452 protein-coding genes, 1 tRNA gene, 1 other RNA gene, 1 pseudogene, 4 riboswitches and 3 other annotated features (2 of these 462 running past the window's edge) are annotated in these 461,373 nt (G+C 51.3%); of the genes and pseudogenes, 336 read left to right on the plus strand and 119 right to left on the minus strand.

Going from position 1 to position 461,373, the window contains the following annotated elements; all coding sequences use genetic code 11:
- From ptsG (KNP92_RS02080) to KNP92_RS02095, 4 genes are all read right to left on the minus strand, one after another.
- On the minus strand, positions 1 to 271 hold the 5' portion of the coding sequence (ptsG, locus tag KNP92_RS02080) for a glucose-specific PTS transporter subunit IIBC (RefSeq protein WP_214836274.1). 1,271 nt of this gene lie to the left of the window's left edge; 271 of the gene's 1,542 nt are visible here — the first part of the coding sequence; the start codon lies at positions 269 to 271; its stop codon lies off the left edge, out of view.
- A gap of 167 nt (positions 272 to 438) precedes the next feature.
- Positions 439 to 780 (minus strand): hypothetical protein, encoded by a 342-nt coding sequence (locus tag KNP92_RS02085; protein WP_214836277.1) that lies wholly within the window; start codon positions 778 to 780, stop codon positions 439 to 441.
- A gap of 121 nt (positions 781 to 901) precedes the next feature.
- Positions 902 to 2,344 (minus strand): 6-phospho-beta-glucosidase, encoded by a 1,443-nt coding sequence (locus KNP92_RS02090; protein WP_214836280.1) that lies wholly within the window; start codon positions 2,342 to 2,344, stop codon positions 902 to 904.
- Positions 2,345 to 2,389: 45 nt separating this feature from the next.
- On the minus strand, positions 2,390 to 4,297 hold the full coding sequence (locus KNP92_RS02095; RefSeq protein WP_214836283.1) for a beta-glucoside-specific PTS transporter subunit IIABC: 1,908 nt from the start codon (positions 4,295 to 4,297) through the stop codon (positions 2,390 to 2,392).
- Between the two features lie 342 nt (positions 4,298 to 4,639).
- Between KNP92_RS02095 and KNP92_RS02100 the strand changes: the two genes are divergently transcribed.
- A complete protein-coding gene (locus KNP92_RS02100; RefSeq protein WP_214836286.1) occupies positions 4,640 to 5,095 on the plus strand; it encodes a hypothetical protein in 456 nt (151 codons plus the stop codon).
- A gap of 14 nt (positions 5,096 to 5,109) precedes the next feature.
- A complete protein-coding gene (locus KNP92_RS02105) occupies positions 5,110 to 6,066 on the plus strand; it encodes a phosphotransferase enzyme family protein (protein WP_214836289.1) in 957 nt (318 codons plus the stop codon).
- A gap of 30 nt (positions 6,067 to 6,096) precedes the next feature.
- On the opposite strand, the gene KNP92_RS02110 is transcribed toward KNP92_RS02105, so the two are convergent.
- Positions 6,097 to 6,744 carry an acetyltransferase gene (locus KNP92_RS02110; protein ID WP_214836292.1) on the minus strand — a complete coding sequence of 216 codons (648 nt, stop codon included), beginning with the start codon at positions 6,742 to 6,744 and terminating at the stop codon, positions 6,097 to 6,099.
- Between the two features lie 229 nt (positions 6,745 to 6,973).
- Between KNP92_RS02110 and KNP92_RS02115 the strand changes: the two genes are divergently transcribed.
- The 19 genes from KNP92_RS02115 to KNP92_RS02205 all read left to right on the plus strand — a co-directional run bounded on the left by KNP92_RS02115 (position 6,974) and on the right by KNP92_RS02205 (position 26,591).
- Positions 6,974 to 7,804 carry an aldolase/citrate lyase family protein gene (locus KNP92_RS02115; protein WP_214836295.1) on the plus strand — a complete coding sequence of 277 codons (831 nt, stop codon included), beginning with the start codon at positions 6,974 to 6,976 and terminating at the stop codon, positions 7,802 to 7,804.
- Positions 7,801 to 8,706 (plus strand): NAD(P)-dependent oxidoreductase, encoded by a 906-nt coding sequence (locus tag KNP92_RS02120; protein WP_214836298.1) that lies wholly within the window; start codon positions 7,801 to 7,803, stop codon positions 8,704 to 8,706. The genes KNP92_RS02115 and KNP92_RS02120 overlap by 4 nt, the downstream gene beginning before the upstream one ends.
- 152 nt (positions 8,707 to 8,858) lie before the next feature.
- Positions 8,859 to 9,911, plus strand: a complete 1,053-nt coding sequence (locus KNP92_RS02125) for a glycosyltransferase family 2 protein (protein ID WP_214836302.1) — start codon at positions 8,859 to 8,861, stop codon at positions 9,909 to 9,911.
- A gap of 14 nt (positions 9,912 to 9,925) precedes the next feature.
- Complete coding sequence (locus KNP92_RS02130; protein ID WP_214836305.1) at positions 9,926 to 11,083, plus strand: glycosyltransferase family 4 protein; 1,158 nt, start codon at positions 9,926 to 9,928, stop codon at positions 11,081 to 11,083.
- 128 nt (positions 11,084 to 11,211) lie between these two features.
- Positions 11,212 to 11,988: a YveK family protein gene (locus KNP92_RS02135; RefSeq protein WP_214836321.1), complete on the plus strand. Its 777-nt coding sequence runs from the start codon at positions 11,212 to 11,214 to the stop codon at positions 11,986 to 11,988.
- Positions 11,951 to 12,655 carry a CpsD/CapB family tyrosine-protein kinase gene (locus KNP92_RS02140; RefSeq protein WP_214836324.1) on the plus strand — a complete coding sequence of 235 codons (705 nt, stop codon included), beginning with the start codon at positions 11,951 to 11,953 and terminating at the stop codon, positions 12,653 to 12,655. The genes KNP92_RS02135 and KNP92_RS02140 overlap by 38 nt, the downstream gene beginning before the upstream one ends.
- Before the next feature lie 22 nt (positions 12,656 to 12,677).
- Positions 12,678 to 13,949 (plus strand): glycosyltransferase, encoded by a 1,272-nt coding sequence (locus KNP92_RS02145; protein WP_214836326.1) that lies wholly within the window; start codon positions 12,678 to 12,680, stop codon positions 13,947 to 13,949.
- Positions 13,892 to 14,827, plus strand: a complete 936-nt coding sequence (locus tag KNP92_RS02150; RefSeq protein WP_214836329.1) for a glycosyltransferase family 2 protein — start codon at positions 13,892 to 13,894, stop codon at positions 14,825 to 14,827. Before KNP92_RS02145 ends, KNP92_RS02150 begins: the two co-directional genes overlap by 58 nt.
- Positions 14,828 to 14,848: 21 nt before the next feature.
- The gene (locus KNP92_RS02155) at positions 14,849 to 15,907 is read left to right on the plus strand and encodes an EpsG family protein (protein ID WP_214836332.1); all 1,059 of its coding nucleotides are present in this window, start codon (positions 14,849 to 14,851) and stop codon (positions 15,905 to 15,907) included.
- A gap of 20 nt (positions 15,908 to 15,927) precedes the next feature.
- Positions 15,928 to 17,475 carry an oligosaccharide flippase family protein gene (locus KNP92_RS02160; RefSeq protein ID WP_260563988.1) on the plus strand — a complete coding sequence of 516 codons (1,548 nt, stop codon included), beginning with the start codon at positions 15,928 to 15,930 and terminating at the stop codon, positions 17,473 to 17,475.
- A gap of 188 nt (positions 17,476 to 17,663) precedes the next feature.
- Entirely contained in the window at positions 17,664 to 18,689 is a 1,026-nt protein-coding gene (locus KNP92_RS02165) for a polysaccharide biosynthesis protein (RefSeq protein ID WP_214836335.1), read from the plus strand.
- Positions 18,686 to 19,837: a polysaccharide biosynthesis C-terminal domain-containing protein gene (locus tag KNP92_RS02170; RefSeq protein ID WP_214836338.1), complete on the plus strand. Its 1,152-nt coding sequence runs from the start codon at positions 18,686 to 18,688 to the stop codon at positions 19,835 to 19,837. The genes KNP92_RS02165 and KNP92_RS02170 overlap by 4 nt, the downstream gene beginning before the upstream one ends.
- Positions 19,794 to 20,945 (plus strand): non-hydrolyzing UDP-N-acetylglucosamine 2-epimerase, encoded by a 1,152-nt coding sequence (gene wecB, locus KNP92_RS02175; protein ID WP_214836341.1) that lies wholly within the window; start codon positions 19,794 to 19,796, stop codon positions 20,943 to 20,945. Before KNP92_RS02170 ends, wecB (KNP92_RS02175) begins: the two co-directional genes overlap by 44 nt.
- A 3-nt stretch (positions 20,946 to 20,948) precedes the next feature.
- The gene (locus KNP92_RS02180) at positions 20,949 to 22,079 is read left to right on the plus strand and encodes a glycosyltransferase family 4 protein (protein WP_214836344.1); all 1,131 of its coding nucleotides are present in this window, start codon (positions 20,949 to 20,951) and stop codon (positions 22,077 to 22,079) included.
- Positions 22,080 to 22,091: 12 nt separating this feature from the next.
- Positions 22,092 to 22,808: a WbqC family protein gene (locus tag KNP92_RS02185; protein WP_214836347.1), complete on the plus strand. Its 717-nt coding sequence runs from the start codon at positions 22,092 to 22,094 to the stop codon at positions 22,806 to 22,808.
- Between the two features lie 10 nt (positions 22,809 to 22,818).
- A complete protein-coding gene (locus tag KNP92_RS02190) occupies positions 22,819 to 23,994 on the plus strand; it encodes a DegT/DnrJ/EryC1/StrS family aminotransferase (protein WP_214836350.1) in 1,176 nt (391 codons plus the stop codon).
- On the plus strand, positions 23,991 to 24,962 hold the full coding sequence (gene rfbA / locus KNP92_RS02195; protein WP_214836353.1) for a glucose-1-phosphate thymidylyltransferase RfbA: 972 nt from the start codon (positions 23,991 to 23,993) through the stop codon (positions 24,960 to 24,962). Before KNP92_RS02190 ends, rfbA begins: the two co-directional genes overlap by 4 nt.
- Positions 24,868 to 25,926, plus strand: coding sequence for a dTDP-glucose 4,6-dehydratase (rfbB, locus tag KNP92_RS02200; protein WP_214836356.1), 1,059 nt, complete (start codon positions 24,868 to 24,870; stop codon positions 25,924 to 25,926). The genes rfbA and rfbB overlap by 95 nt, the downstream gene beginning before the upstream one ends.
- Before the next feature lie 11 nt (positions 25,927 to 25,937).
- Positions 25,938 to 26,591 carry a sugar transferase gene (locus KNP92_RS02205; protein WP_214836358.1) on the plus strand — a complete coding sequence of 218 codons (654 nt, stop codon included), beginning with the start codon at positions 25,938 to 25,940 and terminating at the stop codon, positions 26,589 to 26,591.
- A 35-nt stretch (positions 26,592 to 26,626) separates the two neighbouring features.
- Here the strand turns inward: KNP92_RS02205 and pgaD are convergent, their stop codons facing one another.
- Positions 26,627 to 27,091, minus strand: a complete 465-nt coding sequence (gene pgaD, locus KNP92_RS02210) for a poly-beta-1,6-N-acetyl-D-glucosamine biosynthesis protein PgaD (RefSeq protein ID WP_214836361.1) — start codon at positions 27,089 to 27,091, stop codon at positions 26,627 to 26,629.
- On the minus strand, positions 27,049 to 28,308 hold the full coding sequence (gene pgaC / locus KNP92_RS02215) for a poly-beta-1,6-N-acetyl-D-glucosamine synthase (RefSeq protein WP_214836366.1): 1,260 nt from the start codon (positions 28,306 to 28,308) through the stop codon (positions 27,049 to 27,051). Before pgaC ends, pgaD begins: the two co-directional genes overlap by 43 nt.
- 178 nt (positions 28,309 to 28,486) lie before the next feature.
- On the opposite strand from pgaC, the gene KNP92_RS02220 reads away from it, so the two are divergent.
- Positions 28,487 to 29,131, plus strand: coding sequence for a DsbA family protein (locus KNP92_RS02220; RefSeq protein WP_214836369.1), 645 nt, complete (start codon positions 28,487 to 28,489; stop codon positions 29,129 to 29,131).
- Between the two features lie 103 nt (positions 29,132 to 29,234).
- Here KNP92_RS02220 and KNP92_RS02225 read toward each other — a convergent pair whose 3' ends face one another.
- Positions 29,235 to 29,471, minus strand: coding sequence for a hypothetical protein (locus tag KNP92_RS02225; RefSeq protein ID WP_214836372.1), 237 nt, complete (start codon positions 29,469 to 29,471; stop codon positions 29,235 to 29,237).
- A gap of 192 nt (positions 29,472 to 29,663) precedes the next feature.
- Here KNP92_RS02225 and KNP92_RS02230 point away from each other — a divergent pair, with 192 nt between their 5' ends.
- A complete protein-coding gene (locus KNP92_RS02230; RefSeq protein WP_214836375.1) occupies positions 29,664 to 30,905 on the plus strand; it encodes a UDP-glucose dehydrogenase family protein in 1,242 nt (413 codons plus the stop codon).
- Positions 30,906 to 30,941: 36 nt separating this feature from the next.
- Here KNP92_RS02230 and KNP92_RS02235 read toward each other — a convergent pair whose 3' ends face one another.
- Positions 30,942 to 31,409: a DinB family protein gene (locus tag KNP92_RS02235; RefSeq protein WP_214836378.1), complete on the minus strand. Its 468-nt coding sequence runs from the start codon at positions 31,407 to 31,409 to the stop codon at positions 30,942 to 30,944.
- Positions 31,410 to 31,534: 125 nt separating this feature from the next.
- On the opposite strand from KNP92_RS02235, the gene KNP92_RS02240 reads away from it, so the two are divergent.
- Together KNP92_RS02240 and KNP92_RS02245 are read left to right on the plus strand one after the other, a co-directional pair.
- Complete coding sequence (locus tag KNP92_RS02240) at positions 31,535 to 32,263, plus strand: DUF3784 domain-containing protein (RefSeq protein WP_214836381.1); 729 nt, start codon at positions 31,535 to 31,537, stop codon at positions 32,261 to 32,263.
- The gene (locus KNP92_RS02245; protein ID WP_214836384.1) at positions 32,260 to 32,520 is read left to right on the plus strand and encodes a hypothetical protein; all 261 of its coding nucleotides are present in this window, start codon (positions 32,260 to 32,262) and stop codon (positions 32,518 to 32,520) included. The genes KNP92_RS02240 and KNP92_RS02245 overlap by 4 nt, the downstream gene beginning before the upstream one ends.
- A 27-nt stretch (positions 32,521 to 32,547) precedes the next feature.
- Here the strand turns inward: KNP92_RS02245 and KNP92_RS02250 are convergent, their stop codons facing one another.
- Together KNP92_RS02250 and KNP92_RS02255 are read right to left on the minus strand one after the other, a co-directional pair.
- Positions 32,548 to 35,250 (minus strand): bifunctional diguanylate cyclase/phosphodiesterase, encoded by a 2,703-nt coding sequence (locus KNP92_RS02250; protein WP_214836387.1) that lies wholly within the window; start codon positions 35,248 to 35,250, stop codon positions 32,548 to 32,550.
- Between the two features lie 115 nt (positions 35,251 to 35,365).
- The gene (locus KNP92_RS02255; RefSeq protein WP_251136361.1) at positions 35,366 to 37,174 is read right to left on the minus strand and encodes a C40 family peptidase; all 1,809 of its coding nucleotides are present in this window, start codon (positions 37,172 to 37,174) and stop codon (positions 35,366 to 35,368) included.
- Positions 37,175 to 37,450: 276 nt separating this feature from the next.
- Here KNP92_RS02255 and KNP92_RS02260 point away from each other — a divergent pair, with 276 nt between their 5' ends.
- Positions 37,451 to 39,283 carry a bifunctional diguanylate cyclase/phosphodiesterase gene (locus KNP92_RS02260; protein ID WP_214836390.1) on the plus strand — a complete coding sequence of 611 codons (1,833 nt, stop codon included), beginning with the start codon at positions 37,451 to 37,453 and terminating at the stop codon, positions 39,281 to 39,283.
- Between the two features lie 233 nt (positions 39,284 to 39,516).
- On the opposite strand, the gene KNP92_RS02265 is transcribed toward KNP92_RS02260, so the two are convergent.
- Positions 39,517 to 40,899, minus strand: a complete 1,383-nt coding sequence (locus KNP92_RS02265) for a sensor histidine kinase (protein ID WP_214836393.1) — start codon at positions 40,897 to 40,899, stop codon at positions 39,517 to 39,519.
- A gap of 12 nt (positions 40,900 to 40,911) precedes the next feature.
- Entirely contained in the window at positions 40,912 to 41,598 is a 687-nt protein-coding gene (locus KNP92_RS02270; protein ID WP_214836396.1) for a response regulator transcription factor, read from the minus strand.
- A gap of 107 nt (positions 41,599 to 41,705) precedes the next feature.
- Between KNP92_RS02270 and KNP92_RS02275 the strand changes: the two genes are divergently transcribed.
- The 3 genes from KNP92_RS02275 to KNP92_RS02285 are packed head-to-tail and all read left to right on the plus strand — an operon-like array spanning position 41,706 to position 44,632.
- A complete protein-coding gene (locus tag KNP92_RS02275; RefSeq protein ID WP_214836398.1) occupies positions 41,706 to 42,464 on the plus strand; it encodes an ABC transporter ATP-binding protein in 759 nt (252 codons plus the stop codon).
- Positions 42,451 to 44,277, plus strand: coding sequence for an FtsX-like permease family protein (locus tag KNP92_RS02280; protein ID WP_214836401.1), 1,827 nt, complete (start codon positions 42,451 to 42,453; stop codon positions 44,275 to 44,277). Before KNP92_RS02275 ends, KNP92_RS02280 begins: the two co-directional genes overlap by 14 nt.
- 13 nt (positions 44,278 to 44,290) lie before the next feature.
- On the plus strand, positions 44,291 to 44,632 hold the full coding sequence (locus KNP92_RS02285; RefSeq protein WP_214836404.1) for a YxeA family protein: 342 nt from the start codon (positions 44,291 to 44,293) through the stop codon (positions 44,630 to 44,632).
- Positions 44,633 to 44,687: 55 nt separating this feature from the next.
- Here the strand turns inward: KNP92_RS02285 and KNP92_RS02290 are convergent, their stop codons facing one another.
- Entirely contained in the window at positions 44,688 to 45,128 is a 441-nt protein-coding gene (locus tag KNP92_RS02290) for a helix-turn-helix domain-containing protein (protein ID WP_214836407.1), read from the minus strand.
- A 320-nt stretch (positions 45,129 to 45,448) separates the two neighbouring features.
- On the opposite strand from KNP92_RS02290, the gene KNP92_RS02295 reads away from it, so the two are divergent.
- The 8 genes from KNP92_RS02295 (at position 45,449) to KNP92_RS02330 (ending at position 52,601) form a co-directional block, all read left to right on the plus strand.
- Positions 45,449 to 45,661: a hypothetical protein gene (locus KNP92_RS02295; protein WP_214836410.1), complete on the plus strand. Its 213-nt coding sequence runs from the start codon at positions 45,449 to 45,451 to the stop codon at positions 45,659 to 45,661.
- A 72-nt stretch (positions 45,662 to 45,733) separates the two neighbouring features.
- Positions 45,734 to 45,874 carry a YvrJ family protein gene (locus KNP92_RS02300; protein WP_016510821.1) on the plus strand — a complete coding sequence of 47 codons (141 nt, stop codon included), beginning with the start codon at positions 45,734 to 45,736 and terminating at the stop codon, positions 45,872 to 45,874.
- Positions 45,875 to 45,900: 26 nt separating this feature from the next.
- Positions 45,901 to 46,113 carry a hypothetical protein gene (locus KNP92_RS02305; RefSeq protein ID WP_214836413.1) on the plus strand — a complete coding sequence of 71 codons (213 nt, stop codon included), beginning with the start codon at positions 45,901 to 45,903 and terminating at the stop codon, positions 46,111 to 46,113.
- 28 nt (positions 46,114 to 46,141) lie between these two features.
- Entirely contained in the window at positions 46,142 to 46,354 is a 213-nt protein-coding gene (locus KNP92_RS02310; RefSeq protein ID WP_214836416.1) for a DUF2922 domain-containing protein, read from the plus strand.
- Positions 46,355 to 46,474: 120 nt separating this feature from the next.
- Positions 46,475 to 48,316, plus strand: coding sequence for a methyl-accepting chemotaxis protein (locus KNP92_RS02315; RefSeq protein ID WP_251136362.1), 1,842 nt, complete (start codon positions 46,475 to 46,477; stop codon positions 48,314 to 48,316).
- 190 nt (positions 48,317 to 48,506) lie between these two features.
- A complete protein-coding gene (locus KNP92_RS02320; protein WP_214836419.1) occupies positions 48,507 to 50,210 on the plus strand; it encodes a methyl-accepting chemotaxis protein in 1,704 nt (567 codons plus the stop codon).
- 105 nt (positions 50,211 to 50,315) lie between these two features.
- The gene (locus tag KNP92_RS02325) at positions 50,316 to 51,065 is read left to right on the plus strand and encodes an SDR family NAD(P)-dependent oxidoreductase (RefSeq protein ID WP_214836422.1); all 750 of its coding nucleotides are present in this window, start codon (positions 50,316 to 50,318) and stop codon (positions 51,063 to 51,065) included.
- 204 nt (positions 51,066 to 51,269) lie between these two features.
- Positions 51,270 to 52,601: a S1C family serine protease gene (locus KNP92_RS02330; RefSeq protein ID WP_214836425.1), complete on the plus strand. Its 1,332-nt coding sequence runs from the start codon at positions 51,270 to 51,272 to the stop codon at positions 52,599 to 52,601.
- Between the two features lie 38 nt (positions 52,602 to 52,639).
- Here KNP92_RS02330 and KNP92_RS02335 read toward each other — a convergent pair whose 3' ends face one another.
- Positions 52,640 to 53,518 (minus strand): tetratricopeptide repeat protein, encoded by an 879-nt coding sequence (locus KNP92_RS02335; protein ID WP_251136363.1) that lies wholly within the window; start codon positions 53,516 to 53,518, stop codon positions 52,640 to 52,642.
- Between the two features lie 125 nt (positions 53,519 to 53,643).
- On the opposite strand from KNP92_RS02335, the gene KNP92_RS02340 reads away from it, so the two are divergent.
- Together KNP92_RS02340 and KNP92_RS02345 are read left to right on the plus strand one after the other, a co-directional pair.
- A complete protein-coding gene (locus KNP92_RS02340) occupies positions 53,644 to 53,868 on the plus strand; it encodes a DUF3221 domain-containing protein (protein WP_214836428.1) in 225 nt (74 codons plus the stop codon).
- 18 nt (positions 53,869 to 53,886) lie between these two features.
- Entirely contained in the window at positions 53,887 to 54,051 is a 165-nt protein-coding gene (locus KNP92_RS02345; protein ID WP_214836431.1) for a hypothetical protein, read from the plus strand.
- 16 nt (positions 54,052 to 54,067) lie between these two features.
- Here the strand turns inward: KNP92_RS02345 and KNP92_RS02350 are convergent, their stop codons facing one another.
- Both KNP92_RS02350 and KNP92_RS02355 read right to left on the minus strand, forming a co-directional pair.
- Positions 54,068 to 55,294, minus strand: a complete 1,227-nt coding sequence (locus KNP92_RS02350) for a trypsin-like peptidase domain-containing protein (protein WP_214836434.1) — start codon at positions 55,292 to 55,294, stop codon at positions 54,068 to 54,070.
- Between the two features lie 86 nt (positions 55,295 to 55,380).
- Positions 55,381 to 56,292 carry a cation diffusion facilitator family transporter gene (locus KNP92_RS02355; RefSeq protein ID WP_214836448.1) on the minus strand — a complete coding sequence of 304 codons (912 nt, stop codon included), beginning with the start codon at positions 56,290 to 56,292 and terminating at the stop codon, positions 55,381 to 55,383.
- Between the two features lie 93 nt (positions 56,293 to 56,385).
- Between KNP92_RS02355 and KNP92_RS02360 the strand changes: the two genes are divergently transcribed.
- The gene (locus KNP92_RS02360) at positions 56,386 to 56,946 is read left to right on the plus strand and encodes an AAA family ATPase (RefSeq protein WP_214836451.1); all 561 of its coding nucleotides are present in this window, start codon (positions 56,386 to 56,388) and stop codon (positions 56,944 to 56,946) included.
- Positions 56,947 to 57,238: 292 nt separating this feature from the next.
- Here the strand turns inward: KNP92_RS02360 and KNP92_RS02365 are convergent, their stop codons facing one another.
- Complete coding sequence (locus tag KNP92_RS02365; RefSeq protein WP_034817814.1) at positions 57,239 to 57,562, minus strand: hypothetical protein; 324 nt, start codon at positions 57,560 to 57,562, stop codon at positions 57,239 to 57,241.
- A gap of 83 nt (positions 57,563 to 57,645) precedes the next feature.
- On the opposite strand from KNP92_RS02365, the gene KNP92_RS02370 reads away from it, so the two are divergent.
- The 5 genes from KNP92_RS02370 to KNP92_RS02390 are packed head-to-tail and all read left to right on the plus strand — an operon-like array spanning position 57,646 to position 60,237.
- Positions 57,646 to 57,867, plus strand: a complete 222-nt coding sequence (locus tag KNP92_RS02370) for a DUF6440 family protein (protein ID WP_034817813.1) — start codon at positions 57,646 to 57,648, stop codon at positions 57,865 to 57,867.
- Complete coding sequence (locus KNP92_RS02375; RefSeq protein WP_214836464.1) at positions 57,864 to 58,400, plus strand: GNAT family N-acetyltransferase; 537 nt, start codon at positions 57,864 to 57,866, stop codon at positions 58,398 to 58,400. The genes KNP92_RS02370 and KNP92_RS02375 overlap by 4 nt, the downstream gene beginning before the upstream one ends.
- 3 nt (positions 58,401 to 58,403) lie before the next feature.
- Positions 58,404 to 59,108: an ABC transporter ATP-binding protein gene (locus tag KNP92_RS02380; RefSeq protein WP_214836466.1), complete on the plus strand. Its 705-nt coding sequence runs from the start codon at positions 58,404 to 58,406 to the stop codon at positions 59,106 to 59,108.
- A complete protein-coding gene (locus tag KNP92_RS02385; protein WP_214836469.1) occupies positions 59,105 to 59,878 on the plus strand; it encodes an ABC transporter permease in 774 nt (257 codons plus the stop codon). The genes KNP92_RS02380 and KNP92_RS02385 overlap by 4 nt, the downstream gene beginning before the upstream one ends.
- Positions 59,875 to 60,237, plus strand: a complete 363-nt coding sequence (locus KNP92_RS02390; protein WP_214836472.1) for a VOC family protein — start codon at positions 59,875 to 59,877, stop codon at positions 60,235 to 60,237. Before KNP92_RS02385 ends, KNP92_RS02390 begins: the two co-directional genes overlap by 4 nt.
- Positions 60,238 to 60,272: 35 nt before the next feature.
- Here KNP92_RS02390 and KNP92_RS02395 read toward each other — a convergent pair whose 3' ends face one another.
- Genes KNP92_RS02395 through KNP92_RS02410 form a run of 4 tightly spaced genes read right to left on the minus strand, consistent with a single transcriptional unit; the run spans position 60,273 to position 61,815 of the window.
- Positions 60,273 to 60,614, minus strand: coding sequence for a nuclear transport factor 2 family protein (locus KNP92_RS02395; RefSeq protein WP_214836475.1), 342 nt, complete (start codon positions 60,612 to 60,614; stop codon positions 60,273 to 60,275).
- Positions 60,615 to 60,636: 22 nt separating this feature from the next.
- Positions 60,637 to 60,972 carry a DMT family transporter gene (locus KNP92_RS02400; protein WP_214836478.1) on the minus strand — a complete coding sequence of 112 codons (336 nt, stop codon included), beginning with the start codon at positions 60,970 to 60,972 and terminating at the stop codon, positions 60,637 to 60,639.
- A gap of 11 nt (positions 60,973 to 60,983) precedes the next feature.
- Positions 60,984 to 61,292 (minus strand): DMT family transporter, encoded by a 309-nt coding sequence (locus KNP92_RS02405; protein WP_214836482.1) that lies wholly within the window; start codon positions 61,290 to 61,292, stop codon positions 60,984 to 60,986.
- A 1-nt stretch (position 61,293) separates the two neighbouring features.
- A complete protein-coding gene (locus tag KNP92_RS02410; protein ID WP_214836494.1) occupies positions 61,294 to 61,815 on the minus strand; it encodes a TetR/AcrR family transcriptional regulator in 522 nt (173 codons plus the stop codon).
- A gap of 334 nt (positions 61,816 to 62,149) precedes the next feature.
- Here KNP92_RS02410 and KNP92_RS02415 point away from each other — a divergent pair, with 334 nt between their 5' ends.
- The 5 genes from KNP92_RS02415 to KNP92_RS02435 are packed head-to-tail and all read left to right on the plus strand — an operon-like array spanning position 62,150 to position 66,708.
- On the plus strand, positions 62,150 to 63,148 hold the full coding sequence (locus tag KNP92_RS02415; protein ID WP_214836497.1) for a siderophore ABC transporter substrate-binding protein: 999 nt from the start codon (positions 62,150 to 62,152) through the stop codon (positions 63,146 to 63,148).
- Positions 63,149 to 63,189: 41 nt separating this feature from the next.
- Positions 63,190 to 64,155, plus strand: coding sequence for an ABC transporter permease (locus tag KNP92_RS02420; protein WP_214840174.1), 966 nt, complete (start codon positions 63,190 to 63,192; stop codon positions 64,153 to 64,155).
- Entirely contained in the window at positions 64,152 to 65,213 is a 1,062-nt protein-coding gene (locus tag KNP92_RS02425) for an iron chelate uptake ABC transporter family permease subunit (RefSeq protein WP_214836500.1), read from the plus strand. The genes KNP92_RS02420 and KNP92_RS02425 overlap by 4 nt, the downstream gene beginning before the upstream one ends.
- Positions 65,210 to 65,962 carry an iron ABC transporter ATP-binding protein gene (locus tag KNP92_RS02430; RefSeq protein ID WP_214836504.1) on the plus strand — a complete coding sequence of 251 codons (753 nt, stop codon included), beginning with the start codon at positions 65,210 to 65,212 and terminating at the stop codon, positions 65,960 to 65,962. Before KNP92_RS02425 ends, KNP92_RS02430 begins: the two co-directional genes overlap by 4 nt.
- A gap of 23 nt (positions 65,963 to 65,985) precedes the next feature.
- Entirely contained in the window at positions 65,986 to 66,708 is a 723-nt protein-coding gene (locus KNP92_RS02435; RefSeq protein WP_214836507.1) for a ferredoxin reductase domain-containing protein, read from the plus strand.
- Between the two features lie 105 nt (positions 66,709 to 66,813).
- On the opposite strand, the gene KNP92_RS02440 is transcribed toward KNP92_RS02435, so the two are convergent.
- The 3 genes from KNP92_RS02440 to trpE all read right to left on the minus strand — a co-directional run bounded on the left by KNP92_RS02440 (position 66,814) and on the right by trpE (position 69,456).
- Positions 66,814 to 67,254, minus strand: coding sequence for a small multi-drug export protein (locus KNP92_RS02440; protein WP_251136364.1), 441 nt, complete (start codon positions 67,252 to 67,254; stop codon positions 66,814 to 66,816).
- A gap of 298 nt (positions 67,255 to 67,552) precedes the next feature.
- Positions 67,553 to 68,128: an anthranilate synthase component II gene (locus tag KNP92_RS02445; protein ID WP_214836510.1), complete on the minus strand. Its 576-nt coding sequence runs from the start codon at positions 68,126 to 68,128 to the stop codon at positions 67,553 to 67,555.
- Positions 68,125 to 69,456 (minus strand): anthranilate synthase component I, encoded by a 1,332-nt coding sequence (gene trpE / locus KNP92_RS02450; RefSeq protein WP_214836525.1) that lies wholly within the window; start codon positions 69,454 to 69,456, stop codon positions 68,125 to 68,127. The genes KNP92_RS02445 and trpE overlap by 4 nt, the downstream gene beginning before the upstream one ends.
- Positions 69,457 to 69,498: 42 nt before the next feature.
- On the opposite strand from trpE, the gene KNP92_RS02455 reads away from it, so the two are divergent.
- Positions 69,499 to 70,056 carry a DUF3885 domain-containing protein gene (locus KNP92_RS02455; RefSeq protein WP_214836528.1) on the plus strand — a complete coding sequence of 186 codons (558 nt, stop codon included), beginning with the start codon at positions 69,499 to 69,501 and terminating at the stop codon, positions 70,054 to 70,056.
- Positions 70,057 to 70,061: 5 nt separating this feature from the next.
- Positions 70,062 to 70,294: a binding site (T-box leader), on the minus strand.
- A 174-nt stretch (positions 70,295 to 70,468) separates the two neighbouring features.
- Positions 70,469 to 73,153, plus strand: coding sequence for a S8 family peptidase (locus KNP92_RS02460; RefSeq protein WP_214836531.1), 2,685 nt, complete (start codon positions 70,469 to 70,471; stop codon positions 73,151 to 73,153).
- Positions 73,154 to 73,189: 36 nt separating this feature from the next.
- Here the strand turns inward: KNP92_RS02460 and KNP92_RS02465 are convergent, their stop codons facing one another.
- Together KNP92_RS02465 and KNP92_RS02470 are read right to left on the minus strand one after the other, a co-directional pair.
- Complete coding sequence (locus KNP92_RS02465) at positions 73,190 to 73,882, minus strand: DUF4956 domain-containing protein (protein ID WP_214836533.1); 693 nt, start codon at positions 73,880 to 73,882, stop codon at positions 73,190 to 73,192.
- A complete protein-coding gene (locus KNP92_RS02470; RefSeq protein WP_214836535.1) occupies positions 73,879 to 74,619 on the minus strand; it encodes a polyphosphate polymerase domain-containing protein in 741 nt (246 codons plus the stop codon). The genes KNP92_RS02465 and KNP92_RS02470 overlap by 4 nt, the downstream gene beginning before the upstream one ends.
- A 116-nt stretch (positions 74,620 to 74,735) precedes the next feature.
- Between KNP92_RS02470 and KNP92_RS02475 the strand changes: the two genes are divergently transcribed.
- From KNP92_RS02475 to KNP92_RS02500, 6 genes are all read left to right on the plus strand, one after another.
- Positions 74,736 to 77,024 carry a CotH kinase family protein gene (locus KNP92_RS02475; protein WP_214836538.1) on the plus strand — a complete coding sequence of 763 codons (2,289 nt, stop codon included), beginning with the start codon at positions 74,736 to 74,738 and terminating at the stop codon, positions 77,022 to 77,024.
- 184 nt (positions 77,025 to 77,208) lie between these two features.
- The gene (locus KNP92_RS02480) at positions 77,209 to 77,568 is read left to right on the plus strand and encodes a nuclear transport factor 2 family protein (protein WP_251136365.1); all 360 of its coding nucleotides are present in this window, start codon (positions 77,209 to 77,211) and stop codon (positions 77,566 to 77,568) included.
- A gap of 159 nt (positions 77,569 to 77,727) precedes the next feature.
- Positions 77,728 to 79,161 (plus strand): Ig-like domain-containing protein, encoded by a 1,434-nt coding sequence (locus KNP92_RS02485; protein ID WP_214836544.1) that lies wholly within the window; start codon positions 77,728 to 77,730, stop codon positions 79,159 to 79,161.
- A gap of 643 nt (positions 79,162 to 79,804) precedes the next feature.
- Positions 79,805 to 82,552: a hypothetical protein gene (locus tag KNP92_RS02490; protein ID WP_214836547.1), complete on the plus strand. Its 2,748-nt coding sequence runs from the start codon at positions 79,805 to 79,807 to the stop codon at positions 82,550 to 82,552.
- 745 nt (positions 82,553 to 83,297) lie between these two features.
- A complete protein-coding gene (locus KNP92_RS02495) occupies positions 83,298 to 84,146 on the plus strand; it encodes a hypothetical protein (protein WP_214836549.1) in 849 nt (282 codons plus the stop codon).
- A 3-nt stretch (positions 84,147 to 84,149) separates the two neighbouring features.
- Positions 84,150 to 85,637 (plus strand): hypothetical protein, encoded by a 1,488-nt coding sequence (locus KNP92_RS02500; RefSeq protein ID WP_214836552.1) that lies wholly within the window; start codon positions 84,150 to 84,152, stop codon positions 85,635 to 85,637.
- A 112-nt stretch (positions 85,638 to 85,749) separates the two neighbouring features.
- On the opposite strand, the gene KNP92_RS02505 is transcribed toward KNP92_RS02500, so the two are convergent.
- The gene (locus KNP92_RS02505; RefSeq protein WP_214836555.1) at positions 85,750 to 86,613 is read right to left on the minus strand and encodes a tyrosine-type recombinase/integrase; all 864 of its coding nucleotides are present in this window, start codon (positions 86,611 to 86,613) and stop codon (positions 85,750 to 85,752) included.
- Between the two features lie 12 nt (positions 86,614 to 86,625).
- Positions 86,626 to 87,066, minus strand: a complete 441-nt coding sequence (locus tag KNP92_RS02510) for a sigma factor (RefSeq protein WP_214836558.1) — start codon at positions 87,064 to 87,066, stop codon at positions 86,626 to 86,628.
- A gap of 381 nt (positions 87,067 to 87,447) precedes the next feature.
- Here KNP92_RS02510 and KNP92_RS02515 point away from each other — a divergent pair, with 381 nt between their 5' ends.
- Complete coding sequence (locus KNP92_RS02515; RefSeq protein ID WP_214836561.1) at positions 87,448 to 88,809, plus strand: Ig-like domain-containing protein; 1,362 nt, start codon at positions 87,448 to 87,450, stop codon at positions 88,807 to 88,809.
- Positions 88,810 to 89,023: 214 nt separating this feature from the next.
- Here KNP92_RS02515 and KNP92_RS02520 read toward each other — a convergent pair whose 3' ends face one another.
- Positions 89,024 to 89,299 (minus strand): hypothetical protein, encoded by a 276-nt coding sequence (locus KNP92_RS02520; protein ID WP_214836564.1) that lies wholly within the window; start codon positions 89,297 to 89,299, stop codon positions 89,024 to 89,026.
- A gap of 338 nt (positions 89,300 to 89,637) precedes the next feature.
- Between KNP92_RS02520 and KNP92_RS02525 the strand changes: the two genes are divergently transcribed.
- From KNP92_RS02525 to KNP92_RS02580, 12 genes are all read left to right on the plus strand, one after another.
- Positions 89,638 to 91,764, plus strand: a complete 2,127-nt coding sequence (locus KNP92_RS02525; RefSeq protein WP_214836567.1) for a heparinase II/III family protein — start codon at positions 89,638 to 89,640, stop codon at positions 91,762 to 91,764.
- Positions 91,765 to 92,001: 237 nt separating this feature from the next.
- Positions 92,002 to 94,065, plus strand: coding sequence for a bifunctional metallophosphatase/5'-nucleotidase (locus KNP92_RS02530; RefSeq protein ID WP_251136366.1), 2,064 nt, complete (start codon positions 92,002 to 92,004; stop codon positions 94,063 to 94,065).
- 176 nt (positions 94,066 to 94,241) lie between these two features.
- The gene (locus KNP92_RS02535) at positions 94,242 to 97,325 is read left to right on the plus strand and encodes a CgeB family protein (protein WP_214836570.1); all 3,084 of its coding nucleotides are present in this window, start codon (positions 94,242 to 94,244) and stop codon (positions 97,323 to 97,325) included.
- Positions 97,322 to 99,481 (plus strand): glycosyltransferase, encoded by a 2,160-nt coding sequence (locus KNP92_RS02540; RefSeq protein WP_214836573.1) that lies wholly within the window; start codon positions 97,322 to 97,324, stop codon positions 99,479 to 99,481. Before KNP92_RS02535 ends, KNP92_RS02540 begins: the two co-directional genes overlap by 4 nt.
- Positions 99,482 to 99,535: 54 nt before the next feature.
- The gene (locus KNP92_RS02545; RefSeq protein WP_214836576.1) at positions 99,536 to 101,500 is read left to right on the plus strand and encodes a hypothetical protein; all 1,965 of its coding nucleotides are present in this window, start codon (positions 99,536 to 99,538) and stop codon (positions 101,498 to 101,500) included.
- A 10-nt stretch (positions 101,501 to 101,510) separates the two neighbouring features.
- Positions 101,511 to 101,864 carry a hypothetical protein gene (locus tag KNP92_RS02550; RefSeq protein ID WP_214836579.1) on the plus strand — a complete coding sequence of 118 codons (354 nt, stop codon included), beginning with the start codon at positions 101,511 to 101,513 and terminating at the stop codon, positions 101,862 to 101,864.
- Entirely contained in the window at positions 101,861 to 103,153 is a 1,293-nt protein-coding gene (locus KNP92_RS02555) for a glycosyltransferase family 2 protein (protein ID WP_214836582.1), read from the plus strand. The genes KNP92_RS02550 and KNP92_RS02555 overlap by 4 nt, the downstream gene beginning before the upstream one ends.
- 145 nt (positions 103,154 to 103,298) lie before the next feature.
- Positions 103,299 to 104,588 (plus strand): nucleotide sugar dehydrogenase, encoded by a 1,290-nt coding sequence (locus KNP92_RS02560; protein ID WP_214836585.1) that lies wholly within the window; start codon positions 103,299 to 103,301, stop codon positions 104,586 to 104,588.
- A gap of 17 nt (positions 104,589 to 104,605) precedes the next feature.
- Entirely contained in the window at positions 104,606 to 105,403 is a 798-nt protein-coding gene (locus KNP92_RS02565; RefSeq protein WP_214836587.1) for an ABC transporter permease, read from the plus strand.
- Between the two features lie 13 nt (positions 105,404 to 105,416).
- Positions 105,417 to 106,274 (plus strand): teichoic acids export ABC transporter ATP-binding subunit TagH, encoded by an 858-nt coding sequence (gene tagH / locus KNP92_RS02570; protein ID WP_214836590.1) that lies wholly within the window; start codon positions 105,417 to 105,419, stop codon positions 106,272 to 106,274.
- On the plus strand, positions 106,271 to 107,380 hold the full coding sequence (gene wecB / locus KNP92_RS02575; RefSeq protein ID WP_214836602.1) for a non-hydrolyzing UDP-N-acetylglucosamine 2-epimerase: 1,110 nt from the start codon (positions 106,271 to 106,273) through the stop codon (positions 107,378 to 107,380). The genes tagH and wecB (KNP92_RS02575) overlap by 4 nt, the downstream gene beginning before the upstream one ends.
- A gap of 59 nt (positions 107,381 to 107,439) precedes the next feature.
- Positions 107,440 to 108,870, plus strand: a complete 1,431-nt coding sequence (locus tag KNP92_RS02580; protein WP_214836628.1) for an MBOAT family O-acyltransferase — start codon at positions 107,440 to 107,442, stop codon at positions 108,868 to 108,870.
- A 154-nt stretch (positions 108,871 to 109,024) separates the two neighbouring features.
- Here the strand turns inward: KNP92_RS02580 and KNP92_RS02585 are convergent, their stop codons facing one another.
- A complete protein-coding gene (locus KNP92_RS02585; protein WP_214836631.1) occupies positions 109,025 to 110,284 on the minus strand; it encodes an alginate O-acetyltransferase AlgX-related protein in 1,260 nt (419 codons plus the stop codon).
- A gap of 122 nt (positions 110,285 to 110,406) precedes the next feature.
- Between KNP92_RS02585 and KNP92_RS02590 the strand changes: the two genes are divergently transcribed.
- Positions 110,407 to 110,907 (plus strand): YdcF family protein, encoded by a 501-nt coding sequence (locus KNP92_RS02590; protein WP_214836634.1) that lies wholly within the window; start codon positions 110,407 to 110,409, stop codon positions 110,905 to 110,907.
- Between the two features lie 24 nt (positions 110,908 to 110,931).
- Here KNP92_RS02590 and KNP92_RS02595 read toward each other — a convergent pair whose 3' ends face one another.
- The 3 genes from KNP92_RS02595 to KNP92_RS02605 all read right to left on the minus strand — a co-directional run bounded on the left by KNP92_RS02595 (position 110,932) and on the right by KNP92_RS02605 (position 114,355).
- Positions 110,932 to 112,698, minus strand: a complete 1,767-nt coding sequence (locus KNP92_RS02595) for an acyltransferase family protein (RefSeq protein ID WP_214836637.1) — start codon at positions 112,696 to 112,698, stop codon at positions 110,932 to 110,934.
- A 157-nt stretch (positions 112,699 to 112,855) separates the two neighbouring features.
- A complete protein-coding gene (chrA, locus tag KNP92_RS02600; protein WP_214836640.1) occupies positions 112,856 to 114,040 on the minus strand; it encodes a chromate efflux transporter in 1,185 nt (394 codons plus the stop codon).
- Between the two features lie 6 nt (positions 114,041 to 114,046).
- On the minus strand, positions 114,047 to 114,355 hold the full coding sequence (locus KNP92_RS02605) for a PadR family transcriptional regulator (protein ID WP_214836643.1): 309 nt from the start codon (positions 114,353 to 114,355) through the stop codon (positions 114,047 to 114,049).
- Positions 114,356 to 114,558: 203 nt separating this feature from the next.
- On the opposite strand from KNP92_RS02605, the gene KNP92_RS02610 reads away from it, so the two are divergent.
- From KNP92_RS02610 to KNP92_RS02620, 3 genes are all read left to right on the plus strand, one after another.
- Positions 114,559 to 117,243 carry an HD domain-containing phosphohydrolase gene (locus KNP92_RS02610; RefSeq protein WP_214836646.1) on the plus strand — a complete coding sequence of 895 codons (2,685 nt, stop codon included), beginning with the start codon at positions 114,559 to 114,561 and terminating at the stop codon, positions 117,241 to 117,243.
- Between the two features lie 160 nt (positions 117,244 to 117,403).
- On the plus strand, positions 117,404 to 117,799 hold the full coding sequence (locus tag KNP92_RS02615) for a hypothetical protein (RefSeq protein ID WP_214836648.1): 396 nt from the start codon (positions 117,404 to 117,406) through the stop codon (positions 117,797 to 117,799).
- 55 nt (positions 117,800 to 117,854) lie between these two features.
- Entirely contained in the window at positions 117,855 to 118,055 is a 201-nt protein-coding gene (locus KNP92_RS02620) for a CsbD family protein (protein ID WP_214836651.1), read from the plus strand.
- Positions 118,056 to 118,084: 29 nt separating this feature from the next.
- On the opposite strand, the gene KNP92_RS02625 is transcribed toward KNP92_RS02620, so the two are convergent.
- The 8 genes from KNP92_RS02625 to KNP92_RS02660 all read right to left on the minus strand — a co-directional run bounded on the left by KNP92_RS02625 (position 118,085) and on the right by KNP92_RS02660 (position 126,068).
- Positions 118,085 to 119,011, minus strand: a complete 927-nt coding sequence (locus KNP92_RS02625; RefSeq protein ID WP_214836654.1) for a CAP domain-containing protein — start codon at positions 119,009 to 119,011, stop codon at positions 118,085 to 118,087.
- A gap of 113 nt (positions 119,012 to 119,124) precedes the next feature.
- Entirely contained in the window at positions 119,125 to 120,303 is a 1,179-nt protein-coding gene (locus tag KNP92_RS02630; RefSeq protein WP_251136476.1) for an exo-beta-N-acetylmuramidase NamZ family protein, read from the minus strand.
- A 221-nt stretch (positions 120,304 to 120,524) separates the two neighbouring features.
- A complete protein-coding gene (locus KNP92_RS02635) occupies positions 120,525 to 122,081 on the minus strand; it encodes a C39 family peptidase (RefSeq protein WP_214836660.1) in 1,557 nt (518 codons plus the stop codon).
- 108 nt (positions 122,082 to 122,189) lie between these two features.
- Complete coding sequence (locus KNP92_RS02640) at positions 122,190 to 122,948, minus strand: hypothetical protein (RefSeq protein ID WP_214836663.1); 759 nt, start codon at positions 122,946 to 122,948, stop codon at positions 122,190 to 122,192.
- Positions 122,945 to 123,790, minus strand: coding sequence for an ABC transporter ATP-binding protein (locus tag KNP92_RS02645; protein ID WP_214836665.1), 846 nt, complete (start codon positions 123,788 to 123,790; stop codon positions 122,945 to 122,947). Before KNP92_RS02645 ends, KNP92_RS02640 begins: the two co-directional genes overlap by 4 nt.
- Positions 123,787 to 123,993 carry a PLD nuclease N-terminal domain-containing protein gene (locus tag KNP92_RS02650; RefSeq protein WP_214836668.1) on the minus strand — a complete coding sequence of 69 codons (207 nt, stop codon included), beginning with the start codon at positions 123,991 to 123,993 and terminating at the stop codon, positions 123,787 to 123,789. The genes KNP92_RS02645 and KNP92_RS02650 overlap by 4 nt, the downstream gene beginning before the upstream one ends.
- A 108-nt stretch (positions 123,994 to 124,101) precedes the next feature.
- Positions 124,102 to 124,515 carry a universal stress protein gene (locus KNP92_RS02655; protein ID WP_214836671.1) on the minus strand — a complete coding sequence of 138 codons (414 nt, stop codon included), beginning with the start codon at positions 124,513 to 124,515 and terminating at the stop codon, positions 124,102 to 124,104.
- A 71-nt stretch (positions 124,516 to 124,586) separates the two neighbouring features.
- On the minus strand, positions 124,587 to 126,068 hold the full coding sequence (locus tag KNP92_RS02660; protein WP_214836674.1) for a SulP family inorganic anion transporter: 1,482 nt from the start codon (positions 126,066 to 126,068) through the stop codon (positions 124,587 to 124,589).
- A gap of 225 nt (positions 126,069 to 126,293) precedes the next feature.
- Here KNP92_RS02660 and KNP92_RS02665 point away from each other — a divergent pair, with 225 nt between their 5' ends.
- The 13 genes from KNP92_RS02665 to KNP92_RS02725 all read left to right on the plus strand — a co-directional run bounded on the left by KNP92_RS02665 (position 126,294) and on the right by KNP92_RS02725 (position 139,366).
- Entirely contained in the window at positions 126,294 to 126,611 is a 318-nt protein-coding gene (locus KNP92_RS02665; RefSeq protein ID WP_214836677.1) for an ArsR/SmtB family transcription factor, read from the plus strand.
- A 13-nt stretch (positions 126,612 to 126,624) separates the two neighbouring features.
- Positions 126,625 to 126,984, plus strand: a complete 360-nt coding sequence (gene arsD / locus KNP92_RS02670) for an arsenite efflux transporter metallochaperone ArsD (protein ID WP_214836680.1) — start codon at positions 126,625 to 126,627, stop codon at positions 126,982 to 126,984.
- A gap of 12 nt (positions 126,985 to 126,996) precedes the next feature.
- Positions 126,997 to 128,754 carry an arsenical pump-driving ATPase gene (gene arsA, locus KNP92_RS02675; protein ID WP_214836683.1) on the plus strand — a complete coding sequence of 586 codons (1,758 nt, stop codon included), beginning with the start codon at positions 126,997 to 126,999 and terminating at the stop codon, positions 128,752 to 128,754.
- Positions 128,751 to 129,029 carry a Fe-S cluster assembly protein HesB gene (locus KNP92_RS02680; protein ID WP_214836685.1) on the plus strand — a complete coding sequence of 93 codons (279 nt, stop codon included), beginning with the start codon at positions 128,751 to 128,753 and terminating at the stop codon, positions 129,027 to 129,029. The genes arsA and KNP92_RS02680 overlap by 4 nt, the downstream gene beginning before the upstream one ends.
- A 35-nt stretch (positions 129,030 to 129,064) precedes the next feature.
- On the plus strand, positions 129,065 to 130,351 hold the full coding sequence (locus KNP92_RS02685; RefSeq protein ID WP_214836688.1) for an arsenic transporter: 1,287 nt from the start codon (positions 129,065 to 129,067) through the stop codon (positions 130,349 to 130,351).
- Positions 130,352 to 130,363: 12 nt separating this feature from the next.
- Positions 130,364 to 132,022: an FAD-dependent oxidoreductase gene (locus KNP92_RS02690; protein ID WP_214836691.1), complete on the plus strand. Its 1,659-nt coding sequence runs from the start codon at positions 130,364 to 130,366 to the stop codon at positions 132,020 to 132,022.
- Between the two features lie 171 nt (positions 132,023 to 132,193).
- Positions 132,194 to 135,115 carry a type I pullulanase gene (pulA, locus tag KNP92_RS02695; protein WP_214836694.1) on the plus strand — a complete coding sequence of 974 codons (2,922 nt, stop codon included), beginning with the start codon at positions 132,194 to 132,196 and terminating at the stop codon, positions 135,113 to 135,115.
- Between the two features lie 137 nt (positions 135,116 to 135,252).
- Positions 135,253 to 136,323: a nitric oxide synthase oxygenase gene (locus tag KNP92_RS02700; RefSeq protein WP_251136368.1), complete on the plus strand. Its 1,071-nt coding sequence runs from the start codon at positions 135,253 to 135,255 to the stop codon at positions 136,321 to 136,323.
- Between the two features lie 15 nt (positions 136,324 to 136,338).
- On the plus strand, positions 136,339 to 136,758 hold the full coding sequence (locus KNP92_RS02705) for an RDD family protein (protein ID WP_214836699.1): 420 nt from the start codon (positions 136,339 to 136,341) through the stop codon (positions 136,756 to 136,758).
- A 111-nt stretch (positions 136,759 to 136,869) separates the two neighbouring features.
- Positions 136,870 to 137,721 (plus strand): DegV family protein, encoded by an 852-nt coding sequence (locus KNP92_RS02710; RefSeq protein ID WP_214836702.1) that lies wholly within the window; start codon positions 136,870 to 136,872, stop codon positions 137,719 to 137,721.
- Between the two features lie 17 nt (positions 137,722 to 137,738).
- The gene (locus KNP92_RS02715; protein WP_214836705.1) at positions 137,739 to 138,065 is read left to right on the plus strand and encodes a thioredoxin family protein; all 327 of its coding nucleotides are present in this window, start codon (positions 137,739 to 137,741) and stop codon (positions 138,063 to 138,065) included.
- Positions 138,066 to 138,186: 121 nt separating this feature from the next.
- Positions 138,187 to 139,080 (plus strand): DUF5996 family protein, encoded by an 894-nt coding sequence (locus tag KNP92_RS02720; protein ID WP_260564098.1) that lies wholly within the window; start codon positions 138,187 to 138,189, stop codon positions 139,078 to 139,080.
- A gap of 13 nt (positions 139,081 to 139,093) precedes the next feature.
- Entirely contained in the window at positions 139,094 to 139,366 is a 273-nt protein-coding gene (locus tag KNP92_RS02725) for a GNAT family N-acetyltransferase (RefSeq protein WP_214836708.1), read from the plus strand.
- Positions 139,367 to 139,418: 52 nt separating this feature from the next.
- Here KNP92_RS02725 and KNP92_RS02730 read toward each other — a convergent pair whose 3' ends face one another.
- The 3 genes from KNP92_RS02730 to KNP92_RS02740 all read right to left on the minus strand — a co-directional run bounded on the left by KNP92_RS02730 (position 139,419) and on the right by KNP92_RS02740 (position 143,250).
- Positions 139,419 to 140,144 carry a hypothetical protein gene (locus KNP92_RS02730; RefSeq protein WP_251136370.1) on the minus strand — a complete coding sequence of 242 codons (726 nt, stop codon included), beginning with the start codon at positions 140,142 to 140,144 and terminating at the stop codon, positions 139,419 to 139,421.
- Between the two features lie 83 nt (positions 140,145 to 140,227).
- Complete coding sequence (locus KNP92_RS02735) at positions 140,228 to 142,546, minus strand: ABC transporter permease (RefSeq protein WP_214836714.1); 2,319 nt, start codon at positions 142,544 to 142,546, stop codon at positions 140,228 to 140,230.
- Positions 142,547 to 142,551: 5 nt separating this feature from the next.
- Complete coding sequence (locus tag KNP92_RS02740) at positions 142,552 to 143,250, minus strand: ABC transporter ATP-binding protein (RefSeq protein WP_214836717.1); 699 nt, start codon at positions 143,248 to 143,250, stop codon at positions 142,552 to 142,554.
- A 174-nt stretch (positions 143,251 to 143,424) separates the two neighbouring features.
- On the opposite strand from KNP92_RS02740, the gene KNP92_RS02745 reads away from it, so the two are divergent.
- Both KNP92_RS02745 and KNP92_RS02750 read left to right on the plus strand, forming a co-directional pair.
- Entirely contained in the window at positions 143,425 to 144,255 is an 831-nt protein-coding gene (locus KNP92_RS02745) for a DegV family protein (protein ID WP_214836720.1), read from the plus strand.
- A gap of 120 nt (positions 144,256 to 144,375) precedes the next feature.
- Complete coding sequence (locus KNP92_RS02750) at positions 144,376 to 146,058, plus strand: GGDEF domain-containing protein (RefSeq protein ID WP_214836723.1); 1,683 nt, start codon at positions 144,376 to 144,378, stop codon at positions 146,056 to 146,058.
- 46 nt (positions 146,059 to 146,104) lie between these two features.
- Here the strand turns inward: KNP92_RS02750 and KNP92_RS02755 are convergent, their stop codons facing one another.
- Entirely contained in the window at positions 146,105 to 146,746 is a 642-nt protein-coding gene (locus KNP92_RS02755) for a homing endonuclease associated repeat-containing protein (RefSeq protein WP_251136372.1), read from the minus strand.
- 452 nt (positions 146,747 to 147,198) lie between these two features.
- Between KNP92_RS02755 and KNP92_RS02760 the strand changes: the two genes are divergently transcribed.
- From KNP92_RS02760 to ribH, 5 genes are all read left to right on the plus strand, one after another.
- A complete protein-coding gene (locus KNP92_RS02760; RefSeq protein WP_214836729.1) occupies positions 147,199 to 148,011 on the plus strand; it encodes an undecaprenyl-diphosphate phosphatase in 813 nt (270 codons plus the stop codon).
- 92 nt (positions 148,012 to 148,103) lie between these two features.
- Positions 148,104 to 148,246, plus strand: a riboswitch (FMN riboswitch).
- 152 nt (positions 148,247 to 148,398) lie between these two features.
- Complete coding sequence (gene ribD / locus KNP92_RS02765; RefSeq protein ID WP_214836733.1) at positions 148,399 to 149,481, plus strand: bifunctional diaminohydroxyphosphoribosylaminopyrimidine deaminase/5-amino-6-(5-phosphoribosylamino)uracil reductase RibD; 1,083 nt, start codon at positions 148,399 to 148,401, stop codon at positions 149,479 to 149,481.
- Positions 149,462 to 150,103: a riboflavin synthase gene (gene ribE, locus KNP92_RS02770; RefSeq protein ID WP_214836736.1), complete on the plus strand. Its 642-nt coding sequence runs from the start codon at positions 149,462 to 149,464 to the stop codon at positions 150,101 to 150,103. The genes ribD and ribE overlap by 20 nt, the downstream gene beginning before the upstream one ends.
- Positions 150,103 to 151,287 (plus strand): 3,4-dihydroxy-2-butanone-4-phosphate synthase, encoded by a 1,185-nt coding sequence (gene ribB, locus KNP92_RS02775; RefSeq protein ID WP_214836738.1) that lies wholly within the window; start codon positions 150,103 to 150,105, stop codon positions 151,285 to 151,287. The genes ribE and ribB overlap by 1 nt, the downstream gene beginning before the upstream one ends.
- Positions 151,284 to 151,751 (plus strand): 6,7-dimethyl-8-ribityllumazine synthase, encoded by a 468-nt coding sequence (gene ribH, locus KNP92_RS02780; protein WP_285801057.1) that lies wholly within the window; start codon positions 151,284 to 151,286, stop codon positions 151,749 to 151,751. Before ribB ends, ribH begins: the two co-directional genes overlap by 4 nt.
- A 45-nt stretch (positions 151,752 to 151,796) precedes the next feature.
- Here the strand turns inward: ribH and KNP92_RS02785 are convergent, their stop codons facing one another.
- Positions 151,797 to 152,165, minus strand: coding sequence for an iron chaperone (locus tag KNP92_RS02785; RefSeq protein WP_214836740.1), 369 nt, complete (start codon positions 152,163 to 152,165; stop codon positions 151,797 to 151,799).
- A 55-nt stretch (positions 152,166 to 152,220) separates the two neighbouring features.
- Complete coding sequence (gene pruA, locus KNP92_RS02790; protein WP_214836743.1) at positions 152,221 to 153,765, minus strand: L-glutamate gamma-semialdehyde dehydrogenase; 1,545 nt, start codon at positions 153,763 to 153,765, stop codon at positions 152,221 to 152,223.
- 172 nt (positions 153,766 to 153,937) lie between these two features.
- Here pruA and KNP92_RS02795 point away from each other — a divergent pair, with 172 nt between their 5' ends.
- The 3 genes from KNP92_RS02795 to KNP92_RS02805 all read left to right on the plus strand — a co-directional run bounded on the left by KNP92_RS02795 (position 153,938) and on the right by KNP92_RS02805 (position 156,776).
- The gene (locus KNP92_RS02795) at positions 153,938 to 154,741 is read left to right on the plus strand and encodes a hypothetical protein (RefSeq protein ID WP_214836746.1); all 804 of its coding nucleotides are present in this window, start codon (positions 153,938 to 153,940) and stop codon (positions 154,739 to 154,741) included.
- A gap of 13 nt (positions 154,742 to 154,754) precedes the next feature.
- Complete coding sequence (gene bcp, locus KNP92_RS02800; protein ID WP_081825801.1) at positions 154,755 to 155,192, plus strand: thioredoxin-dependent thiol peroxidase; 438 nt, start codon at positions 154,755 to 154,757, stop codon at positions 155,190 to 155,192.
- Positions 155,193 to 155,414: 222 nt separating this feature from the next.
- Positions 155,415 to 156,776, plus strand: coding sequence for an alanine/glycine:cation symporter family protein (locus tag KNP92_RS02805; protein ID WP_214836748.1), 1,362 nt, complete (start codon positions 155,415 to 155,417; stop codon positions 156,774 to 156,776).
- A 233-nt stretch (positions 156,777 to 157,009) separates the two neighbouring features.
- Here KNP92_RS02805 and KNP92_RS02810 read toward each other — a convergent pair whose 3' ends face one another.
- On the minus strand, positions 157,010 to 158,719 hold the full coding sequence (locus KNP92_RS02810) for a methyl-accepting chemotaxis protein (RefSeq protein WP_214836751.1): 1,710 nt from the start codon (positions 158,717 to 158,719) through the stop codon (positions 157,010 to 157,012).
- Positions 158,720 to 158,935: 216 nt separating this feature from the next.
- Here KNP92_RS02810 and gatC point away from each other — a divergent pair, with 216 nt between their 5' ends.
- The 7 genes and pseudogenes from gatC to KNP92_RS02850 all read left to right on the plus strand — a co-directional run bounded on the left by gatC (position 158,936) and on the right by KNP92_RS02850 (position 165,856).
- Complete coding sequence (gene gatC / locus KNP92_RS02815) at positions 158,936 to 159,226, plus strand: Asp-tRNA(Asn)/Glu-tRNA(Gln) amidotransferase subunit GatC (protein WP_024370560.1); 291 nt, start codon at positions 158,936 to 158,938, stop codon at positions 159,224 to 159,226.
- A gap of 10 nt (positions 159,227 to 159,236) precedes the next feature.
- Positions 159,237 to 160,679, plus strand: coding sequence for an Asp-tRNA(Asn)/Glu-tRNA(Gln) amidotransferase subunit GatA (gatA, locus tag KNP92_RS02820; protein WP_214836754.1), 1,443 nt, complete (start codon positions 159,237 to 159,239; stop codon positions 160,677 to 160,679).
- A 12-nt stretch (positions 160,680 to 160,691) separates the two neighbouring features.
- A complete protein-coding gene (gene gatB, locus KNP92_RS02825) occupies positions 160,692 to 162,122 on the plus strand; it encodes an Asp-tRNA(Asn)/Glu-tRNA(Gln) amidotransferase subunit GatB (protein ID WP_034804504.1) in 1,431 nt (476 codons plus the stop codon).
- A complete protein-coding gene (locus KNP92_RS02830) occupies positions 162,119 to 163,183 on the plus strand; it encodes a diacylglycerol kinase (protein ID WP_353047943.1) in 1,065 nt (354 codons plus the stop codon). The genes gatB and KNP92_RS02830 overlap by 4 nt, the downstream gene beginning before the upstream one ends.
- 96 nt (positions 163,184 to 163,279) lie before the next feature.
- Positions 163,280 to 164,641 (plus strand): 23S rRNA (uracil(1939)-C(5))-methyltransferase RlmD, encoded by a 1,362-nt coding sequence (rlmD, locus tag KNP92_RS02835; RefSeq protein WP_214836760.1) that lies wholly within the window; start codon positions 163,280 to 163,282, stop codon positions 164,639 to 164,641.
- 202 nt (positions 164,642 to 164,843) lie between these two features.
- Positions 164,844 to 165,299: pseudogene (locus KNP92_RS15910) on the plus strand (DUF7000 family protein).
- Positions 165,299 to 165,856, plus strand: coding sequence for a putative immunity protein (locus tag KNP92_RS02850; protein ID WP_214836769.1), 558 nt, complete (start codon positions 165,299 to 165,301; stop codon positions 165,854 to 165,856). Before KNP92_RS15910 ends, KNP92_RS02850 begins: the two are co-directional and overlap by 1 nt.
- Positions 165,857 to 165,893: 37 nt before the next feature.
- Here KNP92_RS02850 and KNP92_RS02855 read toward each other — a convergent pair whose 3' ends face one another.
- A complete protein-coding gene (locus KNP92_RS02855; protein ID WP_214836772.1) occupies positions 165,894 to 166,454 on the minus strand; it encodes an AAA family ATPase in 561 nt (186 codons plus the stop codon).
- 110 nt (positions 166,455 to 166,564) lie between these two features.
- Entirely contained in the window at positions 166,565 to 167,524 is a 960-nt protein-coding gene (locus tag KNP92_RS02860; RefSeq protein WP_214836775.1) for a DUF5692 family protein, read from the minus strand.
- Positions 167,525 to 167,741: 217 nt separating this feature from the next.
- Between KNP92_RS02860 and KNP92_RS02865 the strand changes: the two genes are divergently transcribed.
- The 19 genes from KNP92_RS02865 (at position 167,742) to KNP92_RS02955 (ending at position 182,374) form a co-directional block, all read left to right on the plus strand.
- Positions 167,742 to 168,338, plus strand: a complete 597-nt coding sequence (locus KNP92_RS02865; protein WP_214836778.1) for a TetR/AcrR family transcriptional regulator — start codon at positions 167,742 to 167,744, stop codon at positions 168,336 to 168,338.
- A 100-nt stretch (positions 168,339 to 168,438) separates the two neighbouring features.
- A complete protein-coding gene (locus KNP92_RS02870; protein ID WP_214836781.1) occupies positions 168,439 to 169,446 on the plus strand; it encodes a tRNA dihydrouridine synthase in 1,008 nt (335 codons plus the stop codon).
- A gap of 121 nt (positions 169,447 to 169,567) precedes the next feature.
- Entirely contained in the window at positions 169,568 to 169,894 is a 327-nt protein-coding gene (locus tag KNP92_RS02875) for a PadR family transcriptional regulator (protein ID WP_214836786.1), read from the plus strand.
- Positions 169,891 to 170,418: a DUF2812 domain-containing protein gene (locus KNP92_RS02880; RefSeq protein WP_214836789.1), complete on the plus strand. Its 528-nt coding sequence runs from the start codon at positions 169,891 to 169,893 to the stop codon at positions 170,416 to 170,418. The genes KNP92_RS02875 and KNP92_RS02880 overlap by 4 nt, the downstream gene beginning before the upstream one ends.
- Positions 170,419 to 170,434: 16 nt before the next feature.
- The gene (locus KNP92_RS02885) at positions 170,435 to 170,926 is read left to right on the plus strand and encodes a hypothetical protein (protein WP_214836792.1); all 492 of its coding nucleotides are present in this window, start codon (positions 170,435 to 170,437) and stop codon (positions 170,924 to 170,926) included.
- 120 nt (positions 170,927 to 171,046) lie between these two features.
- On the plus strand, positions 171,047 to 171,727 hold the full coding sequence (locus tag KNP92_RS02890; protein ID WP_214836794.1) for a response regulator transcription factor: 681 nt from the start codon (positions 171,047 to 171,049) through the stop codon (positions 171,725 to 171,727).
- A 1-nt stretch (position 171,728) separates the two neighbouring features.
- The gene (locus tag KNP92_RS02895) at positions 171,729 to 172,733 is read left to right on the plus strand and encodes a sensor histidine kinase (protein ID WP_214836797.1); all 1,005 of its coding nucleotides are present in this window, start codon (positions 171,729 to 171,731) and stop codon (positions 172,731 to 172,733) included.
- An 85-nt stretch (positions 172,734 to 172,818) separates the two neighbouring features.
- The gene (locus KNP92_RS02900) at positions 172,819 to 173,502 is read left to right on the plus strand and encodes an ABC transporter ATP-binding protein (protein WP_214836800.1); all 684 of its coding nucleotides are present in this window, start codon (positions 172,819 to 172,821) and stop codon (positions 173,500 to 173,502) included.
- Positions 173,499 to 176,072, plus strand: coding sequence for an ABC transporter permease (locus tag KNP92_RS02905; RefSeq protein ID WP_214836803.1), 2,574 nt, complete (start codon positions 173,499 to 173,501; stop codon positions 176,070 to 176,072). The genes KNP92_RS02900 and KNP92_RS02905 overlap by 4 nt, the downstream gene beginning before the upstream one ends.
- Positions 176,073 to 176,161: 89 nt before the next feature.
- Positions 176,162 to 176,554, plus strand: coding sequence for a hypothetical protein (locus KNP92_RS02910; protein ID WP_214836806.1), 393 nt, complete (start codon positions 176,162 to 176,164; stop codon positions 176,552 to 176,554).
- A 134-nt stretch (positions 176,555 to 176,688) separates the two neighbouring features.
- Positions 176,689 to 176,859, plus strand: a complete 171-nt coding sequence (locus KNP92_RS02915) for a hypothetical protein (protein ID WP_214836809.1) — start codon at positions 176,689 to 176,691, stop codon at positions 176,857 to 176,859.
- A gap of 164 nt (positions 176,860 to 177,023) precedes the next feature.
- Positions 177,024 to 177,674, plus strand: a complete 651-nt coding sequence (locus KNP92_RS02920; RefSeq protein ID WP_214836813.1) for an SIMPL domain-containing protein — start codon at positions 177,024 to 177,026, stop codon at positions 177,672 to 177,674.
- The gene (locus KNP92_RS02925) at positions 177,671 to 178,093 is read left to right on the plus strand and encodes a hypothetical protein (protein WP_214836816.1); all 423 of its coding nucleotides are present in this window, start codon (positions 177,671 to 177,673) and stop codon (positions 178,091 to 178,093) included. Before KNP92_RS02920 ends, KNP92_RS02925 begins: the two co-directional genes overlap by 4 nt.
- An 89-nt stretch (positions 178,094 to 178,182) precedes the next feature.
- Complete coding sequence (locus KNP92_RS02930; RefSeq protein ID WP_214836819.1) at positions 178,183 to 178,653, plus strand: flavodoxin family protein; 471 nt, start codon at positions 178,183 to 178,185, stop codon at positions 178,651 to 178,653.
- A gap of 110 nt (positions 178,654 to 178,763) precedes the next feature.
- Entirely contained in the window at positions 178,764 to 179,165 is a 402-nt protein-coding gene (locus tag KNP92_RS02935) for a hypothetical protein (RefSeq protein WP_214836822.1), read from the plus strand.
- An 82-nt stretch (positions 179,166 to 179,247) separates the two neighbouring features.
- Positions 179,248 to 180,360, plus strand: a complete 1,113-nt coding sequence (locus KNP92_RS02940; protein ID WP_214836827.1) for a M14 family metallopeptidase — start codon at positions 179,248 to 179,250, stop codon at positions 180,358 to 180,360.
- 78 nt (positions 180,361 to 180,438) lie between these two features.
- The gene (locus KNP92_RS02945; protein WP_214836830.1) at positions 180,439 to 181,239 is read left to right on the plus strand and encodes an alpha/beta fold hydrolase; all 801 of its coding nucleotides are present in this window, start codon (positions 180,439 to 180,441) and stop codon (positions 181,237 to 181,239) included.
- A 247-nt stretch (positions 181,240 to 181,486) separates the two neighbouring features.
- Positions 181,487 to 181,915, plus strand: a complete 429-nt coding sequence (locus KNP92_RS02950) for a CBS domain-containing protein (RefSeq protein ID WP_021066516.1) — start codon at positions 181,487 to 181,489, stop codon at positions 181,913 to 181,915.
- A 63-nt stretch (positions 181,916 to 181,978) separates the two neighbouring features.
- Entirely contained in the window at positions 181,979 to 182,374 is a 396-nt protein-coding gene (locus KNP92_RS02955) for a DUF2251 domain-containing protein (protein WP_214836832.1), read from the plus strand.
- 435 nt (positions 182,375 to 182,809) lie between these two features.
- On the opposite strand, the gene KNP92_RS02960 is transcribed toward KNP92_RS02955, so the two are convergent.
- A complete protein-coding gene (locus KNP92_RS02960) occupies positions 182,810 to 184,012 on the minus strand; it encodes an MFS transporter (protein WP_214836835.1) in 1,203 nt (400 codons plus the stop codon).
- A gap of 258 nt (positions 184,013 to 184,270) precedes the next feature.
- Here KNP92_RS02960 and KNP92_RS02965 point away from each other — a divergent pair, with 258 nt between their 5' ends.
- The 3 genes from KNP92_RS02965 to KNP92_RS02975 all read left to right on the plus strand — a co-directional run bounded on the left by KNP92_RS02965 (position 184,271) and on the right by KNP92_RS02975 (position 186,068).
- Positions 184,271 to 184,597 carry a winged helix-turn-helix transcriptional regulator gene (locus tag KNP92_RS02965; RefSeq protein WP_214836838.1) on the plus strand — a complete coding sequence of 109 codons (327 nt, stop codon included), beginning with the start codon at positions 184,271 to 184,273 and terminating at the stop codon, positions 184,595 to 184,597.
- 80 nt (positions 184,598 to 184,677) lie between these two features.
- A complete protein-coding gene (locus KNP92_RS02970) occupies positions 184,678 to 185,181 on the plus strand; it encodes a cupin domain-containing protein (protein ID WP_214836841.1) in 504 nt (167 codons plus the stop codon).
- A complete protein-coding gene (locus tag KNP92_RS02975; RefSeq protein ID WP_214836844.1) occupies positions 185,178 to 186,068 on the plus strand; it encodes an aldo/keto reductase in 891 nt (296 codons plus the stop codon). Before KNP92_RS02970 ends, KNP92_RS02975 begins: the two co-directional genes overlap by 4 nt.
- 72 nt (positions 186,069 to 186,140) lie before the next feature.
- Here KNP92_RS02975 and KNP92_RS02980 read toward each other — a convergent pair whose 3' ends face one another.
- Together KNP92_RS02980 and KNP92_RS02985 are read right to left on the minus strand one after the other, a co-directional pair.
- Positions 186,141 to 186,797 (minus strand): hypothetical protein, encoded by a 657-nt coding sequence (locus KNP92_RS02980; protein WP_214836847.1) that lies wholly within the window; start codon positions 186,795 to 186,797, stop codon positions 186,141 to 186,143.
- A gap of 8 nt (positions 186,798 to 186,805) precedes the next feature.
- Complete coding sequence (locus KNP92_RS02985; protein ID WP_353047931.1) at positions 186,806 to 187,237, minus strand: Lrp/AsnC family transcriptional regulator; 432 nt, start codon at positions 187,235 to 187,237, stop codon at positions 186,806 to 186,808.
- Positions 187,238 to 187,352: 115 nt separating this feature from the next.
- Between KNP92_RS02985 and KNP92_RS02990 the strand changes: the two genes are divergently transcribed.
- Positions 187,353 to 187,781: a carboxymuconolactone decarboxylase family protein gene (locus KNP92_RS02990; RefSeq protein WP_214836851.1), complete on the plus strand. Its 429-nt coding sequence runs from the start codon at positions 187,353 to 187,355 to the stop codon at positions 187,779 to 187,781.
- Positions 187,782 to 187,792: 11 nt separating this feature from the next.
- Here KNP92_RS02990 and KNP92_RS02995 read toward each other — a convergent pair whose 3' ends face one another.
- Positions 187,793 to 189,487, minus strand: a complete 1,695-nt coding sequence (locus KNP92_RS02995) for a M3 family oligoendopeptidase (RefSeq protein WP_214836854.1) — start codon at positions 189,485 to 189,487, stop codon at positions 187,793 to 187,795.
- A 206-nt stretch (positions 189,488 to 189,693) separates the two neighbouring features.
- Between KNP92_RS02995 and KNP92_RS03000 the strand changes: the two genes are divergently transcribed.
- Positions 189,694 to 190,194: a PTS sugar transporter subunit IIA gene (locus tag KNP92_RS03000; protein WP_214836857.1), complete on the plus strand. Its 501-nt coding sequence runs from the start codon at positions 189,694 to 189,696 to the stop codon at positions 190,192 to 190,194.
- A gap of 86 nt (positions 190,195 to 190,280) precedes the next feature.
- On the plus strand, positions 190,281 to 190,880 hold the full coding sequence (locus KNP92_RS03005; RefSeq protein ID WP_214836859.1) for a helix-turn-helix domain-containing protein: 600 nt from the start codon (positions 190,281 to 190,283) through the stop codon (positions 190,878 to 190,880).
- Positions 190,881 to 190,917: 37 nt separating this feature from the next.
- Here KNP92_RS03005 and KNP92_RS03010 read toward each other — a convergent pair whose 3' ends face one another.
- The 3 genes from KNP92_RS03010 to KNP92_RS03020 all read right to left on the minus strand — a co-directional run bounded on the left by KNP92_RS03010 (position 190,918) and on the right by KNP92_RS03020 (position 193,480).
- Positions 190,918 to 191,343: a hypothetical protein gene (locus KNP92_RS03010; protein ID WP_034817920.1), complete on the minus strand. Its 426-nt coding sequence runs from the start codon at positions 191,341 to 191,343 to the stop codon at positions 190,918 to 190,920.
- 63 nt (positions 191,344 to 191,406) lie between these two features.
- Positions 191,407 to 192,600, minus strand: a complete 1,194-nt coding sequence (locus KNP92_RS03015) for an ABC transporter permease (RefSeq protein ID WP_214836861.1) — start codon at positions 192,598 to 192,600, stop codon at positions 191,407 to 191,409.
- On the minus strand, positions 192,590 to 193,480 hold the full coding sequence (locus KNP92_RS03020; protein WP_214836864.1) for an ABC transporter ATP-binding protein: 891 nt from the start codon (positions 193,478 to 193,480) through the stop codon (positions 192,590 to 192,592). The genes KNP92_RS03015 and KNP92_RS03020 overlap by 11 nt, the downstream gene beginning before the upstream one ends.
- Positions 193,481 to 193,599: 119 nt before the next feature.
- Here KNP92_RS03020 and KNP92_RS03025 point away from each other — a divergent pair, with 119 nt between their 5' ends.
- Complete coding sequence (locus KNP92_RS03025; protein WP_214836867.1) at positions 193,600 to 194,544, plus strand: VOC family protein; 945 nt, start codon at positions 193,600 to 193,602, stop codon at positions 194,542 to 194,544.
- On the plus strand, positions 194,541 to 195,140 hold the full coding sequence (locus KNP92_RS03030; protein WP_214836870.1) for an alpha/beta hydrolase: 600 nt from the start codon (positions 194,541 to 194,543) through the stop codon (positions 195,138 to 195,140). The genes KNP92_RS03025 and KNP92_RS03030 overlap by 4 nt, the downstream gene beginning before the upstream one ends.
- A 1-nt stretch (position 195,141) precedes the next feature.
- On the opposite strand, the gene KNP92_RS03035 is transcribed toward KNP92_RS03030, so the two are convergent.
- A complete protein-coding gene (locus tag KNP92_RS03035; RefSeq protein ID WP_214836873.1) occupies positions 195,142 to 195,636 on the minus strand; it encodes a hypothetical protein in 495 nt (164 codons plus the stop codon).
- Positions 195,637 to 195,895: 259 nt separating this feature from the next.
- Between KNP92_RS03035 and KNP92_RS03040 the strand changes: the two genes are divergently transcribed.
- From KNP92_RS03040 to KNP92_RS03060, 5 genes are all read left to right on the plus strand, one after another.
- The gene (locus tag KNP92_RS03040; protein WP_214836876.1) at positions 195,896 to 196,951 is read left to right on the plus strand and encodes an acyltransferase family protein; all 1,056 of its coding nucleotides are present in this window, start codon (positions 195,896 to 195,898) and stop codon (positions 196,949 to 196,951) included.
- Positions 196,952 to 197,043: 92 nt separating this feature from the next.
- Positions 197,044 to 197,361, plus strand: coding sequence for an Asp23/Gls24 family envelope stress response protein (locus KNP92_RS03045; protein WP_251136373.1), 318 nt, complete (start codon positions 197,044 to 197,046; stop codon positions 197,359 to 197,361).
- Positions 197,362 to 197,560: 199 nt separating this feature from the next.
- Positions 197,561 to 198,226 (plus strand): beta-phosphoglucomutase, encoded by a 666-nt coding sequence (pgmB, locus tag KNP92_RS03050; RefSeq protein WP_214836882.1) that lies wholly within the window; start codon positions 197,561 to 197,563, stop codon positions 198,224 to 198,226.
- A 216-nt stretch (positions 198,227 to 198,442) separates the two neighbouring features.
- Entirely contained in the window at positions 198,443 to 198,856 is a 414-nt protein-coding gene (locus KNP92_RS03055) for a Rok-like winged helix domain-containing protein (protein WP_214836885.1), read from the plus strand.
- A gap of 125 nt (positions 198,857 to 198,981) precedes the next feature.
- Positions 198,982 to 200,040 (plus strand): glycosyltransferase family 4 protein, encoded by a 1,059-nt coding sequence (locus tag KNP92_RS03060; RefSeq protein WP_214836888.1) that lies wholly within the window; start codon positions 198,982 to 198,984, stop codon positions 200,038 to 200,040.
- 36 nt (positions 200,041 to 200,076) lie between these two features.
- On the opposite strand, the gene KNP92_RS03065 is transcribed toward KNP92_RS03060, so the two are convergent.
- Together KNP92_RS03065 and KNP92_RS03070 are read right to left on the minus strand one after the other, a co-directional pair.
- Positions 200,077 to 201,081: an LCP family protein gene (locus KNP92_RS03065; protein WP_214836893.1), complete on the minus strand. Its 1,005-nt coding sequence runs from the start codon at positions 201,079 to 201,081 to the stop codon at positions 200,077 to 200,079.
- A 41-nt stretch (positions 201,082 to 201,122) separates the two neighbouring features.
- The gene (locus KNP92_RS03070; RefSeq protein ID WP_214836895.1) at positions 201,123 to 201,764 is read right to left on the minus strand and encodes a YigZ family protein; all 642 of its coding nucleotides are present in this window, start codon (positions 201,762 to 201,764) and stop codon (positions 201,123 to 201,125) included.
- Between the two features lie 173 nt (positions 201,765 to 201,937).
- Here KNP92_RS03070 and KNP92_RS15865 point away from each other — a divergent pair, with 173 nt between their 5' ends.
- From KNP92_RS15865 to KNP92_RS03110, 8 genes are all read left to right on the plus strand, one after another.
- Complete coding sequence (locus KNP92_RS15865) at positions 201,938 to 203,062, plus strand: sensor histidine kinase (protein WP_214836898.1); 1,125 nt, start codon at positions 201,938 to 201,940, stop codon at positions 203,060 to 203,062.
- Between the two features lie 22 nt (positions 203,063 to 203,084).
- On the plus strand, positions 203,085 to 203,777 hold the full coding sequence (locus tag KNP92_RS03080; RefSeq protein WP_214836902.1) for a response regulator transcription factor: 693 nt from the start codon (positions 203,085 to 203,087) through the stop codon (positions 203,775 to 203,777).
- Between the two features lie 95 nt (positions 203,778 to 203,872).
- Positions 203,873 to 204,721, plus strand: a complete 849-nt coding sequence (locus KNP92_RS03085) for a DegV family protein (RefSeq protein WP_214836905.1) — start codon at positions 203,873 to 203,875, stop codon at positions 204,719 to 204,721.
- A 32-nt stretch (positions 204,722 to 204,753) separates the two neighbouring features.
- Positions 204,754 to 205,479, plus strand: coding sequence for a trehalose operon repressor (gene treR / locus KNP92_RS03090; RefSeq protein WP_214836908.1), 726 nt, complete (start codon positions 204,754 to 204,756; stop codon positions 205,477 to 205,479).
- A gap of 207 nt (positions 205,480 to 205,686) precedes the next feature.
- On the plus strand, positions 205,687 to 207,135 hold the full coding sequence (gene treP / locus KNP92_RS03095) for a PTS system trehalose-specific EIIBC component (protein WP_214836923.1): 1,449 nt from the start codon (positions 205,687 to 205,689) through the stop codon (positions 207,133 to 207,135).
- Positions 207,136 to 207,213: 78 nt separating this feature from the next.
- Positions 207,214 to 208,845 (plus strand): alpha,alpha-phosphotrehalase, encoded by a 1,632-nt coding sequence (treC, locus tag KNP92_RS03100; protein ID WP_214836926.1) that lies wholly within the window; start codon positions 207,214 to 207,216, stop codon positions 208,843 to 208,845.
- Positions 208,846 to 209,001: 156 nt separating this feature from the next.
- Positions 209,002 to 209,412 (plus strand): GNAT family N-acetyltransferase, encoded by a 411-nt coding sequence (locus KNP92_RS03105; protein ID WP_214836929.1) that lies wholly within the window; start codon positions 209,002 to 209,004, stop codon positions 209,410 to 209,412.
- 163 nt (positions 209,413 to 209,575) lie between these two features.
- Entirely contained in the window at positions 209,576 to 210,916 is a 1,341-nt protein-coding gene (locus KNP92_RS03110) for a hemolysin family protein (protein ID WP_251136374.1), read from the plus strand.
- 38 nt (positions 210,917 to 210,954) lie between these two features.
- Here KNP92_RS03110 and KNP92_RS03115 read toward each other — a convergent pair whose 3' ends face one another.
- Together KNP92_RS03115 and KNP92_RS03120 are read right to left on the minus strand one after the other, a co-directional pair.
- Entirely contained in the window at positions 210,955 to 211,707 is a 753-nt protein-coding gene (locus tag KNP92_RS03115; RefSeq protein WP_214836932.1) for a hypothetical protein, read from the minus strand.
- Positions 211,708 to 212,454, minus strand: coding sequence for a hypothetical protein (locus KNP92_RS03120; RefSeq protein WP_214836935.1), 747 nt, complete (start codon positions 212,452 to 212,454; stop codon positions 211,708 to 211,710).
- Positions 212,455 to 212,619: 165 nt separating this feature from the next.
- Between KNP92_RS03120 and KNP92_RS03125 the strand changes: the two genes are divergently transcribed.
- The 11 genes from KNP92_RS03125 to KNP92_RS03175 all read left to right on the plus strand — a co-directional run bounded on the left by KNP92_RS03125 (position 212,620) and on the right by KNP92_RS03175 (position 220,430).
- Entirely contained in the window at positions 212,620 to 213,768 is a 1,149-nt protein-coding gene (locus tag KNP92_RS03125; protein WP_214836938.1) for a helicase-related protein, read from the plus strand.
- Positions 213,765 to 214,433 carry a ComFC family protein gene (locus KNP92_RS03130; protein ID WP_214836941.1) on the plus strand — a complete coding sequence of 223 codons (669 nt, stop codon included), beginning with the start codon at positions 213,765 to 213,767 and terminating at the stop codon, positions 214,431 to 214,433. Before KNP92_RS03125 ends, KNP92_RS03130 begins: the two co-directional genes overlap by 4 nt.
- A gap of 58 nt (positions 214,434 to 214,491) precedes the next feature.
- Positions 214,492 to 214,836, plus strand: a complete 345-nt coding sequence (locus tag KNP92_RS03135) for a flagellar protein (protein WP_251136375.1) — start codon at positions 214,492 to 214,494, stop codon at positions 214,834 to 214,836.
- Between the two features lie 22 nt (positions 214,837 to 214,858).
- Positions 214,859 to 215,110, plus strand: a complete 252-nt coding sequence (locus KNP92_RS03140; protein ID WP_214836947.1) for a flagellar biosynthesis anti-sigma factor FlgM — start codon at positions 214,859 to 214,861, stop codon at positions 215,108 to 215,110.
- 107 nt (positions 215,111 to 215,217) lie between these two features.
- Positions 215,218 to 215,574 (plus strand): flagellar export chaperone FlgN, encoded by a 357-nt coding sequence (gene flgN, locus KNP92_RS03145; protein ID WP_214836950.1) that lies wholly within the window; start codon positions 215,218 to 215,220, stop codon positions 215,572 to 215,574.
- Between the two features lie 12 nt (positions 215,575 to 215,586).
- Positions 215,587 to 217,077, plus strand: a complete 1,491-nt coding sequence (gene flgK / locus KNP92_RS03150; RefSeq protein ID WP_214836953.1) for a flagellar hook-associated protein FlgK — start codon at positions 215,587 to 215,589, stop codon at positions 217,075 to 217,077.
- Positions 217,078 to 217,083: 6 nt separating this feature from the next.
- On the plus strand, positions 217,084 to 218,013 hold the full coding sequence (flgL, locus tag KNP92_RS03155) for a flagellar hook-associated protein FlgL (RefSeq protein ID WP_214836956.1): 930 nt from the start codon (positions 217,084 to 217,086) through the stop codon (positions 218,011 to 218,013).
- 27 nt (positions 218,014 to 218,040) lie between these two features.
- Complete coding sequence (locus KNP92_RS03160) at positions 218,041 to 218,595, plus strand: DUF6470 family protein (protein WP_251136376.1); 555 nt, start codon at positions 218,041 to 218,043, stop codon at positions 218,593 to 218,595.
- 15 nt (positions 218,596 to 218,610) lie between these two features.
- Entirely contained in the window at positions 218,611 to 219,048 is a 438-nt protein-coding gene (gene fliW / locus KNP92_RS03165; RefSeq protein WP_214836962.1) for a flagellar assembly protein FliW, read from the plus strand.
- Positions 219,048 to 219,275 carry a carbon storage regulator CsrA gene (gene csrA, locus KNP92_RS03170; protein WP_214836965.1) on the plus strand — a complete coding sequence of 76 codons (228 nt, stop codon included), beginning with the start codon at positions 219,048 to 219,050 and terminating at the stop codon, positions 219,273 to 219,275. Before fliW ends, csrA begins: the two co-directional genes overlap by 1 nt.
- 99 nt (positions 219,276 to 219,374) lie before the next feature.
- Positions 219,375 to 220,430, plus strand: coding sequence for a GGDEF domain-containing protein (locus KNP92_RS03175; protein ID WP_251136377.1), 1,056 nt, complete (start codon positions 219,375 to 219,377; stop codon positions 220,428 to 220,430).
- A gap of 27 nt (positions 220,431 to 220,457) precedes the next feature.
- Here KNP92_RS03175 and KNP92_RS03180 read toward each other — a convergent pair whose 3' ends face one another.
- Complete coding sequence (locus tag KNP92_RS03180) at positions 220,458 to 221,372, minus strand: YitT family protein (RefSeq protein WP_251136378.1); 915 nt, start codon at positions 221,370 to 221,372, stop codon at positions 220,458 to 220,460.
- A 138-nt stretch (positions 221,373 to 221,510) separates the two neighbouring features.
- Here KNP92_RS03180 and KNP92_RS03185 point away from each other — a divergent pair, with 138 nt between their 5' ends.
- The 3 genes from KNP92_RS03185 (at position 221,511) to KNP92_RS03195 (ending at position 223,699) form a co-directional block, all read left to right on the plus strand.
- Positions 221,511 to 222,359 carry a YitT family protein gene (locus KNP92_RS03185; RefSeq protein WP_214836984.1) on the plus strand — a complete coding sequence of 283 codons (849 nt, stop codon included), beginning with the start codon at positions 221,511 to 221,513 and terminating at the stop codon, positions 222,357 to 222,359.
- A 93-nt stretch (positions 222,360 to 222,452) separates the two neighbouring features.
- Positions 222,453 to 223,403 carry a DMT family transporter gene (locus KNP92_RS03190; RefSeq protein ID WP_214836987.1) on the plus strand — a complete coding sequence of 317 codons (951 nt, stop codon included), beginning with the start codon at positions 222,453 to 222,455 and terminating at the stop codon, positions 223,401 to 223,403.
- Between the two features lie 2 nt (positions 223,404 to 223,405).
- Complete coding sequence (locus tag KNP92_RS03195) at positions 223,406 to 223,699, plus strand: putative quinol monooxygenase (protein WP_214836990.1); 294 nt, start codon at positions 223,406 to 223,408, stop codon at positions 223,697 to 223,699.
- Between the two features lie 33 nt (positions 223,700 to 223,732).
- Here the strand turns inward: KNP92_RS03195 and KNP92_RS03200 are convergent, their stop codons facing one another.
- Entirely contained in the window at positions 223,733 to 224,230 is a 498-nt protein-coding gene (locus tag KNP92_RS03200) for a hypothetical protein (protein WP_214836992.1), read from the minus strand.
- Positions 224,231 to 224,385: 155 nt separating this feature from the next.
- Here KNP92_RS03200 and KNP92_RS03205 point away from each other — a divergent pair, with 155 nt between their 5' ends.
- The 16 genes from KNP92_RS03205 (at position 224,386) to KNP92_RS03280 (ending at position 239,395) form a co-directional block, all read left to right on the plus strand.
- Positions 224,386 to 224,871, plus strand: coding sequence for a hypothetical protein (locus KNP92_RS03205; RefSeq protein WP_251136379.1), 486 nt, complete (start codon positions 224,386 to 224,388; stop codon positions 224,869 to 224,871).
- A 56-nt stretch (positions 224,872 to 224,927) separates the two neighbouring features.
- Positions 224,928 to 225,755: a GNAT family N-acetyltransferase gene (locus KNP92_RS03210; RefSeq protein ID WP_214836995.1), complete on the plus strand. Its 828-nt coding sequence runs from the start codon at positions 224,928 to 224,930 to the stop codon at positions 225,753 to 225,755.
- A 9-nt stretch (positions 225,756 to 225,764) separates the two neighbouring features.
- Complete coding sequence (locus tag KNP92_RS03215) at positions 225,765 to 226,085, plus strand: hypothetical protein (RefSeq protein ID WP_214837000.1); 321 nt, start codon at positions 225,765 to 225,767, stop codon at positions 226,083 to 226,085.
- A 122-nt stretch (positions 226,086 to 226,207) separates the two neighbouring features.
- Positions 226,208 to 227,500 (plus strand): methyl-accepting chemotaxis protein, encoded by a 1,293-nt coding sequence (locus KNP92_RS03220; RefSeq protein WP_214837003.1) that lies wholly within the window; start codon positions 226,208 to 226,210, stop codon positions 227,498 to 227,500.
- Positions 227,501 to 227,731: 231 nt separating this feature from the next.
- On the plus strand, positions 227,732 to 228,550 hold the full coding sequence (locus tag KNP92_RS03225) for a flagellin N-terminal helical domain-containing protein (RefSeq protein ID WP_214837006.1): 819 nt from the start codon (positions 227,732 to 227,734) through the stop codon (positions 228,548 to 228,550).
- 141 nt (positions 228,551 to 228,691) lie between these two features.
- Positions 228,692 to 230,593, plus strand: coding sequence for a motility associated factor glycosyltransferase family protein (locus KNP92_RS03230; RefSeq protein ID WP_214837009.1), 1,902 nt, complete (start codon positions 228,692 to 228,694; stop codon positions 230,591 to 230,593).
- A 67-nt stretch (positions 230,594 to 230,660) separates the two neighbouring features.
- On the plus strand, positions 230,661 to 231,626 hold the full coding sequence (pseB, locus tag KNP92_RS03235; RefSeq protein WP_214837024.1) for a UDP-N-acetylglucosamine 4,6-dehydratase (inverting): 966 nt from the start codon (positions 230,661 to 230,663) through the stop codon (positions 231,624 to 231,626).
- A 39-nt stretch (positions 231,627 to 231,665) separates the two neighbouring features.
- On the plus strand, positions 231,666 to 232,838 hold the full coding sequence (gene pseC, locus KNP92_RS03240) for a UDP-4-amino-4,6-dideoxy-N-acetyl-beta-L-altrosamine transaminase (RefSeq protein ID WP_214837026.1): 1,173 nt from the start codon (positions 231,666 to 231,668) through the stop codon (positions 232,836 to 232,838).
- A 9-nt stretch (positions 232,839 to 232,847) separates the two neighbouring features.
- The gene (locus tag KNP92_RS03245; RefSeq protein WP_214837029.1) at positions 232,848 to 233,579 is read left to right on the plus strand and encodes a cytidylyltransferase domain-containing protein; all 732 of its coding nucleotides are present in this window, start codon (positions 232,848 to 232,850) and stop codon (positions 233,577 to 233,579) included.
- 29 nt (positions 233,580 to 233,608) lie between these two features.
- Positions 233,609 to 234,580 (plus strand): PseG/SpsG family protein, encoded by a 972-nt coding sequence (locus KNP92_RS03250; protein WP_214837032.1) that lies wholly within the window; start codon positions 233,609 to 233,611, stop codon positions 234,578 to 234,580.
- Positions 234,581 to 234,593: 13 nt separating this feature from the next.
- Positions 234,594 to 235,436, plus strand: coding sequence for a methionyl-tRNA formyltransferase (locus tag KNP92_RS03255; protein ID WP_214837035.1), 843 nt, complete (start codon positions 234,594 to 234,596; stop codon positions 235,434 to 235,436).
- Between the two features lie 29 nt (positions 235,437 to 235,465).
- Positions 235,466 to 236,512: a pseudaminic acid synthase gene (gene pseI, locus KNP92_RS03260; RefSeq protein WP_214837038.1), complete on the plus strand. Its 1,047-nt coding sequence runs from the start codon at positions 235,466 to 235,468 to the stop codon at positions 236,510 to 236,512.
- 118 nt (positions 236,513 to 236,630) lie between these two features.
- Entirely contained in the window at positions 236,631 to 236,987 is a 357-nt protein-coding gene (locus KNP92_RS03265) for a flagellar protein FlaG (protein ID WP_214837052.1), read from the plus strand.
- A gap of 12 nt (positions 236,988 to 236,999) precedes the next feature.
- Positions 237,000 to 238,655: a flagellar filament capping protein FliD gene (gene fliD / locus KNP92_RS03270; RefSeq protein WP_214837066.1), complete on the plus strand. Its 1,656-nt coding sequence runs from the start codon at positions 237,000 to 237,002 to the stop codon at positions 238,653 to 238,655.
- A 15-nt stretch (positions 238,656 to 238,670) separates the two neighbouring features.
- Positions 238,671 to 239,045, plus strand: coding sequence for a flagellar export chaperone FliS (gene fliS / locus KNP92_RS03275; RefSeq protein ID WP_214837069.1), 375 nt, complete (start codon positions 238,671 to 238,673; stop codon positions 239,043 to 239,045).
- Positions 239,042 to 239,395 (plus strand): flagellar protein FliT, encoded by a 354-nt coding sequence (locus KNP92_RS03280; RefSeq protein ID WP_214837072.1) that lies wholly within the window; start codon positions 239,042 to 239,044, stop codon positions 239,393 to 239,395. The genes fliS and KNP92_RS03280 overlap by 4 nt, the downstream gene beginning before the upstream one ends.
- A 36-nt stretch (positions 239,396 to 239,431) precedes the next feature.
- Here KNP92_RS03280 and KNP92_RS03285 read toward each other — a convergent pair whose 3' ends face one another.
- A complete protein-coding gene (locus KNP92_RS03285) occupies positions 239,432 to 239,812 on the minus strand; it encodes a DUF3021 family protein (protein WP_214837075.1) in 381 nt (126 codons plus the stop codon).
- A gap of 169 nt (positions 239,813 to 239,981) precedes the next feature.
- Here KNP92_RS03285 and KNP92_RS03290 point away from each other — a divergent pair, with 169 nt between their 5' ends.
- Complete coding sequence (locus KNP92_RS03290; protein WP_214837078.1) at positions 239,982 to 240,167, plus strand: hypothetical protein; 186 nt, start codon at positions 239,982 to 239,984, stop codon at positions 240,165 to 240,167.
- Positions 240,168 to 240,314: 147 nt separating this feature from the next.
- Positions 240,315 to 240,941, plus strand: coding sequence for a DUF4352 domain-containing protein (locus KNP92_RS03295; RefSeq protein WP_214837081.1), 627 nt, complete (start codon positions 240,315 to 240,317; stop codon positions 240,939 to 240,941).
- 31 nt (positions 240,942 to 240,972) lie between these two features.
- On the opposite strand, the gene KNP92_RS03300 is transcribed toward KNP92_RS03295, so the two are convergent.
- The 8 genes from KNP92_RS03300 to KNP92_RS03335 form a co-directional block, all read right to left on the minus strand.
- On the minus strand, positions 240,973 to 241,470 hold the full coding sequence (locus tag KNP92_RS03300; RefSeq protein WP_214837084.1) for a DUF1572 family protein: 498 nt from the start codon (positions 241,468 to 241,470) through the stop codon (positions 240,973 to 240,975).
- Between the two features lie 73 nt (positions 241,471 to 241,543).
- Positions 241,544 to 242,209, minus strand: coding sequence for a DUF2225 domain-containing protein (locus KNP92_RS03305; RefSeq protein ID WP_214837087.1), 666 nt, complete (start codon positions 242,207 to 242,209; stop codon positions 241,544 to 241,546).
- A gap of 8 nt (positions 242,210 to 242,217) precedes the next feature.
- Positions 242,218 to 242,661, minus strand: a complete 444-nt coding sequence (locus KNP92_RS03310; RefSeq protein ID WP_214837090.1) for a YaaR family protein — start codon at positions 242,659 to 242,661, stop codon at positions 242,218 to 242,220.
- A gap of 21 nt (positions 242,662 to 242,682) precedes the next feature.
- Complete coding sequence (locus tag KNP92_RS03315; RefSeq protein ID WP_214837105.1) at positions 242,683 to 243,507, minus strand: flagellin N-terminal helical domain-containing protein; 825 nt, start codon at positions 243,505 to 243,507, stop codon at positions 242,683 to 242,685.
- On the minus strand, positions 243,491 to 243,871 hold the full coding sequence (locus KNP92_RS03320; protein WP_214837108.1) for a flagellar protein FliS: 381 nt from the start codon (positions 243,869 to 243,871) through the stop codon (positions 243,491 to 243,493). The genes KNP92_RS03315 and KNP92_RS03320 overlap by 17 nt, the downstream gene beginning before the upstream one ends.
- Positions 243,868 to 244,158 carry an EscU/YscU/HrcU family type III secretion system export apparatus switch protein gene (locus tag KNP92_RS03325; protein WP_034815980.1) on the minus strand — a complete coding sequence of 97 codons (291 nt, stop codon included), beginning with the start codon at positions 244,156 to 244,158 and terminating at the stop codon, positions 243,868 to 243,870. The genes KNP92_RS03320 and KNP92_RS03325 overlap by 4 nt, the downstream gene beginning before the upstream one ends.
- A gap of 9 nt (positions 244,159 to 244,167) precedes the next feature.
- Positions 244,168 to 245,847, minus strand: coding sequence for a hypothetical protein (locus KNP92_RS03330; RefSeq protein WP_251136381.1), 1,680 nt, complete (start codon positions 245,845 to 245,847; stop codon positions 244,168 to 244,170).
- Between the two features lie 92 nt (positions 245,848 to 245,939).
- Positions 245,940 to 246,434, minus strand: a complete 495-nt coding sequence (locus KNP92_RS03335; protein WP_034803923.1) for a competence protein ComK — start codon at positions 246,432 to 246,434, stop codon at positions 245,940 to 245,942.
- 271 nt (positions 246,435 to 246,705) lie between these two features.
- On the opposite strand from KNP92_RS03335, the gene cspD reads away from it, so the two are divergent.
- The 12 genes from cspD to KNP92_RS03395 all read left to right on the plus strand — a co-directional run bounded on the left by cspD (position 246,706) and on the right by KNP92_RS03395 (position 260,681).
- Positions 246,706 to 246,903 carry a cold-shock protein CspD gene (gene cspD / locus KNP92_RS03340; protein WP_024370455.1) on the plus strand — a complete coding sequence of 66 codons (198 nt, stop codon included), beginning with the start codon at positions 246,706 to 246,708 and terminating at the stop codon, positions 246,901 to 246,903.
- Between the two features lie 313 nt (positions 246,904 to 247,216).
- Positions 247,217 to 247,777, plus strand: a complete 561-nt coding sequence (gene hpf, locus KNP92_RS03345; RefSeq protein ID WP_214837114.1) for a ribosome hibernation-promoting factor, HPF/YfiA family — start codon at positions 247,217 to 247,219, stop codon at positions 247,775 to 247,777.
- A gap of 140 nt (positions 247,778 to 247,917) precedes the next feature.
- On the plus strand, positions 247,918 to 250,440 hold the full coding sequence (gene secA, locus KNP92_RS03350; RefSeq protein ID WP_214837117.1) for a preprotein translocase subunit SecA: 2,523 nt from the start codon (positions 247,918 to 247,920) through the stop codon (positions 250,438 to 250,440).
- A 54-nt stretch (positions 250,441 to 250,494) separates the two neighbouring features.
- On the plus strand, positions 250,495 to 251,595 hold the full coding sequence (gene prfB / locus KNP92_RS03355) for a peptide chain release factor 2 (RefSeq protein WP_214837120.1): 1,101 nt from the start codon (positions 250,495 to 250,497) through the stop codon (positions 251,593 to 251,595).
- Positions 251,596 to 251,656: 61 nt separating this feature from the next.
- Positions 251,657 to 252,514, plus strand: a complete 858-nt coding sequence (locus KNP92_RS03360; RefSeq protein WP_214837123.1) for a YitT family protein — start codon at positions 251,657 to 251,659, stop codon at positions 252,512 to 252,514.
- Positions 252,515 to 252,621: 107 nt separating this feature from the next.
- Entirely contained in the window at positions 252,622 to 252,957 is a 336-nt protein-coding gene (cccB, locus tag KNP92_RS03365) for a cytochrome c551 (RefSeq protein WP_214837125.1), read from the plus strand.
- Positions 252,958 to 253,065: 108 nt separating this feature from the next.
- Positions 253,066 to 254,661: a BCCT family transporter gene (locus KNP92_RS03370; protein ID WP_483297943.1), complete on the plus strand. Its 1,596-nt coding sequence runs from the start codon at positions 253,066 to 253,068 to the stop codon at positions 254,659 to 254,661.
- Between the two features lie 342 nt (positions 254,662 to 255,003).
- Positions 255,004 to 255,690, plus strand: a complete 687-nt coding sequence (ftsE, locus tag KNP92_RS03375) for a cell division ATP-binding protein FtsE (protein ID WP_214837131.1) — start codon at positions 255,004 to 255,006, stop codon at positions 255,688 to 255,690.
- The gene (gene ftsX / locus KNP92_RS03380; RefSeq protein WP_214837134.1) at positions 255,680 to 256,582 is read left to right on the plus strand and encodes a permease-like cell division protein FtsX; all 903 of its coding nucleotides are present in this window, start codon (positions 255,680 to 255,682) and stop codon (positions 256,580 to 256,582) included. The genes ftsE and ftsX overlap by 11 nt, the downstream gene beginning before the upstream one ends.
- A gap of 23 nt (positions 256,583 to 256,605) precedes the next feature.
- On the plus strand, positions 256,606 to 257,994 hold the full coding sequence (locus KNP92_RS03385) for a murein hydrolase activator EnvC family protein (protein WP_214837137.1): 1,389 nt from the start codon (positions 256,606 to 256,608) through the stop codon (positions 257,992 to 257,994).
- A 97-nt stretch (positions 257,995 to 258,091) separates the two neighbouring features.
- Complete coding sequence (locus KNP92_RS03390) at positions 258,092 to 259,504, plus strand: S41 family peptidase (protein WP_214837139.1); 1,413 nt, start codon at positions 258,092 to 258,094, stop codon at positions 259,502 to 259,504.
- Between the two features lie 40 nt (positions 259,505 to 259,544).
- Positions 259,545 to 260,681 (plus strand): PDZ domain-containing protein, encoded by a 1,137-nt coding sequence (locus tag KNP92_RS03395; RefSeq protein WP_214837142.1) that lies wholly within the window; start codon positions 259,545 to 259,547, stop codon positions 260,679 to 260,681.
- 46 nt (positions 260,682 to 260,727) lie between these two features.
- Here the strand turns inward: KNP92_RS03395 and glpK are convergent, their stop codons facing one another.
- The 3 genes from glpK to KNP92_RS03410 form a co-directional block, all read right to left on the minus strand.
- Positions 260,728 to 262,245 carry a glycerol kinase GlpK gene (gene glpK / locus KNP92_RS03400; RefSeq protein ID WP_214837145.1) on the minus strand — a complete coding sequence of 506 codons (1,518 nt, stop codon included), beginning with the start codon at positions 262,243 to 262,245 and terminating at the stop codon, positions 260,728 to 260,730.
- A gap of 28 nt (positions 262,246 to 262,273) precedes the next feature.
- Complete coding sequence (locus KNP92_RS03405) at positions 262,274 to 262,981, minus strand: MIP/aquaporin family protein (protein WP_214837147.1); 708 nt, start codon at positions 262,979 to 262,981, stop codon at positions 262,274 to 262,276.
- 118 nt (positions 262,982 to 263,099) lie between these two features.
- Positions 263,100 to 263,936: a sulfite exporter TauE/SafE family protein gene (locus KNP92_RS03410; RefSeq protein ID WP_214837150.1), complete on the minus strand. Its 837-nt coding sequence runs from the start codon at positions 263,934 to 263,936 to the stop codon at positions 263,100 to 263,102.
- A gap of 145 nt (positions 263,937 to 264,081) precedes the next feature.
- On the opposite strand from KNP92_RS03410, the gene uvrB reads away from it, so the two are divergent.
- From uvrB to KNP92_RS03430, 4 genes are all read left to right on the plus strand, one after another.
- Entirely contained in the window at positions 264,082 to 266,052 is a 1,971-nt protein-coding gene (uvrB, locus tag KNP92_RS03415) for an excinuclease ABC subunit UvrB (RefSeq protein ID WP_214837152.1), read from the plus strand.
- The gene (gene uvrA / locus KNP92_RS03420; protein ID WP_214837155.1) at positions 266,053 to 268,926 is read left to right on the plus strand and encodes an excinuclease ABC subunit UvrA; all 2,874 of its coding nucleotides are present in this window, start codon (positions 266,053 to 266,055) and stop codon (positions 268,924 to 268,926) included.
- Between the two features lie 65 nt (positions 268,927 to 268,991).
- Positions 268,992 to 270,161, plus strand: a complete 1,170-nt coding sequence (locus KNP92_RS03425) for a DUF4097 family beta strand repeat-containing protein (RefSeq protein WP_214837158.1) — start codon at positions 268,992 to 268,994, stop codon at positions 270,159 to 270,161.
- 52 nt (positions 270,162 to 270,213) lie between these two features.
- A complete protein-coding gene (locus KNP92_RS03430) occupies positions 270,214 to 270,570 on the plus strand; it encodes a hypothetical protein (protein ID WP_214837161.1) in 357 nt (118 codons plus the stop codon).
- A gap of 89 nt (positions 270,571 to 270,659) precedes the next feature.
- On the opposite strand, the gene KNP92_RS03435 is transcribed toward KNP92_RS03430, so the two are convergent.
- Entirely contained in the window at positions 270,660 to 271,016 is a 357-nt protein-coding gene (locus KNP92_RS03435; RefSeq protein ID WP_214837164.1) for a hypothetical protein, read from the minus strand.
- Between the two features lie 149 nt (positions 271,017 to 271,165).
- On the opposite strand from KNP92_RS03435, the gene hprK reads away from it, so the two are divergent.
- The 13 genes from hprK (at position 271,166) to KNP92_RS03500 (ending at position 282,003) form a co-directional block, all read left to right on the plus strand.
- A complete protein-coding gene (gene hprK / locus KNP92_RS03440) occupies positions 271,166 to 272,104 on the plus strand; it encodes an HPr(Ser) kinase/phosphatase (RefSeq protein WP_214837167.1) in 939 nt (312 codons plus the stop codon).
- On the plus strand, positions 272,101 to 272,922 hold the full coding sequence (gene lgt / locus KNP92_RS03445; RefSeq protein WP_214837172.1) for a prolipoprotein diacylglyceryl transferase: 822 nt from the start codon (positions 272,101 to 272,103) through the stop codon (positions 272,920 to 272,922). The genes hprK and lgt overlap by 4 nt, the downstream gene beginning before the upstream one ends.
- Positions 272,922 to 273,572 carry a pyrophosphatase PpaX gene (gene ppaX / locus KNP92_RS03450; protein WP_214837175.1) on the plus strand — a complete coding sequence of 217 codons (651 nt, stop codon included), beginning with the start codon at positions 272,922 to 272,924 and terminating at the stop codon, positions 273,570 to 273,572. The genes lgt and ppaX overlap by 1 nt, the downstream gene beginning before the upstream one ends.
- The gene (locus tag KNP92_RS03455) at positions 273,565 to 274,047 is read left to right on the plus strand and encodes an acyltransferase (RefSeq protein WP_214837191.1); all 483 of its coding nucleotides are present in this window, start codon (positions 273,565 to 273,567) and stop codon (positions 274,045 to 274,047) included. Before ppaX ends, KNP92_RS03455 begins: the two co-directional genes overlap by 8 nt.
- Before the next feature lie 295 nt (positions 274,048 to 274,342).
- Positions 274,343 to 275,809 (plus strand): tetratricopeptide repeat protein, encoded by a 1,467-nt coding sequence (locus KNP92_RS03460; protein ID WP_251136382.1) that lies wholly within the window; start codon positions 274,343 to 274,345, stop codon positions 275,807 to 275,809.
- 74 nt (positions 275,810 to 275,883) lie between these two features.
- The gene (gene trxB / locus KNP92_RS03465; protein WP_214837194.1) at positions 275,884 to 276,837 is read left to right on the plus strand and encodes a thioredoxin-disulfide reductase; all 954 of its coding nucleotides are present in this window, start codon (positions 275,884 to 275,886) and stop codon (positions 276,835 to 276,837) included.
- A gap of 125 nt (positions 276,838 to 276,962) precedes the next feature.
- Complete coding sequence (rapZ, locus tag KNP92_RS03470; protein WP_214837196.1) at positions 276,963 to 277,835, plus strand: RNase adapter RapZ; 873 nt, start codon at positions 276,963 to 276,965, stop codon at positions 277,833 to 277,835.
- A gap of 1 nt (position 277,836) precedes the next feature.
- Positions 277,837 to 278,832 (plus strand): gluconeogenesis factor YvcK family protein, encoded by a 996-nt coding sequence (locus tag KNP92_RS03475; protein ID WP_214837199.1) that lies wholly within the window; start codon positions 277,837 to 277,839, stop codon positions 278,830 to 278,832.
- A gap of 30 nt (positions 278,833 to 278,862) precedes the next feature.
- Positions 278,863 to 279,816: a DNA-binding protein WhiA gene (gene whiA, locus KNP92_RS03480; protein WP_214837202.1), complete on the plus strand. Its 954-nt coding sequence runs from the start codon at positions 278,863 to 278,865 to the stop codon at positions 279,814 to 279,816.
- Positions 279,817 to 279,902: 86 nt separating this feature from the next.
- The gene (locus KNP92_RS03485; protein WP_024370426.1) at positions 279,903 to 280,139 is read left to right on the plus strand and encodes a hypothetical protein; all 237 of its coding nucleotides are present in this window, start codon (positions 279,903 to 279,905) and stop codon (positions 280,137 to 280,139) included.
- 92 nt (positions 280,140 to 280,231) lie between these two features.
- The gene (locus tag KNP92_RS03490; RefSeq protein ID WP_214837205.1) at positions 280,232 to 280,747 is read left to right on the plus strand and encodes a DUF2179 domain-containing protein; all 516 of its coding nucleotides are present in this window, start codon (positions 280,232 to 280,234) and stop codon (positions 280,745 to 280,747) included.
- Between the two features lie 69 nt (positions 280,748 to 280,816).
- The gene (locus KNP92_RS03495; RefSeq protein WP_251136383.1) at positions 280,817 to 281,248 is read left to right on the plus strand and encodes a hypothetical protein; all 432 of its coding nucleotides are present in this window, start codon (positions 280,817 to 280,819) and stop codon (positions 281,246 to 281,248) included.
- A gap of 59 nt (positions 281,249 to 281,307) precedes the next feature.
- Positions 281,308 to 282,003: a MerR family transcriptional regulator gene (locus KNP92_RS03500; protein WP_214837211.1), complete on the plus strand. Its 696-nt coding sequence runs from the start codon at positions 281,308 to 281,310 to the stop codon at positions 282,001 to 282,003.
- A gap of 90 nt (positions 282,004 to 282,093) precedes the next feature.
- Here the strand turns inward: KNP92_RS03500 and KNP92_RS03505 are convergent, their stop codons facing one another.
- The 3 genes from KNP92_RS03505 to KNP92_RS03515 form a co-directional block, all read right to left on the minus strand.
- Positions 282,094 to 284,883 carry a sensor domain-containing protein gene (locus KNP92_RS03505; RefSeq protein WP_214837214.1) on the minus strand — a complete coding sequence of 930 codons (2,790 nt, stop codon included), beginning with the start codon at positions 284,881 to 284,883 and terminating at the stop codon, positions 282,094 to 282,096.
- Positions 284,884 to 285,036: 153 nt separating this feature from the next.
- Positions 285,037 to 285,612: an ATP-dependent Clp endopeptidase proteolytic subunit ClpP gene (gene clpP, locus KNP92_RS03510; protein ID WP_214837216.1), complete on the minus strand. Its 576-nt coding sequence runs from the start codon at positions 285,610 to 285,612 to the stop codon at positions 285,037 to 285,039.
- 153 nt (positions 285,613 to 285,765) lie between these two features.
- A tRNA-Arg gene (locus KNP92_RS03515) sits at positions 285,766 to 285,838 on the minus strand.
- 123 nt (positions 285,839 to 285,961) lie between these two features.
- Here KNP92_RS03515 and KNP92_RS03520 point away from each other — a divergent pair.
- The 21 genes from KNP92_RS03520 to KNP92_RS03620 all read left to right on the plus strand — a co-directional run bounded on the left by KNP92_RS03520 (position 285,962) and on the right by KNP92_RS03620 (position 308,835).
- Positions 285,962 to 287,101 (plus strand): RNA polymerase factor sigma-54, encoded by a 1,140-nt coding sequence (locus KNP92_RS03520; protein WP_214837219.1) that lies wholly within the window; start codon positions 285,962 to 285,964, stop codon positions 287,099 to 287,101.
- Entirely contained in the window at positions 287,102 to 287,359 is a 258-nt protein-coding gene (locus KNP92_RS03525) for a glutaredoxin family protein (protein ID WP_214837222.1), read from the plus strand.
- A 110-nt stretch (positions 287,360 to 287,469) separates the two neighbouring features.
- Positions 287,470 to 288,498: a sugar-binding transcriptional regulator gene (locus KNP92_RS03530; protein WP_214837226.1), complete on the plus strand. Its 1,029-nt coding sequence runs from the start codon at positions 287,470 to 287,472 to the stop codon at positions 288,496 to 288,498.
- A gap of 58 nt (positions 288,499 to 288,556) precedes the next feature.
- Complete coding sequence (gene gap / locus KNP92_RS03535) at positions 288,557 to 289,564, plus strand: type I glyceraldehyde-3-phosphate dehydrogenase (protein ID WP_034806807.1); 1,008 nt, start codon at positions 288,557 to 288,559, stop codon at positions 289,562 to 289,564.
- A 98-nt stretch (positions 289,565 to 289,662) separates the two neighbouring features.
- The gene (locus tag KNP92_RS03540) at positions 289,663 to 290,847 is read left to right on the plus strand and encodes a phosphoglycerate kinase (protein WP_214837239.1); all 1,185 of its coding nucleotides are present in this window, start codon (positions 289,663 to 289,665) and stop codon (positions 290,845 to 290,847) included.
- 18 nt (positions 290,848 to 290,865) lie between these two features.
- Complete coding sequence (gene tpiA, locus KNP92_RS03545; protein WP_214837241.1) at positions 290,866 to 291,618, plus strand: triose-phosphate isomerase; 753 nt, start codon at positions 290,866 to 290,868, stop codon at positions 291,616 to 291,618.
- Positions 291,619 to 293,157 carry a 2,3-bisphosphoglycerate-independent phosphoglycerate mutase gene (gene gpmI, locus KNP92_RS03550; RefSeq protein ID WP_214837244.1) on the plus strand — a complete coding sequence of 513 codons (1,539 nt, stop codon included), beginning with the start codon at positions 291,619 to 291,621 and terminating at the stop codon, positions 293,155 to 293,157. It abuts the gene before it with no gap.
- 33 nt (positions 293,158 to 293,190) lie between these two features.
- Positions 293,191 to 294,483, plus strand: coding sequence for a phosphopyruvate hydratase (gene eno / locus KNP92_RS03555; RefSeq protein ID WP_214837248.1), 1,293 nt, complete (start codon positions 293,191 to 293,193; stop codon positions 294,481 to 294,483).
- A gap of 364 nt (positions 294,484 to 294,847) precedes the next feature.
- The gene (locus KNP92_RS03560) at positions 294,848 to 295,645 is read left to right on the plus strand and encodes a phosphotransferase (protein ID WP_214837251.1); all 798 of its coding nucleotides are present in this window, start codon (positions 294,848 to 294,850) and stop codon (positions 295,643 to 295,645) included.
- Between the two features lie 240 nt (positions 295,646 to 295,885).
- Positions 295,886 to 296,767, plus strand: coding sequence for a UTP--glucose-1-phosphate uridylyltransferase GalU (gene galU, locus KNP92_RS03565; protein WP_214837255.1), 882 nt, complete (start codon positions 295,886 to 295,888; stop codon positions 296,765 to 296,767).
- Between the two features lie 21 nt (positions 296,768 to 296,788).
- Positions 296,789 to 297,997, plus strand: a complete 1,209-nt coding sequence (locus KNP92_RS03570) for a glycosyltransferase family 4 protein (RefSeq protein ID WP_251136482.1) — start codon at positions 296,789 to 296,791, stop codon at positions 297,995 to 297,997.
- The gene (locus KNP92_RS03575) at positions 297,994 to 299,325 is read left to right on the plus strand and encodes a glycosyltransferase (protein ID WP_214837261.1); all 1,332 of its coding nucleotides are present in this window, start codon (positions 297,994 to 297,996) and stop codon (positions 299,323 to 299,325) included. Before KNP92_RS03570 ends, KNP92_RS03575 begins: the two co-directional genes overlap by 4 nt.
- A 55-nt stretch (positions 299,326 to 299,380) precedes the next feature.
- Positions 299,381 to 300,268 carry a YitT family protein gene (locus KNP92_RS03580; protein WP_214837264.1) on the plus strand — a complete coding sequence of 296 codons (888 nt, stop codon included), beginning with the start codon at positions 299,381 to 299,383 and terminating at the stop codon, positions 300,266 to 300,268.
- Between the two features lie 73 nt (positions 300,269 to 300,341).
- Positions 300,342 to 300,566 carry a preprotein translocase subunit SecG gene (gene secG, locus KNP92_RS03585; RefSeq protein WP_012726902.1) on the plus strand — a complete coding sequence of 75 codons (225 nt, stop codon included), beginning with the start codon at positions 300,342 to 300,344 and terminating at the stop codon, positions 300,564 to 300,566.
- A gap of 102 nt (positions 300,567 to 300,668) precedes the next feature.
- The gene (locus KNP92_RS03590) at positions 300,669 to 301,409 is read left to right on the plus strand and encodes an alpha/beta hydrolase (protein WP_214837266.1); all 741 of its coding nucleotides are present in this window, start codon (positions 300,669 to 300,671) and stop codon (positions 301,407 to 301,409) included.
- Between the two features lie 15 nt (positions 301,410 to 301,424).
- Positions 301,425 to 303,818, plus strand: a complete 2,394-nt coding sequence (gene rnr / locus KNP92_RS03595) for a ribonuclease R (protein WP_214837269.1) — start codon at positions 301,425 to 301,427, stop codon at positions 303,816 to 303,818.
- Between the two features lie 49 nt (positions 303,819 to 303,867).
- Complete coding sequence (gene smpB / locus KNP92_RS03600; RefSeq protein WP_214837272.1) at positions 303,868 to 304,338, plus strand: SsrA-binding protein SmpB; 471 nt, start codon at positions 303,868 to 303,870, stop codon at positions 304,336 to 304,338.
- Between the two features lie 49 nt (positions 304,339 to 304,387).
- Positions 304,388 to 304,743, plus strand: a transfer-messenger RNA (tmRNA) gene (gene ssrA / locus KNP92_RS03605).
- Positions 304,744 to 304,868: 125 nt separating this feature from the next.
- Positions 304,869 to 305,012 (plus strand): hypothetical protein, encoded by a 144-nt coding sequence (locus tag KNP92_RS03610; protein ID WP_034807024.1) that lies wholly within the window; start codon positions 304,869 to 304,871, stop codon positions 305,010 to 305,012.
- A 662-nt stretch (positions 305,013 to 305,674) separates the two neighbouring features.
- Positions 305,675 to 307,603 carry a retron Eco8 family effector endonuclease gene (locus tag KNP92_RS03615; RefSeq protein ID WP_214837275.1) on the plus strand — a complete coding sequence of 643 codons (1,929 nt, stop codon included), beginning with the start codon at positions 305,675 to 305,677 and terminating at the stop codon, positions 307,601 to 307,603.
- Between the two features lie 374 nt (positions 307,604 to 307,977).
- Positions 307,978 to 308,835, plus strand: coding sequence for a reverse transcriptase family protein (locus KNP92_RS03620; RefSeq protein WP_260564037.1), 858 nt, complete (start codon positions 307,978 to 307,980; stop codon positions 308,833 to 308,835).
- A 107-nt stretch (positions 308,836 to 308,942) separates the two neighbouring features.
- Here the strand turns inward: KNP92_RS03620 and KNP92_RS03625 are convergent, their stop codons facing one another.
- Positions 308,943 to 309,137, minus strand: coding sequence for a hypothetical protein (locus KNP92_RS03625; protein ID WP_214837277.1), 195 nt, complete (start codon positions 309,135 to 309,137; stop codon positions 308,943 to 308,945).
- A gap of 137 nt (positions 309,138 to 309,274) precedes the next feature.
- Between KNP92_RS03625 and KNP92_RS03630 the strand changes: the two genes are divergently transcribed.
- The 6 genes from KNP92_RS03630 (at position 309,275) to KNP92_RS03655 (ending at position 314,882) form a co-directional block, all read left to right on the plus strand.
- Positions 309,275 to 310,687, plus strand: a complete 1,413-nt coding sequence (locus KNP92_RS03630) for an NAD-dependent epimerase/dehydratase family protein (protein ID WP_214837280.1) — start codon at positions 309,275 to 309,277, stop codon at positions 310,685 to 310,687.
- Positions 310,688 to 310,870: 183 nt separating this feature from the next.
- The gene (locus KNP92_RS03635; RefSeq protein WP_214837284.1) at positions 310,871 to 311,227 is read left to right on the plus strand and encodes a PadR family transcriptional regulator; all 357 of its coding nucleotides are present in this window, start codon (positions 310,871 to 310,873) and stop codon (positions 311,225 to 311,227) included.
- Positions 311,211 to 311,885: a permease prefix domain 1-containing protein gene (locus KNP92_RS03640; protein WP_214837287.1), complete on the plus strand. Its 675-nt coding sequence runs from the start codon at positions 311,211 to 311,213 to the stop codon at positions 311,883 to 311,885. The genes KNP92_RS03635 and KNP92_RS03640 overlap by 17 nt, the downstream gene beginning before the upstream one ends.
- A gap of 76 nt (positions 311,886 to 311,961) precedes the next feature.
- Positions 311,962 to 312,741: an ABC transporter permease gene (locus KNP92_RS03645; protein WP_214837290.1), complete on the plus strand. Its 780-nt coding sequence runs from the start codon at positions 311,962 to 311,964 to the stop codon at positions 312,739 to 312,741.
- 12 nt (positions 312,742 to 312,753) lie between these two features.
- Positions 312,754 to 314,229, plus strand: a complete 1,476-nt coding sequence (locus KNP92_RS03650) for a hypothetical protein (RefSeq protein ID WP_214837293.1) — start codon at positions 312,754 to 312,756, stop codon at positions 314,227 to 314,229.
- Between the two features lie 11 nt (positions 314,230 to 314,240).
- Positions 314,241 to 314,882, plus strand: coding sequence for an ABC transporter ATP-binding protein (locus KNP92_RS03655; protein ID WP_214837296.1), 642 nt, complete (start codon positions 314,241 to 314,243; stop codon positions 314,880 to 314,882).
- Between the two features lie 47 nt (positions 314,883 to 314,929).
- On the opposite strand, the gene KNP92_RS03660 is transcribed toward KNP92_RS03655, so the two are convergent.
- Entirely contained in the window at positions 314,930 to 315,259 is a 330-nt protein-coding gene (locus tag KNP92_RS03660) for a YolD-like family protein (protein WP_214837299.1), read from the minus strand.
- A complete protein-coding gene (locus tag KNP92_RS03665; protein WP_214837302.1) occupies positions 315,256 to 316,551 on the minus strand; it encodes a Y-family DNA polymerase in 1,296 nt (431 codons plus the stop codon). Before KNP92_RS03665 ends, KNP92_RS03660 begins: the two co-directional genes overlap by 4 nt.
- A gap of 249 nt (positions 316,552 to 316,800) precedes the next feature.
- Between KNP92_RS03665 and secA2 the strand changes: the two genes are divergently transcribed.
- Positions 316,801 to 319,167 (plus strand): accessory Sec system translocase SecA2, encoded by a 2,367-nt coding sequence (gene secA2, locus KNP92_RS03670; protein ID WP_214837305.1) that lies wholly within the window; start codon positions 316,801 to 316,803, stop codon positions 319,165 to 319,167.
- The gene (locus KNP92_RS03675) at positions 319,167 to 319,970 is read left to right on the plus strand and encodes an SLAP domain-containing protein (protein WP_214837307.1); all 804 of its coding nucleotides are present in this window, start codon (positions 319,167 to 319,169) and stop codon (positions 319,968 to 319,970) included. Before secA2 ends, KNP92_RS03675 begins: the two co-directional genes overlap by 1 nt.
- A gap of 47 nt (positions 319,971 to 320,017) precedes the next feature.
- Here the strand turns inward: KNP92_RS03675 and KNP92_RS03680 are convergent, their stop codons facing one another.
- Positions 320,018 to 320,176, minus strand: coding sequence for a hypothetical protein (locus KNP92_RS03680; protein WP_214837310.1), 159 nt, complete (start codon positions 320,174 to 320,176; stop codon positions 320,018 to 320,020).
- A gap of 218 nt (positions 320,177 to 320,394) precedes the next feature.
- Between KNP92_RS03680 and KNP92_RS03685 the strand changes: the two genes are divergently transcribed.
- The 6 genes from KNP92_RS03685 (at position 320,395) to KNP92_RS03710 (ending at position 327,602) form a co-directional block, all read left to right on the plus strand.
- On the plus strand, positions 320,395 to 322,680 hold the full coding sequence (locus KNP92_RS03685; protein WP_251136384.1) for a bifunctional 2',3'-cyclic-nucleotide 2'-phosphodiesterase/3'-nucleotidase: 2,286 nt from the start codon (positions 320,395 to 320,397) through the stop codon (positions 322,678 to 322,680).
- A gap of 177 nt (positions 322,681 to 322,857) precedes the next feature.
- Positions 322,858 to 324,300: a carbon starvation CstA family protein gene (locus tag KNP92_RS03690; RefSeq protein WP_214837313.1), complete on the plus strand. Its 1,443-nt coding sequence runs from the start codon at positions 322,858 to 322,860 to the stop codon at positions 324,298 to 324,300.
- A 92-nt stretch (positions 324,301 to 324,392) separates the two neighbouring features.
- Positions 324,393 to 325,064, plus strand: coding sequence for a PAQR family membrane homeostasis protein TrhA (gene trhA, locus KNP92_RS03695; protein WP_214837317.1), 672 nt, complete (start codon positions 324,393 to 324,395; stop codon positions 325,062 to 325,064).
- 155 nt (positions 325,065 to 325,219) lie between these two features.
- Positions 325,220 to 326,137 (plus strand): proline dehydrogenase family protein, encoded by a 918-nt coding sequence (locus KNP92_RS03700; RefSeq protein ID WP_214837319.1) that lies wholly within the window; start codon positions 325,220 to 325,222, stop codon positions 326,135 to 326,137.
- A 268-nt stretch (positions 326,138 to 326,405) separates the two neighbouring features.
- A complete protein-coding gene (locus KNP92_RS03705; protein WP_214837321.1) occupies positions 326,406 to 327,107 on the plus strand; it encodes a hypothetical protein in 702 nt (233 codons plus the stop codon).
- A gap of 27 nt (positions 327,108 to 327,134) precedes the next feature.
- Positions 327,135 to 327,602: a hypothetical protein gene (locus KNP92_RS03710; protein ID WP_214837324.1), complete on the plus strand. Its 468-nt coding sequence runs from the start codon at positions 327,135 to 327,137 to the stop codon at positions 327,600 to 327,602.
- A gap of 198 nt (positions 327,603 to 327,800) precedes the next feature.
- Here KNP92_RS03710 and KNP92_RS03715 read toward each other — a convergent pair whose 3' ends face one another.
- Complete coding sequence (locus KNP92_RS03715) at positions 327,801 to 328,703, minus strand: SDR family oxidoreductase (protein ID WP_214837327.1); 903 nt, start codon at positions 328,701 to 328,703, stop codon at positions 327,801 to 327,803.
- Between the two features lie 213 nt (positions 328,704 to 328,916).
- Between KNP92_RS03715 and KNP92_RS03720 the strand changes: the two genes are divergently transcribed.
- The 6 genes from KNP92_RS03720 to gcvH all read left to right on the plus strand — a co-directional run bounded on the left by KNP92_RS03720 (position 328,917) and on the right by gcvH (position 335,962).
- On the plus strand, positions 328,917 to 331,328 hold the full coding sequence (locus KNP92_RS03720) for a 3-hydroxyacyl-CoA dehydrogenase/enoyl-CoA hydratase family protein (RefSeq protein ID WP_214837331.1): 2,412 nt from the start codon (positions 328,917 to 328,919) through the stop codon (positions 331,326 to 331,328).
- A gap of 19 nt (positions 331,329 to 331,347) precedes the next feature.
- Positions 331,348 to 332,520, plus strand: a complete 1,173-nt coding sequence (locus tag KNP92_RS03725; protein ID WP_214837334.1) for an acetyl-CoA C-acetyltransferase — start codon at positions 331,348 to 331,350, stop codon at positions 332,518 to 332,520.
- Between the two features lie 13 nt (positions 332,521 to 332,533).
- Positions 332,534 to 334,318: an acyl-CoA dehydrogenase family protein gene (locus KNP92_RS03730; protein WP_214837337.1), complete on the plus strand. Its 1,785-nt coding sequence runs from the start codon at positions 332,534 to 332,536 to the stop codon at positions 334,316 to 334,318.
- A gap of 83 nt (positions 334,319 to 334,401) precedes the next feature.
- Positions 334,402 to 335,130 (plus strand): hypothetical protein, encoded by a 729-nt coding sequence (locus tag KNP92_RS03735; RefSeq protein WP_251136385.1) that lies wholly within the window; start codon positions 334,402 to 334,404, stop codon positions 335,128 to 335,130.
- Positions 335,131 to 335,176: 46 nt separating this feature from the next.
- Positions 335,177 to 335,530 carry an arsenate reductase family protein gene (locus KNP92_RS03740; RefSeq protein WP_214837354.1) on the plus strand — a complete coding sequence of 118 codons (354 nt, stop codon included), beginning with the start codon at positions 335,177 to 335,179 and terminating at the stop codon, positions 335,528 to 335,530.
- A gap of 48 nt (positions 335,531 to 335,578) precedes the next feature.
- Entirely contained in the window at positions 335,579 to 335,962 is a 384-nt protein-coding gene (gcvH, locus tag KNP92_RS03745; RefSeq protein WP_214837357.1) for a glycine cleavage system protein GcvH, read from the plus strand.
- A gap of 40 nt (positions 335,963 to 336,002) precedes the next feature.
- Here gcvH and KNP92_RS03750 read toward each other — a convergent pair whose 3' ends face one another.
- A complete protein-coding gene (locus tag KNP92_RS03750) occupies positions 336,003 to 337,055 on the minus strand; it encodes a PTS sugar transporter subunit IIC (RefSeq protein ID WP_214837360.1) in 1,053 nt (350 codons plus the stop codon).
- A gap of 184 nt (positions 337,056 to 337,239) precedes the next feature.
- On the opposite strand from KNP92_RS03750, the gene KNP92_RS03755 reads away from it, so the two are divergent.
- The 15 genes from KNP92_RS03755 (at position 337,240) to KNP92_RS03825 (ending at position 353,288) form a co-directional block, all read left to right on the plus strand.
- Complete coding sequence (locus tag KNP92_RS03755) at positions 337,240 to 337,497, plus strand: thioredoxin family protein (RefSeq protein WP_214837363.1); 258 nt, start codon at positions 337,240 to 337,242, stop codon at positions 337,495 to 337,497.
- A 455-nt stretch (positions 337,498 to 337,952) separates the two neighbouring features.
- A riboswitch (SAM riboswitch) is annotated at positions 337,953 to 338,058 on the plus strand.
- A 78-nt stretch (positions 338,059 to 338,136) separates the two neighbouring features.
- Positions 338,137 to 339,165 (plus strand): methionine ABC transporter ATP-binding protein, encoded by a 1,029-nt coding sequence (locus KNP92_RS03760; RefSeq protein ID WP_211780783.1) that lies wholly within the window; start codon positions 338,137 to 338,139, stop codon positions 339,163 to 339,165.
- Entirely contained in the window at positions 339,155 to 339,817 is a 663-nt protein-coding gene (locus KNP92_RS03765; RefSeq protein WP_034817232.1) for a methionine ABC transporter permease, read from the plus strand. Before KNP92_RS03760 ends, KNP92_RS03765 begins: the two co-directional genes overlap by 11 nt.
- 30 nt (positions 339,818 to 339,847) lie before the next feature.
- Positions 339,848 to 340,684, plus strand: a complete 837-nt coding sequence (locus tag KNP92_RS03770; protein WP_214837366.1) for a MetQ/NlpA family ABC transporter substrate-binding protein — start codon at positions 339,848 to 339,850, stop codon at positions 340,682 to 340,684.
- A 100-nt stretch (positions 340,685 to 340,784) separates the two neighbouring features.
- A complete protein-coding gene (locus KNP92_RS03775) occupies positions 340,785 to 341,999 on the plus strand; it encodes an MDR family MFS transporter (protein WP_214837369.1) in 1,215 nt (404 codons plus the stop codon).
- Between the two features lie 174 nt (positions 342,000 to 342,173).
- The gene (gene sufC / locus KNP92_RS03780) at positions 342,174 to 342,935 is read left to right on the plus strand and encodes a Fe-S cluster assembly ATPase SufC (RefSeq protein ID WP_152545883.1); all 762 of its coding nucleotides are present in this window, start codon (positions 342,174 to 342,176) and stop codon (positions 342,933 to 342,935) included.
- Positions 342,936 to 342,947: 12 nt separating this feature from the next.
- Positions 342,948 to 344,216 carry a Fe-S cluster assembly protein SufD gene (sufD, locus tag KNP92_RS03785; RefSeq protein ID WP_214837372.1) on the plus strand — a complete coding sequence of 423 codons (1,269 nt, stop codon included), beginning with the start codon at positions 342,948 to 342,950 and terminating at the stop codon, positions 344,214 to 344,216.
- Between the two features lies 1 nt (position 344,217).
- Positions 344,218 to 345,438 (plus strand): cysteine desulfurase, encoded by a 1,221-nt coding sequence (locus KNP92_RS03790; protein ID WP_214837375.1) that lies wholly within the window; start codon positions 344,218 to 344,220, stop codon positions 345,436 to 345,438.
- Positions 345,428 to 345,862 (plus strand): Fe-S cluster assembly sulfur transfer protein SufU, encoded by a 435-nt coding sequence (gene sufU / locus KNP92_RS03795; RefSeq protein WP_034817241.1) that lies wholly within the window; start codon positions 345,428 to 345,430, stop codon positions 345,860 to 345,862. The genes KNP92_RS03790 and sufU overlap by 11 nt, the downstream gene beginning before the upstream one ends.
- A gap of 19 nt (positions 345,863 to 345,881) precedes the next feature.
- Positions 345,882 to 347,279 carry a Fe-S cluster assembly protein SufB gene (sufB, locus tag KNP92_RS03800; RefSeq protein ID WP_214837378.1) on the plus strand — a complete coding sequence of 466 codons (1,398 nt, stop codon included), beginning with the start codon at positions 345,882 to 345,884 and terminating at the stop codon, positions 347,277 to 347,279.
- Between the two features lie 166 nt (positions 347,280 to 347,445).
- A complete protein-coding gene (locus KNP92_RS03805; RefSeq protein WP_214837381.1) occupies positions 347,446 to 347,775 on the plus strand; it encodes a hypothetical protein in 330 nt (109 codons plus the stop codon).
- A gap of 6 nt (positions 347,776 to 347,781) precedes the next feature.
- Positions 347,782 to 348,216: a DUF6678 family protein gene (locus KNP92_RS03810; RefSeq protein ID WP_214837384.1), complete on the plus strand. Its 435-nt coding sequence runs from the start codon at positions 347,782 to 347,784 to the stop codon at positions 348,214 to 348,216.
- A 154-nt stretch (positions 348,217 to 348,370) separates the two neighbouring features.
- Positions 348,371 to 349,717, plus strand: a complete 1,347-nt coding sequence (locus tag KNP92_RS03815) for a 3' terminal RNA ribose 2'-O-methyltransferase Hen1 (RefSeq protein ID WP_214837386.1) — start codon at positions 348,371 to 348,373, stop codon at positions 349,715 to 349,717.
- Entirely contained in the window at positions 349,717 to 352,311 is a 2,595-nt protein-coding gene (locus tag KNP92_RS03820; RefSeq protein WP_214837389.1) for a polynucleotide kinase-phosphatase, read from the plus strand. The genes KNP92_RS03815 and KNP92_RS03820 overlap by 1 nt, the downstream gene beginning before the upstream one ends.
- Before the next feature lie 20 nt (positions 352,312 to 352,331).
- Positions 352,332 to 353,288: an L-lactate dehydrogenase gene (locus KNP92_RS03825; protein WP_214837392.1), complete on the plus strand. Its 957-nt coding sequence runs from the start codon at positions 352,332 to 352,334 to the stop codon at positions 353,286 to 353,288.
- A gap of 34 nt (positions 353,289 to 353,322) precedes the next feature.
- Here the strand turns inward: KNP92_RS03825 and KNP92_RS03830 are convergent, their stop codons facing one another.
- Positions 353,323 to 354,705, minus strand: coding sequence for an alanine/glycine:cation symporter family protein (locus tag KNP92_RS03830; protein ID WP_214837395.1), 1,383 nt, complete (start codon positions 354,703 to 354,705; stop codon positions 353,323 to 353,325).
- A gap of 96 nt (positions 354,706 to 354,801) precedes the next feature.
- Here KNP92_RS03830 and KNP92_RS03835 point away from each other — a divergent pair, with 96 nt between their 5' ends.
- From KNP92_RS03835 to KNP92_RS03875, 9 genes are all read left to right on the plus strand, one after another.
- Entirely contained in the window at positions 354,802 to 355,074 is a 273-nt protein-coding gene (locus KNP92_RS03835; protein WP_214837400.1) for an acylphosphatase, read from the plus strand.
- 243 nt (positions 355,075 to 355,317) lie between these two features.
- Positions 355,318 to 356,637 (plus strand): branched-chain amino acid transport system II carrier protein, encoded by a 1,320-nt coding sequence (brnQ, locus tag KNP92_RS03840; protein ID WP_214837402.1) that lies wholly within the window; start codon positions 355,318 to 355,320, stop codon positions 356,635 to 356,637.
- Between the two features lie 109 nt (positions 356,638 to 356,746).
- Positions 356,747 to 357,928 (plus strand): MFS transporter, encoded by a 1,182-nt coding sequence (locus KNP92_RS03845; protein WP_214837405.1) that lies wholly within the window; start codon positions 356,747 to 356,749, stop codon positions 357,926 to 357,928.
- Between the two features lie 18 nt (positions 357,929 to 357,946).
- The gene (locus KNP92_RS03850; protein WP_214837408.1) at positions 357,947 to 358,792 is read left to right on the plus strand and encodes a DUF72 domain-containing protein; all 846 of its coding nucleotides are present in this window, start codon (positions 357,947 to 357,949) and stop codon (positions 358,790 to 358,792) included.
- A 15-nt stretch (positions 358,793 to 358,807) separates the two neighbouring features.
- Positions 358,808 to 360,145, plus strand: a complete 1,338-nt coding sequence (locus KNP92_RS03855; protein WP_214837411.1) for a bifunctional metallophosphatase/5'-nucleotidase — start codon at positions 358,808 to 358,810, stop codon at positions 360,143 to 360,145.
- Positions 360,146 to 360,194: 49 nt separating this feature from the next.
- Positions 360,195 to 360,572 (plus strand): YutD family protein, encoded by a 378-nt coding sequence (locus KNP92_RS03860; RefSeq protein WP_214837414.1) that lies wholly within the window; start codon positions 360,195 to 360,197, stop codon positions 360,570 to 360,572.
- A 157-nt stretch (positions 360,573 to 360,729) separates the two neighbouring features.
- Positions 360,730 to 361,035 carry a hypothetical protein gene (locus tag KNP92_RS03865; protein WP_214837417.1) on the plus strand — a complete coding sequence of 102 codons (306 nt, stop codon included), beginning with the start codon at positions 360,730 to 360,732 and terminating at the stop codon, positions 361,033 to 361,035.
- A 104-nt stretch (positions 361,036 to 361,139) separates the two neighbouring features.
- Positions 361,140 to 361,817 (plus strand): DUF975 family protein, encoded by a 678-nt coding sequence (locus tag KNP92_RS03870; RefSeq protein WP_214837434.1) that lies wholly within the window; start codon positions 361,140 to 361,142, stop codon positions 361,815 to 361,817.
- Positions 361,818 to 362,175: 358 nt separating this feature from the next.
- Positions 362,176 to 363,276, plus strand: coding sequence for a YibE/F family protein (locus KNP92_RS03875; protein ID WP_214837437.1), 1,101 nt, complete (start codon positions 362,176 to 362,178; stop codon positions 363,274 to 363,276).
- 180 nt (positions 363,277 to 363,456) lie between these two features.
- Here the strand turns inward: KNP92_RS03875 and glpX are convergent, their stop codons facing one another.
- Entirely contained in the window at positions 363,457 to 364,437 is a 981-nt protein-coding gene (gene glpX / locus KNP92_RS03880; RefSeq protein ID WP_214837440.1) for a class II fructose-bisphosphatase, read from the minus strand.
- Positions 364,438 to 364,595: 158 nt separating this feature from the next.
- On the opposite strand from glpX, the gene KNP92_RS03885 reads away from it, so the two are divergent.
- Complete coding sequence (locus KNP92_RS03885; protein ID WP_214837443.1) at positions 364,596 to 365,039, plus strand: DUF86 domain-containing protein; 444 nt, start codon at positions 364,596 to 364,598, stop codon at positions 365,037 to 365,039.
- A gap of 4 nt (positions 365,040 to 365,043) precedes the next feature.
- On the plus strand, positions 365,044 to 365,823 hold the full coding sequence (locus tag KNP92_RS03890; RefSeq protein WP_214840190.1) for a TIGR01457 family HAD-type hydrolase: 780 nt from the start codon (positions 365,044 to 365,046) through the stop codon (positions 365,821 to 365,823).
- Positions 365,824 to 365,842: 19 nt separating this feature from the next.
- Here KNP92_RS03890 and KNP92_RS03895 read toward each other — a convergent pair whose 3' ends face one another.
- A complete protein-coding gene (locus KNP92_RS03895; RefSeq protein ID WP_214837446.1) occupies positions 365,843 to 366,070 on the minus strand; it encodes a NifU family protein in 228 nt (75 codons plus the stop codon).
- Positions 366,071 to 366,196: 126 nt separating this feature from the next.
- Here KNP92_RS03895 and KNP92_RS03900 point away from each other — a divergent pair, with 126 nt between their 5' ends.
- A complete protein-coding gene (locus KNP92_RS03900; RefSeq protein WP_214837449.1) occupies positions 366,197 to 366,484 on the plus strand; it encodes a YuzD family protein in 288 nt (95 codons plus the stop codon).
- A gap of 42 nt (positions 366,485 to 366,526) precedes the next feature.
- Here the strand turns inward: KNP92_RS03900 and KNP92_RS03905 are convergent, their stop codons facing one another.
- Positions 366,527 to 367,963, minus strand: a complete 1,437-nt coding sequence (locus KNP92_RS03905; RefSeq protein WP_214837452.1) for a S8 family serine peptidase — start codon at positions 367,961 to 367,963, stop codon at positions 366,527 to 366,529.
- A 336-nt stretch (positions 367,964 to 368,299) separates the two neighbouring features.
- On the opposite strand from KNP92_RS03905, the gene KNP92_RS03910 reads away from it, so the two are divergent.
- Positions 368,300 to 369,586 (plus strand): globin-coupled sensor protein, encoded by a 1,287-nt coding sequence (locus tag KNP92_RS03910; RefSeq protein ID WP_214837455.1) that lies wholly within the window; start codon positions 368,300 to 368,302, stop codon positions 369,584 to 369,586.
- A gap of 30 nt (positions 369,587 to 369,616) precedes the next feature.
- Here the strand turns inward: KNP92_RS03910 and KNP92_RS03915 are convergent, their stop codons facing one another.
- Positions 369,617 to 370,672 (minus strand): NAD(P)/FAD-dependent oxidoreductase, encoded by a 1,056-nt coding sequence (locus tag KNP92_RS03915; RefSeq protein ID WP_214837458.1) that lies wholly within the window; start codon positions 370,670 to 370,672, stop codon positions 369,617 to 369,619.
- A 98-nt stretch (positions 370,673 to 370,770) separates the two neighbouring features.
- On the opposite strand from KNP92_RS03915, the gene KNP92_RS03920 reads away from it, so the two are divergent.
- From KNP92_RS03920 to KNP92_RS03930, 3 genes are all read left to right on the plus strand, one after another.
- The gene (locus KNP92_RS03920; protein ID WP_214840191.1) at positions 370,771 to 371,007 is read left to right on the plus strand and encodes a YuzB family protein; all 237 of its coding nucleotides are present in this window, start codon (positions 370,771 to 370,773) and stop codon (positions 371,005 to 371,007) included.
- 202 nt (positions 371,008 to 371,209) lie between these two features.
- The gene (locus KNP92_RS03925; RefSeq protein ID WP_214837462.1) at positions 371,210 to 372,421 is read left to right on the plus strand and encodes a NupC/NupG family nucleoside CNT transporter; all 1,212 of its coding nucleotides are present in this window, start codon (positions 371,210 to 371,212) and stop codon (positions 372,419 to 372,421) included.
- A 67-nt stretch (positions 372,422 to 372,488) separates the two neighbouring features.
- Positions 372,489 to 373,034 carry a 2'-5' RNA ligase family protein gene (locus KNP92_RS03930; protein WP_214837465.1) on the plus strand — a complete coding sequence of 182 codons (546 nt, stop codon included), beginning with the start codon at positions 372,489 to 372,491 and terminating at the stop codon, positions 373,032 to 373,034.
- Positions 373,035 to 373,053: 19 nt separating this feature from the next.
- Here KNP92_RS03930 and KNP92_RS03935 read toward each other — a convergent pair whose 3' ends face one another.
- The gene (locus KNP92_RS03935; protein WP_034804154.1) at positions 373,054 to 373,641 is read right to left on the minus strand and encodes an ECF transporter S component; all 588 of its coding nucleotides are present in this window, start codon (positions 373,639 to 373,641) and stop codon (positions 373,054 to 373,056) included.
- 160 nt (positions 373,642 to 373,801) lie between these two features.
- Positions 373,802 to 373,943, minus strand: a riboswitch (FMN riboswitch).
- A gap of 97 nt (positions 373,944 to 374,040) precedes the next feature.
- Here KNP92_RS03935 and KNP92_RS03940 point away from each other — a divergent pair.
- The gene (locus tag KNP92_RS03940) at positions 374,041 to 374,397 is read left to right on the plus strand and encodes a HesB/IscA family protein (protein ID WP_214837468.1); all 357 of its coding nucleotides are present in this window, start codon (positions 374,041 to 374,043) and stop codon (positions 374,395 to 374,397) included.
- Positions 374,398 to 374,437: 40 nt separating this feature from the next.
- On the opposite strand, the gene KNP92_RS03945 is transcribed toward KNP92_RS03940, so the two are convergent.
- Positions 374,438 to 374,668, minus strand: coding sequence for a hypothetical protein (locus tag KNP92_RS03945; protein WP_214837470.1), 231 nt, complete (start codon positions 374,666 to 374,668; stop codon positions 374,438 to 374,440).
- Between the two features lie 141 nt (positions 374,669 to 374,809).
- On the opposite strand from KNP92_RS03945, the gene KNP92_RS03950 reads away from it, so the two are divergent.
- Entirely contained in the window at positions 374,810 to 375,664 is an 855-nt protein-coding gene (locus tag KNP92_RS03950) for a Rossmann-fold NAD(P)-binding domain-containing protein (RefSeq protein ID WP_214837473.1), read from the plus strand.
- A gap of 34 nt (positions 375,665 to 375,698) precedes the next feature.
- On the opposite strand, the gene KNP92_RS03955 is transcribed toward KNP92_RS03950, so the two are convergent.
- The gene (locus KNP92_RS03955) at positions 375,699 to 376,676 is read right to left on the minus strand and encodes an NAD(P)/FAD-dependent oxidoreductase (protein WP_214837476.1); all 978 of its coding nucleotides are present in this window, start codon (positions 376,674 to 376,676) and stop codon (positions 375,699 to 375,701) included.
- A gap of 266 nt (positions 376,677 to 376,942) precedes the next feature.
- On the opposite strand from KNP92_RS03955, the gene KNP92_RS03960 reads away from it, so the two are divergent.
- The 5 genes from KNP92_RS03960 to ptsG (KNP92_RS03980) all read left to right on the plus strand — a co-directional run bounded on the left by KNP92_RS03960 (position 376,943) and on the right by ptsG (KNP92_RS03980) (position 383,426).
- Complete coding sequence (locus KNP92_RS03960; RefSeq protein ID WP_214837478.1) at positions 376,943 to 378,154, plus strand: NAD(P)/FAD-dependent oxidoreductase; 1,212 nt, start codon at positions 376,943 to 376,945, stop codon at positions 378,152 to 378,154.
- A 120-nt stretch (positions 378,155 to 378,274) separates the two neighbouring features.
- Entirely contained in the window at positions 378,275 to 378,592 is a 318-nt protein-coding gene (locus KNP92_RS03965) for a YuiB family protein (protein ID WP_034805322.1), read from the plus strand.
- Between the two features lie 105 nt (positions 378,593 to 378,697).
- Positions 378,698 to 379,543 carry a glucose PTS transporter transcription antiterminator GlcT gene (gene glcT, locus KNP92_RS03970; protein ID WP_214837481.1) on the plus strand — a complete coding sequence of 282 codons (846 nt, stop codon included), beginning with the start codon at positions 378,698 to 378,700 and terminating at the stop codon, positions 379,541 to 379,543.
- Between the two features lie 216 nt (positions 379,544 to 379,759).
- Entirely contained in the window at positions 379,760 to 381,286 is a 1,527-nt protein-coding gene (ptsG, locus tag KNP92_RS03975) for a glucose-specific PTS transporter subunit IIBC (protein WP_214837484.1), read from the plus strand.
- Between the two features lie 112 nt (positions 381,287 to 381,398).
- Positions 381,399 to 383,426, plus strand: coding sequence for a glucose-specific PTS transporter subunit IIBC (gene ptsG / locus KNP92_RS03980; RefSeq protein ID WP_214837487.1), 2,028 nt, complete (start codon positions 381,399 to 381,401; stop codon positions 383,424 to 383,426).
- Positions 383,427 to 383,510: 84 nt separating this feature from the next.
- Here the strand turns inward: ptsG (KNP92_RS03980) and ptsP are convergent, their stop codons facing one another.
- Positions 383,511 to 385,229: a phosphoenolpyruvate--protein phosphotransferase gene (ptsP, locus tag KNP92_RS03985; RefSeq protein WP_214837489.1), complete on the minus strand. Its 1,719-nt coding sequence runs from the start codon at positions 385,227 to 385,229 to the stop codon at positions 383,511 to 383,513.
- Positions 385,230 to 385,559: 330 nt separating this feature from the next.
- Here ptsP and KNP92_RS03990 point away from each other — a divergent pair, with 330 nt between their 5' ends.
- Complete coding sequence (locus tag KNP92_RS03990; protein ID WP_214837492.1) at positions 385,560 to 386,999, plus strand: leucyl aminopeptidase; 1,440 nt, start codon at positions 385,560 to 385,562, stop codon at positions 386,997 to 386,999.
- Positions 387,000 to 387,134: 135 nt separating this feature from the next.
- Complete coding sequence (locus KNP92_RS03995; protein ID WP_214837494.1) at positions 387,135 to 387,794, plus strand: DUF429 domain-containing protein; 660 nt, start codon at positions 387,135 to 387,137, stop codon at positions 387,792 to 387,794.
- 4 nt (positions 387,795 to 387,798) lie between these two features.
- Here KNP92_RS03995 and ytvI read toward each other — a convergent pair whose 3' ends face one another.
- Entirely contained in the window at positions 387,799 to 388,929 is a 1,131-nt protein-coding gene (gene ytvI / locus KNP92_RS04000) for a sporulation integral membrane protein YtvI (RefSeq protein WP_214837497.1), read from the minus strand.
- 84 nt (positions 388,930 to 389,013) lie between these two features.
- Between ytvI and KNP92_RS04005 the strand changes: the two genes are divergently transcribed.
- A complete protein-coding gene (locus KNP92_RS04005) occupies positions 389,014 to 389,733 on the plus strand; it encodes a MazG nucleotide pyrophosphohydrolase domain-containing protein (protein WP_214837500.1) in 720 nt (239 codons plus the stop codon).
- Between the two features lie 184 nt (positions 389,734 to 389,917).
- Entirely contained in the window at positions 389,918 to 391,831 is a 1,914-nt protein-coding gene (locus tag KNP92_RS04010) for an N-acetylmuramoyl-L-alanine amidase family protein (protein ID WP_214837503.1), read from the plus strand.
- A gap of 102 nt (positions 391,832 to 391,933) precedes the next feature.
- On the opposite strand, the gene KNP92_RS04015 is transcribed toward KNP92_RS04010, so the two are convergent.
- From KNP92_RS04015 to KNP92_RS04025, 3 genes are read right to left on the minus strand one after another with little or no spacing between them, the layout of a single operon-like run.
- The gene (locus KNP92_RS04015) at positions 391,934 to 392,974 is read right to left on the minus strand and encodes a ribonucleotide-diphosphate reductase subunit beta (RefSeq protein WP_214837506.1); all 1,041 of its coding nucleotides are present in this window, start codon (positions 392,972 to 392,974) and stop codon (positions 391,934 to 391,936) included.
- Positions 392,931 to 393,437, minus strand: a complete 507-nt coding sequence (locus tag KNP92_RS04020; RefSeq protein WP_214837509.1) for a flavodoxin domain-containing protein — start codon at positions 393,435 to 393,437, stop codon at positions 392,931 to 392,933. The genes KNP92_RS04015 and KNP92_RS04020 overlap by 44 nt, the downstream gene beginning before the upstream one ends.
- Positions 393,438 to 393,460: 23 nt before the next feature.
- Positions 393,461 to 395,728: a ribonucleoside-diphosphate reductase subunit alpha gene (locus tag KNP92_RS04025; protein WP_285801058.1), complete on the minus strand. Its 2,268-nt coding sequence runs from the start codon at positions 395,726 to 395,728 to the stop codon at positions 393,461 to 393,463.
- Between the two features lie 507 nt (positions 395,729 to 396,235).
- Between KNP92_RS04025 and KNP92_RS04030 the strand changes: the two genes are divergently transcribed.
- The 12 genes from KNP92_RS04030 to KNP92_RS04085 all read left to right on the plus strand — a co-directional run bounded on the left by KNP92_RS04030 (position 396,236) and on the right by KNP92_RS04085 (position 406,187).
- A complete protein-coding gene (locus KNP92_RS04030) occupies positions 396,236 to 396,469 on the plus strand; it encodes a DUF1871 family protein (protein ID WP_214837515.1) in 234 nt (77 codons plus the stop codon).
- A 12-nt stretch (positions 396,470 to 396,481) separates the two neighbouring features.
- A complete protein-coding gene (locus KNP92_RS04035) occupies positions 396,482 to 396,730 on the plus strand; it encodes a NifU N-terminal domain-containing protein (protein WP_034809163.1) in 249 nt (82 codons plus the stop codon).
- Positions 396,727 to 397,527: a glycosyltransferase family 2 protein gene (locus tag KNP92_RS04040; RefSeq protein ID WP_214837518.1), complete on the plus strand. Its 801-nt coding sequence runs from the start codon at positions 396,727 to 396,729 to the stop codon at positions 397,525 to 397,527. The genes KNP92_RS04035 and KNP92_RS04040 overlap by 4 nt, the downstream gene beginning before the upstream one ends.
- A gap of 3 nt (positions 397,528 to 397,530) precedes the next feature.
- Positions 397,531 to 398,025 carry an Lrp/AsnC family transcriptional regulator gene (locus KNP92_RS04045; protein ID WP_214837521.1) on the plus strand — a complete coding sequence of 165 codons (495 nt, stop codon included), beginning with the start codon at positions 397,531 to 397,533 and terminating at the stop codon, positions 398,023 to 398,025.
- Positions 398,022 to 399,206, plus strand: coding sequence for an aminotransferase (locus tag KNP92_RS04050; protein WP_214837524.1), 1,185 nt, complete (start codon positions 398,022 to 398,024; stop codon positions 399,204 to 399,206). The genes KNP92_RS04045 and KNP92_RS04050 overlap by 4 nt, the downstream gene beginning before the upstream one ends.
- A 58-nt stretch (positions 399,207 to 399,264) precedes the next feature.
- Positions 399,265 to 400,509, plus strand: a complete 1,245-nt coding sequence (locus KNP92_RS04055; RefSeq protein WP_214837527.1) for a lysine N(6)-hydroxylase/L-ornithine N(5)-oxygenase family protein — start codon at positions 399,265 to 399,267, stop codon at positions 400,507 to 400,509.
- Between the two features lie 194 nt (positions 400,510 to 400,703).
- Entirely contained in the window at positions 400,704 to 401,096 is a 393-nt protein-coding gene (gene yugI / locus KNP92_RS04060; RefSeq protein WP_024371302.1) for a S1 domain-containing post-transcriptional regulator GSP13, read from the plus strand.
- Between the two features lie 90 nt (positions 401,097 to 401,186).
- On the plus strand, positions 401,187 to 402,185 hold the full coding sequence (locus KNP92_RS04065) for a Gfo/Idh/MocA family protein (protein WP_214837530.1): 999 nt from the start codon (positions 401,187 to 401,189) through the stop codon (positions 402,183 to 402,185).
- A gap of 68 nt (positions 402,186 to 402,253) precedes the next feature.
- Positions 402,254 to 403,417: an iron-containing alcohol dehydrogenase gene (locus KNP92_RS04070; RefSeq protein ID WP_214837534.1), complete on the plus strand. Its 1,164-nt coding sequence runs from the start codon at positions 402,254 to 402,256 to the stop codon at positions 403,415 to 403,417.
- 106 nt (positions 403,418 to 403,523) lie between these two features.
- Positions 403,524 to 404,876 (plus strand): glucose-6-phosphate isomerase, encoded by a 1,353-nt coding sequence (locus tag KNP92_RS04075; RefSeq protein ID WP_214837537.1) that lies wholly within the window; start codon positions 403,524 to 403,526, stop codon positions 404,874 to 404,876.
- A gap of 98 nt (positions 404,877 to 404,974) precedes the next feature.
- Positions 404,975 to 405,448 (plus strand): RNA deprotection pyrophosphohydrolase, encoded by a 474-nt coding sequence (ytkD, locus tag KNP92_RS04080; RefSeq protein WP_214837539.1) that lies wholly within the window; start codon positions 404,975 to 404,977, stop codon positions 405,446 to 405,448.
- Positions 405,429 to 406,187, plus strand: a complete 759-nt coding sequence (locus KNP92_RS04085; protein WP_214837542.1) for an alpha/beta hydrolase family protein — start codon at positions 405,429 to 405,431, stop codon at positions 406,185 to 406,187. Before ytkD ends, KNP92_RS04085 begins: the two co-directional genes overlap by 20 nt.
- Positions 406,188 to 406,215: 28 nt before the next feature.
- Here the strand turns inward: KNP92_RS04085 and pckA are convergent, their stop codons facing one another.
- Positions 406,216 to 407,787 (minus strand): phosphoenolpyruvate carboxykinase (ATP), encoded by a 1,572-nt coding sequence (pckA, locus tag KNP92_RS04090; RefSeq protein ID WP_214837545.1) that lies wholly within the window; start codon positions 407,785 to 407,787, stop codon positions 406,216 to 406,218.
- Positions 407,788 to 408,103: 316 nt separating this feature from the next.
- A riboswitch (SAM riboswitch) is annotated at positions 408,104 to 408,220 on the plus strand.
- A 130-nt stretch (positions 408,221 to 408,350) separates the two neighbouring features.
- On the opposite strand from pckA, the gene metK reads away from it, so the two are divergent.
- On the plus strand, positions 408,351 to 409,559 hold the full coding sequence (gene metK, locus KNP92_RS04095; protein WP_214837548.1) for a methionine adenosyltransferase: 1,209 nt from the start codon (positions 408,351 to 408,353) through the stop codon (positions 409,557 to 409,559).
- A 36-nt stretch (positions 409,560 to 409,595) separates the two neighbouring features.
- On the opposite strand, the gene KNP92_RS04100 is transcribed toward metK, so the two are convergent.
- Positions 409,596 to 410,093, minus strand: a complete 498-nt coding sequence (locus KNP92_RS04100; RefSeq protein WP_214837551.1) for a hypothetical protein — start codon at positions 410,091 to 410,093, stop codon at positions 409,596 to 409,598.
- Positions 410,094 to 410,258: 165 nt separating this feature from the next.
- Between KNP92_RS04100 and KNP92_RS04105 the strand changes: the two genes are divergently transcribed.
- Together KNP92_RS04105 and KNP92_RS04110 are read left to right on the plus strand one after the other, a co-directional pair.
- Positions 410,259 to 410,726, plus strand: coding sequence for a GNAT family N-acetyltransferase (locus KNP92_RS04105; RefSeq protein ID WP_214837554.1), 468 nt, complete (start codon positions 410,259 to 410,261; stop codon positions 410,724 to 410,726).
- An 88-nt stretch (positions 410,727 to 410,814) separates the two neighbouring features.
- Positions 410,815 to 411,531, plus strand: coding sequence for an alpha/beta fold hydrolase (locus KNP92_RS04110; RefSeq protein WP_214837557.1), 717 nt, complete (start codon positions 410,815 to 410,817; stop codon positions 411,529 to 411,531).
- 25 nt (positions 411,532 to 411,556) lie between these two features.
- Here KNP92_RS04110 and mnmM read toward each other — a convergent pair whose 3' ends face one another.
- Together mnmM and mnmL are read right to left on the minus strand one after the other, a co-directional pair.
- Complete coding sequence (gene mnmM / locus KNP92_RS04115; RefSeq protein WP_214837560.1) at positions 411,557 to 412,126, minus strand: tRNA 5-(aminomethyl)-2-thiouridylate-methyltransferase MnmM; 570 nt, start codon at positions 412,124 to 412,126, stop codon at positions 411,557 to 411,559.
- A complete protein-coding gene (gene mnmL / locus KNP92_RS04120) occupies positions 412,080 to 413,063 on the minus strand; it encodes a tRNA modification radical SAM protein MnmL/YtqA (RefSeq protein ID WP_214837563.1) in 984 nt (327 codons plus the stop codon). Before mnmL ends, mnmM begins: the two co-directional genes overlap by 47 nt.
- A gap of 170 nt (positions 413,064 to 413,233) precedes the next feature.
- On the opposite strand from mnmL, the gene KNP92_RS04125 reads away from it, so the two are divergent.
- The 5 genes from KNP92_RS04125 (at position 413,234) to KNP92_RS04145 (ending at position 419,725) form a co-directional block, all read left to right on the plus strand.
- Positions 413,234 to 414,424 (plus strand): MDR family MFS transporter, encoded by a 1,191-nt coding sequence (locus tag KNP92_RS04125; protein WP_260564086.1) that lies wholly within the window; start codon positions 413,234 to 413,236, stop codon positions 414,422 to 414,424.
- A gap of 126 nt (positions 414,425 to 414,550) precedes the next feature.
- On the plus strand, positions 414,551 to 415,297 hold the full coding sequence (locus KNP92_RS04130) for a bacteriorhodopsin-like (protein ID WP_214837567.1): 747 nt from the start codon (positions 414,551 to 414,553) through the stop codon (positions 415,295 to 415,297).
- Between the two features lie 57 nt (positions 415,298 to 415,354).
- Positions 415,355 to 415,571 (plus strand) — a binding site (T-box leader).
- A 41-nt stretch (positions 415,572 to 415,612) separates the two neighbouring features.
- A complete protein-coding gene (gene leuS / locus KNP92_RS04135; RefSeq protein WP_214837603.1) occupies positions 415,613 to 418,015 on the plus strand; it encodes a leucine--tRNA ligase in 2,403 nt (800 codons plus the stop codon).
- A 118-nt stretch (positions 418,016 to 418,133) separates the two neighbouring features.
- A complete protein-coding gene (locus KNP92_RS04140) occupies positions 418,134 to 419,201 on the plus strand; it encodes a hypothetical protein (RefSeq protein WP_214837607.1) in 1,068 nt (355 codons plus the stop codon).
- Complete coding sequence (locus tag KNP92_RS04145) at positions 419,198 to 419,725, plus strand: pyrophosphohydrolase domain-containing protein (RefSeq protein WP_376778113.1); 528 nt, start codon at positions 419,198 to 419,200, stop codon at positions 419,723 to 419,725. Before KNP92_RS04140 ends, KNP92_RS04145 begins: the two co-directional genes overlap by 4 nt.
- A gap of 26 nt (positions 419,726 to 419,751) precedes the next feature.
- Here the strand turns inward: KNP92_RS04145 and KNP92_RS04150 are convergent, their stop codons facing one another.
- Positions 419,752 to 421,023 carry a BaiN/RdsA family NAD(P)/FAD-dependent oxidoreductase gene (locus KNP92_RS04150; protein WP_214837612.1) on the minus strand — a complete coding sequence of 424 codons (1,272 nt, stop codon included), beginning with the start codon at positions 421,021 to 421,023 and terminating at the stop codon, positions 419,752 to 419,754.
- Positions 421,024 to 421,163: 140 nt separating this feature from the next.
- Between KNP92_RS04150 and KNP92_RS04155 the strand changes: the two genes are divergently transcribed.
- Complete coding sequence (locus KNP92_RS04155) at positions 421,164 to 422,861, plus strand: putative polysaccharide biosynthesis protein (RefSeq protein ID WP_214837615.1); 1,698 nt, start codon at positions 421,164 to 421,166, stop codon at positions 422,859 to 422,861.
- A complete protein-coding gene (locus KNP92_RS04160) occupies positions 422,861 to 423,571 on the plus strand; it encodes a pseudouridine synthase (RefSeq protein ID WP_214837618.1) in 711 nt (236 codons plus the stop codon). The genes KNP92_RS04155 and KNP92_RS04160 overlap by 1 nt, the downstream gene beginning before the upstream one ends.
- 84 nt (positions 423,572 to 423,655) lie before the next feature.
- Here the strand turns inward: KNP92_RS04160 and KNP92_RS04165 are convergent, their stop codons facing one another.
- Positions 423,656 to 423,877 carry a DeoR family transcriptional regulator gene (locus KNP92_RS04165; protein WP_034809203.1) on the minus strand — a complete coding sequence of 74 codons (222 nt, stop codon included), beginning with the start codon at positions 423,875 to 423,877 and terminating at the stop codon, positions 423,656 to 423,658.
- A 306-nt stretch (positions 423,878 to 424,183) separates the two neighbouring features.
- Between KNP92_RS04165 and pepV the strand changes: the two genes are divergently transcribed.
- The 6 genes from pepV to KNP92_RS04195 are packed head-to-tail and all read left to right on the plus strand — an operon-like array spanning position 424,184 to position 431,191.
- Complete coding sequence (pepV, locus tag KNP92_RS04170; RefSeq protein ID WP_214837621.1) at positions 424,184 to 425,569, plus strand: dipeptidase PepV; 1,386 nt, start codon at positions 424,184 to 424,186, stop codon at positions 425,567 to 425,569.
- Positions 425,570 to 425,629: 60 nt separating this feature from the next.
- On the plus strand, positions 425,630 to 426,778 hold the full coding sequence (locus KNP92_RS04175; RefSeq protein ID WP_214837626.1) for an MFS transporter: 1,149 nt from the start codon (positions 425,630 to 425,632) through the stop codon (positions 426,776 to 426,778).
- A gap of 5 nt (positions 426,779 to 426,783) precedes the next feature.
- On the plus strand, positions 426,784 to 427,359 hold the full coding sequence (gene thpR / locus KNP92_RS04180; protein ID WP_214837630.1) for an RNA 2',3'-cyclic phosphodiesterase: 576 nt from the start codon (positions 426,784 to 426,786) through the stop codon (positions 427,357 to 427,359).
- Positions 427,329 to 428,168 (plus strand): NERD domain-containing protein, encoded by an 840-nt coding sequence (locus KNP92_RS04185; RefSeq protein ID WP_214837633.1) that lies wholly within the window; start codon positions 427,329 to 427,331, stop codon positions 428,166 to 428,168. Before thpR ends, KNP92_RS04185 begins: the two co-directional genes overlap by 31 nt.
- A gap of 21 nt (positions 428,169 to 428,189) precedes the next feature.
- Positions 428,190 to 430,355, plus strand: coding sequence for a type I pullulanase (gene pulA / locus KNP92_RS04190; protein WP_214837636.1), 2,166 nt, complete (start codon positions 428,190 to 428,192; stop codon positions 430,353 to 430,355).
- A 50-nt stretch (positions 430,356 to 430,405) separates the two neighbouring features.
- The gene (locus KNP92_RS04195) at positions 430,406 to 431,191 is read left to right on the plus strand and encodes a phosphotransferase family protein (protein WP_214840195.1); all 786 of its coding nucleotides are present in this window, start codon (positions 430,406 to 430,408) and stop codon (positions 431,189 to 431,191) included.
- Positions 431,192 to 431,240: 49 nt separating this feature from the next.
- On the opposite strand, the gene KNP92_RS15915 is transcribed toward KNP92_RS04195, so the two are convergent.
- The gene (locus KNP92_RS15915) at positions 431,241 to 431,351 is read right to left on the minus strand and encodes a cytochrome bd oxidase small subunit CydS (protein WP_446681854.1); all 111 of its coding nucleotides are present in this window, start codon (positions 431,349 to 431,351) and stop codon (positions 431,241 to 431,243) included.
- 136 nt (positions 431,352 to 431,487) lie between these two features.
- On the opposite strand from KNP92_RS15915, the gene trmB reads away from it, so the two are divergent.
- Together trmB and KNP92_RS04205 are read left to right on the plus strand one after the other, a co-directional pair.
- Positions 431,488 to 432,135, plus strand: coding sequence for a tRNA (guanosine(46)-N7)-methyltransferase TrmB (gene trmB / locus KNP92_RS04200; RefSeq protein WP_214837639.1), 648 nt, complete (start codon positions 431,488 to 431,490; stop codon positions 432,133 to 432,135).
- Positions 432,136 to 432,240: 105 nt separating this feature from the next.
- Positions 432,241 to 432,750 carry a hypothetical protein gene (locus tag KNP92_RS04205; RefSeq protein WP_251136387.1) on the plus strand — a complete coding sequence of 170 codons (510 nt, stop codon included), beginning with the start codon at positions 432,241 to 432,243 and terminating at the stop codon, positions 432,748 to 432,750.
- An 81-nt stretch (positions 432,751 to 432,831) separates the two neighbouring features.
- Here KNP92_RS04205 and dhaM read toward each other — a convergent pair whose 3' ends face one another.
- From dhaM to KNP92_RS04225, 4 genes are all read right to left on the minus strand, one after another.
- A complete protein-coding gene (gene dhaM / locus KNP92_RS04210) occupies positions 432,832 to 433,203 on the minus strand; it encodes a dihydroxyacetone kinase phosphoryl donor subunit DhaM (RefSeq protein WP_251136388.1) in 372 nt (123 codons plus the stop codon).
- Positions 433,196 to 433,786: a dihydroxyacetone kinase subunit DhaL gene (gene dhaL / locus KNP92_RS04215; RefSeq protein WP_214837645.1), complete on the minus strand. Its 591-nt coding sequence runs from the start codon at positions 433,784 to 433,786 to the stop codon at positions 433,196 to 433,198. The genes dhaM and dhaL overlap by 8 nt, the downstream gene beginning before the upstream one ends.
- 19 nt (positions 433,787 to 433,805) lie before the next feature.
- The gene (dhaK, locus tag KNP92_RS04220) at positions 433,806 to 434,783 is read right to left on the minus strand and encodes a dihydroxyacetone kinase subunit DhaK (RefSeq protein WP_214837649.1); all 978 of its coding nucleotides are present in this window, start codon (positions 434,781 to 434,783) and stop codon (positions 433,806 to 433,808) included.
- A gap of 101 nt (positions 434,784 to 434,884) precedes the next feature.
- Positions 434,885 to 435,187 (minus strand): PepSY domain-containing protein, encoded by a 303-nt coding sequence (locus KNP92_RS04225; protein ID WP_024371334.1) that lies wholly within the window; start codon positions 435,185 to 435,187, stop codon positions 434,885 to 434,887.
- A 135-nt stretch (positions 435,188 to 435,322) separates the two neighbouring features.
- Between KNP92_RS04225 and KNP92_RS04230 the strand changes: the two genes are divergently transcribed.
- Positions 435,323 to 436,396 (plus strand): M42 family metallopeptidase, encoded by a 1,074-nt coding sequence (locus tag KNP92_RS04230; protein WP_214837651.1) that lies wholly within the window; start codon positions 435,323 to 435,325, stop codon positions 436,394 to 436,396.
- Positions 436,397 to 436,517: 121 nt separating this feature from the next.
- Positions 436,518 to 437,534 (plus strand): PTS sugar transporter subunit IIC, encoded by a 1,017-nt coding sequence (locus KNP92_RS04235; protein ID WP_214837654.1) that lies wholly within the window; start codon positions 436,518 to 436,520, stop codon positions 437,532 to 437,534.
- Between the two features lie 38 nt (positions 437,535 to 437,572).
- On the opposite strand, the gene KNP92_RS04240 is transcribed toward KNP92_RS04235, so the two are convergent.
- Positions 437,573 to 437,905, minus strand: coding sequence for an MLKL N-termimal domain-containing protein (locus KNP92_RS04240; RefSeq protein WP_214837657.1), 333 nt, complete (start codon positions 437,903 to 437,905; stop codon positions 437,573 to 437,575).
- A gap of 115 nt (positions 437,906 to 438,020) precedes the next feature.
- Here KNP92_RS04240 and KNP92_RS04245 point away from each other — a divergent pair, with 115 nt between their 5' ends.
- From KNP92_RS04245 to KNP92_RS04270, 6 genes are all read left to right on the plus strand, one after another.
- Positions 438,021 to 438,332 (plus strand): thioredoxin family protein, encoded by a 312-nt coding sequence (locus KNP92_RS04245; protein WP_214837660.1) that lies wholly within the window; start codon positions 438,021 to 438,023, stop codon positions 438,330 to 438,332.
- A gap of 4 nt (positions 438,333 to 438,336) precedes the next feature.
- Entirely contained in the window at positions 438,337 to 439,131 is a 795-nt protein-coding gene (locus tag KNP92_RS04250) for a DUF1444 family protein (protein WP_214837663.1), read from the plus strand.
- A 48-nt stretch (positions 439,132 to 439,179) separates the two neighbouring features.
- Entirely contained in the window at positions 439,180 to 439,800 is a 621-nt protein-coding gene (ytpR, locus tag KNP92_RS04255) for a YtpR family tRNA-binding protein (protein WP_214837666.1), read from the plus strand.
- Between the two features lie 53 nt (positions 439,801 to 439,853).
- Positions 439,854 to 440,873, plus strand: coding sequence for a hypothetical protein (locus KNP92_RS04260; protein ID WP_214837669.1), 1,020 nt, complete (start codon positions 439,854 to 439,856; stop codon positions 440,871 to 440,873).
- 86 nt (positions 440,874 to 440,959) lie between these two features.
- Positions 440,960 to 442,267, plus strand: coding sequence for a UDP-N-acetylmuramate--L-alanine ligase (gene murC / locus KNP92_RS04265; RefSeq protein ID WP_214837684.1), 1,308 nt, complete (start codon positions 440,960 to 440,962; stop codon positions 442,265 to 442,267).
- A 92-nt stretch (positions 442,268 to 442,359) separates the two neighbouring features.
- Positions 442,360 to 442,812: a Dps family protein gene (locus KNP92_RS04270; RefSeq protein WP_214837698.1), complete on the plus strand. Its 453-nt coding sequence runs from the start codon at positions 442,360 to 442,362 to the stop codon at positions 442,810 to 442,812.
- A 33-nt stretch (positions 442,813 to 442,845) separates the two neighbouring features.
- Here the strand turns inward: KNP92_RS04270 and KNP92_RS04275 are convergent, their stop codons facing one another.
- On the minus strand, positions 442,846 to 443,958 hold the full coding sequence (locus KNP92_RS04275) for an aminopeptidase (RefSeq protein WP_214837701.1): 1,113 nt from the start codon (positions 443,956 to 443,958) through the stop codon (positions 442,846 to 442,848).
- A gap of 171 nt (positions 443,959 to 444,129) precedes the next feature.
- Here KNP92_RS04275 and KNP92_RS04280 point away from each other — a divergent pair, with 171 nt between their 5' ends.
- The 4 genes from KNP92_RS04280 (at position 444,130) to ccpA (ending at position 447,686) form a co-directional block, all read left to right on the plus strand.
- Positions 444,130 to 444,645, plus strand: coding sequence for a DUF948 domain-containing protein (locus tag KNP92_RS04280; protein WP_214837705.1), 516 nt, complete (start codon positions 444,130 to 444,132; stop codon positions 444,643 to 444,645).
- Between the two features lie 23 nt (positions 444,646 to 444,668).
- Positions 444,669 to 445,322: a YtxH domain-containing protein gene (locus KNP92_RS04285; RefSeq protein WP_214837708.1), complete on the plus strand. Its 654-nt coding sequence runs from the start codon at positions 444,669 to 444,671 to the stop codon at positions 445,320 to 445,322.
- Positions 445,323 to 445,454: 132 nt separating this feature from the next.
- On the plus strand, positions 445,455 to 446,546 hold the full coding sequence (locus tag KNP92_RS04290) for a bifunctional 3-deoxy-7-phosphoheptulonate synthase/chorismate mutase (RefSeq protein ID WP_214837711.1): 1,092 nt from the start codon (positions 445,455 to 445,457) through the stop codon (positions 446,544 to 446,546).
- 126 nt (positions 446,547 to 446,672) lie between these two features.
- A complete protein-coding gene (ccpA, locus tag KNP92_RS04295; protein ID WP_214837714.1) occupies positions 446,673 to 447,686 on the plus strand; it encodes a catabolite control protein A in 1,014 nt (337 codons plus the stop codon).
- A gap of 40 nt (positions 447,687 to 447,726) precedes the next feature.
- Here ccpA and KNP92_RS04300 read toward each other — a convergent pair whose 3' ends face one another.
- From KNP92_RS04300 to KNP92_RS04310, 3 genes are read right to left on the minus strand one after another with little or no spacing between them, the layout of a single operon-like run.
- Positions 447,727 to 448,896, minus strand: coding sequence for an acetoin utilization protein AcuC (locus tag KNP92_RS04300; RefSeq protein WP_214837717.1), 1,170 nt, complete (start codon positions 448,894 to 448,896; stop codon positions 447,727 to 447,729).
- Complete coding sequence (locus KNP92_RS04305) at positions 448,893 to 449,525, minus strand: acetoin utilization AcuB family protein (protein ID WP_214837720.1); 633 nt, start codon at positions 449,523 to 449,525, stop codon at positions 448,893 to 448,895. The genes KNP92_RS04300 and KNP92_RS04305 overlap by 4 nt, the downstream gene beginning before the upstream one ends.
- Before the next feature lie 11 nt (positions 449,526 to 449,536).
- On the minus strand, positions 449,537 to 450,166 hold the full coding sequence (locus KNP92_RS04310) for a GNAT family N-acetyltransferase (protein WP_214837723.1): 630 nt from the start codon (positions 450,164 to 450,166) through the stop codon (positions 449,537 to 449,539).
- A gap of 155 nt (positions 450,167 to 450,321) precedes the next feature.
- Here KNP92_RS04310 and acsA point away from each other — a divergent pair, with 155 nt between their 5' ends.
- Entirely contained in the window at positions 450,322 to 452,028 is a 1,707-nt protein-coding gene (acsA, locus tag KNP92_RS04315) for an acetate--CoA ligase (RefSeq protein WP_214837726.1), read from the plus strand.
- Between the two features lie 40 nt (positions 452,029 to 452,068).
- On the opposite strand, the gene KNP92_RS04320 is transcribed toward acsA, so the two are convergent.
- On the minus strand, positions 452,069 to 454,507 hold the full coding sequence (locus KNP92_RS04320) for a transglycosylase domain-containing protein (protein ID WP_214837729.1): 2,439 nt from the start codon (positions 454,505 to 454,507) through the stop codon (positions 452,069 to 452,071).
- A 165-nt stretch (positions 454,508 to 454,672) separates the two neighbouring features.
- Positions 454,673 to 454,869: a binding site (T-box leader), on the plus strand.
- Positions 454,870 to 454,917: 48 nt separating this feature from the next.
- On the opposite strand from KNP92_RS04320, the gene tyrS reads away from it, so the two are divergent.
- Complete coding sequence (gene tyrS, locus KNP92_RS04325) at positions 454,918 to 456,165, plus strand: tyrosine--tRNA ligase (protein WP_214837732.1); 1,248 nt, start codon at positions 454,918 to 454,920, stop codon at positions 456,163 to 456,165.
- Positions 456,166 to 456,265: 100 nt separating this feature from the next.
- On the plus strand, positions 456,266 to 456,892 hold the full coding sequence (locus tag KNP92_RS04330; RefSeq protein ID WP_214837735.1) for a GTP pyrophosphokinase: 627 nt from the start codon (positions 456,266 to 456,268) through the stop codon (positions 456,890 to 456,892).
- Between the two features lie 42 nt (positions 456,893 to 456,934).
- On the opposite strand, the gene rpsD is transcribed toward KNP92_RS04330, so the two are convergent.
- Together rpsD and KNP92_RS04340 are read right to left on the minus strand one after the other, a co-directional pair.
- Positions 456,935 to 457,534: a 30S ribosomal protein S4 gene (gene rpsD / locus KNP92_RS04335; protein WP_034814744.1), complete on the minus strand. Its 600-nt coding sequence runs from the start codon at positions 457,532 to 457,534 to the stop codon at positions 456,935 to 456,937.
- Between the two features lie 222 nt (positions 457,535 to 457,756).
- The gene (locus KNP92_RS04340; protein ID WP_214837738.1) at positions 457,757 to 458,239 is read right to left on the minus strand and encodes a GAF domain-containing protein; all 483 of its coding nucleotides are present in this window, start codon (positions 458,237 to 458,239) and stop codon (positions 457,757 to 457,759) included.
- A 236-nt stretch (positions 458,240 to 458,475) separates the two neighbouring features.
- Between KNP92_RS04340 and ezrA the strand changes: the two genes are divergently transcribed.
- Both ezrA and KNP92_RS04350 read left to right on the plus strand, forming a co-directional pair.
- Positions 458,476 to 460,206, plus strand: coding sequence for a septation ring formation regulator EzrA (ezrA, locus tag KNP92_RS04345; RefSeq protein ID WP_214837741.1), 1,731 nt, complete (start codon positions 458,476 to 458,478; stop codon positions 460,204 to 460,206).
- Between the two features lie 75 nt (positions 460,207 to 460,281).
- Positions 460,282 to 461,373, plus strand: the 5' portion of a protein-coding gene (locus tag KNP92_RS04350) for an amidohydrolase (protein WP_214837744.1). The gene runs 480 nt beyond the window's last position; 1,092 of the gene's 1,572 nt are visible here — the first part of the coding sequence; it begins with the start codon at positions 460,282 to 460,284; its stop codon lies off the right edge, out of view.

Here is a 461,373-nt window from a genome sequence, read left to right on the forward strand (position 1 = left end):
CGGCCGTTCCTTTATCCGACTTGGCGAGCCCGACCGCGACCCCGATTGCAAAGAGAACCGCTAAGTTGGCGAAAACGATTGACCCGGCGGCGGCCATGATAGTGAACAAATGCTGGAGCCAGGTAATGTCGAGGAATGGATACGCCTGGACTGTGTTCGGATTCGAAAGTGCGCCCCCGATTCCGAGCAGAAGCCCCGCTGCCGGCAAAACCGCGATGGGCAACATAAATGATTTCCCGAATTGTTGTGCCCGTTCGAATAGACGTGACATGAGAAAAATCCTCCTTAAAATTATTTTCATCTGAATCATAATATGAAAAATATTTTTATGCAAGCGTTTACGATGAAAATCTTTTTAAGGAAAAATCGAACCAGACATCGGGACCGGTTCGATTCGCATGCTTATAAGGTTTTGGGAAAACGTGTGCAACAAAGTCTTCATTCAATCTTTAACACTTCGACCGGACCGTGGTCGTCACAATGCTCGTCATGGACGTGGTGCAGGCGCCCGTTGACGAGATAATCCATGTGATCGCCGTGCGGGACGAGTTCATGCCCGCAGTCCTCATCGTGCTTACAGCCGCATTCCATCGGGGCACAGACGTCCGGATTCATTTCTGAGACCGGGATGACGCATTCATCCCAATGGCCGTCATGCTCATGGTGTAAATGCCCATCGTGCACGTAGTCGATATGGTCACCGTGTCGAATCTTCGTATGACCGCAAGCTAAGCTATGTTGGTGCTTGTGGTCGGTATGTGCATGATGCTCGTTACTCATCACGTTTCCTCCTTTAAAACTCGGCTCACGACGGATGTAGTAATGATTTACCTGCTGGGAAGTTACTTAAAACGTGATGTACGACGAAACAGCTTCAACCAATCGGTCGAAGCTGTTTTTCTTATTTCTCGACGGATGCCGCAAGCGTCAATTCCGCACCGTTTGTCTCGATGACTTGCTTATACCAATCGAAACTCTTCTTCTTCGAGCGGACGAGTGTGCCGTTTCCCGCGTTGTCTTTATCGACATAGATAAAGCCGTACCGTTTCTTCATCTCGCCGGTCGAGGCGCTCACTAAATCGATTGGCCCCCAGCTCGTATAGCCGAGAATCTCGACGCCGTCCTTGATGGCCTCATGCATCTGTTCGATGTGCTTCGCCATATAGTCAATCCGATAATCGTCCTCGACGTAACCGTCTTTCGGTGTGTCGACGGCCCCGAGTCCGTTCTCGACGACGAAGAGCGGTTTCTGGTAGCGGTCATACAGCTGGTTCGCCGTGATGCGGAAACCGGTCGGGTCAATCGTCCAACCCCATTCCGACTTCTCAAGATACGGGTTCTCGAGGGAGCTGAAGACGTTGCCTTCTGTCTGTTTGTTGATCTCTGGGTCGGCGCTCGTCGTCCGGCTCGCATAATAGCTGAAGCCGATATAGTCGACGGTGTGCTGTTTCAACAGTTCGAGGTCGCCATCTTCGACGTGCAACAAAATACCTTGCTCATCAAGATAACGTTTCGCATAGCCCGGGTACTCGCCACGTGATTGCACGTCGATGAAGAAGAACGATTCGCGGTCCTTGTCCATCGCGTCCAACACGTCGTCCGGATTGCACGAGTACGGGTACGTCTGACCGGCTGCGAGCATGCAGCCGACTTGCATGTCCGGGTTAATCGCATGCGCCGCCTTGACCGCTTTCGCGCTCGCGACGAGCTGGTGATGCGCTGCTTGGTATTTCACTTGCTGTTTGTTTTCACCTTCTTCGAAGACGATACCGGCGCCGATGAACGGTAAATGTAATAGCATGTTGATTTCATTGAACGTCATCCAGTACTTCACCTTGCCGTTATAGCGGGTGAAGAGCGTCTTTGCGTACGTCTCGAAGAAGTCGACGAGGCGACGGTCGCGCCAACTGCCGTAGTTTTTAATGAGACTGACCGGCACGTCGAAGTGAGCGATCGTGACGACCGGCTCGATACCATGCTTCAACAACTCGTCGAAGACGTTATCGTAAAACTGAAGACCTTCCTCGTTCGGTTCGGCGTCGTCGCCGTTCGGGAAAATACGCGCCCACGAGATTGACAGACGGAGCGCCTTGAACCCCATCTCGGCGAACAGCGCGATGTCTTCTTTATAGCGATGGTAGAAATCAATCGCCTCATGCGATGGATAAAATTCACCCGGCACCGGCTCAAGCGACGGCAAGTTGCCAAACATGACGTCGAACCGTTTCTTGCCCGTAGGCAACAAGTCGACCGTCGTCAAGCCTTTCCCGCCTTCTAAGTATGCCCCTTCTGCTTGGTTCGCGGCGATGGCGCCGCCCCATAAAAATCCGTTTGGAAAACTCATCGAATCATCCTTTCTAAAGTAGGGGAGGGACGAGCCCTCCCGTGATTATTCGTTGATGACAAATAGTGCTTCGCCTGTTTGAACGCGAGTGCCGTGCTTCTCGGCGATCTGTTTTCGATTCGTGACGATGACCGGTGTCGTAAGGGCGCGGCCTGAGCGAATGATTGCGTCGAGGTCGAACTCGATTAACAATTGCCCCTTCTCGACGAACTCGCCTTGCGTGACGTGTGCTTTAAAATGTTTCCCTTCGAGTTGGACCGTGTCCATGCCGATATGGATGAGCACTTCCGCGCCCGTATCGGTCGTAATGCCGATGGCGTGATGGGTCGGGAAGAGCGCCGAGACCGTCCCTGAGACTGGGGCGACGAGTCGACCTTCCGTCGGTTCGATGGCCACGCCTTGTCCAAGGGAACCGGATGAGAACGCGACGTCTGAGATCGATGAAAGTTTGACGACGTCCCCGGCAAGCGGGCTGAGCACTTGCTCTTGGCCGATTTTTGTCGCCGATACTTCTTCACGGACCGGTGTGACTTCTGGTTGCGGTGTCGCGACGACCGCTTTGTTGACGCCACCGAACAAGTACGTCAAGACGAAACCGACGACGAAGGCGACGGCCGTCCCGATGAGTGAGCCGTAGAAGCCGGTCGTGATGCCTTCAGGCGAGATGTTCGACGGGTAGCCGAAAACCCCGAGCCCCCCGATGATGTACACTTGCGTACCCATAACACCCATGATCCCACCACCGACAGCACCACCGATACAGCTCATAATGAACGGTTTTTTAAGTGGGAGGGTGACCCCGTAAATCGCGGGCTCGGTGACACCGAAGATACCTGAGATGAAGGCCGGGATACTGAGCGTTTTGATCTTTTGATTTTTGATGCGGAGGAAGACCGCGAGTACGGCACCGATTTGTGCGAACGAAGCCGCGAAGACGAGTGCGAGCACTGGATCCGCCCCGAGAGACGTCAAGTTGTTGATGGCGACCGGAACGAGGCCCCAGTGAAGACCGAAGATGACGAACACTTGCCAGAGACCGCCGAGGAAGAGACCAGCGATGAGCGGGCTCAAGTTATAGACGGCGACCGTGGCGCTACCGAGCAACATTCCAGCCCACGTCGCGATTGGTCCGATCAAGATGAATGTGAGCGGCACGGTGATGAGTAACGTAAGGAGTGGAACGATGAACATTTTGATGACGTCTGGAATAATCGTCTTCAAGAACTTCTCAAGCTTCGCGGCGAAGAACGCTGCGATGATGATCGGGATGACCGAGGTCGAGTACGTCATCAAGATGACCGGGACACCGAGGAACGTGATGTGAATCGGTGACTCGAACATCGTACCGGCGAAGACGGTGTAGAGCGGATCACCGGCCGTGAGCGTCGAGAGCGTCGGATAGACGAGCGCTGCCCCGATGGCCATCCCGATAAACGGACTGCCGCCGAACTTCTTAATCGCCGTGTAGCCGAGGAAGATCGGGAAGAAGTAGAAGAGCGAGTCGCCGATGGCGTTCAACAGTTGATATGTGCCCGATTCGGCAGATAACCAACCGAGAGCGACGAAGAGGGCGTTAAACCCTTTGATCATCCCGGTCGCGGCCAAGACGCCGAGGACAGGGGTAAAGATGCTAGAGATGATGTCGATGAAACGGCTGAAGAGTGATCCTTTCGGTCCGTCCTCGTCTTCGATTGGCGATTGGTTTTGGAAGCCGCCGACTTCGACGACTGCTTTATACACGTCCGGGACGTGGTTGCCGATGACGACCTGATATTGACCGCCGCTCTTCATGACGGTGACGACACCGTCCATGTTTTTAATGGCTTCTGTGTTAGCCTTGCTTTCATCTTTCAGTTTAAAACGCAAACGGGTAATACAGTGGACGACGCTGTTGACGTTCTCTTTGCCGCCGACTTGCTGGATAATGTCGCGTGCGAGCTGTTCATATTTCATGTCCGTTCCCTTCCTTTACGTTGGATTTTAGGTTTGCGTCAAATAAAAAACCTGACCCGTGTCAGATGAGAGTCGTGAAATCACGTCTATCATCTGACTCGAGTCAGGTTATGCCCACTAAAGGTAACATTCCTGCGCAGGAGACCGTTCAGTTGTTATTTGATACTTGAAATGTAGCATGCGTCAAAATAAAATGTCAACGCTTACATTTACAAATTTTCAGATTTCTTTTATTGGACATATCCCCAAAATTTCTCTCTTCTATAGATGGGGGCATTTTTTGATTCGGAAACTTTTTAATGATTCATCCGTATACATAAAAAGAAAAAGGAGGGCATGACTTTGAGACGCGAACAACATATCCGCCAACTCGTCGACTATGCGCGACGAGGAAAGGCAAAAACATTCATTTTGGCAGTCGGTTCGTTCATTTTGACCGGCACACTCCTTCGAACGGTGGAACTTTCGGCTCCTATCGTCTTTAGTATCGGCTTCCTCGGCATCATCCCGCTTCTCGTTCGGGAATGGAAGCTTGGGACGATTCGGCGTTCCTTTAACGACGACGCGATGTATCAACGGCTCATCCGCTTACCGTTCTGGATGACACTGTTCGGACTATGTCTTTTGTACGTCATCCTCGGCTGGGTTGAATTCGGTACACCGGCCCGTTCTGTCTTTCTGACCATTGCTGCGCTCTGCCTCGGGATGTTTCTCTTTCAGCGGACGTTTGACCGTGTCATCTTGAAACTTGAACCCGACTATATCACCGACCGCGAATTGCACCGCGAAGTCAAATAGAGAGGGGGATTAACATGGAAAAGGAGTTATGGGACCGTCTAGCGGTTCAAACTTCCCGCCGCTATGACCTCGACGTCTCGACGTTGACGTTTCTGGCAGAAGAGACGAACTGGCTCTACACGGTGTCAAATCAAAACGGTGTCCGCTATTTGCTCAAGCTCTATCCGGAAGGATGGAAAACAGCGACGACTGTCGACATGGAAACGCACGTATTACATCACATTCGTGAAGACGGGCATGTCGAAGTACCGAGCATTTACGAAGCAAAAGACGGGAGCAGAATTCAAACCTTTACGATTGGCAAGAACCGGGTGATTCAAGCGATGGTGTACACGTGGCTTGAAGGGGATGTGCTCGACGAGCGGGAGACAGACGAGCGGTTTCGCCAACTCGGTGAAGTCACGGCGCGCTTACATGAGGTGACGGCACGTCATCCGGTGAAGGCGGCGAACACGCTTCCGCGTTGGGACACCGTCTTTTATTTTCCAGATGAAGTAATCCTTTACGATAAGACGGAGCTGGCGATGCCCGATTCGTTTTTAGGCGTGATGCATACAGTCGTCCCATGCTTAAACGAGCGGCTGCGTTCGTTTTATTCGGGAGCGGACGCAGAGCTGAGACTGCTTCACGGGGACTTGAACCCATGGAACGTGTTAGTGGACGGGGAGAAGATGCACGTGATTGACTTTGAGGACTGCTTATACGGCCTCCCGGTCCACGATATCGCCATCGCCTTATACTATTACCGCTATGACGACCGCTTCGACTTCAATCATGTGAAACAGCTCTTCTTTGAAGGGTACGGGCGCGTTCGTCCGCTTCCAAGCGTCACCGATGACACGTTAGAGCTGTTCATGATTGCCCGCCGCGTCAACTTCATGAATTACGTGCTTCAAACGGCAGAGGCGTATGCTTACATCGAAACGAGTTTACCGTACGTGGAAGCGTTCCTCGACAAACAGATGACGTGAAAAAACATCAGGGACACCTGATGTTTTTTCTTACAAAAATTTTTCGTTCGTCTCGCGCGTTCGAATCGGTTTAGCAGGCGATCCGATTGCGATGACGTTATTTGGAATGTCATGGACGACAGTCGCACCGGCACCGATGACGCTCTCTGATCCGATGGTGACTTGATGAATGACGGTCGCACCGATACCGACAAACGAGTGGCCCATGACGTGTACGTTACCCCCGAGATGGGTTCCGGGTCCGACGGATGCGAAAGCGTCGACTCGACAATCGTGATCAACGGACGCCATCGTATTGATGATACAGTGCGGACCGATGGTTGTACTCGGGTTGATGACCGCACCTGCCATCACCACAGCCCCCGCTCCGATTGTGACGTCTCGCCCGATGCATGCGCTTGGGTGAATAGCATGCACGAACTCGAACTCAGGTGCTTGTTCAAGAATGATCCGAGACACGAGGGCCCGGCTATCGTTATTTCCGATGCCAATAATGCCACGGTTAACGGCGTAGTCTGAGCGAATCGGTCCGAGGACAGGATAACCAAAATAGGTTGTTCCCATCAATTCGGGCCGGTCGTCGTAAATGCCGATGATGTGATGACGCTCCATTTGTTCGACGATGTCGATGACTACTTTCGTATGACCACCTGCTCCAAATAATACGATGTCTTCCATTTCCATCCCTCATTCCTATGACGGCCTCTCTTTTCATGTCTGTCTATTACCGCTATTCGAGATTTTAAACAGAATTCCTGTTACTGAATACGTATGGATGAGCTTTTGAAAAGACACCGGAACGTTGCAAAAAGATTCTTAATTCGGCTGTTTGATTGTCGTTTGATCTGGCTATTTTTTCATCGTAGTTATCGAAAGAGGGGAGTGGGCATGCATGCCGCTGAAGCTCATGTATATTACCAATCAACCAAAAATTGCCGTCCTCGCCGAACAACAAGGAGTCGACTGGATCTTTGTCGACTTAGAGCTCCTCGGAAAAGTCGAGCGACAAGGTCACCTCGATACAGTCATCTCGCGTCATGCACGGGAAGACGTCAGCCTCGTCCGCGCAGCACTCCAATCCGCGTCACTCCTCGTACGGGTTAACCCGATTCATGAAATGTCCCGCGAAGAGATTGACGATGTCATTCAACGTGGCGCGGACATCATCATGCTCCCTTATTATAAGACCGTGAAAGAAGTCGAAACGTTCCTCCAAATCGTCGCGGGTCGCGTCAAAGTGTGCCTATTGTGTGAGACGAAAGAAGCGGTAGCCTGCATGCCAGACGTACTCGGTCTATCTGAAATTCATTACATTCATATCGGTTTGAACGACCTTCATCTAAGTTACGGACAGACATTCCTCTTTGAGCCGCTCGCAGACGGCTTGATTGAACAAATCACCTCGATGATTGCACGAACGCCAATCGAATTCGGTTTTGGTGGGATTGGTCGAATCGGGGAAGGGAACGTTCCGGCTGAGCGTATTTTGGGAGAGCACGTTCGGCTCGGATCGACGCTTGCCATCTTGTCCCGAAGCTTTTGCCATATTGGTGCGCATCGGACGGTCAGTGAAACCGAGGCTCAATTGTTTCAAGAAGGGGTATGGAGAATTAGGGCGTATGAACAACAGCTCGCCGTCGCGACGGCCGATTGGCTCGAACAAAATCGGCTCCAATTGGTGGCCGATGTCCAAACCGTCGTCACGAATCTCCAGGCAGGGAAAGGAATGTTGTCATGAACGTATTGTGTACTGCGTTTCGTTTTAGTGAGGAAGAACGTCAACAGATTGAACGAACCGGCGTGACGCTTCATCTGTTAGAGCGTGAGGAAGACGTCGCCACGTATGATGTCTCGGAGATAGAGGGCATCATCTGCAACAATCTGTTTCTTTATCGAGACGTGGACGATTTTCCTCATCTTCGGTTCGTTCAAGTCGTGAGTGCGGGACTGGATCGTGTCCCGGTCGAACGATTAAAAGCGAGGCAAATCGAGCTCCATAACGCCGGTGACGCGTATGCGGTCCCGATGGCGGAATGGGTCGTCTGGCAGTTGCTCGACTTTTACAAGCGTGGCCCCGTCTTCCGCGCGCAACAGCAGGAAAAACGGTGGGAAAAACAACGTCGTTTGATTGAATTGACGGACCGGACCGTCACCGTTCTCGGTGTCGGCCATGTCGGTGAGGCGGTCGCAACTCGACTCCGCGCGTTCGGCATGTATGTAATTGGTGTCGGCCGAAGAGCGCGCGATGTGCCGTTCGTTGACGAGTACGTCCAGTTTGATCGACTTGACGACGTGCTCGAGCGAAGTGATGTTATTGTAATCGCCTTACCATTGACGGAACAGACCCATTACTTATTCGATAAGACCCGGTTCGAACGAGTAAAAGAAGGCGCAATTTTGTTGAACGTAGCGCGTGGTGCCATAGTCGATGAAACCGCCCTCCTATATGCACTTGAGACGAAAAAAGTGGCGGGTGCGGCGCTAGACGTCTTTGAGACAGAACCGTTACCCCGCAATCATCCGTTTTGGACCCATCCCGCCGTTCAACTCACCCCACATAATTCGTATGTATCCGATCGCGTAAACAGACGGCTCTTTCGGACCATTTTACGTAATCTAACACGGCAAACGACAAGTTGACCTTCCAGGTCGACTTGTTTTTATATTTCACGAAAAAAATATCTATGACTCATTCGAATTGGGAGTTACGACGAAATCGTTCCGGGAAGAACGAGGATAGAATTAACGGATTTCCTACATCATGACGCGACATCCAAGAAGGAGTGAACCCGATGGCCAACTTAACGACGCTCGTTAGCTTAATCGTTCCGATTTACAACACGAGCACGTACTTGCATCAATGCCTCGATAGCCTCGTTCATCAGACATACCCACACCTTGAGATTATCTGTATCAATGACGGAAGCACAGACAATAGCCTAGATATTGCGATGACGTACGTTAACGACCCGCGTGTTCAAGTCGTCGATCAACTCAATCGCGGTTGTACAGCGTGTCGGGCGCGTGGGCTCGATATGGCCAACGGAAAATATGTCATGTTCATCGACAGTGACGATTGGCTCGACCTCGAAGCGATTCGAGTGCTCGTCGAGCATGCGGACCGAGAAGAAGCCGACGCGGTCATGGGCACATATGTCCGAGAGTACGGGAATCGGGCATTACCGAAACAAATCTTTCCGACGAACTATTTGTCATTCGATGAGGTGGAGACAAGACGTTACGTGCATCGTCGCCTATTTGGACTCATCGGCGAGGAGCTGGCGCATCCGGAAACGATTGATGCCCTTAATTCAAACTGTATCACGCTCTATCGCCGGTCACTACTTGAAGGGGTACCGATAGGGGGACCGCACGGGACGTTCGTCGACTTATATTTTCAAATCCATGTCCTCGAGAAATGTAAACGGTTCGTCTATGTCGATTATCCTGTCTATCACTATCGGAAGACGAACATGAACTCGGAATCGACCGTGTACAAACAAGACCTCGTCGCGTCGCGCCTCAACTTCTTCCATTTCATGATGGACTATATCGAACGACACGAGTTGGATGAGGAATATCGCCAGGCGTTATCGAATCGAATCGCGCTCAGCATGATTGGAATCGGATTGAACGAGTTGGCATCTTCTAAATCCGTGTGGGCTCAGGCGAAAGCGCTCCGTGATGTGCTACAGCAAGACGACTATCGACGTGCCTATGCCCAGTTCGATTTGTCCCATCTCGATTTGAAATGGAAGACGTTTTTTGCGCTCTGTAAACATGAACAGACGTTACCCCTCATCTTCTTATTGCGTGGCGTCGATTTCATGCGCCGTCGCGTGTAAGGGAGGGATGGATGATGAAACGGATGCTGATGGTGGCTTCGGTCGTGTCGATGATTGAAAGCTTCAATCGTGACAACATTCGCTTACTCCAAGAGATGGGCTATGACGTCCACGTTGCGACGAATTTTGAATGGGGCAGCATGTATTCAAACGAAAAAATTGAAAACATTCGACGCGATTTAACTCGACAAGGCGTGACGCTCTTTCAAATCGATTTTGAACGTGACATTAAGAAGATGAACGGACATGTTCGTGCCTACCAACAGTTGAAAACGATCATGACGAAACAACGCTACGACTTTATTCACTGCCATTCCCCGATTGGCGGTGTGATCGGCCGCCTCGTTTCAAGACAGACCCATACGCCCTGCATGTATACAGCACACGGGTTCCACTTCTTTAAAGGCAGCCCCTCACTCAATTGGATGCTGTATTACCCGATTGAACGGACACTCGCCCGCTTCACAGACACAATCATTACAATCAATGAAGAAGATTATGAACGGGCCCAGTCGTTCAAGACGTCCCACACATATCGCATCCCAGGTATCGGGGTCGATACGAAACGAATCGAGGCGGTGACGATTGACCGTCAAGCGAAACGTCGAGCACTTGGGGTCGATACGGATACCGACTTTGTCTTATTGTCTGTCGGCGAGCTGAATGAGAATAAAAACCATGAAACCATCATTCGGGCGATTGCCGCCTTACAGGAACCGACGCTTCGGTATTGGATTGCCGGTACGGGGAACTATCGAGCGCAGCTCGAGCACTTGATTCGTGAGCTCGGTCTGAGTGGCCAAGTTCAATTACTCGGTTATCGGGATGATGTCATTGAAGTGATGAAAGCGGCGGATTGCTTTGTTTTTCCGTCAAAACGTGAGGGATTAGGGATGGCCGCGCTTGAAGCGATGGCAGCCGGGCTGCCTTTGATCACATCAAACGTCCACGGCATCAACGATTATTCGATTGAAGGGGTCACCGGCTACAAACGGGCGCCGATTGACATCTTAGGCTTCGCTAAGGCAATCCGAACGATGCAACGGGATTTCGACTTGTCTCATCAAATGGGTCTTCACAATAGTGAGGTAGTTAAAGCGTTTGATGTCAATCGTTCGAAAGAAGAGATGCGACGTATCTACTCAGAGTTCGGTCAATTCAAGGCGACATGATAGTTCATGAAAAAATGGTCGTTATATCTTTCAGATTCGCACACTGGCCGGGGTAAGAAGAAAGAACAGAGCTAGACCGCCTCGCTAAACGTTCGGGGATACTGGTTCATTTGAAGGAGGGTTAACACGTGAAAAGTCAAACGATGTTATTGACGGAGATTTTCGACATTTTCAAAAAAAGCAAATGGCTGATTGCATTAACCGTTTTAATAGGTGGTGGCGCCGCCTATTATGTGAGCCAATCGATTGTAGAACCAACGTACGAGGCATCAACACAAATTCTCATCGTTCCGAAACAGGAAGCCGGTACAAATGTGGTCGACAGTGCTCAAATTTCATCTTCTTTATCTTTAATTAACACCTATCGTGTCATCATGCGCAGTCCGGCCATTTTAAACGAAGTGCAAGAACGGGTGCCGGAAGCCCCAGCTGACATCAGTGAAATCTTACTCGTCGAGAGCGAAGAGGACTCCCAAGTCATCAATATCGTCGTCGAGTACTCAGATGCAGCGGTAGCCGCCGAAATCGCTAACGTCATCACAAACGTGTTCGCCACCGAAATTCCCGAGTTGATGAATATCGATAACGTTCGGATTTTGTCAGAGGCACAAGTGCCGGAAGGTCCGGTCTCACCGAACGTCGTCATCAATACGGCACTCGGAATCATCGCCGGATTTGTCATCGGGGGCGCACTCGCACTTGTCCGATTCACGTTCGATAAACGGATTCATAACGAGACAGAGGCGATGCAATTGTTATCGCTCCCGGTCATCGGATCGGTCCCGGTCATTGAGAAACGGGATATGAAACCGAAAGTGGTAAAGCCAAAAAAAGATTCAACCATCCCACCGGAAGGAGATGAGCCGCATGTTCCACCTACCAAAGAAACCCGACAGTCTTCGTGACACCGAACGCCATTTGATTACGCTGACGAATCCGAAGTCACCAATCGCCGAACAGTATCGGACCATTCGGACAAATCTGCAATTTACGGCGCTTGGAGCGGAATTAAAGACGATTGTTGTGACGTCCGCTTCTCCTGGAGAAGGTAAATCGACGACGGCATCGAACCTCGCCATTGTCTACGCCCAACTCGGTAAGCGTGTTTTATTAATGGATTGCGATATGCGTAAACCGACGATTCATCAAACGTTTCAACTGATGGGCACGCAAGGGTTATCGACGGTGCTGGCCAAACGCTCCTCCGTGGAACGGGCGATTCAGACGAGTCAAGTGCCGAAGCTTCATGTTTTGTCAGCCGGACCGATTCCACCGAATCCGTCCGAACTATTGGCTTCACCGATGATGCGACAACTGTTAAATGATGTGAAAGACTTGTATGACCTCGTCATCTTAGATGCGCCACCGCTCATGCAAGTAGCTGACAGTCGGCTCCTTGCGAGCGAGGCGGACGGCACGATTCTCGTCGTCAGCTGTGACAACTCAAACCGTGATCTCGTGTTACAGGCGAAAGAACAGCTTGTTTTGTCTGGTGCGAACGTTCTCGGCCTCGTCATGAACCGACGTGAGCGGACAAGTACCGATTCTTATTATAGTTACACCCATGGGTGATGAGGAAAGGAGGGGGTGAGGGATGCGAATCTTGCACATTAATGCGATTCATGAACAGAAGAGTACTGGCCGAATCTGTAAAGAGATGTCCGAGGTAGCACGGAGCCAAGGACATGAGAGTCTCGTCGCCTATGCGACAGGACCGGACACTGTATTGGGATATCGGATTGGTTCACACGCCGATCAAAAACGGCACGCCCTCCTTTCTCGGTTGAGCGGAAAACAAGGATATTTCTCTAAAACAGCAACGGAGGACCTCATCCGGTTTATGGAAAGTTATGAGCCAGACGTCGTGCATTTACACAATCTACATTCAAACTACCTTCACCTAGAAACGTTGCTTACGTGGTTAGCGGTCCACGATATACCGACTGTGTTGACGCTCCACGACTGTTGGTTTTATACCGGGAAATGCATGCACTACACACAGGCAGGTTGCGATCGCTGGCTCGAGGGATGCGGTTCATGCCCGCAACTGAAGGAAGACAACCCGAGTTGGTTTTTTGACCGAACGGCCGAAATGTGGCGAGACAAAAAACGTTGGTTCGAGGCGATCCCCCGTCTTGCCGTCATCGGAGTTTCAGATTGGATCACCATCGAGGCGAGATTCTCCTTCTTACAGCGCGCCATGATTTTACGTCGTATTTATAATTGGGTCGACCCGGACGTGTTCCATCCTCGCGACACACGGCCGACACGTAAAGAGATAGGGATAGAGAATACGTTCGTCCTATTAGGTGTCGCAAGTTCGTGGGATGATTCGAAAGGGTTAGCGGACTGGATTGACCTCGCGAGACGCTTGCCAGATGATCGCGTTCTCCTCGTCGGGGCGATGCCGAACCGATCCTTGCCTAGTAATGTACACGTCATTCCTGCGACTTCAGACGTCGAGGAACTCGCCACCTACTACGCACTCGCCGACGTCTTCTTGAACTTATCCGAAGAAGAGTCGTTTGGAAAAGTGACCGTAGAAGCACTCGCCTCTGGGACACCTGCCATCGTCTATGACGCAACTGCCAACCCAGAGCTCGTCCCGGACCGCTGTGGTCGTGTCGTCACCCCACACGATCTCGATGCTTTAGTCCAGGCGGTGACATCGATTCGTCAAGCCGGCGGTGAGGCGTTTCGTGAGGCATGTGTCGCCCATGCGCACGGAACGTTTTCCATGCTGGATCGGGTGAGCGATTATTTGAACGTCTATACGCAACTTCAGGAAATGAAAGGAAGGGATTCACAATGGCGCGTCCACTCGTCTCCATCATCATTCCCGTCTATAACGGATCAGACTATTTAGAAGAAACGATTCATAGCGCGCTCGCCCAAACGTATGACCGCGTGGAAGTGCTCGTCATCAACGATGGATCGACCGATGGTGGGGTGACGGCAGCGATTGCAAAACGATTTGGAGACCGAATCCGCTACTTCGAGAAACCGAACGGCGGGGTGTCGACCGCCCTCAACCTGGGGATTCGTGAAATGAACGGAGACTGGTTCTCGTGGCTCAGCCATGATGATCTCTATTTACCGGAGAAGATTGCGACTCAAGTCGGTCATATCGAACGACTCGGGGATTGTGCTTCTACGACCATCTTATCGTGTGGGACCGGATTGATTGATGGAGAAGGACGTCCGATTCATCGGCCAAGGAAACGCGTGAAAGGAGCTTTCACAAGTGTGGAGATGTTTGATCATCTTTTGCTTGAGTCGTGTCTAAGTGGGTGCGCGCTCCTCATTCCCCGTCAAGCACTCGAAAACGTCGGTGGGTTCCCGACGACGTATCGCTACATCCAAGATTGGATGTGCTGGGTAGATATGACGCTCGCCGGCTATATGTTCTTTGTCACGACCGAGCAGCACGTCTTATCTCGCGTCCATGCCAAACAGCAAACGAAACGGATTGCCGAACTAGCACCGGTTGAAACAGCACGCTTCTTTGAACGATTGCTGACCCGATTGACTAGTGAGGAAAATCCGTCCCGTCATCACCTTCGGACCACGTTCCGAGCCCTTTATCGCTCGACAGACCGTTCGGCACAAGAAGAGTTGTTCGTTCGTTTTCACGGAACGCGCTACGTGTCGAAAATGGAACAGTCCCGTTGGCGTGTCTCATCAGATATCTATCATCGACTCATTACCGCTTACCGGGGGGTTATGAATCTTCGGTATCGTTAAACGTAGAGAGGAGGAGATCGTATGGTGATTTACTTAATCAATATGATGCTACTCATCGCCTGGGCGTTTCTCCTATTACGCGATGATGGGATTCGCCATGGCAAAGCGTTATTCGTCAGCATCGCCACGCTACAATGGATTGTCCTATCGGGTTTTCGCCACGTCAGTGTTGGGGCGGACACGTTGCAATACAAATGGATGTTTGACGAGACGAAAGCCATCTCGTGGAATCGTCTGGGCGATCATTTCATGGCAATTTTATTCGGGGAGGCGGAAGGTCGCGATCCTGGTTACTACATCTTGCAAAAAACGACCCAAATCGTGACAGATAACTACCAATGGTATCTCCTCATTGTCGCCGTCTTATTCCTCGTCCCGTTTGGCATTTGGATTTATCGAAACTCGACTGAGCCATTACTTAGCTTCATCATCTTCTCGACCTTGTTCTATGCGTTCTTCGCGATTACCGGCATCCGACAAACGTTAGCGACGGCCATCGCCGTCTTGATTGGCTATTACTTCATTCAACAGCGCCGCTTTTGGCCATTCCTTGCGATTGTACTCCTTGCTGCGACAATCCATAAATCGGCACTCGTGTTCATTCCGTTTTACTTCTTGGCGACCAAAACAATTACGACGCGTTATCTCCTGTTTATGGGTGCTCTCATCCCTTTCTTGTTCGTGTTCCGGATTCAACTGTTCGAATTGTTTCGGACGATTAGCGGGTATGAGGAGTATGAATATTACGCTGGAGCGGGCACACTTAACTTCTCGCTCATGCTACTCGTTATTACAGGTGTCGCGATTTGGCGACGTGAACAAATGATTGCCGCCAACCCGAACGTGACACATTATTTGAACGCGTTGCTCTTAGCCCTCTGTTTCTTGCCTCTCACGTTCATTAATCCATCGATGATGCGAATCGTCCAATACTTCTCGATTTTCATCATGCTCCTCATCCCTGAACTGATTCGTTCCTTTGATCAGCGCGAACGACTGCTCGTCTATTACACGGCTATCACGATGCTCATGCTGTTGTTCGCACGTTATCAGCCGGTATATCAATTCTTTTGGCAATAAAAAAGAGGGAGGGGAGTCACGTGGCGACCAAAGTTCAAATCGAGGTCGATGAGGCAAAGAGTTCTCGTCAAATCAAAATTGGTGCGTTGATGTCCTATGTCGCCATCGGATTTAACGTCTTAGCTGGACTTCTTTACACCCCATGGATGATTGCTGAGATTGGTCAGGCAAGCTATGGCTTATACATGCTCTCCATTTCGCTCGTCAGTATGTTCGCACTCGATTTCGGGCTCGAGGCGGCCGTGTCTCGCTTCTTATCGAAGTATTATGCTCTCGGTGATCGAGACGGGGCGGCCAAATTTCTCGGTGTCGCGTTCAAGTTGTTCCTAGGTATCGCCGGATTGATTGCGTGCGTCTTGATTGGCGTCTACGTCATGATTGAGAGCATTTATGCGAGCCTGTCACCAGCGGAAATCGACACCCTGAAAGTCCTTTACATCATGGTCGGATTTTATATCGTCGTCTTGTTCCCGACGAAACCGTTCAACGGGATTTTTGTCGCCAATGAACGCTTCGTCATCTTGAACTGGTTTAACTTGTCGGAGAAGGTATTGACCGTGCTGTTAATGGTTGGGGCCCTCTTACTTGGGTTTGGGCTTTATGCACTTGTCTTCGTGAATGCGATTGTTGGTCTTGCCATCATCGTCGGAAAGGGGCTCTACTTGTTCCGGAAGACGGACACCGTCGTCGAATGGCTCTATCAAAGTCGTGCCATGTATCGAGATATCTTCTCCTTCTCATCCTGGACGACGATTATCGCCTTGGCTCAACGATTCATCTTAAACATCACACCGACGATTCTCGGGGCGGTCGCCGGGAGCGCTTCGATTGCTTTATTCTCGATTGGGATGGTGATCGAAGGATACGTCTGGACAATTGCGTCGGCCATCGGATCGCTTTTCCTTCCGAAAGTGACGCGTATGACGACGAACAACCGACATGATGCGCTTGAGGATTTGCTCATACGGGTCGGTCGGATTCAACTCTTTATCGTTGGATTGATTATCGTCGGGTTCATGACGATGGGGCAAGAGTTTATTCGGCTTTGGGTCGGCGAGTCGTTTAAAACGTCTTATCTCATCGCCCTTCTATTGATTGCACCCGGTTTGATTACGTTGACGCAAGAGATTGCGTATACGACGCTCATCGCCGTCAATCAAATCAAATTTCGGGCGTTCGCCTCTCTCCTCGTCGCAACGGTGAGTGTCATCTTATCCCTCATCTTATCGCCCCAATATGGAGCGGTTGGCGCAGCCGTTGCCATCTTGGTCGGAAACGTGGTGGGGACGGTCGTCTTTATGAATGTCGTGTACATGAAAGTATTGAACTTAAACATGTGGCGCTTCTTCTTTGCCTGTCATTTGAAAATTGCACCAGCCTTGCTCTTCTTGGCGATTGTCGGCACCTTGATGCAGACGTACTTTCCCGTCGACTCACTCGTCGCGTTTTTAGTAAAAGCGCTCATCATCGGTATCATGTATGGGACGTTCTTATGGCTCTTCACGTTCCGGGAGAGCGAGAAGCAGTTAGTCCTCGGTGTTATACGGCGCGTTTCAAAGACATCCTAAAGGGTGTCTTTTCCATTCACCGGTAAAAGTGGAATCGACCATCTTTCAAAAAAATGATACACATATCCTTCCTATTTTCAAAAGAGTCGGGTATCACCGTAGTATCATCATTTGTCTTTTAGAATTCCAATTCGTTCATCCATCACCTTACGTAACTTGAAGACATCATGAAAAGGAGAGAATTGGCCATGTTCAAAGATAAAACGTTACTCATCACAGGGGGAACGGGATCCTTCGGCAACGCCGTGATGCAACGCTTCCTCAAAACGGACATTAAAGAAATTCGCATCTTCTCCCGAGATGAAAAAAAGCAAGATGATATGCGCAAACTGTATCACGATGACAAGCTCAAGTTTTATATCGGGGACGTCCGTGATATCAATAGCGTACGAAACGCCATGTATGGCGTCGACTACGTCTTCCACGCTGCGGCGCTGAAGCAAGTCCCGTCTTGTGAGTTCTTCCCGCTCGAAGCGGTCAAGACGAACGTGCTCGGCACAGACAACGTGCTCAATGCGGCAATCGAACAACATGTGAATAAAGTGATTTGCCTCTCCACCGATAAAGCGGCATATCCAATCAATGCGATGGGCATCTCGAAAGCGATGATGGAGAAAGTGTTCGTCGCGAAGGCGAAAGCAGTCGCACCGAATCAGACACTCATTTGCGGCACGCGTTATGGGAACGTGATGGCCTCACGCGGCTCGGTCATCCCGCTCTTTGTCGAACAAATCAAACGAGGGGAACCCCTCACCGTCACGGATCCATTCATGACCCGCTTCTTGATGAGCTTAGAAGACGCGGTCGAGCTTGTCGTCTTCGCCTTTAACCATGCGCATGCTGGTGACATCATGGTCCAAAAATCACCCGCTTCAACGATTGGGGTCCTCGCTCAAGCGCTCCTCGAGCTCTTCCATGCCTCTAACCCGATTAAAGTCATCGGTACACGGCATGGTGAGAAAGCGTATGAGACGTTATTAACACGAGAAGAGAACGTCGTCGCCGAAGACATGGGCGGATTTTATCGGGTCCCGGCCGACACGCGTGACTTGAACTACGACAAATACTTTAACGAAGGAAGTAAACAATTGACGGTCGAGGGAGAGTACAACTCGGCCAACACCGAACAGTTAAACGTCGAGCAAGTGAAACAGTTGTTGTTGACACTACCGTACATCCGTGAAGAACTCGCGAGCTGGGTGAAGGTGTCATGAACATTCTGATTACTGGAGCGAACGGCTTCGTCGGGAAGAATTTAGTGGCGACACTAGAAGGTACCGGACATACGTTGCTGTGTTGCACAAGAGACACGCCACCGGACGTACTTGCGGCATATTGTGAAGAGGCAAATTTCGTCTATCATCTAGCCGGTGTCAATCGAACGGAACGAGAAGCGGAGTTCATCGAAGGGAACGTCACGTTCACGAAACGACTTGTTGCTATGTTGACGAAGGCAGAGAACTTAGCCCCGATCATGTTCGCATCTTCAATTCAAGCGACACGGGACAACCCATACGGGAACAGCAAACGAATGGCGGAAGAGCTATTGATGCGTGAGCAGTTGACGACGGGTCGTCGGATTCATTTGTATCGTTTCCCGAACTTGTTCGGCAAGTGGGGGCGGCCCGGCTATAACAGTGTCGTCGCAACCTTTTGTGATCGTGTGGCACGCCATCTACCGCTCGACATTCATGAACCGGAGCGTTTGATGGAACTTGCCTACATCGATGACGTTATCGCTTCGCTCGTATCGCTACTTGACACGTTCGTCGAGCAAGAGGCACCGTTTCGGGAAGTTCCGACGCATTCACCAGTCTCTCTCGGCCACATTGCCGAGTTGCTCGTCTCGTTTCGAGAAAGCCGGAAGACGTTAGCCGTACCTCAGCTCGAGGACACGTTCACAAAACGGTTGTACAGCACGTATCTCAGTTATTTACCGGTCGATGATTTCGCTTATGACTTGACGATGCACGAGGATAAGCGGGGCTCCTTCACCGAGTTTCTTCGCACACCTGATCGAGGTCAAGTTTCGATTAACGTCGCCAAGCCGGGCATCACGAAAGGGAATCACTGGCACCATACGAAAAACGAGAAATTTTTGGTCGTCAGTGGGGATGCCGTCATTCGATTCCGAAAAATCGGGACAGATGAAGTAATTAGTTATCATGTCAGCGGAGATATGATGCGCGTCGTCGACATTCCGGTCGGCTATACGCACCACATTGAGAATGTCGGCACAACGGACCTTGTGACGGTCATGTGGGTGAATGAAGCGTTCGATGCAGCCAGCCCGGATACAACTTTCATGGAGGTGCAAAATGAAACGTCTGAAAGTGATGACCATCGTCGGAACGCGTCCTGAAATCATCAGATTGTCGGCCGTCATCCACAAACTTGAACAGTCCGAAGCGATTGATCATGTTCTCGTTCACACCGGTCAAAATTATGATTACGAGTTGAATGAGGTGTTCTTCAACGACTTTTGCTTACGTAAACCAGACCACTTCTTAAACGCCGCCACAGGGACCCCGGTCGAGACGATTGGTAACATCTTAATTCAAGTCGACCCAGTGCTCGAAATGGAGCGTCCGGACGCCGTCTTGATTCTCGGTGATACGAATTCGTGTCTTTGTGCGATTGCGGCCAAACGCCGGAAGATTCCAATTTTTCATATGGAGGCAGGTAACCGTTGTTTCGACCAACGCGTTCCCGAAGAGATAAATCGTAAAATCGTCGACCATACTGCTGATGTGAATTTGACGTATAGCGATATCGCCCGAGAATATTTGCTTCGTGAGGGATTACCGGCGGAACGAATCATTAAGACGGGAAGTCCGATGTACGAAGTGCTCGCTTCAAAACGAGAAGCGATTGAACAGTCTGATGTGTTAGAACGTCTCGAATTGACATCTGAGCACTATTTCCTCGTCTCGGCCCATCGTGAAGAAAACGTCAATTCTGATAAGCAGTTCCTAGCACTCGTCGATAGCTTAAACGCGATCGCGGCCCAGTACGAGTTACCGGTCATCGTCAGCACTCATCCTCGAACGATGAAACGCATCAACGAGTTGAACGTTACGTTCCATCCGCTTGTCCGCCTGTTAAAACCGCTTGGATTCATCGACTACAATCATCTGCAACTTCACGCAAGAGCAGTATTAAGCGACAGTGGCACAATCAGTGAAGAATCGTCGATTCTCGGTTTACGAGGTCTGAACATCCGCGAGGCACATGAACGTCCCGAAGCGATGGAAGAAGGAGCGGTGCTCATGGTTGGGCTACAGAAAGAGCGGATTTTGCAAGGTCTCTCCATCTTGATGGAACAACCACAGCCTCGACTCGTCAATGACTACAGCATGCCAAACGTTTCCGACAAAGTTGTCCGCATCCTCATTTCCTACACCGACTACATTCGGCGCGAAGTATGGAAAGGGACGACTGACCCACGTCAGACTGTAAAGGAGAGCTGAGTGATGAAACAAAAACTGGTCTTCATTAGTAATATTGCCTCCCCCTATCAAGTAAAGCTATGCTACGCGCTAGAAGAGTATTTTGAGGCAGAGTTTTGGTTTTACGAGCACCTCGACAGCAATCGACCTCACTGGTGGAAAATCCCGCTTGGCGATCGCTGCAAAGTATTGCCGTACTCAAAACGATTCCCGAAATTGAGTTATTTCTCGCTCGGTCTGATTCCGGAACTCATTCGGTTTAAACCAGATATTTTACTCCTAGGCGGCTTCATGCCTGGCCATGCGGTCTTGACGAAGCTTGCGAAGCGACTGGGAATGAAAGTGGTTGTCATGAGCGAACCGCTACGGCCGCTTCAAAATGATGACGATCCCTCGACGTTGCTCATGAACCGACAAGACAATCCGACGAAGACGAAGTTACTCCATTGGATGTTCAAGGACGCTGACCTCTACTTCGGGATGGGGACGGTCGCTGTCGAACAGTTCAAGTCCGAGTTACGATTTGATCCTGAGAAAGTCGTGCACGCGACCTATGCGCAAGACATCGACGCCTATTTCGAGCATCCTTTGCGTCATAAGGAGCCAGGCGACACGTTCAAGTTGTTATTCGCCAATCGTCTCGTTGAACGTTATCAACCACTCCTTGTTTTAGAGGCGTATCGCAACTTATCAAAACGCTATTCACTCGAACTGTATTTAAATCATTCCGGCCAACTGTTAGAAGCATGTAAAGCCTATATCAAGACGCATCAACTCGAACACGTTCACTTCTTAGACGAAATCAAGGCATGGGATGAGATGCCTCGCGTTTACGAACAAGCAGATATTTTGATTCTTCCGGCGACGTATTCAAATGGGAATGGAACGATTATTGAAGCGCGCGCGTCAGGGATGGGCATCGTGATCAGCAATCAAATCAATAATGTTGCTCATCACTCGGTCAGTGAAGAAAACTGTTACTTCTGCGACGTGACGGTCGAATCGATTGAAGCGAGTATCGAGCAATATTTAAAGCATCCAGAACGACTCATCAAACACGGTCAATTGTCACGCGAACTTGTAAAGTTTCACCGAAACGACGTGACAGCAAAAGGGTATTACGACACGTTGCGGGAGAAAAAGCTCATCTTATAAAGGAGGTTGGTCATGAAAGTCGCAATCATGCAGCCATACTTTTTTCCGTACATCGGGTACTACCAGCTCATTCACGCAGTCGACACGTTCGTCATCTATGATGATGTCCATTTCATCAAAAAAGGTTGGATTCATCGCAACTATATTTTAGTGGATGAACACAAAGTTCCGCTGACGATGTCGGTGAAAAAGATGAGTCAAAATCGTCTCATCCTCGAACATGAGCGGGCAAACATTGAAGATGTGATACGCCATCAATTGAAGCACCTCTATCATGGTTACAGGCGGACCTCGCAGTTTGAACGAGTCATGCCAGTCCTCGAGCAAGCGATTGAGTATGAGGATCGAAACGTCAGTCGGTACTTAGCTCATAGTATCGAGACGATTGCTCGATATTTAGGGATTCGAACAAACATCATTTGTTCTTCCGATTTAGCCATCGGGAAAGCGCTGAGAGGCCAAGATCGTGTCCTCGCCATTTGTCAGGCGCTCGGCGCGACCGAATACATCAACGCCATCAATGGACGAGCACTCTATGATGCCGATGCGTTTGACGAAAGAGGCATCCGTCTATCTTTCATTGATACGGACATCGTGCCGTATGACCAAGGAATGGAAACGTTTGAACCGTACTTGTCTATCATCGATTTAATGATGCATTGTTCGAAAGAAGAGATGCAATTGATGCTCGACCGATACGCGCTTATATCAAACCGACAAGTCACCTAGGAGGTATCCCATGCTACACATTGCTGACATCCAGTCGAACGCGCTTCCGGTCCATGCTCCCTACTCAAAACCGAAACCTCCTTCAAGCGTCATCGCGGTCACAAAATCCGTCATGCCGACGTTTGAAGAATATACGGCCGAAATTCAGGACATTTGGGAAACGCGCTGGCTGACGAATAATGGTTCGAAACATCAACAATTGGAAGCTTCGTTACAAGATTACTTGTGCGTTGAAAACGTCGTGTTGTTCACAAACGGGCACTTGGCTCTTGAAGCCGCGATTGAGGCACTTGATTTGACGGGAGAAGTCATCACGACTCCATTCACGTTTGCCTCAACGAGTCATGCGTTGATTCGAAAAGGGTTGAAGCCCGTCTACGGGGATATCCGCGCCGATGATTATACGCTTGATGCGACAAAAATCGAGCGATTGATCACGACGAAGACGTCGGCGATTCTCCCCGTTCACGTATATGGCAACGTATGTGATGTCGAAGCAATCGAAGCGATTGCGAAGCGATACAATCTTAAAGTCATTTATGATGCAGCCCATGCGTTCGGTGTGACCGTGAAGGGTCGCGGGATTGGTACGTACGGGGATGTCTCGATGTTTAGCTTTCATGCGACAAAAGTGTTCCATACGATTGAAGGTGGAGCGTTAACGTTTAACGATGCCGAATTGAGCGACCGGTTCAATCGCTTGAAAAACTTTGGGATTACAGGGCCGGAAACGGTGCAAGAACCGGGCGGGAATGCCAAAATGAATGAATTTCAAGCGGCGATGGGTCTTTGTAACCTCCGTCATATTGATGACGTGTTGGACCGGCGCCGACATGTAAGGCAGACGTATGATCGTTTGTTAGGATCAGTCGAAGGTGTGCGCTTATTAGTCAGACAGCCTGGTGTGGAGACAAACCATTCGTATTATCCGATCGTGTTTACAGGTACCGTGAATCTTCGCGACGACGTACATGCACTACTTGAACGAGAAGGCATTTACAGTCGGAAATACTTCTATCCGCTCGTGACGGATTATGCGTGGAACAAGAATCGATTTGCGAGCCGTGCCACACCGGTCGCGAGACATATTGCAGAACGGGTGTTGACGCTCCCTCTCTATCCGGAGCTGAGTGACGAAGACGTGCATCGAATTTGCGAAGTCGTAAGGAGAGGAGTGACGACATGAAAGGAATCATTTTAGCAGGTGGGAACGGGACGAGACTTTATCCGATGACGAAAGCGGTTTCCAAACAGCTCTTACCTATCTATGATAAGCCACTGATTTATTATCCAATGTCTGTCCTTATGCTTGCTGGCATCCGGGAGATTTTACTCATCTCGACTCCAAAAGATATTGCCGGTTATGAACGGTTGTTCGGGGACGGTCATCAGCTCGGTATTCAAATCACGTATCAAGTCCAAACGAAGCCGGTCGGCCTCGCCGACGCGTTCATCCTCGGTGCCGACTTTATCGGTGACGACTCGGTCTGTTTGATTCTCGGGGACAACGTCTTCTATGGTCCAGACTTGACCCGGTTCCTCCAACATGCGAAACAAAATGAGCATGGGGCGACCATTTTCGGTTATCCAGTGAAAGACGCGCGAGCGTTCGGTGTCGTTGAATTTGACGACAAGCATCGCGTCGTCTCGATTGAAGAAAAGCCGGCGGTCCCGAAATCGAACTACGCGGTACCTGGTCTGTACTTCTATGACAATCAAGTCATCGAATTTGCAAAAGCCGTCATGCCTTCTCCGCGTGGGGAACTTGAGATTACGTCCATCAACAATATGTACCTTGAACGGGGTGAGCTAAACGTTGTCTTATTCGGCCGAGGCATGGCGTGGCTCGACACGGGAACACCAGAAGGGATGATTAAAGCATCGATTTTCGTACAAACCGTCCAAGAGCGGCAAGGCTATTACATCGCCTGCTTAGAAGAAATCGCATGGCGTCGTGGTTTCATCTCTCGTGAGGAACTCGCGGATATCGGAGCGACGTTGAAAATGACAGATTACGGCCAATATCTTCTATCACTCGTCAAGGAAGGGGAAGAAGCAGATGCGAACGCTACTCGTGACTGGCGGAGCCGGGTTCATCGGTTCAAATTTCATAAGACACTTTCGGGAAAAACATCCGACGTACCGCATTCTTAACGTCGACGTGTTGACATATGCCGGGAACTTGGAAAATTTGGAGGGAATCCCGGAAGACGCGTTGTACCATTTCGAAAAAGTAGACATTCGGGACCGTGAGGCTGTCCGTCGCTTGTTCGAGACGTATGATGTGACAGAAGTCGTCCATTTCGCAGCCGAATCCCACGTCGACCGAAGCATCACAGAACCGGAAGTATTTCTGACGACGAACGTGCTCGGTACCCAAGTGCTACTCGACGCTGCGATGCGGCATTGGAAAATCAATCCGGACGATAAACATAGCCGTCACTATCGTGAAGGTGTTTGTTTTGTCCACGTCTCGACCGATGAGGTGTATGGCTCACTCGGTACCGAAGGATTCTTCACGGAAGTGTCGCCGATTGCACCGAATAGCCCATACGCCGCATCGAAAGCAAGCTCTGATTTGCTCGTGCGTGCGTATTATGAAACGTACGGCTTCCCGGCGAAGACTACGCGGTGTAGCAACAACTACGGCCCCTATCAGTTCCCGGAAAAACTAATTCCGCTCATGATTCACAACTCGCTGTCTGGAAAAATGTTACCGGTATACGGGGATGGTCTGCAAATTCGAGATTGGCTTCATGTCAGCGACCATTGTGAGGCCATCGATCTCGTTCGGCAGAAAGGACGCGTTGGTGAGGTCTATAACATCGGCGGTCATAACGAGAAGACAAATTTAGCGCTCGTCAAACTGATTCTACGAAAGCTGAACCGTCCAGAAACGTCGATTCAATTCGTTCAAGATCGTCCGGGACACGACCGCCGCTATGCGATTGATGCGAGCAAGATGGCGCAGGAACTCGGTTGGACGCCACGATACTCGTTTGAAGAAGGAATCGAAGAGACGATTGAGTGGTATCTCAATCATCCTGACTGGGTCGAACGAATCGTCTCGGGTACGTATCAATCGTATTACGAAACGATGTACGCATCTGTCGAATAGGAGGGGCTGTCATGTACGCGCGCTATGTGAAGTATCCGCAAGACGTTATGTTAGCTCTGCTCGCCCTTATCGTCCTTAGTCCGCTCTTGCTCGGAATCGCGCTTCTCGTTCGAATCAAGTTGGGGCCTTCCATCTTGTTTCGGCAGGCACGTCCGGGGAAAGACGGTATAATTTTCTATCTGTACAAGTTTCGGACGATGACCGATGCGCGGGATGCGTCTGGAGCGTTGTTACCGGACGAACAACGGTTAACGCGCTTTGGTAAGACGCTCCGCTCACTTAGTCTCGATGAACTGCCAAGTCTATTGAACATCTTGAAAGGAGACTTGGCGATTGTCGGTCCACGACCACTCCTTGTCGATTATTTGCCGTTTTACAACGAGGTACAAAAGCGCCGACATGAGGTGCGGCCCGGATTGACTGGGCTTGCTCAGGTGAGCGGACGAAATCGCTTGTCATGGAACGAACGTTTTGAACTAGACGTCCGCTACGTCGATCACATCTCGTGGCGAAATGATTGGCGCATTATTTGGCTGACGATTGGAAAAGTACTGCGGCGGGATGGCATCACGTCCGCTACGGCTGCGACGATGGAACCGTTCACAGGGGAACGGCCAGTTTCTAAAAAAACGGCACAAAAGAAAAAAACGGCCTCTTTCCAGTAAGAAAGGCCGTTTTCTTCATTCAATATTGTTCAGTTTTATTTAGGTAGTTCTTTCACCGGATTGTCTTCAAAGACGACGACTTTTTCAGTTTGGAGTCGGCGAATATCGGCTTCCTCCATTAAGCCTAAGTTGGTCAGCTCTTCGATTGTTGTTGGCGTCGGTGGCTGCCTTCGGTTCAACGAGCCATATCGCTTCTTGTTGTAAGTACGCCACACGAATAAGACGAGTGCGGATACAAGCAACGCAACCAATCCAAACGCGAGTAGCCCGCGGATATCCGCATTCGTGACGTTCAAGGCGGTCTTCACAGTCGCGATATAACGGTCATTGACTCCGATTAACGCACTGACGAAGAACCACGTGACGACGAGCGTGTATCCCCAGAAAATAATGGTCAATATTACATCAAAAATCTTTCGAAAAACCGAATGTTTCGTTTTGACGAGTACGCCTTCGTTTAAAGACTGCTCCGTCGTGTCCCCCGGTCTGGTGAGCTCCATGTGGCGTATCCTCCTTTCACTGTCGAGCGAATCGCTTTCGGTGTTGCCGCGATGACGACGAACGTGTTAAGCATCCAATAGATGACGGGATACCAAGCGGCCCATACATAGTAGCGGAAGACGTTGTCATAACGTGCGTCATTCCAAAGAGAAATCAAGAGTTGAATGTGACTGATTAAGACGAGGGCAAACGAGTTGTACGTGAACCAGACGAGCATCTGTTGAAGCGTGTTGGCTGTAACGAATAAATAAATCGTGACGAGAAGCCACGCATATGCCCAAATGACGCTAATGACTTGTTCGAAGTAGACCGGCCAGATGCGTCGTTGGCGCCAGTCTTTGAAAATATCAAAGTGACGGAGGACGACTTCTTGTCCGCCTTGTGACCAACGAACACGTTGATTCCAAATCCCAGAAAGTGACTCCGGTACGAGCATCCAACAGATGGCGCGTGGCTCATAGCGGATATCCCAAAACTTTTTTTGGAGTTTCCACGAAACCGCGATATCTTCGGTGATCATATCCCGGTCCCATAAGCCGACCGAAAGGAGTGCTTTCTTTCGGAACATGACGATGACGCCGGATACCGTCATGATTTTGCCCATGACGCGTTGTGTCCGTTTAATGGAGCCGATGATTGAAGCGTACTCGACAATTTGCATCCGACTGAGGAGCGTGTCACGATTACGAATGCGTGGGTTGCCGGTTACGGCTCCGACGCGCTCGCCTTTATCTAAGAAATGACGAACGAGATGGTACGGCGCTTCTTCTGCTAAGAAGGCGTCCGAGTCGACACAAAGCAGATACTCTGAATGTGCCGCATGGGCAGCCATATGTAATGCGTTGGCCTTCCCTCGGTTTTCATGACAGTCGATGACGCGAAGACGTTCGTGTTTTTCTGCGAGTTGAATCAACAGTTCACCAGTCCGGTCAGAGCTTCCATCGTTTACAGCAATGATTTCTAAATGTGGATAGGTGAGATGGTCTAAATAAGTGATGGTTTCTTCAATCGTATCTTGTTCGTTATAACACGGAACCAAAATACTAATAAGCGGCCATTCCCGTTCGTTCAAATCAAGCGGTTTTTCATTTTCACGTGTAAAACTGAATAGGACGGCTCCAGAAATCCAAAACAGTGCCATAATAAACGGATACCAGAATACGAATTGGGCCAGTGGTTCAATCCATGGTGCAAATTCCAATAAGTAAAATTTCATCACAAACCTCCCTGATTTTCTAAAAAATGAAATGTTGATAGTGTAATACCACTTATTCTTTTTTGTTTCCCTTTTTATTGAAAATTTAAATCTGGAAAAAAAGCTGATTCGCATAAATCACGAAATTATGTTATAAATTTTATTGTGAATAATTGAACAATATGAGAGGAGAACGTTTATGCGAGGCGTAAAACTTATGTGTTTAGCTACACTGTTATTTCTAGCAGCTTGTAATCCTACCGGGGCGGAAAAAGAAGAGGAAACGTATACATATGAGGCTTATGAACTCCCGCTCGCGGAAAAGGTAGCCCTCGGAGATGGGAAGGATGAGATTGTCTTCATCTTTGACTACAGTTGTCCGTGGTGCAAGAAGTGGATGGAAAGTGTTTTACCGGAAATCGAATCACGCTGGATTGATACGGGAAAGGTGTCATTTAAAGGACAACCGCTCGTCTTGTTAAACGAGCGATCTCAATTGCTCGCAAGTGTTGATTTGAACGTAGAAAGACACATGCCAACCCGTTACTATGAGGTTCAACGACAAATTGGAATGGATTCAGGAATGGACGATTTTGGGACCGAAGCCTATGTGCGTCGCCTCGCCAAAACGTTAGAAATTGATCCGAATCTGCTGCTCGTAGCGCACACGGATACCGGTATTCAAAACGCTAGACTGTATACAAGAGATTTGGGAGTCGCGTATGTGCCGACAGTTTATGTGAATGGCGTCAAATTGCTTGATGCGTTCAGCTTAGAGGAGATGGAACGTGTGTTAAACGGAGAGATTAAAGCAGGAGATGTAGTCGATGTTCCGGCCGAATGAATTAGGATATCGAAAAAGCGCGATTGACTTCGCGCTTTTTTCAGTTTGAACAGGAAAGCCATCAACATGAATCGAATTAAAATAAAAAAGCATCTGACATTCGTCAAACGCTTTTCTCTTGCTGGTTACGATCTTTTCGCCATTTCCATATAACGAGACCAATCACAAGGAAGAGTGGTGCGGCTACCCATGGACGGGCTTCTAAAATGGAGACAATTTCAAAAATGGAGAGCCAACCGCTCACCATAATTAAGATGAGAAGAAAGGTTTTCAGTCCCCCCCGGACCGGAAACCAATAGTAGATAAAGAGTGTAACTAAAAAGAAAGCAAGTAAGCCCATGCGGTTAGTCCTTTCTAGCGTCATTTTGACCCATTATAGCATTTCCCCGCGTCAGCGCGCACTTTCGAGACGGGCGACATCGAATCAAGTTTAAAAAATCAACCATCTGAGAACATTCAAACGCGTTATCACCTTCCCTTCATGGCCACTTTTCGCTACTGTTGAAGGGAGTATACCGAAGGAGGAACTAGCGTGAAATTTGGAATTATTGGTTTAGGCTACGTCGGTTTGGCCACATTATGCGGACTCGCAAAAGCGGGGCATGAGGTCATCGGCGTCGAGAAACATATACCAAAACTTGAGCAATTAAAAGGCGGCACGATCCCGTTCCACGAACCGGGCATGGCCGAGGTGCTCTCCGAATATCAAGACGCAATCACATGGACGGACGACATTGAGCTTACTTCAGTCGCTGACTACGTCATTCTTGCAGTCGGCACGCCGAGCCGTGAAGATGGCAGTTGCGATTTGTCCTACATCGAGTCGGCGCTCGCCGCATTCAAGACAGCGCAAAAAATCATCATCCGGAGTACAGTGCCCCCAGGGACGACGAACGTCTTGAAGATGATGTATCCAGCGCACACGTTCGCCATTGTCCCGGAATTTTTGCAGGAAGGGCGCGCCTTGGCGGATGTGTTAAAGCCGCATCGCGTTGTCATTGGAAGCGACAATCTTGAAATGTGCGAAGAGCTTGCGGGCATTTATGGACGACTCGGCGTCCCAATCGTTTGTACGTCACCGATTAACGCCGAGTTTATCAAGTACGCCTCAAACGCATTCCTCGCCACAAAAATTAGTTTTATTAACGATTTGTCTCGTCTTGCCGATCAGGCTGGGGCAGACATTACGACAATCGCTGACGGTATGGGACTCGACCCACGAATCGGACGTTCGTTTTTAAACGCTGGGCTTGGGTATGGCGGCTCGTGTTTCCCGAAAGACATGGCGGCATTGTTACATGTCGCTCAAGAAAACCAGCTTGATTTGCCAGTTATTCGAGCAGCTACGGAAACAAATGCCTCCCAACTCCGCTACTTGTTATCGAAGCTCGACGTGACCCGCGGCATGCGCGTCGCGTTCCTCGGGCTCGCCTTTAAGCCAGGGACAGACGATATGCGTGATGCCCCATCTGTTGCGCTAGCGCAGCAGTTACTGTTACAAGAAGTCGAAGTCATCGGCTATGATCCGCTCGCGACGTGGGATTATCGCCAAGCCGACACGGTGGAAGAAGCGCTCGAAGGGGCTGACTATGCAATTCTTGTTACCGAATGGGAAGAACTCGTCAACTTAAAACCGGAAGCGTTCGCCGGGATGCGCCAGCAACGCTTCATCGATGCTCGAAACGCTTGGAAGTTTGCCCGCGATCCTCGCGATGTCCAATACGAAGGGATCGGTCGGATGCAACCGAACGTGAAACCATCGACTTCTAAATAAAACGAGACGAGGCCTAAGGTCTCGTCTCGTTTTATATTAAGATTGTTCTTTTGTCGGTCCCATGACAGCGGGTACCGGTAATCCAGCCTGACGGAGAAGTACGGTCATTTGTCCACGATGGTGTGTCTGATGATTCATCATCATCCGTAGAACAGCCCCGCGTGGCATGGCCGTCCCGTGCACATCAACTTCCTCAAGAAGATACGCGTCGCTAAATTGTTCAGCCGCTTCTGCCAACTCGCGCGCATACCGTTCATATTGATTGGCAATCGAAAGCGCATCGGTCGGTTGAGCGAGTGATTTCAAGGGCGATAGCCGAAAGCCGAGCAAGTTCGTGAAGTAACCAAGCGCCGTCGTCACATGCCAGCCAATCCAGCCAAGCGAGTTGTGGCCCGGGACGATTGCATGCATGAGCGTCTCGTCGGTGACGGCGCGGAGCACGTCGAGCGTGCCGGCCGATGATTTCGTCCAATCGGTGATCAAGTCTTGTTTCGTACGATACATCCAATTCCTCCTTGTCCTATTCTACCGTCAGTATACGGGACAATTGTGCCTCTATGTGAATTTGACGATTGTTGGAACCTCCCACCCGTTTTCACGTAGAATAAAGAGACAGGAGGTCTCAATCTATGTGGATATTCGTCATCATGGCACTACTCATGTTCTTCCTCGGCTTTGCCGTCCATCGGCTCGGCTGGCATTTCCTCATCTCCGGCTACAACACGATGAAACGAGCGGACAAAGAACGGGTCGACATCAAGTCGGTCGCCCGGCTCATCGGCATCATGGCGTACGGCATCGGTGTCATCTTTCTCTTGATTGCCGCCATCGAGGCGCTTCGATTAAACATTCCGCTCGAACCGTTCTTCATCGGACTGCTGTTGTTCGTCGTCTTGACGCTTTGGCGTGCCCAAAAGTATGATGGCAACATCTTCGACGACTCTGGAAAGCTTCGGCCAGGCGGGAAGAAACGGCTCATCCCGCTCGCAATCGTCAGCGTGCTGTTGCTCACGGTCATCCCGGGTCTCTTCCTTTGGTTCTCACAGTCGACCGAGGTGACGCTCACCGAATCGGCACTCGTCATCGAGGGCGCCTACGGACAGACGGTGCCGTATGCCGACATCACGGCCGTCACGTTGACGTCACTGCCGGGCCTCGAACGCAGGCAGAACGGGGCAGCGACGACGACGCGTTACACTGGCAACTTTCGAACCATCTATAAAGAAGACGTTCTCCTCTTTATCGATCGAGGCGTCGGTTCAGTCGTCCGCATCGACTGGAGCGGGAAACCGATCTATATGAACCTCGAGACGGAAGAGGCGACACGAACGTTGTATGAAGAGGTGGTGAATCGATGAATCCTTGGTATACACGCAACATGCCGTTCTTTTTTCTGACGTTCTTCTTCCCGCCGTTCGCCCTCCTCTTGCTCGTCTGGCGCTGGGACAAGTTCACGACGGATCGGGGGATCAAGCTGTTTTTCACGGTCGGGATGACCGTGTTCATCGTGTTCGGGTTGTTGCCGCGTGGGTCGCTCCCGATCGTCTTGCCGATCATTTTCGGCTTGATCGCGTTGAAGCTACTCCTAAATCTAGTCAAACGAAAAACCGGCTGACGCGTGGTCAGCCGGTATGCGAACAGGTCACTCAGACGAGTGGCCTGTTTTTTGTTGGACCCACGCCTCGAACGCATCTGCCTGGAGTGCCGGGGCATAGTAATAGCCTTGTCCGAGTTCGACCCCTTCGGCAAGAATGCGATTCAAGTCCTCCTCGGTCTCAATGCCTTCAGCGAGCGAGGTGAGTTTTTGTTCGCTTGCGAACCGGGAGACGGCGCGGAGGAACGATGTGCTGTCTTTCGCCTTGCCGCTTACGTACATGCGGTCGATTTTCACTTCTTGAATCGGCAAGTGCCAAATCGCTTCGAAAGAGGCGTACCCCGTACCGAAGTCGTCAATCGACAAGCAGAAACCGAGGTCGGCGATATCTTCGAGCCGGTCGAGTTCGCCCGTGTGCGACATGATGTCGGCCGACTCGGTCAACTCGATCTTCAATCGTTCCGGCAACCACGGATACGTCTCAATCTTCTCGTGTAGTTTTGTGACGATGGACGGGTCGACCGAGTGGGCGGACAAATTGTATGACAACGAGATATGAGAGAACGGCGTGTCGCGCCACATGACAAGTTGATTGATCACCTGGTCGAGAATCGAGTGAGACAACCAAAGGATTTGATCAGATCGTTCGGCGATGCGGATGAACTCGTTCGGTGGAATCTGTCCAAGCTCGGCATGTTGCCACCGGGCGAGCGCTTCAGCACCGACGACTCGACCCGTTTTCAACTCGACTTGCGGCTGATAGGCGACGGTAATTTGGCCTTTCGAAATCGCGTCCGGTAGCGCCTGTTCAATCAAGCCAGCCCACTGAAGCTGGGCGAGGATACTTGCGTCGTACCAGACGAACGGCGTCCGCGTCTCTTTGGCGTGTTGGAGCGCTTTCGTCGCTTCAAATAGACAGTCCGTGAAATTCGGCGTCGTGTGTGTCGCCCCGATTTGCACATGAACAGTCTGACGCTTTCCATTGATGAAGAGTTCTGTAGGGAATAGCTCCATCAATTCATGTTCGTCTTCCGCAGTGAAGCCTTGGACGTACAACATGAGCGTGTCATCCCGATAACGTCCGAACAAGTTCTGGGCATACTTCTCAAGCCGCTCTTCGACATGGCGGGCGAACTCAGTCATGAGTAAATCTGCATACGTCGCATCATACCAATCGACCAGGTGATGGAAATCGTTCAGTTTGATGACGACGAAGGCGCCATTGATGTCTTGTTTCGCCCAAGCCTGCACGAAGCCGTATTCATTATAGAGGTCCGTCGCCATATCGAACCGGACGAGCCGGTCGACTTTTCGTTCCCGTTCGACACGCTCCGTCTCATCTTCAAGGATGAGATAATAGGTTAGTGCCTCCCCACGTTTGAGCGGGATAATCTTCATATTTAGAAATCGGACGTGTTCGCCTTTCAAATGCAAAATGAACTGAGCGCTCGTTCCGTGTTCTGTCACCCCTTCGAACGCCTCGCGGAATAAGCGTCGGCCTGTGTCGGTAAAGAGTTGATTGATTTCATATAAGTTCCGATTCCCGAAAAATTGACGGAATACATCGTTTCGTTCAAGGAAGTTATACCCGTCATCGACGAGAGCGATGGCGAGTCCGGTCTCGGAAAAGAGCGAGGACCAGCGCTCGTGATAACGGAGTAATTCGTTCGACTTCGTCTCAAGCGTATGGACGGTCGAATGCACACTGACGGCAATCTCGCGAAGTTCATCCTCAATCCCTCGGAAGTCATGGCTCACAGGGAAGGTCCCCTCGATTGGTTCCATGCTCGGATCGATGGCGAGCGCTCGAGCCTTCAAGTGGGCGAGATCGTGTGCATAAGCATTCCGCGTAATCCACAAGGCAGCGAGAAGGCTAGCTGACAGAAGAACGGTCAAGGCGAAAGCGACAACAGCCAGTGTTCCATACCGACTTCTTTCGGAAGCTAACGTCGTTTCGGTTGAAGTCCGAATTGAACGCAAGACCTCGTACGTATCTTCATAAAAATTGGTGCCGTTGACGTAGCGAGCCTCGAGTGTGGATTCTGTCACAGCGAGGCGACCGAGCGTGAGCGCACTCTCGATTAAATCGGAGACGGCTTGCGTTTGTAATGACGGTTCGGAGGCGACGATGTCTTCAATCAACCTGGCCTCGTTTGAGAGTGGGGCAATCTCTGTTTCGAGCGTTCCTGGATTCGGTGTCACGGCAAATAAGGTTGAAATGTTTTGAACGAACGTCATCTGCATACGCATGACAGCATCGGCGAGTTCATAGGCAGCGTTCTCTTGTGCGGTACGTTCAAGTCCTTGATAGAGCCAGCGTCGGTCGATCGATTCGATGACGTCGAACGGGACGGCGTCAAACCTGCCCTCATCTAACGTCTCTTCGAGGCGTTCCGAAAAAGCGAGTAACGCCTCACGCTCCCGTTCATTGACGCCAGTTTTGAAATCGTCTTGTAGTTGCTGGTTATATTGGAGCGCTCGTTCTCGATATGGTTCCGAGAAAAGGGCTGTAGGTTGATTTGAGTTCACCTCATACAATCGTGCTGCCTGATGCAAGACGAGATATGACTCGACACCAGCGAGGTCGTCCGCGTGATTCAAGTTTGTCACTGTCTGATCAACGACGCTGTGCTTTTCTTTCCAATAATAACTTAAACCGAGACCGAATAAGAGCACCCCGATGAGACAGACGACAGCAAGTCCCATCGTGTAAATTCGATACGGAATTTTAGCAAAACGGTGTTGATCCATCTGACACCTCCTTTTTTTCTTCTTATTTTATAGTGCATTTCGCATCTCTGATATGAAATCCTGCTAAAACAAAAGAAAACCCGACTATGGTCGGGTTTTCTAAGTGAGTCGAAAGTCATGGACGTTTATAGCCGAGAAGGCGCGATTGCCAATACGGCTCTTTGCTGATTTGGTTGTAACCAAGACCAGACGTACCGGCATGGATAAACGTATCTGCATTGATCATGATTCCCATGTGCGATGGACCGGCCGTGTACGTGTTCTCGAAGAAGACGAGGTCACCCGCTTGTGGCGTGAACGATTTCGGTAATTGTGGTCCGAAATAGGCGGCGCCCCAATAGTTGGCGACGTTCGTTCGTGGGATGTTGACGCCTGCTTGGTTGAACGCATAGAAGATGAGGCCCGAACAGTCGAACCCGCCATTGACTGGGCTAGAGGATGCCCAAACGTATGGAGTGCCGACGAAGCGCTGGGCGACGGCGATCGTGGCGAGACGAGTCGCTTGAGCAGATTGTCCACTCACTTGTGTCACATGCGCTTTTGCGATAAAGCCTTCGGCCACACGATAATGAGTTGCCGTTTCGCCGGTGATATTCAACAAACCACCACGTAACGTCGAACCGACGATCGCGCTCGTATCACTGGCTTGCGCGCGGATGGCGACCGGGCTCGCCGTGAAGAACGTGTGCGCGTCATAAGAACCTGAGACCCACGTCGGATTCGTCGCGGTCCCTTTCGGCACTTGTTTGACAAAAGAAGCCGAGACGAAGCCGGTCGTGTTGCCGATGTAAATTTGATGCCAACCGTTTGATGTCTGGACAACACGAAGTGTTTGACCAGCGGTGACGCTACCGATGATGGCCGAACTCGTTGTCGCCGAGGCACGGACGTTTAAAGATGGTGTATTGACGACATAGTCGACGTTTGTATTACCAGCGCCGGCATCTCCGAGGTTTGGAGCGACAGGGGCACTTGGTGCGGTCGTCATTTGTTTCAAGAAGCCGGTGCTGACGTAGCCGGCTTTGCCGTTATACGTCACGTAAACCCATGAACCGCTTTGTTTCGTTGCCGTCACGGTCGTGCCGTTCGGAATCGTCGTGACAAGTGCGAAGCCGGTGCCTGCACCTTGGCGTACGTTCAAGTTCGCTGTCGTCACGTACGACGTATTGATGTTTTCTTCTTTAATTTGCGTCGGTTGAGACGGCGCCGGGGTTGCGGGTTGAGTTGGTGCTGGCGTTGACGCCGCTTTCGTTAAATATGTATTCGCAACGAAGCCCGTATGCGTACCATATTTGACATGCGACCAAGTACCTTCGACTTTCAAGACGGTGACGCTCTTTCCACTTGGAATGGTTGTCAAGATGCGCGCGCTCGTCGATTTTGAAGCGCGAAGGTTTAAGTTTGCTGTTGTTTTGGATGTGGTCGTAGCGTTCGGTGTGACAACCGGTGCAGTTGGAGCCGGTGTCGGAGTCGCTGGTGCTGGTGTTGCGCTTAAAAAGTCGCTATGCACCCAACCTGTGCGGCCAGAATACGTCACTTGTGTCCACACACCACTTGTCTTGAGCGGGGTAAGCGTTTGTCCGCGCGGAATGGTGAGGAGGACGCTGTGCGTCGTCCCGGCTCCGCTCCGGAGGTTCAAGTTCGCCGTCGTCGTACGCGTTTTTGTCGCACTGTTGTTCGCAGGTGCGAGTGCCACGGCACCAGAGAGTCTCAGTGTCTGCCCGATGGCAATTCGGTCGGACGTCAAGTTGTTTACAGATTTCAAGGTCGCGAGCGGGATGTTGTGCTGTTGGCTGATCGACCAGAGCGTATCTCCGGCGCGGACGGTATGTGTGCTAGCGGCGGCAACGTCGTCGGCCTGAGCGAGGACGGTTACGGCGGCGATGGCGGCGAATGAGTACATGAGGCCGGACTTATGATCCATGGAGTCACTTCCTTCTTCGATGGCGTAGGTTACGGTTCGATAAAATCAATACAGTTACATTGTAAGATGTTTCGAAATCGGCAGGCAATGGGGGGAAGGGCTCAAACAGGTCAATTCTGTTGAAAAGAAGGTCAATAATTTTTGATAGGTAGAAATGGGATGAATTGGGTAAAAGGGGCGAATCAGAAATTGACTTTCTGTTGAATTTTGGAAACTTTTCTTATGTAGAATTCATGCTATCATAAATTAATGATGAAAAATGAGAGTAGGGGACTTATGACCGAGGGGAACTTTTCTGCACAATCGTATCGAAGACACCAAGAGAAACTGTTCGACCTCGTACGGATGCCGGACGTGAATGAAGCGACGGTCCATCAGGCGATTGCGTATATGTGCCAAGTCGTCTCGGACATGCTCGACGTCGACACCGTCTCGATTTGGCATTTCGACGACACCTATGCGTCTATACGGTGCCAAGTTGCGTACTCGAAAGAAGTCGGCCAATCCTATCCGGACTTAATCGTCTATCGGGATGACGCACCGGTCTACTTTGATGCGCTCCGTACGAACCGGGTACTTCCGTTCGATGACGTGCGTAGCCATGAATGGGTGAAAGGGCTTTATCAACAATATTTTGTGGAAGGGCAACGGATTTATTCGATGCTTGATGCGCCCATCTACGCAAACAACAAAGCGAAGGGTGTCATCTGTTGTGAGACGTTCGCTCCACGACAGTGGACGTATATGGAAGAGCTGATGGTTAGCACTTTGTCAGATTTCATCTCCATTTTATATTTACGACTCGAACGTCACTCGATTGAAGAGCATATTACACGCTTGGCGTACACAGATGAATTGACCGGACTCATGAACGAAAACGCGTTCGTCGAACGCATTGATGAAGTCCGAAAGCAATCGTCCGATCGTCTCGGCTCACTAATCTATTTAAAGGTCGATAAGTTTCGTGCCGTCGAGGATGCGCTCGGACTCGAAAAATCTGATACGCTCGTCAAAGAAGTGGCCGATCGCCTTCGGCAACACGTTGATAGAGCGATGCTAGCCCGCATCTCACAGTCAGGATTCATGGTGTGGACACCTTATGGGGATCGAATTAAAGCGTACGGAATTGCTGATTTGCTCGCAGAGACGGTGACACGAGAGGCATATAAAGTCGGAGAGTTAGATGTCGTCTTGACGATGAGCGCGTTCATCGCTATCGAAGACAAGACGTATTCGACGCTTGAGTTGATTCATGCCACGCGGCTCGCTGAAAGTGGAAACGTCCAGCGTGGGGTCGTCTCGTTTTACGAACCGGAGATGGGGGAAAAAGCGGCCGCTGCATTGAAGCTAGAGATGAATTTAAGAAAAGGAATTGCATTGAACGAATTTACGCTATTCTATCAACCGAAAATCGATGCGGCGACTGGACAGTTAAACGGGTTTGAAGGATTGATGCGCTGGGTGCACCCTGAAAAGGGGCTCATCCCGCCACTTGATTTCATCCCACTAGCAGAATCAACGGGAATCATCATCGCGCTCGAAGAACAGATGCTTGCCATCGCCTGCAAACAGTTGAAAGCTTGGCATGATGCCGGGCGAACATATCGGCTTGCCCTTAACTTGTCGGCCCGTCACTTCTTGTCAGACGGGGTCGTTGAGAAGTTGACGAAGATCGTCAAAGAGATCGGCGTCTGTCCGAACTACTTGACGTTTGAGATTACGGAAAGTGTCGGCATGGAGAATCAACAACATGTGATCGAGCGATTCGTTGATTTTCGAAACGTCGGATTCTCCATTTCGATTGACGATTTCGGTACCGGGTTCTCGGCGTTCGTTTATTTGAAACACTATCCGATTCAAGAAATCAAAATTGATCGTCAGTTCATTCAAGCGACCGAAAGCGATCCGACAGGAAACGTCATCGTCCAGTCGATTATTGAATTAGCTAAAGGGTTGAAACTCAGAACGGTTTGCGAAGGAATTGAGACCGAGAGCCAACGCGAGACACTAAAGGCACTCGGTTGCGATGAGATGCAAGGCTACTTGTTCTCGCGTCCGCTTCCGATTGAGGAGCTCGAAACGTGGATTGAGGCTTATGAAACGACATGAAAGGGTTCGCCGCGGCGAACCCTTTCCTCATGAAGTCTATTCTAGTTTCGACAGGGTACTACATTCTTCAATTCTATGAGCGAGAATTTTATACCGAGACGGGCGGGACCATTTCGATAAAGTATGCCTCGTTCTTAGGGTTTTATTTTGATGTAACGGATGACGAGGAAAATAGAAAAACATCTCTTCCAAGATAAAACAGGTTCGCCGCGGCGAACCTGTTTTATGTCTGCTTATTTTTTATCGTGGGGCAAGTTGATATGAATTGATGTACCAGTAGCTACTTCACTCGTCACGTCGACCGTTCCACCATGCGCTTCGATGATGTCGCGTGAGATGGCCATGCCAAGGCCACTGCCAATCGTATCATCCGTGTTCGTCCCGCGGTAATACCGTTCAAAGATATACGGCAAGTCCTGATCATTGATTCCTTGGCCGTCATCTGAAATCGTGATTGTCGATCCGCTGACGGCGACTTTAACGTGTACCGTCTCATCGTTATGCACGAGCGCATTATAGAGGAAGTTCAACAGTGCCCGTTTCATGAAGTGATGGTCGAGCGCCACCGTTGCGGCGTCATGGCTTGTAAATTCGAGCGAGCGGTCCGCGAAGCGCGGGTCATTCAACACGTCGATGACGAGTTCACGAACGAACCGTTCGAGACCGGCGTCTACTTTCTCGAGCGGGAAGTCTCCGTGCTGTAGCCGCATCGTCAAATTGAAGTCGTCGAGCAATTCTTTCATGTACCGCGCTTTCCGTTCGATGACGGCCGCATATTGGCGACGTTCCGTCTCGTTGACGTCCGTGTCGTCAAGCAACTCGGCGTAGCCTTGAATCGAGGCGAGCGGGGTCTTTAAGTCATGTGAGACGTTACTCATCCATTCTTTGCGTCGGATTTCGAGCTGTTCGCGCTCCCGCTCATACGTCTTGAGCGTTTTCGAGACGTCGTTCAAGTTCGCGAACACAGGACGATAGATGCCAGGTCGCTTCGGCTCGACGGTCGAGAAGTCACGTGCCTTTAGCTGGGCGATTCGTTCCGTCAGGCGATAAACAGGACGGGTCAAGCGTGAACTGAACGCAAGACCGATCAGCGCGGCGACGGCAAGGTCGACGATCAGTAAAATCAGACCGGCTTTCGATAAATACGCGAGCACCGATTGCGGATCAATCATCGTGACGAGCCGGCCTTCCGTCGCTTCCGGGAAGGCGACGAGATAGCTATACGACTCAAAGCCACCGACGAAGTAGAGTGTCAGGTCATCGTCTTTATACTTATAGATATGAATCAATTCGAGCGGCGTGTACGCGTCGGGTACTGTTTCCGGGGCGAACGCGTCCGTCACGACGTTTCCGGATTCGTCGAGGACTTGTAGCCAGGCGTTGTTTCGTTCAAGTGCCTCGAGTCCTGCCTCGGATACGACCGGACTTCCGTTCTCAAGCGTCATGTACTGATTGAACGTGCGGGTGAACGTCTCGCCGGAATTGCTTTCGACGTCATCGAGCCCGGTCCGGTCATTAACGAGCAGACCGAAGAGGATGGCGAGATTTAAGATGATCACGGTCGCAACAATGAGGAGGATGGACACGAGATAGCGTCCAGTCAGATTCCATTTCATGATGCTGCCTCCTCACACATGAAACCGATAGCCGAGTCCTTTCACTGTCACGATGTACGTGGGACGTGAAGGGTCCGGTTCGATTTTCTCACGGAGTCGGCGCATGTGTACCATGACTGTATTGTCCGACCCATAAAACGCCTCACCCCAGACACGGGTGAACAACGTCTCTTTACTGAGAATTTGATTAGGGTGGCGAAGAAAACAAGCGAGGAGTCCGACTTCTTTTGCCGTCAGTTCGAGCCGATTGTCGTGAAGATATACCTCGTTCTCGTCCGCCGTCATCCGGAACGGGCCGACGTGGATGTCCGTTTGCGTCGGTGCGTCATACATCGATACCCGTCGGAGCTGCGCCTTGATTCGAAAAGCGACTTCTTTTGGACTGAACGGTTTCGTGATGTAGTCATCGCCACCGATAGCGAGTCCGAGAATTTTATCGACTTCATCGGATTTCGCAGACAAGAATAAAATCGGGATGTTTGACGTCGTTCGGATGTGACGGCATAAGTCATAGCCTTCCCCGTCCGGCAACATGACATCCAAGATGGCGATGTGTGGTTGAAACGAGTGGAACAAATGGATGCCCTCTTTTACCGTGTGCGCCGTTTTGATATGGGTGAATCCTTCTTTTTCAAGTGCTTTTTGAATAAGTGTACATAAGTCTTTCTCGTCATCGACGATTAAGATGCGTGGTTCCATAAAATCACCTCTCGAACAAATCATACCATTTAAGGTTTTTGTAAGGTACGCGTGATTTTCAGTTAAGGTAGCCCCTGTAACGTAGTCATTAGAAAGAGGTGCTACTTATGGAATCATTATTACACGTTAACCACATTGAAAAAATTTACGGGAAAGGGGAGGCAACGTTCAAAGCGCTCGATGACGTCTCCTTCACGATTGATCATGGCGAGTTTGTCGGCATTATGGGACCGTCGGGCGCCGGAAAGTCAACGCTCTTGAACGTGCTGGCGACGATTGACACCCCGACGCACGGAGACATTTTCGTCGAAGGCGAAAACATCGCGAAGCTCAATGAAGAGGCGCTATCGGACTTCCGGCGCGACCATCTCGGCTTCATCTTCCAAGACTATAACTTGCTCGACTCGTTGACGGTGCGTGAGAACATCTTATTGCCCCTCGCCGTTTCGAAGACGCCAATCGAACAGACACGACAACTGGTGGATACGCTCGCCCATCGATTCGGTCTGACGAACATTCTCGACCAATATCCATATCAAATCTCAGGCGGACAAAAACAACGAACGGCTGTCTGCCGTGCACTCATCTCGAACCCAAAACTGATCTTTGCTGATGAGCCGACAGGTGCGCTCGACTCGAAGTCGGCGACCGATTTGCTTGAAACGCTCGCGGGTCTGAACGAAGCGGAAACGACCATCATGATGGTGACGCACGACGCATATGCAGCCAGCTTTTGTCGACGCGTGCTTTATATTCAGGACGGACGTTTGTCGAAAGAATTGATTCGTGGCGCGACGTCGCGTGACGCGTTCTATGAAGCGATTTTGGAAGAGTTAAAAGGGGGCGCGGCACATGACGCTCTTTGATTTAGCAAAAAAGAACGTCGTCCGCAATTTGTCGCGTTACGCACTCTATGTCGGAACGACCATCTTCTCGATCATCATTTACTTCACGTTTGCGACGCTCAAACATAGTGGCGAGATCAGTGCCTTAGCGGAGACGTCCAAACAGATCGGTGGATTGATGAACGCTTCAACATTTATCCTGCTCCTTTTTGTCGCACTCTTTATCGCTTATTCGAACGCCTTCTTTTTAAAAGGGAGAAAACGTGAAGTCGGACTCTACTCGCTACTTGGCGTTCGCAAGAAACAGATTGGGCAACTGCTCTTGTTCGAGAACCTTGTCATCGGCGCTGTCTCTCTCATGATTGGCATTGGCCTTGGTGTGCTCGGGGCGAATGCGCTGTTACAAGTGCTCCTTCGGCTGATGAACAGCGACTTGGCAATCGGGTTTACGTTCTCCCAATCGGCGTTCATTGAGACCTTCGTCGTTTTCCTTGGCATTTTCTTGTTCACGTCGTTTCAAGGATACCGCGTCATCTATCGTTTCAATTTGATTGAGCTGTTCCATGCCGATCAAAAAGGCGAAGACATGCCAAGAGCGAACGTGTTCGCGGCGATGGGCGGCGTGCTGACACTTGGTATCGCGTATTGGCTCGCGCTTCAGGATTTGACCTCACCCATTTGGCGTGTCTTAAGCCTTGCGATGCCGCTCGTCATTATCGGACTGACAGTCATCGGTTCAGCGCTACTATTCCATAGTGTCCTCATCTTTATCCTCGGACGCATCAAAGCAAATGAAGCATGGTCATGGCGGCGATTGAACCTGTTAACGACATCACAACTCTTATACCGGATTCGGGGGAACGCCAAGACGCTCACGCTTATCAGTATCATCAGCGCGACGGCAATCACGGCTGGTGGCGCCATCTTTAGTCTTTACTACTATGCTGAAGAAAACGTCACATCCTTTACCCCATACACGTTCGCTTGGGAAGGGGACGCACAGCCGATTGATGCGGAAGTCCTTGCCGAAGCGAGTGTGTTGAAAAAGACGGTCCGTATCCCAGATGAGTACGAGGAACGTGAGTATGGGGTCATCAAAGAATCGACGTATCGAGAGCTCGTCAAAGGACTTGACTGGGACGAACCGAACGCTCTTGACGGGAAAGAAGTCCGGCTTATCGATCCGTTCTATGATGAACGTTTCAATGAGGAAGTGCATCAAGTCGTAGTAGACGGCACGACGTACCCCGTCAAAGAACACGTCGAAAAGACACCATTGAATGTCATGACGTTTGGCGGCATTTTCCTCGTCACACGAGATGACGTCTATGAAGAAATCGAAAGTGATGCCATTTCCTATCACGTTGTAAAAGTAGCCGACTATAAAGACCAAGCCACTTTATCAGATGCGTTGTCGACACAACCGCAGTTCTCGAGTGCGACGGATTTATACCGTGACACGATGGCCGTCAACGGAGCACTCCTGTTCGTCGGTAGTTTCCTCGGACTTGTCTTTCTTGTTGCGACCGGAAGTATCATTTACTTCAAAACGATGACGGAGGTAGAAGAGGATCGAGCGAAATACACGGTGTTGCGGAAAGTCGGAATTTCAAAACGTGATATGAAACAGACGATCCGACATCAAGTCGCCGTCGTCTTCTTGGCACCCTATCTGCTTGGTTTATTGCACGCGAGCGTCGCATTAATCGCATTTTCACGACTATTCGCAATGAACTTTACTGTACCGGTTATCGTTTGGATGGCCGTCTACTCAACAATTTATGCACTCTACTATGGGCTGACGGTCCGTCGGTTCACAAAATCTGTATTGTAAGGAGAAGATTAAAATGAAAAAGATGATAGGTTATTTACTTGCCTTCGTCCTCGTGACAGTCGGGTTAATCAACGTGGACTGGAACCGGCTCGGGAAAGAGAACGTGTACCTCCAAGTCAGCGAAGCGACCGACGTTGAAGAAACAACGCTTGACTCTGGGGAAGTCATACGCCGTTACGTGTATGAGACAGAAGCGTATACGGCAGAAGGTGAGGCACAACGTGTCACATTTAGTGCTGCGAAGGCGTTACGCGAAGGGGCATTCTTGATGCTCTACATGAAAGACGACGCCGTGACGTCGTACGATGAGATTGAAATGTCAGACATGCCGAAAGCGGTGCAGAATAAAATGTGAGACATATATGAATAAAGACCGCCTTTCCTGCTTGTGTCAGGGAGGGCGGTCTTTCTCATGATTGCGATTGTTCGTTTGCGAGTTCGAGTTGGAGTATGTAGGATAATTCGTTGTGGGCCAATTGCGAGAAGTTCGTTTTTTTGACGTGCGTCCGTGGCCGGAGTCCGCATTCCAATGCGATGTCGACGATTGTCCGAATCTGATTTTCTGAATAATACCGTTTGCGTCCGATTGTGAACGGAGTTGGCGGCAAGATGCCATCGGTCTCCCATTTAATCAACTGTTGCTGGCTGCGAGGGATGCCGGCAATCTGGAACGCCCGGCTCAATTCTTTGAGCGGGTAGACGTTCAAATGCTGATTGTTTAGCTGGTACAGTTTCCCATGTTCAGGTCGGTACGTATCCCATTCGGTCGCGCGAAATGTCAGGTCGGTGTGGTCGAAGTCGAGTTGAGCGGAAGGAATAAAGGGGTTAAGTGCAACATCTAAGCTGTCCATTTAAGGTATCTCCTTCTTCAAGTCAAACGGGTCATTACTAAAAATGCCCTCTCTCGTATAGTACCCTATTTTCAAGCAATTAACTGTAAGTTTTTTGAAAGTGGGGAAATAAAACGTTAGGACTATTGAATGATTTTTAGCATGTGTTTGACGCTCTTTACAGTACCCTAAAAGGGACAATAACTCAAGTTTAAAGCCATTTTGGATAAAATGAACTAATATTCAGAATAAATAGTTCGATAGTCCTTGAATCACAAAAACAAATGAATTGAGCAAACTTCTACCATCTTTGGTTAATAGGGGCGAAGGAGGTGAGACATATGGCAGTTTACCGAGAATACGCAAGCATCTTTTATCTCGACACGAAACGAGTCGTAGACGGGAAAGAGAAACGACAACTCGTTCGGTTCGGCCCGCTCGGCGCTCGGATGGAGACCGCGGAAATCAAGCAGTTCGGTGATTTCTTGACGCGACTCTTGTCCGTCGACTCGGCTACGTACGTCGTGTCCCGTGAGTTCCACGTGACGGTCTAAATTGGAGGAATTCTCTATGCGCATCCCCCCTCGTCCCGCCGCCGGCAACCGGCACGATGAGCAGGTAGTCACATGAGCTGGCCCGAACTCATCTCGAACCTTGGATTTCCAATCGTCGTCTCGCTTTATCTGCTACACCGGATTGAGACGCGGCTTGAGCGCATGATTCAGCTACTCGAGCGCTTGGACTCCACTTACCCTTCTGAATCGTAATCATCCCCCGAAAGGAGCCATCCCCCATGGCACAGCTATCAGAAAAGAAAGCGACGCTCGTCTTAACGACGCATCACAATTTAGAAAGCTTGAAACCGACGAAAAAAGCGCAACGGTTCGGTCCCATTCGTGCAGCGCTCACGGCGAATCAAGCCGAGTCGTTTGGTCACCTCATGCTTGAGCTGATCGTACAAGAAGATTTCACACTCGCCGTCGTCCGCGAATACAACCTCGTCTAATCACCCATTTTAAGGAGGAGAATGAATCATGACTGAAACAAAACTCGAAATCGCCTTTTTGGACACGTTTAACAAAGTGACGCGCTTCCGTTTGAACAACGTGAAGCAACCCGTCGACCCGATGCAAGTGAAGGCCCTTGCCGACTTCATGGTCGCGAACGATCCACTCGCTAAAAACGTCGTCAAATGGACCGAAATCAAATTGATTGAAGGCTCGACGACCGTATTGAACGTACAATAATCGTTTAAAAGATGGCTGCTTGTTCAGTCATCTTTTTTTAATGTTGGTCAATCATCTTCAAAGTATTCTGAAAATGGTCGATAAAGGAAGAAACGTTGGTTTGGAGAGGGGAGTACATAGATGAAAAGAAAAATGAATGGATCGGTCATGGTGCAATGGCTGAAGCGTCGTTTCAGTCAAAAGCCGACATTCCGCTTACCCCGGTTGAAATGGCGGGTCAAGGCGCGGCAACGTCAAACAGAAGCGAAAGGGAAAGGGCTCACGATCCGTGAGAAGTTATGGGGCCTTGTCATTCTGTCGCTTCTCATGGTGATTGGGGTCGGCGGCTATTCGCTGTTCTCCATGAACGACGCGAACAAACAAGCCGGCGAAATTGTCGACGTGTGGAACCGTGGACTCGATTATGCGCATGAGTTAAACACGCTCGCTGCGAACTATCGAGCACTTGAGCTCGAACATATCGTCACGGAAGACGCGGCAGGAAAAGAAGAACTCATGACACAAATGCAAGACATCCGGACGCGCATTAATGAAATCGCCCCGAAATACGAGGCGACGGTGACGAGCGCGACGGACAGAGAGCTGTTCGATTATTTCGCACGTCAGTGGGAAATGTATCAGCGAGTGTCCGACAACATGCTCATCTTCAGTACGTCCGGCAATAACGGCATGGCGCGCTCTTACTATGACGCTCAGTCACGAGCGACGTATGACAACTTTACCCAACGGTTGACGGCGCTCGTCGCCTATAACTCGGAAGGGTCACAGCGCGTCGGGGCCGACATGGAACGAGAGTTCAACCAATCGCTCATCGCCCTCATCGCTGTGACGATCGGAGCAGTCGCGCTTCTTCTCTTCCTTGGCTTGAGCCTGCTTCGCTCCATTATCCGTCCGATGCGGACGCTACAGAAGAAGTTCGATGAGCTGGCCACACAAGGCGGGGACTTGACGATGTCGATTCCGGTCACGTCAAACGATGAAATCGCCCAAGTGAGCCGGTCGTTCAACACGTTCATCGCCTCGCTTCGTGACATTATGATTGACGTCGATAAGACGGCGACCGTCGTCCTCGCCTCATCAAAAGAAGTCGCGGCCGAAGTGACGCAGCTTAGCCGCTATATGGAAGAGACGTCGGGGACGGTCGAAGAATTGACCGCCGGCATGGAAGAAACGGCTGCTTCCTCACAAGAGATGAGCGCGTCAACGACCGAGATGGGGAGCTCGATCGATTCGATTGTCGATCTATCGAACGATAGTGCCGAGACGGCGCAACACGTCGAAGAGCGCGCGCATGCGCTACGTAAGCAGGCCATTCAATCGAAAGCAGAGGCGAACGCCATTATCGAGGCGAAGCGGCTTGAACTTGACGAGGCGATTCGTGGTGCGAAATCGGTTGAAGAGATTCGTGTCTTGACGACAGCGATTCTCGCCATCGCTGACCAGACGAACTTACTCGCCTTGAACGCCTCGATCGAGGCAGCACGGGCCGGAGAGGCCGGACGCGGGTTTGCCGTCGTCGCTTCCGAGATTCGAAAGCTCGCCGAGAACTCGCGTCAAACGGTGAACGAGATTCGAGACGTGTCACACACGGTTATCGACTCGGTCGAACGACTCAACATGAGCTCGGCTGATATGCTGGCGTTCCTCGATACGACGGTCTTGTCCGACTATGACCGACTCGAGGAGTCGGCAACACAATACGAGGCGGACGCAACGGTCTTCGGAGAAACGGCGAAGACGTTCGAATCGAACGCGATGCAGTTGCGCCAAACGACCGACACGATTCTCGGTGTCATTCAAGAAGTCGCGACGACCGTGACGGAAGGGGCGGACGGGACACAGTCCATCTCGGAGAAAATCCAACTTTCCGTCGAACGGTTCAGTGACGTTCAAGGACGGATGGCTGAAACAGAACGACAAGCAATCGAACTCGCGAACCGCGTATCGCAGTTCAAACTATAACGGGAAGGCCGCAACGGATGAGCGTTGCGGTTTTTTTGTGTCGATTTTGAGACTTGGAAAATCAAAATATAGGTCAATTCCACAAAAAATTTAGGTAGAGATTGGAAAAGTATGTACAACATCCGATAAAACCCATGTAGTTCCAAAAAAAGAGAAACAGAGGTGGGAGAGGACTAGATCCTCGAATGACATGAAACGATTGAACACATTCTCGTTAACACAAAAATTGTTTAGTGCCATCGGTTTGATTCTTCTCATCGTGGCCATCGGCATGGGGTATACGTTATGGACCCTTCACAATGTGACGAGTCAATATGAAGCCATGATTGCCGAAGACGTCATGAAGATGAAAGCGGCAGACGACTTATCGCTCGGGATGGTCCGTCAGGCGTACGGCGTCCGCGGATACGTCCTCGTCCAAAATGACGAGCGACGGGAACAAATCACACAAGGCGGAGCCGAAAAGAAGGCGGCCATCGAGTCCCTCATCACATTGGCAAAGAGCGATGCGGAACGGACCGAGTATGAAAGTCTATTGTCGTATGCGACAGGATATGACGAATTGGCAACTCAAGCCGTGACGGCCGTTGATAATCAAGATCAGGAAGCGATTGATCGCCTCACGCTTCGTCTCATGCCGAACGTGACGAAATCCATTTCGGAAACAGGCGAAGCGTTACAAGCCGAAACGGAAGCAGATATGCTCGCCAAGCAAGTGGAACTGGAAAAGTTAGGTGGCAAAGCGGTCCTTTATACGTCAGCCATCGCGTTTCTCATTCTCTTCCTCACGCTTGGAGCTGGATACGTTTTGAAACAGATGGTCACGATACCGCTCCGATTACTCGCCAAAGAAGTAGACGTTGTCGCAGCGGGGGATTTGACCCGTGACAATCTCGACGCCTTGACGCGTGACGAAATTGGTCAGCTCATCGTCGGCTTCAACGGTATGAAACATAACCTCCGCGAGTTGATTGACGAAGTGAGCCGAAACGCCCAGGAAATCACGGCTCAGTCAGAAGAACTGTACGCGAGCACCGAAGAGATGTCGTCGCAGACGGAAGAAACGACGCGGATGATCGATCGAGTCGTCGAGGAGACGGTCGCACAAGCGCGAGAGGCGACGGGCAGTGCGAAAGCAGTCGCCGCAGCGGATGAGGGGGTCGACCAAATCGCCCGTTCCATCGGCACAATCAGTGAAGACGTCTCGACTAGCTTGAAGCTCGCCGAAGACGGCGGGGAGACGATTCAAAAAGCGAAACAAGAAGTGCTCGCCCTTGAGACCGAGACGCGACTGACAGGCGAGTCGATCGCGACGTTGAAACAACAGTCGGACGAGATCGCGATGATCACCGAGGTCATCCAATCGATCACCGACCAGACGAACCTCCTTGCCCTGAACGCTGCGATTGAAGCAGCGCGTGCCGGCGAACAAGGAAAAGGCTTCGCCGTCGTCGCAGAAGAAGTCCGAAAGCTCGCCGAACAATCGAAACAGTCGGCTGCCAAAATCGCCGGCTTGATCGAATCGATTCAAGTCCAGTCGAATGCGGTACTGACGCGTCACGAGATGAGCGCGAAGCGGGTCGAAGTGAACACCCGATTGCTCGAACAAGCGACGCAAGCGTTCAGTCAAATCGTTCAGCAGCTCCAGACGTCGGTCGAGAACACGCTCCACATTCGTAAGGCGTCGAGCGAGATTGCTTTGACGACGAAACAAGTCGCGACGGCCGCGCTCGGGATTGCGAGTGAGAGCGAACAGATGGCGACGACGATGCGGAACGTCGGGGAGACGAGTGACTCCCAGCTCGCGATGATTCAAGAGTTGAACGGGGTCGCCGAATCACTCGGCAACATGACGGGAGATCTCCAGACGTTGATTGGCAAGTTCAATACGTGATGAAAGCCGTCTTCGGACGGCTTTTTATACGTCCAAAGGATTCATCGATGCGTGTTTCGGGAATTGCCGAAAAGAATGCATTCTTAGAAGAAAAGGGGAAATGATATGAAGTATACGGTCATCACAGGTGCAAGTTCGGGAATCGGTTACGAAGCGGCAAAACGACTCGCGAAAGAAGGAAAGTCGCTCGTGCTCGTGGCGCGTCGTACCGATGAGCTCGAGAAGCTACGCAAAGAAATCAAGTCCATCTCACCGGATAGTGACGTCATCTTGAAGACGAACGACCTCTCGTATAGTGAGAACGTGTACGCGTTGTACGAGTCGCTCGCCGATCTCGACATCGAGACGTGGATCAACAACGCCGGGTTCGGGGACTCGAACTTCGTGAAAGACGCCGAAGTCGGGAAGATGGAGAACATGGTGAGACTAAACGTCGAGGCACTCACGGTACTGTCAAACTTGTACGTCCGCGACTATCATGACGTCGAAGGGGCGACGCTCGTGAACGTCGCATCGGTCGTCGGCTATCACATCGCCAAAAAAGGTGTCACGTATAGCGCAACGAAATTCTATGTCAGCGCGTATTCAGAGGGGCTTGCCCGTGAGTTGATGAACAACGGCGACAAGCTACGGGTGAAGGTGCTCGCGCCGGCGGCGACTGAGACCGGGTTCGCGAGCCGTGCCCGGGAAGAGGAAAACTTCGATTATAGTCAAAACGTCGAGAAATATCATACGGCCGAGGAGATGGCTGGTTTCTTGATGGAGCTACTCGAGAGCGACGAAGTCGTAGGCATCGTCAATCATGAGGATTACTCGTTCGAGCTGCGTGGACCGATTCATCCGTTTATGAAGTAAGCGAACATGAATCAATTTGTAAGGTACTTCGTTACTGCGAAGTGCCTTTTTTGTGTTGAGTAATTACCGTTTGTGAGAAGCTCGAGGTTGAATAAAAGAGTAATCAAATCTTAAGGAACGCATTTCCATTTCGCACGAAGAAAAAAACTTTTTGTCTGTTGCTTTTTTTATAATATGACTGAATTGAGGAGAGGAGGAAAATGTATGAAACGTTGGCTTAGTATCGCGTTAATAATCGTAATATTTTTAAATGGCTTTTCACATCCGGTCGATGCATCTCAAAAGCTAACCGTTACTCCTAAAACGGTTACATTGATGGCAAGTACTTCGAAAGTTGTAAAAGCTACTGCGTCTGGCGTGAAGAAACCTGTTTATATATGGAAGTCTCTAAATCCTAAAGTGGCGACCGTTGTGAATGGAAAAATCACAGGCAAGTCTGCCGGTAAAACAACCGTAACAGTTACCGTAAAAGGAACGAAACTTAAACAAAATGTTGCGGTGACAGTTACAAAACGAAAATATAACGCAACTGATCTATTCAAAATGGCGAATCCATCTGTAGCGTTAATTGAGATGCTAAACGATCGAGGACAAGTCGTTTCTTCAGGAAGTGGATTTGTCGTCAATAAGGGCGAGGTCGTGACAAATTTCCACGTGCTTCAAGGGGAAGAGAACGTGGAAGCAAAAGTTTCCTTCGCAAATGGCTCATTCATTCGCACAAACATAATTAAACGATACGATGAGACGTTAGATTTGGCTGTTCTCGATATTTCGCAAATTACGCCCGCCCCGCCAATCTTAAAAATGAACGGAACGAGAGTGTCGACGGGAGAGAAAATTTACGCATTAGGCAGCCCACGTGGGGTTAGCAACACGATTACGGAAGGAATGATTAGTAACAACAGTGTCGTGCTAGATGGTTTTGAATATTATCAGTTTAACGCGAGTACGACTTATGGAAATTCAGGAGGTCCGCTTTTAAATGTGTATGGTGAAGTGGTGGGCGTGGTTACCTGGATGTTTGAAAACTCTCAAAACATGAATTACGCTGTTCCGGTTCGTCAACTGGGATTACTCGACGCACGTCGAACGGCATTGATAGAAGACGTTCAAGTTCCAACCCTCCCTATTCCGGCTGGAAAAGGAGATACGTATGAAGAAGAACCAAACGGTGAGTGGATGAAGTCTGACATTATCCGTTTTGCCGATGGTTATATTCGCGGAAAGACATCGAACCTTGACGATGTTGATATTTATGTTTTTAACGTGGAAAGAAGGACGAAGTTAGACTTTTTTGGTGCATTTGGGGATGCACGAATTTCTCCATATTTCGCATTTGGAATTTTTGATTTAAATGAAGAACCCCTTGCATTTAGTGATCCGTTCGTTTCTACAAGCGGAAATGGGGTCACATATCAAACTTTGCAAATGACGGTTAATCCGGGAATCTACTTTTTAGTAGTCTTTCCGGTTAGTGGCTTACCTAGAACTGCTTACATGAATAAGGACTATCTGATTATGCATAAATTCCAGTAAGAAACAACCCGCCCCCATAAGGAAGGCGGGTTTGTTTATTAACGAATCGACCAATCCGCATAGCCACCCGTCACGCGATGCGTGAGCCGGTGGTACCAGTAACGGAGACGAAGGCGATAGACGTAAGATTTAGACGTATTCGGCAAGATGACGTTATTGACATATTCGGCGAACATGGCGCGGAACATTTGGTCTTCGCTGTCATCATACGTTGCACTCCACATCCCGTGTTCTTCGACCTCCATCAACATGCGAATCGTCTCATCGTCGAGCTGATCATTTTCGGGATTTTGTTGCACGAGCATGCCGACACGATGGCTACAAATCGAGGCGTAGAGCGAATGTGCGTGTGGATTACGTGGGTTAGCGTTCAAGTAACCGATGGCTGCCTTCATTAACTCATCGTTCATTTCGAGCGGAATCTCATCGAACACTTGGAAGAACTCAAGCAACATCGGCACGGTCTCTTCATTAAAGCCGGCGAGACGGACATAATGCATCAAATGGAGCGCCGCTTCCCCGTAAAATTTACGGTGGAAATAATGGATGGCGATGGCACGTTGCGTCATCGGGACGTTCGGATAGCGCTCGATGGCGCGCAAGTAGTGCTGTTCGGCTTCAAACGTGAAGCCGGAATCTTCGCTCAAAGCACCGAGAAGGCAAGGGATGATGTAGTGATCACCAAGTGAACTTGCCGCGTCGAGCACTTGTTTCGCCTGGTCGAACTCGCCTTCACGGATGAGCGGATAAGCGCGCATGGCCGGGAAGAAGGGGTCGGCAGGAAATAGGGATTCGCCGCGGGCGACGAGCGTCTCAATCGCCTGGGCGTTATAGTCCTCCATCAACTCTTCAAGGAGCATCATCTCGAGGAACGTCCGTTGAAATTCTGGGGTGTGTACATCGATGGTGTGTTTCATAAAAGTCCCTCCGTGCGTGTGTCATTGTTGCTTTATTATACAAGTGAATCGGCTTTCCGAGTAGAGTTTTTTCAATAAATGGGAAAAGAAAAGTATGGACTCGCTACAAGAAGGAGGAAGTGGAGATGGCCATCTTTACAGGGTATATTGTCGATCGTGAGGAAAGGAAGATTCGGGTCGCCAACGTGATGGAAGCCGAGCCGTTTGACGGGATTGTCTTTCACTTGGCAGAGGGATTTGAGCATGAGCCACCACTCGTCATTGGGCAACACGTCCGGGTCGAGCATGACGAGAAAATGACGCGCTCGTTGCCGCCTCAGGCGACGGCGCACCGAATTGATGTGCTATGATGAGATTGAGGTGAGGGTATGGGAAAGGGAAATATCATTTGGCTCGGTGCGGTCATCGGCTTTAGCGCCTTGCTCGTCTGGTTATTGCAGGACGTCATGCCGTTTTGGATGTTGTCGATCATCCTGTTGCTACTCGGCGGATTGCTTGGCAATATGCAACGAAAATTCAACAAAGACACGTGAAAAAGCACGTCTTCCGTTATTCGGAAGGCGTGCTTTCTTCGTCGGCAGGCTCATCGGACGATGCCGCTGGGTCTTCTTTCGGCTTGTCTTCGTTCGGTTTATTCTCTTTTGCTGGTAGTTCTTCCTTCGGTTTGTCGGTTGGTTTATTGTCTTGCTTCTTCACCGGCTTTTCGGTATCAGCTGCCGGTTTTTCCGGCTCGACCGGTTCGGCCGGTTCGGTCACTGGCGTTTCTGGTTCAGCCGGAGGTTCCGTCACAGGGGGCTCTGCCGGTTCGGTCACGGGTTCTTCTGGTGTAGCGGGTTCAGCCGGCACTTCTTCTTCCGGAGGTGGTGTCACTTCTGCGGGTTCTTCGACAGGCGGTGCCGGTTCGACCGGTTCAGCCGGTGCTTCTGGTTCGGGTGGTACCTCTGGCGCCGGCGCCGGTTCTTCAGCAGGAGCAGGGGTCGGATCTGGTGCAGGCGGTGCTTCTGTTACGGGCGCGTCTTTTGGTAGCGGTGAAATGGGTGCGACCGGTGCGAGTTCAGCGGTCGGCGGTGCCGGCGTGTCCGATTCGAGGAACGACTGGACGTCTTCCTGGAACAAGACGACCGGTAATGTCATTTCACGCAAGTGAATCGCAAGGACGCGTCCGTTCTCGGTCAGGAGTGGGCTCCCAATCGCGTAACGCGGCAAGTCGAAATTCCGTGAATAGCCAGTCTCATTGAACGTGACCGTTCCTGTGAGACGGTCTTTTGGCGTCATCGTCAAAAGCGCCTCGTCGTTTGCGGCAATCGCTTGGGTGAACGAGAACGGAGTAAGATCGACTTGTTCGATGCGGATGACGGCGATGGCGTCGTTTCGACCGACGACCGTGCCCGCCATCTCTTTTCCGTCATGTTCTATGACGATGTCCGTCAAGCCGGCCACGTTCGAGGCGGCCGTCAAGACGTCTTGCGGGCTGATGAGAAAACCGGTCCCGTTACTGACCGTAAACACGCTGTCTTGCAACGCGTCAAGGTCAGCAGGGTTTGCTGCATCTGCCGAGACGGTGTCATCCGTTACGTTGAGTCGGACTTTGTCCGCTAAGGAATCGGCCGAGCGCGAGCTATCTTTTAAATAAGCGTTCGTCACAACGGCAATGAATGCAATAAGAGCAATGGCCAATGGGGCGATGAACCAGCGATAGCGACGTGAGCGGTGACCACATGTCGGACAAGCGGTCGTTCGCGAGCGGGTTTTCGTTCCGCATTTCGGGCAGGTCACGAGGAAGGCACCTTCTTTCTCTAAAACATAAGATGTATGCCTATTCCTCAAATACTCGGGGGGTAAACAATAATTTGAAGGGTGTCTTATTCTGCCCAACGGTTGTCATGGGTGAATGACACGGTCAGCCATTTCTCATACGGTAAGAAGGCGAGCGCGTCGAACAACTGTTGCCGAATCTTGTCCTGGTCGGCGATCGTGTCGTACGGGTAGTCGCGTGGGACGACGAGGTCGATTTCAAGGAACAAGACGTTACCGGACTTCGTCGTGCGGACATACGTCTTGTCGACGTCGAACTGATGGGCGACTTGTAGCACGGTCAAGCGGATTTGATTGCTGTAAGGCGTGCCCGTGTCCATGTCGATCAGTTCTTTGATGGCCGTCCACATCTCGATGAGCGGGGTGCGGACGAGCCAAAGGGCGCTCAAGATGAGCATGACCGGGTCGATGTAAGGGGCGACGGCCTCGAACGAGAGCCAGACGAGCACTTGGGCGATGAGATACCCGATGAGACCGCTGACAGTGAGTAGCGTATCGAGCCGCCACTGTACGACTTCCGCCGTGACGAGTCCAGAGCTCGCTTTCATCTTGAAGCTGTTCAAATAGCGGTAGATGCTATACGAGATGCCGGTGCTGACGGCGAGGTAGACGAGGGCACCCCCAAGGACGAGGTCGTTTCCACCAGAGCGAATATCCTCGATTGCCCCGAGAACGGCATTGATGATCACGAATAAGAGCACGCCGTATTGGAACAAGATGATGAACGGTTCAATCGTGCTCTTGCCAAACGGGAAGCGTTTATCAGCCGTCAACATGAATAGGCCGGCCCGAAGCGAAATCCAGCTCATGATGACGCTTAAAAAGGAATAGACCCCGTCAAACAAGATGAACGACGAGGATAGCCAAAGACCGACGAGAATGCCGGCGATGGCGAAGAAGAGCGAGGCGAAAACGGAGACGCGTAAGACAAAGCGCTCGAGTTTTGGATCTTTTGGCATAGAGATGCCTCCTTCACTAAAATCACCATCCTATTCCCGGTTTCAGATGAAGCTATGTATGGTAAACTTTTGAAAAATAGAGGGGGAATCAGGATGAAATTTGTGATTTTGTTCGGCCCGCAAGCCGTCGGCAAGATGACGGTCGGGCAAGAGTTAGCGAAAGAAACGGGGTTGAAACTGTTTCATAACCATATGACAATTGACCTCGTTAGCCCCTTTTTTAGTTATGGGACGAAAGAGGGGCGTCGAATCGTCGAACTGTTCCGAGAAGAACTGTTCGAGTCGGTTGCGAAAAGCGACTTGCCGGGCATGATTTTCACGTTCGTCTGGGCGTTCGATATGGAAGAGGACTGGGCATACGTGCGACACGTGACGACGATTTTCGAGTCGCGCGGGGCTGACATTTATTACGTCGAACTCGAGGCGGACATCGAGGAACGGCTCATCCGGAACACGACCGAGAATCGGCTCATACATAAGCCGACGAAGCGGGACATCGCCTGGTCGGAAGGGGAGCTGAAGCAGACGGCGACGATGTACCGTTTGAATTCGCGGGACGGGGAATTCGACGTCGACAACTATTTACGGATCGACAACACGCATCTCAACGCGGAGACCGTCGCGGCGCGCATCAAACAACATTTCCAGCTATGACAAAAGCGAGCCCCTTCCCTGGGACTCACTTTTGTTATGCCCGCTAATCAAGAAAACATCGAGGGCAGTCGCTGGATTGAATGTTGTATTGATTAGCCTGGTGTATGAAGCGCTTCGATTTGCTCTTTCCATGTTTTATAACGATCAGCATGAATCGTGATTAACTTTCAAAGAGCTCTGCCTTCTCCTCTTTCGTAAGACCGCTGAAAAACTTTTTATGAACTTTCAATCGTTTTTCTTTGATTGGTAAAATTTTTTCAAACCATGTGACTGCCATTGGGGTATGTTCTGGTTAAGCGTTAATTGTATTTAAAAATTGCTCATATTCTTCAATAAGCTCTTCAGTGAGGGAAGAGGTGTCTATACCTCGACTTACATAGTCCGCCTCGGCAAGTTCTCTTGCCGTGATAGCCGGTGAGATTGTTTTAACGACCCCATACTCAGACGGCATTCTTTTCTCATCTAAAGAAACAAAATAGTAAATGTAGTTAGGTAAGCGAAACAATCTTTTTTTTGTATCTGTTGGCTGTGCGACATAAAGCCATACAACTTTTTCGGCATAACAATTCCAATCAGGTTCATGTATGGCGATAAGCATTTTGTCATACGTTTTCACGGGGCACCTCTGAGAAATTGTTTATTTTATCATTTTTAGTATAAAAGATATGATGAGAAGTAACTAGAGAAAGGCGGGATAGGATGTTGTTCAAAAAGAAAGCAGAAGTAGATGTAGAAGGTACGAAGCGATTCGTTGTGAAGCTGACAGAGCAGTTACCGGAACTCGGACAAGTAACGATTCTCGTCGACACCGCGACTGGCGTCAACTACATTCAAACGTGGGTCGGCACGAGCGGCGGAATCACACCCTTGGTTGATGCGAACGGTGATGTCGTCGTCGATGAGCTGTCACGACTGACATGAAGCAACTCGAAACGAATCGGCTCGTCTTGCGTTCCGTCACGCCAGCCGATGCCGCAAGCGTCTTATCTTATCTATGTAAACCGGAAGTTGTGGCGCATATGGGGCTTGAACCGTTCGCGACGTTAGACGATGCGTTAGAGGAGATTGCCTGGTACGATTCGATTTTGAAGGACGGGACTGGTTTCCGGTTCGGGATCACCATTAAAGGCCAGGACGTCGTCATCGGCAGTTGCGGGTTATTGAATCGTTCTGAGAAGCACCATCGGGCCGAAATCGGGTTTGAACTAAGTCCGGATTATTGGGGGAAAGGCATTGCCGGGGAAGCGCTCGAAGCCGTCGTCGCATACGGCTTTCGTGAGCTTCGCCTCATGCGGATTGAAGCGCTCGTTGAACCAGAAAATCACGCGTCGATGCAACTACTCGAACGACACGGCTTCTTGCAAGAGGGGTTGCTTCGAAGTTATGAGTTTACGCGCGGTAAGTTTGATGACTTGTATATGTATTCGCGATTAAATGACAGAAAGGGTCGATGAACGATGCAGATCATCGAGTTTAATGGCGTCAGTCACGGGGACATTTTACATAACGTGACGGGCTACTTCCGGGAAGGGCGTATCACGACGTTCGTCGGTCCGAGCGGGGCAGGGAAGACGACGTGTTTGAAACACATCAACGGACTGCTGTCTCCGGATTCGGGCGAGGTGTATTTCAAGGGAGAAAACATTCAAGAGCTCGACATCATCGCGCTCCGTAAAAATATCGGCATGGCGTTTCAAAGTGCACCGATGATTGACGGAACGGTGTATGACAATTTGAACTTACCGAAATCGATTTTCGGGGAGACGCTCGACCGGGATCAGGCGGTCACGCTGTTACGCGATGTCGACTTGACGGGAGAGATGCTTGATAAGCCCGTCAAGACGCTGTCGGGCGGGGAACGGAGCCGGGTCGCCATCGCTCGGACGCTCGTCAACGAGCCGGACGTGCTCTTGTTAGATGAGATTACGGCGAGTCTCGACTATCGGACGGTGAAAGAGATTGAACGGCTTATTGTCCGCCTCCAACGCGAATATGGGGTGACCGTCATTTGGATCACGCATGACTTAGATCAAGCGCGTCGTGTCAGTGACGACATGTGGTTTTTACGGAACGGCGAATTGATTGAGTTCGGGGACGCCTCGTTCATCGATGAGTCGGACAATCCGATGATCGGGCGGTTCGTGAGGGGGGAAGAGCTATGACGTTCGTTGAATTGATGACGTCACTCATTTTTGTGGCGATTCCGCTCGGACTGGCGCTTTATCTCAAGCTCGGACTCGAAAGTGACATCGTCATCGCGACAGTGCGTTCCATCATCCAACTGTTGGTGATCGGCTACATCTTGACGTTCGTCTTCGAGAGCGACAACCCGGTGTTCATGCTGCTGATGATCCTTCTCATGATCGGGGCGGCGACGCAGAATATTATCAAAAAAGGGGACGGCATCCCGGGCATCACGTGGATGATCGTCCTCACGCTCGTCACGGTCGAGGCGTTGACGATGGGGCTCATGCTTGGACTCGGGATCATCCCGTTCGAGCCGGACAAAGTCATCCCGATCAGCGGCATGGTCATCGGCAACTGTATGGTGTTGTCGCTTCTGTTCTTGAACAAGTTCAAAGACGAGGTCGAGCGGAGCGACGAGGTGATCGAGCTCGTCTTGTCGATGGGCGGGGCGCCGAAGACGGCGATCGACCGGAGCTTGAAGAACGCCATCCGCACGAGCATGATTCCGACCGTCGAGGCGCAAAAGACGATGGGGCTCGTGCAGCTTCCAGGCATGATGAGTGGTCTCATCATCGGCGGAGCTGACCCGATGGAAGCGGTGCTCTATCAGCTTCTGATCTTGTTCCTCATTTTGACGACGGCGACGATTTCAGCCGTCATGGTCGGGTACTTGGCGTATCCGCGTTTATTCAATGAGAAATTACAGTTTGTCGGATTGACCGTTCGGAAAGGGGAGACGACATGATCACAGGCATCCATCACGTGCAAATCACGATTCCGAAAGGGGCGGAAACGCAGGCCCGTGCCTTTTATTGCGGGGTACTTGAATTAAAAGAAATCAAGAAGCCGAACTCGCTTCAAGGGCGCGGCGGATTTTGGCTTCAAGTCGGTGACCAAAGCGTCCATGTTGGCGCAGAGGATGGCGTCGACCGACTTCAAACGAAAGCCCACGTCGCCTATGCCGTTACGGACTTGGCGGAATGGAACGTGAGACTTGAAGCGGAAGGGATTGAGCGCATCGCAGGCATCCCGATTCCCGGCTTTGACCGGTTCGAGTTCCGGGACCCGTTCGGCAATCGTGTCGAGATGATTCAGGCGATATAAAAAAGGGAGCACCCAACATGGGTGCTCCTTTTGTTTTACGGGATGGGCGTCCCTTGATGAAACTTCATCTTCCACGTTCCATCAATCCGGACCCAAATCGAACTACGAAGTGCGTTCGTTCCGGTCGTATGGTTCTCGGTCCGATACGTGGCGAGCACGACATCTTCCCGAATGACGTCAAGATGAAAATCAGACAGCGAGACGTCGATGTCGCCGAGGTCCATCGTATTCGTGTCCTCTTCTTTGTAGAGGAGGCGTCCGGAGCTGCCGATCTCAAAGAAATCTTCCGTCAACAGCTCCCTTAACCGCTCCGGTGACGAACGGACTTCTGACGTCAACAACAACCGTTCCTTCTCTTCGATCAATGGTGCGAGCATCGTGTCACTCCTTTCTGGACGGTCAACCGTGTACCGTATTCGTTTTCCCGAAATTCATGACGATGACACCGAGCACGATGACGATGAGTCCGATACTGTTCAATGTCGACAACACTTCGCCGTAGACGAACACGCCGATCAGCCCCGTCGCGACCGTGCCGAGACCGGCCCAGACGCTGTAGGCGATGCTGAGCGGGATCGTCTTCAAGACGATGCCCATGAGCGTGAACGAGACGGCGAAACTTGCGAGCAGAATCATGCTCGGAACGAGTTGTGTGAACCCGTCCGACAGCTTCAACATCGAGGTCCCGAGCACCTCGAACGCGATCGAGAACAGTAAGAATATATATCCTTTCATCCATGTCCCTCCTATACTTTCATCAACACGAGCCCGACGATGACGAGCCCGATGCCGGCGACGGTCTGTTTGCGGACTTGCTCGTTGAAGACGAGGAAGCCGATGAGCGCCGTCGCGGCCGTGCCGACCCCGCTCCAAAACGCATAGGCGAAGCTGAGCGGGATCGACAGGAGGGCGAGCGACAGCAAATAAAACGCCGTCACATAGCCGAGCGCGACCCCAAGAATCGGGAGACGGTTCGACGACGTCGCGTTGAGCTTGAGCATGCTCGAGCCGAACACTTCGGAGACGATCGCTCCGGCAAGATAGAGGAAGCCCATCTTAGCCACCTGCCTGTTCGAGCGCGTCACACTTCTGACGGAGGAGGCGGGCGGCCTCGTCTTTGAAGGCGTCGCTATAGCCGTACGTCAACGCGAACCAGAAGCCGTCGCACAACAGCCGGAGTTCGAGCACGCGCGGGTCGGCCCCATCGGCGAGAAAGCGTTCATCCCATCGGCGCGCCGCCTCGTTCCAGAGCTCACCGCTCGCGTCTTCTTGTGACGAGATGAAAACGGCGCTCAGACCGATTCGTGCCGCGTCCATATAGTCGAGTGTCGCCTGAGCGTAAGCTCGTGTGAACGGGTACGGTCCGTCCGTCATATGATGATGGATCCGTGTCTCGAACTCGGTGATGGCGAGCTCGTTCATTTGGCGGAGCAAATTGTCTTTCGTCTCGAAGTGGTAGAGCACACCGGCTTTCGTGATGCCGACACGTGCGGCGAGCCGCTCGAGCGATAACTGTTGGATGCCGTCCTCCCGAATCATATGGGCGGCCGTCTCGAGGAGTAATTGTTTTTTGTTCATCATGTTCACCTCATTTACTTTACTGAACGGTCAGTAAAGTGAATGTATCAATTTCCGTACAAAGTGTCGAGAAAAGGAGGTCTTATTTTCATTAGCTGGGATGTAAATATCATTTTGTCGTTATAAGGTAAGAAAAATATTTCCAATCTTTTTTTGACAATTTGGCATTGCGCATCCTTTTTTTGTTTGATATGCTTCTCAATGAAAACGACAATGATAATCATTATCAATGAGAAGGCGTCTACAAAGAGAGTTATACATAAAACAGAAACAGTGGACACGTTCGAGTTGAGATGATGGTCATTCAAACGAGATACATAAGGAGATGAACGGAATGGGGAAATTAAAAGTATCACTCATGTTGACGGTACTGATTTTTGTACTTGCCGCATGCGGCGGGACGACAGAGAAAGAACCAAACGAAGTTGAAGGTGCGGAGGCACCGAAAACGGTTGAAATCACAGATGCGCACGGTACGATCGAGGTACCGATCAACCCGGAGAAAGTCGTCGCGCTCGATAACCGAACGTTCGAGACGCTCGCGGCATGGGACATCGAACTCGCTGCGGCACCAATCGGGTTGTTGCCGGCCGAATCGCCATACGCGAAAAATGGCGACATCGCTGACGTCGGGATGCACTTTGAACCGAACCTAGAGGCGATTGCCGGCGTCGATCCAGACGTCGTCATCGTCGGACAACGCTTCGCCGACTACTACGAAGACATTAAGAAACTCGTACCGAACGCGGCCGTGATCGACTTGTACATCGACATCCCGGAAGATGCGGGCACACCAGGTGAGATTTTGGTCAAAGGGTTGACGGACACGACGCTCACGCTCGGAAAGATCTTCGACAAGAACGAAGAAGCGGCACAGCTCGTCGCAGACTTCGACGAGTCGATCGAAGGCGTGAAATCGGCCTATAACGCAGAAGACACAATCATGTCGGTTATCGTCTCAGGCGGAGACATCGGGTTCTCGGCACCGAATACGGGCCGCGTCTACGGACCGATGTATGATATTTTCGGCTGGACACCGGCACTAGAAGTCGAAAAGACGACAGGTGACCATCAAGGCGATGAAGTATCGGTCGAAGCAATCGCCGAAAGCAACCCAGACTGGCTCTTCGTCTTGGACCGTGATGCATCGCTTCAAAGTGAAGAAGGTGCCGTACCGGCGGCGGACGTCATCACTAACGCACCGGCGCTTCAAAAAACAACAGCCGTGAAAGAAAAGAAGATCGTCTATGCACCGAACGACACATACTTGAATGAGTCGATTCAAACGTACGCTGAAATGTTCAACGATATCGCGGCTGCGCTTGCGAAGTAAGGAGTGCTGTCGTGCATACACCACTAAATCGGGCTGAGACAATGTCTCAGCCCTCCTTTTCTACCATATGGACGAAGTCGTTTCTCTTCGCGACGCTCGTCGTCTTACTACTCGCAGTCTTATCGCTCTTTACGGGCGTGTATGATCTTCGTGCCGACTTCGACATGTTTTGGATCACGCGGGTGCCGCGTACGGTCGCCCTCATGTTGACGGGGGCCGCGATGGCGATGTCGGGGCTCGTCATGCAGCTCATCACGCAAAACCGGCTCGTCGAACCGACGACGACGGGGACGCTCGAATGGGCCGGGCTCGGGCTGTTGACTGTATACTTACTCGTCCCGGCTCCGACGCTCGTGATGCGGATGACGGGAGCAATCGTCTTCTCGTTTGTCGGGACGATGGTGTTCTTTTGGTTTTTGCGTTCGGTCAAGCTCCGCTCGTCGTTGATCGTCCCGATTATCGGGCTCATGCTCGGCGCCGTCATCTCGGCCGTCTCCACGTTTCTCGGTCTCTTCTTTCGAATGAGCCAGACACTTGAAGGTTGGTTCGTCGGCTCATTCGCCTCGGTTCAGGTCGGGCGCTATGAGTACTTGTGGCTCATCCTCATCGCGACGGTGCTCATCTTCTTGCTTGCGAACCGGTTGACGCTCGCGGGACTTGGGGAAGACGTCGCAACGAGCCTCGGGGTGAACTACAACCAGCTCATGATGATGGCGACCGGACTCATCGCCCTCTCGGTCGGGGTTGTCGCGACAGTCATTGGCAATTTACCGTTCCTCGGCTTAATTGTCCCGAACCTCGTCTCGATGTTTCGAGGAGACGACTTACGGAGTAACTTGCCTTGGGTGTGCGTCATGGGGATGGGGGCGATTCTCGTCTGTGATTTGATTTCGCGGACGATCATCGCACCGTTCGAACTTCCGGTCTCCCTCATTCTTGGGACGGTCGGCGCGTTCGTCTTCATCGGAATCTTACTAAAACAACGGAAGCGGGGAGGGGTTCGATGAGTACGGTCATCGAGAAAGAAGGATATGAAGTGGACGTCCGTCTGCTTCAAGAAAAGGAGCGGAGTGCGTCGGCGTTCCGTTCGAGACGAGAGGAGCGGCGCTATTGGCTCTTCCTCGCCGCCTTCATCATCGGTGGCGTGTTCTGTGCGCTCGGGTTGTTGCTTTACAATAACCCGGTCGCCCTCGACTCACCATCATTTTGGCCGGTCGTCGAGCGGCGCGTCGTCGCCGTCACGACGATGGCGATCGCGGCACTTTGTCAGAGCCTGGCGACCGTCGCCTTCCATTCCGTGACGAACAACCGGATTATCACGCCATCACTCCTCGGGTATGACGCCCTCTATTCGACGATTCAGACGAGTATGATTTTCTTCTTCGGGGCTGGTGCCTTAGTCGGCTTCACTGGGACGGGGGCGTTCTTGACGCAGGTCGGGCTGATGGTGCTCATGAGCCTCCTGTTGTATGGCTGGTTGTTATCGGGGAAATACGCCAACCTACAGCTCATGCTACTCGTCGGGATTATCATCGGGACCGGACTCAACTCGGTGTCGACGTTCATGCGCCGCATGCTCGCGCCGTCCGACTTTGATATCTTACAGGCACGGTTGTTCGGTTCGGTGACGAATGCGGACGCGGCCTACTTTCCGATCGTCATCCCGATCGTGATTGTCGTCGGGGTGTTATTGTACGCGTTCTCGAACCGACTCAATCTCGTCGCACTCGGGAAAGACGTGGCGACGTCGTTCGGCGTGGACCACCGAATGAGCGTCATCTATACGCTCATTCTCATCTCCCTTCTCATGTCAGTGTCGACGGCACTCATCGGACCGCTCACGTTCTTCGGCTTCTTGGTCGCGACGCTCAGCTACCAGGTCGCCTCGACGTATGACCACAAATACGTCTTCCCGATGGCGTTCGCGCTCGGCTTCTTCGTTTTGACGAGCGCCTACTTCTTCATGTACCACATCTTCAATACGCCAAGTGTCGTCTCCGTCATCATCGAACTGTTCGGCGGCATCATTTTCTTGGCAGTCATTCTTAAGCGGAGGTCCTTATGATTCAACTCGAACAAGTGAAAAAATCGTACGCAGATCACGTCCACATCGGACCGATCGACCTTGATATCCCGAAGGCGGGGTTCACGTCGCTCATTGGTCCGAACGGGGCCGGGAAGTCGACGACGCTCATGATGATCGGTCGTCTGCTCCATTTAGATGAAGGCCAAATTCAAGTTGCCGGCATGGACGTGTCGAGCACGAAGTCGAAAGACTTGGCGAAAATCATCACGATTCTCCGGCAAGAGAATCATTTCGTGACGCGCCTGACCGTGCGTCAACTCGCCGGCTTCGGTCGCTTCCCGTACTCGAAGGGACGGCTGACGAAAGAAGATGAGGCGATTATCTCGAAATACATCGACTTTCTTGATTTGACGCATCTCGAGCACCGTTACCTCGACGAGCTGTCGGGTGGTCAGCGCCAACGGGCGTATGTTGCGATGGTGCTCTGTCAGGAGACGGAATACGTGCTCCTCGACGAACCGCTCAACAATTTAGACATCGCCCGCTCGGTACAGATGATGGAATACTTACGGCACGTCGCCGACGAGTTCGGTCGGACGATCGTCACCGTGCTCCACGATATCAACTTCGCGGCGAAATACTCGGACCGCATCTGTGCGATGAAAGACGGACAAATTGCCGCGTTCGGGACGGTCGACGAGATTATGAACGGGGACATCCTGTCCAACATCTTCGAGACGAAGCTCGAGGTCATCCAAGGCCCGTACGGACCGATTGCGGTCTACTAATCATATAGAAGGAAGTGACGACGATGCAGATTTACTGGACACCAATTTTAGATGTCGTAAAAGAAGCGGCTGATACATATACGTTCCGACTCGAACGGCCGGACGGCTTCACGTGGGAGGAAGGGGCGCACACGCATTTCGCGCTCGAAGGGTTCAATAAAGAGGAGCGACCGAACCGGAGTCTGATTCGCCACATGTCGATCTCGACGTTACCGCGAGAAGGCGTGATTGGCATCACGACACGTATTAAAGAAGAATGTTCCGAGTTCAAGTCGATTCTCCGGAAAATGACGCTCGGTGAGAACGTTGCCATCTTCAAGACGCATTCGAACGTGCCGTTGAAGCGCGTCGGGAAGAACGTTTACTTGTTGTCGGCGGGTGTCGGGCTCGCGACGTTCCGTCCGCTCGTCCTCGACTATTTGACGGATGGGGAAGGGGTGCCGCACCTCCATTCGTTAAACGTCGACTCGTCGGCGAACTATCTATTTCAAGATGTCTTCACATCAACCGAGAAGTTCACAGCCGCGTTCGTCGATAGCCGCACTCGCTACCATGAAACGGTCAAGACGCTCGCACAGGATTTGGACGGACTATATTATGTCGTCGGGAGCGATGATTTCTTGCGTGAGACGATTGCGTCGTTGCGTGAGCAGGGAATTGCGCGCGAACAGATCGTACTCGATAAGCATGATGTTCAGCTGGATGCGTTTTTTACCGAAAGAGACGAAAACGTGATTTCTTCTTAATTCAGAAAATCAGATCTGGGTAATCTAGCGCAAAAAAGGGATCGGATTCATTCAACACAGAATGAGTCCGATCCCTTTTCGTGTCCCAAGGACGTCAGATGCGCCTCAGAACGTGAACTCGATGCCTTTCGAGGTGAGCCAAGCAATCAACACGCCATACCCGAAGATGCTGATGGCTGAATAGATGAGGAGGGTGGAGCGCCTCATCCCAATGGAATGGCCAATCACACCGACGACCCATGACCCGAGTAAGGGTGTGATGAGGAGAATCGACCAGCTACCATGCTCGCGCATCAAATGACTGAATCGGTGCTTCTCTAGGCGATCGAGCCAGCCGCTCAGACGTTTGAAACGATGGAGCCAATCATAGAAATAGGCGAGGAGAGGAACCGGTAAAAAGTTCCCGAATCCGGCCCAAAGCACCGCAGAGACATGATCGAGACCGAGTAACATCGTACTCGGGATAGCCAAGTAGATTTCGAACATAGGGAAGAATCCCATAAACCACGCAGTTGCAGACAGACTGATGTATTCAAACAGATTCATGTTGGTTCTCCTTAGTCTTCAGCATATTGTGAATAAACAGAAGTAGAAAGTTAATACGGTTTTATTTACATGGTAAGCTAGTTATAGACAAGTCAATGAACACTCATTTCATTTAGTTTACTTAACTTAACTATATCGTCACTTAAAATGAATTGCAAGGCTGAAAGGTTCTCATCGATAGGTCGAATCTTTCTTCTGATGTGATATGCGAAAACGCATCTCCGATTTCTTCGAAGACGCGCTCGATGGATCGATTCATCTTTTTTTAATCACGTTGTAGGAATAGACGGATGCTCCGTCAGACCGCGGACACATGCCCCGGTCTTTTCGCGCACCTCTCAACGAACCGCTCGAACACATCCCGTCCTTCGGGCGTCCCGATTGATTCAGGGTGGAACTGGACGCCATATGTCGGATGGTCAGGATGCTCGAGCGCCATAATGACACCGTCTTCTGTGCGAGCGGTGACGGGAAGTTTCGTCTCTTGGACGATGAGCGAGTGATAGCGCATGACGTCGAGCGATTCTCCATCAAACAAGACGGACGAGCTCGTCAAAATGCGCGACATCTTCCCGTGCATGACTTGATTTGCTCGGCCGACCGTCCCGCCGAACGCCTCGGCGATGACTTGATGGCCGAGACAGATACCGAGTATGGGAATCACGCCGGAGAGCTCCCGGACGACATCGAGCGAGATACCAGCGTCACGCGGGCCGCCGGGGCCAGGGGAGATGATGATCCCGGATGGATTGAGGTCCCGAATCGCCTCGACCGAGAGTTCATCGTTCCGGACGACGATGACGTCACTGAACCGGGCGACGTCTTGATAAACGTTATACGTGAACGAGTCGTAGTTGTCGATGAGTAGAATCATGCGAACACCTCCAGAAGGGATTTGGCCTTATGCAGCGTCTCTTCATATTCCGACACGGGGTTGGAGTCATAGACGATCCCAGCGCCGGCTTGCACATGGGCCGTGTCGCCTTGCACGATCATCGTCCGAATGGCGAGCGCGAAGTCGAAGCCGCCCCGGACGTCGAGATACCCGACCGCCCCGGCGTACACTTCGCGTTTTACCGTCTCGAGCTCGTCAATGAGTTGCATCGCCCGAATCTTCGGTGCCCCGGAGACGGTGCCGGCCGGAAGACAGGCACGCAACGCGTCAATCGGATTCAAGTCGTCACGCAGCTCGCCTGCGACTTCAGAGACGAGGTGCATGACGTTTTTGAAGCGCTCGAGCTCGATTTGTTTCGGAATTGTGACGGTGCCGACCTTTGCGACGCGGCCGATATCGTTTCGCCCGAGGTCAAGTAGCATCCGGTGCTCGGCGAGTTCTTTCTCGTCGGCGAGGAGCGACTCGCCGTGACGAATGTCTTCCTCGACTGTCTTGCCGCGCGGGCGAGTACCGGCAATCGGGTTCGTCGTCACCCGGCTCCCGCTTACTTGGACGAGGCTCTCCGGGGAGGCACCGAGGACAATCGCTTCCCCGAGATCGATATAGAATAAGTACGGGCTCGGGTTCTGTTTCCGGAGCGTCCGGTAAAAGTGGAACGGGTCACCGGTGAACGTCGCGTCGATCCGTTGCGACAAGACGAGTTGGAACACTTCGCCGGCGAGAATCGCTTCTTTCGCCTTCAAGACGCGTTCGATGAATTCCTCTTTCTCGGTCAAGATGCGCTCGCTCGTCCGAACGACCGGTTCGAGCGTGTGTGTCTGTGCCGTCTCGAGTTGGTGCTGAATCTCGTCGAGCCGCTCCATTGCGTTCGTCTCGCCGGTGTCGATCAAGATGACCTGTTCCTCGAGGTGATCATACAAGACGATTGTCTCGTAGCGTTGGAACAACGCATCCGGCAAACCACGCGTCTCGCTCGGCGTATTCGGGATCGGTTCATAGACGCGCTGCATGTCATAACCGATATAGCCGATGGCACCACCGATGAAAGGGTACGGGACGTCCGGAACGTCACGGGTGATGAGCGCGGACAAATGGGCGAGCGGGTCGTCCGTCTCAAGCGTTCCGTTTGCGTCCGAAACGCGCTTCCCGTCGACTCGTATCGTCTCGACCGGGTTCGCCGCGACAATCGAGTAGCGACCATGCTTGCCTTCGGCGCGGCTTTCGAGCAATACTTTTCGTTCACCTTCTAGACGGTGGAAAATAGCCACCGGTGTCAGTTCATCGCCATTGATGATTCGTTGTTCCATAAGATTGACCTCCTTATAATGGATAAAGAAAGGGGAAAGCACATGCAAATTTTAAGACCAGACGAGTTCTCATGTGACCCGTTGACACATCATATCGAGCTTGAAGAAGAATCATCACCTTACTTGAATTCGGACGTATTAAATCCGGCTTATTTTCAGTCGGTCGTGAAGAAGTCGCATGATCTGGTAGACGCCTTGTTCGAGGAAGGAGATCCTATCCTTCTCGTCTATCATGTATACGGTTCTCCGTTTCAACCGACATATCTGTCCCGATTCATTCGTAATCGAGAGGCACGGTACAACACAACGTTGACACAGACAGCTTTGGGTGAAGAAGCAGTTTGGACAGCTACAGTCCCGATTCCAGACAAGAAACAGCTTCGACTCCATTCGCTTTTAGAAGCGATTTGTCACCAAGACTTCCACTTCACGCCACGACTTTGTCGACGATGTGGCACGTGTCCTTCTGTACAACTCATTCATCGAACGAAAGGATACGTGTTATTTATTTATGATGACCGTGGCGCCTATATCCGTGGGACATCAATCGAACAACTTCAAGCCATCCAACAAAAAATCTCCTCGTCCTTCATGCCCTAACGGACATGAAGGACGAGGAGATTCCCCGTGTTGCCACCTTCGTTGAGAGACGACACGTCTCCCCACTCATCGCGAACGATCATTCGCTGTCCTCGTTAACGGGAGGACCCGTCAGAGCCTACGTATCGGTCTGAACGCTCAAAAGCCCATTCATGCGGGCGACGTCACCGGTTCACATCGACCACCGGCTTTCTGGAGACGCCACGTCCGCATTACTCTTCTTTCTCATCGCGAGTTCGTATGATGTTATCGTCACTTTACAGGTCAGAGGAGAACTTGTCAATACACAGACACACGAAAATCTTGAAATCGAGATGAAATCTTTTCGTAACATAATTGAAACATTTTCTGTCATATCCCGTATACTATATCCAAGGTGATTCACCTAATACTTGGAAAAGAGGGAAACAAGATGAAACGAATGGTGCAACGGACTGTTGCGACATTGCTCGCGCTCCTACTCGTCGTCTCGCTCGTCCCACCGCGCATTCATGCCGATGCCGGTGCCGGGATGAAGCAGGCGACACGGCTTGAAGCCGGAAAAGCAGTCGCCTTTACGACAGGCGTCGAACCGGTCAATACATACTGGTTCAAGATGGAACGAAACGGTCCAAGTGACATGACCCATATGGAGATTGTCATGGAAGCAACGAAACTCGCTCAAATTTCGGTCTATCCGAGCGCGGAGATGGCCGCGAAGGACGAGACGTTCTATCTGTATCGCTCAAGCGCCTCGAAAGAGGACGGCAAGGCGACGGTTCACCTCCCGTATGCATGGGAAGGACCATACTATGTGAAAGTCGAGTATATGCCGATGGAGACGCCGGACATGTACCCGCCGGAAGAAAGCTTCTCGCTTGAGGAAGAGGAAGATTCGGAAGAACCACCAGGTGAGCCGGATATGTCCGAGTTCGCCTCAGACATCGAGCTCGTCTATAATCCGGTTAAACTACCCGTGAAGTATGAACAACAAGAAGGCGGCATGTGTGCCGTCGAAACGATCTTTACGTCAGGAAACGACAAAAAGACGATGCTCGAGTTGATTCGTCGCGTCCAGACAGGTGTCCTCAACCAGTCGGAGGAAGGGCGTGAGCTCGCGGCACTCTACTACCGCGCTTCGCCATATCTCGTCAAAGCGGTCACGTTCGATAAAACGAAACGTCAAGCGGCCTATCAAGACCTCGTGACGTTAAAACCGCTCTTGACGGCACTCGTCGACCAGAAACAGCACACGGTATCAGCGAAAGAGGCGACCGCGATTAACCGTCTGCACGGACTCGTCAACCAGAGCGTACCGGAAGGCTTGAAGGCGGATATCGCGACGGTCGCAGGGAACGTCGGCATGGATCAACTCGCGGGCACACCGCTCACGGACGTGTTCAACCGCGTTGGCATCACAGTGAACGTCTCGGACGCGCCGCGTTATATCGTCAAATACAAGTCGTCACCGAGCCAATCGATTGGCAAGATGAACGCGCTACGTGACGTCTCGGCCGAACGTCTCTCAATCGGGGCATCGGGTGACCACTTCGCCCTCGTCGACGTCGAGGCTGCCACGTCGAAGACGCAAGCATCCGCCCAGGCGATGTTGAATAACGACCCGAACGTCGAGTATATCGAGCCAATCGAGAAATACTCCGCGTTCATGGCCGACCCGACGTACAGCTATCAATGGTCGGTCAACAGCCGCTCCATCTTGAAGCCGTTCGCGGATGCGGGCATCGGGCTCGACAAGTATGAGGCACTTAAACTGAAGGCCCGTACTGTCAAAGTCGCCGTACTCGATACCGGGGTCGACCACCGACTCCTCGACTTGAAAGGAAAAGTCGATGTCGCGAACGGCAAAAACTTCGTCGACCCGAACGGGGAAGGCGATGCGATCGATGATCACGGTCACGGTACACACGTCGCCGGCGTCATTGCAGCTACGCAAAACAACGGCACATCGATGCGCGGCATGATGCCGAACGTCTCAATCTTGCCGGTCAAAGTACTCGATTCATGGGGTTCTGGGGAAACGGACCAAATCGCACTCGGTATCAAGTACGCTGTTGATGCAGGGGCGAAAGTCATCAACATGAGTCTCGGGGGTTCAGAGAGCCGCACGATCGGTTACATGTTGAAGTATGCCCATGACCGCGGCGTCATCGTCGTCGCAGCAACAGGGAACGACGGGCAGTCACTCGTCTCGTATCCGGCCTCATCGAAGTATACGATCTCGGTCGGCGCGACGAACACGTTCGGTCTCGTCAGCGACTATTCAAACTTCGGCATTAACGTCGACGTCGTAGCTCCGGGATCGAAAGTCGCGAGTCTCGTACCGGATGGTAACGTCGTCTATATGGACGGGACGAGCATGGCGACACCACACGTCGCCGCGACAGTTGCACTTCTCGTATCACAGCACCCACGGATGACGGTCGAAGGTGCTCGCTCAATCCTTCGCCGTTCGGCTGAACCACTCGCCTTCACAGGTGGCGACGCGCCAAAAGATCCGCGCATGTCTGATGGGATGCAGTACGTGCTCGACGAGTTAGAGACGCCGCTTCTCCCGTACTATGACGTCGTCAGCGGATACGGGAAAGTAAACGTTTATCGTGCCGAGTCGATGCTTCAAATCGCGCCGAAGCCTGGTCGCGTGTTCGACAACGCGCCAGTGTTCACGGTCGCCGCGAAACCAGGAACGGTCGTCAACGTCTATAACGGAACAAAACGTATCGGTTGGGGAACGGCTCGAAACGGAAACGTGACGATGTCGCTCTCGCCACAAAAACCGGGCACCGTGCTCCGTGTGACGTATACGAACGGTTCGCTCTTCACAGGCGAGCGCATCACGGTCGCGAAAGGACTCCGTCCGAACGCACCGACTGTCACGGCACCTCGTGCGAACGCGAAACAAGTGTCCGGGAAAGCACAAGCCGGCATGACGGTCGTCGTCCGAGACGCGCAAAAACGCGTCATCGGCAAATCGAAAGTGACACTGAATGGTACGTACACGGCGAAGACGCGCGCATTGAAAAAAGGTGAGCGCTTATCCGTCCATGTGGAAGATGTGACGAAAAAAGTCAGCAAGATCACGACGGTCATCGTCAAATAAAAAATCGGTCCTCTCGCGAGGGCCGATTTTTTTATGTTAGAAGATTTCCGTATTCAAATAGTTGACGGACACTTTCAAATTGCCATTCATCTTGCGGAGCTCGTCGATAATTTGCTTGTCTTTGACGCCGTCTTTGTTTTGGACGATATAGACGAGCTGGATCATCGTGCCGAGGTTCGTCGTCTCGACCGAACGGAGCGCGTAATACTTGTAGTGCGCCGACAGCACCCCGTCAAACGCCGTCTCGTCATGCAAGTTCTCGGGCACCGTGATCGACAGCCGCTTCTTGTCCGAGCCGCCGCGACCGAAGTCGAACGTATACAAGAGGAGAATGATGACCGACAGCGACACGGTGAACAGGATGGCGAGTATGTAGAAGCCGAGGCCGCACGAGATGCCGGCCGCCATGCCGAAGAAGATGAAGGCGATGTCTTTCGGATCGCTCATCGCGCTCCGGAAGCGGATAATCGAGAACGCCCCGACGAGTCCGAAAGCGACGGCGACGTTGTTGCCGATGACGATCATAATGACCGATACGGTGACACCCATGATGATGATCGTCTGGACGAACGATTGCGAGTAGCGGGCGCCGGTATGGGTCCGTTTATACAAATAAGCGATGCAAAGCGTCAAGATGAAGCTGAGGAAGATGGCTGCGGCCGCCTCGAGCACGGTAAGGCGCGAGGTGACGTCGGCGAGCTGGCGTACTTCGTTAAAGAAAGCGGTCATGACAAAATCCTACCTTCACTTAAGTTTTCGTGTTCCAACAATTCGACACTCGTACAGAACTTCGAGACGCTCTGTTTGTTGCATTCGAGGTCCGACAAGATGCGGGCGAGCCAGAACGGGACGACTTCAGACACTTTCACTTCAAGGACGACGAGCCCGGGGTCGATAAAGTGAAGCCCTTCTGGCCCATGCTCGATTCGGAGGTCATCGTTTCGACACATGAGGTTATAGTCGAACGTGACGCGGAGGTCTTTCTCGAACGTCCCGGAGAACGCTTGACGGTCATAGCTGACGACCGTGTTCGGCACCAGGTCGTACAAGTGTTGGAAATGGAGCGCTTCTTTCAAAATCTGCGGGTTCGACGCCTCGACCGTCTCGAGCGGTTTATGCGGGTCGCGCAAAATGTCGTACGCCTGATGGAGTGGAAGAATCGACCGGCGCTTGTTGACGACGTTTTTGAACTTCTGCTTCACTTCGATGAACGAAGCGCTGCCGAGGTCGGCTTGGTCGTACACCCGGAGACGCAACTTTTGGCGGAACGGGAGCTTGTTGCGCGTCTCGTAATAGATCGACTTGTCGCTTGAGTCGAAATAGAGGCTAACGATGTTATATTTCCCTTCGGGGTTGCCGTACGTATCATAATGCATGTAGGGCATGATGAGCTCACGGAGCTCAAGGTACTTGGCAAATGGGATTAAATACTTGATCTCGTATCGCTTAAATATCTCTTGGGCCACGGTGTCTCTCCTTCGTTAGGGATTGTTAAAAAATTGTTAAGGTGTGTTAGAATTTAAGTATACTGTTACAATACACGATTCGCAAACGTACATAGACGTCGGGAGGCTCGTATTATATGAAGGTATTAAAAATTGGAATATTGGCCGCCGTACTCGCCGGCACGTGGGGCGGCATGTATTATCTCGCCGAAGAGAACGCGACGGCCGGGGCGGCGTTCGAGGCGGCGCTGGCTGAAGAGTTGAATATACCGGTCGGCTCGTTCAATCAGAACAAGGTCCGGGGCGTCACGTCACTCGATTTATCTGGCTACGACTTGACTGATTTGAAAGGGCTCGAGCATTTTCAGTCGCTCGAGACGCTCAACTTGTCCGGCAACCGCCTGACCGATGTGTCCATGCTCGAGAGCCTCCGTCATTTGAAAGTGGTCGACTTGAGCTTCAACCGATTGACGGACGTGCCGGAACTTCCGGACACGCTCGAGACGCTCAATTTAGAAGGGAACGACGTGAGCGACCTCTCGTTCTTACCAGCGTCCGAGACGCTCACGATGCTCAATTTGCGAGATAACGACGTCACCTCGCTCGAGGCGCTCGAACGGACACCGAACGTGACGCACCTGAACGTTCGCGGCAATGCCGTCACCTCCATCGAACCGCTCCGAGGATTGACGGCGCTCGTCGACGTCAACTTGCGCGATAACCGCATCGCGGACTTTTCTCCACTCGAGCGTCTCGACATCTCGGAACGGCTGTACGTGACGGGGAACGCAACGCATGACTACTCGAGCCTAAGTGGCATCGCCGAGCGCGTCACAGACCGCGACTTCGAACAGTTGCCAGACCGGCCGGTGTTCTCGGTCGACAGCGGCATCATCGCCCCCGGCACATCGCTCTCACTCGAGGCGGCAGACGGGGCCGACATCTTCTATACGATTGATGGGAGCGACCCGACACCGGAGTCGACTCGTTATACGGCGCCGATCACGCTCGACCCGACGCTCACCGCGAACAACGCGGTGCTCTCGAACAGTCGAACGGCGACGAACCGAGTTCCGCCGACGTTCGAACGAGGGGCGACCGAACGTGCCCTCGTCATCCGGGCGATGAGCGTAAAAGACGGGGCGACGAGCGCCCTTTCGACGCGGACGTATGTACTCGACGCGGACTTGTTCACGTCGAACCTTCCTGTTGTCTCGCTCACGACGGACGCGAAGAACTTGTTCGATGAACGTATCGGCATCTATACGCCGGGTGACGTACCGGACGGCCCGCTCGAGCTCGGGCGTGGCAACTTTTTCGAGACGGGACGGGAATGGGAGCGACCGGCTTACGTCGATTACTTTGAAGGCGGGGAGCATGTCTTCGGCCAAGATATCGGTATCCGCATCCATGGCGGGTTCTCCCGCGGTCTCGCCCAGAAGAGCCTCCGCTTGTATGCACGGAGCGAATACGGACAGAGCCGGTTTTACCACCCGTTCTTCCCAGGGAACGACGAGACTGAGTTTAATCGCCTGCTCCTCAGGAACGCCGGCAACGACTGGCAAGGGGCGATGCTCCGGGACGCGTTCATGCAGGAGCTCCTCAGTGAGCGACCGCTTGACTTCCAAGACTATCAGCCGACAATCGTCCTCGTGAACGGGGAGTATTGGGGACTTCATAACTTGCGGGAACTGTATTCCCCGGACTATTTCGAGATCAAATACGACATCGACGAGACCGAGCTTGCCATTCTCGAGGCGGACCAGGACATGCCGGACGGCTTCGTCATCGAGTCGGGGCGAGACGCAGATTTGATTCACTACCGGGAGATGGTCCGTTTCGCCGAGACGAGCGACTTGAACGCGCCCGAGGCGTTCGATGAGCTCGAGCGCAGGATGGACGTCGATAACTTCTTGGAGTACGTCGCTTACCAGGCGTTTTACGGAAATCTCGACAGCATGTTCAACAACTACGTCGTCTGGCGCAAGGCGACGGATTTGACGGACGATGACGTGTACGGCCATGACGGGCGTTGGCGCTGGGTCGTCTTCGACCTCGATCAAGGCTTCGCCGGGCGCTTGCCGCTCGAGGAGAGCGTCAACTACGACATGTTCGCCTTCTTGACAGGGCTTGGACCGGAACATGCGCTCTTCCGCTCGCTCATGGCGAGTCAGGAAGGGCAGGAGCGGTTCCTCGCCATCTTTAACGAACTGCTCGCCGGACCGTTCACACCGGAGGCGATGACATCAAAACTCGACGAGGTCGCGAGCACGATCGCCCCGGAGATGCCGCGGCAAATCGCACGGTGGGGGAACATCCCATCGGTCGACGCGTGGGAGGCCGAACTCGCTGAGATGCGTCAGTTCGCCGAGCGTCGTCCGGCCGTCGTCCGTGAACAATTGAATACCCGTTTCGGGATCGAATGAGGAAGACCGGCTTAGCCGGTCTTTCGATTAGGTATAAGAATATGGACAGGCGGGTAAAGACGGGAAGATGATTCATCGTTCATTTTTGGGATAAATTGGGTTTCGGTGAGTCCGAATGAAGTCGGTGCGAAGTTTGTGGTATGATGAACGCTGAAAGGAAGGTACATCTATGGAAACATTAAATATGAAACAACTATCTGACGACCGAGCCACGTTCCAAACGGGCGGAGACCTGGAGGCGATGCGGGGCATTATGCATGATTCGTTTCGTTACGTGGACTCGAGCGGCCGTCAGTTCGATAAAGAAACGTTTTTAGACCAGTTCGTCGACCCGACTTCCGTCCAATGGATCGCACAGGAGACGGTCACGTTTGATGAGACGGTGAAAGGTGACCTCGCCATCGTCCAACTGCTCCTCGAGGAGCGCTTCATCCTTGGGACGAACGCATATGAAGGGCGCTTTTGGGCGCTCCACCTTTATGTAAAAGAAGGCGACACATGGCTCTGGCAAGGTGGCCAAGCCACGATGATTCATGAAGTATGAGCGACAGGCATCTCCTTATTTGGAGGTGTCTTTTTTTATGTCTTCCAAAGATGAAAATCATACTCATAATTTAGAAATTTATGTACCTTTTCTAAAAAAAAATCCCATATAATAAAGCTGTTGTCTATTGCTACATTATTTTAGGAGGAATTCATTCAAATGAAACAACCGAAGTACTTATCTCTCTTCCTCGCCGGTACACTGGTCATCGGCGGCTTCAGCCCGGCATTCGTCGCAGCTGAAGGTAACACAGAAACGGTCGAGCCTGTCGAACAGACGGAAACGACAGAAACAGTCGAACAGCCGGAAACGGGTGAAACGATTGAGACACCTGTCTCGACTGAAACGCAAGAGGAGACGACGCCAGAAGTCGCAGCAGATGTGACAGCACCGAACGCACCGGTCGTCTCGGCACCGCTTCATACGTCGACGACTCTTACGATTCAAGGTGAAGTCGGCGCGAAAGCGGAAATCCTCATCGCTGGAAAGACGTACGAACGCGTCATCCGCACGAACGGGGAAGCAGTCTTCTCGATGTCACCGCAACCAGTCGGTCGCATCATCGACGTCCGTTTAGTCGACGCAAGTGGAAATGTGAGCGAAACGACACGTGTCATCGTCGCAGAAGACGCGTCGGCTCGTCCGGCAGCACCGGTCATCGGAAAAGTGGATAACTCATCACGTGCGATTGAAGTGAAAGGGACGCCAGGTCTCGCGGTCACGGTCACAGTTGGTGGGAGCACGTTCAACGGTACGTTCGATGCGAACGGAAACTATCGTCGCGTCATCGCGCTTCAAAAAGTAGGGACGGTCCTTACGGCACAAGCGAAGAAACCAAACGGTGCACTCAGTGTGCTCGTGAAGTCGACAGTCGTCGCAGACACGGTTGCACCAAACAAAGCGCGTTTGTCACAAGCGGTCACAACAGTATCGAACGGGATCGCCGGCACGGCCGAGCCGCTCGCGACAGTCATCGTCACAATCGACGGGAAAGCATACACGGCCCCGGTCATGTCGACAGGTAAGTTCGTCTTGCCGATTCCGAAACAACCGCTCGGCAAGAAGATGTCACTCGTCGTCCGTGACGGTGCTGGCAACCGCAGTGCTGCTGAAACGCTCACGGTACAACATGCGCTCTTTAACAACTTCCACCGCGTCAACTTTGATGGGTTCCGATTGACGCTTCATAAAGAAGTATTCGCAACAAACGGATGGGTTCGCTACAACGAGACGTTCGCGCCACTCTTCTTTGATCGTCCGTCGAAAGCGAACATGGCCTTTTTGTTGAACTACATCGCTGAAGACGGCGAGATGGTCGACTTCAAACGACTTCGCATTCGTGTCGGGAACGCGTCGTTCGTCCACACGATTGACCCTTACGATGTCAGTTACGATGAATACGATGATGGCTCAGTGGAAGAAACGTACTTGTTCGAACCAGACGCGAAGATGATTGCGTTCATTAAACAACACGTCCGTCCTGAGAACCGCATCGTCATCACGATCGAAGGATATGAGTACGACTATGAGTGGGCGCTCCTCGGTGGCGAGAAGCGTGCCTTCATCCAGTCGCTCCAGTACGCTGGGTATTAATAATAGAAGAAAGTTGCAAGCGAGAGAGCTGTCGGCCACGTGCCGGCGGCTTTTTTTTGTGTCCGAGCACAACGAGATAGGGTCAAAAGGCATTCCATCAAATTTAAACTAGGCGATTTGATTCATTTTTAAAAGTTTGGTCAATGTAAAAATAAGGATGAAAAAATGGCTGTTTTTATGCAAATCAAATTTTAAACATGGAAATTATACATTAATCCAAATAAAGGTATTTAATATCCTTTTAAAGGTATATAAATCATGAATTATTCACAAACGGCTTAAAATCGGCATTTTTCGACTCGTTTCGACATTTTAAAAAGAGGGAAATTGCTTATTGAATAATCTCCAAAGCTCCAAAATTTAAAATCATTCCCACTTTTGCGAAAAAAAACGCTTGTGCTAGTTGGAAGCGTTATGTATATTATGGATGTAAGGTTTTCCAAGTTCATACTTGGTAAATTGTTCAAGAGTCACATCTTGAAAAATACCTACTAGTTTCGGTGAAGCTCAAGACCTAAAGGATCAGGCTGGATAAGTCGTTCGGTTGAATGGCGTATACATATGGAATCGTTTAGTGGGGGGAGCGGAGCTTGCAAGCTGGTAGCGCAAAATCGCAACATACCAAAGGGAGGATTTACACAAGATGGCAAAGAAATCATTCAAGTTAGTCAAAGCGTCAGCAGCACTCGCTGTGACGGCAGCAGCCCTTACTCCAGTAATGGCAGCAGAAGCTTCAACTTCAGTAGTTGAGCTCAAAGCAGAAGTCGTACTCGGCGGCAAGTTCAAAGAGGCACTCGCTCTCAACGCACCAAAAGGCGTTACAATCACATGGGGCAAACACCTCGTAACAGCAATCAACAAGTGGCAAACAGTCACAGGTAAAGGTTCTGATGGCAAGACATACATCAAGAAACTTTACGCTCGTAACTACCCACTCTACGTTCTTGACCAAGACCTCGGCGAAGTCGAAGCTGGTTCTGAACTCGAAAAACCATCGATCCGCGTTATGTACCGTGACGGTAAAGTTTACACACAAGCTCCTGCAAACTTCACAATGAGCTCGAACTACAACACGAAGGATGAAGGCAAGCAAGAAGTTCTCGTTTCATATAACCACAACGGTAACCGCATCACGAAGATGCTTACTTACACAGTTAAAAACACGAAGGTGGAAGTTGGAGAATTTAAAGCTGTAGCAGCAGACGCTCTTCAAGTTGAATTCAACAAAGAAGTTGATTTTTCAAAAGCTAAGTTTGAATTGAAGCGTGGAACAGTTGCTGTTAATGCTACAGTTGTTCCTTCTGCTGATAAAAAATCAGCTAAACTTGAACTTCCAAGCAAACTTTTCGAAGGTGACTACACGTTGACTGTCTCTGGCCTTACTGAAGCACCTGTTACAAAAACGGTGAAAGTTGAGAACGAAAAAGTTGGAGCTATTACTTTCTCTTCTACAACAGCACCGGTAGCATCTAATAAACTTTCGGCCAAAGTCAACTATAAAGTAGCTAACCAATACGGAGAAGATATTACATCTTCACCACTTGCTACTAGCATTCAGTGGACTGCATCAAATGGCGTGACTGCAGAAGATGATAACAAAGGTGTTCTTACACTTTCATCAGCAACTGAATTGAAAAAGGGTGACTTGATTGCTGTGACAGGTATTAATGTGTCAACAAACACAGTACTTTCACAAGCTATTACAATCGCTGACGTTGCTGTTGCAGATTCGCTTACATTCTCTAACATCTTCCATAAAGATGGTAAAGAGCTTACGGGATCTACTCCAGGATCTGAATTCGCACTTCTTCTCAATGGTGTAGACCAGTATGGTAAAGCTCTCAATGAAGCGGAAGTAAACGAAGGATTTATCTTCACTTCTTCTAACCCAGCAGTTCTCAACGTTAATGGAGTAGTTGCTGGACTTGGAGCTGATAAAAAACAAACAGGTCTTCGTTTTACTGAAGGAGCTAACTACGCTAAAGGTGGAACAGTAATTGTTACAGCAATCTCGCGTTCGACTGGTAAAGTAGCTCAGTATCAAGTGAACGTTAAGGCTGCACCAGCAGTTGCTAAGTTCGATATTTCTGCACCAGCAGAACTCGTTGCAGCTAACGAAACAGTAGCAGTGCCATTCGTAGCTGTTGATCAGTTTGGGGCTCAAGTCACGAAATTTGATGATCTTAACGGTAAAGTATCGTTCTCTTCAAATAAACTTAACCTAGTTAAAGGAAAAGACGGAGTAGCGGTACTTGAATACACAGCTGGAACAGCTGGATTCGATGTTCAAGTTGCAACAGTTCCTGCTAGCGGACATGTTTCACAATTCCAAGTAGATGTTAAAGCTGCTGCATATGCTGCAACAATTGAGTCACTTAAAGACGTGAAAACAACATTAGCAGTTGGTGGCGAACAAGTCATCACTTACGAGAATATTGTAGCTAAAGATCAATATGGTCGTACGTTTGACTTGAAAGGTAAACTAGCCTCTGAAGGACTTTCGGTACGAGTGACTGAAGCGGATGCAGTTTCTGGAGCAGTATCTGCAGCTGGAACACTTACTTCAAACTCTACTTCTATCACATTGTCTGGTGTGGCTAAAGGTTCTGAAGATGTAACGTTCTCACTTTATAACGGAAATGAAGTAGTAGCAACAAGTCCACTTAAAGTAAGCTTCACAACAGTAGATAAATCTGCTTACAACTCGTTTGAGGTTGCTGAAGTGGGTACGCTTTATGCAGATGGACTAGCAGTTACTCATACTCAAGATCTTAAAGTTTATGGTGTGAAAGCAGATGGTTCTAAAGTTCTTCTCCCTGCTTCGTACTACACTGTCATTACCGATAACAAATTGAACCATGCTAACGGTAAATTGAACTCAGCAATTGCTACGAACGACGGTGTGTTTACTAATGCCGATACAACTACTTCTACAGTTACGATTGTAATTGATGGAGAAAAAGAACCTTCAACTATTACAAAAAATGTAACGATTTCGAAAGTTGCTCCAAAAGCTGAGAAAATTGAATTTGTTAAAGATTCAGTGGTTGATGGTGTAGCTAAATTTGATGCTAATGAACTTGCTGGAAATAATGATGCTACAACATTGAAATCTATCTTGAAAGTTACTGATCAATATGGCGTAGAACTTTCTGTAATCGAGCCTGTATTGACGGTTACAAACCTAGTAGATAACTCGATTCCGAAAACGGATCTTCGTGTAGTTTCGAATGGTTCAGTAAACCTTGATATTCAGAATGCAGCTGCGACTGATACTTTCATTGTAACTTACCTTCTTAACGGAAAAACTGTTACTGTAAAAGGTCTTGTGACTGGAGTTGTAACACCACCATCTGAGGATGCGCCAGAAGATGCACCTGAAGCACCGTAAGTTTAATAACAGTTGACCCTCCCTTAGGGTTAAATAGAGCAAAGTCTTTAGACGGAGCCATCTTGTAAACCCGGTAGTGCCTAAGCACTACCGGGTTTTCTATACCTTACACTACAGTTTTTAAAATTAAGGCTGATACTTCGTGCCTCCAATAATCTCATGAGTATATATACTAATTTGGAGCTAACTCAGTGAAGCATTCTCTTTTGCAGAACTCGAGCAGGAGGATGGTTGATTTTCAAAGTGGCCGAAGTTCTTTCTGAAATAGTAGTCGCTATCTTGAACGTGTTTCGCGTGAAGATGTTTCGTTCCGTATGAATCCCAAGTTCGCATGAGGTCGTTGTTCATCTATATTATTGCTGGGCAAATATATGGCTCTTGCGACTGAAGACGGCGATGTCGACTTTCAGATAAGTCTCTGTTTTCAAACGTTTATATTCGGTAGGGCGGCTGTGGTTCTTAGCAATTTCTCGTCTAAATGTTTGTAGAACGAAAGTTATGTGATTCTTTCGAGGTTCTATTCCCCACTTTTTTTGGTAATCAAAGCGATATCATTTTTCTCGTGCAGGACTTTTAAAGAATTAGCTATACTAACTAAAGCTGTTTCAGGTTCGTGTTTTAAAAAAGATAATGAAAAAAATTAATAGCTAACAAAAATAAGAAATCTATTTCCATATAAAAGAAAATCATCATTATATTTGAATGCATTTTGAATAAAATGAGTATATATCGAGGAGGAATGCACATGTTAAACACATCATTAAAAAAAGACGCTATCCGTAAACTAGAGCAAGAGATTGCGCTTCATAAGAGAATTGGTGAACGAACGACTACTGAGGCTGTAAAATTACATGAAACACGGAAGAATTCAGTCGTTGTCATTGATAGTATTGAAAACTATATCAATCAATTGGCGAACACACCAAAAGAGTTTGATCGGAACTTTAAAGAAGTAAAAATCAACCTTTCTAGTTTCAAAGTACTCAGTGATATCCAATATGATGAGGAAATGATGATAAAGATTGCGGGCGGTGGCACGGCTGCCGGTGTTGCTGCTGGCGTTGCGACAGCGGCCTTGGCTCCTACTGCGGCTATGGCGATTGCGACTACGTTTGGAACTGCCTCTACAGGAGCAGCGATTTCGGGGCTATCAGGTGTGGCAGCAACAAACGCAGCACTGGCTTGGTTGGGTGGAGGTGCCCTTGCAGCAGGTGGGGGAGGTATGGCTGGGGGCTCGGCTCTACTCGCTCTTGCCGGTCCGATTGGATGGGGTATTGGAGCAGCTACTTTGCTGACAGGTGGGATTTTTGCGAACAAAAAGAACAAGGAAGCTGCAGTGAAGGCTGATGAAGAACGTTTTAAAATATCAATCGAAAGACGTAAATTGGATGCGGCCCGATTAGAGATTACTCGCTTGCAAGAGTTGACCACAAATCTTTCAAACGATCTTTATATGATGTTCCATCGCTTTTTACAAGGAGCAACGCATATTACGTCATATAATGAATTCTCGTATGAGCAGAAAAGTGAGTTGATTGCTATCGTGAACAACACACAAAGTCTTTCGAAACTCTTTATGAAAGAAGTAGGGTAATACATGGAGCGCATCTTTAAAGATCAGTTTATCGCTGCAGGTGTTGATGGCCTTAATACAATCAAACAACAACGCATCGACCAACAGATCATGGAAGTGATTCGCACTCAGTTCGAAGCCCATCGTATTCAAAATCAGAACTTTGAGAGCGCACTTTCCCATCTCGCCACAATGAGAGAGTTTCTCTCTGCTCCTGAAAATATTTTAGGCACAATCCGTACGAAGCATGGAGAAGTCGCAGAGCATTTAGAAGTGGGTATTCGTAACGCGAAGAATGTGCTAAATGGATTTAAAGAAGTTGGGACGTTCGAGGGAGTCGGCCGGATGGCACCTGAGGATTTTCTTTTAAATGGAGTTAAATTTCAATCAAAATTTATTAACGGTACAAATAATACGTTGAGCCATGTTTTTAGTCATTTTAAAACTTATCAAGATGACTCGATTCAATATATGATTCCGAAAGATCAATTCTCCATCATTGAGCAGATTCGTAACGGAGAGATTCCAGATTCACTGTCGGGAAAATCTGTTCGGGCGATCCTTAGTAAAATCACTCAACTAGAAACAGCTTCAGGTAAATCGTTCAACGATTTAGTGAAGCCTTCGATTTCTGATTATGGAGACGTACAACTAGGAAAAGTGTTTGAAACCGTTTCAAAACATCAAGATGATTTGATTGATCAAAACCATAAGTTAAAACGGGAGATTGACCAAAAAGCCAAGGTGGATAAGCAAACAGCTCAGGCTGCGCGGGGCCCATCTTTAAGTGAAGGTGTGAAAGTCGCTGGCGGAGCCGCTGTCGTGTCTGCTGCGATTACTACTCTTAGTGGCGTTTATTCGAAAGTGAAGTCTGGGAAGAAATTAGAAGATTTCGATGCGGATGATTGGAAAGAACTCGGGTTAGAGGGTGCGAAATCCGGTGGTAAAGCGTTTGTATCCGCTGGTTCAATCTATGCATTGACGAACTTAACCGCATTGTCGGCACCGTTCGCAGGTGCTGTGACCACTGCGGCTATCGGAGTCGGGATGTTAGTTAATCGCTATATGGATGGAAAAATTGATGCAGACGAGGTTGTAACCGAAGGACAAGTTCTTTGTTTCGAAGCCGGTGTTGCTGCAATCGGAGCGGTCGTTGGACAAGCGCTCATTCCGGTACCCGTAGTCGGAGCCATCCTTGGTACTGTGGCAACTAGCCTGATTTGGCAGTTCACGAAAGGTAAACTTGGGGAACGCGAAGAAGAGCTCAAGAAAGTGCTCGATACGTACTTCGATCAGTTATCAAAAAAGGCAGATGAAGCCTATCGTGCCGTCATTCAACAGATAAATGAAAAATACGCACGATTCCACTCATTAGTGGATGCAGCATTTGATTTTGAGATGAATGCGGCTACTTTGGCGGCTGCATCAATTGAGTTAGCTAAGGAAATCGGAGTAGAGTCAAAGAAAATTATTCATAACCATGATGAATTGGATGCATTCTTCTTATCTTAAGGCGCTCTAAATCAAAATCTACGTTAGCAGTCGGGCTAAGGAATCTCTAATTTTGATATAGGGTTTCTAGATAGGAGGAAGGGTCACCACGTCATTCGTGGCGACCCTTCTTTCAATCCAGATTCATCCGATTCACTGCGTTCCGTAGATGGTTCTCTTTCACCCGGATGTATCGTCTCGTCGTCTTCGGTTCGGCGTGGCCGAGAAGTTCGGACAATGTCGTCTCCATGACGCCTTGGTCGTAGAGATGTGTCGTGAAGGCGTGGCGCAATGTGTGCGACGTGATCTCGTAGCCGAGTACTGCAGCCGACGCCTCAGTCAAATGTCGATTGATCGTCGTCTTACAGATGACGCCACCACGGCGGGACGGGAAGACGTAAGGGGACGGACCATGACGCCGCTCCTCTTCCATATATGTCCGCATCACCTCATAGATAATGTCGTTCAACGGCACCGTCCTCGATTTGCCGGCTTTCGACTCATGGACGTGAACGCGGCGTCGCTCCAAATCGAGCGCCTCTGTTGTCAACAGTCGGACCTCGTTGATGCGCATGCCTGTATGAAGCTGGAACGTCAAGAATGTTTGATAGAGCGGGACGTCGATCGCCTCGATAATCGAGAGGATCATCCCGGGTGTCGGAACGTCAGAAGGGAGCCGCTCTTTCACTTTCACCCGTAAGCGAAGGAACGGGTTATGTGCCGTCAAGTGCTCGGTCATCGCCCAGTCATACAGGCCGCGAAGCGCGCTCAAGTAGTTGTTGATGGTCACGGGCTGACAATTGTTCGCGCGGAGCGAGTCCACATACGGCATGACGTCCTGCCTCGTCTTGAACGCATCGAGCCGAGCGTCCTCACCCATGATGGATAAGAACCGGTCAAACTTGTACTTTGCATGGTCAATCGTGTTTTGTGCCTTTCCGGTCGCGCGTAAGTAATGGAGGTGTCGCTTGACCGCCTCGTCGATTCGAATGCTCATCGCCATCTCTCCTTAATGAGTGTCTTCACGGAGCATCCGGTACAGTTCGGCCCGGTATGCCCGAAGCCGGCTCGGTGAATAGCCGAGCGTGTCCTCGGTGCCGCAAAGCATATGGCAGAGTAACGCGTAATGACGGGGTGGTAAACTGTTTTCTTGGTCGGAGAGCCATAGTTGAAACGGGAGCGGGGACTGTCCCGTCTCCGGGAGATGCTCGCACGCGACCTCGTGGACGAGCGTCTTTTTTTGTTTGGCGCGGTGATTCAAAATCGCGCCGCGGATACGGATGAAACAATACGTCTTCGAGAGCGTCTTCTCGTCGAGCAGGGCACGCCATAGGGCGATGCGTCCGGCTTGGGCGCAGTCGTCCAGCTCGTTCGGGTGAATGTGGAGCGTCCGGATGACGTAATGGATCATCGGTTCCCAGTCGTTCAGTTGTTCGTCAAAGTCTCGCATCGTTCGCTACTTTCTCGCGCGCGTTCGGTTTTCCTAGGTGAATCCAGCATAATGGTTGTTATGCGGTTTTCGCACCTCGCCATCCCTGTCACTACGTCATAGGAAGCATTATGTATAACGTCACGTCAATAAGAAACAAGCGCTAAGCGTTGTTTCGCCTAACCCCCATTTCTCTATAACAACCATTATGGGAGCAAGCCTCTTAGAAATCGGTTCGAGTGCGAGATGTAGTCGTTTGCACGTAAGAGAGGTGTCGATTTTTGTCTAACGATTCCACTCGGAAAATCAGAAAACAATTCCCATCATGCTGAAAATGACCATTTCTTTTCATTGGTTTCCTCATACACTGGGAGAAGTGAACATGAAAGGATGGGATTTAACATGAAACAGTGGATGAAAGGACTGCTTGCGTTCACATTGGTCGTAGCGAGTCTGACTCCGGTCGTGGCGAAAGCGTCGACAGTCGGAATGGTTGTTAACGGTGTCGTCAAAGGAGAGATTACGGACGGGCAAGATGAATATGTGTATGCATTGAACGTGCCGGAGGCTGGGCGGCTCACGTTAGACATCACATCATCTGTCGAGGATTATGCCCGTTATCAATTATCGGATCAGTACAATCAGATGTTGTTGGACGAAAATATTAGTGGCCAATTGAATACACCGGGTCGAGCGAAGTATGTATTCGATGTGGAGCCGGGAACTTATCAGATGAGTGTGTATGACACGTATGGGGACGGGGACCGAGGTAAGTTTGAAATCGTCTCAAGCTTCAAAAAAGCGGCAACGCATGATGTCGAACCGAACGACGGTACCGCGCAAGCACAACCTCTCCCGTTCGGACGAACGACGCGCGGTTTCTTGTCGCTCCAAGATAGTCTAGACGTCTATAAAGTCGTACTACCGAGTGCGGGCCGCTTCTCGCTCAACGTCAAGAGTTTCGTGGACGGTGCGGCGCGCGTGACACTGTCCGATTCTTACAACCGAGACGTCTTTAGCGAAAATATATCAGGCGCCTACAACAATCCCGGGGTATACACAAATGGTGTCGACTTGGAGGCGGGAACATATTATTTAGGAGTCGAAGATCGATATGGGGACGGAGATACCGGGGTTTATGAAGTGCGTACGACGTTCACTAAAGCTGGTAACACGGAGCGAGAGCCGAACAATGGCACGACAGAAGCGATGCCGCTTCCGTTCTATCAAAAAATAACCGGCTTCTTGTCGTGGAACGACACGGAAGACTACTATAAAATCGTTGTCCCAAAGAGCTCGGTCATCACGTTGGACTTAACGTCGTATGTATCGAGCCAGGCCAACGTCGTATTGCAAGATGCGAACAACCAGTACTTAATCCATGAATCCGTGACGGGACGTGAGAACTCGCCTGGTCGGTTCGTGCAGCGCATCGCCTTGAACCGTGGAACGTATTACGTTAGCGTATTTGACTCTTATGGAGATGGTGACACAGGCAAATATCAGCTCCTCGTTAAAGCGAGCCACTTGCTCCCAGAGCTCGTCGTCAATAAGGTGACGACACGTTCCACGAAAGTGAGTGGAAAGACGGAGAAAAACGCTTCGGTCGTGCTCACCATCGGAAACAAATCGTACACACGAAAGGCTGACGCGAAAGGGAATTATTCGTTCAACATGAGTAAGAAAAAAGCAGGCGCGACGCTTACCGTGACGGCTAAAAACAAATATGGATCTACTGTGAAGCGGGTCAACGTAACGAAGTGATATGTCTCGATTCATATAAATAGAAGGCGATTTCTTGCATGTTAGCGAGAGATCGCTTTTTTGATAGAGGGAGTCATCAATGGAAAATGAAACTCACTTGATTAGAAGCGCTCCCCCGGACTTTGTACGTGACGGTCCGTTAAAAAACGCTTGTCCGAATCATTTCGGACAAGCGTTTTGAATATAGGGAGAGGTATACGTAACACCTCGTAAGTTAGTTAATGACCATAACGGCTAAACAAGACGTCGCTGCTTTTAAGCAGTCTCGTTGCGAGTCGTATGTTTCTTTCATGTTCGGGAACCACTTCCAAAGCGACGTGGAGTCGAACGAGTCGAGCTCTTGAAACGGTTCGGCCAGCTTTGCGTGACTATGGACACGTAATGTGAAAGTGAACTCACATGAAGTCGACTGGTGCAAGTCAATCTCGGCGAGCCGTTCTAAATTACGTTTATACGTGAAGCGTTCCGAGCAAGGCGAACAAGGACACATAATTGCACCTCTTTCTATCAGTTTCTTCCACATAAGTATACAATTTCATCCAATCCATGTCGCTTTATTTTTTCGTTTTTAGGTAAAAATATTGAAGGAATTAACTAAAGATATTTTTTGAATTCCAAATTCATTCATCTATATGAGTTCGACGAAATAACAAGCCACGGAGCTAGCAGAACAAATCGAACAAACGAACGAAGTCCTGCGTTAGCATATACAATGGACCCGACTCTTTCAACTCGTCAAGATAAAATCTAAAAAACGCTTCCCTTCATTTTGAAAAACTTTCCTTATTTCCATGTTATGATGGTAAAAAAAGATAAATGGGGTATTTGATGAATGCATTTATGAAAGGGACGCTGCTAACGACGGCGCTCGTTTTAACAACGTCATCGGTCGGCGCAGAAGCGAGCACCCGTCCATTCTTCACAGAAGTCGGAAAAAACACAATCGTCTATCGGCTCATGCCGGATAAGTCGATGAAACCGATCGCTACACTCACACCGAACAAACGCTATGACGTCGTCGGTGTATCGGGAAGCTACTATCAAGTCGAGGTCGACGGGCGCCGGACGTACGGCTTAAAACGGGACATCCCGCTCAAGACGACGATGCTCACGAAAGCCGTCGTCGCCGACAGCCAATATGACCGCCTGCTCCACAATTACACAGCCCGCTCGGTGAAGCGCGAAGTGCCGTACTATTATGGCTTCTTGACGGAGGCACAAGCTGTCTCCCAAGCCGAATCGGCCTTGAACGGCAGCTGGCGGCTCGGGGCGGCACCAGGACGTCAAGCCGTTCCGGACATCGCCACGTTCGACTGGGAGCGCGACATTAAAGTCGGCGACTCGACGTCGTTCATGTTCCAAGCGCAGTACTGGATGGTGTTGAACCAAGTGACGATGGCGTATCACTATACGAAAGACATCAAATATTTGGCGTATGGAAAGCAACTCATCGAGGGCTGGGTGAAACAATATCCGACCGCGCAATACAAGCGCTATCCGAACGCCTATCACCAACAAGGGACGGCCATCCGCACGTTCCACTTAATCAACTTCTGGAACCAATACAAGCGCTCGAAGTTGAACAATGACGCCGCGTTCAGCGCGCTCGTGCTACGGGCCGTCGAAGGGCACGGCGACGTCTTGTCGACGCCGTCGTTCTATCGCCCACGCCATAACCACGGCATCTTCCAAGACATGGCGCTCACCGATATCGCCGAGACGTTCCCGGAACTCGAGCGTTCGGCTGAGTGGCGCGAGCTCGCGGCCGCGCGTCTGACGGAGCAGCTCAACCATTCGCTCAGCCCGGACAACGTCCATCTCGAACACTCACCGGGGTATCAAGTGTACACATATGAGATGCTGTACCGGTTCAACCGTTGGATCGAGGCGAACGGCTTCACGACGTCACCACGCTTGGAGGCGGTCGAACAGATGCCGGAGACGCTCGTCCCGCTCATCAAGCCGAATCGGACGTTGCCGCTCTTTGGTGACACGACGGGAGAGCCTCGCACGGCGTCGATGATTTCGACGATGCGCGACTATCCGCATTTATTGTTCGCCGTGACGGGCGGGAAGGAAGGCGTCCGCCCAGTCGAGCGGACGAAACAGCTCCATACGCAATACGCCGTCCTGCGCGAGCATTGGGGAGAAACGAAACCGTTCGCGGACGCGGTCTCGCTTATGATGACGGCCGGTTTCCATAACACGGCCCACAAGCATCAGGACGATTTGAGCATCGACTTGTACGGCTACGGGCGCGACTTTATCGTCGAGACAGGACGCTTCGGCTACACGAACTTGCCGGAACGAAATCAAGCGGTGCATGTCAACGCTCATAACACGATCAACACGGGTACGCGCCAGCTGACACTGCACGCGAGTACACTTGGGAAGAGCGGCATCCAGTCGGTCGAAGAGGCGGACGGGTTACAGCGGGCGACAGGCTTCAGCGAACTGATGGGACAAGGCATCCATCATACGCGCAGTATCGCCCATGACCAGGCTGGTACCGTGCTCGTCGCCGACACGGTGCGCTCGGACGCACGTGCCTCGTTCACACAGCGGTTTCACCTCGGCGTCGGCTTAGAGCCGGTCGAGGAGAAGGACGGTGAGACGCTGTTCCGTGACAAGGAAGGGCGTACGCTCCAAGTCATCCAGTTGCCGATCGCTTCGGTCGGAGTCATGCGGCTCGAGCCGAGCTTCGTCGCCTATCGCGACTTTGAGTGGACGCCGCGCCACCAAGTCGTCTCGACGAAGACGGGGGCGGGCACGTCGTTCGTGACGTTGTTCCACATGTCGAAATCAAATACGCGCGTGACGTTCTCACACGTGACTGAGACGGAATCGACATACGTCGTATCGTACTCGTTATCGGACGGTCGTTCGCGGACGATGGAGATGCCAAAAGGCGAAATCGATGTACCGGAAGAAGAAACTGAAGGCATAGAAGGATAAATCGGAAAGAGGATGCCATTCGGCGTCCTCTTTTTTCAAAATCCGAAAGAAATCACGAAATATTTACAGAAAAGTAATTGTGTTATTTTATGAGATTGCGTATCTTTAAAGATGAAGTCTGTACGGATTTTGTAATCGCTTCCATTGGCTTGATGTCAGACATCTGGCAGTAGAAGTGAAATCGCGGGTATGACTTCGTTTCGGTCGACATATACATACTAAAGGAGGAACAATTGCATGTTGAATTCGAAAACACGCAAGTTTTATCAAGGGATGCTCGCGGCAACGCTCACGGCATCGGTGATCGCCCCTGCGGTCGTGACAGAGGCAGCCCCGGCTAAACAAACGATCAAGTTGAAGGCAGCTTTCGTCGAGAATGGGGATCTTGACGCGGCACTCGACAAGACATACCAAGGCAACAAAATCTACTGGTACAAATCAACCGTCGACATGGATAAGCTCGGTACATATCAAACGGTAAAAGGGTACATCAAGTGGAAGAATCAGCATTTCGAGAAAAAAGTGCGCGTTATCAACTATCCGAAAGCGATCATCGCACCGAAGGGTGAGTGGACGTTCAAACACGGTGAGAAGTTGACGGGCCAACTCAACACGCTCCAAGTCCAATTCGTCGATCGCGTCCTCCGTCAACCGGTCCAGTGGACGAACTTGTCGACAGACAAGATCGGCAAGTTCACGGCGACGGCGTCGTACACGCATAAAGGCCGTACGGTCACGCTCGACGTTCCTTACGAAGTGAAAGGGTACGAGCTCTCGTTCATGCACACGAATGACACGCACGCTTCACTCGACTTCGCACCGAACCGTGCTGCAGCTGTCAAAGAACTCCGTGCACAAAATCCAAATCGTCTTTTAGTCGACGCGGGTGACGTCTTCTCAGGGTCACTTTACTTCAACGAGTTCAAAGGACAAGTCGATCTCAAACTCATGAACTACATGAAGTACGACATGATGGTGCCAGGTAACCACGAATTTGACCTCGGTACAGAGACAGGCCATAAAGAGTTTGCCCAATTCGTCCGTTACGCGAACTTCCCGTTCGTCAGCTCAAACGTCGATTACTCAAGCGACCAATACATGAAGTCACTCTTCCGTGACGAGATTGCGACGAAGCCATACAATGGCCGTTTGTATGAAGGCATCATCCAAGAAGTCGATGGCAAGAAAGTCGGGTTCTTCGGTTTGACGACAGAAGACACAGCGAACATCGCGAGCCCTGGCCCGATTCAGTTCCAAAACTACATTGAAGAGGCGAAAAAAGCCGTCAAGGCGTTCGAAGACATGGGCGTCGACCAAATCGTCGCGGTCACACACATCGGTTACGATGACAACCCGGCCATTGACAACGACCTCGAGCTCGCGAAGCACGTCGACGGCATCGACGTCATCATCGGTGGCCACTCGCATACACGTCTTGATCAGCCGGTGCTCATCACAGAAGGCGAAAACCCGACGGTCATCGTCCAAGCGTATCAATATGGTGACTTCCTCGGCACGCTCGACCTCGTGTTCGACAAAGACGGCAAAGTCGTCTCACAAGCTGGTAAGTTGATCGACGTGAAGACATACGCGCCAGACCCAGGGGCAGCTCGTCTCCTCGCACCGTTCGCAGCTGAGATCGACGCCATTAAAAACCAAGAAATTGGCGCTTCAACGACTACTGTGTTCGAAAACTTACGTGATTCGGGCGACGTGACGAAGCCGAGCGTTCGAAAAAACGAGACGGCTCTCGGAAACTTGATCACAGACGGCATGCTTGATCGTGCGAAACAAGCCGACCCACAAGTCGTCGCAGCGATTCAAAACGCGGGCGGTATCCGTGCAGCGATCAACGCTGGCCCAATCACGACAGGTGAAGTCCTCACAACGCTTCCATTTGGTAACACACTTGCGGTCATGACGCTTCAAGGTAGCGAGCTCCTCGCGGCGCTCGAGCGTAGCGTGAGCGTCTATCCAATCGAGAGCGGCGGCTTCCTTCACATGTCTGGTATGAAACTCGAGTTCGACAGCTCGAAACCGGCGAACAGCCGTGTCGTCAAGGCACAGGTGCTCCAAGGTGGAACGTATGTCGATATCGATCCATCTGCAACATATAAGATTGCGACAAACTTCTTCGCAGCAAAAGGTGGGGACAACTACCTCGAGTTCAAGAAGGCTTACGAAGAAGGACGCGTCAACGACCTCGGTCTCATCGACTGGGAAATCATGCGCGACTATCTCGTAAAACTTGGCGAAGTCACACCGACGGTCGAAGGCCGCGTGGTCGACGTCAAACAATGATCGGAACAGGACATCTTCGGGTGTCCTTTTTTTCTGTCTTCGATTTGTCATCCAGATGATTTTGCCTTTTGAATTGTGCGTTTGCTATAATCAATGGGTGTCGAAACGAGATGTTTCAAATAAGAAGGCATCGGCTAAAGAGAAAACGATGCCATTATGAATTTGGAGGAACCCCCATGAGTTGGAAACGTAAAGTGAAACGTGGTGTCTATTTAGGCATGCAGCGCGGCAAACGAATCGGCCGTCGGTTGATGAAAGGGACGAAGACGCAAGTACAGACGAGACAATTCGTCGAAGTCGTCCCGTCTTGGCATGCCCGGACGTCTGCAAACTATGAAGTGGACGGCGCGGCGCTCGTTTCTACGATGGCCGAGAAACAATTTTTGACGTACGGGGAGCGTGCCTCGTCATTCCGCTCGGTGCCGGGCCAGGACTCGTTCCAGCTCAACCCGTCGATTCGCGAGTTTGACGCGAGCCTGAACGTCGAGAAGAGCGGTGACATCGATGTCACGCTTCTCGTCATGATGTATAACGATCAAGAGCGGACGCGCGTCGTCCGTGTCGGGGACGGTGTCCGGACGACAGTCACGCTCCGTGACGACGAGACAAAAACTCGTTTTGTCATTCAGACGCAAGGGAAAGGACGCGTCTTGATTCAGTCGCTCCTCATCGACGGACAACCGCTTTGGAACGTCGAAGGAATGAGCAGCGCCGTTGCCGACGCCGACTTCGATACGATGATTGAACTCAATGCCGAGTCACTCGAACTGATCTCTCCGCTCAATCGCATCGTCGCGGTCGACGGCAACACGATCACGGTGACAGGGCAAGGCAGCCAGTATGAGCATTACGGCGTTCTTGAATCAGCACTCCCACACGTCGACACCGAACGCGGCATCGACTTCCCGCTCGCCGATATGGACGACTATGTCTATCGCTTTTACTTAAAAGGAGACGCGACCGAGATGGCGAAAGCGACGCTCTTCGTCGCGACGTACGCGCACGGGGAACGTGACCAGCTCATCGAGGTGCCTCTCGGCTTCAGTAACGTCATGAGTCTCACGCCGAGCCACGAGTCGGTCCGCTACTTCGTTCGCTTCCACGGGAATGGGACGATCTCGGACTTGAAGCTCGGTGTCATCCGTGAGAACAGCGTCCGCCGTACGGAGACGTTCGATCTCGACCCGACGTTCTGGACGATTCCGACGCCAGAGTCGATCAAGTTGAAACAAGACCCGAACGGACTCCGTCTTGTCCTTGATGTCGAGCCGGATGTACGCCGTTACGTATCATATATGGAGACGAACAACCGTTTCACGGTACTCCCGAAAGAGAAACCGTACACGGTCCGCCCGAACCACCGCTACCGCGTGACAGTCGACGGCGAACTCGGGGAGAACACAGGTGTCGTCCTCTACATCATCTCGTACTCGCTCACGGAGCGCTTGTCGATGCAGCAAGTCCAGCTCGGCAGCGAGAAGATTTTTGAGTTCGGGAAAGACGTGCGCTATCTTCGTTTCGCCCTCCGTGTCGACGGGCAAGGGGAGACGCTCGTCACGAACATCCGTGTCAGCGAGGAAATCATCACCGACCGGACACAAGTGCCGGAGTGGGTTGACCCACGTGAGGCACGTCTTTTCGAAGCGAAGCCACGTGAGTTGCACGAGATGAAAGTCGCAGCCATCTTCGATGAGTTCACGACCGCATCGTATCGCCCGGAATGTGAGTTGATCACGTTCTCGCCGGACGACTGGCCGGCCGTCCTCGCCGACCGCCAGCCTGACTTCCTCATGGTCGAGTCTGCCTGGAAAGGAAACGACAAGACGTGGGAGAAAAAGATTGTCAAATATGGCACGAACACATGGGAAGAGCTTGACGCCCTCCTCGAGTGGTGCCGCTTGAATAACGTGCCGACCGTGTTCTGGAACAAAGAGGACCCGATTCACTACGAGCGTTTCATCGAGACGGCGAAACGGTTCGACTTCGTCTACACGACGGATGCGAACATTCTCGACAATTATAAAGAAGATTGTGGACACGACCGGGTCGGCGCGTTGCCGTTCGCGGCGCAGCCGAAAGAACATAACCCGATTCGTCTCCCGGGGACGCGTGAACCGTACGCTTCCTTCGCCGGCTCGTATTACTCGAACCGCCACGAGTCACGCCGGATTGACATGGACCGTCTGTTCGCGGCAGCCGACAAGTATGGCCTCGTCATCTACGACCGCAACTATGAGATGAACCAGCGTGGCGAGACGGACCAGCTTCAATTCCCGGAGCAGTTCCGTAAATCGATCCGTGGGAGCTTGAAATACAACCAAATCGCGAAGGCGTACAAAGGCTTCAAAGTCATGCTGAACGTCAACTCGGTGAACGACTCACCGACGATGTTCTCACGTCGTGTTTTCGAAGGACTCGCCTGTGCGACGCCGGTCGTCAGCACGCGCTCCATCGGCGTCAAACAGATGCTCGGCGACTACGTCTTCTTAGATGAAGGCGACGAGATGCTCGAAGAGACGTTCCGTAAACTGTTGACAGACGATAGCTTCTATGAGGATGTCGCGATGGGCGGTATGCGCCACGTGCTTAAATATCACACATACACGCAACGCCTCGCCCAAATCGTCGGGGCGATCGGTCTGCCCTATCGAGTCGACCACCCGGAAGTCGCGCTCGTCGCGTTCGTCCGTTCGGCGGACGAGATGAACCGCGCCGTCGAGACGTTCCGCGCGCAAGACTATGAGCATAAACACCTCGTCGTCTTCCTCGACAAGTTTGAAGGCCACCTCGACTTGTACGAGGCATATAACACAGAAGACGTGTCGACGTTCATGCTCAGCTACTTGCCGCAATATAACGCCTTGTCTGAGATTTTGGACGGCTTCGACTGGATGGCGTTCATCCGCCCGAGTGACTATTATGGGCCGTCTTACGTGTCAGATTATATGCTCGCGACACGTTACGCCGATTCGAACATCTTAACGAAAGAAGACTACTTTACGTGGGACGACAAGCTTGAGAAGGTCGATTCGGACGGGACGTACCGTTACGTCTTCGACGCGACGCCGTCGCGCTCGATCATGAAACCGGACGTACTCCGCTTCTATAGCGTGGCGGAGGCGCTCGATGTGTTGAAACAAGACGCGACACTGAAAGAACTCGCCCAGTCCGGAGAACGCATCTTCAGTACGGACCCGTATCAATATGTAAAAGCAGGGAGCGATATGCCGCAAGCAGTCGCTCAGGAGGTACAACTATGACGACACCACTTCGCGTCCTCGTCTACGGGGACGTCAACTTGAACTTGATCGACGGGTCGGCCATCTGGCTGACGTCCGTCGTCTCGATGTTGAATCAAGATCCGTCCATCAAAGTCGATGTGCTCTTGAAACGCTCGATTACGAAGCCTGAAGTGACAGCCGGTATCCGTGAGTTGCCAAACGTCCGCTTCATCGACGTGTTCACTGACGCGTCTTATCAAGACGCACCATATGTCGAGCGTGGCGTGCTTCAAGCCGACGAGGCAGCAGCGCTTATCGATACGCTGATGACGAAGGAGAAGTATGATCTCGCTTTCGTCCGTGGCTTCCAGCTCGCGTACGACTTGTCTCAATATGAACAGACGATGGCAAAGACGTGGACATATATCACAGATTTCACGCACGACCATACACAAGCTTCTGAAGAAGAGCTTGCCCGGCTGAAGCAAATTGCGTCACGCTCGGCGCGCATGCTCTGTCAGACCGAGGCGATGAAGACGTATTTCGAGTCGTTCTTGCCGACGGACCGTCCGTTCCTCATCTTAAACCCGATGATCCCGAACGTGAAAGACGCCATGCCGACATTCACGAAACCGAACGATCGTCTCGTCTACACGGGGAAATTCGCGCCACTCTGGTATTCGACAGAGATTCTCGATGCGTTCGCGAAACTTCGTGCCGATTATCCGGCCGAGCTACATGTGGCTGGCGACAAGTTCAACCAAGACCCGAATAACCCGAATTTCAAGCAAGACATCCTTGCCCGCTTAAAAGCAGACGATGGATTGACATGGCTCAAAGGCATTCCGCGCGCCGATGTCGAGACGCTCATCGAATCGAGTGCCATCGGCGTCTCATGGCGCCATCCGGAGCTTGACGCCTCGCTCGAACTGTCGACGAAGTTGCTCGAGTACGGTTCACTCGGGAAACCGGTCCTCTTGAACCGGAACCCGATGCACGAACTCATCCTCGGCCCGGATTACCCGCTTTACGTCAATTCAGAACAAGAGTTCATCGAGAAGGCGAAGCTCGCCTTGACCGATGAGGCCGTTTACCGCGACGCGGCAACGCGGCTTTACGAGATGGCGCAGTACTACACGTTCACGAACACGTACAAACGCCTCCGTGACGAGCTTTGGTCGATGAAGAAAATCAACCTTCTGTTTGCCGGGCATGACTTCAAGTTCCTGCGTCTTTTCATGGATTATTTCGAGCGCCATCCGCGCTTTAACGTGTTGATTGACGAGTGGGAAGGACACAAGATTCATGACGTCAATCACAGTAAGGCGTGTCTCGAGCAAGCCGATATCATCTTCTGTGAGTGGGGTCTCGGTAACGCCGTCTGGTACTCGCACCATAAGAAGCCGCACCAGACGATGATCGTCCGAATTCACCGTCAAGAGAAAGAGACGCCTTTCCCGCGCGAGTACAATCTGCACAACATCGACCGCATCATCCTCGTATCGCCCTATATGCTCGAAGAGATGTACCGTCTGTTCCGCATTCCGCGCCACAAGATGACGATGATTTATAACGCCGTCGATGGGACGCGCCTCGTGCAACCGAAACAGCTCGACGACTTGACGTTCCACCTCGGCATGATCGGGGTCAACCCGAAGCTGAAACGGCTCGACCTCGCGCTCGATATGCTTGAGACGTTGCGGAAAGAAGACACGCGCTACAAGCTGTTCATCAAAGGGCATCACCCGAACGAGATCTATTGGATCAACAAACGGGAAGACGAGCGTGCTTATTACGATCGTTTGCTCGAACGGCTCGAGGAACCGGCATTTAAGGACAGTGTCGTCTTTGACGGCCACGGAGACGACGTACCGGAGTGGTTGACGAAAATCGGATTCGTCTTGTCGACGAGTGACCTTGAGAGCTTCCACCTCGCACCGGCCGAGGCGATGACGTCGGGCACGTACCCGATTATCCGCCACTGGATAGGCAGCGAGACGATTTACCCGGACGACGTGTTGATGGAGAACGTTTTAGACGGCGTCGACATCATTCAATCGTTCCAAGGGGAGTCTGAGAAGTTGCTCGCGGCGACCGAACACTTGATGGCATACGCGCATCATCATTTCGCCATCGAGACGCTCGCACCGAAGCTTGAACAACTCATCTTGACCGAAATGAATCGAAAACAATGAGCAAGCCCGGGCTTCCGGGTTTGCTCGTTTTATCATACTTTGAGGAGATATATTATGAGCCAGTTTATGTATGAAGCGAAGACGCATACGCTCGATTTCGAACGTCGGGACGGATTGACACACGTCGTCTCCGAGACGCCGCTCGATGTGCGTCTCGGCCACTACGACCCGTCACGCGAGGAGCCGAACGGGATGAACATCGCCTTGCGCCTCGATCACGTCTTTACGGTCGAGGTTCCGTTCAACAATCTGCTCCCGGTCTATTACACGGAAGACGAGGTCGTCGTCGGGACGTCGCTCGTCGACGTGGCAGACAAGGCGGGCAAGTCGACGGAGCAATCCGAAGCGGTCATTCAAATGCGCCACATCGGCCACGTCTTCGGACGAAATACGCGTATCGAAGGCGTCAAACGTCTCGCTGCCGGTGAACGGCTCGTCGTACGCGACGGGCATGTGACGGTCGAGACATGGGACGAATTGCCACGCGGGACATCTAAACTCCGTGACGACTTCACCGTCACGTGGCTCACGGCACTACGAAACGCTGTAGCCGTACCGATGACAGCTGTGAACATCCCATTCGCTGGGAGTGCGCTCGACGTGTTGCTCGCGAAACTTTACCTCGAAGCCGGGAAAGACGTGACGCTTCACGTTCCGGATGAGGAAGGAAACGAGGCGACGCTCGCCCGTGAACTACTCCCAGAAGCGAAACGAGAAGTCGTCCCGGCACCAGCGGATACGCTGACGCTCTCGCTCAGCCAACGTCTCGCCACGTCGTTCGAGGCGACAGAAGGCAACTTGTCCGCCTATGAGAGTATCCCGACCGGACGTGACGTCAATCACACTTACGTCGAGGTCGGCAAGCACGGGTCGGACTGGCTATATGGCAAGCACGTGTTCTTGAAAGACAACATGGATGAACACGAGGCGAAACAACAGCTGTCACGTAAAGCAATCCGCCCATTTGAAGGATTCGGAGAGGATGAACGCGAACAAGTCGAGGCAATGCTCAATCACTTGTTCGAAGAAGAGGCGGATCGCGATTGGAGCGGCCGGCTCGAGGCGGCCTGGTTCCATTTGAAGGTCGAACATTTTCACGCGTATGCCCGTCATGGCTTTTTGCGCGAGATGACGATTCTCCAGCCGCTCTTTGACCGGGACGTCCTTCGCCACATCATCGAGGCGCCGTATGAGACCCGTCGTCAAGGGCAGCTCGTCAAACTCGCCCTTGATGCGTTGTTCGGCGAGAAGCCTCTTCATTTCGTCAAAGAGTCGTTCGCATGGAGCGACTCACCGCTCCTTCCGACAATCGTGCCGGCGCCACTCAACTGGCGACTCATGCTCGATCACGTCGCGCCAGAACAAGTGAAGGAGGTAAACACACGACTCGGTGTCGAACAGAGCGTAAGTGAACGCTTCAAACCGAGTGACGCCCCGGAACACGGGTACGTCTCGCTTTGGAACGAGTGGACGGCCCGCAATTGGACCGTTCGGTTGGACGGGTCCGAGATTGAGCCGGAGACGGTCGAATTGACCGTGCCGGAAGCACATAAGCCGCGTTCGGTTACAATCAAGCCGTTCATCTATCATTACTTCGTCCCGTTCAACGCTGACTTGTTCACGTTGACGGAAGAACAGTTCGTCGCCCATCTCGAAGTGGCGCCATTGAACGGGGAGAACGGCTATTTGCAACTGTTCAATCAGAGCTTCAGCGCGGTCCCTTCGACCGAGTTCCAAAAAGACGCGATGCTCGGCAGTGCGCCGTACATCGACCTCGATGGCACGATTGAGCTGTTGTCTGAAGACGTGACACCGATTGAGCTGTACATCATGCAATACGATGCGAAGAAGAATTTGAAAAAGACGGCGTTCAGCCATGAGCTCCGGCCAGGCGTCAACACAATTCGTCACCGCATTCCAAAAGAAGTTGAGGCAAAGTTCATCAAGTTAGCGTTCAAATTCCAAAACGACCAACACACCGTCCGGATTAAGATGGGGTCGTGGGTCATAGAAAGCTGAGGAAATCGTCATGGATCGTCAACAAGTTGAGTATGTCGAACGTGAGAATGCATTTTTACGGGAACAACTGCAAGCTTTGACCGACCAGATTGAAGCGGTGAAACAAGACGTGCTCGAAGAGGGTGCGAAACATATCCGCGGGAAAGAAAACACAATCCAAAAGATGAAAGAGCTCGAGCGGGACGTCCGCCAGGCGAAAGCGAATGCTGACAAGTGGCGGAAAGAAGTTGCAAGCGAGAAAGAAAAGCGCGAAGCAATTGAAGCGGAAGTGAAACGTCTCACCCAAATCATCGAACGGGCGAAAGCAATCCCCGTCGCCGGGAAGCTCGTCGCGAAAATCGAGCGGGAAGGTCAATCGTCATGAACGGGTACGAAGAAGAATTGACGACGATTCAAACCGAGAAGAGGGCGTGGGCACGCACCGTCGAGGAACGGTTTCAACCGTTACGACTTCCTGTATGTTTAGAAGGACCGACCGCGCGCGGTGTCAGTGTCATCGTCGCCTCGCACGAATCGGTGGAGCATCTACAGACGTGCCTCGCCTCGCTCGAGCGGCAAACGCTTCATCCGTCGCTCGTCGAATGGGTGCTCGTCTTTAATGGACCGAACCGACAGGCACTCTATGACGCGAGCTTGTCTTACGGAAAAGACGTCACCGTCCATCGTCTGCTCGAAGAAGAGGCGAACGTGGGCGTCGCTCGAAACCGAGGGCTCGAGACGGCGACCCGTCAATACGTGACGTTTTTAGACGAAGACGATACGCTGAGCGAAGCGTATGTCGAGAAGCTGTTCGAACGGGCGCTCCCCGATCGCGTCGTCATCGCCGACATCCAGGACCGTGACGCAGAAGGGAACCCGCTCACGTCTCCGCTCCATCGTGAGTTTCTACGGCTAGCTGAACAGGACTGGACGTACGAACAAATGTCCCAACTGTTGACGCTAAACGCATGTAAACTCGTCCCGTCCGTCTATGCGAAGCGTACAATGTATGCGCCGCACTTGAAGAGCGGGGAAGACGTCGTCTACTTCTCGACGCTCTTCGCTACGTTTACCCCGCGCGTCGAGCTACTTGCGCCGGACACCGAAGCCATTTATTATCGTCAAGTGCGTGACCAATCCGTCTCAAGACAAACGCAGAGTTACGACTTCTCAATCAAACAACGGCTCGAGGTCATCGAGGCGCTCAACACCTTGCTCGAACAGGCGGACGAACCGACGCGACGCTTAATCGAACGAAAAATTGACGCTCAGACGTCGATGATGAGCCTGTACTATCGCGATGAGCCGAATGAACGTAAGGCCATCCGCGAACTTGCGACCGAGCTATCGTACTTTTCGTACAGTGTCTTGAACCAACATGCCGCGACACGTGCCGTCATCATCGGCGACAAACTCGAACAAGCAGGCGAACTCATCGCGACGTATCCGGACACGGCCATTATCCGTGTCTACCTATTAAACCCGTTTACGCGGGCAAAATTGAAAGAAGTCGTAACCGAAGATATGTTCCGCCGCTTAACGTTCGCAAACGTTTCCGTTTCGAATTGGTCATTATTGCCTGAAGTTTGCTATAGTGTAGGGGATGTGCGTGCGGCAGCGCTCAGTACGGAATACGTGCTCGGTACGAACGTACGAGCGGTCCGCCCGATGTAATCCCGTTTTGTCATGAAAATGTAATTGCTTAATAAATCGGATCAGGAGTATAATGGGTTTGATTTTTGGTAAAATCCTAAACAATATGAAATGTTAAGCAATATTCAGTGACACCTGTCACTAATCTATGGAGGTAATCTCAACTATGAAAGTATGTACGATCGGATTAGGATATATTGGACTCCCAACGTCTGCGGTCTTCGCCCAATACGGCGTCGACGTCGTCGGTGTGGACATTCATCAGTCAGTTGTCGATAAATTGAACCGTGGTGAAATCCACATCGAAGAGCCAGGCCTCGGAGACGTCGTAAAAGACGTCGTCGCGAAAGGCAAGTTCCACGCCTCACTCGAGCCGGAGAAAGCGGACGCGTTCATCATCGCCGTTCCGACACCGAACAATGATGACGAGCATAAGTCGTGTGACCTCACATACGTACTCGAAGCGACGAAACGCGTCCTTCCATACGTCGAGAAGGGTAACGTCATCATCGTCGAGTCGACAATCGAGCCACGTACGATGGACGACCATGTCAAGCCGCTCGTCGAAGCAGCAGGCTTCGTCGTCGGTGAGGACATCTTCCTCGTCCACTGTCCAGAGCGTGTCCTCCCAGGACAAATCCTTCATGAGCTCGTGCACAACAACCGTATCGTCGGTGGCATCACGCCAGCTTGTGCGGACGCCGGTGCAAACGTATACGGCACGTTCGTAAAAGGGGAAATCATCAAGACGGACGCGAAGACGGCTGAAATGTCGAAACTCATGGAGAACACGTTCCGTGATGTGAACATCGCCCTCGCGAACGAACTCGCCAAAGTGTGTAACGCTCTCGACATCAACGTCCTTGACGTCATCGAGATGGCGAACAAGCACCCGCGCGTCAACCTTCACAGCCCAGGCCCTGGTGTCGGCGGACATTGCTTGGCGGTCGACCCGTACTTCATCGTGGCGAAACAGCCTGAGCTTGCGAAGATCATCAAGCTCTCACGCGACACGAACGTCTCGATGCCGGCTTACGTCGTCGAGAACGTGCAGAAGCTCGTTTCAGACCAGCCTGAGGCAAAAATCGCCGCATTCGGCGTGACGTACAAAGGGAACGTCGACGACATGCGTGAAAGCCCGGCTGTCGAGATTATCGAATTGATGCTCGAGCAAGGCATGAACGTGGCCGTCCACGACCCACATGTCGAAGTCTCGTCATCAAAACACTTCGACCTCGTGTCGAAAGAAGAAGCAATCAAAGATGCGGACCTCGTCCTCGTCCTCGTTGACCATAACGAGTTTAAAGCGCTCGACTTCAGCGAGTTGAACGCGGCGATGAACCGTCCGATGATCTTTGACACACGTAACATCGTGAAGGCCGATGACAGCGACCTTGCGGTTGTGAATTACGGAAACTTGTACGAATACGTCAACGGGAAAGTGACGTTGGCCTAATCCGTTAGGTGCCCGCTATGATCAAAGCCTCGAAGCAAGTATTCATCGAACTATGGGAGAGTCTCTATTTAATCGTGAGACTCTCTCTATATGAAACGAAAAGTCGCTATTCGATGCAGTACTTCGGATACTTGTGGGAAATCATTACGCCCATCATCCAAATTGCGATCTATTGGCTCGTCTTCGGGTTCGGTCTTCGTGCGGGTCGAGACGTTGGTGATGTCCCGTTCCTACCATGGCTCGTCTCAGGAATCGTGCCATGGTTCTTCTTTGGACCGGCCATCGTCAGTGGTTCTCGATCCGTTTTTTCGAAGATCGCACTCGTCTCGAAGATGAGTTTCCCGATCAGCACGATCCCGGCGTACGTCATCTTGTCGGAACTGTACCGACACGTGGCAATGGTCGCGATCGCGTTCATCTTGATGATGGCGTTTGGCATCAGTGAAGGCTGGAACATATTGTTCTTGCCGTACCTGCTCCTCAGTGCGCTCGCGTTCTTATACGCGTTCTCGCTGTTGACGTCGGCACTGGCCACGATTATCCGCGACTTTCAAAATTTGCTGTCACAAATTATTCGGATGATGCTTTATTTACTCCCTATCTTCTGGCAACCGACTGGAAAGCTCGAAACGATTCTCATGATCAACCCGCTCTATTATTTGGTAGAAGGGTACCGGTCGATGTTCCTCGGAACGGATTGGCTCATGCAGAACGTGGGCTACGGCCTCTACTTCTGGGGCTTCACGCTCGTGACGTTCTTGATCGGGTCGGCGATTCACGTCCGTTTCCGTCGCTACTTCATTGACTACATTTAAGGAGCGGTGACGTATGAGCTACCAAGTGAAGTTTGAAAACGTATCAAAACGGTACACGTTGTACCGGAAACAAAGTGATAAACTGAAAGAAGTATTGTTCAACCGGGCGAACGGGAAGCAATTCTATGCGCTCCGTAACGTCACGTTCGAAGTCCCGCCGGGCGAGGTCGTCGGCATTCTCGGGATAAACGGCTCCGGCAAGTCGACGATGTCGAACTTGTTATCGGACGTCATCCCGCCGACGCACGGTAAAATCGAGTTGCGCGGGAAACCGTCGCTCATCGCCATCTCGTCAGGCCTAAACGGCAACTTGACGGGGATGGAGAACATCGAGCTGAAATGTCTCATGCTCGGGATGGACAAGCATCAAATCAAAGCGATTACCCCGGAAATTATCGAGTTCGCCGACATCGGCGACTTTATCGACCAACCGGTCAAAACGTACTCGAGCGGAATGAAATCGCGGCTTGGCTTCGCCATCTCCATCAACATCGACCCAGACATCCTCGTCATCGACGAGGCGCTCTCGGTCGGGGACCAGACGTTCACCGACCGCTGTCTCGTTAAGATGAACGAGTTTAAAGACGAAGGCAAGACGATTTTCTTCATCAGTCACTCGGTGTCGCAAGTCCGTCAGTTCTGTACGCAGGCGATCTGGCTCGAATACGGTGAGATTCGCGAGTATGGGCCGGTCGACGAAGTGGCCGACGAGTACATGAAGTTCTTAAAATGGTTCCGCACGCTCGATTCGAAGCGTCAATCTGAGTTCAAGCAACAGAAGATGGCGCAACGGACGACGATTGTCGACCAAAACGACATTGGTGAAACAATTATCTTGCCGCGAAAACCCCTCAAAGGAGAATCTGTATGATTAAAGTTATGACCGTGTTCGGTACACGTCCTGAAGCAATCAAAATGGCTCCGCTCGTCTTGGAGCTCAAACAACGTGAAGGGATCGAACCGATCGTCGTTGTCACAGCCCAACATCGGGAGATGCTTGACCAAGTACTCCAGCTCTTCAAGATCACTCCAGACTATGACCTTGACGTCATGAAGAAGAACCAAACGCTCTTCGATGTGACAACGCGCGTCCTTCACGGGCTTGATGAAGTCATGAAGGAAGCGAAACCAGACATCGTCCTCGTCCATGGGGACACGACGACGACGTTCGCCGCGTCACTCGCTGCGTTCTATAACCAAATCGCAATCGGGCACGTCGAAGCAGGCCTTCGTACGTACAACAAGTACTCGCCGTACCCGGAAGAGATGAACCGTCAATTGACGGGCGTCATGGCGGACCTTCACTTCGCACCGACCGAGACGTCAGCTGATAACTTGCTCCGTGAGAACAAGAAAGAAGCCGACATCTTCGTCACGGGCAACACGGCGATCGACGCGCTCAAGACGACCGTCCAAGACGATTACGACAACGCGTTGCTCAACACGATCACGGCTGAGAACAAACGTCTCGTCTTGCTCACGGCACACCGTCGTGAGAACCTCGGCGAGCCGATGCGCAATATGTTCCGCGCCGTGCGCCGTTTGATCGAGAAGTACGATGATATCGAAGTCGTCTATCCGGTCCACATGAACCCGATCGTTCGGGAACTTGCCGGTGAGATCTTAAACGACCTCGACCGCGTCCACTTGATCGAGCCGCTCGACGTGTTCGATTTCCACAACTACGCGTCACGCTCACACCTCATCTTGACGGACTCAGGTGGCGTGCAAGAAGAAGCGCCATCGCTCGGCGTACCGGTCCTTGTCCTTCGTGACACGACGGAACGTCCGGAAGGTGTGGCGGCTGGCACGCTCAAACTCGCCGGTGTCGAGGAAGAAGTCATCTTCGGCCTCGCCGATGAGTTGTTGTCAGATGCTTCGGCGCACCAATTGATGGCGAAAGCGTCTAACCCATACGGGGACGGGGAGGCGTCACGCCGCATCGTCGACGCAATCGTCGAACGCTTCACGCGTTGATGGCTTTAGACTGTCCCTCGGGGCAGTCTTTTTTATTTTTCTAAGAGAGGAGGAAAATCATGCTCTTCAGTTCGACGATCTTTTTATTTTGGTTTTTACCGATTGTCTTAATTCTTTATTATGTCTCGCCGCGTTTCTTGAAGAACACGGTGCTGCTCGTCGCGAGTCTGTTGTTCTACGCATGGGGCGAGCCGATTTACACGGCGGTCATGCTCGCCTCGATCGTCATGAACTATGCGTTCGGCTTACTCGTCGACAACAATCGTGACAACAAGAAGAAGGCGAAGTGGCTCGTCGCCGGCATGGTCGCCGGGAACGTGTTGCTCTTGTCCGTCTTCAAGTACACGAGCTTCATCATCGAGAACGTCAACGCCATCACGGGGCTTGATTTGACCGACCCGAAAATCCCGCTTCCGATCGGCGTGTCGTTCTTCACGTTCCAAGCGATGAGTTACGTCATCGACGTGTACCGGAAAGACGGGAAAGTACAGCGCAACCCGCTCGACCTCGCGCTCTATATCTCGCTCTTCCCGCAACTGATTGCCGGACCGATTGTCCGCTATCAGACGGTCGCCGATGAGATTAACGACCGGAAAGAGACGATGGACGACTTCGCGAGCGGGATTCAGCGATTCGTCATCGGGCTCGCGAAGAAGATGCTCCTCGCGAACAACGCCGGCTACGTCGCCGATCAAATCTTCTCGCAAAATGCGGGTGAGATGTCGATGGGGCTCGCCTGGATCGGGATTATCGCGTACTCGCTTCAAATCTACTTTGATTTCTCCGGATATTCCGACATGGCCATCGGGCTAGGCCGGATGTTTGGGTTCCATTTCCTCGAGAACTTCAACTATCCGTACATCTCGAAATCGGTGTCCGAGTTTTGGCGGCGCTGGCACATCTCGCTCGGCAGTTGGTTCCGCGACTACGTCTATATCCCGCTCGGCGGGAACCGTGGCAGTGCGTGGAAGCTGTATCGAAACCTCGCCATCGTCTGGATTTTGACAGGCGTGTGGCACGGGGCGAGCTGGACGTTCATCGCCTGGGGTGCGTATTACGGGCTCTTCATCATGCTCGAGCGCGCGTTCCTCGGGGCGTGGCTCAAAGCGCTCCCGGCACCGCTCGCGCATGCGTTCACGCTGTTTGTCGTCATTATCGGCTGGGTGTTCTTCCGGGCGGACGACTTCCCTTATGCATTATCCTACTTATCGGCCATGTTCAACTTGAACGGGGCGCCGGTATGGGATAGCGAGGCGATGTTCTACTTCGTGCAGTACGGGGTTATCCTTGTCATCGCGATGATCGCGGCGACACCGCTCCCGAAACAGTTCGGTGAGAAGGTGCTCCGCCTCGAGCAAGACAGCAAGAAGCTGTGGGTCAACTATATGGCCGGCTTCATGCGGCTCGGCTTCATGGCGACGATTTTCATCTTCGCCGTATCGTACATCGTCGCGAGCAGCTTCAACCCGTTCATCTATTTCCGGTTCTAACGAAGACGCAACGTAATATACGTTGCGTTTTTCATTTTGTTGACTGCGTTCATCCGTTGGCGCGATGCGAACAAGACGGAGATATACCGTAAGTCCTTTTAATTCATTAAAAAAACGAACCGATTCGCGAAAGGCGAGTCGGTTCGTCAATAAGTCAATCATTCAATTTCTCATGATAGAGCGGGATAAACTCACCGAGGTTGACATTATGGATGAACAAGACGACGTCGATATCGTTCTGTTTCACATACGTCTCAATCGATGACTCGTCAAAGTGACGGATGTCGATGACGGACAAGTGGCCGAAATGCTCCGGCAACAGCGTCAGCATCGGGTTCGCGTACGAATCTTTCAAGATGAGCGTGCGCGTGTCGTTCTTCGGAGTCTCTTGGTCCATCGTGATGATCGGCCAGTTACGGTGGAGGAAGAGCGAGTACATCTCTGTGTACGTTTCTTCTGCCTGAAGCGGTTTCTTGTTAATCAAGTTCCCGCCGCACGTCTCTGAGCGGTTGTAACAAATGTTGTTCGGCGTGTAACCGGCTTTCGGTTCGAGCCACTCGAACGAATCACCGTCTTTCACGTACTGTAGCGTCGTGCTACGGGCGTACGAGCCGTAATAAGGACGTTCATGCGTTTTTGTCCGGAGTTCGCCTGGTTTCAGCGGTTCCCCGACTTCCGGGTGGTCAGCGGCGATTTGTTTCACCGTCTGCGCATAGGCGAGATAGGCGCCGTGAATATTCCAATGGTAGTCGGTCTTATAAAAGACGTCACTCAACCGATCCGCTGCGTTCAACGGTTTCCGGTAATCCATGACCGTCATCCCTTCGACGCTCGCGAGCCCGTCCCGAACGTCTTTGAAGATTTTCGGCGCGTCATTGCCCATATAATCCGGCATGTTCGGACCGACATCGACCATCGAGGCCTTGTTCGGAGCGAGTCCGAAATAGACGTCGACGCCTGATTCGTTCATGGAACTTGTAAATGTCGAGAGGTCATCGAGCAATCGCTGTGAGTCGACCGGTTCTTTCATCGGGGACTCCATCGTCCCGTCAGCCGAGACGTAAATCCCGTTTTTCACCGTTTGTCGGAACAAGTCCTTTGAAAGGAATGCGTGTAGGCTAATCCAACTGTCGCGGTTGACGACGTGGTCGGTCACGTACGACTCGACGCTCTTCATATAGGCGCCTGACATGACGTTCTCGATGGTCAGTTCGACCGGTGGGCCGGCCAGTTTTCGGTTCTCCATATCGGACACTTCACGCTTTTCCGAAGTTAGGGTCAAATAGGCCCCTCCGACCAAGAAAGCACAAAATCCGAGAACGATGATTGTATGAAGGATGAGCTTCGTTGATTTATGTCGATTGACGCGCCGTTGCCGAATCCGGTCATCGGGCACGCGGTTCAAGTTTTGCATCTGGGATACTCCTTCGATTCAAATTAATCCGATACTCATTCTACCATATATTTGCTGTTGCTTCTGTAACAAAAACGTATCAGTCGAATGATATAATTACAGCTAAAGGCAGGTGCACGTGAATGAGACGACAAGCAGATGGGACGTATCGCTACGTCCTCATCCTCGGGGCGAAAGTGAACGGGATCCATCCGTCAAAGGCGCTTCGAAACCGAATCAATGTGGCGGCGGATTACGCGAAGCATCACCCGCACGTTGAGCTGATTGCGACCGGTGGCCAAGGACCGGACGAAGGGATGGCCGAGGCGCGTGTCATCGAGCGCGAGCTCATTCGTCTCGGTATCGATCGGACGCGTATCCATGTCGAGGACGCTTCGACGTCGACGTACGAGAACTTTTATTTTAGCCGGGCGATTTGGGACGGAGAACCGGGGGTCACCGTCGTCACGAACGACTTCCACGTCCGCCGGGCCAGGCTCGTCGGGCGACTCTATTTCGGACTTCAAACGGACGGGCTCGGTGCGTCGACACCGACTTCAGTTAAACCGAAATATGTCATCCGCGAACAGCTCGCCTACGTCAAGCTGTTCCTCAACTATTTGCGCTGGAAGTGGCGCCCATAAAAATGACCTAGCGACTATGCTAGGTCATTTTTCACTGGTACAGCCAATCTCTTCTTCAAGCAATCGGCCGAACGCCTCGGCGCCATCAATCGTCAAATGGACACCGTCAGCTTCGAAGTAGTCGTTTTTGCCAGTGGATGCCTCGTGCCAATCGATGAGCGTGACGTTATCTCGAGACGCACTGGCACGTCTCAGTTTGTCGTTCACTTCTTGCTCCCACGGACGCGGCACACGCGTGTTAATCAAATAGATACGGTCCGCGTCTTCGAACTGCTCAATCAACGTGTCGAGCTGCTCCATTTTGAAGGCCCCGTTCGTCCCGAGATGAAGGAAGACGACATGTCCCTGGGAATTGTATGTTTGATATGACATTGCGACGTCTTGCGCGTCGCGCACCTGACGCCCCAGTTCAGCATCAATTTTCATGTTCGGGAACGCACTGCCGAGATACTCGTTCAACCCGAGGAGGACCGAGTCCCCGATTGCAAGCGCTGGCGGACATGTATTAATTGGCTGTTCGGTATCCTCCTCCGCTTGTTCTGGAGGCGGTTCAGGTGCCGGATTCGGTTTCACAATCGGAATCTCCTCGGTCCGCTCATTCGTCCCACTGAAGGCGAGAATTGACAAGTTGCCGACGAGGACGAGCGAGAGGGCCGTCGCGACACTGACCGCCGCAAGTCGGCCAGGCGAGAGCGCAGGGCGTAACGACTGAAGTGCCCCTTTGAAGCCGAGTTGTCGTACCGGCGTCTCGATGAACCGGTACGACAACTCGGCAATCACGAGCGTCAACGCGACTTGTCCGAGCGCACGGAGCGGTTCAAACGTGCCGATTTGCGCAATCGGGGTCGTCAAGATGATGACCGGATAGTGCCATAAATAGATGCCGTACGTCCGGGTCCCGATGAGACGAATCCATTTGCTGCCGAACAGACGGGACCAAACGGTCGACGGATGGGCCGTCGCGGCGATCAAGATAGCCGACGCCAAGGCGACGAGTAAGAACCCGCCATAGTAGAGGAACGTGCCATACGCACTCGCAGCCGTCATGATGACGAGGAGGCTGAGTAGCGCCATGCCGCCACCCATGTTCAAGATGCGGCGCCCGATGTCTGGCATCTCTCGTTTGAACGCGTCCGGTTGCCAACCGAAGGCGAGTAGCGCTCCAACGAGGAGGGCGAACAGACGCGTGTCCGTCCCGTAATAGACGCGGCTCGGGTCGACGCCTGGCGTGAAGTTGAACGCCATCCAAGCCGCTGAAGCGACGAGCATGACCGAAACGACTTGAAGCAGACGCCGTTTCGACTTCAAGCCGATGAGGAGCAAGAGCGGCCAGACGAGATAGAACTGCTCCTCGATCGAGAGTGACCACAAGTTTTGAAGCGGCGACGGTTTCCCGAAACTCTCGAAGTACGAGACGTCATGGAAGACGTACCACCAGTTGTTCACATAGACGAGCGCGGCGAGGGTATCTTGCCGCACCGTATTGAGCAAGTCCGGTTCGAACAACCAGACGACCGTCATGACGACCGAAAGCATGAAAATGAGTGCCGGCAACAGCCGCCGGAACCGGGCGATATAGAAGCGTTTCAAATCGAGTCGGCCCGCGTTCGCCCATTCGCGAATCAAGATGCCTGTGATCAAATAGCCGGACAGGACGAAGAAAACGTCGACCCCGAGGAAGCCCCCGGTTATGTATGGTGTGTTTACATGAAATAAAATGACCGCGAGGACGGCGAACGTGCGCAGTCCGTCCAGACCGGGCATATAGTTTGAGTGGCGCAACGGTTGCATGCTCCCACTTCCTTTCGTACGTTTCCCTATTGTTGAAAGAATCTATCTTTCAGTATAACGAGACGACAGCTAGAAAAAGTTTCAAACGATTAACATTTTCCAAACGAAAGTGGAGCAAAACAGGAAATAAAAAAAGGACCCCGAAAGGTCCCATTCGTTACAACATCCCGATCATCGAGCCGCCGATGACGCCGGCGATGACGAGTGACCAAGGTGGCAATTTCCAATAGGCGATCATGACGAACAACAACCCGGCGAAGACGAAGTCGACGACACCGTTCACCGTGCTCGTGAAGATCGGTTGATAGAACGCCGCAATCAAAATCCCGACGACGGCCGCGTTTACCCCGATGAGAGCACCGCCGACTTTCGGATTCTGGCGTAGCGCGTTCCAAAACGGGAGCGCCCCGAGGATAAGGAGAAACGCCGGCAGGAAGATAGCGAACGTCGCGAGCAACCCGCCCGGCACCCCGTTGATGACAGTCCCGAGGTATGATGCGAACGTGAACAGCGGTCCTGGAACGGCTTGGGCCGCCCCGTAACCGGCAAGGAACGCCTCTTCGCTCAAGAATCCGGCCGGGACGAGCTCACGCTCAAGGAGCGGCAAGACAACGTGTCCGCCGCCGAAGACGAGCGCTCCGGCCCGGTAAAAGCTATCAAACATCGCGAGTGATTGATTCTCGATCGTCTCGCGCAAAATCGGCAAGATGACGAGAAGTGCCCCAAACAGTCCGAGGAGCGCCGCCCCGAGTCGTTTCGAGAGCGGGAACGTCGCCGATTTGACGTCCAAATTTTGCGGCTTGAATAGCAAGAACCCAACCAACGCAGCAAGAATGATGACGAGCACTTGGCTATACGCCGTCTGGACGAGCAATACACCAGCGAGGGCGAAGAAGGCAATCGTCCGGGTCTTCGCGTCCGGTGTGAGCTTTCCGGCCATCCCAAGGATGGCGTGGGCGACGATGGCGACGGCGACGACTTTCAATCCGTACAGCCAACCGGCATCCGAGACGTCAAGCCCGGAGACGAACAAGGCGAACACGATGAGCGCGATGACCGACGGGGCGGTGAAGCCGATGAATGAGGTGATGCCGCCGAGAATCCCACCTCGGACGATGCCAATCCCGATACCGACTTGAGAGCTTGCTGGTCCGGGCAAAAACTGACAGAGGGCGACGAGGTCGGCGTACGCCTTCTCGTCAATCCATTTGCGGCGTCTGACGTATTCCTCGTGGAAGTAGCCGAGGTGGGCGATCGGTCCCCCGAACGACGTCAAGCCGAGTCGGGTCGAGACGAATAAAATCTCGAGTAACGTCTTGAGCGTTACACGTTGTTTTTCCATGTGGTGTCACTCCTTTATTTCTTTAAACAGTTCATGCGCTTTTTGGCGGGCTTCCGCCAAGACGACGAGCCCTTTTTCGGTCGTCGTGTAGTTCTTTCGGATATGGCCGTCCACGTTCTCATTCGTGCGGATGAGCAAACCGTCTTTCTCCATCCCGTGTAAAATCGGATAGAGCGTGCCGGCACTGATCGCATAGCCGTGTTCACGGAGCTCTTCGACCATCCAGGCACCGTACACCGGATGTTCGGCGGCATGGTGCAAGATGTGGATATGGATGAAGCCGAGGAAGAGCTTCCGAAGGACGCGGTCTTCCATCATCATCAACTCCTTAAAATCGAATTTCGATATCGATTACCGACATCAGTCTAACAAGAACGCTTGAGCGGTTCAACTTTTCGTGTACTTCTTAACGAAAACTTAACAAACAAATATCGCGCATTATTCAATCGGTAAATATAGGGAAAATGCGAAAAATGGGGTAAACTATATAAAAAGTATGCAGCTTAGGAGGAAATGACGTGACAAATCGCAACCTTACACCGTACCATACGTTGTTGCGCCATATGCCCCAAGGCTACGTCGAGTTCAAAGTGATCTATGACGCGGCTTCGGAGCCGATCGATTACGAATTTGTAGAAGTGAATGAAGCGTTCGAGAAGATCATGAAAGTGAAACGCGATCATTTCATCGGCAGTGTGATCACAGAGCTATTGAAAGACTTTGAATATAGCGAGCGTGAGTGGATCGTTCAGGTCGCCCGAGCCGTCAATAGCGGGGAGACGATTACGTTCGAGCACTACTCGCGACGGAATAAAGCGTGGTATGAGCTGTCGGTCTTTAGCGAACGAGCAGGCTACGTCTCGACGATTTTCCACGATATCACGCCGCACGTCCAAGAGAACAATGCATTGAAACAACTCGTGAACGTCAATAATCGCTTCATGTCGACGGGGCGGGAGTTACTCATCAATCAACACTTTTTAGATCAAATCCGTGACTTCACAGGGGCGAAGGCGGTCGCCTTGAACTTGATTGAAGAAGACGGGCTGACGTACTCGACGGTCGCCTTGAGCGGGATGAACGAGACGATTGAACGGAGTCTCGACATTTTAGGCTTTCATCCGGTGGGGAAGAAGTGGGGCGTCTATCCGGAACGCGTGCGGATGATGCAGGCGGAAAATCCGATCGTGTTTGACCGAGTCGAGCAGTTGATTGAAAATCGCTTGTCGCGGCGCCTAGTCAAAAACTTGGTCCGTATCTTCGACCTGGGTCAAATCATCTTGTTCAAAATTGAGAAAGACGGTGTCTTATACGGGGACTTGACGATTGTCATGCAAGGGGATTACAAGCCGAATCGACTCGGCCTCGTCGACCTCTACATCCACCACATTCTAGAGCAGATGACGAAATCCGATCAACAGACAGGACAAGCGAAAGAATCCATGTTCGAGAGCTTTGCGACGGTCGATTTAGAGTGTATCCTTTCACTCCAAAGTCATGAGGTACTTCACTTGAACGCCGCGTGGGAGCGCGTGCTCGGCTACTCGATGGATGAGCTCGAGAATATGGATTTCATTGGCCTCGTTCATCCGGAAGATCTGGCAAAAACAGATCGAGCGTTCGCACAGCTTGAGACCGGGCAAGAACTTTACCGCTTCGTCAATCGCTATCGAACGGTCGATGGCGATTATCGTTCGATTGAATGGCACTGCAAAGTCCAGGCGAACTATATTTATGCCGTCGCAAAAGATGTGACCGAGCGTGTCCAGCTCGAGGAAGAACTCGCAGAACGTGACCGACTGCTCACCAAGTTGTCTAACCAGGTACCAGGTGCAATTTATCAATTTGAGCTTCGACCGGACGGTTCTTTCTCGTTCCCATTCTTTAGCCGAGGGTTTGAAGAATTGACCGGTGTGCTCGCAGAAGACGTCCAGCGAGACGCCAATATTGTGTTTGCGACGATTCATCCGGAAGACTATCCACAAGTCATGGCAAGCATCGAGGAGTCTTATCGCCAGTTGACAATTTGGGACGCCGAGTTCCGTGTGATCGGACCCGATGGTCAAATCACATGGATTTTAGGCTCGTCCCGTCCAGAGAAAATCGGGGAAGGTCACGTGCTCTGGCATGGCTATATCGGGGACGTAACCGAGAAGAAAAAGTACGAGATGGAGATTGAGTATCTCAGTTATCACGATCAATTGACCGGCGTGAAAAACCGTCGTTATTTTGACGAAGTGCTCGTGACGTATGACGAGCCAGCGTATTATCCACTCGCGCTCATCGTTGTCGACATTAACGGGCTAAAATTGACGAACGACGCTTTCGGTCATATGGTCGGGGACCGTTTGCTTATTGAAGCGTCCAACATTTTAAAACGTGAGGTCCGTGGCAAAGATACGGTCGCGCGAATCGGTGGAGATGAGTTCGTCATTATCTTACCGAATACGGACGCGACCGAGGCAAAACAGTTAGCTGACCGGTTGAGCCGGCAATTTTTAGCAAAGTCGATTGAAGGCCTCCCGATTTCCGCTTCATTCGGTGAAGCGGTGAAGCAAGATGAGACGCTATCTATCGCCGAAGTGTTCAACTTGGCGGAAGACCGGATGTATCACCATAAAGTTTCGGAAAAGCAGAGCCGACGTCATCATTCGATTCAACTGATCATGCGAACACTGTACGAGAAAATCCCGCGAGAAGAAGCGCACTCGACACGTGTGGCCGAACTCGCCGAGAAACTCGGGATCGCGATGGGCTTTACGAGTTCAGAGGTAAGCGAATTGCGTGCCGCAGCGACGCTCCATGACATCGGGAAAGTCGCCATCAGCAATGAGATTCTCGATAAGACAGGACCGCTTACTGACGCCGAGTGGCGAGAAATTAAACGCCACCCGGAAGTGAGCTATAACATATTAAGCACGGTGCCGGAGTACGGCACACTGTCCGAAATCGTCCTCGCTCATCACGAACGTTGGGACGGGAAAGGCTATCCGAAAGGTCTTAGCTCATATGACATCCCAATCGCCTCGCGGATCATCTCCATCGCGGACACGTTTGACGTCATGGTGACGGGGCGACCGTACCGGAAAGCGAAGACGGTCGAGGAAGCACTCGCCGTCATCCGAGAAGAGGCGGGGAAACAGTTCGACCCGATGCTTGTCGAAGTCTTCTTTGAGAAAGTCGTACCGACGTTGCAACGCTAAAAAGAGACGGGTTCGTCCCGTCTCTTTTTATTTGAGGAAAGGACGGACACAAAAGAGACAAATGATTTTAACGCCACATGCAGGAAAGTGTCGCATCTCGTCGAAAGTTTAATAGTCGGAGTATTCAGACAATTAACGGATGATGAAGTGAGGGATTCCCATGAAAGGGTGGCAGTTCAATAAAGAATCAGGCGAAAAATTTCCGGACGAAATGGCATGGTCACTATTTTGTACGGTCGAGCCGAAGCGGATGGACGCGACGTTACCGTTTTATTACGATGAGTCGGTATTCCGATTCACAAACGGCAGCGAGTCATTTTATTTTAAAGTCTCGCCGAGCTATCACGAGTTCGAGGTGAACGTGAAAGATGCGAATGGCGAGCTCATCTATTACCAACTGTTGCGTACGGTCGGAAAAGTGGAGGTGCTTGAGGACCGGCGTGACCATGGGGAGCTATTGATCGTCATGAACGAGGACCGAGAGCGGACGGTGACGACGATCGAACTGACGGTGCGCCCGCGTTTTCGTGTACTCGTCAAAGAACACTATGTTTGAGTTTTCCTCCGAGTGGTACATAAATTAGACAGGATACTACAAGGAGGAATGCTCGATGAGTAAAGACGGACTTGGTAAGAAAATAGAAGGTGCTCTTGATAAAGCAGCAGGGAAAGCGAAAGAAGGTCTTGGGAAAGCGACCGACGACCGTTCCTTAAAACGGGAAGGTCAAAAAGACCAGTTGAAAGGCACCGCAAAAGAAAAGACTGGCCAGGCACAACAGAACCTGGACAGCTTGAAAAACGATCGTCGTTAAATCAAACGGGCTCATCATGAGCCCGTTTTTCATTTAGTCAAAAACACTTGGACGTGAATCGTCTGGCCTTGCGCATTTTTTGCGGCACCTGTCCCGAGATGGGTGAAGCGGGCGTTCAAGATGTTGGCGCGATGGCCGCTCGAGTTCATCCATGCTCGGACAGCTGTCGCCGGGTCGCTTGACCCCATGTAGATGTTCTCGCCCCAACCGCGATAGCTCACGTTGTAGGCGTCGAGCGTGTCACCCGGGCTTCCGTTCTCACGAAGCTGGTGCGAGAACTGACCGGTGCGCGCCATCTCATCGGCCCGGACTTGGGCGACGCGGTTCGCTTCCGCTGAGGCCCCGAGCACCGAGAGGCCGGCCGCTTGACGCTCCTTGTTCGTCTCGCTCAACACAGAAACGGTCACAGGCGCGGTGAACGTGACGTGTTTTGCCATCAAGTAGCCGGTCTGTGTCCCGACCTTCACTTTGTACCAACGCGTCGAGCCGGTGTAACGGTAGCTGATCGTCTCGAACGTCGTGCCTTGGCGGAGGAAGGCGAGGTTCGACGAGACGGTCGAGGCGCCCGACTTCAAGTAAACGCTCGATGGGGAGACGTACGCCGTTTTCGAATAGGCGACCTCCGCTGTCGACAACTTCACATAAGCGGCAGGGACGTAGGCGAATCCGGCGCCCCATTGAATCTTATACCACGGCGTCCCATTGACGTTGAACGACGTCCGCACCGTCATCGTGCCGTCACGTGGGATGAGACCGAGCCGTGCCGCCGATAGCGACGGGGTCTTCCGGACCGGTAATTGACTGATGCCGGTGACGCTCCCTTTCGTATTGATGGCGGTTTCTGTATAGGCGGCTTCGACCGTTGCCGGTTCAAGTGGCAACGAGGACGTTGACGGGGTGAACGTGAGCATCGCCGCGAGGGCGGCGGAAGTGAGAAGGACGATTGGTTTTTTCAAGGGGGATGGCTCCTTTTCAAGTAATTTACCTTTATAATATATCGAAAAGGGTAATTGTGGGCATTACCATTTCATTACAAAAATAGACAGACTCATATGAGCCTGCCTTCATATCATTTGTATAATAGATATTCTTTCCGAATCGGTAAGAATGCGTCACGCTCGACATCGACTTTTGCCATAATCGCCTCGAGCGACTCACCAGCAAGGATCATGTCCTTCACGTACGCATTCCCGGTCAGACGGGTGATAAAATCGTTCGCGAGGAACTCGAACTCGTCCGGATACAAGTCATGCGCCGTCTTCACCATGGCGATGCCGGTCTTGACCGCTTCAAACTTCGTCGGCTCCGTGACATATACTTCGACGCCGTGCGACAGTTTGCCCGCGTTCTTCGAGAACGTCGGTGTGAACGAGGCGGCGCGGAACGTGACGCCAGGAAGGTCGAGGTCATTCAACGTTTGGGCGTACTCGTGTGCTTTGATGTACGGTGCGCCAATCAACTCGAACGGCTTCGTCGTACCGCGGCCTTCCGATAGGTTCGTCCCTTCGAATAGCCCGGTCGCCGGATAGACATTGACCGTGTCGGTCGTCGGCATGTTCGGTGACGGCATGACGAACGGGAGGCCCGTGTCTTCGTACAGCATCGACCGTTTCCAGCCTTTCATCTTGACGACTTCGAGGTCGGCTTGAATCTGATACTCCGTGTTGAACAAGCGGGCGAGTTCGCCGACGGTCATGCCGTGTTTAAGCGGGATCGGGTATAGCCCGATGAAGCTTGAATAGGCCGGGTCGAGTACGGGTCCATCGACGCGGAGCCCTCCTTGCGGATTCGGCCGGTCAAGGACGACGAACGGGATATCATTCTCGGCTGCCGCTTCCATCGCATACGCCATCGTATAGATGTACGTATAGTAGCGCGTACCGACGTCTTGGATATCGAACACGAGGACGTCGATGTCCGCGAGCATCTCCGGTGTCGGTTTCCGCGTCGCGCCGTATAGGCTATACACAGGGAGTCCGGTCACTTCGTCGATATAGGAACTGACGGTGGCCCCGGCCTGTGCGTCGCCGCGTACGCCGTGTTCTGGACCATAGAGCGCCGTCAGTTCGAAGCTGTCGGCGTTATGGAACAAGTCGACGATACTCGTCATCGACGAATCGACACCGGTCGGGTTGGTGATTAGGCCGACGCGTTTCCCGTCGAGAAGCGACGTGTCGTCCATAAGCCGTTCAACGCCGAGTTCGACTTTCGGCTTCTTCGGAACTGAGTTTGCATCTGTCTCGAGCATGACGAGCGACGAGGTGATGAGTGTCAAGGCGGCAACGCCTCCGATCCATTTCTTCATATAAATTCCTCCTTAAGAAAATGTAAGCGCTTTACTCATTTAGTTGAAGTGTAACATTTTGTATTTTAAATTCAATATATTTTATTAAAAATAGGAAATTATATTTCTTTGAATGGTTCGGAATACCTAAAAAGAGCCAGACGTGTAAACGTCTGGCTCGAGTATTAGCGAACAGATAACGCCTTCCATCCGGTCGCCCCCATCACCGCGCTCACTCGTGATTTCGGGATGGTGAGACGCCCTCGGTACGGGTCGTTGATATAAAGATTGTTTTTGTCATAGCCCGTCGCGAGCATGACGTGATAGTTTAAGAAGCCGGTGAACTTTTGGTTCGACGCCGTGTACCAGTTGAAATAGCCATACGGCGTCTTAAAATCGACGCTCGCCCAGACGATGACCGGATTGCCGAGTGACAGCTCACGCTCAATCGAGGCGAGCCCTTGCCCGGACAAATCTTTCACGGGACGATATTTGCTTGAGAAACCGATCATGCCTTTCGGATAGATGCCATAGTTTCGGTACTTGCCGAGCGTGCCTTTCGGGTCACCGGTGAACATGACGTTCGGGTCGACCCAGCGGTATAACCGATTTTCGTAGCGGGCGTTCCACATGCTCTTTGGCATCTCTCGATACAGCGTCTCGGCGCTGACGACCCGTCCTTTTTTCTCGAGCGCCATCTTGAGGGAAAAGAACTCACAACCAGATGGATACCCCATCGGAAACTGACGATAGAGCGGCACGTTCATCTTGTAGACGGATAGAGCAGGGGCGTAGGCGCCGCTGCTGTTAAAGGAGGCGTTACCGACGCGCTTGTTTTTATACATCACACCAGACGTGTCGAAAAAGTACCAGTTGCCCTTGATTAGTTGCCAGTCGGTCTTCTTCGTGAGTGCTGGTGCGTAATATTCATATTGGGTCGTATATTTCCATCCCGTTTCCCGGACGCCGGTCGAATGGAAGTGATATGTGACACCGTCGAGCTTTTGCTTGCCACGTAATCGGTAGCCGTACGTCGGATGTAAGCCATATACTTTCCCACCGATCGTCTGGAGACCGTGACGACGCACGCCGTCTGTCCCGAAATAATAGACGTTCGTCCCATACGTCTGCCAACCTGTGGCCATCTTTCCATTGGCGAGGAACAGATACTTCTGTCCGCTCACGGTGTACATGCCGGGTCGGATGATGCCGTCAGCGAACAAATAGTGCCGCGTCCCGTTGATTGTCTGCCAACCGGTTAACAATACACCGTTCGGGGCGAAGTAGTGCCGGTTGCCGGAGACGGTCCAGAATCCGGTCAACATGACGCCGGTCGAATGGAAAAAGTACTGTTTGCCGGCCACCGTCTGCCAACCTTTCCGCATTACACCGTCACTACCGAATAAGTAAGTTTTCCCCTCGATTGTCTGAAAACCGGTCGTCATCTTTCCACTTGTATGAAAGAAGTACCGTTTCCCTTCGAGGGCGAGCCATCCGGTTGCAAGCACGCCATCGGGATGAAAATAGTATGTAGCCTGCTCAATCACTTGCCATCCTGTGACCATGATCCCGTTTGGATCGAAGTAATATGTCTTCCCATCAATCGTTTGCCATCCTGTCAACAGTGTTCCATCCGCTGCGGTGTAGACGGTCCCGGCCGGCGTCGTCTCGAACCCGGCCTCGACGGTGTTCGGTAAGAACAAGGCGAAACTGATCCCGACGATCCATAAAAGTCGCTTCATTCATGTCCCTCCATCATTCGTTAGAATTGGAATTATTTTGTAATCATTATATACCCGAAATGAGGTGGGATGAACGACTGAAAAGGGCCTATTTTTCTGGGATGTACATCAGGACGATTTACTCAAAAAGCGCAAGGCTTTCGATGCGAAGAATAGACAGAGACCGATGAGCAGCATCGCGCTCGCGAGCGTCCATAGAGGCTCCACTTCTAAAAGAAGCGCTTCTCCGGACAAGCTGCCAAGCCGCCACGGTAACCAGTCCCACTCGAGCCAACTGATCAGGAGCGACAAGACGAGATGTCCACCGAGCGTGATGACGAGTGCGACGAGGCCGCTTTCAAGAAGTGCGGCGAACAAGAAGAAAATGGACAGTTGGACGATAAAATGCGCAATTAACAGCCCGGTCGACACGAAGAAGTCGGTCACGTCGAAGGAATCGAATAAAATGATTGTATAATAGGCGGCCGTCCCTTGAGCGAGTATAAGCGATAGGGTTGCGAGGAGCGTATAGTGTCCCCATTTACTGACGACGATGCGTGACGCTGGAATATTGAGTGATTTCAACCATGCTAGCGTCCCGATCGTCCGCTCTTGACTGAACGTATGCATCGCCGACAATAGGACGACGAGGAGTCCGATTTGACGTAACTGTTCACCGGCTGACAATAGTACTTCGGCTGGAGACGGTGTCGGAATCTCGATGACGGCTCCGTCTGGCAAGTTACCGCCGGCTGCCAAAATATCAGGTAAGAAATAAAGTGTGAGCGGCTGCATCGCAGCGAGCAACATGAGTGCGACAGGGACCCAAATGAGTCGTTTGTTGCGCCAAGACTCGTTCCACTCTTGTTTAAAGATGGCGGTCTTCATGCGTTCACCTCCAAGAAGAGTGACTCGAGCGACGGATGACCGACGTGGAGAGATTGGACACGCAAACCACGTTCGAGGATTGTTCGCAAGATTGCTTGTTCCGTCACGTCTTTCGCTGACGTCTCGAGTTCCCACGACGTCCCGGAGCGCGTCACGCGGACGACGCCAGGTAGCGCTCGCCAAACGTCCTCGGTCGTCTCGTCAGCGAACAAGCGGAGTTGGATCGACGACTTCGACCCAAGTAGGTCCGTAACTGTGCCTTCCATAAGAAGCTTGCCTTGACGGAGCAACAACACCCAATCGCTCGCTTCCTCGGCATCCGGCAAGACGTGGGTCGAATACAAAATCATCCGCTCGCGTTTCAGATCACTCAACAGATCGAGCACCTCGCGACGGCCGCGTGGGTCGAGCGCCGACACCGGTTCATCGAGCAAGAGCAGTTCCGGATCGTGGACGAGCGCTTGGGCGATGCCGAGCCTTTGCCGCATTCCGCCAGAAAGTTGGGAAGCAGGTCGGTCGACCGGCTCAAGACCGACGCGCGAAAGTAGCTGGTGCGCATCCGGCTTCGTTCCCGTCAGCTCGCCGGCATAACGAATCGTCTCCACCGGGGTGAGCGATGGATAAAGCGCCGGGCGCTGCGGTAAGTAACCAATCCGAATCGCGTCGTGCCCAATCAGTTCGCCAGTCGTCGGGGCCGTCACTCGTGCCATCATATTTAATAATGTCGTCTTGCCGGCCCCGTTCTCCCCGAGGAGTGATGTACAGCCGGGGCGGAGCGAGAAGCTGACGTCATCGAGTGCGGTGAACGTACCGAACCGTTTCGTAAGATGGGCCACCTTCATCGTTTCGTCCGTCCCCAAAGGAAGTAAATGATTGGGCCGAGAATGTTTATAAACAAGATGACGAGCAACCACACCCATTTCGGTCCGTTCGTCTCGTTGCGCTTAAATAGATCGATCAAAGCGAACGTCAGCAAGATCACTTGTAAAATGAGTAGCGGTAATAAGATGAGTAATAATATGCTGGAATCATTTGCGATTTCCATAAAAGTTCCTCCTTCATTTAAACATCCTTTATTCCATTCTACATGCGACGGTCAGTTCCTGTATCGGACACAAAAAATCCCAATCTCGCAAAGGAGAAAGGGATGTGTTCATTTGACAATGATGACAGGGGCAAGCGCCCGTTTGGCCAGCTTGTGGCTGACGCTACCGAGCACGAACTCTTGGAACGCATTTAACCCGCGCGATCCGACAACGACATATTCATACGGTTCGTGGTTGGCATATTTTACGAGTTCGACGTCCGGCTCGCCACGGAGCTCGATGTATTCATAATCGATGCCTTCCGTCTCAATTAAATCGAAGAGCGGCTGCAACATACGCTTTCGTTTCGTCTCGAGGTCGAGTTTCCCGGTCGAGTTGAGCGCCGCTTCTTTTGATTCTTTCGCACTGACGACGTGAACAAGGTCGATTGAGGCGTCCGACGCCTTGGCGAGTTGAATTGCTTTTTCAAGCGCACGTTTCGAGTGGGCAGAACCGTCTGCCGCGATAAACACCTTTCCCATACAAGTCCTCCTCTTTGAAACCGTCTCTTTTTAGTATATGCGATTGAACAATGTGACGAACAGAAAATTCATCAATGCCCAGCGTGCGCATCTTGTTGCTTTAAGTGTAGCGCGAGCGTATTGAGCAATTTTTCTGAGTCTTTATTTAAGTTTAACAGTCTCGGTTCGATGCCGGCCGCGCGATATTTGAAAACAACTTTATCGATGGCACCGATGGCCGAGTCGTCCCAAAGGTGCGTGTTCGCGAAGTCGATCGTCACGTGTTTGATGTCGGCTTCCACGTCTTCTTCAATGTCAAACCGGGTCACGAACTCTGATGTCGAGGCGAAGAACAGTTGGCCGTTCACTGTGTAGTGAACGTGATGTTGCTCTACGTTTCGGTCGAGCTCGACTTTCGAGATTTTGGCTGCAAAGAGGATGGCTGCCGTTAAAATCCCGGCGAACACACCGAGCGACAAGTCGTGCGTTAAGACGGTGACGAGTACCGTGACGAGCATGACGACTGTGTCGGATTTTTGGGCGGTGCGAAGTCCTTTAAGCGATCCCCAATCGAACGTCGCGTACGAGACGAAGAACATGACCCCAACGAGGGCACCGATTGGGATGAGCATCAAAATGTCACTCATCGTCATAATCATGATGAACAAGGCGAGTCCGGCGACAAACGTCGACAGACGCCCCCTTGCTCCGGACGAAACGTTAATGACCGATTGGCCAATCATTGCGCACCCTGGCATCCCGCCGAAGAAGCCGGCGATGATGTTGGCGATGCCTTGTCCTTTCGACTCGCGGTTCTTATTCGAATCCGTGCCGGTCATGTCGTCGACAATTTGTGCGGTAAGAAGCGACTCGATCAATCCGACGAAAGCGAGGGAAATCGAGTAAGGGAGGATGATCATCAACGTCTCAAACGTCAACGGGACGTTTGGGAATAGAAATTCCGGGAGCGTAGCTGAGATCGTGCCCATGTCGCTAATGTTTTTCGTTTCAAGCCCGAGCGTGACCGCTAGAATCGTCATGACGACGATGGCGACGAGCGGCGCTGGGATGACTTTATTGATGCGCGGGAACAAGAAGATGATGGCGAGCGATCCGCCGACAAGCGCCCAGATGATCCAGCTCTCACCTTCGAAATTCGTCAACTGCGCCTGGAAAATTAAAATCGCGAGCGCGTTGACGAAGCCGACCATCACGGCACGGGGGATGAATTTCATCAACCGGGCGATGCCGAAGTAACCGAGCGCGATTTGAATGATTCCGGCAAGGATTCCGGCAGCAAGTAAATACTGCAGGCCGTAATCGGCGACGAGCGAGACGATGACGAGCGCCATCGCTCCGGTCGCGGCTGAGATCATCGCCGGTCTTCCTCCGGCGATTGAGATGACCATCGCGATGATGAACGAGGCATAGAGTCCGACCATCGGATCGACACCGGCAATGAGCGAGAACGCGATCGCTTCAGGGATGAGTGCGAGCGCGACGACGATTCCCGCGAGCACGTCGGCCCGGACGTTGCCGAGCCAATCTTGTTTTATCGTATTCAATTTTTCCAAAAGAACACACCTCTCTATACTATTTTTGACTTTGACCTCCGAGTCTCACGAAGATCAAACGCCGCATTATATGAGAGAAGTTATTTCACGGACACCTATTATCACAACGTCATTTAGAATACTTTAATTTTTTGGAAAAGACAATTGCAACGTGTGAACATCTATGGTAGTTTCATAACGTGAAGGTTATATAACGATTTTGTTATACAGATAAGGAGAATGGATATGCATACAGCAGAAGCGTTGAGCAAAGTGCTCAAAGTGCTCGGCGATGCGACGCGCTTGACGATGCTCAAACAGATGCAAGACGGTGAACAGTGTGCCTGTAGTTTCGTCGACTGTTTCGATATCTCACAGCCGGCCATCAGTCGTCACTTGAAAATGATGCGGCAGGCGGGGCTCCTCTTAGAGCGTCGCGACAAACAATGGATTCACTATCGATTGAACGAAACGAGCCCGTTTTATCCGATTGTCATCGAGTTACTAAACAACATCGAGACGGAAGTGACGGACTGTGGTTGTGAGACCGACTGTGCCATCTAAGGAGGAATCGAAAATGAAAGTAGAAGTGTTCGAGCCGGCCATGTGTTGTCCGACGGGATTGTGCGGTCCGTCCATCGATCCTGAATTGACACGCATCGCGACCGTTCATTATGTATTAAAACAACGCGGTTTTGACGTCGCCCGGTATAACCTTGCCTCGGAGCCGAACCGGTTTGTTGAGAACCCGCTCGTACAAGACGAGATAAAACAAGGGCTTGAGACGTTGCCGCTCACGCTTGTCGACGGCACGATTCGTAAGCGCGGCGCGTATTTGACGAACGACGAAATCGCCGAACTGACCGGACTGCCGGTCACGGCGTTCGCAAATGAGGACGGCGCTAAACCGAAAGTCCGAATCACGCTCAAAAAGTAAGGAGGCCAATTGATGGACCGCTTTGATTTTCAGACCATCCATCCGACGCGCTACGTGTTTTTGACAGGAAAAGGCGGGGTCGGCAAGACATCAACGGCATCGAGTCTCGCCTTGACGCTCGCTGACCGCGGAAAGTCCGTGCTCCTCGTTTCGACCGACCCTGCGAGCAACCTGCAGGATGTGTTTGAGATGGAGCTTGATGAGACACCGCGTGACGTGCCGGGTACCGCGCTCTCGATTGCGAATTTCGACCCGGAAGAGGCGGCCAAACAATACATGGAACGCATGGTCGGACCGTATCGGGGCGTGCTCCCGGACGTCGCCATCCGCTCGATGGAAGAGCAGTTGTCTGGCGCATGCACGGTTGAAATTGCGGCGTTTGACCAGTTCACCGAACTGTTGACGTCAGAAGAGGCACGGACGACATATGACCATATCATCTTTGATACGGCACCGACCGGACATACGCTCCGTTTGCTTACTCTTCCGAGCGCGTGGGATGAATTTTTAGAGACGAACACGACCGGTGCGTCTTGTCTTGGACCGCTCGCCGGACTCGCCGACAAACAAACCCAGTACAAACGAGCCGTTGAGACGCTCACGGATGGGCAAGTCACGACATTGGTGCTCGTTGCGCGCCCTGAGGTCTCGACGCTCGTCGAGGCGGACCGAGCCGCGAAGGAACTCCGCGCCATCGGGATCGAGCGTATGCAGCTCGTCATCAACGGTGTCGTCTCAAAAGAGGAAGGCACAGATCATTACGCGTCGGTATTCATCGAGCGGCAACAAGAAGCGCTCAATGAACTACCTGTCTCCCTGACCGAACTTGAGACGTTCACGCTCCCGTATGCATACGAAAATTTGGTCGGCGTGCCTGCCTTGCGGCGCTGGGTGAACGGCGAGACGGTCATGGTACCGGACAAACGGTATGACACGAGCTGTTATGGTTCGATCGACAGGCTCGTCGACGCGATTGAAGCGGACGGTCCAAGTGTCGTTATGACGATGGGGAAAGGTGGGGTCGGCAAGACGACACTCGCCTCGCTCATCGCTGTCGCGCTCAGTGAGCGGGGGCATGCCGTCCACTTGACGACGACCGATCCGGCGGCACATGTCGCGTTCACAATTGGAGAAGACGTGGCCAAGACATTCACGGTCGATGCGATTGACCCGAAAGTTGAAATCGAGAACTATCGGTCCGACGTATTTCGGGAAGCAGGCGAGATGACGGAAGAGCAGCGTTTGATGCTCGAGGAAGATTTACGGTCACCATGTACCGAGGAGATTGCCGTTTTCCGCGCTTTCGCCGCCCAAGTGGCGAAAACGAAAGATCGTTTCGTCATCATCGATACGGCGCCGACTGGTCATACGCTTCTTTTATTGGATGCGACCGAGAGCTATCACCGCGAGCTCGAACGCTCGACCGGTGTCGTCCCAGAGGCGGTACGCGAGCTGTTACCGAAACTGCGTGACCCGAAACAGACACACGTCGTGATTACGACGCTACCAGAGGCGACACCGGTGTATGAGGCCGAACGGCTCGTAGCCGATTTGGAACGGGCGCAGATGCAGCCGTTTGCTTGGGTCGTCAACCAAACGTTCACGCCACTCGACGTGAAAAGTAAGTTGTTGACGGCGAAAGTCGCGAGCGAAACGCCTTGGCTCGAGCGGGTGCACGCGTATCCGCGACCGACCCTCTTAGCGTGGCAAGAACGAAAGCTGATTGGTTATCCGACACTATCTCAACTATTCAAGGAGGAAATCAAATGAATGTGACAAATGAGGCAATCGACTTTATGAAAGCAGCACTCACGGAGGAAGAAACGAAATCTGTACGAATCTGTACCGAGGCAGGATGCTGTGGACCCACTCTCGGCCTCCACATCGCCGCGCCAGAAGCGACCGACGACGTGAAAGACTTCGACGGACTCACCTTCGCCGTTGCCAAAGACGCCGAAACGATGGCGGAGAACGTCACGCTTGACGTTGAATCGACCGAAGATGGCGCAAGCCTCGTGCTTCGTGGCCTGCAACAAACTTGTTAATCGAACAGAAATAGACACTATTGGAGGATCTCATTGTGCAGTGGATTGCTAGTATCATTTTCTTGGTGACGCTTTTCCTCATCATTAAGCAACCGAAAGGTCTCGGGATCGGTTACTCGGCGATGGGGATGGCCGTCGTCGCCTTAGTTACGGGTGTTGTCGATTTTAGTGACGTCGGCACCGTCTGGGGCATCATTTGGAATGCAACGTTTACGTTTATCGCCATTATCGTCATCTCGCTCATTTTAGACGAGATTGGATTCTTTGAATGGGCGGCGTTACACATGGCCCGTATCGCCAAAGGTGGCGGGGTGAAGCTATTTGTTTATATCACGCTCCTCGGAGCGCTTGTCGCAGCGTTGTTCGCGAATGATGGGGCAGCCCTCATCTTGACGCCAATCGTGCTGGCGATGGTACGGGCGCTCAAACTGCCAGATGCAGTCGTCTTGGCGTACGTCATGGCTTCAGGTTTTATCGCCGATACGGCGAGTTTGCCGTTCGTCGTCTCGAACCTCGTCAACATCGTCTCGGCTGACTTCTTTGGCATCGGATTCGCCGAATACGCGGCTCGAATGATGTTTGTCAACGTGTTCGCCGTCAGTGGGAGTTTGCTCGTCCTTTACCTATACTTTAAGAAGGATATCCCAAAACAATACGACGTCTCAAAACTTGTCGAACCTGCCTCGGTCATTAAAGACCATCGGATGTTCCGCATGTCGTGGGTCGTGCTCGGTTTGCTCGTCATTGGCTACTTCACGAGCGACATCATCGGTTCACCTGTCTCCATCGTCGCCGGGGTCATCGCTGTATTCTTCCTCGCGATGGCAAATCGTTCTCCGGCGGTGCGGACGAAAGCGGTCCTTCGCGGCGCACCATGGGCCATCGTGTTTTTCTCGCTCGGGATGTATATTGTCGTCTATGGGTTGCAAAACGCTGGCCTCACGCAAGTGCTCGCTAACTTTATTGACTGGTTCGCCGTCAATGCCTTCACAGCGACGTTCGGGATGGGTTTCTTGGCGGCCATCTTGTCATCGGTCATGAATAACATGCCGACCGTCATGATTGACGCGCTCGCCATCGATTTGACGAATACGACCGGTCAGATTCGGGAAGCCTTGATTTACGCAAACGTAATCGGATCCGACCTCGGTCCGAAGATTACACCGATTGGATCGCTCGCGACGCTTCTTTGGCTTCACGTGCTCCGTTCGAAAGGACTCAAGATTGGTTGGGGGCAATACTTTAAAGTCGGAATCATCTTGACGATTCCGACGCTCGCCATCACCTTGCTTGGATTGTATATCAGCCTATTACTTTATTAAGGAGAGTTCATTATGAAATTAGTTATCATCGGTTCAGTTGCTGCCGGGACATCGGTTGCGGCGAAGGCGCGCCGGAATAACGAAGACGCCCAAATCACCATTTACGATCGCGATTCTGACATCTCGTACTCGGGTTGCGGTATCCCGTATTACGTAGGTGGAGAAGTCGAATCACGTGATGATTTGACACCGCGTGACGCGGCCTTTTTCAAGAAGCGTTATCAGCTTGATGTGTTGACGCGTCATAACGTGACGGCGATCGATCATGAGGCCCAGACGCTCACGGTCGAGAACCTCGAGACGGGGGAAACATTCACAGACAGCTACGACCGCCTCGTTCTCGCCACTGGCGCTTCAAGCATCATCCCGCCGATTCCAGGCGTCGATTCGGACAACGTCTTCCCGATTCGAAATATCCAAAACGCGGAAACGACGCGAAACTTTGTCGATGCGACGGACCCGAAGCATGCGACGATCATCGGAGCCGGATTCATCGGGCTCGAGATGGCCGAACAGCTGAAATTACGAGGGGTTGACGTCACGGTCATCGAGCGCATTCCGCAAGTGATGCCGCCACTCGATAAGGATATGGCGTGCCGTGTTGAGGAGCATCTCGAGAAGAATGGCATCAAACTCTTACTCGGCGAGACGGTGACGGAACTCGTCGGGAATGGGCACGTCGAGCGTGTCGTCACGGAAAGCGGCAAGACGATTGACACCGATCTCGTCATCCTCTCGGTCGGTGTCCGTCCGAACACGGAACTCGCCAAGTCGATTGGCGTCAACATCGGAGAGACCGGTGCGATTGCCATTAACGAGCGGATGGAGACGAACGTAAAGAACGTTTATGCGGCCGGTGACGTCGCCGAGAGCTTCTCACTCGTCACAGGCAAACCGATTTGGCGTCCGCTTGGCTCGACAGCAAACAAAATGGGCCGTGCCCTCGGTGATTTGTTGACAGGTGGTAACCTCGAGCATCGCGGTATTCTCGGTACGGGCATTTTCAAAGTGTTCGGTCAAGCCGTTGCGCAGACGGGCCTCTCGGAGCGTGAAGCCCGCGAACTCGGCTATGAGGTTGAAGTACTCCATAACACGAAACCGGACAAGCCGGCGTATATGGGTGGAAAAGATTTGACGATCAAAGCGATCGGCGACCGGGCGACGCGCCAGTTGCTCGGCGTTCAAATCGTTGGCTTCGATGGGGTCGACAAGCGAATCGATGTCTTCGTCACGGCGATGACGTTCAAAGCGAAAGTCGATGACTTGTTCCACCTCGACCTTGCCTACGCGCCACCGTTCTCGACGACGAAGGACCCGGTCATGTATACAGGGATGGCGCTCGCGAACAGTATGGACGAAGCGGCACGACTGATCACACCAGGCGAGTTGCAGAAACGGATTGATGCGGGTGAGGATATGCAGATTATCGATACGCGCAAAGCCTCACAGTTCGAGAAGGCGTGTGTCGACTGTGCGGTGAATATCCCACTTGGGGACCTGCGGACGGCGGCAAAAGATATGGACAAAGACAAACCGACCGTCGTCTACTGTAACGGTGGCGTGACAGGGAACGCGGCACAAAACGTGCTTCGCAACCTCGGGTTCACCAACGTCTACAACTTGTCAGGCGGTAACAAGAACTATCAATTGTTCAAGAAGTACGGAAATTAAGTCAGACGGCGTCCGAAGGAATTGGGCGCCGTTTTTGTTTATTATTCCGAATGAGAAGGTAAAATAGGCGTCATTACCTATTCTTTAGAAAAACATTGTATTTACAAATGGGAACGTTTACAATTTTTGTGTAAGCGTTTTCTCAAATTCATGCTACAAGGAGGGACCCACATGGTCAACAAGCAATGGAAACCCGTATGGGCAGTTGTGCTAACGTTTGCACTGATTCTGTCGATGTTTCCGATGGCAGCATCGGCCCTTGATAAAGGCAAGTCGACGTTAGTCGTCGTCCACTATCAAGAAGCACCTGGCAACCAGACGGATTGGAACTTATGGCTTTGGGCGAATAACCCAGATTACTTCCCGAATAAAGGCTTCGCCTTCAATGGGGAAGACGACTTTGGAAAGGTGGCGGCCTACGAATTCCCGGTCGATTCACCAGAACGACTCGGTCTCATCGTCCGAACGGACAATTGGGACAAAGACAAAGGGTCTGAGAACGACCGCTTCATTACGAGCGACATGATCAAAGATGGCGTCGCCGAAGTGTGGATTAAGTCGGGGGACTCGAAGATTTATACGTCGAATCCGGACGGGGACACGGCAAAGACGGAAGTCGACATGAAAGTACACTATTTCCGCTATGACAATACATACACGGACTGGGGTCTTTGGACTTGGCCGGACGGCGGAGACGGACAGAGTATCGCGTTCGATGAGACGGACGAATTTGGTGCCGTGGCGAACGTGAAGTTCGCGAACCCGGACGCGAAAAAACTGATCGGCCTCATCACGAAAAAAGGCGAGTGGGCTGAAAAAGACGGTGAAGACCGCTTTGCACTCAGCACGGCGAAAGAGATTTGGCTCGTCGAAGGCGAGTCGACCATCTATTATTCAGAGCCTGAAATCGATCGCTCACCGAAAATCGTCGCATTCGAGGCGACGACGTTCCGCACGGCGAAGCTCACGCTCAACCGCACCATCGATGCTTCGTTCGCGAAAGAATTGAAAGTCAATGGAGCGAACGTGAAATCAGTCGAGGTAACGGGGGACAAATCGGTCACGATTCAATTCAACGAAGACATCGATTTGACGAAAGTCATCACGGCGACACACCCGACGTTCGGGGAACGCGTGCTCCAAGCGGGTGACGTGCTCCGTTCACCGGAGTTCGACGCGAAGTATGCCTATAACGGTAAGCTCGGCGTCACATACCAAAAGTCGAAAACGAACTTCGTCTTATGGGCCCCGACAGCCCAAGACGTCAAACTCGAGCTTTGGAACATGCCGAAAGACCGACCGGCAAACGATCAAGACATCAAGAAAACGATTCAAATGAAGCGTGGGGAACGCGGCACATGGATTGCAGAAGTACGCGGTGACCTTGATGGCATCGGCTACACGTATAACGTCAAGCACGCTTCAGGCAACGTCCGTGCGGTCGATCCGTATGCGACAGCAGTCGGCGTGAACGGCGACCAAGGGGTCATCGTTGACTTGAAAGAAACGAACCCGAAACGCTGGAACAATATGAAGCCTCAATTAAAGCAATCGACGGACGCGATTATTTATGAGACGCACGTCCGTGACTTCTCAATCTTCGATGTAACGTCGAACCAATACGACTCAGGCATTCGCCATAAAGGCAAATACCTCGGTGTCATTCAACCGGGTACACGTTTGATTGAGAACGGCAAGAAAACGAATACGAAGACGGGCCTCGACCACGTCAAAGACCTCGGTGTGACACACGTCCAGTTCATCCCGGTGTACGACTATAATACAGCATCGGTCGATGAGACGAACCCGGACGCGAAATACAACTGGGGTTACGATCCGAAAAACTATAACGCGCCAGAAGGGTCATATTCGACGAACCCGTATGACGCGAAAGTTCGCATCACGCAATTGAAAGAAATGATTCAAGGGCTCCACGACCATAACTTGCGCGCGGTCATGGACGTCGTCTACAACCATATGTTCGATGCTCAGGCGTCGAACCTTCACAAAATCGTTCCTGGCTACTACTACCGTTACACAGCAGGCGGCGACTTCGCGAACGGGACCGGCGTCGGAAACGACACGGCTTCAGAGCGGAAGATGATGCAAAAGCTCATCGTCGACTCGACAGTGTACTGGGCAACCGAGTATAAGTGGGACGGGTTCCGCTTCGATCTCATGGGCATCCATGACGTCGATACGATGAACAAAGTCCGTCAAGCGCTCGATAAGGTCGACAAATCCATCCTCGTCTTCGGCGAAGGTTGGGATCTCGGTACACCGCTTGACCCGGCATTGAAAGCAAATCAAAAGAACGCCTACAAGATGCCTGGCGTCGCCCACTTTAACGACAACATCCGTGACGGCTTGAAAGGCAGCGTCTTCATCGACACGGACAACGGCTTCATCAACGGAAAAGAGGGTCTTGAGAACCGCATGAAGACCGGGATTGTCGGTGAGATTGACTATAACGCTACAATCAAAGGCTTCACGAAGCAACCGACACAGGCCATCACGTACGTCGAAGCGCACGACAACCACACGCTTTGGGACAAGCTTGAACTCACGAACCCAGAGACGTCTGAAGCGGATCGGACGAAGATGCACCGTCTCGCATCAAGCATCCTCTTGACGAGCCAAGGGACGACGTTTATCCATGCCGGCCAAGAGTTCATGCGGACGAAAGAAGGCGACCACAACTCGTACAAGTCGCCAGACCGTATTAACCAAATAGACTGGAAACGTGCAGCCGACCGAAAGGCGGACGTCCAGTATATGAAAGGGTTAATCGAAATGCGTAAAGCCAACCCAGGCCTTCGCATGACAGACGCGAAAGACGTCAAGAAGAACGTCAAGTTCTACCGTGCTGAGCCGAACGTCATCACATACTTGATTGACGACAAGGCACCAGGGCAGAAGAAAGACTTGTTCATCACCCATAACGCCAACGCGAAAGCGGTCAAAGTGAAACTCCCGTCTGGGCAGTGGAACGTGATCGTCGACGGGAACCAGGCAGGCACGAAGACGATTAAACGCGTCTCGGGCTACGTCGAGGTACCGGCGTACGCGACAGTCGTTGTGAAACAGCCTTAACCTTTTAAGACCACGGTTTTCCGTGGTCTTTTGTCATGGTTCAAAAAATTAACATATCCACCTAAACAATTCAGTTGATGCACATCTCCCAAGTTCTATAAGATGAGAAGGACAGATATGAAGAGGAGATAGACATGATGGAACAGGCAGCACGAGACTTTTTCTCACAATTGACAGGAGATCAGACTGAACGGTTGATGGAAGTGGAAGCGGAAATCGAGCGGACGGGCACGTATACGCTGACGACCGAGGAGTTGACCGAAGGCGCGAAGCTCGCCTGGCGCAACTCGAACCGCTGCATCGGCCGACTGTTCTGGCAGACGCTACACGTGCGTGACGCCCGTGACGTGACGACGTTTGACGAGGTGTTCAATGTGCTCGTCGACCATCTCCGTTTCGCCACGAACGGCGGCAAAATCCGCTCGACGATGACCGTTCTCCCGAACGAATTTCGTCTTTTGAACAGCCAGCTCATCCGTTATGCCGGCTATGAGACAGCGGAAGGAATCATGGGGGACCCGTTGTCGCTCAACATGACGAAACAAGCCGAACGGCTCGGTTGGCGCGGTGCCGGGACGGCGTTTGACGTGTTGCCGCTCCTTCTCACGGACGGGAACGACGTGCGGTTGTACGAATTGCCGGACGATGCAGTGCTCGAAGTCGAAATCCGTCATGAGGATTGTGACTTATTTGACGGGCGGACCATCCAATGGCATGCGGTCCCGGCCATCGCCGATATGGAACTTGAAATCGGAGGACTCCGTTTCACGTCGGTGCCGTTCAACGGCTGGTACATGGAAACCGAGATTGGGGCGCGCAACTTGGCCGACGCCGACCGTTATAACTTGTTGCCACTCGTCGGTGCGTCGCTCGGGCTTGATACGACGAAAGAGCGGACACTTTGGCGTGACCGTGCGCTCATCGAGTTGAACATCGCCGTCTTGCAGTCGTTTGAGCGGGCCGGTGTGACCATTGTCGACCATCATACGGCTGCCAAACAGTTCAAGCGTTTCGAGAAGAACGAGACGGACGCTGGGCGTGGCGTCACGGGTCAGTGGAGCTGGCTCATCCCGCCTCTCTCACCGGCCGCGACGCACGTGTTCCATCAACATTACGAAGACCGGATTGTGACGCCAAACTTGTTCGCCCGTTCCGGATGCCCGTTTTCCGCGTTTCAAGCAAAGCCAAAAGAGGAATTGAAAGGCTAGAACCGAAACGAAAGGATGATGACCGTGGCAGTCCCAATCTGGAAGCGTGCCGTCGCCAGTCAAATCGATCAACTCATTTTTCAAACACCGGCCAAACTGATTGAAAGTTCCATTCGTAAAGCAATTTGGCCCAAAAAAGAAGTGAAGCGTTATTACTTACCGACCCTCGTCACGATTGCTGGGGAGGTGTACTTCCTCTTAAACCGAAACGGCCAAACGATCGGCGATCAGGTTGTCGGCATCAAAGTCGTCAGTCAGGACGGTCGTCCACTCTCACTTGAGCAAGTCGTAAAGCGGACGCTTTATAAAGACGTCGTCTATCCGGCGACGCTTGGTCTCCCGCTTCTTCGGGCGCTTCAACAGATGAAGTCGAACAAGGACGTCGAACTCCCGCACGACGAGTTCGCCCAGACGAAACTGATTTCGACAAAATGACTCGGGCAGGACGATCTAGATCGTCCTGCTTTTTTCATCGGCCAAGAGGCGCGTGAAATCATGTATAATGAGAGAAGATAAATCAGAACGACCACTGGAGGACTTGGACTTATGACAAAAATCGCATGGATCACAGATAGTATGGCTAACTTTTCGAAAGAAGAGGCGGCATCGCTCGGCGTCGAAATCGTCCCGATTCAATTGATTGTCGACGGCAGCGGATATAGCGAGACCGACCTCTCACTTGAAGACTTGCATCGCTATATGATTGAACAGAAGAAAGAAGCGAAGACGTCGCAACCGATCTTCGGTGACTTTATCGCCCGGTACGAACGGTTGAAAGAGGACGGTTACGATTGTGCCATCGCGGTCCACTGCTCGAACGGGTTGAGCTCGACGGTGAAAAACTCGAGCGCAGCAGCCGAAGCGGCTGGCTTTAACGTGTATACGGTCGACTCGCACGCCGCACTCGAGGCCCAGCAAGAGCTCGTCCGCCTTGGGCGTGCCGCTGAAGAAGAAGGGAAGTCTCCAGAAGAAATCGTCGCCTTGCTCGAAGCGTGGCGTGATAAGAAGAACTTCTTTATGATTATCGGCAACATGGAAACGATGCGCCGTGGTGGCCGCGTTTCGTCAGGCGAGTTGTTCCTCGCCAACATCTTAAATATCAAGCCGATCATCACGCTCGACGAGACGGGGAAAGTCATCCCGTTCAAAAAGGCGCGCTCTTTGAAAAAAGCGTACGCCGAGATGGTGACCGAGCTCGAACGTCGTCACGCCGCGAACGGGGTGAAGGACAACCGTGTCTTCGTGCAGACGGCGCTCGCTCCGTCGATGCAAGACGACCTCGTCGCGCTCATCGAATCGAAACTGCCGACACTTGACGTCGTGCGCACGCGCTTCTGCCCGTCAATCGCGGTCCACGCTGGCTTCGAGACGGTCGGGGTGCTCTGGCTCGACGCGTAACGGAAGGAGGGATGAACATGGAAAGTGTGACGACGCTTGATGCCTTGAAAGAACGGATATCGGAGACAGAACAGCTTCTCGTCTACGTCTCACGCTCGGGATGTAGTGTCTGCCATGCGCTTAAGCCACAAGTCGAGGACATGCTGACCGCGTTCCCCCAAATCACGTCCGTCGCGGTCGACTCGGATGAAGTACCGGACGTCGCCGGCGCATATTCAATTTTCACCGTACCTGTCGTCTTATATTTCATGAATGGAAAAGAGATGCTTCGTCGGGCTCGGTTCGTGCCGATTGGCGAGCTGACCCATCAACTCGAACGGATTCAAGAAATGCGCAACACATAACCATTACCCCTTATCCCTCCACGTGGTAAGGGGTTCTTTTCATTCTCAAATGGGTAAAGTTCCACAACTATATGTTGAACAAGTGGTTCAGTGCGTGCAAAGGATGAAAGGGTGATGAATCGTGTTAATTCCACTCCATTCCCAGTGGAAAGAAACGAAATTGACGTTGCATTTGATCTCGCAAATCTTGGGTAAAATCCGCTTGGAATTGGCCCCTCCTGAACCGCAGTGGGGTCACGTTTCCTTGCCACTCACCGTTCATGGTTTTACGACGGGACTATTGATGGCAGGAGAGCGGACACTCCAGCTCGATGTGCATATACTCGAAGCCCGGATCGATGTACATGTGGACGAGCATACAGACTCCGTTTCCATCGAATCCGGGAAGACGATTCAAGGCTATTACGAGGCAATCTTTCATATTTTACGAACCGAAGGGATCCATGTCTCCATCAACCCGAAACCGCAGGAAATGTCGTTTACCGGTCGATTGGACGAAGACGAGACACCGCTCGTATTTGATCAAACCTTTGCGCGCCAGGGCTTCCGTTTATTTCAACACGCGGCCCATGAACAACTCACTTATTTGGCGAAACTTCGTTGTCGGAAAGTCAAACCGGCCCTGTTTTGGGGCACATTCGACGTGTCATCCCTTGTCGTTTATAGCATCGAACAACCTTTTCCGGAAGATAAAATCATCGAGCGTGTTGCGTTTGACGAGCAGATGATTGAGTTTGGCTTTTGGTTAGGTGACGAGGTAGTGGATCGCCCCAGTTACTTCGTTCTTCCCTATCCATTTCTGTTTCGTGAGTTACCGACATCTTCGCTGAAGCCAAGTTCAGCTTATTATGACGCTGAGAAAAGTGAGTTTTTCTTACCGCTCCACGAGGAGACAGCTGATCACGTGCAAGGTTTTCTTGAGACGTCATTTGACATCTTGATGAAAGAGATGGACTGGACTGAGCATGCGTATTTCTTTCTCCCATTAAAAATCGATTCAGAAGCAAGTTCGTGAAAGGAGTAGTCAAATGGAAATCCAGCACAAAGACAATTTATTTTACGTTGGGGATGTGACACGTCCAAAAGCGGAACTGCACTACGTGCCGACGGGACCCGATAAATTGATTGTTGATCATACGCGTGTAGGTGATGAGCTACGTGGACAAGGAATCGGGGAACAGCTTGTCTCGGCTGTTGTCGAATATGCGAGGAAAGAAGGAAAGACGATCATCCCGCTCTGCCCGTTCACGAAAAATCAGTTTGAGCGCCATGAATCGTATTATGACGTCTGGGCAAAATGAAGACGATATAAAAACTGCCGAGAATTCCTGTACGGAATTCTCGGCATCGTTATTATTCGCTTCCTTGTGGCACAAGGTAGATTAAACCAAAAGGATTATGAAGCAAGTTGTCAATCGACGTACGCTCATCTTCACCCATCTCGACCGTGAACGTTCTGCCATCGTCGAATGCGAAACGGTCGCCGTCTCCGAACATCGAACCACCTGAAATTAAGTGGAAGTTGAACGAATGGATGACATGAATCGCGTCCTCGACGTCAAGCGTCGACGGGACGGCGACGTCGGCTTGACCGAACGCTTTCATACCCCATGACATGTAGGCCGTCTCTTCTTCCGTGATTGCCGTGAGCAGAGAGTAATCGAGGGCGAGGTCTTCTTCTTTCGACTCTTGCCATTCGTCTTTTGAGTAAGCGACACCTGCCGTCTCGACCATCACGCCGAGGCCACCGGCGTTTAAGAGCGCGTTCGCCGCGCGACGAGCTGCCGCGATATCGGAGACGTCGTTCACGTCGACAATTAAATAGACGATGTGCGTGTGACGAGCGAGTCCTTTCGCGATCTTCGGCGTGAAGCCGCTCGTGCTCGCGTGAATCATTGCCTCGGCGAGCGCAGGGTCGCGTTCGACGACCTCGACCGTGAATGCCTTGCCCGTCTCGTCCTCGAGTAGCAGGAGACCTGCCATCGTATAACCTTCGCTATGTAAACTGATTTGTTCGTTGACTGCCTCGGCCGATGACCAGTTTCCTGGAATGGCAAGCAACACTTGTGTACGGTTCATATGAATCATCCTCTTCTAAATAGTTAGGCCTCTCAGGAGAGAGGCCCGGTCTCTTCTCTTATTATGCCCTATTTTGAGACAAATTATTCTTGATACGTCTTTAATACTTCTTGAAGCGGGATTTGGTCAATTTTTTTCCGGCTGACCATTGTACTCGCGAAGAAGAGGAGAACGACTGCTAAAAGCGTATAGACGGCGTACCACCATTCGAACTCGAGCGGGAGGACGAGCCCATAATCTTCGGCGAAGACGAGGACGATGAGCCGTAGCGTTAGTAGCGCGATCGGGATACTGAGGAGTGCCGAGACGAGCGCGTAGACGAAATAACTGTCGAGAATCATCGAACGGACTTCGCGCCGGTCATAGCCCATTACTTTCAAAAGCGAGATGACATAATAGTTCTTCTCGACGGTGAGCGCCGTCAAGACGAATAAGATGCTGAACGCAATCAATGCGGAGCCTCCAATCAAGACGTTCATCATCAGGTTCATATACGCATTGATGGACTGCGACTGTTCCATCATGCCCTGGCGCGACACGATTGTCGGGTAGTCCGTGGCACTCGGGCGCTCGGTTGCATAAATCCCGTTGAATTGGTCACGAGAGACACCGTCCGAGAGCGTCTCACTCAACACCGTTCGCGGTAGATAGACGATGTCGCCAGAGAAGTCGTTGGCGATTCCAAGAATTTCGTAGGAAGCCTGTTCCCCGTCGAATGAGACGTCGAGCGTATCACCGACGGACAGGCGCTCTTTCAAAGCGAGCGGCTCCGAGATGATCACACCGTCTGGGGAGACAGCCAACGGATTGCCTGAGCGGTCCTGTAGCGGGTAGAGCGTATTGTTGGCCTCAAGCCCTTTCAGCGTAACGAGCTTATCGGCGACGAACGCGAACGGATAGGTGAGGAACGGCTCTTGCCCGTCCGACAGCTCGGGCTGTGTCGTCGTGTACGCCTCGTATTCGTAACCGGCCTCATTCAACCCGCCGGAAGTCATCCGGTCGACGGCCCCGTTCATCATAAGGGCGAAGACGATGAGGAGCGTCGAGAACAAGATGCCGAAAAAGAAGATGATGAAGCTGCCCGTGCTTTTGACGGCGTATAAATACTTGAACTTTGTTTTGCCACGGGCGCCTCGCAACAAACGGCTGACGATTCGACTGAGTCGGTTGAGCGAGATGTTGTCGCGCGGCGAGAGAAGCGCGAGGGCACTTTCGCCCATCAGTTTATAGATGACAGCCCCGGCGACAAGCGCAAAGAATAGGAGCGGAGCAAACACGGCCGTCAAAAAAACGAACGGGCTTTGAGCGATGGTCGTCGACGGCAACAAGTAAAAGTCGAGATACAAATCTTTCAACGGCTCCGCGAAATAGAGACCGAGGAAATAGCCGATGACAAGCATTACCGTCGCGAACACGAGAATGAGCACCAAATACGGTAACGCGATGTGGCGCCGGCTATAACCGAGCGCTTTTAATAGTCCGATTTGTCCTCGTTCGGCCTCAAGCATATTCGAGATGAGGATGGCGACGATGATGACGGCGATGGAGACGATGAAGAGGCTCAATCCAAGCGCCATCGCTTTCCCTGATGAAATTTCGCTATAGATGGCACCGCTCCGGATGATGTTCTCCGTTTCCATGACCGAGATGACGAACGGCAACTCGACATCGGGCACGTCACGATCCGTCACGCCAGCGAGCCGGAACGCTTCTGGGGCGACCGTCGCCTCGTATGCCGCATCCGTCATGAGGAGGAGCGTCTGGGTGCCGGCGTCAAGGTTGAAAAAGTTGTCGTCAAAGAGCGGGAGCGTATAGTCTGGGAACAAGACGAATCCGCTCACCGTGAACGGGGTATTGATGTCGAGCGTGTATCCGATCGCGATGTCGTTTTTTTCGGCGTATTTGGCGTTGATGGCGATTTCGTTGTCGGCGGTCGGACGTGCGCCCGTCTCGAGGTAGGACAGATTAATTGTATCCGCTTCTTTTAAGATGAGGCCGCGGTGCTCCCGGCCGTTGAGCGAGTAGGAAATCGGTTTGAACGCGCGCAGTTCGAGCGTGGCGTCCGGTATTTGTCGCGAGACCGCCTCAATCCGCTCTTTCATGAGCGCGTCAAACGCGTCCGGTTCGAGCCGCTTCACGTCGGCGAGCGTGTACGAGCCGCCTGCGACGAGCGCGGCGATGCGAGGGTCGCGCGCTTCTTCTTCGGTGACGCGGTTGAGCATCTCGACGGCGAAGTCTTCTTGGTTCGACGACTTCAAATACTGCTCGGTCGGCACTTCGATGCCACTGATACCGTAGAACATCATCGTATACGTGAGCGAGCTCATGACGATGATGACGGCGATGGCAACGAGTTGCATCCATTTGCCGGCGAGCGTCTTCCATACGTTTTTATACAGCATCGGTCTCACCCCCAATGGATGTCGCGAGCGGCTTGTCGAACCGGATTGTGTGTCAATTCAATAATGCGTCCGGAGTTCATCTTTATGACGTCGTCCGCCATCGCCCCGATGCCGGTATTGTGCGTGATGAGGACAATCGTCTTCCCATACGTCTCATTCAATCGTTCGAGCAGCTCGAGCACTTTTTTCGAATTGTCCTCGTCAAGCGAGCCGGTCGGTTCGTCGCAGAAAACGATCGATGGGTTTTTAGCGAGACTCCGGGCAACCGAGACGCGCTGTTGCTCCCCGCCGGACAGCTGGTACGGATATTTGTCTCGAGCGCCTTGGAGACCGACCTGATCGAGTAACGAATCAATTGGAAGCGGGTCGTCCGTCAAATCGGCTCCGATTTGAACATTCTCATAGACGGTCAAGTTTTGGAGCAAATTGTATTGTTGAAAGATGAAACCGAGATGATCGCGTCGAAACGCCGTCATCTGTTCCGGCGTCAAATCGGTCAACACGGTCTCATCGAACGTAATCGTACCGGATGTGACCGTGTCGAGCCCACTGATGACGTTCAAAAGCGTGCTCTTGCCGCTCCCGCTCGGTCCCAAAATGACGACGAACGCCCCATCTTGAATCGTCACATCGACGTCTTTCAACGCGGCCGTCTCGACGTCGCCCGTCTTATACGTTTTTGACACATGCTCGAGTCGAATCATCACAATTCCTCCTTTGTCCGTTATGGATTATGTACCCGATTTCAAAGGAATGGTGGCGAATACGTTTGAACATTTCGAGAAGACGGGTACATTTTTCAAAAAATAGTGAAACCGCTTCAACTGTGATAAAATAATATTACCAGGTACTAATTTTTGTATGGAGGAGAATGCATGATGAAGATTGCTTATATTACGGACAGTACGGTCGTCTTACCAGATTCGATTCAAAACCACCCTGACATTCATATCGTTCCGCTTTACGTCGTGAAAGGGGACACGCCATATAAAGACGGCATTGAAGTCAATGCGGAGACGGTATACGAGTGGATTGACGCGGGCGAGCGTGTCTCGACGAGTCAGCCAGCGATCGGGGACTTCGTCACGATATACGAAGAGTTGAAACAGACATATGACATGGGAATCGCCATCCACTTGTCATCGGAATTGAGTGGGACGTACTCGGCCTCGGTCCAAGGAGCGGAAATTGCTGAGTTTAAATTACTCGCAATCGACTCGCGCGCCGGCATCTACACGATGGGGCTTTTACTTGAGGAGTTGATCGAGCGCGTCGAGCGTGGGGACGCGCTTGAAGACGTCGAGGCGTATATGCAAGAGCGCGTGAAGGACGTCCGCATCGAGTTGACGCTTCAAAACTTGACGCAAATGCAAAAGGGTGGGCGCATCTCGAAATCGAAAGCGCTCATCGGCAATATGCTTCAATTAAAGCCGGTGCTTCGTTTTGAAGACGGGTTGATCGTCCCATATCAAACGGTACGAACGTATAAGAAAGCGCAGGCTCATTTGTTCGAGGTTATCCGTGCCGCTATCGAGTCAGGCGAATGCAAAGACGTCTCCATCTTCCACGGCAACGTGCCGGAATTGGCCGAGTCGTGGAAACAGCAACTCGGGGACAAAGTCCCGATTCGAGTTGATACGCTCGCGCCGCTCCTCGGGGCGCATACGGGGTCGGGATCGATTGGGATTTCGTACTTGAAAGCAAAATAACGAGTGAACCGTGACTTCGGTCACGGTTTTTTATTGTCACAACTTTCAAACAACGGCTGGAATCTTTCACCAAAACCCTTCATACTGTAAACGAACGATCAGTTGGAAGGGGGAAAGACGGTGCGATTTCGCAAATATCTTGTTCGGAGTTGGGTATCATGGTCGCTCGTCTTCACCGGGATTGGTTACGCCACGTGGCAGAACATGGGGGCGTTCGAATGGACGCTCTTCGGCTTTATTTATACCCTCGGTGCTTTGTTCGTTATGAACCCGCTCAAGCGTCGGCATCTTCACTTTACGTTCCATGAGATGTTCGTCTTCATGACGTTCTTTTTATATGGACTCGTCCCCGCACTCGTCATGGGTCAACTTTTATTATTGACGTTTCAGGCGCGTTCGTTTAGTACAAAAGTCGGGCGACGTCGATTCATTCATTTTTATCCGCTAAATACGTTGATTGAAGCGTCACTTCTCCTCGTGCCAGGCCTTGTCTACTTGCAGTTCGGTGGTGAGATTGGTACCTCGGTCCACTTGTTCGAGCAAGGGACGGCGCTCCTTGCGTTCTTTGCGACGCTCTATCTCGTCCTCGGATGTAGTTTCTTTTTGTCGCGATTCTTAGTTGGAGAGCGGATTCCGCTACCGATCATGTGGCGTCTCCTTCGTTTCGACTGGCTCGTCGTCTCGCTCGAGTTGTTGTTCACGATGGTCGCAATTGAGGCGTATCAACTGTTCGGCTATGTCGGTTTGATTGGAACCTTTTTTGTCTTGTCCCTCTTGAAGATGAGTCTTTCAAAAGCGACGGAAACGGAAGAGACGCAGACGAAGGTCGATCAAATCGAGCGATTGAAAGAACAGTTGTACCGCATCGACAATGAGTCCCTTCTCATCGAGAAGTTTTGGAACGGGCTTCGCGAAATCGTTGAAGTTGAGCGCGGTTGGATTCAAGTGAACCGAGAAGACGTGCGGACGTTCTATGACATGACCGGACGGATTGATCGAGCCATTCCGGACGCCTATACCCTCGAACGATATCGGGATGCCTCTGAACCGTACTTTTTATATAACTCGTTGCACGAATGGCATCCTGAGCTGTTAGCTCATCAGAGTGAGCTTCATCACTCGGCTCTTGGCATCCAGCCGGTGCACAGCTCGACGAATGCCGTCAGCTTTATGATTTCGACGACGGCAAATGGGGCATACGAAGAAGCGCTCGCTGTTGAACTGCATCGTCTTTTGAAGACGCTCTCCTGGTCGCTCGAACGGATTGACGAACGGGACCGGTTGCAACATGAAAGTCTGACCGACCCACTTACCAGTCTTCCGAACCAGCGGGCACTCCGAAGATGGACGAAAGAACGAATGAACGATGTCGCCTCCTATCCGTTGTCAATCTTCTTGATTGACCTCGATCATTTCAAGTCGGTCAACGATACGTATGGACACGCATTCGGTGACGAAGTGTTGATTGAGGCGGGGGCGCTCTTCACGCGGCTCGTCCGGAGTGGGGATCTTGTGACACGCTACGGTGGGGAAGAGTTCGTTTTCGTCTTTCCGAGGATGAACGAGCTGGCGGCCATGCGGACAGGGGAAAAGATCCGTCAAGCGTTGAAGGTCCACTCCTTCGGAACAGAAGGGGTCGAAGTTCACGTGACGGCGAGTATCGGGATTGAAACGATTCACGAGTTTGACGAGCTCGACACGGTGCTTCGGAACGCCGACCGGGCGATGTACGTCGGAGCGAAGTTCAACGGACGTGACCGTGTCGCCCATTACCGAGATACTTCAACGGAACGAGCCCAATAAAAAAAGGAGAATCCTCGGCGGATTCTCCTTTTATATATATATAAGATTATAATTTCGAACCGAAAATTTCAGATTCGACCGCATGAATCGCAGCCGACCAAGAACCGTACCGGTGTAAAATCGCTTTTGTCGAAGGTTTGTTGTTGCGTTTCGCCCATTCACGATACGCTTCGAACGAAAGTGAGAAGCCCATCTCGTGAATCGCTTCTCGAAGCGCGTTCGAGAGTTCTGACTTTGAGTAGGTAACACTCGCTTCAAGACCTGCCTCGGCACAGGCATCATGCCAAGAGCCGAACGTTTTGACGATGTGATAGTGGCTTGGGGCCTTCGGGTGAAGTTTCCGCCATTCCTGATACTTCTTCAGCGTGATGATTGAACCCATATCACGCGAGTAGAGTGCAAGTGTCTCGATAATGTCATCGCGCGTATACTTCGGCATCTTGTCAGGGAAATCGACAGTCGTCTCACCATGCCATTCATAACCGGCGATGGCAAGCGCCTCGGCCCACGATCCGAATTGGCGGATGATCGACTCTGGCGACGGCCAATTTTGTTCCATCGCGAACCGACGATAGACAGAACGACGAGGACGTTCCTTCAGCAAGTCACCGAGGAGGCGAATGCAGTGGATCATCCTCTGCTGTTCGGTGGACAAGTGATGGGATTTAGTGGATAGCGATTGACTCAATGATGGTTCCTCCTTCCATGGACTCATATCTGAACCGACAAAGGTGATAAAATTGCTTCTACAATCATACTATCGGCCAATTTTTCCAAATTATAAGCCGATTTTTGAAGTTTTTTTAGTACGAAATAAATAGGGATAGGACCAAAGTCTTATCCATAATTTGAAAAAAGGGTAACAGTTCTATTACAAATTAAATAATATTTAATTCCAAATGTAAACAAAAAGTTTTATAAATGGGTTAAATGTAATATTATTGCACAAAAAAGTACCCAACTGGACAATGGGGTCATCGCCGTTGCACCAGTTGAGTACCCTTCTATAATAAATTTAATTTTCAGACTAATCAATAAAAGTTTTTAAAATATATGATTTTTTTCAAAGAGTGGTCAGTGTAAGACAGAGTCTGCTAAAATAGCCGCATTGAGTGAAAATAGAAAAGAGGAACATTTGATATGACAATCTGGTTATTTTACTTATTGCTCGGTGTGATTCAAGGTTTTACCGAACCGATTCCGATTTCGTCGAGCGGGCACTTGGTCATCTTCCAAGAGCTGTTCAACATTCAGTTGCCTGGGCTGTCGTTCGAGATTTTTGTTAACTTCGCCTCGCTCCTCGCCGTGTTGACGATTTATCGGAAAGACGTCGTCCGCCTCGTCGTCAGTCTTTGGACGTTCTTGTTTAAAAAAGATCGTAGCGACGACACGATGGTTGACGTCAAGTTCATCGGGCTGTTGCTCGTGGCGACGGTGCCGGCCGGCGTGCTCGGAGTCGTCTTCGGTGACTGGATCGGCGAAACGCTCAGTGGTGTCTCAACGGTCGGATACACGTTGATTATTACGGGCCTCGCCCTCTGGTTCATCCGCAACATGCGGGGAAGTAAGGGCGACGGCGGAATCACGCTCCGTGATGCCATCTTGATCGGGCTCGCCCAGGCGGCCGCGCTTATCCCGGGCATTAGCCGGTCGGGGGCGACGATCGTCATGGCGCTCCTTCTTGGGATCAAACAAGAGACGGCGCTTCGGTTCTCGTTCTTCATGTTCATCCCGGTCAGTCTCGGCACGATTCTATTAGACGGACCGGCACTGTTCACGAACCCGGAGACGCGCGAACTGTTCGGTCCGCTCATCGTGGCGTTCATCGCCTCGTACATTTTGACGGCCGTGTCGCTGAAATGGTTCCAACACATCATGGCCAAAGGCGAGCTCAAGTACTTCTCGTTCTATTGCTGGACAGTCGGGATTCTCGTCGTCTTGTTCTTAGCTTAATTTGTCGGCGCTGCTCACAGGAGCGGCGCTTTTTTACGCATTTTATTTTGCAGTCCTCTTTGTTTTGCGCTACAGTTGAGGCGTACAAACAAATATTCCTTCGGGGTCGGGTGAAAGTCCCAACCGGCGGTGATAGGCCAACGCCTTAAGTCCGTGACCCGGGCGCACGTGTGCGAACGGTGGATCTAGTGAGACTCTAGAGCCGACAGTATAGTCTGGATGGGAGAAGGAAAATCGACAGGTCCGCGCGACCTGTAGTTCGTCGTACGCTTTTCTGTAAAGAAAACGTTTATTTGGCTTGCCCAAATACGGCTGACACCTCCCACCGAGACCTTGAGGACATGTCCTTCAGGTCTTTTTTGTTTGTACGAAACAAGGAGGGAGATTATGAAACAGTACATGCAACATGCCATCCAATTGGCCAAGTACGCGGACGGACAGACCGGGGTCAACCCGCTCGTCGGTGCCGTCGTCGTCAAAGACGACCGAATTGTCGGATTTGGTGCTCACTTGAAGGCAGGTGAGCCGCATGCCGAGGTACACGCAATCCAGATGGCCGGGGCGTCTGCGTATGGTTCAACCGTTTATGTCACGCTCGAGCCATGCTCGCATCACGGGAAGACGCCGCCGTGCGCAGACCTCTTAATCGAGTCGGGCGTTCGTCGTGTCGTCATCGCGATGGAAGATCCGAATCCGCTCGTCGCCGGTCGCGGGATTGCCCGGTTAAAGGCAGCGGGAATCGAAGTCGAGGTTGGCCTACTCGAGCGTGAGGCGCGAACGCTCAATCCTGCATTCCTACGCTCGCTTGAGACGAAGCGCCCGTACGTCATCTTGAAGACGGCGACGAGCCTCGACGGGAAAGTCGCGCTTGAGACAGGTGAGAGCAAATGGGTGACTGGGACAGAAGCCCGACTTGACGTTCACACGTTACGGGCGAACGTCGACGCAGTGTTGACCGGAATCGGGACCGTCATGGCGGACGACCCGGCGCTTACGGTGCGGCTCGACCGCCCGACCGGACAGCCACGACGCGTTGTGTTAGACCGGGAGTTGAACGTGCCGCACGAGAGTCAGCTCGTCCGGACGGCGAACGAAGTACCCGTCCTCGTCTATACGACGTCAGACGATGACGCTCGTCGCGCGGCACTCGAGTCGCGCGGCGTCGAACTCGCCGACTACACGACGCTCGAGCATGTCCTTGAAGATGTATACGCCCGAGGCGTTGGCCGTCTCCTTATTGAGGCCGGTCCAACGCTTGTGACGTCCCTTTTAGACGGGGGTTACATCGACGAATGGGTCATGTATCAGTCTCCACGCGTCTTCGGCGGCAAGGCGGGATTCTACCGCTCACATCATGACGGTCCGCTCGATGCGATTGAACACTTTGACATTCGTTCCGTCGAGACGATCGGCAACGATATTAAACTTATCATGCGAAAGGGGGAGTCCAATGTTCACGGGAATCGTTGAAGAAATCGGTAGCATCAAAGCGGTGAAACGGAACGGCCCGTCGCTTCGACTCACACTCTCGGGTGACATCGTCTTGCAGGACGTGAAGCTTGGTGACAGCATCTCGGTCAACGGGATTTGCCTCACCGTGACGACGTTTGATGACCGGACGTTTTCGGTCGACGTGATGCCCGAGACGCTCAAGGCATCAAGTCTCGACGGGGTCCGCCCTGGTACGCGGGTGAACTTGGAGCGGGCGATGCCGGCGAACGGTCGATTCGGCGGGCACTTCGTCTCTGGTCACGTCGACGGGGTCGGACGGATCGTCAAGAAACGCCCGCTCGCGAACGCGGTGTATATCGACATCAGCTGTGATGCCGCAATTCTCCGGTATATCGTCCCGAAAGGTTCGATTTCGGTCGACGGGACGAGCTTGACGGTGTTTGACGTCACGGAACGTGGATTCACGTTGTCGCTTATCCCGCATACGTACAGTGAGACGGTGCTCGGAATGAAGCAGGCAGGGGATCCGGTCAATTTGGAATGTGACATGTTAGCTAAATATATGGAAAAACTCGTAAGTCAAAAACCGATGACGCTTGAATCGCTCGCGTCACAAGGATATGGGAAGGCGGGATGGTAATGTTCCATACAATCAAAGAAGCAGTCGAAGATTTAAAGATGGGACGCCCCATCATCGTTGTCGATGACGAGGACCGGGAGAACGAAGGAGATTTCGTCGTCCTCGCGGACAAAATGACAGCGGAGACGATGAACTTTCTCATCACGGAAGGGAAAGGGCTCGTCTGCGCCTCTCTCGCTGAAGAAGTGGCGGTCCGGCTCGACTTGCAACCGATGGTCACGAACAGCACCGATCCTCACGGGACGGCGTTCACGGTCAGTGTCGACCACGTCGATTCGACGACGGGCATCTCGGCGAGCGAACGGGCCCATACGGTGCGCGAACTCGCGAACATCAATGCCCGTCCTGCCGATTTCCAACGTCCCGGTCATCTCTTCCCGCTCATCGCGAAAAAAGGTGGCGTCTCGGTCCGCCGCGGACATACGGAAGCGTCGGTCGATTTGGCGCGACTTGCCGGAAGTGAACCGGTCGCCGTCATCTGTGAGATTATCCGCTCGGACGGCGAGATGGCCCGGGTGCCGGACCTTGAACGCGTCGCCAAAGAACACGATTTAAAATTCATCACGATCGAGGCGCTCGTCCGCTATATGGAGACGGACCTCGTCGAACGAGAGGCGGACGTATCGCTCCCCTCGGTGAAAGGGGACTTCCGATTGATCGGGTATCGGAACGTCCTCGACCGGGAAGAACACGTCGCCCTCGTCAAAAATGAGCTTGAACACGCGCCGCTCGTCCGGATTCATTCTGAATGTCTGACCGGAGACGTGTTCGGGTCCCACCGATGTGATTGCGGGCCACAACTGGACACAGCGATGGCGAAAGTGGAAGCCGAAGGTGGTGTCATCTTGTACATGCGACAAGAAGGGCGCGGCATCGGTCTGCTCAATAAGTTAAAGGCGTACGAACTGCAAGAACGAGGGCTTGATACGGTCGAGGCGAACGTTGCGCTCGGATTCCACGCCGACTTGCGTGACTATCGGGTGAGCGCGGCGATGCTCCGCGACCTTGGGGTGACGACGGTCCGTCTCATGACGAACAATCCGGAAAAAGTCGACGCGCTTGAAGCGTGTGGCATTACCGTCATCGAACGGGTGCCGATTATCGTCGGGGAACATGCGGCGAACGAGAAGTACCGAATGACGAAACAACAAAAAATGAATCACTTTGGAGGAGAAAACAGATGATGCATACAATTGAAGGAAACTTGGTCGGTAAAGGGTTAAAAGTGGGGATCGTCGTCGGACGGTTCAACGATCTCATCACGATGCGTCTGTTAGACGGGGCAAAAGATGCGCTCAAGCGCCACGGCGTCGAACAAGACGACGTCGAACTCGCATTCGTCCCGGGCGCGTTCGAGCTTCCGCTCGTCGCCAAAAAGATGGCGATGAGCAAGAAATATGACGCGGTCATCACACTAGGTGCCGTCATCCGCGGGGCGACGCCGCACTTCGATTACGTCTGCAGCGAAGCGGCAAAAGGTGTCGCTCAAGCGAGCTATCAGTCGGAAGTACCGGTCATCTTCGGTGTCTTGACGACCGAGACGATTGAGCAGGCGATTGAGCGGGCCGGGACGAAAGCCGGAAACAAAGGCTGGGAAGCGGCAACAGCGGCCATCGAGATGGCGAACTTGATGCGTTCATTCGCATGACGACAAGCCCCCGCGACGACTGTCGTGGGGGGGCTTTGCCGCGTCTTAGCGCCAAAACGAGGTGTGGTCCGCCTTGTCCTGTATATTGAAGGCAATGATGTCACGCAATAGCTCAAAATCGACGGCTTGATTCCATTTGATGCGGAACAGCTGTTTCGTCTGCGTGTAGCCGGATTCCTTGATTCGGTCCGCGAACTGTTCGAGTGCGACCGCTTCAGGGGCGACCGCGAAGTGCGCTTTGGCCACACTGAACGCGATGATGAACGTGCCGTGGTCGGTGAACATCGGTTGATTCCAGGCAATGCGTTCGTTGAGCTCGGGGAACGTTTCGCGCACCCAGATGAACACGTCTGCAAGCTTCGCGCGTTGCTCCGGATCGTCCATCGTCGCTAAAAAATCATCGAACGTTTCCATAAATTTTCCTCCTTTTCAAAGAAAGTCCGGCTCGCGATGAGCCGGACTTTCTGGATTAGAACGTCTCAGACGTTGTTTTCGCTTGCATGTGGAGTTGGAGGTAATCCGGGCCACCTGCTTTTGAATCGGTTCCAGACATGTTGAATCCACCGAACGGTTGGTAACCCACGATAGCGCCTGTGCAACCACGGTTGAAGTACAAGTTTCCGACGTGGAAGTTTTGACGTGCGTACTCTTGGTTCGAGCGGTCACGCGTAAGGACGGCACCTGTCAAGCCGTACTCGGTGTTGTTGGCGATGTCGATCGCTTCTTTGAAGCTGCTCGCTTTCGTGAGCGCGACGATTGGTCCAAAAATCTCTTCTTGCATGAGTCGTGCTTTTGGATCGACGTCCGCGACGACCGTCGGTTCAACGAAGTAACCCGTCGAATCGTCCGCTTTTCCGCCCGTGAGGACGCGTCCTTCTTCTTTTGCCACATCGAAGTACGACGTGATTTTTTTGAACGCTGACGCGTCGATGACCGGTCCCATGAAGTGTTCGTTCTTCTCCGTGTTGCCGACCGAGAGTTCGTTCGTCAATTCGACGACGCGGTCGAGTACTGTGTCATACACGCTGTCGACGATGACGGCACGTGAACATGCTGAACATTTCTGTCCTGAGAAACCGAACGCCGATTTGACAATCGACTGCGCTGCGAGCTCAAGGTCTGCTGATTCGTCAACGACAATCGTATCTTTTCCACCCATCTCGGCGATGATGCGTTTGAGCCAGATTTGGCCATCGTTCAACTTCGAAGCGCGCTCATTGATGCGCAACCCGACGTCGCGTGAGCCTGTAAAGCTGATGAAGCGTGTCTTCGGATGGTCGACAAGGTAGTCACCGACTTCAGCGCCCGGTCCTGGAATGAAGTTGAGGACGCCTTTTGGAAGACCTGCTTCTTCCATCACTTCGACGAATTTCGCCGCAACGATTGGTGTTGTCGAAGCTGGCTTCAAGAGAATCGTGTTCCCGGCAACGATGGCCGCAACGGCTGTCCCTGCCATGATGGCGAACGGGAAGTTCCATGGGCTGATGACGATTCCGACCCCGAGTGGAATGTAGTCATAGCGGTTGTATTCGCCTGGACGGCTCTCGACTTTTTTACCCGCCTTCAGTTCGAGCATTTGACGTGCATAGTACTCCATGAAGTCGATTGCTTCGGCTGTATCTGCGTCCGCTTCGTTCCATGGTTTTCCTGCTTCTTTAACGAGATACGCTGAGAACTCGTGCTTGCGTTTACGGACGATGTTCGCCGCTTTGAACAACACGTCTGCACGGACAGCCGGGTCCACATGGCGCCACGTATCAAACGCTGTGAGCGCTTCTTGCATCGCACGCTCTGCGAGTTCTTGGTTCGCCTTTGAGACGCGCCCGATGACTTCATCTTTCTTCGCCGGGTTGTAAGACGTGATTTTATCCTCCGTCGTCACTTTTTCCCCACCGATAACGAGCGGATAGTCTTGCCCGAGCTCTCCGTTCACTTTCTCGATTGCCGCTTGAATCGCCGCAGCGTTCTCTTTGTTTGTAAAGTCTGTGAATGGTTCGTGTTTGTATGGAATCATTCTCGTTCCCCCTTTAACGTGATGGTGAGCATTTAAGCGCTTACGTCTGTATTGTATCGAAAATTTGACAAGAATCCTAGTGAAACAATTTTCCAAAAAAGCGTGTCGTTTTCGCTCGAAATCGAGTCATGGTAGGATGAGGGCAAGAGAGGTAACGGGAAAGGATGATTGGATGAAGAGATGGATCCTTCCGCTCGTGCTCGTCATGATGCTCGGCGCGTGCGGCAACGGAGAAGAACAGCCGGCTGAAGAGGTGAAGCGACCGCTTCCGGAAGCGGTCGAGACAATCTATACGGAGTATCAAGAAGCGCTTCAACAAAGCGATGCCGAGGCGCTCGCCGCCATCGACTATGTGGGAGAGCGGACCGATATCCCGGCGACAGGTGCCGTGACCCGTGAGCTTTCGCCCGGAGACATTTACGAGAGTTGGGTGAATGAGGCAGGGGACGTCGCTTATATCGTGCACGAGATGGAAGACCGGGAAGGGAACGAACTCCCGAACCGGTTGGCGAAAGTCGCCATTAAAGACGGTGACGAGTGGAAACTCGTCGTGACACCAGCTGTCCTCCCCATCGAGGTGATTGGTGAAATCGGCGAGTTGTTGACCGGGATTGAAGCGAACGAATACGGGGTCAACCCGGAAGCGAACGCCCGTCTCGCCGAAGTGCCGGAAGACGAGGCTGGCCCGATTTACGACCGTGTCAACGCACAGACGGACTATGTCGCGCTCGAGGCGGACAACAACGTCTTTCTCTTGTTAGCGGAGACGCTCACCGTGCCCGAGAACCAACAAGTGATGGTCGATTACTTCGAGGCGTATGCGAACTGGTATACTGAACAAGAAGACGGGTTGCGCGCGGCGGCCGCGACCGAAGACCCGGTGGAGTATCTCGACGTGCTCGAACCGCTCAAACAATCATTAGAACAAGCCATCGACGGCTACGACGAGCGACTCGTCGATCCGTCATTCGGTTAAGGAGGAAACAAGCATGCTAGCACCGACATTCACATTACCGAACCAAAACGGGGACATGATTTCGCTTGAACAGTATCGTGGACAAAAGGTCGTCCTCTACTTCTACCCGAAAGATTCAACACCGGGCTGCACGACCGAGGCGTGTGACTTCCGTGACGCGATGCCAAAACTGTCAGGCGCCGTCGTCATCGGCATCTCGGCCGATAGTCAGAAAAAGCATCAAAACTTCATCAACAAGCATGAGCTCCCGTTCGACCTCCTCGTCGATGCCGACCATGAAGTATCTGAGCTCTATGGCGTTTGGCAACTGAAAAAGAACTACGGAAAAGAGTATTATGGCATCGTTCGTTCAACATTCCTCATCAATGAAGATGGATACATCGAACAAGAATGGCGAAGCGTCAAAGTAAACGGGCACGTCGACGAGGTCGTCGCGGCCGTAACGTCATAAACTCGAGCGGTCTCCTAAAAAAGGAGGCCGTTTTTTCATGCAGACGTTTACAATTTGATGTCAATTCAACAAACCAAAAGCCATTGTGTACGAACACCTGAGCCGGTTTGTGACAAGTTGTTTACGCATCAATCGGTCAAAATGGGATGGGGATGAACTTGACGTGTATGTGAATCTTCTGAAAAATGGGAGAGGCAATGTATACATAGGGGGAACGAACAGATGGCACAATTTGAAAACTGGTTAACGAAGCTATCGGACCTAGTCTGGGGTCCACACTTACTCATCTTATTGATTGGAACGGGGATTTATTTGACCGTCCGCCTCGGCTTCATCCAAGTGACAAGACTCGGCTTCGGCTTAAGGGAAGCGTTCATTCCGAAAGCCAAAGCGAAAGCAGAACAGAAAAAACAACGAGGGGATATCACCCATTTCCAGGCACTCATGACCGCACTCGCAGCGACAGTCGGGACTGGGAATATGGTCGGGGTTGCCACGGCCGTCGTACTCGGTGGACCGGGCGCCATCGTCTGGATGTGGTTGTCAGGATTTATCGGGATGGCAACGAAATACGCAGAGGCCATCCTTGCTGTCAAATATCGTGTCGTCGATGAGCGGGGCGAGATTGCCGGTGGCCCGATGTACTATTTAGAGCACGGCTTAAAAAAACGTTGGCTCGGCATGACGTTCGCCTTGTTCGCGGCTGTCGCGGCGTTCGGAATCGGGAACGGCGTCCAAACGAACTCGATTAGTCTTGCGCTCAACACGTCGTTCGGTGTGCCGATGCTCGTCACGGGACTCATTCTCATGATACTGACGGCGTTCGTCATTCTCGGCGGCGTCAAGTCAATCGGAAAAGTCGTCGGCGTGTTCGTGCCAATCATGATTATCGGGTACATCGGCGGTGGACTCGTCATTCTCGTCATGAACTTCGAGTTGATTCCGTCCGCATTCGCGACCATCTTCGCGAGCACGTTCAGCGCCGAAGCGATTGGTGGCGGGGCACTCGGGGCGGCGATTCGCTACGGGGTCGCCCGTGGGGTGTTCTCGAACGAGGCTGGTCTCGGGTCGGCACCGATTGCGGCGGCTGCCGCGAAGACCGATTTCCCGGGACGCCAAGCGCTCGTTTCGATGACCCAAGTGTTGATTGATACGCTCATCGTCTGTTCGATTACGGGCTTGACGATCGTCATGAGCGGTCAGTATACGAGCGGCCTTCAAGGCATCGAGTTGACGCAAGCGTCGTTCGCTTATTTCCTCGGCCCGATCGGCGAACTGATCGTCACCATCTCACTCGTCTTCTTCGCCTTCTCGACGGTGATTGGTTGGTGTTACTACGGGGAACGGTCCATCTATTATCTATTCGGTGAGCGGTCGATCGTCCCATATCGTATCCTCTATATCGTTGTTGCGGGACTCGGCGCGATGACGACGAACTTGAACCTCATTTGGGCCATCTCAGACGTCTTCAACGGGTTGATGGCCATCCCGAACTTGATTGGGTTGTTGTTCTTGTCCGGGGTCGTCGTCGCGGAGACGAAGCGCTTCGAGTTGGAACGACAGAAAGAGCGCTTAGCTGCCTAGTCAACTGACGTGCTCGTCCATAGCGTTCACGCTTTCCGCAGACAATGCCGGAGCCGCATCGCGACTTACGTCGCTGCTGGGTCTCCATAGGATTGCATTCCTGCCGGAGTCGGAACGCTATGGACGAGCCGTGCAGACGGTCGCCGGATGGTGGCCGTCTGTTTGTTTTGACTCTGTGGATGAAATGAATAAAGACGAGCCCGATTGCTTTCGCAATCTGTCTCGTCTTTTTGTCATACTTTGAATTGGTTGATCAGTTCGTTCAATTCGTCCATCTTTTGTTGCGACATCTCGGTGGCCCGGTTTAACTCCGCGAACCGGTCGACCGAGAGTGTCACTTTCTCGGCGATTTCTTGCGTACCGAGCGCGCCATTGTTCACCGTGACGGCGACGTCTTGAATGACGGATATCATATTCGTCGTCAACTGTTCGAGCTCGGTCGCGGCATCGGCAAATTCAGAAGCGGTCGTCTCAAAACGTCCCGCGTCCGCGCTGTATTGTTCCGCTGCCTCCTCGAGCTGGTCGTAGTCTTTGACGACGTTCGTGTCGAGGAACGTGAGCATCTCGCTCGACGTCTCGTTCAAATGGTCAACCGATTGGAGCACGGTCGTCGAGATGACTTGAATCCGTTCGACGGTCGAGCGACTCGTCTCAGCAAGCTTCCGAATCTCGTCGGCAACGACGGCGAACCCGCGGCCAGCTTCACCCGCGCGAGCGGCTTCAATCGAGGCGTTCAAAGACAACAAGTTCGTCTGAGCGGCGATATCTAAAATATCGTTCGTGAGTGTCGCGATTTCCCGGACGGCTTTCGCATCTTGCATCGCCCGCTCGAGGCGTTGTCTTGTCGAATCGAGGACGTGGAGGGCGGACGATTTCGCTTCGACGGCGTGGCCACGAAGGGCGACGGCACGGGCATCGACCCGTTTTGCCTCCTCTTTTCGCTCCGCCGCCATCGAGACGATGTGTTGGAGCGTCCGTTCCATATCGGAAGCCGAAGCGTTCATTTCCTGGGCACTTGCGGCCGTTTGTTGCATGCCGGCCGTCAAATCCTCGGTCGTCGCGGCCGTCGTCGTCATGTACGTATCGAGTGCTTTCAATTCTTCATACGTGTTGGCCGATTGGGCGGAAACACCGCGGGACACGTCGTTCACTTGCAAGATCAGTTGACGCAAGTTGGCGATGAATTGATTAAAATCACGTGCGAGTCCCGAAAACTCGTCACGCCGTTTTACCGGGATTGCCGTCGTCAAATCGCCTTCACTCGTGGCGAGCTCTCGCATCTTCACTTTGAATTCGTTCAACGGTTCAAAGATAGAACGGAAAATGAATAGCATCATGAATACGGTAAAGATGGCCGCGAGCACCATGATGACGATGAGTGTGAGTTGAACTTGTTCGAATAATGTCTCACCTTGCTCAGTATCTTGGATGATTTCCTCCCGGTTCAAGTTGACGAGGAGTCCGAACGTGTTTGACAAGGCGTCCGCACTCGGTGTCGCCGTGTCACGGATGTACGCCTCGGCTGCCGCTTGGCCTTCCTCGTTCGAGAGGCGCAACAGTTCCGTAATGTTCGTCTGGAACGTGGCCCACTGCGTATTGGCCTGCTCGAACAGCTTATGATCTTCCTCATGATCCGCAAGCATCGTTGAGCCGTAGCTGGTCATGCGCTGTTCTAAAATCGTGACGCTCGTTTGGATATCGCGCTCGATGTTTTGTTTCGTCACCGCATCGTCGACGAGGACGTGGCGAATCAAATGACGGCGAATCTCGAGCAATTGTTTATCGACTTGATGGATTTGGTCCATGCCGGGCACCCACGAGACACTCATGTCTTCTTGTGCCGCTTTCGAGGCGTTCAACGCGTATAAGGCGTATCCGCTCACCCCGAGCAACAAGACGAGCAAGACGGTAAACGCGGCAATTAACTTATTCCGGATTGACATAATGATCCTCCCTGTCATTCAGTCTTCTCCTTAAGCATAAGGACTATCTTTCAGCGACCGAATAGGTATTTTTGGAAACGAGTCAATGTTCGGGTCGGATTTCCCATGTTTGTAAAAAATCATGGCGATTTTGAGCAGATTGGATTTTCTTTTTTGTCTCATAAAATAGTGGTATGATAAGGAACGATGTATGAAACCATGTTGGAGGTGTGAAGATTGACTCGAATCACAGAAGATGAAGTACGGCACGTCGCCGGACTCGCCCGCCTTGCGATCACGGATGATGAGGTGACGCACTTCACGGAGCAATTGACAAAAATCCTCGAGTTCGCGGAGCAACTCGATGAACTCGATACAACGGGCGTCATCCCGACGACCCATGCCCTAGATTTGAAAAATGTACTACGCAAAGACGAGGTCCGCCCGTCGCTTCCACGCGAGGAAGTCGAACGGATGGCACCTGATTGGGAAAACGGCCAAGTCCGCGTCCCAGCTGTCTTTGAATAAGGAGGCCCCTATGAGTTTATTCGACCACGGTGTAGCGAAGCTACATACCTTATTAAAAGAAGGCGAAGTCACGGTGACGGACCTCGTCAAAGAATCGTTCGACCAAATCGAACGCACGGATGAGAAAATCGGTGCGTTCTTGACGCTCAACGAGGATGCGTTCGAGCAGGCGAAACGGATGGACGACCTCGCGAAGACAGCGGACAACCCGCTCTTCGGATTGCCGATTGGCGTCAAAGACAACATTGTCACGAAAGGGACACGGACGACGTGTGCCTCGAAATTCCTCGAAAACTTCGTCCCGGCCCATGACGCGACGGTCGTCGAGCGTCTCCATGACGCCGGTGCCGTCACGATCGGGAAGCTCAACATGGACGAGTTCGCGATGGGCTCGTCGAACGAGAACTCGGCGTTCAAAGTCGTCCGCAACCCATGGGACCCGACACGCGTCCCGGGCGGTTCGTCAGGCGGTTCGGCTGCGACGGTCGCGGCCGGACAAGTCCTGTTTAGCCTCGGTTCAGATACGGGCGGTTCGATTCGTCAACCGGCGGCCTATTGTGGCGTCGTCGGGATGAAACCGACGTACGGCCTCGTCTCACGTTACGGCCTCGTTGCCTTCGCCTCATCGCTCGACCAAATCGGTCCGCTCACACGTACGGTCGAAGACAACGCCTACTTGTTGAACGCGATCGCCGGTCATTGCGAGATGGACTCGACGTCGTCGACGGTCGAGCTTCCGGACTACACGAAGTCGCTTCATGGCGACATCAAAGGCTTGAAACTCGCACTCCCGGAAGAGTTCATGGCCGAAGGCGTGTCAGACGGTGTCCGCAAACAGATAGAAGAAGCGATCGAGACGCTCAAGTCGCTCGGTGCGACAGTCGAGACGGTCTCACTCCCGACAGTGAAATATGCGCTCCCGACATACTACTTGCTCGCGTCATCGGAAGCGTCTTCCAACCTCGCCCGGTTTGACGGCATCCGTTACGGACGTCGCGCCGAGGCCGATGCGCTCGAAGAAGTATTCACGTACTCGCGTGAGCAAGGTTTCGGGGAAGAAGTCAAGCGTCGTATCATGCTCGGAACATACGCCTTAAGCTCTGGTTACTACGATGCGTTCTACAAGAAGTCACAACAAGTGCGCACGCTCATGAAGCAAGACTTCGCGAACGTGTTCGCCGACTACGACGCCATCATCGGACCGACTGCGCCAACGGTCGCGTTCAAACTTGGCGACCAGCTCGAAGACCCGCTCACGATGTATGCCAACGACATCATGACAATCCCGGTCAACTTGGCGGGTGTCCCGGCTATCTCGGTCCCGGCCGGCCTATCAGAAGGCCTCCCGGTCGGTTTACAGATCATCGGGAACCATTACAGTGAACCAACACTCTACCGCGTGGCCCATGCTTTCGAACAAGCAAACGGCGGTTTCAAAATGCCACAGCTTTAAGGAGGACGTACGATGAACTTTGAAACGATCATCGGGATCGAGGTGCACGCCGAGCTGAGCACGAAGTCGAAGATTTGGTGTGGCTGCTCGCGCACGTACGGTGCCGAAACGAATACACAGACGTGTCCGATTTGTCTCGGACACCCGGGCGTCTTGCCTAAACTGAACGAAGAGGCGGTCAATCTCGCAATCAAGGCGGCGATGGCACTCAACTGTGAAGTCGCGACCGATACAAAATTTGACCGCAAGAACTACTTCTATCCGGACACGCCAAAAGCGTACCAAATCTCGCAGTTCGACCAGCCGATCGGCTTCAACGGTCACGTCGACGTCGAAGTCGACGGTGAGATGAAACGGTTCCGCATCGAGCGGGTCCACCTCGAAGAAGATGCCGGGAAGATGAACCACACGGGTGAGAAACACTCGGTTGTCGACTTCAACCGGACCGGGTCACCGCTCATCGAGATCGTCAGTGAGGCCGACATGCGCTCACCGAAAGACGCTGTCGCGTACCTCGAGCGCTTAAAAGAAGTGCTCTCGTTCGCCGGTGTCTCGGACGTCAAGATGGAAGAAGGCTCGCTTCGTTGCGACTGTAACATCTCGGTCCGTCCGTTCGGTCAAGAACCGTTCGGGACGAAGACGGAGCTCAAAAACTTGAACTCGTTCTCGAACGTGTTGAAGGCGCTCGAGTATGAAGAAGACCGTCACCGCAAACTGCTCATCACGGGTGGCGTCATGCGTCAAGAGACGCTTCGTTTCGATGAGGCGGCGAAGAAGACGATTCTCATGCGTGTCAAAGAAGGCGCGGCCGATTACCGCTACTTCCCAGAGCCGGACCTCGTCCGTCTCGAAATTGACGAGGCGTGGAAAGAACGCATCCGAGCGACGCTTCCAGAATTGCCGGCAGCCCGTCGCGAACGCTACATGAGCAATTACGGCTTGTCGGCGTATGACGCGAAGGCGCTCACGTCGACACGTGAGTTCTCGGACTTCTTCGAAGCGACGACAGCGGCTGGTGCCGAGCCAAAAGCGGCGGCAAACTGGCTCATGGGCGAAGTGCTCGGTCACTTGAACAAGTCGGACGAGACGATCGAGACGATGAAACTCACGCCGGGCGCACTCGCAGAGTTGATTCGTTTGATTGGAGACGGTACAATTTCTTCAAAGATCGCCAAACGTGTGTTCACGGCCATGATGGAAGAAGGCGCTGAACCGAAAGCGTATGTGGAAGCGAACGGCCTCGCCCAAATCTCGGACGAGAACTTGCTTCGCGGCTACATCCTTGAGTTGTTCGAGGCGCATCCGCAAATGATTGAAGACTTTAAGAACGGGAAAGACCGTGCCAAAGGCTTCATCATCGGTCAAATCATGAAACAGACGAAAGGGATGGCGAACCCGGCACTCCTCGATGGCTTGTTCCACGAAGAGATTGCCAAACGCTGACGAAGCGGCGAGGCACTTGTGTCTCGCTTTTCGCTCGATATGAGCAAAGGGAGAGAAAGAGTATGCAACGGAAACGTGCGCGGGTCATCTATAACCCGACATCAGGAAAAGAAGTGATCAAACGGGAGCTCCCGTACATCTTGAACCGCTTAGAGGATGCGGGTTATGAGACGTCGACGTACGCGACGAAAGCGATCGGCGACGCGACGCTCGAAGCCGTTCGAGCCGCGGAGGCCGATTTCGATTTGATTATCGCAGCCGGTGGAGACGGGACATTGAATGAGGTCATTTCAGGACTCGCACCGCTCGAGACGCGTCCGACGATTGGGCTCATTCCGGTCGGGACGACGAACGACTTCGCTCGTGCGATGCGCATCCCGTTAAGCGTCGTCGGGGCGCTCGACGTCATCTGTGACGGCTTCGAGATGCCGGTCGACCTCGGGGAGATTGAAGGGGAGAAGGGGGACATCCACTACTTCATCAACATCGCCGGCGGCGGCATCATGACCGAGTTATCGTACGAAGTGCCATCAAAGCTGAAGACGGCGCTCGGTCAGCTCGCCTATTACGTCAAAGGGATGGAGAAGTTACCGCTCATTAAACCGACGTATATCGAGCTCGAGCACGACGAAGGGACGTTCAGCGGCGAGGTGATGATTTTCCTCACGTCGAACTCGAACTCGGTCGGTGGTTTTGAGAAGATTTCTCCGCACGCGTCACTCAATGACGGGCTGTTCGATTTGTTTATCTTACGAAAATGTAACTTGTTCGAGTTTATCCATGTCGTCCGCCTACTTTTACGGGGCGAGCACTTGTCGAGCCCGCTCGTCGAGCACGTCAAGACGAGCCGCGTCCGGATGAAGACGACGGAACCGATGAGTCTCAATATTGACGGGGAGTACGGGGGGGAGTGCACCGGTGAGATGCGGAACTTGTTCCGTCACTTGACGGTGCTCGCCCCGAACGCGCGCATTCGTGAGATGGAAGACTTGAACGCCCAATACGAGCGCGAACAGATGATCAAACAGCTGTTCACCGTGTCAATCGAGAAAGCAGAATGAATCGGCTCGGCGTGGCGCACACGCCGAGCTTTTCGTTCGCTTGGAACGGGTATGAACCAATACACACTATTTTTTGAATCGGGAAAGGAGAGACTCATGTTACCAGTCCAAAAAAATGACCGTCTCGACGTCCACATCCACGACCTCACACACGAAGGCGCGGGCGTGGCACGCGTCGACGGTTACACGTTGTTCGTCCCGAACGCACTTCCGGGAGAGACCGTGGAGATCGTCGTGACGAAGACGAATAAACAGTACGGGTTCGCCCGCTTGATCGATGTGAAGCAAGCGAGTGCGGACCGCGTCGAGCCACCGTGCCCGATTTTCTATCAGTGCGGGGGCTGTCAGCTCCAACACTTCAGCTACGACGGCCAGCTCCGCCAAAAACGGGACCGTGTCGTCGATGCGTTGAAGCGCCTCGGCCAATTCGATGTGCCCGTCCACGAGACGATCGGCATGCCGGAACCATGGCGTTACCGCAACAAGGCGCAAGTGCCGTTCAAAGACGAGGCCGGCCGCCTCGTCGCCGGTTTCTATCGTCCACGTTCGCACGATATCGTCGAGATGAAGGAATGTATTATCCAAGACGAGCGCAACGATGAGGCCGTCCAAGTCGTCCGTGACGTGCTCGCGGCGCACGGTGTGCCGGCATACGATGAGAAGACCGGGCGCGGCGTCATCCGCCACGTCATGGCCCGTTACGGCTACCATTCGGGTGAATTGATGATCGTCCTCATCACGAAGACGACGAAAATCAAAGGCGTGAATGAGATTGTCGCCGACATCTTGAAACGTCTGCCGAACGTGACGTCGATCATGCAAAACGTCAACCCGGACAAGACGAACGTCATCTTAGGGTCGACGAACAAATTGTTATATGGCCATGAGACGATTGAGGATAAGATCGGTGGATTGACGTTCACGATTTCCCCGCACTCGTTCTTCCAGGTCAACCCGGTCCAGACGGAGAAACTGTACGGCAAGGCGCTCGAATACGCGCAACTCACGGGGACGGAACAAGTCGTCGACGCCTATTGCGGCATCGGGACGATCAGTCTGTTCCTCGCCCGGAAAGCGGCGCACGTGTACGGCGTCGAAGTCGTACCGGAAGCGATCGAGGACGCGAAACAGAACGCGCTTGTCAATGAAATCGACAACGTGACGTACGCGTGTGGCGCGGCAGAAGATGTGTTGCCACAGTGGAAGAAGGATGGCATCAATCCGGACGTCATCGTCGTCGACCCGCCACGTAAAGGTTGTGCCGAGTCGTTCCTCGAGACGATGGTCGAGATGGCACCGAAGCGGATCGTTTACGTGTCGTGTAACGTCGCGACGCAAGCGCGCGATATGCGTTACCTCGCCGACCGTGGCTACAAATTAGTCGAAGTCACCCCAGTCGACATGTTCCCGCATACGGCGCATGTGGAGACGGTGGCGTGGTTAGAAAAAGTGGAATAAGCTGAATGTAGATGAACCTTCGGATGTAAACTTCGAAGGTTTTTTTGTACATTTGTTTAGAAACTAGGACGTGATGAAGAAGTGTTGTCATCATTCAGCGTGAACAAGGGAATAGGATAACGATTGACCGCCATATGGAGATGGGACTAGTTATAAACTTGATTTCCGAAGGAGGAAACTCGGTTTGAAATCATTGAATGCGTTGATTCGAGTGTACACATCGACCGTCCAACAAGGCGACGTACCGCTTGCTTATCGAAGCATCCTTGAGTTCATGGGACGGTTGAGATCTCGCTTCATGAAGAGCGGATACGAGGTGAGCGGTCTCTACCCGGGCTATATGGATATGTCGTATGTCGCTGTGAACACATCACGTTTGAAGGAGCACGGACTTAAAATCGCCGTCGTCTATCTCCATGCGACCGGGCAGTTTAAAGTATAGTTGTCCGCTCGCAATCGGATGTTAATTGAACAGTACGCGACAACTTTCCAAGCAATCTCGGGTTTCCATGATGACCAAAACCGAGATGCCATCATCGAGCGGACGTTGACGCCAACGCCAAATTTTGATGAGCCGGAGCAGTTGGCTGAATTGATTGAGCGGGAAGTCGAACGGTTCATTCAAGATGTGGAAACAACACTCGAGGGAGGGCGCTGATGGATTGGATGACCGAAGTAGAACTGAGACTGAAGCGCGGCAATCAACTTTTATTTGCGAAAGACAGTGCGCTTCTAAACGATTTGAATGAGGTGATTCAAGCGCAGAACCGCCGCACGCTGGTGTTATGGGCGTTTGAGTTGGCCGATGAGGCCGTTCAAGCGCTATCTGAGCGCTACCCGGATGAAACGAGACTGAAAACCGCGGTCCAATTGTCTAGAGCGTGGGCTGCGGGCAACGTGAAGATGACCGTCGCAAAACAAGCGATTTTGCAGACCCATGCTGTGGCGAAAGAACTTGATTCGCTTGAAGATCAAGCCTTGTGCCACGCCATCGGACAAGCTTGCAGCGTCGTTCATACTCGAGGGCACGCGCTAGGTTTTCCAATCTATGAGCTGACTGCGCTCGTTCGTCATCACGGTGTACCGGATTGTCGGCCCATCATCGAAGCACGAATGAAGCACTATATGGAGCGGATTGAATATTGGCGCGCGCGAACCACTGAGTATAAGTGGGCCACGTTCATGATGAAAGACAACAGCACATCTCAAGGATGAACCTTTCAATCGTGGATGATTGGAGGTTTTTGCTTCGTCATGACCAGAACGAGCGAGCAGAGAAGCGACGCTTTGAGGCTTGTAGTGTCAAGCCGCTTCGCTCGGCGATTTCCTCGACGGCCTGGTCGACTGTAAGGTGATCGGTCTCGATTTTATCATGTGTGATGTCGTGACGAAAGGCGTGGAGACAGCGGTCGATTTGTGCCTTGCCCCACGAATTGAACCATTCGAAGCGCTTATTCAATCGTCTTACGAGTGTCCGCTTATCGGCGTGGAGAATATAATGGTCGACCCGAATCCCGTCACATTGTAGGGTTCCAATGATTTCATCGTAGTAGAGCTGGTCCACGAGCGTCATCGGGACGATGACTACGCCATCGTATGAACGGGCAATCTTCGCCAACATCTCAACATTGAATGCCCGCCATTCCGGATGATGTTGGAAATCGGCCAGTTGCATGTCTTTGGGCAGATTGTCGCGAATGAAAAAGCCGACTTGTTCCGGGTCATAGATAAACGCGTTCGGTAACCGTTTTTGCAATTGTTTGGCGGCTGTCGTTTTTCCTGATCCGAAAGCGCCGTTGATCCAAACGATCATCTTTATCCATCCTTTCAAAATACTTTCTGTATTACCATTCTGATTGGTTTGATGATTGTCCTGTAAAAAATAAAAAAGACGGACTATCACGCAGTCCGTCTGTCTCATATTTACAGCACTCTACTGGCCGCAGTTTCCTGTTCAGAAACAGTGTCTTCACGCATCGCGTTGATTTCTTTATACTCGTTCGTATCTTTCCACAATTCATCTTTCAATGGATTGAGTTTGTATTTGACGATTCGCGTCACTTGCCAGACGGCGAGGACGACGTTCAGTGCCAAACTGAGCAGGGCGATCGTCCAGTTCGCTGCCGGGTTGTATGACACACTCACATTGAACGTGCTACCGACAGCAAAGAAGTAAGGGAACGTCATGACCCACATCATCCAAAACGAGAGCGTCTGGGCACGGTTTTGCATCCATGTACCTTTTGCCCATAAGAGTACGGGCACTGTCGCAGCGATGTTCAAAGCGAAACCTGAGTAAAAAGCGTTACCCGGTGCACATGAATAGACGTAGGCGATGTTCCAAACACCATAGGCGATAATCCATAGCTTCGTCTGGTCGGGCCAGAGCATGTCTTTTTTCTTACCAGATGTGGCAAAAATACCGACCCAGCCACAGATGAGAACCAAGTTCAAGATTCCCGCGACGGCGTTCACGTAGTTCCAACCGCCCGAGATGTAGTACATCCCATCGACCATACCTTCAAATCCCATGATACCGACTTGGAACTCTCGAACGACGGCCTCGGCGATGTTGAGTGCCAAAATACCTGGGACGAGTATCAAGTACCATGGATGTTTCTTATGATAATCCGTGAAACGGATGACCATGTAAATCAAACTTCCGGCTAATGCTGAATACACTTTCACCCAATGGAACCACGAGGTGATTTCAGGATCGGCGGTGAAAAACCAAATCGGGGTCAAGGCGATCGGTACGGCCATGAACATGAAGATACTCGCTTTTTTGCTAGATCGGACGATTTCATTCAACCCGATCAATAGACCGAATACGACGAACCACATCACGACATTGTACCAAGGGATAGACTCAAAGAAGAACATCGATAACGCTCCTTTCATTTCTAAAGGATAGTGATGAAGCAACGATGAAAAGATGATGTCACTAAACATACCGAACGTTCGTTATGTTTATGTGAAAAGTGTAACAAATTAATGAAAGCGTTGTCAATATGATTTGGCACGTCACGGTGACATGTCATAATTTGGACAAATCATTATGATATAATTAGCCATTATTACGTGAGGAGCGTCGGAGCATATGATGAACGAAGGAAAACAAAAGATATTAGAAGCGGCGCGAGCGACGATTATCGAAAACGGGATTCAAGGTACGACGCTTCGGGGAATCGCAAAAAAAGCAGGGTTTAGCACGGGCGCGATCTATCATTATTACAGTTCGAAAGAGGCCATTCTGTATGACGTGATGGACGAAGGATTAGGTGAGATTCGACGAATCGCGACCATCTCGATTGAAGACAAGAAAGAGGCCCGCGAAATCATTCAAGAAATCTTCGATGGGATGCAAGACCGACTCAAAAAAGATGCGGAAAGCCGTTTGCAGTTTTATTTGGCCCATGAGGCGATGCTCGGGAATGTGGAGTTACAAAATAAGTTTAAGGAAAAATATGAGGATTGGATCAATCGCGTCGAAGCCATCTTTGTGAGAGCGTACGGCGTTGAACGCGGACCTTCGACGAGAGCGGTCGCCGCATGGACGATGGCGGCAATTGATGGGATGGTGCTCCAAACGTTATTGAATGTTCAAGTCGTCGAGTCTGTTCATACGAATCGTATACTGGAGTATTTGCTGCAGGACGGGTTTTCACACTTCTTTAAACTCATCGAAAATGAATAGCGCATAGATTCTTGAAGTATTGTCAGTTGATACATTCCCGCGTCCATAATAAGATAGATAAAGTGATTTTATTGGATTGACTACGAAAGGGAATGATTTTATGAACGAAAACTTCTGGCGCGACCTTCCGCGTCCATTCTTTATACTTGCCCCGATGGAAGACGTGACCGATGTCGTCTTCCGCCACGTCGTCGCCCATGCCGGCCGACCTGACGTCTTTTTCACCGAGTTCGCGAACTCGGACAGCTACTGTCATCCGGAAGGGAAAGGCAGCCTGCGTGGACGCTTGACGTTCACTGAGGACGAGCAGCCGATGGTCGCCCACATTTGGGGCGATAACCCGGACTACTTCCGCGAGATGAGCATCGGTATGGCCGAGATGGGCTATAAAGGCCTCGACATCAACATGGGTTGCCCGGTGCCGAACGTGGCGAAGCGCGGGAAAGGGAGCGGGCTCATCCTCCGTCCTGACGTCGCGGCGGAACTCATCCAAGCGGCGAAAGCTGGTGGGATCCCAGTCAGCGTCAAGACACGTCTCGGATTCGCGAAGCTCGACGAGTGGCGCGACTGGTTGACGCATCTCTTGAAGCAAGACATCGCCAACTTGTCGATTCACTTGCGCACACGCAACGAGATGAGTAAAGTCGACGCGCACTGGGAGATGATCCCGGATATCGTCAAATTGCGTGACGAGATCGCGCCGGACACACTGATCACGATTAACGGTGACATCCTCGACCGTCAGATGGGGTTAGAACTCGTCGAGAAGTATGGCGTCGACGGCGTCATGATTGGTCGCGGGATTTTCAAGAACCCGTTCGCGTTCGAGAAAGAGCCGCGTGAGCATTCGATGGAAGAGTACCTCGACTTGCTTCGTCTCCAACTCGATTTGCAAGACAAGTTCCAAGAAGAAGTGCCGCGTTCGATTTCAAACTTGCACCGCTTCTTCAAGATTTACGTGAAAGGGTTCCGCGGGGCGAGTGATCTCCGTGTGAAGCTCATGGACACGAAATCGACGGACGAAGTACGTATGCACCTCGATGCGTTCGTTGAGAACTATCATAAAGAAGAAGCCGCGCTTGCCGAAGCCGCGACAGCAATCGAATAATCTTTTTAAGGGATTCAGTGTCTACTGAGTCCCTTTTTTCTTGTAGCTAGCCACCAAATTTTAGGATACACTAATTGTATCGGTAGCCGATATATCGTCTAGCGAAGTAAAGGGGACAATTATGACACAATCAGCAGGAAGCGTCGCTTTGACAGAAGCGGTCTATTACATTTTATTGTCGCTACAAGTCCCGAGACACGGGTACGGCATCATGCAGTTCGTTCAAGGATTGAGTCATGATCGCGTTCAACTAGCGGCCGGCACGTTGTATGGGGCACTGAATAGTTTAGTCGAAAAAGAGTGGATTGAGGCAGTGGAAGGGGCGAACGGACGGAAAAAAGAGTATGTCATTACCGTGAAAGGGCAAGCGGTACTCGAAGGAGAGCTTATCCGGCTTGAGGAACTCGTCGCAAACGGAAAACAGTGGATTGGGGGAGACAAGTCGTGAAAACAAAAACGATTTATCGTTTATATGTTGATTATGAAAAAGAAGAGCAGTGGTTGAATGAAATGGCGGCACAAGGATGGTTATTGGAACGATTTAAGATTGGGCGTTACGTGTTTAGGAAAGACGAACCGGCCACATATATGTATCGAATCGAATTGCTCGAAGAACTTCCGGACCATCCAAAATCCAAAGCATATCTTGAGTTTTTAGACGAAATGGGAATCGAAGTCGTCGATACATCGTTCCGGTGGATCTTTTTACGGAAACGAACAGAAGACGGCCCGTTCCATCTCTATTCCGATTTTGACTCCATGATTGCGAAAACGAATCGTGTGTTGCAATTGTATCAAGTAGTGCTTCTTGTCAATATCATCGCAGTCTGTATTAATGTCATTGGTCCATTCGCTGTTTGGGTGATTTGGCCAAATCTTGCACTTGCCGCGTTCATCGCCTATTTAATTCAACGTCAGACCCAAAAGTTACGTACGTTAAAAGGACTGCGTAAAATTTCAGAACAAGACTAAGCGGGAGGAAATCAAGATGAGTGAATTCCAATTTATCACAAGCAATCAGCCACTAAAAGAAGTTGAAAATCCGTATATTGAGTTTTTATCAATTAACGAAGCCATCAAAAAAGGGATTGTGTTGCCTGATATGCTAACAGACGACGAGGACCTCGATCGTGATGAAAAGATATTGATGAACGTCGAGTCGGAAGAACAACTCGATGAGATTGAACTCAAGCAAGATCTTTATTATGACATGGAGAACGTCGAAGCGTACTCGGAAAAACCACACGTCGTGGAGTTACGTTGGCGCTATTCCGATTCGAGAGCAGAACAGCTCGTCAAATATATAATCGATCACTTGAAGATAGCAGAGGAAGTCGAGATTTGGAAAGTGTGGGTCGATGAACAGACAGAGCCGAACGTTCAATCGATCACGCTCGACGAGTTAACGATTGATGCGCTACGTTTTTTAGGTGCAGAAGGGTTCGAACGACCGGAGTGCCTTCGTGTAACCACATCCTAACTTGAAGCGCAAACGACGCATGGCTGTCCCGAACGAGATTTCTCGTTCGGGACATTTGTTTTATCTCCTCACTTGAAAAAGACTGCTATATTATGAGGAGAAGAGTCAGGAGGGAACACCATGCACATCTTAATCGTAGAAGACGACCGGACCATCGCCTCCGGTCTCCAATATTCACTTGAGCAAGAGCAATTCACGACGACGCTATGTCAAAACGTGACGGACGCGACACGCGTCATCGAACAACAGCTCCATACAATCGACTTGTGTCTGTTCGATTTGTCGTTGCCGGACGGTAGCGGCTATGACTTATGTCGGCTCGTGAAGCAAAAACAGGATACACCCGTCATTTTTTTAACGGCGTTTGACGATGAAGTGAACGTGGTCATGGGGCTCGACATGGGGGCGGATGATTACATCACGAAACCGTTCCGGATTCGAGAGCTTGTGTCTCGGATTCACTCGGTGTTACGCCGTTATTCGAAACAAACGGCCTCCACTGTTCTATCGATCGGGTCGGTTGATATCAATCCACAAGATGCCAAAGTCAAAAAGAATGGGGAGGAAATCCTTTTGACGGCGCTCGAGTATCGTCTGTTGCTCATCTTTGCGAGACATACTGGCCAAGTGTTATCACGGGCGCAATTACTTGACCAAATCTGGGACATGGGTGGGGATTTTGTGAATGACAATACGCTGACCGTTTATATTAAACGGCTACGTGAGAAGCTAGAAGACGATCCTCAACACCCGACGTTGATTAAGACGATTCGTGGGATCGGCTACAAGGTGGAGGCTTAAGATGCTACGAAATCGAGAAATCCACATCTACTTGGTTAGCCTCATATCGCTCATTGCGGTAGCCGCTCTGATTGCAGGCGTGTTCATCTCGGTGGAAGCACTCGTCCTCGTCGTCACGCTATCCATCGCGCTGTTGCTGGTGACGTATCGATTCACAGCGTGGCGCTATCAGCAGATTGACCAGCTCTCGAGCTACCTTCAAGAAATCAGTAACGGGAACTATCAGCTCGACGTCCGCGACAACCGCGAAGGGGAGCTCAGCCTGTTGAAGAGTCAAATCTATAAAGTGACGAAAATGCTGTCCGAACAAGGTACATATCTTGAGGAAGATAAACAGAAACTGACGGACGCCATCTCGGACATTTCCCATCAGCTAAAGACGCCGCTCACGTCCATGACCGTCATGGCGGACTTGCTCAGTGATCCGAGACTATCGGATGAGAAACGGCAAGAGTTTACGCATAACATACAAATCCAGCTCGAGCGGATGGAATGGCTCGTCTCTTCCCTCCTGAAGCTGTCTAAAATCGACGCCGGGACGATTCAATTTAAAAAGGAAACCGTATCTGTTCACGCTCTTATCCAAGCAGTCACAAAACCGATGCTCGTGCCGATGGATATTAAAATGCAGCGTCTTCAGGTCACGGGGGACCATGATGTCACGTTCGAAGGCGATCTGAAGTGGACGACCGAGGCGCTCATCAATATCTTAAAAAATAGTGTCGAGCATACACCGGAACAAGGGGAATTGTTCATCGAATATGGTGAGAATCCTCTATATACAGAAATTCTGATCCGTGACACAGGGAGCGGGATTGCCAAACAGGATTTGCCGTATGTATTCCAGCGTTTTTATAAAGGAACGAATGCAAACGATGATAGCGTCGGGATTGGACTCGCCATGGCTCATAGTATCATCACGAGCCAGCAAGGCGAATTGACTGTCCGCAGTAAAGTGGGAGTGGGGACCGCGTTTCACATTCGATTTTATAAAGCAATCGTCTAAGTGACGAAATCGTCACAAACGAGTCACGGACGTGTCACTCTCGCTCGGTACACTCAAAGTAGATTAAGTACTGGAGGGTGCAAACATGAACATATTAGAAGTGAAACACTTATCAAAAGTATACGGGAAAGGCGAGATGGAGGTCCGAGCGCTTGATGACGTGTCATTCACCGTGAAAAAGGGTGAGTTCGTTTGTATTGTCGGACCGTCGGGGTCAGGGAAATCGACGCTGTTACATTTGCTTGGGGGCGTCGATGTGCCGACGAGCGGTCAAGTATTTATTGATAACACAGATATTTATAAGTTAGACGAGACGCAGCTCGCCATCTTCCGCCGTCGTCAAATTGGTCTGATTTATCAGTTTTATAACTTGATCCCGATTTTGACGGTCGAGGAAAACATCACGCTCCCGATGTTGTTAGACGAACAAAAAGTCGATGTGGCTCATTTAGAACGTATTATCGGCATCCTCGGGTTGTCAAACCGACTGACACATTTACCGAACCAACTATCTGGCGGGCAACAACAACGTGTCTCAATCGGACGAGCGCTCATCAGCAATCCGGCTATCATCTTAGCCGATGAGCCGACCGGCAACTTGGACAGTCAAAACAGTGAAGAGATTATGAGCCTCTTGAAGTTATTCAATAAGACGTTCAATCAGACGCTCATCATCATCACCCATGACGAACGAATCGCCCTGCAGGCGGATCGCATCATTTCGATTGAAGATGGAAAGATTGCGAAGAACGAGGTCGTCCGCTCATGAACATCGTGAATAAATTGACGCTTCGACACTTGCGCGAAAATAAGCGACGCTCGGTCGTGACAATGATTGGGGTAATCATTTCGGTCGCGATGGTCACGGCTGTGACGACGCTCGGTTCCTCGTTCATGGATTTGATGATTCGCCAAGACATCGCACAAAATGGTGAGTGGCATGTGAAGTACATGAACACGAATGAGCAACAGATCGAAGCCATTCGCGAAGACGCGGCAACGAAAGATGTCATCTTGAGTAGTGACGGGTACGCTGAACTACGAGGCTCTCAAAATCTTTATAAACCCTATCTTCACGTCCAAAACTATAATTCGTCCGGCTATGAAAACTTTCCAATCACTGTAACGGAAGGACGGCTTCCGAAACGAGAAGGAGAAGTCGTCATTTCCGAGGCCATTCGTCAAAATGCGAACGTGTCTTATGCGATTGGCGACGAACTGACCCTCGAGCTCGGACAACGCGTCGAGAAGGCAACCGGAAAGGTTCTTACTCAAAACGAGAGTCTCGCGCGGGACGGGGACACGATGTTCGAGGCGTTAGAAGTTGACGAAACGGTCACACTTACCGTCGTTGGCACCATTGCGCGTCCAAAATGGGAACCGCTGTGGGCGCCTGGATACACGGTCGTCGGGTATATCGATGACACACGCCTTGGAAATCAAACGGTCGATGCGTATGTCGCGTTACAGAATGTCACTTCATCGATTTATGAAGATACCGATATGTTCATGGACGAACATCGGATCGAAGGGGCATCATACAACTCAAGCTTGCTTCGGTATTATGGTGTAACAGATGACGACCGTTTGCATAAAACGCTTTACGGGTTCGTGGCCATCATTATGACGGTCATTGTCATTGGCTCGGTCGCACTCATCTACAACGCGTTTGCGATTAGTGTATCGGAACGGTCGCGTTATCTCGGTATGTTAGCGAGTGTCGGGGCGACGAAGCGTCAAAAGCGCAACTCGGTCTTCTTTGAAGGATTGATCATCGGGGCAATCAGTATTCCAATCGGGATCCTTGCCGGGATTGCTGGCATTGCGGTGACGTTCCTATTCATCAACCCGTTCGTCGAAAACGCATTGAACGTCACGGAAAAGTTCGAGGTCGTGTTGACGCCGCTCACGTTGCTCGTGACGGGACTCATCTCCGTCATGACGATTTTCATCTCGTGCTATCTCCCTGCGCGACGGGCATCAAAAATTTCAGCGATTGACGCCATCCGTCAAACGCAAGACGTTCGTTTGACGTCAAAGAACGTGAAGACGTCGCCGTTCGTCCGCAGAATCTTTGGTCTCGAGGCGGAAATCGGATTAAAAAACACAAAACGAAATCGGAAGCGCTACTTGGCGACGGTATTCTCGCTCGTCATTAGTATCGTCCTATTCCTCGTCGTCAGCTTCTTCACTGACCGGCTCGCGCAATCGCTTGAGATGGCACAAGGCGATTATAACTTTGACGTCCTCGTCAACGGGACCGGGTTGAGTCAAGATGACTTACAACGTTATAAAGCGCTCGATGACGTGACAAAAGGAACGTTCTTCGAGACGACGACCGTTCGTGCGCTCGTAGAGAAAGAACGCTTGCCGAAAGCGTTGACCAATAATGACGAGCTCTCGTCGATGCTCGTTGACGGGAAGTATTTCTATTACGTCGCACTCTATGAACTTGATGGTGAAAGTTTTGACGACTACGTAGAGCAAATCGGCGCGTCGCCGGATGCGTTTGACGAAGCTGCCGTCCCGAGCGCAATCGTGGTGGACGAAGTGTCGTATCAAGATCCGGTACAGAAAAAATTTATCCAAACAAAAACGATTGAGACAAAAGCGGGTGATACGCTCGACCTCTTTGACCAAAACGCCTCAGAGGACGATACGCCGATTGAGACGGTTCGCGTCGGAGCGGTGACGAACGTCTTGCCGTCAGCCGGTGTGATGACAAATTCACTCGGGTGGATTGATGTGATTGTCCGAGAAGGGACCTTTAATGAGGGCGTCATCCGGGATGCGATGAATATGGAGAGTCCTTCGATCACGTTGAACACGAAGGACCCGGCTGCGACACAACAGGTGATTGAAGCGGAGCAAAATAGCAGTCGCTACATCTTCAACGTGGCCGAACAGCGAGAGCAACAAGAACAGATGCTGTTGTTATTGTCTGTCTTCGTCTATGGCTTTATCGTGTTAATCTCGCTCATCTCCATCGCCAACATCTTCAATACGATTTCAACGAGCGTCTCGCTCCGTCGACGTGAGTTCGCGATGCTCCGTTCGGTCGGGATGACTCCGAAAGGGTTCAATAAGATGGTGTATTACGAGAGTGCATTTTATGGAATCAAGGCGCTCGTGTACGGTATACCGATTAGCGTGCTCATCATGTATCTGATTTATCGGGTACAGATTCACACGTTCGAGGTACCGTTCACATTGCCGTGGGGCGATCTCGTGTTTGTGATTGTCACGATTTTCATCATCGTGGGCGCATCGATGTTATACGCTATCTCGAAAGTGAAGTCTGACAACATTATCGACCGCTTGAAACAGGAAAACGATTAATGAACGGGATTCAGTGTTTACTGAGTCCCTTTTTTTGTAAAATATGAAGAGAGAAAGAGGTGAGCGGATAGATATCCGAGAATTATTAATTGGGTGGGGATTTGCGCTCGATCGGTCATGTTGATGCGGTCGTCTCTTTTGTCGGGAACAATCCTGACCGATTCAACGAACTGATGACCGGCTTGACCGATGATCATTCTGTCGTCCGCATGCGAAGCGCGGACGCGGTGGAGAAAGTGACGCGTCAGCATCCTGAGTTACTTCAGGCGCACCAAGTCTTCTTATTCGAACAACTACAAAGTACCACTCAACAAGAAGTGAGATGGCACTTGGCACAACTCATGACACGGATGTCGTGGGATGAGGAAGAGGCGGCCGTCATCATGCGTGTCCTCACCCACTGGGCTGAAACCGAGGTGAGTCAAATCGTCATCTTCCATTCGCTCCAAGCACTATTCGATTTGAGCGCGGCACATCCATGATTCCGAGACGATGTGGTCGACCTGCTTAAGGCACGACTTGAATCAGGTGGTCCGGCCGTGAAAAGCCGTTTAAAAAAACTTTTACGGAATGTGTGACCGAGAGGCTGGAAATAGAAACGAAGGAGGAAGATAAAATGGCAACTCATGAATGGCGTGCATCTGCCGTCGGGTTAGGACTCGCGTTTGGTTCTGCGTTTGGAGTGATTTTCCCGCTCATCTTTGGATTCGAACTCGTATATGGGATTGTCGGGGGTGCGATTGTCGGTTGGATTGTCGGTACAGTCATCTCATTTCAAACTAAATAAGAACGACCGCTTCAGAAAAAGCGGTCGCGTTGAAACGTATTATTCACATGCCCAACATTTAGAAATTGATAGGAATTAGATTTTCAATTTCTAGCAGTAGATGTTCAGTAATGAGTATAGGTGTTCAATCAATTCAAACTTTATTAGGGTACGGAGGGATTCGGATGGAGCGCACGATTACAGTCAAAGGCACGGGGAAAGTGTCGGCCAAACCAGATTTGATTGTCGTGAGAATGGAAATAACATCGAGGGCGGCTCGATATGAAGTTACGATGAATGGGGCAGCAACTGCTATTTCACGACTGCAAAACGCAATCGAGAAGGCAGATTTCGAAAAGACAGTATTAAAGACCACCGACTTCTCGATCGACACGGATTATGAGAGTTATCGGGACGAGGACGGCAATTACAAATCGCGTTTCCGAGGTTATGTTTGCGTCCAAAAAACGAAGCTCGAGTTTCCGCTCGATACGAACCGGTTGTCTCGGCTCATTGAGCAAGTGAGTAACTCGAAGGCGGAACCTAACCTTTCTATCCACTTTACGGTCAAAGATGCAGATGCCTTACAAGATGCACTCCTAGTGAACGCTGCGCAAAACGCACGACATCGGGCTGAATTGTTGGCGAAAGGGGCCGGAGCGACGCTCGGGGAGTTGCTTCAAATCGATTACACGTGGGACGAACTGCACGTCTTCTCTCCGACGCGTCTAACGTTCAGTGAAGACATCCTATACTCGCAAGAACGGATGCCGGATCTCGAACCCGACGACATTGATTTAAGCGATTACGCCACGTTCGTATGGGCACTATCATGAAGCGCGTCACGTGGCTCGTCGTCATACTGCTATCAATCACTGTCTCGGTTCAAGCCTTATCTTGGGCATACGCGTTCGTTGTCTTTGACGGTCGGGTGTATGAGGTGCTAGATAAGACAATTGAAGAAGCCGAACTTGGGAACGTTGTCGGAGAAGTCAAGACGATGGCTGATGACATGGACGGTAGCTATTATGGAGACGCTTCGAATTTTTATCCTATCGGAACAAAATATCGAGAAGTAGAGGGCGAACCGGTCCAAGATGTGCTCGCTGTTGAGGATGGGGATGCGTGGAAGCGGGCCGAATACATTCGTGACGCGCCGTTCAGCTTGCGCAATCATCTCGACACGGTCGCGTATGTGGCGGTTGGAATTGGATTATTTGTTTTTGGAATGAACCGAGTGAGGAGAACGAGGTGAAATTCTCCGAAATAGGATAAACGTACGGGCAAATCGGGAACAGAGTGATGTAGCAGGGAACAAGTCTGAAGAAGAGAGAAGGGACAATCATGAACATTCTCATCATCTATGACTCCATGTACGGACATACGGAAAAAGTCGCCCATGCCATCAAAGATGGATTCGGTGAACTGCATCAAGTTAGAGCCGAACAAATCAGTCATATCGGGTATGGGGACTTGGCAAACTTGGACTTGCTCGTCGTCGGTTCGCCGACGCACGGCGGACGGGAGACCGAAGATGTCAAGACGTTTTTAGATGGTATGTCCGATCACGCGTTACGAGGAGTACGCGCCGCAGCGTTTGATACGAGCATGGCCGAAGAAGATCAAGGGTTCTTCGTCGGGAAGATTGTGAAGTGGTTCGGTCACGCTTCGACGCGAATTGAACGGGAACTTCTTGAAAAAGGTGCGGAGCCGGTATTGAAAGAATCGTTTCTCGTCCTTGGGAAAGAAGGTCCATTGAAAGAAGGAGAGCTCGAGCGAGCACGAGACTGGGCGAACCATTTGTTTGAGAATTGAGTAAACGCATTCCTTCGGGCGTGCGTTTTTTTTGTGTATGAAAGAAGTCGAATCACTTTGAAAACGGGTAAATAGAAGTATGCTTTTTCTCTAGATTAGGAGGGAGAACGATGAAAAAATGGGAACGTGATGTCCTCGTCGGTTGGATTGTCGTCTTGCTCATTTTGGTCGCCCATTACTTGATTACGATTTCGCTTGGGAACAGTTACTTCGCCGAAGCGACGTTGAACCGGATGCTTTGGTTCACTAGCTTCCCCGCCTTCTTGATTGTGTTCGGCGCAGCATTTTTCATGAAGACCGGCACACTTACGCTCGCCGTTCGCCGCGGCGTCATCTGGACGGCCGAACTCCTCGTTGCTTTTTCCGTCATCGCGTTACTCTTCCGGTCGTTTAATGCCCTGTTTGAAAGTCCGGGTGCGTATTGGTTGTTCGGCGCCGTCTTCCTTGCTCCGCTCGTTTACTTGTTCGAGTTCCGTCGTCAGAATCACGGTCGCAAAGCAAGCGCCCACTAATTGAACGCTTCCGATAAGGAGGCGTTTTTACTCTGTCTCGGAATGGGAATGGGATACGAGAAGCCACGAGGAGGGATTTGACATGAATCACTATTTTTCTAGTTCATACGAAGAGTCGCGCGAGAAATTTCTCGGCTTACTCGAAACGGTCAAACAGTACTATCCGAGTGCTCGAACGATGTCACACACGATTGAAGAAGATACGATTGATGTCATCATCGGAGAACCGCCCGGAACACGTGAGACGATGCTCCTTATGACGATTGGCGAGCATGGGATCGAAGGCTATGCAGGGGCGGCGGTGACACATCAATTCATCGAGCAGCAACTCAAGAACGTTCGCCATGAGACAACGGCCGTCTGTTTCATTCACGCCGTCAATCCGTGGGGGATGAAACATTTTCGCCGTGTCAACGAGCATAACGTCGACTTGAACCGAAACTATGTCATCGACCGGGAGTCACTCCCGCGAAACGTCAACAAAGAGTATGAAGTGATGCGTCACCTCTTCGTCCCAGATGGGGTGATTGACGAATATCATGAGGCGAGAGAACATATCTACTCGTTTCTCGGCTCTGGCATTAAGCTCGACGGGTTCGAGGCGATGACTGAAGCGAAAGGGATGGGGCAATATCAGTTCCCGAAAGGGGTCTATTATGGCGGTGAGGCCGATGAACCGTCCGCCATCTTCATAAAAGAAGTGCAACACGACTTGCTCGATCGATACGACCGGGTCGTGCATATGGACTGGCATACGGCGCTCGGTCCGACGAACGAAGTGACGATGGTCGTCAGTGAGCGGGATGGGCGTGACGTCGAGGCGTTAAAGGCAATGTACGGCTTAAAAAACATTCAAACGTATAACCCGAACGACGTGCTCGGGGACTCGACGAACCATTTCTATCACGTCCGCGACACGCATTATCCGGACAAACGGCTCGTCTCGGCACTGTTTGAGTTCGGTACGTTCGGGACTTCGACAAAAGCGACGATTCGAGAATTTTTGACGATCATCCTGGAGAATCGCCTTTATTTCGAAGGCACGAAAGATCCGACGGCACGCAATGCGATTCAAAAAGAGTTTATGGCCATGTTTTACCCGGAAGATGAGGCATGGCGTGACGCGGTGCTCGAAGAAGGGGCAAACGCGATTGAACACGTGCTGAAGGCTGAGGAATTGTGGCGCGCACGTTGACAGGTTTCCACTTCAAGGAATCGGGAAAAGTCGCTTGTGGGCAACAACGGCTCAACACGAATCATTGGAGGTCATATAATGGGGAACTATATTACAGCACATGACGGGACAAACATTTATGTCGACGACGTCGGAACGGGGGAAGCGGTCGTCTTTCTTCATGGCTGGCCGGCTAACAACAACATGTTCGAGTATCAGAAGAATGCGCTACTTGAGGCAGGTTATCGCTACGTCGGGATTGATTATCGCGGCTACGGGAAATCGGATGCTCCGGCGACGGGCTACGATTACGCGACGATGGCGTCTGACGTCCACATGGTCGTCAACGGCCTTGGCGTTAAAGACTTCACGCTCGTCGGGTTCTCAATGGGTGGCGCCATCGCGATTCGGTATGCGGTCGACTATCCGGACGACGGATTGAAAAAACTGGTCCTCGCTGGAGCCGCTGCGCCGGTGTTTACACAACGCCCGGACTATCCGTACGGCATGACGAAAGAAGAAGTCGATGCGTTGATTCAAGACACGTTACAAGACCGTCCGAAGATGCTTGAAGGTTTCGGCGAAATCTTCTTTGAGAAAGAGCACTCGGAGCCGATGCAAAACTGGTTCCATCATCTTTCGCTCGTCGCATCAAGCCAAGGGACGATTGCTTCGGCGAAAGCGTTACGCGATGAGGACTTACGGGGCGACTTGCAACACGTCACGGTCGAGACGCTCATCATCCATGGGGTGCATGATAAGATTTGTCCGTTCGAGTTTGCCGAAGAAATGGAAAAAGGAATCCCGAACGCACGCATCGAACGGTTCGAAGAGAGCGGGCACGGGACGGTGCTCGATGAGATGGAGAAGTTTAACGACACGTTACTACGATTCATTTGATGGGAAAAGGCGCCTATTTCGGGCGCTTTTTTATGGGATGGGACGGGTAGCACAGTTTTGTTTCGGGTATACATAATGTGGGAGACACGTCGTCGGATTTGGTCATCCGGCAAGCGTTTTTAATGGAAATGAACCATTTGATGAAGGGATGGTGAAACAATTGTGGGGAGCGACCATTTATTGCGGTCGTTCGCATAATTCATGGTACAATGGTGGGGTGGATTAATAGATTGAGGAGAGATTTGAGATGAATATCGCTTTCTTTTTATATCCGAAAGAAGACGTCAAATATTTGGACCCGGAGTCGACCGTGCGTCAAGCACTTGAGAAGATGAAGCATCATCGCTTCACCTCGGTGCCGCTCGTGTCGGAGAACGGTTTTTATGCGGGGACGATGACGGAAGGGGATTTACTCTGGGCACTCGCCGAACAGCTTCGCGGGGAAGAGGACTACGAAAAAGTGCTCCGGACACGTCTGAAAGACATCAAACAACGCGTACGCTATAAGCCGGTGGCGATCACGGCGCAAATCGAAGAGCTCGTCGATGCGATCACCGATCAAAACTTCGTGCCGGTCGTCGATGACGGTAAGTACTTCATCGGCATCATCCGGCGCCGCGACATCATTGAGTATTACTCGACGAAGTTGCAACAACTCGAGAATAAAGTGAACTAAACGAGAAAGCCAAGTCACGGACTGACTTGGCTTTCTTATCGTTCGCAAAAAGGGGGATTCAAGATGAATGAAGAAGAAACGTTTGTAATTGAGTCGGTCTCACCAAACGAGCGCTACGTCTGTGTGTTTGAGGACGACGGGGAGACAGGATACGTTTATTTTTGTCCGTTAAACGATTCGTTAGAGATGGAAGGGGTCGCGGATGCGCTCTGGATTTATGATCAAATTTCACCACCGATTGAAGCATGTGAAGAAGTCGGGTTCGCGTGGGATGATCGGTCATCGAGAGTCGCGTTCATCGTGGACGGAGAATGTTGGGGAATGCTCGACCTGGCTTCGAAACGGAAGATGACCGCACCGCGAGAAGATAACGCCATCGTCTCGCTTCCGATTGAACTATGGGAAGCGGGTATCGCGGCGTCCGAGGGAGAGGCTTTGCAGATGAAGGTCGAGCGCTGACGTTCATGAAAAGCTTCATAAAATATATGGTCGTCATTACCTTGGCTATCGGACTCTTATATGGCTACAATACGTTTGTTCCGAAGAACTTCCTGACATTCATGATCGGCCTTCCAATATATGTTGGTATCGTTTTATGGGTCGTACATCTGTTTGAGAAAAAGCAGAACATGTCTTCACGCTGACAGGAATACAAGTTTGTCCGGAGAATGTTTACAAACATTGGGGACAGGCGGCGAAGGACGCGATAAAACGAGCGATACAAAAAGAGACGACTTTCTCATATAGGAAAGTCGTCTCTTTTTGGCGTGTTTCTTTTACGAAAGTGGCACGAAATATGGAAGCATTCATTTTTTGAGCTCATCGATGACTGCGTCGGTCAATCGTTCTTCATCAAATCAAACAACAAATGGATGATTGATTATGTTGTCCCGTTTATTTTGCCTCCAAACGACGTGAGACAGCGGTCAAGATGGCAGCCGCGATGACCATGAGGCCACCGACCCAAGATGTATGGATGAGACCGATTGAGTCCGCGACAATGCCCCCAATCGTCGCACCGAGTGCGATGCCGATGTTAAAGGCAGCGATGTTCAGTGCCGACGCGACATCGACCGCGGCCGGTACATACTTCTCAGCGAGTTGCACGATATAAAGCTGAAGGCCAGGTACGTTCATGAAGGCGAGCAGTCCCATCAACATGATAGCGATGAGTCCCGCGACTTTGAACGGGATCATGAACGACATGACAATCATGACAGTGGCGTGGACCATGAACATATAGAACAACGCTTTCGCTGGGTCCTCGTTGGCGAATTTACCACCCACCCAGTTCCCGATAGCGACGGCAATCCCATAGACGAGCAGGACGATACTGATGAAGCTCGGGCTGATGTTCGTCACATCCTGCAAAATCGGCGTCAAATACGTGAAGGCGACGAACGTGCCGCCGTAACCGAGTGCGGTGATTAAGAAGCCGAGCACGATTCGCCCGTTCGTGATTAATTTTAACATATCCGAGAACTTCGCTGGCGGTGATTGCTTCAAGTCGTTCGGGATCAAGAAGAAGCTAGCGATGATTGAGACGACACCAAGTGCGGCGACGGCGAAGAACGTCGCGCGCCATCCGAACGCTTGCCCGATGAACGTGCCGAGCGGGACGCCGGTGACGGTTGCGACCGTCAAGCCGGTGAACATGAGAGCGATCGCACTCGCTTTCTTATGTGGCGGAACGAGCTGGACGGCGATGGTTGCGCCAATCGAGAAGAAGACCCCGTGAGAAAAGGCGGTGATGAACCGGGCGGCGATCAGCAGTTCAAAACTCGTCGATAGGGCGGAAACCAAGTTTCCAATCATAAAGACGACCATGAGTGTCATGAGTAGCGTCTTGCGATTCATCCGGTTCGTGAGCGCGGTTAAAATTGGTGCACCGAGGGCGACGCCGATCGCGTAACCGGAGATGATGAGACCGGCGAGTGTGATGCCGACATTCAAGTCGCTTGCAATCGATGCGAGCAGTCCGACTGGTACGAACTCGGTCGTCCCGATACCGAAGGCGCTGATGGCGAGGGCGAGCAAGGCCAGCCCCCCATTTTTTGGTGCCTGTTCGTCGACAGGCTGTGTGTATGGTTGATTCATGAGTCATTCCTCCTAAAAATGGTTGATGAGACGAGGGCCCTTCGTCTCGCAGTAGCTCGAGCCTCTCAATCTTCTCTTTTGTTCGGTACGGTCGAAAAAGAACCTTACCGTCTCAAGAAGTGGTTACGAATGAGAGGAGCTTGTATAACTGAGCTACAGTTGCTATCATAAGTCCAGCGAATTCAGTTGGGAAGTACGCACTTTCAAGTACGATAGGCACTGAAAAGTACCTATCCCGATCGATAAGGAGGAATCTTCATGCCATACAATATCCCGGTCGAGGCGACGCTTGACGTCATCGGAGGCAAATGGAAAGTCGTCATCATGTGTCATTTGATAAAAGGGGAACGGCGGACGAGCGAGTTGAAAAAGCTCATGCCAAACATCACACAAAAAATGCTCACACAACAGTTGCGCGAGCTCGAGGCGGACGGCGTCATCATTCGAACCGTCTTTGAACAAGTACCGCCAAAAGTTGTCTACTCGCTTTCTGACTACGGTTGGTCACTCCAACCGATTTTGGATGCGATGTGTGCTTGGGGTGAGGGGCATATCGAACAGACAGGGGAAGACGTCATCTCCTAACCTTTCGGTCGCACAATCGTGTGCGGCCGTTTTTTGTTGGCTCAACTCGGGTACAGTCACAAAGACAAGGAGGGGACAAGATGGAAGTGAAAGCGTATCAATTTAAAGATGACGGTTCGATTCCGAACAATCCGTATTTTCCGGTGCTATTGTATAAAGAAGCGTTCGAGGAGACCGAGGCGATCCAGTCGACGTTTGAGAACAATGGCTGGGGCAATAGCTGGGTGAACGGGGTGTTCGACTATCATCATTATCATAGCAACACCCATGAGGTGCTCGGCGTGAAGTCGGGTCGGGCCACGGTCCAGCTCGGTGGGGCGACGGGGGACCTCGTCTCGCTACAAGCAGGAGATGTCTTGATTTTGCCGGCGGGAACCGGTCATCGCCGACTCGAGGCAAGTGAGGATTTCGCAATCGTCGGAGCATATCCGGAAGGACGCGACTACGACACGTTGACGGGAAGCCCGGAAGAGCGACCAGACAATGTGAAACGAATCGAAGCGATCGACAAACCGTCGACCGACCCGGTGTTCGGGACGACCGGCCCGTTGCATACTGAATGGAACAAGGAGGAAACGACATGAACCGCATTCCACACTCACTCATATTAGCGACGTTGAAGCAACAAGTCGTTACGTTACCGGACGGCCGAGAGATGCGTGCGCTCGGACAAGGCACGTGGCGGATGGGCGACGATGATTCAAAACGAGAAGCTGAGATCGAGGCGCTCCAGACGGGGCTCGACTGCGGGCTTCACGTCATCGATACGGCCGAGATGTACGGAGAAGGGAAAGCGGAATCGCTCGTCGGAGAAGCGATTCGCGACCGGCGCGACGACGTCTTCCTCGTCTCGAAAGTGTATCCGCATCATGCGGAGGGCGACAAGCTCGTCCAAGCGTGTGACGCCTCGCTCGAACGGCTCGGGACAGACTATCTCGACCTGTACTTATTGCATTGGCGAGGAGATGCATCGCTTGAAAAAACGGTCGACGGACTGGAGCAGTTGAAGGCGGACGGAAAGATTCGAGCATGGGGCGTTTCGAACTTTGACGTCGACGACATGAAAGAATTGCTTGCCTTGCCGAACGGGAAACACTGCGCCGTCAACCAAGTGCTCTACCATCTTGGAAGCCGCGGCATCGAATATGACTTGTTGCCGTTCCACGAGGAACAAGGTATCCCAGTCATGGCATACTCGCCGCTCGCGGAAGGCAGCGATGTAAAAGAGAAAATCTTTAACGACGAGACGGTGAACCGGATTGCCGAGGCGTACAGCGCGACACCGGCTCAAATCTTGCTCGCATGGACGGTCCGGAGTGGCAACGTCATCGCCATCCCGAAAGCAGGGCAGGCGACGCACGTCGAAGAGAACGGTGCGGCGATGCTCCTCAACTTGAGCGAGGACGACTTTCAGGCACTCGACGACGCATTCCCACCGCCGAGCGGGAAAGAACCGCTCGATGTGATTTAAGGCTTGTTTATAAAAAACGAGGTCCAGTCACTAATGAGTTGTGACTGGACCTTTTCATTTGAATCGATTCACTTAATCGGTTACTCGATAAAAACAACACAATTCTTCCTCGGTATTATAAAACTTCCAAAGATATGTATGGTAATGGTGCGAAGCGAGTGCCGGGATTAGATTTGAAAAGCTGAACACGGAACCTATTTCAAATTCATGCGCCAACGCGAGTTGCATGATTTCTTTCGATGACGCATTCTCTTTTTTTTCTTTGAACACAATGCAACCTGTTTTAGAAGAATTTCTCATCATCTCGATTGCTAAAGGTAACGCGTTCAAATCAAATTCGGCTACTCCGATGTAACCCAATTCCTCATGTACTATGATTGGCGCCTCAATTCTTGATGTGAAGCCATGTACATCCTTATATTTTTCGAGTTCCTTCCAATACTTATAGTAATGAACGATTTTCTCGCTTCGTTTTGATTGATTTCCGATGATGCCTAGCCACCAAAACGTATAGTTCGCTTCACGCTTATCTGTTTTGAAATGACGTAGCAATAAGTCATCACATGTTTCTTTGAACAAAAGTACATCTTCATACGTGAATAATCGCTCTCCTACAATGCTGAACGATTCGAGGGGAGGCCGATTTTTTCTCCAATGTGGCGTTAGGTTATCGGATAACCACCAGAATGATTCATATGCGTTTTTCGTCTGTTCGATATAATATCTCATGAGTTACCTCACTTCGTTTGTATGTCGACTTCAGAGAAGATGAACGTCGTCTTCGTATACGCGTAGGGAATCGCGTCATCGATGAACTGCTCGGCTTCAGCGAACGTGGTGAAGCGCATCTTCAGGAGGAAACAAGCATCCCCAGAGACCCGATAGCAAAACGCGATGTTCGGATACGCCTGAAGGAAACGGGTGAACGCTTCATAGTTGCCGTTCTTCACAGTCGCCTCAATCAGACAATGAATCGGTTGGCCGAGTAATTCGTGGTCAAGCTCGATCGTATACCCCTTGATGACACCGAACGACTCGAGCCGACGGACGCGTTCGCCGACGGACGGAGCCGACAAATTGATACGACGTCCGAGTTCACTCATCGATAGACGGCTGTCTTTCATCAATTCATCTAATATTAGCCGATCAATCTCATCGATTTTTAGCACTGAATGTATTCCTCCTCATCTCGTTTTAACTTGTATGTATTGTAACGTGAACACGTTATGGATGGAATGGAAGACAAGACAAATGCCTTCTATACTCATCGTAGGAGGTGTTGAAATGAGTCGAATCGAACCAGCCCGTAACGGAGAAACACCGTTTGAACGATTACTTGGACACGACGAGAAGGCGATGCGACAGTGGTCCGCACTCGGAGACACGTTAGCAGCCGACGGGAAACTGTCCGCCCAATTAAAAGAACAAGTACGGCGAACGCTCGCGCAACAAAACGGGTGTGACTACTGCAAGGCGAAAGGGAAACCTGAACCGGATGCGTTCGATGAACGGACGGCACTCGCCGTCGGGTTCGCCGATGTGTTTGTCCAACTGAAAGGCGATACGCCGGCTTCGTCAATCCGTGTGCTCCAAGACGTCTTCACGGATGCCGAGATCAGTGAACTCTGTGCCTTCATCGCCTTCATGACGGCTTCGCAATACGTCGGCGCGATGCTTGGCTTGGAACGAGAAAACCCACTCACGTCATTGTGAGTGGGTTCGTTTCAGTTCGCGAGCGAGTGCTTCAAGAGATAGTCTTCAATTTGTTCGAGCGTCGCTTTCAACACGCCGTCTTCAAACGGAGACTTGAGCCCGGCCAATTCGACAAGCTCGAGGAACGAGCGGCTGCCGCCGGCCTGGCAGAGCGTAAGGTAATCGGTCCACGCCGCCTCACGGTCCTCATGCATGCGCACCCAGAACTGGAACGCGCACACTTGGGCGAGCGTATAGTCAATATAGTAGAACGGGCTTTGGAAGATATGCCCTTGTTGATGCCACCATGCGCCCGACTCGAGATACGCATTCTCCTCATAGTCACGGTGCGGCAAGTATACCTTCTCAAGGTCACGCCACGCTTGACGACGCTCGGCGGCTGTCATGTCCGGATTTCGGTAGATGACGTGTTGGAACTCGTCGACGAGGACGCCATACGGCAAGAACGTGACACTACCAGCGAGGTGGTTGAACTTGTACTTGTCGACTTGGTCGCCGAAGAACAGCTCCATCCACGGCCAGCAGAAGAACTCCATCGACATCGAGTGGATTTCACACGCTTCGTATGTGGGGAACGCATATTCCGGCGTCTTCAAATGCCGGCTCTCGTACACTTGGAAGGCGTGACCGACTTCGTGCGTCAAGACATCGATGTCTCCGGCCGTGCCGTTGAAGTTCGAGAAGATAAATGGGAGACCTTCTGACGGGAGGTACGTACAGTAGCCACCACCCGATTTGCCCGGTTTTGCCGTCAGGTCGAGGGCGCCGCGCTCTTGCATGTACTGGAAGAATGCATCCGTCTCTTGCGACAGCTCCTTATACATCGTATTGCCGCCTTCGATGATGAACGCCTCGTCGCCTTGCGGCGTGGCGTTGCCGTCCGGGAAGACGAACGACTCATCGTAGTACGTGAGCGTGTCGACGCCGATCCGTTTCGCCTGTTTCTCTTTCAAGCTCGAGGCGAGCGGGACGATGACGTCACGGACTTGTTTCCGGAAGTTCGCCACGTTCGACTCGTCGTAGCCGACACGTTGCATCCGGGCATAGCCGAGCTCAACGAACGAAGGGAAGCCGAGGGCATGTGCGATTTCAGTGCGGACGCGGACGAGTTCACCGTAGATGCGGTCGAGTTCTTCCCCGTTATCGCTTAAATATGTATAGCGCGCCTCTGATGCCGCTTTTCGTACCGAACGATCAGGGGACTGGAGGTATGGACCGAACTGGGACAAGTTAAGTGTCTTGCCATCAAATTCGATCTGGGCGGCCGACATGACTTTTTGATAGCTCGTCGAGAGTCGGTTTTCTTCTTGTAGTTTCGGGATAAGCGACTCCTCAAACGTCACGAGGGCACGTTCCGCGAGCTCGAACAATTGGCTGCCCCATTCTTCTTCGAGTTGACTGCGCAAGTCGTGCTCCGTCAAGACACGATAATACGCCTGCACTTCTTTTTCATACACCGGCAAGGCATCATCAAAAAACGTCTGTTCCGCCTCGTAAAACGCATCGCGTGTATCGACCGAGTGGCGAATCGCGACGAGCTGGCTTTGTGTTTCAAAATCGTTTCGTTCCTTGTTGATTTGGCGAATCAATTCGTTCGCTTCTTCGAGTGTACTCGCTTGTTGTAATTCGACAGAATAGTCCGACAATCGGCTGTTTAGAGCGTCCAAGTCGGGCCGTTCATATGACAATTTTGTGAAAGTCGTCATTGTAAGCGCCTCCATGATGTGAAATTTTTATAAAGTGTAAAAAGGGCTTGCAAAAGCGATTGCACACTCGTATCCTTACGATGTGTAAACGAATTCGCACTACCTTAAGACTACTATACCGTTTCTAGGGTAGGGATTGAAGTAAGAGCTTTTCGGGTATAAAAGCTAAGACTTTGATTAACAGAACATGTTGGAGGGATTAAGCTATGGGATTCTTTAAAAAACTATTTGGTGGTAAAGAAGAGCAACTTAACGCGGTTTCACCGCTTACAGGAAAGGTCATCGACATCACGAACGTTCCTGACCAAGTGTTCTCACAAAAAATGATGGGCGACGGCATCGCTGTCGAGCCGACAGACGGAAAAGTCGTCTCACCGGTTAACGGAACAATTGCGACAGTGTTCCCTACAAAACACGCGATTGGCATCAACGCTGACAACGGTGCGGAGTACCTAATCCACATTGGCCTCGACACGGTCAACCTAAAAGGCGAAGGCTTCGAGACGCACGTGACAGAAGGCCAAGCAGTCAAAGCTGGCGACACACTCGTCACGTTCGACCTCGAATTCATCACAGCGAACGCGCCATCAACGATCACACCAGTGATCATCACGAACCATGACAGCTTCGCAGTGAACAAGCTCGTCGCAGAAGGCGACAACGTCACAGCAGGCTCGTCTGAAGTCGTTGAATTGACAAAGAAATAAGTTGGTTTTTCTTGCTCGGAAGCGACTGCTTCCGAGTATTTTTTTGTCGTTTCGGGAACTATAATGGGAGAGAGGGGGAGAGACATATGGATGGAAAGAACGCACCGTACCGGGGCTATGGGGATCGGATTCGGATTTTACGTGAACGCGCTGGCATCTCCATCGAGACGCTCGCCGATAAGCTCGGAGTCGCGCCGTATTTTATTCGCCGGACTGAACTGAGCGAAGTGTACCCGACGATGCCTTACATAGAGGCGCTCGCCGATGCGCTCAAGATCGACGCGAACTATTTGGCCCGGCATATTTGGACGGGAGAATCACTGAAGGTACTCATGAAAGGAAAAGTCCCTGAAATCGAACAGATGCGGCTCGCGTATGACGAGGCGATGCATGGTAAGTCGACAGAGGACTTGCAGCTCGAACTCGAGGCGAGAATGCGCATTTTTGATTTGATGCACGAAGAAGAGTTACGTCGCATCTTCGCAGAAGATGAGGAGCCGACGAACCATCACGCGCTCGAAGCACTCGTCGACGCCGTGCTCGACCTCGGCCGTGCCCAACATACGTCGCACCGTATCGTGCCGTTTGCCCGTTACGTCGACCGCCTCGTCCCGGAACAGTTCACCGAGAACTCGTTCCAGTACGCGGAGTTCGGGTTGAGCGATAAATCCTATCGATTGCAATGAAAAATGCAGCCGTCCAATTTGGACGGCTGCATTTCGTTTAGCGCGACATGCGCGCTTCATAACGGACTTTCGGTTTTGTCCCGGCGAGTAAGAAGCCGAGCACGATATTCAGAATCGTGAGCACCCATCCGACGTAACCGAACGTGTAGGCGAGGCTCGCGACCATCGTCTGCCAGTCGAGTAAGGAAGCGGCATCACCTCGTACGGTGAAGCGGATGATTGTGAACCCGACGAGCGTCGTCGCCGTGATCAAAATCCCGATCCAGGCCCCACCGAACCGCGACGTCTGGGCACGCCGGCTGACCGGGTACCAGAACGCAAGCGTTCCGAGGAACGTGCTTCCCGCATATGCGAGCAAGATTTGCCACAACGCATCGGCTTCCAAGAAGACGGTGTAACAGATAAACGTCGTGAGCGTCGTCATGAATGTAAAAATCAAAGCTGCGAGTAATCGTGATCGCATAGTTCGTTTCCTCCTCATTTTGCACATTCTTTAGAGTATACGAAAACGAAAATGCTGTAAACGTTATTGGCGATTCTGTAATATTTGTCTCCATTGTTTCAATGCGTTGTTTCCATAGAACAAGACGCCACCGCGATAGAATTTTGAGCCAATCCAAAGGATGACGCCAATCGAGCCGAGCATGATCCCAATCGACAGGACGACTTCCCATACCGGCACGTCGACGAGCATGACCCGGAGGAACATGAGCATCGGTGTGAAGAACGGGACGAACGACAGAATCGCGACGATCGGTGCGTCCGGATTATTCAAGCCGAACATGGCGGCGAGGAAACCAGCGACGAGGAGCATGATGACTGGCATCGTCATCTGTTGTGCCTCTTCGACACGGCTGACGAGCGAACCGAGAACGGCGAAGAGGGCCGCATACAGCAAATAACCGAGCGCGAAGAACGTTAAGAGATAGAGAACGGCGCGGGCGTTGCCGGCGTTGTCGATGACGGACTGGGCCATTTCGTTGCTCCGGGCACTGAAGTATCCGAAGCCGAGGAAGATACCGATTTGCAGAAGCGCGAGCGTCCCGATGGCCGAGATTTTCGCGAGCATGTGCGTTACCGGGTGCGTCGTCGAGATGATGAGCTCCATGACGCGTGACGATTTCTCCGTCGTGACCTCGGTCGAAATCATCGACCCATACGTGATGATCGAGACGTATAGGAGCATGAGCATCACGTATACGAAGGCGAACGACGAGAACAGCTCGTCGGAGTTCTCCCCGCCGCGGCCGAGATACGATTCTTCGACCGGGATCGGCTCGTTGAGGGCGGCGATAACGGCCGGGTCGACATTCGCCGAATCGATCAACTCGGCATTCCGCACTTCACGGAGCGCCGTCTGAAGGAGCGTCGTGAACTCAGTCTCCGGACGTTCCGACAAAACGCGGGCCGAATAGCCATCGATGAAGGCGACGACCTCGTAATCACCGTTATCGAGTCCTGCCCGTGCTTCGTCCTCGGTGACGTTTGACGCCTCGACGTCTTCGTAGCCGAGCGACTGCATGACGGTAGCAAGCTCTGCGTTTTCTGTGACGAGAATGGCAGATCCGCTGTCCGTATCTTCAAAGTTTGAAAGGATGCGGTCGATGTTCGTGAAACCGAAGATGAACACGATCGTCAACAGCGTCGAGATGAGAAACGCTTTCGAACGAAGTTTTGAACGTAGCGTGAACCGATAGAGTGGTCCGAAGTTATGAAACATGTTGACCGACCTCCTTAATAAAGATGTCATTCAGTGAGACGGGCTGGCGCATGAACGTCTTGACGGCGGCCCCGGCGCGTACGAGTGCGCCGAGCACGGCATCGCTGTCGGCGAACGAGTCGAGGCGGACGAGGTGACCTTCTTTATGCGCAGTGGCCGAGCGGACGAACGGGAGTGCTGTGACGACGTCGATACGGTCCGTCTCAAGGAAAAGGACTGGCTCTTCGTATCGCGATTTGATGGACGTCACGTCGCCGCTGACGACAGCCTGACCACCTTTTAGAATACCGATATGTTGGCATAGCTCCTCGACGTGTTCCATCCGGTGGCTCGAGAACACGATCGTCGTGCCGGCATCACGAAGGGCAAGCACTTCCCGTTTCAAAATCTCGACGTTGACCGGGTCGAGACCGCTAAACGGCTCGTCTAGGATGAGAAGCTCCGGATTATGGATCAGCGCGGCGACGAGTTGGACTTTCTGCTGGTTTCCTTTTGACAGCTGTTCGACGCGCATCGTCTCATATTGTGGAATCTCGAGGCGCTCGAGCCACGTCTTGACGGCCCGTTTCGCCTCGGCCGAGCGCATCCCTTTTAGACTCGCGAGAAAGACGAGCTGGTCGCGGACAGGGGACTTCGGATAAAGTCCGCGCTCCTCCGGCAAATAGCCGACGAGGCGATGGTCGACGGCACGCCCGTTCCACGAGATGTTCCCGTCACTCGGTTTCAAGATGTCGAGAATCATCCGGAATGTCGTCGTCTTGCCGGCACCGTTCGCCCCGAGTAGTCCGTACATCTCGCCTTTCGGTACGGTGAAGCTCAAGTCGTCGACGGCCGTGAAGTCACCGAACTGCTTCGAGACATGATTGATGTGTAGTGTCATGCGATGAACCTCCTTTTAAAAAGTCTCTACGCTTAGCGTACGCCCCCGTGAGCAAAAAGTTTCACATTTCTTCGAAAATGATTTATCTTGAAATCAAGATAATAAAAGGAGGACTTCACATGAAGCTGCAATCAGCAGGCATCCATCACATCTCGGCGATGGTAAAAGAGCCGCAACGAACAATTGACTTTTACGGTGACGTTCTCGGCCTCCGTTTCGTCAAACAGACGGTCAACTTCGACGATCCGGGCACGTATCACCTCTATTTCGGGGACGAGGAAGGGGCACCAGGGACGGCGATCACATTCTTCCCGATTCCTGGATTGAATCAAGGGAGCGTCGGCAGCGGACAAGTCGGCGTCACGGCATACCTCGTGCCGGAAGGGAGCTTGGCGTTTTGGGAAGACCGGTTGAACGCGCACGGCATCCAGACGGTCGCGACCGAACGGTTCGACGAGCCGTCGCTCTTGTTTGAAGACCCGGACGGTCTCGTTGTCGAGCTCGTCGCCCGAAAAAGTTCGAAACGGACGAAATGGGCCATCCCTGGTATCACGCAAGCAGAGGCGATCACCGGATTTGCCGGGGCGACGCTCTTGTCAAAACAGCCAGAAGCGACCGTCACGCTGTTGACCGACCTGTTTGGCTTTAAAAAGGTAGGGGAAGATTCGGAGTGGGTGCGGCTCATCGGAACGGCCGACTACGGAAACGTCATCGACGTGAAAAAGACCGTCCTCCCGAACGGCGTACCGGGGACGGGGACCGTCCATCACATCGCGTGGCGCGTCACGGACGGAAGCGACTACGACAAATGGCAAGACGCCATCTTCGAGCGTGGGCTTCGTCCGACCGAAGTGAAGGAGCGGCATTACTTCCGCTCAGTATACTTCCACGATGACGGACGGATCTTGCACGAGCTCGCGACCGATGCACCAGGCTTCCTCGTCGACGAGACGATCGAGTCGCTCGGTACCGAGTTGAAACTGCCGGACTGGTTCGAATCAAAACGCGATGCCATCACGAAGACGTTACCCCCAATTACGATTCCAAAAGGAGAGATATTATGATTCATCAATTCATTCAAGGCACGACAGAGACGACGTTTGTACTATTGCATGGGACCGGCGGAACGGAACAGGACTTGATTCCGCTCGCGAAAGAATTGAACGCGGACGCCAACATCTTGACGCTTCGGGGTGACGTCCTCGAGAACGGCATGTCCCGCTTCTTCCGCCGTCACGCGGAAGGTGTGCTCGACTTAGAAGATTTGAAGAAGCAGACGGAACGTTTCCTCGCCTTCCTCGACGAGGCAGCCGTGAAGTGTGGGGTGGACCGTGACAAGATGATTCCGCTCGGCTACTCGAACGGGGCCAACTTGATCGGCTCGGCGCTCTATCGCCAGAACGCATTTAACGCCTCGCTCTTGTTCCATCCGATGGTACCGGACCGCTCGCTCACGCTCCCGAGTCTGTCAGGTGCGAACGTATTCATCTCGGCAGGGGAACGTGATCCGATTTGCCCGAAAACAGAAACAGAAGAGCTGACGTCGACACTCCGGACAGCCGGAGCGGACGTCGAACTCTTCTATCACGGAGGCGGGCATGAACTGCGGATGGAGGAAGTCGAGGCGGCCCGGACATGGGTCGCGTCGTTCCTCGGCTGACTTACGCCATCTTCTTCGGCTTCGTTGTAGACGGCCGAGAGTAGACGACGAGGACACCGCGGTCAATCAAATAAGCGGCGAAAAGACGTTTCGCCTCTTCAGAACGAACAGTTCGGTCGATGTGGATATACAATCGGCCGAGCTTTTTTTGTGAGGTGCGGGTGAGGAGCCAAATCGAGTCGAGCGTATATTCCCAGCTCTTGAGCGTATCGGGCCCGATGTAGAGGTAACGGTTCGCGGTTCGCTCGAGCAAGTAGTTGAGCCACCAGACGTCCCGGGCGAGCTTCATGACGACACCGGTCAAAAATGTGATGCCAATGAAAAAGATTGCGGCCAAAATCGGATGCATGGCGGTGAACCGGTCGCGCAACGGTTCGAAGGCGACGAGGAACAGTCCGACGGAAAAGGCGCCGGTGAACCACCAAAATCCGAAGTTAGAGAATGATCGTTTCGGGTCATGGACCATGTGATGACGGTTGCGGATGACAGAAGACATTCTCTACACCTCCTTTTTTATTAGAATATTCAGACTATTTGGTAAATCTACTATACTATACATTACCCAAACTCGTCTATTTGAATACGCGACAAACGTGTTAATGGATGAGCATTTTTTGACGAAATCGCTTGCAGGTCGTCAAATGTGGGAATGATGACAGTGACGTCATCATTTTTTTGTGAATTCGTAATTTCCGTACGACATAAAATCGGCTATGATGAGTGAGGAAAATTTAGATAGAACTTGAGGAATGTTTATGCGAAATCATTGGTACGATAATATTAAAGGCGTGCTCGTCTTGCTCGTCGTGTTCGGTCACTTGCTGACCGATGTACGCGGCGCCTACGACGACCTGTTGCCGAACTGGATTTATTTATTCTTATACACGTTTCATATGCCGTTATTTATCATGCTGAGCGGTTACTTCTTCCGGGAGAACCGTTATTTGCGCGTCATCCAGCTGTTCGTCGTCTATGTCATCTGGCAAGTCATCCTCGGGTCATGGTTCGCCTTCACCGAGGGCATCCCGCTCCTGTCGATCGACAATCCGGGACTGAACGTCTTGAAACCGTATTGGGCGCTCTGGTACTTGATGGCGATTATCATTTGGTACGTCATCACGCCATATGTCACTCAGTTGAAAGGGTACGTTCTTTATGCGCTCTTATTCGCGCTTCTATTCGGCTTCCAGGCCGAGTCGACCGGCTTCTTTGCGCTCCGCAAGGTCATCATGTTCTATCCGTTCTTCTTGATTGGCAACTGGATGAGCGAGCGCAACACGTTGAACTTCTTCGAACTCCCAAAGCGGGCCGAACGACGCAATCGTTATCGTCTTGGTGGAGCGACCGTCTTCACGGTACTCACGCTCGGTTTGCTCGCTTCGATGAGTTTTCAGCGTACGGACGCGTTTTATCACGTCGGTAACTTGTTCAAGTTCCGCTTCGCGTACGAGACGGCGGTGCCGGAAGCGATATGGAGCGGGCCGTTCGCGTTCCTCATCGTTTATACGGTGTCGCTTCTTATGGCGATCAGCTTCGCGCTCATCGTGCCGGGACGTGAACTCCCGCTCTTCACGCGGGCCGGAAAATATAGCCTGTACGTCTACTTGGTGCACGTCTTCCTCGTCGTCGCTTGGAAGGCGTTCGTGCCGACGGCATTCATGCCGACGTCGTGGCAGCAACTCCTCGTCTTGTTCGGTGTCTCGGTCCTCATGGTCATGATCATTATCAGCCCACCGGTCGTGCGGCTGTTGCGTCCGCTCGTCGAGATTGATGTCCGTCGCGTGCAGGACGAACGGGCGACAAAGGCGTAAACCCTTTTCTAAACGCCCGTTTTCCGCTACACTTTAAGGTAGAGTAATGAAACTAGAGCTAAGGAAGTGACACCATGCCATACGGAAATGGAATGAACAGTACTGAAGGAGACGTCAACGTCTCACGCCACGTCGTGGAAATGATTGCCGCGGTCGCAGTGAAAGAGACGAAGCACGTCTCGTTCACACAGGAAGACACGAAATTGTCAGAACGTGCCCTCATGAAGCACGTGAAAGTCGATGAGACCGAAGAAGGCGTCGTCATCCAGCTCGCGGTATTCGTCGCCTATGGCCAGTCGATCATCAAGACGATCACGGCCGTTCAAGAGCGCATCACACAAGACATGGACACGATGCTCGCGATGACGCCGCTTGCGGTCAATGTGAAGGTCGTCGGCATCCAATTATAAGCAACGGAAGAGGGGCGATGTGCTCCTCTTTTTAAATTTTTCTGCGAAAGCGGTTGCATAGATAAGGCGATATCCGATATAATAGAAATCGAACAAGTGCAACCGTTTGCATCGATGACCAACGAGCAGCGGGTACTTGTCAAGTTCCCTAAATGTAGTCTGACGACAGAAGCATTTGAAGGAAAGGCGGAAAGCATGTATGTCAACGATTGAAGCAGTCATTTTCGATTTGGACGGTGTCATCACCGACACCGCGGAGTACCACTACCTCGCTTGGAAACAACTCGGAGAAGAGCTCGGCATTCCATTTGACCGTGAGTTCAATGAGACGCTAAAAGGCGTGAGTCGCACCGACTCGCTCGAACGCATCCTTGCGCTCGGCGGACGGCAGGCTAACTTCACACCGGCTGAAAAAGCGGAACTCGCGGACAAGAAGAACGAGCATTACGTTGAACTCATTCAGCACATCTCTTCTGACGATCTGCTCCCAGGCATCGTTTCATTCCTCGATGAAATCAAAGAGGCGGGACTCAAAATCGGCATGGCTTCTGCTTCAAAGAACGCATTTGCGGTCGTTGATGCACTTGGCGTCCGTCATTACTTCGACCACATTGTCGATGCAGCAACTGTCGCCGATTCAAAACCACACCCCGAAGTGTTTTTGAAGGCTGCTTCTGCCCTTGGCGTGAAACCCGAACAGGCCATCGGCGTTGAAGACGCAGCCGCAGGCGTGACTGCGATTAAAGCGGCAAACATGTTTGCTGTCGCCGTCGGGGAAGAGTCGATGCTCGGTCATGCAGACCTCATCGTCGCTTCAACCGACGAACTCTCGCTCGGACGCATCCTCGAACGCGTCAGAGCGTAAAGACTACAATCATCTTCCGTGAGACGGCGACTGCCCCGAACAGTCGCCGTCTTTATTTAGGTCTAAAGTCCTGAATGGATAGAAATGCCTAAAAGTAGATGACAACTACATTACAAATCCGTTACACTTTTATATGGAAACAAGGAAATATTAGAAATTCTTGATTTAAAATAGGTAATCGAGGGTTTTAGATGGAATGTAGAAGGGGATTTGTGCATGGAAACTACGAATATCAACGAGCACATCTATCGGGAATTGATGGAAATCGAAGAATCGTATCGACAATTGCAACGCCGTGCTGAGTATTTGATCGCAGAACTAAGCCGAGAAAAACGTGAGGATGAGATGATGCTCGATGCGACGAAACGACTTCGTCCACGTCGCGTCAATCAACGTTACCCACTTGAAGTGTACGTGCATCAAGTAACAGACCTTTTAAAAGATCGGAAGACGATGAGTGTACGGGACATCCAGATGGAACTCGAGCTCCGGTACCGGCACCATATCAGTAACATCTATCAGCTGATGGTGAAAATCGAAGCGGTCAACCCGGAGATTAAAAAGATTGGCCGTGGCCTGTATACATATGAGCCGGCTGAAGAAGTCGCAACAGAACCCGCACACGCATAAGCCTAGCCCGACGAACCCGTTCGTCGGGCTTTCTTGCCTGTAACATTTCTGATACGATTTCGATGACGGTATTTATGCTATAATTCGCCAGAGTCTATTTTTAACGAGAGAGGAACGGTTGGCCCATGTTATGGATTGCCATGTTGGTCAGTTTTGTGATGGCCATGTTGATTACGCCGCTCGTGCGCCGATTCGCGTACTTGATTGGCGCGGTCGACCACCCGAACGCCCGAAAAGTACATGTGCGGACGATGCCACGCATCGGCGGCCTCGCTATCTTCATCGCGTTTTTGATCGGTTACGCCCTGTTGCTTCCGGCGAGCCGATACAATGACGCCATCTTGATTGGTGCTGTCGTCATCGTCCTGACCGGTCTCATCGATGACCGGTTTCAACTGACGGCCCGCGTCAAGCTGATGGGGCAGATGATTGCGACCGTCGTCGTGCTCAACTCGGGTATGCGAATCGAGATGATCAATTTGCCGTTCGACCAGCAGCTGTATCTCGGTTCATGGAGCATCCCCGTGACCGTGCTTTGGCTGATTGGGATTACGAACGCCATCAACTTGATTGACGGCCTTGACGGTCTCGCGGCCGGTGTCTCGAGCATCGCCCTCGGGACGATTGCCGTGCTCGCCATCATCCAAGGGAACGTCTATTTGACGATGATGGCCTTGTTGCTCCTCGCGAGCACGCTCGGTTTTCTCGTTCACAACTTTTATCCGGCGAAGATTTTCATGGGAGATACCGGGGCGCTCTTCCTCGGTTATATGCTCGCCGTCTTCTCGCTCATCGGGTTCAAGAACGTGACGCTGTTCTCGCTCGTCGTACCGGTCTTATTACTCGGGTTACCGATTTCAGATACGATCTTCGCCATCGTCCGCCGGCTCGTCCAAGGGCGGCCGCCGATGTCGCCGGATAAGTCGCACATGCATCACCAGCTGATCGATATGGGGTTCACGACGCGCCAAGCAGTGCTCCTCATGTACGGGATGACACTCTTCTTCGGTATCGCCTCGATCCTGTTCGCGAAGACGACGATGCTCGGCGCTGTCATCACGTTCGTCATCGTCTTAATCGTCATTGAACTGATCGTCGAGTCGACCGAGTTGATTCACCCGAACTATAAACCGCTCATCCAGACGTCCCGGCGCTTGCTTGGCCGGACGAAGGCGTCGAATTAAACAGAAAACGACCGTGGGGAGTCCCACGGTCGTTTTCTAATAGGTTGTCGTCTCTGAGAAGTTGTCGTCCGACTCGTCTTCCGTGTCAAGGTCGGCCGTGACCGGCAGTCCGAGTTCGGTCTGTAGGAGCGCTTGTTTTTCTACAAGGTCTGCCTCATCAAGTTCATAATAGTAGACGCCGCCAATCGTCAAGTCGCCGCCTTTGAGCGTTTCTTGATTGAACGAACGGAGCGACTTCGTGTACGGCTGGAGCTGCGACGCCTCGGAGAGTGACATGTTCGTCCGGATGTTGTTGCCGACGGCGTTCATAATGCGGTTCAGCTTCGTAAACGAGTTGATCGTCGTCGCCTCGTTAATGATTGCCTCGAGCACCTGTTGCTGGCGTTTCGCCCGACCGACGTCGCCTTCGGGGTCGTCTTTGCGCATCCGAGCGTAGGCGAGCGCCTCTTTACCATTCAGCGTCTGAACACCGGGCTCGAGTTCGACGTTTCCGGTCGCGCGTCCCGAGATGGGAATCAATACGTCCACTTCGACGCCGCCGACCGCATCGACGAGATCCTCGATGCCGTCAAAGTTGATCGTCGCATAGTAATCAATCGGAATGTCGAATAAGTTCTCGACCGTTGCGATTGTCGTATCGATGCCGCCGTATGAATAGGCGTGATTGATCTTGTCCTTGAATTCGCCATCCGTCGTGACGATATCGACGTACGAGTCGCGGGGGATACTGACGAGCGTCACTTGGCGAGATTCCTTGTTGAACGTCGCCACCATGAGCGAGTCGGTCCGGCCTTCCTCGAGCGAGGCGCCGCCATCGACACCGGCGAGAAGGACGGAGAAGTGGTCTTTCGTCAAATCGATGCTGTCGTCCCGGCGCTCTGACTTGTCGCCGCGGTCGAGCGCGTCGTTCGTATTCTCGGCCGTCTCGTTCGCCTTGAACACGAAATAACCGAAGACGGCACCACCGAGGGCGAGGACGATGCCGAGGGCGATGAGGATCACTTTCCACGGTGTACGTGTCTTACGAGGGGGTTGTGCCATGTCATCTCCTCATTTCAGTCGTTTCTTTTAGTATACGTGACTTATCGCACAAAATCACGTTCGATGATACGGATATCCTGGGTCTCGAGACCTCCTTGTCCGTTCGTCAAATCGACGAGCCAAGCGAGTGCGGCATCTGTCTCTTCGACCGGAACGGAGACGTGGAACGTGACGTCCTCGGCGTAGACGATGTCGTCGAGCAAATAGGATGATTGACGCAGTTCGTTTTCAACTTTGCCGATCCAACCGTAATCGACCGAGAGCGTCAACCTTTGCATCGGTACTCGCTCGACAATCCCGATTGCATCGAGTCCTTCGCTCACCGTCCCGCCATAGGCACGGATGAGCCCGCCACCGCCGAGCTTGATACCACCGAAGTAGCGGGTGACGACGACGACCGTATCTTTTAATTGGCGTTTACGGAGCACCTCGAGCATCGGCATGCCGGCCGTGCCGCTCGGTTCGCCATCATCGTTCGCCTTTTGGTGTTCATTTCGTTCTCCAATCATATAGGCCGAACAATTATGGTTTGCGTTCCAGTGCGTTTTTTTTATCGTTTGGATAAACGCTTGCGCCTCTTCTTCCGTCTCAACCCGTTTGAAATGCGCGATGAATTTTGACTTTTGTATAATGACCTCGTATTCTCCATCTTGTTTTATAGTATAATTTGGTTCAATAGACATTTCTGAAAATTCTCCTTTCTATTTTTGAATATTTTTTTTAGAATTCAAGTAGGCGTTTATGCGTCGCTTGGCGAATTGGGCTAAAGGAGGCTGCTACGTTTCGTTGTAACATTCGTTTTTGCAGACGATAATAGGAACGAGGACTAACTATCGACGTATTAGGGGATGGCATCGTGAATCATATTACCGATCGTACAGCTTTAGAACATATCATAACAAATATGATTGATACGGTGACGGAAAGTAAAGAGGAGATCGTCCGAATCACCGAGAGTTCGGCCAACGAATATTCCTTGATTCAAAACGAGTTGAAAGAGTTGACGGAGAAGATTGAGTTTTACATTGCCGAGTCGGACCGGCTCGATTTACTCGTGAAAGCGGCGAAAAACAAGCTCGTCCAAGTGAGCAAGAAGTTTCATATACATAGTGAACAAGAAATAAGGGACGCCTACGAACGGGCGAACCAGATGCAACTCGAGCGGTTCCTTGTCCAAAAGGAAGAGATGAACGCACAGCAACGCCGAAACGACCTCGAGCGCAGATTGCTCGTCCTCGAGGACACAATCGAGCGTGCCGAGAAGCTCGTCAGCCGCGTCACCGTCGTCTTGAACTTCTTACGCGACGACTTGCAACAAGAATATTCGGACATGATGAAGAAGCAAGAGATGGCTATCAGCGTGTTCGAGGCGGCCGAGCGTGAGCGGCGTCACCTCGCCCGCGAGATGCACGACGGACCGGCGCAATCGCTTGCTCATATTTTGATTCGGGCTGACTTGATTGAGAAGACGTTCGACAAGCGTGGCAAGGAAGAGGCGTTCGCCGAACTGCATGAGTTAAAAAGTCTTATCCGCGGTGCCTTGGTCGACGTGCGTCGGCTCATCTATGACCTCCGTCCGATGTCGCTCGATGACCTCGGCTTCTTGCCGACGCTCGAGCGTTACTTGCATCAAACCGAGGAATACACCGCCATCAGGACGCGGCTCAACTATCGCGGCAATCGGGCCCGTCTACCTGAGAAACTTGAGATTAACGTGTTCCGACTCGTCCAAGAGGCGGTTCAAAACGCTATCAAACATTCGAAAACGACCGAGATTATCGTCAACGTTGAACAATCGCACGATGCGATTCATATCCACGTGCGCGATCACGGCATCGGCTTCGTACCGAGCACGATCGGGGAAGAATCGTTCGGTATCGTAGGGATGCGCGAACGAATCGAGCTTGTGAACGGAAGCATCACCATCGATTCGGAAGTCGGCAAAGGGACGGTCGTCCGCATGTCGATTCCAATCACGTAACCAATCAAGGGGGAATCAATCAATGGAACTGACACAGACACGCATCGCGATCGTCGATGACCATGAACTGTTTCGTGAAGGCTTGAAACGGATTTTTGATTTAGAGGATGAATTTTTCGTCGTCGCCGAGGGACGCACTGGACTCGACGCGATTCGCATCGCGAACGAGCACAATCCGGAGATTATGATTCTAGACATCAACATGCCGGATTTGAATGGCATCGAGGCGACGAAGCAATTGTCGCTCCTCTCGCCGGATACGCGCGTCCTTATTTTGTCAATTCATGACGATGAGTCGTATATCACACATGCGCTCGAGGCGGGGGCTTCAGGTTTCTTACTGAAGGAAGTCGCATCGACCGAGCTCATCTCGGCCGTCCGTTCGGTCGCGAAGGACGGGGCATATTTGCACCCGAAAGTGACGACGGGCGTCTTGAAAGAGTATCGTCGCTTGCTTCAAATTAAGGACGAACACGCTGGACGTAACGTTGAGAGTCGTACCGACGATCCTGTATATCAGCTGTTGTCGCGACGTGAAGTTGAAGTACTCCATTTACTTGCTGACGGTCGTTCGAACCGTGATATTAGCGATATGCTTTTCATTAGTGAGAAGACGGTCAAAAACCACGTGTCTTCCGTTCTTCGCAAGATGGACGTGAACGATCGGACGCAAGCCGTCGTCGACGCCATTCGCCGCGGATGGGTCGAGATTTGACCGAGACCGATGCGTTGCCTCGTTTTTGTGTTACAATATGGAATGGAATCCTAACATAATTGGAAAAACGAAACGACGTAAAGTGAGGATATAGAATGGGAAACATAGCTATTTTGACCGACAGTACCGCCTATTTGCCGGCCGAATTTTGTGAGACGCGCGACGTGCACATCGCGCCGCTCAGCGTGATTTTTGACGGGGAGTCGTTCCGCGAAGCCGTCGACATCACGACCGAATCGTTCTATGACCGCATCGAGGCAGGGAAGTTGCCGACGACGTCGCAACCAAGCATCGGGGAGACGGTCGAGTTAATCGAACGGCTCCCGAATGAGGTGACAGACGTCATCGCCATCACCCTCTCAAGCGGCATTAGCGGAACGTACCAATCGATGGTCGCGTTGAACGACATGGTTGACGTGAACGTCCATGCGTTCGATTCGGAAATCTCGTGTATGCCGCAAGCGTTCCTCGTTGAAGAGGCGGTTCACCTTCGTGACGCCGGTGTTTCGGCCCAAGAGATTCTTGCCCATCTTGAGAAGATGCGGGCGCTGATTCGTGCCTACTTTGTCGTCGATGACCTCGATCACTTGCAACGTGGGGGTCGTCTCAGTACGGCACAGGCGCTCGTCGGCTCATTTCTTCAAATCAAGCCAGTGCTCCACTTCCAAGACAAGCTCATTGTCCCGTTCGAGAAAATTCGGACGTATAAGAAGGCGGTCCGCCGCATCGAAGAAATGATGGAAGAGTCAATCGACGGAGACGGGGAAGGCTACTGCATCGGCATCATCCATGCGAATTGCCCGGAACGACAAGCCGAGGAGATTGCTTCGATGAAAGCGAAGTTCCCGAAAGCGCACATCACGGGAAGCCACTTCGGGCCGGTCATCGGGACGCATCTTGGGCCCGGCGCGATCGGCATCACATGGTATCGCCGTGACTGGTAAACGAAAGACGGCCGAGCGGTCGTCTTTTTTCGATGAAAGGGGAGGAGTACGTGGCCAAGTATCGCCAAATCTATGAACAACTTGCCGAGAAGATGCGAAACGGCGCCTTGCCGGCCGAGTCGAAACTGCCATCGGAGACCGAGCTCATGCACGAGTTTGATGCGAGCCGCGGCACGGTCCGAAAGGCGCTCGACTTATTGCAAGAGCACGGCTACGTCCGGAAACATCACGGTAAGGGTGTCTTCGTCCTGCGTCGGGATCAAATCGAATTCCAGTTTAACGGCATCGTCAGCTTCTCTGAGGTGTACGCGTCTTTGCTCGGCCGTTCCATCCAGACGACGGTCGCCTCGTTTGAAGAGATCGAGGCACCGCCTTGGCTCGTCGAACGGATGAATCTCGAGCCGGGGACGATCATGTACCGCATCGAGCGCGTGCGGAATTTCGACGGAGAGAACGTCATCCTAGACGTCAACTATTTCGTCAAAGACCTCGTGCCTGGATTGACCGAGGCGATTGCCACGCATTCGATTTATCATTACATCGAGCACGTGCTCGGCCTGCAGATTAGCTACGCCAAACGGAAAATCGCCGCCGAGGACGTGACGGCGCTCGATCGGATGCGGCTCGACCTGCATGACTATGAATATGTCATCGTCATCACGAACGACACATTCTTGTATGAAGGAAGACAGTTCGAGTATACAGAATCCCGTCACCGCCTCGACAAGTTCCAGTTTAGTGACGTAGCCCGCCGCTAAGGTCCCTTCTTCGGAAGAGACCTTTTTTTCGTTTCGAATCGAGGTGAAAGGGAACAAAATGAATGAACGCCTGTCATGTCACACATCTGTCACGTCAACTTATATAGATAAGTCATTGACACAACTCATCTATATAAGTTACACTTTGTGTGTGAAAGAATGTAACCGTTCTCAATAAATCATTCCATCTTAAAGGAGGCCTATCTTATGAAGGCAGATTATCGGCAAATTGCGGCGGATATCCTCGAAGCCGTCGGAGGCAAGGACAACGTCGACAAGGCGGCGCACTGTGTCACACGGCTCCGTCTCTCGCTGAAAGACCAATCAAAAGTCGATGAGGCGAAAGTGAAAGAAGCCGACCTCGTCAAAGGCGCATTCGAGAACTCAGGTGTGTATCAAGTCGTTATCGGGGCAGGGGACGTCGAGCGCGTCTACGCTGAATTTATCAAACTCGCAGGACTCGAGGCAGCGACGGTCGCTGAGGTCAAATCGGCCGGCGGCAAGAAGATGAACCCGCTCCAAAAACTTGTCAAAGTCTTCTCAGACGTCTTTATGCCAATTATCCCGGCGATTATCGTAGCCGGTCTCTTGATGGGGATTAACAACTTGCTCGCATCGGAAGGGCTGTTTGTTGATAATGCGACGCTCATCGAGGCGTATCCGAACCTACAAGGTCTTTGGGACTTAATTAACATGATGGCGAACACGTCATTCGTCTTCCTCCCGGCGCTCGTCGGTTGGTCGGCGACGAAACGGTTCGGCGGCAGCGAAGTGCTCGGGATCGTCATGGGTCTCTTGCTCGTCCACCCGGACCTCTTGAACGCTTGGGGTTACGGTACGGCAGCGCTTGAAGGCGACATTCCGACGTTTGATATCCTCGGCTTGTTCGAGATTGAGAAAGTCGGCTATCAAGGTCAAATCTTGCCAGTCCTTGCTGCAGCATTCATCTTGAGCCATATTGAAATCTTCTTGAAGAAGCACGTACCGAACGCAATTCAGCTTCTCGTCGTACCGATCACGGCGATTGTCGTCACCGGTTTCCTCGCCCTTGCAATCGTTGGACCAGTTACGCGTGGTCTCGGTAACGTCATCGCGATGAGCCTCGTCAACGTGTTCGAGGCGATTCCAGTCATCGGGGCGCTATTGTTCGGCTTGTTCTATGCACCGCTCGTCGTCACGGGGATGCACCACTTGTTCATCGCCATCGACTTGCAACTCGTCGCTGAGACAGGCGGCACGTTCATCTGGCCGATGATTGCTTTGTCAAACATCGCTCAAGGTTCGGCTGCGCTCGCTATGTTCTTCGTCTATAAGCACAACGCGAAACAAAAGAGTATGGCGTCGACGTCAGCGATTTCGGCTTACTTCGGCATCACCGAGCCGGCCATGTTCGGGGTGAACTTACCGAACAAGTTCCCGTTCTACTCGGCGATGATCGGGTCGGCGACAGCCGCCATCTTTATCACACTCAATAACGTCCAAGCGATCGGAATCGGTGTCGGGGGACTCCCTGGCTTCCTCTCAATCTTCACGGACAAAATCCTTCTCTTCATTGTTGGGATGATCATCGCGATCGTCGTCCCGTTCGTCTTGACGTTCGTCTTGTCGAAGCGTTACATGAAGAAAGGTGAAATCGAACAAAATAAAGTAGCATGATGACTCGGGAGGGAGGGACGGTAGTTCTTCCCTCTTTTCGATTGGAATGAAAACTCTTACAAAAAGGAGACTACACACATGACACAAAAGAACTGGCGCAAATCCGTCGTCTATCAAATCTATCCGAAAAGCTTCTATAGCCCAGAAGGGAACGCCACTGGCTCGATTAAAGGGGTGACCGCGAAGCTCGACTATTTAGCCGAGCTCGGCATCGAGTACATTTGGATGACACCAGTGTACAAGTCCCCACAAAACGACAACGGCTATGACGTGAGCGACTATTACGGGATTGATCCGTCTTATGGAACGATGGACGACCTCGACGAGCTCGTCCGTGAAGCCGAGGCACGGGGCATCGGACTGATGATGGACATCGTCGTTAATCACTCCTCGACCGAGCATGAGTGGTTCCAAAAATCACTCGCCGGGGACGAGCGGTATCGCGACTACTACATCTGGCGCGATGAGCCGACGAACTGGGAATCGAAGTTCGGCGGCAACGCCTGGGAGTACGACGAGAAGAGCGGCCAGTATTATCTTCACTTGTTTGACGTGACGCAAGCCGATTTGAATTGGGAAAATCCTCAGATGCGTGAAGACGTCTATGAGATGATGCGCTTCTGGCGTAAGAAAGGGATCAAAGGGTTCCGCCTCGACGTCATCAACTTGATTTCGAAACAACAGGACTTCCCGGAAGACGACTCGGATGGGCGCAAGTTCTATACGGACGGGCCGCGCATTCATGAGTTCTTAAAAGAGATGAACCGTGAAGTGTTCGAGGGGCACAACGTCATCACGGTCGGCGAGATGTCGTCGACGACGCTCGACCACTGTGTTCGTTATTCGAACCCGGACGAGAAAGAACTGAGCATGACGTTCAGCTTCCATCATTTAAAAGTCGACTACCCGAACGGTGAGAAGTTCGTCGCGGCCCCGTTCGACTTCGTTCAGTTGAAAGACATCATGTCGACGTGGCAAGAAGGGATGCACGGCAAGGGCTGGAACGCCATCTTCTGGTGTAACCACGACCAGCCGCGCGTCGTCAGCCGCTTCGGTAATGATACGGACCACCGCGTCGAGAGCGCGAAGATGCTCGCGACGGTGCTCCACGGGCTTCAAGGGACGCCGTACATTTATCAAGGCGAAGAGATTGGGATGACGAACCCGGGCTTCGACTCGCTCGATGAGTATCGCGACATCGAGACGCTCAACATCTATAAGCTGAAGCGTGAACAGGGCGTGTCGCACGAGGATATGATGGCCGCCATCAAACAGAAGTCACGTGACAACTCGCGCACACCGATGCAGTGGGACGCGACGCCGCACGCAGGCTTCACGAGCAGGACGCCGTGGATTAACGTCGCGCCGAACTATGAAGACGTGAACGTCGAGACGGCACTCGATGACCCAAACTCGGTGTTCTATCATTACAAGAACTTGATCACGCTCCGAAAAGAGCTTGACGTGTTGACGGACGGGGACTATACGCTCCTCACGCCGGACGCGCTCGACGTCTGGGCGTACACGCGGAAGACGGACGAGGAGGAAGTGCTCGTCGTCGCGAACTTTTACGGTCCGGAGACGACGTATGAGATTCCAGAAGGCTTCATGCGGGCCGACGTGGTTAGCCACAACTATGACGTGCCACAGCTTGACGGGACGACGTTGTCGCTTCGGGCGTATGAGGCAATCATGTTCTACAAGAAGTAAGTAAAAAGGGCGATTGGTCCGACTACGGTCGCGACAATCGCCTCTTTTTGTTTGAAGATAAAGAAAGGAGTCAGTTCCACGAGTCGATTCTTTATAAATGTGAAACGAATGATCACCTGAAAGATTTAAAAACTTCTAAAAAGAATGGAGGGTTCGATGATGGATTCGATCCGCTATACGACGGAGCCACCTGCTGACTTTGGAGACCTAATGGCACTCTATGAAGAATTAGGTTGGAATTCACTCGAGTTATCGGCTGAGGAATTGGAGAGAATGTGTCGTCAAAGTTGGTATGCGCTGTATGCGTTTGACGATCATCGGTTGGTCGGGATGGGACGCGTCATTTCAGACGGGGTGATTACCGGCATCATTTGCGGCGTAGGCGTATCACCAAACGATCAGGCGAAAGGGATTGGCAAAAACATCATGGTTCGACTCGTTCACCACTGTGAACAAAATCGCGTCATTCCTCAACTCATGTGCGTAGAGGATTTGGAACCGTATTACGAGAAGCTCGGCTTTGAGAAGTTTTCAATCGGCATGACGAAACGACCAGCCGCCGAGTAATCGAGACGAGACGTTCTTTTTCATTGCCGAGAGTCAGTCTCCCATGGTAGATTATTCATTGATAGTGTCGCAGTCATGTGACCCTATAAAAATTTTATACACTATGGAGGTGTCACTCGATTTATTCGAGGAAAATGTGGACAGGATATACTCGACACAGGTAATGGCCGCTGGGGCTGGCGGCGGAGATGTGGATGGCCCGATTTGGTTGTTGTTGTCACTCGTTGCGTTATTGATCGCGCTCACGGCGTTCTTCGTCGGGTCAGAGTTCGCGGTCGTCAAGGTCCGGATGTCTCGGCTCGATCAATTGGTCGCCGAAGGGAACAAGTCGGCCGTGCTCGCGAAGAAGGTCGCCTCAAATCTCGACTACTACTTATCGGCGTGTCAGCTCGGGATCACGGTGACGGCGCTCGGTCTTGGTTTCCTCGGGGAACCGTCGGTCGTCCGCTTGCTGACGCCACTCTTCAATGAGTTCAACATCCCGGCGTCACTCGCTTCCGTCATCTCGTTCATCGCGGCGTTCGCCATCGTTACGTTCTTACACGTCGTCATCGGCGAGCTCGCACCGAAGTCGCTCGCGATTCAATACGCGGAACGGATGACGCTCATCTTTGCCCGACCGCTCTTTTGGTTCGGTCGCGTCATGTTCCCGTTCATCTGGTTGTTGAACGGATCGGCACGGCTTCTCCTCGGCTTGTTCGGCGTGAAGCCGGCAGGACATGAGGAAGCGCACTCGGAAGAAGAGCTGAAGATTATCATGACGCAAAGCTTTCAGAGCGGGGAAATCAATCAGACGGAGCTTGCAATGATGCAAAACATCTTCTCGTTCGACCAGCACGTCACGAAAGACGTCATGGTCCCCCGAACGAAAGTCGAGGCGATCGACATCGAGGCGACGCGTGCCGAAGTGCTCGCGACGTTCGCCGACAGCCAGTACACCCGTTACCCGATCATGGAGGGCGGGGACAAGGACCATTTGATTGGTTACATTAACGTCAAGGAAGTGCTCATGGGCTTGGCGATACAGCCCTCTGTCGATTTGAAGGCGTATGTGAAAGAGTTGCCTGTCGTTCACGAGATGACACCGTTAGAAGATACATTGAAACAGATGCGCGAGGCGCGGACGCATATCGCCATCGTCCTTGACGAGTATGGCGGCACGTCCGGTCTCATCACGCTCGAGGATTTGCTAGAAGAAATCGTCGGTGAAATTCGTGACGAATTCGACGAGGACGAAGTCGACCCAATCCATACGGTCGATGCGTCGACGTATGAGATCGATACACGCGTCCGTCTCGACGAGCTCGAGGAACGCTTCGGCCTCGTGTTCGAGAACGCCGAGGAGATTGATACGCTCGGGGGTTGGCTTCAAGTCAACCGGGACGAGAACATGGTCGGGACGACGTTCGAGTTCGACCGCTATATGCTCACCATCCTCGAGATGACAGAACATCACGTCGAACGGGTCCGTCTCATCGTGCATCCTGACGTCAAAGAGGCATAACAAAAGGTTCATCCGCGTGTGTCGTGGATGAACCTTTTCTAATTGTTGAGAAGTCGTTCTAAGTGGTCTACAAAATTAGGGGAATCGATGTCATCATAGAAGATGTCTTCTGTATAACGCTCGACCCCATCGATTGTGATTTGAAGTTTTATGGAGTGGAAGCGAATGTTACGGTCGTCCGCTTCCCACTTAAGGTCACGTAATAAATCCGCTACCTCTTCATAGGTGTACGATGTATTCCTCACATGAGCAAAGAGAATCCCGTATCGCGCCCCATAAAAAGAGAGCCCCGTCCCTTGGTCCATCTCTAGTTCGTCAAGATCTATTTTGTTTACTTCGTCTTTATCTTCATCCCATTGTAAATACGGTAATTCGCTCATAAGTGAGATACGACCTGAGAAGACTAGCCGGAGAGCATCTTGCACAGCTTGATCGTAAGCTTGTTGGATACGCCCGTATGTATTGAACTTTGAGACGACATCTTCTTCATAGCTGTCATCGATAATCTTACCGCTTCGTGTCACCCTTACCGTAAAATCGGTGTCGACGCTCGTCTCTGAAGCCATTCTGACGTGATAGTTTGGGTCATAGAGCGACAAATACATAACGTCTGTCACATGGAGCGTTGAATCTGGATAAGTCTGGTGCACATAGTCTTTCGCTGCTTGAATGGCACGCTGTTCGGCTTTCTCACTTCCGTCAAACACATACCATGCCCACCACCCCATTAAGAAGACGCCAAGCATACCGAGTCCGGTCAAGACGTTGTGGATGGGTCGTTTATGCATCATTTAGTTCATCTCTTTTCGTTCGTTATCATTTCGTTGCAGTTGTTCGGCCAACCCGTCTTCCTCGATGTCTTCCGCGTTGACGCGTCCAGAATAGAATGACTCGTTTCCGTCTTGAATCGAGATAAGGAGCGTCCGGAACGGCACGTCGGCCTCGTCGAGCACGCGTTTGACGTCACGCATCCGTTCACTCGCGTGCTGTGCGATCGCGTCTTCACCTTCAATCCAGATGAAGAGGGAACCGTGATCGCGTCCGATTTGTTTGATGTCGTACGGATGGTCGAGAATGAGCGTTGCCGGGTCGAGCGCCTCCTCGGCCGAACCTTCGCCTTCATAGACGGTCAACACGTTTTCATACAAATCGTGCTCGAACGGGAGCGAGCGCAGGGCTGTTTCCACGAGCGGGCGATATTCCGCATGCAGCCGATTGAACGTCACCATCCCGGTGAAAACGTCATCGTAATAATCGTCGATAATCGCTCCATCCCCGTTTACGACCACATCAAACTGTGTGTCCTCGCTCACTTCTGATGCCATCGTCACGACGTACGCACCGCTTCCCCAAATCTGTAGACCAGCGTGTACCGCTGACAGCTCGATATGTGGATACGTCGTCGCGACGTATTGTTCTGCCGCAGCGATCGCCCGCTGTTCATCTCGCGGGTCACCGAACAATGTGTGTGATAGGAGCGTGCCGACCCCGTACAGGATGAGCCCGGCTCCAATCAGCGTCCCTATAAAACGACGCATCCATACCACTTCCTCACTAAAATAGTCGGTTTCTTCCATCATCGTAAGGTATTCTTTGTGTGAACACATCCGCCTTAAGAACGAAACGTTTGAGAAAACCACGATTATATTGTGTCGTTTCATGCCCTTTCGTTTGGTAGCGTCGATATAAAAAGGACTGATTTCATGGGACAACTCGTCATCCATCCTAACGGGCAACGTGCCATCCGCTTCGGCATATGCCAGCGCTGCTTGAGCACCGACGTCCGAACCTTCACGTGTCTACATGGCAGTTGTCGCTATTGCCGCAACTGTCTCCATCTCGGTCGGGTGTGCCGCTGTGACTTCTTGCAAGAAATCGACGTCACGACACCGGTCGAGCCGACCGAGCTCGTCATGCCATTTGCGTTAAGTGACGGCCAACAACATGTGAGTAGACAGCTCCTGAAGTGGTGGGAGACGAAAACGTCCGGCCTCGTCCACGCCGTCTGCGGGTCCGGCAAGACGGAGATGGTCCCGGTCATCGAACGCGTCGTAAACGTTGGGAAGCGCGTCCTCATCGTCTCGCCGCGACGGGACGTTGCCGTCGAATGGGCCGACCGACTTGAGCGTGCCTTCTCCGTCCCGATCACACGACGCTACGGGGGTGGGGAGAAAGAAACGGTCAGCATGATCACCGTCGCGACGGCACCGCTCTTATTGAATTTAAAACACGTCTTCGACTACGTGCTCGTCGACGAGTCAGACGCGTTCCCGTTTGCATTTGACATGGCACTCTGGTGGACGATTCGACGCGCCGGGAAGGACGTGTTCCTGTTTGTGACGGCGACACCGACCGTCTGGCAGCGCCAGTTCGCGACGGTCCACTTGTCACGCCGCTATCACGGGCACGACTTGCCCGTCCCGACGCTCGTCAAACAGACGGATGAGGCGATCATCGCGTTTTGCCAGAGGGAGACGCCACGGATCTTGTTCGTCCCGACGAAGGCCGACCTCGTCCGCTACGGGGAACGATTGACTGACGCTGGCTTCACGGTCCGTACGGTCTCGGCCGATACAGACGAGCGGATGGACACGCTCGAGTGGCTCGCTGCAACGAAAGGAATCGTACTCGCGACGTCGATTTGGGAGCGGGGCATGACGGTACGCGGGGTCGACGTCGCTGTGATTGAGAGTGAACACGTGCTCTTCACCTCGCGCGGTCTCATCCAGATGGCCGGGCGTGCCGGTCGAAAACCAGATGCACCGACCGGGGACGTCGTCTTCTTCTACAACGAGCGGACGTGGCGTCAAGACCGCGCTATCCGAGATATCGAACAGGCGAATCGCCGATGAATTGCCTAGTTTGCCGGAAACCGCTCCACGTCAAATGGACCCCATCGACGTTATTGAAACGCGACTGGGTCTGCCCTGACTGTGACACGATGTTGACCATGCTCGAACCAGGCTGTCCCCGGTGTGGGCATCCGACCGAGGATGGGAAGACGTGCCCGGACTGTATCCGTTGGCTTGCCCTCGGACTCGATTTGACCGTACGTTCGCTTTACGTCTATGACGAGGCCGGGGCGAACTGGCTCCACCGGTACAAGTTCGGTGGGGATGTCGCGCTTGTTGAACACGCGCGACCGAGCCTACGGGCATGTCGCGAACCGGGTGTTGTCTATGTCCCGATTCCGCTCGGGCATGAGCGTTTGAAGACGCGACGGTTCAATCAGGCGGAGCTCCTTGCGCGCGCCATCGGACCAACGAGACTGTTGCTTCAAAAAACAGAGGTTTTGAGTCAACGGGAACTAGGGAAAGGAGAAAGGCGGCACCGTCAAAATCCGTTCGCTATACAAACTGAAGTCCGATGTGAGAAAATTGTTCTCGTTGACGACGTCTATACGACGGGCACGACGCTTCATCAGGCGGCACTCACGTTGAAACATGCGGGCTACCGAGAAGTTTCTGCCGTTTGCTTGTTCCGGGCGCTAAACAAATCAAAAACGCGTCCGATATAAAAGGCAGAGGTGAAGGACAATGGAAGCTACAACGTGTCAAAAGTGCGGACGCCTGTTCATGAAACAAGGGCGCTCGCCATACTGCCCGTCCTGCGGGGAGGTCGACTTTCAAAACTTCTTGAAAGTGCGCGACTTCATCCGTGAACCAGCTAACAGACAAACAACCATTGGGGCTCTCGTTGAAGCGACAGGAGTTTCCGAACTTGACATCACGCGATATATCCATGAAGGACGCTTGATCATCAAGGACAACCCGGCACTTGCCATTAGCTGTGTCCGATGCGGCAAACCGACGAACGAAGGAAAAGTTTGTTCGAGTTGCCAAACCGACATGCAGCAAGAATTACAAAACTTACAACAAAGTATCACGAAACCAAGCGCCCGCGCTTATCGTTTGGACTAACATCAAGATAGGGGGGATACGCATGCGCATCGATTCTGCTAAGTGGGTACATTTGCCACACACGTACGAGAAGAAAACGCAAGCCGAGACGAAGCCCGAGTCAACACGCCAAACGGACCGACTATCGATATCGGCAGAAGCTCGCGCCCGGTTTGATGAACCGGTAAAACATCCGGAACGTCTTGAAAAAATCAACGCCTTGAAGGCTGAGATTAATGCAGGGACGTATACACGGGACGCGCGCGAAATCGCCAAACGCTTTCTACAAGGATGAATGGAAGCGAGGTCTGTTTGAGGCCTTCGCACGGATAACACGGCACGGAAGCTGACTAGAGGGGACCCCTTTTTAGTCAGCTCTTTTTTTGGAAAAAGGAGAGACACATGCTCACATTACATACCCGGCTACTCGAACTCGCTTATGAAAAAGAACAGTTGTTAATTAAAGGCGATATGGCTGCCTTTACGGTACTCGTCAAAGAAGAAGCAAAACTCGTCCGCCAAATTTCACAAAAAGAAGCAGAACGACTTCAAGGTTTACTCGTTTTGGACGATGAAGAGAAAGAAGCACTCAGACCGGTCCTGTTCGAATTAAAACGGCAGAACGAGTCAAACGCCGCGTTACTCGAACAGTCGCTCAACTATATCAATTGGCATCTCGATATGCTCATGCCAGATGCAGACGATTTCACTTACGGCCAACAAGCGTTTGAAACACGTTCGTTCAGCCGCGACGTATAAGGGGGAAGATTGATGGGTTCAACATTTATGGGATTAGAGACGGCAAGACGAAGCCTCTCGACACACCAGTGGGCGCTCCAGGCGACCGGTAACAACGTCGCCAACGCGTCTAACCCAGGCTATTCACGCCAACGATTAACAATGGGGATGACCGAACAGTTGTCGGTTTCCTTCGGAGGAACGAAAGCTGGGCAGTTCGGAACCGGTGTCCGCGGCGAGACGCTCGCCCGAATTCGCGATTTGATGATTGACCAGCAATACCGCGACGAGTCAGTTAAAAATGCCTTCTATGCGACGAAGCAAGCTGCCTTCGGCCGGATGGAAGATATCATCAACGAGCCGTCAGAGAACGGTCTAGCCAAATCACTCGATCTGTTCTGGGCGTCATTGCAAGACTTATCGGTCAACCCGGACGATACGGGGGCGCGTAGCGTCGTGCGGCAACGAGCGATGACGCTCACGGAGACGTTCAACTACATGTCTTCGTCGCTCTCAAAAGTTCAAGATGATTTAAAATCTGAAGCGGACGTTGTCGTAAAGAAAATCAATGACCTCATGACAAAGATTGCAAACGTCAACCGTCAAATCGGGGACTCGGAACCGCTCGGCGTGTTACCGAATGAACTATATGATGAGCGTGACCGCTACATGGACGAACTCGCTCAATACATCGACTTCAAACGCGTCCCGGTCGACTACTTGAACGGCGAGACACGCGGGAACTCGCAACGCGTCGCTGAAGGCCGAATCGACATCCGTGTCACCATCAATGGACAGGATGTAACGCTCGTCGACGGCATCACGGGCGGAATCGGCAAGTTCGACAACTTGACGATGACAGACGCGGCTGGTGTCTCGACAAACTTGACGCACGCCGACATGCCGAACGGGAAGTGGAAAGCGCTCGTTGAAATGTATGGGTCAGCCACTGGGCCGGAAGGAATCGATGGAGCCTTCACGACGATGCTCAAAGATTTGGACGAGATGGCGAAACAATTCGCCACCGCTTTCAACGCGCTACACGGACAACATAAAGACGCCAAAGGTGCGGACGGAACGAGCGACTTCTTCGCAAACGTTGACAGTGCCGCGACGATTAAAGTGAGCGACGCCATCATGAAAAACCTCGATTTGATTGCCACGTCTAAAGACGGCAACATCGGAGACGGCAGCGGGGCGCTCGCGCTCGCGAACTTGAAATCACAAGCGCTCTCTTTCAACGGTTCGGTCACGACCGACACGTCGATTGGTAAGTACTATCAAAACGTGATTGGCAACATGGCCGTCGCAGCCGACCAAAGCGGTCGTCTCGCTTCGAGCACGTTCGCCCTTATGGCGAGCTCGGACCAGCGCCGCATGTCGGTGAGCGCAGTGTCGCTCGACGAAGAGATGACGATGATGATCCAGTACCAGCACGCTTACAACGCGGCGGCGCGGAACATAACGGCCGTCGACGAGATGCTCGACAAAATTATCAACGGCATGGGAATCGTAGGGAGGTAATGACTGATGCGTGTCACACAGACGATGCTCACACAAACGAACTTAAAGCACTTATCGTCGAGCTATAATACGCTCGCGAAAGTACAAGAACAACTAATCAGCGGGAAACGGATTCAACGTGCCTCGGAGGACCCGGTCGTCGCGATGCAAGGCATCCGTTACCGGACCGAGGTGCGCGAGGTCGACCAGTTCCGCCGTAACGTCAGCGAAGCGACGAGCTGGATGGATTTGACCGACTCGACATTGAATGAAGTCACGGAAGCTGTCAAACGAATTCGTGAACTGACGACGCAGGCGGCGAACGACACGTACGAGTCGTCGCAACGCGCCATTATCAAAAGTGAGATTGACCAACTCGTCGAACATATCGGGTCGCTCGCAAATTCAAAAGCAGGCGAGAAATACATCTATAACGGAACGAAGACGGACCAGCCACTCATCGACATGACGGCGCTGAAGGCGTTCCTCACTGATCCGGCCGCAGACGTCGATTCCATCTATACAGGCGGAGTACCGACGGACAGCGGGAAGATTGCTTTTGAAGTTTCGAAAGGCATCACGATGCAAGTGAATATGCAGCCGGAGACGGTGTTTGGTCGGGAATTGTTTGAAGGTCTCCGAAACTTGAGTCTATTACTCGGCGATGAGACGACGGGCGGGGCCGACTTGTCGGCACAGCTCGCGACGCTCGACACGCTCGGACAGAGTTTGATTACGGAACGGGCCGAACTCGGCGCCCGTGCCAACCGGTTGGAGCTCGTCGACAATCGTCTACAAGATCACGAGATCATCGCGAAGACAATCATGTCGGACAACGAAGACATCGATATCGAGCGTGTCATCATGGAGCTTAAATCCCATGAAACGGTGCACCGCGCCGCGCTCTCGGCCGGCGCCCGCATCATCCAGCCGACGCTCCTTGATTTCCTTCGGTAACGGCGAATGAATCTCGCGAAGCTTGAGATGCGGCAGACACATGCCGCCATCCAAATGACATCGAATCGTCCCGTTCTTGAGATGCGCCAAGGCCGGGCCGAACTTTCGATGACGCAAGGGAAAGTTGAGATGACGCAACGGACGACGCCTGGGACGCTCGAAGTTGACTCGTCGGTCGCCCGGAGCGAGAGCAACTTGAAAGGCGCCCTCGAACTTGGTCGTCATTTCGGGGCACTTGGTGAACAAGGTGCCCGTGAGGCGACGAGCATGGCCTCCCGCGAAGGCGACCAGCTCATGCGCATCGAGAACGGCAACCCGATTCCCCAGATTGCTGCCAGTAAAGTAAACGAACCGTATCCAGTCGTCGATCTCGATTTCATGCCGAAGTCAATTGACCGCGTCAAGTTGACGTATACGCCGGCGGACGTCAAAATCGAATGGAACGTGACACCGGCACAGATAGATGTATCGCTCACCCCGACCGATATCTCGTTCACGCCTTGGACGACGGACATCTCACTCCGTCAACAGGCATCACTTGAGATATGGCCGGTCGGAGGCATATATGATGAGACGCGTTGAAAGTGAGGAAGATCCATGTTCATTGAGACAGATTATTTTGGCAAGATCGAAGTGAAAGAAGAAGAGACAATCTCGTTCGTCAGCGAGATTCCGGGCTTCCCAGAGTCGAAGACGTTTGCCCTGATTCCGTATGGCGACGACCTTCCATTTTGGTCGCTCCAGTCACTCGAAGACGCTGCATGTGCCTTCGTCGTAACGAACCCGTTCTGGCATAAGCCGGACTATGCGTTCGAATTGACGGACGGGGCGAAAGACCAGCTCGGCATCGACGAGGCAGAACACGTCTCCGTCTACACAATTGTTACGCTCCGCGAACCGTTCGAGGCGTCGACGCTCAATTTGAAGGCTCCAATTGTCATCGAGACGAACGAGCGCCGCGGCAAGCAAGTTATCTTAGATGACGCCTACCCGGCCCGTTTCCCGCTCGGCGGACAGAAAAGCGAGGTGCGCTGATGCTCGTATTGAAACGAAAACAAGGTGAGGCGATTCATATCGGCGACGACGTGACACTTACGGTGCTTGCGATCGAGGGCGACCAAGTGAAACTCGGCATCGACGCGCCGCGCCATATTGACATCCATCGCCATGAGGTGTACGTCCAGATGCAGGCTGAGAACGAGTCGGCTCGGGACAGTGCCAACTTAATGAGACAAATGATACAAAACAAGTCGGAAGCATAAGCTTTCGGCTTTTTTCGTGAGGAAAGCGGATTATCGGATGACAGGTGCGTTGTCATTGCGTTACGATGGATGGGAATTTCGGGGAAGGAGTGCAGTTGTTTGGGGCAAGTTGTCAATATTTTCTTTATAAACATTAGTATCATCTATCTTATTTTATCACTCACGCTCTATCTCATGCGGCACGTATTCCCAATCCAGATAGGGTCACCGCGCGCTGTACGAGTCGTGTTCGGGTTTGCGATGGGGGTTGCGGCCCTCCTCTTGACGGTCAACTCATTTCAGGTGGAAGGAACGCGCGTCGATTTACGAATCATTCCGCTCGCCCTAGCCGCCACATATGCAGGTCCGATTGGTATCGGGGTGACGATTGTCATGACGATTGCCGGTCGCTTAGCACTCGATGGCGTGTCAGGACAGTTGTTACAATCACTGGCAACACTTGTCGCTTTCCTCAGTCTATCGTTTCTCGTTAATCGAACGAGATTGCGGCGCGGACATGCGTTTACGACCTATGTCGTCTTCGGGACAATACTCGTCTTGATTCGAGTGACTGGAAATGTGCCAATGTCCATGTTTATAAACGTCTTCTTGCCGTACTTTTTGATGACGTTTTTCGGGGCGTGGATGTGCTACTGGGTCGCGAAACAAATCGAGGCGCATTTACGCATGTTCCGACTCCATACGCAACGGGCGACCATCGACGAATTGACGGGACTGCCGAATCGATACATGACGCTCGAACGGTTGAACGACGTCGAGGCGTCGGGTCTTCCGTGGGCACTCTTTGTCATCGACGTCGATCGGTTCAAACAGTTGAACGATACATATGGCCACCGGGCCGGGGATGCGGTGTTGCGTCGAATCGGGATGACGCTCCGTGAGCATTGTCCAAAAGACGGCTTCGTCGGACGTTACGGAGGAGAAGAGTTCGTCATGGTGACTGAAGACACGCACGACGCTAAACAGCTCGCTGAACGACTCGTCCGCGCGGTCCGGGAGACGACATATATGTTCGAGGACCAAGTCATGCCGATGACGATTTCAATCGGTTTGTCGATTGCGAACGCGGAACCGGGGACGGTCGTGTTCGAGCGGGCCGATGCCGCGCTCTATCAGGCGAAGGCGGACGGTCGCGACCAAGTGAAAATCGGGTAAACAAAAAATCGGCCGCGGCCGATTTTTTTAGTGGATATTTTTCTTTTTGAACTGGCCGCCCCGAACATCGTGAATATTGCCGATGGCGAGAAACGCCTTCTCGTCATAGTCGTCGAGGATGTCTTTTAGCTTCGTTTCTTCAAGGCGGCTGATGACCGTGAAGACGACTTTCTTGCCGTCACCCGTGAAGGCACCTTCTCCGTGCAAATACGTTACGCCTCGACCGAGCCGGTCCATGATGGCCTGGCCGACATCGTCCGGGGACGTTGTGATGATCCACGCCGCCTTCGACTGGTCGAGCCCTTCGAGGACGACGTCAATCGTCTTGAAGGCGATGAAGTACGTGAGCAGCGAATACATCGCCCGGTCCCAGCTAAAGACGAAGCCGGCTGTCCCGAGAATGAAGATATTGAAGAACATGACAATCTCACCGACCGAGAACGGCAATCGGTTCGTGAAGGCGACGGCTAAAATCTCCGTCCCGTCGAGCGATCCACCGGCGCGGATGACAAGGCCGATCCCGACCCCGAGCAAGAATCCCCCGAAGACCGTCGACAAAAGTAAATCGTCCGTGAACGGTTCGATTTTGTGCAACAGAATCGTGAAACCGGACATGAGGAGGATGGCCGTCAACGTGACGACGGCGAACGTCTTGCCGATTTGGCGGTAGCCGAAGTAGATGAACGGCAAGTTGAAGAGGACGAGCCAGATGGCGAGTTTTGTGCCGGATAAGTACGAGACGATAATTGATACCCCGACGATGCCGCCGTCAATGATTTGATTCGGGACGAGGAACGCCTCGAGCCCGATGGCGAAGATGAACGCGCCGAACAAGAGGAGGAGTCCTTTGGCGATGAGTTCTGACCGTTTGATTGGGTTATGTTCGCGCTTCAAGCGCCGGACTTCCTCCGGTGACGGCGAAGGCATCGGTGGACGCTGCATGGACATCCGCCCTTTCCTTTTTTTAACTAGTATAGCATGTTGATTTTCGCATGCGAACGACATCCTCCACTGAATTTAATTATGTGTTATAACTAAAAATATGCTAGACTGTTGAAAGGTAAGGAAAGGAAGGATTGTATGAAACGAACAAAATGGAAGATCAACCTCATCATGAACGTCCTTGGGGGCTTGGTTGCCGCCTACGGACTCGAGTCGGTTTTGATTCCGAATAACGTCTCTGACGGGGGTGTCACCGGCATCAGTATCGTCGGTTCTCAGCTGTTCGGTTTACCACTCGGGATTTTTATTGTCATGCTGAACGTTCCGTTCATCTATCTCGGGTATAAGCAAATCGGAAAGAGTTTCGCCATCCTGTCCATCACCGGCATCGCCTCACTCTCGGTCGGCACTGTCATCATGCATCACGTCCCGACGATCATCGAAGGGGACGCGCTCCTCATCACGGTCGTCGGCGGAATTATCCTCGGTCTCGGTATGGGTCTCGCACTCCGCAACGGTGGTGCGCTTGACGGCATCGATATGCTTGCCGTTCTGTTGTCCCGAAAACTACCGTTCAGTACGAGTGACTTGATTCTCTTCTTAAACGCATTTGTCTTCATCGTTGTCTCAACGGTGTTCGGGCTCCAAGGTGCGGTCTTATCGGCCATCGCCTACTTTATTGCGTCAAAAGTGATTCATATCGTCGAGGAAGGACTAAGTGGGGCGAAGACGTTCAATATCATTACAAGTGCCCCTGACGAAATGGCCGACACGATTCGTGACCGGCTCGGGCGAAGCGTGACGCGCAAGTCGATTCAAGGTTCCTATTCGAAGGAAGCCTACTACGAAATCACGTGCGTCATTAATCGGCTGGAGGAGCGGAAGTTGAAAGGCATCATTGATCAGGTCGACCCGGAGGCATTCGTCGTTGTCTATGAAGTGACAGAAGTGAAAGGCGGTACGTTCCAAAAGCGTGACATCCACTGAACATCGGACCAAAACGGGTCCGATGTTTTTTGAATTAGCAGGAGAACGATTCGTTCATGTGGAACTAGTGGGGATTCAGAAAGGAGGGATGGCATGCGTCCGCTCATCCTCGGCGTGTTCGCCGCGCTCTTTTTCGCGAGCACGTTCGTTTTAAATGAAGCCATGCATATCGGGGGCGGTCACTGGGCGTACAGTGCCTCGCTCCGCTTCTTATTCATGATTCCACTCCTCGTCCTCGTCGTCGCCATGCGCGGCGGATTAGGACGCGTGCGAAAGGCACTCGCAAGCGACCCGATGCCGTGGCTTATATGGGGGACGGTCGGATTCGGTTTGTTTTACGTCCCAATCTGTATCGCCGCCGTCGAGGCACCGCCTTGGCTCATCGCCGGGACGTGGCAAGTGACGATTCTCGCTGGCGCGCTCTTATCGCCGCTCTTTAAACGAGCGGACGGAACACGCGAACAGATTCCGTGGACGGCACTCCGCTTCTCCGGAATCATTCTGTTTGGGGTCGTCCTCATGCAAGTCGAATTTTTACAGACGTTCGAGCTGCGCTTCCTGTTGATTGGCGTCTTGCCGGTGCTCATCGCCGCATTTGCCTATCCGCTCGGCAACCGAAAGATGATGGCGATCACCGACCTCGATGTGTTCGAGCGCATCCTCGGCATGTGTATCGGTTCGCTGCCGGTGTGGCTTCTGTTGTTCGGCTACGGGCTGACGACCGGGATACCGTCAGGGGCACAAGTGTCTCAGACACTTCTCGTCGCACTTCTTTCCGGCGTCATCGCGACGGTGCTCTTCTTCCAAGCGACCGACCTCGTCAAACATGACATGAGCCGGCTCGCGACGGTCGAGGCGACACAAGCGCTTGAAGTGTTGTTCGCACTCGTCGGAGAGATTTTGATTTTACAGGCGGGACTGCCGTCGGGGCTGTCGCTTGTAGGAATCGGGATCGTCATGCTTGGGGTGACGTTGCATAGCCGAGCCTCACTCAAAGTGATGGAGAAGCCGATTACGGTCGACCGTTACGGAAAGGAAGGATAACGATGGCGTATGGACTGATTGGCAAATTAACCGCGATTCAAGGAGAGCGGGAGACGTTACTATCGATTTTACTTGAAGCAGCCGAGGCGATGGAGCAGGAGGCGGCATGCGAGGCATATCGGGTGAGTGCCTCGCTCGATGACGACGCCATCATCGTTTACGAGGTATGGGAAAGTTCGGAGGCGCATCAGCAGTCGCTCATGCTTCCGGCGACAAAACAATTGATCAATCAGGCGAAGCCGATTTTGACCGGCGTCGAACGGATCGCGACGTTTGAGCCGAAAGGCAAGCATTAAAAGAACCCACGTCCGCGGACGTGGGTTTGTCAGTTACGATTTTGTCAGGCTACCTTTGACTTTCGCATAGAAATCGTCCATCATACCAGTACGGCTGCCGAGCTGGCAGACGAGTTCGAGCGTCTCTTTATAAAACTTTTTAACGAGCCCTTTGTTTTTAATGCCTGGCATCGATGCTATCGTCTTGTCGAGGTTCTGCAAAATCTCTTCGATTTGCGCGTCCGAGTCCGGCTTCACGATCGTCATGTTTTCTGGAATCTTGACGATTTTGTCCTGCTCCTGGTGACGGAACGAGGCGCCGAAGCCGAGGTTCTCGATGAAGAGATGTGGCATCGCTTTTTGGCCGAAAAACTGTTTATGCCAGTCCGTCGCTTTCATCGTGTCCATGTCCTGTTTGAACGTGGACGCCGTCGAGACGTACTGTTTGAACAAGTCGGTCATGAACTTCTCGATAACCGGGATTTGAAGGGCGAAGACGTTTTTTAAGAGCGCGTCGAGTTGCGCCCGTGACAATTGGGATTCGTTAGACATGTCGGTTCCTCTTTTCTGTAATGCGATACTTTTATCGTATGGGATTGGAGAACGTGCGTCAACGCATCGCGAAACATTTTTTCAGAATATTTAATGATTTGCCTGCATTTTATGCGATAATCGTCTCATGGCAGACTAAAGAGGAGTGGACCAACATGAACAAAACTTTGAAGTGGGCTGTCGCGCTCGGCGTGACCGGTGTCCTTGTCGCAACAGTCGGAGTCGTCTCGTCTCGGGGACGGACTGAGGATACGTCACAGACGATTCGAGACCGTTCCCTCGGTTATGAGATCATTCTCCCGTCGAAGATCGCCCAGGCGATTGAACGCGGAGACGTCTATATCGAGAAGTCGCAAGACGTGACCGATATCGGTGACAAGGCGAGCTACGGCACGTTCGACCTCTATTACAACCTTGAAGGTGGCGACGACCAGTTGTTGTTCCATTTGGATCTCGTCGACCGTGAGTTGTCAGAAGAGGCGTTCGCCGAGGAAGTCGGCTATGGCAACTATCTCGGTGCGAGTGACAAGACGTTCTTCTGGGTCGAACCGACCGAAGCTGTGCCGGGTGCCGAGGCGCATACGGATGAGATCACGGAGCTCCTCGAAACGCTCCCGGAGCTCGAGTTCCGCACGTTATGAGTCCGCCCGCTTCGGCGGGCTTTTTTGTTGTGCTACAATAGATGCGAGGTGATGGTATGAACTATTCAGTGGAAGAAGTAAGACAAGCAGAAGACGTGAGAGCGCTCGAAGAAGCGGTCAATACGTTCGACGGAATCGACGTCAAAGTCGGACATGAGGCGGTCGGGCAAAACGATTACGCCGTCTACGCGGACGATTTGCTCGTCGGGTATTTAGTGTTGTTCCCGTATCTCGAGAACGAATATGAAGTGAACGCGCTCGTGCATCCGGACTATCGGAAACAGGGCATCTTCACGGCGCTATTGGAGACGGCGAAACGGGACGCGAAAGCGAACGGGTGTGAGGCGTTCACGTTTGTGATTGACCGGAAGTCGAAGTCCGGCAAGGCGGTCGTCGATCAACTCGGTGCAACATATCGCTTTTCCGAGTACAATCTCGTCTTGAAGAAAGCAGAGCTGTTCTTGAAACCGAACGAGGTGTCGCTCCGCGAGGCGACGGACGCCGACCGTCCACTGATTATTGAGACGCTCTCTGAGGCGTTCGGTGACCCGATTGATGTGACGGAGAACATCTATCGTCAAATCGACACACCGGACCGCGTGACGTATATTGGTGAAGTCGAAGGACGTCCGGTCGGCGTCATCCGCGCGCTCCTCTCAGGCGACGACGCGGGAAGCATCCACGCGTTCGGCGTTCGGGCGAGCGAGCAAGGTAACGGCTACGGTTCGAAAATGTTGAAACAGATGGTCCAACAGCTGTTCCGTATGGGCCGGACGAAGCTCGAACTCGACGTCGAGACGGAGAACAAGGCTGCGCTCGAGATTTATAAGCGGGCCGGTTTCGCAGAAAATGGTGGGTATGAGTTCTATCTACTCGAACTGTGAGGTGACAGCATGGTCAGAAATTTAAAATGGCTTGGAGCGGCGTTTGAGGCGTTCCTCGGAATCCCCATCCTTGGCGGTCTGTTCATCATCAGCATGGGCTATTCGCCGCTCGGCTTTATGCTCGCGTTCCATATCGTCGTACTCGTCTTGTCGCTCACAAGGCTGAACCGATTGTCGTTTGGTCCGATTGTCGGCATCACGGCGTCAGTGCTCGGCTTTATCCCCATCGTCGGGATGATGCTCCACTGGGCGGCAGCAATTGCGCTTGCAATCGATGCGCTGACGACGACACGGGAACGATCGCGTGTGACAAAAGAAGACCCGTTTTGAAGCAATGCTCTCCAGCTGGAGGGCATTTTTTCATTGACCAAACGTTCAACTGAAAACGCTATACAAAAGCTTCCAACAAGACGATATAGAAGGTGATGAATTACACAGAGGAGGAACTTACAGTGAAGATTTTCAAAAACTTTACGACGCAGCTACTCGCGTGGATTTTGGTCACATCGATCGTGACGGGTGGTTCGGTCGGGTACATCACGCTTCTACTGCTTACAGAGCTCGAGATGGCGAAAGGACAGGTCATGCTCGTCGGGACGGCCGTGTCGCTTGTCATTTCAACGCTTGGCAGTATCGTCATCTACTTGATTGCACGCCGTCCGCTCAAAGCAATTGAGTCGGCATCAGACAAGGCGGTCCAGGTCGGAAACGGTGACTTGACTGTCGAGTTCGCAAACGAGGCGACGAACGATCGCTCGGAGATGGGGCGCTTGCTTCTCTCGATGGACAACATGGTCGGACACTTGCGTGAGCAAGGAACGAACATGCGCTACACGGCGGATCAGTTGACAGGATCCGCACAAGAGATCGCTGCGGCTGTTCAAGAAGGCAATGTGGCTGGCGAGAACATTCGTCAAGCGATGGACGCATTGAACAAGATGCTCGAAGACAACGTCAGTGCGACATACAGCTCAATGGACTTGCTTGGAGCCGTTGCACGCACAATGGAAAACATTCGTAACGAGATGGGCTCTGCACTTGACGCGGCCAGTGAAATGCAACAAGAAGCTGAAAGCGGAAAAGGACTCGCTTCGTCGTCAGTCGATGCGATGCACGCGATTGCCGGCAAAGTCGAACAGTCATCGACGCTCAACAGCAAGTTGACGGAAATGACAGGTGAGATTTCACGGATTACGGACGTCATCAGTGACATTTCAGCACAGACAAACCTCTTGGCGTTGAATGCGTCGATTGAAGCGGCACGGGCTGGGGAACACGGACGCGGCTTCGCGGTCGTCGCGGCCGAGGTCAAAAAGCTCGCTGAACAGACAGCGAACTCGACGCAAGAGATCACGGATTTGATTGTCGACGTCAAACGTCTCGTCGGTGACACGTCGTCTTCGATGGCGAACGTGAAAGCGGAAGTGGAGACAGGGGTTGGCCTTGTCGAGAAGGCAGGTGGCGCGTTCGCGACGATTCACAACTCGGCGAACGAAGTGTATAGTCACGTCCATTCGGTCGACGCGCTCCTAGATGAGTCGCGTGGTCAAATTGATTCGGTTGTCACGAACTCAGCTGGAATCGTCGGTATGGTTGAAGAGGCGTCACGTTATGCCACAGAAGTGACATCAGCGGCTAGCCAGCAAGCGGCGAGTCTTGGAGAAGTGAACGGCGCGATGACGGAACTCGTACGTGTTGCGGAAAGTTTGCAGAATGAAACGGAACAAGTAAAAGTTGAAGTGTAAGGAGACGCGACCCAGCGATGGGTCGTTTTTCTATACAAATTAAATTTTCTACTCAAAACGTGTAACTTTTTTCGAAAAAGACTAAACACATAAGAGATGGCTCCGATATAGAGTATGGAAACGCTAAAACGTTCCAACTAATACAAGGTGAGGGGCCGGCCTAAACCTTGTATGCTCGGACAAACGGATTTGGAAGAGCGGAAAAACTTAAACCTATGGAGGGAAATTACAATGATTATCAACCACAACCTTAACGCAATGAACGCACACCGTAACATGTCGTTCAACACAACGAACTCTGGGAAAGCAATGGAGAAACTTTCTTCAGGCCTTCGCATCAACCGCGCTGGCGATGACGCTGCTGGTCTTGCAATCTCTGAAAAAATGCGTGGACAAATTCGCGGTCTTGATCAAGCATCACGTAACGCTCAAGACGGAATCTCACTCATCCAAACAGCTGAAGGTGCATTGAACGAAACGCACTCAATCCTTCAACGTATGCGTGAACTCGCAGTTCAATCGTCAAACGATACGAACACTGACGATGATCGTTCTGAGCTTCAAAAAGAAGTAACAGAGTTGACAAGTGAAATCTCACGTATCGCGAACAACACTGAATTCAACACGAAGACGTTGATGAACGGTGGGTTCTCGGCTACTGGTCTTAAATTCCACATTGGTGCAAACTCTGGTCAAAACATCGAATTGACAATTGCTGACATGACTGCAACTGGACTTTCTATTCAAGATGTTGACATTTCAGATCAATCTGGTGCAAACGCAGCGATTACGACAATTAACACTGCTATTACAACGGTATCTTCTGAGCGTGCAAAACTCGGGGCTACACAAAACCGTCTTGAGCACACAATCAACAACTTGAACGTTGGAGCTGAAAACCTTCAAGCTGCTGAATCACGTGTCCGTGACGTAGATATGGCGAAAGAAATGATGAACTTCACGAAAAACAACATCTTGAACCAAGCTGCTCAAGCAATGCTTGCTCAAGCGAACCAACAGCCACAAGCTGTACTTCAGTTGTTACGTTAAGATTCTCTTAAAGTCACAAATAGAGGGGGACAGACATTACGTCTGTTTCCCTTTTTTTAAATATTTTTTCCAAAGTATCGATATTAAAATAGCATAATTGTATACTGAAATTAAACGAACTTGTATATGAAGGGGTAACTTATGTCGCAACTAAAGCAAATATTAGACGAGCTTCACGGAATTTCAAAACAAGTTATTTTATTGGCAGAAAGTGATGCTTCGGACATCCTTGATGAAATTGTTGAAATGATTCGTCTATTTGGAGAAAAAATTCAATCAAACGGTATTTGTACACCAGAACACGTATTACAGCTTCAAGCTATAAAACAAGAGAACAAACAATTATTTGCTAACGTTATCTATGACAATTTGCAATTATTAATTACAGAATATGAATCGTTATTGGCTATGGAAAATCAAAATCAAATTGTTTTCCCGTTTCGTTACCACGAGAATGAAATGGCTCTTGTGAAGCAACACGAAAACAACCATTATTTCGTTAATGAAACGATTATGGAATTCGAAAAGTTACAGGCGAGGATAAGTGAGGATACGGAAGCCATTATTCTATTAGGGTATGGAAGTGGAATGTTTCATGCAGAGTTATTAAAACAATATCATGTATTGACAATCGATCCACTTAGCTTACCTGCCGATGTAAAAAATGATACGGTATTATCTTTCAATGACTCGAAAGATGCTTCTAAAACTCTACTACAATCGAAGTTTCAATCATTTATTGGTCTGAAAACAGAAGTCATCAAGCATCCTCTTTACGAGGATACCCAATCCCTACTTGAACTCTTAAAGTTGGTTCGCAACTATTTGAGTGAAAGTCGAATTGATTTGACTACTCGGAAAGTATATACAGAAAGCTGGTATCAAGAATCGTTTCAAAATGCGAGCTACTTAAAAGAAAATTTAGATCGTATTATTACTATCGATAGTCTTAAACACCAATATAAAGGAAGCCACGCGCTAATGATTGCTGGTGGGCCTTCATTAGAAGACGCTATTCCTTACCTTCAACAGGCACAACATGCTTATTACATCATCGCCATCGGTCAGACCGTAAAAGTACTATTCGATCATGAAATTCGACCTGACTTTGTTATCTCGATTGACGCAGGAGAAGCAAATGCTCATTTCTTCCAAGATATCGAATTAGATATGCCTCTTGTATATTCGTTGCAAGTGAATCATCAGATTCCGAAACGAGCAAATGGGTTACTTATCCCATATGCGGATGCACAGCTCACACAAGATCTATTGACCTTTTCGAAAACAGTATTTAGTACTTACCCAACGGTAGCGTTAGCAGCGGTTGCTTTTGCAAATTATTTAGATTTTGATTCAATTGGATTAATTGGACAAGATTTAGCGTTGAGAGAAGGCGAATATTATAGCGCTTCTGTCAAAGAGGTTTCTTCTACGGACGGACAGTTTAATAAAACATTATATGATATTCCGTTAAATAATGGCGAAATGGGTAAAACGACTCCGGTCTTATTCGGTTTTTTAACGAGCTATCAATCACTCATTAAATCACATGGTGGTTTGTCTGAGAAATTGATTAATTATGCAGAACAAGGCGCACTTATTAAAGGTGCATCATATAGATCGCTTGAAACGCTTCAAACAAAGTCAATTCAAAAGCGGAAGCTTGAAAAAGTGGACGCTCCAAATTTAAATATTCCTATCGAATACGTTCAAGGAATGTTAGATAGTGTCTTGGACCGGTTGCAAACTCTCGCAAAACGATTACACCGTATCACGCAGCAAAAAGCAGTGACAGTCGATGAATTTGAAAAAATGTTACGCGATTGGGACGCAATGATTGAAGCGCCTTCGTTCCGCACACATATTATGCCATTGCAGCTTGTAAATCTATTAATCATTCAAAATAAAATTAAATTCCACAATCGATACAATCGAACGAGTGCGATGCGTCTTTCTATTTTGTTACGCATGTTTGAGGCAATTCAAGAGCTAGAGACTCAACTTCGAACAATCAAACGGACATATGTAGAGACCATTACATGACAGCAAAAAAATGAAATTGAAAACTATTCGATTTGTGCATTCTGCATGAGAGAGGAAGTATATAAAGATGTTTACGAATCAGACGATTTTAGTCACAGGCGGGACGGGTTCATTTGGGAAAAAATTTATCGAGGCCGCATTAAAGCATAATGTTAAAAAAGTGATCGTGTTTAGTCGCGACGAGCTAAAACAATATGAAATGGCGCAAGAATTTACAGATCCCCGCGTCCGTTTCTTTATCGGAGATGTTCGAGATAAAGAACGCCTGTATCGTGCTTTTGATGGGGTGGATATTGTCATTCATGCTGCTGCGCTTAAACATGTTGGTGCATGTGAGTACAATCCGTTCGAGGCTGTAAAAACAAACATTCACGGGGCGCAAAATATCATTGAAGCCGCAATTGACCGTGGTGTTAAAAAAGTCATTGCATTAAGTACAGATAAAGCTGCAAGTCCAATTAACTTATATGGGGCTACAAAATTGGCCTCTGACAAGTTGTTTGTGGCAGGGAATTCGTACGCTGGGGATAAAGACACACGTTTTGCAGTTGTTCGTTATGGAAACGTTGTCGGAAGCCGCGGTAGCGTCGTGCCATTCTTTAAAAAGTTGAAGCGGGATGGAGCGACGGTCATTCCAGTGACCGATGATCGGATGACTCGTTTTTGGATTACGTTAGATCAAGGCGTCCAATTCGTCATTGATAGCTTGACTCGTATGAACGGTGGCGAAATCTTCATCCCGAAAATTCCAAGTATGTCGATTCTCGATTTGGCTGAAGCGATTGCTCCGGATTGTGACATCAAAATTGTCGGAATTCGACCGGGCGAGAAGTTGCATGAAGCAATGATTACAGAAGATGATGCACGAAACACGTTAGAATACGATGATTATTTTGTCATTCAACCAGAGTTTCCTTGGTGGAGTACCGAATATAGAAACGGTGGTAAATCATTACCAGAAGGCTTTACGTACGTAAGTAATGTAAACAATCAATGGCTAACGGTCGATGAATTAAGAGAGTTAGTGAAGTGAAGTAGACCACTTAATCGTTTTGATGAGAGGGAGTTTAGAGTGATTGATCAACCTGTTCGAAACACATTTTTACCCTATGGAAAACAATGGATTGATGAAGCTGATATTCAAGCAGTAGTCGAAACGTTACGAGGTGATTTTTTAACGACAGGTCCTGCCGTTGATGAATTCGAACGAGCTATCGCTCAGTACGTTGGAGCCCGTTACGCTGTCTCTTTTTCGAATGGGACAGCCGCCTTACACGGTGCTTGTTTTGCAGCTGGAATCGAGGAAGGTGACGAAGTCATCACTACACCGATGACCTTTGCAGCGAGTGCAAACTGTGTCCTTTATCAAAAAGGAACGCCTGTGTTCGCGGACATCGATCCTATGACATATAACCTAGACCCGGTAGCGGTTGAACGAGCCATCACACCGCATACGAAAGCCATCATCCCTGTCCATTTTACAGGACAACCCGCGGACATGCAGGAAATTCATCGCATCGCAAACGAACATGGTTTGGTCGTGATTGAAGATGCCGCCCATGCGTTAGGTGCAACGTATCAAGAGAAACGAATCGGTGCATTAAGCGACATGACCATGTTTAGTTTTCATCCTGTGAAACATATCACGTCCGGAGAAGGCGGAATTATCACAACAAACGATGAAGGTTATTACCAAAAGCTATTGCAATTTCGTACACATGGAATTACGAAAAATGCCAATCAACTGATGGATACCCACGGTCCTTGGTATTATGAGATGCAGTTTTTAGGGTTCAATTATCGCATGACCGACATTCAAGCAGTACTCGGGACAAGTCAATTAAAAAAAATCGAACGGTTTATCGAGTTACGAAAGCAGTATGTCGCACTATACGAAAAAGCATTTCGCGATTTACCTGAATTGACGACACCTTACCAGGACGAGATTGGTGAATCAAGCTGGCACTTATACATCATTCGATTAAATCAAAGCAAACTTCGTGTTTCTCGAAAAGAAATTTTTGAAGCGTTATTAAACGAAAACATCGGCGTCAACGTCCATTATATTCCTGTCCATTGGATGCCTTATTATCAAGAGCTTGGTTATTCAAAAGGGATTTGTCCCAACGCTGAGGCGTTGTATGAGGATATCATCACCCTTCCTCTATTCCCAGCTATGACAGAACATGATGTGTATGATGTCATCGATGCGGTTAAAAAAGTATTAACACGATATGGGAAGTGATGAGTAACGATGAAAACAGTGGCTATTATTCAAGCGAGAATGGGTTCGACTCGACTTCCAGGTAAAGTGTTGATGAAACTTCAAGACAAAACCGTCCTAGAACATGTCATCGAACGTGTGAAACAAGCGAGATTGATTGACGAAATTGTTGTAGCAACAACAACACTGAGCGAAGATGACGTGTTATATGAAGAGGCGATGCGATACGGCGTTCGCGTTTATCGGGGGAGTTCAGACAACGTGTTAAGTCGATATTATGAGGCAGCGAGAGAAGTAAAAGCTGATGTGGTGATTCGAATAACTTCTGATTGCCCGTTAATCGACCCAGCGATAATTGATCAAATGGTTGAAAAATATCATTACAATCAATATGAGATGGTGACAAATTCCGGCCCCATTTCGAGTAAGAGAACATTTCCAAGAGGACTAGATGTCGAAATTTTCTCAGTTGAAATGCTAAACGATGCATTTTACAACTATAGTGAGAAGTATCATATGGAACATGTTACACCATATATGTATGAAAAAAGTCAAAACATATATCATTACATTTGTCATGAAGATTATTCAAACTATCGATTGACACTAGATACTGAAGAAGATTTAGAACTTATCACACTAATATATAAAAAATTGTACGATAGAAATCATTCATTTTATCTATCTGACATTTTAAATTTTTTAAATAATAATCCAAATCTTATTAATATCAATGCTCATATTGAACAAAAAAAATATTGACGGAACTTTGACAAAGGATAGGTATTTGTATGAATGTCATAATTTTTACTGAGGGTGGAACAGTTAATGGATTTGGTCACATCTCTAGATGCAGTGCATTATACGATGAATTGTTGGCTAGAGGATTAGAAGTAGAATTAATAATCAATACTGATTTAAAGAAAATTGGTATGTTAGCTGATAGAACGTATCGAATAGCGAATTGGTTATCTATATCGTATCTTAAAGAAGTTTCATTTGATAAAACTTATTGTATTATTGATTCTTATGTTGCTGACATGGAAATCCTTGAGTATCTTGAGTTAAATTCAATTAAGTGCATGTATATTGATGACTACAATAGATTAAATTATCCTAAAGGAATTACGTTGAATCCTAGTTTGAATGAAGAATTTGTGTGTCAAAACAAGAAAAACAGAATTGGTGGAAAAGATTACATTATTCTAAGAAAAGAATTTCATACGAGTATTAATAGAACGGTTAACAAAAGGGCAAAAAATGTACTTGTAACTTTAGGTGGATCAGATTCAAAAGGATTAACAAATATAATATTAGAAAAAGTGATTCCTCATTTTTCAACTCTTTCATTTGATATCGTTGTTGGTAACAACGATAATATTGCTCAATTTATTAAAAGGAATCCTATAAAAAATGTTACTTTAATCGAAAATGCAAGTGCTAACGAAATGAGACGATTAATGGAGGCTTCTGATTTTACAATTACAGCTGCAGGACAAACTATTTACGAACTCATTGTAACGAAAACACCGTTTATTCCAATTAAAACTGCTGAAAATCAAAGTGATAATATTAAAGGTTTGCTCAAGTTTAATATTGTCAATAATGTGATTGATTCAGAAGACTTTTCATGGTTTGAAAATCTAATTTATGAAATAAATAATCTTGAAAATTATAATAATAGATTAGAAGTATCACACAAATCTAAAGGTTTAGTTGATGGAAAAGGTTGCGCAAGAATTATTAATCGATTGTTAGAATAGAGGTGAGTTTACAATGACTATGATTTTTTGTGGTTTTGGTAAACTAGGGAAAATATGCTTAGAAACTTTACTTTATAATAAGTATAGTATTTCCTTTGTACTAACCCATAGAGAATTGGATAAAGATAGTGTAGATACATATTGTGAGTTAAATAACATTTCGTATTCATATATAGATTTGCGAAAAGAAAAAAGTGATTTACTCAGTCAGATATTAAATCAAAGTCCAAACTATTTAGTGAGCGTGAACTATAGGTATATTCTACCCCTTGAAATTATTAATTCTGTAGGAGTTGCTTTAAATCTTCACGGCTCACTTTTACCAAAATACAGAGGTAGGACACCACATGTATGGAGTATTATAAATGGAGAAGATTACAGTGGTGTAACTTCGCATTTAATCGATGAAGGTGTAGACACTGGAAAAATAATCAGGCAAGTAAAAATTAAAATTGATCAAGAAAGTACTGGATATGATTTGTTACAAGAATACGCAAAAGAATATCCGAAGTTGCTATTAGATTCGTTAAAAGATATTCAAAATGGAACTTTACTAAAGGAACAAGATGAGAAACAAGCAACTTATTTTGGAAAAAGAACTCCGGAAATGGGCTATGTAGATTTTTTTAAAAATTCAATCGAAATAATAAACTTCATCAGAGCACAGGCTAAACCATATCCAGGCGCCTATTATTATTTAAAAGATGGAAGAAAAATAGTAATACACAAGCTTGTTAGAGAAGCTAATGTAGTGAATATGGTTGAAGATATTGGAATAATCGAGAAAATAGACGACATATATTATGTAAGATGTAAAAGTGATGTTTTAAAGATAGTTGACTACGAAATATTTTAACTGCGATTAACTATGAGGTGTGTACAATAATGTCTATTAAAATCCAAGATGTTTCTGTAAGGGATGGCAAGAATGTATTTATTATTGCAGAATTATCTGCAAACCACTGCCAAAACATTCAAACTGCTCTCGACACGATAAAAGCTGCGAAAGAATCTGGAGCAGATGCAATTAAGTTGCAAACCTACACTCCAGATACAATTACAATAAATTCGAATAATGAGTATTTCAAAATCAATAGCGGTACCATCTGGGACGGAAGGACCCTATACGATCTTTACCAAGAAGCTTATACACCTTGGGAATGGCATCAAGAATTGATGGATTATGCGAAAGAGCTGGATATCATTTGCTTCTCTAGCCCATTTGATCCGACTGCGGTGGATTTATTAGAGAGTTTGGACGTTCCAGCTTATAAAATTGCTTCTTTCGAGATTACAGACTTACCACTTATCGAGTATGTGGCATCTAAACAAAAGCCAATCATCATCTCAACGGGTATCGCGACCCTGCAAGAAATCGAGGACGCAGTGAACGTATGTAGGCGGGTCGGGAATGAACAAATTATTTTATTGAAATGTACATCCGCCTATCCGGCTAAAATCGAAGATGCCAATCTCCTTACGATGCAAAACATGAGAGAAACGTTTGGTGTCGAAGTCGGATTATCAGATCATACGCTAGGAATAACCGTGCCTGTCGTTTCCGTTGCATTAGGAGCTTCTGTAATTGAGAAGCATTTCATTCTGGATAAGCAAATTGGAGGCCCAGACGCCAGTTTTTCCTTGGAACCAGACGAATTTAAAGCGATGGTAGATGCCGTTCGAGATGCGGAACAGGCATTAGGTCGCGTCGATTATCAATTAAACGAGAAAAAAGTAAAAAGCCGAGAGTTTTCACGCTCGTTGTTTGTTGTAAAAGATATTCAAGCGGGAGAAGTATTCACGACCGAACATGTCCGAAGTATTCGACCAGGTCATGGATTAGCGCCAAAACATCTTACGTCAATCATTGGAAAAGTAGCACGAGTAGACGTTGAGCGTGGTACTCCGATGAGTTGGAATTTGATGCAATAACCTAAGACGACGTGAAGTCGTCTTTTTTCTATGGGAATGAGCATCTGGAATAATACTAAAACATCATCACTTTTGGTCGATATAACTAATGAGAACAAAACATGTAGAGGAGAAGCCTATGAATCCGACCATCTCTGAAGTCAGACTCCACTTACCTTCTTCTGTTTTGCCGTACGAACAGACTAAAAACGTTTTTGTTGAGGCAAATCAAGAGCGACTTGCTGATGAGGGCATCGTTGTCTTACCGACTCCTCAACATATTACGAAACTCGAAACGGCAGTCGAGAAGGCAAATCTTGTGTTGGAGCAACAGCAAACCGGACTTAAATTTGTTAAGCACGAAAAATTGAACGATTTTTACATTCAAATCCTCGATTCCCATAACGAAGTGATTCGAGAAATTCCTAGCAAAAAATCACTTGATTTCTTTGCAGCGTTTATGGAGTTCAATCGATTATTCGACGAACGTGTATAAAGGAGGCATACGATGACATCACCAATCCGATTTGGCGGACTTGCCAGTGGTATTGATACGGATACATTAATCAAATCGTTGATGCAGGCGGAACGAGTACCAGTCGATCGTCTTGAACAGAAAAAGCAAGTGACCGAATGGAAACGCGATGCTTACCGTGAGATTAACCGATCGCTACTTGCATTACGAACGAGCGCAGTTGATTTAATCTTTAGTCGAAACTTTTACGCTAAAACAGCGTCTTCTTCTGACGATACACGTGTATCAGTAGTCAGTGGCCCATCAAGTGGAAATTCGGCGATTTCGATTCAATCGGTTAGCCAATTGGCGACTTCGCCTTCGCATATTACAGAAGTGCGTAGTGGAGGGAATTTGGTCACCAACTCTACTTCAGTTGCTTCACTTGGGTTAGATGTTGGTCGCCGTAGTCAAACGTTGACAACGACTTCAAAAGAACTTACATTGAGACCCCTTCCAGGGAACACTCCAACATTCACAGATAAAGACGGTAATTCGATTAATTTAGCGCACACATATGACGCTGCGACTGGAAAGATAACTTTTGACGATGGGGTAGAGATTCCAGAAGGCGCGAAGGTCCATTATGAGGCTGGCTATCAAATTCAATTGCGCAATAAATCTGGTGGTAATCTTGAAACAGTCTTCCTTGACCAAAATGCTACATTCAAAGATGTAGTGACAGCACTCAACGGCACACGCACCGGAGTAAGTGCATTCTTTAATGAAGCGTCTGGAGAGATTTCAATCACCGGTAAGTCAACTGGAACTTCGGCTATTATTGAATTTGAAGGAGCCGCAAAAAACTTATTTGCTTTGAGTGGGACAAAAAACGGGTCAGATGCTCAAGTAAACATCAACGGAATTAACTTAACGCAGAGTTCAAACACGTTCACAATTGATAATATGACAATTACCTTGAAGTCAACGTTTACAGATGGAAAAGCTGTCAATTTGTCGTCTGCAACTGACACACAAAAGGTTTTTGATAATATCAAATCGTTTATTGATAAATACAACGAAACAATTGATTTGATGAACAAAAAAACACGGGAAGATCGCTTCCGCAGTTTCGCGCCTCTTACAAAAGCGCAACGCGATGAACTGTCTGAGGACGAGATTAAAAAATGGGAAGAAAAAGCGATGAGTGGCATGTTACGTAACGATACAATCGTGCGTGGCGCAATGGATAATCTTCGTGGAAAATGGAGTTCATCCTTCTCGTCGACGAATAGCCCGGAGGCAAGTCGCTTATTTCAAATTGGACTGGCTACAAATGCTGATTTTACAAACGGCGGAAAAATTGAAATCAATGAAGAAAAATTAAAAGCAGCAATCGAGAAAAATCCAGAAGAAGTGTATCAACTATTTTCGAATGCTCAAAATGGATTACTCCCTCAAATTCGTGATGCGGCTGGTAGTGCAAGGTCAAACATCACTCGAATCGCAGGTTCAGAAGGATCTGGAGCACCCACCTATTCGATGGGTCGCGAAATGTCACAAATTGATAGTCGGATTCAGCGACTTAACGCGTTGCTTGTAAATAAAGAGAATGCTTATTACCGTCGCTTCGCGGCGATGGAAACGGCGATGAACCAGGCGAACTCGCAAGCCGCCTCACTGCAACAATTTTTAGGCGGAGGCATGTAAGAGGAGGAATTTAACATGGTATCCAATCCATATGCAGCATATCAAAACAACGCGGTTACGACCGCAAACCCGCAAGAACTGACGCTCATGTTGTATGACGGGGCGCTCAAGTTCACGCGCCTCGCCAAACTCGCCATTGAACAAGGAAATATTGATTTAAAGAACATAAATATTCAAAAAGCACAGGCCATCTTCCAAGAGATGCGTTTAACGCTCAATAAAGAAATTGCCATCTCAGCAAATCTTGATTCACTTTATGAGTATATTTGGCGTCGTCTCCTAGATGCGAATGTAAAAAACGACACTACGATTTTGGATGAGGTGCTCGACTTCACGACCGAACTCCGTGACACGTGGAAGGAAGCGATGAAACTCGCGAAGCAAGCATGAGACCCATCGACGAGATTATTTTAAAGACGCAACGGCTGAAGGACCTGCTCGCGCAAGTGCCGGAAGAGCCGACGTACGACACGTGGATGGACCAAATCCATGAACTCTTGGACGACCGTGAGCAACTGCTCGCCGCGCACGGACCAGACCTAGAGGCGGCCGACCAGACCGTCATCCGTCAGCTCGTTGACGACAGTCAAAAGATTGCCCGTTTGATCGAGGCCGAGCACCAACGGCTCGGGATGACACTTGGGACGGCTCGTCAAGAACGGAAAGCCGTCAAAACATACGTTGACCCGTACGAGGAAGTTGACTCAAATTTCGCGGGGCTCTTTGACCAACAGACGTAAAACAGCTCGAAGGCGCGCCTTCGAGCTGTTTGTCGTTCAAGAAGGGGTCCTTAGTTGGCGACGGGCTTTAGAGACGAGGTACGTCACGCCAAACAGGATCAGTCCGCTCACGTTGAAGTTCACATACAAACGGCCGAGGTCTTGAACGGAGTTGACCGGGACAAGCCCGGACAGAAACACGAGAGGTAAAATTGTCACATGCATGACGGTCCAGTGGATGAAAATCTGTTTCGGGAACGACCATCTTCTCACTTCGTAAATCACACTCATTACGCCGAGGAAGAAGCCGATGCCGCCGTAAGTTAAAGCGAGGCGGACGCTTTCTGCATCGCCCACTAACCTATTATATAGGGCAAGTGCGCCAGATGCCGCCAATAGCAGGATCCCGCGCTTCAATCCTTTCTTAAATAAATCCATCGAACCCATCCTTCCGACAATGTAGTGGTCTATTCTACGCAAACAAACGCTCAGAAGTTTCACGATTTTCGAACAGATACAAACACGTCTGTTATCCGGTAAAATCGGGTAAATACCATTAAAACAGGTAGCTCCATTGCTTCATTTCTGGAATGAGGAGGGAAACGAGATGAGTGAGAAAAATGTGAAACCCGAGTCAGTCAAGAAACGTCGCTACTTCGTCTACGGTCCAGAGGGAGCGTACGATGAATACGTGGAACGCGATCCGAAGCTCGAGGCGTATGTCGAGGATGACGCGCCACTTGAGGATGGGCCCGACCCGTATGAAGAAAAGGATTTGAAATCAAGAGGATAATGCAACCGGAGTCAAGGCCAGATTCATGGCCTTGACTTTTATTTATCCAGGGTACGCACCTTGAACTTTTTCTTACACCGGTCAGGCTAGACAAACCCGTATGCTCATCTTATCAACTACCACATACATGAAAAGGGGAGATTTTTGATGAAGATGAAACGATACGGATTGGTGCTCGCGTTACCTTTGGCACTACTCGTCGGATGCGGAGATGCAGACGAACTGAAGACGACCGCGACCGACACGGAGGAAGTCGCAGCGGCAGAAACGGAAAAACAAATAGCTGAACCGAAAGAAGAGACGGAGGTGCAAGAAAGTGAGCTCGGCTCGAACCAGATTTATATGAAGAACAAGGCGCTTGATATTTATGAGACGATTGGCTCGATTCAGTTCGTCATCGATAAAGTCCAAACGTCACGACTGACGGTCGAGGAGTCATACCGTGAACTATTCGATGGGAAAGAGGCGGTGACGGTCGTGGCGATGAACGTCATCGTCGAAAACACGATTGACGACACAATCAGTTTCCATCCGAACCAGGCGACGCTCGTGACGAATACGGGAGAACAAGTGACGGCCGACATCTGGTACTCCGACGATGTTGGCGGCGAGTTCCTAGGGAAAGTGAAGAAGGAAGGGAACGTGCTCTTCTTCGTCGAGACGATGCCTGAGGAGTTGACAGAAGTCCGCTTCATCGTCGACGGACCGTTCGACGCGAACTATGAGCAGATTGCCGAAGACCGTTACGAGTATAAGATTGATGTTACAAAATAAAAAAGAGTGCATCCATGCGGATGCGCTCTTTTTAACGTTGATGCGGCAACGGAATCGTCAACACGTTCCAGTTCTCCCCGGCGAACAGCTTTGCGAGAAAGACGATTTGCCCGACGTGGTAGCTGTAGTGCGACACTTGCTTCTCGATCGCCCAGATGGCCGTCTTCTCTTCGCCGCGGATGAGGACGGTCTTGCCGAGGTCTTCGGGCGTGAGGCTCGCCAACACATCGTCCAACAACTGCCATCGCGCGTCCCACGTCGCCATAAGTTCTTCACGAGACAACTGCTGGTCCTCAAACTCGGCGTCGCGGTTGCGGTCCGGTTTCTCGCCGTCCGTCGTCAAAAAGTCGGTCCAACGCGACCACATATTGTTTGAGATGTGCTGTACGATGACAGCGAGCGAGAGTGTGTCCGGTGCGAGGACGCGATGCAACTCTTCATCGTTTACTTGATTGAGCGCGCTTTCGGCAAGTTGTTTCTGTTCTTGGAAAATGGCACGTACTTCCGTTATGTAGCGTTGTTCAAACATAGCTTTTCCTCCTTATGTAGAGTTCTTTTAAACATACCCTAAATCAAAAAAGACGAACAGTTACCTGTCCGTCTTAAGTATGTTCCAATCGAAAATCTTCCCAATGATCTTTTGCCTGCGTTCGAATTCGCTCTGAAACTTCCTTACTGCCGAGAAGGATGCCATACCAGCGTCTTGCATCCTCATATAATTCAAGGTCGGCTGATAAGTCTGCGATTCGTAACATCAGTTGATCATACGGGAGACCAGTCCGGACTTGGTCTGTGTAGGTTTCTTGCACTTCGTTATATTTATCGAGCGTGCGTTTCATCCAATCGCGCTCGGCCTTCACGTCGCCCGTCAAGCGGTACATCCAGACGAGGCGCATGCCGAGCATGGCGACGACGGACGGTTTCTGTCCGCTCAATTGAGCCGTCATCACAGCAAATTTATACAATCGAATAACATGTTCGGGCGTCCGGTCACCGGCCAAGATGTCGGCGTTCACACGCGGAAAGTACTCCGTCTCAAGCGCCTCACGGTTGTTCTTCCGTACCTTGTCGAACGAGTCGTGGAAGACGAGGTGGCAGTGGCTACAGACGGCAGGCTCATACAAGTACGGGTTCTCGCCGTCGTACGTCGTGTAACCATCTTTCGCCACTTCTTGCGGTCGGATGTGGCGTGACAACACACGTGGGGTCGTACTCTCTTTTAAGCAATACGGACATTTCACTTTCTTTGAAAACAAATGTTCAGCCATACATCACCTCATACGTACACGTTAACGAGTAGCCCGCGAATCTCACCGACTTGATCGAGGAGTGACAAGCGTGACGCCTCGCCCGAAATCACTTGATCTGTCAAGGCGAGTAGTTTCTGATCAACTTGTTCGACGATTTTATAAATCTTCGCACGGCCTCGGCGGTTAAAGCCGCGTTTATCTTCGAGACGAAGGGCTGCGTCAACGGCGTCTTTCATAAAGTCTTTAATCAGTTGTTTATATTCAGCGAGTGCCTCGACCGTCTGGCTCTCGGCGAGGAGCTCGCCTTGCTCGTGGATGGCCGCGATTTGCCGTTGGAAACGTTCATGTTCGCGGTCCTCCCGTTTTTGTCCGATGACGTTCGAGAATGAGACACCAGGCTCAACTTCAGGCTTCTTTGCTTTACTAGAGCCAAGGAGAGACTGCGTCTCCATGATGCGACGAATGTCCATAAGGCCTCGTCCTTTCTTTACTTAGTTCAATAATTGTAACACGCCTTGCGGCAATGCGTTCGATTGAGCAATCATCGCCATGCCAGATTGATTTAAAATATTGAGGCGGGCGAAGTCCATCATCTCACGAGCCATATCGGCATCACGAATACGCGACTCGGACGCCGTCAAATTCTCTGAACCGATAGAGACAACACTGACATTCGCCTCAAGACGATTTTGTATAGCGCCGAGTTTTGAACGTTCAAGTGAAACGGCGTTAATAGCGGCATCAAATTTAGCGATGGCGTCCCCGGCTTCTGACGCTGTCAACACGCTAATACCGTCAATCTCGAGGGCACTGGCCCGCAGGTCGGCAACATTTAAGATAACGGCTTCACCGCTTCCGGCACCGACCTGAAAGAACAGTTCTTTTGCGCCTTGTGTGTATTCGCCGTTCATGATTTTCTTCGAGTTGAATTCGGTCGTCTCGGCGATACGAGTCACTTCAGCAGTGAGCGCGGTAATTTCTTCTTGGACGGCTTTGGCATCGTCAGGACTAAGCGTACCGTTTGCTGCCTGCACCGATAGTTCACGCATACGCTGGAGGAGAGCGTGTGTCTCGTTCATTCCGCCTTCGAGCGTCTGCGTGAGCGAGATGCCGTCAAGGGTGTTACGTTCGGCCATCGACAACGAGTCGAGACGCATGCGCATTTTTTCTGAGATGGCGAGACCGGCCGCGTCATCAGACGCTTTATTGATGCGGACACCGCTTGAAAGTCGATCCATCGTCTTCTTCATCGTCGCTTGGTTCATCGAGAGCGACGTATAGGCTTTTAAGGCTTGAACGTTATTGGTAATTTTCATAGCGGTTTCCTCCTAACGGTTGCGGGGTTAGCTTGGCACGCTCCATTGCTTCACTCCAAGTGTGGTCTAAATCTTTCGCAAGGTCACGTAATTCCTCGATTTTAGACAAATCTTGTTCAATCAACGCCTCGAGGCTCGACTTTGCCATATACAAGTAAATCTCATCGAGCTGGGCCGAGATGATGCCGCCGTTGTCGTGCAAACCTTGGTGTAGTTTCGCGAGCAGCTCGCGCGCCTGCCGGAGGTGACGGTTTCGTTCGGCGATCGTCGTTGTCAATGCGTGTTCATAATGATATGTGAGGGCATGAAGCATCGCTTGCGTCAGCTCTTCGGCGCTCATCTCGTATAGTTGATTCTGGTTCATCCTTGTTCTCCTTTAAGTGAGTCGAGTTCTTCAATCAACAACAGTACTTCAGCCATGACGTCATACAGCTCGGGCGGGATGGCGTCACCGAGGTCAAGGTCGAGCAGGTGGCCAAGGAGCGAGTGGTCATGCTCGATGGCGACGCCGCGCGCTCTTGCCTCATCTAAAATTTTATCGGCGACGGCGCCCGTCCCGCGGGCGACGATGACCGGTGCCCGGTCCGTCGACTCGTCGTAACGGACGACGGCGGCCGTCTTTCGTTTCGTCAAATCCATGCGTTGATACATGTCGGCCTCCTAAATCTTGAAGTCGTAACCGGTCGTCGGGGGTGTCACCGGCTCGGCTTCGACTTTCTCGGTCTTCGTCAGCGGTCGAAACTGCGTCGTCACGCTTTTGTAGCCGATTGCCTCTAACGTCGTCTCGACCTTTCCGAGGAGCGGACGGGCGAGCGTCTCGACACGCTTGTCATCGTGCTCGAGCGTCAGACGTAAATTGCGGTCGATCGCCTCGAGCTTCACCGCAATCTCGCCGAGCCGTGGCGTTTCGAGCCGGATGTAGAGGACACTGTTTTCCCAGTCGACGACGTCCCCGGCCTCCCGGTTTTGGATGTGGACGTGGATGCCTGTGTCAATCTCTTGCACTTTCGCCGGCAAGGCGAGCAAGAGCTGATGCAACTGGCCACCGTCGAGCCGGTTGAGCGTCTGTTGGACTTGGAAGAACGAGGCGAGACGCACCGCCTCTGGGTTCGTCGCATCCGCTTTAACAGAGAGACCAGACGCCTGGACACGCTGCGCCGTTTCTTGGATGACGCGGCCCGATAGCTGTTGGTCAAGCTTGAACGGCGGTATTTTCGCGATCTCGCCAGCGCGGCTCGCTTGATGCGGGATATATTCGAGTCGGACGTGGTTCGGCACGTAACGGAAGTCGTTCAACGCAGCGCGCACTTCTTTAATGAGTGCGGCACTCTCGGCCGGTTTCGTCGCAAGCAGGCCTAGCGCGACGTCAAGTTTCGCCGTCATCGACACGAGCGCCTTCTCTTGCGTCGCGTCCGTATGTAACAGCGCGTCCGTCTTCTGGATGAGTTGCGTCAACCGGGTCGATACCGTCTCAAGGGCGGGGCGGGCCGTATGCGGGCTCGTCTCGACGAGCGCGGCGACTTGGCCGAGCTGTTTCGTCACGGTCGCTTGTTCGTTTCGGAACGTGTTCGTCACCTTCGCGAGGTGGCTCGTCACTTCCTTGACGACGACTTGTCGTCCGGACGGGAGCGTTACCGCATCAAACTGTGGTCGGTTCGTCGGAACGTGAAGCGACTCGACCGATTTTTGCGGGACCGGAACGTCACGAATGATTCGGTCGACCGTCTCCGGTGTCGGTGTGATGCGTTCGCTCACAGGACGGGATAAGTTAACGAGTTCGACGAAGCGTTCTTTTCGCGGATACGGTGCGTCCGGCGGCGGTGGCTTTAATTGCTCCCTCGCCTCAGAGAGGGTCGACGCAGCGATCATGTTTTTGACGTCTCGCGGGACGTCCGGTGTGTCCACGGTCTTCAATAGAAGGATCGCGTCGCGCAAGTCGCCTTTCATCGCCGTCTCGAGCAAGCGAACCGTGTCGGCGTTCATCGGCAGTCGTCCGGTCTGGAGCAGGCGGCTGACGGCGCTCCGTACTTCTGGTGGGAGCGCGGCGAGGAGCGTCTGAATCTTTGCTTCGAGCTTCGTCGGTTGACTGGTCGGTTCTGCTTCTTCTTTTGGCGGAACGACCGTCGCAAGTAGCGTGCCGTCTTGTTCCGCGAGCGTCACATGGAACGGGTTCGTCTTCGGCATACCGTCTTTGAACGTAAGTTCCATTTCTTCGCCGTTGATTTTCACGATAGCTGTGTCGGGACCGGTCTGTTTGACGAGCTCGGCCTTATAAACCCGGTTCGTCTGGATGCCGGCGCTCGCTTGCACGAGGGCGAGCGATTGGGCTTGGATTTGCATAGTTGTCACCTCGACCAATATATCGACCTCTTTTTAAAAAAGTGAAGCAAATTAAATAAGAAAAAACCTCCCGTCACGTGACGGAAGGCAGGTCAAGATTCGAGCACAGGGCTCATGTTCAGTTGTTGGAACCGGGCGACGAGTTCTCCCGTCGCTTTGATTTGATTCTTTAGGACGTACGCGGTCGCGTTCGTCTGGATTCGGCGGCCGTCTGTCGTGACAATCAGACCGTTCGGATTCCCTTCGACCGTGACGATTTCACGGACGTGGGACCAGGCGTACCATTCGCAGTCTTCCCGTTTTGGTGATTTCGTCGGGAAGAAGACGAGACCGCTCGTCGGTTCGATGACGACAGGTACTTTCCCTTTGACACCGGCGACGCGCTTGGCGATGAAGATCCGTTCCTCGATCGAGCTGTTGTATTGGCGGCAAGAAAGCTGCAGCAACTGATACGGCCTGAGCGGGGTCGAGATTTCCGTGCCATCTTCGAGAATGATTTGCGACTGCTTCATCATGTCGAAGCAAGGCAAAATCGCCACGGTTCGTTTCGTGATGCGATATTTTTCGTCGGAATAGTAGGGGCGCATATGCTGCACCATCCTCCTCATATTGGATTTTCAGGATCGGCTAAATGTTAGCGGCACAAACCTAAATCATCTCTTCCATGATATATCACAAAAAATGTAAACTCAACAAGACAATATGAAAAGTAGGGAAATATAATTCCAATGTAAGCCAAAAAGTAAATCGTTTGCAAAATATTGAGAAAGTGTTTGTCACGCCATCCATAAGGTGGTAAGATTACCGGTAGAGGGAAAGCCTCTGTATTCTTCAATGGTGAAAGGAATGGATTTACACATGGTAGGTAAAGTAAAATGGTTTAACTCAGAAAAAGGTTTTGGCTTCATCGAAGTTGAAGGCGGCAAAGACGTTTTCGTACACTTCTCAGCAATCCAAACTGACGGCTACAAATCACTTGACGAAGGTCAAGAGGTAGAGTTTGAAATCGTTGATGGCGAGCGTGGCCCACAAGCGGCTAACGTTGTAAAATTATAATTTCAAACGAAGCCGGCTCTCTCGTAGAGCCGGCTTTTTTGTTTTCCTCACATAACGTACAAACCTTAAAATACGCGTTTAAAAATCTGTCAAACGGGTACAAACCTTTTATACCAACCGACTTCGTGATGAGACGAATCATTCGGAACAAAATTGTCATTATTTTCTGATGATAACGTTTTCATAACGAACGAATTCGGGGTATACTAAATATGAGCCACCTGGTTCCACTTTCTTTTCAGAAATGAAGCAGGAGATTCCGTCACATGTGACGAATCATTGGGTCAAGCGGTTATTTTAAGGAGGAGTTCAGATGATTTATAACATTCGCGGCGAAAACATTGAAGTCACACCAGCCATCCAAGACTATGTCGAGAAGAAGCTGGAGAAGTTGACTCGGTATTTCACAACTCCTACGGATGCACAGACGGCTTACGTCAACTTGAAAGTGTACAATGAAAAGCAAAAAGTAGAAGTCACGATTCCGATGCCGAACTTGTTGCTTCGTGCTGAAGAGACGAACCTCGATATGTACGCGGCGATCGACCTTGTCGTCGACAAGTTGGAGCGTCAAATCCGTAAACACAAAACAAAACTCAACCGTAAAGGACGCGCCAAAGAGGGCGGGATCGGCGAGTACTTCAAAGCGCTCGAAGGTCCGGAAGACGTGCCGGTGTATGATGAAGAAGAGTCAGAGCTCGAACTCGTCCGGACGAAGCGTTTCACGCTCAAGCCGATGGACACAGAAGAAGCAATCCTTCAAATGGATATGCTCGGCCACAGTTTCTTCGTCTTCTCCGATGCCGAGACGGGCAACACGAACGTCGTCTACCGTCGAAAAGACGGCAAATACGGTTTGATTGAACCTGAATAATTTAAACTTGACTATTATACGGCCTCCCTCCATGGGGGGCCGTTTCGTTTTGCCTTTCCTTGAAAGCGCGGGTCACTTCGGTTAAACTGTACATTAGGGAAAAAACATGCATTTTAGAGGAATGCTGAGGAGATATGAGTATGGCGAACTTTTTGAAAGATTTATTTGCTCCACAGAAACGGATATTGAAAAAAGCAGAGAAAGCGGCCGACCTCGTCGAGTCGTTTGCTGAACCGATCAAAGCGTTGTCTGACGAACAGTTGCAGGCGAAGTCTGAAGAGTTCCGCGGTCGTCTTGCCAAGGGCGAGACGCTCGATGATATTCTCCCGGAAGCGTTCGCGGTCTGCCGCGAGGCATCGGAACGCGTGCTTGGCATGCGTCACTATCGTGTCCAGCTCATCGGGGGATACGTGCTCCATAACGGCGACATCTCTGAGATGAAGACCGGGGAAGGGAAGACGCTCGTCGCGACGCTCCCGGTTTATTTGAACGCGCTCACAGGTCGTGGTGTCCACGTCGTCACGGTCAACGAATATTTGGCCCGTCGTGATAAAGAGTTGATGGAACCGCTCTACTTCGCACTTGGCCTCTCGGTCGGTTTGAACGTCTCGAACATGGGACGCGAAGAGAAGCAGGCCGCATACAACTGCGACATCACGTATTCGACGAACAACGAGCTCGGGTTCGACTATTTGCGTGACAACATGGTCCTTTATAAAGAAGACCGTGTCCAGCGTGAGCTCTACTTCACAATCGTCGATGAAGTCGACTCGATTCTCGTCGATGAGGCGCGGACGCCGCTCATCATCTCGGGATCGGCTCAGAAGTCGACCGAACTCTACACACGTGCTGACGCGTTCGTCCGCACGCTCACGGTCGAGGACGACTACACGGTCGATGTGAAGACGAAATCGGTCTTACTCACGGACAAAGGGGTCGACCTTGCCGAGAAGTTCTTCGGCATCGACAACTTGTTCGCGATTGACCACGTCTCGGTCAACCACCACGTCGGGCTCGCCCTTCGCGCGAACGCCGTCATGCACCATGACGTCGACTATATGATTCGTGACGGCCAAGTCATGATCATCGACCAGTTCACGGGCCGGGTCATGGATGGACGCCGCTACTCGGAAGGGTTGCATCAGGCGATTGAGGCGAAAGAAGGCGTCGAGATTCAACGCGAATCGATGACGCTCGCGACGATCACGTACCAGAACTATTTCCGTATGTATGAGAAGCTTGCCGGGATGACCGGGACGGCGAAGACGGAAGAAGAAGAGTTCCGGAACATCTACAACATGCAGGTCGTGACGATACCGACGAACCGTCCAATCCTTCGGGAAGACAGCTCCGACCTCATCTTCAAGTCGATGGAAGGCAAGTTCAAGGCGGTCGTCGAAGAAATCATGGCTGCGCACGCGACAGGCCAACCGGTGCTCGTCGGGACGGTCGCGGTCGAGACGTCCGAATACTTGAGCAAGCTCTTGTCGAAGAAAAAGATTAAGCATGAAGTGTTGAACGCGAAGAACCACGCCCGCGAGGCCGAAATCATCGAGAACGCCGGACAAAAGGGAGCGGTCACGATCGCGACGAACATGGCCGGACGCGGAACCGACATCAAGCTCGGAGAAGGCGTCATCGATCTCGGTGGTTTGTATATCATCGGGACGGAACGTCACGAGTCACGCCGGATCGACAACCAGCTCCGTGGTCGTGCCGGTCGTCAAGGGGACCCGGGTAAATCCCAGTTCTACTTGTCGCTCGAAGACGAACTGATGCGTCGTTTCGGTACCGACAGCCTCCAGAGCATGATGGAGCGCCTCGGGATGGACGACACGCAGCCGATCGAGAGTCGTATGGTCTCAAAAGCCGTCGAGTCGGCACAAAAACGCGTCGAGGGGAACAACTATGATGCGCGGAAACAGCTCCTCGGTTACGATAACGTCATGGCCGACCAACGCAAGGTCATGTACAAAGACCGGGCAAGCATCCTCGAGAACGAGTCGGTGTCTGACATCGTCCGTTCGATGATGCGGGACACGGTCGAGGCCGGCGTGGCACAATATACGCCACTCGAACTCGTGCCGGAAGAATGGAACATCGACGAGCTTGCGCACTGGGCGAACCAGACGCTCGCCCTCGAGCACACGGTGGAAGGGAAAGACTTCTACGGTAAAGAACGCGAAGAGATCACCGAACTTCTTCTCGAGCGCACGAACGCGCAGTACGAGGCGAAACGTCAACTCGCACCGCCAGAGCGGTTTAACGAGTTCGAGAAGATTATCGTGCTCCGTGCCGTCGACTCGCACTGGATGTCGCACATCGACCACATGGATCAGCTCCGTCAAGGGATTCACTTGCGTGCCTACGGTCAGAACGACCCGCTTCGCGAGTACCAGTCGGAAGGGATTAACATGTTCGACGCGATGAACGCCGCCATCTCGGAAGAAGTGACCGGATTCGTCCTTCGCGCCGAGGTCGGCGACAACCTCCGCCGTGAGAAAGTCGTCGAAGAAGAAGTGGCCGTCTCTGGGAAAGACGACGCCCCGATGAAGAAGAAGCCGGTCCGTCGCACCGAAGACCAGCGTCTTGGCCGCAACGACCCGTGCTGGTGCGGATCGGGCAAGAAGTTCAAGAACTGCCACGGTAAACAACAAGCTTGATTTTTTAAGAGGCGAGCCTGCTCGCCTCTTTCCTACGGAAAGGTGACATACACTATGGAAATTTCAGATATTCGGAACGAACTCGAGGCGATGGCAAAACGCCTCGACAACTACAAGGCTTCCCTTAACTTGACGGAGAAGCAGGCGCGTATCGCCGAGCTCGAGAACGAGATGACGTACCCGGACTTCTGGGACAGCCAAGAGAAAGCGCAAAAAGTCATCGACGAGTCGAACGGTTTGAAAGCGATGGTCGACAAATATCAGGCGCTCGCTGACGGACACGAGGACGGTGAAGTGACGCTCGAGCTCATCAAAGAAGAGCCGGACGCCGAGATGCAACAAGAGCTCGCCGAGATGGTGACAGAGCTGAAAGGTCAATTCGACGAGTTTGAGCTCGAAATCCTCTTGAACGGCCCATATGACGCGAACAACGCCATCCTTGAGCTTCACCCGGGAGCCGGCGGGACCGAGTCGCAAGACTGGGCCTCGATGCTCCTTCGCATGTATCAGCGCTTCGCCGACAAACAAGGTTGGAAAGTCGAGACGGTCGACTACCTTCCGGGTGAGGAAGCCGGTGTCAAATCGGTCACGCTCCGCATCATCGGGCATAACGCCTACGGATACTTGAAAGCGGAGAAAGGGATTCACCGGTTGGTGCGCATCTCGCCATTCGACTCGTCAGGCCGCCGTCACACGTCGTTCGTCTCATGTGACATCATGCCGGAGTTCGATGACGACATCGAAGTCGACGTGAAGACAGAAGACCTCCGCATCGACACGTACCGCGCGTCAGGCGCCGGCGGTCAGCACATCAACACGACCGACTCGGCCGTCCGGATCACGCACGTGCCGACGGGCGTCGTCGTCTCGTGTCAGACCGAGCGCTCACAAATCAAGAACCGTGAATCAGCGATGAAGATGCTCAAGGCGAAGCTTTACCAACGTGAGCTCGACGAGCAACAACGTAAGCTCGACGAGATTCGCGGTGAGAAGACGGACATCGGCTGGGGTAGCCAAATCCGTTCCTACGTCTTCCACCCGTATGCGATGGTCAAAGACCACCGTACAAGCTATGAAGTCGGGAACACGGGCGGCGTCATGGATGGGGACATCATGGGCTTCATCGACGCGTACCTGCGTAAGACAAATATGTGATGCATGTGGCTCAAAGACCGATGTCTTTGGGCCACGTTGTATGTAGAGGAGAAAACCTTTAATGAAGCAAATCGTCAAAGACTATATGTATTTACTGACCGGATCCGTCTTCGTCGCCTCGGCGTTCAGCTTGTTTCTACTTCCGAACAACCTCGCCTCCGGGGGCGTCAGCGGGATTTCGATTATCACGTATGAGCTGTTCGGTATCTCGCCAGGTGCGTTCCAACTCGTGGCGAACGTGCTCCTCCTCATCATCGGCTGGATGATTCTCGGGCTCGGCTTCGGCGTCAAGTCGCTCGTCGGCTCGATTTTCTTGCCAGGGGTCATCTTATTCTATGAAGCGATTGACGCCGGGGCCGCGGTAAATGATACGCTGCTCGCGGCCGTGTTCGGTGGTGCGGGTGTCGGGATTGGTCTTGGTCTCATCTTCCGTGGACGTGCCTCGACCGGGGGGATGGACTTGCTCGCCCAAATCTTACATAAGTTCACGCACATCCCGCTTTATCTTTGTATCGCCATCCTCGACGGGGCGGTCGTCCTCGTTGCGGCGGTGACGTTCTCGTTCACGACGGGACTATATGCGCTCATCGCGCTCTTTATCACGATCAAGATGATCGACTTCGTCCAGCTCGGCTTCACGCAAGACAAGATGGCGTACGTCATCTCGGAGAAGCGCGACATCATCACGCGGGCCGTTTTCGACGAGCTCGACCGTGGGGCGACCGAGATTCAAGCGATTGGGGCTTACTCACGCCTGGACCGTCCGATGCTCCTCGTCGTCGTCCGGCAGAACGAGGTGAGCCGGTTAAAAGAAATCATTCGCCGCATCGACCCTGACGCGTTCCTCGTCTTCAGCGAGGCGCACGAGGTGATGGGACAAGGATTCACGTCGGACAAACGCTACATCAACGTGCCGTAAGTTGTGTAATCTTTGTGTACTTTTCATGAGATTAGGTTAGAAAGCGTTACAGAACGGCTATAATGGTAATTGTAGGTTATTTCTACAACTTAGGAGGGGAACCTGATATGAAGAAGTGGATGATGGCTATCGGCCTCGGCGCCATGCTCACGCTTGGTGCGTGTGGTGGCGGCGATGAGGAAGACACGTCAAGTAACGGGGATACGGGATCGAACACGGCGTCGGTTGACGCGGAAGCCGTATACGCTCAAAACTGTGCGGCATGTCACGGCGCGAACTTAGAAGGGATGAGCGGTCCGTCACTTGAACAAGTCGGCGCACGCTTGTCAGCGGATGAGATTGAAGAGATTATTCGAAACGGGAAAGGCAACATGCCTGCGAACGTCCTTCAAGATGACGAAGAGATCACAGCAGTTGCAGCTTGGCTCGCTGAGAAGAAATAATACGAAGACCACGGGACAGGTTCACCCGTGGTTTTTTGTTTCATGGTTATACATAATAGGTAAAAAAAGAGTAACAACTTCAAGGGGTGGAGTACATTGAAAACAAAAATGATTGATTGGCCCACGTTCATCGGCGCATTCTGTTTACTGCTCGCGGTGACGCTACCGCTCGTCTTGTTTCCGGATGCCGGACGGGCTTGGGTCGGCGGGGCGAACACGTTCATGACGCAAAACTTCGGCATGCTGTACTTAGCGATGGGACTCGGTGCGTTCGGCTTTTTGATCTTTGTGGCCTTCAGCAAGAACGGCCACGTCAAGCTCGGCCGCGAGGACGAGGAGCCGGAGTTCAGTACGTTCTCGTGGGCGGCGATGCTGTTCGCGGCCGGGATCGGCTCGAGCATCCTCTATTGGTCCGTCATCGAGTGGGTGTATTACTATCAAGGCCCGCCGTTCGGCGTGACGCCAGAATCGTCCGAAGCCATCGAATGGGCGACGGCATACGGGATGTTCCACTGGGGACCGATTGCCTGGGCAATCTATACGCTTCCGGCGCTCCCGATCGCCTACTTCTTTTATGTCCGTCGCCGCTCGGTGCTGAAAGTGAGCGAGGCGGTTCGCCCTGTCATCGGCAAATGGGCGGACGGCCCGGTCGGGAAATTGATTGATATTTTATTTATCTTTGGTCTACTCGGCGGGGCGGGGACGACGCTCGCGCTTGGAACGCCGATGATTGCTGAAGGGGTGAACGCGATTACCGGTATCCCGGTGACACTCGGCATGCAGGCGGTCATCATGCTCATTTGTACGGCCATCTTCGCCGTCAGCTCGTACGTCGGATTGAAGCGTGGCATTAAAGTGCTCAGCGACTTGAATATTTGGTTGTCGCTCTCGATTCTCGCCTTCGTTCTCATTCTCGGACCGACCCGCTTCATTCTCGAGACGACATTCAACGCCGTCGGGATCTTGCTCGACAACTTCTTCAAGATGGCGACGTGGATGGAACCGTTCGGTGACCTTGGTGGGTTCACCGAGACCGGATTTCCCGAGGCATGGACGGTGTTTTACTGGGCGTGGTGGCTCGTCTATGCGCCGTTCGTCGGTCTCTTCGTCGCCCGCATCTCACGCGGTCGGACGATTCGCGGGATGATTATCGGGACGATGGTGTACGGCACGTTCGGTTGTATCCTCTTCTTCGGAATTCTCGGGAATTTCGGGCTTTATCTCCACTTGAGCGGCGCGTTCGATGTCATCGGTTATATGGATACGTACGGACCGGCTGCGACGATTATCGCCATCATCGGACAACTACCGTTCGGCAAGGTCGTCGTCGCCGTGTTCACGTTCCTCGCCATCATCTTCCTTGCGACGACGTTTGATTCATCCTCATATATTTTGGCATCGGTGACACAAAAGTATGTCGAAGGGGAGCCGGCGGCTTGGAATCGTTTGTTCTGGGCGTTCGCGCTCTGTATCATGCCGCTTACCCTCATGTTCCTCGGGGGACTCGACACGCTCCAGACGGCGAGCATCGTCGGTGGGTTCCCGCTCATCTTCATCATGGTGCTTCTCGCCTGGTCGTTCATGCGGGTGTCGAGCAAAGACATTCGCGCCTCAGACGAATATGAGTCACCGACGATTCATATTAAGTATCGGAAAAAGAAACGGTCCCCGTTCGATGCGTTGAAAGACCGCCCCCCTGAGTAAAATCGGAAGGCGTCCTCATTACAGGACGCCTTTTTTGAACCGCGATTTCAGTAAATATGACGAATGCGTGAAGTAGACATTCGATGTGACAATTTCCCACCTTGCGCCCCCCAACTGAAACACTCCTGTAATGGTGTTTTAAAAAACCGATTGATATAATGGTAGCGCTCCTTGTCCCGTCCTCGGTCTAATTGACTAGGACATGGATACGAGCAACGTGCCTTGACAGCACGTTTCGTTTCCTGTAGAACAGAGGCTAGACGAAAAAATATACAGTAACTAAAACAATGAAACTTCGTCATAGATGCATGAAAAATATTAAAAAAGGGTAGGGAATACGTTATGATTTCGATGCAAAAAGTCAGTAAAGTATATCCGAACGGCGTCGTCGCCGTCGATGATCTCGATTTACAGATCCAAGACGGCGAGTTCCTTTACGTCGTCGGACCATCCGGCGCCGGGAAATCGACGTTTATGAAAATGATTTACCGGGAGGAGAAACCGTCAAGCGGTCAGTTGCTGATTGACGGAATTGACGTCGGGAAGTTGAAGAATCGCCACGTGCCAAAACTTCGTCGCCAACTCGGCGTCATCTTCCAAGACTACAAGCTGTTGCCGTCGCTCACCGTGTACGAGAACGTCGCCTTCGCCCTTGAAGTCGTCCAAGCCGACACGAATACGATGCGCAAGCAAGTGATGGACGTGTTGAATCTCGTCGGGCTAAAAAACAAGGCCCGCAACTATCCGGACGAACTGTCGGGTGGGGAGCAACAACGTGTCTCCATCGCAAGAGCCATCGTCAACAAGCCGAAGCTCATCATTGCCGACGAGCCGACCGGGAACTTAGACCCGGACACGGCGTGGGGCATCATGGAAGTATTTGAAGAGATTCACCGCCGCGGTGCGACCATTGTCATGGCGACACACAACCGTGACATCGTCGATAAGATTCGCCATCGTGTCATCGCGATTGAGAACGGAAAAGTCGTCCGCGATGAAGAGAAAGGAGCTTACGGCTATGATATTTAAAAGTGGACTCCGCCACTTACGGGAAGGGTTCAAAGGAACACTTCGCAACGGGTGGATGACGTTTGCGGCCATCAGTGCCGTCACCATCACCTTGTTACTCGTCGGCATTTTCGCCCTCGTCATGTTCAACGTCAATGAAATCTCACAAAACGTCGAGAACGATGTCGAGATTCAGGTGTTCGTCACACGGACTGCCGAAGAGGCGAACGTCGAACAGCTTGGACAAAACATTGAACAAATCCCCGGTGTCGCAGAAGTTACGTTCAGCTCGAAAGACGCTGAGCTCGAGAACTTCCGTAACCAGTTAGGGGAAGACGCGAACGCATACGGTGCTGTTGAGAAGGACAACCCGCTCCACGACCGTTACATTGTCAAGGCGTCAGACCCGCTCGAGACGGAACAAGTCGCCGAGGCGGTCCAGTCGCTTGAGAACGTCGATAGAGTCACATACGGACAGGACTATATCGACAAGATGTTCGCGTTCTTCAACGGGATTCGCATCGGCGGACTCGTATTGATCGTCGGGCTCACGCTCATGGCGATGTTCCTTATCTCGAACACAATCAAGATGACGATTTTCTCGCGTCGTCGCGAAATCGAAATCATGCGTCTCGTCGGAGCGAAAAACAGCTTCATCCGCTGGCCGTTCTTCATCGAAGGACTCCTCCTCGGTGTGCTCGGTGCGCTCATCCCGATTGCCGTCGTCTACTTCGGCTACGACGTCGCATATAGTGCTTTACAACCATCGCTAGATCAATTGAATAGTGATATATTTAAGTTGATTGATCCATCAACGCTCACGACGCAAGTGTCACTCGTCTTATTGGCACTCGGGGCGTTCATCGGAATCTGGGGATCGACGACATCGCTCGGTCGATTCTTAAAAGTCTAACTTAGATAAGGGGGAGTTGGCGGATGAAACGTTCGCTTGCGCTTGGATTATGCATGACGTTACTTGCCGCGCCGGTCATGGCGTCGGAGAAAGAGACGTTACGGGAACGGCAAGATCGTCTATCCAAACAGCTAGAGGCATCAAAGAAAGCGCAAGCCGAGACGGATGCCGAGCTCAATATCACCGAGGCAGAGCGCGACGCGGTCTTGACTGAGGTGAAAGTCGTCAATGAACGGCTCGACCAACTTAGCGAACAGATTGCGGTCCAGCAGTCTGAAGCTGACGCGGCCAAAGCTGAGCTCGAGACAACACGCCGCCAACTCGCTGCTCAAGAGCAGTACCTCCAAGGCCAGAAGGCGCTCCTCAGTGAGCGTCTTCGTGTGCTTCAAGTAAACGAGGACCGGTCCTATCTCCAAGTCATCTTTGAATCCCGCACGTTCGGGGATTTCATCACGCGTCTTATGACGGCGCAGTCGATTGCGGAGCAGGATCGGGACCTGATACATAGTTTCATGGAAGAAGTCGAACGGCTCGAGTTCCTTGAGACGACGCAACGGACTCAGCTGTCGTTCGTCAAACAAAAAGAGCGTGAGCTCGTCATCACGAAGCAGGCGCTCGACCGCGCCGCTGAGGAGAAGCAGACGCTCCTTTCCGAATTAAACGAACAAGTCGAGCTACTTGAGCTCGAACAGATGACGCGTGAAGAAGAACAGGCGCTCATGGACGAACAACGCCGCATCATCGCTGGTCAGCTCGAGGCGATTGCCACCGCTGAACGAGAGGCGGCTGAAGCGGAAGCGAGAAGACAAGCGGAAGCGAAAGCAGCGGCCGAGGCACAGGCGAAGGCAGAGGCACAAGCGAAGGCAGATGCAGAAGCGCGAGCGCGCCAAGAAGCCGAGGCGAAAGCGAAGACGGAGACAGAGACGTCGCCGAACACTGCCCCTGTCACGCCACCGGTCCCACCAACCGAAGCGACCGAGAAGGTGACGCAACCCGTGTCGACGTTCATCCGTCCGGTCTCTGGTTACGTATCGAGCCGGTTTGGCCCGCGGGCGAACCCGCTGACCGGTGCACCGGAGTCGCATCGCGGCATTGATATCGTCAACGCGACCGGTACGCCAATCGTTTCGGCGGCACCTGGCATCGTCATCAAAGCGGCGCCGGCGACGGGCTACGGTAACGTCGTCTTCGTCTCACACGTGTTAGGCGGCCAAGTGTGGACGACCGTGTATGGTCATCTCGACGCGATCACCGTCTCGCCGGGTCAGACGCTTGCGGCCGGGCAGACGGTCGGTACGCTCGGTAACACGGGCTGGTCGACGGGGCCGCATTTACATTTTGAACTTCACCGCGGCGAATGGGCTCCGGGGCAACCGAACGCGGTCGACCCCGGTCCTTATATCGGCTATTGATGGAGAGACGCGTCCCAAATGTGTGGAACGCGTCTTTTCTTCTAAACTTTTTGCTATACTGAATGAAAGACTGACAAAGAGAAATGAGGGACTACCCGTGAAAAATTCAACCGCTGGACTACTCGCCGGCGCCACGTTCGTCGCTGGGGCCGGTGCAGGGCTCGCGACGATGGCGTTTACTGATACAGCCGCCTTACCGACCGCCATTCAACCACGTAGTGAGGGCTGGGATAAAATCGAGCAAGTACGCAAGCTCATCGAGGCCCACTCCCTAAAAGATATATCGGACGAGACGCTCCTCATCGGGGCACTCGACGGCATGACCGCTGCGCTCGACGATCCGTACTCGGACTTCCTCGACGCGGAAGAGACCTCACAATTTACCGATTCCATCGAGTCGAGTTTTGAAGGAATCGGCGCGACTTTGGAGAAGAAAGGAGAAGACATCTTAATCGTCGCTCCAATCAAGGGAGCACCGGCCGAGGCGGCCGGGCTCCGTCCAGGAGATGTCATCACGGCCGTCGATGGTGAGTCGATTGAAGGGATGGCCGTCGAAGAGGCAGTCCGTCTCATCCGCGGGGAAAAAGGGACCGTCGTCACGCTGACGATTCGTCGTGGGGGCCAAGAGGCCGATTACGAAATCACACGAGACACCATTCCGATTGAGACGGTGACGTCGGAAGTGAAAGAAGAGGCTGGCAAGAAAATCGGCTATTTGCAAGTGACCCAGTTCTCGGAACCGACCGACGAGGAGTTTTTAGAACAGCTCGAAGAACTTGAAAGTCAAGACATCGACAGCCTCATCATCGACGTGCGTGGTAATCCGGGCGGTCTTTTACCGTCCGTCATCACGATGGTCGAAGGTTTCGTCCCGACGGATACGCCGGTCGTCCAAATCGAGAACGCCAAAGGGGAACGGGAGTCGCAGAGCGGCCGTGCCCGTGAGGCGAAACCGTACGGACTCTTCGTCTTGACGGACGAAGGATCAGCTTCTGCGTCTGAGATTCTCGCTGGTGCACTCAAAGAAGGGGCCGGCGCGACCGTCATCGGCAACAAGACGTTCGGAAAGGGCGTCGTCCAGACGGCATTTGACTTAGAAGACGGCAGCAACTTGAAGCTGACGACGAGCAAGTGGCTCACGCCGGACGGCAATTGGATTAACGAGAAAGGAATCGAACCGGACATCGAAGTCAATCAACCGGACTATTTCAGCGTCAACCGCATCCTCGCCGAGACGGACACGCTCGAAGTCGGCGACTACGGCGATTCGGTCTCGAACTTGCATACCGTCTTAGAAGGCCTCGGCTACGAGCCGGGCGGACAGGCGGGCTATTACGGCGATACGATGGCTCGGGCCGTCTCCGCCTTCCAAGAAGACAATAACTTGACGGCGGACGGGATCGTCAACGAGGAGACGGCCTCGGCGCTCGAATCACGTCTACTTGAAGTCATTCAAGACGAGGCGAACGACGCCCAGTTGAACCGTGCGCTCGAAGAAGCCGCAAAATAAGGATTAGGGAAAGGATTGGACACGTGTGGACGTTCTACGAATGAGTGTACTTGCTTTATTGACTTTGATCGGTAGTCCGCTGCTCTGGGTGACACTCGTCGCCCTCGCTTACATATCCATGACACGCATCAAACGGGAGCGGGCGATGTTCCGCTCACGCCGGCGCCCGCCAAAATCGGACTGGATTCATTTCGTCTGGCCTAGCCTTCTGCTCGGCGTGCTCGCCTCGGTCGCGACCGTCTGGCTCGAGACGACAGTCAACATCGAGTGGCTCGTCACGTTCACCGTCCTGTATACGCTCGTCGTCCTGACGATGCATCCACGCTTCGTCAGCCCGGCGTTCCCGCTCCTCGTCATGCTCGCGGTCGTGTCGCTCCGTGATGTCGTGTCGTTCGGACCGGCTGAGGAGACCATCGCGCGACTCGCCGAGGTGGATTGGCCGGTGTACGCCCTCGTCTTCGGTGTCGTGACGCTCGCCGAGGCGATTCTGTTACGGTGGAACGGCAACGTTGAAACGTCACCGACGCTCATCTTGTCGAAGCGGGGCCAGTTCGTCGGCGGTCACGTCGTTAGACGACTCTGGTTTTTCCCGCTCGTCGTCTTTTTGCCACCGTCGTTCGGATTCGACAGCATGGTCCCGGTCATCCTCCCGATTCCGATTGGGGTGAGTCTCTTGTCGACCGGTGCGTTGCCGCGCACGCTCCTCGGAAAGTTGAGCACGTACCGCGGTCTTCTCGCTGTCATCGCGCTCGGCCTGTTCGGGGCGTCCTATGCGCTGGACGTGCCGTATGCCGGTTACGTGTTGCTTGGTCTTTACGTATTGTATGAGCTTGCCTTACAGCTCATCAAACGAGAGAACCGGGCGACGACCCCAGTGTTCATCAACGGCAACCGGGGGGCGGTCATCGTCGATACGTTGCCAGGTTCGCCAGGTGAGGCGATGCAACTCATTCCGGGCGAATCGATCTATAAAGTGAACGGGACGGTCATCACGGGTGGAAGCAGTTTCTACGAGGCGCTCCAACGTCATAAGCCGTACATCAAGCTCGAGGTGCTCAATTTGAACGGAGATATCCGCTTCGTGCAGCGGGCGATGTATGAGACCGACCCACACGAGCTCGGCATCTTGTTCGTCGGAGAACCGATGAGTCCACGGCTTCGGCTACGCAAGTTATAAAATCCATGAAAAAAGGGAGTCTCCGTGGAGACTCCCTTTCGTGTGCTTACGATTCAAGTTTTGATGGCTTGAAGCCCATCGTCGCTTCGACGGCGTGTTGCCAGCCTTTGTAAAGTGATTCACGGTGTGACTCGTCCATGTTCGGCTCGAACTTGTGGTCGAGTTTCCACTGTTGTTTAATCTCGCTTTGGTCTTTCCAGAATCCGACGGCGAGACCCGCGAGGTACGCGGCACCGAGTGCTGTCGTCTCGCTCACTTCCGGCCGTTCAACCGGCACGTCGAGAATGTCGGCTTGGAATTGCATGAGGAAGTTGTTGCTGACGGCACCTCCGTCGACGCGTAGCGTCTTCAGTTCGATGCCAGAATCTTGTTCCATCGACGTGAGCACGTCACGTGTCTGATAGGCGAGCGACTCGAGCGTCGCCCGGACGAAGTGTTCTTTCTCCGTCCCGCGCGTGAGACCGAAGATGGCACCGCGCACGTCCGAGTTCCAATACGGCGCACCAAGACCGACGAAGGCAGGGACGACGTAGACACCGTCCGTCGTCTCGACACGGTTCGCATATTGCTCCGTATCTTTCGCCGACTTGAGCATGCGGAGTCCGTCACGGAGCCATTGGATGGCTGAACCGGCGACGAAGATTGAACCTTCAAGCGCATATTCGACTTTCCCGTTGTACCCCCAAGCGATTGTCGTCAATAGACCATGGTCCGACTTAACGGCTTCTTCACCCGTGTTCATGAGCATGAAGCAACCTGTGCCGTACGTGTTTTTCCCTTCACCTGACTCGAAGCACGCTTGTCCGAACAAGGCAGCCTGTTGGTCACCGGCCGCACCGGCAATCGGTACTTCGAAGCCGAAGAAGTGGTAGGGGATTGTGTTCGCGTACACTTCACTCGACGGTTTGACTTCCGGGAGCATCGATTTTGGCACCGACAAGATGTCGAGGAGCTCGTCATCCCACTGTTGCTCGTAAATGTTATACATGAGCGTCCGTGATGCGTTCGAATAGTCGGTGACGTGGGCGTGACCGCCAGATAGCTTCCAGATGAGCCACGTGTCGATGGTCCCGAAGAGAAGTTCGCCGTTGTCCGCTTTCTCGCGGGCACCGTCGACGTTGTCGAGAATCCATTTCACTTTCGTCCCAGAGAAGTAGGCGTCAATCAAGAGCCCCGTCTTGTCACGGAACAAGTCACCGTGACCAGCTGCGTTCAACTCGTCACAGATGCCGGCCGTTTGACGAGATTGCCAGACGATGGCGTTATAGACTGGGCGGCCCGTTTCTTTTTCCCAAACGACGGCCGTTTCCCGTTGGTTCGTGATGCCGATGGCGGCAATTTCTTTCGGATCGATATCCGCTGATCCGAACGCCTCGGCCATGACCGCAAGCACTGACCCCCAAATTTCGTTGGCGTTATGCTCGACCCAGCCTGGCTTCGGGAAGTATTGTTTGAACTCGCGCTGTGCCGTCGTGACGATTTTTCCGTCGTGGTCGAAGATGATGGCGCGTGAGCTTGTCGTACCTTGATCCAGTGCTAAAATGTAGCGTTTTTCTTTGTCCATAGAGTGTTGCCTCCTTAGATGTTAGAGTTTACGGGACAAGGATGCCATAGATGAGTGCGGCGATGATGGCACCGATAATCGGTCCAACAACCGGAATCCATGAGTAGCCCCAGTCAGATGTACCTTTGCCTTTGATTGGGAGTATCGCGTGCGCAATCCGCGGCCCGAGGTCACGGGCTGGGTTGATCGCATAACCGGTCGTGCCCCCGAGCGAGAGACCGATTGAAACAATCAAGAACGCGACAACAATTGGGTTCAATCCATCCGCGAACGTATTCGCACCGAATGAGAGTAAGGCGAATACGAGGACGAACGTCCCGATAATCTCAGAGACCAAGTTGAACGGGGTGTTGCGAATCCCTGGAGCGGTCGAGAACGTAGCGAGTTTCGCACCTGGGTCATCCGTTGCATCATAATGCGGTTTGTAGTGCACGAACACAAGACATGCCCCGATGAATGCCCCGATGAACTGTGCGAGAATGTACATCGGCACATCAGCCCACGGGAACGTACCGGCCGTCGCAAGCCCGATTGTAACGGCAGGGTTGATGTGCGCCCCTCCGTAGATTCCGGCTGCATAGACACCAATCATGACGGCAAAGCCCCACCCGAACGTGATGACAATCCAGCCTGCGTTCTCCGCTTTCGAATGGCGAAGGACGACACCCGCGACGACACCGTTACCGAGCAAGATTAGTAGCATTGTACCGATAATTTCACTAACAAATGCTGACATGTGATACTCCCCTTTCCCATATTGAATTTTGACTTACCACTTCATTATATCCCCAATTTGAAAGCGCTTCAAAACCAAGATATTCAAAAAAACCACTTTTTTATTTTCCAAGTGGCTTTTATTTGGTAAATCGCTTCGTAAAATCAAGGATGATGCCCATTAAAAAAACGAGTAAGACGCCTAAACTCGCATACGTGAACGGCATCCAGAGGGGGGTCATCAAGTCGAGTGTGATCGAGAGGATGACGGTGACGTACAAATAAGCGAGACGTCGTGAAATTTCTTTATCACGATAACGGCTCGTCATCGTCGCGCCGAGCGGTGCCCCGATAAAGGCACCGAAAATAAGGGCGGCCGGAACGATTAAATCGAGTGTCAGTGACGGCAAATAACCGAGTAACCCCCCGAAGGCGATGAACAAGACGGCGGCGAGACTCGTCCCGACAGCCCGATGCGTCGAATAGCCGAGCCAACTGACGAGAAGCGGGACGATGATGAAGCCGCCACCGATACCGAGTAAGGCCGACAACAACCCGGCAATGGCACCGATAGCAATCGCAGCAACGGTCGTGTTTTGTTTTGGATTCCGTTTCGATGTTTTCTTTAGGAGCGTAACGGCAAAATAAGATAGGATAGCGAGATACAATACGTTCAGCACCCAATCACTCGTACCGGAGAAGGCGAGGACGAACCGGCTCGATAACTGTGCGGTTATAGCTCCAGTGAGCCCGATCATGAGACCGGACGACCACGAGACGTTGCCGAGTGACGTGTGCCGTTTCGCGCCGGCGAGACTCGTCCCGACGACAAAAAGAAGGGACGTGGCGACGGCTTCGGCCGCTGAATAGCCACTAAACAAGAGCACCGGGACGATGATGACCCCGCCACCGATTCCGAAAAACCCGGACAAGGTGCCGACGACGGCACCGAGCGGGATAAAGAGGAGAGACCACATGCCGATCAACTCGTTTCTATAAGAGATTCATTCTTTATGATAACGGAAACGAGAGCAGAATGGGAAACATGTCAGAAGCGAATATTTGTTCGTGTATGTGCTATAATCAAATCAATTATGTATGAAGAGAAAGTGAGGAATCATCATGGATTCGATCCCGTTCGCATTACAATCGGAATATAAGCCGGGTGGCGACCAGCCGGAAGCGATACGACAGCTCGTCGAAGGTGTCAATCGCGGTGATCGCTACCAGACACTACTCGGTGCGACCGGTACCGGGAAGACGTTCACCGTCTCGAACGTCATTCAAGAAGTGAAGAAACCGACGCTCGTCTTAGCCCACAACAAGACGCTCGCCGGCCAGCTCTACTCGGAGTTCAAAGAGTTCTTCCCGAACAACGCCGTCGAATACTTCGTCAGTTATTACGACTATTACCAGCCGGAAGCGTACGTTCCGTCGACGGACACGTTCATCGAGAAAGACGCGTCGATTAATGATGAGATCGACAAACTACGTCACTCGGCGACGTCCGCCTTGTTCGAGCGGGACGACGTCATCATCGTCGCCTCGGTGTCGTGCATCTACGGTCTCGGTAACCCGGAAGAGTACCGCAGTCTCGTCCTCAGTCTCCGTGTCGGAAAAGAGATGGGACGCGATGAGATGCTTCGGAAGTTGATCGACATTCAATATGAACGAAACGACATCGATTTTCAGCGTGGACGTTTTCGCGTACGGGGCGACGTCGTTGAGATTTTCCCGGCGTCTCGTGACGAGCATTGTATGCGCGTCGAATTTTTTGGTGACGAGATTGACCGGATTCGGGAGATGGATCCGCTCACCGGTGAGATTATCGCCGACCGTGAGCACGTCGCCATCTTCCCGGCGTCCCACTTCGTCACGCGTGACGAGAAATTGCAAAAAGCGATCGTCAACATCGAAGCCGAGCTCGAAGAACAGCTCGAGAAGTTCCGTGAAGAAGGGAAACTGCTCGAGGCGCAACGTCTCGAACAGCGGACGCAATACGACTTAGAGATGATGCGGGAGATGGGCTACTGTTCAGGGATTGAGAACTATTCACGACACTTGAACCTCATGCCTGAAGGCGCGACGCCATATACGCTCATCGACTACTTCCCGAAAGACTTCCTGCTCGTCGCCGATGAGTCGCACGTGACGCTCCCGCAAGTGCGTGGGATGTATAACGGCGACCAGGCACGGAAACAAGTGCTCGTCGACCACGGCTTCCGCTTGCCGTCGGCAAAAGACAACCGGCCGCTCAAGTTCGAAGAGTTCGAGAAAAAACTGAGCCAAGCAATCTTCATCTCGGCGACACCAGGTCCGTATGAGCTGGAACATACACCAGAAATGATTGAACAGATCATCCGTCCGACCGGCCTTGTCGACCCGACGATTGAGATTCATCCGATTAAAGGGCAAATCGACTACTTGATGGACCAAATCCGTGACCGCATTAAACAGGACGAACGTGTCCTCGTGACGACGCTCACGAAGAAGATGGCCGAAGACTTATCTGACTATCTTCGTGAGGCCGGCATCAAGGTCAACTACATGCATTCGGAGATCAAGACGCTCGAACGGATTGAGATCATTCGTGACCTTCGTCTCGGTAAGTATGACGTGCTCGTCGGCATCAACTTGCTCCGAGAAGGGCTCGATATTCCGGAAGTGAGTCTCGTCACGATACTAGATGCCGATAAGGAAGGGTTCCTTCGTTCGGACCGGTCACTCATCCAGACGATTGGCCGGGCGGCCCGAAACGCGAACGGACATGTCATCTTGTTCGCCGATAAGATGACCGATTCGATGCAACGCGCTATCGATGAGACCGATCGTCGTCGGACGATTCAATTGGCTTATAATGAAGAACACGGCATCACCCCACAGACGATTCGAAAAGAAGTGCGCGGTGTCATCCGTGCGACGGTCGATGCCGAGGAGGAAGTGCTCGAGTCGCTCAGCTCGATGAAGCCGGCCGAGCGCGAGGCGGCAATTGCCAAACTAGAAGAAGAAATGAAACAAGCGGCCCGCGACCTCCAGTTCGAGCGGGCGGCCGAATTGCGTGACTTAATCTTGGAGTTGAAGGTAGGGAGTTAAATGGCTGAAAAGAAAAATGCGATCGTCATCAAAGGGGCGCGCGTCAACAACTTGAAAAACATTGATATTGAGATTCCTCGGGACCAACTCGTCGTCTTGACGGGTTTGTCCGGTTCCGGGAAGTCTTCGCTTGCCTTCGACACGATCTATGCGGAAGGACAGCGCCGTTACGTCGAGAGTTTGTCCGCGTATGCCCGTCAGTTCCTCGGACAGATGGATAAGCCGGACGTCGATACGATTGAAGGCTTAAGTCCGGCCATCTCGATCGACCAAAAGACGACGAGTCGCAACCCGCGCTCGACTGTCGGGACGGTGACGGAAATTTACGATTACTTACGCCTCTTGTTCGCCCGGATCGGGAAACCGGTCTGTCCGAATCACGGCATCGAAATCTCGAGCCAGACGATCTCGCAGATGGTCGACCAAGTGATGGAATTGCCGGAGAAGACACGCCTGCAAATCCTCGCCCCGATTGTCTCCGGTCGGAAAGGGACGCACGTCAAAGTGTTCGACTCGCTCAAAAAAGAAGGGTTCGTCCGCGTCCGTGTCAACGGTGAGACGATTGAGCTGACAGATGAGATTGAACTCGACAAGAATAAGAAACATTCGATTGAAGTCGTTGTCGACCGCCTCGTCGTCCGTCCTGACGTCGAGGGGCGTCTTGCTGACTCGCTCGAGACGGCGCTTCGCCTCGCGGACGGTCGGGCCATCATCGACAAGATGGATGGGACAGAGCTCCTCTTCAGCGAGCATCACGCCTGTCCGATTTGTGGATTCTCGATTGGCGAGCTCGAACCACGTATGTTTTCGTTCAACTCACCGTTCGGTGCATGCCCGACGTGTGACGGACTCGGGACGAAGCTCGACGTCGACCCGGAACTCGTCATCCCCGACGCGACGAAGACGCTGAAAGAAGGCGCGGTCGCAGCGTGGCAGCCGACGAGTTCGCAATATTACCCGCAACTGCTTGCGGCGATGTGTCATCATTTTGACATCGACATGGACGTCCCGTTCGAGCGGTTATCAAAGCGAGACCAAGACCTCGTCTTGAAAGGGACCGATCAAGAATCGTTCTTGTTCCGCTATGAGAACGATTTCGGTCAAGTTCGGACGAACACGATTTTCTTTGAAGGGGTGCTCCGTAACATCGAGCGTCGCTATAAAGAGACGACGTCCGATTATATCCGTGAACAGATGGAAATGTACATGGCAACCCATGCGTGTCCGACGTGTAACGGGTATCGGTTGAAAGAAGAGACGCTCGCCGTCAAGATTACCGGACATCACATCGGTCAAGTGACGGAGTTGTCGGTCGTCAATGCGATCAACTTGTTCGATACCATCACGAGCGAGATTAGCGAGAAAGACCTCGCCATCGCCCGTCTCATCTTGCAAGAGATTTGTGAGCGGCTCAGCTTCCTGAACAACGTCGGTCTCGACTATTTGACGTTGTCACGGGCGGCCGGTACGCTCTCGGGTGGAGAAGCGCAGCGGATTCGCCTCGCGACACAAATCGGGTCACGTCTCACCGGCGTCTTGTACGTCCTCGACGAACCGTCAATCGGTCTTCATCAACGGGATAACGACCGATTGATCGCGACGTTGAAACAGATGCGCGACATCGGCAACACGCTCATCGTCGTCGAGCATGACGAAGACACGATGATGGAAGCCGACTATTTGATTGATATCGGTCCAGGTGCAGGTGAGCACGGTGGACAAGTAATCGCTGCCGGAACGCCGAAGCAGCTCATGAAAAACAAGGCGTCCTTGACGGGACAATATTTGGCTGGGAAGAAGTTCATCCCGCTCCCGACGGAACGAAAAGTACCGGATGAGCGCTTCCTTAAAATCTTGATGGCCGAAGAGAACAACTTGAAAGGGGTCGACGTCTCGATTCCGCTTGGGATGTTCATCGCGGTCACTGGTGTCTCGGGATCTGGGAAATCGACACTCATCAACGAGATTCTTTACAAGTCACTCGCGCACCACATTAACCGGGCGAAAGCGAAACCGGGTCGCCATAAGAAGATTGAAGGGCTCGACCAGATTGATAAAGTGATCGACATCGACCAATCCCCAATCGGACGGACACCACGTTCGAACCCGGCGACATACACGGGTGTGTTCGACGATATTCGGGACGTGTTCGCCACGACGAACGAGGCGAAGATGCGCGGCTACAAGAAGGGCCGCTTCAGCTTCAACGTCAAAGGTGGGCGCTGTGAGGCATGCCGCGGAGACGGCATCATTAAGATTGAGATGCACTTCTTGCCGGATGTGTACGTACCGTGTGAAGTGTGTCACGGGAAACGCTATAACCGGGAGACGCTCGAAGTGAAGTATAAAGGGAAGACGATTGCGGACGTCCTCGATATGACGATTGAGGAAGGGCTCGAATTCTTTGACAAAATTCCGAAAATCAAACGGAAGATTCAAACGATCTTTGACGTCGGTCTCGGTTACATGAAACTCGGCCAACCGGCGACCGAGCTGTCAGGTGGGGAGGCGCAACGCGTCAAACTCGCGTCCGAACTCCATAAACGTTCGACCGGGAAGACGATTTATATTTTGGACGAACCGACGACCGGGCTCCACGTCGACGATATCGCGCGACTGTTGAAAGTACTCCAGCGCCTTGTCGAGAACGGGGACACGGTGCTCGTCATCGAGCACAACCTCGACGTCATCAAGTCGGCCGATTACTTGATTGACCTTGGTCCGGAAGGCGGGGACGGTGGCGGAACAATCGTCGCGACTGGGACGCCGGAAGAAGTCGCTGAAGTCGCAGGATCGTATACGGGCAAGTATTTGAAGCCGGTACTCGAGCGGGATGCAGCTCGGGCGAAACCGAAAGCAGGAAAACGGAAGTAAGGTATAGAAATGGTGAGAAACGGGAACATGATTGACGTGTAACCAAACCAAAGGGGGAAACGAACGTGAAACAAGAAATGCGTGAACTGATTCTCCAGCAAGTGAAAGACGGCAAGTTGACGATTGAGGAAGGCATGACCCAACTCGAGCGGCTCGAAAAACTTGAACCGGAACGCATCCAGGCACTCGAAGAACAGCAACAGACGGAAAAAGTCGACGCTTACTCGGTCGAATCGCTGACGACAAAACTGACGTCTGCGGTCGAGGGGCTTGTCACGAAGCTTCGTGACAGCGACTTCTCGTTTAGCTCGAACTTCGGTCCGGAAGTGACGTACTCGAAGTCCTTCCCGTTCACCGGTAAAGACATCACCCTCGACTTGTTCAACGCCTCGGCGACAATCGTTTCGTCGGACAACGAGGAGTGCGAGCTCATCGTCACGGGCCGGCCGCTCCGTCAACAAGATGCGGATAAGGCGCTCGAGCAGCTTCAGTCGGCCGTGAAACATTCGGTCATCGGAGACCGTCTCGTTGTCTCGCTTCGTGACAAACTCGTCCGGGCGCACGTCGAACTGTACGTCCCACATCATCATTTCGACCACTTAAACGTTCAAACGTTAAACGGGGAAGTCCGTGCCGATGGGCTCGACGTCGAGAGCGTCCGCGTCCAGACGGCGAACGGTCGCATCGTCCTGCACGACGTCCACGCCTCCGAACTGTTGCTCAACACCGGAAACGGTACGGTCGAAGTCGATGGAATTGAGACCGAGCTCGTCCACGTCCGGACGGGGAACGGGGCCGTCATTGTCGGAGGGAAGTACGACAAGGCCTCCCTCAAGACCGGTAACGGCAATATTCGGGCCGAACTCGCGACGGCTCGTCCAGCCAAGTTCGAACTCGTCTCGCTCGCCGGGAACATCCGCCTCGTCTTGCCACACGGCGTCGAGGTCGAAGGGGATCTTGAGACGAACTTCGGCGGCTTGCACTGTAACTTAGACGAACTCGAAATCGTCCGTGACCGAAAAGACGTCGCCCAGCGCCGCCTTGAATTTATCTCTGGACGGGGCCAAACTCCGCGCATCGAAGTTGAAGCCGGCACACGTACCGGAACGATCGACCTCGAGCACGGTTCACAGCACACACCGTCCACGTTCCTCGAAGAAGAGAAGCATGAACCGGTTGACCCGGTCGACCCGGTGAACCCAGGGGACTTGAACAATCCGTTTCATCAGAAGTAATGCACGACCCGGAGGTGATGCCTCCGGGTTCTTTTATAGAGGGAGGGGTCACATGCGGCGATTCGTTTCGGTATACGGAGGGGTGTTGATTGCGGTACTGTTGCTCGTCGGATGTGACGATGCGCAACGCGTCGTCAACGGAACCGAGCCGGCTGACGACGAAGCAATCGCCGTCGCCTGGTCTTACATCACCGCGCGCAATTGGCAGGGAACGAGTGACGAGGGGCAAAACGCCGAGGTGAACCGAATCGTCATCAAGGACGGCTTCGAGCTTTTTGACGAGACGCTCATTGGGGAAGAAGTGCTCGCGGTTTCGTTCGTGTCTGAACCCGACAGCGTCGTCGGCGCCCCGATCGTGTTGCTTTCGCCAAAGACGAACGAAGTCATTGGGTATATTCCGAGCGAGTAAGGCTGATTTCCCATACGATAAGAAAGAGAGGAGCGGCACCCCATGCGGGATGACGCTCCTCTCTTTGTTCACGATGTAACCATATTTGGTTATAGATTCATCTCGTACTCCATCTGTTCCCATTCCATCATTGGGGCTTCATACAGCGTGAACGAGCCAATCGCCAAGACGATGAAGAGAATCGGTCCGGCGATGAGTAAGAAAATCCCAAGGTTACGCATTTTACGCGACCGTTTCCAATAGAAGATGATGGCGACGATCATCGAGATGAGCGAGCCGGATAAGAAAAAGCCGACGATGTTCAAAATGAATAATAACAGAACCGTTTCGTTTTTCGTCGCGGCGTACTCGCGCCACATGTCGATGAGTGACTTGATGAGATAGACGAGTGCCGCAATCCCAATGATAAATACAAAGATGACCGCAATCACAAATAGTGAGTTCATGAATTTCACCTCCTTTAATGGTCTATACCCTATTTACGGCGCTCATATAAAATTGTTTCATTTATTTCTGACACACCACGACTCACTTTCGCTGACACCAAGTATAGAGAGCTATGATACAATAATGAGCGTGAAAGGGGCAGATACTCATGCAAAATATCGTACGTACGGCTCAACTCGTTGAGCGCTTCAAATTAAAAGTCGTCGCGGGGGAAGAAGGACTTCACCGTCCTGTCGCCACGCCGGATCTCAGTCGCCCGGGACTCGTCCTTGCCGGCTACTATACGCACTATGCGAAGAACCGCCTGCAAGTGCTCGGAAAGACAGAGCTCACGTTTTATGCGAGCCTGTCCGAGGAGAGTCGCCGTGAACGCGCGAAGATTCTTTGCACCGAGCTGACACCAGGCATTCTCATCACGCGCGGCTTTGACATCCCGAAAGAGATTTTAGAACAGGCGGAGGCGGCGAACGTACCGCTCATGCAGACGAACGCAGTGACGACATCAATCGAATCACAAATCACGAACTTCCTCGAGATGGAGCTCGCACCGATGACGGCGATGCACGGCGTCCTCGTCGACATTTATGGCGTCGGCGTCCTCATTAAAGGACAGAGCGGTGTCGGAAAATCGGAGACGGCGCTCGAGCTCGTCAAGCGCGGGCATCGTCTCGTCGCCGACGATTCGGTCGAGATTCGCCAGACCGGTGATCAACTCCTCGTCGGATCGGCACCGAAACTCATCCGTCATTTGCTCGAGATTCGCGGGATTGGCATCATCGACGTCATGACGCTCTTCGGGGCAGGTGCCGTCCGTTCGCATAAGAAGATTAGCCTCATCGTCAACCTCGAGAACTGGGACGCAGGGAAAGTCTATGACCGTGTCGGGCTCGACCATAACACGATGAAGATTATCGATAGCGAAGTGCCACTCCTTACGATTCCGGTCCGTCCGGGACGTAACTTGGCCGTCATCGTCGAAGTTGCGGCGATGAACTATCGTCTTCAAAACATGGGCATCAATACCGCGGAAGAGTTCGCCGAGCGTCTCGCGAACGCGATCCACGATAACGAAGGGGACATGGAATGATGGTGGAACCGACGTTTGATCGTGTAGCATTTGAAATCGGGTCGCTGCCGATTTACTGGTACGGGATGATTATCGCCTTCGGGGCGATGCTCGGACTCGTACTCGCCTTGTTCGAAGCGAAACGCATCAACTATGATTCGGAACGACTCGTCGACGTCGTCATTTGGTCGATTCCGATTAGTATCGTCTTCGCCCGCGTGTACTATGTCGTCTTCCAATGGGATTACTATAGCCAAAACCTCGGGCAAATCATCGATATCCGGCAAGGTGGTATCGCGATTCACGGGGCGATCTTCGGAGCGCTCCTCGTCGTCATCGTCTACAGCATGCGCAAGTCGATGTCGTTCTGGAAAGTGACGGACATCCTCGCGCCGTCGCTCCTACTCGGCCAAGCGATCGGACGTTGGGGCAACTTCATGAACCAAGAAGCGCATGGGGATGAGACAACGCGTAGCTTCCTAGAAGGCACGCTCCGCCTCCCGGATTGGATTGTGAATCAGATGTTCATCGACGGGGCGTATTACTTGCCGACATTCTTGTTCGAGAGCATGTGGAACCTTCTCGGGGTCATCGTCCTCGTCGTCTGGCGTATGGTCGGGAACCCGCCACGCGGCTATATCTTCTTGTCGTACCTCGTCTGGTACTCGGTTGGCCGCTTCTATATCGAAGGACTCCGGACGGACAGCCTCATGGCTGGAGACTTACGGACGGCCCAAATCGTCTCGATTTTGATGATTGTCTTCGGAATTGTCATGATGGTCGTACGCCGCAAAGCGAAACGATATGATGACCCTTCAGAGAAAGGACTGTTTGATTAATGGATACGTTACTGTTTGATTTGGACGGGACGCTGCTCGATACGAACCCACTTATTCTTGCGAGCTTCCGTCATACACTCGGCTATTACTTCCCGCATGAGACGTATCGGGATGAGGATTTGTATCCGTTCATCGGCCCGACGCTCGAGAAGTCGTTCCGGGAACTGAACGAACCAGAGTGGAAAGAGATGCAGGCGTTTTATCGAAGCTTCAATATCGCGATGCATGATGCACTCGTCGCCGAGTATCCGGGCGTCATCGAAGGGCTTCAGCGTCTGCATGCGAAAGGCTACAAGATGGGGATCGTCACGTCGAAAGGGCGTCCTGTCGTCGAACAAGGGTTGCGCTTGTTCAAAATCGACCACTTGTTCGACGTCGTCATCACAGCCGATGACGTTGAAAACGAGAAGCCACACGCCGAACCGGTCGAACGCGCCCTTCGCGCCCTCGATTCGACGCCTGAACGGGCCGTCATGGTCGGGGACAACGATACGGACATCTTTAGCGGTAAGAATGCCGGGACGAAGACAGTCGCCGTCGGTTGGGCCTTGAAGGGCCGTGCCTTCCTCGAGGCGCTCGAGCCGGACGTAATCATCGAGTCGATGGAACACTTCGAAGCGTGGCTTGACGAGGTTACGATCCATGCGTAAGACGGAACGGTTCCGTCTCGCCGGACCGAATCCGCTCTGGCAGATGTATCGGACGATTCGGTTCGTCCGTGTGTTCAAGAACACGGCCGTCGTCATGGTCGGTCGCTTCTTCCCGTCGGTGAAGGCGAAACGGTGGTTGTATCGGACGTTTCTCGGCATGCGAATCGGGGAGTATAGCGCACTCGCCCTCATGGTGACACCGGACGTCATGTTCCCGGAACGGATCACGATTGGGCGGAACACCGTCATCGGATTCAATACGACCATCCTTTGTCATGAATACCTCGTCGACGAGTATCGAATCGGCGACGTTTCAATCGGAGACGAGGTGTTGATTGGGGCGAACGTGACGATCCTTCCGGGCGTCACGATCGGCGATCGGGCCGTCGTAGGTGCCGGTGCCGTCGTCCATCGTGACGTCTTGCCCGGGGAGCGCGTCGTCGGTGCAAAGCTCTTGACAGTCGACACGAAATAGACACAATTTAGCACGAAATCAATTTTGAACGGTGACGGATGTCACAAGATAAAAATACTTGAGCGGTATCACGTTTTCATAAAGTGATTCCGCTTTTTTGCGTTTTTATGCGACTCTTGAGAAGCAACAAGTTTTTGCTGAAAAGCAATTTTCGCACCCTATAAAATATATTCATTATAGAAGGAATATAGTCCCGATTTTTTTTAAGTTTTACAGTTGCCCTCGCCGTTTGAGTGCGGTATTCTTAACCCTGCAACCAAAAAACGATTTAGAACTGATGTGGGGGATTTAGAATATGGAAGCGAACTATGAAGCTCTAATGACGCTACCCGAACCAGAATCTCCGCTCGCTGCGGAGCTCCACTACTATAGAGGTCGTCGCGCGTTACGAGAAGGTCGCCTAGATGAAGCGACTTTTTTCATGGCTGAAGCTACGGCTGCTGCCACACACCGCGTCGATTATCACAAACAGTACGCTGAACTGTTATTCGAAGTAGGAGAGGTCTACCACGCCAATGACGTGTGGAAACGGGTGCTACAACTCGATGATACGGCGACAGAGGCCCTTTACCACCTTGCGAGCAACTGTGCCTACATCTCACAATATGAGGAAGCTGCGACTTTTGCGAGCCGTTATCTTGAACGTGAAGCGAACGGCCCTTACGCGGAGTCGGTTCAGTCGCTCCTCGAACTGATTGAACTTGAGCAAGAGCTCGAGGACGAAGAAGAAGACGAATTGATCACATGGCATACGGAAGCGCAACGTCAAATCGACAAAGGCCGCCTGTTTGCCGCGAAGTCGACGCTTGAGCGGTTGATTGACCGTTATCCGACGTTTTGGCCAGGCTATAACAACTTGGCGGTCGTCCATTTCTATTTAGGGAACGACGAGACGGCGTTCGAGACACTCGAATATGTGCTTGATGAAAACCCGGGCAACTTACATGCAATTTTAAATACGATCTTGTTGCTCCATGAGGCTGGACAGTCCGAAGCGGCGCTTCATTTATCGGCCCCGCTGACACGCGTCCGTCCGCTTCAATTTGAAGTCCGCTATAAACTCGCGACGACGCTCGCGCTCGTCGGGCATTATGATCATGCCTACGAAGAACTTCGCCTTTTGAAAGAGCGGGGCTTCCGTGGGGATTCACTGTTTGGGCATTGGCTCAGCGTCTCCGCCTACAAGACCGGGCGTCTTGAAGAAGCGGCGACCTATTTGAATGGTGAGGAATTGAAACGCTTTGAAGAGAAGCAATCGTTCGATATCCGTGACAATCTCGAGTTCCGCTCGGCACTCGTCCAAGGGTTACGGCAAGAAGACGACTTGGCGCGAATCGAGATTATCCGCATCATTGCTAAGCTTGAAGACGACGAGGCGTTCGAGGCGCTCGCGCTGACGGCCACTGTCACGGACGATGAGACGGTCATCGCCTTCGCGAAGAAATGTCAGGCCGTCATCTGTGCCACACCGTTCACAGGCGACGCACGCATCGAGCGGGCGTATGAGGCGCTCGTCTTGGCCGAGCGTCACGTCTCAGAAGCGGAGCAGATGAGCTTAGAAGGCGACTTCTATGAGCGGTTCGCCCGCCTATTGCTCGGCAACTATTCATTTGACGACGTCACGGCATCGGCCGCGGCGCTCGTCTGGACGTTCTATGCGAAACGAGACGCGCTCGTTCTCGCGGACTGCGCCGACGTGTTCGGTGTCGATGTCTCGACGCTCACGGACACGATTCGTTCGTTCAAGCAGACAATCGAATAAGCATAAAGATAGACGATACCTCCCTAGGTTTCATATACTGAAGGCAATCAATTTCATGCAGAGGTGGAATCGTTATGACAGAAGAAAAAATCTATGACGTCATCATCATCGGGGCAGGCCCAGCCGGAATGACGGCGGCGCTTTACGCATCACGTGCGAACTTATCGACACTCATGATCGAGCGCGGCATCCCAGGTGGCCAGATGGCCAACACGGAAGACATCGAGAACTACCCAGGCTATGACAGCATCCTCGGTCCGGACTTGTCACAAAAGATGTTCGACCATTCGAAAGCGTTCGGCGCAGAATATGCGTACGGCGACGTCCAACGAATCTCGGACGAAACCGAATATAAAGTCGTCCACGCGCACAACCGCGACTATAAAGCACGAGCCATCATTCTCGCTTCAGGTGCACAATATAAAAAGATTGGCGTACCGGGTGAAGAAGAGCTCGGCGGTCGCGGCGTATCGTACTGTGCGGTCTGTGACGGTGCGTTCTTCAAAGGCAAGAACTTGTTCGTCATCGGCGGCGGGGACTCTGCGGTCGAAGAAGGTGTGTTCTTGACACGTTTCGCGGAGAAGGTGACAATCGTTCACCGTCGCGATGAGTTGCGTGCGCAGAAGATTCTTCAAAAGCGGGCGTTCGACAATCCGAAAATCGACTTCATCTGGAACCATACGCTCCAAGAGATTAAAGAAGTCGACGGCAAAGTCGGTGGCGCACGTCTCGTCAGCACGATTGACGGCACGGAGTCGGACTACGACATCGATGGCGTCTTCATCTATATCGGCATGAACCCGATCACCGGGTTCGTCCAAGATCTCGGCATCTTGAACGAACAAGGCTATATCGTCACGAACGAGGCGATGGAGACGAAGATTCCTGGAATCTTCGCTGCCGGCGACGTTCGCGACAAGACGCTCCGCCAAGTCGTCACCGCGACGAACGACGGATCGATTGCCGCGCAAAACGCGCAACATTATATCGAGGGTCTCCTCGAGGCGTTGCACGAACAAAACGCGTGATTCACCGGAGAAGGCATTGCGGGCGACCGCAATCCCTTCTCTTTTTTTCGAGCGTTCGCTATACTAAAGAGTGAAGAGTGCTACACACACGGCTCGGTTGTCAAAATTAAGGGGGCGTCATGGAGATGGAAGACTTTAAAGGATTAGAAGAATTGATCATCATCAGCGGGATGAGCGGGGCCGGGAAATCGGTCGCGATGAATAGTTTCGAGGACCTCGGCTATTTTTGCGTCGATAACTTGCCGCCGGTCTTATTGCCACAACTGATCGATGTCATCAGCTCGGTCCGTCCGAAAATCGCCGTCGCCATCGACACGCGGACGCGCGACTTCATCGATAGTTTGTTCATCGTCATCGATGATTTAGAACAGAAAAACGTACACCCGCACTTGCTTTACCTCGAGACGCGGGACGACGTGCTCGTCCGCCGCTATAAAGAGACGCGCCGGTCACATCCGCTCGCACCGGAAGACGCGCCGCTTGTCGGCATCAAAATGGAACGTGAACTGCTCGAAGGGTTCCGCGACCGGGCGCACACGCTCTACGACACGAGCGATTTGAAACCGCAGATGCTCAAGGACCGGATCTTACTCCAGTTCAACGAGGAGCGCATCCCGTTCACCGTCAACTTCATGTCGTTCGGGTTCAAGCACGGCGTGCCGCTCGACATCGACTTGTTGTTCGACGTCCGCTTCATCACGAACCCGTTCTATATCCCGGAGCTTCGTCCGCTCACGGGCCAGACGAGCGAAGTGCAAGACTACGTCATGTCGCACCCTGAGGCGCGGGCGTTTTGGAAGAAGTTGATCGATATGCTCGAATTCCTCTTGCCGCAGTATAAGCGTGAAGGAAAGACGCAAGTCGTCGTCGCGTTCGGTTGTACGGGCGGGAAGCACCGCTCGATCACGTTCGCCGAAAAAGTATCGGAACATTTCGCGGAGCGCTATAACGTCAAGACCGTCCATCGCGACTTAGCGCACGCGACGAAGGAGAAATAAGATGAGACGCGATCGGAAAGTTGTCGCCATCGGCGGCGGTACCGGATTATCGACGCTCGTCCGCGGATTGAAGCACTATCCGCTCGACATCACGGCGATCGTCACGGTCGGGGATGATGGCGGGAGCTCGGGACGGCTCCGCGACGAGTTTCATATGTTGCCCCCGGGCGACATTCGAAACGTCATTCTCGCCTTATCCGAAGTCGAGCCGCTCATGGACAAGATTTTACAGTATCGGTTCGATAGCGGGTACGGCCTTGAAGGCCACTCCCTCGGCAACCTTATGCTGACGGCGGCGACGCACATTTGTGAAGGTTCGTTCGTCAAGGCGGTCGACGTCTTGTCACAGCTGTTGAACGCGCAAGGCCGGGTGCTCCCGGTCACGGAGACGCTCATGACGCTCGCGGCCGAGTTCGAAGACGGGACAATCGTGAAAGGCGAGTCGAAGATTCCGCTCGTCGAGAAGCCGATTAAGCGACTGTTCTTGCTCGAGGACGGCATCAAGCCGGCATCGGGTGTCGTTGAAGCGATTCATGAGGCGGACGTCATCGTACTCGGACCGGGTAGTCTCTATACGAGCATCATCCCGAACTTGTTAATTCAAGAAGTGCGCGACGCTATCGTCGAGGCGGGTGTGCCGGTCGTCTATATTTGTAACGTCATGACGCAACCAGGCGAGACGAAAGGCTACGATGCGATGAAGCATTTGAAGGCGATTGAGGCGTATCTCGGCAAACCGTCGATTGATACGATTGTCGTCAACAACGAGCCGATCGAGGACACGTATTTAGAACGTTATCTCGAGGACGGCTCCGAAGAGGTCCGCTTCGACCGTAAGAAGCTTCGTAATTACGGCACGAACGTCCTCGCGGGCGACATCGTCGATTACAACCGTGACTACATCCGTCACGACTCGGACGCGATTGCTGGGCTCGTCATGCAACGTGTCCTCCGTATTAAGAAACCACGCTCGTTCCAAGAGCTTGAATTAAAATAGAACGATTGATCAAGAAAGGAGGGGAATGAGATGAGCTTTGCTTCAGACGTCAAAAAAGAATTGACCCAATTGACCGTCACCGACGCCGAGGCGAAAGCGGAACTGTCCGCCCTCGTCCGGATGAACGGTGTCATCTCGCTCGCCCTCGGACGCGGGATGACGCTCGACGTCTCGACGGAGAACGCCGCCATCGCCCGACGGATTTATTCCCTGATGAAACGGCTGTATGACCATCACCTCGACTTGTTCGTCCGTAAGAAAATGCGGCTGAAGAAGAACAACGTCTACATCGTCCGCGTCTCCCAGCACGCCGAGACGATGCTAAAAGACCTTGAGATTCTCGGGGAGCAATATGAGATGATTCGGACGCTCAACTCGGACATGACGCGTGACGAGAACTTGGCCCGTGCGTATTTGCGAGGCGCGTTCCTCGCCGGTGGCTCAATCAACCATCCGAAGACGTCATCGTATCACCTCGAGGTGTATAGCTTGTATGAGAACCATAACCAGGCACTCCGAGACCTTGCCAACCGATTCGGGTTGAACGCGAAAACGCTCGAACGCAAAAAAGGGCATATTCTCTATATCAAGGAGAGCGAGAAAATCTCCGACTTCTTGAAACTTGTCGGGGCGACGCGCGGGATGCTTGATTTCGAGGACGCCCGCATCATCAAGGATATGCGCAACTCGGTCAACCGGCTCGTCAACTGCGAGACGGCCAACTTGAACAAGACGGTCGGGGCGGCACTCCGCCAAGTCGAGAACATCAAGTATCTTGAGCGGACGGTCGGTCTCGAAGTGCTACCGACGAAGCTCCGCGAGATCGCTGAACTGCGTGTCACACATCAGGACGTCTCGCTTCAAGAACTCGGCGAGATGCTCGAGACGGGACCGATCTCGAAGTCGGGCATCAACCACCGGCTCCGGAAAATCGACCAGATTGCCGAGAAAGTCCGAAAGGGCGAAGAAATCGGCTCCTCGTGACACCGGTTGCGCCAAAACCATTCTTCCTATATAATTAGCAATTGTGTATAGGATTTTGAAAAGCGAACTAAAGGAGCTTTATGATTATGGCGAATGATAAGAAACGACTTTCGCTCACGATCGACGCTGAGCTTGACCGCGTCATCACCGAGCGTGCAAAAGAAATCGGGATTCCAAAAAGTGCACTCGTGACGTTTGCGACGAGCCTTTTCCTCAACCAACTTCGGGCAGAAGAGATGCTCTCAGGCAACACGAACGCAATCTATCAAGTCATCCGGAAGGACTACGAGTTGCTCACAAGTGTCCGCAACTTAGATAACTAAGCGAAAGGCTGACTGCGGTCAGCCTTTTTTGGTTGCATCCGTCTGTGAAATTTGGAATAGTGGAGATATTGAATCGATAGGAGGTCGATGGAATGGGTCAAATCTTGCTCATCTTGTTGTTACAACTACTATACGTCCCGGTGCTCACCCTCCGGACGATCATGCTCGTCAAAGGGAAGACGGTCATCGCCGGAATGTTTGGGACGCTCGAGACGCTCATCTACATCTTTGCGCTCGGGATCGTATTCCAAGATTTGACGACGATCGGGATGGTCGTCTACGCCGTCGGTTTCGGGCTTGGTATTCTCGTCGGTGGATTCGTCGAGCGGAAGCTCGCAATCGGGTACAACATGATTCAAGTGCACACGCAAGAATTCCCGGCCGAGCTCATCCAAAAGATGCGCGACAGCGGTTATGGGGTGACCCATTATCAAGGGCAAGGACGTGACGGTGTCCGCTATCGCCTCGACGTGTTGGCAGCTCGAACGCGCATGAAAGAGTTGCGGCAGCTCGTCGAAGACCACGAGCCGAAAGCGTTCCTCGTCGCATTCGATCCGATCGACTTTAAAGGCGGTTATATGATGAAAGGGCTCCGTCGGCCGAAATGACAAGGGAGACTCACGGAAAGTGGGTCTTTTTTTGTTGGAACGGGAATAGGACACAAAGGAGTGGGGCGAATGAGACGAAAGACGATGTGGTTTTGGGTAATTGTACTGGTGCTCGCTGGAGGGATTGTATACGGGCTGTCGTTTTGGCAGACGTCTTCTAGCACGAAACCGCCGCTTCCGACGGTCAAGGTCGGGTCGGTGACGGCCGAAGTGAAGCAGTCGACGTACTGTTGGTCGAACGGAAGTGAGGCCGTCTGCGAAGATCACGCCTTGCCGGAGCCGGACGACTTGCAGCTTGTGACGGTCGAGCCCGGTGCGCGCATCGACATCTCGTTCCATGAAACACCGGACAATGAGACGTTTCATCAAATCGTGGACGGGGAGCTCGTACTGGCCGAACGAATCGTCCCGAATGAACCGGGCGTATACCTGTTTGAGACCGGCGGGGACTGGGCGAACGGAGATAGCCGTTACGTGTTCGGGGTCGAAGTCGAAGAATAAAGAAGTTGACCTGTCCGTTACGGGTGGATGTACAGTAAGAGTAGGAAGGGGGGAAGTAAATGATTCAAATTGGAAAAGTCGCACATTTGACGGGGCTTTCCATAAAAGCAATCAAGTGGTATGAAGCGAAAGGACTTGTCCAACCGACTCGACTCGATAATCAATATCGACTATACGGGATGGAAGAAATTCGACGTTTAAACGAGATTCGATTGTTGCGTCAAATGGGGGTATCCATTGAAGCGATGCAGACGACAGAGCGTTTTGAAACGCTACTTTCGCAACGATTAGAAGAAGTTCGACTCGAAATGAGGACACTTCGATTGATTGAACAACAAATTAAATGGATGCAGACAGGAGGGGATTCGATGAACATTCGATACGAGACATGGGATCAACCAAAATACGTGAATGGCTATCAGACTGAACTCACGAAAATTCCGGAGGCGTGGATGAGGCTCAATCGAGAGTTAGGGACGGATGAGTCATACGGAGTGTGCATCGCAAAAGAAGATACGTATGTAGCGGCAACGACAGGAGCATTGTCAGGTAAGGATTGTCGCCGAGTTGAATTGACGGCAGGACGTTATATTGTGGCAACAGTTGAAGGTGGAATAGCTGCTATTCCCTCAACGTACAACCGTTTATTAACGTTACCAGATGTGATGTTACGTGATGCGGTCGACTTTGAACGTTATATCCACGGACAAGGTGGCGCGGATGATTTAATTGAAGTGTGGATTCCCGTCCAATAAGAACATGCATCTCGATGATTGGCTCTCCAAACGTTGGCATTTTTCCATGTTTAGAGAACCGTTCAACCGAGATGCATCTTTTTTTTAAAATCAGAACCAGTCCCGGGCGACGTCCCACGTCTGGTTCGGAAACCGTCGGCGCGTATCGTCACGTGCTTGTTGGACCGATGTCTCGTCTTGGTGGACCGCATCGTAACAATAGAGTCCGTTCGCGAGTTCGACCCGGTTCGTGATTGTCACTGCGACCGACACTTGATTCGGCGGTAGCGCGAGGGTGAATCGTAAAAAGTCGTCAGGCGGTAAATACAGTTTCGTATAAAGCGCCACCAAGCCTGACGCTCGAATCGCGACTAATACGGGGGCCTGACCGAGGTTGATCGTGAGCGTCTTGATTTTCGAGAACGACATGTGGGCGGGAATGAGTTCCGTTTGTCGTTCGACCGGTAACACCTCGGTCGGATGTAAAAACTTCTGCTCGGTCAAGGCGAGAAACGCGTGATTGGATACCGGACGGCTGAACAAGAATCCTTGAATCGTCGTGACGCCATGGTCACGTAACCAAGCAAGATCTCGGAAACATTCCACGCCTTCTACGACGACGTGCATCGTGAACTCTTTGGCGATGAACATGAGGCTGCGGACGATCGCCTGTGATTTCGTGTTTTGATGAATCCCATGCGCAAAGACACGGTCGATTTTAATCGTTTGCACGTTATAGTCCTGCACATAGGCCAAAGATGAATAGCCTTTGCCGAAGTCGTCAAACGAGATGCGGACGCCATATGCGTTCAGCTCATCAAACACCTGTTTCATCCGTGGGCGATTATCCAGTAGCGTCGACTCGGGAATCTCGATTTCAAGTAAGGACGGTGTGAGTCCGTTCGCTTCAATCGATTGGCGTAAGACGGCCAAGTAGTCGTCCCGATAGAAATATTGGACCGGCACGTTGATTGAGATGGGGATATCGGCAGCCATTCGTTTCAAAAAGCTACATACTTCTGAAATCAAAAAGTCGGTCAATTCGACGTATTGATTGTTGTGCTCAATCAACGGGATGAACTCGGCAGGGGAAACGGCTCCCCATCTTGGGTGGGTCCAGCGCATCAATGCCTCCGCCCCAATGATTTCACCCGACCAGGCGTCGACTTTCGGCTGGTACACGACATAAAACTCGCGTTGTTTGATGGCCGTCCGTAAATCATTAATCAGCTCATAGCGACGTAGGGAAGGAATATCGACTTTGGACGAATAGAGCTCCACATAGGGCGCCCCTTGAGCGAACGCATAGTTCGTGACGTGCACCGTATGTTTGATTAAGTCGTTCGCCGTCTTCCCGTCCCGTGGCGATCGACAAACCCCGACGGAAATCGTCGTGAAGATTTCATAATTCCCGATGACGAACGGCTGCTCCGCTAATTCCGTCACGCGCTTCCCGAACTGGCGCGCTTCTTCGTCTGTCCACGCACTCGGAATCACGATCGCGTTCAAGTCCTCCCCGATGAGGGCGAGCATCGCTTGGTCCGGGATGAGTTGTTGTAGGGCGGCCGTCGTAACGGCACGCCATTCGTCGGCAAACTCAAAGCCGAGTGTTTGGGAGACTTCCTTATGATGGTTGAACGAGACGCCGATCATCGTGACCGGGGTGTGATTGGTTAACAACGTATGGACATGTTCGGTCAACGTCTCTCGATTGGCGACGCCCGTGACCGGATCGACCGTCCGGAGCTCTGTGATTTTTTCTTGTTGTTCATGGAGACGGGTGATGTTTTTAAACATCGACCGATAACCGGTGACACGTTTCGTTTCGTCAACTATTGGCTCGCGGCGTTCCTCCACCCAGACGAGTTCGCCTTTTACGTATACCCGATACACGTAAGTGTCGGCTTTTCCGGCGAGTGACTCCTCACGCGAGGCGAGCAACAAGTCGAGATCGTCCGGATGAATCAAGTCTCTCCAAAACTCGGGCGTTAAAGCCGGTAGTTCTGACGTGTACCCCATCATGGTGAAGAGTCCAGGCGACATATACCGAAACGACTCCGTCTGAAAGTCATATTCCATCATCGCGGCTTCGACGAATTGACTCAATTGTTCAATCGTTGTCTGATCGCTCGACGTGGAGCGTGATGAATCGATGACGGCGAACGTCAACACTTTCCGATTCGTCGACAAGTGGCTCTTGACGAGAAACGAGCGGTACTGGGCCGTCTGAAGGTGAAAGATCCGCACAGTCGATTCCCGCGTGTACGTCTTTGGATCGATCATCAGTTGACCCAGGTCAGCCAAATACGCATTCAAGTCGTCCGGATGGAGCATCTGCTTGAACAGTTGGGGCGTATAATTGGAAAAATCGGTCTCGGTCAGACCGAACATCGCTTCGAGCGACCCGAACGTCGTGAACGCATTGTTGCTCAAATTGAATTCGAATAAGGCGAGTCCATCGATGCTCCCAAAGATGTGACGATACGCATCAAAGCGGACGCGTTCTTCTTGCAACTGAATCGAGTCCGTCATCGATTTGACGATTCCGATGACGAGCCGTTCAGACGCTTTGACAGGGGCGGGCAAGTGGGTGATGGAAAAATGGTGTGTTCCTTCGCCAAACGTGCACGTCACCTCGGACGTAACCCGTTCTCCTTGAGAGGCTCGCGCCTGGGCGTCCCGAATCGTTGACCAGGTCTTCTCCCACATCGGCTCGGTAAAGAAGTCATCGCGCGTCTTACGGAAAAGCTTTCGGAAGGAGGGGTTCGTGTAGCGCTGCTCAAACGTCGCCGTGGCAATGAAAATCGCTTCTGGCGATTGCTCCATATACTGGACGAGGTGTGCCCACTCGCTCACAGTGTTAGATGTTTGATTCGCGACATAATTTAAGAATTTTTTCAAAATATGCCTCCATTCATGGAATAAAAAGTCTTGAACACCACTCTTTAACATTATAAAACGTCCTCTTATAAAATTGGGTCAATACATGAAGAGACGACACATTGAATGTTGACACAAAAAGACACATGTACAAGTGTACATGTGTCGAGGTAATTAACGTGACATCACTTTGTCGATAAGACCGTAGTCTTTCGCTTGGTCAGCTGACATGAAGTAATCGCGCTCTGTGTCGCGTTCAATCACTTCAAGTGGCTGGCCCGTGTTGTCGGCCATGATTTGGTTCAACTTCTCACGCATCTTGATGATGCGCTCGGCATGGATCTTGATGTCCGAAGCTTGACCTTGTGTGCCGCCGAGCGGTTGGTGAATCATGATCTCCGCGTTCGGAAGCGCGAAGCGTTTACCTTTTTCGCCGGCTTGAAGCAAGAAGGCACCCATCGATGCGGCCATTCCGATACAAATCGTCGACACGTTCGGTTTGATGAAGTTCATCGTGTCGTAAATCGCCATCCCAGAAGTGATCGAACCACCCGGGCTGTTGATGTAAAGCGAGATGTCTTTATCAGGGTCCTCCGCTGCAAGGAAGAGAAGCTGTGCGACGATTGAGTTGGCGACATTGTCGTCAATCGCACTTCCGAGCAAGATAATACGGTCTTTAAGCAAGCGTGAGTAAATGTCATATGCGCGTTCCCCACGACCTGTTTGTTCGATAACTGTTGGAATTAACATTGAATCTGCCTCCTTTTATGTAGGTTGTAAACATATCATACCGCTATAGTCAATGTTGGTCAAACGATAGTCATCGTTTTTCACCTATTCCACGATTCGAATGTGCTGAAACGAAAAAAGGGGTCAGGCGTTTGCCTGACCCCTTACGTATGATACACCCGGAGAGATTCGAACTCCCGACACCTGGCACCGGAAACCAGTGCTCTATCCCCTGAGCTACGGGTGCATGTTCTCTGACACGATTTATTATACATTTGTTTTTTTAAAAAAGCAATCCTGTTTCCCGACCTTTTTTTGAAGCGGCATGGAGGCGCTTCCGCTACAATAGAAGGCGAGAGGAGTGACCGTTATGCATCGACACGTTCAACATCAAGTGCAGCAACAACAATTGACGCAAGACATGTTGCGGCGCCTGCCTGTGTTAGAGGCGGACCGGGCTGCTGTCGTGTTCCAGCTCGGCCGACTCGCACGGCGGACCGGCCATGCGGCCAGTGGGAACGGCATGGTCGAGTGGATCGCCGACGCGGGGGCCGGCTTTGAGGCGCGCTTGTTCGAGCAAATCGAGGAAGGGAGCGGGACTGAAGCGGAGAAAGCACTGCAACGTCAGCTCGTCATCGCGCTCGACCATCGCGGCTTATTGCCTGAGAGGGATGCGTTGCTTTCCGAGCGGTTCGGCGTGGAAGTTGAGGCGATTGAAGGGGCGCGCCGGGCGCTGTTATTTTTAGAACCGACGGGTGTCGGAGCGAAGAATGAACGCGAATGCCAATACCGTCACGCCATCGAGCACGACGACCCGCTCGTCTTGGACGTGTTCGAGGCGCTCGAGGCGGGAGTGGAGGACGTTCCAAGCTTCCTCGAGATCAGTGCGTCTGAGTTCGACCGAATCACGCGCTTAATCGCGACTTTGCCAAAAGTACCGCTATTATATGAAGAAACTGAACAAGTCTTTCCCGAGCTCGAGGTAAGGCGGGAAGACGGACAACTCGTCACGACGTGGTTGACGCCGACGCTCGATGTTGAAGCGACTGACCCAGAAGTGAAATGGTGGCATGACACGCTCGCGATGCGGACGAAGACGTTGCAGGCGATTTGGGACGTCATCGCCGAATGGCAGGCCGATTGGTTGAACGGCGAACTCGTGTTGCATCCGTTGACTCGAAAAGAAGTTGCCGCGCAAATCAATAAACACGAGTCGACAGTTGGCCGAGCGATTCAACAGAAGTTTGTTCGGACGGAGAATGGCATGATGGCGTGGCGTGATTTTTTCGTCCGCGGGACAGAACGGGGGCAGTCTCCGTTCATGATTAAACGGGCGATCGCCGAGTTGATCCGTTCCGAGACGGCGCCGCTGAGCGATCAAGCGTTATGCGAGGCGCTTTCGAATAAAGGGTATCATGTGACGAGACGGACGGTCGCCAACTATCGGGAAGCGCTCGGCTTCGGCAACTCGCGTGAACGGGAACGACAACTATGGAAAGGGGAGAGATGAATGAAGCTGACACTTTACCGACGTGACAATTGTTCGCTCTGTGAGGAGGCGCTCATCATGCTCGAATGGTTACGGGAAGACTATCCGTTCGAGCTCGAGCAAATCGACATCACGACGGATGAGACGCTCGAGGCCAAATACTTGTATGAGATTCCGGTCGTGGTACACGAAGGGCATGTCATAAGTCAAGGACGATACGATGACAGCAAAGTTGAAGATTTTGTTAAGTATACGCTTACATCGAAAAAAAACGTTTAGAGGGGTTGCAAGACGGAAAAGTGATTGATAAGATGAACTCGTAGCGGTGGGACGTAAAAATGAAAGTGGGACAAAAAATGTCCATACTAATGTCGAGGGGGAATTGAGGTATGATCCAGCAACTGATTCATGTTCAGAAGCAAATCGTCCCAGACCTGCTCGACACGCTCCGACATCGTTACGACATCTTACATTATGTCCGGTTAATGCAGCCAATCGGCCGCAGGACATTAGCCACGAGCCTCGGGCTGACAGAACGCATCTTAAGGCGAGAAGTCGACTTCTTGAAAGACCAAGGTCTGCTCGCAGTCGCTACTCAAGGGATTTCCCTTACGGAATCGGGCCGAAACGTTCTCCGGGACTTGCACGAAGTCATGGGCGAGATTCTCGGAATCTCCGAAGTCGCACGAGAACTCGAACAAAAATTGGGCGTTCGCCAAGTCGTTATCGTTCCGGGAGATTCGGACGAGACGTTCTGGGTCCAGCGAGATATCGGTCGGGCCGCCGTCACGCAGTTAAAAGCGCGACTGGCACCGGATGATAATATCATCGCGGTCACAGGCGGGACGACGATGGCATCTGTCGCGGCGATGATGTCGCCCGATAAGAAAGAACGGCCGATGCATTTCGTGCCGGCGCGCGGCGGGCTCGGTGAGACGCTTGAACTGCAAGCGAACACCGTCTGTTCAAGGATGGCGGACCGGGCCCACGCAGACTATCATTTGCTCCATATTCCGGACGAAGTGTCGCAGGAGACGTTCGAACGAATGGTGGAGGAACCTAGCATAAAAAATGTGCTGGAAATGATTAGAGCGGCGCGAATCGTGGTACATGGAATTGGTGAGGCTGAAACGATGGCAAAACGCCGTCGCGCCACACCGGAGCATTTGCAGATGATCGAACGGCATGAAGCCGTCGCCGAAGCGTTTGGCTATTATTTCAACGCGGAAGGTGAAATCGTGCATCGGGTCAAGACCGTCGGCATTCAATTAGAAGAGCTCGACAACATGGACACCGTCATCGCGGTCGCTGGAGGGAAATCGAAAGCGCAGGCGATCGCTGCATATGCGAAACATACGCCGAACATCATCCTCGTCACGGACGAAGGTGCGGCAACAGAATTATTAACGTGTTATTAAAGAGTTGACCCCCGTTGGCTCTTCAATAAATAGCTTCTACCCTAAGGAGGAAATTAACATGGCAGTAAAAGTTGGTATTAACGGATTTGGACGTATCGGTCGTTTAGCATTCCGCGAGATCATCAAAAACGAAGGAATCGAAGTTGTTGCAATCAACGACTTGACTGACACGAAGATGCTTGCTCACCTTCTCAAGTACGACACGACGCAAGGTCGTTTCGACGGAGACGTTGAAGTACATGACGATCACTTCCTCGTAAACGGCGAGAAAGTTCTTACACTTGCAAACCGCAACCCAGAAGAACTCCCATGGGGCGAGCTCGGTGTTGACATCGTTCTCGAATGTACTGGATTCTTCACAGACAAAGAGAAAGCGGAGCTTCACTTGAAAGCTGGCGCGAAAAAAGTTGTCATCTCGGCACCAGCTACAGGTGACATGAAGACTGTTGTTTACAACACGAACCACGAAATCCTCGATGGTACAGAGACAGTGATCTCTGGTGCTTCATGTACGACAAACTGCTTGGCGCCAATGGCGAAAGTTCTCCAAGACCAGTTCGGAATCGTTGAAGGTCTCATGACGACGATCCACGCTTACACAGGCGACCAAAACACGCTTGACGCGCCACACCCGAAAGGTGACTTCCGTCGTGCGCGTGCGGCAGCAGCAAACATCGTACCGAACACGACTGGTGCAGCGAAAGCGATCGGCCTCGTTATCCCAGAACTTCAAGGTAAACTTGACGGTGCGGCACAACGTGTACCAGTTGCAACAGGATCACTCACAGAACTCGTAACAGTTCTTGAGAAGACTGTATCAGTTGACGAAATCAACGCAGCAATGAAAGCAGCAGCGAACGAGTCTTACGGTTACACGGAAGACGAAATCGTTTCTTCTGACATCGTCGGCATCACGTACGGTTCACTCTTCGACGCGACGCAAACGAAAGTCATGACAGTTGGCGACAAGCAACTCGTTAAGACAGTTGCATGGTACGACAACGAAATGTCTTACACTGCACAATTGGTTCGCACACTCAAGCACTTCGCTGAAATCGCGAAGTAAGTTCGTGAACTAAATAGAATCAAATAGGAGCGGAAACAAGAGATTGTTCTCCGCTCTATTTATGAAATTGAAATGCACGACACATGGAGGCGAAGGTTATGAACAAAAAGTCTATTCGTGACATCGATGTAAAAGGGAAACGCGTCTTCTGCCGCGTTGACTTCAACGTTCCACTCAAAGATGGCGTCATCCAAGACGAGACGCGCATCCAAGCAGCGCTTCCGACGATCAAGCACTTGATCGACGGCGGTGCGAAAGTCATCTTGGCGAGCCACCTCGGCCGTCCGAAAGGTGAGAAGAATGCTGAGTTCTCACTCGCTCCGGTCGCGAAGCGTCTCGCTGAACTTCTCGGCAAAGACGTACCGCTCGTTGAAGAAGCGTACGGTCCGGTCGCGGAAGAAGCAGTCGCAAAACTCTCTGAAGGCGACGTCGTCGTCCTCGAGAACGTTCGTTTCTACCCAGGTGAAACGAAGAACGACCCGGAACTCGCAAAAGGATTCGCGGCGCTTGCTGACGTCTTCGTCAACGACGCGTTCGGTGCGGCACACCGTGCCCACGCTTCGACGGAAGGCATCGCGCAAAACGTCGACACGGCAGTTGCCGGTCTTTTGATGGAAAAAGAACTTGAAGTGCTCGGCAAGGCGCTCTCGAACCCAGATCGCCCGTTCACGGCCATCATCGGTGGTTCGAAAGTTGCTGACAAGATTGGGGTCATCGACCACCTTCTTGACATCGTTGACACACTCATCATCGGTGGCGGTCTCTCGTACACGTTCGCGAAAGCAAACGGACACGAAGTCGGGACGTCACTCCTTGAAGAAGACAAGCTCGACCTCGCACGTCAATTTATGAAAAAAGCAGAAGACAAAGGCGTGAAGTTCTTGATGCCAGTCGACTGCATCATCACGAAAGAATTCGGCGAAGAGACTTACGTCGGACCAGTCGATATCGACTCAATCCCTGCGGATCATATGAGCCTTGATATCGGACCGAAGACAGTCGAACTTTACGCGGAAGCGATTCGCGAATCGAAACTTGTCGTTTGGAACGGACCGATGGGCGTATTCGAACTCGATAAATACGCAAACGGGACGAAAGGTGTCGCCCAAGCACTCGCAGACAGCGACGCATATTCAATCATCGGTGGTGGGGACTCAGCTGCTGCAGCTGCCAAGTTTGGCCTTGCAGATCAAATGAGCCACATTTCAACTGGTGGTGGCGCTTCACTCGAATTCATGGAAGGCAAGAAACTTCCAGGCGTCGAGGCGCTTAACGACAAGTAAAACAGAGGAGGGTTATCGATGCGTAAACCGATTATTGCAGGTAACTGGAAAATGAACAAAACACTCTCGGAAGCTGTCGCTTTCGTGGAGGAAGTCAAAAACAACGTCCCGTCAACGGATAAAGTGGACGCGGCAATCGGCGCACCAGCTGTCTTCCTAGCTCCAATGGTAGAAGCAGCAAAAGGATCAGACTTGAAGCTTGGTGCTCAAAACATGTACGACAAAGACAGCGGGGCGTACACAGGTGAGACGAGCCCAGCGATGATCGCAGACCTCGGTGTGACGTACGTCATCCTTGGCCATTCAGAGCGTCGCGAGTACTTCGGTGAGTCGGATGCATTCATCAACAGCAAAACGAAAAAAGCGTTTGAACACGGTCTTACGCCAATCGTTTGTGTCGGTGAAACACTCGACGAGCGCGAAGGCGGCAAGTTCGAAGACGTGATCAAGACACAAGTCGAAGGTAGCCTCGCGGACCTCTCAGCTGACCAAGTGAAACAACTCGTCATCGCCTATGAGCCAGTTTGGGCGATCGGCACAGGGAAATCAGCGGACGAAGCAGACGCGCAAAGCTCATGTAAATATGTTCGTGACGTGGTAAAAGGTCTTTACGGCGAAGACGTAGCGGCTGCAGTACGCATCCAATACGGTGGTTCTGTAAAACCCGAGAACATCAAGGAGTATATGGCGCAAGAAGACATCGACGGCGCGCTCGTCGGCGGTGCTTCACTTGAAGCTGCTTCGTTCCTCAAGTTGTTGGAGGCGATTTAAATGGCAAGACCAGTCGCCCTCATCATCTTAGATGGCTTTGGTATGCGAGACGAGACGTTCGGTAACGCGGTCGCTGCGGCGAACAAACCGAACTTCGACCGCTACTGGGAGCAGTATCCACATACGCTCCTAAACGCGAAAGGCGAGTACGTCGGCCTTCCGGAAGGGCAGATGGGGAACTCAGAAGTCGGTCACTTGAATATCGGTGCCGGCCGAGTCGTCTATCAGTCACTTTCACGCGTCAACAACGCCATCAAAGACCGTTCACTCTTTGACCGCCAAGCAATGAACCATTTGGCCGGACATGTGAAGAAGTATGATTCGAATCTCCACATCATGGGCCTCGTCTCGGACGGTGGAATTCACTCACACATCAACCACATGTACGCCATCGTCGAGTTCGCGAAACTTCATGGCATTGAAAAAGTATTCATTCACGCTTTCACGGACGGCCGTGACTGTGATCCGAAATCAGGAGCCCGTTTCCTCGAAGAGACGGAAGCGAAGCTCGCTGAACTCGGTGTCGGTCAAGTCGCTAGCGTGTCTGGTCGCTACTATGCCATGGATCGCGATAACCGCTGGGAGCGCGTCGAGAAAGTATACGACGTCCTCGTCAACGGGAAAGGCGAAGTGGGCACGAGTGCGGTTGATGTCTTGAACAAGTCATATGCAGACGGCTTGACGGATGAATTCGTTCTTCCGACGGTCATCGAGAAAGACGGTCACCCGATTGCGACGATTCAAGACAACGACGCGATCATGTTCTTCAACTTCCGTCCGGACCGGGCGATTGAACTTGCGAAAGTGTTCAAAGAGAAGACCGGCTTCAAAGGCTTCGAACTTTCGAGCACACATCCACAGAACATCTTGCTCGTCTCGATGACGAAGTTCTCGGATGAAATCGATACGGACATCGTCTTTCCGCCAGAAGATTTGAAGAACACGCTCGGGGAAACACTCGCCGCGCAAGGGTACAAACAGCTCCGCGCCGCGGAAACTGAGAAATACCCACACGTCACGTTCTTCTTGAACGGACAACAAGAAACACCGTTTGAAGGCGAAGATCGTTTCCTCGTGCCGTCGCCGAAAGTCGCGACGTACGACTTGAAACCGGAAATGAGCGCATACGAGCTCACAGAAGGTCTCTTGGAGCGTATCGAGTCGGATACGTATGACGCATATATCATCAACTATGCGAACCCGGACATGGTCGGTCACTCGGGCATGCTCGAACCGACGAAGAAAGCAGTCGAAGTCGTCGACGAATGCCTCGGTAAAGTAGTGGACGCACTCATTGCCAAAGGCGGCGCGGCGATCATTACGGCGGACCACGGGAACGCTGACCTCGTCACGAACCCGGACGGCTCGCCAATGACGGCGCACACGACAGAACCTGTCCCATGTATCGTCACACAACATGGAGTAGAGCTGAAGCCAGCGCTCGAAGGCGCATTGGCTGACCTTGCCCCAACCCTTCTTCACCTTCTTGGTGGTGAACAACCGGCAGAAATGACCGGCACGTCAATCGTTAAGAAGTAAATCCGATTTCCAAACAAAAAGGAGCGAATCAATATGTCAATGATTACAGAAATTTACGCACGCGAAATTTTGGATTCACGCGGTAACCCAACAATCGAAGTAGAAGTCTTCACAGAAGACGGCGGTTTCGGCCGTGCCCTCGTCCCATCAGGCGCATCAACTGGTGAGCACGAAGCAGTCGAACTCCGTGATGGCGACAAGTCACGTTACCTTGGTAAAGGTGTACTCAAAGCCGTTGCGAACGTAAACGACACAATCGCACCAGAACTCATCGGTTACGATGTCTTCGATCAAAATGCACTCGATGCGAAAATGATCGAGCTCGACGGTACGAAAAACAAAGGCAAACTCGGCGCAAACGCGATCCTTGGTGTCTCTATGGCAGCAGCACACGCAGCAGCAGACGAGCTCGGCCTTCCACTTTACACGTACCTCGGTGGATTCAACGCGAAGACGCTTCCAACGCCAATGATGAACATCATCAACGGTGGTTCGCACGCGGACAACAACGTTGACTTCCAAGAGTTCATGATCATGCCTGTAGGCGCGCCATCGTTCCGCGAAGCGCTCCGCATGGGTGCAGAAGTATTCCACGCCCTCAAATCAGTTCTTTCTGGTATGGGTCTTAACACAGCTGTCGGTGACGAAGGTGGTTTCGCCCCAAACCTTAAGTCAAACGAAGAAGCAATCACAGTTATCCTTGAAGCGATCGAAAAAGCTGGTTACAAAGCTGGCGAAGACATCTACCTCGCAATGGACGTTGCGTCTTCTGAGTTCTACGACAAGTCGACTGGCAAGTACGAACTCGCTGGCGAAGGCAAGTCAATGACAACTGCTGAGCTCGTAGACTTCTACGCTGAACTCGTTGAGAAGTACCCAATCATCTCAATCGAAGACGGTTGCGACGAGAACGACTGGGATGGCTTCAAGCTTCTCACTGACAAAATCGGCCACAAAGTTCAACTCGTTGGAGATGACCTCTTCGTAACGAACACGGAGAAACTTGCTGAAGGTATCGAGAAAGGCATCTCGAACTCGATCCTCATCAAAGTTAACCAAATCGGTACGCTCACAGAAACATTCGACGCAATCGAAATGGCTAAAAAAGCTGGTTACACAGCTGTTATCTCGCACCGTTCTGGTGAAACAGAAGATGCGACAATCGCGGACATCGCGGTTGCGACAAACGCTGGTCAAATCAAGACTGGTTCGCTCTCGCGTACAGACCGTATCGCGAAGTACAACCAACTTCTCCGCATCGAAGACATGCTCGGCGATGTAGCGAAGTACGACGGTATCAAGTCGTTCTACAACCTCAAAAAATAATTGATTATTTTCAGGTCCGCCTCGTGCGGGCCTGTTTTTTGGTTTCAACCCGTTTTACAGCACTGAACTTCATCAGACGGCGGGACGCTTTCTTGGGTGATGCGAATGCCTCCGCAGCGCATGCGCGCTTTACGGGGTCATCCTTGCATCACTTTCCCCAAGGAGTCGCCCACCGTCTGATTCAGTCGCGTTTTACTCAATCATCTTTTCGAGGAGGCTCCATAGATTGCCAGCAGAAAGCATCGAGGCCGCTTGGACGGGTGTGGACGCTCTGTATTGATTTCATCTCAAAGCTTTAGAATCCGTCATCGGCACTTCACCATGCTGTATAATGAACGTGACCGATGAAGAATGGGGGGATTGGATGGACCAATCAAATGAGCAAGAGGAGAGGTTGAGCGGGGGGAACGTGTCGACCGTCTACAAAAAAGGCAAACACGTCTATCGGACGCAGAAAGACGGTAGTGCACATGTACATTGGCTCTTAGCACATTTAGAGGCGAATGGAGTATCGGGTGCTCCACGATTCATAGGAATCGATGAACAAGGCCGAGAGATTCTAACGTATCTCGAAGGCGAGACGGCTGATTATCCGTTGAAAGCGTACATGTGGTCGGATGAAGCGATTCAAGCCGCCGCTCGGCTGATGCGCCGGTTGCATGACGCGACAGCGGATGTCGAGTGGCCATCTGACTGGCACTCGCTCGATAATACGCCAGAACCGTGTGAAGTCATTTGCCATAACGACTTTGCCGTCTACAATACGATTTTTGATGACGGGAAAGTGGCAGGGGTCATCGACTTTGATTTGGCGGCGCCCGGTCCACGAGCGTGGGATATCGTCTATGCGCTTTATACGTTCGTCCCACTCAGCCGGCGTCATCAAGCCGAATCGGGTGAAGTCGTTCACTATGAGGCGGACCGCGATGACGTGACATACAGACGTCGCGTGTCTCTCTTCTTAGAAGCGTACGGGTGGGGAAAATCATCAGCAGAGTTACTGGACATGTTGCTGTTACGAATCGATGCGCTCTGTCGATTGATGCAACGAAAAGCGGCAGAAGGGGATGCTGCTTTCCAACGCATGATTGATGAAGGGCATTACGATCATTATCAAGCCGAGTATCGTTTCATCCAAATGAACGGACATAAATGGTTTTAAGAGGTCGCTCAGACGGAGCGTAGTTGTCTCTGATTCCGGGAATCGAAAAGTGTAGGTGAAAGGGCGGCGTTCAGCGGGCTGTTCCTTCTTCTCATTGTCCTCGGGATCAGTGGCTACTTCCTGTATAAAGCCATGGAAGACCGGAAATGGTCGTGACGCATGTCACGGCCATTTTTTATGTGCGTGAATTCAGGCAAATTGGGTATAATCAGATACAGTACAGAAAAAGGAGAGACGTCCATGACACGTGTACGAAAAGCCATCATCCCGGCGGCTGGGCTCGGCACCCGCTTCTTGCCGGCAACGAAGGCGATGCCAAAAGAGATGCTCCCGATCGTCAATAAACCGACGATTCAGTTCATCGTGGAAGAAGCCGTCGCTTCTGGCATCGAGGACATCATCATCGTGACCGGGAAGAACAAGCGTGCCATCGAGGACCATTTCGACCGGGCCATCGAGCTTGAACAAAACCTTGAAGCAAAAGGAAAGACCGAACTCCTTGAATCGGTGCGCCGTTCGTCGAATCTCGCGAACATCCACTACATACGCCAGCAAGAACCAAAGGGACTCGGCCATGCGATTTGGTGTGCCCGGAAGTTCATCGGCGACGAACCGTTCGCCGTCCTCCTCGGGGACGACATCATCGAGTCGGACGTACCGGCGACGCAGCAGTTGATCGAGCAGTACGAACGCCACGAACGTGCCATCATCGGGGTACAGCGCGTCCCGTATGAAATGACGAAACGATATGGTATAATTGACCCGCTTGCCGTCGAAGGGAAGCTCATCCCGGTCCGGACGTTCGTTGAGAAACCGCCGGTCGAGGAGGCCCCTTCGAACCTTGCCATCCTTGGCCGCTACATTTTGACGCCGGACGTCTTCGAGACGCTCGCGGCCCAAGAAGTCGGCGCCGGGGGCGAGATTCAGCTGACGGACGCCATCGCTCGATTGAACGAGGCGAAGACGGTGTACGCCTATGAATTTGAGGGCCGTCGTTATGACGTCGGGGAACCGATCGGCTTCATCGAGGCGACGATCGCCCACGCCTTGTGCGACCCGGAATTAAAACCTAACGTCCTTACGCTCTTGAAGCGTTTTGTGGACGAACTCGAACAACAGTAAGGTGTGTTACTTTTGAAAACAATGTTAATGGTCTGTCAAAACTATTATCCGGAAATCGGCAGTGCCGGCAACCGGATGCAAAATATTACGCATCTCATGAAAGAGCGCGGCTATGACGTCGAAGTCATCACAGCCGCGCCGTCGTATCCGAACTTCAACTTGTATCAAGACGACCGATTCTGGAACGATCACGCGCTCAACAACCAACCGTTCATCAAGCGGCTCATCACGAAGAAGCGCAAGCACACGTCAAACATGCTGAACCGGCTCGCCCTGTTCCTCGAACAGATGGTTAAAGGCGTCGGCGCCGTACGGACGCTCGAAACGAAACCGGATGTCGTCTTCGCGACGACCCCGTCTTTTTTTATGGCGTTCGTCGGCGTCTATGCGAAACGGAAGTACGACGTCCCGTTTATCTTGGACGTCCGTGACCTCTGGCCGGAATCGGTGAAAGGGGTCGGCGTGTTCAAACACGATTGGATGCTCGCGCCGGCGTTTTGGTTTGAGAAACGGTTGTATCAGTCGGCCGATGCCATCATCATCAACTCAGAAGGGTTTCGTAGCTACCTTCGCCAGCGGGGCGTCGACAACGACCGCATCCACTATATGCCGAACTCGATTCGACAGAGTGAGCGCAACCTCGAGCGGACCGTCCCAGAAGACGACCGGATGGAGATTTTATACGCCGGCAACATGGGACTCGCCCAGGACGTATCGCTCCTCCTCGAGCTCGCGGAGCGGTTCCGCGACGAGCCGCGCGTCCACTTCAAGTTGATTGGATACGGCTACCGGAAAAACGAGTTGAAAGACATGATTAAAGCACGTGGCTTTAAAAACTTCTTGTTCCTCGAGGCGATGCCACGGACGGAGGCGTTCCAGGCAATCAAGAATGCAGACGTCGCGTTCGTCAGCTTGATTGACCAGGACGTGTTCGACACGGTCATCCCTGGAAAGCTGATTGACTACATGGCCGTCGGCAAACCGATCGTCGCGGCGGTGTCAGGCCATGCGGCGAATGTCATCGAAGCGGCCGAGGTCGGCTACGTGTCGCGGAAGCGTGACATCCATGAAATCGAGCGTTCGCTTCGGACGCTTCTTGAGCGTCCCGAGTTACGTGAACAGTACGGGGCGAACGGCGTCCGTTATGTGAAAGACAACTTGTGCTGGGAAAACAATATCCACGTCCTTGAAGACGTGATCGAAAAAGTAACGATGGAGGCAACACGATGAAGGTATGTATGTTTGTTTGGAACCACTTTACGAATGACGCCCGCGTCCTTCGCGAATGCTCGGCGCTCGCCGAGGCGGGCTACGAGGTCGATTTGATCGCCCTCCAAGATCCGAAAAATAAAGATCTCCCGGCGGAAGAGATGCGTCCGGAAGGATTCCGCGTCATCCGTGTGAAGCGGCAGCCGTCGATTCTCGTCAACGGGATGAAGGCGCTCAAGTCGGCCCGGACGTGGATCTCACAGAAGACGACACGGAAAATTGGTGCCGGACTCGTCGGTGCCGGGCTGTTCGTCCTCGCGCCACTGACGATGCTCGGCCTCGGTGCCGCGGCAGGCGCAATCTTGCTTCCGCCGGTCCGTAAAAATATCGTCAATGCGAGTGCGATGCTCGAGATGGTGTTCGCGTCGACGAAGAAGTCGTACGACTTCTATCACGCCAATGACTTGAACACGCTCCCGCAGGCGCTCATCGCCGGGAAACTCGTCAACAACGGGAAGATCGTCTACGATTCGCACGAAGTGCAGACGGACCGGACCGGGTACGGCTACATCCAAAGTAACCTCGAAGGCTGGCTCCTGCCATACGTCGACACGATGATGGTCGAGAACCATACGCGCGCGGCGCATAACGAGACGCTCTACGGTTTCTATCCGTACGTGCTCCATAACTATCCGTTCTATCGTCCGCTCGACTTCTCGCTCCGAAAAGACTCGCACGCGCTCCTCGGACTTCCAAAAGATGAGAAGATTCTCTTGTATCAGGGCGGCATCCAAGCCGGTCGCGGACTCGAGCAACTGATTCTTGCGGCGAAAGACTTTAAAGAAGGAACGCTCGTCATGATCGGCGACGGGAAACTGAAGCCGACAATCAAGCAGATGATTGAAGATGAAGGTGTCTCAGACCGCGTCAAGATGATTGACAAGGTACCGGTCGAGGCGTTACCGTACTATACGATGAACGCCTACCTCGGCTTCCAAGTATTGAACAACGTCTGTTTCAACCACTATTCGGCTTCTTCAAACAAGTTGTTCGAATATTTGATGGCCGAAGTGCCGGTCGTCTCGTGCGATTTCCCTGAAATCGAACGGGTCGTCGCCGGGAACGATGTCGGGGTCGTCGTCGACTCGCACGACCCACAATCGATCGCTGAAGGTGTCAACCGCTTGCTCGAGGACGAAGCGCTCTACGCACGCGTCAAAGCAAACACGAAGACGGCGCGTGAACAATATAACTGGGATTTGGAAAAAGAGGCACTCTTGGCCGTGTACGAAAACGTCGCGGACCGCAAGTTGCCGATTATGAAAGACGGTGCGCCAAAGCCAGCATAAGGAAAAGACTGCGGTTTTGGCCGCGGTCTTTTTTATGTGGAAAGGGGAAACGATTATGAAACGTCAACAACAACATCTACTCCGCCAACAAGTGTGGAAAAAGCTGCAATCGATCTCTGTAAAAGATATCGCCTGGATCATCGCCGGATCGTTCATCCTCGCGTTCGGGGTGAACTACTTCACCGTCCCGAACGATTTCTCGGAAGGCGGGCTTCTCGGGGTGACGATCATCTTGTTCTACTTGTTCGAGTGGGACCTCGGCGTCACGTCGATTATCGGGAACGGGATTCTGTTTATTATCGGGTATAAGCTACTCGACCGCCGAACGATGGTCTATTCCGTCATCGCCGTCGTCGCGACATCATTCTTCCTCAGTTTGACGCATAGCTGGGGGAGTCCGTCGGAAGACAAGTTGCTCGCGGCCGTCTATGCCGGCATCATGATCGGGGTCGGCATCGGTATGGTGCTCCGCGTCGGTGGGACGACCGGGGGCGGGGTCATCATCGCCCGGCTCATGGAACGGTATCTTCACTTGAGCGTCGCCGTATCGATGTTCATTATCGATGCGATCGTCGTCGCCGCCTCAGGCTTCTTCCTCGGCGAACAAGTCGTCCTCTATACGCTCATCGCCATCATCATCGGCTCATGGGTGATCGACCTCGTCGCCGAGGGACTTAACATCCGAAAAGCCGTCACCATCATCAGTGACAAGCAAGAAGAGCTCGCCGTCGTCTTGACGGAGACGCTCGGCCGCTCGGCGACGATTATCCACGGTCACGGCTACTATACGAAGCAAGATAAGAACATGCTGTACATGATCGTCGACAAGCGCCAAGTCGGACCGCTCAAGAAAATCGTCGAAGTGACGGACCCACGTGCGTTCGTTGTCATCCACCAAGTGAAAGAGGTCATTGGAGAAGGGTTCAGCTACCCGTCCCGATAATTTGAACGCTGGTGTTTTGTTCACAACTTCGATATAATAAAAGGCGTGTAAAAAGAAGGAGGAACTGACTACTATGCAAACGATCGCTACAATCAGCCTACTCGTCGTGGCTGTCTTATTGATTGTCGTCGTACTGCTCATGTCAGGTCGGTCGCAAGGTCTTGGTGCGATTGCAGGTGGCGCGGAGCAGTTGTTCGGCCGCCAGAAAGCGCGCGGCTTTGACGCTGTTTTGAACCGAACTGCAGCTGTACTAGGCACGTTGTTTTTCATTTTAGGATTACTAGTCGCATCATTATGATGAAAGGCTGATCGTTCTCGATTTTTACGTGAGGCGATCAGCTTTTGTTTTTTTCAAAATTATTATGGGAATAATGGAAGGTATGAGGAGATGACGTTAGCAATGAAGATTACAGCACCGAAACCGTTCTTCTTCGAAGGCGGGCCACGTGCCGTGTTGATGTTACATGGCTTTACAGGATCGAGCGCGGATGTACGCATGCTCGGTCGCTTCCTACAAAAAGAAGGGTATACGTGCATGGGCCCGCAATACCGCGGCCATGCCGTACCGCCGGAAGAGTTGCTCCAGTATGGACCGGCTGACTGGTGGGAAGATGTGTTGAACGCATACGAGACGTTGAAAGAGAAAGGCTACGAAGAGATTGCCGTCTGTGGGCTCTCGCTCGGCGGCGTCATGTCGCTTCGACTCGCCTCAGAGAAAGACGTCAAAGGTGTCATCCCGATGTGCGCGCCGACGGGTATTGACGCAGAAGACCGTCTTTACACAGGAGTCAAAGCGTACGCCCGAGAATATAAATCACGAGAAGACAAAACACCTGAACAGATCGAACAGGAGATGGCAGACTTTAAGCCGATGCCGACGCTCAAAGACCTTCGTGCCTTCGTTCGCGACACGACGACGAAACTCGAAGACATCTACGTCCCGGCGCTCGTCGTCCAAGGGGCGAAAGACCGGATGGTCGATCCTCATTCTGCACACGAAATTTATGAGGCGATCAACGCGTTCCAAAAAGAATTGCTCATGTACGAGCAGTCGGGACACGTGATCACCCTCGACAAAGAAAAAGAGAAACTGCACCAGGACGTGCTCGATTTTCTCGAAACGTTGAACTGGTCAGTCTAAGAAGGAGGTGTCACGTTGAATTTACGTGACCAACTATTAGAAATTATCCAGTCGAGCGAAAAACCGCTCACTGTCGACCAATTGACCGAGCGATTAGCGCTCGAGTCGACGGATGCCTTTAAAGAGCTCATCCGTACATTGAATGCCCTCGAAGAAGAAGGGGCTATCGGCCGCACGCGGACGAACCGTTATGGGACGCTCGCCGCACTCGGCCAAGTATCGGGAATCATCTCGATCCATCAGCGCGGCTTTGGCTTTTTATCGGTCGAAGGGGAGACCGATGACGTCTTCTTGCCAGCTGAACAATTGAAAGACGTCTACCACGGTGACACGATTCTCGTCAAAAAACGCGAGGACAACCGTGGCAAGACCGAGGGCGTGCTCCTCAAAGTATTGAAGCGCGGCTTGTCCGAGTTCGTCGGGACGTATACGCTCCCGAGCGGACGCCTCGACCAGTTCGCCTTCATCGAGCCGGACGATAAGCGCATCAACTTCTGGCCGGTCGTCAATCCAGACAAATCGCTCGGTGCCGTCGATGGCCATAAAGTCGTCGTCCGCATCACGAAATATCCGGACGGCCGTTTCGCCGGCGCGTGTGACGTCGTCCGCATCATCGGACACAAGAACGACCCCGGCGTCGACATCTTGTCGATCGTCTACAAGCACGGGATTCCGACCGAGTTCCCAGAAGACGTCATCAATCAAGCGAACGCGGTGCCAGACGAGGCAGATGAGAAAGACTTCATCGGCCGTGTCGATCTTCGTAACGAGACGATTTTCACGATTGACGGGGAAGACGCGAAAGATTTGGACGATGCCGTCCACGTCAAGAAACTCGACAACGGCAACTATGAGCTCGGCGTCCATATCGCCGACGTCTCGCATTACGTGAGGGAAGGCTCACCGCTCGACATCGAGGCGTTCGAGCGTGGGACGAGTGTGTATCTCGTCGACCGCGTCATCCCGATGCTTCCGCACCGTTTATCAAACGGGATTTGTTCACTCAACCCGCACGTCAACCGTCTGACGCTCAGCTGCGTCATGGAGATTTCCCCGCAAAGCGGGAAAGTCGTCAACCATGAGCTGTTCCCGAGTGTGATTAAGACGACGGAACGGATGACGTACACGAACGTGCGTGAGATTATCGAGCGCGATGGCGAAGAGACGCTCAAACGCTACGAGCCGTTCATCGGCGAATTCGACCTTATGGCCGAACTCGCGGAAGTGCTCCGGAAGCGCCGGAACGCGCGCGGTGCCATCAACTTCGACTTCGCCGAGGCGAAAGTCGTCGTCGACGAGGAAGGCAAACCGGCCGACATCGTCCTCCGTCCGCGCTCGGTCGCGGAGAAGTTGATTGAAGAGTTCATGCTCGCCGCCAACGAGACGGTCGCAGAGCACTTCCACAAGATGGACGTCCCGTTCATCTATCGTGTCCACGACAATCCGAAGTCGGACAAGCTCGACTTCTTCTTCGATTTCGTCGCCAACTTCGGCGTGCACATCGAACGGTTCAAAGGCCAGACGGTCGACCCGAAGACGCTTCAAAAGATTTTGAAGGCGATCGAAGGGGAACCGGAAGAAGCGGTCATCAGTACGATCATGCTCCGCTCGATGCAACAGGCGAAGTACGATGACGTCTCCCTTGGCCACTTCGGTCTCGCGACAGATTTCTATACGCACTTCACGTCGCCGATTCGTCGCTACCCGGACTTGATCGTCCACCGTCTCATGCGCACATACGTCTTCAATCAAGACGTGTCAGAGAAGACGATTGCCAAGTATGAGGACCGTCTCGGCCCAATCGCCGAGCAAGCCTCGAAACGCGAACGTCGCTCGGTCGATGCCGAACGTGAGACGCAGGCGCTCAAGAAAGCCGAGTACATGGAATCTCGTCTCGGTGAAGAGTTCGACGGCGTCGTCAGCGGCGTGACGAACTTCGGGATGTTCATCGAGCTCCCGAACACGATTGAAGGGCTCGTTCGTCTCCAGTCGATGGATGACTATTACCACTTTGACGAGTCGCAGCTCATGCTCCTCGGTGAGCGGACGAACCGTCAGTTCCGCATCGGTGACGCGGTCCGTGTCAAAGTCGACGCCGTCAACTTAGACGAGCGGACGATCGACTTCACGGTCGTCGGCATGCCGAAACGGGAACAGTCGCGCCGTCGTCAACCGACGACGATTAAGGCGAAAGAAGGCCGCCCGAAGAAAGATGAGAAACGTGGAGGCCGTGGTCGTGACGACAAACGTCCGAAACGCGGCAAGCCAGGGAAACCGGGCAAGCCAGGTGAGAAACCGAAACGGGAAGGCGAGAAATCGTCACAAGGCCGTTCGGCACTCAACTTGAAGAAGAAAGACAAGCAAAAACGAAAAGGCGACGCCAAACGAGGAGCGAAGAAGCGTCGTTGATAGGAGGGGGCGACCCCTCCTCTATATTGAGGTAAAGGACTGAATGTGTATGGCCAAGAAGAAAGATTCGAACGTGCTCGCTCAAAACCGCAAAGCGTCTTTCGATTATGCGATTGAAGATACGATTGAAGCCGGTATGGTGTTGACGGGGACCGAAATCAAATCGGTGCGCCAGTCAAAAATCAACATCGCCGACGCGTATGTCCGCTTTGACGGTGGTGAGGCGACGCTTCACAACTGTCATATCAGCCCGTTCGAGCAGGGGAACCGGTTCAACCATGAGCCGCTCCGTGTCCGAAAGCTATTGTTGCATAGGAAACAAATCAATCAGCTCATTGGGGCACAAGGACGTGATGGGTATACGATCATCCCGCTCAAGGTGTACATCAAGAGCGGATTCGCGAAATGTCTCCTCGGAATCGGGCGCGGGAAGAAGAAGTACGACAAACGCGACGACTTGAAGAAAAAAGACGCGAAGCGTGACGTCGACCGTGCACTCCGGGACCGGCAAAAATACTGACAGCGAGACCTGATTGTGGTATAGTTGTTGTAGTACCAATTACCACCTCGGGGACGTTATGGATTCGACGGGGGTAGGTCGGTCGTATGTGGCGTGTCGAGGGGTCGGCCTCGTTAAAACGCAAACGCCTATAACTGGCAAAACTAACACACAACTCGCAGCAGCCTAAGTGCCCTGCGGATCCTGACATCCATCGCTTGTGTGGATGACTTTCAGGGTCTCAAACTAAGCAAGCTACGCTTCAACCTCGCCGTCTGAGGGCGCGAAGAAGAGATGAACCAGACTGGATGCGACAACGCCTGTTTATCGGCAGTGTCACATTGAGATTCAATAGATAAACTACACACGTAGAAGCATGCGTTACGATGCCTTCGGACGCGGGTTCGACTCCCGCCGTCTCCATTTTTAAACAGTCTACATGGACTGTGATCAATGATTTTTAACGAAGACCTTCTAATTTCATTGAGATTAGAAGGTCTTTTGATTTTAGTGGAGCAAGTCTCACAATTAGATGAAAGCAGGTGAATCGAATGGGAAAATACCAATTAGATACGAAAAGTAAAGTGGCCGCTGCCAAGTATCAAGATGGGAAAAAACCAGCTGTATCGAATAAAAAAGATAAAATCAATCAGCTTCGAGAAGCGTATTTAAAGAAGCAACAAGAGAAGAAATGAGCTGGTGAATGATGAGACAGCTTAGCTGACTTTAGGAGTTATGCTATAAGATAAGTTGATATAAAAAAAGAGGGTCATCCTTGCGTAGTTTATGCATGGGTGGCCCTCTTCTTGATTTTGCTTTTATTGCTCAGATTCGATTTGGTCCTCACCATAAGTTAAACAAATCTGCCACAATCGCATTGCTTCCATCTTGAAATGTGAGTAATATAAGTGCGATTAGAAGCACTCCGATGAAGAGATTGTCCATCCGCGTGAATCTGTTCATGTTTTTTAATAGATTGCTGGAGATTACTACCTATCTACTTGGATGCGTAACGTCAGTTTATCGACAGTGTCACATTGAGATTCAATAGATCAACTACACAAGTAGAAGCATGTGTTCACGACACCTTTGGACGCGGGATCGACTCCTGTTGCTCCCTTTTTATGAAATTGTTGCGAATGTAATACGTTTAAAAGTTAAACGCCATTTGAGACATTGAATATACATTCCTTTAAAAGCAACCCTACTCCTCTAACAATTTTTTTACAAACTGATAAATTAAATTTTTAAATGAGAATTATTTGGTAAACAATGTATAATTAAATTTGAAAGTTGAAAATGAATAAATTTAAAAATGTAAAAGGGTTTTGATATTTAAATTAACGGGAGGTTTAAAATGGGGATTTTAAAAATAAAATATGAGAATGTTCGAAGTATAAAAAATAGCTTTTTAACTTTATCAGACCTAAATATTCTTTTGGGAAGAAATGGATCAGGAAAAACTAATCTACAGAGATATCTTAATTATTATTACGAGAACCTTACTGGGAATTCTATTAATACAGACATCTTTGATAAAGAAAATCCTTATAATGATTATGCTAAAATATCAATACAATATGACTTAAAAAGTTTTACAGAAAGGGGAAATCTAGAACAAGAGATGTTCCAACAAATTTCAAAAGAGTTAGATAGCGAGAAGATAATCACGCTTACTCTCATACAGTATAAAAACAATAAAATTATTTGGAGTCATTCATATGAAACTAGAAAAATTATCAAATATCTTTTCCCTATTTATTTTATAGACGTTCGAAGTATAGATTTATTAGATTGGGAAAATATTTGGGATTTAATAGGGGATTTAGGTCAAAAGCGAAGTAAAACAGAAGATACTCTTTCTACAGAGTTAGATGTTTTGTTACAAAAAATTTATGGGGATAGATATATTGAAAGTTTATCTCAATTAAAGGGTGAATTAAAAAAATCTGGTTATGGATTAATCCCTTACAGCAACAGTGATAAATTTAAACAATTGTATAAATTTATCTTTGGTGGAGAGGTTTTCAACTATAATGAAAACAAATTAGATTTCTATTCAAATGGTTCAAATTCCTTTAATTACATTAGGATTTTTTATTTGGTTTTAAATATGTTACATAAAGATAAGTTAAAACACCCTTTAGTTATTCTAGATGAGCCTGAAATAGGTTTGCATCCTACTTTAATAGATGAGTTAGTTAATTTCATCAGTTTAAATGATAATAAGATACAAACATTATTATCAACACATTCATCACGAGTAGTTAAGAATAGCATGGTATTATCAGAAGTTAATATTTTTCAATTAATAGAAGATAAAAATACAACAATTATAAAAAAAGTTAAGACATTTGAAGATAGTAGATTAAATAAAATAATAACCGACAAAGAAGCTAGTTATTATTTTTCTAATGGAATCTTATTTGTTGAAGGCACAACTGAATACGAATTGTTTACGAATAAATTTTTGAGAGATTTATATCCAATCTTGAAACGAGTAGAAATTTTTTCCTATGATTCAAACAACGTGTCTCTTGACATCTCTCACCCTCATCAACGAAAAATGAAAATTCCGTATTTGTTACTACTAGATTCAGATAAAATTCTTAAATATAATGTTAAAACAAGAAAATTTAAAGTTGTTGGCGACACCTACAACCCTCTTAAAAATCAAGAACTTGAACGTGAAGAGCTGTTTCATTATGGAGAGTGGAGGATACTCAAAAATGTTAGAAAAAGAGTAATGGGAATCTCTAAGAAAGTAGAGTTTAAGTTTGTTGATAATACTTTTAATTTCAATGATCCACTTTTTGATAAGTTTAGGTATCTAGTAAAAAGTTACTGTAACTATTACAACGTCTATCCAGTTGATACAACAATTGAAGGGGTATTAATCAATAGAGAAAACTATAATTTATTTTATGAATGGTTAATTAGTGATCAATCTGCGTATACACGAAAAGACAGCTTGAAAGCTATTTATAACATGGTTGGTAGTCCAGAGTATAAGGTAGATTTATTAAGATTTATAGTTGAAGGTAAATTAGATACATTAGTGCCTCTAAACAAAAAACATCTAGCAGATTTTCCAGATGGTGTTTTGAAAAAAGGATATACAGAAATTTTAGTTTTACCTAAATTGAAAAAGGGTTCAGGATGGGTGAGTGATTATATTAGATACGTTTATACTGGATTAGAAGGGAAAAATAAAGTATATGAATTTTCTATTTTATTTCCAGAGTTAACTGATATAATTGAGAAGTTAGAAATAGTAATGGAGTAAGTAGTAATTGCCTTTTTAAGGTGCCTTGTTGAAAAGTTCGTCTAGATTTGAAAAACCTAGATGATTAATTAACTTAAAATCCAAGGAATCAATGTTGCTATTTGCTGTGTGTTATTTTTTACGCAGCTTCACTTTGCGCGTAACATTAATACTTTCAGAAAGTACTTACTCCATTACTACTATTTTAATTAGGAGGTCATAGTATTAATATTTATGAAGAAAGTTTTTTTTATAAAAAAATATTAGAATATGGTTTAACTCCTCCAACAGATATTACAAGTAATAAAGCCGATGCTTACAACACATTTGAATTAATTATTAATGGTAAAAAAAGAGAAATAAATGCAATTAGTCCGAAAAGTGATTTATACAATATTCAAAAAAGCTTATTAGATAATTTCCTTACACATATCCCACTTCCTAATTGTGTTTGTGGATTTATCAAAGGTAAGAGCTACTTAGATTTTTTAGAGGCACATTTAAAAAAAGAATACTATTTAAGGATAGATATTAAAAACTTCTTTCCTTCTCTTAAGGCTGAAAGAGTAAAAGAAACATTAAGCGAGTATATAAAAATCTCTAATTATACTAAAAAACAGGAAGTCCTGGATAACATAGTAGATATAGTCACTTTAAATGGGAGTCTTCCTCAAGGGGCTGTTACTTCTCCTCAACTATCTAACATTCTTTTCAGAAGACTTGATATCAGGATACGTAACTATTGTAGAAAGTTTAATGTAGATTTTACTAGATATGCTGATGATATGTTATTTTCTTCAAATGACGATAGACTACATAAAGATTTTTTCGTGAAAATGATTTCAAAAATTTTAAAAGATAATCAACTTGTGATTAATAGAAAAAAATTAAGAAGAGGTCAAAAAAAAATCGTTCTTAATGGTTATGTAATATCAAATCATATTTCATTATCAAGAAATAAATTGAAAAAAGTTAATTCGATTCTCTATTCTTTTGAAAACATTAAGGGAAAAAAATTAGAACCGAAAAACTTTCTTGAATTTTATAGTAGGCTTTCTTCTAATAGAAGTATTTTTCCTGACTCATCTCTTACTATAGAAAAGAAATATGATATTTTGTTTAATTATCTAGCTGGCTATAGATCGTATTTATTATCTTTTTCTAAAGAGAAACATAAAGATACTTGCGTAGACTATTCTGGAAAAATAAAAAAACTCGAGTATGTTCTGAGTAAGTTAAATAAATGGGCATAAATATAAGGGTAAGATATGAAGACTTAAACGAGTTGAACCTTCTTGATAAGGTTCGACTCGTTTTCATTTCAGAAGCACCCATTGTGAACTCAGTTCAGGATTTCAAATCACCGCCACAAGTTAAACAAATCCGCCACAATCGCATCACTGCCGTCTTGGAACATAAACAATCCGAGCGCGATTAACAGACCTCCGATGACGAGTGTGCCGAACCGTATGAATCCGTTTGTGTTCTTTTTGAATAGGCTTCGAATCACGAACCACCCACCGATCAACAGCATCAAGAAATACCAAAACCCCATAGCCATTCCTCCTCTGCCTGTAGTTGAGTCTAGTTTACATAAATTTTCCAGTGCATACTGTAGAGCGCGCGACTGATTTAATCTCAGCCCAAGACGGGTACAGTACCTTTATGTGAAAACCAAGAGGAGTGACGACCATGCGGAAAACGATTGTCATCGCGGGGGCGAGCGGTTATATCGGCTCGAACGTGATGGACCATTTAAAAGAAGAATACGACATCATCGCCTTGTCCCGCTCGACGAAGAACAAGGAAGACGAGGACCACGTCACGTGGCGGTCGTGTGATTTGTTCTCGTATGAACAGACACGGGAGGCGTGTGAAGGGGCGGACTACGCCATGTTCCTCGTCCATTCGATGATTCCGGACGGTGGATTGACGCAGGCGACGTTCGAAGACATGGACGCGCTCATCGCCGATAACTTTGCTCGAGCGACAAAAGCGAACGACATCAAACAAATCGTCTATTTGAGCGGAATCATTCCAGAAGAAACGAAGACGTTGTCCCGTCACTTGAAGAGCCGGCTCGAGGTCGAACGGATCCTCGGTGGACAAGGTGTGCCCGTGACGACGATTCGGGCAGGACTCATCATCGGACCAGAAGGATCGTCGTTTCCGATTCTCGCGAAACTCGTCAAACGGCTTCCAGTCCTCATTTTACCGGATTGGACGAAGACGAAGACGCATCCGATTGACTTACGGGAAGCGATTCAAGCGCTCATCTCAGTCGTTGGGGCCGAGGCGCTCTACGATCATCACATCGATATCGGTGGGCCGGAAGTAATGACGTATCGGACGATGATTAAACAGACGGCCGAAGTAATGGACAAGCGACGCGTCTTTATCGACGTGCCGTTCCCGTCCATCAAGATGTCGCGCTTTTGGGTCGTCGCCGTGACAGGTGAGCCGAAAGACACCGTCTATCCGCTCGTCGAGAGCATGGGACACCCGATGGTCGCGAAAGACACGACCGGCGTCAAGCAAGGGGAGATTCCGTTCAAGGAAGCGGTTGAGCATGCGCTCGAGGAAGATGAAAAACAGAAGTCGGGCGGCGGCAAAAAGAAAAAGCAGCCGCAGCAATATACCGTCCGCTCGATTCAACGGTTCGGCTTACCTGAGAACAAGTCGGCGCTTTGGATGGCCGACACGTACTTTGAATGGCTCGGCCGGCTCGCCTATCCGTTCATCCAGACGACGAAAGAAGACGACGACTGGGAGATTGCGCTCCTCCGCCCGTCCCTCGTCGCGCTTCATCTGTCACTTGAAGACGAAGCGACGGACGACATGGCGTCGTACGCGATTGACGGAGGACTGTTTACGAAGCTGACCGAGGACGACAAGACGGGCCGGCTTGAGTTCAGACGGCTTCCCGAGTCGGATGAAGGGCTCGTCGCGATTCACGAGTTTGTCCCGGCGCTCCCATGGTGGTTCTATACGAAGACGCAGGCGAAAGCGCACCTCGTCGTCATGTGGCTGTTGGGCCGTCACGTCCGTTTGCTTGGGGAAGATGCGGACGAGGGCGATCAAGTTGTCGAGGCGCCGACGAGTTGATTTTATAGTTACACGTGAAGACAGCAGACCCTGTCTTCTTTTTTTGTAGCCTTCTGTCACGATCTCGGTCCGATTTTCAAAGTTGGTTAGGTGGATAGACTCAAAAAAATAAATACCTTGTATAACGAGGTATCGGCGTGGGAAAATTAGGTAATCCTAATTAGGTGATGAGTGGAGGATCTTATGGAAATCGATAAAGAATTACTTAAAGGGCATATCGATACGATGATCTTGTCGTTACTCGAAGATTGCGATATGTACGGTTATGAGATTGCGAAAGTCGTCCATACTCGGACAGACGAAGCGTTCGAATTGAAAGAAGGAACACTTTACTTGTCGCTGAAACGACTCGAGAAGAAAGGAAGTGTTGAATCGTATTGGGGCGACGAGCAAGGGGCCGGCGGGCGCCGGAAGTATTACCGTGTGACGGCAGAAGGGCTGGCCGCGCTTGAACGGAAAAAGGTGGAATGGCGGTTAGTAAAGCAGTTGATGGATTTATTTTTACACGAAGAAGGTGATTCATTTGAAACACTTGGATGATTATGTCGAGACGCTTTATCAAAACGCAAATCCACGTCTTCAGGAAACCATCGACTTGAAAGAAGAGACGCGGACACATTTGGAACAATCAATCCGTGACTTGATGCTGGCGGGCCGCTCCGAGACAGAAGCGACGCGAATCGCCCTCGAACGGTTCGGCGGAATGGAACAGGCCGATTCCATCATCAAGACGATGCAGATTCAACAGAATCGGTTCGCTAAACGGTTACTTCAAATCGGGGTCGGGGCACTGTTGTCATCCATGCTCGTGTTTATTATTTCCTTGTTCATCGGAGGGAGCTACGATTTGACGTTCGCAGATGCTGTCTATTTGAATGTCGCGGAGTCGACGCAAGCGGATGCGGGGACGGCAGAAGCAATTTTACAGGAAAGTGGGTTGATTCATAGTGTCACGATGAGCCCTACCCATCAAACTGGAGAAGCTGTATCGGTCTCGAAACGTTGGTCAGGTGCTGTCGGTCTCATCTCAAATAAACTCTCTTACCTTGAAAACGATGTGTTCACGGTGATCAACGTCATCGATCCTCGGAGAATTGGACTCCTCCTTCTCTTGACGGGCTTAATCGTTTTATTACGTCTTGTCGACTGTCTGGGGTGTCATCACCTTACATACACGCCAACGATTGAATCTACTTAGTTTGATACTTTTGCTCATGCTGAATGTGATCGGTTTTTGGATTGCGAATCGTGCTACATCGAAGGAGGAATAACGTATGAAGCAACTCATGCAACGAGAACTGACTAACATCTGGACCGTCCGTTCTTTGCTCGTCTATGCCACGATCATCTTCATCGTGCCGCTCGTCCAGTTCATGACGATTCGAGAGCAGTATCAGTTCTTCGAGCCAATCGAAGTGTTTGAAGAGAGCGTCTCGACGATTCCGGCCATGTTGTTCCCGGTTCTCGCCGTCTTAGTTTTCTTACCGAATATTCTTGCGGAACACCGTCATCATTTCATGACGTATACCCGGACGCGCGTCGAATTATCGACATATCTGCTCGTGAAAGGCATCGTCAACGCGGTGTTAAGCGGTATCGTGCTCTTCCTCATGATTTTCGTAACTTTTTTGTTCGTTTACTATATCGAACCGATGCTTCATCTCGTCACGTATACCGATGTGATCGAAGGAGAAATTGTGCCGCAGACGACGTTATCATTTTTAGCTGACATCCATCCGTTCCTATACGGATTCTTCCATGCCGTCTGGATTGGAATGAACGGGGCGCTATATGCGACGATGGCCTATCTGCTCATGTTAATGCTTGAAAATGTGTTTGTCGCCATCTCACTCCCATTTCTGTCGTATCACATCTTGAACTTTGTCGCAGGTATTTTTCAGTCACCTCAGTTTTCACCGCTCAGCACGTTGTTTCCGTTCAACATCTCAGCGCAACCGGTATGGACGATGTTCGTTCCGTTCTTTATTTTTCTCTCGCTTGTAACGGGGCTTTATGTCTTCGGGTTACGTCGACGGCGCGAGTGGAGTTTTTGAGGGGGGTGGCTCATGGTGATTGAACGCTTGAGACACGAGTTCACGAGAACGATTTGGCTCCTCGTGCTCGTCGTCGTCTTCTTGTACGGTATCTTCTTAAAGCGCGAGCTGACTATGCAACAACACATCAACATATGGGATGGATTTTATGCGCTCACGAACGACATGTATTTGCTGACGTATTTCGTGTTTCCTGTCATGTTGTTCTTGTCGGTCGGCATCCTGATACGTGAGAGCCGGCAGGAAGTGTTAATTCGTGTCGTGACACCTTGGGGCTGGGCGTACCGGACGTTAACACATTTTCTCGTCGAGACGGCTCCGCTGTTCAGCATCTTGTTCGGACTCAGTTTGTTCATGACGATTGGACTGCCTTACGAATACGGGTGGAACGGTGATATGCGCTGGCATGATGAGGTGAATACGATGAGCGCGTTACAGGAACGGTTCTCGATTCCATTATATCCACTTCCCGTTCAGTTTCTGTTGTGGCTCTTGTTGCTCGTCACGGTCCATCTCTCGCTCGCCGGACTCTTCTTTCTCCATCAAAAGAAAGGTTGGCTGTTTGCGCAGGCAATGGTGACGTTTTTCTTCGGCGTGTTCGGATTTAAGGCGCTTCCGGAGGATTTGAAGTTCCTGTCGCCGACGACGTATTTATCGGTGGCGATGACGTCCCTCTCTTATTCGAGTTTATTCGTCGCCATCCTCGTCCTCATCGGCGTTGTTGCCATGCAGTATTTTCTATTCGATCAGTTCACCGCTCTGCAACGGTTCGATTGGGACAGGTGGAAAGAGAACGGGGCGTACCTCTTTTATGGTGGGCTGTTCTTTTTACATATTTCATATACCGCAAGAGTGTTATCCAATGAGATGACAACCGTCAATGAGCTCATCACAGCTACGTTTATCGGGATAGGTCCGGAATCCTTCTCCTATCAAAGGTTCATGGCATACTTGATTCTCTTTTTCGGGGCAACGTACCTCAGTCAGCTCCGGATCCAACGAGAACTCCAAGAAATCAGTCACTATAAACTGATCCGCTACAAGAGTCCGCATCGTTGGTTCCAGGCGATCGTGTTCCGGGAAGTCATGTTCTTCGCAGTTCTCATCACGTGCTTGATTGGGACGACGCTATTGATCGGTCAGCTGTTGCGTCTAGAGTTTGGCTTTGAAAGTGCGTTCGGTTATTCGCTCCCGGTCGTGGTCGCGTTTCTAGTGGTCAGCACGATGTCGCAACTACTCGTCTATACGTTACTCTGTTTCATCGCGACTTGGTTGCTTCAGGAAGCCTATGCGGTGCTCATCGTGCTCGGGACGTTGTCCGTTTTATTATTCCCGGGATTGAATGTCGGCTGGTTGCCCATCGGGATGAACGCGCTCGTTGTACTTGAGTCGCACGCGATGACCGACGTGTTATCCATGTTAGGGGGGACGGTCGTGTTCTTACTGGCGTGTATGCACGTCTTATTAAGAAGAAGTCTATATATATAAGGGGGATGACGATGTCTACCGTGATTGAATTAAAAAATGTGACGAAATCCTATAAAGGCAACGTATTATTTGACGCCGTCGACTTAACAATTTCGCGAGGGAAAATCGTCGGGATTGTCGGACCGAACGGATCGGGGAAGTCAATCTTATTCAAGATGATGTGCGGATTCGTCTTCCCGGACACTGGGGAAGTATACGTCCGTGAGCAACAGATAGGAAAGGGGAGTCGGTTTCCAGAAGACTTTGGGATTATCATCGACCGTCCCGGTTATATTGCCGGCAAGACCGGATTTGAGAACTTGCGCGAGCTGGCGCACATTCAAAATAAAATCAGTGATGCGACGATTCGCGAGACGATGTCACGGTTAGGGCTCAACCCGGACAACCAACAGAAAGTAAAAAACTATTCACTGGGGATGAAGCAGAAGCTCGCGATTGCGCAAGCCATTATGGAGAACCAACAGATTTTAATTTTAGATGAGGCGTTCAACGCGTTAGATCATGACAGTGTTCAATCGCTACGAGAGTTGTTGCTTACGTTCCGAGACGAAGGAAAAACGATTCTCATCACGAGCCACAATCAAGAAGACATCGATTACCTATGCGAGGATGTGTATCGCATCAATCGGGGCAAGCTAGAGAAGATTGTTTGAATGGAGAAGCGGGATTGTCGAAATAGGTAATCCCGCTTTTATGACGCTTAACGGACCGCCAAAATATGGTGAAATGGAATCCGCTGCACCGCCCCATCAAACAGCTCGACTTCACGCTCCGCGTAAAAGATGGCATGGACGTACCCACGCACCGAGCGTGTCACCCCGTCCTCGAACAAGGTCACTTCGACGGCATCCCCTTCTCGAATCGCACGTTCAAGCTCGGTCTGCCAGAGATAGAGGAGCTGCTCATCCAAATCGGGCAGCTCGATCTTTTGGATTTGGGCATAGTAGCGTTTTAACAGCGCCACATGTTCGGGCATGAGAAACGGGATCCATTTCAGCTCGCCCCGGTCTTTGTAACGGGTCTTGCTCATCGTGAATCGCCTCCTTGTTTGTGTCCGCCAATCAACCGCTGACGAGTGCGGAGCGGACTGTCTTTTAATAGGCTCGACGCCGGTCGAATCGTCCCGCGCCCGAACCGGACGTTCAGTTGATCGACGAGGTCGAGGAAGTCGTATCGCCTTGCTTTTGCCCACTCGTCCTCGAAGAACGAGAGCTGGACATGGTCGCTCCGTGGCTCGAGCTTGCCGAGGGCGACCGAGACGTAGCGGACCGCCTCGGTCTCGTCCCAACTGTCGAGGAAGAGCGTCAACAAGACCGGCAAGAAGTCCTGCTCGTCCGCCGTGAAGCGGTCGAGCTTTTTTTGTTTACTGAAGCCGCGCCGTTCACTCGTCCGCGTATAGCGCACGCCGAGATGGACACTCCCACCGACGAGTCCGGCTTGCCGGGTGCGCATCCCGACCTCGACAGCAATCGCCTGTAAGACGAGCCGAATCGAGGCGTACGTCGTGTAATCTTTCATGAGCGTGATGCCGTGCCCAATCGTACGCGGTCGTTGTCGCTGCGCCCCGAACAACGAGCTCGGGGGCAGAATCGTCGGGGACTCGTCGATGCCCCAGGCGTGATGCCACAGCTCGGCGCCGATGACGCCGAACTTCTCGTGCAACACGTTGAGCGGATAGTGAGCGAGGTCCCCGATTGTGAAGATACCGAGCCGTTGCAAGTGGACGGCCATCTTCGCCCCGACGCCCCACATCTTTTCAATCGGGGCCGGATGAATCATCTTTTCGACATCGTGGAGGAAACAGTGGGCGACACCGGTCTTTTTCCCGTGTAGATCGAGGACGAGCTTGGCGAGGACGTTGTTCGGTCCGACGCCGATTGTGACGGGGATGCCCGTATAGCGGAAGACGGTGGAACGAATCAAGTGTGCCACGTGCTCGTCGTTTCCGAACAGCCGCTCCGTCCCGGTCAAATCGACGAGCGTCTCGTCAATCGAGTAGACGCGGATTGCCTCCGGGGGCACGAACTGGTGCAGGATGTGGACGATTTGGACGGAGACGTTCAAATAATGGCTCATCCGCGCCTCGGCATAGAGGACGTGTTTCCGGTCTTGCCATGGCAAGCGGTCGATGTGAAATCGTCTCGACCCGGTCTTGATGCCGAGCCGTTTCATCGGTGGCGTCGCAGCGAGGACGAGGGCGCCGCTATCCTCGAGGTTCGACAGCACGACGAGTTTCGTTTTATATGGATTCAGGTTGCGAGCGGCACACTCGCAGCTCGCATAGAAGGAGACGCTGTCGATACAAAAAATCCGACGTCGCATCGTCACCACTCCTTTTACGAACAAATGTTCTGTTTTTTTCATCGTAACACGGTCTCAGTTCATCTCAAATACTAATTTGAAAATAAATTTGTAAACACTTTTTGAAAATTACCCAAATTTTATATGAAATTGATAAAGTAAAAACCATCTTTTAGGAAGATTTCGTAAAAAAGTCTCCGAAACGGTTTGATTTTCGCTATAATAGACGGGTATGCAAGTGATGAATGTGAGATAGATGGAGGCTATAACGTGATCCAATTTGTAAAACAGTTGACGAATGATCAAAGCCGGCGCTTAAAAGGATATGAACGACGCGTCGCACGCATCAACGACTTAGAAACGACAATCCAAGCCCTCTCGGATGACGAGATGAAGACTTATACGAATACATTGAAGCAACGAATCGAAGATGGGGCGAAAGTCGACGACATCGCCGAAGAAGGGTTCGCCCTCGTCCGTGAGGCAGCCGTGCGCGTGCTCGGTATGCGTCATTACGACGTCCAGCTCATCGGCGGCTTCGCTCTCCTTGAAGGAAACATCTCGGAGATGCCGACTGGGGAAGGGAAGACGCTCGTCGCCGCACTCCCAAGTTACGTCAAGGCGCTTGAAGGGAAAGGCGTCCACGTCATCACCGTGAACGAATATCTCGCGACGCGTGACGCAAACCAAATCGGACAAATCCATGATTTCCTCGGACTCACGGTCGGCTTGAACGTCCCGGAAATGGAGCCGGACGCGAAGCGTGAGGCGTATCAGGCCGACATCACGTACGGTGTCGGGACCGAGTTCGGGTTTGACTATTTGCGTGACCACTTGGTCGGGGCACCGGAAGAACGCGTCCAGCGTCCGTTCCATTTCGCTATCATCGATGAAGTCGACAGCATCTTGATCGACGAGGCGAAGACGCCGCTCATCATCGCGCAAAAAGACCGCTCGCACATCCGCTTGAAGGCGCTCGCCCAGCGCGTCGTCACAGCATTCGAGGAAGCCGACTACGAGGTCGACCTCGAGTCGAAATCGACGGCGTTCACGGAGTCGGGTATCTTGAAGATTGAAGACATGTTCGCTATCGACAACTTGTTCAGTGCCGAGCATCAAGTGTTGTACCATTACCTCGTCCAGGCGCTCCGGGCGAACGTCTTGTTCGAGCTCGACGTCGACTATATCGTCAAAGAAGACAAGATCGAGCTAATCGACTTGTTCACGGGACGCATCATGGAAGGCCGCAGTCTATCAGAAGGGCTCCATCAGGCGCTCGAGGCGAAAGAAGGCGTCACGATCACCGAGGAGAACAAGACGACGGCAGAAATCACGATTCAGCACTATTTCCGGATGTACCCGCTCATCGGCGGGATGACGGGGACGGCGCAGACGTCACGCCAAGAGTTCTTGAAGACGTACAACATGGACGTCGTCCAAGTGCCGACGAACCGACCGCGCCTCCGCAAAGACCATCCGGACCGCATCTTCATGACGATCGAGCAGAAGTATGCGGCCGTGACGGAGAAAGTCGTCGAGCTCCATGCGACGGGACGCCCGGTGTTGATCGGGACGACGTCAATCGCCCAATCGGAAGCGATCAGCAAGCATCTGTCGAAGAAACGCATCAAACACGAGGTATTGAACGCGAAGACGGTCACACAAGAAGCGGACATCATCGCCGAAGCCGGGCAGTACGGCAAAGTGACGATCGCGACGAACATGGCCGGACGCGGGACGGACATCATGCTCGACGCGAAATCGAAAGAGGCGGGCGGTCTGTTCGTCGTCGGGACGGAGCGGCATGAGTCGCAACGGGTCGATAACCAGCTCCGCGGTCGTTCGGGCCGACAAGGCGACCCAGGTGCAACCCAGTTCTTCGTCTCGCTCGAAGATGAGATTGTGAAGCGCTATGCGGCGCAAAAAGTAGAGCGGATTGAGAAGAAATTGAAGCCGGACGCCTCAGGCGAAGTGTTCGCGAAAGAAGCGACGGACGTGATCGAATACGCCCAAACGACGATTGAAGGCGTCGGCGTATCGATTCGCGACTACTTGTTCAAGCTCGACGACGTCTTGAACGAACAGCGCAACATCGTCTATACGATTCGCGACCAAGCTGTCAACGCCGATGCGGACGCAATCAAGAAGAACGTCCTCGGGATGATGCGCCTCGCCATCGAGAACAGCATCGACATGCACGTGACGGACGAGCTCGTCCCGGAAGAATGGCCGATTGACGAGTTGAAGGCGGACCTCCATTACTTGACGATGCGCGAACCGGTCTGGTCGGACGCGGTCGCCGATACGTTCGAATTAAAAGCTGAGCTCAAAGGTTTCGCGGATGACATCATCGCGACGGCAGAGACGCGCCTCGAAGGAGACGAAGTCGTCCACTTCGTCAAAGAGTCGCTCCTCCGTGCCCTCGATATGAAATGGACGGATCACTTGACGATGATGAGCGGCTTGAAAGAAGGGATTGGTCTTCGTAGCTACGCGCAGGAAGACCCGGGCCGTCAATTCGGTAAAGAAGGTCTCGAGATTTTCGAACAGACGTATGTGAACATCGCGCGCGACGTGACGATGGAAGTATGCCAGCTCGACCGCTACTTCGCGGCGCCGGTAGAGGAGGAAGCGTGATGTTAGGATTTCGTAAACGTAAACAGATTGAGACGAACAAAGCCGAAGGGGAGCGCCAGCTGACGCTCGTGTTCGATGACGAGATGGGGATTCCGAAAGAGGACGAGTACGTGTTCCGCTATCATGCGAAGCGTCTGCCGAACCTGCTTGAGAACCAACTGTCAATCGAGCTGTTGAACGCCGAGCTGTTGTCGGAAGGGTTGTCGATCGTCGCCTTGTTCCGCAACACGCTCCCGGGCTCGTTCGAGATTGACGAGTTGCCGGTATTGCTCCTCGATGCGAACAATGTGCCACTTGGCCGGAAGGTGCTCAGCCGCGTCGACTTGCCGAACTTCGAGCCGTGGACGAGTAAGCCCGTCTACCTCGACTTCTTCGCCGACGAGTTGTTCGGCGACTTTGAACTGAACGATTCGATGCGTCTCGTCTTCCAGATGAACCCGATTGACCCGCTCCAGACGGTGTCGGATGTAGAACGGGCTTCGTTCTCGTCAGTTGCATGGGAGCTGCTCGCCCGGACGAACGTGTCGACACCGCCGGTCGGGGAGAACGAGTTCAACATGATGCTCGTCCATATCGAGACAGACGCGACGGACGTGACAGCGACGCTGTTGCTCCGTAACGGCTATGCCCAAGATCTAAACGTCGAACAGTTGCCGCTCGAACTGATGAGCGGGGACGAAGCGGTCGCTTTGACGGTCGTCCGCCTCACAGAAGCGGTACGTGGGAAACACGCTTACCCGGTGCAGGCGACGTTTGAAGGAATTGAAGCAACCGGGCCGTTCACGGTCAGAATCAAGCAATGACAAAAGCTCAACTTCTCCGCTTGGAGTGGTTGAGCTTTTTCTTGTATCTATTCAGACGGGCTATAGATACGGTCCGTATCCGTGTCTAAGACGAAATCGATGCTCACCTCGTCTGAACCCAGAATCCGATCAAAGTGATGGAGCCGACAAAACATGTCCGGAAAGTCTTGTATATCCGTCACCTCTTCTTTCGTTTGTCGATACATTTCCCTTATTCTCTGTTTGGAGCACTTCTTTCCGCTCAAATACACGCTCCCCCGATAGCTATCGATTTCAATAATCAACGATCCCACTCCTCGCGAATGATGTACTTTCATCCTAGTCAAAATATCCGTCAATTTTTACAAAAAATAATGGTGACGTTTACAAACGGGTGGTATAGTGAAAGAGGTTAGGCCATTTTTTGTAAAAAGGGGAAATGAACATGAAAACAGCCTTAAAATGGACGATTGCAACGGCACTCGTATTGCCGGCGACGTTACCGCTGCACGCACCGAACGTCCTTGCGTCAGAGGACGTCGTGAAGCTCCGCTTCCTAGAGACGACGGACCTACATACGAACATCACGAACTACGACTATTTCCAAGACAAAGTCGATAACACGATCGGCTTGACGAAAGTCGCGACGCTCATTAAACAGCATCGTGCGGAAGCCGGGGCAGACAACACGTTCCTCTTCGACAACGGGGATACGATTCAAGGGACACCGTTCGGGGATTACGTCCGGGAAGTACATCAAGGGAACCCGGGCACGTTCGAACACCCGATGTATAAAGCGATGGCGGCACTCGACTTTGACGCGGTCACACTCGGGAACCATGAGTTCAACTTTGGCCTCGAATTTTTATACGACGCGATGGAAGGATCGAAAGGGAAGCTTCGTTTCGTCAACTCGAACGTCAAAGATTTAGAGGGGAATCCAATCGTGTCGAAGTTCAACGTTGACGGACAAGAGGTCCAAATCATCGAGCGGACGGTCACGGATACGGACGGGGAGACCCATACGATTAAAGTCGGGGTGTTCGGCGTCGTGCCACCGAAAATCATGTCGTGGGACTCGGGGAACCTTCAAGGCCGCGTGACAGCAGAGAACATCATCCCGTCGGCGCGTGAAGCCGTCAGTAAATTGAAAGCACAAGGCGCGGACGTCGTCGTCGCTCTCGCGCATTCAGGAATCGGGGAAAGCGCCGCCCTCGCTGACGAGCAGCGTGACGACGAAGAGAACGTCGGCTACGCCCTCACGAAAATCGATGGGCTCGACATGGTCATGACCGGTCACCAGCATGGACGCTTCCCGGATGCGAACGGCATGTTCGCTTCGTTCCCGAACGTCGATATGGCAAAAGGGACAATCAACGGCAAGCCGGTCGTCATGGCGAACAACCAAGGGAAAGATTTAGGCGTCATCGACTTCGAACTCGAGCAAGTGGACGGAGAATGGCGTGTCCTCGATGCGACGGCTAAACTCGACACGATTACGGCGAACACGCCGGTCGATGCCGAAATTCAAGCAATCATCGAAGACGATCACCGGGCGACGATCGAGTACATCAACCGTCCGGTCGGTGAGATTCAAGACGACATTCAAAGCTATTTCGCACTCGTCCGTGACGATTCATCGGTCCAATTCGTGACGAACGCGCAAACCTGGTTCGTCGAGAAAGAACTCGAGACGAATCCGGACCTCGCCCCGTATAAAGGGTTGCCACTTCTCTCAGCCGGTGCACCGTTCAAGGCGGGCGGGCGTGAGTTGACAGATGCAGGCTATTACACGAACATTCCGAAAGGTCAAATTGCGCTCAAGAACGTGGCGGACTTGTATGTCTATCCGAACACGCTCGAAGTCGTCAAAGTGACCGGGCAAGACGTCATGGACTGGCTCGAGATGTCAGCCGGGGCGTATAAAGAAGTGAAGGCGGACGGGGAACCGCTCTTGAACCTCGCGTTCCGTAGCTACAACTTCGACATCTTGGACGGGTTGACGTATGAGATTGACGTGACGGGCCCAGCGAAATTCGATGTCGGCGGGAAACTCGTCAATGCTTCGGCGAACCGCGTGAAGAACGTCGAATATAACGGCAAGCCGATTACGATGGACCAAGAGTTCTTGGTTGCGACGAACAACTATCGTGCTGGTTCATCTTCGTTCCCAGGTCTCAACGGTGGCAACAGCATCGTTTACCGCTCAGCATACGAGACGCGAAACGTCATCTCGGATTACATCATCGCAAGCCGTGGCGCCGTTGATTACAAAGCCGATGACAACTGGAAAGTCGTCGCCGATGCGAAGCGTCTCGCAACGTTCGAGACGGCAGACGCTGGTAAGCCATACGTGGACTTGTATGAAGGGATCGAAGCGACCGACGCGACACGCGTTGATGCGGCCGGACGTCTCTTCCGTTCGTACACGATCGCACTCGATCCGGTAACAGAAGCCGAGCAAGTTGAACTCGTCCTCTCGGTCGACACGATCAAGCCAGGTGCGAAAGCCGTGACGGGTGTCACGACAGCGAACGCAAACGTCACGTTGAAAGACGGGCAAAACGTGCTCGCGACAACGAAAGCGAAAGCAGATGGCTCGTACGTCTTAGCCGTGAAGCCGCTCAAGCTTCGTCAAACGGTGACGGTCGTCGCAGAGCTCAATGGTCAAACAAAAGAAGAAACGAAAGTCGTCGGCGCCGGCCATGTCGGTGTACCGGCCCTTCGTTAAGCATGAACCGAACCCTCCTTTTTGGAGGGTTTTTAAATTGTGTCAAAAAAGTGAATGAAACCCCTTACAAAAAGATGGAAAGTACTATATAATCAACAATGTAATCGGTTACATAGGACATGTGAACCATTGGGCCAGCGGGGATTGGCTACATACGCAACAAAGGGGACAGTACACATGGTTACATTTTTTATCGCCATCGCGATTTTACTCGTCGGGTATCGCATTTACGGCCGTTACGTCGAGAAGACGTTCGGCATCAAGGAAGAACGGACGACGCCCGCCTATGCGTCACAGGACGGCATCGACTACGTGCCGATGGGCAAGAAGCGGAACTCGATGATCCAGCTCTTGAACATCGCCGGTGTCGGTCCAATCTTCGGACCGATCATGGGGGCGCTCTATGGCCCGGTCGCGTTCCTTTGGATCGTCTTCGGATCAATCTTCGCCGGGGCCGTGCACGACTATTTGACAGGGATGATCTCGCTTCGTAACAACGGGGCGCACTTGCCGCAGCTCGCCGAGAAGTTCCTCGGCCGCTCGCTCCGTCATATCGTCAACGGGTTCGCCTTACTCTTACTTCTCTTGGTCGGGACGGTGTTTGTCACGTCACCGAGTAACATGATCAACAATTTGTTCGGTGGGGACGCGTCGACGCTCATTTTCGTCATTTTTGCCATCTTTGCATACTACATTTTGGCGACGCTCCTCCCGGTCGATAAAATCATCGGCCGCATCTATCCGTTCTTCGGTGCGCTCCTTTTGATTAGCGCGGTCGGGATCGGGGTCAGTTTGTTCGTCCAAGGATACAAGATTCCAGAAATGACGCTCACGAACATGCATCCGGACGGTCTTCCGATTTGGCCGCTCCTCTTCTTCACCATCTCATGTGGGGCGCTCTCTGGCTTCCATGCGACCCAGTCGCCAATCATTTCACGGACGACGATGAAAGAAAGCAACGGGCGCTCGATCTTCTACGGCATGATGATCGTCGAAGCGGTCATCGCAATGGTATGGGCCGGTGCGGCCATGGCCATCTTCGAGCCGGGGGAGCTTCTCGGAATGATTCAAGCGGGCACACCAGCGCTCGTCGTGCAAGAAGTGGCGACGCTCATGCTCGGTAGCATCGGCGGCACGCTCGCGATTCTCGGTGTCATCGTCTTACCAATCACATCAGGCGACACGGCGTTCCGTAGCGCTCGAATGATTATCGCCGACTATTTGAAAGTCGCGCAGAAGAAGTTCTCGTCACGCCTTTGGATCGCGCTTCCGCTCTTCGCCATCTCGTACGTCTTGACGAACATGGACTTCCAAATGCTCTGGCAGTACTTCAACTGGGCAAACCAGACGACGGCCGTCATCGCGCTCTTCGTCGGGTCGATGTATTTGTACATTAAAGGGCGCAACCACTACATCGCGCTCATCCCGGGGACGTTCATGTTGTATGCGGTTTGGTTCTATATCCTAACGGCGCCAATCGGCTTCAAGATGGATGGGGTCATCCCGTACGTCATTTCGACAATCGGGACAATCACACTGCTCGTCTTGTTCCATCTACGCGCCAAAGCGATGCGGGCACAGAACATGGAATGTGACGTTCCGGTGAAAGAAGTCGCATAATGAATCGACATGGGTCCTCGTGACCCATGTTTTTGTTTGCAACGATATCGGGAAATGACCATACTAGAGGAATACGGAAAGGTGGGAGCTGAATGGAACAAGAAAAAGTAAAAGAGATGCTCCATGCCGATACGCTCGGGGAAGAGATTGCAAGTGCCATCACCCACGGGCTTGGGGTCATCTTCAGTATCGTCGCGCTCGTCTTACTCGTCATGAGTGCGACGGAGAGCGGGAGCACATGGAACGTCACCGCCGTCAGTGTCTTCGGCGCATCCATGATTTTACTCTACCTGTTCTCGACCCTCATGCATGCGATTCCGCATCCACGGGCGAAGCGGGTGCTCCAAGTGTTCGACCATGCGGGAATTTACTTGCTGATCGCCGGGAGCTACACGCCGTTCGCGCTCGTGTCGCTTCGAGGGACGCTCGGCTGGACGTTATTCGGGATCGTTTGGGGCGTGGCCATTCTCGGGATCGTCTGGAAACTGTTCTCGACGGGGAAATACATGTGGGTGTCGAACGTGACGTATCTCGCGCTCGGCTGGATTTGCATCATCGCCATCCGTCCGCTATATGAGTCGCTCGGCCATACGGGATTCATGTTGCTCCTCGCCGGCGGGATTGCCTATTCGGTCGGAATTGTCTTTTACGTCTGGCAGAAGTTACCGTTTAACCATGCGATTTGGCACTTGTTCGTCCTCGCCGGGAGCGTGTTCATTTTCCTCAGTATATTGCTCTATGTCGCACCGACGACACATCTATGAAGGAGACGTCCAAAAGGGCGTCTTTTTTTGAAAAGTTAGGCAATAAACTGCTGCAAACGGTTACAAAAATACAGACGAATGGACGTTTGTATGTCATAATAATTTCAGACATCGTCATAGAGATAGATGGGTGTAAACGTAAGGGGGAAAAGCAGATGGAAAAAGTGTTGCGCGATGGATTTATTTACATGTCACAAAACAAAACACTCAATAGTTTGGCTAAAAAATACGGACTTCGGTTCGGGGCTTCGCGCTTTGTGGCGGGGGAAGATTTCAAGACGTCGGTGCCGACGATTCGGGAATTGAACGCGAAAGGTTTATCGGTCACAGTCGACCATTTAGGGGAGTTCATCACGACAGTCGAAGAAGCGACAGAAAACCGGGATGAGATCATTCGGGCGATCGAGATTATGGCAGAAGAGAAACTCGATGCCTACATGTCGCTTAAATTGACGTCACTCGGGTTTGATATTTCAGACGAGTTGATTGAAGACAACATGCGTCAAATCTTGACGGCGGCGAAAGCCGTCGGTGTGTTCGTCGCCATCGATATGGAAGATGAGCCGCGTTGCGAGAAGACGCTCGACTTGTTCAAGCGCCTGAAGGCAGACTTTGACGGACTCGGGACGGTCATCCAGTCGTACTTGTACCGCTCGGAAGATGACATCAACCATCTCGCACCGCTCAACCCGAACCTTCGTATCGTCAAAGGGGCATACAAAGAGCCAGCGACGGTCGCCTTCCCAGAAAAAGAAGACGTCGACCACAACTACGTGAAGCTCGTCAAACTTCATCTTGCGAACGGAAACTACGCCTCCATCGCAACTCATGACGACCACATGATCGATGCCATCATCGAGCATGTGAAAGCGAACGATATCCCGCTCGACCAGTTCGAGTTCCAAATGCTGTACGGAATCCGCGTCGAGCGTCAACTCGAGCTCGTCCGCCAAGGATACAAAGTCCGGGTCTACGTGCCATACGGCCGTGACTGGTATGGCTACTTCATGCGCCGCTTGGCTGAACGTCCGGCGAACGTGGCGTTCGTGTTAAAAGGAATGGTGAAGAAATAAAGAAAGCCAATGTATTCTACCTGATACCGTGAAACAAATGGACATCAGCGTGAAGGCTTTAGACACAAAAAATGGTTTGGTTCTTTTAAAATAGAACCAAACCATTTTTTTTATTAATAGTTGCTTGAAGTATCTTAAGACAAGAACGATTGTGTTATTGTAATTTATTCATTTATTTTAGTTCCGAATTTTCTTCAAATGATTTGATTAGAAGTTCTAGCGAACAAGAAAAATGATTTAAAATAAAACACGACTAGGAGGATAAATAATGGACTTTGAAAATATGATAAACCAAATCTATGATGTGACTCCAAAAGGATTTCAAGAACCTATCAAAATGACGGTAGGCATTGGTGCGGATTTTTTGCCTGTTTTCGGAAAGATATATCATGCGTATCAACATCAAAAAATAAACAGAGCGCTAAGAGAATTGGATCATCAGATTCAAAATATTAAAGTAAAGCTTGATGCCAGTGATGAATCGATGATCTTCAAAGAAGAGATATTCCCTATCATTATCAAAAAAATGTTAGATGAACCTCAAGAAGAAAAAATTAAAATAATAATTGATGGGTTTGAGCATATTGTCGACAGGAATATTTCTGAGCAAGAAATAATCTTTCACTATTATGATGTTCTTGAGGAACTTCGCATGGCAGATATTATTTTTATGTGTACAAACTATTTTGTAAAAAAAGATATAAGTTCAAAAGAAAAAGGAGCTCATTTAGCATCCGAATCAGAGGAAGAATTAGCACGAAAACATATTGAAAGATATATGGCGAATAAACTTGTGCGTTTAGGGTTGTTGATTGAAAAAGCGGATAAGGAACAGATGACGTATAATGTTTTAAAAGAATTGACTAGAAATAGGGCTGGATATGAATATGCAGCCAAATTTACCATCAATCAATATGAGTTAACACCATTTGGATTTAGTTTTATTGATTTTTTTAAACTAGATATATAATAAGACAGTGGGAGGATGAGATATTTAATGACAAATATCGAGGTTATATTGGAAATAAGTAAAGTCCTTTCTCCAATTATAACGGTTGGATTAGCGGCGTTTTTAGCTGCAAGATATTACTTTAAAAACAAACAAGTTGATTATTCCATGAAGCTTTCTGAAAAAGCTATCGAAGAAGTTTATAACCCTATCATAGTTAAGATAGAAAAAGATGCTATCAATGATGGATTTAGTTATGAAGGATTATCCGCAAATGATTTAGTAGATATTGACGAAATTTTTTCTAAGAATCGACATTTAGTTGAAGAAAGTTTGTTAAATATTCTTTGGAAGTACCAAGAAGATGTTCATTTTGAACTTTCTACTTTGTATAGTAACGAGGAGTCTCAGATAACTTTTAAAGACAAATTTTTGGACTCTAATCATGAGTTTTTGAATGAGTTAAAAAAAGTTAGAAATTTTCATTTGAAGCGAATTGGTTTTTACTTTAAATAAATTAAAACCAAGTGGTAACTACTTTGTTAAAAATGCGTCCGTCGGCGCCCTGACTCATGCAGGAAAGCAATCCGAAGAAGACCCCGCAGTGTCGGGAGCGGCGCGAGGAGGCTTCGGAGTTGCCTGCTGAAAGCATGGGCGCCGAAATGACGCACCGCAAAAAAAGAAGACTCAGCTACAAACTGAGTCTTCTGCAAATCATCCGTTCACAACAGTCCCGCCATTGACGTGGATGACTTGTCCACTGACGTACGTCGAGTCGTCACTTGCGAGATACACATACGCCGGAGCGAGTTCCGCCGGTTGACCTGGACGTTTCATCTCGGCCGAGTCACCGAACGAGGCGACTTTGTCCGCCGGGAACGTCGCCGGGATGAGCGGTGTCCAAATCGGGCCTGGCGCGACCCCGTTGACACGGATTTTCTTCTCGGCGAGGTTACTCGCGAGTGCGCGTGTGAACGATGTGATCGCCCCTTTTGTCGACGAGTAGTCGATCAATTGGTCGTTCCCTTGATACGCTGTGATCGACGTCGTGTTGATGATACTCGCGCCTTCGTTCAAGTATGGGAGGGCGGCTTTCGTCAAATAGAACATGCTGAAGATGTTCGTTCGGAACGTCTTCTCGAGCTGGTCATCCGAAATATCGAGGAGCGACTCCTGCGGATGTTGCTCAGCTGCGTTATTGACGAGGATGTCCAAATGACCGAACGTCTCGAGCGCCTGTTTGACGACGTCTTGGCAAAACGCCGAGTCGCCGACGTCCCCTTGAAGCAAGAGACACGCTTGACCGAGTTCTTCGATCCGTTCTTTCGTCGCCTCGGCGTCCTCGAGCTCGTTTTGGTCTTTATAGACGATGACCGAGTTCGCACCTTCGTGGGCAAAGAAGATGGCGACGGATTTTCCAATCCCGGAGTCACCGCCCGTGATGATGGCGACTTTGTCTTTCAGCTTGTCGCTTCCTTTGTATCCTTCACGCTCATAGATGGGGAACGGCTCCATCTTCGAGTCGATTCCCGGCTGATGGGATTGCTCCTGGCCGTCCTTCTTGAACGATTCAAAATCTTTTCGACTTCCGACTGTGTTTAAGCGATTCTCACTCATGTATACATTCCCCTTTCTAAATTTGGCTCTTTGTGTCTATACCACTCATCTAAAAAACTAATCGTCATTTCGGGAAATGGAATGAATTTGAAAAATGCAGGCTTGCGAATGAATGTTCATTCATTTATGATAGAAGAGTAAACACGATGGTGATTGCGGTTTTTTTTACGCTTGAAATGAATCACTATTCATTCTCATTGAGGGGGGAACAATATGACGAGTCACATCGAACAATCAGCCGACCTCCGTTTGACGAGCAACATCCGTTTCGCGGTCGTCATCGGTTCAGGAGTAATGGGGGCGGGGATTGCGGCTCACTTGGCGAACGCGGGGATTCGTTCGCTCATGCTCGACATCGTACCACGAGAATTGACGGCGAAAGAGGAAGCGAAAGGACTGACGCTTGAATCACCAGAAGTACGGAACCGTATCGCCTCTGACAACCGTCAGAAGCTATTGAAACAAAATCCGGCGCCACTCGCGACACCGGAGCACGTAAGCTTCATCGATGTCGGGAACTTAGAGGATGATCTCGAACGCTTGAAGGAAGCTGACTGGGTCATCGAAGTCGTCGTCGAGCGGCTCGATGTGAAGCAGCAACTATTCGAAAAGATCGCACCTTACATCCGTGAAGACGCGATCCTCAGCTCGAACACGTCCGGTATTTCAATCGAGGCGATGGCGAGCGTGTTGCCGGAAGGTTTGAAGACACGTTTTCTTGGGACGCACTTCTTCAACCCGCCACGCTACTTGAAACTGCTTGAATTGATTCCGACGGAAAAGACAGGGCGTCCGGTCATCGACTTCATGGCCCGTTTCGCTGAAGACCGTCTCGGGAAAGGCGTCGTCGAAGCGAAAGACACGCCAAACTTCATCGGGAACCGTATCGGTACGTACGGTCTCCTCGTCACGTTCGAAGAGATGCTCAAGCAGAACGCTTCAATCGGTGAGATGGATTCAATCACCGGACCGCTCATCGGCCGACCGAAATCAGCAACGTTCCGCACGCTCGACGTCGTCGGAATTGACACGTTCGTCCACGTCGCCGGAAACGTTTATGAGACGCTCGAGTCGGGCGAAGAGAAGGACACGTTTGACGTCCCGACGGAAATGAAGACGCTCGTCGAGAAGGGCTGGGTCGGACAGAAAGCCGGCCAAGGCTTCTATAAGAAAGACGGCAAAGTCATCCAAGAACTCAATCTCCAAACGTTTGAGTACGAACAATTGAAAGCGATTACAGGTCCAGAACTCGACCAAATCAAGTCGCTCCCGGGCTCGAAAGCGAAGTTGAAAGGCGCAATCTTGAACAAAGGACGCATCGGGCAACTTCTTTGGCCGGTGACGGCGAAGACACTCGTCTACTCGGCTCGCCTCACGGGGGAGATCAGCGATACGATCGTCGCGATTGACGATGCCATGAAATGGGGCTTCGGCTGGAAGTTCGGTCCGTTCGAGACGTGGGACGCGCTCGGCGTCGAGAAATCGGTCGCGCGCATGAAAGAGGAAGGTTATGACGTCCCGGCTTGGATCGATGAGATGCTCGCTGCCGGACACACTTCCTTCTATAAAGGGGACCAGTATTACGACAAAGCGTCTCAGACGTACGTTGAGAAGACCGTCAACCCGAAAGAAGTGAAGCTCGCACCGCTCGCCAAGTCGAACGGGGTCGTCCTCGAGAACGGTGGGGCACGCCTTATCGATATCGGCGACGATGTCGTCGCGCTCGAGTTCACGTCACCGAACAATGCGATCGGGGTCGACATCATGCAGATGATCGAACAGTCAATCGACCTCGTCGAGACCGACTTTAAAGGACTTGTCCTCGCTAATGACGGCAAGAATTTCTGTGTCGGGGCTAACCTCGCGATGATGCTCATGGAAGCGGAAGATGAGAACTGGTACGAGCTCGACTGGATCATCAATAAGTTCCAACAAGTCGTCCAAAAGATTCGCTACGCTGCTCGCCCGGTCGTCGTCGCGCCTTACGGCATGACGCTCGGAGGCGGGACGGAAATCAGCTTACCGGCCGCTCGCATGCAGACGGCGCTTGAGACATATATGGGCCTCGTCGAAGTCGGAGTCGGCCTCATCCCAGGCGGAGGCGGCAACGTTAATACGTATCGCCGCTTATTAGAGCAAACACCGAAGGCGCTGCAAAACATCGAGAAAGCGGCCCAACAAACGTTTGAGAACGTCGCGATGGCGAAAGTGTCGAAGTCGGCGTATGACGCGAAGACACTCGGGTATCATCGTCCGGTCGACGGCATCTCGATGAACCGTGACCACTTGACGTATGACGCAAAACAGACGGTGCTCGGCCTTTATGACGGCTACACGGCACCGGTGCGAGAGAAGTTACCGGTCGTCGGACAGACGGGGAAAGCGACGCTTGAACTGGCGGCGTTTGAGATGTTCTATGGCGGCTACATTTCTGAGCACGACTTGAAGATCGCGAAAAAACTCGCCCACGTCATTAGCGGCGGTGATTTGGCATACGGTACGATGGTCGACGAGCAGTACTTCCTCGACATCGAGCGCGAGGCGTTCTTAAGCCTCATCGGGGAGCCGAAGTCGCAACAACGGATGCAACATATGCTCGTTAAAGGCAAACCACTTCGGAACTGACAAAAGGGGGATTTCACAGATGAGGGAAGCAGTCATCGTGGCCGGCGCACGGACGCCGGTCGGAAAAGCAAAACGGGGGTCGTTCCGAAACGTCCGCTCGGATGAACTTGCAGGTTACGCGATTAAAGCGACGCTCGAGCGGTCCGGCTACAAAGGACCGATTGACGACGTCATCATGGGCTGCGCGATGCCGGAAGCCGAACAAGGGATGAACATCGCTCGTTACGCAGCCGTCCGCGGCGGTTTGTCTCACGAAGTACCGGCCATCACAATCAACCGCTACTGTTCGTCGGGCTTACAAGCAATCGCCGACGCGGCAGCGAAAATCATGATCGGCCAGGCGACGGCTGTCATCGCCGGGGGCATGGAGTCGATGAGTCTCGTGCCGATGGGCGGACATGTTATTCGACCGAACCCGAATATTATGGAGACGGCACCGGAGTACTACATGAGCATGGGGCACACGGCCGAACGAGTCGCGGCGGAATACAATATCTCGCGTGAAGACCAAGATTTGTTCGCCATCGACAGCCATCAAAAAGCAGCTGCCGCGATTGCGGGGGGTAAGTTCGAGGAAGAAATCGTCCCAGTGACGGTCATCGAACACGTCCTCGGTGAAGACGGGAAAGTCGCGGAACGTGAAGTCGTCGTCAAACATGATGAAGGCGTCCGTGCCGACTCGACTGTCGAAGCGCTCAGCAAGTTGCGCCCAGCTTTCAAAATCAAAGGCTCGGTGACGGCGGGGAACGCGTCCCAAGTATCAGACGGCGCAGCGGCCGTACTCGTCATGGAACGTGAAGAAGCGGAGCGGCAAGGATTGAAACCGATGGCGAAGTTCCTTTCGTTCGCGGTCGGCGGGGTTCGGCCGGAAGTGATGGGAATCGGTCCGGTCGTCGCCATCCCGAAAGCGCTCGAGATGGCGGGTGTGAAACTCGAAGAAGTCGGATTGTTCGAGTTGAACGAGGCGTTCGCGAGTCAATCGCTTGGCGTCATCCGCGAACTCGGTATCGACCCGTCGAAAGTGAACGTGAATGGGGGGGCAATTGCTCTCGGCCACCCACTCGGCTGTACGGGCGCGAAACTTTCGGTCTCGATCTTGCACGAGATGAAGCGACGTAACGAAAAGTATGGGGTTGTGACGATGTGCATCGGCGGCGGTATGGGTGCTGCTGGCGTCTTCGAATTACTATAAGGGGGAATGGACAATGGAACGGACAGAACACGAATTGATTAAAGGCGGTAGCTTCGTCATCGACGCACTCGACGCGGAGCGTCTCTTCACACCGGAAGACTTCTCGGACGAGCACAAGATGATTGGCGACACGACGGCGAGCTTCGTCGACGACCGTGTCATGCCGGTGCTTGGACGCATCGAGAAACATGAGTTCGATCTCTCGGTCGAGCTGTTGAAAGAAGCAGGTGAGCTCGGACTCCTCGGTGCGGACGTGCCAGAAGAGTACGGCGGCTATCAGCTCGATAAAATCTCGTCATCGATCATCACGGAACGGTTCGCAAAAGCGCGTTCGTTCGCCCTCAGCTATGGCGCACACGTCGGCATCGGAACTCTCCCGATCGTCTTCTTCGGGACAGAGGAGCAAAAGCATAAATACTTGCCGAAGCTCGCGACCGGGGAATGGATTGCCGCCTATGCGCTCACAGAGCCAGGCTCAGGGTCGGACGCGCTCGGTGCGAAAGCGACGGCCGTCTTGAACGAGGCTGGCACGCACTACGTGTTGAACGGCGAGAAGCAATGGATCACGAACGCCGGTTTTGCGAACGTATTCGTCGTCTACGCGAAAATCGACGGCGACAAGTTTAGTGCCTTCATCGTCGAGCGTGACTTCAACGGTGTCTCGACAGGGGCCGAAGAACAGAAGATGGGCATCAAAGGCTCATCGACACGGACGCTCATCCTAGAAGACGTTGAAGTTCCGGTCGATAACCTTCTCGGGGAAATCGGCAAAGGGCACGTCATCGCCTTCAACATCTTGAACGTCGGACGTTACAAACTCGCCGTCGGTGCAGTCGGTTCGTCAAAACGCGCGTTCGATCTTTCAGTCCAGTACGCGAACGAGCGCAAACAGTTCAAGACGCCAATCAGCCAGTTCCCGCTCATCCAAGAAAAACTCGCGACGATGGCGGCGAACATTTATGCGATGGAGAGCTCGGTCTACCGGACGGGCGGTTTGTTCCAGGACAGCCTCGACGCCCTCGGCGACGACAACATGCGAGACGGTTCGAAAGTCGCACAAGCGATCGCCGAATACGCAATCGAGTGTTCACTCAATAAAGTGTTCGCCTCGGAGACGTTCGACTACGTCGTCGACGAAGCGGTCCAAATCCACGGCGGTTACGGCTTCATGACAGAATATGAAGTCGAGAACTTGTACCGTGACTCGCGCATCAACCGCATCTTCGAAGGGACGAACGAGATTAACCGCTTGATCGTGCCGGCAACCCTTCTCAAAAAAGCGATGAAAGGTGATTTGCCGCTCCTCGCAGAAGCACAAAAGCTCCAAAAAGAGCTCATGAGCTACATGCCGCAAGAACTCGACGGCACGCCGCTCGCGCGTGAGAAGATGCTTCTATCGAACATGAAGAAAATCAACTTGATGATCGCAGGGACAGCCGTCCAAAAGTATCAACAAAACCTCCAAAACGAGCAAGAGATTCTCGCGAAGGTTGCCGATATCATCAGCGCCATCTACGCGCTCGAGGCAGCAATCGCCCGGACGGACAAAGCGATTGCCCGTACCGGCGCCGAGAAGAACCAGCAGAAAGTCCGCTATACGGAAATCTTCGCCGAGCAAGTGTTCAAACAAGTCGAACTCATGGCGAAAGAAGTGTTGTACGCGGCAGCGTCTGGCGACGAGCAGCGCATGCTTCTGTCCGCGATGAAGAAGTTCAGCCGTTATCAGCCAATCAACGTCATCGGCACGAAGCGGGAAGTCGCGGCGAACTTGATCAAAGCGAACAAGTTTATCGTCTAACAGTAGAGAAGGGTCGGCCGGACGCGGTCGACCCTTTCTTTTTCTTCATGACTCCCGGTACAATGAGTTCAGGAGGGATGTTCATGAGACGCGAAGACTTACTTGAACGGATGGACGCGATTGGCCGCTCGGTTGCAGCATGTGACGGGACGCTCCTCTTGCTCGCACTCGGCTCAATCGGCCTTGAGACGGACCGGCTCGACGACTATTCCGACCTCGACTTCTTTCTCATCGTCGAGGACGGACAGAAAGCCCGCTTCATCGATGAATTGGATTGGCTCGAAGTCGCACCGCTCGCTTACCAATTCCAGAATACGAAAGACGGGCATAAGGTCATGTATGCAGACGGCATCTACGGCGAATTCGCCGTCTTCGAGCTTCATGAGATGGCGTCCATCGCTTACACGCCAGGACGGATCATTTGGCAACGAGACGAGGCGCTTGAGACGTTCGCGACACCGAAAATCAGCATACAGCCAACGGCTGCCGCTTACTGTTATGAAGAGGCGCTGACGAATCTGTATGTCGGCCTGCTCCGTGAGCGGCGAGGGGAACGGCTCGCAGGATTTGAGCTCATTCAAGTCGCGGCCGTCACGAACGTGTTGAAGGCAAACGGGGAGGCGAGTGACCCGTTCAATCCGACTCGGCGCGTAGAAGTGCAACGGCCGGAGATGATTGTATTCCTCGAGCAAGCGGTCCTCGGATATGGGCGGTCCGTCGAAGCGGCGGAAGCGATTTTGGTATACATTGCAGAACGCCATCCGGTCAACGCGACGTTGAAGCAAGAAATCGAGCGCTTGCTTCGGGCGTGAAGTGTTTGAGACGAGTATGCTACATTAACAGAAGAGGTGATGAATCATGGTGACACTATACGGCTATCCACCGTGCAGTACATGTAAAAAAGCAGAGAAGTGGTTGAAAGAGAACGACGTGGCTTATACATACGTCCATATCGTCGAGGCGACGCCGTCGAAAGACGAGTTGGCCGAGCTGTGGAAACAGTCCGGACTCCCGCTTAAAAAGTTTTTCAATACGAGCGGACAAGTGTATCGCAACGAAGGCATTAAAGATCAGCTACCGAACTTATCAGAAGACGAACAACTCGAGCTCCTCGCAAGCAATGGTATGCTTTTGAAGCGTCCGATTGTAACGGATGGGGAAAAATCGACGGTCGGATTTTCGGAAAAGTCGTTTACAGACGTTTGGGGCTAAGTGCTATAATACACGTGTGAGTCTAATTTATTTGAGGGGGAAGTTAGGATGAGCAAAGTACCTGCCAATTTACGTTATTCAAAAGAACACGAATGGGTTGAAGTGAACGGAAGTGTGGCCCGCATCGGGATCACGGACTTCGCACAGAGCGAACTCGGGGACATCGTCTTTGTCGAACTTCCTGAAGTCGGGGGCACGATTCTAATCGATGAGCCGTTCGGTTCGGTCGAATCGGTCAAGACGGTATCGGAACTCTACGCACCGGTCTCTGGTAAAATCACAGCGGTGAACGAGTCGCTCGCGGATTCGCCAGAACTCGTGAACGAAGCACCGTTTGAAGGCGCTTGGATGATTGAAGTCGAATTGAACGACACGTCTGACGTGGAAAAACTCATGTCGAGCGAAGAATACGAAGCGATGATTCAAGGGTAATAGAAAGGCCGGTTTCTCTTTTGAGAAGCCGGCCCTTTTTTCATTCGAAGTCGAGACGATAATGTTCCGGACGGATGAGCGGCGTCCGGTTGAACAGCTTGAAGAAGAAAATACCGAGCGCAATCGGAATGAGACCGAACAAGACGATGACGAGCAAGACGTTGAAGAGCGCAAAACCGCCTGGCATCAGATGAAGCGCGTTGACTGGTCCGATCAGTCCCGAAACACCGAACCCGGCACTAATCGGGGTCCCTTCGATGCGGAGGATACCAGCGAGCGCACCGAGAATGGCCGCATTTGCGAGCACCGGTAGCATCATCACGGGGCGACGGATGAAGTTCGCCATCTGAATCTTTGGTGAACCGAGGAAGTGGGCGATCGACGTGCCGGTCGCATTCATCTGCCAGCCGGCAATCGCGAGACCGAAACCGGCTGCGACGACACCGAGATTGGCCGCCCCGGCCGCAACGCCGGATAAACTGATTGCCGTAGCGATCCCGACCGTCGAGATGGGAGAGACGATGATGAGCGAGAACGCCATCGCGATCAAGATGCCCATAACGACCGGTTGCAGTTCCGTCATCGTCATGATGATCGTCCCAATGTACGTCGTGATTTGGGAGATGTATGTAAGAAGAAACGAGCCAATACCACCGGCGACGACGATGACCGTCATCGGCAACACGAGCACGGTGTATGTCTTCAAGCGCGGTGACAGCTGCATGACGAGATACGTCGCAAGAGCCGCCGTCACACCGGCCGTGATGACATCGCCGATGCCCGCCATGAGGAATGCACCTTCCTCGATGCGGATGGCGCCGCTTCCGACGTGTGTCGCGATTCCGATCGTCCCGGCCTCGAGCGCCGTACGCCCGAACTGCATGGCGACCGCGACACCGATAATGACCGGGAGGAGACGCATCGCAATCGTCGTGGCGTCTAAGATGAATTGGAGCGACGGAAAATACGGTAAGATGGCTTTCGTCAATTCACCGAGCAATGCGCTCGGAATAAGGGCAATCAAAATGGCAAGGCTGAGTCCGTTCAATACGTTCATTAAGAACTGTTTTCCGGTAAGTCGTTCTTCCGTCATGTCTTCTTCACCTATCCTTCTCTTTTACTGTTATGTACAAAAGCGTTAAAGTTATTGACCATACTATGCTTCTTTTAAGCACACGTCAACCAGAAAAATGGGAGTATTCAGAATTTTTTCGAAACGAGCACAACTTTTGAATGTGGAGCGGATGCTTCTTATAATCGGTAGAGAGGTGAGAAACATGGTGACAGACGGATTGTTATATATATACGCCCCGATGTGTGGTACATGCGCCGTGGCGGAACGAATGCTTACGGTCGTGGAGGCGATTGACCCGAAACTTGAGATTGAAAAGCGGGATGCGAACTTTATTCCAAAAGAGCTGGAGACGTATCAAGTGATGAGTGTCCCGGCGCTCTTAAAGCTTGAAAATGGTCGAGTGATCGACCGGATGTATGCCTTTCATAACGTGCAACACGTCCTTTCCTTCGTCCAATGACGGAGGAAAATGAGAATAATCTGAAAATTTTAAATAATCAGTTGACACAGAAAGTTCACGAATGTTATATTCATTACAACATCTTACTTGAACACAAAAATAGGACGCGATTCACTCGCAATCAAGACGTTCAGACCTCGCCGAACCATTCGCTTACGCGATTTAATGTGGGCCTTCCCTTCGATTGTCCCCCAAAAAAATCAAGCGAAGGAACATAGACCGCGTAGCCGTTCGGTACATGTCAGGATTGGGTGATTGACGGATGATATCCCCCATATTAAGGATGAATGCTCTGATCGGGCAAAAGAGGTTCATCTATGGGTTGTCCTTCCTGTGACTCAAGGTGCTACGTTCTGTGTCGTCTTCGGACGGCACCTTTTTTTATTTTTTTTAAGAAAAATAGTTTGACATAAAAATAATGTGTCGCTATGATAAAGCTAATCGAAAATACAACACTCTTATCAAGAGAGGCTGAGGGACTGGCCCTATGACGCCCAGCAACCGCGGAGCAATCCGAAATGGTGCTAATTCCAGCAAGGTGTATACCTTGGAAGATGAGAGCAATCGTTGTCCGTACCGATAAAGTACGCACGTTTGCTCAAACGTGCGTACTTTTTTTGTTGTCAGGAGGGAAAGGGATTGATTCAACTACGCAATGTGGCCAAATGGTTCGACACGAAAAACGGTCGAGTCCAGGCGGTCGATGATGTGTCGCTTACAATCGAAAGCGGCGAAATTTTTGGAATTATCGGATATTCAGGGGCAGGGAAGTCGACACTCATTCGACTCCTTAACCGGCTCGAGTCACCTTCGAGCGGCACGATCGAGGTGGCCGGGAGTGAATTGACGAAGCTGAGTCCAAAAGAGTTACGAGGGGTTCGCAAAAACGTCTCGATGGTGTTCCAACACTTCAATCTACTCTGGTCGCGCACGGTCGCTGAAAACATCAGCTTCCCGCTCGAACTCATCGGTGTACCAGCAAGCGAGCGGAAACGCCGCGTCACCGAACTCGTCGAACTCGTCGGGCTCGCCGGACGTGAAGACAGTTACCCATCACAGCTATCGGGTGGTCAAAAGCAGCGAGTCGGGATTGCCCGTGCGCTCGCTACAAATCCAGAAGTGCTCCTCTGCGATGAAGCGACGAGCGCGCTCGACCCGAAGACGACCGACTCGATTCTTGAGTTACTCGTCGACATCAACAAAAAGCTCGGTTTGACAATCGTGCTCATCACGCACGAGATGCATGTCATCCAAAAGATTTGCCATCGCGTCGCAGTCATGGAAGCAGGGAAAGTCGTCGAGATCGGGCAAGTTGCCGACGTGTTTCAACATCCGGAACAACCGATCACAAAAGAGTTCGTCAAACAAATCGGGGCGGTCGACGACATGTCGCTCACGTTCGAGCATTTGAAGGCGCGCTATCCGAGCGGTCAAATCGTCAAGCTCAAGTTCTTGAACGAGACGGCCGAACAGCCGATTCTCTCAGACGTCTTGAAGACGCATGATATCGGCTTCAACATCATCGGCGGGAACGTGACGCAGTCGCAAGTCGGCGCGCTCGGAACGCTATTTATTCAACTGATCGGAGAGCCGGCTGAAGTCGAGCGGGCCATCGCCTCAATCCGATCACAGGCAGTGGAAGTGGAGGTGGAGAACGATGTTTCCTAACGTAGACTGGGAGATTATGCTCGAAGAGACGTGGCAGACGATTTATATGACGCTCGTCGCCGGTGGCGCGACGTTTGCCTTTGGTCTCGCACTCGGGATGATCCTTTATGTGACGAACGAACCGCTCATGATGAAGAATCGTTCCATTTATACGGTCGTCAGTGCGTTCGTCAACGTGTTCCGTTCGATTCCGTTCATTATTTTAATCATTTTGCTCATTCCGTTCACGAAAATCGTCGTCGGCACGATCCTTGGTTCGACGGCGGCGCTCCCGGCACTCATTATCGGGGCGGCCCCATTCTATGCTCGTATGGTCGAACTCGCGCTTCGTGAGATTGATCGTGGTGTCATCGAAGCGGCCGAATCGATGGGTGCGACGAAATGGCAAATCATCTATAAAGTGTTGTTCCCAGAGGCACTCCCGGCCATCGTGTCCGGGATTACGGTGACCCTCGTCGCAATCGTCGGCTATACGGCGATGGCGGGCGTCGTTGGAGGCGGAGGCCTCGGTAACTTGGCGTTCCTTGACGGGTTCCAGCGTTCGCGGAACGACGTGACGTTCGTCGCGACCGTCCTCATCTTAGTCATCGTCTTCGTCATTCAGTTCATCGGAGACCGACTCGTCACAAGAATTGATAAGCGTTCAGCTTAATCACATAAAAAACATTTGGAGGGTTTACACATGAAATCATGGAAAACAGTACTCGGTTTAACGGCAGCATCAGCACTCACAATTCTCGCGGCTTGCGGCGGCGGGGATTCAGAATCAGGCGCAGGTGGCGATGACAAGACGCTCGTCATCGGCGCATCGAACGTGCCACACGCAGAGATTTTGGAGCATGTGAAAGATGAATACGAAGCAAAAGGCTACAAGCTTGAAATCACGAAGTTCCAAGACTACGTCCTACCGAACCGTACACTTGCGGACGGAGAGCTTGACGCGAACTACTTCCAACACGAGCCATACCTCGAGTCACAAATGGCTGAAAACAAAGATTATAAATTCGCATCAGCCGGTGGCGTCCACATCGAGCCGATCGGTGTCTACTCACAAGACTACGCCTCACTCGATGAGCTTCCAGATGGCGCGGAAATCATCATGAGCTCATCGGTCGCAGACCATGGCCGTATCCTTACGATGCTTCAATCAGAAGGCTTGCTCACACTTGCAGAAGGGAAGACAGTTGACGCGACAGTCGCTGATATCGTCGACAACCCGAAAAATTTGACGTTCAAGACGAACGTCGAAGCAGCTCTTCTCCCGCAAGCGTACAATAACGGAGAAGGCGACGCGGTCCTCATCAACACGAACTACGCAATCGATGCTGGACTCAACCCGCTCGAAGACGCCATCGCACTCGAAGGCGAAGACTCACCGTACGTCAACTTGATCGTCACACGTGAAGGCGACGAAGATGACGAGCGCGTCAAAGCACTTCTTGAAGTGTTGACGTCAGAAGAGACACAACAGTGGATCTTAGAAGAATACAAAGGTGCCGTCGTACCGGTTAACCAATAATCACGCGAGGCTCGGGAACCCCCGGGCCTTTTTTTGTTTGCGTGGTGTTCTTTCATAAAGAGAAGTACACTATTTATATGTAAGAAAAGGGGGGATTCGGATGAAGATCAGACAGATTCATCCGCTGACGCTAGGCGTCTTGTTTGGTACGTTCTTTGCCCGGTTATCGACGTTTTTCGTCATGCCATTTTTTGCGATTTATCTCGCGACGCTCGGTTTCTCGGCGAGCGTCATCGGAACGGTGTTTGCCGTCTCGGCCATCTCTGGGCTGTTCATGAGCTTCTTTGGAGGGACGCTCTCGGATCGTCACGGACGGAAGCAACTCATGTTGATTGGGATCGGCTTGAACGCGCTCACGTTCACCGGTTTCGCACTCGCGACGGAACTCATTTGGTTTTACATATTCTCCGTGCTCATGGGTGTCTCACGATCCTTTTTAGAGCCGGCGTCACGCGCGCTCATCAGTGATACGACGAAGCCCGAGCAACGCGTCATCGTCTACAACGTTCGCTATTTTTTAATCAATATTGCCGCGGCGATTGGTCCGCTTCTCGCGGTCGTCTTGTCGCTCACCGGTGCGAAGAGTGCATTTTTCGTCGTGACCGCTGTGTATGTCCTCTATGGCCTCATCATCACGTTGCTGTTCCAAAAGTATCCGTTTGAAGAAAGTGACGCTTCGAAAGTTCGTCCACGATTGACAGAGACGTTCCGCGTGTTACGGACGGACAAGACGTTCCGTTACGTCATCATCGGGATGATTTTTGCGATCATCGGTTACAGTCAATTCAATTCGACGCTACCACAATTCATTGCGTTTCATGACGGGTTCAGCGACGGCTCCCGGCTGTTCGCGTACTTGTTGACGGTGAATGCGATCACGGTGCTCATCGTGCAGTATCCGATTATGCGGTTCGGCATTCGCGTCTCACCCATCAAATCGCTTTTCTTTGGGGTAGCGACGCTTTCGATCGGTCTCCTCCTCATCGGCTTCGCTTCAGAAGTATGGGTGCTCTTCGTCGCCATGGTCATCTTCACGATCGGAGAAGTACTCATGTTCACGATGACGGACGTGTTGACCGATGAGCTCGCGCCGGAACATTTACGGGGGACGTACTTTGGGGCGATGGGCTTAACGGCGCTCGGCCAGTCAATCGGACCGATTATCGGCGGGTTGTTGCTTGACGGTTTCAATAATGCAGCCTTGCCTGTATTTGGGAGTCTAGCCGTCGTGACGGCGTGCGGGGCGTTCTTCTTTATGGGTGCGTTCACGGAACGGAAAGCGACGCTCGCGTTAATCGAGGAAAAAGCTGGATAATGTCTTGATTTCTCAATATTCCCATTCTCAATATTTATGTTTTTATTGAGAATGAAGAATAAGGTGAGTCGCTTGAAATAAAAAATTGCCTAGATTAAGATTAGAATATATCTAATCTACGCCATAAATGGCGAGAAAAACGGAAGGGGTATCCGAATGTCTAACGTACCACACATGAAAATTGATGACCTCCGCGTCTCAATCGAAGGAAAAGAGATTGTTAAAGGTCTTAATCTTGAAATTAAAGGTGGCGAAATTCACGCCATCATGGGTCCAAACGGAACGGGTAAATCAACACTCGCGTCTGCACTTATGGGCCATCCACTTTATGAGGTGACAGGCGGAAGCGTCGACTTGAACGGCGAAGACGTGCTTGAGATGGAAGTCGACGAGCGTGCGCAAGCGGGTATGTTCCTCGCGATGCAGTATCCAGCTGAAATCAGCGGTGTCACAAACGCAGACTTCTTGCGTTCAGCGATCAACTCGCGTCGTGAAGAAGGCCAAGAAATCTCGCTCATGAAGTTCATCCGTGAACTCGATGCGAAGATGGACGTTCTCGAAATCCCTTCAGAAATGGCACACCGTTATTTAAACGAAGGATTCTCAGGCGGAGAGAAAAAGCGTAACGAGATTCTTCAAATGATGATGATCAAACCGAACATCGCGATTCTTGACGAGATTGACTCAGGTCTTGATATCGATGCTCTCAAAGTTGTCGCGACGGGCGTCAACGAGATGCGCTCAGAAGAGTTTGGTTGCTTAATCATCACGCACTATCAGCGTCTCCTCAACTATATCGAGCCAGACTTCGTTCACATCATGATGGATGGGAAAATCGTCATGTCTGGTGGCAAAGAGCTCGCACAGCGACTCGAGGCAGAAGGTTACGACTGGGTGAAACAAGATCTCGGAATGACAGTAGACACAGAAGCGTAAGGAGGCTGTACGATGACCGTACAATTTGAATTGGATGCGCAAGCATTGTCGGCACGTGCAGAGGCGCTCGGAGGACCTGCTTGGATGGTCAACCGTCGTAAAGAAGCAGCAGAACTCGCGCCGACTCTCGCTTTGCCGAAAGTTGAAAAGATTAAAATTGAGAAATGGGATTTCACAAGCGGTGACGTGGAGCTAACGAAACTCGACGGACTCACCCCTGAAATCGAGGCACTCCTCGGAGACCATCGTACGAACGTGCTCGTTGAACGCAACGGTCATGTCGTCTACAACGAACTCCAAGTGCCAGAAGGTGTCTTGTTCATGGGAATCAACGAGGCGATGGAACAACATCCGGAACTCGTCGAGAAATATTTCATGACCGAAGGCGTCCGCGTCGACGAAGAGCGGTTGTCAGCATTGAACGCAGCCCTCACGAACGGCGGCGCATTCTTGTATGTTCCGAAAAACGTACAAGTGAAAGACCCGCTCCAAGCCATCTTCACGATGGAACAAGCGAACGGTGCGCTCTATCACCACACGATTGTCGTGGCAGACGAGGGCAGTGAAGTGACGTTCATCGAGAGCTTCCTCTCGAATACGAACGAGCCGCACACGGTCAACGCCGTGACGGAAGTGTTCGCTGCGGCGAACGCGAAAGTCGTCTTCGGTGGCGTCGATCAACTCGCCGAGTCAGCGCTCACGTTCATGAACCGTCGTGGTGTCGTGTACGAGAACGCACGTCTTGAATGGGCGCTCGGTCACATGAACGATGGCAACTCGGTCGTTGAGACGAAGACACACCTCGTTGGGGACAACACGTTCTCAGACACGAAAGCCGTCACGATCGGTCGTGGTGCCCAGAAGCAAAACTTTAACATCCGTACCGACCACTTCGGAAAGTCGTCGGAAGGGTTCATCTTGATTCACGGTGTCCAAAAAGATTCGGCGACAGCCATCTTCAGCGGGACGTCGATGATTCACCACGGTGCTTCGAAGTCGAACGGTGTTCAAACAGAGCGCGTCTTGATGCTCTCTGAAAAAGCACGCGGTGACGCGAACCCGATTCTCCTCATCGACGAAGACGATGTTATGGCCGGTCACGCCGCATCGGTCGGTCGCGTTGATGACATTCAACTTTACTACTTGATGAGTCGTGGACTTTCACGTCAAGAAGCGGAACGTTTAATCATTCACGGCTTCTTGAACCCGGTCGTTGAGCAACTCGCAATCGAGTCGGTTAAAGACCGTCTCCGTGAAGTCATCGAAGGGAAAGTGCGCTAACATGATTGATGCCTCGATTCGTAACCAATTCCCGATTTTACATCAGGAAGTCAACGGTCACCCGCTCGTCTATCTCGACAGTGCGGCAAGCTCGCAAAAACCGCTAGCTGTCATCGAGGCGATCGAGGAGTATTACAAGCATAACCATTCAAACGTGCACCGTGGCGTCCATACGCTCGGGACACAAGCGACGGATGCGTATGAAGGCGCACGCGAACGTGTTCGCGCGTTCATTAACGCAACGGTCGCCGAAGAAATCATCTTCACGCGCGGGACGACGACGGCACTTAACCTCGTCGCATCGAGTTACGGGGATGCAAACGTCGGCGAAGGGGACGAGATCGTCCTCACACCGATGGAGCATCACGCCAACCTCATTCCGTGGCAGCAACTCGCGAAACGAAAAGGGGCGACGCTCCGTTACGTCGAGTTGACGCCGGACGGTCGGGTGACACTTGAAGCGGTCGAGGCGGTCTTGTCGGACCGGACGAAGATTGTCGCCATGAGTCACGTCTCGAACGTGCTCGGGACAATCAACCCGATTCAAGAGATCGCGAAACTAGCCCACGAGAAAGGTGCGGTCATGGTCGTCGATGCGGCGCAGAGTGCACCACACCGGAAGCTCGACGTGCAAGCGCTCGACTGTGACTTCCTCGCCTTCTCCGGTCATAAGATGCTCGGACCGACTGGAATCGGTGTCTTATATGGTAAGAAAGCACTCTTGAAACAGATGGAGCCGGTCGAGTTCGGTGGCGAGATGATCGATTACGTCGATTTACATGAGTCGACGTGGAAAGACATCCCGTACCGTTTCGAAGCGGGGACGCCGATTATCGCTGGTGCTGTCGGTCTCGCTGCTGCCATCGACTTCTTAGAAGACCTCGGTCTCGAGAACGTCGAGGCACACGAACGGGCTCTTGCCTCGTATGCGATTGAGCAGATGAAGACGATTGAAGGCATCGAGATTTACGGACCAGAGGAACGGGTCGGACTTGTCACGTTCAACTTAGGTGACGTGCACGCCCACGACCTCGCGACCGTCCTCGATATGCAAGGCATCGCGGTCCGGGCCGGTCACCACTGCGCCCAGCCGCTCATGCGTCTTTTGAAGCAATCGTCGACAGCCCGGGCGAGCTTCTATTTGTACAACACGAAAGAAGAAGTCGACCGTTTCATTGAAGGACTTCGTCAAACGAAGGAGTATTTCAACTATGAGTTTTAACAACCTTGACATGTTGTACCGACAGGTCATCATGGATCACTATAAAAACCCAAGGAACCGTGGCGTCATCGAAGATGGCGTGACAGTGGACTTGAACAACCCGACATGTGGGGATTCACTCCGGCTCCAGCTTCAAGTCGAAGACGGAATCGTGAAAGACGCCAAGTTCGAAGGGGAAGGCTGCTCAATCAGCCTCGCCTCTGCGTCGATGATGACTCAAATCGTGAAGGGGAAATCTGTAGACGAGGCACTCCAATTGGCAGACATCTTTTCACAGATGGTCCAAGGGAAAGACTATGATACAGAAACGTTCGACCTAGGCGACATCGAAGCGTTGTCTGGCGTCTCAAAGTTTCCGGCTCGCATCAAGTGCGCCACGCTCGCGTGGAAAGCGCTTGAAAAGGGAGTCGACGAGGAAGCGTAAGTAGAAGGAGGAGACCGATATGGCAAAAAACATGCCTGACATTGGCGATTATAAATATGGCTTCCATGACCGAGACATCTCGATTTTCCGTTCAGGCCGTGGCTTGACGAACGAAATCGTAGAAACGATCTCGAACATGAAAGAAGAACCGGCTTGGATGCTCGAGTTCCGTTTGAAATCACTCGAGCAGTTCCGCAAGATGCCGATGCCGACATGGGGCGGCGACTTGTCTGCACTCGATTTCGATGAGATCACGTACTACGTCAAACCGTCTGAGAAAACGGAACGTTCATGGGACGAGGTACCAGAAGAAATCAAGACGACGTTTGATAAGCTCGGGATCCCAGAAGCAGAGCAAAAATATTTGGCAGGTGTCTCGGCTCAGTACGAGTCAGAGGTCGTCTACCACAGCATGCAAGAAGACTTTGAAGCGAAAGGTGTCATCTTTAAAGATACGGACACGGCGCTCAAAGAAGATGAAGGCATTTTCCGTGAGTATTTCGGTAAGTTGATTCCGCCGACGGACAACAAGTTCGCCGCGCTCAACTCGGCCGTCTGGTCAGGTGGCTCGTTCATCTACGTACCAAAAGGCGTGAAACTCGAGCAACCGCTCCAAGCGTATTTCCGCATCAACTCGGAAAACATGGGGCAGTTCGAGCGCACGCTCATCATCGTCGACGAAGGCGCGTCGGTTCATTACGTCGAAGGATGTACGGCACCGGTCTACACGACGAACTCGCTCCACTCGGCGGTCGTTGAGATCTTCGTCAACAAAGACGCTTACTGCCGCTACACGACAATCCAAAACTGGGCGAACAACGTCTACAACTTGGTGACGAAGCGTGCCATCTGTGAAGCGGGCGCGTCGATGGAATGGATCGATGGCAACATCGGTTCGAAATTGACGATGAAATACCCGGCCGTCATCTTAAAAGGTGAAGGGTCACGCGGGATGACGCTCTCAATCGCCCTCGGCGGTAAAGGCCAACACCAAGACGCCGGCGCGAAGATGATTCACCTCGCACCGAACACGTCGTCGTCTATCGTCTCGAAGTCAATCTCGAAACAAGGCGGAAAAGTATCGTATCGCGGTATCGTCCACTTCGGACGCAAGGCGAAAGGTGCCCGCTCGAACATCGAGTGTGACACGCTCATCATGGACAACCAGTCGACGTCAGACACGATCCCGTACAACGAGATCTTGAACGACCAGGTGTCACTCGAGCACGAAGCGAAAGTCTCAAAAGTGTCAGAAGAGCAACTCTTCTACCTCATGAGCCGTGGGATCTCGGAAGAAGAAGCGACGGAAATGATCGTCATGGGCTTCATCGAGCCGTTCACGAAAGAACTACCAATGGAATATGCCGTCGAAATGAACCGTCTCATCAAGTTTGAGATGGAAGGATCGATTGGATAATCCATTCATGCAACCAGCGAAGCTAACCTTCGCTGGTTTTTTTGTATAATCAAATAAGGAGGGCTGTCATATGAAGCGATTTTAGTTAGAGTCCAAAACGTTAGTGGCATTCATGTATGACATTCGTGTGCGGTGTCCGCAATGTGACCAACGTGCAGATATTGTGATGAAGGAGACGTTACGTCTCAGTTGTCTCGCTTGCGGATATGGGCGCGTGTATACGGAAGGAGTCTATCGAACGGGTGGCGGCGCCTTCGATCCTTTCTTTCGGTTACCGCTTTATTTGCAGACAAATTGCTGTGGTCACATTCTTTGGGCGTACAACCGAGACCATTTGGCGTATATGAGAGCGTACGTGGAATCGGACATTCGGACGAGCGGCGGGGAGAACAGCAGTGTCGAGAGTCGTTTGCCCAAGTGGATGAAGCAAAAACATAACCGAGAAGACGTGTTGCGAGCCATCAAGCGTTTAGAGGTTGTATGTGAGAAGGGATGAACCGGGATGGACCGACAAAAACGACTACATGAAATTGAAAAGCGGCAATTGACATCAGTGATGAATAAGACAAAGTGGGAGGAACTGAGACGAGCGGTAGCATCTACATTTTTATCCGATGTTCCTTGTCAAATCAAGTACGTATTGGAAGACACACCAAGTCCTGAATTTTTATCGAAGACGGCTGATCTTTCAGCTGATTGGGATGAGGGCTTCCCCTATCCTACCGCTTCAATCGAATGGATGCGGATTCTACCTATCGTCAAAGAAGCTCGTGGGTATATCATTGAACCAGAGATTCATGATGTAACAGATGAATTTCATCATATCTTGAGACAACTAAAGATACCTTTTGTAATGGAAGGTGAGATCATTTGTATATTTGGCTACGTTCGAGATACGGGCATCTTTGAACCGGAGGAAGATGAGACGAGTGTATGAAGACTTAGGTGGTGGAAGAGTCGAAATCACAGAGCAGTTAACAAAGTCGGAAGTACTAGAACTTATAAGAAAATGACGAGCACGTTCGAATTCAAAAATATGGTATATTTAAATAAAATTGAGCGAATAAGTTCGAAGAAAGTCAGGTGACACTGTGCAACTTTCCATTCAAGCCAAAGGCAAACACGTAGACGTATTATCCTATTTACTCGCAAAAAATCCAAATAACTTATATGAACGCAATGAAAACGGTCATCTTGTCCGTATGTTCTTTAATCGCTTTGAGGCTGAGCATGTGGACGTCACATTTTTTGTGACGCCTGACCCCATTGAGCTTTCCCGTAATAATGCTGGGCAATATGACATCACTTCGTACATAAATGACCGAGAGTTCGCCGTGAGTAGTATTTTTTGTTCGTTACTACGAACTGCCCTTGGTACGGCACTAAACGGGAAACCGAAACCGGAATATACAGAATGGGTAGATCATCCATTTTCAATGGATCTTTCTGTCGGTCCGATTGCAAGTGCGTTAAGTGATGAGGCGATTCGTGAGTTGTTCGAACCGCTAGGCTATCAAGTCGATTTCATCTATAGCGAATCAGGCTACGAGTTAGACAAAACAAAAAGACGGTCCGCCCGGATGCTACGACTTTCAGGGTTGACGACGCTTCAAGCCGCGTTGCGACAACTTTATGTGTTGATTCCTGTCATGGACAACTATAAGCATTATTATATCGACGAAAAAGAAGTTGAAAAACTGAAGCGCTACGGGGAAGGGTGGTTGGATGATCATCCACAACGTTCGTTCATTTTAAAACAAGCCTTGCGCTTTAAAGAAGTGTATCGCCTTGTTGAGGAAGAAACGACGACACAAGCACCAAAAGTCGATCGTCAGCGGTTGAACGATATGCGCTATGAGACAATCATTGAAAAAGTCCGTTCCTTGACCGAGCGGCGCATCGTGGTTGATATGGGCGCTGGGGAAGGGAAACTTGCGAGCCGACTCGGATTCGTTCCAGGAATCGATACCATTTATGCCGTTGAACCGTCTGAGCGGGAACGTCTCAAAGCTTTAAAACGTTATGAGAAAAATGCCGAAGATCCGAGCTTCAATCCGCCACTCTCGATGTTTGGTTCGCTCTTTTATGTCGATGATCAGTTACGTGGCGCAGATGTGATGATTCTTTGTGAGGTCATCGAACATATCGATGAAAATCGAATTCCTAAGATGATGACGACACTATTGAATCTTTATCGACCGAAGACTCTTTTCGTGACGACACCAAATCGTGAGTATAACGAGGTGTATGGGCTCGACTCGTCGTATCGTCATCCGGATCATCGCTTCGAATGGACAAGATCTGAGTTTATATCTTTTTGTGAGACGCAGGCCGAACGGTTCGGCTACACATGTACATTCAGTGGGATTGGGGACAGCCATCCGACATTCGGAGAGCCAACGCAACTCGCCGAATTTACGAGAAAGCAGGTGTTGTAATGCACATTCAACTCCCTTATGCAGGAATTGTCTTATTGATTGGCCCATCCAATAGTGGAAAGTCGACATGGCTCAATCAATTAATTGAAAATGAAATCATTCGTCCGAGCGAAGTCGTTAGTTCTGATGATTATCGCAAGCTCGTAGGAGATGTCGAACATATCGATTGGAAAGGTCATCCCCCGGACGAAGCCGATTCGCTCTTTGAGACGTACCAAGATATCTCGACAGAGGCGTTCGCTCTTATGACCTCGCTCATCGAAGCGAGAGCGCGGCTAAATAAATTAACAATTATCGATGCGACACATCTGTATGCGTCAGATCGAAAAAAACATATTGAACTGGCCCATCGCCTCCATCAGCCGGTCTATGCGCTCGTTTTGGATATCGCGCAACCAATTTTGTTGGAGCGAGATCGATTGCGCGACTTTCCTCGTGGGGGACGACGCGTCAAACAACAAGTCCAAGTGTTCAATCGTGAAAAAAGGACCATCAAGCGGGAAGGATTCGATCAAGTTCACGTCATTTCAGACGTCAGTCAAGTGAACGTCGAGCGTGAAAATATGAATCCGCTACATCTATCTTCGGAGCGCGGAATCGATGTGATAGGGGACATTCACGGATGTTTCGATGAATTTCTTGAGCTGTTGGAACGATTAGGTTATTGCCCAAATGACGAGGGGTTATACGTGCATCCAGAGGGACGAATTTTCTTATCTCTCGGTGATGTTATGAGCCGTGGACCAAAGTCACTTGAGACGATCGAGTTCTTCATTCGTCATGTCGAAGCTGGCATCGCACACATGATTGATAGCAATCACGGCTGGAAAGTGTTGCGTTGGCTCGAAGGGCGAAACGTGACGATGAAGCATGGAGATGAGCTGTTTGTCGAGGAACTTCAAATGTATGAGAAGCAGAAGGGTTCTGACGCGACGGAAGCATTAAAATCTTCAATGAAACGGTTGTTAAAGCATGCTCCCTCGCACTATGTTTTGACAAAACAGGCTATTCCGACAGCGGTCTGTGTGCATGCGGGAATCCGGGACGAGTTCATCGGGAAGACTTCACGGGACATTAGTGATTTTTGTCGATATGGCGACAATGAAGGATTTGATGAGGCGGGTAAGCCGATCCGAAAAGATTGGACGGTGCAACACAAATCGAAGACGTTAATCATTTGGGGCCATGACCCACGACCGCGACCGCTACGCCTCAATCACACCATTAATATTGACCAAGGGGTTGTCTTCGGAGGACAGTTAACGGCGTTTCGTTATCCGGAACAAACAATTGTTCAAGTCGAGGCGAAGCAAGACTACGCGCAAGTGGACGACAACCCGCTCGTGACGCTAGAAGCGAAACGATTAGACCCGCCAAATATCGGGAAGCTTATGAATGGTTATACGGTTGACACGGAAGCGTTCGGTGAGATTCATGTATCGAAAGAAACGGCACTCCCATCGATTGATCTCGTCTCACATTATACGGTCCCCCTTGAAGAACTCGTCTACATTCCACCAACGATGAGCCCGACACCAAAGCCGTCTGCAGAGGAAGACTATCTCGAGCACCCGAATGAAGCGATTGCCTATTATCGAGAACATGGCATCACACGATTAATCGCGGAAAAGAAACATATGGGGAGTCGCGCCATTCTTCTACTATTTAAAAATGAGGATGCTGCAGAGAAGGCGATTGGTCGTCGAACGAAAGGAATCATTTATACTCGTTCTGGTAGAAAGTTTTTTGAACGTGAACAAGAAAACGAGATCGTCTCGCGACTTCATCAATCGTTAACAACACATGACTACTTCACGACGTATCAGACCGACTTTGTTTTACTCGATGCTGAAATTTTGCCTTGGAACTTGAAAGCACGAGAGTTAATTCGGAATCAGTACGCCCATGTGGCGGAACAGGCGTTACTTGATCGGAAGCAATTGCAACAAACGCTTGAATCCGCTGTCGACCATGTGGAGGGTATTCAGGACTGGTTCACTGAAGTCAATCAAAAACTGAAACAAGCGGAGACGTTCAAGCAGGCGTTCCAAACGTATTGTTGGGATGTTGAAGAAATTGATTCGATTCAAATTGCACCGTTTCATGTCTTAGCCCATAGCGAAGAAACCTTTTTCAATCAGTCACATGAATGGCATATGAGTATGAATCAAAAGTTAGCGGAGATGGATGACTTATTTCTAGCAACCGATTATAAAATAATTGAAGATACAGATAGCGCAAACGATGTAATCGAGTGGTGGAAAATGATGACGGAAGACGGTCATGAAGGAATCGTCATCAAGCCGGAGCGGTTCATGACGAAGGTAGACGGGAAACTGATTCAGCCAGCAATCAAAGTCCGTGGACGGAAGTATTTATCCATCATCTATGGGATGGATTACTTAGAGCCTGACAACTTGAAACGTTTGAAGAAACGAAACGTCTCAAAAAAGCAAAAGCTGGCATTACGTGAATTTGCGCTCGGAATGGAAGGCATCAAACGTTTTGTTCATCGTGAATCGCTTGAACGTTATCATGAATGTGTGTTGGCCACATTGGCGATGGAAGCTGAACCGGTAGATCCACGCCTGTAACGATAGAGGAGGGTTTATATATGGAAACGATTGATCCAAAAGACATCACCCGCATCGCCGTCGTCGGCGCTGGCTGGGTCGGTATTAGTTTCGCTTACCAACTGTCTACGGCAGCACTCTGTGAGGAACTCGTCTTAATCGACTCCAATCACGCCAAGGCCGAAGGGGAGGCGATGGACCTGAACCACGGCATCTCGTTCGCCCCGAGCCCGGTCCGGATTTGGGCAGGGGACTATTCAGACTGTCGGGATGCAGACATCGTCGTGATCACGGCCGGTGCCGCTCAGAAGCTCGGACAGACGCAGATGGATCTCGCGGAACAAAACGCGACGGTCGTCCGAGACGTCACAAATCACGTCATGGCGAGTGGATTTGATGGTATTCTCGTCGTCGCGACGAACCCGGTAAACGTCATGGCGCACGTCGCCTGGAAAGCGTCCGGTTTACCGAAACGCCGGATCATCGGCTCAGGGACCGTCCTCGACACGGCGCGGCTTCGCTACAAGGTCGGCGAGTACTTCGACTTGTCCCCACGCAACTGCCACGTCTATTATATGGGCGAACACGGCGCCGGGGGCTTCGTCGCATGGGACAATGCACGGATTTATGGGAAGTCGATTGCCCAACTCTTAGCAGAGAATGACCAGTATAGCCAAGCGGACTTGGATGACATTTATCAACGCGTCCGCGACGCCGCCAACCAAATTATCGAATATAAGAGTGCGGCCTATTATGCGATTGGGCTTGGTCTCCTTCGTATCGTTCGGGCCGTCGTCCGAAATGAGAATTCGGTTGTGACAATCGGAGCGCATCTTGACGGCGAATACGGGGCATCCGGACTCCACATCGGGGTACCGGCCCTGATTGACCGGACCGGGATTCGTCAAATCATCGAGATCGATTTGACGGAGGACGAGCAACAACAATTCAATGCTTCGGTGGGGCGAATTCAACGCGCCATCGCGAACGTGGAATAAGAAAGGCCCGATTGCTTGGCAATCGGGCCTTTTGTTACGACGCTTTCTCTTCGGCGACGTCTTTTTTGTAATACTTCTCTGACGTAAAGAACTCGGTCGTCAGTCGCTTCACTTCACCGCTCAAGAGCAAGACGGCAATCATGTTCGGGATGAGGATCATTGCGAGCATCAAATCGAGGAAATTCCAAATCATTTGGGCACCCCCGATCGCACCGATGACGATGGAAGCGATGTAGACGATTTTCATAAAGAAGCCCGCCTTTAATCCGAATAAATACTCAGCTTGGCGTGAACCGTAAAAGATGATGACGATAATCGTCGACAAGACGAAGAAGATGAGTGAGATGGTGACGAGTAGACTGCCTGTATACCCAAAGTATTCACGGAACGCGATTGTCGTCAACGCAGCCGGATCACTCATTGCTCCGTCACGTGTCCAGACACCTGATGACAAGACAACGAAAGCTGTCGTACTACAAATGATGAGCGTATCAATGACGATTCCGATAACCGCCCAGAAACCTTGACGCACCGGATGATCGGTTTGCGCGGCCGCGTGGGCGATTGGCGCCGTACCAAGCCCGGCTTCGTTCGAATAAAGTCCGCGGGCAAAGCCCCAACGGATCGTCTCAGCGACAGCGGCACCAGCAAAACCACCGAGCGCGGCCATCGGCTGGAACGCATACGAGAAGATGAGTCCGAGCACGTCTGGAATTTGCGTGATGTTCATCAAAACGATGACGAGTCCAGCACCGACATACACGAGCGCCATGACGGGAACAACGATTTCCGTAACTTTTGCGATCCGTTTCAACCCACCAAATACGACGACACCGACAAGTGCGGCGACGAGGAGTCCTGTGATCAACGTGTTGCCGTTGAACGTCTCGCGCACGGCTGAACTGACGGCGTTGCCTTGTACCATGATGCTCGGGATGAGTTCAATCATGAGCGCGAAAGCGAACCAAGAGGCGAGCCATTTCATCTTCAAGCCTTTCGCCATGTAATAGACGGGTCCGCCGACGAACTCACCGGCCTCATTTTTCTCGCGATAGCGGACAGCGAGGACGCTCTCGGAGAATTTGATGGCCATTCCGACGACGGCGATGACCCACATCCAAAAAATCGCACCCGGTCCCCCGAACATAATCGCTGCTGGTACACCGATGATGTTCGCGGCACCGACTGTTGAAGACAAGGCAGATGTCAAGGCTTGTCGTGGACTGATGTCACCTTCACCTTTTGGTTTTTTGAACACACTGCCGAACGTTTGCTTCACTATGTATAACGGGTATCGAAATTGGAAAAAACCTAATCTAATCGTGAGAAAGATACCGGACAAGACGAGAAGGGAGATGATCGGGACACCCCAAAGCCAATCTGAAAACTTCGTTACGCTATCAATCAATACATTCACCGAATCACTCCTATACCATTATTTTACTTATATATTGTTTCCTATCTTTTAATCGATTAAACCTGATTGATCAAATTTAGAGGAGGAGAAGTTTATATGGCGATTGCAAAACGACTGATTGTATCTGGCCACGTCCAAGGAGTTGGGTTCCGTTACTTTACCCAATCGACCGCGCTCGCATATAAAGTGAAAGGATGGGTTCGCAACTTGAGTGACGGAACAGTTGAGATTCATGCCGAGGCGGAGGAGGAACAGTTCGACTCGTTTAAACAGGCGTTACGAGACGGGAATCGTTTCGTCGGGGTCGAACGAATCGAGGAAACAGATATAGCTGAAGAAGGGCATCGAAAATTCGATATCCGTTATTGACCAATTGTTCAACAAATTCCAATATAACGGCTTGACAACTGGGCTTGCTCTCTCAAACGAGGGAGCTTTTTGTGATGAAAAATCCACTTTTCCAAAAAATAAACATCTTTTTTGCAGATAGGGTGGTCAAAAAAAGTAAAGTGTGTATAATGAAATAGACCAAGCGCTTATTTGTCAGAAAATTTAGTCATTTAGTACGATTAATCACACGGAAGGTATTACAATGTATGTGGAGGTAGTTGTATGAAAAAATCGACATTATTCCCGTTAGCGTTTACGATTTTCGCGTTATTCTTCGGGGCCGGGAACTTACTGTTCCCACCGATGCTAGGGGCAATGGCGGGTGAGAACCTCATTCCGGCCATGATTGGCTTCGTCATTACTGGCGTTGGTCTCCCACTCCTAGCACTCTTCGCGGTTGCGCGAGTCGGTGGAGGGTCTGATCAAATCGCTCGGTATATTCCGAAGCGACTAGCGCTCCTTTTGACGGGACTAATGTACGTGGCAATCGGACCGTTCTTCGGGATTCCACGGACGGCAGCCGTCACGTATGAGATGGGACTTGCGCCGTTCTTAAGTGCACCATCGACGCTCACGCTCGCTCTCAGCTCAACTGTCTTCTTCGGATTGACATTCTTCTTGACGCTCCGTGCTCAGAAGTTGATTGAAATCATCGGTCGCATCATCACGCCAATCTTGTTGTTCTTGCTTGCGGCGATTGGAATCACGAACCTCGTGGCTCCTCTCGGGACGCCGTCAGCTCCGGCAGCAGGCTACGAGACGTGGATTGGAGCGCTCGGTGAAGGATTCAAACAAGGGTATTTGACGATGGACGTCTTCGGCGCTCTCGTCTTCGGGGCCATCGTACTCGTCACGCTTAAAGCGAACGGGATGTCTGATCAAAAAGAAGCGTCTTCGCTTCTTCGTACGTCAGGAATCCTTGCTGTCACGTGTTTGATGCTCGTCTATATCTCGCTCGGCTCAATCGGTGCGAATATGGCAGGCGTCACAGGGGCAACAGACGGTGCGACATTGCTTCAAACGTTTGCTGGCTCTTCATTCGGTCAAGTTGGAATGCTCGCTCTTGGAGCAGCCGTGTTCCTCGCTTGTTTGACGACAGCAGTTGGCCTGATCACAGAGTTCTCTCGTTTCATCAGCACGACGTTTAAGTCGCTTAAGTACTATCAAGTCGTGATCGCAACGACACTATTCGGCTACTTGATTTCTCTCGTCGGACTCAATACGTTGATTCAAATCGCCGTACCACTTCTCATTCTTTTATATCCAGTTATGATTGCACTCGTCCTCGTCTCAATCACAGAACGACTTCAACGCAACCCTCATGTTGCGATGAAAGCGACGGTTTATACGGCGCTCGTTCTCTCGCTCTTTGAGACGGTTCATAGCTTACAGCCAACAGTGGCTACGAATTGGATCACGAACTTGCCGATGGCGGATATCGGGCTCGCCTGGGCAGTTCCAACATTGATTGTGTATGTGATTACCTTGTTTCTTCCGAAACGACAGTCACGTGAACAACTCGTCCAATCACGAATCTCATAATTGAGTCAAACCCATCCTCTGGTCAAGGATGGGTTTTTTGCTGTCTTATCGTTTGCTCATTCCAATCCTGAACAAGTAAAATGAATAGATGAAAAGGAAGTGACAAACGTTGACTACAAAACAAAATAAACAATTGGCGATTCTCATGCTCAACATGTTCATCGCCGTCGCAGGTTTCGGTATTATCATCCCCATCATTCCCGACTATTTGAAGATGATCGGGGAAGGCGGGACGGCCGCCGGGCTGATGATTTCTGTTTTTGCCGGTGCCCAGTTGCTCATGTCGCCGGTTGCCGGAAAATGGGCCGATGTATATGGCCGTCGTCCGATGATCATCGCTGGGTTAATCGGCTTCACCGTGTCGATGGGAGTCTTTTACTTATCTGATAACTTGACCGTCTTACTTATTTCTCGGGCAATCGGGGGTGTCGGTGCGGCACTTCTCATCCCGGCAATCTTCGCCTACGTCGCCGATATCACGACGCTCCAGCAACGAGCAAAAGGAAACAGTTATATTTCCGCGGCAATGTCACTTGGTATCGTCATCGGGCCGGGAATCGGTGGGTTCTTTGCCGAGTTCGGACTGAAAGCGCCGCTTCTCTTATCGGCCATCGTATCGTTCGTCGCGGTGATTTCGTCCATCATTCTGTTGAAAGAACCGGACCGCGAAGTCGCGCCGGTCACGGCTGATAACGAATCGTTACCGCGCCAGCTCATCTCATCGACGAAGAAACCTTATTTCTTTGTACTCGTCATCAACTTGGTCATGGCGTTTGGGCTCATGGCGTATGAGTCGGTGCTCGGATTATTCGTAAGCGAGACGTTCAGTGCGACGCCGCAACAAATCGCGGTCATGATCACAGGAACAGGAATTGTCAGCGTCATCGTCCAGCTCTTTGCCGTCGACCGTCTCGTGTCATTGTTCGGGGAAATCAAAGTCGTCCTCATCTTCATCATGCTCGCGGCGCTCGGCTTCTTGTTCTCGCTGTTTGCGGGGTCATATGCCATTTTCTTCGCCGTCACGCTGATCATCTTCTTGTCGACGTCCATCCTTCGTCCAGTGCTCAACACGCTCGTATCGAAAATGGCCGACAAAGAACAAGGGTTCGCGATGGGGATGAATAACGCCTATATGAGTATCGGAAACATCGTCGGCCCGACGCTCGCTGGCATTGCATTTGATATTGATATGCGCTATCCGTTCATTATGGGTCTCGCCCTACTCTTAATCACGTTCGGGGGGACGCTGAACTGGACCAAACGGAAACGGGTCGCTACGTTCGAACAGTAAACGGAGGAGGGATGAACGATGATTTATATCGGTGTGACCGGGTGGGGAGACCATGATCTCCTCTATACGACCCCGGAAGAACGAAAACATAAACTGTCGACTTATGCCGGGCATTTTCCAACCGTAGAAGTGGATTCCTCGTTCTATGCGATTCAACCGGTTAAAAATTATGAGAAATGGAATCATGAGACACCGGACACGTTTCAGTTCGTCGTCAAAGTTTCCAGGGAAATGAGCGGACATGACCGAGAACCGAAATTGCCGCTCACCGAAATCTTCGAACGGTACCGGACTTCGGTCGAACCTTTGAAACAGGCCGGGAAGTTACGAGCAGTACTCGTTCAGCTCCCACCGTGGTTTGATGTTTCGAAACCGCATCTCGACTATTTGCGGACAATTCGTTCGGAACTCGCAGACTACGAGATTGCCATCGAGTTCCGCAATCCGACTTGGTTCTCGGAAGCGTTTCGTGACCGGACACTCGCTTTTTTGACCGAACAACGGTTCATTAATACGATTTGTGACGAACCGCAGACGAAAGAGAGTAGTATCCCGTTCGTGCCGGTCGTGACACATCCATCCGTCGCCGTCGTTCGTCTTCATGGCCGCAATACTTCTGGCTGGCTCCGAAAACCCGGGATGACGAGCCAAGAGTGGCGTCACGTCCGATGTTTGTACCGCTATAGTGAAGAAGAGTTGCAACAGTTGGCAGAAGCGCTTAAAAAAGTCGATGAAGATGCAGAGGAAGTGTACGTGTACTTCAACAACAACTCGGCCGGCGACGCTGTACCGAACGCGAAGCGCTTGATTGAGATTCTCGGTACCGAGTATGAACTTGCGCCGAGCCAAATCAGTTTGTTTTAAAAGAAAGGGGCGGCCATGGATACGATTTCGATTTTTCATTACAACGATTTACATTCAACCTTTCATGCGTGGCCACAACTCGTTTCATTTTTAAATGAACGCAGACAGGCGGACACGCTCGTCTTTGACCTTGGCGACCATGCCGACCGGACGAACCCGGCAACGGAAGTGACGAAAGGACACGCCAACGTTCGCCTGCTCAACGAAATCGAACCGACCGCAGTGACGATCGGAAATAATGAAGGGATTACGTTTCCACATGATTGGCTTGACGCGTTGTATGAGGACGCGACGTTCCCGGTGCTTCTTGCGAACGTATACCATCAAGACGGGACGCGTCCAGATTGGGTGACAGAAACGCTCGTCTTAGAACGGGCCGGTATGCGAGTCGGGCTATTCGGAGTGACCGCGCCTTATGAAGAGTTGTATCCTGAGCTCGGCTGGCAAGTCGAATCGCCGCATGAGGCGACGGCTCGCTCGCTCGAATTGCTGTCGGATTGTGATGTCATCATCGCGCTTAGCCATCTCGGGTTTTATGCCGATGAGCGGCTCGCTGAGGCGTTTCCGCAACTTGATGTCATCTTAGGGGCGCATACGCATCACGTACTCGACGATGGGGTCATGAAAAACGGGGTCTTAATCGCCCAAGCCGGGAAGTTTGGCAAATACGTTGGAGAAGTGACGCTTTCGATTGATGCAGGACGCGTCACCGAAAAGCGGGCCACGCTTCATGATTTGTCAGACCGGACGTTCGATCAAGCGACAGAGCAGATGCTAAAAGAGGAATTCACAACAGCGCAGCAGTTATTGGATGTGACCGTCGCCGTCACGCCGGGTTATGCGTCGGATTGGTTCGGTCCATCCCCGCTCGCGTCACTATTGGCAGAAGGATTGACAGAGTGGTGTGACGCCGAGGCTAGTGTCATTCCTTCCGGCGTACTCTTGGATCCGTTACCAGCAGGTGATGTCACACTCGACATGCTCCATCGGATTTGTCCACATCCGATTAATCCTTGTGTGTTGACGCTTGACGGGACGACACTCATCCGCTTTTTAGAAGACGTACACGAAGAAGCGTTCACATCGATGCACGTCCGTGGTCTCGGATTCCGCGGGACCGTGCTCGGATTGCCGGCGCTTCAAAACATCGAGTCGATTTCAGGGCAGTGGACGATTGCAGGGAAAGCGATTCAGGCGACGCATCGGTATCGCATCGCTACGGTCGATATGTTCACGTTTGGACCCCTGCTCCCGTATTTGGCCGAGCAACAAAAACGATACTTCATGCCGGAGCTGTTACGAGACGTACTGCAAGAGACGATTAAGCGTCATCACGTCCTTCGAAAAGGATGAGGCGGCAGAGGAGAGCGCATGATATGATAAGGATGTGGAGGTGTGAGTCATGATTAGAGTGAATCGCCACGGCTATACCGTCATCGAAGAAAAACGGGACGGGTTTGACGAAGAGGCGTTCATCGCGCGTTACAGCGATGTGCTCGATAAGTACGACTATATCGTCGGGGATTGGGGACATGGTCAGCTTCGTTTGAAAGGGTTTTACGAAGCCAAATCGAAGTTTGCCACGTACGATAATCGAATCGACCATATGATGGATTACGTGTATGAATACTGTAACTTCGGCTGTCCGTTCTTTGTGTTGAAAAAAGAGACGGAGATTGATGAGGCGGAAGACGGTCCGGTCTTTGGTGGAACGAAACAACCGCTCAAGTTGAAGCGGAAATTTAAAAAAGCAGAAGAAACCGAATCTACCGAAACATGACGCGCTGATGACATCAGCGCTTTTTTTGTTACAATCTTTTCCAAAGTGTTTCGTTTAGGTGAAAAGACGGTGTGACAGGTTTAGACCCTTAAAAATTGTGATACTTTGTTTATAAGATGTTCGTTCAGTGTTTTAAGGGTACGGAAGAGGTGAGTGGATGGAACACGCACATATGGCGACTGTCGGCGATCGTGACGACGTCCATAACCGGATTCACAATTTAGGGTTAGGACTGTTGACGATGTTGTTTTTCGGACTTGGAAGCATCATGACCTTTTATTTTACCGCCGCAGTAATCTTATTTGAAGTAACGCACGTCTTGTTCATCCGTCGCTTCGAATACCGACATGCATTTTTAAGAACGCGTCTGTTTAAAGCAACCTCACTTGTCGCGGTTGCGGTTGGCGTGCTCTTATTAATTTTATCGATGTCGCAATTTTTCTTAGGCAATGTGATGTATTGAAAGGGGAAAAGGGAAAACCTTTTTCCCTTTTTTCGCATTTTCATGAAACTTCTCAAGCTTTTTCACGTAAACTAAGAAAAGACTAAAATAAAAGGATGGATTTTATGACAGCACAATGGAAAAAACATGCGCGTGAAATGATGGCAGGGAAATGGTGGCTCCTCGCTGGAATCTTGATTGTGTTCACGGCGCTGAACACGATTCCACAAGTAATCTCCCCACCAATCGACCCGGATACAGTTCCGACGACGAACCAGTCAATCTTATCATTCGTTTCGGTTGTTTTATCACTATTAATTGCACCACTTTCGATCGGATGGTCATGGATTGCGCAAGATGTATCGCGTGGCGGTAAACCTGTCATCTCGACAATGTTCGCACCGTTCCGTAACAACTACGTGAAACACGTGCTCGCGCCGTTCTTGATGGGACTTTTTATTTTCTTATGGTCGTTGTTATTGGTGATTCCAGGGATTATCAAAGCGTTTTCTTACTCGCTCACATATTACGTGTTGCGAGACAATCCTGAACTGACAGCGCTCGAAGCGATCACCGAATCGCGCCGCTTGATGGACGGTCATAAGATGGAGGCGTTCAAGCTTGTCTTGTCGTTCATCGGCTGGTTCTTTGTCGGACTGTTTACACTTTTTATTGGTTTCTTGTTCATCTATCCGTACTTCTCGACGACGTACGCGACGTTCTACGATTCGATTCAAAAAGAACATCGTCCGGAACCCCAGTATATGACGGATCATTCATCGGACGTTCCGACTGGGTTTTAAATCTGTAAATAAATTAAGAAATGCGACTATCTCTTCATTACGAGATAGTCGCATTTTTATGCGGGCGGATAATGGTCTAACCCTTTATGAAAAGAAAAAGTATATCAGCAACGTAAATAAAACAAAGACATTCATATCATGTATTACATTTTAGTTTTAAAATCAAGACGATAAATGAATAACTTTGCTCCTTTGTTATAATAATTGCGCATTGTCTATCAGACTGAACTCACACAAAGGAGAAACGAATCTCATGCTCAGATTAATCACTCTCATGTTACTCACTTTCCTATTAACCCCAGCTACTTCTCTTGCAAGTTATACGTCGTCGCCTTCAACCCCCGGTGAAGAGGAAATGATGCATGAGTTACCGGATACGGTCAATACTACCGCTCGCGTTTTAGAAGTAATAGATGAAGGAACGGAAATCGATGACATGACGCAAGTGGAACGAGAGTTTCAACAAATGAACGTCGAAATTTTAACAGGCGAATTTAAAGGACAAGAAATCGAGGTCGTCGGCTACAATTATGTAGACGCGTATTATTCGAACAGTAACTTTTGGTTTAAAGAAGGGGAACGGATCACCATTGGATTACAGGTTGAAAACGGTGAAATCACTCGCGCCTATCCAGTTGGATATACGCGTGATGTCCCTTCCTATATACTAGGCGGGCTGTTCATCGCACTGTTACTCTTCTTTGGTAAGATGAAAGGTTTAAAGTCGGTGATTACGTTAGGGCTGACCGTCTTCATTCTTTTCAAGTTTATGATTCCTTATCTGTTGGAAGGGTATAATCCAGTCTTACTCGTCCTCGTTACCGGTGCGATTGTCACGACGCTCACGTTCTTGATCGTGAGCGGGATTTCCCGGAAAACGTTTGCTGCGATTACCGGGACCGTGGGCGGATTAGGAGCAGCGGCTTTCATCTCCTTTCTATTCATGAGCCTGATGAAACTATCCGGTTTTCACGGAGAAGAAGAAGTCATGCTCGGCATGCTCGATTCGGAACAGTCGATTGACCTTTCAGGACTGTTACTAGCCGGCATTATCATCGGTGCATTAGGCGCGGTCATGGATGTCGCGATTTCGATTGCCTCATCACTTGAAGAAATAAAACGCAATCATAAAAAGGCGACGTACAAAGACCTGTTTAAGTCCGGAATGAACGTAGGCGGAGACATCATGGGTACGATGGCGAACACGTTAATTCTTGCTTATGTCGGTGCCTCTCTTCCTATTCTTTTATTAATGAACGCGTATGAGTATCCATTCGGTGAATTGATTCATATGGAAATCTTTACAGTCGAAATTTTAAGGACGCTTGCCGGAAGTATCGGTCTCGTACTTGCCATCCCAATCACTGCGCTTGTCTCGGCCTTCCTATTAAGTAAAGGGGAAATTCAGACAGCACAAGATAAAACGATTGTAGTCGGTGACCGTAACACAGGTTCATGACGAACATCCGGGTATCCGTTATTTAATTGAATTCAAGTGGCTCCGGTATTGCTCCGGAGCCACTTTTTCGGTCTTCGTACATGAGACAATGGACGATGGAACGCGTTCAGACAAAAAAACCTGGAGGCGTATCCTTTGTAAAGAGGACTGCCATCCAGGGTTCAGTTCAGCTTACATCCATCAGACGTTCACCGGTTGTTTCTGTAAATACGGTTTGAGCGAGAGCGTATGCTCGGCGACGACTTTTCGAATCGTCTTCGTCTTCGAGCGCATGACGAGCGACGTCGTTTCGACGATATCATCCGTTAAGAACTTGACGCCATCGAGCAGTTCACCCGTCGTGACACCGGTTGCGGCGAAGATGCAGTCGTCACTCTTGACGAGGTCATCGAGCGTGAGCAATTGGAGCGGATCTTCCATCCCCATCGAGATGACACGTGCCGTCTCTTCTTCGTTCATCGGGTGCAGACGCGCTTGCATATCGCCACCGAGCGCCTTGACGGCTGCTGCCGTGATGACGCCTTCCGGTGCGCCGCCCGTCGAGATGAAGATATCGATCGGATTTGATTTAACGGCTGCGGCGATTCCGGCCGACACGTCACCATCTTCGAATAGCTTGACGCGGGCGCCCATTTGAATGGCTGCTTGGCGTAAATGCTCATGACGATCACGGTCCTGCATGATGACCGTCACTTCCTCGATCCGTTTTCCGTTATAAAGAGCGGCTTTCTCGATGATCGATTCGAGCGGCTCATCGAGCGAGACTTTCCCTTTCAAGTTCGGTCCGACGACAAGTTTGTCCATATACATATCTGGTGCGTGGAGGAGGGCACCTTTATCTGCGACCGCGATGACGACCATCGCGTCCCCGAGACCTTTGGCGACAATCGATGTCCCCTCAAGCGGGTCAACAGCGATATCGACTTTCGGTCCAAACGTCGTCCCGAGACGCTCGCCGATATAGAGCATCGGTGCCTCATCGAGTTCGCCTTCGCCGATGACGACCGTCGCATCCATGTTGACCGTGCCGAGCACTTCCCGCATCGCTGACGTCGCTGCATCGTCGGCTTCATTTTTCTGACCGCGACCGATCCATTTTGATGAGGCGAGTGCTGCCGCTTCTGTTGCCCGTACGATTTCTAACGCTAATTCTCGTTCCATAGTGTTGTACCCTCCACGTAAGCTCTATTTAATGTGACATACTAATTAAAGTGTTTATCCGTGAATTAGTGTATCACAATAAAATAAATGATGTAAATAGGGGAGTTTCTTTTCTCATTCTTTAAAAACGATTATGATAAAGAGCAGGGGGGATTCGAATGTATTTTGTGAATAGAGAAAAAATCAATGCGACATTGGCCCATATGGAATCGATGCTCGACCGAATCGATGGACTCGTCGGGGACGCGTTCACGGTCGAACTGGCAAAGGAACGGCTCGCCGTCCACTTGATGGAGGGCGTCATTGACGTCGGGAACTCGATGATTGACGGCTTCATTATGCGTGACCCGGGGAGTTATGAGGACATCGTCGATATTTTGCTTGATGAGCGTGTACTCGATGCGAAAACCGCGGAAGCGACGAAGGCGTTGGTAGCGTTACGGGCGTATTACGTCCGTGAGTTCGTGACTTCGGATAGCACAAAGTTTGATGATTGGGCAGCCGTCTCGTTACAAGACTTCCGAGCGTTCCCGGACCAGGTCCGCCGATACCTCGAAGTCGAGCTCGGACCCGTGTCGGCATTTCTACCAGAAAGTGAGTGATTGGATGGATTCGATTAAAGGATATTTGTTTGACTTAGACGGAACGCTGTATGCCGGGACTGAACCGATTAAAGCAGCGGTCGATTTCGTGAATCGATTGGAGGCGACGGGGTTCCCGTACTTATTCGTGACGAATAACGCCTCGATGACACCGGCCCAAGTCGCGGACAAACTCGTCCGAATGGGTGTCCATGTGACACCGGAGCACGTTTTGACGAGTGCGATGGCGACAGCACGATATATTGAAAAGATGACGCCAGGGGCGACAATCTATATGATCGGGGAAGACGGACTTCGCATCGCGTTAGAAGAGCGCGGTTTTACCATAACGGACGAGCCGAAAGCGGATTATGTTGTGATTGGACTTGACCGTCATATTACTTATGAGAAGTTAGCGAAAGGGGCGCTCGCGATTCGAGGCGGAGCGCGGTTCATCTCGACGAACGGGGATATCGCCATTCCGACCGAACGCGGCTTTTTACCAGGAAACGGGGCGCTCACGTCCGTGCTTGCTGTCACGACTGAGAAAGACCCGTTCTTCATCGGTAAACCAGAACCGGTCATGGTCGATATCGCGTTAGAAATGATCGGTCTTTCAAAAGAAGAAGTCGTCATGGTCGGCGATAACTACCACACAGACATTTTATTTGGTATCAACGGTGGGATTCAAACGCTTCATGTCAATTCAGGCGTCCATGGACCTGCGTTCATCCAAGCACAAGAAAAGCTCCCGACCTATATGGTCGAGAGCCTAGATGAATGGATTCACGAAAAAAAGGGATGACGCACGTCTCCCTTTTTGCTTAGAATACTTGTTCTACTTCAACGATGCCGGCTACTTCTTCGATGAGCGCGCGCTCAATCCCGGCTTTCAATGTGATTGTCGAAGACGGGCAGCTGCCGCAAGCACCCATCAAACGGAGTTTGACAATGCCTTCTTCTACGTCAACGAGTTCGACGTCACCGCCGTCGCGAAGCAAGAACGGGCGTAATTTATCGAGTACTTCTTGGACTTGATCGAACATTTCCATGGTATCTACCCCTTTCTGGTTCTCTTTTATTCTAGCAAGTTTGAGAGTGTTTCTCAATCATTAACGCTGAGCGTTTTGTGGCGATGGCAATCCATGAGTTTTGTATAATAGAAGAGAAGAGGGGGAATGAACATGAAAATCACGGTGTATGGGGCCGAAGTGCAGTGTGCGAGCTGTGTCGGGGCACCGAGTTCAATCGAGACATATGAATGGTTGCAAAGCGCACTCGGACGAAAGTATCCAGAACATAACTTTGAATTTGAATACATCGATTTTGAGACGGTCGATGATGAGATTTCCGAGGCGATTAAACAAGATGAGTGGTTTTATCCGCTCGTCCTTTTGAACGGCGAAGTCGTGGACGAAGGGGTCGTCCAGCTTCGAAAAGTGTATGCCGCCATTGAACAAGCATAAAAAAGAGTCGGACGCGTCCATAGATGCGTCCGGCTCTTTTGTTTAACGAAGTTGGAATGATGTCGTCGCCGATCCGGCTGTGTAGCCTGTGAGCGTCGCGTCAGATTTTACTTGGTACGTCCCTTTGACAGATGAAGACGTTGTTGAAAGTGTGAACGTGATGGATCCGTTCGAGGCCGTTTTCCCTGTCCCAGTCAACGTCGCGCCGTTCGGTTGCGTGACCGTCACGCGAACGTCCGCATTGGCGACAGCTTGACCGTTCGAATTACGGACCGTCGAAGTGATGGACACTTGCTCGCCAGCCGTGTAGATGGCTTTTGACGTGGTGACCGTCGCAGAGAGTGCCTGGACCGGCTGTGATGTGCCGCCTGAAGCTGGCGCTTGAACGAGCCCGTTACCGAACCACGTGTCGCGGCCAGTCGGACCAAGGTCAATCACGTCTTGCGACAAGCGTGTGCGAAGCTGTGAAGCCGTAAGTGACGGGTAAGCTTGTTTCATGAGCGCCAAGTTACCGGCAACGTAAGGCGTCGCCATCGACGTTCCGCTCATCGGGCCGTAGCCACCGTTTGAGAGGGTCGAATTGATGCTGACGCCTGGAGCGGCGACTTCGACTGTGCTACCTGTCGCTGAGAACGAGGCACGGTTGTTGTTGATATCCGTCGCTGCGACTGCGATGGCCGAGCTGTAACGAGCCGGGTAGTTGACGAGGTCGCCTGTACCATCAGCGCGTCCATTGTTACCTGCCGCCGCGACAACGAGAATGCCTGCATTATTGGCACGGTCAACGACTTGTTGAAGCGTAGTCGACGGACTTGTTGTCCCTAAACTCAAGTTGATGATGTCCATTTGATTCGAGATGGACCAGTCAATTCCCGCGATGATGCTCGATAAGCTCCCGCTACCGTTCGCTTCAAGTGCCTTGACGGCATAAATGCTTGCTTCGTGCGCAATCCCGACCGTCCCGATGCTGTTGTTACGAGCGGCGATAATCCCGGCAACGTGAGTCCCGTGACCGTTGTCGTCGGCGTATGAGCTTGTCACACTGCTGAATGAAGCACCACCCGAGATGGTCAAGTCAGGGTGTTGTGAAATCCCGGTATCCACGACAGAGATTTTGACGCCTTTTCCTGTGAAGCCACTTTGCCATGCGGCAGGGGCTTTCAACTTGGCGATGCCCCAGTCTTGAGTTTGATTTTCGATTTGTACGGTCTGATCGAGCTCGACGTGGGCGATGTTCGGGTTGTTCTTCAACCCAGCAAGGGCAGCTTTCGGCACTTCGAGTGCGGCGGCCGGGATGTTCGCGTACTGCTGACGCACTTCAAGTCCTTGAATAGAAAGTGGGTTCTTCTTAGCCGAGTCTTTGAATACGACGATGACACGCTCTTTTCCGTTATCACTTGACGCATCCGCGATTTGTGGAGCAGATGACAAAACGAGAAGTGAGGCAAGGACAGTGCTGCAAAGTTTCTTCTTCTTCAATGTGGTTCCCCCTTGAGATGATTTTGGCACGTTGCCATCTGATTCTAGGTCGCTCGAGCTGGAGAATTAAATGACTAGGTAGCCGTGACAATAATGTAACAAGTATTTCCATTGGGAAGTAGATGTCAATCGAATCAATATTCTGAATATTTAAAATGGTAAATCGGGGACATCGGTCCAGGACTTAAGTCTTAGTTAGAGGAACAAAGGAAAACATAAGAAGATAGCGTTACTCCTGTCGAACCAACGATTTTGAAGGAAAATTTTTAAATGGGAGGGAGAGCTTATAAACTTTTGTTGGCTCCATACGATATATACAACAAAGGGGGTATTTACATGTTCTTGAAACAAAAGCCAACCACTGTCTCGTTGCAAACTTCTTCAGAACTGTCGTTCGTCGTCATCAAATTGAACGACAAGATGGAAGCACAACGACGACTCATTCTTCTTGAACGAGAGGATTTAGCGCTACTTCGAGCATATCGAAACGAATTACAAGCTTTGACCCCGACGTTAGTCCATGTATTTTATGAAGAACTTGAGAAGATAGAAGAGATGCGAGCAATGATTCAACAGCATTCCTCATCTGACCGTTTGAGGTTGACCTTGTCGAATCACATTGCGGAGATGTTCGAAGGGGTGTTAGATGACACGTATATTCATAAACGGTTAGCGATCGCAAAGCGACATCATTTGATTGGTCTCCAGGGCAAATGGTATATCGCAGCGTTTCAAAAGATTTTTGAGAACATCGTATGGGCCATCGAGCAAGAAGCATTATCAAGTGAATCAAAAATCAAACTCATCGTCGCCGTCTCAAAAATTTTTAACTTCGAACAACAAATCGTACTCGAGATGTTTGATGATGAGGCGGAAAAAGTACGACGTGAAATCGAGGCAATCAAGTTTGAGGTAACGAGAGCGGTCCAAAAAGCGAGCGAAGATTTGGCGGCTATGACCGAAGAAGTAATGGCCAACTATCAAGTGATGAACGACCGTGCTCTTGAAATGGAAAAGACGAGTGATTTAACAACAGATAAGTTAAAAGCGATGCGAGAGTCTTCAGCAGAAGGGAAGTTGGCGATTCAAAAAGAATCCGATGCCCTCGGGGGAATCGCGGATGATTTAACGGTCTCAGCTCAACATATTCACGAGCTTGAAGGGCTGACTGGGGAAATCGTCGTCATCGCCGAGGCCGTCAAACGAATCGCGAATCAGACGAACATGCTTAGTTTAAATGCAGCGATCGAGGCCGCGCGCGCCGGTGAACAAGGGAAAGGGTTTCATGTCGTCGCGACAGAAGTCAGGCAACTGGCAAATCAATCGAAAGAATCAGCGGAACAAGTGAGTAATTTGATTCAACGGTTGACGAAGCGGATGGACGAGACGTCAAGACGCGTCGTCATGACGGAGCGTGAGATGCAACAGTCGATGTCACGAATGAATGGAATCAATGAAACGTTCTCACGCATTTCAGACGCTTCAGAACTTGCCGACGGTCAAATGGCGCAGTTGGCAACAGATATTAGCGGCATGGTCGATGTCATCACCGACTTGAAACGTGCGACTGCCCAGATTGCCGATTCCTCGATAGAATTAAATGAAACGTCAAGACGATTTTAAAACAAAAAGAAGCGGCGCGCGCCGCTTCTTTTATTTAATGACTTTATGCTTCCACAGAATCCCTGACTTGAGTAAGCGGGCCACTTTCCCAGTGAGCGATTGTTTCCCCATGAACACGCCGAATCCGGCCTTCTTTCCGAGCGATCCGAGTGTACCTTTCAACTTGATTGCCGGAAGGTCCGGGTATGATACACCTTTCCATTTACAGAGAAGCACTTGAACGATTTGCTCGGCTTGGGCTTCTGCCAATTGACCAGAAGGGGCGTACGGCAAACTTGCGTTATCCCCGACAACGAAGACATCAGGTGCTTCCGGGACGTGATGATGCGGTGTCAACTTGACTCGACCACCGCCGTCGAGTTCCCATCCTTGATTCCGAACGACGGCGACCGGTTGAATGCCAGCCGTCCAAACAATCAAATCTGATGGGAAGAGGTCGTCGTGATTCCATAACCCGTCTGCATCGACGCGGGTGATGTTGGCGTTGTTGATGACGTCGACACCGTGCTCTTCGAACCAGGACTGGACGTACATCGAGACGCGATTCGACAAGAACGATAAGACGGAAGGACCGCGGTCGAAGAGACGGACGGTTAAATCCGGGCGGCTTTCACGAAGCTCGCTGGCGAGCTCGACGCCAGACAGTCCGGCTCCGACGATGGAGACGACAGAACCGGGTGAGAGCCCGTTGATGGCCTGTTGCGTCTTCCGAGACTCTTCAAGCGTCTGGATGCTATACGTGAACTCGGCTGCACCGGGCACGTTATGGTATTTGTCTTCACAGCCAAGCCCGATGACGAGGTCGTCATACGGAACTTTTTCCCCGCTTGCAAGGAGTACCATTTTGTCATTCGTGTCGATGTCCGTCACTTGGCCGTATATGTAGTCGATTCCTTCCGGGAAGTCGACTCGGATGTCACGATCTGACACCGTTCCCGCGGCCAAAGCATAATACTCTGTTTTTAATCCATGATAAGGCAGGCGATCGACGAGTGTGATCGATACGTCATTCAGCTGATGGCTGAGCACACGTTCAATGACACGCATTCCCCCGTAACCGCCTCCTAAGACGACTAATTTGCGCATAAAAATCCCCCTTTGTTACTCTTTAACTGTATCATGTTATAATCTGCCGTAGAAGAACCATTTTCCTGATTCTAAAGGAAAGAAAGACGGTGAAAGCAATGATGAATCCAATCATCGAGTTCTGTGCCTCGAACTTAGCGATGGGCTCCCAAATCGCTCGCGCCAAGCTCGAAAGTGACCCTGACCTCGACGTAGTCGAGTATGGCTGTACCGGCTATTGCGGCGTCTGTTCGATCGACTTGTTTTGTCTTGTCGATGGAGAGGTCGTGACAGGAGAAACACCTGAGGGACTTGTGACGAACGTATATGAAAAAATCGAAGAAATGGCATGGTAAAAAGTTTGGAGTTTCTTCAAACTTTTTTTCATTTTGACCCGTTGCTTTTTTAAAAGTGGTCTGTTATATTCAAAGAGGTTCGAATGTAGGTTGTCTGACGTTTAACATCAAAAAAAGAAAGCGTTTCAAACGGTAGGACACATCTTGTTTCGGGTATGACACAAATAATAGCTTTTCCTAATATGAAAGGAGCACAACACCAATGAAAATCATGAGTGTGGTTGGTATTTTGGCACTAATTGCAATCGCTTACATGTTCTCAACCAACCGTAAAGCCATTAAATGGCGCACAGTGTTAGCGGCCTTCGCTATCCAATTCTTATTTGCTTTCCTCGTCCTTTATACGTCGGCTGGCCGAGCAGTATTGCTTTGGATCTCGGAAGGGGTTCAAAACGTCTTAAACACGGCAAACGCAGGGATCAGCTTCGTCTTCGGTACAGCCGTAGGCGGCGACAACTTCGTCTTCGCGTTCCAAGTTTTGACGATTATCGTCTTCATGTCTTCACTCATCGCGCTTCTTTACTACATCGGCGTCATGCAGTGGGTCATCCGGATCCTCGGAACAGCACTTGCGAAAGCGCTCGGTACGTCACGTAAAGAGTCGCTCTCGGCGACGGCGAACATCTTCGTCGGTCAAACTGAGGCACCACTCGTCATCAAACCGTATCTTCCGACGATGACACAATCGGAGCTCTTCGCAGTCATGGTCGGTGGTCTCGCGTCGGTTGCCGGTTCGGTACTTGCTGGATATGCCGCACTTGGTGTACCTCTTTCGTACTTGCTCGCAGCAAGTTTCATGGCTGCTCCGGCAGGTCTTATGTTCGCAAAAATCATCGTTCCTGAGACAGATGAGCCAGATGACAACATCGAAATCGCGGAAGATGAAGAGAACAAAGCAGCAAACTTTGTCGATGCGGCCGCTCGTGGTGCCTCAGACGGTCTCTTCCTCGCGTTGAACGTCGGTGCGATGCTTCTCGCCTTCGTTTCATTGATTGCACTCGTCAACTTGATTCTCGGTGGAATCGGTGGCTTGTTCGGATTCGGTGACCTTACGGTTCAATTGATTCTTGGTTATGTGTTTGCTCCGCTCGCGTTCGTCATCGGTGTCCCTTGGGCAGATGCCGTTCAGTTTGGTAGCTTCCTTGGACAAAAACTTGTCTTGAACGAGTTCGTTGCCTTCTCTGAGTTCGCACCAATCATTGGTACGGGTGAGCTTTCAGCTCGTACGGAAGCCATGACGGCGTTCGCGCTTTGTGGATTCGCTAACATCTCGTCGCTTGCGATTCTTCTTGGTGGTCTTGGTGGTATGGCTCCAAACCGTCGCGGTGATATCGCACGCATGGGTGTTCTCGCGATTCTCGCAGGTACGCTTGCGAACTTGATGTCAGCAACACTCGCTGGACTTCTTCTCTAATCGAATGCGTTATACTTCAAGTGATCACTTTGGTGGTCACTTTTTTATTTGAAGGGGGGATAAAATAATGTATGCTGTGATTGCTTTATTTGATAAAAAAACGGAAGAAGAAATCAAAGGATTGTGGAGTGGGTTAAGAGACGAGCAAATCTCTTCTTATGCCTATGAAGTACCAGCTCGACAACCTCATCTTACGATTGCAAGTTACAAGCAAGTAGAGGTTCCGCTTTTTATTGAAACCATGCAAGCACATTATCAAAATAAAGAATGCATTCCTTTCGTATTCAGTACGTTAGGCACATTTATCCATTCAGGTACGTTGTTTCTCGCTCCGACCATCTCGGTTGAGTTAAGAGAGTTTCATCTACGTCATCATTTTATTTTTAAACAGTTTGACGATGACCCTGCTTCTTTATACTTACCGGATTTCTGGGTCCCTCATTGTACACTCGCAAACCGGTTGACGAGAGGTGAGAGGCTAGCGGCTTACGAATACTGTTCGGAACATATCAAAACGTATAATCGAGAAATAACAGGGGTCGCATTCATTCACCTCGTTGCTCCGAACGATGTCAGGACAATTCATAAAATGACGTTCAAAAAAAGCACCTAGTTTTCTAGGTGCTTTCCACTTATGCTTGAAGTTGCATGCGCTGACGTTCGATCCACGGCTTCAATTTAATGAAGAGCGGGACGAACAACGCCGTGATCAACAATGCTTTGATAAGGTTAAACGGCAAGATTCCATAAAGGACGAGGTTCGTCTTCACAGCCGGATCGGCCATCTCAGCCATCCCGAAGAAGAACGCGTATGCCGGTAAGATGATTAAATAGTTCAAGATTGCCAAGCTGAGCGCCATTGTAATCGTTCCGGCGAGAAGACCCGAAGCGAGCGCTTTGTTCGTTTTGCGTTTATGGTAGAACCAAGCGACCGGATACATGAAGGCGACACCCGCGAAGAAGTTCGCAAGTTCACCGACCGGCACGCCGCCACCGTTAAAGACGTAATACAAGACGTTTTTTAGAGCGACGACCACGACACCTGCGAGTGGAGAAAAGACGATACCGGCGACGAGCGCTGGGATGTCACTGAAATCCACTTTTAGGAATGGCGGGAGGAAAGGCAGCGGGAAGTTAAAGAGCATGAGGACGAATGAGATCGCCCCGAGCATCGATAGCGTCACCAGTGTAGTTAATCGTTTGTTGCGCGTTGTTTTCATCAAAATCTCTCCTTTTGTCGCTCCTTGATGAATGGCACCCGTCGCATAGAAAAACCCGATTGCATCATACAATCGGGAGAGTTTACGCGCATACGAAATAGATGTTTTCCGTCGTGAAAAACTCCACGTCAAAGAAAACATCCGAATATCGGTCGGATGCCGCCATCTTCTCCCATCCAGACTTTACTGTCGGCTTTCGAATCTCACGAAATCAGCAAGCAACGCCTTGCTCGCTCACGGGCTGAGAAGAACGTGTCTTCAATACCGCCGGTCGGGAATTTCACCCTGCCCCGAAGATGGAACGATTTAATTTTTTTTGTTACAGTTTAGTTATACAAGATAATTCACAAAATCTCAAGCGAGTTGACTTGAGATTAAGATAATTAAGGAGGAGTTCAGATGATTCATTTGACAGAGTCAGCGGCGCTACAGGTCATCGACATGATGAAACAAACCGAACGCCCCGAAGCGCAGTATTTGCGAATTAAAGTCCAAGGCGGCGGCTGTACGGGTTTGTCGTACGGGATGGGGTTTGATGAAGAGAAGAGCGACAAGGATGTCCAGTTCGATCATCACGGCGTCCGCGTCATCGTCGCCGAGGCCGACCATGGGGTCGTCGATGGGCTTGAGATCGACTACAAGCAGTCGATGCTCGGAGGTGGGTTTACGATCAAAAACCCGAACGCCATCGCGACATGCGGTTGTGGCTCGAGTTTCCGGACGGCCTCGAACGCCGGCACACCGGGAGATTGCTAAACGTATGGCCAATCGTACAGACGATTGGCCTTTTTTTGATTCAGTCGATTTCCTCAATCAAAATCAAGCGAATCACTTTTGACGTCGCATCCAGTTCGATGTGATGTTGCCAAGGGCGGAACGCTGAGATTTTACACGTGTCGGTCGTGATTTGGAACGAGCAGATGCTCTCTTGCTCTTGGTCGAGAATTGAATAGCGACTAAAATCTGATAAGCTTTGGTAGATGGCGTACTGTTTCGGTACCTCACACGTCCATCCTTTTTCTAACATCATCTGATGCATCCGCTTCGCCTCTTTCTTCTTTCATATATATAAGAATAACAAAAAGATTCAAGAGTGTGGAAGATTAGTCAGGAGTCCGTGAGGGAAAATGAAAAGAGATGTCATTTTGATGTAGGAGGGAATGGGACGATGAGAAAAGTGTTGATTTTCGGTGGCTCGCGCTATTTTGGTAAACGGTTGGCGCTTCGATTGGCAGAGGCGGGAGACGACGTGACGATTGTGACGCGAGGACAGTTACAAGTACCGGAGGCAGAGGGCATCCGTTCGGTCAAAGGAGACCGTCAATCAGTGGCGACGATGAAAGACTTGTCACGGGAACGTTATGACCTCGTCTATGACAACATTTGCTTTACACCCTATCAGGCGAAAATTGCGTCTGATGCGTTTATGGACCAAGTCGGGAAGTACGTACTGACGTCGACGATGTCTGTGTATGCACCCGGCGCCGAGCTAAAGGAAAGTGACTTCAATCCGCTCCATTATGACTACCACCTCGATGCCGAACACGATTACGGCCAAGGGAAGCGGGAGGCGGAATCGTACTTCTTCAACCGGGCCTCGTTTCCGGTCTCGACTGTCCGGCTGCCGATTGTGCTCGGTCCCGATGACTACACCGATCGTCTCAAATTTTACGTCGATGCGATTCGGCGAGAAGAGCCAATCGTCCTCCATCATCCCGAAGCGAAGATGGGCTTTATCTCGAGTTTTGAAGCGGCCGCCTTTTTAGAATGGGTCGGTCGGGCCAACGTGACCGGTCCGTTTAATGCAGCGAGCGAGGGGGTTATCTCGATGGGCGCGCTCATGGAACGAATTGGTCAGCATTTAAATAAACCGATCCACATTATTAAAGACGGGGAATCTTCGCCTTATGACACAGATGTCGACTACTACATGTCAATCGCCGAGGCGAAAAAGGCAGGCTTCGTTTTCACGAAACTTGATGACTGGATCGACCGAGTCATTCTTCAAACGATCCGCAAATGAAAAACGGCCTCTCATCAATGAGGGGCCGAATCTATTATTTCCCGGCAAATACCGAGGTCGAGTGTTGTGGGTGACGCGCTGTCGGGTCGACGAGCTGCTTCACTTGGTTGATGGCGATCGGGGCTTCACCGAAGCCTGTCGCGATTAATTTGACTTTTCCTTCATACGTGGCGATGTCTCCACAAGCGAAGATGCCAGCGACCGTCGTCTCCATACGCGAGTCGACACGAATCGTGTTCTTCTCGAACTCCATGCCCCAGTTTTTGATTGGGCCGAGTGATGAGACGAATCCGTAGTTACAAATCAAATCATCGACTTCGATGAACTTCGACGTACCGTCTTTGTCCGTCAATTCGACTGATTCGATGTGCGTCTCTCCTGAAAGCGACTCGATGTTGTAAGGCGTCCAGACGTTGATCGTCGAGGCTTTCATCTGTTCGACCGTATGTTCGTGGGCGCGGAAGCGGTCACGACGGTGAACGATGTGGACTTCTCTCGCGATGCCTTCGAGCATGAGGGCCCAGTCGACTGCCGAGTCGCCACCACCGGCGATCATGACGCGGCGGTCGCGGAACTTCTCCATGTTGTCGACGAAGTAATGAAGGTTCGCGAAGTCTTCGCATCCATCAAGACCGAGCGGACGTGCGGCGAATGCCCCGTTCCCGGCTGTGATGATGATCGCCTTCGTATGATACTCGTCTTTGTTTGTCGTGATGTGGAACGAGCCGTCTTCAAGGCGCTCGACCGTCTCGACCGTCTCGCCGAGGCGATAGTCTTGTTCGAACTGATCGGCTTGTGCCTTCAGTTGGTCGATCAAATCTTGGGCTTTCACTTTCGGGAAGCCGGCGATATCATATATATATTTTTCTGGATAGAGCGTTGATAACTGGCCACCAAGTTGTGGCAAGCTTTCAATCAACGTCGCATCGAGTTGGCGCATACCTGCATAAAATGCGGTGAACAACCCGACCGGGCCGCCACCGATGATGATCACATCTTTCGTCGATTTCATCGAATTCCTCCTCAAAACGTATACATTTATTATAATGACAATCGTCAATTAAATCCATTCTGTACAAACATGCTACAGATTCAAAAAAAATTCAAGAAGATAAGCTTTACCATTGAGAATTTGAGACAAAGAGCGTACAATGACAGAGAAGCAATTGTGAACATTGTTTAACAAGGTTTAGGCTTTATTGTGAACATCTATGTGAAATAACACACAACATGATTGTTCAAGAAAACAAATCTATGAAACATAAGGTGGAAATGAACATGAAACGACCTAACATCGTTATTCTCGGCGCAGGTTTTGGTGGACTCATTACAGCAGTCAACCTTCAGAAGACACTTTCAGCTGGAGACGCGAATATTACGCTCATTAACAAACATGATTACCACTATCAAACGACATGGCTCCATGAGCCAGCAGCAGGGACAATGAAACCTGACCAAGCTCGTATTTACATTAATGACGTCGTCAACCCGTCACGCGTGAAATTTGTCAAAGGGATCGTCGATCGCGTCGATACTACGGCAAAACAAGTATTGCTCGCAGACGGCTCGACAGTCGAATATGATTACGTCGTATTCGCACTCGGCGGTGTTCCGGAGACGTTTGGTATCCCTGGCCTCAAAGAGAACGCGATGACAATCAGCTCGCTCAACAGCGTCCGTAAAATCAAAAACCATATCGAGTACTCATTCTCAGAATATAAATCAAACAACTCGGCAGATCGTTCATATGTGACAATCGTCGTCGGCGGTGCAGGCTTCACAGGAATCGAATTCCTCGGAGAGCTTGTGAACCGAATTCCTGAACTTTGCAAGCAGTATGACGTCCCACGCGAAGCTGTTCGGATCGTCAACATCGAGGCTGCACCAACCGTTCTTCCTGGATTCGATCCAGACCTTACGACGTACGCACAGAAATGGCTCGAGCGTAATGGTGTCGAGATGAAACTCGGCAACGGAATTAAAGGTGTAGAGCCAGGCGTCGTGACGTTCGGTCCGCTCCAAGGCGATACGACAGAGACGATTCACGCGAACACGATCATCTGGACAGGTGGCGTTAGTGGTAGCCCGATCATCGAAAAATCAGGCTTCGAAGCTGTACGTAACCGTGTCATGGTCGAAGCGGACAACCGTGCCCCTGGTCACGACAACGTCTTCATCATTGGTGACTGTTCAGCGGTCATGGACCCGGTATCGAACCGTCCATACCCACCGACAGCGCAAATCGCGACACAACAAGCACATAACGTCGCGAAAAACATCGCCGCGCTCATCAACGGGAAATCGACTTCGAAATTCGCGTACGAGAGCAAAGGGACTGTGGCGTCACTTGGTCATAACGACGGCATCGGGATCGTCATGGGTAAAAAAATCTATGGTCGCAACGCTTCGTTCATGAAGAAAGTGATCGACAACAAACACTTCCTCGAATTGAAGAAGTACGGACTCGTCCTTAAAAAAGGGAAGTTCTAACTCCCACGCGTCAACCCGTTCTTCGGAACGGGTTGTTTTTTGTTCATCACGACGTCAATCTTTTTTGACCCGTTCGAGCGATTTTCGGTATAATAGACGATGGGAAAAGGGGGCAATTGTATGCATATTATCCAGGCAGTCATCGGCGCCATTTTATATTTGGTCATCTTCTTTAGCATCGGCTTCATCTTGAATATGTTACTGAAAAAGACGTGGACACTCGTCTTCATTTATCCGATTTTCGTCATTTTAATGATTGATAACGTCAAGCTCTCTAGTTATGTCACCGAAACGTCGACCGCACTCGCAAGCGTCTATGAACGCCTGCTCGGCTTGCAGTTTCTTGACATCTTTATGCTCGGTTTCGGTTTGCTCGGTGCGATTTTGGCCGGTGTGACGATTCGATTTTTGCGTAAGAGCGGTTATTCGATGTTTTAAAGACGACAGAAATGTTCGTCTTTTTTGTTTTCCGCCTACTTTTTTAGGGGATGAACCGATATACTAAGTACGAAACGATTATAGTGAGTAAGGGATGCGATACGAATGACATTACCGATGTATACGATCAAAAAAGTGTTGAATAATAGCGTTGTCATTTGTCAACATGATACGGATCCGGAAGTCATTCTACTCGGGAAGGGGATTGGCTTTGGCAAAAAGGCGGGCGATCTCGTCGACCCGGCCAGTGTCCCGGAGAAAGTGTATCAGTTGACCGACAAAGAAGAACAGTCGCAATATCGCGAGCTCGTCAAACATGTCGATGAAGACTTTATCGCCTTCATGCAAGAGATTGTCGGCTTCATCGAAACGAGTACGGGCAAGAAAGTCGATCAACATATCCATATCGGTTTGACTGACCACTTGTTCTTTACGATGAAGCGAATCGAGCAAGGGATGGAAGTGACGAATCCGTTTCTCCTTGAGACCGAATCGCTCTATCCGAACGAATATTCACTCGCGGAACGCATCGTCGACATGATTCATGAACGGCTCGATGTGTTGTTGCCAGACGCCGAGATCGGATTTATCGCGCTTCATATCCATTCGGCGACGACGTTTAAAAACGTCCTGGAAGTGAACCGTCATAATCAAATTATCGGGCTGATCGTTCAGACGATTGAGAGTCGGCTGAACGTCAAAATGGACAGGTCTTCACTCGATTATAAGCGCTTACTTCGGCACTTAAGGTACGCCGTTGAGCGGGTTGCGACGGGTGAGCTCGTCGAGGCTCCACAAAAAATAGAAAAGGTGTTGCGTGAAGAATATCCGCTATGCTATAGTACTGCTTGGGAGCTGATGGGCATCATGGAACGCGAATTAAAGCGTCCTGTCCCGCGAGGTGAAGCGACATATTTGACGATGCATCTCCAGCGACTTACAAGTAGATAACTGATACCACGTATCTTACGTGTTACTGATTCGATCAGGCATGAGTAAGGAGTGGAACGGCTTACGATTTCTCTAAGAGGAGAAGTCTACGTTCTGTCCCTTATTCATGCCTGTTTCTGTTTTTATAAACGTTTATTATGAAAACGTTTAGATACGTCGGTTGTCTGACATCTACGTCGTCCATTCGTATTACAAAAACAAGAAGGAGGATTTATCATGTTTAAGCAGATTTTTGGTGTTCTTCAAAAAGTCGGTAAAGCACTTATGCTTCCTGTTGCAATCTTACCGGCAGCCGGTCTTCTCCTTGCATTCGGTAACGCAATGCAAAACCCGGCGCTTACATCACGCGCTGGCTGGTTAACGAATGCAGGCGTCGTGAAATTCGCTCAGCTCATGGAGCAAGCGGGTGGCATCATCTTCGCGAACTTGGCACTCTTGTTCGCTGTCGGTGTCGCGATCGGGTTAGCTGGGGACGGCGTTGCCGGACTCGCGGCCATCGTCGGATTCCTCATCATGAACCAAGTCATGGGAATCTGGCTCGAGCTCACGCCTGAAGTCATTGCACAAGGTGACCCGGCATACGCGACAGTACTCGGGATCCCGACACTCCAAACAGGGGTATTCGGCGGGATTATCATGGGTCTGATTGCCGCATGGGCGTACAACAAGTACTTCAACATTGAATTGCCGCAATTCCTTGGCTTCTTCGCTGGTAAGCGTTTCGTCCCAATCGTCACGGCTGTTGCCGCGGTCGTCGCTGGTTTCGTTATGCTTCTTATCTGGCCACCAGTTCAGCACGGTTTGAACTCATTCTCAAACTTCATGTTGACTGAAAATCGCACGTTCGCCGCGTTCATCTTCGGTTTGATTGAACGCTCATTGATCCCGTTCGGTCTCCACCACATCTTCTACTCACCGTTCTGGTTCGAGTTCGGTCAATATACAGATGCAGCGGGTAACATCGTCCGTGGTGACCAAGCAATCTTCTTCGCACAAATCCGTGATGGCGCTGAGTTGACAGCTGGTACGTTCATGACTGGTAAATACCCGTTCATGATGTTCGGTCTTCCTGCTGCAGCACTCGCGATGTACCATGAAGCACGTCCAGAACGTAAAGCAGTCGTCGGTGGTCTCTTGGCTTCGGCAGCACTCACATCGTTCTTGACTGGTATCACAGAGCCGATCGAGTTCTCATTCTTGTTCGTTGCTCCACTCTTGTTCGCTGTACACGCAGTCTTCGCTGGCCTTTCGTTCATGGTCATGCACATCTTGAACGTCAAAATCGGGATGACGTTCTCGGGCGGTTTGATCGACTACCTTCTCTTCGGTGTACTTCCTAACCGTACAGACTGGTGGCTCGTCATCCCAGTCGGTCTCGTGTTCGCAGTCGTTTACTACTTCGGATTCCGTTTCGTCATCCGTAAGTTCAATCTTAAAACACCGGGCCGTGAAGATGAAGTCGTTGAGCAATCAACTGCTACTGGTTCGGAACTTGCACAAGATATCCTCGTTGGGTTCGGTGGTTCACAAAACATCAAACACTTAGACGCTTGTATCACACGTCTTCGCGTCGAAGTAAAAGATAAGAACCAAGTGAACAAAGAAGAGTTGAAACGTCTCGGGGCCGCAGGTGTCCTTGAAGTCGGAAACAACATTCAAGCGATTTTCGGACCACGCTCGGATGCATTGAAATCAGAAATGCAAGCCGTCATCGCGTCAGGTAACGAGAAGAAAGCAAACTAATTTTAGTGGAAAGCCAATCCTTCCTGGGTTGGCTTTTTTTGTGGACGCAAACGGTTTCAGGCATATGTCAGATGGGGAAAAGTAAGTATTCTGACAAAAGGAGGGAACCAAGATGTGGAAGAAAGTGTTTGGTGTCTTGCAACGGATCGGGAAGGCACTCATGCTTCCGGTTGCGATCTTACCGGCAGCCGGTCTCTTACTCGCGTTCGGTACCGCGTTCCAAAACCCTGATCTCGTCGCGCTCTTACCTTTCTTGGCAAACGATTCACTCGTCCTCATCTGGCAGGTCATGACCGATGCCGGGGATATCGTGTTTGCCAATCTCGGATTGCTGTTTGCCGTCGGTGTCGCCATCGGGCTAGCCAACGGGGACGGGGTTGCCGGGTTAGCAGCTATCGTCGGGTATTTGATTATGAACAAGGTTATAAGCACATGGAACGGCATCACTGCAGAAATCGTTCAAGGGGACCCGCAGTACGCGACTGTTCTCGGAATTCCGACACTCCAAATGGGGGTATTCGGGGGGATTATCGCCGGTCTCGTCGCCGCATTCGCTTACAACAAATACTTTAATATCAAGTTGCCAGAGTTCTTAGGGTTCTTTGCCGGGAAACGTTTTGTTCCGATTGCGACAGCCGCATTCAGTTTAATTATCGGGATTGCGCTCGCCTACATCTGGCCGCCAATCGGGGTCGCAATCAATACGTTCTCACGTACCATCATCGAAGCGAACGTGGCCGTCTCGGCCTTTGTTTTCGGATTGGTCGAACGGTCCTTGATTCCGTTTGGGCTTCACCACATCTGGTACTCTCCGTTTTGGTTCCAGTTCGGTGAATACACGAACCAAGCCGGGGACCTCGTCCAAGGGGACCAGCGGATCTTCTTCGCACAGCTTCGTGATGGCGTTGAATTTACGGCCGGGACGTATATGACCGGGAAATTCCCGTTCATGATGTTCGGGTTGCCAGCTGCTTGTCTTGCGATGTATCACACCGTGCCAAAAGAACGCCGTAAGAACGTCGAAGGGCTTTACTTCTCGGCGGCGCTCACGTCGTTCCTTACAGGGATCACAGAGCCGGTCGAGTTCTCATTCGTCTTCGTTGCGCCACTCTTGTTTGGGATTCATGCCGTGTTCGCCGGTCTATCCTTCATGACGATGCACTTGCTCAACGTCAAGATCGGGATGACGTTCTCCGGTGGATTGATTGACTACTTGTTGTTCGGGGTGTTACCGAACCGGACCGCATGGTGGCTCGTCATACCGGTCGGTCTCGTATTCGCCGTCATTTATTACTTCGGATTCCGTTTCGCGATTCAAAAATTCGACTTGAAGATTCCGGGTCGTGAAGCCGCCGTCGAAGGGAAAGAAGGGCGTACTGCCGTCGGAGACGATTTACCGCATGAAGTACTTGTCGGTCTCGGCGGTCCAGAAAACATTAAACACCTTGACGCTTGTATCACACGTCTCCGTGTCACCGTCAATGACGTCAAACAAGTCGATAAAGGGTTGTTGAAAGACCTTGGGGCGGCGGGTGTTCTCGAAGTCGGAGATAACATTCAAGCCATCTTCGGACCGAAGTCCGATACGCTCAAGTCTCAAATCGCTTCCATCATTGAAGGTGGAGAATATCGCGGGAAAGAAAAACCGGTCGTCACGTCAGGCACATCGAACCCAAAAGAAGAAGGATTCTTAGCGCCGATGTCGGGAACGATTTTGTCGCTTGATGATGTCCCGGATCAAGTCTTCTCTGGGCGGATGATGGGCGATGGATTTGCGATTGAACCGAGTGATGGAAAAGTCGTTGCACCATTCACCGGCACCGTCACTACCTTCTTCCCGACGAAGCATGCCATCGGACTACTTTCAGACGATGGACGCGAGATTTTGATTCACGTCGGTCTAGATACCGTCAACCTGAAGGGTGAGGGCTTCGACGCCAAAGTGAAAGAAGGCGATCGCGTCAAAGCAGGCGACGTCTTATTAGAAGTCAATCTTGATTTGATTCGAGATAAAGTCCCATCCCTCATCACACCGATCATTCTGACGAACGGTGACGGGAAACAGGTCATCGTCTCGTACGGTGAGTCGATTGTCGCTGGAGAAGAACTAGATTTCCAAATCGTGGATCGCATCGAGTAACGTGTCTCGCTTTCTTTTGTAAGCAGGCAAAACAAAAATCAGCTTCGTCTCGACGGGGAGACGAAGCTGATTTTTTATAGTCGATTACTTTTTAATGTCGAACTTTTGACTGAGGAAGTCCACGACTTCTTCTGCCGTGTCCATGTTGAGCACTTCGTTGACGATTGCTTCTGTTTCTGACTTCGTCAAACGTTTCACGAGGCTACGTGCGCGAAGGACGCTTGAAGCCGACATCGAGAATTCGTCAAGACCAAGTCCGAGAAGGATCGGGATCGCGAGTTCTTCTCCAGCCATCTCGCCACACATACCGACCCATTTGCCAGCTTTATGCGCTTCTGTGATGACGTTGTGGAGAAGGTTCAAGATGGCCGGGTTGAACGGTTGGTACAAGTACGAAACTTTCTCGTTCATGCGGTCCGCTGCCATCGTGTATTGAATCAAGTCGTTCGTGCCGACTGAGAAGAAGTCGACTTCTTTCGCAAACTGCTTCGCCATGACGGCAGTTGACGGAATCTCAACCATCATTCCTGTCTCGTAGTTGCCGACAGCGATGCCTTCCTCTTTCAACTTCGCTTCCTCTTCGAGAAGGAGTGCTTTCGCGGCACGGAACTCTTCGAGTGTCGCGATCATCGGGAACATGATGGCGAGGTCGCCGTGAGCCGACGCACGGAGAAGGGCGCGGAGCTGAGTGCGGAACAAGTCCGTCTCTTCGAGGCAAAGGCGAATCGCGCGATAGCCGAGGAACGGGTTCATTTCTTTCGGCAAGTCGAGGTAAGACAATTCTTTGTCGCCGCCGATATCGAGTGTACGGATGACAACTTGTTTGCCTTCCATACCTTCGAGCACTGATTTGTACGCGTTGTACTGTTCTTCTTCTGTCGGGAACGTCTCAGAGTCCATATATAGGAACTCGGTACGGTAGAGGCCGATCGCGTCTGCTCCGTTTTTGAGTACGCCTTCAAGGTCGTTCGGTGTCCCGATGTTGGCCGCAAGTTTCACTTTATGACCGTCCGCCGTGACCGACTCTTCGTTGACGAGTTGCTTCAATTCTTCTTTGTATGCTTCGAACGACTCACGTTTTGCAACGTATTCGTTGAGGAGCTCTTCTGAAGGATTGACGAACACGTCGCCTTCTGTTCCATCGATGACGACGACATCGCCATTTTTGATTTCTTCAAGTGCCACTTTCGTTCCGACAACAGCCGGGATTTCGAGTGAGCGTGACATGATTGCCGAGTGAGACGTACGTCCGCCAATGTTCGTTGCGAACCCTTTGACGTACTTACGGTTAAGTTGTGCTGTGTCAGATGGCGTCAAGTCTTCTGCGATGATGATGACTTCTTCAGAGATTGAAGCCGGTGTCATGAATGTCACGCCGAGGATGTGGGCCATGACGCGTTTTGTGACGTCACGTACGTCTGCTGCCCGCTCACGCATGTACTCGTTGTCCATTGATTCAAAGATCATGATCATCGTCTGCGCGACTTCGTCGAGTGCTTTCGCAGCGTTCATGTGTTCGCTTTCAATTTTCTCGTTCACTTGAGAAACAATCTCTGGATCTTCAACGATGAGCAAGTGTGCCGAGAAGATCTCAGCCTTGTCTTCGCCGAGCTCACGGAGTGTGATTTCGCGAATTTCTTCAAGTTCGACTTTCGATTGCGCGATTGCCGCATCGAAGCGAGCCTTTTCAGCTGCTACATCCTCGATTTTGTTCGTTGGGATGTCGAATGAAGGTGTTTCCATGACGAATGCTTTTGCAACTGCGATTCCTGCAGATGCGCCAATACCTTTAATGTGTGACATAAGCGTAGTCCCTCTCTTCAAAGAAATAGTGTGTTTCCGACGTTACCTCGTTAGTTCTTACCCGAAATGAAAAAGGAATTAACGAAAACGCGGAAGATTAGAGTAGCAACGGTCTGCGACTAGGGGAAGCCTCGACCGAACAAAATGGCCTCACCTCAACTGTGAGGGATGCCGGATTGCGTACTTACCTATCCTATCATAAAATAAAACCCCGTCACAACGAGGAGATAGCGCTTGAATTCGAAGATTTCTTGACTCTTGCGCGTACCGTTTTATTATTTTAAAGAAGTTCGTTATGCTAACTATATATAAAGAAGGGAAGTGGCACATATGTATCAAGTGAAAGCGCTAGACTGGACCGGATCGTATGAGACGATCGTGGTCGGAATCGGAGCGGCCGATACGATTGAGGAAGGGCTCGACACGTTGTTCAACGGGCGCGTGAAGTCGCTCATTCAAGCGTCTGATATCTCGACGAAGACTGGAGAAATTTCAATCGTTCCGACGTTTGAAGGCTCGGTGAAACGCATCCTGTTCGTCGGTCTCGGCCAACGGAACGAGAACACGACGGAACATCTGCGAAAATGGTTCGGGAAAGTCGCGAAAGAAATGAAGGCTAGAGCGTTCACCGATGTCGCCATTGCCCTCGAGACGTTCGATGCATCTGGAGAGCTGTTCGCAGAAGCGTATGAGCTGGCCATGTATGAACATCCTACATACAAGTCGACTCCGAAATCGAGCGTGCCGGACGTGACGATCACCCTTTGTGGTGACGTCGACGAGGAAGCGGTCCAAAGAGGGGCTGCGCGCGGTCGTGGGGTGAACGTGGCACGTTCGTTGACGATGATGCCGGCAAATATATTAACAGCCGAAGCGCTCGCGGAGTTTGCGGTCGAATTGGCGGAACGACACGGGTTCAAGCATCGGATTCTCGACAAGGAGGAGATGGAAGGGCTCGGGATGGGTGCCTTACTTGCCGTCAACCAAGGCTCGACGTTGCCGCCGAAGTTGATTGTGCTCGAGTATAACGGGGCTGGGGAAGACGCGCCGATTGCAATCGTCGGAAAAGGCGTCACGTTTGATACGGGTGGTTATTCGATTAAACCGAAAGACGGAATCGTCGGCATGAAAGGTGATATGGGTGGTGCGGCGACGGTACTTGGCTTGTTCGAGACGCTTTCGACGACGAAACCGGCTGTCAACGTCCTTGGGGTCATCCCGGCGACAGACAATATGATTTCAGGTGACGCGTTTAAACCAGATGACGTCATCACGGCGATGAACGGGAAGACGATTGAAGTGTTGAACACTGACGCGGAAGGGCGCCTCGTCCTCGCGGATGCGGTGACGTTCGCGAAAACGTATGAGCCACAAGCGATCATTGACGTCGCGACACTGACAGGTGGTGTACTCGTCGCGCTCGGCACGGAAGTGACCGGCTGTTTGACGAATGACGACGCGCTATACGGGGCGCTCGAGACGGCGAGCCGAGAAACGAACGAGCTTGTCTGGCAAATGCCGTACTTTGACGTGTTCATCAATCAAGTCCGGAAGTCGGAAGTGGCGGACTTGAACAACTCACCTGGGCGCTATGGACATATGATCTTTGGTGGGGCGTTCGTCGGAGAGTTCGTGGGCGATACGCCGTGGCTCCACCTCGATATCGCCGGGACGAGCGAGCGCGCTTCGGCGCATGAGCTCGGACCAAAAGGGCCGACGGGCGTTATGGTCCGCACACTTTCTACTTTACTCGACGGGTGGAATCGGTGAAACTAGGATTGGGATTGGTCGGTCTTGCCGCTCTGACCGGATTCGGTTATACGGCTTGGCCTTCCCAATGGCTTTTAGGCATCACCGTGTTTTGTGCGGTGTTCGGAATATTGGTTTTCATGCAGGAGGTACGCCGTGGTAGGAGTAGGAATTGATGGGGCACGCGGGAGCTGGGTACGCATCACGTACGATAGCATCTCGCTTTGTCTAACCATCTCAGAACAGTTAGAAGATTTAATGATTGATGGGGCCGTCCATTTTATCGATATGCCGAAAACGTTAGGGACGGTCGCGCAACCGAATCGGGCGTGTGACGCATACATGCGCTCTGAATTGACGAAACGAAAGTCGTCCATCTTTACGCCGCCGATTCAAGAAGTGTTAGAGGAAGAGACGTATGACGCGGCGAACGCGTTGAGCCGAGAACTGGTCAGTAAAGGAATCAGCAAGCAGGCGTGGAAACTCGCGCCCCGCATTCGTGAGTTTCAAAAACTCGACCGCGATGACGTATATGAGTCGCATCCAGAAGTGTGCTTTGCCGTCATGACCGGGCAAGAGGCACAGTTCAGTAAAAAGACGGAGGCTGGGGAAGCGGAGCGAATCGAGCTATTGCGTCGCTATTCAAACAGTTCCCCTTGGAAATGGAAGATGTCGAACGTACAGGTCGATGACATTATCGATGCCTGTATCCTCGCCGTCGCCGCCTATGAGGCCGGCACGACAGGTCTTACGACCGTTCCAGATCGAACTGAAAATGAGCCGTATGTAGCGGTGCCTACAAAGAGAGAGCGATGACGCGTCATCGCTCTTTTGGTATGGGCGCAGGGCCGATAATGAAGCGCCAGATGTAATGGAACACCTGGGCGTTGTACAGTGCCTTCAATAAGACGGCGAGCACAGGTCCTAGAATAAAGCCGAGGACGCCGAACAACTTCAGTCCGACGAAAATCGAGACGAGGGCCGCGAGGGGATTTAATCCGATATGCGAGCCGACAATTTTCGGTTCGGCCAAGTTGCGTTGCACGATCACAATCAAATACAGGACGAGCACGCCGATGGCGATGAACCAATCACCCGTGATGGCGGCATAGGCTGCCCAAGGGATTAAAAGCGTACCGACCCCAAGGTAAGGCAACAAGTCGAAGAAGGCAGCGAGGAGTGCGAACGAGAGCGGGTTATCGACCCGAAGGATGAACATGCCGACAAGGACGATGGCGAACGTGATGGAGATGAGGGTCACTTGGGCCCGGGCGTATCCGAATAAGGCAAAACGTAGATTGAGCATGACGGCCTCAAATTCTTTGAAGCCTTTCCGTTCATTCAAGCGTTCGATTTGACGCATGTAAGTTGGCCAATCTTTCGTGATGAAGAACCAGGCGAGCACGATGACGATGAAAAGCAACAAGACGAGCGGTAAAGCGCTCAGTAATCCTTGGAGCATACTTGCGATGCCGCGAGACAAAACCCCGATTGCCGCACCGAGCTGGACGCCGAGTTCCGTGATTCCACCTTCGATTGAAGTCGTCTGGCTCGGGTTGAGCTGTTCGAGGCTGTCGTATGCGTCATTGACGAGCGGGGCGATGCGTTCATTGAACACACGCTGAGCGAAGGTCGTGAACGTCTCGATTTGACCAGGAAGTTTTTCCGCAGCGATCGTGGCGTAGCGAATCAATTGAGAAATGACGATCACGATCATCCCGGTCACAATTCCGATGACGATGAATAGCGAAGCGAGTGTCCCGAGGGCGCGCGGTAGATTCACCTTTCGTTCGAACCAATTGACGAGCGGCACGGTCAACAAGGACAACAAGAAGGCAAGGACGAAAGGATAGGTGTACTGAAATAGGATGCCGAGTACCCAAATGACGGCGAAGGTACCAAGTATGACGAGGATAAGCCGAACAAGTTGCCAAAGTTTTGCGGATGACATGAGGCGTTGCCCCTTTCCGTACAATTCGATTGAGCATAGTATACCATGGGGCCGGTTAATAGAGCAGAAGGATAGGTGAAGGAAATGAGAGAAATTCAACAACAAGTCGATCAGATGATCATTCATTTAGGTGGCTATTGGCGACCGCTGTCGGGCCTGGCTCGATTGTTAGAAGAGGTGGGGGAAGTCGGTGCGGCGCTCTATGAAGACGATCGTACGGCGCTCGTCGAAGAGCTTTTAGACGTATTCGTCATCTCGACGTGTTTGGCCAACCAGTATGCGATCGCACTCGAGGCGCCAACGAGTCACGATTGTGACGTTCCGGTCCATGTGACGTATTACGCACTCGTTCGCGAATCTGGGGAAGTCGCCCGCATCTTAAACGCCTACGAGGGCGACAAGAAGTTGAAAGCGACGGCGACGCCGGGATCGCTCCAAATGCATCTTCAAGGCGTACAACAGGCGGTCTTCTCGATTGCGGGAACAATCGGACTCGACGTAAATGCTTCCATCGGGGCGCTCGTCGAAGCAAAATCGTCCCGGGACTTTGGTCGGTTCGATCACACCCCGGATCCGATCACGGAAAATTCAGTCCGTACGTACCCGCGACGAGTCGAAGGGCGATACTGGGGTGGAATTGAGGCTAAAGAAAACGAAACGTTCGACCGATATATTGAACGAGAATATAATTTACGTCGCTTTTTAAAGATTGCTTCTGTCGAGGGACTCGACGGGTTCGTCCTTTGTCCGCCAATATCAGGGTGGAACTTGTCGACGATTAAACAGGAGCTTTCGAATGTATAGGTGACGGAAGAAAAATATGGAAATGGGAATTACATCATCATTCGACAAAGTAACTAAAAACTATTCCCCTTTTTATCAAAAATATTCATCTTTTTTTCAAATACTTACTTTTTTTTAAAAAGCATTATGCTAATATGAAGTTGTTGTTAGTAGTAAGTAGCGCGAGAGGAAAGGAATATTTTGAATGAAAATGAAGCTATTAAAGGTTGCCCTCATTCTTTCGCTTCTCTTGTTCGGCGCCCAACTGCCAACGGTTGAGGCCTCGACTTTAGATGGCGAGACGACTGTCAACTTGAACGTCCGCTCGACAGCGAGCACGACGGGAACGCTCATCACGACGTTACCGAAAGGCACGAAAGTGAAATATGGTACTCATAACCAATCATGGCATAAAGTGTATTTGAATAATCGCACTTATTATGCTTCGGCGCAGTACATCAAGCCGCTTGCGCCGGCTGCAATCACGACACAGGCAGCGACATTGACAGGGGTGACGACGGAGAACTTGAACATCCGGATCACGTCCCATCGCGATGCCCAAATCGTGACGACACTTAAAAAAGGGACGGAAGTCCAGTACGCTGCCCATAACACGTCGTGGGTGAAAGTCTTTTTGAGTGGCAAGACATATTATGCGGCAAAAGCGTACATTGCACCGAAAGTCGTCACAGCGACACCGCAAAAACAGACAGGCTACACGAACCGGACAATCGAGTTGTTCAACCGGACGTTGCAGACGTCTCCGGTCGTCAAAACGATTCCGGCTAACCGTACCGTCACGTTCAGTATTCACAACTCAAGTTGGTCGGTCATCTACGAAGGGACGAGCACGTTCTTTACCCCGACACGAGGGATTACGGCCGGAACACTTCAACCTTCGGTCACGAAAGAGAACGGGTATGCGAACCGTGAAATGAAGTTGTTCGAAACGCGCAACCAAGCTTCAAAAGTTATGAAGGTGCTTCCGCTCAACTCGCCGGTCGTATCGAGTAAATACAACTCGAGCTGGTCGGCAGTATATGACGGGAACGCCACGTATTACACACCGACGGCCTGGATCACACCTGGTCCTGCACCGGTTCAACCACCGACGACGACGACGCCTGAACCGGCAAAAGTGCAAGGCTATGCCAACCGCAATGCCAACTTGTTCGGTCAGACGCATCAGAGCTCACCGGTACAACTCGTCTTGCCACAATATACGGCTGTGACGTATAGTGCCCACAACTCGAGCTGGTCGGTCGTCTATATCGGGACGAAGACATACTTCACGCCGACGTCTTGGTTGACTGCCGGCAAGGCTCCAGCCGCACCAGCTCCGGCACCGCAAGGAAAAGTGTATACGAACACGCCAGGTGACGCGTTGAACGTACGTTCAGCTGCTTCGGTCAGCTCGACGGTTCTCGGGAAGTTAGCACATGGAACAGAAGTTGAACATTACGGTTTGACGAGCGGATTCTATAAGATTAAATACAACGGCCGTGACGGGTTCATCTCGGCAGGATTCACGATGGCGACGAAGCCATCTGTCTCAAAAGGACCAGTTATCGTGATTGATCCGGGGCACGGTGGGAAAGACCCAGGTGCGTTGAACGGATCGCTTTACGAAAAGACAGTCGTTCTCGATGTGTCAAAACGTATCGAATCGTACCTCAGTTCAAAATATAACTACCAAGTACGTTTAACCCGTTCGACTGATATTTATTACACGCCACAACAACGTCCGACAATCGCACGAGATCTTCGCGGTGAATTATTCGTCAGCATTCATGCGAATGCATCAACAGATAAGACAGCGAATGGAATTGAAACGTTTTACTCAGGTTCGACATCTCAAAGTGCTCGTAGCCGTGTATTGGCAACGAACATTCAAAACAATCTTGTTTCGAGTATGTCAGGAACCGGCATGCGGAACCGTGGTGTGAAGACGGCTAACTTTGCTGTTATTAACCATAGCTTGATGCCATCAGCACTCGTTGAGCTCGGATTCATCACGTCACCGACGGATGTCGTCCACCTTCGCAGTGAAGCGTCACGCCAACGGATGGCGCAAGGGATTGCGGAAGGCATTGCCCAATACGTAAGAACTTATTATTGATCCGTTTCTGCTCGCGCAGGACAGCGAACCCTCGACGAATCAGTCGAGGGTTTTTCGGTACACCAAAACAGGAGCTCCTTCGTGAGAAGGAGCTCCTGTTTGTTAGAGGTCGTCGAAGCCGTTGGCGTCGGTGACTTTCGCGTAAGAGCGTGATTTCTGTTCAAAGAAATCGGATTTTGTCGCATTGAGTGAGTCGTCTGAATAGGCACGAATCCAAGGCATAACGTCTTCGTTGAAGCCTTCATACAAGTCGTTCAATCCGATTACCCGGAGTCGCTTGTTGGCGAGGTACTTCACGTAGTCGCGCATCTCGCTCACGTCAAGTCCATCGAGGTCGCGGAGCACGTACTCACACCACTCAATTTCTAAGTCGACCGCTTCTTTCATCGTGTCGTAGACGAATTCGCTGAAGCTGCCGTCCGCGTCAATCTGTGGGTTTTCCGTCAAGACGGCGCGGAGCAACTGGCTGACGAAGTAAGAATGTTGCATCTCGTCACGCTGGATGTAGCTGATCATCGTCGATGTGCCGACCATCTTCTGGTGGCGGGCCAAGTTGTAGAAGTAGGCGAAGCCAGAATAGAAGTTGATTCCTTCAAGGATAATCGAGGCGACGAGCGATTTCGCGAACGTTTCGGCCGTCTGTTCTTCGCGGAACTCTTCATATAAGTCCAAGATGAATTGATTACGTTTCATGACCATCTCGTCGTCTTTGGCGATATCGAAGATTCGATTTTGTTCGCTGAGCGGGACGAGGCTCGAGAGGACGTAGCTGTACGATTGGTTGTGGACGACTTCTTGTTGCGCGACGACGGCGAGAACGGCGTGCACCGACGAGTCTGACGAGAACATCGACGACTCAAGGATGTAGCGCGTCTGCACCGAATCGAGAATCGATAGCAAGCCGATGATGCGTTTGAACGCATCCTGCTCGCGTTCGCTCAACTGCGGCCATTGCTGCATGTCTTTTGACATCGAAATCTCATCTGGAATCCAGAAGTTTGAGAGCAGTTGCTTATAAATTGTATAAAATTGCGGATAGGCGATGTCATTCCAGTTGACGATGGAACTTGTCTCGCCCCCGATAATCGCTGTCGCCCGGTTAGGATGTTTGGGCGACAGTAGTTTGATCTTTTGAATGGTCATTGGCGTATACTCCTTCTTCGGCGTTTCGTGCCAACCGTTCGGCCCAGTGTCGGACGTTGTACGGTTGATTGCGCGGTGATTGTTCAATTTTAAGCAGTTCACCGGCGAGGGGAATCCCGTATTTAGACAGGTGGTACGCCATCTCATCGACGGCCCGGCAGAAGTGGACGAACATTTTGTCCCCGGTACCGAAGACGGCCGCTTGGCGAATCGGCACGTTCAGTTCTTTTAAGACGAGACGGAACGTGTCTTTCATCTCATCTGGCAACACACCGTCGGCCCACGTGTATGAACCGAAATAGACGAGGTCGTACGAAGCGAGTGAAGTCGCCTCGCGATGTCCGATTCGGTCCGACTCGAACAAGACGACATGGTCGCCTCGTTCGATATGGGCCGTCTCAACGAGTGACGCGACTTCTTCCGTATTTCCGCTCATTGAACTGTAGACGATTGCGACGTTCATGGTCGGTCCCACCTTTCTTTATATTACGAAGCACATGATTCACACTCATCGACTTCGACGGTCGTTGAGCGCGTATAGTAAATCGATTTCATCCCGAGCGACCACGCCTCAAGGTGCATCGTGAGGAGCTCTGTCGCTTTGACATCGTTTTTGACGTATAAGTTGAAGCTGATCGCTTGGTCGATATGACGCTGACGCGCCGCGTTTTGGCGGATGCTCCATAACTGGTCGACTTCGAACGCTGATTTATAGAACCAGTTCGTCTCAGGGTTGAGATCGGGTACAGTGACCGGAATCTTGTAGTTTTTCTTCTCTTCTGAATACACTTTTTTGTAGACCGGATCGATCGATGCCGTACTCCCTGCGATGATGGCAGTCGACGAGTTCGGCGCAACAGCCATCATGTAGGCGTTCCGGACACCGTTTTGATGGACTTCTGCGGCGAGTCCGTCCCAGTCGAGGTCGTCGTGTGAACGGTAGTTACGGCGTTTGAAGTATTCACCGGTATGCCATTCCGAACCTTCAAAGACACCGAACGCACCTTTCTCTTTCGCAAGTTCCATCGAAGCTTGAATCGTGAGGTAAGCGATTTTCTCATACAGTTTTTCTGCATATTGCACCGCATCGACCGACTCCCAACGAATTCCTTCAAGGGCGAGCAAGTGGTGCCAGCCGAACGTTCCGAGACCGACGGCACGATATTTTTGGTTCGTGATCATCGCTTGCGGCACTTCGATCGTGTTCAAGTCGATGACGTTGTCGAGCATACGCATTTGAATCGGGATGAGTCGCTCGAGCACGTCCGACTTGACGGCACGGGCGAGCGCGATTGAGCTTAAGTTACAGACGACAAAATCGCCTGGGGTCTTCGTGATGACGATTTTTCCATCTTCTGTGTACTCTTCGTCGATGACGGTCGGTGACATGTTTTGCGCGATTTCTGAACAGAGGTTCGAACTGTAAATCATGCCGGCATGTTTGTTCGGGTTAGCACGGTTCACCGCGTCCCGGAAGAACATATACGGCGTCCCCGTTTCGAGTTGCGAGCGCATGTAACGTTTGACGAGATCGATTGCCGGTACGGTCACGCGTGTAAGTTCTGGCGTGTTGACACATGCCATATATTTCTCCGTGAACGAACCACCGTTCTCTGTCTCGTCGTAGAAGTCTTCGAGGCTGAAGCCCATGACCGTACGAATCTCATGTGGGTCGAACAAATGCCAGTCACCACGAGCTTCGACCGTGCGCATGAACAAGTCTGGCAAACAGACCCCTGTGAACAAGTCGTGCGTCCGGAGGCGCTCATCCCCGTTATTCAATTTCGCATCGAGGAATTCAAAGATATCCTTGTGCCAAATGTCTAAATAGACCGCAATCGAACCTTGGCGCATGCCGAGTTGGTCGACCGAGACGGCTGTGTTGTTCAATTGTTTCATCCAAGGAAGTGCTCCGCTTGAGACACCTTTGAACCCTTTAATGTCGCTGCCGCGTGAACGAATCTTTCCGAGATAGACACCGATGCCGCCGCCGCCTTTCGAGAGCGTGGCTACGTCTGTATTCGAGTCATAAATGCCACGAAGTGAATCGTCGACCGTATCGATGAAGCATGAGCTGAGCTGACCGTAAGACTTCCCGGCATTCGAGAGCGTCGGCGTGGCGACGGTCATGTACAAGTTCGAAAGGGCCCAGTATGCCTCTTCGACGAGTTTCACACGTTGTGCCGGTGCCTCTTTTTGCATGAGCGTCATGGCGATGACCATGAACCGCTCTTGTGGAAGCTCGAACAAGTTTTTGACGTGATCGCGGCCGAGGTAGCGGTCAGACAAGGTGCGTAATCCGATGTACGTGAACAGGCGGTCGCGTGACGGGTCGATTAACGTCTCTAAGTAATCGATGTCTTCTTTTGAGTACGTGTCGACGAGGGCAGATGTGAAGATGCCTTTTTTCGTGAGCGTCTCGATCATCGGATAAAGTGCACCGTAACGCATCGACGCGTCGTAGCCACGATTACGTGCAGCTTCTAGATAGAGTCGGTTCAAGTACATCTCGGTCGCGACGAACGTCCAGTCCGGTTCTTCTGCCTGCAACATGTCAAGGGCGTGCATCGTCAAGAGTTCATATACTACATCTTGTGTCAGTGTTTTTGACTCGAGCGCCCGAATCGCTCGTTCTTCGTATCGCTCCACACTCAGTTGTGGATAGCGTTGCTTGATGGATTGAATCAATGTGGAGACGTCTGTAAGTGTTGGCGATTGGGCCAACATCGTCTCGTGTTGGATAGGGGATGTCAAAACGATCACTCCTTCTTCAGATGTAGATATTATAAAGGTATAGCGGAACATGTCCGATACGACGTCAACAGTGACGGAACGTGATAATTATCCGTTAACTATATATTGACGTTTTCTTGTCTTTTTAATCATAAATCACCTATATTTAGTTTTGCAATCTTGACATTCGTCAAACGGCACATGCATGAATTACTTTCATTCAAAAACGGCGCTGTCATCCGATTTGAGATGAGATTTGAGATAGAAAAAAGTTTGTGGAAGAAGTGGAGTCATGGAACTCGTATTTTATGTAAGCGGTCAATTTTAAAAAAAGTGTTAGTGAAACTGTTCAAAGTGATGCTTTTCACACGATATGTAGAAAAAATGAAATCGGCGGTCCATACTATATATGGTAGTCTCGATATTTTAAAAACAGGGCAACACAGGGATGAGGTAGCGTCGAGCACGAAAGTGCGGTAGATTGAGAAAGTAAGGTTTGAAAAACGTAATAAAAGAAGGGTTTAACAAATGAGAGCAGAAGACTTATTATTAGCATGGGACCCGCTCGGTTACGGGATCGGGTCGTATGGGCCAGAGTTCGATGATATCGCCGTGGCATTGACTGAAATCGAGACGGAAGAAGACTTGTCCGAACGAATTCGGCACATCTTAATGGAGGCGTTCGATGAATGTCCGTCCGACTCTGATTTGCGGGACATGGCGAGACGACTACTCGCGTCTTCACAATCTTGTCAACTATAAGGGGGAACTTACATGTTACGAATCGATCCAACACCAAATCCAAACGCAATGAAAATCACACTTCCTGAAAACGTCTTCGGAGCGAAAAGCCAGAGCGTAAAAGCCGGAGAAGCGACAGACCAGCCGCTCCTTGCGAAACTCGTCCAAATCGAAGGTGTCGAGAGCGTCTTCGCTTACGGCGACTTTGTCACCGTGTCAAAAGAGAATGGCGTTAGCTGGGAGACGATTTTACCGCACGTCGAAACAGCTTATCGCGGATGAATCCGCTCGTCACGATCGTCATTCCGGTTCATTCACGTGAAGCGGAACTGACGGAACTGTTAGACAGCCTCGTCGTCCAGACGTTTCAGCAGTTTGAAGTCGTTGTAATCAATAATGACGGGCCGCCAAAACAACATCTTTTGGCGCCTTTTTTGAATCGTTTGACGATTCGCTATATCGAGCTCGGTGAGAACCATCACGTCAAGGCGCGGAATCGTGGAGTGAGCGAGGCGGCCGGGGAGTACATCTTACTGCTCGACGACGACGACTTGCTCATGCCGACCCATATTGAACAGGCGCTTCGTGACCTCTCGACGGCCGACCTCGTCTTCACGGACGCCGAACTGTTTCGCTTCGAGTGGATAGACGGTCACCGTGTCGTCACCGAATGGGAAGCGTTCGCCTATGATCTCGACTTGGTTCGACTGCGGCAAGACTCGACATATATCCCGTCGGGCACGCTCTATCGGAAACAATTGCATGATGCGATTGGACCGTTCGACGAATCGGTCTATAATTATTGGGACTGGGATTTTATTTTACGCGTAAGCGAAGTCGGTACGATTGCACACCCGGCGCGAGCGACCGTACTGTATGCCTTTAACGGCACGGATAACTTATCAGCCAAACAAGACGAGACGCGACGGCGCTACTTTGACCGATTTTGTGAGAAGCACGGGCTCGTCAATATGGAGATGAAAAACTTTCATATCGTCCAAGCCGAACGGCGCGACTATGTGAGACAGACAGAGAGAACGTTCTCGGGAGCGTTCCCCGGCAGAACGGAAGGAGAATAACGGATGTATACAACGAAAGAATTAGAACTGCTCGAGCTACTCGAGGAGAAAGGCTACATGGAAACGAAAGTCCTCGCGGATATGCTTGCGACAGACGAACAGACGGTCGACGCGATGCTCGAGAAGTTCAAGCAGGATGGAATCTTGCTCGGCTTTCGCGCGATGGTCAACTGGCAAAAAATCAATCGCCATGACGTGACGGCGTTCATCGACGTCAAAGTGACACCGAAGCGGGGCCGTGGGTTTGATGAGGTCGCCGAACGGATATATCGATTCCCTGAAGTGACGGCGCTCTATTTGATGTCAGGGGCATATGACCTCCAAGTCGTCATCCGAGCCAATTCGCTCCAAGACGTCGCGTCTTTCGTGTCTGATAAACTATCACCGCTCGACTCGGTCGTTTCGACGACGACCCACTTCAAATTGAAGACGTATAAGCACGACGGCATCTTGTTCACCCCACAAGTCGAAGACAAGCGGTTGAACATCACGCCATGAAGTCGCTATCGAATCAAGTCGTCTCGATGAAACCGTCGGGCATCCGCCGTTTCTTTGACTTGGCACAAACGATGGAGAACGTCGTCTCTCTCGGGGTGGGAGAGCCGGACTTCATTACGCCGTGGAACGTTCGCGAGGCGAGCTATGCAGCACTCGAGCAAGGGTATACGGCGTATAGTGCCAACGCTGGGCTTCTCGAGTTGCGACAAGAAATCGCTCATTATATGAAACAACGGTTCGATGTCGCCTACGATCCGGCGACCGAACTCATCGTCACGACCGGCGCCTCGCAAGCACTCGATATCGCGTTCCGTGCACTCCTTAACCCGGGCGACGAAGTCATCGTCGTCGAGCCGGCGTTTGTTTCCTATGGACCGCTCATCGAGTTGGCCGGAGGAACCGTCGTGCCGGTAGCATGTCGTCCGGAATCCGGGTTCCGATTGAGCCGCGAAGACGTCGAAGCCGCCATCACCGAGCGGACGAAAGCGATGCTTCTCTGTTTCCCATCGAATCCGACAGGGGCGACGATGACGGGAGAAGAGCTCGCGGATATCGCCGAACTCGCCACGAAGCATGACCTTTGGGTCGTCAGTGACGAGATTTATGCTGAACTTTCATATGATGAACCGTTCACGAGTTTTGCGACGTTACATGATATGCGGGAGCGTACGATCGTCGTCAACGGTTTCTCGAAAGCGTTCGCGATGACGGGGTGGCGCCTCGGTTTCACCTGTGCCCCGGAAGTCGTCACGCGCGAGATGCTCAAAGTCCATCAATATGGCATGATGTGCGCGCCGACGCTCGTTCAGTTTGGGGGTCTTGAGGCGCTTCGGAGCCAGGAACAACATGTGCCGAAAATGGTGAAGAGCTATCGCCAACGTCGTAACTATTTCATCCAAGCGCTAAATGACGCGGGTCTTCCAACACATGTGCCGGGTGGCGCGTTTTACGCTTTCCCGTCGATTCGCCACACCGGGTTATCGAGTGAGGAGTTCGCCGAACGACTGTTGCTTGAAGAGCGCGTCGCGGTCGTTCCGGGCAATGCTTTCGGAGCGAGCGGCGAAGGGTTTGTCCGAGCGAGTTACGCGACATCGATTGAACAACTTCAAGAAGCAATTCGTCGCATCGATCGGTTCATGAGCCAGTTCGAGGTGACGGTCACAACAGACTCTCAGCAATGAGAGTCTGTTGACGTTTTAGCGGTATAGTAGGCGGGAAAGAATAGGCGAGGTGAAGCATATGGAACAAGTTGATTTTGTCGCGATCGGATGTGGCCCTTATAATCTCGGGTTGATGGCGCTCAGTGAGCGCACTCGTTTGACCGGCGTCTGTTTTGAACAACGTGACGCCTTCGTCTGGCATGAAGGGATGTTGCTCGAGGCGGCGACGATGCAGACACATTATCTGTACGATCTCGTCACACTCGCCGACCCGACGAACCGTCATAGTTATTTGAACTATCTGAAACGAGAAGGGCGCTTACAGACGTTTATCGTCCAAGAAAATCCGACGATTCCTCGCGCCGAGTTCAATCGTTATTTGACGTCTGTGGCGGAGCGGCTGGAGACGATTCGGTTTTCAAGTCGCGTCATCGATGTCGAAGCCGACCGCGATGGATTTATCGTGACCGTGAAGTCGAACGAAGAGACGACTCGTGTGCATGCCCGTCACGTCGTCATCGGAACAGGTGCCGAACCACTCGTCCCCGAAGCGTTTGAAGATGTCGTCCATACGAGCGCTTATCGCATGGAACGCGACCGATTACTCGCCGAAGACAAACTCGTCGTCATCGGCAGCGGACAAAGTGCGGCCGAGGTCTATCTCGATTTATTACGTCGCGCAAGAACCGGTCAGTCCGTTGATTGGGTGACGCGTTCTGACGTGTTCGAGTCGCTCGAGAGCGGGAAACTCGGAGAAGAAATCTTCAGTTTGGCCTACGTCGACTATTTCAATGGTCTGCCTTTAGAAGAACGATTGAAGTTGGGTGAATCGTTCGAACGGTTCCGGAACGGCGTCAATCCGGAGACGCTCCGTGACGTGTATGGGACGCTTTACCATCGGACAGCGGACGGCTCGGATCAAGCGACGGAGCTGTTGACGCAAATCGAGATTGAACGTGTCGCGCGAACGGGCACCGGTTACCGCGTCGAAGGGACGAATCAACATACCGGCGCAACGTTCCAACAGACATATGGGGCTGTCATCGCCGCGACCGGTTATTCGCCTATCATCCCTGACTGGGTCAAACGCTTTCCGATTAAGTGGGAGGCAGAAAGAAAGTGGTGTGTCAACGCACGGTATGAGATTAAAGTGGAAGAAGAGTTATCTGGAAAGTTGTTCACGCATACGAACTTAGAACATTCACACGGTCCTGCCGCGACGAACCTGGGGATGGCCGTCTATCGGAACGCGATTATGTTAAATGAGATGGCGGGAGAAACGTTGTATGAAGTGAGTGGACAGAAGCCGTTTACAACGTTTTAAACAAAAAAAGGGCTAGGCCAAAGCCTAGCGGAATCAGGGGGGAATACTTGAAGTCTTGCTTGATTTGTATTTACCCCGCCTTTGGACTTTGAAACGTCGAAATCTTTCGGAATAATCTTTTTTACTAATTTCTACACTTTATCGAAAAAAGTATGTTATAGTAAGTTGATGAATTTAGCATAGGAGTGTTTGTAATGGCAAAATACGAAAAAGATCAAGTTTTAAAAGGTAAAGTAACAGGAATTCAACCTTTCGGTGCGTTCGTCGCACTCGACGACGAGACGCAAGGTCTTGTCCACATCTCTGAAATCTCACACGACTACGTGAAAGACGTGAACGAGTACGTTCAAGTCGGCCAAGAAGTTGAAGTGAAAATTCTTGAAGTTGATGAAGCTTCTAAGAAAATCAAGCTTTCGATGAAAGCGACACAAGAAGCGCCAAAACGCGAAAAGTCGGCTAAACCGGCTCGTCGTGGTGGCCAACGCCGCAACGAAGCTTCTAACTTCAAGCAAGAAGAAGCACCAGGCTTCACAGTCCTCAAGGACAAACTCGAAGACTGGATCAAAAACACGAACTTCAAGAAGTAAGTGATCAAGGCGACCTAGCGATAGGTCGTCTTTTTTTGTACAGGAAAACAAGTCGCTTGTCCCGAACAGTACAAAAAAGGAGTGAATGCTATGAACATTGGAATTATTGGAACAGGCGGGATTGCCACGACGGCACATATCCCGCAATACATCGCCGCCGGCGCGAACGTCGTCGCCGTCATGAACCGCACCCGCGCACGAGGAGAAGCGGCGGCACGACAATTTGGAATCGAGCGTGTGTATGAGACGGTTGAAGAGATGCTTCAAAACGAATCGCTCGATGCCGTCAGCGTCTGCACGCCGAATGCGCTTCACAAAGACCAAGTCCTCGCGGCGCTCGCAGCGGGATGCCACGTACTTTGTGAAAAGCCCCCAGGTATTTCGGCTCGTGAAGCGAGAGAGATGCGGGCGGCGGCCGAACATGCGAACCGGACGCTCCACTACGGCTTCCATTATCGGCATCGTGCGGATACGGCACTGTTGAAGCGAATGATTGAAGCCGGCGAACTCGGTCAGATTTATGCGGCGACTGCGATTGCCCTTCGGCGTCGCGGCATCCCGGGGTGGGGTGTGTTCACGGATAAAGAGCTCCAAGGCGGTGGGGCGCTCCTCGACCATGGGGTTCACATGCTTGATTTAGCGCTTTATTTGATGGGCTATCCAAAACCGATCGACGTAATGGGCCACATTGGGCAATATCTTGGCACGCGTCCAGGCGTCGGCTTGATGGGAACGTGGGATGCCGAAACATTTTCTGTAGAAGACACCGCGCGGGCGATGGTGAAGTTTGAAAACGGGGCCTCTCTCATGTTCGACGGTAGCTTCATGGCGAACGTTGGACCGCGTGACACGATGCGTGTCGAGCTAAGAGGTACAGACGGTGGCGCGACACTGTTTCCGCTCCATCTTCATACGGAAGCGCACGGCGCGTTGTTTGATCAAACCCCGGCTCATTTGGAGCATGTCGACCCGTATGCGGTGCAAATCCAAGCGTTCCTCGAGGCATGTCGACACGAGCCGACATACGAACAGGCCGATCAAGCGGTCATCCTCCATTCCATTATCGATCGTATCTACGAACAGGCATGATGCTTTTCATTCAGGAAAAACAGGGTATATAGTGTAGGTGTTACATATTTTCTTGAGGAGGCTGACTTATGCACAACTTTGAATACAAAAACCCGACGAAACTCATCTTCGGGACGCATCAGATTGAAAAACTCGCAAACGAGCTTCGATTGCTCGACGCGAAGAAAGTGATGCTCGTCTATGGGGGCGGGAGCATCAAAAAGAACGGAACGTACGAGGAAGTCGTCGCCGAATTGAACAACGCATCCATTGACTTCGTCGATTTCGCTGGTGTCGAGCCGAACCCGCGCATTGAAACAGTACGCCGAGCCGTCAAACAAGCGCGAGAAGAAAACATCGACGCGTTACTCGCGGTCGGTGGCGGGTCAGTCATCGACTGCACGAAATTGATTTCGGCAGCGATCCCGTATGAAGGCGATGCATGGGATATCGTCCTCCGTGACCACATCCCGACAGAAGCGGTCCCGTTCGGAACCGTCCTTACCCTCGCAGCGACAGGTTCAGAGATGAACTCGGGCTCGGTTATCACAAACTGGGAGACGCAAGAGAAATACGGCTGGGGCCATCCGCTCGTCTATCCGACGTTCTCGATCCTCGACCCGCGCTACACCGTGTCGGTCCCGAAAGACCAAACGATTTACGGGATTGTTGACATGATGAGCCACTGCTTCGAGCAATATTTCCACCCGAACCACGCACCGGTACAAGAGCGCATGACCGAGGGCGTGTTAAAGGCGGTCGTGGAATCTGCACCGAAACTTGTCGACGATTTAGAAAATGTCGAGTTACGGGCCATCATCTTGTTCGCGGGTACGATCGCATTGAACGGCGTCTTGCAAATGGGCGCATCGGGTGACTGGGCATCGCACAATATCGAACACGCGGTGTCGGCCGTCCATGACATTCCGCACGCAGGGGGACTCGCCATCTTGTTCCCACGCTGGATGGAGCATGTCCTCGACGAAGACAACGCGGCACGCTTCGCCCGACTCGGCACGGAAGTGTTCGATGTCGAACCGGCAGGCGATGACCTCGAGACGGCGAAACGGACGATTCAAGCGATTCGCTCGTTCTTCGATCAACTCGGTGCTCCGAATTCACTTCGCGATTACGAAATTGATGAATCGTCGTTCGACGCAATCCTTGATTCTGCGATGAAACGTGGGTCGTTCGGTAATTTCCGTACACTTGAACGGGAAGATGTGGCACACATTCTTGAGTTGAGCAAATAAGGCGATTTGATGCCTATTTCGCAATAATGATTGAACGAATCCAACGTTTCCGTTTATGATGGGTCATGTATGGCTCTTAAATGAGCGATTTAAAGGAGGAAATGACATGTCAACTGTACGTTTCGATTATTCAAACGCCCTCTCTTTCGTCGGGGAACACGAAATCGATCAAATGCAAGAAACGGTGAAAGCACTCCATTCGGTCATTCACGACCGGAGCGGGGCAGGCAGTGATTTTCTAGGATGGGTCGAGCTTCCAACGAACTTCGACACAGATGAGTTCGCCCGCATTAAAGCGGCAGCGGAACGCATCCGTGACAACTCGGACGTTCTCGTCGTCGTCGGCATCGGCGGCTCGTATCTCGGTGCACGTGCAGCCATCGAGATGCTTCAGCACTCATTCTTCAACGTCTTGTCGAAGGAAGAACGTCAAGCGCCACAAGTGTTCTTCGCCGGACATAACATCTCGTCAACTTACATGACAGAATTGCTTCACGTCTTGAAAGACAAAGAGGTCTCGGTCAACGTGATCTCGAAGTCTGGGACGACGACGGAACCGGCCATCGCATTCCGTGTCCTTAAACAGTTCATGGAAGACAAGTATGGACAAGACGGTGCCCGTGAGCGGATTTACGCGACGACGGACCGTGCCCGCGGTGCCTTGAAGACGCTCGCGGATGCAGAGGGATATGAGACGTTCGTCATTCCGGATGACGTCGGCGGTCGTTTCTCGGTCCTCACACCGGTCGGCCTCTTGCCAATCGCAGCAGCCGGCATCGACATCGACGCATTGATGGAAGGTGCACGGGACGCCCAAGAAGCGTACAGTTCACCTGAGCTTTCAGAGAACGAAGCGTATCAATATGCGGTCGTGCGTAACGCGATGTACGCGAAAGGGAAATCGATTGAGCTTCTCGTCAACTATGAGCCGGCGCTCCATTACGTCTCGGAGTGGTGGAAGCAACTTTACGGCGAGTCGGAAGGAAAAGACAACAAAGGGATCTTCCCTGCGGCCGTTGATTTCTCGACAGACCTCCACTCGATGGGGCAATACATCCAAGAAGGGCGTCGCGATTTGTTCGAGACGGTCATCCGTGTCTCAAACGTGCGCCATGCGATGAACGTGCCAGAAGATGCGCAAGACCTTGACGGGTTGAACTTCCTCGCCGGTGAGACGATTCAATTTGTGAACGATAAAGCGGCAGAGGGTACGCTTCTCGCCCACACGGACGGCAACGTACCGAACCTCGTTATCGAATTGCCTGAGATGACACCATATCACCTCGGCTTCTTGTTCTACTTCTTCGAGAAGGCGTGTGCGATGAGTGGTTACATCCTCGGGGTAAACCCGTTCAACCAACCAGGCGTCGAAGCCTATAAAGCGAACATGTTCGCACTTCTCGGGAAACCGGGCTATGAAGAACAAAAAGCAGAGCTTGAAAAGCGTTTGAACCAATGATTTTACGTCGGTCCACTTCGGTGGGCCGATTTTTTTGTTTGAAACTACGGTGAGACAAGGTAAAGTGAGAGTAGACACGGGAAAGAAAGGGATGGACTATGTTGACATTCACGGACTACTATCATAATCAAGTCGAGTTGAGCTTCACCCACTATCCGTTCTCAGATACACCGCTTCACGTCTGGGTCGTCGCCCGTTACGGGGACAAATGGGTTTTGACGAAACATAAGCAGCGAGGTCTTGAGTTCCCTGGGGGCAAAGTCGAACCGGGCGAACACGAGGATGATGCGGCGATTCGCGAAGTGTTTGAAGAGACGGGAGGCATCGTCAAATCGCTCCATTACCTCGGCCAATATCGGGTACTCGGGCGAGGCGATACCGTCATTAAAAACATTTACTTTGCCGTCATCGACCGATTCGAAGACCATCCGGCCGTGGAGGAGACCGATGGTGCCGTCCTCCTCGACGAACTTCCAAAAAATCTGCTTCGTAACCCTAAATACAGTTTCATGATGAAAGATCGCGTCCTGCCTGAGACGATGAAGGTGCTCCATGCAAAAAACATGGTTTGACCGGACAGAGCGTCTCGCGCCGTATGCGGGTTATTTGATTCATCGAGGTTGGTATGAGACGCGGGACGGGGAAGACGTCGTCGCGTATACGATCACGCCGAAACGTCCAAACGGGCACGTCCTGTTTTACTTGAGAGGCGGGACGGGGCGCATCGGGGACGTTCGCTTACCGCGTTTGATGCAATTCGCGGCGCGCGGCTTTCATGTCGTCGCCCCTGTTTATCGGGGCAATCATGGCGGGACAGGGAAAGAGGACTTTGGGGGAGACGATTTAGAGGACGTGTTATCGCTCTATGACCGAGTGCAACAGACGAATTCGCGGATTCATGCCCTCGGTTTTTCGCGAGGTGGCATGATGGCATTATCGCTTGCTGCCGCTCGTCCGCTCGTGTCCGTCACGTCATGGGCAGGAGTGACAAATTTGGAGTGGACGTACGAAGAGCAACAGACGATGCGCAAAATGCTCCGTCGCATGACGGGTGGGGACCCGGAGACGGCAAAGGCGGCCTATGTTGAACGGTCCCCACTCTATAAAGAATGGGACGCGCCGACGTTGTTGATTCACGGGACAGACGATGAACAAGTTCGGCTTCGCCATGCGACGGCCGTCGCTGAAAAGCTCGGCTCGCAGGGTGAGCTTTGGGTCGTACCGTTTCCGCACCAGTTGCCGTTTTGGGATAAATGGGAGACGACGGAACGGGCGATGGATTGGATGTTGACTCAAACGAAAAAGAGCTAGTGCCGTATGTGCACTAGCTCTTTCTTAATTAGAAGACGATTGGTCCGGCCGCGATGACGGATTCGTTCGCTTTTGAGAACCGTTTGAAGTTATCTTGGAATTTGATTGCGAGTGCTTTCGCCTCGGCGTCGTACTTCGCTGGATCTTTCCATGTGTCACGTGGGTTGAGTACGTCACTCGGGACGCCTTTGATGTTGACTGGGATGTCGACGTTGAAGATGTCGTGGCGCATTGTTTCGACGTCACGAAGTTCTCCGTTGACAGCAGCGTTCACCATCGCACGCGTATAGGCGAGTTTCATCCGCGAACCTTCGCCGTACACGCCGCCCGTCCAACCTGTATTGACGAGATAGACGTCGACGTCATGTTTCTCGATTAACGTGCCGAGCATATCGGCGTAGCGTTCCGGAGCGAGCGGCAAGAATGGAGACCCGAAGCAAGTCGAGAACGTCGCTTGCGGCTCGGTTACGCCACGCTCCGTGCCAGCTAACTTCGACGTGTATCCCGACAAGAAGTGATACATCGCCTGCTCTTTCGTCAATTTGCTGATCGGTGGCAACACGCCATACGCGTCAGCCGTCAAGAAGACGATTGTGTTCGGATGCCCGGCGCGTGATGGCAACATGGCGTTATCAATGAAATCAATCGGATAGGCGGCCCGCGTGTTTTCCGTCAATGAGATGTTCTTGTAATCGGGTGAACGGTCGTCGTTCAAGACGACGTTCTCGATTAAAGACCCGAAACGGATCGCGTCATAGATTTGCGGTTCGTTCTCACGCGACAAGTTGATCGTCTTCGCATAGCAACCACCCTCGATATTAAACACACCATCCGGAGACCAGCCGTGCTCATCATCACCAATCAAGTGACGTTCTGGGTCGGCCGAGAGCGTCGTCTTCCCGGTTCCCGATAGTCCGAAGAAGAGGGCGGTCTCGTTCGCGTCGTTGACATTCGCCGAACAGTGCATCGACAAGACATGTTGCTCTGGGAGCAGGAAGTTCATCACAGAGAAAATCGACTTTTTGATTTCGCCACCGTACTCTGTTCCCCCGATCAGAATCGTACGTTTGGCGAACGAGACGAGAATGAACGTCTCTGAATTCGTGCCATCGACAGACGGATCTGCCTTATAGCTCGGTGCATAGAGAACCGTGAACGGTTCGAACGCCCCTTCGGTCGGCCATTCGCGTAGGAACAGTTGCTTCGCGAACAAGCTATGCCATGCATACTCTGTGATGGCGCGAACCGGAAGCGTGTAATGCGCATCTGCCCCCGCCGAAGCTTCAAGGTAGTAGAGCTTTTCTTTCTTCTCGAGGTGAGTAAGCACCTTATCGAGTAACGCTGTGAACTTTTCTTCGGCGATCGGTTGGTTCACCGGTCCCCAGTCGACTAAATGGTTGCTGACTTCATCTTGCACGACGAATTTGTCTTTTGGTGACCGGCCTGTGAATTTGCCTGTACTGACCGATAAAGCCCCGTCTTTCGTCAGTACACCTTCCCCGTTTTGAATGGCTTCTTCCACCAGTTCTGGAACCGTCAAGTTCCGTTTTACCTCGGCACCATTAATTAATTCTTCGATTTTCAGGAGCGTTGTCGCCATCCCGAATCCCACCTTTCCCCTAAATAGATGTGGATGAAATCCGCATACTTCCGCAGTTAATTAGTATGACGTTTTTATTATATGTGACACACTAATCAAAAACAAGCGTTTCTTCACTTTGATAAGTAAGCGCTTTCTTACATTGACATTCTAACATATTCTGTACCAGGTCATAGAACAAAATCGAAAACCGTCATAAAAATGTTTGGTATTTCACAAAGTTAACTATTTGCGAGTTCGTGAAAAGTTTTACGAATTCGGTCGATACGCTTGACAGAACGGGACGTCATTTATATGATGGTCTTCGTAACGGATACTCTTATTCTGAGCGGTGGAGGGAACAAGGCCCTACGAAGCCCAGCAACCGTCCGAATGTATTGTTGTCGGAAAAGGTGCTATCCTGAAGCGAAGCGTAAGCTTCGAACGATAAGAGGGTAAGGAAGAACGATTCAACCTTTCCCATTGAACGTGGCGAAAGGTTTTTTTCATTACCGTCCCAAAGCAACGCGTAAGGGGAACGAGTACCGTCCACACATCACCCTTATTATAGGAGGTTTTTTGAAATGTCAAACTTGAACCGTCGACTTTTCACTTCGGAGTCCGTCACTGAAGGACATCCGGATAAAATTTGTGACCAAATCTCAGACTCGATTTTGGACGCAATTTTAGCAGAAGATCCAAACGCCCGCGTTGCGGCTGAGACGTCTGTCACGACAGGTCTCGTGCTCGTAGCTGGTGAAATCACGACATCGACGTACGTCGATATCCCGAAAGTTGTGCGTGAAACGGTCCGTGAAATCGGATATACACGCGCGAAGTACGGATTTGACGCTGAGACGTGTGCTGTCTTGACTTCAATCGACGAGCAGTCTGTCGATATCGCGCAAGGTGTCGACCAAGCGCTCGAGGCACGTGAAGGTCAAATGACTGAAGAAGAACTCGATGCGATTGGCGCAGGGGACCAAGGTCTCATGTTCGGTTATGCGACGAAGGAAACGCCTGAACTCATGCCGCTCCCAATCTCGCTCGCACACAAATTGTCACGTCGTTTGGCGGAAGTCCGCAAAAACGGCACGCTTGCTTACCTCCGTCCGGACGGGAAGACGCAAGTGACGGTAGAGTACGACGAAGCGAACAACCCGGTTCGTATCGACACAATCGTTATCTCGACACAACACGCTGAAGAGATCACGCTCGAGCAAATTCAAGCAGATCTTAAAGCACATGTCATCGATGCGGTCATCCCGACTGAACTCATCGATGCAGAGACAAAATACTTCATCAACCCAACTGGTCGTTTCGTCATCGGCGGACCACAAGGGGACGCTGGTCTTACAGGCCGTAAAATCATCGTCGACACGTACGGTGGATACGCACGTCACGGTGGCGGCGCATTCTCTGGTAAAGATCCTACGAAAGTTGACCGTTCTGCAGCTTACGCGGCACGTTACGTTGCGAAGAACATCGTCGCGGCTGGCCTCGCTGACAAAGCAGAAGTTCAACTTGCTTACGCGATTGGTGTCGCACACCCGGTATCGATTGCCGTCGATACGTTCGGCACTGGTAAATTGAGCGAGACAGAACTCGTGGAACTCATCCGTGAGAACTTCGACCTTCGTCCGGCCGGCATTATTAAAATGCTCGACCTTCGTCGCCCAATCTACAAGCAGACAGCGGCATACGGCCACTTCGGTCGTACCGATATCGAACTCCCATGGGAGCAAACAGACAAAGCGTCAGTCCTTGAAGAAGGCGCGAAACGCTTCGCTTAATCAAAAACGACCTTTCCGAGGAAAGGTCGTTTTTTCTTATGACTGCTGTTTGTCTTCGGTCGATGGTTGTTCGTGACCGAGTGCCGTGTCTTTTGCTTCGACGACTTTCTCGCCGATCGACTGTAAATCGGATTTCGCTTCTTGTGCCGTCTCGACGACTTTATTGACGTCTTGTTTGACTGTGTCTGCTTCACCGGCCACTTTTTCGTAGACGTTTTGGACATCTGTCGCCACTTCCTGGATAATCCCTGAAGCCGCCTTCACTTGATCGATGACTTGTGACGCTTTGCCAGCAGGATCTTCTTTCACGGTCTCTACTAAGCTACCGACTGATGACTTGGCGTTCGTGAGCGATTGCTTCGTGTTTTTCCGGTTCGACGAACTGAGTAGTGCAAGTAAGCCGCCGACCAATGCACCGAGCAAGATTCCATTTACAACGCTGATACGAGGAGAACTCGATTCGTACTGATCGAATTGGCGGTTTGGACTGTCTGCTTGAGTCGCGTGCGGATCGTGCTGTAATGGTGGTTGCATAGTAAAACACTCCCTTTTTTTAATTTGGCATTGCTTCCTTATACCCTTGTCAATTTCGAACTTAACCCGTTCTCGTGTTTCGTCATGAAAAAGTAATGAAGCGGCAGGATATTTTTGACGGGATGGGGAATGATAGTACTAGATTGGCCAAAAGGGGGAGCTGTCATGAAGATGAGGGAAGCCGTGCCGGAAGATGCCGCTTTGATTCGAGAAATCGCGCTTGCGACGACGGACGCGGACAACGCACGTGCGCGCGTGATGGAACGGGCGTATCAGCTCGAAGAAATCGTGCGCGCCATCAGTTCGAGTGAAGAAGCGAAAGAGCAATTGTTCATCGTCGGAGAGACGGACGGTGACGTCATCGGGTTTTATCATGCGATTGACCGAGGCGATACGTGGGAAGTACTTCGTCTTTACCTCCATCCGGCCCATCACCGTCAAGGGTTAGGGGCAGAACTGTTAATGCATTTAGAAGAGCGAAAACGGCAGCCGGTCGAACTGTATGTCGAGAGTTCAAACGAGCAGGCACTCGCCTTCTTAGATCACCAATCGTTTATCGAGTTAAATCGGATTCAAGAAGAAGTGTACGATGAACCGATGGAGCTCGTGCATTTACGATATGACCCACGCTAAGACTCCAGACGGATTTTGATTGAAACATCAGTCGAGGCTGATGTTTTTTGTTAGAATAAAACAGACATACTAATAATGAGGTGACAGCATGACATACGAAGAAACATCACGAAAAGGGGTCATCGTGATTGTGTATCCGCTCCAGTTCACGTCTCGGGTCAGCGAGGCGTTCGTCGAGCGATTGCGAACAGACTACGAGGTGCTCGTCGTCGCTGGGCCCGCGCTCGGGTTGACGGCCGAAGACCATAAACAGCTAATAAAAAATACGCTCCGTGAAGCTGGACAATACAAGTTGCCGATTCACGTCGTCGCCTTCAGTCTCGGCGCGCTGCTAACGAACCGTCTGTTACAGGAGTACGATGTCCCGCTCGGCAGCTTGACGTACATTTCGCCACTCTTTGACTGGCATGCGTCCCGTCAAATCGGTGGATTGAAACAAGTCGTCGCTTCCGCCGTCGATCGCTTCCGTCCCGATTTGCCGCTTGGCATGATGACGTTTACAGGAGGCGGGGAAGAATCGTCTCGATTTGGTGAGATCACGTACGCGCAATATCGTGAAATCGAGGAAGAAATTGTCGAGCACCAAGAGGAGAAGAAGCATTTACCGCGCTTACCGCTCGCTTGTTTCTACGCCCCTGACGACCGTTTCGCTGATGTGAAGCTGACGCTGAACGTCTGCCGAAAAATCGGAGGCGACCAAGTCTACATCCGCCGCCTCGAGGGGTTCCCGCATTTTGGTTATGAGCGACTGAACACGAAGTTCGCGGAGACGCTGTTGACGTTTTATGATTTGATTCAAGAATAAAGGCGACTCCTCCGAGTCGCCTTTATTATGCCCGCTTTTCAATCGCGATGATGAACGGGGGATGATTCACTTGGTTGATAAAGCCGTATCGCAGCACACCGGCCTGTTTTTGGTCGAGCGACTCGACGTAAGCGAGTACTTCGTCGCGTTCGACTTTCCCGCTATCGTGACCATGATAGATGACGACGACGATGACGCCGCCGATGGCCATGACGTCCTGCAACTGGCGTAGCGCATCGATGGTCGTCTCACCGGTCGTCGTGACCGTTTTATCGCTTCCGGGTAAGTACCCGAGGTTAAACACGGCGGCCGTGATGGGCCGTGTCTCGTTTTCGACGACGGTCCGAACAGTATGATGGCTATCGTGAATGACGCTAACTCGTTCGGACATGCCGGCTTCCTCGAGCCGCTGTCGTGTCGCCGTGACCGCCTCTTCTTGAACATCGAACGCGTAGACGTGTCCGTCGCCGACAAGCTCAGCTAAAAATAAGGTATCGTGTCCGTTACCGGCCGTCATATCGATGGCGACCGTACCGGGCATGACGTGTTCACGTAACAGGTGTTTCGCGAACGGTAAGACTCTCATTAATCCCATATCTCTCATCCTTCTTTTTTCCTTGGAAGGAATCGCGGCGTTCCAGTTCGGCATGAATGGCGTTCAAGACGGCCATCTTGTGCCGGCTCCACATCGGTCCAATCAACAACTCAGGCGGGCCGTCGCCCGTCAACCGATGGATGATCACATCTTCCGGTAACACCTCGAGCTGATCGCAGACGAGGGAGACGTATGTCGCCTCATCCATCAAGTCGAAGAGCCCTAACGCGTACTGCCGGGCGAGCGGTGTATGTTTCAAGACGTGGAGCAAATGGATCTTGATTCCTTGTATGTCCATTTTAGCAACTTCTCGCGCCGTGTCGAGCATCATCTGTGGCGTCTCGCCCGGAAGGCCGTTGATGATATGAACACAAACACGGATGTTGTGGCGGCGAAGTTTCGCCAGTCCGTCACGAAACGTCGCGTAGTCGTGGCCGCGGTTGATTTTCTTGCCGGTTTTGTCATGGATTGTCTGTAACCCGAGCTCGACCCAAAGCGACGTCCGCTCGTTCAGTTCGGCGAGGTACTCGACGACATCGTCCGGCAGACAGTCGGGACGGGTCGCGATCGATATTCCGACGACGCCTTCCTCTTCAAGTGCTGGCTCGAACAGCTCACGTAAGCGCGTGACCGGTGCATATGTATTACTGAACGCTTGAAAGTAAGCGATATAACGTGCGTCTTTCCATTTTCGGTGCAGCCGGGCCTTTCCTTCGGCGAACTGGATGGGGATGGGGTCGCACGCATTTCCGGCAAAGTCACCACTCCCATCATCTGAACAAAACGTGCACCCCCCTCTTGACACGAGACCGTCCCGATTCGGACAAGTGAAGCCACCGTCGAGTGGGACTTTGAACACTTTCCCGCCATACTCTCGGCGATACGCTTCGTTCAACTTATTATATCTGGCTTCACCAAATGGGTTAATCATCTTCATCCTCTCCTTATTTGCTCATGTTATCACATACTGTTTAATGCAAAACTTCAGAATGAGTACTTTTTCTTGACAGTTATAGACCGTTCCGTTAGCTTGGAGAAGGACTAATTTTGAATTCGGCCGTCGTGCCGAATTTTTATCGTTTAGGCGATGGGAAAGGAGGAATTGGCGTGAACAAGAAAATGCCGATCTCAATATGGATTTTGGTCATCGCGATGGCGCTCAATACGACAGCGGCGTCTTTTTTATGGCCGTTCAATACGTTATATATTAATGGCTATTTAGGAGAATCGATGACGCTTGCCGGCATCGCGCTTCTCGTCAACTCCGCCCTCGCCATCGTCGGAAATTATATCGGTGGTACGTTGTTTGACCGGCTCGGCGGCAAGATGACGCTCGTGATTGCGGTATCGTTACTGCTTGCTAGTTCGCTCGGGTTTCTATTGTTCCATGCGACGTTTATCGGCTATTTGGTCTGGCTTGGGCTGATCGGCTTCTCGGGCGGGCTCGTTTTCCCGACAGTGTACGCTTTCGCCGGCTTGATCTGGCCGGAAGGAGGCCGTCGTTCGTTCAATGCGATTTACGTTGCGCAAAACGTCGGGGTCGCACTCGGGACGGCAATGAGCGGACAAGTGGCACGCCTCAACATCGAATGGATTTTTTATGCGAACTTTTTCTTGTCGGTCCTATTCGTCGTCGTGCTCTTATTCGGGTTCCGTTACTTGAAAGAAACGACGCGTCCTGTCATCCAGTCGCAACTTGAGGCGGCCGCAACGACGTTGTCCGGTGCGACGATGAAATCGATGTGGTACGTCGCTATCGGTTACGCCGCCCTCTGGTTCGTTTACGTCCAGTGGCAAGGGACGATTGCCGTCCACTCGCAAGGGCTCGGCGTGACGATTAGCGAATATTCACTCCTTTGGACGGTGAACGGGGCGATGATCGTGTTCGCACAACCGCTCCTCAACCGCATGCTACGTCAATTCGAGGACGACTTGAAGCGTCAACTCATCGTCGGTGGCGTCATTTTCCTTGCCGCCTTCCTGATCGTGCCGTTTGCCGGCGGTTTTGCGATGTTCATGGTTGCGATGGTCGTCATGACGATCGGCGAGATGTTCATTTGGCCGGCCGTCCCGACGATTGCCGCGAAACTGGCACCTGCCGGGAAAGCGGGCCAATATCAAGGCCTCGTCAATATCGCGGCATCAGTCGGACGCATGATCGGTCCGACGATGTCCGGTTTGTTATATGACGTCTTTGGCATCCATGCGGTGTTCGGCGTGATGATTCTACTCAGTTCGATCGGTTTATTCTTCTTCATCAAGACGGGTTCACTGAATCGACAAACATCAGAAGAATAAGCATATTGCGAGCATCTTCACACACATTGCCTGATGGATATCTGAATTAAAATAAAGGTGAGGATCCTTTCAAATCGTTACGTCGGGTCGTCTTTCGTGTATTCATGAGCGAAGGAGAGGAACAATATGAGTGAAGAAGTGAATTTACTTGTATTGGCGACACAGTATATGTTTTGGGTTGGGTTTGTTGGCATGGCGGCTGCGACGCTCTACTTTTTAGTGGAACGCAACAGCCTCGATCCGGAGTATCGTTCTGTTGCGACGGTTGCTGCGCTCGTCACGTTCGTTGCGGCGATTCATTATTATTTCATGAAAGATGCGGTCGGCGATTCAGGTTTGTTATCTGAAATTACAGGATTTCCGACAGAGATTCGGTATATTGATTGGCTCGTGACGACGCCACTCTTACTCGTGAAATTCCCGTTGCTGTTAAGTTTGAAAGGGAAGATGAAGACTGGATTACTGACAAAATTAATTGTTGCAGACGTCATCATGATTGTGGCCGGCTATCTCGGGGAATCGTCAATCAATTTGAATGGCGGCTTTACTCAGCTTGGACTTTGGGGCTATCTCATCGGCTGTTTGGCTTGGCTCTATATCATCTATTTGTTGTTCACGAATGTCACGAAAGCGGCGGAGTCGTCCCCAGAGCCGATTCGAAAAGCACTGCTCAACATGCGTCTCTTCATTTTAGTCGGTTGGGCGATTTATCCGATTGGTTATGCGGTGACATTGTTCGCAAGTGGCGTCGAAGTGCAGCTCGTACGGGAATTGATTTATAACGTTGCCGATTTGGTCAACAAGGTCGGGTTCGGACTCATCGCGTTCTTTGCGGTCAAAACGATCTCGACGATGAAACAAATTAAGACGTAACGAAAAGTTCACATTGACGCGGTTTTTTATCTTGGGATAGAATGAAAGGGTAGATAAATTATCGCGATGAAAAGGAATAGTATCGTCTTGTCTGTATAGTAGAGAGCCGGTGGTTGGTGCGAACCGGTATATGGACGTCGAGAACTCGCCTTGGAGCTGTTTGCCTGAACGCAAGTAGGGTGAACCGGAGTTACGCCACGTTATCGGCGTCTCAAGTGGCAGAAATGCAACATGGGTGGTACCGCGGAGAGCTTTCAAGCCTTTCGTCCCATTACCGGGGCGGAAGGCTTTTTATTATGCAGAGGAGGATGAAGGTTGGACTACTTTAAACATCAAGACATCGAGCCGAAATGGCAAAAACGTTGGGAAGAGAAAGAGGCGTTCCGGACGACAGAAGACCCGGACAAGGAGTGTTTCTACGTCCTTGATATGTTCCCATACCCGTCAGGAGCCGGACTTCACGTCGGTCACCCAGAAGGGTATACAGCAACAGACATCATTGCCCGTATGAAGCGGATGCAAGGCTTTAACGTCCTCCATCCGATGGGGTGGGACGCGTTCGGTCTTCCAGCCGAGCAGTATGCGTTAGATACCGGGAATGACCCACGTGAATTCACAGAACGCAACATCGGCACGTTCCGTCGCCAATTGAAGGAACTTGGATTCTCGTACGATTGGGACCGTGAAATCAGCACGACAGATCCGAAATACTATAAATGGACACAATGGATCTTCACGCAGCTCCATGACCGTGGCCTTGCCTACGTCGATGAAGTCGCCGTCAACTGGTGCCCGGCACTCGGAACGGTACTTGCCAACGAAGAGGTCATCGACGGATTGTCGGAGCGCGGGAACCACCCGGTCTACCGAGTACCGATGAAACAGTGGGTGCTTCGTATCACAGAGTATGCAGAGCGCTTGCTTGATGATTTGGAAGGACTTGATTGGCCGGAGAGCGTCAAAGAGATGCAGCGTAACTGGGTCGGCAAATCGGTTGGGGCCGAGGTCGATTTCAAAGTGGACGGTCACGACAAGGTCGTCACAGTGTTCACGACGCGTCCCGACACGCTCTACGGGGCGACGTACGTCACACTCGCGCCAGAGCATCCGTTCGTGAAAGCAATCGCGACGCCAGAACAAGCGGTGGCCATTGAAGCATATGTCGAAGAAGTCTCGAAAAAGACAGACCTTGAACGGACGGACCTCGCGAAAGAGAAAACGGGCGTCTTCACGGGCGCATACGCCATTAACCCGGTAAATGGTGAGAAGCTTCCGATTTGGATTGCCGACTACGTCTTGTCGACATATGGGACGGGAGCGGTCATGGCCGTTCCTGGTCATGATGAGCGCGACTACGAGTTCGCACAAACGTTCGATCTCCCGATCCGAGAAGTCGTCCAAGGCGGCAACTTGGAGGAAGCTGCTTATGTCGAAGACGGCGTGCACATCAATTCAGGCTCACTTGATGGGCTTAACAAAGCCGATGCGATTGCCAAAATCATCGAAGAACTCGAACTCGCCGGCACGGGCCGCGCGAAGACAACGTATCGTCTCCGCGATTGGTTATTCAGCCGCCAACGCTATTGGGGCGAGCCGATTCCAATCATTCATATGGAAGACGGCACACTCAAGACGGTAGCGGTTGAAGAGCTTCCACTCGAACTTCCGATTATCGATGAAATCAAACCGTCGGGTACAGGCGAATCTCCGCTCGCGAATGCGGACGAGTGGTTGACGTACACGGATCCGGTGACAGGTGAGAAGGGGCGTCGCGAGACGAACACGATGCCGCAATGGGCCGGTAGCTGCTGGTATTACATTCGCTTCATCGATCCGCATAACGAGGACATGATCGCAGACCCAGAAAAGTTGAAGCGTTGGCTTCCGGTCGATTTGTATATCGGCGGTACAGAGCATGCGGTCCTTCACTTGCTCTACGCGCGCTTCTGGCATAAAGTGCTTTACGACATCGGCATCGTGCCGACGAACGAGCCGTTCCAAAAGCTCTATAACCAAGGGATGATTCTCGGTGAGAACAACGAGAAGATGTCGAAGTCAAAAGGCAACGTCGTTAACCCGGACGATATCATCAAATCGCACGGTGCCGACACACTTCGTCTTTATGAAATGTTCATGGGACCACTCGATGCAGCCATCGCTTGGTCGACGAACGGTCTTGACGGTGCCCGTCGCTTCCTCGACCGCGTCTGGCGTTTGTTCGATCAATCGGAGCTTCAAGACGTCGCACCGAGGGCCGACTTTGAACGGACGTACCATCAGACGGTGAAGAAAGTGACCGAGGATTACGAAGCGCTCCGTTTCAACACGGCGATTTCGCAACTCATGGTGTTCATCAACGAGGCGTATAAACAAGACACGCTTCCAAAACAAGAGATGGTCGACTTCATTAAGATGCTCGCGCCGGTTGCGCCACACTTGGCCGAAGAATTGTGGGAGCGTCTCGGGATGACGGAAGATTTGACGTACGCGGCATGGCCGACGTTCGATGAGTCGAAACTTGTTAGCGACACGATTGAAGTCGTCATTCAAGTGAACGGAAAACTTCGTGCGAAGATGCACGTAGCCCGCGACGCATCGAAAGATGTGCTCGAGAACGAGGCACTCGGAAACGAGCGTGTCCAAGAGTTCACGGAAGGAAAGACAGTCCGAAAAGTGATTGTCGTCCCTGGCAAGCTCGTCAATATCGTCGTAGGATGACGGAAAAGAACGTGTGACATTGTCACATGTTCTTTTCTTTTCGTTGACGTCGTTTTCTTTTTCGGGCGGGTTTGATACACTAAAGGGCGATACTGCAGAAAAAGGGGACAAACCGTCCATGAAACGTTCTTACGTACTCTATACGACTTCGTTCGCCGTATTGGTCGGGCTGATTCTCTGTTACGTGCTCGTCTTTTCAGACGAAGAGATTCAACGACAAATCGGGGCGACGTTCGATAAAATCGACATTCAAACGAGCCATCAAGCGACGCCGCTTCCGCCGGTCGAAGCTTCACCAGACGATGAGGACATCGATACAACCGATGCGCTCGAACAGATTCAAAATATTGACGAAGTATACTATAGCGACACAATCGGCGCTTATCTCGTATTGACGAAGAATCGCGAGTTCTTTGAAGTGAGCGGGAACGCCAACCGTGTCATTTCCTCGCTTCAACTTGAGAATGAAGGGCAAGCGTTAAAATTAAACGAGTTCATCGGCATGCGAATGATCACAGAAACGAAAGTACTTGCGGTCACGGCAAATGGCGTCCTCGTGACGATTGAGCGGGAAGGCGGCCGTTGGATTGAGCAAGAGCGTAAAGTGATTGCTGGTATCCGTCCGGGTGACCGTTTGTTTGGGCTCGGCTATGACCAAACGACCGAACGCCTGATTATCATGAACCGCGAATCGGGAACGACCGACGTCGAGATTCTCTACATCGAGGAACGTATCACGGAAGTCGAGACGGAGGAGCGGAATGAGCCGGAGGGCGAGTCGAGCGGTGACGACGAAGCGACGGGTGAAGAGACGATTGATGTTGATGCGGTCTCACCAGAAGACGAAGCGTTGCAGACAGAGGCAGAACCTGATCCAGAGCCGCTCAGCGAATGGGCAATTGAATCGCGTAAAGCGCTCACGACGACGGGCATGAGTGCTTCGATTCAACAAAAATTCGAGAAATTCCGCGGTGTTGGGCTTGTCGAACGGCAAGGGCGGATTTATGTCCTCGACTCCGAGGAGCTCGTCTTATATACAATCAACCCGAATGAAGGGACGATGAACGGTCAGATGGTGACACCACGCGTGTACGGATCGACCGGTGTGTTCCTACAAGACAATGAAATTTTTGCAATCGTACGACCAGACGTGTTCGACCTAGACGCTTTCGTCTCGGTCGACTGATAGGAGAGATCACGATGAGTAAACGCTATTTTTTTGAAGAAGTTCGTCAATTCCATGAAACGTTCGGACACCCGGAAGCGAAGACGCCGCAACCACTCGTCCTCGACCGCGCCGTCAAACGCTCGGTCTGGACGGCCGAAGAAGCGGTCGTGGAGTTTTTACATCAATCGTCTCGTAACGAAGCGGAATTTTTAGAGGCCGTCGCCACCTTCAAGCAAGGACTGGATCAAGCGGTCGACAAGTCGTTATCGATGCCGTTGCCTGAATCTGACGTCGAACGTCTCGTCGGACAAGGCGACGCGCTCACAGACGCGCTTTATTTCGTCATGGGTAGCTTCGTCGAGCTCGGGCTTGATCCGGTGCCGTTGTTTGAAATCGTACAACGGGCGAATATGGCGAAACTCGGACCGGACGGTAAACCGATTTTGCGCAAATCGGACAACAAAATCATGAAGCCAGAAGGGTGGATGCCGCCTGAGCCGCAACTTGAGGCTGAGGTTCTCCGACAGATGGCAAAAAAATAAAAGTAGGTGGTCGCGACCACCTACTTTTATTTTGCATCAACGGAAGCGAATTCCGCTGCATGAGACCCGGCGCAATGTCCAGTCGTGAATGCGGCCGTGATGTTATAGCCTCCTGTATAACCGTGGATATCGAGCACTTCGCCGGCGAAGAAGAGGCCGGGTGCTTTTTTAGACATCATCGTTTGCGGGGCGATTTCCTTGACGGAGACGCCGCCGCCCGTGACGAACGCCTTATCAAAATCGAGCGTCCCGATGGCGTGGAGTTCAAATGTCTTAAGTCTTGTCGCGAAGTCGAGGACCGATTGTTTCTTCAATTGGCTTGCATCTTCATCTCCGAACGCAAGTGCCGTGAGCAACAAATCGAGCATCCGTTCCGGGATGAAGCCTTTCCAGACGTTTTTGACCGCTCGTTTCGGTTGTGATTGCACTTGTTTGAATAGCTCTTGATACAGCTCGTCGCGCGTCATGTCTGGGAACAAATCGAGCGACATCGTCACGACACGTTCTTTGCTACGTTTCCGCTCTTTAATCGTGTACTGGCTACAGCGAAGGGCAATCGGTCCGGAGATGCCGAAATGTGTAAAAATCATATCCCCGCGATGCGTCTTGATCGGTTTTCCTTTTTTACCGTGGACGGTGAGCGCGACGTCTCGGAGCGAGAGCCCTTGTAATTCCTTCGTCCCGATGAAGGCGTCGTTCAATTTGATTGGCACTTCGGTCGGAAACAGCTCGGTGATCGTATGACCGGCCTTCTCGGCCCACGGGTATCCGTCACCGGTCGACCCGGTATGTGGGACCGACTGTCCGCCGACGGCGATGACGCATGCGTTCGCCTCGATGCGTTCGCCGTCCTCAAGTTCGACGGCTGCGAACTCGTTTTCTTCATTAAAATGGAGCGTCTTCACTTTGGCATTCTTTCGAATCTCGACTCCGAGGTCGTCGATGGCACGGAGCAACGTGTTGACGACGTCTTGTGCCTTGTCGGTCACCGGGAACATCCGGCCGTTGTCTTCTTCTTTTAACGGGATGCCGAACCCGGTGAACAAATCGATAATCGACTGGTTATCGAACTGGGCGAGGGCGCTATAGAGAAAACGACCGTTACCCGGGATGAACTGAACGAGTTCGTCGACAGGCTTGCGATTCGTCACATTGCAACGGCCGCCGCCCGAGATGGCGAGTTTACGCCCGAGTTTGGAACCTTTATCGATCAGGAGCGTGCGCGCGCCGGCTTTCGCGGCGGCATAAGTCGCCATGAGCCCGCTCGGCCCGCCTCCGATGATGATGACGTCTTTCATGATGGTATACCTCGTTTCTATCAAATCAATTGGTAAAATTATCGTAACTTTATTATCCGCAACAGTAAGAGTATAATGAGAAACAGTTGTTTTGTAAAACGAAGTTATTTTAGGAAGAACCGAATAGATGGAGGTAACGCATGTCATCAAGCGTCAAACAAGATACAGGAAGAGAGTCCTTCGTCAGAGGAACGCTCCTTCTATCCGCCGGGAACTTGATTTCCCGGATGCTCGGGTTGTTATATACGTTCCCGTTCCAAGCGATGGTCGGGATTGCCGGGGTCACGCTTTATCAAGCGGCGTATACGTATTACGCACTCATGATTGCCATCTCGACAGCGGGTATCCCGGTTGCCGTCTCGAAGTTTATCGCCAAGTATAATGCACTCGGCGAATATGGAACGAGTCAACGGTTGTTCCGTCAAGGGATGAAGCTCATGCTCGCCACCGGTGTCGTTGCGTTTCTCATGTTATTTTTCGCGGCGCCGTGGCTCTCAGAGCTCATGGTCCGTAACTCTGACAACAATCAACAATATGTTGATTCGCTCACGCTCGTCACGCGCAGCGTCAGTTTCGCATTACTGCTCATCCCGGCGATGAGCATGGTTCGTGGTTACTTCCAAGGCCATCAGGATATGGCCCCAACGGCGATTTCGCAAGTCATTGAACAAATCGTCCGCATCTTGTTCCTACTGAGCGGGACGATGCTCGTCTTGTTCGTCATGGCTGATTCAGAGTGGATTCGTCCGCTTGCTGACACACTCGGAGGCACCGGTGCGGTCGAGACGACGGAGTTGAACGGACTGAAAGTACTCGCCGTCACGATTGCGACGTTTAGTGCGTTCATCGGTGCGATTGGAAGTATCGTCGTGCTCGCCATTTACTGGCGGAAACGGAAAGCGATTCATCGTCAGACGGAAAATCCGGCTGGAACCCCGGTCCGTTCGATGAAATCGCTCTTACTCGAATTGCTCAGTTATTCGATTCCAATCGTCATGGTCGGACTGTCGACACCACTCTATCAATTTGTCGATCAGTTGACGATGGTGAACACGCTCCTCAACTCAGGGAAGACCGTGTCCGAGGCGACGTCGGCGTTCGGTTTCTTGACCGGGAACGCCCATAAGATCGTCTTGATTCCTGTCTCGATTGCCGCGAGTGTATCGATGGCGACCATCCCGCTCGTCACGCGGTCGTTCACGCACGGAGACATGACGAAAGTGCGCAATCAAGTGAACCATATTTTCCAAGTGTCGTTCTTCGTGACGATTCCGGCGGTCATCGGTCTCGTTGCATTGGCTGAACCGTTGTTCGGGACGTTGTTCCCACGTGACCGGGAAGGCTGGGTGTATTTACTTCACTACGCACCGAGCGCCTTCTTCTTAGCGTATTATTCGGTCGCCGCAGCGATTCTGCAAGGAATCAACCGTCAATACTTCACCATCTTCGCCACGGCGATGGGACTTTTAGCGAAAATCGTCCTGAACGTCCCGTTCGTCTATGTACTCGGCGGCATTGGGGCCGGATATGCGACGATTGCCGGCTATATCGTCGCCATCGTGCTCATGGTTTGGAAGATTCAACGGGCTCTACATTTCCCGTATAAACAGTTGCTTCGCCGGACGATGCTCATGTTTGCGATGGGGGCTGTCATGTTTATCGTCGTCTATGGATCGTTGTTCCTCACGTTGAACGAAGAACCGAGCTGGGGAAATGATATCCTCGCGACGTTCGTCGGATTCGGTCTTGGTCTCGTCGTCTATGGGTACCTCGGTTGGCGAAGTCATTTGGCCGGTAAGTTGTTAGGGAAACGATTCAAGTATCGGAGGAAAGCATAATGCGGATTGATAAATTGTTAGCGAATATGGGTTACGGTTCACGAAAAGACGTCAAGATTTTACTGAAGCAAGGCGTCGTCCGAATCGACGACCAAGTCGTCAAAGACGCCAAGCGGCAAGTTAAACTCGAGACGGAACGCGTGACCGTTTATGGCGACGTGGTCGAGTATCGTCCGTTCGTCTACCTCATGATGAACAAACCGGAAGGGGTCGTCAGTGCGACCGAGGACCAAGTCGAGACGACGGTCATCGAACTGATTGATCCGTCCTATGCGCATTATGAACTGTTTCCGGTCGGACGACTCGACAAGGATACGACGGGACTGCTGTTGTTAACGAATGACGGGGCGTTCAATCACGCGCTCATGTCCCCACGAAAACACGTCGATAAAGTGTATGTCGCTGAAGTCGATGGCGAGATGACCGTCGAGGAGGTGCGTCGATTCGCTGAAGGCGTCGAACTCGAAGATGGGTATACGACGAAGCCGGCTCGTCTCGAAGTCATCAGCCGGAACGGACGTCGTTCGACGATTCGCTTGACGTTGTCTGAAGGGAAATATCATCAAGTGAAACGAATGGTGGCGGCTGTCGGCAAACACGTCGAGCGGCTCGAGCGCATTCAAATTGGGACACTCGAACTTGACCCTACGCTTGAGCGAGGGGCGTACCGAGAGTTGACGACGGAAGAGCTTGACCGTTTATTATCCTAATCACGAGGTCGATGGACGAGAGGTTCATCGACCTTTCTTATACAAAAAAAGAAGCCTCGAGTGAGACTTCTGCGTAATTTTTATTCAATTTGCCGTCTTCAATGACCGTTTTGAAGCGGTCCACGTGCCACGACTTGGACTCTCAACAAGATTGTTGTATTCAAGCACGTTCAAATCACGCTGTACCGTGCGCGATGTGATTCCGAACTCTTCTACTAGTTCTGAAGTGGTGACGCATTCCCTTTCGTTAATGAACAAATAAATGGACTTGATGCGGGTTAGCATACGATCTGTTGAACCTTTCATTGGATGACCTCCCAATGCGTAGAATGGTAAACAAAAAACCGACAGACGACAAAATGAAATATGAAATTGTTATTTTCTAAAATTACACCTTTAGTATACCGCTCTCTGATAGAATTGCAAGGGAAAAGCACGAACGATTGAATTGTTAAGGAGATGTTACGAACGTAAATATCGAATGAACGATTTGTAAAGTAGGGGAAAAGAGACTAAAAGACGAACGAAAAAAACTTTCCGAAATGAATGTTCGTCTTTCTAACATTTGGCTATACTAATAAAGGAGACAATATTCGCAAAGGGGAGATTGACATGAACTGGAGACAAGAAGTCGATACACGAAAAGAGGCGTTTTTGGACGACTTACACGGGTTGCTCCGCATCCCAAGCATCCTCGACGAATCGAAAAGTGGTCCGAATGAGCCGTTCGGCCCAGACGTGCGCCGTGCCCTCGACTATATGTTCGAGCTTGGTCAGCGTGACGGATTTACGACGAAAGACGTCGGTGGCTATGCCGGACATCTCGAGTATGGAGAAGGAGACGAACTCGTCGGCATCCTTTGCCATTTAGACGTCGTACCGGCCGGTGAAGGGTGGACGTATGGGGCGTTCAATCCGACGATTGCGGACGGAAAGATTTATGCGCGCGGGAGCAACGACGATAAAGGGCCGTCGCTTGCCGCCTATTACGGGTTAAAGATTGTGAAAGAGCTCGGCTTGCCGCTTTCGAAACGGGTCCGACTGATCGCGGGTTGTGACGAGGAAAGTGAATGGCGCTGCGTGCGCGAGTATTTCAAGCATGAAGAGATGCCGACGTACGGATTCGCACCGGATGCCGATTTCCCGATCATTAACGCTGAAAAAGGGTTGTACGACGGGATTTTAAAACAAGTTCCGATTCAACGAGTACCAGGAGCAAAACATCAATTGATTTCGTTCGTGAGCGGAGAACGTCCGAACATGGTCCCGGACTTTGCCACGGCCGTCTTGAAGACAGACGAGGTGCTCGAAGAGAAGTTCGAAGCCTACCTCGAGAAATACGAGGCGGACGGGACTTGCGTCTATGACAAAGGAGAATATACGTTCACGATGCGAGGGGTTGCGGCCCATGCGATGGAGCCGGATAACGGTGTGAACGCGGCATACGTCCTTGCCGGCTTCTTGTTGCCGCTCCCGCTTGATATTCAAGGGGAACGGTACATTGAGTTCATTCGTCACGTCTTTGCGGACTCACGCGGAATCTCACTCGGCATTGAGGCGAGTGATGAGACCGGGGACTTAACTGTCAACGGTGGCGTATTCCGTTATAACACGGATGAACGCACAGCGACGCTCAATATTCGCTATCCGTATACAGCGAAGTTCACAGAACGGTTGCAAAACTTAAAAGAAATCGCGCTCTCGTTCGGTTTCGAACTGTCGACACGGCAACATATGCCGCCGCATCACGTGGCAGAAGACCATCCGCTCGTCAAGACGTTACAAGCCGTGTACGAACGTCAAACCGGTGAATCGGCCAACTTGATGGCGATTGGTGGGGGTACTTACGCCCGGTCACTCGAGGCGGGTGTCGCGTTCGGGGCGTTGTTCCCTGGCGCGAAAGACGTGGCCCATCAAGTCGATGAATACATGGAAATTGAAGATTTATTACGGGCGGCTGCGATTTATGCGGAAGCCATCTATGAGCTCGCTAAATGAAAACACGTAGAGAGCTGACTACATTGGTCAGCTCTCTGTCTATTTGAAAGGAAGTTTATTGTGAATCAGCAAAAGCGGTTATATCAATCGATTTATGTTGCCATCTTCTTCGCCCAAGGTGCATTAATCCCTTACATGACGTTATTTTTTTCTCAAGCACGATTTGATTTGTCTCCGAGTGAGGTCGGGACGATCGTCGCGATTCTGCCAATCCTCTCCATTGGAGTGCAACCGGTATGGGGAATGCTCGCCGACCGGACCGGGCGCGTCCGAGCTTGGCTCGTCCTCGCGATGGTCGGTGCTGCCGCCCTCTCGATTACGTTCTTATTTGCGACAGCTTATTTATGGATCGTCTTGTTGATGGTCGCGTGGTCCGTCTTCCAATGCGCACACATCCCGCTCGTCGACATGATGACGCTCGATTATACGGCCCGCGCGAAAATCGATTACGGTGCGATTCGCCTCTACGGATCAGCCGGTTTCGCCATCGCCGTCTTCATGATGGGTCGGATCGCCGATACGCCGTGGGGGCTTTCGAGCACGTTCCTCCTCAGTGCCATCGTTCTCGTCCTTGGAAGTATTGTCTTGCGCCGGATTGACGAGCCAGGGTTGACCCAAACGACGGTCGCACCGTTCGCCTGGTCCGCCGTTTGGAACGTGCCGTTTGTCGCTTTTTTAATCGGGGGCATGCTCGTCTTCGGTCCGATTTATGCGAACAACTATTATTTCGGCATCTATGTGACGAGTATCGGAGGGTCGACGACGCTCGTCGGAACATTGTTCCTCGTTGCCGTCTTGTGTGAGATTCCGTTCATGAAAGTGGCGCATCAAATCGTCCTAAAACTCGGGACGGTGAACGTACTCGCGGGGGCAGCGTTCATTTCGGCCGTTCGAAACGGGTGGCTCGCCCTTGAACCGCCGCTTCTCGTCGTCTGGATTTTAGCAATTGTCCAAGGACTCGTCGTCGGTTTACTCATCCCGGTCGCCCTTCAGTTCGTGCGGAGCCTCGTCAGCTTGAATGTCACGTCGACAGCCATCGGCGTTTACATGGCACTTACATCCGGTTTGGCAACGGCCGCGTTTAACCAGTTGAGTGGAATCATCATTGAAGTCGACAGCATCATTGGTGTATTTTGGATGTACACCGCAGTCAGTCTCCTTGGAGCGGTACTCTTTTTAGGAATGAATCGGTTCCGTGAGAAAGGATGATTCCGATGACGACCCATTATTTTATCGCACTACCGATGGAAGCAGACGAATTTGCACGCATTCAAAGGGAAGTGATCCCTTATTATTCTTACCGCCGCATCTATCGGCCGGACGAATTTCACTTGACTCTTCAATACCTTGGGGCGCTTGATGAGGACCAAGTCGAGACCGTGAAGGAAATCACGAAACACGTCGCGGATGAGACGAGACCGTTCACGTTGACGTTCGAACAAATCGATTTCTTCGGCCGGCCTGATCGTCCACGCGTCTTGACAATTGTTCCTGAAGCGTCGCCTGCGCTCACTACCTTTGTAAGTGCACTACGGACACAGCTTCATGAGGAAATACCGGGCCTCGACCGGAAGTCGTTCGTCCCCCACGTCACGCTTGCGAAAAAGTGGGACAGTGGTCACGTGATCCCGCATCTCGCACCGACGTTTCAGATTACCGAAGCAATTGACGTAGCCGTCTTATATCGAATTAACCCAAGTCACACCCCTGCTTATGAAGCGGTGGATGTATTTCCGTTAACGCGCTCAGAGGAGGACACATGGCGATCCCGATTAAAATTTTTGACGTAACGTCAAAATATGAACGTAACGTTTTAGACCAGTATAATCGTTATCAAGAATATATCGAATCGGACACGGCACGCATGCGGCGCTTGCACGAGCTCAACCGTCTAAATCCTCCGGAAGTTATTGAGTTTGATAACCCATGGTGGAAATTTTGGAAGAGAACGGAGCGCATCGAATTAGAACCGAACCCGTTGACCGATGCTCAGTTTCAGGCGCTTTTAGCGTCACGGAAGAAAGTACAAAAGTTACAGTTTGCTTGCGAAGGGGCGACGGAAGCGGACGTCCCGTTGCTCGCATTTTTACGAGACTTCGGCTACCGGCACATGTTGACGGAATGGAACGAACATCATTTCTTCATGTTCCGACCTGTCGTCCATTGGAACGGGGCGACGGTCGAACTGAGTCATCTTATCGTCGGACCGTCCCATCTTTATATCGTCGAATGGTTAGAAGGGGACCGAAGCATTTATCACATATCCAAAGCCAAGACGTGGATTCATCAACCGCTCAAAGGGGAAAATACTCGTGTAGTCAATCCACTCATCGCCTTGACACGAACAGAGGAAATTGTCCGTCTGTTTCTTCCGTCCTATGATGGGGTCATACAAAAAGTGACGGTGGCCCCGAACGGCTATTTCGATCATGTACCGACATCAAGCACGACGCAGTTCATCTCTCGGTCCGATTACGACCAATGGATGAGACAAGTGAACGGACGTGCCCCGATCGTGAAAGCCCAACAAATTCGAGATGTGGCGACACTTCTAGACCAGACAGCACAGATGCCGTTTCGACAATTTATGGATCAGTAGGTAGGAGAGGATGGAACGCGTATGCATCACACACCCGACCAACAGACGACGACTCACGCGACAATCGAACGAGCCTCTTTATTGTCGTTCGAATTGATTCGGCTTGAAGTCGTCTCAGAATATGAAGCCATTCCTGTACAGATTGAACAAAACGGTCGCCCCATCGACTATACGATTGTCGATGAGCGCTGGACCGAGACAGGGACGATTGAGCGAGATGTGAAGTTGTCCCGCCCCGTCTCGCTCGAGACCGTCTATACGGTCTTCCACCCGGGCCATCGGACTATCGTTGTCGTCCCGCGGGAAATCGTCCAAACCGAAGAATTTGAACGTCGTTATGCGTATGATGGGCCGCTCGGACTCGTGTTTGGTTCTTCCTCGATTGAAGCATTCGTTTGGTCTCCGGTCGCCTTCTCGATTTGGGTGACAGTGCACGATGAGACGAACCATCGTGAAATCGATCGATTCAGAATGATGCGACAAAGTCGCGGCGTCTGGCATGCCGATATTCCGCGCTTGTATGAGGGCCAATTTTATCGACTACACGTGAAAACGCCGGTCGAGACGAACGATGTCGTCGATCCCTACGCGAAAGCCGTCAGTCTTAATGGCGAGTTTGGCGTACTGGTCGATGTTGAGTCCCACCTCGCGTCGAGCGTCGAGAAAGTAGAGCGACCGCCGCTTCGAAAAGCGACCGATGCCGTCATTTATGAGCTTCACATTCGAGATTTTACGAGTCATCCGTCATCGACGAGCGAAATGAAAGGATTGTACGGCAGCGTCGCGGAGGCCGGTCTCGTGACACGTGCCGGGCATCGTGCCGGACTAGACTATATAAAAGAGCTCGGTGTGACCCACGTTCAGCTATTGCCCGTCCACGATTTCGGAAGTATCGATGAGGCGACCCGTATGCCATACAATTGGGGATACGACCCGATTCACTGGTTCGCGCTAGAAGGGAGCTATGCGAGTGAACCGAGTGAGCCGCTTTCTCGCGTGACCGAATATGCAGCGCTCGTCACCGATTTGCATCGTGCAGGTCTACGCGTTGTCGTCGACGTTGTCATGAATCACGTCTACGTCCGAGAACAGTCCGCACTTGAAGCGCTCGTCCCGTATTACTTTTTCCGATATGAACATGACGGCACGGTGGCGAACGGGACAGGAGTCGGTAACGATACCGCCTCTGAGCGTTATATGATGCGCCGGATGATTGTCGACTGCGTGTCGTATTTTGCGTCGACGTACCACGTGGATGGTTTCCGGTTCGATTTAATGGGGATTCATGATGTGGAGACGATGAATCAAGTACGCATCGCACTCGACAAAATCGATCGTTCCATCCTTATGTATGGGGAAGGGTGGGATTTGGCAACGCCGCTCAGTCCGTCAGCGAAAGCGACATCGCATAACGCTGCCCATATGCCAAGAATCGGTCACTTCAATGATATGATGCGCGATGCGCTCAAGGGCTCGTCATTTAATGAGCGTGAGCGGGGATTCGTCTCTGGCAACGAATGGCGAGAATGGGAATTGCGAGAATGTCTGACCGGTGCCGTTCAAATTCCGAACGTGACGGTCGGTCGGTTCCCGAGTCCGCAATACACGATCAATTATGTGGAAGCGCATGATAACCATACGACGTACGATAAGTTAAAGCTATCCTGCGAGGACATCGATGAATCGACACGGCTGCGAATGCAGCGGTTCGCCACCGCCATCGTGCTCACGTCACAAGGGGTCCCGTTCTTGCACGCTGGACAAGAATTCGGACGCACGAAACACGGGATCGAGAATAGCTATAATGCGCCGGACCGAATCAATCATTTCGATTGGGATCTTCGTGACGAACGCTCACATGAAGTCGAATATGTGAAGACGTTACTCAAACTAAGACGGCGGCACACATGTTTTCGTTATGATACGCGACAACAAGTCATCGAACAGTTCAAATTTTTACCGTCACCACCAGGCGTCATCGCCTATGAAGTGACGGCGAGCCATTCGTATGATGCGTGGCAACGTGCCCGCGTCTATTTGAACGGAACGTTCAAGGACGTGACGTTCCACGCGGAAGGGAGCTGGAACGTGTTTGTTCAAGGCGAGACGGCGAGCCTGACTCCGATTGAACGGAATCCAAAAGAGATTCGAGTCGAGTCGTTGTCAATGACGATTATCGCGTGTTAATATGGTGATTGTATCTTTTTAACTTCTTATGAGATTTGAGCGTGATGACTATGTATTCAGATATAATCGGTGCGCTCGGCGAGGAGTGGACGGTCGCCTCGGCAGGCGGCATCACAGGCGAGGCATACGTGGCGACGACGCGCCAACAAAAAATTTTCGTCAAGCGAAATTCGTCACCATTTTTGGCGATTTTATCTGCCGAAGGCATCGTTCCGAAATTGTTATGGACGAAACGGATGTATAATGGCGATGTCCTCAGCGCCCAACAATTTATTGAAGGCCGTGAATTATCACCAACCGACATGCAACGTTCAGACGTAGCGGCCCAACTTGGAAAAATCCATCACTCGAAAGAGCTATTATTCATGTTACAGCAACTAAATCATACACCCGTCACGTCGGCCCTTTTGCTCCAACAATGTGTCGCGTACGGGCAAGACGAATCCAATCACGTCATCGATGAGGCGGTGCAGTGGCTCACCCGTCATCAGCCAATTGATGATGAGAGGGAACTCGTCGTCTGTCATTCTGATTTGAATCATAACAATTGGTTAGAAGATGAAGCCGGTCAACTGTATTTGACTGATTGGGACGATGCGATTATCGCTGATCGTGCTTTCGACTTAGCCATGGTGCTCTATAGTTACGTGGATGAGGCGGATTGGGCGACATGGTTTTCTCAATACGGGGTCAAATTGACGTCGTTATTGCGTGAACGCATGCATTGGTACGCCGTCGCCCAAACCGTGCTCACGATTTACGGGGAACAAAGTGAGTTAGAACGTCAAGAGGGCCTTTCCGTCTTGAAAGAGCTTCTTGACGAAACGGATGAATGAACCTAAAAAAGGGATGACCCGATTATCGGGTCATCCCTTTCAGTATGCATCACACATCATCTGGCTTCATAAAGAACGCCCATACGAACGTCGCGATGACGGCGCTGAAAAATGTCAGTGGGGCCGCATAAAAAATCAAAAATTGGTCCAACGTGCTCATTAACATAACCTCCCTACGAAGGATGATATACGTTCATTAAACAATGTTTTCGTGTATAATCGCAAGGGGACTGCTTGCTCGATGGGCCACAGTCGGAATAAACTTGAACATTTCATGAACGAAAGGTAGGATTTTCATGCGATTACGCCATAAGCCTTGGGCGAAAGATTATATGCAGGCTCAAGAACACGTTTTTATTACCGAACCAGAGACGTTAAAAGGGAAATGGAGCGAGGAGTTCGGAAACGACCATCCGCTCTTCATCGAGGTCGGCTCAGGGAAAGGTCAATTTATTTTAGGGATGGCGAAACAATTTCCGGACGTCAACTTTATCGCCATTGAGTTGTTCGAGAGCGTGGCCGTATCCATCGTTCAAAAATTGGTCGAAACGCCGATGGCAAACGTGCGTGTCTTGACCGTCGATGCGAAGCAACTCGTCGACTACTTTGAAGCTGGCGAAGTCGACCGAGTCTATTTGAACTTCTCAGATCCGTGGCCGAAAACACGTCATGCGAAACGACGTTTGACGTATAAGACGTTCCTTGCCACGTACGAGGCGGTCTTGCCGCGCGGGGGCGAGATTCATTTTAAGACAGATAACCGCGGTCTATTCGAATACTCGCTCGAAAGTATGAGCCAGTACGGGATGTACTTCACGGATATTTCACTTGATCTTCACGTGAAGGAACCAGAAGATAATGTCAGAACAGAGTATGAAGAGCGGTTTAGCGCCATGGGACAGCCGATCTATCGAATGGAAGCCGCCTTCCGCTCGAAAATTTGACACGCTTTTTTCTTATTTTAATAGCATTTTCTTCACACTTTTTTCTTTCTTCTTGGTACAATAGGAATGACGCTAAATTGGAATTAGAGAAGGGGGAACATGGGGATGTTGAAAAAAGCATGGGCAAGCCTGCTTGCAGTAATCTTCATTCTAACAATTGCACCACTTAATACGTCGGCGAACGAGGCGTTCTTGGATGCCCTCGAAGAGGACTTAAAAGCCACGCATTATGATTACAAAGAAGGAACGGCTGAAATCATCAAGCAAGAGACGCTCCGGTCTTCGAACGGCAATGAAATCATTGCAGCGGTTGTCGAAATCGACACGATTCGTGACGGCATCTTCATCACACGTAAGACGGAATACCATTACTTCGATGCGACAGAAAACAAGATTTTAGCTACAGCAGATCTTGGTGAAGTCGAGGGAGCAACAGAATTTTCAGATGCAAACATCGATTTGCTCGGACAAAAAGTTGTTTACTGGTTACCTGTGTTAATCATGTTGTTGTTGATTGCGATTCCAGCACTCGTCTTATTCTTCGTCGTGCCACGTTTCTACTCGACGACAGAATACATGAACCCGATTTACGAGAAAAACGATAACCCACGCTAAATGAAAAGAGCCGAATGAACTGCCCTATAAAGTTGGAATTTCATGTCCGACTTTTATGGTTCAGTTCAAAAGGCTCTTTTTTTACGTTTCCTGTTGCAATTGATCCATGATTTGATCGAGTTCCATCCCGTTTCCAGACGACACAGCTGCAACGAACGCACTTTCGACGATCGGACCGTCATAAAATTGGACGGTCTTGTCACCTTCATACATGTCGACAGCCAGTTCGGCGTTCATAGTAGCCGAACCGATGTCGGATAAGAGAAGGGCTTCTTTATCGACGGCTTCGATGGCCTCGAGGATTCGGGTCACATCTGTCCCGATACTGCCGTCCTCGAGTCCGCCAGCGAGATGGATGGGTACAGTTGGAGCCATTTCCTTCAACAAGTCTTGAATCCCTTCAGCAATTTTGTTGCTATGGGAGACGATGATGAGTTCGACGATCTCAATCAACCTCCTTCATGATGGCTTTCAAGATGATGGCGCTTGACATCGCTCCAGGGTCAATCGTGCCCCGCGAACTCTCTCCGAAATAAGAGGCGCGGCCTTTCGTTGCTTTCATGTCTTCCGTGTCTTTAACGAGTCGATCGAGTTTTTCAGTGAAATCGTCCGATTCGGACAAATCCGTCAAAAACGGTTCCCACACATCGACCATCGTTTTTTGGCCAACCTCGGATTTTCCACGTGCTTTAATGGACGCGGAACCTTCTTCAAGCGCCGACTTGACGAGTGAGAAGTCAGCTTCGGTCGCATCGCCGAACGCTGTCGCGGCTTTGACGAAAGCCGAGCCGTATAACGGGCCGGCAGCTCCACCGACTTTTGCCATGAGCGTCATGCCGACTTTTTTACTTAAGGCCCCAAGGGAGTCATAGTCCTCATTTAAAATGGTGGACACAGCGTCAAAACCGCGTGACATATTGATGCCATGATCCCCGTCCCCGATGGCGCGATCTAAGTCGGTCAACGTATCTTTATTTGCCTCGATTTCTGATTGGGCGTTCCGTAGCGCTTCTTTCAATCCATCAATCGTTAACATGCGATCAACACCTCATTCGTCAAATTTTGAACCCGTGTGCGGCCGAAGGCGCATCCAAATATGTCGTGATTTCTTCGTCAAGCGGAAGGAGCGTAATGGAGAAGCCGTGCATCTCGAGCGACGTCATATAGTTGCCGACATACTTCCGCTTCAACGTATAGCCGGCGTCCTCTAGTTTTTTGGCGACGAAGTGATACGTCACATACAGTTCAGACAGCGGTGTACCGCCCATGCCGTTGACCATGACGGCCACTTCACCAGGCTCGACTTCTTGTTTCAAATGGTCGAGCAAGTCGTCAACGATTGAGTCGACGCTCGTCGTCGGTTTCCGTTCGACCCCACGCTCCCCGTGAATCCCGATCCCGATCTCCATTTCTTCTTCGTTTAAATCGAAGCCAGGTTTACCGCTGACCGGCATGTAACACGGTTCGACGGCCATCCCCATCGAGCGGACGTGGCTCGCGACCTTCTCGGCAACGGCTTTCACTTCTTCGAGCGACTTGCCGCTTGCAGCCGCTGCACCGGCGACTTTATGAACGAACACAGTACCGGCGACGCCACGACGGTCGTCTTTGTTTGAGATGGCGACATCATCGGCGACGACGACGTGGTCGACTTTGATGCCTTCGGCGTCAGCCAGTTCGGCCGCGAGTTCGAAGTTCATGACGTCACCGGCGTAGTTTTTCACGACGAGAAGCACGCCGTTCCCACCATCCGCCGCTTTAATTCCTTCAAGTACCATGTCCGGCGTCGGTGAGGTGAACACTTCTCCACACACCGCCGCGTCGAGCATCCCATCGCCGACATAACCAGCGTGCGCAGGCTCGTGTCCACTTCCGCCACCGGAGACGAGACCGACTTTTCCAGACTTCGCGCCATCGGCCCGACAGATGACGTTTACCCCTTCGATACGACCGTACACATCAGGATGGGCATGGACCATTCCTTCCACCATTTGCGATACGAGCTCATTTGCCTCACCGATCAGTTTCTTCACGAGGGATCACTCCTTTTCATTTTTAAAAAAGTACCAATTACATTTTTCCACTTTTATCGTAGGATTAAACAAAAAAAGCCGGCGAGTATTCGCCGACTTGATTACGCATATTCAAGTAGTGCACCAGTCTCAGAATCGACTGTGAACTGGTATGTTTTTTCTTCGTCATTCTCAAGAACGGAAATGCCGCCTTTGAAGACGTCATACTCGCGACCGTCATACGTATACACTTCAGGTGATGCCGAGATCCATGCCCCTTGGACATGACCTTTGGCAGAAAACGCGCGTTTCGTGTATTCGAGCGCATCCTCAGCCGATAAGCTTCGTTCATCTAACACTTTCTTCGTCATAAGTGCGGCAACGACAGCGACCCCGATTCCAACTAACCAATACCTTTTCTTCATATGACTACCTCCCCTTGAACTATGGCTATCATGTACATCGTACCAAAACCTGTACCCCATTGGAATGAAAACCATTCGCATCTAGTGAAATCTTCTGTATATAATGAGGGCACAACGGTTGAAGGGATGAGACAGATGGAACAAAAAACAAGAGACTTATTTAAGACGTTGACCGAACTGCCGGGGGCACCAGGTTTTGAGTCTGACGTGCGCCAGTTCGTGCGGGACCGCATCACGCCACATGCGGATGAAATCATGACGGACGGCATCGGCTCGATTTTTGGAAAACGAGTCGGAGACGAGTCGGGTCCGCGCATCATGGTCGCCGGCCATATGGATGAAGTCGCGTTCATGGTGACCCGCATCACGGAAAACGGCATGCTATACATACAACCACTCGGCGGCTGGTGGAGCCAAGTGCTCATGGCGCAACGGTTTGACATCGTCACAAGCGATGGGAAAATCCCAGGCGTTGTCGCTTCGACACCGCCGCACTTGCTCGGGCCGGATGCGATGAATAAGCCGATGGACATGAAACAGATGTTCATTGATATCGGTGCTGACTCGAAAGAAGAAGCAGAATCGTGGGGCGTTCGACCGGGTCTATCGGCTGTTCCGACGAGTGACTTCACACCGCTCAAACACCCAAAAAAAATTATGGCGAAAGCATGGGATAACCGATATGGTGTCGGGCTTGCCATCGAGTTGCTTGAAGAGACGACGAAAGACGATCACCCGAACATCCTCTTCTCCGGGGCGACTGTTCAAGAAGAAGTTGGCCTTCGCGGCGCCCAGACGGCTGCCGAAATGATTCAACCGGACGTCGCGCTCGTGCTTGACGCATCGCCAGCGAACGATGCCTCTGGTAATAAGACTGAGTTCGGTCAGCTCGGAGAAGGAGCGCTTATCCGCATCCTCGACCGTGTCATGGTCATGTCCCCAGAAATGCGCGACTTCTTGCTCGATACAGCTTCAGATGAAAACATTAAGACGCAATATTTTGTTTCACCAGGTGGAACAGACGCGGGACGAATTCATATGAGCGGTCAAGGGGTGCCAACTGCAGTCATCGGGGTCGCAGCACGTTATATTCACACACATGCATCGATTTTGCACACAGATGACTATGAAGCGGCAAAAGCGCTCTTGAAAGCACTCGTCAAACGGCTCGACCGCTCGACGATGGAGACGCTTCGTGCCTCACGTTAACGCGTAACGTCACTTTTTGAAGTGACGTTTTTTATTGCTATTTGTCAGGAAATGCTTATACTAAATATCGTGTGAAGACATGAACTTTACTACTGACAAGACAATGAAAAGAGGAAGAACCATGTTCAAGAAAAAAGGGATCTCGTTAAGCCCGTCAATTTATTTTGTTACCGCGCTCAGCTATATGGCGCTTGGTCTATTTAGTACGCTCATCATCGGCTTGATTATGAAAACGATGGGGGGACAGCTGAGTGAGGCAGGAATCGAACAGTTCGGTCAGACGTTAATCACAATCGGGGACGTGGCCATCAGTTTGACAGGACCGGCCATCGGGATTGCAATCGCCTATGCGCTTCAAGCGCCACCGCTTATCTTATTTTCAGCGCTCGTGGTTGGGGCGTTCGGCTATGAATTCGGACCGGCTGGGAGTTATGTAGCGACACTCCTTGCCGTCGAGATCGCGAAGCTCGTCTCGAAGTCGACGAAACTCGATATCCTCGTAACACCGTTCACAACGATTGCCGTCGGTTATGCGAGCGCGACGTATATCGGAAAGTATGTTGGTCTATTCATGACGCAACTCGGGACGTGGATTGAATGGGGCACGGAACAACAGCCGGTCTTCATGGGCGTCGTCGTGGCCACGCTTATGGGACTCGCGCTCACAGCGCCAATCTCGAGCGCGGCGATTGCGCTCATGCTCGGATTGAGCGGGATTGCAGCCGGAGCGGCCACCGTCGGATGTGCCGCGCAAATGATTGGATTCGCGGTCACGAGTTATCGTGACAACGGGATTGGGGGAGCGATTGCGCAAGGTATCGGCACTTCAATGCTCCAAGTTGGAAACATCGTAAAGAATCCATGGATTTTACTGCCTCCTACGCTCGCGGGAGCCGTGCTCGCACCGATTGCGATTTATCTGTTCGAACTTGAGAGCGTCGCGGCCGGCGCCGGAATGGGGACGAGTGGACTTGTTGGGCCGATTGTCATGCTCGAGACGATGGGCTTTAGTTGGCATACGGTCATCGTTGTCGCAGGCTTCCTCTTTGTCGGGCCGGCACTTCTCAGCTTTGCGGTTTATCAAGTACTTACTCGCTTGAACCGGATCCGTCCGAACGACATGAAGATTGAATATTGATGAAAAAAAGCGTTCCCGAAGCAGGAACGCTTGTTTGTTTAGACCCCAAAAAATTGTCGTACCGTCTCGACCGTCTCACGCGGGACACGAAAGCTCGCTAAAAATAGAACGAGCAGGAGCACATAAACGGGGAGAAGGAATCGCTTGCGCACGATTGGCAAATAGCGGGCTGCTTTTTTTAATGCTTTTTCGACAACGTAGATGATCGCGAAGCCGACGACGAGCCAAATTAAAATCTCGGTACGACTCTTGTCCGTGTCGATGAACAAATAGCCGTAGCGGAGTATGGCGAGCATACCGACGACTCCGACGAGTTGCTCGAGCGGATGTTTCATGTCTGGGTTCAATTGTTCCCGCGTCCATTTGGTCATATCGTCACCTTTTTCTCATAGTCTTCGCCCTCGATTATAACAAAACGTGAGAGCGGAATGTAAGAACGGACATATGCTATCATGAATGAGGAAAAAAGAACAGGAGTGGTGAAAAATGAACCAATTGACAACTTTAGAACAATACACGAAGGCGAAACAAGAAAAGAGCGTCTTCATGTTCTCTGCAACGTGGTGTGGTGATTGTCGTTTCCTTGACCCGTTCATGCCTGCCATTGAAGCAAACTTCTCTGAATGGACGTTCTATTACGTCGATCGCGACGAATGGATGGAGCTCGCCCAAGAGCTCGACATCTTTGGGATTCCAAGTTTTGTCGCTTTTCACAATGGTCAAGAAGTCGACCGTTACGTCGGACGTGAACGGAAAACACCTGAGCAAGTCGAAGCATTTTTGAACGGGTTAGGGTGAGCGTATGGAACGGAATGAACTAAGACGACACATCGAGCGTCATTTCTCTGAAGGCTATCGAACGTCTTACGATCGCGAGAACGAAGTGCTTCGCATCGAACGATCGAGTGATCGTGTCGGTGTGAATATTCGGCTCGCCCCGCTCGTCGCGAAAGCAAAAGTGCGAGGCGTCGTCGCCGTCGAGGAAGTCGTGGAATACATTCAAACGGCTCTCGCGGCAGATGAGTCGGTCACGTTGCTGGGGAATGAGAAGAACATCTATCCAGTCATCCGGGCCGCCTCGTTCGCGAAAGAGACGAAGCAAGGCAATGCGCTCGTCACAACACCACATACAGCGGAGACGGCAATCTTTTATGCGCTCGATTTCGAGAACGGGTACCGTTTGATTGAAGAGCGGCACTTGACCGAGACGATGACGGTACAGCGACTTGATGAAATCGCGCGCGACAACGTCATGACGTTACCGACCGAATTGAAACAAGACGAGGTTGCGGGAAACACGTTTTATTTCTTGGCTGCACGTGACGGATATGAGGCGTCACGCATATTGAACGATGACTTTTTACGAGTCATGGAGCGCCGCATCGAAGGCGATATGCTCGTAGGGGTACCACACCAAGACGTGTTGATTATCGCCGACATTCAAAACGATGCGGGTTATGACGCGATGCAACAACTCATGTTCGACTTTTTCACGAACGGTCGAATCCCCGTGACCGCTCTCGCGTTCCATTATGAAGCCGGCGCGTTCGAACCAATTTTCATTGTTGGAAAAAAGAACCCACCAACCGACGCATAATCTGCTAAACTATGTGTGTCTAGTTTGAAAGAAGGGGCGTTTTTACGTATGCAAATCAATGCTTTTTATAACCGACAAGGAATCGGCGATGTACTCATGGTGTTATTGAGAGAAGGCGAGCGCCATCATCAAATCGTTGAACGAAAAGATGACGTTGCCATCGTCAAGTCAACGGATGGCAAAGTGAATGGCTACAACATTTTCAATGCGAGCAATTACTTTAACGCAACCGACTGGCACGGTCCGGTTGAATTGACGGCAGAACTCATTGAGACACTCGGTGTCATCTTGCGCAAACAAAACATCGAGGCCGATCTTTCTGGCGTCGATTTCACACCAAAGTTCGTCGTCGGTTACGTCAAGTCAGCAGAAAAACATCCAGATGCGGACAAATTGTCGATTTGCCAAGTCGAGACGGACCAAGGGACCGTCCAAATCGTCTGCGGCGCGCCGAACGTGGCGACAGGACAAAAAGTGGTCGTCGCAAAACCTGGAGCGGTCATGCCATCAGGATTGATCATTCGTCCATCGAAACTGCGCGGCGAATCTTCGCAAGGCATGATTTGTTCAGCGCGCGAACTCAATTTACCTGATGCACCGCAAGAAAAAGGGATTTTAGTATTAGATGACGAATATGAAGTAGGGAAAGCATTTGAAATCGGTCGCTAAACTCGACCGATTTTTTGCTAAATAGGATTGAGTGAAAAAGCGAGGAATCAAGTATGGATGCATATGAACGTTCATTGAAACAACAAGCCGAGCGCATTCGCCGTGAACTGTCCCAAGAAGGGAAAAAGGCGGCGCCGGTTCCAAAAGTCGAGACGCCAGAAGAGTTCATCCCGTCAGACGTCCCGTCGCCGATATACGGCTATGCACGTCCGAAGCCGAAGATTAACTTGCCGTCTGAACATTCGCCGGAGACACGCGCTGATTTTCATCATGAGCCAGAATATGAGGAAGACGTATCGGCGGAAGAGTCGTTTGTGCCAGAACCAGCCGATGAGTCGATGAATCGAGCCGAGCTGTTTCAAGGCGCACAATCTTCAACGGACGTACCGGAGAAGACTGAAGAATCAAAACCGGAAGAATCGAGTGAAGCTGAACGAGAAGAGCCGATCGTCGAACCAGAAGCCGGTTTTGTCACATCGGAAGTGGAAGGTGAGCTTGAAGCTCGAGACGTTGAATTCGAAGCTGTTGAAGAAATGCTGGTCGAGACAGAAGTGAAACAAGAAACAGTAAACGACGAGAGCAACGACGCGTCTCGTGATTCATCAGAAGCGAATGTGGAAGACGAATCGACGGACGAAGGGACGATTTCCGAGGAAATCGAAGCGTTCGATGTCGATTCTGCACCATGTGAACGAGACGGAGAACAGGAAGAGAAGACGGGTCTTGGTGACGTCTCGATTCTCGAAGATGGATTCGCTTCGGTGTTCTTTAGTTCGACGGATTTAACTTCTTCTAAAGTTGTCGTCCGTGATGAGAAGGAACCGGTGTCAGCTGAACCGCTTTCTGTGGAAGAAACTACGGTCGAAGACGTCGCACCCATTGTCGAAGATGTTGCAAAGACATTACAGACCGCTCATGAGCAGACAGTAGTGGAGGACGAAGTGGAATTGACGCCTGCTGTGGGCGTATCGTACAAAGCAGAGGGTCCGCCGCTGAACGTCATGATGACACCACAAGATCGCATGGCGATGTATCGCAAGCGACGCCTTGAACAAAAAAACAATAATCTGTAATAGCATGACACCTATAGTTTTGCTATAATGACAAAGGTTTGTCGCATTTTTCGCAAACCGCAATGAATTAGGGGGGCTATTTACAGATGAACCGTTATCACTTCGTCGGAATTAAAGGAACGGGCATGAGTCCTTTAGCGCAAATTTTAAATGATATGAATAATGAAGTCCGAGGCTCGGACGTTGAAAAAGCATTTTTTACAGAAGAAGCATTGAATCGTAAAGGAATCGAGATCCTACCGTTTGATCCTGAAAATATTACAGAAGGACAAATCGTCGTGCAAGGGAACGCGTTCACAGACGATCATCCGGAAGTCGTCCGGGCGCGTGAACTCGGATTGACCATCTATAAATATTATGAGTTCCTTGGTGAACTTGCGGATCATTACACGAGTGTGGCCATTACTGGCTCACACGGGAAAACATCGACGACCGGACTTTTGGCCCACGTCATGCGTGGCATCGAGCCGACGTCATTCTTGATTGGCGACGGAACGGGAGAAGGGGTCGAAGATTCGAAAAACTTCGTCTTTGAAGCGTGTGAATACAAACGTCACTTCCTTTACTATCGTCCTGATTATGCCATCATGACGAATATCGACTTTGACCATTCGGACTATTTCTCTGGACTCGATGATGTCATCGATGCGTTCCAAGAGATGGCGAAGCAAGTCAAAAAAGGAATCATCGCGTGTGGAGATGATGAGAATCTTCAACAGATTCAAGCGAACGTGCCAATCGTGTATTATGGATTCGGCGCCCACAACGATTTTCGGGCTGAAAACGTAGACTCGACCGATCGCGGCACGACGTTTGACGTGTTTTTACGGGACGATTTTTATGGAACGTTCCGCATTCCTGGTTACGGTAACCATAGCGTCTTGAACGCGCTCGCGGTCATCGCGACGTGCGACTATGAGAACCTTCCGAAAGAGCTCGTCAAAGAGCGTCTCGAGACGTTCAACGGCGTGAAACGTCGCTTTAGCGAATCGACGCTCGGCAGCCAAGTGCTCGTCGATGACTATGCACACCACCCGCGCGAAATTAGTGCGACCGTTGAAGCGGCGCGTAAGAAGTACGCGGGTCGTGAAATCGTCGCTGTGTTCCAACCGCACACGTACACTCGTCTAAAATCGTTCATGGACGATTTTGCGGCGTCACTCGCTGAAGCGGATGCGGTCTATCTATGTGACATCTTCGGCTCGGCCCGTGAACAAGAAGGGACGGTCACAATCGAAGACCTCCAATCTCGGATTGAAGGGGCGAACGTGTTGAAACGTGGTGGAACGCAAGTGCTCCATACGCATGACAATGCGGTGCTCTTATTCATGGGCGCTGGAGATATCCAGACGTATCAACGTGAATATGAAGAATTCGTTCAACAACAAGCATAAAGAGCGGCTACGGCCGCTCTTTTTTGTGTTTAATTTTTTCCGAAGACGGAAATACTATTATCGACTGATTATGGAAAAGGAGATGTTTTCAAATGGCAAGCCAAGGCGCATTGAATACGTTAAACAAGGAAGTGGCCAACTATGGTCTCTTATTCGTGAAACTCCACAACTATCACTGGTATATTAGCGGACCTCATTTCTTCACGTATCATGAGAAGTTAGAGGAGCTATATAACTTGGTCGCAGAGCTGTACGATGACGTGGCGGAACGTCTACTCATGAACGACGGTGAACCGTATGCGACGATGAAAGAGTACTTGGAGCATTCGACGCTTCAAGAAGGGGATCGCCACGCGGAGACGGATCAGATGATTAAAGATATCATTAGCGACTTCAAACAGATTCGTCAGGAGATGCAAGATGCGATGGAGAATTTCGTGGACGGGGACGAAGCGATTGAAGATACGTTCGTGTCTCACATCGAGCGTCTCGAGAAAGAGATTTGGATGATGTCGGCAGCACTCGGGAAAAAGACAAAGTTGTAATAGAAAAAGCGTGCCTCGCTGGCACGCTTTTTGTTATTTCAAATTTTCCGGGTTGAGCGGTAAGAGTGAATCGATGACGAAACGACCGTCTTTTCGAATCAACACGTCGTCGAACCAAATCTCTCCGCCGCCATAATCGGCACGCTGGATATTGACGAGGTCCCAGTGGATTGACGAGTCGTTACCATTATAGGCATCATCATACGCCTGACCTGGTGTGAAGTGGAAACTACCATCAATCTTTTCATCAAATAAGATGTCTTTCATTGGGTGTTGGATGTACGGGTTGACGCCGATGGCGAACTCGCCGACATAGCGCGCCCCTTCATCCGTATTGAACACGTCGTTGATACGGTCCGTGTCGTTTGCCGTCGCCTCAATGATCTTCCCGTCCTGGAACGTCAGCTTGACGTTCTCATACGTGAACCCATGATAAGGAGATGGTGTGTTGTATGTAATCACACCATTGATGGAGTCTTTGACCGGCGCTGTGAACACTTCACCGTCCGGAATGTTCATCTGCCCCGAGCACTTGATGGCCGGAATGTCTTTAATTGAGAACGACAAATCCGTGCCAGGCCCTTTAATCGTGACGCGGTCCGTTTCGTCCATCAGTGTGACGAGGGCGTCCATCGCCCGGTCCATCTTGGCGTAGTCGAGCGTACAGACGTTAAAGTAAAAATCTTCGAACGCTTCCGTCGATTTCCCCGCGAGTTGGGCCATCGAAGGGGACGGATAACGGAGGACGACCCATCTCGTCCCTTTGACGCGGTCTTCTGTATGCATTTTTCCAATCGTCGCGCCGACAAGTTTTTGCTGTTCAGCCGGCACGTCAGACAATTCATTAATATTGTCCCCGGCCCGAAGACCGATATAGGCGTCCATCGCTTGCATCTGTTTTCGTTCGATATCCGCCATCAATTCGAGTTGCTCTCGGCTTGCTCCCATGTAGAGCTTACGAAGAATCCGGCTCTCTTTTAATAGAACGAACGGATGCCCTCCTGCTTCGTATGCTTTTTCGACGAGTGCTTCGACGAGCGACTCTTCGACCCCGAAATTCTCAATTAATACACGTTCCCCCGGCTTCAATTCGACCGAATAATTGATCAATCCATCTGCAAGTTGCGTGATTCTTGGATCTCTCATACGTCCACCCCTTAACTTTTTTAAATTTATTTCTATTTTAGTGTAATCGAAAACATAAAAACGGGTAAAGGAATAATCAGACCGGATGGCGAAAACGGTTGGGACAAATCTTTTCAGTCATAATGGTGCTATAATGAAACCACCATATTATTGAACAGGAGGAATGATTGGATGGAAATCACATTAGGAGGCATCGCGGGCTTAATTGCTGCACTCGCGTTTGTCGTACTCGTCTTTTTCTTGGCGCGTGTCTTATCGAACGTGAACCGCACGCTCGGTAGCGTCGCGAACACGACCGAGAACTTGGAACGACAGTTGGATGGGATTACGATGGAAGTGACGGCGCTCTTACATAAGACGAACCGTCTCGTAGATAACGTGGAAGAGAAGACTGAATTGCTTGCACCAGTGGCCCATGCGCTTGACGAGCTCGGTACGTCACTCAATGAAGTGACCGAGTCGGTGCGGACGGTGTCTTCATCTGTGCATGTGGCAGCAGATGAAAACAAAGAACAAATCGCACAAGCGGTCCGATGGGGATCGGTCGCTGTGGAGTTATTTAAGAAAAACAAAACGGAGACGGGCAACGAGCGTCCGTCACGTCGTCGCGGACGCCGTGAACGGAAAGAAGACACGTCATCCGTCTCACCTGGTGTCGTCGCAACGGATGACACACTCAAATCTTAATCATCTCTAGGAGGAATTCACTTATGACATACGACAAAAACAACTCACAACAACAACCATCATCAGGTGGAGGCTTCTTAGCTGGCGTCGTACTCGGGGGAGTCATCGGGGCTGCTGTCGCGCTCCTTACGTCACCGAAGAGCGGTCGTGAAGTGCGGACGTATCTCGACGAGAAAACGGCCACGTCGCGTGAGCGTTTAACGGTCAAATCGAAAGAAGTCCGGGAGAAGGCAGAACCGGTCGTTGGAGAATGGATTAAAGTCGCGAGTGACAAATCGGCGCCTCTTCTTGAAAAAGCGGCCCCTGTACTCAATCTCGTAAAAGATAAGGCTCGCGAAGCGGCCGAACTCAAGCAGCAAGTAGACGAGGACGAGCTATCGATTGAAGAAGCGATGGAGAAGGCCGATCAACTCGTCGCAGAGGCAGAAGCAGAAGTGAAAGAGCAACTTGACCGCGCAGCAGACGAGTCAACGGATGAGTCGAAGGACAACTCGAAAGACAACTCCGAAGAAGCTGCATCATCAGCCGATCAAGACGAGTCAAAATCAGAAAGTAGCCGGGACGAGTCAGCGAACTACGAATCGGAGTTTGAAGCACCGGTCAAAGATTTGCTCGATGACGAGTCGAAACAAGAATTGAAAGAGTTGAAACAAGACTTGAAGAACGGTAAGAAGTAAACGATCATACCCAGGTTTCCTGGGTATTTTTTTGTTGAATTTGTGTCACCGACCATTAGTCTATGACAAAGCAAAAAAAGTTCGATATAATTAGGTTTCTGGAAAGAACGGCTTAGAAATGAGAGGGTAATTATGAGTCCACAAGATCAATTGAACCGATTACGTCGTGAAATGGATGAATTGAACCGAGAAATGCTCGATTTGCTTAATCGCCGAGGTGCGCTCGCTGTCGAGATCGGCAAAGTAAAACGCCTTCAGGGCGTCGAACGATACGACCCGGTGCGCGAACGCGAAATGCTCGACTTTATCGCGGCTGAAAATACAGGTCCTTTTGAGACGCCACGGCTCCAACATCTATTTAAAGAGATGTTCAAAGCGTCTGCAGAGCTACAGGGAGAGGACCGTGATAAAACGCTCCTCGTCTCACGTAAACGCCAAGCTGAGGACACGATTGTCACGCTTGACGGGGTCACAATTGGTAACGGTCGTCCCCAGTTGATTGCAGGTCCTTGTGCCGTCGAATCGTTCGAACAAGTGAACGCCGTCGCTGAAAAGCTCGCCTTGTCGGGTGTGAAGATTATGCGAGGTGGCGCGTATAAGCCGCGCACATCACCATACGACTTCCAAGGACTCGGGTTTGACGGACTTCAACTGTTGAAACAAGCGGCCGACCGCCATGATTTACGCGTCATCTCTGAAATCATGACACCGGGTGCGGTCGAATCGGCGCTACCATACGTTGATATCATTCAAGTCGGAGCGCGCAACATGCAAAACTTTGACTTGTTGAAGGAAGTCGGTAAGACCGATAAACCGGTCTTGTTGAAACGCGGGTTATCGGCCACAATCGAAGAGTTCATTTATGCGGCCGAGTACATCATGGCGAGCGGCAACCATCAAATTGTTCTTTGCGAGCGCGGTATTCGGACGTATGAACGGGCGACACGTAACACGCTCGATATTACGGCCGTGCCGATTTTGAAGCAAGAGACACATTTGCCGGTCATGGTCGACGTGACGCATTCGACGGGTCGCCGTGATTTGTTACTCCCGGCAGCGAAAGCCGCGCTTGCCGTCGGAGCCGACGGTGTCATGGTCGAGGTGCATCCGAATCCGGCTATCGCTTTATCTGATGCCCAGCAACAACTCGATTTCGACCAGTTTGATGACTTTGTGGACGGGTTGACGACCCAGTTCCCTCAACTTGATTTGGTAAAAAAGTAAGCTTTCCAATTGGAAACGTTTTATATGGCGTGAAGACAGGGTAAAATGATGACAGATACCTGTCTTCCTTTTTTGACACGTTTTTTGAAAATCGTTTGAAAATCACCGCTTGTAGGAGGAGTTTTAATGAATAGTAACAATGTAACGATCTATGATGTCGCTCGAGAAGCCGGGGTGTCGATGGCAACCGTCTCTCGTGTCGTCAACGGAAACCCGAACGTCAAACCGACGACCCGTAAGAAAGTCCAGGACGCGATTGACCGTCTCGGTTATCGTCCAAACGCTGTCGCACGTGGCCTTGCAAGCAAGAAGACAACGACGGTCGGCGTCATCGTACCGGATATCTCAAACATCTTCTTTGCCGATCTCGCGCGTGGAATTGAAGATGTCGCGACGATGTACAAGTACAACATCATCCTCGGAAACTCGGATGCGAACCGTGACAAAGAGATCCATTTATTGAACACGCTTCTTGGGAAACAAGTCGACGGCATCATCTTTATGGGCGGTCGCCTTCACGAAGATCTCGTCGAGGAATTCAAACGGTCACCGGTCCCAATCGTCTTGGCGGCCACATTGAACCAAGGCTACGACCTCCCGGCGGTCAACATCGACTACGAACAGGCGGCATATGACGCGACCGAGATGTTGATTGGTCATGGACACAAACAAGTCGGCTTCATCACAGGCCCGCTCGAGCAACAAATCAATGGCGAGAAGAAGTTCGCCGGTTACCGTCGTGCGCTTGAAGACGCCGGTCTTCCGTTCCAGGAAAACGACGTCATCCTCGGAAACTACACGTACGCCTCAGGTCTTGAAGCGATGCAAAAGATGCTCGAGCGTGACGATTGCCCGAAAGCTATCTTCGCGGGTACAGATGAAATGGCGCTCGGCGTCATCCATGCGATTCAAGACGCGGGCTTCTCGGTCCCGAACGACTTTGAAGTCGTCGGACACGACAACACGCGACTCGCGACGATGATTCGTCCGAAATTGACGACGGTCGTTCAACCGATGTACGACATTGGTGCCGTGGCGATGCGTCTCTTGACAAAGATTTTGAACGCGGAAGAAGTCGAAGAGAAAAACGTCGTCTTGCCACACCGCATTGAGCGCCGTGACTCGTTACGGAACGACTAAACGGAAAAACACTTAAGCCGTCGACGGCTTAAGTGTTTTTTTATAAATAGAGTGATTTTCGGTCATTGGAGATGAATGGCCAAAATGCCCGTTTCGTCACTTCCCAATTCTTTTCCTCGATTTGCTGCCGTCGAGGGATGTGGTCGAATGTATACAACGTATCGTCCCATCGTGTTGGGAGCGGTTGATCGGCCTTCATTTGCCACTGCTCGATCCATTCGGTCGGAATGTCGCCACTGTACGGTGCCTCGCGTGTCAGACCGGCCCAAACTTGTGCCCATGCTCGCGGTACGGTTCTGAACCAATCGTATCCGCCACCGCCGAGGGCGACGAGCCGGCCGTCTGTATATTCATCCGCAAGCCGCGATGCGATTTGCGGAATCTGCTCGAACGTCCGAATCGTCGAGGCGAGATGGGTGAGGGGGTCAAACGTATGGGCGTCGGCCCCGTTTTGCGTCAAGATGATATCCGGTTTGAACCAAGCACACGCCTCGCGCAGCACCGTCTCATAACAATGAAGGAACGAGTCGTCTTGCGTGAACGCATCGACGGGGACGTTCCAACTATACCCGTAGCCGCTCCCGTTCCCCCGCTCGGTGACGGCGCCTGTCCCGGGGAACAAGTAGCGGCCGGTCTCGTGAATCGAGAGCGTCATGACGTCAGCGTCGTCATAAAACAGCCACTGTACGCCGTCTCCGTGATGGGCGTCGGTATCGACGTAAAGGACCCGCATGCCATACTGTTTTCGAACGTGGGCGATGGCGACCGCCGCATCGTTATAAACACAAAACCCGGACGCCTTCCGCTGCATCCCGTGATGCAATCCGCCTCCGACGTGAAAGGCACGCTCGACTTTCCCGCTCGCGACGAGGTCGAGGGCGAGCATCGTCCCTCCGACGAGCCGTGCCGCGCCTTCATGAATGGTCGGAAAGATCGGCGTGTCTTCCGTACCAAGCCCGAACTTGTTCGCCTTTAGTCCGGTGAGTGCTCCGGCCGCCGCCGCTTGCACAGCCTCGATATAATCGCGGTCGTGGACGAGTGCCAAATCTTCGATCGAAGCGAGTGGCGGCGCGATGCATTCATCCGGGGCAAGTTTCCCCGCTGCCGTCAAAAGCGACGTCGTCAGTTCCAAACGAATCGGGTTGAACGGGTGGTCCGCATGGAAACGGTACGACGTCTCGTTTTCCCCAAATATGTAAGCCGGTCTCATTGCGACATCTCCGGCCCGAGCACATCATAGCCTTCGCGCTTCAATCGTTCGATGATGCGGAGTGGATTCATCGTCTGAACCCGAAACGAGATGATTCGTTTATACGGGTCTTGTGTCGGATGGACGAAGACGTTGATGATGTTGACGTTTGTCTTGGCGAGAAGCCGCGTCACTTTCTCAAGCGTCCCGGTCGTATTCTCAACTAGGATTTCAATTTGCGAACTCGGCTCGAGCGCACCAGTCAATTGAACGAAATAGCGAAGTAAATCGGTTTCGGTCAACACGCCGACGAGCTTACCTCGTTCCACAATCGGAAGACACGTCAGCCGGTGTTCATAAAATAAAGCGGCCGCATCCTCGAAAAAGTCCAACGGATGAGCCGTCACGATATCGGTACGCATGATGCTCGACACCGGATTCTTAAAATCAGCATGCTCGCTTTCGGGATGGAACACGCTCGTCGCACCACTCATCTCGAACTGCCCGATGATTCCGACGACTTGTCGGGCGGGGTTCGTGACGATGAGATGACGCACTGTATGGTCGCGCATGAGTTTCGCCGCGTGGGCAATCGTATTCGTCGGTTGAATCGTCACGACGTGGCGGTTCATCATCTGTTCAATCAGCATCGTAGCCCTCCTCAGTCATACATGAACCGGCGGCGGAGCCGGAGCGAGTCGAAATGGTCAATCGTTTCTTGCCGAACGTTTTTGCCGATGCGCGCCATGAGACAGTTGGCCGGATGCGAAGCAATCTCTGGATCATCGGTCGGGAAGAAGACAAGCCCACCGTGATTCATCATCTTCTCCATCACGTTCCGATAGTCCCAAATCGACAGCCCGCTCCCTTTCAAGTCCCAATGCCAATAATATTCTGTCGTCAAAATTAAAAAGTCGTCCATATGCGGGTCCATCATCGATACTTCGAGTAACTGCTTCCCGATGCGTTGACCGCGAAAGCGCGGACTGACCTCGATGGCACCGAGCTCGAGAATATACGGATCGTTGCCCTCGCTCCATCGTTCATACGGATCTGGATACAAGTATGTCACATAGCCGATAATCAATTCTTCGACGCGAGCGACGATGATGCGTCCTTCTTTCAAAGCCGCGATTTCAACGAGCGCTTTGTGTTGGTCTTCCGGCTCCCGAAACGCCGTCAACCCTTCGTCGAGGCGATACGTCGCAAGCACGTCACTCTCAATCGGTCCATCGATGATTACGGCTCCGAGTGAGGTTTCCCACACTTTTGAATGATACTGTTTTTCCATGGAGTCACCACCTTTTTCACCTCTTATTATAGCGCTTTCATCGGACGAGTTTCACTCCGTTTTGGAGTTTTTGGAAATTCATTGATTTGTCATAATATTAACACTATACTGAAAGTGGTTATACCATTCATTACAGGGGAGGCGAATCTTTAACGATGGAAAAATTGAAAGCGTTATCAGGGGAACATCAATTGGCGTCGTATGAAGATGCTTGTCAGTCGTTCGAGTGGACGCAAGCAGAAGCGTTATTGTCTTGGAATTTGACCGGAAATGTCAACATGGCGTATGAGGCGATCGATCGTCACGCAGAAGGGGAACTCGCGACGAAACTAGCCTTGCTTTACTTCGATGGGGATCGAGAAGAGCGGTATACGTATGCGGATATGAAACAAGAAAGCAATCGGGCCGGAAATGTTCTGAAATCGGTCGGGGTGGAGAAAGGCGACCGCGTCTTTATCTTCATGCCGCGGAGTCCAGAACTTTATTTTATTTTACTCGGTACACTTAAACTTGGTGCGATCGTCGGCCCGTTGTTTGAGGCGTTCATGGAACAGGCGGTACACGACCGCCTGCTCGACGCTGAAGCCAAAGTCATCGTGACGACCGAGGCGTTGTTACCGCGTGTTCCGGTCGACCAGTTGCCTCACCTCGAGACGATTCTGATCGTCGGAGATGACGTGAACGAGTCAGGGAAAGTGATTGATTACCGTAAGCTGGCGCAAAACGCCACGACGGAGCTCGACATCACGTGGGTCGACCGTGAAGACGGGATGATTCTTCATTATACGTCTGGCTCGACAGGGAAACCAAAAGGCGTGTTGCACGTCCATAACGCGATGATTCAACAATTGATGACAGGGAAATGGGTGCTCGACTTGCAACCGGAAGATGTGTATTGGTGCACGGCCGACCCGGGCTGGGTAACGGGCACAAGTTACGGCATCTTCGCCCCGTTTTTAAACGGTGCGACGAACGTAATCGTTGGCGGGCGATTCAATCCGGAGTTTTGGTACTCGGTAATCGAACGTTTCGGCGTGACGGTCTGGTATAGCGCTCCGACGGCGTTTCGGATGCTCATGGGTGCGGGAGATGAAGCGTTCGCCAAGTACGACTTGTCGTCACTTCGCCATATCCTCTCGGTCGGCGAGCCACTCAACCCGGAAGTCATCCGTTGGGGCAACGAGTCGTTCGGCTTACGAATTCACGATACATGGTGGATGACGGAGACGGGGGCGATGATGATTTGTAACTATCCGACGATGGACATTAAACCCGGTTCGATGGGGAAAGCCATCCCTGGCTGTGAGGCGGCGATTTTAGACGACCGCGGTCAACCGCTCCCGCCGCACCGGATGGGCAACTTGGCGCTCAAGACGCCATGGCCGTCGATGATGCGCAAGATATGGAAAAATGATGCGAAGTATGAAAGTTACTTCTGGGGCGATTGGTACGTCTCAGGGGACTCGGCCTATATGGACGAGGACGGGTATTTTTGGTTCCAGGGCCGTGTCGACGACGTCATTATGACGGCAGGCGAACGTGTCGGGCCGTTTGAAGTCGAAAGTCGTCTCGTCGAGCATCCGGCTGTCGCCGAAGCAGGCGTGATCGGGAAACCAGACCCGGTCCGCGGTGAAATCATCAAGGCGTTCATCGCGCTCCGGAAAGGCTATGAGCCGTCGGATGAGTTGAAGGCAGAGATTCAAAAGTTCGTCAAAGAGGGGCTCGCGGCCCATGCGGCACCTCGGGAAATCGAGTTCAAAGACAAGTTGCCGAAGACGCGCAGCGGGAAGATTATGCGTCGTGTCTTGAAGGCGTGGGAGTTGAACCTCGAGACAGGTGATCTCTCCACAATGGAAGACTAAACAAAAGGTCGACACCACGGTGTCGACCTTTTCGTCTTGCTTATTCGTCAGCGTCTGCCTCGGCATCCGCTTCTTCTTGCGCTTTCTTTTCAGCTTCGGCTTTCTTCTTGGCTTCTTCTTCCGCCTTTTTCGCGTCTTCTGCCTTCTTCTTCGCCTCAGCTTCTGCTTTTTTCTTTGCTTCTTCGTCTTGCTTTTCAGCAGCTTCGCGTTTCGCGTCTTCCGCCTCTTGCTTGGCCTCTTCCGCTTTTTCTTTCGCTTCTTCTGCTTTCTTCTTCGCTTCCTCTTCCTTCTTCTTCTCTTCGACTTTCTTCTTCTCTGAGAACGTTCCAGAGTCTTGGAAGTCTTTTGACGTCACGCTAGAGGGTTGTGTAAAGCGTGCGTTCGTAAACGTCTCTGGCTTATCCGCATACACACGGTTCACGATTTGCGACCAAATCCGTTGCGTCCGCTGGTAGTAAGGGCCGTACGGGTAAGCATCGGTCATCCCGATTTTCTGGTTGTCATATCCAGACCAGACCGCGAGGGTGACGTCCGGGTTAGAGCCGACAAGATACGAATCCCGTTTCTCTTGTGTCGTTCCAGTTTTGCCCATCCAGTCACCTGGGACGTTCATGAGCGACTTGGCGTATGTCGCCGTACCGGACGTGTAAACGTCACGCAACATATCGATGACGAGGTAAGCCGTGCGATCGGAGTAGATGCGCTTTTTCTCAGGCTGCGCCTCGAAGATTGTCTCGCCTTGGAACTCGACTTTATCGACGAAGTACGGGCTGACGTGTTCGCCGTAGTTAGCGAGCATCGCATAAGTTGATGCCAAGTCGACCGGCGTTACTTCTCCAGTCCCTAAAGCCATGGCAGATGCAATGCGGTTTCCATCTGATACAGGGATTCCCATATCAATCAGTTTTTGAGTATCTTCTGCTTTTTGATTTCGTTCCTCATAAACTTTGACGGCAGGTACGTTCAACGAGAGTTTAAGGGCATCACGAATTGTGACTGCACCACGATATCTTTTACCTTCGTTTTGAACTTGTTTCGGAGGTTGCCCTGGACCAGTAAATTGATAAAAGTATTCTTCATCAATGATTGTAGTAGCAGGGGTGATCATCCCACCCTCGATCGCATTCGCATAAACGAGAATCGGTTTGGCGGTCGATCCGATTTGGCGCTCCATTTGTGTGGCATGGTTATATTCTTCAGTCTTCCCATTAATGTAGCGGCCACCGACAAAGCCGAGCACGCGGCCCGTCTTGTTCTCAAGCATGACGGCTGCAGTTTGTTCTGGATAACTTGTCCCATCCGCATTTTGGTTCGGACCGAAGTTATCGGCATTTTTAGCCGGCTGTTGCATCGATTCGTGAATCTGCTTATCGAGCGTCAAGTGAATCTTATATCCACCTTGACGGAGGGCGTTATGCGCCCGTTTTCCGTAAGTCGAACGAACTTCGTTTCGTTCGCTTGGCCCGAGATCGTTGAGGTTGATGCCATCTTCTTGTAACAGATGGTTCGTCACGATTGCGAGTGCTTCACGTTCAGCCAAGTCGACGAGGTACGGATAGCGGTCGCGCGGTTTCGATTGTGTCTTCATGAAGTCTTGTGTGATGTCGTAGTTATACGCCGCATCATACTCTTCTTGTGTAATCTTCCCGGCGACGTACATCCGGTTCAAGACCGTCTTCATCCGGTTGATGCTGGCTGTGACGTCTTCTTTCACGACACCGCCTTGATAATATGGCGTGTATAAGAACGGGTTTTTCGGGATACCGGCGAGGAAAGCCGCTTGCGGGAGCGTCAAGTTCTCCGCTGACGTATTGAACACGCCGCGAGACGCTGCTTCAATCCCCGAGATGTTACGGCCCATCGAGTTACGGCCGAACGAGACGACGTTCAAGTAGGCGTTTAAAATCTCATCTTTATCCATCGCTTTTTCGAGACGGAGTGCGAGCAAAATCTCTTTCGCTTTTCGCTCGAACGATACTTCATTCGTCAGCATTTGGTTCTTGATGAGCTGTTGAGTGAGCGTCGAACCACCGGTGCGGTCTTCCGAGCCGGTCGCTTCTTGTAAGATGGCACGAAGCGTCGCTTTCGGGACGACCCCATCATGTTCATAAAACTCGACATCTTCCGTCGCTAAGAGCGCGTCAATGACGAACGGTGATACTTTATCGACCGGAATCGGCGTCCGAACTTCATCGGTCGTATAGTTCCCGATGCGTTCTCCGCTTCCGAAGTAAATATCAGAGGTCGACGAGTACGTATTGATTTGGGACGTCATCGTCTTGTAGGCAGGGGTTGGCATGTCCTTGACGAGCGATGCGAAATACCCGGCGCCGACACCGGCACCTAAAAAGCCGATCAAGACGACGGAAATGATCGTGAGTAACAGGACGTTCCACGATACATCGTAAAATACATTGGCATAACGGCGGGCTTTCAAGGACGTTGGATTATTCCATAAGTCTCGAATCTTTTGCAGCATGACAGCCTCCTTCATATAGTGTCAATCAATTGGAAACAGTAATATATTCGATTATAGCACAAGTCTTTCCCCACCTTAGCGCGAATCGACCTTTCGTTGCAACTTTCAATCTTGTAGTTGACAACGGAGAAACCAAACTTATAAAATGAATGGCATAGTCAATAAATCAATGCGATGAAAAAAGCGAAGTAGTGGGTGGACCGCTTGTCCAGAAAGCTAGTGGGTGCTGTGAACTAGCCAATGTCGACCGACGAATTACACTTTTGGAGCATGCCGTTCGGCCGGTTCGGGACCGTTATCTCTCATTTAAGTGGCCACACGTGTGGCAATTAGGGTGGTACCGCGGAATCTCCGTCCCTTCTCGATATGAGAAGGGACGTTTTTTTATGTCAATTGAAGGAGTGGGACAGATGGAATTATTGAATGATTTAGCATTTCGAGGGCTCGTCAATCAAATGACGGACGAAGCAGGATTGAAAGAACAGTTGAAGAAGCCGACAACGCTTTACACGGGCTTTGACCCGACAGCGGACTCGCTCCATATCGGGCACTTGTTACCGATTTTGACGCTCAGACGTTTCCAAGAGGCGGGACATCAAGTCATCGCCCTCGTCGGTGGAGCGACGGGGATGATCGGCGACCCGTCTGGACGCTCGGACGAACGGTCACTGAACACGCTCGACACGGTCAAAGAATTCTCGGACCGCATCAAGGATCAATTGAGCCGCTTCCTCCCGTTAGAAGGGGAGAATCCGATTACGATCCGAAACAACTACGAATGGACGGCGGAACTGTCGATTATCGACTTTTTACGTGATGTCGGGAAGCACTTCCCAATCAGTTACATGCTCGCGAAAGATTCGGTCGATTCACGATTGGAAAACGGGATTTCGTACACCGAGTTCTCATACATGTTGTTGCAATCATTCGACTTCTTAAAGTTATACGAAACAGAGAACTGCCGTCTCCAAGTCGGGGGAAGCGACCAGTGGGGGAACATCACGGCCGGGCTCGAACTCATTCGCCGTTTCGGCCACCAAGAGAAGGCGTTCGGTCTCACGGTTCCGCTCGTCACGAAATCGGACGGTCAAAAGTTCGGGAAGACGGCCGGTGGTGCGGTCTGGCTCGATGCTGATAAGACGACACCGTACGAGTTCTACCAATTTTGGATTAACGTCGATGATGCTGACGTCATCAAGTTCATCAAATACTTCACGTTCATGACGCACGAAGAGATTGATGCGCTCGCGGAAGAAGTGGCAGCTTCTCCGGAGAAACGTGTGGCCCAGCGTCGTCTTGCTGAAGAGATGACGAAACTTGTGCACGGTGAAGCCGGTCTTGAACAGGCAGAGCGCATCACGAACGCATTCTTCAGCGGGGACCTCGCGTCACTGAAACCAGAAGATATGGACGCGGCGTTCAAAGGGATGCCACAGTTCGAACTCAATGGGGAGCGTAACCTCGTCGACTTGCTTGTCGAGGCGGGCATCGTCCAGTCGAAACGTCAAGCGCGCGAAGACGTGCAAAATGGTGCGATTTACTTGAACGGCGAGCGGGAACAAGCGCTCGATAAGACGGTGACACGTGCCGATACGCTCGGTGAGTTCACGATTATCCGTCGTGGGAAGAAAAAATATTTCGTGATCCGTCACGTCTAATGCAACCGTCCATTCTCGTCTGATTACGAGAATGGACGGTTTTTTGTGTTTCGAACGAACGCGGGTCTGATACGATAGAAGAAAGCGAGGAGGGTGAAAGATGGAAATTGAAGAGTTTTTTGGCGAACAGTTTCAGCAATGGCGAGAGCGATTCCGTTACTATGAGATGGCGATCACAGAGCTTGAAAGTGACCTTGGGATTATCGACCTCGACTGGCAAACACGACTCGGATACTCACCGATCGAACACGTGAAGACACGGATGAAGACGCTTCCGTCTATCGTTCGAAAGATGAACCAGAAACAGTTGCCGCTCGAAGTGGATGCCCTCTGGGACAACGTCCATGACGTCGCTGGTGTTCGCATCGTCACGAGTTTTCGGGACGATATTTATGAGATTTTAGAGCATTTAAGGAAGCGAGATGATTTACAAATCGATGAAGTGAAAGACTATATCAAACATCCGAAACCGAGTGGGTATCGGAGCCTTCACCTGATCGTCCGGACGAAAGTATATTTGGCCGAACGAATCATCTGGGTACCGGCCGAGATTCAAATCCGGACATTGGCGATGGATTTTTGGGCGGCGACGGAACATAAGCTTCAATATAAATATCAGCATCAAGTTCCTGAGTCGTCACGAGCGGAACTGACCGAGGCGGCAAATATGGCGGACGCGCTCGATACGCAGATGGGGCGCATCCGGGAACAAATTTTAAAGAAATAAAAAATCCCCTTTCCTACCAAGTCAGGAAAGGGGATTAAAGCATTAACGTGAGTAGTACTCGACGATCAATTGCTCTTTGATTTGGTCGTTAAGTTCAGCACGCTCTGGAAGACGTACGTACGTACCTTCGAGCTTTTCAGCGTCGAACGTGACGAAGTCTTTTGTAGCTGGTGCTACTTCGAGTGCTTCAGCAATCGCTTTGAAGTTTTTAGACTTCTCACGAACTGAGATGACTTGACCTGGTTTTACACGGTAAGACGCGATGTCTACACGTGAACCGTCAACTTGGATGTGACCGTGGTTGACGAGTTGGCGCGCGCCGCGACGTGTGCGAGCGAGGCCCATACGGTAAACGAGGTTGTCAAGGCGTGACTCGAGCAAGAACATGAAGTTCTCACCGTGGATACCTTGCATTTTCCCTGCATCGTTGAAGATGCGACGGAATTGCTTCTCGTTGATTCCGTACATATGACGGAGTGCTTGCTTCGCTTGAAGCTGAAGACCGTATTCAGAGATTTTACGACGACCATTGCCGTGTTGGCCTGGTGCGTAAGGACGTTTTGCTAATTCTTTACCCGTTTCGCTAAGCGAGATGCCTAAGCGACGCGAGAGTTTCCAAGCTGGACCTGTGTAACGAGCCATGTTTGGACTCCTCCTTGTTGTTCATGTATTTTGCACAAAAGAACAACGGTGTCAAAGACGGGTGACGCCCCTTTCAAGGTTCAAGCACCTTCACTTGATAGCGAAGCTACGAGATGCTCCTCCGACAACGTCGAGGCCCGAAAGGTGGATACGTCTGTCGATGACTGCTATCGTCATTTCATGCACAAAAAATAGTATACGATGAATAAAACAGCTTGTCAATCAGATGAAGCGAAGTAATGTCTGGCAAAATTGTTCGAGGCCATGACGGTCGATTTCTGAGAAACGATCGAACTCGGGGCTGTCGATATCGAGCACGCCGATCGTCTCACCGTCGCGCACGAGCGGGACGACGATTTCAGAGTTTGACGCCGCGTCACAGGCGATATGTCCCGGGAACTGATGGACGTCCGCCACGAGTTGCGTTTCTTGCGTTGAAGCGGCTGTCCCGCATACGCCTTTCCCAAATGCGATATGGACGCAAGCTGGGAGACCTTGGAACGGGCCGAGGATGAGCGCGTCGTCACCGTTCTTCATATAGAAGCCGACCCAGTTGATCCGATCTAGAAATTGGTTAAGGAGCGCGCTCGCGTTGGCGAGGTTCGCGACTTCGTTCGTTTCGCCTTCTAACAGTGCAGCGAGTTGTTTGTTCAGCAGTTCATAGCCGGCGGCCAAGTCGCCAGAGTAAGCAGTCGTTTGAAACATATGATTCCCTCCTATATGAATACAAGCTCAGATATGCATCATCGTACACGCATTTTTTCAATTTGTCTTCCGAAACGTTTTTATGGGTGCGCAACATTCTCACGTCAAACCATTGGAAAACCTATGCAAATCCACAGTTGTATAATATGATTAAGTATATCTATACTTATAAAATACATCATTTTCTTCTTTACGATACATAAGTCCATGAAAGCGGCTTGGAGGTTGTGACAAAGATGGATTACGGATTATACGGGATTTTAATTGGAATCATCGTCATCGCGCTAGGGGCCATGCTCGCTAGTATGCTCATTCGAAGAAAGTATTACCAAAAAATTGATGATTTGGATATTCGTAAACAAAGTATTCTCAGTGCGAGTATCCCGGCTGAGCTTCAAAAGTTTAAGCAATGGCCAATGGAAGGTGAGACGAAAGAGAAGTTCGATCGGTGGCATCAGTCGTGGGACGAGCTCGTCAGCGTCCATACCGGACAAATCGATGAATCGCTTTATCGGTCAGAGGAAGATCTCGACAAGTATCGCTTCTTGAAAGTGAAGACGGACTTGAACGCGACGGAACAGTTGATTGAAGAACTCGAGACGATGGTACACGCCATGCTCGACGAGATGGATGAGTTCAATCAACATCATGCCTCGCTCCTCGACATCGTCAAGAAAGACGAAAAAGAGCTATACCAACTACGGAAGACACTCGTTTCGCAAAACAACGCCTTCGGACCGACGTATCCTCTCGTCGAAGCCGAGATTGCAGCCGCTGAGGCGAAGCGAAACGAGATGATGACACTCAAGCAAGAAGGCCAAGTGTCGGATGCGTTCTTAGCCGGACAGGACTTATCGGCGAAAGTCACGCACATCCGTGAACTCGTCGGCGTCATCCCGCAGTTCGTGCGGACCGTCCAAATCGACTTGCGTCAGCAGCTCAACCAACTTCGTTCGGGTCATAAAGAGATGCAGATGGACGGATACGCCCTTGAACCGCTTGGTTTAATGGAAGAAATCGAACAAGCGGAAGACCGGCGTCAAACGCTCATGGAACGGATTGAACGGCTCGAGTTCGATCATTTCGAGACGGATATGCAACAATTGAGCTCGGATATCGATCAATTGTTCGAAGCGTTCCGCACCGAGGTCGACGCGCGTCAATACGTGAAAAAAGAGTTCGCGACCGTTCGTGAACGTGATGAGAAGACGACAGAACTGATGACGCGTCTGAATGAAGAGATGTCTCGCCTGATCAGCAACTATGAGATTAACGCCCGGGTCGGCGAAGAGTTCGAGCAGCTCGAGCGGGAACGGACGACGCTATCGGCGAACGTTCATGACATCGAGCAAGCGCTCAGCGCCCAAATGCTCCCGTTCAGCCTCGTCAAATCGAAAGTGCAGGAAGCGAAACGATCACTCGATCAATTTGCAGCCATGCATGAACGGTTCATCGAGAACACGAATTCGCTTCGAAAAGAAGAGCTCGAAGTGCGCAATAAGCTTGAAGGATGGAAACGCGAATTATCGGCGCATCGTCGACTCCTCGCGAAAAGTGCGATGCCGGTCGTGCCGAACGATTTAATGAACGACATGCGCCAACTGCAAAAGAGCGTCCAGTCGCTCGATGAGCAGTTCGAGAAAGCACCGTTCAACATGACGTACATCGTCGGCTTGAGCCACGACATCGAAGAGACGATGGATAATTTCCGCGACCGAGTGAAGGCGCTCCTTCGCCAAGTCACGTACGCCGAACAGCTTTTGCAGTACGCGAACCGCTATCGCCGTCGTGACAACGAGGTGCACATCGCCTTGACGCTCGCGGAGAACAAGTTCTTGCACGGGGAATACGGAACGGCTGTTGAGATTGGCGAGCGTGTGCTCGGTCGTTTCGACGAGACGGCACCGCGTACGATTCGTCAACGGGTCGAAAAAGGAATCGAACATCAAGAATTGCTTCGTAAATAATCTATGCATGAAGATTGACGTAAACGGGAATTAACGTAGACGTCAATCTTTTTTGAATCGAGGAGGAGTTGCGTGATGGGAACATTATGGGTGAACGGAAAGATTTATACGTTAAATAAAGAAGGCGAGATGGCAGGGGCGATGTATGTCGAACACGGCCGAATTCTGAAGATGGGGGAAGAAGGTCACCTTCGCCGTACATATGCGGGGCGAATTCAGGACATCGTCAATTTAGAGGGCAAGAGCGTCTATCCGGCGTTCACGGATTCACACATTCATCTTATCGGCTACGGGGAAGCACTCGATCGAGTCGATGCGACGGAGACGACTGATTTGAATGCGCTGCTCGAGACGATGAAACAAAAGGCGAGCGGAGACGATTGGATTGTCGCTGAAGGCTTCAACGACCGTTTGCTCGGAGAGATGCCGACGCGTGAGATGATTGATGCCGTCATCCCGGACCGTCCTGTCGTATTGAAACGAGTCTGTCGCCACGTGGCGGTCGTCAACTCAAAAGGGCTCGAGCGGCTTGGCTTGATCCACCATACTGTCATCGAGGGCGGAAAGCTCGGACGCGATGCGGATGGGAAGTTGAACGGGGTGCTCTATGACGCCGCGCTCGATTTATTGCATCGTGAGCTCGGGGGCAATAAAGACAAGAACGTCGCCTCGATTCGACGAGCCGTCGATGCACTGTTCAGTCACGGCATCGTCGGGGCACATACCGAGGACTTGTTCTATCACGGTGACCCGCTCGAGACGATCGCTGCATATGAAGCCGTACTTCGTGATGTCCCGTTTCATGCGCATCTGCTCGTCCATGAGCAAATCGTAGACCGCGTGCTTCAACACGATGCGCTCTATAAACGACCGCGCTTTGACTTCGGTGCGATGAAGCTGTTCGTCGATGGTTCGTTCGGCGGTCGGACGGCGCTCTTGTCCGAGCCGTATACGGACGACCCGGTCCAGCGCGGAATCGAAGTGCATCGACCAGACCACCTCGAGGCGCTTGTGAAAAAAGCCCGATCCTATGGGATGAACGTGGCGGCACATGTCATCGGTGATGCGGCGGCCGAACAGTTCATCGGTTTACTTGAGAAGTATCCGGCCAAACGTGGGACGCGCGACCGAATCATTCACGCGTCGCTCCTCGATGACGCCTTGTTG

The organism is Exiguobacterium sp. s122 (assembly GCF_018618475.1).
In the GTDB taxonomy this organism is placed as follows: Bacteria; Bacillota; Bacilli; order Exiguobacteriales; family Exiguobacteriaceae; genus Exiguobacterium; species Exiguobacterium himgiriensis.

Bases quoted from the DNA above. Each gene is read 5' to 3' on its own strand.
- KNP92_RS02085 (WP_214836277.1), bottom strand. From the start codon at position 780: ATGAGTAACGAGCATCATGCACATACCGACCACAAGCACCAACATAGC.
- KNP92_RS02090 (WP_214836280.1), bottom strand. From the start codon at position 2,344: ATGAGTTTTCCAAACGGATTTTTATGGGGCGGCGCCATCGCCGCGAAC.
- KNP92_RS02095 (WP_214836283.1), bottom strand. From the start codon at position 4,297: ATGAAATATGAACAGCTCGCACGCGACATTATCCAGCAAGTCGGCGGC.
- KNP92_RS02105 (WP_214836289.1), top strand. From the start codon at position 5,110: ATGGAAAAGGAGTTATGGGACCGTCTAGCGGTTCAAACTTCCCGCCGC.
- KNP92_RS02110 (WP_214836292.1), bottom strand. From the start codon at position 6,744: ATGGAAGACATCGTATTATTTGGAGCAGGTGGTCATACGAAAGTAGTC.
- KNP92_RS02115 (WP_214836295.1), top strand. From the start codon at position 6,974: ATGTATATTACCAATCAACCAAAAATTGCCGTCCTCGCCGAACAACAA.
- KNP92_RS02120 (WP_214836298.1), top strand. From the start codon at position 7,801: ATGAACGTATTGTGTACTGCGTTTCGTTTTAGTGAGGAAGAACGTCAA.
- KNP92_RS02125 (WP_214836302.1), top strand. From the start codon at position 8,859: ATGGCCAACTTAACGACGCTCGTTAGCTTAATCGTTCCGATTTACAAC.
- KNP92_RS02130 (WP_214836305.1), top strand. From the start codon at position 9,926: ATGAAACGGATGCTGATGGTGGCTTCGGTCGTGTCGATGATTGAAAGC.
- KNP92_RS02140 (WP_214836324.1), top strand. From the start codon at position 11,951: ATGTTCCACCTACCAAAGAAACCCGACAGTCTTCGTGACACCGAACGC.
- KNP92_RS02145 (WP_214836326.1), top strand. From the start codon at position 12,678: ATGCGAATCTTGCACATTAATGCGATTCATGAACAGAAGAGTACTGGC.
- KNP92_RS02150 (WP_214836329.1), top strand. From the start codon at position 13,892: ATGGCGCGTCCACTCGTCTCCATCATCATTCCCGTCTATAACGGATCA.
- KNP92_RS02155 (WP_214836332.1), top strand. From the start codon at position 14,849: ATGGTGATTTACTTAATCAATATGATGCTACTCATCGCCTGGGCGTTT.
- KNP92_RS02165 (WP_214836335.1), top strand. From the start codon at position 17,664: ATGTTCAAAGATAAAACGTTACTCATCACAGGGGGAACGGGATCCTTC.
- KNP92_RS02170 (WP_214836338.1), top strand. From the start codon at position 18,686: ATGAACATTCTGATTACTGGAGCGAACGGCTTCGTCGGGAAGAATTTA.
- wecB (WP_214836341.1), top strand. From the start codon at position 19,794: ATGAAACGTCTGAAAGTGATGACCATCGTCGGAACGCGTCCTGAAATC.
- KNP92_RS02180 (WP_214836344.1), top strand. From the start codon at position 20,949: ATGAAACAAAAACTGGTCTTCATTAGTAATATTGCCTCCCCCTATCAA.
- KNP92_RS02185 (WP_214836347.1), top strand. From the start codon at position 22,092: ATGAAAGTCGCAATCATGCAGCCATACTTTTTTCCGTACATCGGGTAC.
- KNP92_RS02190 (WP_214836350.1), top strand. From the start codon at position 22,819: ATGCTACACATTGCTGACATCCAGTCGAACGCGCTTCCGGTCCATGCT.
- rfbA (WP_214836353.1), top strand. From the start codon at position 23,991: ATGAAAGGAATCATTTTAGCAGGTGGGAACGGGACGAGACTTTATCCG.
- rfbB (WP_214836356.1), top strand. From the start codon at position 24,868: ATGCGAACGCTACTCGTGACTGGCGGAGCCGGGTTCATCGGTTCAAAT.
- KNP92_RS02205 (WP_214836358.1), top strand. From the start codon at position 25,938: ATGTACGCGCGCTATGTGAAGTATCCGCAAGACGTTATGTTAGCTCTG.
- pgaD (WP_214836361.1), bottom strand. From the start codon at position 27,091: ATGGAGCTCACCAGACCGGGGGACACGACGGAGCAGTCTTTAAACGAA.
- pgaC (WP_214836366.1), bottom strand. From the start codon at position 28,308: ATGAAATTTTACTTATTGGAATTTGCACCATGGATTGAACCACTGGCC.
- KNP92_RS02220 (WP_214836369.1), top strand. From the start codon at position 28,487: ATGCGAGGCGTAAAACTTATGTGTTTAGCTACACTGTTATTTCTAGCA.
- KNP92_RS02225 (WP_214836372.1), bottom strand. From the start codon at position 29,471: ATGGGCTTACTTGCTTTCTTTTTAGTTACACTCTTTATCTACTATTGG.
- KNP92_RS02235 (WP_214836378.1), bottom strand. From the start codon at position 31,409: ATGTATCGTACGAAACAAGACTTGATCACCGATTGGACGAAATCATCG.
- KNP92_RS02240 (WP_214836381.1), top strand. From the start codon at position 31,535: ATGTGGATATTCGTCATCATGGCACTACTCATGTTCTTCCTCGGCTTT.
- KNP92_RS02245 (WP_214836384.1), top strand. From the start codon at position 32,260: ATGAATCCTTGGTATACACGCAACATGCCGTTCTTTTTTCTGACGTTC.
- KNP92_RS02250 (WP_214836387.1), bottom strand. From the start codon at position 35,250: ATGGATCAACACCGTTTTGCTAAAATTCCGTATCGAATTTACACGATG.
- KNP92_RS02255 (WP_251136361.1), bottom strand. From the start codon at position 37,174: ATGGATCATAAGTCCGGCCTCATGTACTCATTCGCCGCCATCGCCGCC.
- KNP92_RS02260 (WP_214836390.1), top strand. From the start codon at position 37,451: ATGACCGAGGGGAACTTTTCTGCACAATCGTATCGAAGACACCAAGAG.
- KNP92_RS02265 (WP_214836393.1), bottom strand. From the start codon at position 40,899: ATGAAATGGAATCTGACTGGACGCTATCTCGTGTCCATCCTCCTCATT.
- KNP92_RS02270 (WP_214836396.1), bottom strand. From the start codon at position 41,598: ATGGAACCACGCATCTTAATCGTCGATGACGAGAAAGACTTATGTACA.
- KNP92_RS02275 (WP_214836398.1), top strand. From the start codon at position 41,706: ATGGAATCATTATTACACGTTAACCACATTGAAAAAATTTACGGGAAA.
- KNP92_RS02280 (WP_214836401.1), top strand. From the start codon at position 42,451: ATGACGCTCTTTGATTTAGCAAAAAAGAACGTCGTCCGCAATTTGTCG.
- KNP92_RS02285 (WP_214836404.1), top strand. From the start codon at position 44,291: ATGAAAAAGATGATAGGTTATTTACTTGCCTTCGTCCTCGTGACAGTC.
- KNP92_RS02290 (WP_214836407.1), bottom strand. From the start codon at position 45,128: ATGGACAGCTTAGATGTTGCACTTAACCCCTTTATTCCTTCCGCTCAA.
- KNP92_RS02295 (WP_214836410.1), top strand. From the start codon at position 45,449: ATGGCAGTTTACCGAGAATACGCAAGCATCTTTTATCTCGACACGAAA.
- KNP92_RS02300 (WP_016510821.1), top strand. From the start codon at position 45,734: ATGAGCTGGCCCGAACTCATCTCGAACCTTGGATTTCCAATCGTCGTC.
- KNP92_RS02305 (WP_214836413.1), top strand. From the start codon at position 45,901: ATGGCACAGCTATCAGAAAAGAAAGCGACGCTCGTCTTAACGACGCAT.
- KNP92_RS02310 (WP_214836416.1), top strand. From the start codon at position 46,142: ATGACTGAAACAAAACTCGAAATCGCCTTTTTGGACACGTTTAACAAA.
- KNP92_RS02315 (WP_251136362.1), top strand. From the start codon at position 46,475: ATGAAAAGAAAAATGAATGGATCGGTCATGGTGCAATGGCTGAAGCGT.
- KNP92_RS02320 (WP_214836419.1), top strand. From the start codon at position 48,507: ATGAAACGATTGAACACATTCTCGTTAACACAAAAATTGTTTAGTGCC.
- KNP92_RS02325 (WP_214836422.1), top strand. From the start codon at position 50,316: ATGAAGTATACGGTCATCACAGGTGCAAGTTCGGGAATCGGTTACGAA.
- KNP92_RS02330 (WP_214836425.1), top strand. From the start codon at position 51,270: ATGAAACGTTGGCTTAGTATCGCGTTAATAATCGTAATATTTTTAAAT.
- KNP92_RS02335 (WP_251136363.1), bottom strand. From the start codon at position 53,518: ATGAAACACACCATCGATGTACACACCCCAGAATTTCAACGGACGTTC.
- KNP92_RS02340 (WP_214836428.1), top strand. From the start codon at position 53,644: ATGGCCATCTTTACAGGGTATATTGTCGATCGTGAGGAAAGGAAGATT.
- KNP92_RS02345 (WP_214836431.1), top strand. From the start codon at position 53,887: ATGGGAAAGGGAAATATCATTTGGCTCGGTGCGGTCATCGGCTTTAGC.
- KNP92_RS02355 (WP_214836448.1), bottom strand. From the start codon at position 56,292: ATGCCAAAAGATCCAAAACTCGAGCGCTTTGTCTTACGCGTCTCCGTT.
- KNP92_RS02360 (WP_214836451.1), top strand. From the start codon at position 56,386: ATGAAATTTGTGATTTTGTTCGGCCCGCAAGCCGTCGGCAAGATGACG.
- KNP92_RS02370 (WP_034817813.1), top strand. From the start codon at position 57,646: ATGTTGTTCAAAAAGAAAGCAGAAGTAGATGTAGAAGGTACGAAGCGA.
- KNP92_RS02375 (WP_214836464.1), top strand. From the start codon at position 57,864: ATGAAGCAACTCGAAACGAATCGGCTCGTCTTGCGTTCCGTCACGCCA.
- KNP92_RS02380 (WP_214836466.1), top strand. From the start codon at position 58,404: ATGCAGATCATCGAGTTTAATGGCGTCAGTCACGGGGACATTTTACAT.
- KNP92_RS02385 (WP_214836469.1), top strand. From the start codon at position 59,105: ATGACGTTCGTTGAATTGATGACGTCACTCATTTTTGTGGCGATTCCG.
- KNP92_RS02390 (WP_214836472.1), top strand. From the start codon at position 59,875: ATGATCACAGGCATCCATCACGTGCAAATCACGATTCCGAAAGGGGCG.
- KNP92_RS02395 (WP_214836475.1), bottom strand. From the start codon at position 60,614: ATGCTCGCACCATTGATCGAAGAGAAGGAACGGTTGTTGTTGACGTCA.
- KNP92_RS02400 (WP_214836478.1), bottom strand. From the start codon at position 60,972: ATGAAAGGATATATATTCTTACTGTTCTCGATCGCGTTCGAGGTGCTC.
- KNP92_RS02405 (WP_214836482.1), bottom strand. From the start codon at position 61,292: ATGGGCTTCCTCTATCTTGCCGGAGCGATCGTCTCCGAAGTGTTCGGC.
- KNP92_RS02410 (WP_214836494.1), bottom strand. From the start codon at position 61,815: ATGAACAAAAAACAATTACTCCTCGAGACGGCCGCCCATATGATTCGG.
- KNP92_RS02415 (WP_214836497.1), top strand. From the start codon at position 62,150: ATGGGGAAATTAAAAGTATCACTCATGTTGACGGTACTGATTTTTGTA.
- KNP92_RS02420 (WP_214840174.1), top strand. From the start codon at position 63,190: ATGTCTCAGCCCTCCTTTTCTACCATATGGACGAAGTCGTTTCTCTTC.
- KNP92_RS02425 (WP_214836500.1), top strand. From the start codon at position 64,152: ATGAGTACGGTCATCGAGAAAGAAGGATATGAAGTGGACGTCCGTCTG.
- KNP92_RS02430 (WP_214836504.1), top strand. From the start codon at position 65,210: ATGATTCAACTCGAACAAGTGAAAAAATCGTACGCAGATCACGTCCAC.
- KNP92_RS02435 (WP_214836507.1), top strand. From the start codon at position 65,986: ATGCAGATTTACTGGACACCAATTTTAGATGTCGTAAAAGAAGCGGCT.
- KNP92_RS02440 (WP_251136364.1), bottom strand. From the start codon at position 67,254: ATGAATCTGTTTGAATACATCAGTCTGTCTGCAACTGCGTGGTTTATG.
- KNP92_RS02445 (WP_214836510.1), bottom strand. From the start codon at position 68,128: ATGATTCTACTCATCGACAACTACGACTCGTTCACGTATAACGTTTAT.
- trpE (WP_214836525.1), bottom strand. From the start codon at position 69,456: ATGGAACAACGAATCATCAATGGCGATGAACTGACACCGGTGGCTATT.
- KNP92_RS02455 (WP_214836528.1), top strand. From the start codon at position 69,499: ATGCAAATTTTAAGACCAGACGAGTTCTCATGTGACCCGTTGACACAT.
- KNP92_RS02460 (WP_214836531.1), top strand. From the start codon at position 70,469: ATGAAACGAATGGTGCAACGGACTGTTGCGACATTGCTCGCGCTCCTA.
- KNP92_RS02465 (WP_214836533.1), bottom strand. From the start codon at position 73,882: ATGACCGCTTTCTTTAACGAAGTACGCCAGCTCGCCGACGTCACCTCG.
- KNP92_RS02475 (WP_214836538.1), top strand. From the start codon at position 74,736: ATGAAGGTATTAAAAATTGGAATATTGGCCGCCGTACTCGCCGGCACG.
- KNP92_RS02480 (WP_251136365.1), top strand. From the start codon at position 77,209: ATGAAACAACTATCTGACGACCGAGCCACGTTCCAAACGGGCGGAGAC.
- KNP92_RS02485 (WP_214836544.1), top strand. From the start codon at position 77,728: ATGAAACAACCGAAGTACTTATCTCTCTTCCTCGCCGGTACACTGGTC.
- KNP92_RS02490 (WP_214836547.1), top strand. From the start codon at position 79,805: ATGGCAAAGAAATCATTCAAGTTAGTCAAAGCGTCAGCAGCACTCGCT.
- KNP92_RS02495 (WP_214836549.1), top strand. From the start codon at position 83,298: ATGTTAAACACATCATTAAAAAAAGACGCTATCCGTAAACTAGAGCAA.
- KNP92_RS02500 (WP_214836552.1), top strand. From the start codon at position 84,150: ATGGAGCGCATCTTTAAAGATCAGTTTATCGCTGCAGGTGTTGATGGC.
- KNP92_RS02505 (WP_214836555.1), bottom strand. From the start codon at position 86,613: ATGAGCATTCGAATCGACGAGGCGGTCAAGCGACACCTCCATTACTTA.
- KNP92_RS02510 (WP_214836558.1), bottom strand. From the start codon at position 87,066: ATGCGAGACTTTGACGAACAACTGAACGACTGGGAACCGATGATCCAT.
- KNP92_RS02515 (WP_214836561.1), top strand. From the start codon at position 87,448: ATGAAACAGTGGATGAAAGGACTGCTTGCGTTCACATTGGTCGTAGCG.
- KNP92_RS02520 (WP_214836564.1), bottom strand. From the start codon at position 89,299: ATGTGTCCTTGTTCGCCTTGCTCGGAACGCTTCACGTATAAACGTAAT.
- KNP92_RS02525 (WP_214836567.1), top strand. From the start codon at position 89,638: ATGAATGCATTTATGAAAGGGACGCTGCTAACGACGGCGCTCGTTTTA.
- KNP92_RS02530 (WP_251136366.1), top strand. From the start codon at position 92,002: ATGTTGAATTCGAAAACACGCAAGTTTTATCAAGGGATGCTCGCGGCA.
- KNP92_RS02535 (WP_214836570.1), top strand. From the start codon at position 94,242: ATGAGTTGGAAACGTAAAGTGAAACGTGGTGTCTATTTAGGCATGCAG.
- KNP92_RS02540 (WP_214836573.1), top strand. From the start codon at position 97,322: ATGACGACACCACTTCGCGTCCTCGTCTACGGGGACGTCAACTTGAAC.
- KNP92_RS02545 (WP_214836576.1), top strand. From the start codon at position 99,536: ATGAGCCAGTTTATGTATGAAGCGAAGACGCATACGCTCGATTTCGAA.
- KNP92_RS02550 (WP_214836579.1), top strand. From the start codon at position 101,511: ATGGATCGTCAACAAGTTGAGTATGTCGAACGTGAGAATGCATTTTTA.
- KNP92_RS02555 (WP_214836582.1), top strand. From the start codon at position 101,861: ATGAACGGGTACGAAGAAGAATTGACGACGATTCAAACCGAGAAGAGG.
- KNP92_RS02560 (WP_214836585.1), top strand. From the start codon at position 103,299: ATGAAAGTATGTACGATCGGATTAGGATATATTGGACTCCCAACGTCT.
- KNP92_RS02565 (WP_214836587.1), top strand. From the start codon at position 104,606: ATGATCAAAGCCTCGAAGCAAGTATTCATCGAACTATGGGAGAGTCTC.
- tagH (WP_214836590.1), top strand. From the start codon at position 105,417: ATGAGCTACCAAGTGAAGTTTGAAAACGTATCAAAACGGTACACGTTG.
- wecB (WP_214836602.1), top strand. From the start codon at position 106,271: ATGATTAAAGTTATGACCGTGTTCGGTACACGTCCTGAAGCAATCAAA.
- KNP92_RS02580 (WP_214836628.1), top strand. From the start codon at position 107,440: ATGCTCTTCAGTTCGACGATCTTTTTATTTTGGTTTTTACCGATTGTC.
- KNP92_RS02585 (WP_214836631.1), bottom strand. From the start codon at position 110,284: ATGCAAAACTTGAACCGCGTGCCCGATGACCGGATTCGGCAACGGCGC.
- KNP92_RS02590 (WP_214836634.1), top strand. From the start codon at position 110,407: ATGAGACGACAAGCAGATGGGACGTATCGCTACGTCCTCATCCTCGGG.
- KNP92_RS02595 (WP_214836637.1), bottom strand. From the start codon at position 112,698: ATGCAACCGTTGCGCCACTCAAACTATATGCCCGGTCTGGACGGACTG.
- chrA (WP_214836640.1), bottom strand. From the start codon at position 114,040: ATGGAAAAACAACGTGTAACGCTCAAGACGTTACTCGAGATTTTATTC.
- KNP92_RS02605 (WP_214836643.1), bottom strand. From the start codon at position 114,355: ATGGAAGACCGCGTCCTTCGGAAGCTCTTCCTCGGCTTCATCCATATC.
- KNP92_RS02615 (WP_214836648.1), top strand. From the start codon at position 117,404: ATGAAAGGGTGGCAGTTCAATAAAGAATCAGGCGAAAAATTTCCGGAC.
- KNP92_RS02620 (WP_214836651.1), top strand. From the start codon at position 117,855: ATGAGTAAAGACGGACTTGGTAAGAAAATAGAAGGTGCTCTTGATAAA.
- KNP92_RS02630 (WP_251136476.1), bottom strand. From the start codon at position 120,303: ATGCTCGAGACAGATGCAAACTCAGTTCCGAAGAAGCCGAAAGTCGAA.
- KNP92_RS02635 (WP_214836660.1), bottom strand. From the start codon at position 122,081: ATGAAGCGACTTTTATGGATCGTCGGGATCAGTTTCGCCTTGTTCTTA.
- KNP92_RS02640 (WP_214836663.1), bottom strand. From the start codon at position 122,948: ATGAAGACCGCCATCTTTAAACAAGAGTGGAACGAGTCTTGGCGCAAC.
- KNP92_RS02645 (WP_214836665.1), bottom strand. From the start codon at position 123,790: ATGAAGGTGGCCCATCTTACGAAACGGTTCGGTACGTTCACCGCACTC.
- KNP92_RS02650 (WP_214836668.1), bottom strand. From the start codon at position 123,993: ATGGAAATCGCAAATGATTCCAGCATATTATTACTCATCTTATTACCG.
- KNP92_RS02655 (WP_214836671.1), bottom strand. From the start codon at position 124,515: ATGGGAAAGGTGTTTATCGCGGCAGACGGTTCTGCCCACTCGAAACGT.
- KNP92_RS02665 (WP_214836677.1), top strand. From the start codon at position 126,294: ATGCATACAGCAGAAGCGTTGAGCAAAGTGCTCAAAGTGCTCGGCGAT.
- arsD (WP_214836680.1), top strand. From the start codon at position 126,625: ATGAAAGTAGAAGTGTTCGAGCCGGCCATGTGTTGTCCGACGGGATTG.
- arsA (WP_214836683.1), top strand. From the start codon at position 126,997: ATGGACCGCTTTGATTTTCAGACCATCCATCCGACGCGCTACGTGTTT.
- KNP92_RS02680 (WP_214836685.1), top strand. From the start codon at position 128,751: ATGAATGTGACAAATGAGGCAATCGACTTTATGAAAGCAGCACTCACG.
- KNP92_RS02690 (WP_214836691.1), top strand. From the start codon at position 130,364: ATGAAATTAGTTATCATCGGTTCAGTTGCTGCCGGGACATCGGTTGCG.
- pulA (WP_214836694.1), top strand. From the start codon at position 132,194: ATGGTCAACAAGCAATGGAAACCCGTATGGGCAGTTGTGCTAACGTTT.
- KNP92_RS02700 (WP_251136368.1), top strand. From the start codon at position 135,253: ATGGAACAGGCAGCACGAGACTTTTTCTCACAATTGACAGGAGATCAG.
- KNP92_RS02705 (WP_214836699.1), top strand. From the start codon at position 136,339: ATGATGACCGTGGCAGTCCCAATCTGGAAGCGTGCCGTCGCCAGTCAA.
- KNP92_RS02710 (WP_214836702.1), top strand. From the start codon at position 136,870: ATGACAAAAATCGCATGGATCACAGATAGTATGGCTAACTTTTCGAAA.
- KNP92_RS02715 (WP_214836705.1), top strand. From the start codon at position 137,739: ATGGAAAGTGTGACGACGCTTGATGCCTTGAAAGAACGGATATCGGAG.
- KNP92_RS02725 (WP_214836708.1), top strand. From the start codon at position 139,094: ATGGAAATCCAGCACAAAGACAATTTATTTTACGTTGGGGATGTGACA.
- KNP92_RS02730 (WP_251136370.1), bottom strand. From the start codon at position 140,144: ATGAACCGTACACAAGTGTTGCTTGCCATTCCAGGAAACTGGTCATCG.
- KNP92_RS02735 (WP_214836714.1), bottom strand. From the start codon at position 142,546: ATGCTGTATAAAAACGTATGGAAGACGCTCGCCGGCAAATGGATGCAA.
- KNP92_RS02740 (WP_214836717.1), bottom strand. From the start codon at position 143,250: ATGATTCGACTCGAGCATGTGTCAAAAACGTATAAGACGGGCGACGTC.
- KNP92_RS02745 (WP_214836720.1), top strand. From the start codon at position 143,425: ATGAAGATTGCTTATATTACGGACAGTACGGTCGTCTTACCAGATTCG.
- KNP92_RS02760 (WP_214836729.1), top strand. From the start codon at position 147,199: ATGACAATCTGGTTATTTTACTTATTGCTCGGTGTGATTCAAGGTTTT.
- ribD (WP_214836733.1), top strand. From the start codon at position 148,399: ATGAAACAGTACATGCAACATGCCATCCAATTGGCCAAGTACGCGGAC.
- ribE (WP_214836736.1), top strand. From the start codon at position 149,462: ATGTTCACGGGAATCGTTGAAGAAATCGGTAGCATCAAAGCGGTGAAA.
- ribB (WP_214836738.1), top strand. From the start codon at position 150,103: ATGTTCCATACAATCAAAGAAGCAGTCGAAGATTTAAAGATGGGACGC.
- ribH (WP_285801057.1), top strand. From the start codon at position 151,284: ATGATGCATACAATTGAAGGAAACTTGGTCGGTAAAGGGTTAAAAGTG.
- KNP92_RS02785 (WP_214836740.1), bottom strand. From the start codon at position 152,165: ATGGAAACGTTCGATGATTTTTTAGCGACGATGGACGATCCGGAGCAA.
- pruA (WP_214836743.1), bottom strand. From the start codon at position 153,765: ATGATTCCATACAAACACGAACCATTCACAGACTTTACAAACAAAGAG.
- KNP92_RS02795 (WP_214836746.1), top strand. From the start codon at position 153,938: ATGAAGAGATGGATCCTTCCGCTCGTGCTCGTCATGATGCTCGGCGCG.
- bcp (WP_081825801.1), top strand. From the start codon at position 154,755: ATGCTAGCACCGACATTCACATTACCGAACCAAAACGGGGACATGATT.
- KNP92_RS02805 (WP_214836748.1), top strand. From the start codon at position 155,415: ATGGCACAATTTGAAAACTGGTTAACGAAGCTATCGGACCTAGTCTGG.
- KNP92_RS02810 (WP_214836751.1), bottom strand. From the start codon at position 158,719: ATGTCAATCCGGAATAAGTTAATTGCCGCGTTTACCGTCTTGCTCGTC.
- gatA (WP_214836754.1), top strand. From the start codon at position 159,237: ATGAGTTTATTCGACCACGGTGTAGCGAAGCTACATACCTTATTAAAA.
- gatB (WP_034804504.1), top strand. From the start codon at position 160,692: ATGAACTTTGAAACGATCATCGGGATCGAGGTGCACGCCGAGCTGAGC.
- rlmD (WP_214836760.1), top strand. From the start codon at position 163,280: ATGTTACCAGTCCAAAAAAATGACCGTCTCGACGTCCACATCCACGAC.
- KNP92_RS02850 (WP_214836769.1), top strand. From the start codon at position 165,299: ATGGATTGGATGACCGAAGTAGAACTGAGACTGAAGCGCGGCAATCAA.
- KNP92_RS02855 (WP_214836772.1), bottom strand. From the start codon at position 166,454: ATGATCGTTTGGATCAACGGCGCTTTCGGATCAGGAAAAACGACAGCC.
- KNP92_RS02860 (WP_214836775.1), bottom strand. From the start codon at position 167,524: ATGTTCTTCTTTGAGTCTATCCCTTGGTACAATGTCGTGATGTGGTTC.
- KNP92_RS02865 (WP_214836778.1), top strand. From the start codon at position 167,742: ATGATGAACGAAGGAAAACAAAAGATATTAGAAGCGGCGCGAGCGACG.
- KNP92_RS02870 (WP_214836781.1), top strand. From the start codon at position 168,439: ATGAACGAAAACTTCTGGCGCGACCTTCCGCGTCCATTCTTTATACTT.
- KNP92_RS02875 (WP_214836786.1), top strand. From the start codon at position 169,568: ATGACACAATCAGCAGGAAGCGTCGCTTTGACAGAAGCGGTCTATTAC.
- KNP92_RS02885 (WP_214836792.1), top strand. From the start codon at position 170,435: ATGAGTGAATTCCAATTTATCACAAGCAATCAGCCACTAAAAGAAGTT.
- KNP92_RS02890 (WP_214836794.1), top strand. From the start codon at position 171,047: ATGCACATCTTAATCGTAGAAGACGACCGGACCATCGCCTCCGGTCTC.
- KNP92_RS02895 (WP_214836797.1), top strand. From the start codon at position 171,729: ATGCTACGAAATCGAGAAATCCACATCTACTTGGTTAGCCTCATATCG.
- KNP92_RS02900 (WP_214836800.1), top strand. From the start codon at position 172,819: ATGAACATATTAGAAGTGAAACACTTATCAAAAGTATACGGGAAAGGC.
- KNP92_RS02905 (WP_214836803.1), top strand. From the start codon at position 173,499: ATGAACATCGTGAATAAATTGACGCTTCGACACTTGCGCGAAAATAAG.
- KNP92_RS02915 (WP_214836809.1), top strand. From the start codon at position 176,689: ATGGCAACTCATGAATGGCGTGCATCTGCCGTCGGGTTAGGACTCGCG.
- KNP92_RS02920 (WP_214836813.1), top strand. From the start codon at position 177,024: ATGGAGCGCACGATTACAGTCAAAGGCACGGGGAAAGTGTCGGCCAAA.
- KNP92_RS02925 (WP_214836816.1), top strand. From the start codon at position 177,671: ATGAAGCGCGTCACGTGGCTCGTCGTCATACTGCTATCAATCACTGTC.
- KNP92_RS02930 (WP_214836819.1), top strand. From the start codon at position 178,183: ATGAACATTCTCATCATCTATGACTCCATGTACGGACATACGGAAAAA.
- KNP92_RS02935 (WP_214836822.1), top strand. From the start codon at position 178,764: ATGAAAAAATGGGAACGTGATGTCCTCGTCGGTTGGATTGTCGTCTTG.
- KNP92_RS02940 (WP_214836827.1), top strand. From the start codon at position 179,248: ATGAATCACTATTTTTCTAGTTCATACGAAGAGTCGCGCGAGAAATTT.
- KNP92_RS02945 (WP_214836830.1), top strand. From the start codon at position 180,439: ATGGGGAACTATATTACAGCACATGACGGGACAAACATTTATGTCGAC.
- KNP92_RS02950 (WP_021066516.1), top strand. From the start codon at position 181,487: ATGAATATCGCTTTCTTTTTATATCCGAAAGAAGACGTCAAATATTTG.
- KNP92_RS02955 (WP_214836832.1), top strand. From the start codon at position 181,979: ATGAATGAAGAAGAAACGTTTGTAATTGAGTCGGTCTCACCAAACGAG.
- KNP92_RS02960 (WP_214836835.1), bottom strand. From the start codon at position 184,012: ATGAATCAACCATACACACAGCCTGTCGACGAACAGGCACCAAAAAAT.
- KNP92_RS02965 (WP_214836838.1), top strand. From the start codon at position 184,271: ATGCCATACAATATCCCGGTCGAGGCGACGCTTGACGTCATCGGAGGC.
- KNP92_RS02970 (WP_214836841.1), top strand. From the start codon at position 184,678: ATGGAAGTGAAAGCGTATCAATTTAAAGATGACGGTTCGATTCCGAAC.
- KNP92_RS02975 (WP_214836844.1), top strand. From the start codon at position 185,178: ATGAACCGCATTCCACACTCACTCATATTAGCGACGTTGAAGCAACAA.
- KNP92_RS02980 (WP_214836847.1), bottom strand. From the start codon at position 186,797: ATGAGATATTATATCGAACAGACGAAAAACGCATATGAATCATTCTGG.
- KNP92_RS02990 (WP_214836851.1), top strand. From the start codon at position 187,353: ATGAGTCGAATCGAACCAGCCCGTAACGGAGAAACACCGTTTGAACGA.
- KNP92_RS02995 (WP_214836854.1), bottom strand. From the start codon at position 189,487: ATGACGACTTTCACAAAATTGTCATATGAACGGCCCGACTTGGACGCT.
- KNP92_RS03000 (WP_214836857.1), top strand. From the start codon at position 189,694: ATGGGATTCTTTAAAAAACTATTTGGTGGTAAAGAAGAGCAACTTAAC.
- KNP92_RS03005 (WP_214836859.1), top strand. From the start codon at position 190,281: ATGGATGGAAAGAACGCACCGTACCGGGGCTATGGGGATCGGATTCGG.
- KNP92_RS03010 (WP_034817920.1), bottom strand. From the start codon at position 191,343: ATGCGATCACGATTACTCGCAGCTTTGATTTTTACATTCATGACGACG.
- KNP92_RS03015 (WP_214836861.1), bottom strand. From the start codon at position 192,600: ATGTTTCATAACTTCGGACCACTCTATCGGTTCACGCTACGTTCAAAA.
- KNP92_RS03020 (WP_214836864.1), bottom strand. From the start codon at position 193,480: ATGACACTACACATCAATCATGTCTCGAAGCAGTTCGGTGACTTCACG.
- KNP92_RS03025 (WP_214836867.1), top strand. From the start codon at position 193,600: ATGAAGCTGCAATCAGCAGGCATCCATCACATCTCGGCGATGGTAAAA.
- KNP92_RS03030 (WP_214836870.1), top strand. From the start codon at position 194,541: ATGATTCATCAATTCATTCAAGGCACGACAGAGACGACGTTTGTACTA.
- KNP92_RS03035 (WP_214836873.1), bottom strand. From the start codon at position 195,636: ATGTCTTCTGTCATCCGCAACCGTCATCACATGGTCCATGACCCGAAA.
- KNP92_RS03040 (WP_214836876.1), top strand. From the start codon at position 195,896: ATGCGAAATCATTGGTACGATAATATTAAAGGCGTGCTCGTCTTGCTC.
- KNP92_RS03045 (WP_251136373.1), top strand. From the start codon at position 197,044: ATGAACAGTACTGAAGGAGACGTCAACGTCTCACGCCACGTCGTGGAA.
- pgmB (WP_214836882.1), top strand. From the start codon at position 197,561: ATGTCAACGATTGAAGCAGTCATTTTCGATTTGGACGGTGTCATCACC.
- KNP92_RS03055 (WP_214836885.1), top strand. From the start codon at position 198,443: ATGGAAACTACGAATATCAACGAGCACATCTATCGGGAATTGATGGAA.
- KNP92_RS03060 (WP_214836888.1), top strand. From the start codon at position 198,982: ATGTTATGGATTGCCATGTTGGTCAGTTTTGTGATGGCCATGTTGATT.
- KNP92_RS03065 (WP_214836893.1), bottom strand. From the start codon at position 201,081: ATGGCACAACCCCCTCGTAAGACACGTACACCGTGGAAAGTGATCCTC.
- KNP92_RS03070 (WP_214836895.1), bottom strand. From the start codon at position 201,764: ATGTCTATTGAACCAAATTATACTATAAAACAAGATGGAGAATACGAG.
- KNP92_RS03080 (WP_214836902.1), top strand. From the start codon at position 203,085: ATGGAACTGACACAGACACGCATCGCGATCGTCGATGACCATGAACTG.
- KNP92_RS03085 (WP_214836905.1), top strand. From the start codon at position 203,873: ATGGGAAACATAGCTATTTTGACCGACAGTACCGCCTATTTGCCGGCC.
- treR (WP_214836908.1), top strand. From the start codon at position 204,754: ATGAAAGGGGAGGAGTACGTGGCCAAGTATCGCCAAATCTATGAACAA.
- treP (WP_214836923.1), top strand. From the start codon at position 205,687: ATGAAGGCAGATTATCGGCAAATTGCGGCGGATATCCTCGAAGCCGTC.
- treC (WP_214836926.1), top strand. From the start codon at position 207,214: ATGACACAAAAGAACTGGCGCAAATCCGTCGTCTATCAAATCTATCCG.
- KNP92_RS03105 (WP_214836929.1), top strand. From the start codon at position 209,002: ATGATGGATTCGATCCGCTATACGACGGAGCCACCTGCTGACTTTGGA.
- KNP92_RS03110 (WP_251136374.1), top strand. From the start codon at position 209,576: ATGGCCGCTGGGGCTGGCGGCGGAGATGTGGATGGCCCGATTTGGTTG.
- KNP92_RS03115 (WP_214836932.1), bottom strand. From the start codon at position 211,707: ATGATGCATAAACGACCCATCCACAACGTCTTGACCGGACTCGGTATG.
- KNP92_RS03120 (WP_214836935.1), bottom strand. From the start codon at position 212,454: ATGCGTCGTTTTATAGGGACGCTGATTGGAGCCGGGCTCATCCTGTAC.
- KNP92_RS03125 (WP_214836938.1), top strand. From the start codon at position 212,620: ATGGGACAACTCGTCATCCATCCTAACGGGCAACGTGCCATCCGCTTC.
- KNP92_RS03130 (WP_214836941.1), top strand. From the start codon at position 213,765: ATGAATTGCCTAGTTTGCCGGAAACCGCTCCACGTCAAATGGACCCCA.
- KNP92_RS03135 (WP_251136375.1), top strand. From the start codon at position 214,492: ATGAAACAAGGGCGCTCGCCATACTGCCCGTCCTGCGGGGAGGTCGAC.
- KNP92_RS03140 (WP_214836947.1), top strand. From the start codon at position 214,859: ATGCGCATCGATTCTGCTAAGTGGGTACATTTGCCACACACGTACGAG.
- flgN (WP_214836950.1), top strand. From the start codon at position 215,218: ATGCTCACATTACATACCCGGCTACTCGAACTCGCTTATGAAAAAGAA.
- flgK (WP_214836953.1), top strand. From the start codon at position 215,587: ATGGGTTCAACATTTATGGGATTAGAGACGGCAAGACGAAGCCTCTCG.
- flgL (WP_214836956.1), top strand. From the start codon at position 217,084: ATGCGTGTCACACAGACGATGCTCACACAAACGAACTTAAAGCACTTA.
- KNP92_RS03160 (WP_251136376.1), top strand. From the start codon at position 218,041: ATGCGGCAGACACATGCCGCCATCCAAATGACATCGAATCGTCCCGTT.
- fliW (WP_214836962.1), top strand. From the start codon at position 218,611: ATGTTCATTGAGACAGATTATTTTGGCAAGATCGAAGTGAAAGAAGAA.
- csrA (WP_214836965.1), top strand. From the start codon at position 219,048: ATGCTCGTATTGAAACGAAAACAAGGTGAGGCGATTCATATCGGCGAC.
- KNP92_RS03180 (WP_251136378.1), bottom strand. From the start codon at position 221,372: ATGCAGCGTCCACCGATGCCTTCGCCGTCACCGGAGGAAGTCCGGCGC.
- KNP92_RS03185 (WP_214836984.1), top strand. From the start codon at position 221,511: ATGAAACGAACAAAATGGAAGATCAACCTCATCATGAACGTCCTTGGG.
- KNP92_RS03190 (WP_214836987.1), top strand. From the start codon at position 222,453: ATGCGTCCGCTCATCCTCGGCGTGTTCGCCGCGCTCTTTTTCGCGAGC.
- KNP92_RS03195 (WP_214836990.1), top strand. From the start codon at position 223,406: ATGGCGTATGGACTGATTGGCAAATTAACCGCGATTCAAGGAGAGCGG.
- KNP92_RS03200 (WP_214836992.1), bottom strand. From the start codon at position 224,230: ATGTCTAACGAATCCCAATTGTCACGGGCGCAACTCGACGCGCTCTTA.
- KNP92_RS03205 (WP_251136379.1), top strand. From the start codon at position 224,386: ATGAACAAAACTTTGAAGTGGGCTGTCGCGCTCGGCGTGACCGGTGTC.
- KNP92_RS03210 (WP_214836995.1), top strand. From the start codon at position 224,928: ATGAACTATTCAGTGGAAGAAGTAAGACAAGCAGAAGACGTGAGAGCG.
- KNP92_RS03215 (WP_214837000.1), top strand. From the start codon at position 225,765: ATGGTCAGAAATTTAAAATGGCTTGGAGCGGCGTTTGAGGCGTTCCTC.
- KNP92_RS03225 (WP_214837006.1), top strand. From the start codon at position 227,732: ATGATTATCAACCACAACCTTAACGCAATGAACGCACACCGTAACATG.
- KNP92_RS03230 (WP_214837009.1), top strand. From the start codon at position 228,692: ATGTCGCAACTAAAGCAAATATTAGACGAGCTTCACGGAATTTCAAAA.
- pseB (WP_214837024.1), top strand. From the start codon at position 230,661: ATGTTTACGAATCAGACGATTTTAGTCACAGGCGGGACGGGTTCATTT.
- KNP92_RS03245 (WP_214837029.1), top strand. From the start codon at position 232,848: ATGAAAACAGTGGCTATTATTCAAGCGAGAATGGGTTCGACTCGACTT.
- KNP92_RS03250 (WP_214837032.1), top strand. From the start codon at position 233,609: ATGAATGTCATAATTTTTACTGAGGGTGGAACAGTTAATGGATTTGGT.
- KNP92_RS03255 (WP_214837035.1), top strand. From the start codon at position 234,594: ATGACTATGATTTTTTGTGGTTTTGGTAAACTAGGGAAAATATGCTTA.
- pseI (WP_214837038.1), top strand. From the start codon at position 235,466: ATGTCTATTAAAATCCAAGATGTTTCTGTAAGGGATGGCAAGAATGTA.
- KNP92_RS03265 (WP_214837052.1), top strand. From the start codon at position 236,631: ATGAATCCGACCATCTCTGAAGTCAGACTCCACTTACCTTCTTCTGTT.
- fliD (WP_214837066.1), top strand. From the start codon at position 237,000: ATGACATCACCAATCCGATTTGGCGGACTTGCCAGTGGTATTGATACG.
- fliS (WP_214837069.1), top strand. From the start codon at position 238,671: ATGGTATCCAATCCATATGCAGCATATCAAAACAACGCGGTTACGACC.
- KNP92_RS03280 (WP_214837072.1), top strand. From the start codon at position 239,042: ATGAGACCCATCGACGAGATTATTTTAAAGACGCAACGGCTGAAGGAC.
- KNP92_RS03285 (WP_214837075.1), bottom strand. From the start codon at position 239,812: ATGGATTTATTTAAGAAAGGATTGAAGCGCGGGATCCTGCTATTGGCG.
- KNP92_RS03290 (WP_214837078.1), top strand. From the start codon at position 239,982: ATGAGTGAGAAAAATGTGAAACCCGAGTCAGTCAAGAAACGTCGCTAC.
- KNP92_RS03295 (WP_214837081.1), top strand. From the start codon at position 240,315: ATGAAGATGAAACGATACGGATTGGTGCTCGCGTTACCTTTGGCACTA.
- KNP92_RS03300 (WP_214837084.1), bottom strand. From the start codon at position 241,470: ATGTTTGAACAACGCTACATAACGGAAGTACGTGCCATTTTCCAAGAA.
- KNP92_RS03305 (WP_214837087.1), bottom strand. From the start codon at position 242,209: ATGGCTGAACATTTGTTTTCAAAGAAAGTGAAATGTCCGTATTGCTTA.
- KNP92_RS03310 (WP_214837090.1), bottom strand. From the start codon at position 242,661: ATGGACATTCGTCGCATCATGGAGACGCAGTCTCTCCTTGGCTCTAGT.
- KNP92_RS03315 (WP_214837105.1), bottom strand. From the start codon at position 243,507: ATGAAAATTACCAATAACGTTCAAGCCTTAAAAGCCTATACGTCGCTC.
- KNP92_RS03320 (WP_214837108.1), bottom strand. From the start codon at position 243,871: ATGAACCAGAATCAACTATACGAGATGAGCGCCGAAGAGCTGACGCAA.
- KNP92_RS03325 (WP_034815980.1), bottom strand. From the start codon at position 244,158: ATGTATCAACGCATGGATTTGACGAAACGAAAGACGGCCGCCGTCGTC.
- KNP92_RS03330 (WP_251136381.1), bottom strand. From the start codon at position 245,847: ATGCAAATCCAAGCCCAATCGCTCGCCCTCGTGCAAGCGAGCGCCGGC.
- KNP92_RS03335 (WP_034803923.1), bottom strand. From the start codon at position 246,434: ATGCGCCCCTACTATTCCGACGAAAAATATCGCATCACGAAACGAACC.
- cspD (WP_024370455.1), top strand. From the start codon at position 246,706: ATGGTAGGTAAAGTAAAATGGTTTAACTCAGAAAAAGGTTTTGGCTTC.
- hpf (WP_214837114.1), top strand. From the start codon at position 247,217: ATGATTTATAACATTCGCGGCGAAAACATTGAAGTCACACCAGCCATC.
- secA (WP_214837117.1), top strand. From the start codon at position 247,918: ATGGCGAACTTTTTGAAAGATTTATTTGCTCCACAGAAACGGATATTG.
- prfB (WP_214837120.1), top strand. From the start codon at position 250,495: ATGGAAATTTCAGATATTCGGAACGAACTCGAGGCGATGGCAAAACGC.
- KNP92_RS03360 (WP_214837123.1), top strand. From the start codon at position 251,657: ATGAAGCAAATCGTCAAAGACTATATGTATTTACTGACCGGATCCGTC.
- cccB (WP_214837125.1), top strand. From the start codon at position 252,622: ATGAAGAAGTGGATGATGGCTATCGGCCTCGGCGCCATGCTCACGCTT.
- KNP92_RS03370 (WP_483297943.1), top strand. From the start codon at position 253,066: ATGATTGATTGGCCCACGTTCATCGGCGCATTCTGTTTACTGCTCGCG.
- ftsE (WP_214837131.1), top strand. From the start codon at position 255,004: ATGATTTCGATGCAAAAAGTCAGTAAAGTATATCCGAACGGCGTCGTC.
- ftsX (WP_214837134.1), top strand. From the start codon at position 255,680: ATGATATTTAAAAGTGGACTCCGCCACTTACGGGAAGGGTTCAAAGGA.
- KNP92_RS03385 (WP_214837137.1), top strand. From the start codon at position 256,606: ATGAAACGTTCGCTTGCGCTTGGATTATGCATGACGTTACTTGCCGCG.
- KNP92_RS03395 (WP_214837142.1), top strand. From the start codon at position 259,545: ATGAGTGTACTTGCTTTATTGACTTTGATCGGTAGTCCGCTGCTCTGG.
- glpK (WP_214837145.1), bottom strand. From the start codon at position 262,245: ATGGACAAAGAAAAACGCTACATTTTAGCACTGGATCAAGGTACGACA.
- KNP92_RS03405 (WP_214837147.1), bottom strand. From the start codon at position 262,981: ATGTCAGCATTTGTTAGTGAAATTATCGGTACAATGCTACTAATCTTG.
- KNP92_RS03410 (WP_214837150.1), bottom strand. From the start codon at position 263,936: ATGTGGTCTCTCCTCTTTATCCCGCTCGGTGCCGTCGTCGGCACCTTG.
- uvrB (WP_214837152.1), top strand. From the start codon at position 264,082: ATGGATTCGATCCCGTTCGCATTACAATCGGAATATAAGCCGGGTGGC.
- uvrA (WP_214837155.1), top strand. From the start codon at position 266,053: ATGGCTGAAAAGAAAAATGCGATCGTCATCAAAGGGGCGCGCGTCAAC.
- KNP92_RS03430 (WP_214837161.1), top strand. From the start codon at position 270,214: ATGCGGCGATTCGTTTCGGTATACGGAGGGGTGTTGATTGCGGTACTG.
- KNP92_RS03435 (WP_214837164.1), bottom strand. From the start codon at position 271,016: ATGAACTCACTATTTGTGATTGCGGTCATCTTTGTATTTATCATTGGG.
- hprK (WP_214837167.1), top strand. From the start codon at position 271,166: ATGCAAAATATCGTACGTACGGCTCAACTCGTTGAGCGCTTCAAATTA.
- lgt (WP_214837172.1), top strand. From the start codon at position 272,101: ATGATGGTGGAACCGACGTTTGATCGTGTAGCATTTGAAATCGGGTCG.
- ppaX (WP_214837175.1), top strand. From the start codon at position 272,922: ATGGATACGTTACTGTTTGATTTGGACGGGACGCTGCTCGATACGAAC.
- KNP92_RS03455 (WP_214837191.1), top strand. From the start codon at position 273,565: ATGCGTAAGACGGAACGGTTCCGTCTCGCCGGACCGAATCCGCTCTGG.
- KNP92_RS03460 (WP_251136382.1), top strand. From the start codon at position 274,343: ATGGAAGCGAACTATGAAGCTCTAATGACGCTACCCGAACCAGAATCT.
- trxB (WP_214837194.1), top strand. From the start codon at position 275,884: ATGACAGAAGAAAAAATCTATGACGTCATCATCATCGGGGCAGGCCCA.
- rapZ (WP_214837196.1), top strand. From the start codon at position 276,963: ATGGAAGACTTTAAAGGATTAGAAGAATTGATCATCATCAGCGGGATG.
- KNP92_RS03475 (WP_214837199.1), top strand. From the start codon at position 277,837: ATGAGACGCGATCGGAAAGTTGTCGCCATCGGCGGCGGTACCGGATTA.
- whiA (WP_214837202.1), top strand. From the start codon at position 278,863: ATGAGCTTTGCTTCAGACGTCAAAAAAGAATTGACCCAATTGACCGTC.
- KNP92_RS03485 (WP_024370426.1), top strand. From the start codon at position 279,903: ATGGCGAATGATAAGAAACGACTTTCGCTCACGATCGACGCTGAGCTT.
- KNP92_RS03490 (WP_214837205.1), top strand. From the start codon at position 280,232: ATGGGTCAAATCTTGCTCATCTTGTTGTTACAACTACTATACGTCCCG.
- KNP92_RS03495 (WP_251136383.1), top strand. From the start codon at position 280,817: ATGAGACGAAAGACGATGTGGTTTTGGGTAATTGTACTGGTGCTCGCT.
- KNP92_RS03500 (WP_214837211.1), top strand. From the start codon at position 281,308: ATGATTCAAATTGGAAAAGTCGCACATTTGACGGGGCTTTCCATAAAA.
- clpP (WP_214837216.1), bottom strand. From the start codon at position 285,612: ATGTTAATTCCAACAGTTATCGAACAAACAGGTCGTGGGGAACGCGCA.
- KNP92_RS03520 (WP_214837219.1), top strand. From the start codon at position 285,962: ATGCATCGACACGTTCAACATCAAGTGCAGCAACAACAATTGACGCAA.
- KNP92_RS03525 (WP_214837222.1), top strand. From the start codon at position 287,102: ATGAAGCTGACACTTTACCGACGTGACAATTGTTCGCTCTGTGAGGAG.
- KNP92_RS03530 (WP_214837226.1), top strand. From the start codon at position 287,470: ATGATCCAGCAACTGATTCATGTTCAGAAGCAAATCGTCCCAGACCTG.
- gap (WP_034806807.1), top strand. From the start codon at position 288,557: ATGGCAGTAAAAGTTGGTATTAACGGATTTGGACGTATCGGTCGTTTA.
- KNP92_RS03540 (WP_214837239.1), top strand. From the start codon at position 289,663: ATGAACAAAAAGTCTATTCGTGACATCGATGTAAAAGGGAAACGCGTC.
- tpiA (WP_214837241.1), top strand. From the start codon at position 290,866: ATGCGTAAACCGATTATTGCAGGTAACTGGAAAATGAACAAAACACTC.
- gpmI (WP_214837244.1), top strand. From the start codon at position 291,619: ATGGCAAGACCAGTCGCCCTCATCATCTTAGATGGCTTTGGTATGCGA.
- eno (WP_214837248.1), top strand. From the start codon at position 293,191: ATGTCAATGATTACAGAAATTTACGCACGCGAAATTTTGGATTCACGC.
- KNP92_RS03560 (WP_214837251.1), top strand. From the start codon at position 294,848: ATGGACCAATCAAATGAGCAAGAGGAGAGGTTGAGCGGGGGGAACGTG.
- galU (WP_214837255.1), top strand. From the start codon at position 295,886: ATGACACGTGTACGAAAAGCCATCATCCCGGCGGCTGGGCTCGGCACC.
- KNP92_RS03570 (WP_251136482.1), top strand. From the start codon at position 296,789: ATGTTAATGGTCTGTCAAAACTATTATCCGGAAATCGGCAGTGCCGGC.
- KNP92_RS03575 (WP_214837261.1), top strand. From the start codon at position 297,994: ATGAAGGTATGTATGTTTGTTTGGAACCACTTTACGAATGACGCCCGC.
- KNP92_RS03580 (WP_214837264.1), top strand. From the start codon at position 299,381: ATGAAACGTCAACAACAACATCTACTCCGCCAACAAGTGTGGAAAAAG.
- secG (WP_012726902.1), top strand. From the start codon at position 300,342: ATGCAAACGATCGCTACAATCAGCCTACTCGTCGTGGCTGTCTTATTG.
- KNP92_RS03590 (WP_214837266.1), top strand. From the start codon at position 300,669: ATGAAGATTACAGCACCGAAACCGTTCTTCTTCGAAGGCGGGCCACGT.
- smpB (WP_214837272.1), top strand. From the start codon at position 303,868: ATGGCCAAGAAGAAAGATTCGAACGTGCTCGCTCAAAACCGCAAAGCG.
- KNP92_RS03610 (WP_034807024.1), top strand. From the start codon at position 304,869: ATGGGAAAATACCAATTAGATACGAAAAGTAAAGTGGCCGCTGCCAAG.
- KNP92_RS03615 (WP_214837275.1), top strand. From the start codon at position 305,675: ATGGGGATTTTAAAAATAAAATATGAGAATGTTCGAAGTATAAAAAAT.
- KNP92_RS03625 (WP_214837277.1), bottom strand. From the start codon at position 309,137: ATGGGGTTTTGGTATTTCTTGATGCTGTTGATCGGTGGGTGGTTCGTG.
- KNP92_RS03630 (WP_214837280.1), top strand. From the start codon at position 309,275: ATGCGGAAAACGATTGTCATCGCGGGGGCGAGCGGTTATATCGGCTCG.
- KNP92_RS03635 (WP_214837284.1), top strand. From the start codon at position 310,871: ATGGAAATCGATAAAGAATTACTTAAAGGGCATATCGATACGATGATC.
- KNP92_RS03645 (WP_214837290.1), top strand. From the start codon at position 311,962: ATGAAGCAACTCATGCAACGAGAACTGACTAACATCTGGACCGTCCGT.
- KNP92_RS03650 (WP_214837293.1), top strand. From the start codon at position 312,754: ATGGTGATTGAACGCTTGAGACACGAGTTCACGAGAACGATTTGGCTC.
- KNP92_RS03655 (WP_214837296.1), top strand. From the start codon at position 314,241: ATGTCTACCGTGATTGAATTAAAAAATGTGACGAAATCCTATAAAGGC.
- KNP92_RS03660 (WP_214837299.1), bottom strand. From the start codon at position 315,259: ATGAGCAAGACCCGTTACAAAGACCGGGGCGAGCTGAAATGGATCCCG.
- KNP92_RS03665 (WP_214837302.1), bottom strand. From the start codon at position 316,551: ATGCGACGTCGGATTTTTTGTATCGACAGCGTCTCCTTCTATGCGAGC.
- KNP92_RS03675 (WP_214837307.1), top strand. From the start codon at position 319,167: ATGTTAGGATTTCGTAAACGTAAACAGATTGAGACGAACAAAGCCGAA.
- KNP92_RS03680 (WP_214837310.1), bottom strand. From the start codon at position 320,176: ATGTATCGACAAACGAAAGAAGAGGTGACGGATATACAAGACTTTCCG.
- KNP92_RS03685 (WP_251136384.1), top strand. From the start codon at position 320,395: ATGAAAACAGCCTTAAAATGGACGATTGCAACGGCACTCGTATTGCCG.
- KNP92_RS03690 (WP_214837313.1), top strand. From the start codon at position 322,858: ATGGTTACATTTTTTATCGCCATCGCGATTTTACTCGTCGGGTATCGC.
- trhA (WP_214837317.1), top strand. From the start codon at position 324,393: ATGGAACAAGAAAAAGTAAAAGAGATGCTCCATGCCGATACGCTCGGG.
- KNP92_RS03700 (WP_214837319.1), top strand. From the start codon at position 325,220: ATGGAAAAAGTGTTGCGCGATGGATTTATTTACATGTCACAAAACAAA.
- KNP92_RS03705 (WP_214837321.1), top strand. From the start codon at position 326,406: ATGGACTTTGAAAATATGATAAACCAAATCTATGATGTGACTCCAAAA.
- KNP92_RS03710 (WP_214837324.1), top strand. From the start codon at position 327,135: ATGACAAATATCGAGGTTATATTGGAAATAAGTAAAGTCCTTTCTCCA.
- KNP92_RS03715 (WP_214837327.1), bottom strand. From the start codon at position 328,703: ATGAGTGAGAATCGCTTAAACACAGTCGGAAGTCGAAAAGATTTTGAA.
- KNP92_RS03720 (WP_214837331.1), top strand. From the start codon at position 328,917: ATGACGAGTCACATCGAACAATCAGCCGACCTCCGTTTGACGAGCAAC.
- KNP92_RS03725 (WP_214837334.1), top strand. From the start codon at position 331,348: ATGAGGGAAGCAGTCATCGTGGCCGGCGCACGGACGCCGGTCGGAAAA.
- KNP92_RS03730 (WP_214837337.1), top strand. From the start codon at position 332,534: ATGGAACGGACAGAACACGAATTGATTAAAGGCGGTAGCTTCGTCATC.
- KNP92_RS03735 (WP_251136385.1), top strand. From the start codon at position 334,402: ATGAGACGCGAAGACTTACTTGAACGGATGGACGCGATTGGCCGCTCG.
- KNP92_RS03740 (WP_214837354.1), top strand. From the start codon at position 335,177: ATGGTGACACTATACGGCTATCCACCGTGCAGTACATGTAAAAAAGCA.
- gcvH (WP_214837357.1), top strand. From the start codon at position 335,579: ATGAGCAAAGTACCTGCCAATTTACGTTATTCAAAAGAACACGAATGG.
- KNP92_RS03750 (WP_214837360.1), bottom strand. From the start codon at position 337,055: ATGACGGAAGAACGACTTACCGGAAAACAGTTCTTAATGAACGTATTG.
- KNP92_RS03755 (WP_214837363.1), top strand. From the start codon at position 337,240: ATGGTGACAGACGGATTGTTATATATATACGCCCCGATGTGTGGTACA.
- KNP92_RS03765 (WP_034817232.1), top strand. From the start codon at position 339,155: ATGTTTCCTAACGTAGACTGGGAGATTATGCTCGAAGAGACGTGGCAG.
- KNP92_RS03770 (WP_214837366.1), top strand. From the start codon at position 339,848: ATGAAATCATGGAAAACAGTACTCGGTTTAACGGCAGCATCAGCACTC.
- KNP92_RS03775 (WP_214837369.1), top strand. From the start codon at position 340,785: ATGAAGATCAGACAGATTCATCCGCTGACGCTAGGCGTCTTGTTTGGT.
- sufC (WP_152545883.1), top strand. From the start codon at position 342,174: ATGAAAATTGATGACCTCCGCGTCTCAATCGAAGGAAAAGAGATTGTT.
- sufD (WP_214837372.1), top strand. From the start codon at position 342,948: ATGACCGTACAATTTGAATTGGATGCGCAAGCATTGTCGGCACGTGCA.
- KNP92_RS03790 (WP_214837375.1), top strand. From the start codon at position 344,218: ATGATTGATGCCTCGATTCGTAACCAATTCCCGATTTTACATCAGGAA.
- sufU (WP_034817241.1), top strand. From the start codon at position 345,428: ATGAGTTTTAACAACCTTGACATGTTGTACCGACAGGTCATCATGGAT.
- sufB (WP_214837378.1), top strand. From the start codon at position 345,882: ATGGCAAAAAACATGCCTGACATTGGCGATTATAAATATGGCTTCCAT.
- KNP92_RS03805 (WP_214837381.1), top strand. From the start codon at position 347,446: ATGAAGGAGACGTTACGTCTCAGTTGTCTCGCTTGCGGATATGGGCGC.
- KNP92_RS03810 (WP_214837384.1), top strand. From the start codon at position 347,782: ATGGACCGACAAAAACGACTACATGAAATTGAAAAGCGGCAATTGACA.
- KNP92_RS03820 (WP_214837389.1), top strand. From the start codon at position 349,717: ATGCACATTCAACTCCCTTATGCAGGAATTGTCTTATTGATTGGCCCA.
- KNP92_RS03825 (WP_214837392.1), top strand. From the start codon at position 352,332: ATGGAAACGATTGATCCAAAAGACATCACCCGCATCGCCGTCGTCGGC.
- KNP92_RS03835 (WP_214837400.1), top strand. From the start codon at position 354,802: ATGGCGATTGCAAAACGACTGATTGTATCTGGCCACGTCCAAGGAGTT.
- brnQ (WP_214837402.1), top strand. From the start codon at position 355,318: ATGAAAAAATCGACATTATTCCCGTTAGCGTTTACGATTTTCGCGTTA.
- KNP92_RS03850 (WP_214837408.1), top strand. From the start codon at position 357,947: ATGATTTATATCGGTGTGACCGGGTGGGGAGACCATGATCTCCTCTAT.
- KNP92_RS03855 (WP_214837411.1), top strand. From the start codon at position 358,808: ATGGATACGATTTCGATTTTTCATTACAACGATTTACATTCAACCTTT.
- KNP92_RS03860 (WP_214837414.1), top strand. From the start codon at position 360,195: ATGATTAGAGTGAATCGCCACGGCTATACCGTCATCGAAGAAAAACGG.
- KNP92_RS03865 (WP_214837417.1), top strand. From the start codon at position 360,730: ATGGAACACGCACATATGGCGACTGTCGGCGATCGTGACGACGTCCAT.
- KNP92_RS03870 (WP_214837434.1), top strand. From the start codon at position 361,140: ATGACAGCACAATGGAAAAAACATGCGCGTGAAATGATGGCAGGGAAA.
- KNP92_RS03875 (WP_214837437.1), top strand. From the start codon at position 362,176: ATGCATGAGTTACCGGATACGGTCAATACTACCGCTCGCGTTTTAGAA.
- glpX (WP_214837440.1), bottom strand. From the start codon at position 364,437: ATGGAACGAGAATTAGCGTTAGAAATCGTACGGGCAACAGAAGCGGCA.
- KNP92_RS03885 (WP_214837443.1), top strand. From the start codon at position 364,596: ATGTATTTTGTGAATAGAGAAAAAATCAATGCGACATTGGCCCATATG.
- KNP92_RS03890 (WP_214840190.1), top strand. From the start codon at position 365,044: ATGGATTCGATTAAAGGATATTTGTTTGACTTAGACGGAACGCTGTAT.
- KNP92_RS03895 (WP_214837446.1), bottom strand. From the start codon at position 366,070: ATGGAAATGTTCGATCAAGTCCAAGAAGTACTCGATAAATTACGCCCG.
- KNP92_RS03900 (WP_214837449.1), top strand. From the start codon at position 366,197: ATGAACATGAAAATCACGGTGTATGGGGCCGAAGTGCAGTGTGCGAGC.
- KNP92_RS03910 (WP_214837455.1), top strand. From the start codon at position 368,300: ATGTTCTTGAAACAAAAGCCAACCACTGTCTCGTTGCAAACTTCTTCA.
- KNP92_RS03915 (WP_214837458.1), bottom strand. From the start codon at position 370,672: ATGCGCAAATTAGTCGTCTTAGGAGGCGGTTACGGGGGAATGCGTGTC.
- KNP92_RS03920 (WP_214840191.1), top strand. From the start codon at position 370,771: ATGATGAATCCAATCATCGAGTTCTGTGCCTCGAACTTAGCGATGGGC.
- KNP92_RS03925 (WP_214837462.1), top strand. From the start codon at position 371,210: ATGAAAATCATGAGTGTGGTTGGTATTTTGGCACTAATTGCAATCGCT.
- KNP92_RS03930 (WP_214837465.1), top strand. From the start codon at position 372,489: ATGTATGCTGTGATTGCTTTATTTGATAAAAAAACGGAAGAAGAAATC.
- KNP92_RS03935 (WP_034804154.1), bottom strand. From the start codon at position 373,641: ATGAAAACAACGCGCAACAAACGATTAACTACACTGGTGACGCTATCG.
- KNP92_RS03940 (WP_214837468.1), top strand. From the start codon at position 374,041: ATGATTCATTTGACAGAGTCAGCGGCGCTACAGGTCATCGACATGATG.
- KNP92_RS03945 (WP_214837470.1), bottom strand. From the start codon at position 374,668: ATGTTAGAAAAAGGATGGACGTGTGAGGTACCGAAACAGTACGCCATC.
- KNP92_RS03950 (WP_214837473.1), top strand. From the start codon at position 374,810: ATGAGAAAAGTGTTGATTTTCGGTGGCTCGCGCTATTTTGGTAAACGG.
- KNP92_RS03955 (WP_214837476.1), bottom strand. From the start codon at position 376,676: ATGAAATCGACGAAAGATGTGATCATCATCGGTGGCGGCCCGGTCGGG.
- KNP92_RS03960 (WP_214837478.1), top strand. From the start codon at position 376,943: ATGAAACGACCTAACATCGTTATTCTCGGCGCAGGTTTTGGTGGACTC.
- KNP92_RS03965 (WP_034805322.1), top strand. From the start codon at position 378,275: ATGCATATTATCCAGGCAGTCATCGGCGCCATTTTATATTTGGTCATC.
- glcT (WP_214837481.1), top strand. From the start codon at position 378,698: ATGACATTACCGATGTATACGATCAAAAAAGTGTTGAATAATAGCGTT.
- ptsG (WP_214837484.1), top strand. From the start codon at position 379,760: ATGTTTAAGCAGATTTTTGGTGTTCTTCAAAAAGTCGGTAAAGCACTT.
- ptsG (WP_214837487.1), top strand. From the start codon at position 381,399: ATGTGGAAGAAAGTGTTTGGTGTCTTGCAACGGATCGGGAAGGCACTC.
- ptsP (WP_214837489.1), bottom strand. From the start codon at position 385,229: ATGTCACACATTAAAGGTATTGGCGCATCTGCAGGAATCGCAGTTGCA.
- KNP92_RS03990 (WP_214837492.1), top strand. From the start codon at position 385,560: ATGTATCAAGTGAAAGCGCTAGACTGGACCGGATCGTATGAGACGATC.
- ytvI (WP_214837497.1), bottom strand. From the start codon at position 388,929: ATGTCATCCGCAAAACTTTGGCAACTTGTTCGGCTTATCCTCGTCATA.
- KNP92_RS04005 (WP_214837500.1), top strand. From the start codon at position 389,014: ATGAGAGAAATTCAACAACAAGTCGATCAGATGATCATTCATTTAGGT.
- KNP92_RS04010 (WP_214837503.1), top strand. From the start codon at position 389,918: ATGAAAATGAAGCTATTAAAGGTTGCCCTCATTCTTTCGCTTCTCTTG.
- KNP92_RS04015 (WP_214837506.1), bottom strand. From the start codon at position 392,974: ATGACCATTCAAAAGATCAAACTACTGTCGCCCAAACATCCTAACCGG.
- KNP92_RS04020 (WP_214837509.1), bottom strand. From the start codon at position 393,437: ATGAACGTCGCAATCGTCTACAGTTCAATGAGCGGAAATACGGAAGAA.
- KNP92_RS04030 (WP_214837515.1), top strand. From the start codon at position 396,236: ATGAGAGCAGAAGACTTATTATTAGCATGGGACCCGCTCGGTTACGGG.
- KNP92_RS04035 (WP_034809163.1), top strand. From the start codon at position 396,482: ATGTTACGAATCGATCCAACACCAAATCCAAACGCAATGAAAATCACA.
- KNP92_RS04040 (WP_214837518.1), top strand. From the start codon at position 396,727: ATGAATCCGCTCGTCACGATCGTCATTCCGGTTCATTCACGTGAAGCG.
- KNP92_RS04045 (WP_214837521.1), top strand. From the start codon at position 397,531: ATGTATACAACGAAAGAATTAGAACTGCTCGAGCTACTCGAGGAGAAA.
- KNP92_RS04050 (WP_214837524.1), top strand. From the start codon at position 398,022: ATGAAGTCGCTATCGAATCAAGTCGTCTCGATGAAACCGTCGGGCATC.
- KNP92_RS04055 (WP_214837527.1), top strand. From the start codon at position 399,265: ATGGAACAAGTTGATTTTGTCGCGATCGGATGTGGCCCTTATAATCTC.
- yugI (WP_024371302.1), top strand. From the start codon at position 400,704: ATGGCAAAATACGAAAAAGATCAAGTTTTAAAAGGTAAAGTAACAGGA.
- KNP92_RS04065 (WP_214837530.1), top strand. From the start codon at position 401,187: ATGAACATTGGAATTATTGGAACAGGCGGGATTGCCACGACGGCACAT.
- KNP92_RS04070 (WP_214837534.1), top strand. From the start codon at position 402,254: ATGCACAACTTTGAATACAAAAACCCGACGAAACTCATCTTCGGGACG.
- KNP92_RS04075 (WP_214837537.1), top strand. From the start codon at position 403,524: ATGTCAACTGTACGTTTCGATTATTCAAACGCCCTCTCTTTCGTCGGG.
- ytkD (WP_214837539.1), top strand. From the start codon at position 404,975: ATGTTGACATTCACGGACTACTATCATAATCAAGTCGAGTTGAGCTTC.
- KNP92_RS04085 (WP_214837542.1), top strand. From the start codon at position 405,429: ATGCAAAAAACATGGTTTGACCGGACAGAGCGTCTCGCGCCGTATGCG.
- pckA (WP_214837545.1), bottom strand. From the start codon at position 407,787: ATGGCGACAACGCTCCTGAAAATCGAAGAATTAATTAATGGTGCCGAG.
- metK (WP_214837548.1), top strand. From the start codon at position 408,351: ATGTCAAACTTGAACCGTCGACTTTTCACTTCGGAGTCCGTCACTGAA.
- KNP92_RS04100 (WP_214837551.1), bottom strand. From the start codon at position 410,093: ATGCAACCACCATTACAGCACGATCCGCACGCGACTCAAGCAGACAGT.
- KNP92_RS04105 (WP_214837554.1), top strand. From the start codon at position 410,259: ATGAAGATGAGGGAAGCCGTGCCGGAAGATGCCGCTTTGATTCGAGAA.
- KNP92_RS04110 (WP_214837557.1), top strand. From the start codon at position 410,815: ATGACATACGAAGAAACATCACGAAAAGGGGTCATCGTGATTGTGTAT.
- mnmM (WP_214837560.1), bottom strand. From the start codon at position 412,126: ATGGGATTAATGAGAGTCTTACCGTTCGCGAAACACCTGTTACGTGAA.
- mnmL (WP_214837563.1), bottom strand. From the start codon at position 413,063: ATGAAGATGATTAACCCATTTGGTGAAGCCAGATATAATAAGTTGAAC.
- KNP92_RS04130 (WP_214837567.1), top strand. From the start codon at position 414,551: ATGAGTGAAGAAGTGAATTTACTTGTATTGGCGACACAGTATATGTTT.
- KNP92_RS04140 (WP_214837607.1), top strand. From the start codon at position 418,134: ATGAAACGTTCTTACGTACTCTATACGACTTCGTTCGCCGTATTGGTC.
- KNP92_RS04150 (WP_214837612.1), bottom strand. From the start codon at position 421,023: ATGAAAGACGTCATCATCATCGGAGGCGGGCCGAGCGGGCTCATGGCG.
- KNP92_RS04155 (WP_214837615.1), top strand. From the start codon at position 421,164: ATGTCATCAAGCGTCAAACAAGATACAGGAAGAGAGTCCTTCGTCAGA.
- KNP92_RS04160 (WP_214837618.1), top strand. From the start codon at position 422,861: ATGCGGATTGATAAATTGTTAGCGAATATGGGTTACGGTTCACGAAAA.
- KNP92_RS04165 (WP_034809203.1), bottom strand. From the start codon at position 423,877: ATGAAAGGTTCAACAGATCGTATGCTAACCCGCATCAAGTCCATTTAT.
- pepV (WP_214837621.1), top strand. From the start codon at position 424,184: ATGAACTGGAGACAAGAAGTCGATACACGAAAAGAGGCGTTTTTGGAC.
- thpR (WP_214837630.1), top strand. From the start codon at position 426,784: ATGACGACCCATTATTTTATCGCACTACCGATGGAAGCAGACGAATTT.
- KNP92_RS04185 (WP_214837633.1), top strand. From the start codon at position 427,329: ATGGCGATCCCGATTAAAATTTTTGACGTAACGTCAAAATATGAACGT.
- pulA (WP_214837636.1), top strand. From the start codon at position 428,190: ATGCATCACACACCCGACCAACAGACGACGACTCACGCGACAATCGAA.
- KNP92_RS04195 (WP_214840195.1), top strand. From the start codon at position 430,406: ATGTATTCAGATATAATCGGTGCGCTCGGCGAGGAGTGGACGGTCGCC.
- KNP92_RS15915 (WP_446681854.1), bottom strand. From the start codon at position 431,351: ATGAGCACGTTGGACCAATTTTTGATTTTTTATGCGGCCCCACTGACA.
- trmB (WP_214837639.1), top strand. From the start codon at position 431,488: ATGCGATTACGCCATAAGCCTTGGGCGAAAGATTATATGCAGGCTCAA.
- KNP92_RS04205 (WP_251136387.1), top strand. From the start codon at position 432,241: ATGTTGAAAAAAGCATGGGCAAGCCTGCTTGCAGTAATCTTCATTCTA.
- dhaL (WP_214837645.1), bottom strand. From the start codon at position 433,786: ATGTTAACGATTGATGGATTGAAAGAAGCGCTACGGAACGCCCAATCA.
- KNP92_RS04225 (WP_024371334.1), bottom strand. From the start codon at position 435,187: ATGAAGAAAAGGTATTGGTTAGTTGGAATCGGGGTCGCTGTCGTTGCC.
- KNP92_RS04230 (WP_214837651.1), top strand. From the start codon at position 435,323: ATGGAACAAAAAACAAGAGACTTATTTAAGACGTTGACCGAACTGCCG.
- KNP92_RS04235 (WP_214837654.1), top strand. From the start codon at position 436,518: ATGTTCAAGAAAAAAGGGATCTCGTTAAGCCCGTCAATTTATTTTGTT.
- KNP92_RS04240 (WP_214837657.1), bottom strand. From the start codon at position 437,905: ATGACCAAATGGACGCGGGAACAATTGAACCCAGACATGAAACATCCG.
- KNP92_RS04245 (WP_214837660.1), top strand. From the start codon at position 438,021: ATGAACCAATTGACAACTTTAGAACAATACACGAAGGCGAAACAAGAA.
- KNP92_RS04250 (WP_214837663.1), top strand. From the start codon at position 438,337: ATGGAACGGAATGAACTAAGACGACACATCGAGCGTCATTTCTCTGAA.
- ytpR (WP_214837666.1), top strand. From the start codon at position 439,180: ATGCAAATCAATGCTTTTTATAACCGACAAGGAATCGGCGATGTACTC.
- KNP92_RS04260 (WP_214837669.1), top strand. From the start codon at position 439,854: ATGGATGCATATGAACGTTCATTGAAACAACAAGCCGAGCGCATTCGC.
- murC (WP_214837684.1), top strand. From the start codon at position 440,960: ATGAACCGTTATCACTTCGTCGGAATTAAAGGAACGGGCATGAGTCCT.
- KNP92_RS04270 (WP_214837698.1), top strand. From the start codon at position 442,360: ATGGCAAGCCAAGGCGCATTGAATACGTTAAACAAGGAAGTGGCCAAC.
- KNP92_RS04275 (WP_214837701.1), bottom strand. From the start codon at position 443,958: ATGAGAGATCCAAGAATCACGCAACTTGCAGATGGATTGATCAATTAT.
- KNP92_RS04280 (WP_214837705.1), top strand. From the start codon at position 444,130: ATGGAAATCACATTAGGAGGCATCGCGGGCTTAATTGCTGCACTCGCG.
- KNP92_RS04285 (WP_214837708.1), top strand. From the start codon at position 444,669: ATGACATACGACAAAAACAACTCACAACAACAACCATCATCAGGTGGA.
- KNP92_RS04290 (WP_214837711.1), top strand. From the start codon at position 445,455: ATGAGTCCACAAGATCAATTGAACCGATTACGTCGTGAAATGGATGAA.
- ccpA (WP_214837714.1), top strand. From the start codon at position 446,673: ATGAATAGTAACAATGTAACGATCTATGATGTCGCTCGAGAAGCCGGG.
- KNP92_RS04300 (WP_214837717.1), bottom strand. From the start codon at position 448,896: ATGAGACCGGCTTACATATTTGGGGAAAACGAGACGTCGTACCGTTTC.
- KNP92_RS04305 (WP_214837720.1), bottom strand. From the start codon at position 449,525: ATGCTGATTGAACAGATGATGAACCGCCACGTCGTGACGATTCAACCG.
- KNP92_RS04310 (WP_214837723.1), bottom strand. From the start codon at position 450,166: ATGGAAAAACAGTATCATTCAAAAGTGTGGGAAACCTCACTCGGAGCC.
- acsA (WP_214837726.1), top strand. From the start codon at position 450,322: ATGGAAAAATTGAAAGCGTTATCAGGGGAACATCAATTGGCGTCGTAT.
- KNP92_RS04320 (WP_214837729.1), bottom strand. From the start codon at position 454,507: ATGCTGCAAAAGATTCGAGACTTATGGAATAATCCAACGTCCTTGAAA.
- tyrS (WP_214837732.1), top strand. From the start codon at position 454,918: ATGGAATTATTGAATGATTTAGCATTTCGAGGGCTCGTCAATCAAATG.
- KNP92_RS04330 (WP_214837735.1), top strand. From the start codon at position 456,266: ATGGAAATTGAAGAGTTTTTTGGCGAACAGTTTCAGCAATGGCGAGAG.
- rpsD (WP_034814744.1), bottom strand. From the start codon at position 457,534: ATGGCTCGTTACACAGGTCCAGCTTGGAAACTCTCGCGTCGCTTAGGC.
- KNP92_RS04340 (WP_214837738.1), bottom strand. From the start codon at position 458,239: ATGTTTCAAACGACTGCTTACTCTGGCGACTTGGCCGCCGGCTATGAA.
- ezrA (WP_214837741.1), top strand. From the start codon at position 458,476: ATGGATTACGGATTATACGGGATTTTAATTGGAATCATCGTCATCGCG.